Origin of the sequence: Enterobacter mori (assembly GCF_025244905.1) — a bacterium.
GTDB classification, from domain to species: domain Bacteria; phylum Pseudomonadota; class Gammaproteobacteria; order Enterobacterales; family Enterobacteriaceae; genus Enterobacter; species Enterobacter mori_A.
In genome coordinates, this window is the sequence record NZ_CP104285.1 from 804,647 (window position 1) to 1,266,019 (window position 461,373).

Here is a 461,373-nt window from a genome sequence, read left to right on the forward strand (position 1 = left end):
GCAGAATCGTTTCTGCTGCACCGGGAACTTCACGCGGAGGATCAATATCTTCAATGCGGACGAGCCATTTTCCCTGGCGGGCACGAGCCTGCAGGTAGCTGCCGAGCGCGGCAATTAATGAGCCGAAGTGTAATTCGCCGGAAGGAGATGGCGCGAAGCGCCCAATATAGTGTGATTCAGACATATCAACAGTAACAAGGCGGGAGAGACTCCCGCCTTTGCAGTAGTTAGAGGGTTGGCATTAGCCAGCCATCTGTTTTTCGCGGATTTCGGCCAGCGTTTTACAGTCGATACACAGATCGGCGGTTGGACGCGCTTCCAGGCGACGAATACCGATTTCAACACCGCAGGATTCACAGTAGCCAAAATCTTCGTCTTCGACTTTTTTCAGCGTTTTCTCGATCTTTTTGATCAGTTTGCGTTCGCGGTCACGGTTACGCAGTTCGAGGCTGAACTCTTCTTCCTGAGCGGCACGGTCTACCGGATCCGGGAAGTTTGCAGCTTCATCCTGCATATGTGTAACGGTGCGATCGACTTCATCCCTGAGTTGATTACGCCATGCTTCAAGAATACGCTTGAAGTGCGACAGCTGGGCTTCGTTCATATACTCTTCGCCCGGTTTCTCTTGATACGGCTCCACCCCAGCGATGGCGAGAATACTCAGGGACGATGTTTTACGGTTTTGCCCTTCTTGCATGTTGCTTCTCCTTAACACGCACTATCGATCCCCGTGTTGGGGGAAAAATCAGGTCGCTATAAATAGCAGATGCTTTTCCGTATGGCAATTATCTAAACGTAACACTTGACAAGCCTGTGAGGAAAAGCGTATTTGCGCACGCGGCCAGAACACATAATAGTCAATCGTCTATTCCCTTATAAGACAATGGGAAGAGAGGATCTCAGAGTCATATTATCGGCAGAAAGTTCCGCTTTATAAGCGAAAACCTCCACCCCCTGCTTTTGTGCCTCATTCAACAATTGCGCGTATTTAGGATCGATATGGCGGGCGGGGGAGAATCGTTCAATGGCTGAATGCAAAACCGCAAACAGCAACACGGCGCGTTTGCCCGCCGCCGCTACACTCATTAGCTCTCGCAGATGCTTCTGGCCACGCAGCGTTACCGCATCCGGAAAGTAGCCATTTTCCTGTTCCGCTAACGTCACTGATTTTACTTCAATATAGCACTCAGGCCGTTCTTGCGCCTGTAGCATAAAGTCAATTCTGCTGCCTTCATCGCCATACTTCACTTCGCTTTTTTGCACGCTGTAGCCTATCAGTTCAGGGAGAGCATTATTTGTTAGCGCTTCCTTCACCAATTGGTTTGCACGCAATGTGTTGACGCATATAAACGCTCCGTTTTGCGTCTCGGTCATTTCCCAGGTGTGGGGATATTTGCGTTTAGTATTTTCTGAAGTGGAATACCAGACCCTGTCACCCGGCGTCGCACAACCGGTCATCGCACCGGTGTTGGGGCAGTGCAGGGTGAGCTGTTCCCCCTCGGGTGTGATCACGTCGGCAAGAAAGCGTTTGTAGCGCTGGATCAGCGTGGCGTGCTGTAGAGCAGGACTAAACTTCATCGGATTTCCTTAGTGCGTCACCCAACGACCAGCGCTGTAGCGGCATGTAGCGGGTGCGTCCTTGTGCAAAGACAGATTCATAAAGCGTAAATTCGGTCACCGGAAAGGCCCAGTGAAAGCCCGGTGGCGGAATGGCAACGGCCTGACCGGCATCGCGCAGCAACGTAATATGTGGATGAAACGGCTGCGGGCTTTGGTAGCAGCCGCTGCGTGCCGCCTGGGCGCGCAGCATATTTGCCAGCTGTAACAACCCGCGCGGCGGATTGCGCGTGCCCAGCCAGACTACGCGCGAGCGTAGCCACTGACCGGCATCGTCAAGGTGCAGCGTAAACCCCGGCTGGGAAATGCGCCCGGCCATCATGGCTAACGCGCGCTGTTTATCCGCGCTTACCTCGCCCAGGAAGGCCAGCGTAAGGTGCATATTCGCCGCCGCAACAGGACGGCCAGCCTCCGAAGGGAAGTGTTCGGCGCGCCAGCGGACGATTTGCCGCTGAAGCGTGGCGGGAAGTTCAATGGCGAAAAACAGTCGTTTCGACTCAGACATACGGAGGACTCGGTAATGATATGCGCCGATGCTACAATGTACGCCGACTAATGTTAACCCTCTGGAGCTGTTAGTGTCCTCATTGCCGGTCGTCGCCGTCCTTCCTGAGCTTCTCGCTGCCCTCAACGATGCCCCGCAGGTTTTACTGAATGCCCCAACGGGGGCGGGTAAATCCACCTGGCTGCCGCTGCAAATCCTCAGAGAGGGGAATATTAACGGGAAAATTATCCTGCTTGAGCCGCGCAGACTGGCTGCCCGTAACGTGGCGCAGCGCCTGGCGGAACTGCTCAATGAAAAAACGGGCGAGACGGTAGGTTACCGGATGCGTGCAGAAACCTGCGTCGGCCCCGCAACGCGCCTTGAAGTGGTGACCGAGGGCATCCTCACCCGTATGCTGCAAAACGATCCGGAGATGACGGGTATCGGGCTGGTGATCCTGGATGAATTCCACGAGCGCAGTCTGCAGGCGGATTTAGCGCTGGCGCTGCTGCTGGACGTGCAGCAGGGGCTGCGAGACGATCTCCGGCTGCTGATTATGTCCGCAACGCTGGATAACGAGCGGCTGCAGCAGGCATTGCCCGATGCCCCTGTCATCACCTCTGAAGGACGCGCATTTCCGGTTGAACGTCGCTATCAGGCGCTTCCCGCCCATCAGCGTTTTGATGAGGCCGTTGCTATTGCGACGGCAGAGCTGCTGCGCCAGGAACCCGGTTCGCTGCTGCTGTTTTTGCCTGGTGTAGGTGAAATCCAGCGCGTGCAGGAGCAGCTTTCCTCTCGCGTAGGCGGTGATGTGCTGCTTTGCCCGCTCTACGGCGCATTGTCGCTACAGGATCAGCGTAAAGCCATTCTTCCGGCCCCGGCGGGGCAACGCAAGGTGGTGCTCGCAACCAACATTGCTGAAACCAGTTTGACCATCGAAGGCATTCGTCTGGTGGTAGATAGCGCGCAAGAGAGGGTGGCAAGTTTTGACCCGCGCACCGGGCTAACCAAACTGCTTACGCAGCGCATCAGCCAGGCATCGATGGTGCAGCGTGCGGGCCGTGCGGGGCGTCTTGAACCGGGCATTTGCCTTCATTTGACGAGCGCAGAGCAGGCTGAACGCGCTGCACAGCAAAGTACGCCGGAAATTTTACAAAGTGATTTGTCTGGCCTGGTGATGGATCTGCTGCTGTGGGGCTGCCCAAACCCTGAACAGCTCACATGGCTTAATCCTCCGCCTGCCGTGAACCTCGCCGCCGCGCGCAACCTGCTGACCCAGCTTGGCGCGCTCGAAGGCGAGCGCCTGACGGCGCGAGGCCAGAAAATGGCGGCGCTGGGCAACGATCCGCGGCTGGCCGCGATGCTGGTGGCAGCGCAGGGCGAAGATGAAATTGCCACGGCGGCAAAACTGGCGGCTATTCTTGAGGAGCCGCCTCGCGGTGGCAGCAGCGATTTGGGGCAGGCGTTTTCGCGCAATCAGGGGAACTGGCAGCAGCGGGCGCAGCAGCTGTGCAAACGCCTGAACAGCCGCGGTGGTTCGCCTGACAGTGCTGGTATTGGCTTCCTGCTGGCGCAGGCCTTCCCGGACCGAATCGCCCGCCGTCGCGGGCTGGACGGACGTTATCAGCTGGCAAACGGCATGGGGGCGATGCTGGACAGCGATGACGCCCTGACGCGCCATGAATGGCTGGTTGCACCGCTATTACTGCAGGGTAGCCATTCCCCGGACGCGCGTATTTTACAGGCAATTGCCATTGATATTGACGTCCTGACGCGCAGCTGCCCGCAATTGCTCCAGCAATCCGATATCGTTGAGTGGGATGATAACCAGGGCACGCTTAAGGCGTTTCGTCGTAGCCAGATCGGTAAGTTGATCTTAGGTACAAAGCCGCTGGCGAAGCCGTCGGAAGAAGAACTCCATCAGGCCATGCTAAACGGCATTCGCGAAAAAGGGCTGAGCGTATTGAACTGGACGCCAGAGGCCGAGCAGTACCGTATTCGGCTGCACTGTGCCGCACGCTGGCTGCCGGAGTATGGCTGGCCGATGGTCGATGATGAGACGCTGCTGGCTTCCCTGGAGAATTGGCTACTGCCGCAAATGAGCGGCGTACATTCGCTCAGGGCGCTGAAAGCGCTCGATGTTAAGGCCGCGTTACAGAATTTACTGGACTGGTCATTACGTCAACGTCTGGATAGTGAACTGCCTGGGCATTACACTGTGCCGACCGGAAGCCGGATTGCCATTCGTTATCACGAGGATAATCTTCCGGCGCTGGCGGTAAGGATGCAGGAGATGTTTGGTGAAGCCACCACGCCGTCCATTGCTGAAGGGCGCGTTTCTCTGGTGCTCGAACTGCTGTCCCCTGCGCATCGCCCGTTGCAGATCACGCGTGACCTGGGGGCGTTTTGGGCGGGGAGCTACCGTGAAGTGCAAAAAGAGATGAAGGGGCGGTATCCCAAACACGTCTGGCCGGACGACCCGGCAAATACGGCGCCGACACGGCGGACGAAGAAGTATTCATGAAAGGGGAGTGCGGGCTGGATTGTGCGGCCTGTTGCGTGCGGCCTGTTGCCCTCACCCCGGCCCTCTCCCACAGGGAGAGGGAGAAAACCAATTTTGAGAGATTTCTTCTTTCATAGACCTGTGAAAGATAAGAAAATCTGGCCTTTGCGCCTGAATGTTGCGGAGAAAAAGCATGGCGGGGAATGACCGCGAGCCAATAGGACGTAAGGGAAAGCCAACGCGTCCGGCGAAAGAAAAGGTGAGTCGTCGTCGCCTCAGAGATGAGGAGTATGACGATGACTACGAAGACGATTATGAGGATGATGAGCCAATGCCGCGTAAAGGGAAAGGCAAAGGGCGGAAGCCTCGTGGTAAGCGCGGCTGGTTCTGGCTGCTGCTGAAGCTGTTTATTGTTTTTGTGGTACTGATCGCGATCTACGGCGTGTATCTGGATCAGAAGATCCGCAGCCGTATTGACGGGAAAGTCTGGCAGTTACCTGCAGCAGTCTATGGCCGTATGGTGAACCTTGAGCCAGATATGTCCATCAGCAGGAACGAGATGGTCAAACTGCTCCAGGCCACACAGTATCGTCAGGTCACAAAGATGACGCGCCCGGGCGAGTTTACGGTGCAGGCGAAGAGCATTGAGATGATCCGTCGTCCGTTCGACTTCCCGGACAGCAAAGAGGGGCAGGTGCGCGCGCGTCTGACCTTCGACGGCGATCGCCTGGAAACCATTGAGAATATGGATAATGACCGCCAGTTCGGTTTCTTCCGTCTCGATCCGCGTTTGATCACCATGCTTTCGTCGGCCAATGGCGAGCAGCGTCTGTTCGTAGCGCGTAACGGCTTCCCGGACCTGCTGGTGGATACCCTGCTGGCAACCGAAGACCGTCACTTCTACGAGCACGACGGCATCAGCCTCTACTCCATCGGCCGTGCGGTGCTGGCGAACCTGACCGCGGGCCGTACCGTGCAGGGGGCGAGTACGCTGACCCAGCAGCTGGTGAAGAACCTGTTCCTCTCCAGCGAGCGCTCCTACTGGCGTAAAGCCAACGAAGCGTACATGGCTGTGCTGATGGATGCGCGCTACAGCAAGGATCGTATCCTGGAGCTGTACATGAACGAGGTGTACCTCGGTCAGAGCGGCGATAACGAAATCCGCGGCTTCCCGCTGGCGAGCCTGTACTACTTTGGCCGTCCGGTGGAAGAGCTGAGCCTGGACCAGCAGGCGCTGCTGGTAGGCATGGTGAAAGGGGCGTCTATTTATAACCCGTGGCGTAACCCGAAACTGGCGCTGGAGCGTCGTAACCTGGTGCTGCGTCTGCTGCAACAACAGCAGGTGATTGACCAGGAACTGTACGACATGCTGAGCGCGCGTCCACTCGGCGTTCAGCCTCGCGGCGGCGTGATCTCTCCGCAGCCTGCGTTTATGCAGATGGTGCGTCAGGAGCTGCAGTCTAAGCTTGGTGATAAGGTGAAAGATCTCTCCGGCGTGAAGATCTTTACCACCTTCGACTCCGTGGCGCAGGACGCGGCTGAAAAAGCGGCCGTTGAGGGCATTCCAGCACTGAAGAAACAGCGCAAACTGAGCGATCTGGAAACCGCGATGGTGGTGGTTGACCGTAACACCGGTGAAGTGCGTGCCATGGTGGGTGGCGCTGAGCCGCAGTTTGCGGGTTATAACCGTGCGATGCAGGCGCGTCGTTCTATTGGTTCTCTGGCAAAACCGGCGACCTATCTGACCGCGCTGAGCCAGCCGAATCTGTATCGTCTGAATACCTGGATTGCCGATGCGCCTATTTCCCTGCGCCAGCCTAACGGCCAGGTCTGGTCACCGCAGAACGATGATAAACAGTTCAGCGGTCAGGTCATGCTGGTGGATGCATTAACGCGTTCCATGAACGTACCAACCGTTAACCTGGGTATGGCGCTGGGCCTGCCTGCTATCACCGATACCTGGCAGAAGCTGGGCGTGCCGAAAGATCAGCTGCATCCGGTCCCGGCGATGATTCTGGGTGCGCTTAACCTGACGCCAATCGAAGTGGCGCAGGCGTTCCAGACCATCGCCAGCGGCGGTAACCGTGCACAGCTTTCTGCGCTGCGCTCGGTCATTGCTGAAGACGGTTCCGTGCTCTATCAAAGCTTCCCGCAGGCGGAGCGTGCTGTTCCGGCGCAGGCGGCGTATATGACGCTGTGGACCATGCAGCAGGTTGTACAGCGTGGTACCGGGCGTCAGCTGGGGGCGAAATACCCAGGTCTGCATCTGGCGGGTAAAACCGGGACCACCAACAACAACGTCGATACCTGGTTTGCCGGTATTGATGGCCGTGAAGTGGTGATCACCTGGGTGGGCCGCGATAACAACCAGCCGACCAAACTGTACGGTGCGAGCGGGGCGATGTCGATTTACCAGCGTTATCTGGCGAATCAGTCCCCGGTGCCGCTGAACCTTGTTGCACCGGAAGATATCGTTGATATGGGCGTGGATGGTTCGGGTAATTTTGTTTGTGGCGGAGGGATGCGTACTTTGCCAGTCTGGACGACAAACCCGGACTCATTGTGCCAGCAAAGCCAGCCTGAACAGCCGACGGGCAACCCGTTCGACCAGTCTTCTCAGCCGCAGCAACAGCAACAGCAACAGCCGCAGCAGCAGCAAAATGAGAAGAAAGACAGCGATGGCGTAGCGGGTTGGATTAAGGATATGTTTGGCGGAAACTAATTAGTTTCCTGAATAAAAAGGCCGCTTATCATAAAGCGGCCTTTTTTTGTTTTAACATTTATTCATGTTTAAATTTTAGTGAATTTCTAATTAAGAATTATTAAAGCCTTATGTTTATAAGGATTATCAGGGTATTAACTTTTATTTGAATTATTTTACTCGCTCACTCTCTGGACAGGATAAAGAATAATCTGATGTAATCGGTCTCGCGAATTTCACTTTCCTTATGGAGTGTTCTTATTAATGTAAGCTCCGGGCCTGAGTGATATCTCATTTACAGCGCATTCTGGCGGGAAGCATTTTTGCCAGAAATGGATACCGACATAAGCAAATATAAGGATATTGTTATGAATAAGACAGTTATTTCTACTTTACTGGCCGGAAGCATCCTGGCGGCGGTGTCTTTGCCCGTCTTTGCCGTAGGTGATTCAGGCACGGTAAATTTCGCCGGGAAAATTGTGGCGGATACCTGCGAAATCAATGTTGATGGTACGGGGACCAATACCTCCACCGTCACCTTCGCCGATACCTATCCTTCAGATTTCGGCGCGGATGGACAGGTCGGAACATCTAAGCCCTTTAAGATTGAAGTGAAAAAATGCGACCCGCTCATTGCCAAACTGAACCTCAAGTTCAGCGGCACGACCACAGACGCCGCATATAAGCGCCTTCAGAACGATCTCTCAGGCGCAGGCAATGCCACCAATGTAGGTATTATCGTCAGCAATGAGAACGGTTCTAAAGGCGACGTGCTTTTCGACGGTTCAGTACCGGATGCGGGTACAGATGTGAATAACGACGCGACAGGGGCGACGGCTTCCGTCTTTAACTATACCGCGAAAGTGATCCAGGTGGGTGATACCGCGCCAACTGCGGGCCATTATTCCTCCTCAGCAACATTCGAGGTTGTATACCGCTAAACAATGTATATCGCTAAACAATGACAGGCAGCCTGAACGGCTGCCTTCTGGAACATTGTATGAAGACTTTATTGAATTTATTATGTTGTTGTTTAATTATTTCCTGCGGTTCAGTGCAGGCAAGTATTGTTCTCGGCGGCACGAGAATTATTTATCCATCGAATAAATCTGAAGTGCAAATAGCGCTCAAAAATAAAGATCTTCATACGCGCTACCTGGTGCAGAGCTGGGTGAGTTATCCCAATGATGCCAAAGCGCCTTTCATCATTACGCCACCTGTTTATAAATTACAGGAAAATCGTCAGACCCTTTTACATATTATTTTCACCGGCGATAAGAATAGCCTGCCCGCAGATCGTGAGTCCCTGTTTCTGGCGAATGTGAAATCGGTTTCTGCCTTATCGCCCGAACTGAAGGACAAGAATACGCTGCAGTTTGCGATGAAAACGCGTCTGAAACTTTTCTGGCGTCCCGCACAGTTAAAAGAAAATGACGCCCTGCAGGCCTACGAAAAAATCACGTTCCGACGTCAGGGGGACAGGCTCATTGCTAAAAACCCAACGCCATTTTACGTCTCATTTGGCGAGCTGGCCGTTGGCGGGAAAAGCGTCCCGGTGGTGGAGACCAAAGCCACGCCAGGCGCGATTTCAATGATGGTTGCGCCTTTCGGTGAGCAGACGTTCACGCTGCCTAAAGCTGCCAATGGCCCGGTGACCTGGACGGCAATCAGTGACTTTGGCGCTCAAACATCTCAGCGCAAGCAGACTCTTTAAACACATCATGCGGGTACGTTATGCCGTCATCTCCACTCTACAAACAGGTTCTGAATGGGATCGCGTTAGCGTTGCTAACCCTCATCCAGCCTGCAAGTGCTGATGACGAGTTCAATCTGCGCATCCTCGAGATGGACACCCCGCTGGAAAACACCTCCACGCTGAAAACCTTCATTAACGATAATGGTTTACTGCCGGGGCAATACCTGACGACCATTATGTGGGATCGCGACGTTGTCGATAAGCGCACGATAAGCTGGGTGATCTCGGAGGATAAACAGCGCCTGTTACCGCAGCTGACCAAAGCCGATCTGCGTGAGTTGGGCGTGAAAGTCGACACGATCCCGGATATGAGCGATCTGGACGATGCGGCGACAATCGACGACATCTCCCATTTCATTGCGGGCGCCCGATACGATTACGACCAGGATAATCAAACTCTGAAGCTGGTTATTCCCCAGATCTACCGCGATCGGGCCGTTGCCGGTGCAATCAATCCAAAATTCTGGGATGACGGAGCCCCCGCAGCCTGGACGAGCTATCAATTTAGCGGCTCTCAGCAGCACTACGACGCTGGCAAAACATCCTCCACGTGGCTTGGCCTGGACTCAGGGATTAACCTTGGCGCGTGGCGGCTGCGAAATAACAGTACATGGAATAACAGCGCGGGTTGGCAGAGCATCGCCAGCACTGTGCAACGTGACATTAAAACGCTGCAAAGCCAGCTTGAAATTGGCCAGACGTACACCAGCGGCGAGCTTTTCGACAGCGTCCAGATGACCGGCGTAAAGCTGGAAACGGACACCACTATGTTACCCACAAGCCAGCAGGGGTTTGCTCCCGTTGTGCGCGGCATTGCGAACAGCGATGCGAAGGTCACCGTCAAGCAAAACGGTTATACGATTTACCAGAGTAACGTCTCGCCGGGCCCTTTTGAGATCCGCGATTTGAGCCAGGTGACCTCCGGTGCGGATCTGGAAGTGACGGTGGAAGAGGCCGACGGTAGCGAACACAGCTTCATTCAGGCCAGCGCATCGGTGCCGGTGCTGCAGCGAGAAGGTGCGTTTAAGTATTCGCTGGCGGCAGGACGCTATCGCGGTAATGAGGGTGAGGAAGAGCCAACCTTTATGCAAGGTACGGCCATTTATGGCCTGCCTTATGGTGTGACGGCCTATACCGGCGCGCTCGGGGCCTCGCTGTATCACGCGTTGCTGGCGGGGCTGGGGGCCGATCTTGGACGCTTCGGTTCGGCATCAATGGATGTTACCGCTGCCAGGACCACGTTTGATGACGGACGCGACGACGCTGGCGGGTTGTCATGGCGAGCGCAGTATTCAAAAGATATTCCGGATACCGACACCACCGTCACGCTTGCCAGCTACCGCTATTCCACCTCGGGGTTTTATACGTTCCAGGAAGCTATCGATCAGCGAGACAACGAGATCGACGACGGTATTTATACCTATCGGCGCACCAACAATCGTCGAAGCCGTATGCAGGTCAATCTTTCTCAGCGTATTTCCGACTGGGGGTCGGCTTATCTCAACGGTTATCAGCAGGATTACTGGAATATGGATGGCCAGGAGCGAAGCGTCAGCGCGGGACTCAGCTCCAGCTGGCGCGGTATTACCTGGTCGATGAGTTACGGCCTGACCCGCACGCCGGATGCCGATACCGACAGGCAAATGGCGTTGATGGTCAACATTCCTTTCTCTCACTGGATAGCGGATTCCTGGGCAACCTACAGCGTCAACACTGCCAGCGGTGGCTATGTATCGCACCAGGTGGGGCTTGGCGGTACGGCGCTTGAGAACAATAACCTGAGCTATAACCTGCAGCAGACCTATGCCAGTCACGATACCGGCTATGGCGGCAGCCTCTCCGGGCGTTACCGTGGATCGGCCGGTGAAGTCGGGATGGGGTACAGCTATGGGGGGGATAACCGACAGGTGAACTACAGCGCCCAGGGCTCGATCGTTGCCCACGGGCATGGCGTAACGCTGGGGCAACCTGTCCGCGATGCATTCGCCATTGTGCACATTAAGGGTGGCGATAACGTCAAAGTGCAAAATGGGCGAGGCATTTCTACTGACCGTTTTGGTAACGCGATTGTTCCCTCCCTGAGCGCCTATCGGCACAACATCATCACGGTCAATACCCAGGATCGGGAAGATATTGATATCGACGCGGCAGCGCTGGATCTCGTACCGACAAAAGGCGCTGCGCTGAGCGCAACCTTCGATGCTCGCGTTGGACGACGCGCGCTGGTGACCTTGCGCTATGCGGGTAAGCCCGTTCCGTTTGGTGCTGTGGTGGCGCTGGAGAGTACCTCCGCCATCGTCGGGGATGACGGTGAGGTTTACCTCACGGGGCTGTCCGACAAAACAACGTTTAGCGTGCAGTGGGGAGATGAGCGCGATCGGCAGTGTCAGGGGACGCTGGACATTTCCACGCAGAGCCCGTCAGGGATCGTGAAAGCTACGGTCAACTGCCATTAACAGAGGTATTTCATGCATCTACGTCGTTCAGTCAACACATTTCTTTTACCCGTTCTGCTCGTGCTGACGGGGGCTTTTATCCATCCAGCCCGGGCAGACTGCACCTTTAACGGCAGTTCTGACGTAGACGCCGTTGTGACGTTTCAACTTCCTCCGGTCATCGTTGTTGCGCCCGACACGCCCGTCGGCACCATCATTTATGACGCCAGCGTTGAGAGTAAAGCGGTGACGGTGGATTGTAGCGGTGATGCGCAAGTTCGGCGAGGGTATCTGTACCTCACGGATATCGATGCACGCGAAGATGTGATGCCCGGGGTTTATCAGACCAACGTGCCGGGTATTGGCATCCGCGCGGCTGCGTCGAGCGAACGTTTTCCCGGTTACAATGAAGAGGATATTGTCCGGCCCATGCACTATCTGGGATCGATACACGGCTCTTCGCAGAGCACATCGACGTTTCGCGCCGCTGCACAGCTGGTCGTGACGGGCGATATCCAGGAGGGGGATTTGGATACGTCGCGATTAACGTCAATGGACATCCTGGGCAATGCGGCGATCGGTGAAATGCGCTTTTCTCCTTCCAGCGTCCACATTACGACCAATACCTGTAATCTGGTCGACCGGAACATCTATGTGCCGCTAAGAACGGTCAATACGCAGGATTTTACCGGCCAATACTCCGACGTACTCACTGACGGTAGCTTTAAGATTGAAATCACCGACTGCGCGGCGGGGACGAAGGTTGATTATCAGTTCACCAGCGCGGGCTCGACGGGCGTAACGAACGGCAATATTTTGGGCATCGCCAGCGGAGACTCTGCCGCCGAGGGCGTTGGCATTCAGATCCTCGACCAGAATAATACCGTGCTGCAGTTTGATCGGAACTACACGGCGATAACCAGCACGCAGGACAAGGTTCCTGTCGACATTCCCCTCAAAGCCCGCTACATCAAAACGGGGGAGGTAAAAGCCGGAAAAGTCGATTCTGTCGCCACGTTTGAGGTCTTTTACCGCTGAACCATCCTGCCCGCCCTGGCGGGCTTTAACGATCATTTCTCTAACCTCATTAACCCCCTCTTTTCATCTGGTTAATTCTTAAACCCTTAAATCTTGTAGGGGCGCTTACTGCTTGCTATGCAGCCAGCGTTTCGCATATTATTCTGCGGTCATAATAATAATTCTCGTTTACGTTATCATTCACTCTTTCATCAGAGAACCATCATGGCGCTTTCCAATACTGCTCAGCCAATTAACACGTCGCTGCGTAAAATCGCGGTTGTCGTAGCCACAGCGGTTGCCGGCATGTCCACTTACGCACAGGCCGCCGAAACCCCGAAAAAAGAAGAAACCATTACCGTTACTGCCGCACCGGCTGCACAGGAAAGTGCCTGGGGACCTGCTGCAACCATCGCAGCGAGGCAATCAGCGACCGGGACCAAAACAGATACCCCAATTCAGAAGGTTCCACAGTCTATTTCTGTGGTCACCGCTGAGGAAATGGCGCTGCATCAGCCTAAGTCCGTGAAAGAAGCCCTGAGCTACACGCCGGGCGTTGCGGTAGGTACGCGCGGTGCGTCAAACACCTATGACTATTTGGTGATTCGCGGCTTTGCGGCCGATGGCCAGAGCCAGAACAACTACCTCGACGGCATGAAGATGCAGGGCAACTTCTATAACGACGCGGTAATTGACCCTTACATGCTGGAACGCGCCGAGATCATGCGTGGTCCGGTTTCCGTTCTGTACGGAAAAAGCAGCCCTGGCGGCCTGCTAAATATGGTAAGTAAGCGCCCTACAACCGAGCCGCTGAAAGAGATCCAGTTCAAAGTGGGTACCGATAGCCTGTTCCAGACCGGCTTTGACTTTAGCGATGCAATCGATGATGACGGCGTTTACTCGTACCGCCTGACGGGTGTTGCACGTTCGAACAATTCGCAGCAGGAGGGTAAAGGCGAGCAGCGTTATGCTATCGCGCCATCGTTCTCCTGGCGTCCGGATGACAAAACTACCTTCACGTTCCTCTCTTACTTCCAGAACGAGCCTGAAACGGGCTACTACGGCTGGCTGCCAAAAGAGGGGACGGTTGATCCGCTGCCAAACGGCGATCGTCTGCCGACAGACTTCAACGAAGGCGCGAAGAACAACACCTATTCCCGTAACCAGAAAATGGTGGGATACAGCGTCGACCACGAATTCAACGATACCTTTACCGTGCGCCAGAACCTGCGTTATGCGCAGAATAAAACCTCGCAAAACAGCGTTTACGGCTACGGCATGTGCTCCGATCCGCTCTATTCGAGTAATCCTGCATCCAGTCCTTGCGCGAGCGTTCCTCAGTCGCAGTGGGGACATACGCTGACTCGCCAGTATGTAATTGATAACGAGAAGCTGGAAAACTTCACTGTTGACACGCAGTTGCAGAGCAAGTTCGCGACGGGTTCTGTCGATCATACTCTGCTGACTGGCGTAGATTTTATGCGCATGCGTAATGACATCGACTCGTGGTTTGGCTATGCCGGCTCCGTTCCTCCATCTGATATCTATAACCTCGATCGTAGCGACTTCGATTTCGGTTCTCATCCTGGACCGTCAGGCGCTTATCAGGTGCTGAACAAGCAAAAGCAGACCGGTATTTATGCTCAGGATCAGATCGAGTGGGATAAAGTGCTGGTGACGCTGGGCGGTCGTTATGACTGGGCCGATCAGGAGTCTTACAACCGTGTGTTGAATACCACCTCCGAGCGTGATGACACTCAGTTCACCTGGCGTGGCGGTGTTAACTACCTGTTTGATAATGGGGTCACCCCGTACTTTAGCTACAGCGAGTCGTTTGAACCGGCTTCTCAGACCGGTGCGAACGGCAACGTCTTTGCACCGTCTAAAGGTAAGCAGTACGAAGCGGGCGTGAAATATGTGCCGAACGATCGTCCGATCGTCATTACTGGTGCGGTATATCAGCTGACCAAAACCAACAACCTGATGGCTGACCCTGCGGGCTCATTCTTCTCGGTTGAAGGCGGCGAAATCCGTGCGCGTGGTGTTGAACTGGAAGCGAAAGCGGCCCTGTCTGCGAGCGTGAACGTTGTCGGTTCTTATACCTATACCGATGCAGAATACACCACGGATACCAACTACAAAGGCAACACCCCAGCGCAGGTACCTAAGCACATGGCTTCAGTCTGGGGTGATTACACGATGTTTGATGGCCCGCTGTCTGGCCTGACGCTGGGTACCGGCGTGCGTTACACTGGCTCCAGCAAAGGCGATCCGGCGAACACCTTCACGGTGGGCAGCTACACCCTGGTTGATGCCCTGGTCCGATACGATCTGGCGCGCGTGGGGATGGCAGGCTCTAACGTCGCGCTTCACGTGAACAACCTGTTCGATCGCGAGTACGTTGCCAGCTGCTTTAACACCTACGGTTGCTTCTGGGGTGCTGAACGTCAGGTTGTTGCCACCGCGACCTTCCGCTTCTAATCTCTCTTCGGGCACGGTTCGCCGTGCCCTTTTTATTTAAGTTGGCTGATATGCAGGATAATCAAACGCAATCCGACACCACCTTTTCGCTCAGTAATCTCTCCTTTCGCGTACCCGGACGTACCCTGCTGCATCCGCTCTCACTGACCTTTCCTGCCGGGAAAGTCACTGGCCTGATTGGTCACAATGGCTCTGGTAAGTCCACGTTGCTTAAGATGCTTGGACGCCACCAGCCGCCGTCGGAAGGCGATATTCTGCTGGACGGCCAGCCGCTGGAGAGCTGGAACAGCAAGGCCTTTGCCCGCAAAGTGGCGTATCTGCCGCAGCAGTTACCGCAGGCAGAAGGGATGACGGTGCGTGAGCTGGTGGCGATTGGTCGTTATCCGTGGCATGGGGCGCTTGGTCGCTTCGGCGTGGCCGACAGAGAGAAAGTGGAAGAGGCGATTGCGCTGGTAGGATTAAAGCCGCTCGCGCACCGTCTGGTGGATAGCCTGTCCGGCGGTGAGCGTCAGCGTGCATGGATTGCGATGCTGGTGGCGCAGGACAGCCGTTGCCTGCTGCTCGACGAACCGACCTCTGCGCTGGATATTGCCCACCAGGTCGACGTTCTGGCGCTGGTGCATCGTTTAAGCCAGCAGCGTGGGCTGACGGTGATTGCAGTGCTGCATGATATCAACATGGCAGCGCGCTACTGCGATTACCTTGTGGCCTTACGCGGCGGAGAGATGATCGCTCAGGGAACGCCGTCTGAGCTGATGCGTAGCGAAACGCTGGAAACCATTTACGGTATTCCGATGGGGATTTTGCCTCACCCAGCCGGGGCTGCACCGGTGAGCTTCGTCTTCTGATGCTGGATTCAATCTCAATGAGCCGTCGTCGCCTGCTGATGGCGATGGCGCTGTCACCGCTGCTGTTAAAAATGAATACTGCCCGTGCCGCCTCGATAGATCCCCATCGGATTGTGGCGCTGGAATGGCTGCCGGTCGAGCTGATGATGGCGCTCGGCGTCACGCCGTATGGTGTGGCGGACATTCCTAACTATAACCTCTGGGTGAACGAGCCGAAGCTGCCGGATTCCGTCATTGACATCGGCCTGCGAACGGAGCCAAACCTCGAACTGCTTACCCAGATGAAACCGTCGTTCCTGTTCTGGTCAGCGGGCTATGGTCCGTCAGAAGAGACCATGGCGCGCATTGCGCCGGGACGCGGATTCTCTTTCAGCGACGGTAAAAAACCGCTGGCTATGGCAAAAAACTCCATTAACGAGATGGCGCATTTCCTCAACCGCGAGGCGGAAGCTAAAAAACACCTCGATGAATTTGATGCCCTGATTGACTCACTGAAGCCGCGCTTTGCTCACCGGGGCAACCGTCCTTTACTGATGGTGACGCTGCTGGATGCCCGGCATATGCTGGTCTTTGGTAATAACTGCCTGTTCCAGGAAGTGCTTGACAGCTTCGGTATTCGCAACGCCTGGGAAGGGGAGATGACCTTCTGGGGCAGTACCGCCGTCGGCATTGATCGCCTGGCGGCATTTCGCGATGTGGACGTGCTGTGTTTCGATCACGGCAACGAGCGCGAAATGCAAACCCTGATGGCGACCCCGCTCTGGCAGGCGATGCCGTTCGTACGCGAGAAACGTTTCCTGCGCGCGCCAGCGGTGTGGTTCTACGGCGCGACGCTGTCGGCGATGCATTTTGCTCGCGTGCTGGACAACGCGATGGGAGGCAAGGCATGAGTACGCGTATTGCCCGTTTCCCGGCGCTTCTGCTGGCGCTGCTTTGCCTTGTCGCGCTGGCGTTAACCTGGTTCAACCTCTCGACCGCGTTACCGCGCGAACAGTGGGGCGCTGCCTTTGCCGCGCCGGATATCGACAGTATTCAGCAAATGCTGTTCCACTACAGCCTGCTGCCGCGTCTGGCAGTCTCCCTTTTAGTCGGCGCTGGTTTAGGGCTGGTGGGCGTGCTGTTCCAGCAGGTTTTACGTAATCCGCTGGCCGAACCGACCACGCTGGGGGTTGCCACCGGTGCGCAGCTTGGGATCACCATTACCACGCTGTGGGCGCTACCGGGAGCATTAACCTCGCAATTTGCAGCACTTGCGGGGGCATGCGTGGTGGGCGCGCTGGTCTTTGGCGTGGCCTGGGGGAAACGTCTTTCGCCGGTCACGCTGATCCTCGCGGGTCTGGTGGTCAGCCTCTACTGCGGGGCAATCAACCAGCTGCTGGTACTGTTCCATCACGACCAACTGCAAAGCATGTTCATGTGGAGTACCGGGACGCTCACCCAGACCGACTGGAGCATCGTGCAGCGCCTGTGGCCACAGTTGATTGGCGGCGTGGTGCTGACGTTGCTGCTGCTACGTCCGCTGACCCTGATGGGGCTGGACGACGGCGTGGCGCGCAACCTGGGGCTTGCCCTGTCGCTGGCCCGCCTGGGTGCGCTGGCGCTGGCTATTGTGCTAAGTGCTTTGCTGGTGAACGCGGTCGGCATCATCGGGTTTATCGGCCTGTTTGCGCCGCTGCTGGCGAAAATGCTCGGGGCGCGTCGTTTGCTGACGCGTCTGATGCTGGCGCCGCTGATTGGTGCGCTGATCCTCTGGCTTTCCGATCAAATCATTCTTTGGCTGGCGCGAGTCTGGATGGAAGTCTCTACCGGGTCGGTGACCGCACTCGTCGGTGCGCCGCTGCTGCTGTGGCTGCTGCCGCGCCTGCGCAGCATGAGCGCGCCTGCCATGGATGCGGGTGATAAGGTTCATGCTGAGCGGCAATCGGTCCTGTGGTTTAGCCTTGCGGGACTGGCGGTGCTGGTTATCGCCTCGTTCGCGGCACTCTCCTTCGGACGCGATGCCTCGGGCTGGCACTGGGCAACGGGCGACTTACTACACGAACTGCTGCAGTGGCGCTGGCCACGTATCTTCGCTGCGCTGATCGCAGGCGTGATGCTGGCGGTAGCGGGGTGCATTATTCAACGTCTCACCGGCAACCCGATGGCTAGCCCGGAAGTATTGGGTATCAGTTCTGGCGCGGCGTTTGGCGTGGTGCTGATGCTGTTCTTCGTGCCGGGCAATGCGTTTGGCTGGTTACTGCCTGCCGGAAGTATCGGTGCGGCGGTCACGCTGATGATTATCCTGATTGCTGCCGGTCGCGGCGGGTTTTCACCTCACCGCATGCTGTTGGCCGGGATGGCGCTGAGCACCGCCTTTACGATGCTGTTGATGATGCTGCAGGCAAGCGGCGATCCGCGTATGGCGAAGATCCTGACCTGGATTTCTGGTTCAACCTACAATGCCACCGGCAGTCAGGTTGTCTGGTCCGGGATGGTCATGATCGCGCTGCTGTCGCTTGTTCCGCTGTGTCGTCGCTGGATGACCATTCTGCCGCTCGGCGGTGAAACCGCGCGTGCGGTGGGGATGGCGCTGACGCCAGCGCGCGTAGCTCTGCTGCTGCTGGCGGCATGCCTGACGGCGACGGCAACCATGACGATTGGACCGCTGAGTTTTGTGGGGTTAATGGCGCCGCATATTGCCAGAATGATGGGCTTCCGCCGGACGATGCCGCATATCGTAATGTCGGCCCTGACGGGCGGGGTGATGCTGGTGTTCGCGGACTGGTGCGGAAGAATGGTGCTGTTCCCGTATCAGATCCCCGCGGGTCTGCTGTCGACCTTTATCGGTGCGCCGTACTTTATTTATCTGTTGAGAAAGCAGAGCCGGTAGTCAGGTGCGGCCTGATGCCCTCACCCCGACCCTCTCCTTCGGGGCTGAGGGAGAACCGCCAACCCGTAGGCCCGGTAAGCGCAGCGCCACCGGGCGATTTGCAGGCGACTTACAGCTTCGCAAACACCTTACGCGCCGCGTCGATGGTGTTATTGATATCTTCCTCGCTGTGCGCCACGGACATAAAGCCCGCTTCAAACGCTGACGGTGCCAGGTATACACCTTCGTCCAGCATCAGGTGGAAGAAGCGCTTGAAGCGTTCAACGTCGCACTTCACCACGTCCTGATAGCAGGTCACGGTTTTTGCCTCGGTGAAGAAAATCCCGAACATCCCGCCCACGTGGTTGACGACAAGAGGGATACCGGCCTCTTCTGCCGCTTCCAGCAGACCGTTTGCCAGCTGCGTGGTCAGGTCGGTCAGGGTTTCGTGAATACCTGGCTGAGCCACCTCGGTCAGGCAGGCGAAACCGGCTGACATCGCGATGGGGTTGCCAGAGAGCGTTCCCGCCTGGTAAACCGGACCGGTTGGTGCCAGCGCTTCCATCACGTCTTTACGACCACCGAATGCCCCGACCGGCATGCCGCCGCCGATGATTTTGCCGAGGCAGGTCAGGTCTGGCTCAACGCCGTAGTAAGACTGGGCACCCGCCAGCGCCACGCGGAAGCCGGTCATCACTTCATCGATGATCAGCAGCGCGCCAAACTCGTCGCACAGGGCACGCAGGCCCGGCAGGAAGTCAGGCTGCGGTGGGATGCAGTTCATGTTGCCCGCAACCGGCTCAACGATGATGCAGGCGATCTCCTGCGGATACTGCTCGAACGCCGCGCGAACGGTAGCCAGATCGTTGTAGGTGCAGGTCAGGGTGTGCTTCGCGAAATCGGCCGGTACGCCCGGCGAGTTTGGCTGGCCGAGCGTCAGCGCGCCAGAGCCCGCTTTCACCAGCAGACAGTCGGCGTGGCCGTGGTAGCAACCTTCGAATTTGATGATTTTATCGCGACCGGTAAAACCACGCGCCAGGCGAATGGCGCTCATGGTGGCTTCGGTACCGGAGTTCACCATACGTACCATGTCCATGGTCGGCACCAGTTCGGTCACCAGCTCCGCCATTTTGACTTCCATTTCGGTTGGCGCACCAAAGCTCAGGCCGCGCTGAGCCGCTTCAATCACAGCGTTACGAATGGTTGGATGGTTGTGCCCCAGCACCATCGGGCCCCAGGAGCCGACATAATCGATATAGGCTTTGCCATCGACATCATACAGATACGCGCCGTCGGCACGTTCGATAAACAGCGGCGTGCCGCCCACGCCGGTAAAGGCGCGCACAGGTGAGTTCACGCCACCCGGAATAAGCTCGCGGGCTGCACTGTAGAGGTTTTCAGACTTGCTCATGGCGTCGTTCCTGGTTCGTATAAAATGATTAAGCACACTATTCTAAGTGATTCGGGGATGGTTATGAAATTTTTACCCGGGCAATGCTTTAAGATTTGTTAAGTAATTTTCAGGAGACGGTGGGGCGGTCTCTGGTAAAATCCTGACGGCGATTTGTATGACGAAAAGAACAGGCAATGAAATCAGATTCACCCTCATTTGAAGAGCAACAGTTTGCGCGCGCGCGACACCGTATCAGCATCCGACGACTGCTCAACCGCGACAAGACGCCGCTGGCGATTCTGCTGGGCGCTGCCGTGGTGGGAACGTTGGCGGGGCTGGTGGGCGTCGCGTTCGAAAAGGCCGTCAATGGCGTGCTTAACTGGCGTATTGGCACCGTTGCGGGTTACGCCGATCGCGAATGGCTGGTCTGGATCCTGGCGTTTGGTTTATCTGCACTGCTCGCAACGGTGGGCTATTTTCTGGTGCGAAAATTTGCCCCGGAAGCGGGCGGTTCTGGGATCCCGGAAATAGAAGGGGCGCTCGAAGAGCTGCGTCCGGTCCGCTGGTGGCGCGTGCTTCCCGTGAAGTTTATCGGCGGGTTGGGGACGCTTGGTGCGGGAATGGTGCTCGGGCGCGAAGGGCCGACCGTACAACTGGGCGGTAATGTTGGCCGTATGGTCAGCGATCTGTTCAGGATGCGCAGTGCTGAAGCCCGCCATACGTTGCTGGCAACCGGTGCCGCCGCGGGGCTTTCCGCCGCGTTTAATGCCCCGCTGGCGGGGATCTTGTTTATTATCGAAGAGATGCGCGCTCAGTTTCGCTATAACCTGATCTCGATAAAAGCGGTGTTTACCGGGGTGATCATGTCGAGCATTGTCTTTCGCCTTTTCAATGGCGAAGGGGCGGTCATCGAGGTTGGGAAGCTAACCAATGCGCCGGTCAATACGTTGTGGCTGTATCTGATCCTCGGCATGATTTTTGGCATTGTTGGCCCGCTGTTTAACAGCCTTATTTTACGTGCTCAGGACATGTTCCAGCGGATCCACGGTGGCAACACGACCAAGTGGGTGCTGGTGGGGGGGCTGCTCGGCGGCATGTGCGGTGTGCTGGGCTTTATCGAACCCAACGCGGCAGGTGGCGGCTTTGGACTTATCCCTATTGCGGCGGCGGGAAATTTTAGCATTGGTCTTTTGCTGTTTATGTTCATCTCGCGGGTGATCACTACCGTACTCTGCTTCTCCTCCGGCGCGCCTGGAGGCATTTTTGCCCCGATGCTGGCGCTGGGCACGCTGCTGGGAACCGCTTTTGGCATGGCGGCGGCTGCGGGGTTCCCGGCCTATCATCTTGAAGCCGGGACGTTTGCCATCGCTGGAATGGGGGCGCTGCTCGCCGCGTCCCTGCGTGCACCCTTGACCGGGATCGTGCTGGTGCTTGAGATGACGGACAATTACCAGCTCATTTTGCCAATGATCATTACCTGTCTCGGCGCGACACTATTAGCCCAATTCCTGGGTGGAAAACCGCTATACTCCACCATTCTTGCACGGACCCTGGCGAAACAGGAGGCTGAACGGGCCTCAACGCAGAATACTTGAATGAATTACCAGGGTATTAGATAATGAAAAAAAGAATTGGGTGATTTTTACCCAATAGCAGTATGCAGTATTCATGGGAGCATAAGATGAGTGATGACGTAGTAGCTGTACCGCTCGAATTTACCGAAGCAGCAGCCAAAAAAGTGAAAGTCCTGATTGCCGATGAAGACAATCCGGAACTGAAACTCCGTGTTTATATTACCGGTGGTGGCTGCAGCGGCTTCCAGTATGGTTTCACCTTTGACGACCAGGTGAACGAAGGCGATATGACCATCGAGAAGCAGGGCGTCGCGCTGGTGGTTGACCCGATGAGCCTGCAGTATCTGGTTGGTGGTTCGGTGGATTACACTGAAGGTCTGGAAGGATCGCGCTTTGTGGTGACCAACCCGAACGCGACAAGCACCTGCGGGTGTGGGTCTTCGTTCAGTATTTGATGTTTCTGGCGGTGCGGTCTGATGCCCGCACCCCGGCCCTCTCCACTGGGAGAGGGAGAAAAAACTAAAAACGGTAACCTGGCGGTTACCGTTTTGCATTTACCTGTCATCCAGCGCAAACGTCGGCAGTTTCAGGTGCCAGCGTATCGCCGCTAAACGTATAACCAGCGTCACGACCATCCCCAGCATTGCGGCATTTTCCAGCGGGACCGCAAAAGTGTAATACGCGGTGGCGTGAACAATTCCACCTACAATACAGGCCGTCGCGTAAATTTCAGTACGCAGGATCATCGGCACTTCACGCGCCAGAATGTCGCGAATGATCCCGCCGCCCACGCCGGTTAATACACCCATGCAGATCGCCACCATTGGACCGGTGCCCGCATTAAACGCCTTATTAACGCCAATACCGACAAACACGGCGAGGCCGACGGCATCCAGCACCGGCAATATCCATTTGGGTAATCTGCGTGGCTGACGTACCAGTACAATGGTCAACATGCAGGTGACCATCGCTACCACCAGATCGGTGGGATCTTTTACCCAAAATACGGGGCCATTCGCCAGCGCCATATCGCGGATTGTTCCGCCGCCCACGGCGGTCACAACGCCCAGCACCAGCACGCCAAACGGATCCATGCGCAGTTTTCCGGCGAGTAAAACGCCGGAGATAGCAAAAACGGCTGTGCCAAGAATATCCAGCCAATACACGAGCATCGTTAAATCCTCGAAACGTATTTATCTATGTTAGTGACTCTCTGCCAGCGCGGCACAGAGTTGTTTTGCGGCGAGGATAATACGCGGGCTGGCGCGTTCAAACCAGTCACCGTTGAGCGGGATCACCGGAATTTTAAGCTGGCTATGCCAGAATTGTTCAACTTTAGGAATATCGCTCGCATTTCCGACCACGACGATGGCCTGCGGTTGGCGTGCAAGCACCTGTTCACGGCTGACCTGAGGCCAGGGTACCCGGCTGGCTGCAAAGATATTTTCGCCGCCGCAGATTTCCAGCACCTGATTCTGAATCGAACCTTTTCCGGTGGTGAACAACGGCTGGCTACCAAATTGCAGAAAGATGCGTTTTTTGGCGGGGGTATTGTACCGGGATTTCAGCGCCGCATAGTCGCTGAGCATCTGTTTCGCCGCGTCCTCGGCTTTTTTGGGCGTGGGGCTAAAAGGGGCCAGATCGCGCAGCGTCTGGGCGATTTGCTCAATACTGACTGCATCCACCCACATGACCTTAATACCCAGTGAGGTCAGTTGGTTGACCTGCCGCTCGGCATTGCCGCCGCGCCAGGCCAGCACGAGGTCAGGCTTAAGCGCCACAATGCGCTCGAGATTCATTCCTTGCCAGGTCGCGACCTGTTCAATGCTGGCGGCCTGGGGGGGATAATCTGAAAAGCTACTCACGCCCACAGGGGTGATCCCGGCAGCAAAGGCCAGTTCGGTATTCGCGGGGGAGAGGGTAATCACACGCGGCATGGCGAAAAGCCATGCCGGTGCGAGGAGAAGCAGGACGGCCAGCGCCCTGACGGTATGTTTAGCCACGAGCCAGTTTCTGCACCAGACGTTCCACCATCACGGTGGACTGTTTTGCCGCCACAACAAGGAACTCGTCAAAGCTAATGTGGGACTGCTGGTCTGCCACGTCAGAGATCGCGCGAACGACCACGAACGGTACGCTAAAGTTATGGCAAACATGAGCAATCGCGGTCGCTTCCATCTCAACGGCAACCGCCTGCGGGAAGTTATGACGGATTTTCGCCAGGCCCACGGAGCCGTTGATGAACGCATCACCGCTGACAATCAGGCCACGCACCGCGTTGAGGTTAAGCTCCGCAATGCAGGTCTCTGCCGCCGCGATCAGCTTGTCGTCAGCTTTAAAACCCGCAGGGCAGCCCGGAAGCTGGCCGTATTCGTAACCGAACGCGGTGACGTCAGCATCGTGGTAACGCGCTTCGTCGGAGACAACGATATCACCCACCTTCAGCGTCGGCGCCAGGCCGCCCGCAGAGCCGGTATTTACGATTACATCCGGCTTGCAGCGCTCAAGCAGCAGGGTGGCACCCAGCGCCGCAGCGACTTTACCGATGCCTGATTTCAGCAGAGCCACGTCAACACCGTTCAGCTGACCGGTGTAGATCTCACAACCACCCAGAGAGAGGGTCTGACGGTTCTCAATTTTGTCACGCAGCAGCGTAACTTCTTCTTCCATTGCACCAATAATGCCGATTTTCATAGATTTACTCGCGATGTGCCTTGTTAAGATGCATAGTCTATCATGCGGTTAAGGGGAAACGCATTCTCACGCGGGGGAGCACATGGCACCAATCGATTTTCGCACCAAAATTAACTGGCACCGACGTTTCCGCTCGCCGCAGGGCGAAAAGAGCGAACATGAGATCCTGCGCATCTTCGAGAGCGATCGCGGGAGGATCATCAACTCGCCCGCTATCCGGCGCTTGCAGCAAAAGACCCAGGTGTTCCCGCTGGAGCGTAACGCCGCGGTGCGTACGCGCTTAACCCACTCCATGGAAGTGCAGCAGGTTGGGCGCTACATTGCCAAAGAGATTTTGAGCCGCCTGAAAGAGCAACGGCTACTGGAAACTTATGGTCTGGATGAACTGACCGGGCCGTTTGAAAGCATCGTTGAGATGGCCTGCCTGATGCATGACATCGGCAACCCGCCCTTTGGGCATTTCGGCGAGGCGGCGATCAACGACTGGTTTAAGCAGCGTCTATTCCCTTTGGACGCGAAAAGCCAGCCGCTGAGCGACGATCGCTGCGTGGTAAGGGATTTACGCCTGCGTGAGGGTGAAGAGGGCCTTAACGATCTGCGTCGCAAAGTCCGTCAGGATCTCTGCCATTTTGAAGGTAACGCGCAAGGGATCCGCCTGGTGCACTCCCTGATGCGCATGAACCTGACGTGGGCGCAGGTGGGCTGCATACTCAAATACACGCGCCCGGCCTGGTGGATGGGAGAAACGCCTGCCACGCATAGCTACCTGATGAAAAAGCCGGGCTACTATCTTTCCGAAGAGGCCTATATTGAACGGCTGCGTAAAGAACTTTCATTAACGCCAAAGGGGCGTTTCCCATTGACGTGGATTATGGAAGCCGCCGATGACATTTCCTATTGCGTGGCCGACCTTGAAGACGCCGTTGAGAAAAGAATATTCAGCGTCGAGGAGCTTTATCAGCATCTTTATAATGCCTGGGGTAAACATGAAAAAGGGTCGCTGTTTTCTCAGGTCGTCGAAAATGCCTGGGAAAAATCGCGCTCGAATTCCCTCAGCCGCAGTACGGAAGATCAGTTCTTTATGTATTTGCGGGTCAATACATTAAATAAGCTGGTGCCTTACGCGGCGTCGCGCTTTATTGATAATTTGCCGCTGATTTTCAGCGGGGAATTCAATCACGCACTGCTGGAAGATGACAGCAGTTTCAGTCAACTCCTTGAGCTTTATAAACATGTGGCGATGCGCCATGTGTTCAGCCATCCGGACGTGGAGCAGTTAGAGCTGCAGGGATACCGGGTGATCAGTGGGTTACTGGAAATTTATTCTCCTTTGCTTCACTTATCGGTCGATGAATTCAGCGAGCTGGTGGAACACGAGCGCGTGCGGCGAATACCTATCGAATCCCGGCTTTACCAGAAACTTTCTACGCGTCATCGTCTGGCGTATGTCGAAGCGATGGGTAAGCTGGAGCGCCACTCTCCTGAATGGCCGGTAATGGAATATTATTATCGCTGTCGCCTTATCCAGGACTATATCAGCGGCATGACAGATCTGTATGCCTGGGATGAATACCGCAAGCTCATGGCCGTGGAATAAGCGCTGAGTTTTGTAAAGACGACCAATAAATTTTTACTTTTTCCATAAACTTAATCCCGGAACTAAGCGGTATAAAACGAATCTGAGTTACACAGCAATTTTGCGTTATCAGGTAAATCGAGATTGAGAAACATGAAAAAAACCACATTAGCAATGAGTGCACTGGCTCTGAGTTTAGGTTTAGCGCTGTCTCCTCTGACTGCTACCGCAGCCGAGACCGCGTCGTCAGCAGCAACCGCGCAGCAGATGCCAAGCCTGGCACCGATGCTCGAAAAAGTGATGCCATCGGTGGTGAGTATTAACGTTGAGGGCAGCACGACCGTCAATACGCCGCGTATGCCGCGTAACTTCCAGCAGTTCTTCGGCGACAACTCGCCGTTCTGCCAGGACGGTTCGCCATTCCAGAGTTCCCCGTTCTGTCAGGGCGGTGGTGCAGGAGATGACAGTCAGGGCGGCGGCCAGCAGCAGAAATTCATGGCGCTTGGCTCGGGTGTCATCATTGACGCCGCAAAAGGCTACGTGGTGACGAACAACCACGTTGTGGATAACGCCAGCACCATTAAAGTTCAACTGAGCGACGGCCGTAAATTCGATGCCAAAGTGGTGGGTAAAGATCCGCGCTCCGACATCGCGCTGATCCAGATCCAGGATCCGAAAAACCTGACGGCGATTAAGCTTGCCGATTCCGACGCGCTGCGCGTGGGTGACTACACCGTGGCAATCGGTAACCCGTTTGGTCTGGGCGAAACCGTGACTTCGGGGATCGTCTCTGCGCTGGGTCGTAGCGGCCTGAACGCGGAAAACTACGAAAACTTCATCCAGACGGATGCGGCGATCAACCGCGGTAACTCCGGCGGTGCGCTGGTGAATCTGAACGGTGAACTGATCGGTATCAACACCGCCATTCTGGCACCGGACGGCGGCAACATTGGTATCGGCTTTGCTATCCCAAGCAACATGGTGAAAAACCTGACCGCGCAGATGGTGCAGTATGGTCAGGTGAAACGCGGCGAACTGGGCATTCTCGGGACTGAGCTGAACTCCGAGCTGGCGAAAGCGATGAAGGTTGACGCCCAGCGCGGGGCATTCGTCAGCCAGGTGATGCCGAATTCCTCCGCGGCGAAAGCGGGCATTAAAGCGGGGGATGTGATCACCTCCCTGAACGGTAAACCGATCAGCAGCTTTGCCGCCCTGCGCGCCGAAGTGGGTTCCATGCCGATTGGCAGCAAAGTGACCCTCGGTCTGCTGCGTGACGGTAAGCCGGTTAACGTGAGCCTGGAGCTGCAGCAGAGCAGCCAGAATCAGGTAGATTCCAGCACCATCTTCAGCGGGATTGAAGGTGCCGAGATGAGCAATAAAGGCGCAGACAAAGGCGTGGTGGTGAACAACGTGAAAGCGAATTCACCGGCAGCCCGTATCGGCCTGAAAAAAGGTGATGTGATCATGGGCGCTAACCAGCAGCCGGTGAAAAACATCGCTGAACTGCGCAAAATTCTCGACAGCAAGCCTTCCGTGCTGGCGCTGAATATCCAGCGTGGTGATACCTCTCTTTATCTGCTGATGCAGTAATCCACTTAAGCCCCTGTTCGCAGGGGCTTTCTCGTTTCTGTGACGCTTACCACAACTCCATACTTCTCCCTCTCTCTTTGTGCATTCGCACAATGCGGCCGTCGCTGAACTTCCCTATGCTTGAGCTCTGCTCAAAGGAGGGTTACATGGCTGGCTGGCATCTTGATACCAAAATGGCGCAGGATATCGTGGCGCGCACTATGCGCATCATTGATACCAATATCAACGTAATGGATGCCCGTGGGCGCATTATCGGTAGCGGCGATCGCGAGCGTATTGGGGAATTGCACGAAGGTGCACTGCTGGTGCTCTCCCAGGGCCGCGTGGTAGATATCGACGATGCGGTAGCAAAACATCTGCACGGCGTACGTCAGGGCATCAATTTACCGCTGCGCCTTGAAGGGGAAATTGTCGGCGTTATCGGTCTGACCGGCGAGCCGGAGTCGCTGCGTAAATACGGCGAGCTGGTCTGTATGACGGCGGAGATGATGCTGGAGCAGTCGCGCCTGATGCACCTTCTCGCCCAGGACAGCCGCCTGCGCGAAGAGCTGGTCATGAACCTTATACAGGCGGATGAGCATACGCCTGCACTCAGCGAATGGGCGCAGCGGTTGGGGATCGATCTGAACCAGCCGCGCGTGGTGGCGGTGATTGAGGTTGATAGCGGCCAGCTTGGCGTGGACAGTGCCATGGCAGAGCTGCAGCAGCTGCAAAACGCGCTGGCGACGCCGGAACGCAATAACCTGGTGGCGATTGTGTCTCTGACTGAAATGGTGGTGCTTAAACCCGCACTCAATCAGTTTGGCCGCTGGGATGCAGAAGACCATCGACGCCGTGTGGAGCTGCTGATTGCACGCATGCAGGAGAACGGCCAGCTGCGCTTTCGCGTTGCGCTGGGCAATTACTTTACCGGGCCGGGCAGTATCGCCCGTTCCTGGCGGACCGCACGCACCACCATGATGGTGGGTAAACAGCGTATGCCGGAAAGCCGCAGTTATTTCTATCAGGATTTGATGCTTCCGGTGCTGCTCGACAGCCTGCGCGGTGGGTGGCAGGCCAATGAGCTGGCGCGACCATTAGCGCGCCTGAAAGCCATGGACAACAACGGCTTGCTGCGCCGCACATTGCAGGCCTGGTTCCGTCACAACGTGCAGCCGCTGGCGACCTCGAAGGCGCTGTTTATTCACCGCAATACCCTGGAGTATCGGCTCAACCGCATTTCGGAGCTGACGGGGCTGGATCTGGGAAATTTTGACGACAGGCTACTGCTGTATGTGGCGCTGCAGCTGGACGAACAGAGATGATGTGGTTTTGCCGGGTGGCGGCTTCGCCTTACCCGGCCTACATGCTGGTTTTCTCCCTCTCCCTGTGGGAGAGGGCGGGGTGAGGGCATCAGGCCGCACCGTTAATTACTTATTACGAGTAAGCTTCTCAAGATCTGCTTCAATCTCGCTGATCTTATTCGTTACAACGCTTTCAAGGTGACGCAGATCGTCAAGGATCTTACGCTTGAGATCGACTTCGGTGCGGTCGCGCTGGCAGATCTGATCGAGTTCATCGATCACATAGCGCAGGTTCGGGCTGATTTCCTGTACTTCTTTGTAACCCTGACCGATGCCGTCAGCCACCACGGTTTTGCGCTGGCGTGGATATTTAAACTTCACGCTTTTGGCGAAAAACTCACCTTTGTCCTTGTGAAAATAGATTTTAAGAATATCGTTATTGGCTTCCTGACGGAGGCTGTAACGATCAATTTCATCAGGATTGGTAATGCCCAGACTTTTCAGATTATCGTACATAGCGGTACCCTTGATCTCAACATAACCTTTGAATAATTAACGAAAAAATCTATTTTCGCCACCCTCAGATACAAAAAAAGCGGGGTTGCCCCCGCTTTTTGTTATACCCGATTAATCGATGGTGCGCAGCAACTCGTTGATGCCCACTTTACCGCGGGTTTTCGCATCCACTTTCTTCACGATAACCGCGCAGTACAGGCTGTATTTACCGTCTTTAGACGGCAGGTTGCCGGAAACCACCACAGAACCCGCTGGAACGCGACCGTAGTGAACTTCACCGGTCTCGCGGTCATAAATACGGGTGCTCTGGCCGATGTAAACGCCCATGGAGATCACGGAGCCTTCTTCCACGATCACGCCTTCAACCACTTCGGAACGTGCACCGATGAAGCAGTTATCTTCGATGATGGTTGGGTTAGCCTGCAGTGGCTCCAGTACGCCACCGATGCCGACGCCACCGGACAGGTGAACGTTTTTACCGATCTGCGCGCAGGAACCGACTGTCGCCCAGGTATCCACCATAGAGCCTTCGTCAACGTAAGCACCGATGTTTACGTAAGATGGCATCAGCACGGTATTGCGCGCGATGAACGCGCCCTGACGCACTGCCGCAGGTGGTACCACGCGGAAGCCTTCTTTCTGGAAGCGCGCTTCGTCGTAGTCAGCGAATTTCATTGGCACTTTATCGAAGTAGCGGCTTTCTGCTCCGTCGATAACCTGGTTATCGTTGATACGGAAAGAGAGCAGCACGGCTTTCTTCAGCCATTGATGAGTGACCCACTGACCGTCGATTTTTTCTGCCACGCGTAATGCGCCGGAATCCAGCAGGGAAATAACCTGGTTTACCGCTTCACGGGTCACGGTATCCACATTTGCCGGAGTGATCTCGGCGCGACGCTCAAAAGCGGACTCAATAACGTTCTGTAACTGCTGCATTGTTTACTCTTTCCATTTCACTAAAAAACACGTCACCCTTTATCGTTTGGATTGAGGGCTGCTGTCAACCGTTGTTGCACTTCAAGCTGCAGGTCATTATTAAGGGCACGCCGGTCCGCTGTCGCGATTATAAATAAATCTTCTACTCGCTCGCCAATCGTTGTAATTCGGGCTCCGTGAAGCGAAATTCCCAGATCGGCAAAAACCTGGCCTACGCGGGCAAGCAGCCCTGGCTGGTCGAGCGCGATCAGCTCAAGAAACGATTTACGGTCGGTGTGGGTCGGCAGGAAATTGACCTCGGTATCGACGGTAAAATGACGCAATTTTGCAGGCTGGCGACGCGGCTGCGGCGGCTGCCAGCTGCGCTGGGTAATGGCCTGCTCCAGACCAAAACGAATCCCTTCATGCCTGTCCGACGACAGCGGGCTGCCGTCCGGCTCCAGTACAATAAAGGTGTCCATTGCCATGCCGTCGCGGGTGGTGAAAATTTGCGCGTCGTGAACGCTCAGATTACGCCTGTCCAGTTCGGCGCAGACGGCGGCAAACAGATAGGGTCGGTCCGGGCTCCAGATGAAGATCTCCGTGCCCCCGCGCGTGGCCTGTGGGCTGAGCAGGATCATCGGCTTCGACAAATCGTGCTTCAGCAGATGCCGCGCGTGCCAGGCGAGCTGGTTTGGGCTGTGGCGTACAAAGTAGTTAGCGCGACAGCGCGCCCAGATCTGATGCAGCGCCTCTTCATCAATATTATCCATCCGCAGCAGCGCCAGCGCCTGCAGCTGATGGTGGCGCACGCGCTCGCGCATGTCCGGGGTGTTTTGCATACCACGACGCAGCTGTTTTTCGGTAGCGAAGTACAGCTCGCGCAGCAGGCTCTGCTTCCAGCTGTTCCACAGGGTTTCGTTGGTGGCGCAGATATCCGCCACCGTCAGGCAGACCAGATAGCGCAGGCGGTTTTCCGTTTGCACCTCTTCGGCGAATTGCTTAATGACTTCAGGATCCTGAATGTCACGACGCTGTGCGGTGACCGACATCAGCAGGTGATGACGGACCAGCCAGGCCACCAGCTGCGTTTCGCGTGAGTTCAGCCCGTGCAGCTCTGCAAATTTCAGCACGTCCTGCGCCCCCAGCACCGAGTGGTCGCCGCCGCGACCTTTGGCGATATCGTGAAACAGGGCGGCGATCAGGATCAGTTCAGGATGGGAGAGGCGTGGCCACAGTTCAACGCACAGCGGATGCCGGGATCGCGTCTCTTCTTTCGCAAAGCTTTCCAGCTTGAGCATGACGCGGATCGTGTGTTCATCCACCGTGTAAGCGTGGAAAAGATCGAACTGCATCTGACCGACAATGTGCGACCACTGGGGCATATACGCCCACAGTACGCTGTGGCGGTGCATTGGCAGCAGGCCGCGGCTGACGGCGCCCGGGTGGCGGAGCATGCTCAGGAACAGGGCGCGCGCTTCCGGGATATAGCACAAAGGCTGCGTCAGGTGGCGGCGCGCATGGCGCAGATGACGCAGGGTGGTGGAGTAGATCCCGGTGATCGTGCTGTTGCGCACCATGGTATAGAACATCCGCAGGATCGCTTCCGGCTCGCGGATGAACAGCGTTTCGTCGCGCAGATCGATAAGCGTCCCGCGCAGCTGGAACTCATCATCAATCGGGCGCGGTTTCTCGTCTGCCGTCAGGGCCAGAATGGCCTCGTCGAACAGCTGTAACAGCATCTGGTTCAGCTCGGTCACCCGGCGGGTGACGCGGAAGAAATCCTTCATCATGTGCTCAACCGGCTCGTTGCCTTCGCCCTGATAATTCAGGCGCTGAGCCACGCTGAGCTGGCGGTCAAACAGCAGGCGGTTATCGTAGCGGGTGACTTCCAGATGCAGGGCAAACCGGATGCGCCACAGCAGGTGCAGGCACTCGTTGAGCTCGTTACGCTCGGCCTCGGTTAAGAAGCCGAAGCCGACCATCTCATCCATTGACGTCGCGCCAAAGTGGCGACGGGCGACCCACTGCAGGGTGTGGATGTCGCGCAGGCCGCCGGGGCTGCTTTTAATATCGGGTTCAAGATTATAGCTGGTGCCGTGGTAGCGCTGGTGGCGCTGGTTTTGCTCTTCGACCTTCGCGGCGAAGAACTTTTCTGATGGCCAGAAGCCGTCGCTGAAGATGTGTTTTTGCAGCTCCAGAAACAGCGCGACGTCACCAATCAGCAGGCGGGTTTCAATCAGGTTGGTGGCGACGGTCAGGTCAGATAACCCTTCCAGCAGACACTCTTCCAGGGTGCGCACGCTGTGGCCCACTTCCAGCTTCACGTCCCAGAGCAGGGTCAACAATTCGCCAATTTTTTGCGCCTGTTCGTCCGGCAGCTTTTTGCGGCTTAAGATCAGCAGGTCGATATCGGAAAGCGGATGCAGTTCACCGCGACCATAGCCCCCTACGGCAACCAGCGCCACGTCGCTAATCTGCCCGAAGCCGTAATCGATCCACAGGCGTTGCAGCAGTTGGTCGATAAATTCGGTGCGCGCTTCAATGAGCTGTTCGGCTGAAATACCTGCGTCAAAGGCGCTTCCCAGCCAGCGCTGAAAGACGTCCATATGTGCTTTGATATCGGCACACTTCAGCTCGTGCGGAGGCCAGACGCCAGGGTTGTCGGGCTGGTCGGGGAGGGTGGGAAGAGCTGTGTTAGCATACTGTTCGGGTAAAAGATTACTCATCGTGCGCCACCCATAAGAAAAAGCTATCGCCATTAAAAAAGCCGGCATTTGCCGGCTTCTTCTTACTCAATGTTCGTTAATATCGCCGGGATGGTGTCATCCTTGCGCAACGTCATAATTTCGCAGCCGTTGTCTGTTACCACAATAGTATGCTCGTACTGTGCAGACAAGCTTCTGTCTTTGGTTTTCACCGTCCAGCCATCTTTCATGGTGCGGATGCGGTAATCGCCAGAGTTGACCATAGGCTCAATAGTGAAGGTCATGCCTTTCTGCAGCACCACGCCGCCGTCATCCGCATCGTAGTGTAGAACCTGCGGCTCTTCGTGGAAGACGCGACCAATGCCGTGCCCGCAGTATTCGCGCACCACGGAGAAACCTTCCGCTTCCACGAACTTCTGGATAGCCGCACCGATAGTGCGCAGACGGATGCCTGGTTTCACCATCTTCAGTGCCAGGTAGAGGCTCTCTTGCGTCACTTTACACAGGCGCTCGCCGAGAATGGTCGGTTTGCCTACGATGAACATCTTAGAGGTATCGCCGTGGTATTCGTCTTTAATGACGGTCACGTCGATGTTAACGATGTCGCCATCTTTCAGCAGTTTTGCGTCGTCCGGAATACCGTGACAAACCACTTCATTTATAGAGATGCACACGGACTTCGGAAAGCCGTGGTAGCCGAGGCAGGCGGAGACCGCGTGCTGCTCGTTGACGATGTAGTCATTACAAATGCGGTCCAGCTCGCCGGTACTGACGCCCGGCTTCACGAACGGCGCGATCATTTCCAGCACTTCAGCGGCCAGACGACCGGCGACGCGCATCTTTTCAATTTCTTCAGGAGTCTTAATAGAGATAGCCATGTAATCTGTCCATCGGTGTCGATTTTTTCGACAATACTAGTTCAAGTACCGTCAATGGTAACAGTCTGGCGCACCCACTGCCAAATTGAGAATCATTAACAGCACACACCGCCAACAATTATTGGTTTCTGGCCGTGTTTTATGGTATAAAGCGCGCCGGACTTCCGATCCATTTCAGATACACAGGCTGGACGGAAGCGACAAATCTCACTTTGTGTAACAACACACACGTATCGGCACATATTCCGGGGTGCCCTTAGGGGTCGGTAATATGGGATACGTGGAGGCATAACCCCAACTTTTACTATAGAGGTTTTAAACATGGCAACTGTTTCCATGCGCGACATGCTCAAGGCTGGTGTTCACTTTGGTCACCAGACCCGTTACTGGAACCCGAAAATGAAGCCTTTCATCTTCGGCGCACGTAACAAAGTTCACATCATCAACCTTGAGAAAACTGTACCAATGTTCAACGAAGCCCTGGCTGAGCTGAACAAGATCTCTTCCCGTAAAGGTAAGATTCTGTTCGTTGGTACTAAACGCGCTGCAAGCGAAGCTGTGAAAGATGCTGCTAACAGCTGCGACCAGTTCTTCGTGAACCATCGCTGGTTGGGCGGCATGCTGACCAACTGGAAAACTGTTCGTCAGTCCATCAAACGCCTGAAAGATCTGGAAACCCAGTCTCAGGACGGTACTTTCGATAAGCTGACTAAGAAAGAAGCGCTGATGCGTACTCGTGAACTGGACAAGCTGGAAAACAGCCTGGGCGGTATCAAAGATATGGGCGGCCTGCCAGACGCGCTGTTCGTAATCGATGCAGACCACGAGCACATCGCAATCAAAGAAGCTAACAACCTGGGTATCCCGGTATTCGCTATCGTTGATACCAACTCCGATCCGGACGGTGTTGACTTCGTTATCCCGGGTAACGACGACGCAATCCGTGCTGTTAGCCTGTACCTGAGCGCTGTAGCTGCTACCGTTCGTGAAGGCCGTTCCCAGGATCTGGCTTCTCAGGCGGAAGAAAGCTTCGTAGAAGCTGAATAATAAGGTTTTACCCCTTATTAGTACCGTGTATGAATAGGGGCCAATTATCGGCCCCTTTTTTCAATTTATACTGTTTGGCTTATGGCCGGGCAGTTCACATCTCCCGAGGATTTAAGAATGGCTGAAATTACCGCATCCCTGGTAAAAGAGCTGCGCGAGCGTACTGGCGCAGGCATGATGGATTGCAAAAAAGCGCTGACTGAAGCGAACGGCGACATTGAGCTGGCAATCGAAAACATGCGTAAATCCGGTGCGATCAAAGCAGCTAAGAAAGCAGGCAACGTTGCTGCTGACGGCGTGATCATCACTAAAATCGACGGCACCTACGGCATCATTCTGGAAGTTAACTGCCAGACTGACTTCGTTGCTAAAGATGGCGGTTTCCAGGCATTTGCGAACAAAGTACTGGACGCAGCTGTAGCGGGCAAAATCACTGACGTTGAAGTTCTGAAAGCACAGTTCGAAGAAGAACGTGTTGCGCTGGTTGCTAAAATCGGTGAGAACATCAACATCCGTCGCGTATCTTCCCTGGAAGGCGAAGTACTGGGCTCTTACCAGCACGGCGCACGTATCGGTGTTCTGGTTGCGGCTAAAGGCGCTGACGAAGAGCTGGTTAAACAGCTGGCAATGCACATCGCTGCTAGCAAGCCAGAATTCGTTAAGCCAGAAGACGTGTCTGCTGAAGTGGTAGAGAAAGAGTACCAGGTTCAGCTGGACATCGCGATGCAGTCTGGTAAGCCTAAAGAAATCGCAGAGAAAATGGTTGAAGGCCGCATGAAGAAATTCACCGGCGAAGTTTCTCTGACTGGCCAGCCTTTCGTTATGGATCCAAGCAAGTCTGTTGCTCAGCTGCTGAAAGAGCACAACGCTGACGTAACTGGCTTCATCCGCTTCGAAGTGGGCGAAGGCATCGAGAAAGTTGAGACTGACTTCGCAGCAGAAGTTGCTGCAATGTCCAAGCAGTCTTAATGATTGAAAAGGAGCCGCCTGAGGGCGGCTTCTTTTTGTCACCCGTCATACAAAATCAGACAGGTTACTGTATCCCTGCGCTGGTTTGCGGCATAACATGTCGCCAGAATTAACCCCCATCTTAATCGTTGACAGTCTCAGGAAAGAAACATGGCTACCAATGCAAAACCCGTGTACAAACGCATTCTGCTTAAGCTGAGTGGCGAAGCGCTGCAGGGAACGGAAGGCTTCGGTATTGACGCAAGCATCCTTGACCGCATGGCACAGGAAATCAAAGAACTGGTCGAACTGGGTATTCAGGTTGGCGTGGTTATTGGCGGTGGCAACCTTTTCCGTGGTGCTGGTCTGGCGAAAGCGGGGATGAACCGCGTTGTTGGCGACCACATGGGTATGCTGGCAACGGTGATGAATGGCCTGGCAATGCGTGATGCGCTCCATCGCGCCTATGTGAACGCCCGCCTGATGTCCGCTATTCCCCTGAACGGCGTGTGCGATAACTACAGCTGGGCAGAAGCCATCAGCCTGCTGCGTAACAACCGCGTGGTGATCCTCTCCGCCGGTACGGGTAACCCGTTCTTTACCACCGATTCCGCTGCCTGCCTGCGCGGTATCGAAATCGAAGCCGATGTGGTGCTGAAAGCGACCAAAGTGGATGGCGTGTTTACTGCCGATCCGGCAAAAGATCCGTCTGCGACTATGTACGATCAGCTGAGCTACAGCGAAGTGCTGGATAAAGAGCTGAAAGTCATGGATCTTGCCGCCTTCACGCTGGCTCGTGACCACAAACTGCCGATCCGTGTCTTCAACATGAACAAGCCGGGCGCACTGCGCCGTGTTGTAATGGGCGAAAAAGAAGGCACTTTGATCACGGAATAATTTCCGTCGGCGATAAATACAGGTAAGATTCCGCTTTACTTTGTAGTGGTATCTTACCCGGACGCGCCTTTGGCGTTGTCATGAATTAAACGCGACTATACTTAGCACACCTGTAGCGCTGTGCTGGCGGTTAGTCTGCCTGAGACAAGTTTTCAAGGATCCGTAACGTGATTAACGACATCAGAAAAGATGCTGAAGTACGCATGGATAAATGCGTAGAAGCGTTCAAAAACCAAATCAGCAAAATCCGTACTGGCCGTGCTTCTCCAAGCCTGCTGGATGGCATCATCGTAGAATACTACGGTACGCCCACTCCACTGCGTCAGCTGGCAAGCGTTACCGTAGAAGATACCCGTACGCTGAAAATCAACGTATTCGATCGTTCAATGAGCCCGGCTATTGAGAAAGCGATCATGGCGTCTGACCTCGGTTTGAACCCAAGCTCTGCGGGTGCTGACATTCGCGTTCCGCTGCCTGCGCTGACCGAAGAACGTCGTAAAGACCTGATCAAAGTGGTGCGCGGTGAAGCTGAGCAAGGTCGTGTTTCCGTACGTAACGTACGTCGCGACGCGAACGATAAAGTAAAAGCGCTGCTGAAAGAAAAAGAGATCAGTGAAGATGATGACCGTCGTTCCCAGGATGACGTGCAGAAGATGACTGACGCGGCTATCAAGAAAATTGATGCGGCGCTGGCAGATAAAGAAGCGGAACTGATGCAGTTCTGATTTCTGTCGTACACTGATAAACGCCGTTCAGGGGACGTTGTGTCTTACTGGCGGCGTTTTGCTTTTATCTGGTCTAACTTTTTTCCGGGCATCTCATGAAGCATTTAACACTCCTTGGCTCAACCGGCTCTATCGGTTGCAGCACTCTTGACGTGGTTCGCCATAATCCTGAAAGCTACACCGTGACCGCCCTTGTGGCTGGTAAAAATGTGCAGCGCATGGTGGAGCAGTGTCTGGAGTTTACGCCCCGCTTTGCGGTGATGGATGACGAGGAGAGTGCTCGCCAGGTGAAAGCGCTGCTGCAGGAAAAGGGCAGTCGTACTGAGGTGCTCAGTGGTCAGCGGGCGGCATGCGAGATGGCTGCGCTGGATGAGGTCGATCAGGTGATGGCCGCGATCGTTGGGGCGGCTGGGCTTCTGCCGACGCTTGCCGCTATTGATGCCGGTAAAGATGTCCTGCTGGCGAATAAAGAGTCGCTGGTGACCTGCGGACGCCTGTTTATGGAGGCGGTCAAACAGAGCGGGGCGCGTCTTTTACCGGTTGATAGCGAACACAACGCCATTTTTCAGAGTTTGCCGCAACCTTTTCAACAGAACCTGGGGTACGCTGACCTGGAGCAGAATGGCGTTGTGTCGATTCTGCTCACCGGGTCTGGTGGCCCGTTCCGTGAAACGCCACTGTCTGAACTGAGCGCAATGACGCCGGATCAGGCGTGCCGTCATCCGAACTGGTCGATGGGTCGTAAGATCTCCGTCGATTCAGCCACCATGATGAATAAAGGTCTGGAATACATTGAAGCGCGCTGGCTGTTTAATGCGTCAGCGAAACAGATGGAAGTGCTGATCCACCCGCAATCGGTGATTCACTCTATGGTGCGCTATCAGGATGGCAGCGTGCTTGCTCAGTTGGGCGAACCGGATATGCGCACGCCTATCGCTCACGCGATGGCGTGGCCAAACCGCGTGACATCCGGGGCAAAACCGCTCGATTTCTGCAAGCTGAGTTCACTGACCTTTAGCGAGCCTGATTACGACCGTTACCCGTGCCTGAAGCTCGCGATGACGGCCTTTGACCAGGGGCAGGCGGCGACGACGGCACTGAATGCAGCGAATGAAGTGACCGTTGAGGCATTTCTGAATCAGCAGATCCGCTTTACCGATATCGCAGCAATGAATCTTTCAGTGCTTGAATTGATGGATTTGTGCGAACCACAAAGCGTGGAAGAGGTGCTGGCGGTCGATGCAGAGGCTCGCATTGTTGCACGTAAACAGGTGACACGTCCCGCAAGCTGGTGATAAAGCAGCCACTAGTCGTCGTGCTATTTGTTAGCGTTGTGCTTCAGTGATATAGTCTGCGCCACCTGATCGCAGGTATTTGACTTTATGTGGTCAGGTAAGCCGTGGTTTGACACGGCTTTTTTATGTATAGGCTTCAGTATTCCTGTGTACCGCTAAATCCTTTTCAGGGACTAAAAACGCGTTATGTTGTCTGCGAATCAACCAATGAGCGAAAACTTGCCAGCGCATGGCTGTCGTCATGTAGCAATCATCATGGATGGCAACGGCCGCTGGGCGAAAAGACAAGGGAAGATACGAGCCTTTGGGCATAAAGCGGGGGCGAAGTCCGTTCGCCGCGCCGTTTCTTTTGCCGCCAATAACGGCATTGATGCGTTAACGCTCTATGCTTTTAGCAGTGAGAACTGGAATCGACCACCGCAGGAAGTGACTGCGTTGATGGAACTGTTTGTGTGGGCGCTCGATAGCGAAGTAAAAAGCCTGCACCGCCACAACGTCCGCCTGCGTATTATTGGCGAAACCAGTCGTTTTAACTCACGTTTGCAGGAACGGATTCGCAAAGCAGAAGCGCTGACGGAAAACAATACCGGCCTGACGCTCAATATCGCGGCGAATTACGGCGGACGCTGGGATATTATTCAGGGCGTTCGGCATCTTGCCGAGCAGGTTCAGGAAGGGCTATTGAGACCCGACCAAATTGATGAAGAGGCGCTCAGTCGGCAAATCTGCATGAATGAACTGGCGCCTGTGGATTTGGTAATAAGGACAGGGGGGGAACACCGTATAAGTAACTTTTTGCTTTGGCAAATCGCCTACGCCGAACTTTACTTTACTGATGTTCTTTGGCCCGATTTTGATGAACAAGACTTTGAAGGTGCGCTGCATGCCTTTGCCAATCGAGAGCGTCGTTTCGGCGGCACCGAGCCTGGCGGCGACAAAGCCTGATGGGGGTAGCTTTTGCTGAAGTATCGCCTGATTTCCGCTTTTGTATTAATACCCATTGTCATTGCGGCGCTGTTTTTACTGCCCCCAGTGGGATTCGCGATCGTTACGCTGGTGGTGTGCATGCTTGCCGCCTGGGAATGGGGACAGTTTAGCGGCTTTACCTCGCGCGCACAGCGGGTATGGCTGGCGGTGCTTTGTGGCTTTATTCTGGCCCTGATGATGTTCACGTTGCCTGAATATCATCACGATATTCACCAACCGCTGGTTGTCGGCTCCTTATGGATATCGCTGGCATGGTGGCTTGCTGCGCTTGTGTTGGTGTTTTTTTATCCAGGCTCTGCGGCGCTGTGGCGAAATTCTAAAGTGTTGCGCCTTATTTTTGGTCTGCTCACAATTGTTCCATTTTTCTGGGGTATGGTCGCGCTGCGCGCCTGGCACTATGACGAAAACCACTACAGCGGTGCCATCTGGCTGCTTTATGTGATGATTCTCGTCTGGGGGGCTGACTCTGGAGCCTATATGTTTGGTAAACTGTTCGGCAAACATAAACTGGCGCCGAAGGTTTCCCCGGGTAAAACCTGGCAAGGATTCATTGGTGGCCTGTTTACGGCGGCGATCATCTCATGGGGTTATGGCCTCTGGGCGAATCTGGAGGTTGCACCGTCAACATTGCTGGTGTGCTCAATTTTCGCTGCGCTGGCCTCGGTGCTGGGTGATCTCACCGAAAGTATGTTCAAGCGTGAAGCAGGGATTAAAGATAGCGGTCACTTGATTCCAGGCCATGGCGGGATACTGGATCGTATTGACAGCCTGACGGCGGCTGTTCCAGTGTTTGCTTGCTTGCTTTTACTGGTATTCGGGACGATTTAACGGAAGGTTTTATGCTGAGCATTCTCTGGAATCTGGCGGCGTTCATTGTTGCACTAGGTGTGCTGATTACCGTGCATGAATTTGGCCATTTCTGGGTTGCTCGACGCTGTGGCGTGCGGGTGGAGAGATTCTCCATCGGGTTTGGTAAATCGCTCTGGAAGCGTACCGATCGCCATGGCACCGAGTTTGTCATCGCCCTTATTCCGCTGGGTGGCTATGTCAAAATGCTCGACGAGCGCGTCGAGCCTGTCGCGCCAGAACTGAGGCACAGCGCGTTTAACAACAAAACCGTTGGGCAACGTGCTGCCATCATTGCTGCCGGTCCGGTAGCCAATTTCATCTTTGCTATCTTCGCTTACTGGCTGGTGTTTATCATCGGTGTCCCTGGCGTGCGTCCGGTTGTCGGTGAAATTGCCCCAGGCTCTATTGCGGCGAGTGGGCAAATTGCACCTGGGATGGAACTTAAAGCGATTGATGGCATCGAAACCCCTGATTGGGATGCCGTGCGATTGCAGCTGGTTGCGAAAATTGGTGATGAGAAGACGACTGTTAGCGTGTCGCCTTTTGGATCAGACCAGCGGCAGGAAAAAGTGCTGGATTTACGCCACTGGAGTTTCGAACCCGACAAAGAAGATCCCGTTTCCGCTTTGGGGATTCGGCCGCGCAGCGCGCAAATCGAACCGGTATTAGCCGAAGTACAGGCTAACTCCGCAGCGAGTAAAGCGGGTTTGCAAGCGGGCGACAGGATCGTTAAAGTCGATGGTCAACCATTAACACAATGGATGACCTTTGTTACTCTGGTACGCGATAATCCGGGTACATCGCTCGCGCTGGAAGTGGAAAGACAGGGGAGTCCGCTCTCACTGACGCTGATTCCGGATACCAAATCGAGCAGCGGAAAGGCAGAAGGGTTTGCAGGCGTTGTGCCGAAAGTGATCCCACTGCCAGATGAGTACAAGACAATACGCCAGTATGGGCCGTTCAGCGCCATCCTTGAAGCCACGGATAAAACATGGCAACTGATGAAGCTAACGGTAAACATGTTGGGGAAATTGATAACCGGTGATGTGAAACTGAACAACCTCAGTGGGCCTATTTCGATTGCTCAGGGGGCTGGGATGTCAGCGGAGTTCGGGGTGATTTACTATCTCATGTTTCTCGCGCTCATTAGCGTGAACCTCGGGATAATCAACCTGTTCCCGCTTCCCGTATTAGACGGGGGCCATCTGCTGTTTTTAGCCATTGAAAAGCTAAAAGGCGGACCGGTATCCGAGCGAGTTCAAGACTTTAGTTATCGCATTGGCTCGATTTTGCTGGTGCTGTTAATGGGGCTTGCACTTTTCAATGATTTCTCTCGGTTGTAAGAGAGTTAGTTAGGAAGAACGCATAATAACGATGGCGATGAAAAAGTTGCTCATAGCGTCGCTGCTGTTTAGCAGCGCCACCGTATACGGTGCTGACGGGTTCGTAGTGAAAGATATTCATTTCGAAGGCCTTCAGCGTGTCGCCGTTGGTGCGGCCCTCCTCAGTATGCCTGTGCGCCCCGGCGATACGGTTAATGATGATGATATCAGTAACACCATCCGCGCTCTGTTTGCCACTGGCAACTTTGAGGACGTCCGCGTCCTGCGCGATGGTGATACGTTGCTGGTTCAGGTAAAAGAACGTCCAACGATCGCCAGTATCACCTTCTCCGGCAACAAGTCGGTGAAGGATGACATGCTCAAGCAAAACCTTGAAGCATCCGGTGTTCGTGTGGGAGAATCCCTGGACCGTACAACCCTTGCAGACATTGAAAAAGGTCTGGAAGACTTCTATTACAGCGTCGGTAAATACAGTGCCAGCGTGAAAGCTGTGGTGACGCCGCTGCCGCGTAACCGTGTTGACCTGAAACTGGTCTTCCAGGAAGGTGTTTCTGCGAAGATCCAGCAGATCAACATCGTCGGCAACCACGCGTTCAGCACCGACGAGCTGATCTCAACGTTCCAGCTGCGTGACGAAGTGCCATGGTGGAACGTGGTGGGCGATCGTAAATACCAGAAACAGAAACTGGCTGGCGACCTTGAAACCCTGCGCAGCTATTATCTGGATCGCGGTTATGCCCGTTTCAACATTGATTCCACTCAGGTCAGTCTGACTCCGGACAAGAAAGGGATCTACATTACGGTTAACATCACAGAAGGCGATCAGTACAAGCTTTCTGGCGTTGAAGTAAGTGGAAACCTGGCGGGGCATTCTGCTGAAATTGAGTCGCTGACCAAAATTCAGCCGGGCGATCTGTACAGCGGGTCTAAAGTGACCAAAATGGAAGACAGCATTAAAAAGCTGCTCGGCCGCTATGGTTACGCTTATCCGCGCGTACAAACTCAGCCTGAAATCAACGACGCAGAGAAAACCGTTAAGCTGCACGTGAACGTTGATGCGGGTAACCGTTTCTACGTGCGTAAGATCCGCTTCGAAGGTAACGATACATCTAAAGATTCTGTTCTGCGCCGTGAAATGCGCCAGATGGAAGGGGCGTGGTTGGGTAGTGACCTGGTTGACCAGGGTAAAGAGCGTCTGAATCGTCTGGGTTACTTCGAGACGGTTGATACTGATACCCAGCGTGTACCAGGCAGTCCGGATCAGGTTGATGTCGTCTATAAAGTAAAAGAGCGCAATACCGGTAGCTTCAACTTCGGTGTGGGCTACGGTACTGAAAGCGGTGTGAGCTTCCAGGTCGGTGTTCAGCAGGATAACTGGCTGGGCACCGGGTACTCTGTTGGTATCAACGGTACCAAAAACGACTACCAGACCTACTCTGAGTTTTCCGTCACAAACCCATACTTCACCGTTGACGGTGTGAGCCTGGGTGGTCGTATCTTCTATAACGACTTTAAAGCAGACGACGCAGATCTGTCCTCCTACACCAACAAGAGTTACGGTGTAGACGGTACGCTCGGCTTCCCGGTGAACGAATACAACACCCTGCGTGCAGGCTTAGGTTATGTGCATAACGACCTGTCCAACATGCAGCCGCAGGTGGCGATGTGGCGTTATCTGGATTCCATTGGCCAGTCGGCAAGTACGTCCAGCGATGACAACGGTTTCGCTGCGGATGACTTCACCTTCAACTATGGCTGGACGTATAACCGCCTTGACCGTGGCTACTTCCCTACGGAAGGTTCTCGCGTCAACCTGAACGGTAAAGTGACCATTCCTGGCTCTGATAACGAGTTCTACAAGTTGACGCTGGATACGGCGTCTTACTTCCCAATTGATGATGACCATAAATGGGTTGTCCTGGGTCGTACTCGTTGGGGTTACGGTGACGGGATTGGCAGTAAAGAGCTGCCGTTCTATGAGAACTTCTACGCTGGTGGCTCAAGCACCGTGCGTGGCTTCCAGTCCAATAACATTGGTCCGAAAGCGGTTTATTACGGCGGTAATGACGAAGATAACTGCGCAAGCCGTGATCCTAAGCAAGTATGTAGCTCTGATGATGCAGTAGGCGGTAACGCTATGGCCGTGGCGAGCCTTGAGTTCATTACGCCTACGCCGTTTATCAGCGACAAGTACGCGAACTCTGTCCGTACCTCCTTCTTTATGGATGCGGGTACGGTGTGGGATACCAACTGGGAGAATACCGCCCAGATGCGTGCGGCAGGTGTTCCAGACTACAGCGATCCGGGCAACATTCGCATGTCCGCGGGTATCGCATTACAATGGATGTCACCGCTGGGGCCGTTGGTCTTCTCTTACGCCCAGCCGTTTAAGAAATACGATGGAGACAAAGCGGAGCAATTCCAGTTTAACATTGGTAAAACCTGGTAATAATTCGCTGCAAAGGAATGCGTTGGCAGTGTAGCGCTGACAACTGGCGATCGGTAACACGATCGCCTTGCCACGCAAAGAACGGTACCTTCAGGTGCCAATGGGATGGTAAGGAGTTAATTGTGAAAAAGTGGTTATTAGCTGCAGGTCTCGGTTTAGCGATGGCAACTTCTGCTCAGGCAGCGGACAAAATCGCAATCGTCAACATGGGTAATTTGTTCCAGCAAGTTGCACAGAAAACGGGCGTGTCTGCAACGCTGGAGAACGAATTCAAAGGCCGTGCTGGCGAACTGCAACGTATGGAAGGCGACCTCCAGACTAAAATGCAGCGTCTGCAGCGCGATGGTTCTACCATGAAAGCAAGCGATCGCAGCAAGCTGGAAAAAGACGTAATGGCTCAGCGCCAGACCTTCTCCCAGAAAGCGCAGGCTTTCGAGCAGGATCGTCAGCGTCGTTCTAACGAAGAGCGCGGTAAACTGGTTACTCGCATTCAGTCTGCAGTTAAAGCTGTTGCTGCCGATCAGAGCATCGATCTGGTTGTTGATGCGAATGCCGTTGCTTTCAACAGCAGCGATGTTAAAGACATCACCGCTGATGTGCTGAAACAGGTTAAATAAGTAATGCCTTCAATTCGACTGGCTGATTTAGCTCAGCAGTTGGATGCAGAATTACACGGTGATGGCGATATCGTCATCACCGCTGTTGCGTCCATGCAATCTGCTAAAGCTGGCAACATCACTTTCATGGTAAGTCCTAAGTACCGTGAACACCTGGCTCAATGCCAGGCGTCTGCCGTTGTTCTGACGCAGGACGACCTTCCGTTTGCCACAGGCGCTGCTCTGGTAGTGAAAAATCCCTACCTGACGTATGCACGCATGGCCCAAATTCTTGATACCACGCCGCAGCCGGCGCAGAACATTGCGGCTAGCGCCTCAATTGATCCGACGGCTCAGCTGGGTAACAACGTTGCAGTTGGCGCAAACGCTGTCATTGAATCCGGCGTTGTGCTGGGTGACAACGTGGTGATTGGCCCGGGCTGCTTTGTTGGTAAAAATACGAAGATTGGTGCAGGGTCCCGCTTGTGGGCCAATGTATCTGTCTACCACGAGGTTGAGATTGGCGAAAATTGCCTCATTCAATCCAGCACAGTGATTGGTTCTGACGGTTTCGGTTACGCCAACGATCGGGGTAACTGGGTTAAGATCCCACAGTTGGGTCGCGTGATTATCGGCGATCGTGTTGAGATCGGTGCCTGTACCACTATTGACCGCGGTGCGCTTGACGATACCATTATTGGCAATGGTGTTATCATTGATAACCAGTGCCAGATTGCACATAACGTTGTGATTGGCGACAATACCGCAGTTGCGGGCGGCGTGATCATGGCAGGCAGCCTGAAAATTGGCCGTTATTGCATGATTGGCGGTGCCAGCGTGATCAACGGCCATATGGAAATATGCGACAAAGTGACGGTGACAGGTATGGGCATGGTTATGCGTCCTATCACTGAACCTGGCGTCTATTCCTCAGGCATTCCGCTGCAACCGAACAAGGTCTGGCGTAAAACAGCTGCTCTGGTGATGAATATTGATGATATGAGCAAGCGTCTCAAAGCGATTGAGCGCAAAATCGATCAACAAGACTAAGCGTTCATCCGTTTAACGCTAATTTTCCCGGCCTGTCGGCTTTTTTATAAACCGGCAGGCCGTGTTATTATTGCTACTTAGTACATTTGACAGGAAGAGTATTTTGACTACTGACACTCATACTCTGCATATTGAAGAGATTTTAGAACTTCTGCCGCACCGCTACCCGTTTTTGCTGGTAGACCGTGTGCTGGATTTTGAAGAAGGTCGTTTTCTGCGCGCAGTGAAAAATGTCTCCGTTAACGAGCCATTCTTCCAGGGACACTTCCCTGGTAAGCCGATCTTCCCGGGTGTGTTGATCCTGGAAGCGATGGCACAGGCAACCGGTATTCTGGCGTTTAAAAGCGTAGGTAAACTGGAGCCGGGTGAACTCTATTACTTCGCAGGCATCGATGAAGCGCGCTTTAAGCGTCCAGTCGTGCCTGGTGATCAGATGATCATGGAAGTCACTTTTGAAAAAACGCGTCGCGGCCTGACTCGCTTCAAAGGCGTAGCTCTGGTTGACGGCAAAGTTGTTTGCGAAGCGACGATGATGTGTGCTCGTAGCCGGGAGTCCTGATACGTGATTGATAAATCTGCCTTTATTCATCCTACTGCCATTGTGGAAACCGGTGCCATCGTTGGTGCTAACGTCCACATTGGCCCGTTCTGTATTGTTGGACCCCATGTCGAAATTGGTGAGGGTACAGTACTGAAGTCTCACGTTGTGGTAAATGGTCACACGACCATTGGCTGCAATAACGAGATTTATCAGTTCGCTTCCATCGGTGAAGTTAACCAGGATCTGAAATATGCTGGTGAATCGACCCGTCTGGAAATTGGCGATCGTAACCGTATTCGCGAAAGCGTCACCATTCATCGTGGAACAGTACAGGGTGGTGGGTTGACGAAGGTAGGTAGCGACAACCTGTTTATGGTTAATGCGCATATCGCGCACGACTGTACCGTGGGTGACCGCTGTATTCTCGCCAACAACGCAACGCTGGCAGGACACGTATCGGTTGATGATTTCGCAATTATCGGTGGCATGACCGCAGTTCATCAGTTCTGCATCATTGGTGCACACGTGATGGTCGGCGGCTGCTCTGGTGTGGCGCAAGACGTCCCACCTTACGTTATTGCGCAGGGTAACCATGCCACGCCATTTGGCGTGAACATCGAAGGCCTTAAGCGTCGTGGTTTTAGCCGCGAAGCGATTACAGCCATCCGCAACGCGTACAAACTGCTGTACCGTAGCGGTAAAACGCTGGAAGAGGCGAAGCCGGAAATTGCCGAGCTGGCGAATAAGCATCCGGAAGTGAACGCGTTCATGGAGTTCTTTGACCGTTCAACAAGGGGTCTGATTCGTTAATGGTCGACAGTCGTCCGCTTACGATAGCCCTGGTCGCCGGAGAAACCTCCGGCGATATTCTTGGTGAAGGTCTTATCCGTGCGCTTAAGGCGCGTGTACCCAATGCTCGCTTTGTCGGCGTTGCTGGCCCGCTGATGCAGGCCGAAGGCTGTGAAGCCTGGTACGAAATGGAAGAGCTGGCCGTGATGGGTATCGTTGAGGTGCTGGGACGGCTGCGCCGTTTGCTGCACATTCGTGCCGATCTCACCCGCCGCTTTACCGAACTCAAACCCGATGTGTTTGTCGGTATCGATGCGCCTGATTTCAATATTACCCTCGAAGGGAATCTGAAAAAGCAGGGTATTAAAACCATTCACTACGTTAGTCCGTCCGTCTGGGCGTGGCGACAGAAACGCGTTTTCAAAATCGGACGGTCCACCCACCTGGTGCTGGCTTTCCTGCCTTTCGAAAAAGCGTTTTACGACAGATTTAATGTTCCGTGCCGTTTTATTGGTCATACCATGGCGGATGCAATGCCGTTGGATCCGGATAAAAACGCGGCGCGCGACGTGCTGGGCATTCCCCATGATGTGCACTGTCTGGCCTTGCTGCCGGGCAGCCGTGGCGCAGAAGTGGAGATGCTGAGCGCTGATTTCCTCAAAACAGCGCAAATTCTTCGCCAGACCTGGCCCGACCTTGAAGTGGTTGTTCCGCTGGTGAATGCCAAACGCCGCGAGCAGTTTGAGCGCATCAAAGCGGAAGTCGCCCCGGATCTTCACGTCCGTCTTCTGGACGGAAAAGGACGGGAAGCGATGTATGCGAGCGATGCCGCGCTGCTGGCCTCCGGCACAGCGGCGCTGGAGTGTATGCTGGCGAAATGCCCGATGGTGGTCGGTTATCGCATGAAGCCGTTTACCTTCTGGCTGGCAAAACGTCTGGTGAAAACGGATTATGTCTCCCTGCCAAACCTGCTTGCCGGTCGCGAGCTGGTGAAAGAGCTGTTGCAGGATGAGTGTCAGCCGCGGCTGCTTGCCGATGCACTGCTGCCGCTGCTGGCAAACGGCAAGACCAGCCACCAGATGCACGATACCTTCCGTGAACTGCATCAGCTGATCCGCTGTAATGCTGATGAGCAAGCGGCTGATGCGGTGCTGGAGCTAGCAAAATGATGGAGTTTGTTTATCCTCACACCCACCTTGTGGCGGGCGTGGACGAAGTAGGACGCGGCCCGTTGGTAGGCGCAGTGGTCACTGCTGCGGTGATCCTCGATCCTGCTCGTCCGATTATCGGGCTGAACGACTCAAAAAAATTGTCTGAAAAACGCAGGCTGGCGTTGTTTAGTGAGATTCAGGAGAAGGCGCTGGCCTGGAGCCTGGGGCGCGCTGAACCGCATGAAATAGACGAGCTGAATATTTTGCATGCCACGATGCTGGCGATGCAGCGTGCGGTCGCGGGTTTGAAAATTTCTCCTGAATATGTCCTGATTGACGGCAACCGCTGTCCGGCATTGCCCATGCCTTCAATGGCAGTTGTCAAAGGCGATAGCCGGGTCGCAGAAATTAGCGCAGCATCTATTATTGCCAAAGTGACGCGCGACGCTGAAATGGCCGCGCTGGACCTCACTTACCCGCAGTATGGTTTCGCCCAGCATAAGGGGTATCCCACACCTTTCCATCTGGAGAGGCTGGCTGAACATGGCGCAACTGAACACCATCGTCGCAGCTTTGGCCCGGTGAAACGCGCGCTGGGGCGGGTGTCCTGAATCAATACGCAAGCAATTAAGTAACGCGGAATCTGAAGATGGCTGAACCACGTTTCGTACACCTGCGGGTGCATAGCGACTACTCCATGATCGATGGGCTGGCAAAGACCGGACCGCTGGTAAAAAAGGCGGCCGCGCTTGGCATGCCTGCGCTGGCGATCACCGATTTTACCAACCTGTGTGGCCTGGTGAAGTTCTACGGAACCGCGCATGGCGCCGGGTTAAAGCCAATTGTCGGCGCGGATTTTCATGTCCAGAGCGAGCTGCTCGGCGATGAAATGACGCAGATCTCCGTGTTGGCGATGAACAACACCGGTTATCAGAACCTTACCCTGCTTATCTCTAAAGCCTACCAGCGTGGATATGGTGCGCTGGGTCCGTGGATCGATCGTGACTGGCTGGCAGAGCTGAACGAAGGCCTGCTGCTGATTTCCGGTGGTCGCATGGGCGATGTCGGCAAGTGTCTGCTGCGTGGCAACAGTGCGCTGGTGGATCAGTGCGTCTCGTTCTACGAAGAATATTTCCCGGATCGCTACTATCTTGAGCTGATTCGCACCGGGCGTGCGGACGAAGAGAGCTATCTGCATGCCGCCGTGGCGCTCGCAGAAGAGCGCGGTTTGCCAGTGGTGGCCACCAACGATGTCCGTTTCCTCGAAGCGGGCGATTTTGACGCACATGAAATTCGCGTGGCGATCCACGACGGCTTCACCCTTGACGATCCTAAACGCCCGCGTAACTACTCCTCTCAGCAGTATATGCGCAATGAAGAGGAGATGTGTGAGCTCTTCTCGGACATCCCGGAAGCGCTGGAAAACAGTGTTGAAATAGCAAAACGCTGTAACGTCACAGTGCGTCTCGGCGAATACTTCCTGCCGCAGTTCCCGACGGGGGATATGACCACGGAAGATTTCCTGGTCGTAAAATCGAAGGAAGGGCTGGAAGAGCGTCTGGAATTCCTGTTCCCGGATGAAGCCGTTCGCAAAGAGAAACGTCCTCCGTACGATGAGCGTCTGGATATTGAACTCCAGGTGATCAACCAGATGGGTTTCCCTGGCTACTTCCTGATCGTTATGGAGTTTATCCAGTGGTCGAAGGATAACGGCGTGCCGGTAGGTCCGGGCCGTGGTTCCGGTGCTGGCTCACTGGTGGCGTACGCGCTCAAAATCACCGACCTCGATCCACTCGAGTTTGACCTGCTGTTCGAACGTTTCCTTAACCCTGAGCGTGTCTCCATGCCCGACTTCGACGTCGACTTCTGCATGGAGAAACGTGACCAGGTGATTGAGCACGTTGCAGACATGTATGGCCGCGATGCGGTATCACAGATTATTACCTTCGGTACGATGGCGGCGAAAGCGGTTATCCGCGACGTTGGCCGCGTGCTGGGGCATCCGTACGGTTTCGTCGATCGCATCTCCAAGCTGGTGCCGCCCGATCCGGGCATGACGCTGGCAAAAGCGTTTGAAGCTGAACCTCAGCTGCCTGAAATCTACGAAGCCGACGAAGAAGTCAAAGCGTTGATCGATATGGCGCGTAAGCTGGAAGGCGTCACGCGTAACGCCGGTAAGCATGCGGGGGGCGTGGTTATCGCGCCGACCAAAATTACCGACTTCGCACCGCTCTACTGCGATGAAGCGGGTGAGCATCCGGTTACTCAGTTTGATAAGAACGACGTGGAATACGCCGGGCTGGTGAAGTTTGACTTCCTCGGCCTGCGTACGCTGACGATCATCGACTGGGCGCTGAAGATGATCAACCCGCGCCGGGAGAAGCAGGGCCTTGAGCCGATAGACATTGCCGCCATCCCGCTGGATGACAAGAAAAGTTTCGACATGCTGCAGCGTTCGGAGACCACCGCAGTCTTCCAGCTTGAATCGCGCGGCATGAAAGATCTGATTAAACGTCTGCAGCCCGACTGCTTCGAAGATATGATCGCACTGGTGGCCCTGTTCCGTCCGGGCCCGCTGCAGTCAGGGATGGTAGATAACTTTATCGACCGTAAGCACGGGCGCGAAGAAATTTCCTACCCGGACGTTCAGTGGCAGCACGAAAGCCTGAAACCGGTACTGGAGCCAACCTACGGCATCATCCTGTATCAGGAACAGGTGATGCAGATTGCCCAGGTGCTTTCCGGCTATACGCTCGGCGGCGCTGACATGCTGCGTCGTGCGATGGGTAAGAAAAAGCCGGAAGAGATGGCCAAGCAGCGAGGCACTTTCGAAGAAGGCGCGAGAAAAAACGGCGTTGATGGTGAACTGGCGATTAAGATCTTTGACCTGGTGGAGAAATTCGCCGGGTACGGATTTAACAAATCCCACTCCGCCGCCTATGCTTTGGTGTCGTATCAAACGCTGTGGCTGAAAGCGCACTATCCTGCTGAGTTTATGGCGGCGGTAATGACGGCCGATATGGACAACACCGAGAAGGTGGTGGGCCTGGTGGATGAGTGCTGGCGCATGGGGCTCAAGATCCTGCCGCCGGACATTAACTCGGGGCTCTACCACTTCCACGTCAACGACGACGGGGAGATCGTTTACGGGATCGGCGCGATCAAAGGCGTGGGTGAAGGCCCGATCGAGGCGATCATCGAAGCGCGTAACAACGGCGGGTATTTCCGCGAGCTATTCGATCTTTGCGCCCGTACTGATACCAAAAAACTGAACCGCCGCGTGCTGGAAAAACTGATCATGTCCGGCGCGTTTGACAGGCTGGGGCCGCACCGCGCCGCGCTGATGAATTCCCTCGGCGACGCGCTGAAAGCGGCGGATCAGCATGCTAAAGCGGAAGCGATTGGTCAGGCGGATATGTTTGGCGTGCTGGCGGAAGAGCCAGAGCAGATTGAACAGTCATACTCCAACTGCCAGCCGTGGCCAGAACAGGTAGTACTGGATGGGGAGCGTGAAACGTTAGGCTTGTACCTGACGGGGCACCCGATCAACCAGTACATCAAAGAAATTGAGCGCTATGTCGGCGGCCACAGGCTAAAAGACATGCATCCGACAGATCGTGGTAAAATCACCACGGCTGCGGGGCTCGTGATTGCTGCAAGGGTAATGGTCACCAAGCGCGGCAATCGTATCGGCATCTGTACGCTGGATGACCGTTCCGGGCGTCTGGAGGTGATGTTATTCACCGACGCGCTGGATAAATACCAGCAATTGCTGGAAAAAGACCGCATACTTATCGTCAGCGGACAGGTCAGCTTTGATGACTTCAGCGGGGGGCTTAAAATGACCGCCCGCGAAGTGATGGACATTGACGAAGCCCGGGAAAAATATGCTCGCGGGCTTGCTATCTCGCTGACGGACAGGCAAATTGATGACCAGCTTTTAAACCGACTCCGTCAGTCTCTGGAACCCCACCGCTCGGGGACCATTCCAGTACATCTCTACTATCAGAGGGCGGATGCACGTGCGCGATTGCGCTTTGGTGCAACGTGGCGTGTCTCTCCGAGCGATCGTTTACTGAACGATCTCCGTGGCCTCATTGGTTCGGAGCAGGTGGAACTGGAGTTTGACTAATACAGGAATACTATGAGTCTGAATTTCCTTGATTTCGAACAGCCGATTGCTGAGCTGGAAGCGAAAATCGATTCTCTGACAGCGGTAAGCCGTCAGGATGAAAAACTGGATATTAACATCGACGAAGAAGTGCATCGTCTGCGCGAGAAAAGCGTAGAGCTGACGCGCAAAATCTTTGCCGATCTCGGCGCATGGCAGGTGGCCCAGCTGGCACGCCATCCACAGCGTCCGTACACCCTGGATTATGTCCGCCTGGCGTTTGACGAATTTGACGAACTGGCAGGCGATCGCGCATACGCTGACGATAAAGCTATCGTTGGTGGTATCGCGCGTCTGGACGGACGCCCGGTGATGATCATTGGTCATCAGAAAGGTCGTGAAACCAAAGAGAAAATCCGTCGTAACTTTGGTATGCCAGCACCAGAAGGCTACCGTAAAGCCCTGCGTCTGATGGAGATGGCTGAGCGTTTCAACATGCCAATCATCACCTTCATCGACACCCCGGGTGCATACCCTGGCGTGGGCGCAGAAGAGCGCGGTCAGTCTGAAGCCATCGCGCGCAACCTGCGTGAAATGTCTCGTCTGAAGGTGCCGGTCATCTGTACCGTTATCGGTGAAGGCGGTTCCGGTGGTGCGCTGGCGATAGGCGTGGGCGATAAAGTGAATATGCTGCAGTACAGCACCTATTCCGTTATCTCCCCGGAAGGCTGTGCGTCCATTCTGTGGAAAAGTGCCGACAAAGCGCCGCTGGCTGCAGAAGCGATGGGCATCATTGCGCCGCGCCTGAAAGAGCTTAAGCTGATCGACTCCATCATCCCTGAACCTCTGGGTGGTGCGCATCGTAAGCCGGAAGCGATGGCCGCTTCCCTGAAAGCACAGCTGCTGGCGGATCTGGCGGATCTGGACGTGCTGAGCAAAGACGATCTGCTCAACCGTCGCTACCAGCGTCTGATGACCTACGGTTACGCGTAAGCTTCATCATTATCTGAAAAGCCGCACACTGTTGCGGCTTTTTTTATACCTGCCGTTTACCTTAACTATGCTTATCTGATGTTTTTCAAGGAGGTAAACCATGAACATCATTGCCATCATGGGGCCACACGGCGTCTTCTATAAAGACGAACCCATCAAGGAGCTGGAGCAAGCCCTACAGTCGCGCGGGTATCAGCTGATCTGGCCGCACAACAGCGCTGACCTGCTGAAATTTATCGAACACAATCCGCGTATCTGCGGCGTGATCTTCGACTGGGATGAATATGACCTCGAACTCTGCAGCGATATCAACAAGCTGAATGAATATCTCCCGCTGTACGCGTTCATCAATACCCACTCGACGATGGACGTCAGCGCCAATGATATGCGTATGGCGCTGTGGTTCTTTGAATATTCACTCGGCGTGGCGGACGATATTGCGACTCGCATTCAGCAATACACGAATGAATATCTCGATAACATCACGCCACCGTTTACCCGCGCGCTCTTCACCTACGTGAAGGAAGGCAAATATACCTTCTGTACGCCAGGACATATGGCGGGAACGGCCTATCAAAAAAGCCCGGTGGGCTGCCTGTTCTATGATTTCTTTGGTGGCAACACGCTGAAAGCGGACGTGTCCATTTCAGTCACCGAATTAGGCTCGCTGCTGGATCATACTGGCCCGCATCTGGAAGCAGAAGAGTATATCGCCCGCACCTTTGGGGCCGAGCAGAGCTATATGGTGACCAACGGCACCTCGACCTCGAACAAAATCGTCGGGATGTACGCTGCCCCTGCAGGCAGTACTTTGCTGATTGATCGTAACTGTCATAAATCGCTGGCGCATCTGCTGATGATGAGCGACGTCGTGCCGCTCTGGCTGTCACCCCCCCGCAACGCGCTCGGTATTCTTGGCGGCATCCCGCGCCGGGAGTTTACGCATGACGCGATAGAACGTAAGGTCGCGACAATACCTGGCGCGAGCTGGCCTGTTCACGCGGTGATCACTAACTCCACCTACGACGGGCTGTTGTACAACACCAACTGGATCAAGCAGACGCTGGATGTGCCGTCGATCCACTTTGATTCAGCGTGGGTGCCGTACACTAATTTCCACCCGATTTACGCGGGTAAAAGCGGTATGAGCGGCGAGCGCGTGCCGGGCAAAGTGTTCTTCGAAACGCAGTCGACGCATAAAATGCTGGCTGCGTTTTCGCAGGCTTCCTTAATTCACATCAAAGGCGAGTACGACGAAGAGACCTTTAACGAAGCTTTTATGATGCACACCACCACCTCGCCGAGCTATCCGCTGGTGGCGTCTATCGAAACGGCCGCGGCGATGCTGCGCGGTAATCCGGGCAAACGTCTCATCAACCGTTCGGTGGAGCGCGCGCTGCATTTCCGCAAAGAAGTTCAGCGGCTGAAAGATGAAGCCGACGGCTGGTTTTTTGATATCTGGCAGCCGGAAGAGATTGATGAAGCAGAATGCTGGCCCGTCTCGCCCGGCGAAGACTGGCATGGCTTCCGGGATGCCGATGCCGACCATATGTTCCTCGATCCGGTCAAAGTGACGATCCTGACGCCGGGCATGGACGAGCAGGGCATTATGGGTGATGAAGGGATCCCCGCCGCGCTGGTGGCGAAGTTCCTGGACGAGCGCGGCGTGGTGGTGGAGAAAACCGGGCCGTATAACCTGCTGTTCCTGTTCAGTATCGGGATCGACAAAACCCGCGCGATGGGGTTGTTGCGCGGCCTGATGGAGTTTAAGCGCGCCTACGATCTCAACCTGCGGGTGAAGAACATGCTGCCGGATCTCTACGCAGAGGATCCTGACTTCTATCGTAATATGCGCATTCAGGATCTGGCTCAGGGGATCCACAAACTGATCCGCCAGCACGACCTGCCGCGTCTGATGCTGCAGGCGTTTGATGTCCTACCGGAGATGAAACTCACGCCACACAAAGCGTGGCAGCGCCAGGTGAAAGGCGAGGTGGAAACCATTGAACTGGAAAATTTGGTCGGGCGGGTGTCGGCCAACATGATCCTGCCTTATCCGCCAGGTGTTCCGCTTTTAATGCCTGGGGAGATGATCACCGAAGAGAGCCGGGCGGTGCTCGATTTCCTGTTGATGCTCTGCTCTGTCGGACGCCATTACCCGGGCTTTGAGACCGATATCCACGGTGCGAAGCGCGATGAACAGGGCGTGTACTGGGTGCGAGTCCTAAAATAAAGGTGACCGCTTGCAAGGTGCGGGTTTTCGGTTATAACGTTCAGGCATCATAAAAAGGAGAAGATATGCTGGGTTTAAAAGCTGTTCACCATATTGCGATTATTACGACCGATTACGCGAAAAGTAAGTCCTTCTACTGCGATATCCTTGGCTTTACGCTGCTAAGTGAGGCTTACCGCGAGGAGCGCGACTCCTGGAAGGGCGATCTGGCGTTAAACGGGCAATATGTGATTGAGCTGTTCTCATTTCCTTTTCCGCCTGCACGTCCTTCCCGCCCGGAAGCCTGTGGCCTGCGCCATCTGGCCTTTAGCGTTGATGATCTTAATAGCGCGGTCAAGCATCTGGAATCTCACGGCGTGATGTGCGAAGCGATACGCGTCGATCCGTTCACCGATAAGCGTTTTACCTTTTTCAGTGACCCCGATGGCCTGCCGCTGGAGCTTTACCAGCAGTAATCGCCGTCATGTGTGATAATGCCCGCTTAGTCCGGGCATTTTTTATGTGTAATTTCCTATGACCTCACCCGCTATCGCACAAGCCGTTTCACCGTACCGCCAACTGCTGGTGGGGTTTAGCGGTGGGCTGGATTCCACCGTTTTGCTCCATCGCCTTAAACTCTGGCGTGACCAGGTACCTGACGTCCAGATCCGGGCGATGCATATCCATCACGGGTTAAGTCCTCATGCTGATGCATGGGTGGCGCACTGTGAAGCCCTCTGTGAAGCGTGGAGCATTCCGTTGATGGTGGAACGCGTGATCCTCCACGAGGAAGGGCTTGGCATTGAGTCGCAGGCGCGCAAGGCCCGTTATGCCGCTTTTGCTCGTGCCTTACGGCCCGGTGAAGCACTCGTTACGGCGCAGCATCTTGACGATCAGTGCGAAACTTTTTTACTTGCGCTTAAGCGGGGCAGTGGTCCGGCAGGGTTATCCGCCATGCCTGAGCGCGCGCGTTTTGCCGGAACCGAATTAATCCGCCCGCTGCTGGGTGAAAAACGTGCTTCTCTTGAATCCTGGGCGCATGAACATCAGCTGAGCTGGATTGAGGACGAAAGCAATCAGGACGACAGCTACGATCGTAACTTCCTGCGCCTGCGCGTCTTACCGCTACTGACCGAACGCTGGGAGCACTTTGCTGAAGCGACGGCCAGGAGCGCCACGCTCTGTGCCGAGCAGGAGAGCCTGCTGGATGAGTTGCTGAGTGAAGAGCTGGCCGAGCTGATTTCCTCTGAGGGTACGCTGGCAATTGCGCCGCTGGAAGCGATGAGTGCGGTACGCCGTGCTGCTGTTTTACGCCGCTGGTTGGCCTCTCATCATGCCGTCATGCCGTCGCGAGCGATGCTCGGCAGAATATGGGATGAAGTGGCGCAGGCGCGAGAAGATGCCACACCGAGCGTCTACCTGGGCGGCTTCGAGGTCAGGCGCTATCAGGGCAAACTGTGGTGGGTAAAATCCCATTCTTCTCTTTCTGATGTTGTTCTCGACTGGCTCTGCGTGAGGGAAGCACTGACATTACCCACTGGCGCGGGTAGCGTATCCCTGACGAATGCAGGTCACGTGCGACTGCCAGAAGCGGATGAGCCCGTTACGGTCCGTTTTAAAGCCGGTGGTTTGCTGCATATCGTCGGGCGTAATGGCGGACGAAAGCTGAAGAAAATCTGGCAGGAGAACAATGTGCCGCCCTGGCTGCGCGATACCACGCCGCTGCTGTTTTATGGTGAGACGCTTATTGCCGCTGCGGGCGTGTTTATCACTGAAGAAGGTTGGGTAGAAAAGGGCGTTTCGTTTGAGTGGAATGCGTAACGGGCAGCCGGGCTGCCCGTGAGTGTCATCAGGATTCGCTTACCACAACGGTACCGATTTCCGGGTGGCTGAAGCTGGCAATTTTGTCCAGGCGAAGCTCGCGCGTCGCGCCGGCATCTTCCACTATCAGATATTCCACATTCTTACGTGAAACCAAATCGCTGGCCTTCGCCTTCAACACTTCGCCATCTTTTAGCTCCAGCGTCAGTATTAAATGATGCTGGCAGGCGAGTTCGAGGTTGTCATAGTCATCACAATTGATGGGTTGATAAGTTTCATTCATCGACATAATCGCTCACCAGTAAATTCGCCGCAGCATACGCTGCTTTTTCCCTGACCGATTCTGAAAGGCTCTCATCAGAGGCCACTTCATTAAGCACTTTCAATACACAGCCCAACGCGTCCGGGACATACCCCAGATCGCCGCTGGCGATTTCCGCATACCGTTTGCGAATTAACTCACAATAATTATTCACATCCCCTCCCGCCAGCGCACTGACTTACTGTGAGATACCCTTAAGCCTACGAAGATAAACTCGGTTTAGCAAGGTGACTATACCATACTCATTTAAGCAATATCAGCGCCTTGATAGCGCACTATTCATCACCTCGTAACAGCGTTTTGCTCCGGTTTTCGCTACAATGTCCGCCTGAATCGAAAGGAGTTCTCTGATGGCGCTGAAAGCGACAATTTATAAAGCTGTGGTCAATGTGGCGGACCTTGACCGCAATCAGTTCCTTGATGCGTCATTGACGCTGGCGCGTCACCCCTCTGAAACCCAGGAACGCATGATGCTGCGCCTGCTGGCGTGGATTAAATACGCCGACGAGCGTTTGCAATTTACGCGTGGTTTGAGCGCGGAAGATGAACCAGAAGCCTGGCTGCGCAACGATCATCTCGGTATCGATTTGTGGATTGAGCTTGGCCTGCCGGATGAGCGCAGGATTAAAAAAGCATGCACCCAGTCCGCTGAGGTGGCGTTATTCGCGTATAATCAACGCGCTGCGGAGATCTGGTGGCAGCAAAACAAGAGCAAGTGTGGACAGTTTAAAAATCTCACCGTCTGGTATCTGGATGATGAGCAACTGGCGCAACTGAGCGAGTTTGCTGGCCGAACGATGGTCCTGCAGGCGACGATTCAGGACGGTGCGATCTGGCTTTCTGATTCTCAGAATAATCTGGAAATCCATTTAACGGCGTGGCAACTGGCGTCATGATTGTTTTGTCCCGAAACGTCAGCATTCCGGATAACGAGCTGGAGATCACTGCCATCCGGGCGCAGGGCGCGGGCGGCCAGCACGTTAACAAGGCCTCAACGGCTATCCATTTGCGCTTTGACATTCGGGCCTCCAGCCTGCCAGAGTATTATAAAGAAAGTCTGCTTGCCGCCAGCCATCATCTGATCACCAGCGATGGCGTCATTGTGATTAAAGCGCAGGAGTACCGCAGCCAGGAGTTAAACCGGGAAGCGGCGATTGCGAGGCTGGTGGCGATGATTAAAGAATTAACGACAGTGCAGAAAAGCCGTCGGGCAACGCGGCCCACGCGTGCATCGAAAGAGCGTCGGCTGTCGTCAAAGGCGCAGAAATCCACAGTGAAAGCACTACGCGGTAAAGTTCGTCGCCCTACAGAGTGACGAAAGGGAACACACTTTTCATAAGGAATTCATTGTGAAAAAAGTATTATGGTCAGCGCTGGCAGTGAGTACGCTGTTTGCGCTTTTTGGGTGTAACAACCGTTCGGAAACGCAGGTATTACAGCCTACGCAAACGGAAGAATTGAAGCCGATGCAGCAGAGCTGGCGTGGCGTATTGCCATGTGCGGACTGCGAGGGCATCGAAACATCCCTGTTCCTGCAAAAAGACGGCACCTGGGTAATGAACCAGCGCTATCAGGGCGCGAAAGAGCCTTCTTCGTTTGCGGCTTACGGAACTTGGGCACGTACGGCTGAGAAGCTGGTCCTGACGGATACGACCGGGGAGAAAACCTATTTCCGCGCCAAAGGCGAGGGGATGGAGATGCTTGACCGTGAAGGCAATCCTATTGAGTCTCAGTTCAACTACACGCTCGCTCCGGTAAAAGCGGCACTGCCTGCCACGCCAATGGCGATGCGAGGAATGTATTTCTACATGGCCGATGCGGCAATCTTCACCGATTGCGTCACCGGTAAAAAAGTCAGCGTGGCAAACAATGCTCAGCTGGAGCGTGATTACGCCGTGGCGCGCGGCAATGACAGCAAGCCGGTTCTGCTGACGGTGGATGGTCACTTTACCCTGGAGCCGAACCCGGACAGCGGTGAGATGGTGAAAACACTGGTGGCCGATAAAGACGCGAAGTTTATTGCAGGTAAAAACTGCGACAGTAAATAAGCTGACGTCACGCCATTAAAAAACCCCGCCGGAGCGGGGTTTTTTTGTTTCTTAACCTTTAATGGTTTTCACCAGGTAATCAAGAACGTCGCCAGTCTTGATCATCTGTTTCTCGCCGCTGCGACGGTATTTGTATTCAATCTCGTCGCTGTCGAGGTTGCGGTCGCCGATAACAACGGTGTGCGGAATACCGATCAGTTCCATATCAGCAAACATCACGCCAGGACGCTCTTTACGGTCATCCATCAGCACGTCGATGCCCTTGGCGCGCAGTTCAGCGTAAAGCTTTTCCGCCAGTTCCTGCACGCGGTAAGACTTGTGCATGTTCATTGGCAGAATCGCAACCTGGAATGGTGCGATGTTGTCCGGCCAAACGATGCCGCGCTCGTCGTAGTTTTGCTCAATAGCAGCAGCAACAACGCGCGTTACCCCGATACCGTAGCAGCCCATTGTCAGAACCTGGTTACGGCCATCTTCGCCCTGAACGGCAGCATTCATCGCGCGGGAGTATTTATCCCCCAGTTGGAAGATATGACCCACTTCGATACCGCGCTTGATCATCAGCGTACCCTGGCCATCCGGGCTTGGATCGCCTGCAACCACGTTACGGATGTCAGCCACTTCTGGCGTCGCCACGTCGCGATCCCAGTTGATGCCGAAGTAGTGCTTACCGTCGATGTTTGCACCAGCAGAGAAGTCGCTCATCGCGGCAACCGTGCGGTCAATAACAACCGGAACGGGCAGATTGACTGGACCCAGTGAACCTGGCCCCGCATTCACAACGGCGCGGATTTCCGCTTCCGTGGCGAAGGTCAGCGGGCTGGCAACCTGCGGCAGTTTCTCGGCTTTCACTTCGTTCAGTTCGTGATCGCCACGGACCAGCAAGGCAACCAGCGGGTATGCGCTACCTTCGGTGGATTTCACCAGCAAGGTTTTTACCGTTTTCTCAATCGGCAGGTTGAACTGTTCAACCAGCTCAGCGATGGTTTTCGCGTTTGGCGTATCAACCAGCTTCATCTCTTCGGTGGCAGCAGCGCGTGGCGTTTTTGGTGCCAGTGCTTCAGCAAACTCGATGTTCGCCGCGTAATCCGAGGAGTCAGAGAAGATCACATCGTCTTCACCACTCTGTGCCAGTACCTGGAACTCATGGGATGCGCTACCGCCAATAGAACCGGTATCAGCCTGCACCGCACGGAAATCGAGACCCATGCGGGAGAAGATTTTGCTGTACGCCGCGTACATGGCGTCGTAAGTCTCTTGCAGCGATTCCTGAGAAGTATGGAAAGAGTAGGCGTCTTTCATCAGGAATTCGCGAGAGCGCATGACGCCAAAGCGTGGACGTACTTCGTCACGGAATTTGGTCTGGATCTGGAAGAAGTTCAGCGGCAGCTGTTTGTATGAGCTCAGCTCATTACGGATCAGATCGGTAATGACTTCTTCATGCGTTGGGCCGAGGACAAACGGACGATCGCCGCGATCGGCAATACGCAGCAGTTCCGGACCGTACTGCTCCCAGCGACCGCTCTCCTGCCACAGTTCAGAGGGCTGAACGACCGGCATTAACACCTCGATAGCACCGGCGTTGTTCATCTCTTCACGCACGATGTTTTCGACTTTTTTCAGGACGCGCACGCCGGTCGGCAGCCAGGTGTATAACCCGGAGGCCAGCTTGCGGATCATCCCGGCGCGCAGCATCAGCTGGTGGCTGATCACTTCGGCGTCGGCAGGTGTCTCCTTTAAAGTGGAGAGCAGATATTGGCTAGTACGCATGTTGTTACGGTTCCGTTTCGACGAGTAGGGCTGGCTGAAAGGCCAACCTGACACAAAAAAAGTGGTTTAGTTTACCAGTGTGGCAAAGATGCCAAAAGAGAGGAGGTTAAAATTACCTGGGTTCCAGGGCAAACACTTCAAAACCTGCCCCGGTAACGCGCCAGCGCACGTTAAAATCCAGCAGCCAGACGGCATAGGTTTTACCGGCTTCCTCTTCTTTACGGTAGGCGGGACGAGGGTCCTGCGCCAGTACTTCAACGATAAAGTCCCGAAGATGGGGATAACGCTTTTCGAGCTGATGTATCTGGACGGTGAGCTCAGGCGTGAAGTGTATCGGCATATCGGCCTGAGGTGCGTCCTGAGCATAACTTGCCCGGGCGTCCGGTAGCGCTTCAGCGAAAGGCAAATACGGCTTGATGTCGATAATCGGCGTGCCATCCACCAGGTCAAGGCTGCCTAACTCGAGGATCACCTGATCCTTCTGACAGCGTACACCTTTCAGTTCGACCAGCGACATGCCGATGGGGTTGGGGCGAAAGGTCGAACGGGTGGCGAAAACGCCCATTCTGGCATTTCCTCCCAGACGGGGAGGGCGCACCGTTGGGCGCCAGCCACCTTCCATGGTCTGGTGAAACACAAAGACAACCCACAGGTGGCTGAAGGCGTCGAGCCCGCGTACCGCATCGGCCTGATTGTAGGGCGCAATCAGATGAAGCTCGCCGCCGCCCCGAGTGACCAGACCGGGCTGGCGCGGTACGGCGAATTTCTCTTTATAAGGAGAGTGGATAACGCCTATTTGCTCAAACTGAAATGCACTCATTTCGCCGTAATGTTTAGTGCAGAACCGATACAAACAGCCTGACGATAGCATCCTGGCGTACCGCTGGTCACTTCACAGCTGTGCAGCAGCACCGCGTTGGCTTTCATTTTGGACGCGTTAATCTGCATACGTTTGCGGGCCGTTGGAATGTTTGGAGGAGAGTCCTGATTCGTCGCCTGGCAGGATTCGCCGCTCACTTCACCCAGTTCACGGAATGGCTTGCCCACGAGATCGTCGGCTTTAGTGATAATGCGTACCGGTGCAGGGCGAGGCGCTTTCGGTTTTGCTGGCTCCGCTTTAGGCGGGGTTGCTGTGCTTTGAACAGGTTCAACAGGAGATCTGCTTAGCATAGAACAGCCGCTCAGCATGAGTGCTAAGAGACAGATCGGTAAAGCACGCATAATAGTTCCTCAATGGATAATCAAAACAACGGATATTGAATCAGTTGCCTGCATAAATGACAAGACGGGCATAAGCCCGTCCTGATGATATTACACTGAGAGGAGATTACCAGCCTTTAACAGCACCGCCGTTAAACACCTTGTTGGCTTCCTGGTAAACTTCGTCAGACTGATAAGCCTGAACAAATTTCTTCACGTTTTCCGCGTCTTTGTTGTCTTCACGAGTCACGATCAGGTTGACGTATGGGGAGTCTTTATCTTCAACGAAGATGCCGTCTTTCGCAGGAGTCAGGCCGATCTGGCTGGCGTAAGTGGTGTTGATCACGGCCAGTGCGATTTGTGCATCGTCAAGTGAACGTGGCAACTGTGGTGCTTCCAGCTCAACCAGTTTCAGATTTTTCGGATTCTCGATAACGTCCAGTGCAGTCGGCAGCAAACCCACGCCGTCTTTCAGTTTAATCAGGCCCACTTTCTGCAGCAGCAGCAGGGAGCGACCGAGGTTTGTTGGATCGTTAGGGATCGCAACCTGGGAACCTGGCTGCAGTTCATCAAGTGATTTGATTTTTTTCGAGTAACCGGCAATCGGGTAAACGAAGGTGTTACCGGCTGCAACCAGCTTGTAGCCGCGATCTTTGATCTGCTGATCCAGGTATGGTTTATGCTGGAAGGCGTTGGCGTCGATATCGCCTTTGCTTAGCGCTTCGTTCGGCAGCACGTAATCGTTGAAGGTCACCAGCTCAACGTCCAGACCATATTTCTCTTTCGCCACTTTCTGCGCAACTTCAGCAACCTGCTGCTCAGCACCCACGATAACGCCCACTTTAATGTGGTTTGGATCTTTTTCGTCCTGACCGCAACCCACCAGTGCCAGAGAGCCGATCAGCGCGCCTACCGCTGCAAGGGTCTTTAATTTAAACGCCATGTTTTATCCTTAACTCGTCGAGTTTGTGTTGTGTGTAACGTTATTTGTGAGTAACAGCCCGGACGATGCGATCGCCAGAGAATTGGATTAAGTAAACCAGCACAACCAGCAATACCAGAACGGTATTCATTACGGTAGCGTTATAACCAATATAACCATATTGATAGCCGATCTGGCCTAAACCGCCAGCGCCCACTGCACCACCCATCGCGGAATAACCGACCAGCGTAATAAGCGTGATGGTCGCTGCGTTCACCAGGCCAGGCAACGCTTCAGGCAGCAGCACTTTGCGTACGATCTGCATCGGCGTTGCGCCCATCGCGCGGGAGGCTTCGATCAAACCGGTGGGGATCTCCAGCAGGGCATTTTCCACCATACGGGCGATAAACGGCGCTGCACCCACGGTCAGCGGAACGATGGCTGCCTGCAGACCGATAGACGTACCGACGATCACGCGGGTAAACGGAATCATCCACACCAGCAGAATAATGAACGGGATGGAACGGAAGATATTCACCAGCGCAGAGAGGGTGCGATACAGTTTCGCGTTCTCAATGATTTGACCCGGACGCGTCACGTACAGCAGGACGCCGACCGGCAGGCCAATCACAAAACCAAAGAAGCCCGATACAAAGGTCATTGCCAGCGTTTCCCAAACGCCGCGAACCAGCAGCCACATCATCGGCTCAGACATAACCCAGTACCTCTACTTTTACATGGTGTTCTTGCAGCCAGGCAATTGCCGCCTGGGTTTCTTCTTGTGTGCCGTGCATTTCCGTCAGCATGATGCCGAACTTCACGCCACCGGCGTAATCCATCTGCGCGCTAATGATGTTGTTGTTCACGTTAAAGCGACGGGCAGTTTCGGAAAGCAGCGGGGCGTCAACGGACTGACCGGTGAATTCCATACGCAGCATTGGGACGCTGTCGGCCGTTGCTTCTGTTTTCAGACGATCCAGATAATCTTCCGGAATATCCAGATGCAGCGTGGACTGAATAAACTGCTGCGCCAGCGGGGTTTTCGGATGCGAGAACACTTCACTTACCGTGTCCTGCTCGATCAGTTCACCGTTACTGATGACCGCCACGCAGTCACAGATGCGTTTCACCACATCCATTTCGTGCGTAATAAGGAGGATCGTCAGGCCCAGGCGACGATTAATATCTTTCAGCAGTTCCAGAATCGAACGCGTGGTCGCCGGGTCCAGTGCGCTGGTCGCTTCATCGCACAGCAGCACCTTAGGATTACTTGCCAGCGCACGGGCAATCGCCACACGCTGTTTCTGCCCACCGGACAGGTTCGCAGGGTAGCTATCATGTTTATCGCCCAGACCCACGAGGTCGAGTAGTTCGGTGACGCGACGCTTCACTTCTTCTTTAGGCGTGTTGTCCAGCTCCAGTGGTAATGCGACGTTACCGAAAACGGTACGGGAAGCCAGCAGGTTGAAGTGCTGGAAGATCATGCCAATCTGACGGCGGGCTTTGGTGAGTTCTTTCTCTGAGAGGGCGGTAAGCTCTTGCCCGCCAACTTCAACGCTGCCCTGGGTTGGACGCTCAAGCAGGTTAACACAACGGATCAGCGTACTTTTACCTGCACCCGATGCGCCAATGACGCCATAAATTTGACCAGCAGGAACATGCAGGCTGACATTGTTCAACGCCTGAATGGTTCGGTTCCCCTGCTGGAACACTTTGGTGATATTGGAAAGTTTAATCATTAGATTATTTTTATCATATGTAAGTTAGCCGTGGCATTTTGTTCTGCCAGATACGGGTGATGACCGTAAACAAAACGGATGTTAAGGCATCCAGACGTCTAAATCAATCCAACTCTGTGCGATGAGCACTTTATTGCGCTGCGATTCATGAGATACTAGCGGAACATGCCTTATTCAGGAGCAAACCGGTGGCAAAATCAGTACCCGCAATTTTTCTCGATCGTGATGGCACTATTAATGTGGATCATGGTTACGTCCATGAGATTGATGAGTTCGAGTTTATCGAGGGCGCAATAGATGCCATGCGCCAGCTGAAAGAGAGGGGTTATGCGCTGGTGGTCGTGACGAACCAGTCCGGTATTGCACGCGGTAAATTCACCGAAGCGCAGTTCGAGACGCTGACGGAATGGATGGACTGGTCGCTGGCCGATCGCGGTGTGGATCTCGACGGCATCTATTATTGTCCGCATCACCCGCAGGGAACGGTAGAAGAGTATCGCCAGACCTGTGATTGCCGTAAACCGCATCCGGGGATGTTCATCTCTGCGCAGGAATTCCTGCACATTGATATGGCTGCCTCTTATATGGTGGGCGATAAACTGGAAGATATGCAGGCTGCTGCTGCTGCGGGTGTTGGGACCAAAATATTAGTTCGCACCGGTAAGCCAGTGACGCCAGAAGCAGAAAATGCAGCAGATTGGGTAATTAATAGTCTGGCAGACCTGCCTGAAGAGATTAAAAAGCACCAAAAATAGTCGTTTTGGTGAAAAGGTGAGCGGTCGAAATAAAAATGCATTTTTCCGCTTGTCATTCCTCGGCGGCTCCCTATAATGCGCCTCCATCGACACGGCGGATGTGAATCACTTCACAGACAACCCGGTCGGTTGAAGAGAAAAAATCCTGAAATAACGGGTTGACTCTGAAAGAGGAAAGCGTAATATACGCCACCTCGCGACAGAGCGCTAAAGCGCGTCGCAACTGCTCTTTAACAATTTATCAGACAATCTGTGTGGGCACTCAAAGTGACATGGATTCTTAACGTCGCAAGACGAAAAATGAATACCAAGTCTCTGAGTGAACATACGTAATTCATTACGAAGTTTAATTCACGAGCATCAAACTTAAATTGAAGAGTTTGATCATGGCTCAGATTGAACGCTGGCGGCAGGCCTAACACATGCAAGTCGAGCGGTAACACAGGGAGCTTGCTCCCGGGTGACGAGCGGCGGACGGGTGAGTAATGTCTGGGAAACTGCCTGATGGAGGGGGATAACTACTGGAAACGGTAGCTAATACCGCATAACGTCGCAAGACCAAAGAGGGGGACCTTCGGGCCTCTTGCCATCAGATGTGCCCAGATGGGATTAGCTAGTAGGTGGGGTAACGGCTCACCTAGGCGACGATCCCTAGCTGGTCTGAGAGGATGACCAGCCACACTGGAACTGAGACACGGTCCAGACTCCTACGGGAGGCAGCAGTGGGGAATATTGCACAATGGGCGCAAGCCTGATGCAGCCATGCCGCGTGTATGAAGAAGGCCTTCGGGTTGTAAAGTACTTTCAGCGGGGAGGAAGGTGTTGAGGTTAATAACCTCAGCAATTGACGTTACCCGCAGAAGAAGCACCGGCTAACTCCGTGCCAGCAGCCGCGGTAATACGGAGGGTGCAAGCGTTAATCGGAATTACTGGGCGTAAAGCGCACGCAGGCGGTCTGTCAAGTCGGATGTGAAATCCCCGGGCTCAACCTGGGAACTGCATTCGAAACTGGCAGGCTAGAGTCTTGTAGAGGGGGGTAGAATTCCAGGTGTAGCGGTGAAATGCGTAGAGATCTGGAGGAATACCGGTGGCGAAGGCGGCCCCCTGGACAAAGACTGACGCTCAGGTGCGAAAGCGTGGGGAGCAAACAGGATTAGATACCCTGGTAGTCCACGCCGTAAACGATGTCGACTTGGAGGTTGTGCCCTTGAGGCGTGGCTTCCGGAGCTAACGCGTTAAGTCGACCGCCTGGGGAGTACGGCCGCAAGGTTAAAACTCAAATGAATTGACGGGGGCCCGCACAAGCGGTGGAGCATGTGGTTTAATTCGATGCAACGCGAAGAACCTTACCTACTCTTGACATCCAGAGAACTTTCCAGAGATGGATTGGTGCCTTCGGGAACTCTGAGACAGGTGCTGCATGGCTGTCGTCAGCTCGTGTTGTGAAATGTTGGGTTAAGTCCCGCAACGAGCGCAACCCTTATCCTTTGTTGCCAGCGGTCCGGCCGGGAACTCAAAGGAGACTGCCAGTGATAAACTGGAGGAAGGTGGGGATGACGTCAAGTCATCATGGCCCTTACGAGTAGGGCTACACACGTGCTACAATGGCGCATACAAAGAGAAGCGACCTCGCGAGAGCAAGCGGACCTCATAAAGTGCGTCGTAGTCCGGATTGGAGTCTGCAACTCGACTCCATGAAGTCGGAATCGCTAGTAATCGTAGATCAGAATGCTACGGTGAATACGTTCCCGGGCCTTGTACACACCGCCCGTCACACCATGGGAGTGGGTTGCAAAAGAAGTAGGTAGCTTAACCTTCGGGAGGGCGCTTACCACTTTGTGATTCATGACTGGGGTGAAGTCGTAACAAGGTAACCGTAGGGGAACCTGCGGTTGGATCACCTCCTTACCTTAAAGAACCTGCCTTTGTAGTGTCCACACAGATTGTCTGATGAAAATAGCAGTAAAAATCTCTGCAGGCTTGTAGCTCAGGTGGTTAGAGCGCACCCCTGATAAGGGTGAGGTCGGTGGTTCAAGTCCACTCAGGCCTACCAAATTTTCCCTGAATACTGCGTTGCGGCAACGCTCACATACTGATGTATGCTTCGCGTTACCACGCCTTGTCTCAGGAAAAATTACCGGTACAGAGATTAGTGTATACGATGGGGTTATAGCTCAGCTGGGAGAGCGCCTGCCTTGCACGCAGGAGGTCTGCGGTTCGATCCCGCATAGCTCCACCATCCTTTTACTGCGAAATACAAGAAAACTTCAGAGTGAACCTGAAAAGGTGCACTGCGAAGTTTTGCTCTTTAAAAATCTGGATCAAGCTGAAAATTGAAACGACACACAGTTAATGTGTGTTCGAGTCTCTCAAATTTTCGCAATCAGAAGTGAAACATCTTCGGGTTGTGAGGTTAAGCGACTAAGCGTACACGGTGGATGCCCTGGCAGTCAGAGGCGATGAAGGACGTGCTAATCTGCGAAAAGCGCCGGCGAGGTGATATGAACCTTTGACCCGGCGATGTCCGAATGGGGAAACCCAGTGTGATTCGACACACTATCGTTAACTGAATACATAGGTTAACGAGGCGAACCGGGGGAACTGAAACATCTAAGTACCCCGAGGAAAAGAAATCAACCGAGATTCCCCCAGTAGCGGCGAGCGAACGGGGAGCAGCCCAGAGTCTGAATCAGCTTGTGTGTTAGTGGAACGGTCTGGAAAGTCCGACGGTACAGGGTGATAGTCCCGTACACGAAAGCACACTTGCTGTGAACTCGAAGAGTAGGGCGGGACACGTGGTATCCTGTCTGAATATGGGGGGACCATCCTCCAAGGCTAAATACTCCTGACTGACCGATAGTGAACCAGTACCGTGAGGGAAAGGCGAAAAGAACCCCGGCGAGGGGAGTGAAAAAGAACCTGAAACCGTGTACGTACAAGCAGTGGGAGCACCTTCGTGGTGTGACTGCGTACCTTTTGTATAATGGGTCAGCGACTTATATTCTGTAGCAAGGTTAACCGTATAGGGGAGCCGAAGGGAAACCGAGTCTTAACTGGGCGTTAAGTTGCAGGGTATAGACCCGAAACCCGGTGATCTAGCCATGGGCAGGTTGAAGGTTGGGTAACACTAACTGGAGGACCGAACCGACTAATGTTGAAAAATTAGCGGATGACTTGTGGCTGGGGGTGAAAGGCCAATCAAACCGGGAGATAGCTGGTTCTCCCCGAAAGCTATTTAGGTAGCGCCTCGTGAACTCATCTTCGGGGGTAGAGCACTGTTTCGGCTAGGGGGCCATCCCGGCTTACCAACCCGATGCAAACTACGAATACCGAAGAATGTTATCACGGGAGACACACGGCGGGTGCTAACGTCCGTCGTGAAGAGGGAAACAACCCAGACCGCCAGCTAAGGTCCCAAAGTCATGGTTAAGTGGGAAACGATGTGGGAAGGCACAGACAGCCAGGATGTTGGCTTAGAAGCAGCCATCATTTAAAGAAAGCGTAATAGCTCACTGGTCGAGTCGGCCTGCGCGGAAGATGTAACGGGGCTAAACCATGCACCGAAGCTGCGGCAGCGACGCTTATGCGTTGTTGGGTAGGGGAGCGTTCTGTAAGCCGTTGAAGGTGGCCTGTGAGGGTTGCTGGAGGTATCAGAAGTGCGAATGCTGACATAAGTAACGATAATGCGGGTGAAAAGCCCGCACGCCGGAAGACCAAGGGTTCCTGTCCAACGTTAATCGGGGCAGGGTGAGTCGACCCCTAAGGCGAGGCCGAAAGGCGTAGTCGATGGGAAACAGGTTAATATTCCTGTACTTGGTGTTACTGCGAAGGGGGGACGGAGAAGGCTATGTTAGCCGGGCGACGGTTGTCCCGGTTTAAGCATGTAGGCGGAGGTTCCAGGTAAATCCGGTACCTTATTAACGCTGAGGTGTGATGACGAGGCACTACGGTGCTGAAGTAACAAATGCCCTGCTTCCAGGAAAAGCCTCTAAGCATCAGGTAACATCAAATCGTACCCCAAACCGACACAGGTGGTCAGGTAGAGAATACCAAGGCGCTTGAGAGAACTCGGGTGAAGGAACTAGGCAAAATGGTGCCGTAACTTCGGGAGAAGGCACGCTGATATGTAGGTGAAGCCCCTGCGGGTGGAGCTGAAATCAGTCGAAGATACCAGCTGGCTGCAACTGTTTATTAAAAACACAGCACTGTGCAAACACGAAAGTGGACGTATACGGTGTGACGCCTGCCCGGTGCCGGAAGGTTAATTGATGGGGTTAGCGGCAACGCGAAGCTCTTGATCGAAGCCCCGGTAAACGGCGGCCGTAACTATAACGGTCCTAAGGTAGCGAAATTCCTTGTCGGGTAAGTTCCGACCTGCACGAATGGCGTAATGATGGCCAGGCTGTCTCCACCCGAGACTCAGTGAAATTGAACTCGCTGTGAAGATGCAGTGTACCCGCGGCAAGACGGAAAGACCCCGTGAACCTTTACTATAGCTTGACACTGAACACTGGTCCTTGATGTGTAGGATAGGTGGGAGGCTTTGAAGCGTGGACGCCAGTCTGCGTGGAGCCATCCTTGAAATACCACCCTTTAATGGCTGGTGTTCTAACGTAGACCCGTGATCCGGGTTGCGGACAGTGTCTGGTGGGTAGTTTGACTGGGGCGGTCTCCTCCCAAAGAGTAACGGAGGAGCACGAAGGTTAGCTAATCCTGGTCGGACATCAGGAGGTTAGTGCAATGGCATAAGCTAGCTTGACTGCGAGAGTGACGGCTCGAGCAGGTGCGAAAGCAGGTCATAGTGATCCGGTGGTTCTGAATGGAAGGGCCATCGCTCAACGGATAAAAGGTACTCCGGGGATAACAGGCTGATACCGCCCAAGAGTTCATATCGACGGCGGTGTTTGGCACCTCGATGTCGGCTCATCACATCCTGGGGCTGAAGTAGGTCCCAAGGGTATGGCTGTTCGCCATTTAAAGTGGTACGCGAGCTGGGTTTAGAACGTCGTGAGACAGTTCGGTCCCTATCTGCCGTGGGCGCTGGAGAATTGAGGGGGGCTGCTCCTAGTACGAGAGGACCGGAGTGGACGCATCACTGGTGTTCGGGTTGTCATGCCAATGGCATTGCCCGGTAGCTAAATGCGGAAAAGATAAGTGCTGAAAGCATCTAAGCACGAAACTTGCCCCGAGATGAGTTCTCCCTGAGACTTTAAGTCTCCTGAAGGAACGTTGAAGACTACGACGTTGATAGGTCGGGTGTGTAAGCGCAGCGATGCGTTGAGCTAACCGATACTAATGAACCGTGAGGCTTAACCTTACAACGCCGAAGATGTTTTGGCGAAGATACAGACACGATTTTCAGCCTGATACAGATTTAACAGAATTTGCCTGGCGGCTTTAGCGCGGTGGTCCCACCTGACCCCATGCCGAACTCAGAAGTGAAACGCCGTAGCGCCGATGGTAGTGTGGGGTCTCCCCATGTGAGAGTAGGGAACTGCCAGGCATCAAATTAAGTAGTAAGCCGGTGCATTAATCCGGTGGTTACAAGCAGTCTTCGGTGGAGCGGTAGTTCAGTCGGTTAGAATACCTGCCTGTCACGCAGGGGGTCGCGGGTTCGAGTCCCGTCCGTTCCGCCACTTATTAAAAGCCCTGAGCTAACGCTCAGGGCTTTTTTCTTATCTGCCGTTTAATTATTGCGGAATTAGCAAAAATTCTCTGCTTCCTGCGTTCTTTTTCTTCATAACACTACCCGCCATAATCTTCCTCAGTTTACGAACATAATGATTAACGAGGAATAACATGACTATCCCTGCATTTGGTCTGGGCACTTTCCGCCTGAAAGACGACGTTGTAATTGCATCTGTAAAAACTGCACTTGAACTTGGCTATCGCACCGTTGATACGGCGCAAATTTATGAAAACGAAGCGGCTGTAGGCCAGGCGCTCGAAGAGAGCGGCGTACCGCGCAGCGACCTTTTCATCACTACCAAGATCTGGATTGAGAATCTCAGTAAAGATAAGCTGATCCCAAGCCTGAAAGAGAGCCTGAAAAAACTGCGTACTGACTATGTGGACCTGACGCTGGTTCACTGGCCATCACCGAAAGATGCCGTCTCGGTGGAAGAATTCATGCAGGCGCTGCTGGAAGCGAAAAAGCAGGGCTTAACGCGTGAAATTGGTATCTCCAACTTTACTATCCCGCTGATGGAAAAAGCGATTGCTGCTATTGGCGCGGAAAATATTGCGACCAACCAAATTGAACTGTCCCCATATCTGCAAAACCGCAAAGTGGTGGACTGGGCAAAACAGCACGGTATCCATATCACCTCTTACATGACGCTGGCCTACGGTAAAGCGCTGAAAGATGCGGTGATTACCCGTATTGCGGAGAAACACAACGCGACAGCGGCCCAGGTGATCCTGGCATGGGCAATGGGTGAAGGTTATGCCGTGATCCCGTCCTCGACCAAGCGTGAAAACCTGGCAAGCAACCTGTTAGCACTGGATCTCCAGCTGGATGAAGAGGATAAAAAAGCGATCGCGGCACTGGATTGCAACGATCGTCTGGTGAGCCCGGAAGGGTTAGCGCCGAACTGGGATTAATATTGACCCAACCCTCTGTATTCTAAAACCCTCGCACAGCTCCTTCGGGAGCTGTTTTTATATGTTCGCTCAGGAAGTCGATAAAGGCACGAATACGTGTACTGACGGCTCTGTCGCTGTAATAAACCGCGCTAAAAGGCATCTCCACCGGCAGACGTTTATCTGCCATCAGCTCCACGAGTTCTCCGCGTGCGATCTCTTTATCAATCATGTAATCAGACAAGCAGGCGATACCATTTCCGGTAAGGCACAGCTGTTTTAGCGTTTCCCCACTGTTTGATGATAATCCGCAGGTAATTTCATGAAGCTGACCATCATGACAGGCGACGGGCCAGGTATTTAGCGACACCGGTTCCGTAAAGCCCAGACACAGATGTTGCGCCAGCTCTTCTACCGTCTCGGGCTTTCCATGCTCAGCAATATACTGCGGCGACGCGATGATTTTACGGTAGCTGGCAAACAGGGGGCGGGCACGTAAGCTTGAATCAGTCAGCGTTCCCGCCCGGATCGCGACATCAACTTTGCGTTCAATAAGATTGATAAAGGTTTCGGAGGAGACCAGTGATAACGTCATCTCTGGATAACGTTCGCGGAAGGGCTTAATCAGCGGCATCAGAAAATGCAGAACCACAGGCGTTGCCGCATCGATACGCAGCAATCCACGCGGTGTGCTGCGCGATTCCATAATCTCTGTCTCCGCTGCGGCCATCTCCTGCAGGACGGACTGCACGCGGCGGAAATAACGCTCACCTTCTTCCGTCAGGCTCAGCTGTCGTGTTGTTCGGTTGAGCAAACTCACCCCAAGCTTCATCTCCAGCTTTTTCACCGAGCGACTGATCGCGGAATTTGCTTGCCCCAGCTGTTCCGCTGCGCGGCTAAAGCTGCCGCTCTCGACGACGGCGACAAAGATTGTCAGCTCTTCCGAGGTTGCTTTCATTGTTGCACCACCTGCAAAATTCAATTGATATTCTGACCATTTTTGTTATTTAAGCACTGGCGCATACTGCCTGTCATCTTAATCCTGTAAAGACGGAGTATTTTATGCCATTGGCGCTACTTGCCCTCACGATCAGTGCCTTTGCGATAGGCACAACCGAGTTCGTTATTGTCGGACTGGTTCCTACCATCGCTAATCAACTTGCCATCTCGCTCCCTTCAGCGGGCTTGCTGGTGTCAATCTATGCGTTGGGTGTTGCTGTTGGTGCACCTGTACTGACCGCGCTGACAGGGCGTTTCCCGCGTAAACGGCTGTTAGTTGCCCTGATGGTACTCTTCACCGCTGGCAACCTGCTGGCCTGGCAGGCGCCGGACTACACCACGCTGGTGATCGCCCGCCTTCTGACTGGCCTCGCACATGGCGTGTTCTTCTCCATCGGTTCAACCATTGCAACCAGCCTGGTGGCTAAAGAGAAAGCCGCATCCGCCATCGCCATCATGTTTGGTGGGTTAACCGTTGCGTTGGTCACTGGGGTGCCGTTAGGGACCTTTATTGGCCAACATTTTGGCTGGCGTGAAACTTTCCTGGCCGTATCACTGCTGGGCGTGATTGCCCTGGTCGCCAGTATGCTGTTGGTGCCATCCAATATCCCTGGACGGGCGAGCGCAAGCCTGAGCGATCAACTGAAGGTGCTCACTCATCCGCGTTTGCTGATCATTTACGCCGTTACGGCTCTTGGCTATGGTGGCGTGTTTACTGCTTTCACCTTCCTGGCACCCATGATGCAGGATCTGGCTGGCTTTTCCCCAGCGGCAGTAAGCTGGATTTTGCTGGGCTACGGTATTTCTGTCGCGATTGGTAACATCTGGGGCGGCAAACTTGCAGATAAGCATGGTGCGGTACCGGCTCTTAAGTTCATTTTCGCTGCACTGGTTGTTCTGCTGATGATTTTCCAGTTCACCGCATCGATCCAGTACGCCGCGCTGATCACCGTGCTGGTTATGGGGATCTTCGCCTTTGGTAACGTGCCGGGTTTGCAGGTGTACGTGGTGCAAAAGGCCGAACTGTATACGCCAAATGCGGTAGATGTTGCATCGGGCCTGAACATTGCCGCATTCAATATCGGTATCGCGATCGGTTCCATCGTAGGCGGACAAACCGTAGAACACTTCGGGTTAACCCAAACGCCGTGGATCGGTGCGGTCATTGTGCTTGTCGCTTTCCTGCTGATTGGACTCAGTGGACGGCTTGATAAACCGGCTCGCGTGGCGCTTGGGTAAGTAGCAGTAAGTGCTTGCTTACAAAACTGGAAAGCGGTTTCTCAGTAATTGCGTTGAAAGTGTGACCTAAAATCCCTATAACATTAGAACCAGTCCGTTTTTCCGGGCTGGTTCACGTTATAGAGGCCGTTTCCAAAAGTGCGAAAAAATACCTATGCCATGCGTTATGTTGCCGGAATGCCCGCGGAGAGGATCTTGCCTCCGGGGTCGTTTGCGAGCCTTAGCCAGGCATTGCCAGCCGGTACCCCCTTAAGCAGTGATGAAAAAATCCGGGTACTGGTCTGGAACATCTTCAAGCAGCAGCGTGCGGAGTGGTTGTCCGTACTGAAGAATTTCGGTAAAGATGCGCATCTGGTTCTCTTGCAAGAGGCGCAAACCACGCCGGAGTTGGTCAGGTTTGCAACGACAAACTATCTTGCCGCCGATCAGGTTCCTGCGTTCGTCTTACCGCAGCATCCCTCGGGGGTGATGACTCTGTCAGCCGCCCATCCGGTCTATTGCTGCCCGCTGCGTGAACGTGAGCCGATTCTGCGCCTGGCCAAGTCGGCGCTGGTGACGGTCTATCCGTTACCGGATACGCGCCTGTTGATGGTGGTAAACATCCATGCGGTGAACTTTAGCCTGGGGGTGGATGTATATAGTAAGCAGTTACTACCCATTGGCGATCAGATAGCCCATCACAGCGGGCCGATCATTATGGCTGGGGACTTTAATGCCTGGAGCCGCCCGCGCATGAATGCGTTGTACCGCTTTGCGCGCGAAATGTCGCTGCGTGAGGTCCGTTTTAGCGACGATCAGCGCAAGAAAGCGTTTGGTCGTCCTCTCGATTTTGTCTTCTATCGTGGTTTGAATGTGCATGATGCCTCCGTTCTGGTGACGCGCGCTTCCGATCACAATCCTCTACTCGTTGAATTCAGTCCCGGCAAACCTGATAAATAATGGTGCGTCAGGTCTGCCGTGGGGCAGGCCTCTGCGGGTGCTGCCCTTTATTTTTTAACCAACAAAAGGACAGTACGATGACAACAACAACACACACCCATCATGACAACGTAGAAAAACAGTTTGGTTCTCAGGCAAGTGCGTATCTGAGCAGCGCCGTGCATGCGTCTGGGCGCGATCTGGTGCGTCTCGGGGAGCGTCTGGCAGCATTCCCACGGGCACACGTGCTGGATTTAGGGTGTGGTGCAGGTCATGCCAGCTTTACGGCCGCACAGCAGGTGGCACAGGTGATCGCGTATGATTTATCCAGCCAGATGCTCGAGGTGGTTGCAGAAGCTGCAAAAGCCAAAGGACTGAGCAACGTGGCTACGCGCCAGGGCTACGCCGAATCTTTGCCTTTCGACGATGCGTCGTTTGATGTGGTCATTAGCCGCTACTCCGCCCACCACTGGCATGATGTCGGCCAGGCCTTACGGGAAGTGACGCGCGTATTGAAGCCGGGAGGCGTCTGCATCATTATGGACGTTATGTCTCCGGGTCATCCGGTGCGGGATATCTGGTTGCAAACGGTTGAAGCGCTGCGCGACACTTCCCACGTGCAGAACTACTCCAGCGGTCAATGGTTATCGCTGATAACGGAGGCTGGGTTGATTTCCCGCTCACTGATAACAGACCGCTTGCCGCTGGAATATAACACCTGGATCGCACGTATGCGCACGCCTGAAGCGCTGAGCCGGGCGATTCGTATATATCAGGAAAGCGCATCTGCGGAAGTGAAAGCTTACTTTGAACTGCAGGAAGATGGCTCGTTCACCAGCGACACCATCATGGCTGAAGCGCAAAAGGCGGGTTAAAACAAAAAAGGCATCGAGGGGAATCGGTGCCTTTTTATCTCAGGAATGTCTCATCAGGAATCTGGCGTCGCGCTGTTTTTCACAAATAGCGTTAGCTGGTCACCCGGTTGCAGATTGTCAGTATCATTATTCCAGCGCATCACATCTTTGATGTTCACGCCGTGACGTTTTGCGATACTGGACAGCGAATCACCCTTACGAACGCGATAGGTAATACTGTCGCTGTTCCTGGCAAGACGCTGTGCGCTGCTACCTGCACCCACCGTCAGAGTTTGACCCACTTTCAGACCGGAACTGCGCAGGTTATTCCACTGCTGCAGATCTTTCGCATTCACGCCAAGACGTGATGCAATCCCCGAAAGCGTATCACCTGAACGCACCTTATAGCTTCGGCTGGAAACGGGAGATGTATCGGCGATCAGCGTAGACTGAACGGCGGCAATCTCACCAGAAGCCAAAGACTCACGTAATTGTTCAGCATGCTTCTGCGGAACCATCACATACCGTGGGCCATTGGCTCCCAGGGTTGAGCCTTTAACGCCTGCGTTAAAGGTTTTCAGTTTACTTACCGACATACCCGTCATATCAGCAACCTGTTGAATATCAACCGGGTTGCTGAGGCGAACGCGCGCCAGTGCACGACTTTCGTCTGGTGTTGGCAGTTGCACACCGTAACGCTTGCTGTTCTTGAGAATATCGCTCAGGGCCAGCATCTTCGGTACGTAAATCTTGGTTTCCTGTGGCAGTGAGAGCGACCAGAAATCGGTAGATTTACCACGCGCTCTGTTCGCTTTCATTGCCTTCAGTACACGACCTTCGCCGCTGTTATACGCTGCGACCGTTAACAACCAGTCACCGTCGAACATCTTGTTCAGACGTTCCATCATGTCGAGAGCGGCTGTCGTTGAAGCGACAACATCACGACGCGCATCATAGCTGCGGGTCTGTTTCAAACCATAATTGCGCCCAGTGCTCGGAATGATCTGCCAAATGCCTGCGGCATTGGCGCCAGACGTTGCGTGTGGGTCAAAAGCGCTCTCCACTATGGGTAGGAGTACCAGCTCCATAGGCATGTTACGTTTCTTAACTTGCCCGGCTATCCAGTACATATACGGCTCTGCCCGTAACGTTACATCGTGGAGATAGCTCTTATTTCTTAAATACTTCTGCTTCTGTTCGCGAATCCGGCTGTTTTCCGGAATTCCCATCTTTAGCTCGTCGCCAATAGAGGCCCACAAGTCTTGTTCCTGCGCGAAAGATGTCCCATCGTCCAACCAGCGCGCCTGACTTGTAAACTTCCCTGCTTCCCCTTGACCAGCTGCAGAAAGGCTCTGTGCGTGCTGTTGTACGTTGCTGCCATTTTGCGACTGGCAACCTACAAGCAGGACAGAGGCGAGTAATATCGCTTTTGCCTTCATGTGTGTGTCAATAGTTGCTTAAAAGACGAGCGATGATAACGGCGAAATTTTGAAAAGGCAACCCGCAATTATCTGAAGTTATCTTTCTTTGACCTTAACCATGCAAAACGCTGCTCTGGTTGTTGCAACTTTGTTTCTTGGTTAATTTTATTAATTAAATCAATATCATCAGTTCGTAAAAATAAATTTATTTCTCGCTCGTTTTTCAGAGTAACGGGTAGTGTTTTTTGGTTTTTTGCACGTAACTCCTTCACTTTCTGGTAATAATCTAAAATCGCCAGATCGTCCGGCAAAACGCTCGCGGAAAACTTCATATTTCCTAATGTATATTCATGCGCACAACAAATGAGGGTATCGTCAGGTAATGCGTTAATCTTCTGTAATGAATGATACATCTGGGTTGGCGTCCCTTCGAACAACCTTCCACAGCCGCCTGAAAAAAGTGTGTCGCCGCAAAATAGATAAGGTTTACTGTAGAAACACAGATGTCCAGAAGTGTGACCTGGCGTAGCAAATACGGAAAATTCGTATCCCAGTATGAGGATATTTTCGCCTTCTTCGACTACTTGCGTCGTACCCTTATCTTGTGTTTCAGCTGGCCCATACACCACAAGATGCGGGAAGGCCGCCACAAGATCGGGAACGCCGCCCACGTGATCGTTATGGTGATGAGTAAGAAGGATGGCCTGGGGATACCAGCCATTTTCATCGATTGCCTGCAAAACCGGCGCGGATTCACCCGGATCGACAATGATACATCTGCGATCGTCATCGACTAATACCCAGATGTAATTGTCCTGAAAGGCAGGAATACTGATAAGATTCATACATTACCTCTAACTGCGTGGCGGATGTGTTGATGAAACCGGCAAGGATACCTCAGACTGTCGCATCACCGGAACGTTGGGCTGACCTGCCCTGGGGTGAATACTATCGCGAGGCGTTAGAACAGCAGCTTAAGCCGTGGCTCGCAAAAATGTATGGCTTTCACCTGCTTAAGATTGGCAATCTCAGCGCGGAAATCAATACCGAAAGCTGCGCTATCTCGCATCAGGTCAACGTTTCGCTCGCGGGCTTACCCGTTCAGGTGAAAGCAGACCCGCTGCATTTACCTTTTGCCGAAAAATCCGTTGATGCTTGTCTGCTTGCGCATACGTTGCCCTGGTGCAGCGATCCCCATCGCCTGCTGCGCGAAGCTGACCGTGTGCTGATTGATGATGGCTGGCTAATACTCAGCGGTTTCAATCCACTGAGCCTGATGGGGCTGCGCAAGCTCGTCCCGGTTTTACGCCGCACCCCACCGTATAACAGCCGCATGTTCACGATGATGCGCCAGCTGGACTGGCTTTCACTGCTTAACTTTGAGGTGCTCGGCTACGGGGGATTTCAGGTACTGCCCTGGTCACGGCGGGGGGGCGTTGTGCTGAGTACCCATTTGCCCGCCCTGGGTTGTATGCAATTTATCGTGGCGCGTAAGCGAACAATCCCTTTGACGCTGAATCCGATGAAGCAAAGCAAATCGAAAACGCAAATTCGTCAGACCGTCGGCGCCACGCGGCAGTATCGAAAGCCCTGATCAGGATTCAGGCTGGTAGCCTGCATCCTCATGCGCGGGATTGGACGCAGCCGCACGAGCCAGTTCGTCGCAGCGTTCGTTCTCAGGGTGACCTGCGTGGCCTTTTACCCATTCCCACTTGATTTGGTGCTGACCTAAGGCCGCATCCAGACGCTTCCAGAGGTCGACATTCTTGACAGGCTTTTTATCTGCCGTTTTCCAGCCGCGCTTTTTCCAGTTATGGATCCACTGGGTGATGCCCTGGCGCACGTATTGGCTGTCGGTGCTCAGCACCACGTCGCAATGTTCCTTTAAGGCTTCCAGCGCCACAATGGCCGCCATCAACTCCATGCGGTTGTTGGTGGTGAGAAAATAGCCTTCACTAAAAGTTTTTTCATGCTGGCGATAACGCATAATCGCGCCATAACCGCCCGGGCCCGGATTGCCGAGACAAGATCCATCGGTGAAAATTTCTACCTGTTTACGCATCTCTGGTAGACTTCCTGTATTCGAAACGTTCAGTTAAACGATAAGTCTGACATAAATGACCGCTATGAGCACTGCAATTACTCGCCAGATTGTTCTTGATACCGAAACCACCGGTATGAACCAGATTGGCGCACACTATGAAGGGCACAAGATCATCGAGATCGGTGCTGTTGAAGTGGTGAACCGTCGTCTAACGGGCAACAACTTTCATGTTTACCTCAAACCCGACCGGCTGGTGGACCCGGAAGCGTTCGGCGTTCACGGTATTGCGGATGAGTTCTTGCTGGATAAACCGACCTTTGCAGATGTCGCGGATGAATTCCTTGAGTACATCAAAGGTGCAGAGCTCGTCATCCATAACGCATCGTTCGATATCGGCTTTATGGATTATGAATTCAGCAAGCTCAAACGCGATATTCCGAAGACGAATACGTTCTGTAAAGTGACGGACAGTCTGGCGCTGGCAAGGAAGATGTTTCCCGGCAAGCGTAACAGCCTCGATGCACTCTGCTCGCGCTATGAAATAGACAACACTAAACGAACGCTGCACGGCGCATTGCTTGATGCCCAGATCCTGGCGGATGTTTATCTGACGATGACTGGCGGTCAGACGTCGATGAAATTCAGTATGGAAAATGAGTCCCAGCAGACGCGGGACGCAGGGGGCATTCAGCGCGTTGTGCGTCAGGCGAGTCGTTTGCGGGTTGTGTTAGCCAGTGATGAAGAGCTGCTTAACCATGAATCCCGTCTCGATCTGGTGCAGAAGAAGGGCGGAAGCTGCATGTGGCGCGCCTGAAAAGGGGCCGGAACGTTTGTTAAATCACCGCTTGGGTGATTTTTGCAGCAAACGATTCAAAACGTGAGAAAAAGCGTTGACGAGTTCAGAGGCAAACCGTAATATGCGCCTCGTTCCCCAAGCGGGAACAGTGGAGCGGTAGTTCAGTCGGTTAGAATACCTGCCTGTCACGCAGGGGGTCGCGGGTTCGAGTCCCGTCCGTTCCGCCACTATTCAGAAGGCCTGAATCAGAAATGATTCAGGCCTTCGTCGTTTTACCACTGCAATACATTATCCCACTCAGTATTTTTTTGTAGTTAACAAATGGTTAATAATCGCAGTGCATTTAATTAACAAATGCACGTTTTTAGTGCGTTATTTGCACTAATTGTGTGCGTTGCATCCACACCTCCCTTCCTTCATGACCTCGACTTGTAATAATTATGTAAAAATAATTCATAGAAAATCATCCAGTTACCGTTCATTTTCCAAAAAGCTCCCGAACCAATGCGCTATTGGTTCGTTTATTGCTTAATCATTAGCACGATAAGTTACACGTCATATCAATAACTTATCGTTAATAAAAATAAAATTATGATGAAAGCGAGCGAACCAATATGGAAAAGCCGTCACGGTTTCTGGCCAATTCCAGTACCGCGCTTGAGCAGCTGCGTGGGCTCATTAACCAGCACGAGTCAACACCAGGCATTCCGCTGCCCACGGAACGTGAGCTGTCGGAAACTCTCGGCGTAGGGCGACGTGAAGTCCGTCGTGCGCTGGATGTGCTGGAAGAAGAGGGGCGTATTTGGCGAAAGCAGGGGAAAGGGACCTTTATTGGACCGGCAGCCCCTGCTGAACCGCTGGCCCTTCAGGGATTGGTTCAGCAGACTAACCTGCTGGAAGTGATGGAAGCTCGTCTACAGCTTGAACCCGGCCTGGCCCGGCTTGCGGCACTGCGTGCCACCAGGGAAAACCTCGCGCTCATGCAGCGCATGCTGGAACGCATTGATAAGGTCAGCCCGGATGACCGCGATCTCAACGAACTGTGGGATAGCGCCTTTCACCGCGCCATTGCCGAAGCCGCAGGCAACCGCCTGATGCTCGGGCTTTTTGATGCCATTGATGCCGTGCGGCGGGAACCGGGCTGGCAGCATCTGCGTGAATTAGCCCGCACGCCCGAACGTGTCGACAGCTATAACGACCACCATCACAAGATCATGTCCGCGATTATCCATCGTCAGCCTAATGAAGCCGCCGCCGCGATGCGTGAGCACCTGCTCAGCCTGCAAGCCGCCCTGATTCAGGCGATCCACCTTGAGGACGATTTCACGCTATGACAACCATACCTTTTAAGGACGCCACGCCCGTATTGCGGCTGAATAATCTCAACGTCAGGTTTTCCGGCTCGCCGGTGAGCGTACTTGACGGCATCTCCCTGACGGTCAAAACGGGCGAAACGCTGGCACTGGTGGGGGAGTCCGGCTGCGGGAAAAGTATCACCTCGTTAGCGCTGATGGGCTTACTGCCCACCAGCGCGCAGATTGTCAGCGGTGAGATGCAGTTTCGCCGTCATGACCTGCGCAAGCTCTCGCCGCGGGAGTATGCCGATCTGCGCGGCAGCGAGCTGGCGATGATTTTCCAGGAGCCCATGACCTCGCTCAATCCGGCGTTTACGCTGGGGGATCAGCTCAGCGAAGCGGTCATACGCCACCAGAACGTTTCGCGCGCCGAGGCGATGAAGGCCGCGCTGCAGATCCTTGAGAAGGTGCAGATCCCGGCGGCAGAGATGCGCCTTAAGGCTTATCCGCATCAGCTTTCCGGCGGCATGCGCCAGCGGGTGATGATTGCGATGGCGCTGATCAATCATCCTAAACTGCTGATTGCTGATGAACCCACCACCGCGCTGGACGTCACTATTCAGGCGCAAATCCTCGCCTTGCTCAACACCCTGAAAGAGGAGACCGGCACGGCGGTGCTGATGATCACCCACGATTTAGGCGTGGTGGCGGAAGTCGCCCAGCAGGTGGCAGTGATGTATGCCGGGCAGGTCGTAGAGCAGGGGAGCGTTGAAGCCATCTTTGCCGATCCACAGCATCCGTACACCATCGGTCTGATGGGCTCAATTCCTTCTCTTGGGGCGCGTAAAGGGCAACTCTCCACCATTCCCGGCGCGGTACCGCTGCCGGAATCCATGCCTGAAGGCTGCCGTTTCGCGACGCGCTGCCCGTTTGCGCAGACGCGCTGCCACGCTGAAAAACCGCAGCTTACTACCATCGGTTCGGGCCATCAGGTTGCCTGCTTCCGCGTGCCGCTCGAACAGCACATTGCCCTGGGAGAAATCGCATGACCGCCCCCATTCTTGAAGCCCGCGACCTGAGTAAACGCTTCCCCGGTCCGAAAAAGCTCTTTACCCCGGCACGCTTTGTCACGGCGGTCGATCGCGTCTCACTTTCGGTGATGCCGGGCGAAACGCTGGCGATTGTCGGCGAATCCGGCTCAGGGAAATCCACCCTCGGACGTCTGCTGCTGCGCCTGCTGGCCGCCAGCGAAGGGCGCGTGTTTTATCAGGGGGAAGAGATCACCGACGCCTCCGGTGCCCGTCTTAACCAGCTCCGACGCGAACTGCAGATTATCTTTCAGGATCCCTTCGCCTCCCTGAACCCGCGCATGACGGTGGAGCAGATCGTCGGTGAGCCGCTGTGGTTGCATCAGAACATGAAAAAAGCGGACCGCCAGTACCGCGTCGCCGAGCTGCTTAAAACCGTTGGCCTGCCTGCCGCCTGGGCCGGGCGCTATCCGCACGAGTTTTCCGGCGGGCAGCGCCAGCGTATCGGCATCGCCCGCGCGCTGGCCTCGGGACCGAAGCTGCTGCTGGGGGATGAACCGGTATCCGCGCTGGACGTCTCCGTTCAGGCGCAGGTGGTCAACCTGCTGGAAAGCCTGAAGCACCAGCTGGGGCTGACGATGGTGATTGTCGCCCACGGCCTTGCGGTGATCCGCCATATGAGCGACCGCGTGGCGGTGATGTATCTCGGGCAAATCGTTGAACTGGCCACCGTCGACGAAATCTTCGACGCACCGCTGCACCCCTATACCCAGGCATTGATCGCCTCGGCGCCGCAGATGCAGCCGGGCGTTGAGCGTGACGCGCCGCTGCTGCAGGGGGACTTACCCAACCCGGCCAGCCCGCCGTCCGGCTGCCGTTTCCACACCCGCTGCCCGTACGTTACCGATGAATGCCGCCAGGTCGAGCCGATTAATCAGGTGCTCGACGGCGGACGCCAGGTTGCCTGCCATCGCTGGCAGGAGATCAACCGCGATCGCAGCGTTATCCAGATTGCACCGCCATCCGCCGCTTTTCTGCGCCGCCGCGCGCTGTTTGAACATGCGGCCACTCACTCGTCCCTTCCTTCAAGGAACTCATGATAATGACAATGCGTAATTCTCTTTTGACCGTACTGGGAAGTGTTATGTTGCTTGGCGCGGCGCTGCCCGCCCATTCTGAAAGCGTGCTGCGAATCGGTCTGGGCGCTGACCCGGACATGCTCGACCCACATCTGGCGCGCACCTACTATGGGCGCTTCGTGTTTGCCTCCCTGTGCGACAGGCTGGTGGAGGTGGATGAAAACCTGAAGGTCGTCCCCGGGCTGGCTAAAGACTGGGCGTGGAGTGAGGACGGTAAAACCCTGACGCTCAATCTGCGCGAAGGCGTCACCTTCCACGACGGTGAGAAATTCGATGCCGCCGCCGCAAAATACAACCTCGACCGCGCCCTGACGCTAAAAGGCTCCCTGCGTAAAAGCGAAATCTCCTCCGTTGAATCGGTCGAGGTCACCGGCCCGATGCAGATTGCGTTGCACCTGAAAACGCCGGATGCCGCGCTGCTGATGCAGCTCACCGACCGCGCGGGCGCAATGATGGCACCTGACGCCGCGAAAAAGCCGGACTTTGCCGCGCATCCCGTCTGCTCCGGTCCGTACAAGTTTGACAGCCGCGTGTCCCAGGACCGTATCGTTCTGACCCGCTTCGACAACTACTGGAACAAAGACGCCTACCACTTCGACAAAATTATCTATCTGCCGATCCCGGATGCCTCCGTGCGTCTTGCGAATTTGCGCGCGGGCGATCTTGACCTGACCGAAGGCATCGCCGCCAGCGACGTCAAAACCGTCGAAGCCGACAGCAAGCTGGCGCTGGCGAAGGTGACCGGCCTGGGCTATCAGGGCATCACTTTCAACATCAATAACGGCAAGGTACCGGCGAACGATCCGTTCAAGGATGCCCGCGTGCGTGAAGCCTTCTCCCAGGCGATTGACCGCGACGCGTTAAACCAGGTGGTCTTCGAAGGGCTCTACACCCCGGCCAACCAGGCGTTTTCACCGGTCAGTCCGTATCACGTTAACCTGCCGGTCCCGCCGCGTGACGTCGACAAAGCCAAAGCGCTGCTGAAAGCGGCAGGCGTTACCGCGCCGCTGACCGTCAACCTGCTGGTGCCGAACAACCCAACCTCGCAGCAGGTTGGGCAAGTATTGCAGGCGATGGTGGCCGAAGCCGGTTTCACCCTGAACCTGCAGATGACCGAGTTCGCCACGCTGCTCGATCGCCAGCAGAGCGGTGACTATCAGTTGAGCTTCTCCGGCTGGTCGGGACGCCCGGATCCGGACGGCAGCATCTACGGCTTTATCAACAGCAAAGGCACGCTTAACGACGGCCGCTACAGCAACGCGCAGGTTGACGAATGGCTGACCCAGGCGCGCCAGAGCACCGACCAGGCCGCTCGCCAGCCGCTGTACAACAAGGTGGTGAAGCAGCTGCAAACCGACATGCCGATTGCCTACCTTTACTTCGAGCCGCGCATTTTCGGCCTGAACAAAAGCGTGCAGGGCTTTAAGCCTTACCCGGACGGCATCGTGCGTCTGGCCGGTTTGACGCTGGCGAAATAAACGTCCTGAGGAGAACCCATGCTGGAACTGATTTGCAAACGTCTGCTGCTGGCCGTCCCGACGCTGTTGCTGGTGAGCATGATGGTGTTCGGGCTGCAAAAGCTGCTGCCCGGCGATCCGCTGATCGCCATGGCCGGGGAAGAGCGCGACCCGGCGGTGATCGCCCAGTTGCGTGCAGAGCTGAACCTCGATGCGCCGATCCCCGTGCAGTATTTCCACTGGCTAGCGCGGGCGCTGCAGGGCGATCTGGGCGTCTCCTTACGCACGCATGAACCGGTGACGCAGCTGATCGCCAGCAAGCTGCCGGTCACGCTGGAGCTGTCGCTGCTGGCGATGATTATCGCGCTGGTGTTTGGCATCAGCATGGGGATCCTCGCGGCGGTAAACAAAAACAGCTGGGTCGATCACGGGGCGAACTTCGTGGCGATCTCGGGGATCTCGATCCCGCACTTCTGGCTGGGGATCCTGCTGATTCTGGTCTTCTCGGTAAACCTGCAGTGGCTACCCGCGTCCGGCTACGTGCCGTTCAGTGAAGATCCGATCCAGAACCTGCGTACGCTGCTGCTGCCCGCGTCCGTGCTCGGAACGGGCCTTGCGGCAACGCTGATGCGCCACACCCGCGCCTCGATGATTGCGGTACTGAAGGCGGATTACATCCGCACCGCGCGGGCGAAAGGGCTGCTGCCGAAAGCGGTGATCTTAAAACACGCGTTTCGCAACGCGCTGGTGCCGGTGATCACCCTCACCACGCTGCTGTTCGGCGAGCTGCTGGGCGGCGCGGTGCTGACTGAACAGGTCTTCACCATTCCGGGCTTCGGCAAGATGATCGTTGACTCGGTATTCAACCGTGACTACGCGGTGGTGCAGGGCGTGGTGCTGATCGTGGCGATCGGCTTCCTGATGCTCAACCTGCTGGCCGACGTGCTCTACGTCCTTATCAACCCGAAAATGCGAGGTTAACCATGGCGGAACTGACGACGCAAACCGTTGCCCCCGCGCTGCCGCGCGCGCAGAACCGGGTGCTGAAGAAATTCCTCGCCAATAAAAGCGCGGTCATTGGCGCGGTCGTGGTGGGCTTCTTCGTGCTGGTGGCGCTGCTGGCACCGTGGATCGCCCCGTTCGACCCGGTGAAAGCCAACTTCCTGGCTGTGCGCAAAGCGCCATCGGCGATGTACTGGTTCGGCACCGACGAGCTGGGGCGCGACATTTTATCGCGCATTATCTGGGGAGCGCGTACCTCGCTGATGGCGGGTTGTATGTCGGTGGTCATCGCTGTGGTTATCGGCGTGCCGCTGGGGCTGGTGGCGGGTTACTTCCAGAAGATGTGGGACGGCGTCATCTCACGCTTTATTGAAGCGCTGCTGGCCTGTCCGTTCCTGATCATGGCGATCGCGCTCGGGGCGTTTTTAGGCCCGAGCCTGACCAACGCGATGATCGCCATTGGCCTCTCCGCGATGCCGATCTTCGCGCGCCTGACGCGCGGCCAGGTGATCGCCATTCGTAACGAAGAGTACATCGACGGCGCGCGGGCGATTGGCCTGCCCGATCGATGGATCATCATCAAATACGTCTTGCCAAACGTGATGTCGCCGATCCTGGTGCAGGCCACGCTGGCGATTGCCTCGGCGATTATCGCCGAAGCCAGCCTGTCGTTTTTGGGGCTGGGACAGCAGCCGCCCAATCCCTCCTGGGGCTCCATGCTCAATACCGCGAAAGGGTTTCTTGAGCAGGCCCCGTGGATGTCCGTGTTCCCCGGTGTGGCGATTTTCCTTGCCGTGCAGGGCTTTAATTTACTCGGCGACGGGCTGCGCGATGCGCTCGATCCGCGCCACGACTAAGGAGTCATGATGACCAAAGCGCTTGATTTTACGTCCGGTTACGCTTCACGCCGCCCGCCGATGCTGGGCCACAACGCTGTTGCCACCTCACAGCCGCTGGCGGCACAGGCGGGGATGAAGATGCTGCAGCTGGGCGGGAATGCCGTTGATGCGGCCATTGCCACCGCGATGGCGCTGACGGTGGTTGAACCCACCGGCAACGGGATCGGCAGCGACGCCTTTGCCATCGTCTGGGACGGTGGAAAGCTTCATGGCCTGAATGCGTCCGGTCGTTCACCTGCGAGCTGGCATGCAGATCTGTTTGCCGGTAAAACGGCGGTGCCGGAAATTGGCTGGGACGCGGTGACCGTGCCGGGCGCGGTATCCGGCTGGGTCGCCCTGGCGGAACGCTTCGGCACGCTGCCGCTGACCACCCTGGCGCAGCCAGCCATTGACTATGCGCGCAACGGTTTCCCGGTCTCCCCGCTGATTGGCCATCTCTGGCAGCGTGGCTATAACAAGCTGAAAGATCAGCCTGGCTTTAGCGCCTGCTTTGCGCCGGAAGGCCGCGCCCCGCGCGTGGGGGAGATTTTCCGCAACCCGGCGCAGGCGAGCTCGCTGGAGCTGATTGCTAAAACCAATGGTGAAGCCTTTTACCGCGGCGAGCTGGCGCAGAAAATTGCCGCCTTCGCCAAAGCGCACGGTGCGCACCTGACGGCTGAGGATCTGGCAAACCACCGCGTGGACTGGGTCGAGCTGCTGTCGCGCGACTTTGCGGGTGGTTCGGTGCAGGAGCTGCCGCCTAACGGTCAGGGGATCGCCACGCTGATTGCGCTTGGTATTCTGGAGCAGTGTGGTATTGAGAAACATCACCCGGATTCCGTGCAGTCCCTGCATTTGTCCATTGAAGCGATGAAGCTGGCGCTGGCGGATCTCGACCGCTACGTGGCGGACGAAGAACACATGGCGTTCGCGGCGAAAGAGCTGCTGAGCGACCATTACCTGAAGTCGCGCGCGGCACTGATCAACCACGACAGCGCGTCTGATTTTGTTTACGGATCGCCTACGCAGAGCGGTACGGTCTACGTCAGCACCGCGGATGCCAGCGGGATGATGGTCTCGTTTATTCAGTCCAACTATATGGGTTTCGGTTCAGGCATCGTGGTGCCGGACACAGGCATCAGCCTGCAAAACCGGGGCTGCGGCTTTGTGCTGGATCCCAAACACCCGAACGCGCTGGCGGGCAGCAAGCGCCCATTCCACACCATCATCCCGGGCTTTGCGATGGATGGCAACGGCCAGCCGCTGATGTCCTTCGGCGTGATGGGCGGCCCGATGCAGGCGCAGGGGCACATGCAGATGGCGCTGCGCATTATGCTGCACGGGCAAAATCCGCAGGCGGCAATTGACGCGCCGCGCTGGCGCGTGGTGCAGGGCAGGGAGGTGATCGTTGAATCGACGTTCGATCGCAATACGATTGCCGCCCTGCGCGAGCGCGGGCATCAGATCGTGGTGGAAGATCCGCTTCAGGACTACAACTTCGGCGGTGCGCAGGTGATCTATCGTATGCCGGAAGGACACTACGTTGCCGCGACGGAAAGCCGCAAAGACGGGCAGGCGTTGGTGAGTTAAACGGCGCGGGCAACATTTGTAGGCCGGGTAAGGCGTAGCCGCCACCCGGCTTTTATTTACTCAATACTAAACGGATCCGCATCCTGCCACGCCGGAAACTTCTCCCGATACTCCTTCAGCGCCGTCAACGACAGCTCCGCATCAATACGTGTCGCCTGATGCGGCTCGGCGGTGGCAATGATCTCGCCCTGCGGATTCACCACCCGGCTGTCGCCGCGATAGTGATGCCCGTTGCCGTCCGTCCCCACGCGGTTGCAACCCACCACGTACGCCTGGTTCTCAATCGCACGCGCCACCAGCAGCGATTGCCAGTGCAGGGAGCGCGGTGCAGGCCAGTTGGCAACATACAGCGCCAGGTCATAATCGTTGCGGTTACGCGACCACACCGGGAAGCGCAGGTCGTAGCACACCAGCGGCAGAATACGCCAGCCGCGCCACTCGAACACCACGCGCGCGTTACCCGCTTCATAGTGATGGTGCTCATCCGCCATGCGGAACAGGTGGCGTTTGTCATAAAAATGCACTTTCCCTTCTGGCTCAACCAGCAGGAAGCGGTTCACCGGTCCGCGTTCGGTTTGTAGCGCGGCGCTCCCGGCAATCAGCGCGTTGGTCTCCTGCGCTTTGGCATGCATCCACGCCACTACCTCGTCCTGCGGCATTGACTGTTTCGCCGCTTCCATGGCGAAGCCGGTAGTGAACATCTCCGGCAGGACAATGACATCACGCCCGGTAATCTCTTCCAGTTGACGATCAAAGTGGCGCAGGTTGGCGGGGCCATCCATCCACACTAAAGGTTGCTGCAAAATCGAAATCTTCAAACCAGGCACGATACAGACTCCTCAAAAGACCGCTTTTTGACACTGTAGCACGTCATTACGAGAAAATGTGGCAATAAAAAACCCCGCACGGGGCGGGGTTTGCATAAGCGAAACGCGTTACGCCGCTTCAGGTTTGCGGTGCTTCTCCGGGAGCTTTACCGGCTGCGTCGCCAGCTCGTCCGGTTCGAAATCATCCACGTTAATGCTGCGCAGACGGCTCTCTTCGGCTTTCACCAGCAGCGCGGCTTCATCTTTATTGATAATCCCACCTGCGAGCGCCTGTTTTGCCAGTTCGTCCAGACGGGTAAACGGCAGGTTTTTGCCCAGCTGTTTACAGATCTTCTGGTGAATCGGGTCGGCGGCCATCACGTCCAGCAGCGCCTCTTCCAGCAGACCCACCGGGTTATGCGGCGTCGGCTCAAGATACTGACCACGACCGATACGGGAGCGGGTTGCGCTCGGTACCTGCAGGATCTTCGCCACCTTGTGGTCCAGCTTGTCGGACGGTGCCAGATGGTGACGACCGGTCGGGAAGATCACCGCGCGCAGGGCACCTGCCACGAAGCGGTTCGGGAAGTTCGCCAGCAGGTCGTCAATCGCCTGTTCAGCCTGATACATCGCATCCTGTACGCCCCAGTGTACCAGCGGCAGATCCGCTTCCTGACGGCCTTCGTCGTCGTAGCGCTTCAGGACCGCCGAGGCCAGGAAGATCTGGCTCAGCACATCCCCCAGACGGGCAGAGATACGTTCGCGACGCTTCAGGCTACCGCCCAGCACCGCCATGGAGACGTCAGACAGCAGAGCCAGGTTGGCGCTCAGTCGGTTCAGATGCTGGTAATAACGTTTGGTCGCATCGCCGGTCGGCGTCGCGCTGGTAAGACCGCGCGTCAGGCCCAGCCAGAAGCTGCGGACCTTGTTGCTCCCCACGTGACCAATATGTTTGAACAGCAGCTTATCGAAGGCATCCACGTCGTTATTCTGCGCGGCAGCCATCTCTTCCAGCACGTACGGATGGCAGCGAATTGCGCCCTGACCGAAGATCATCATGCTGCGGGTCAGGATGTTTGCCCCTTCCACGGTGATGGCGATCGGTGCGCCCTGATAGCCGCGCGCCAGGAAGTTGCCTTCGCCGAGCATAATGCCTTTACCGCCTGCAATATCCATCGCGTCAATGATTGACTGCTGGGCGCGGTGGGTACAGTGATACTTCACAATTGCGGACAGTACGGCCGGTTTTTCGCCGAGCATAATGCCGTAGGTAATTAACGATGCAGCGGCATCCATCACGTAGGCGTTGCCCGCGATACGCGCCAGCGGCTCTTCGATACCTTCCATCTTGCCAATGGAGATTTTGAACTGACGGCGGATATGGGCGTAAGCGCCAATCCCCATCGCTACCGACTTCAGACCGCCGGTTGAGTTCGACGGCAGGGTAATACCGCGGCCCACCGACAGACATTCCACCAGCATACGCCAGCCCTGGCCGGCCATTTTCGGACCGCCGATGATGTAGTCAATCGGCACAAAGATATCCTGACCGCGGGTCGGACCGTTCTGGAACGGCACGTTCAGCGGAAAATGACGACGACCAATCTCGACACCCGGAGTAGAGGTTGGGATCAGCGCACAGGTAATGCCCAGATCTTCTTCGCCGCCCAGCAGTTTTTCCGGGTCAGAGAGCTTAAAGGCCAGACCCAGCACGGTGGCGATAGGCGCCAGCGTGATATAACGCTTGTTCCAGGTCAGGCGCATGCCCAGTACCTGCTCGCCCTGCCACTCGCCCATGCAGACCACGCCGGTATCCGGGATCGCGCCTGCATCGGAACCCGCTTCCGGGCTGGTCAGCGCGAAGCACGGGATTTCCTGACCGCGAGCCAGACGCGGCAGGTAGTGATCTTTTTGCTCTTCCGTACCGTAATGCTGCAGCAGTTCGCCCGGCCCTAAGGAGTTAGGCACGCCAACGGTAATCGCCAGGATCCCGGAAACGCCCGCCAGCTTTTGCAGGACGCGAGCCTGAGCGTAAGCAGAGAACTCCAGACCGCCGTACTCTTTCTTGATGATCATCGCGAAGAAGCGATGTTCTTTCAGATACGCCCACAGCTCTGGCGGCAGATCGGCCATTTCATGGGTGATAGCAAAGTCGTTCGCCATGCGGCACGCTTCTTCTACCGGGCCGTCAATAAAGGCCTGTTCTTCAGCGGTCAGACGCGGCTGCGGATAGTTGTGCAGCTTTTTCCAGTCCGGGTTGCCCTGGAACAGATCGCCTTCCCACCAGGTGGTGCCCGCATCAATCGCTTCTTTCTCAGTGCGCGACATTGGCGGCATCACTTTGCGGAAGCCTTTAAACACCGGCGCAGAGATCATTGATTTACGCATCGGGGCCAGGTTAAACGGCAGAAGAATGATGGCAAGAGGGACTAAAAGCCAGATATTCCAGAGGCCTGCGACGCCAAGCGCAGCCGTCCAGGCCAGAAGAATCAGGCTGCTCAGGAATAAACTTACGCGGTGATAGAACAACACACCGAGCAGAACAACGGTTGCGAGAATGCTCAAAATCATCATAAAGAAAAGCTCCCTTGCTTGTAGGAGGTCTGACCACTTGTGATGATATGGTTGTAGTTGATGTCATTTCCTTTAGCAATGTGTTTACAAAATAATTACAACCTGGTTCACATTGTTCGCGTTTTAGTCGGCACGAAAAAACAAAACGCCGGACGATTCGCATGGCTTTAGCTTCTCGCTTTTGACGCTATCCGGTACACTCCACTGTGTTATCTCATCAATACTGAAGGATTATCCTCATGTACCAGGATCTTATTCGTAACGAACTGAACGAAGCGGCGGAAACGCTGGCGAACTTTCTGAAAGATGATGCCAATATTCACGCTATTCAGCGCGCAGCGGTCCTGCTGGCCGACAGTTTCAAAGCCGGTGGCAAAGTGCTTTCCTGCGGTAACGGTGGCTCCCACTGTGACGCCATGCACTTCGCCGAAGAGCTGACCGGACGCTATCGCGAAAACCGTCCGGGCTACCCGGCGATTGCGATTTCCGACGTGAGCCACATCTCCTGCGTAGGCAACGACTTCGGTTACGACCACATCTTTTCCCGCTACGTTGAAGCTGTAGGCCGTGAAGGCGACGTGCTGCTGGGTATCTCCACGTCCGGGAACTCCGCTAACGTGATCAAGGCGATCGCCGCCGCGCGTGAAAAAGGGATGAAAGTCATCACCCTGACCGGTAAAGATGGCGGTAAGATGGACGGTACGGCGGACATCGAAATTCGCGTTCCGCACTTCGGCTATGCAGATCGCGTTCAGGAAATTCACATCAAAGTGATCCACATCCTGATCCAGCTGATCGAAAAAGAGATGGTTAAGTAAGGCTTCGCTGGGGGCACCGGTGCCCCCGCTGTTGTGGAGGTGTTGTATGTGCGAACTGCTCGGGATGAGCGCTAATGTGCCAACCGATATCTGCTTTAGTTTCACCGGGCTGGTTCAGCGCGGTGGAGGAACCGGGCCGCATAAAGACGGCTGGGGCATCACCTTCTACGAAGGCAAAGGGTGTCGCACGTTCAAAGATCCACAGCCCAGCTTTAACTCACCGATTGCCAAACTGGTGCAGGACTACCCCATCAAGTCCCGCTCGGTGATCGCCCACATCCGTCAGGCAAACCGCGGCGAAGTGGCGCTGGAAAATACCCATCCGTTTACCCGTGAACTGTGGGGCCGTAACTGGACCTACGCGCACAACGGGCAGCTTATGGGCTATAAGTCGCTGGAGACGGGCAACTTCCGCCCGGTCGGCGAAACGGACAGCGAAAAAGCCTTCTGCTGGCTGCTGCACAAGCTGACGCAGCGCTATCCCCGCACGCCTGGCAACATGGCTGCCGTGTTCAAATATATCGCGACGCTGGCGTCTGAACTGCGTGAAAAAGGCGTGTTCAACATGCTGCTCTCTGATGGGCGCTATGTGATGGCGTTCTGCTCAACGAATCTGTTCTGGATCACCCGCCGTGCGCCGTTTGGCGTTGCGACGCTGCTCGATCAGGATGTGGAGATAGACTTTCAGAAGGAGACCACACCGAACGATGTGGTCACAGTCATTGCTACGCAGCCGCTGACGGGCAACGAAACCTGGCAAAAGATTATGCCAGGTGAGTGGGTACTATTTTGTCTCGGGGACCGTGTAATTTGACGCCAGCTGTGGATGGACAACTTCGTGGCTCAGCGGCTTGCTGACCACGTAACGGCCATCGACGATAGAGACCACCGGTGGCTTGCGGGTCTGCTCAAAGTAGTCGTAACCTGGCTTCAGCTGTTTCCAGAAATCCGCGTAGTAGGAGTACTTGTGACGCGCCATGTTGGCGTCCGTCATGCGGAACGGATAGATACTGACCTGAACGTTAGGCTGCCCAAAGACCAGCGCGCCCGTCACGAACTGGAAAATCTCATCAATGCCGGAGTCGGTCATCGCATAACAGCCGACGGACACGCAGGCACCGTGGATCATCAGGTATTTACCTTCATAACCGTGTGCACGGTCATAGGCATTCGGGAAGCCGATGTTAATGGCTTTATAGAAGCGGCTGTCAGGTTTTAGCTGACTACGCTGAACGTTGTAAAACCCTTCCGGACTTTTGAAATCGCCCTGACGCTGTTTTGGCCCCAGACCGCCGGAGTAGTTACAAATTTTGTAACTATCAAGCAGCTGATATGTCTCGCCCATTTTCACAAACAGATCGAGAGTGCGTTCTTCCTTGAAGATTTGAATATAAACCGGGGATCCCATCAGCTGTTGTTTATATTCTTTGCTAACCGGTGTCGTTGAGCTATTACTGCTGAGCAGTCCGGCAAACGACATGCACGGCATCAGAAGCATCGCAATGAACAATGCGATTTTACGCATACTACTAGTTCCTTGATAAAACTATGACCAAATTGCCAGGACGGCAAAAGAGACCCGAAATCAGATTAATCTGGACAGGAGCGCTCACATTAGCACCGATAAAGATTTTCGCAAGAGCCAACCTTTGTGTTTACAAATTAGTTTTACTTTATAACCCATTCAAATCGCCCTGACTCCAGGAACTTTGCGTAATAGCTCGCATTTTGGCGCGTGAAGAGGCGGATCCTCTGCCCCCTTAGGGACGAAAATGGTACACTTCATCCCCTCTGGATTGTTGTTCATGGATACCCGCTAACTACATGTTTAGAATAAGAAAAGGACTTGATCTGCCTATCTCCGGCGTGCCTGAACAGCACGTCGCGCAAGGGGCCAGCATTCGTCATGTCGCTATTTTGGGCGACGATTATGTGGGGATGCGCCCGGCGATGCTGGTGAAAGAGGGCGATCGCGTCATAAAAGGCCAGGCGCTCTTCGAGGATAAAAAAAATCCGGGCGTCCTGTTTACGGCCCCGGCCAGCGGCACCGTTGTGGCGATTCATCGCGGTGAACGCCGCGTGCTGCAATCCGTTGTGATTCGCCTTGAAGGCGATGAGCAGAGCGAATTTGCGCGTTTTGATGTAGCCGACCTCGCGACACTCAGCCGAGAAGTCGTGCAGGCGCAGCTGCTGGCGTCGGGGTTGTGGACGTCACTTCGCACCCGCCCCTTTAGCAAGTCACCGGTTCCGGGAACCGTACCGGCGGCTATTTTCGTTACCGCCATCGACACCAATCCGCTCAGTGCGGATCCGCAGCCTATTATCCTGGCGCAGCGTAAGGCGTTTGATGCCGGGTTGACCCTTTTAACGCGGCTGACGCCCGGGAAGGTTCATGTTTGCCAGGCGAGCGGCGGCAAGCTTGGCGGCCACCCGCAGGGGCAGGTCACGTTTAATGAATTTGCTGGCCCGCATCCTGCGGGGCTGGTTGGCACACATATCCACTTCCTTGAACCGGTGAGTCTGGCAAAACAGGTCTGGCATTTGAATTATCAGGACGTGATTGCCATGGGGACGCTCTTTACCACGGGTGAGCTGTGTACAGAACGCACGATCGCGATTGGTGGACCGCAGGCGACAAACCCACGTCTGGTGAAGACGCTACCAGGTGCAGATATCAATGAGCTGCTGGCCGATGAAACAAAAGCGGGTGAAAACCGCCTGATTTCCGGTTCGGTACTCAGTGGCCGTCATGCCGTTGGCGCGCAGGCTTATCTGGGACGCTTCCATCTGCAGGTGAGCATCGTTCAGGAAGGGCGCGAGAAAGAGCTGTTCGGCTGGGTTCTTCCTGGTGCAGAAAAGTACTCCGTAACCCGCACTACGCTGGGTCACTTCCTGCGCCATAAGCTGTTCAACTTCTCCACCAGCACCCACGGCGGTGAGCGTGCGATGGTACCCATTGGTAACTACGAGCGCGTAATGCCGCTGGATATTCTGCCTACCGTTCTGCTGCGCGATCTCCTTGCCGGCGATACCGACGGTGCGCAGGCGCTGGGCTGCCTGGAGCTGGACGAAGAAGATCTGGCGCTCTGTACCTATGTATGTCCAGGCAAATACGAATACGGACCCGTATTGCGCGAGGTGTTAACCCGCATTGAGCAGGAAGGATAACTGATGGGCTTAAAACACCTCTTTGAAAAAATTGAGCCGCACTTTACCGAAGGGAAGCTCAAAAAGTACTACCCGCTGTATGAAGCGACAACAACCATTTTCTATACGCCGGGGTTGGTGACGAAAGGCGCGGCGCACGTGCGCGACGCCATCGATCTCAAACGAATGATGATCCTGGTGTGGTTTGCCGTATTCCCGGCCATGTTCTGGGGCATGTACAACGTCGGCTTGCAGACTATTCCGGCACTGCACCACATGTATGATGCGCAACAGCTGGCGCAGGTGATCCAGTCCGACTGGCACTACCGTCTGGCGCAGTCGCTGGGGGTAAGCTTTGCGGCCGACGCGGGCTGGCTGAGTATGATGACGCTGGGCGCGGTCTTCTTCCTGCCGATCTATATCACGGTCTTTATCGTGGGCGGCTTCTGGGAAGTGCTGTTTGCCATTATTCGCAAACATGAGATCAACGAAGGCTTCTTTGTAACCTCCATTCTGTTTGCCCTGATTGTTCCGCCAACGCTGCCGCTCTGGCAGGCGGCGCTGGGGATCAGCTTTGGCGTGGTGATTGCCAAAGAGATCTTCGGCGGGACCGGACGGAACTTCCTCAACCCGGCGCTGGCGGGGCGTGCGTTCCTGTTCTTTGCTTACCCGGCGCAGATCTCCGGCGACCTGGTGTGGACGGCAGCCGACGGTTTTTCCGGCGCGACGCCACTTTCACAGTGGGCGGCAGGCGGCGGCGAAACGCTGGTTAACAATGCTACTGGCCAGCCGGTCACCTGGTTCGATGCCTTTATAGGCAACATTCCGGGTTCCATCGGGGAAGTCTCTACCCTGATGATTTTGCTTGGTGGCGCGATCATTCTGTTTGGTCGCGTAGCCTCCTGGCGTATCGTCGCAGGCGTCATGCTCGGCATGGTGCTTACCGCAACACTGTTCAATCTCATTGGTTCTACTACCAACCCGATGTTCTCCATGCCCTGGTACTGGCATCTGGTATTGGGCGGTTTTGCTTTCGGCATGATGTTCATGGCAACAGACCCCGTCTCAGCCTCATTCACCGACAAAGGTAAATGGAGCTACGGCGTGCTCATTGGTGTGATGTGTGTATTGATTCGCGTGGTCAACCCGGCTTATCCGGAAGGGATGATGTTGGCCATTCTGTTTGCCAACCTGTTTGCACCGCTGTTCGACTATCTGGTCGTGCGTGCCAACATTAAGCGGAGGAAGGCGCGTGGCTGAGGTTAAAAATAACGACAGCATCAGCAAAACGCTGCTGGTAGTGCTGGTACTGTGTCTGGTCTGTTCCATCGTGGTTGCGGGGTCTGCCGTGGGGTTAAAACCGCTGCAGCAGGAGCAACGCGCGCTGGATAAGCAGCGCAATATCCTGGCCGTCGCTGGGTTAATGCAGCAGGGGATGAGCGCTGACGACGTCTCAAAAATCTTTGCGGAACGCATTTCAGCGCGGCTGGTAGATTTAAAAACGGGTGAGTTGCTCGATAAAGACCCGACGAAGTTTAACCAGGCACAGGCGATCAAAGATCCGCAGATGAGCCTGACGCTAGAGGCCTCGCAAGATCCCGCTGGGATTAGGCGGCGAAGCAACCTGGCTGAAATCTATCTGGTGCGTGATGAGCAAAAGCGCATACAGGAGATGGTGCTGCCTATCTATGGTAACGGGCTGTGGTCAGTGATGTACGCCTTTGTTGCTTTGAGTACGGACGGCCGCACGATTAAAGGGATAACCTATTACGACCATGGTGAAACGCCGGGGCTGGGGGGGGAAATAGAGAACCCTAACTGGCGTGCGCAGTTTGTCGGCAAAAAAGTGCTCGACGATAACGGTCAGCCTGCGCTGAGGGTAGTGAAAGGGGGCGCTCGTCCCGGTGATATGTTCGCCGTTGACGGCCTTTCCGGGGCTACGCTTACTTCAAACGGCGTGCAGCACAGTTTTGATTTCTGGATGGGCGAGCTGGGCTTTGGCCCGTTCCTGAAAAACGTACGTGAAGGAGCGCTGAATAATGGCTGATACCGGTGAACTGAAAGAAGTCAAAAAGGTGCTCATTGGCCCGCTGCTCGCCAATAACCCGATAACGTTGCAGGTGCTGGGTGTCTGCTCGGCCCTGGCGGTCACCACCAAGCTGGAAACGGCGGTGGTGATGACGATGGCGGTCACGCTGGTCACGGCGTTCTCCAGCATGTTTATCTCGATGATCCGCCACCACATCCCCAACAGCGTGAGGATCATCGTGCAGATGACGATCATCGCCTCGCTGGTGATTGTGGTCGATCAACTGCTACGCGCTTTTGCCTACGAAACATCAAAACAGCTTTCGGTGTTTGTCGGGTTGATTATCACTAACTGTATCGTGATGGGCCGCGCGGAAGCCTACGCCATGAAGATGCCGCCGCTGGCGAGCTTTATGGACGGTATCGGTAACGGGCTCGGCTACGGCGTGATCCTGCTGACTGTAGGGTTCCTGCGTGAGCTGATTGGCAGCGGCAAGCTGTTTGGTATCACGGTACTGGACACGGTACAGAACGGCGGCTGGTATCTGCCGAACGGCCTGTTCCTGCTCGCGCCAAGCGCATTTTTCATTATCGGTTTGCTGATCTGGCTGATTCGTACGTTGAAGCCTGAACAGCAGGAAAAGGAGTAACCGACAATGGCTCATTACCTGAGTTTATTTGTGCGCGCGGTGTTTGTTGAAAACATGGCGCTCGCGTTTTTCCTCGGCATGTGTACGTTTCTTGCCGTGTCTAAAAAGGTCTCCACGGCATTTGGCCTGGGCGTGGCGGTCACCGTTGTGCTGGGGCTTTCGGTTCCGATTAACAACCTGGTGTTCAACTTCGTGCTGAGGGACGGCGCGCTGGTGGAAGGGGTCGATCTCAGCTTCCTCAACTTCATCACCTTTATCGGGGTGATCGCGGCGCTGGTGCAAATCCTTGAGATGATCCTCGATAAGTATTTCCCGTCGCTGTACAACGCGCTGGGGATCTTTCTGCCGCTGATAGCGGTGAACTGCGCTATCTTCGGCGGCGTCTCGTTTATGGTTCAGCGTGATTACAACTTCAGTGAATCCGTGGTGTACGGCTTCGGTTCCGGCATCGGCTGGATGCTGGCGATTGTCACCATGGCGGGGATCCGCGAAAAGATGAAATATGCCAACGTGCCTGCGGGTCTGCGCGGCTTAGGGATCACCTTTATCACCACCGGCCTGATGGCGTTGGGCTTTATGTCCTTCTCCGGTGTGCAGCTATAAGGGCTAACAGATGGAAATTATTCTTGGCGTGGTGATGTTCACGCTGATTGTTCTGGTGCTGTCAGGGCTGATTCTGGCGGCGCGTGCGAAGCTGGTGAACGCCGGTGATGTCATTATTGATATCAACGATGACCCGCAAAATCAGATCCGTACCCCGGCAGGGGACAAACTGCTCAATACGCTCTCAGGCAATGGGATCTTTGTCTCGTCAGCCTGCGGCGGCGGCGGCTCATGCGGGCAGTGCCGTGTGACGGTGAAAGAGGGGGGTGGTGATATTCTGCCTACTGAACTGTCGCATATCACAAAGCGTGAAGCGAAAGAGGGCTGTCGTCTGGCCTGCCAGGTCGCGGTGCGCCAGAACATGAAGATTGAGCTGCCGGAAGAGATCTTCGGCGTCAAAAAATGGGAGTGCGAAGTTATCTCTAACGATAACAAAGCCACGTTCATTAAAGAGCTTAAGCTGCGTGTCCCTGAAGGGGAGAGCGTTCCGTTCCGCGCGGGCGGGTATATCCAGATCGATTGTCCGGCGCACACCGTGGCGTATGCCGACTTCGACGTGCCTGAGGAGTATCGTGCCGACTGGGATAAATTCAATCTCTTCCGCTTTGTGTCCGAAGTAAAAGAGCCGACGTTGCGCGCCTATTCCATGGCTAACTATCCGGAAGAGAAGGGCATTATCATGCTCAACGTGCGTATCGCCACGCCGCCGCCGAATGTGCCGAATGCACCGCCGGGCGTGATGTCGTCGTATATATGGTCCCTTAAGCCAGGCGATAAAGTGACGATCTCCGGTCCATTCGGTGAGTTCTTTGCCAAAGATACCGACGCAGAAATGGTCTTTATCGGCGGCGGTGCCGGTATGGCCCCGATGCGCTCGCACATCTTTGACCAGCTCAAACGTCTTAGCAGCAAGCGTAAAATCAGCTTCTGGTACGGGGCACGCTCCCTGCGCGAGATGTTCTATGATGATGAGTTTGAACAGTTGGCGCGTGAGAATCCTAACTTTACCTTCCACGTGGCGCTTTCCGATCCGCAGCCGGAAGATAACTGGACGGGCTATACGGGATTCATCCACAACGTGCTGTACGAAAACTACCTCAAACAGCACCCGGCACCGGAAGACTGCGAGTTCTATATGTGTGGTCCACCGATGATGAACGCCGCCGTGATTAAGATGCTTAAAGATCTTGGCGTCGAAGATGAGAACATCATGCTTGATGATTTTGGAGGCTGATGATGCTGACGTTTCTGGCTACCTTTGCCGTCTTTGTGCTGGTGGTGCTCGGCATGTCATTAGGCTGGATCATCAAGCGTAAAAGCATTCAGGGCAGCTGTGGCGGTATTTCATCCCTTGGGATGGAAAAGGTGTGCGACTGCCCGGAACCGTGCGATGCACGGAAAAAAAGAATGGCCCGCGAGCAGCAGCGCATTATTTAAGTTTTTGTAGTCGTGTAGGTCGGGTAAGGCGAAGCCGCCACCCGACAATTCCCACGCACACTTCTCAATCCTCGTTTCTTTACTGTATACTTATCCAGTGATGAGTGAGGGCTTACTATGCGCAAAATAATCCATGTCGATATGGACTGCTTTTTTGCCGCAGTGGAGATGCGTGACAACCCGGCGCTGCGGGATATTCCCATCGCCATTGGCGGCAGCCGCGTTCAGCGAGGTGTGATCAGCACCGCCAACTATCCGGCGCGCAAATTTGGCGTGCGCAGCGCCATGCCGACTGCAATGGCCTTAAAGCTTTGCCCTCATCTCACGCTCCTGCCCGGTCGGTTTGATGCTTATAAAGAGGCCTCACTTCATATCCGTGAAATCTTCTCCCGCTACACCTCACTGATAGAACCGCTGTCGCTGGACGAAGCCTATCTGGATGTGACCGACAGCGTGCATTGCCACGGCTCCGCCACGCTGATGGCCCAGGAAATCCGCCAGACGATATTCAACGAACTGAATCTGACCGCATCGGCGGGCGTGGCACCCGTGAAATTCCTCGCCAAAATCGCCTCTGATTTAAATAAGCCCAACGGTCAGTACGTCATCACGCCTGAAGAAGTGCCTGCGTTTTTGAAAACCCTACCGCTTGGCAAGATACCCGGCGTGGGGAAAGTCTCCGCCGCAAAGCTTGAAAGCATGGGGCTACGGACCTGCGAAGATGTACAGCTAAGCGATCTCGCCATGCTGCTCAAGCGCTTTGGGAAGTTTGGCCGCGTGCTGTGGGAGCGCAGTCAGGGCATTGACGATCGCGATGTGAACAGCGAACGATTACGGAAATCCGTCGGCGTTGAGCGAACCCTTATTGAAGATATTCATGACTGGTCCGAGTGCGAGGCCATTATCACGGAACAGCTTTACCCTGAGCTGGAACGACGCTTAATCAAGGTCAAACCGGACCTGCTGATCGCCCGGCAGGGCATCAAGCTAAAATTTAACGATTTTCAGCAGACGACGCAGGAACATGTTTGGCCACGCCTCAACAAAGAAGATCTCATTGCGACCGCAAAAAAGGCATGGGAAGAACGACGAGGTGGACGAGGGGTGAGGCTGGTGGGTTTGCACGTCACGCTGCTGGATCCGCAGTTAGAGCGTCAGTTGGTGTTGGGACTGTAGATTACGCTAATCGTAGGCCCGGTAAGCGTAGCGCCACCGGGCAACAGACGACGAATTATTTCGCAGGGATCGCTTTCAGCAGTTCCGTCAGCAGCGTCCAGTAATGACCGACGCTTTCAATGTGAACCTGCTCATCCGGCGAGTGTGGACCGGTAATGGTTGGCCCGATAGACACCATGTCCATGTCCGGATACGGTTTCTTGAACAGACCACATTCCAGACCGGCGTGGATAACCTGAATGTTCGGGGTGCTGTTGAACAGGCGCTGGTATGTTTCACGCACCAGTGCCATGACCGGAGAACTTGCGTCCGGCTGCCAGCCCGGGTAGCTGCCTTTAGCGGAGGTTTTTGCGCCCGCCAGCGAGCCCAGAGACTCCAGCATGCTCACCACGTACTCTTTACCGCTGTCGATCAGGGAACGGATCAGGCAGATGATCTCTGCGCTGTCGTCGCCCATGGTCACCACGCCCACGTTCAGGGAGGTTTCCACCACGCCTTTCGCGACGTCAGAATTGCGGATCACGCCGTTTGGCGTCGCGTTCAGCAACTGAACGAAGCTGTTGCGAGACTGCGCGGTCAGGGCGGCTTTATCCGTGGTCACAGATTCCAGCACTACGGTCAGGTTCTTCTCTTTCTCAGAAAGTTCGTTTTTCAGGATATCGAGATAAACGCTGGAGAGCTTTTTCAGCTCATCTGCTTTTTCCGCCGGAACGGCTACGGTGGCGAAGGCTTCGCGTGGGATCGCGTTACGCAGCGTACCGCCGTTGAAATCGACCAGACGAAGATCCAGCTCAGCCGCGTGACCCGCCAGGAAGCGTGCCAGCAGTTTGTTGGCGTTGCCGAGGCCCAGATGAATATCACCGCCGGAGTGGCCGCCTTTCAGCCCTTTCAGCGTCAGCTTGAAGGTCTGGTAGCCTGCAGGAATCGCTTCACGAGACAGCGGCAGGGTAGAGATGAAATCAATCCCACCCGCGCAGCCCATGTAGATCTCGCCTTCTTCTTCGGAGTCGGTGTTGATCAGGATATCCGCCTGCAGCCAGTTGGCCTGCAGACCGAAGGCGCCGTCCATGCCCGCTTCTTCGGTCATGGTCAGCAGTACTTCCAGCGGACCGTGCTCAACGCTGTCGTTGGCCAGCACCGCCAGCGCAGAGGCCATACCGATGCCGTTATCCGCGCCCAGCGTGGTGCCGCGCGCTTTCACCCAGTCGCCGTCGATGTACGGTTGAATCGGGTCTTTGGTGAAGTCGTGAACGGTATCGTTGTTTTTCTGCGGAACCATGTCCAGGTGCGCCTGCAGCACAACCGGTTTACGGTTTTCCATGCCTGCGGTGGCGGGCTTGCGGATCAAAATGTTGCCAACCTGGTCGCGCTCAGCGTGCAGACCTTTTTCCTTCGCCCAACCCATAATGTGTTCGGCAAGCTGTTCTTCATGGTAGGAAGGGTGTGGAATGGAACAGATTTTGGCAAAAATATCCCACAGCGGTTGTGGAGATAATTGAGACAGTTCAGACACGATAAGTCTCCTTGTCGATGCGCTGCAACAGGGTTGCAGGTCACAGAGTTAGCAGGTTAATAGTTACCACAAGACAGGCTTGCGAGATGCATCTGAGAATACCACTTTCTCCGACGGCGGGTAGCATAAAGCATGTAAAAACTCAGGCTCGGGGCGCTAAACACTGGTTTTTAGTGCGTCAGATCTCTATAATCTCGCGCAACCTATTTCCCCCTCGAACACTTTTTAAGCCGTATATAAACAGGCTGGGACACTTCACATGAGCGAAAAATACGTCGTCACCTGGGACATGTTGCAGATTCACGCACGCAAACTGGCTGCGCGCCTGATGCCTTCCGAACAGTGGAAAGGCATTATTGCCGTTAGCCGCGGCGGTCTGGTACCGGGGGCGCTGTTGGCACGTGAGCTGGGTATTCGTCATGTCGATACCGTATGTATCTCCAGCTATGACCACGACAACCAGCGCGAGCTGACCGTGCTAAAACGCGCGGAAGGCGACGGTGAAGGCTTCATCGTTATTGACGATCTGGTCGATACCGGTGGTACCGCGGTGGCTATCCGTGAAATGTATCCAAAAGCGCACTTCGTCACGATCTTTGCAAAACCGGCGGGTCGCCCACTGGTTGACGATTACGTGATTGATATCCCGCAGGATACCTGGATTGAACAGCCATGGGATATGGGCGTGGTCTTCGTACCGCCTATTTCAGGCCGTTAATCCCAGTACGTAACTTTACACGCCCGGCCATGCCGGGCGTTGTTCTTTTTATCCTGCCACGCGTTACAATGGACGTTATATGACGTATCCATGGAGGCAACGCAATGACGCAGGCGAATCTCACCGAAACTCTTTTTAAACCCCGTTTCAAACACCCTGAAACGTCGACGCTGGTGCGTCGGTTTAATCCGGGGACCATGCCTGCCGTCCAGTCTGCGTTAGACGGTAAAAACGTGCCCCACTGGTATCGCATGATTAACCGCCTGATGTGGATCTGGCGTGGTATCGATCCGCGTGAAATCCTTGACGTGCAGGCGCGTATCGTCATGAGCGAATCTGAACGGACCGACAGCGAGCTTTACGATACGGTGGTGGGCTATCGCGGCGGCAACTGGATCTATGAATGGTCGAAGCAGGCGATGCTCTGGCAGCAAAAAGCCAGCCAGGAAGAGGATGCCACGCGTAGCGGCAAGCACTGGCTGCATGCGGCCAATCTCTATGCCATTGCCGCGTATCCACATCTGAAAGGTGATGAACTGGCAGAGCAGGCCCAGGCGCTGGCGAACCGTGCATATGAAGAGGCGGCGCAGCGTTTGCCGGGCCAGATGCGCGAGCTTGAATTCAACATTCCAGGTGGCGCACCCGTCACCGGGTTCCTGCATATGCCTGAAGGCGACGGCCCGTTCCCGACCGTACTGATGTGCGGTGGGCTGGATTCCCTGCAAATCGATTATTACAGCCTTTTTGAGCGCTACTTTGCACCAAAAGGGATTGCGATGCTGACGCTTGACATGCCTTCTATTGGCTTCTCGTCGAAGTGGAAATTGACTCAGGATTCGAGCCTGCTGCACCAGCATGCGCTTAAAGCACTGGAGAATATTCCCTGGGTTGACCATACCCGCGTGGCGGCTTTTGGCTTCCGATTTGGGGCGAACGTTGCGGTGCGTCTGGCCTATCTTGAATCCTCACGCCTGAAGGCTGTGGCCTGTCTGGGTCCGGTGGTTCACGCACTGCTCAGCGATCCTGCCCGTCAGGGCAGCGTACCGGAGATGTACCTTGATGTGCTGGCTAGTCGTCTTGGCATGCATGATGCATCAGACGAAGCGCTGCGCGTTGAGCTCAATCGTTACTCGTTAAAAACGCAGGGGTTGCTGGGACGCCGCTGCCCAACGCCGATGCTGTCAGGTTTCTGGAAAAACGATCCCTTCAGCCCGGAGGAGGAGTCGCGATTAATCACGTCGTCATCTTCGGATGGCAAATTGCTTGAAGTGCCATTCAGTCCGGTGTATCAGAATTTTGACAAGGCGTTAAAAGAGATTACACGCTGGATCGCGCAGAGATTGTGTTAATAGATTGCTAAATTTTGATGGTTTGGTAAAACAGTGGCTTCACAAAAGGAGATCGCAATGACGTTACCGAGTGGACATCCGAAAAGTAGACTGATCAAGAAGTTCATGGCTCTTGGCCCGTATATTCGAGAAGATCAGTGTGAAGAGAATCGCTTTTTTTTCGACTGCCTGGCTGTTTGCGTCAACGTGAAGCCTGCACCCGAAAAACGTGAATTCTGGGGCTGGTGGATGGAAATGGAAGCAGAGGAAAAACGCTTTACCTATAGCTACCAGTTTGGCCTGTTTAACAAAGACGGTTACTGGCAAGCGGCGCCTATTAAAGATCAGGAAGTGATCGACCGCCTGGAACATACGCTGAAAGAGTACCTCGGCAAGGCTAGCGCGCTGCTGGCAACGCTGGATCTGAAGCTGGAGCCTGCGGATGATTTTTCCAGCGAGGCGGTTAAGCTGACCGCCTGATAGTCTTCTCCCTCTCCCTGTGGGAGAGGGTCCGGTTGAGGGCACCAGACCGCATTAATCCCCGACAATAAAAAAACCGGCATCAAGCCGGTTTTTTTATTTCCACACGATTAGAACTGGTAAGTCAGACCCAGGGCGACGATATCATCGCTGCTTACACCCAGTTTATTGTCGTCATCAATCTGGTTGATTTTATAATCAACAAACGCGGACATATTTTTGTTGAAATAATAGGTTGCGCCCACGTCGATATATTTCACGATATCTTCGTCGCCAATGCCTTCGATGTCTTTGCCTTTAGACTGCACATAACCCACGGATGGACGCAGGCCAAAGTCAAACTGATATTGCGCAACCACTTCGAAGTTTTGCGCTTTATTCGCGAAACCGCCGGAGATTGGGGCCATATTGCGGGTTTCGGAATAGATAGTAGCCAGATAAATATCATTGGCATCATATTTCAGACCCGTTGCCCAGCCTTCGGCTTTTTTACCTTCACCGCGTGTCAGCAGGTTCTGCTCGTTGGTGCGATCGGAGCTGGCATACGCGCCAATTACAGAGAAATCGCTGCCGCCGAAGTCATAGCTCAGAGACGTACCGAAGCCATCCCCGTTCTGCTTTTTCACGTCACGGTTTTCATTTTTTCCCTGGTATTGCAGGGTCATATCCAGACCGTCCACCACGCCAAAGAAGTCGGTGTTACGATAGGTAGCAAGACCGGAGGCACGCTTGGTCATGAAGTTGTCGGTTTGCGCCAGACCATCGCCGCCGAACTCAGGGAACATGTCGGTGTAGGATGCGACGTCATACAGCGCCCCGAGGTTACGACCGTAATCCAGAGAACCAACGTCTTTTAATTTAAGACCGGCAAACGCCAGACGCGTTTTCTGAGAAGAGTCGCTCTCTGCTTTGTTTCCGGCAAATTCTGCTTCCCAACGGCCATAGCCCGTCAGCTGATCGTTAATCTGCGTTTCACCTTTAAAGCCGAAACGCACGTACGTCTGGTCACCGTCTTTAGCGTCATCATCACTAAGGTAGTGCATTGCTTTTACTTTGCCGTACACGTCCAGTTTATTACCGTTCTTATTATAAACCTCTGCTGCGTGAACAGATGCGGAAGCCACAACGCCCATTACCACTAATGCCAGAGTGCTCTTTTTCATTTTCAATCCTGAGTTTTATATACGCGCTAATATTCGCTGAACGCTAAGCCGACGCTTATGTTCCGTGAAAAAACAGGAAGGGTTTTATCGTCCGCGGGTGAACGTTTTATGACAATTTAAGAATATGTTTAAAAAAGTATGTTTTAATTTTTCAGTAATAAATTTGTCAAAATCAGCCGCTACGCTTCCTGATCCCGCGCAACAAAGTGTTTTGCTATGTGCTATGGCAGTTGGCAACGGGGCTGAGTCCTGTTAAAACGTTCGTTCGACATCATTTTCCCTTATCGTTGAACGGCAGAGAATCATGAGTGACAGCCAGACGCTGGTGGTAAAACTCGGTACCAGTGTATTAACAGGCGGATCGCGCCGCCTTAATCGCGCCCACATTGTTGAGCTTGTACGTCAGTGCGCTCAGCTGCATGCCGCAGGGCATCGTATTGTTATCGTGACCTCCGGGGCGATTGCCGCCGGGCGTGAACATCTGGGTTACCCCGAACTCCCCGCGACGATAGCCTCAAAACAGCTGCTGGCCGCCGTGGGACAAAGCCGACTCATTCAACTCTGGGAACAGTTGTTCTCTATCTATGGTATTCACGTCGGGCAGATGCTGCTGACGCGTGCGGATATGGAAGACAGAGAGCGTTTTCTGAACGCGCGCGATACGCTGCGTGCGCTGCTGGACAACAATATTGTTCCGGTCATTAATGAAAACGACGCCGTGGCCACCGCTGAAATTAAAGTAGGTGATAACGATAACCTCTCTGCGTTGGCGGCGATTCTGGCCGGTGCCGATAAACTTCTGCTTCTGACCGATCAGCAGGGGCTGTTCACCGCCGACCCGCGTTCTAACCCGGAAGCTGAACTGATTACCGATGTTCACGGCATTGATGATGCCCTGCGCGCCATCGCCGGTGACAGCGTTTCAGGCCTCGGAACCGGCGGTATGGGCACCAAGCTGCAGGCCGCCGATGTCGCGTGCCGTGCCGGTATCGACACCATCATTGCTGCGGGCAGTCGCCCGGGCGTGATTGGCGACGTGATGGAAGGCATCTCTGTCGGCACCCGCTTCCACGCCCAGGAATCCCCGCTGGAAAACCGCAAACGCTGGATATTTGGCGCGCCTCCTGCTGGCGAACTCGTCGTCGATGAAGGGGCCACTGCCGCGATTCTGGAACGAGGGAGTTCATTACTTCCTAAAGGAATTAAAAGCGTGACAGGCAACTTCTCCCGTGGTGAAGTGATCCGCATCCGTAGCCTCGAAGGCCGCGACATCGCCCACGGCGTAAGCCGCTATAACAGCGACGCGCTGCGCCGTATCGCGGGCCACCATTCGCAGCAAATCGATGCCATTCTGGGCTACGAGTATGGCCCGGTTGCCGTGCATCGCGATGACATGATTATTCGTTAAGGAGCCAGAACATGCTGGAACAAATGGGCGCAGCCGCGAAGGCCGCCTCTTACAAACTGGCGCTCCTTTCCAGCCGTGAGAAAAATCGCGTGCTGGAAAAAATCGCTGATTATCTGGAATCACAGTCCCAGGAAATTTTGCTCGCCAACGAGCAGGATCTGCTTGAAGCCCGTCGCAACGGTTTGAGCGAAGCGATGCTTGACCGTCTGGCGCTGACGCCGGCACGCCTGAAAGGCATCGCCGACGATGTCCGTCAGGTCTGTAATCTGGCCGATCCGGTAGGGCAGGTAATCGACGGCGGGCTGCTCGACAGCGGTTTACGTCTTGAGCGCCGCCGCGTGCCGCTCGGCGTTATCGGCGTCATTTACGAAGCCCGCCCAAACGTCACCGTTGACGTCGCTTCTTTGTGCCTGAAAACCGGTAACGCCGCTATTCTGCGCGGTGGAAAAGAGACCTGGCGCACCAACGCTGCGACGGTAAAGGTCATCCAGCAGGCGCTGGAAGAGTGTGGCTTACCGGCGGGGGCCGTACAGGCGATCGAGAGCCCAGACCGCGCGCTGGTCAACGAAATGCTGCGCATGGACAAATACATCGACATGCTGATCCCACGCGGTGGCGCGGGTCTGCACAAACTCTGTCGCGAGCAGTCGACCATTCCGGTGATCACCGGCGGTATCGGCGTGTGTCATATCGTGGTGGATGACAGTGCAGAGATTGAACCGGCGCTGAAGATTATCGTGAACGCCAAAACCCAGCGTCCAAGCACCTGTAATACGGTGGAAACGCTGCTGGTGCACCAGGACATCGCAAACACCTTTCTGCCAGCCCTGAGCAAGCAGATGGCGGAGAGCGGCGTTACGCTGCACGCCGATGCCAACGCGCTCGCCCTGCTTAAGGATGGCCCGGCTAACGTCGTTCCCGTCAAAGCGGAGCAGTACGACGACGAATTCCTGTCGCTGGATCTGAACGTGAAAGTAGTTGCTGATCTCGACGACGCCATTGCGCACATTCGTGAACACGGCACCCAGCATTCGGACGCGATCCTGACGCGCACGCTGCGCAATGCCGATCGCTTCGTGAACGAAGTGGATTCATCCGCGGTGTATGTGAATGCCTCCACCCGCTTCACCGATGGTGGACAGTTTGGTTTGGGTGCAGAAGTGGCTGTCAGCACGCAAAAGCTGCACGCGCGCGGTCCGATGGGACTGGAAGCGCTGACCACGTACAAGTGGATCGGCTTCGGTGACGATACGATTCGTGCGTAAATAAACGCGGGTGATGCAAAAGTAGCCGTTTGATTCAAAAGGGCATTGACGCATCACCCGGTTAGATCTAACCTTTTGCCCCGTGGTTACACTCGTAACCGGCCTCTCAGGGCCGATATAGCTCAGTTGGTAGAGCAGCGCATTCGTAATGCGAAGGTCGTAGGTTCGACTCCTATTATCGGCACTCACACAACAAAATCCATTAAAAATAATCAGTTATAGAGACTTTCGCTCTCAAGTTACGATCTTTTTTTAAGGGATTCTATGACCAACAGTTGCCGCTATGGTTAACAGTGGCGATTTAGGGATGTTTGCACGTAGCGGCCTGTAGTTGTAAAGCTCGAACACGTACAAAGCGTGAACAGTCCCCACGAACCGCTATCAACTCGAAGTTGATGACGCTGCCAACGTCTCTAAATCCTCCCGAAACAGATTAATCATACGCATTTAAGCCCGAGGTGCGGCCTTGTGGCTGCGTAAACTGGCTAATAGTGGTAAATCCTGCACAGGACATGCAGGCTCTGCCAGCGCTTCGCTCACTTCCGAAAGGTACATGAGCATCCTGATAAGGTGTGATCCTTCTGACAACCTGATTTGGTCACTGGTGACTTTCGCAAAGCGAAACCAACCAGGTTGGCCTGATGTAGTCGCCTAACAGCTCCGCTTGTCTCCTTACCACTAACGGGGCTTTATGGCTGCTATTGTCTGGAATCTGTTAAAAAGCATAAACGTCACATCATGTGATCGTTAACCTTAAATCGTCGTAATGTCTTGGCACCACCCAGAAGATAAGAAAAAGGAGATGGAGTCTGCCGAAAAGTTTCGGCTGGATTGCTGTAAAGTTCATCAGTATGATTACTTGCACAATCAGCGATTGGGAAAACACTTTTGGAAGATAAGGGATAAGACGATATGAAAGTGACTGATGAAGCGTTATTACGTTCAGGGTTTACACCATCGGATTTGAAGAAGATAAAGAACAACGTTGAAAGCTATGGTGGAACGTTGGGGAATGTCATCAGGGACCTGGCCAGGCGTTTTATTCTTGCTGTGTGGGTTGTATCCGGTTGCCTTGCTGTATTCATTTTTCTGGTGATATTCGCATCTGAGCAGAGTGTTTTCTCTGGTGCTATTGGCCTTTCTTGTGGAGCAGCGGTTGCAATTTTTATACAACCGCCTGTGCTTGCGTATAAATCCTGGCGATTCTGTAGGGCGAATAAATCCTAATCAGTACTGTTATCAGTAGCCAGAAGATCAAAAATGACTTTCGCTTTGACACCATATCCAGCGATTTTCATCGTTAACTTTGGCTTGCTCATTATGTCAACTTTTCGGTAGTAATCACGCGGCAGCCAACGGAATAATCGCCAGGCTCCTGGTTTCCTTGCTAAGCCGAAGATACTATAGACACTCGCCCCCAGAGTCACCGTATTATAAAGAGCTAACCCATTTCTTGGGCTAAACCCCATAAACTGTGCGGTCTTCATTGCGCCATCAGCAAAAATTCCTTCCGATTTGGATTGTTCACCATAGCGAAGTTGGCTTGCTTCTTTTGTTATACCGTTAATACCATCAACGAATAAAACTGCACCTGCAAGAACTCCGACAGGGTTCATAGTGGACATCATAACCATTCCACCAAATAATGCTGCCCCAGATACCACTATATGGATTGCCGAAATCATGTAACCGACAATTTTATTATTTTCCTTAACAAACTCAACCTTCGCGTAAAGCTGTGCGGCTCTGGTTCTTAACAGGCGTTCTTGTTCGTGAAGATTATCCGTTTCGGCACGCAGATTTTTGATGCATACAATGCATTCTTCATCGGTTTTCGCCCGTCGTGAGGTTTCAAATTCTTTCTCTACGACCTGTTTTATCTCTTCGACAAACTTGATTCGTGTTAGACCATCATGTAAATAGAATGCTGACAGCCGGTTTGCTGTTTCGACGAGTTTCCGGGCTTCAAGATTCACCATGGTATCTGACCATGTTCTGTTCCAACCCCTGTTGAGCAGCGCGATATCCATTAAAGACTCCTTCCCAAAATGTGTCTGGTCATTTTACGTGCAATAAGGTCGAAGACAACAGGAAATACTTTCACAACCCGCCCCCGTAGGGGGCCCGTCTCTTTATCCTCACGGTTTACATCCTCCGGCTTAAAATATCCTCAGCTCTATAGCTGAGCTGCCAGACCGTCTGCGCCAGGCTCATCCTTTTAGCAAGGATCTGCCCAAAATATCTTAGGCCGACCCACACAGTGACGTACTTCACAACAACAAGCAGTGCAGTGACGCAAGGCCGCTACTGTCATTGCTCAAATGTAGAGTGTGGGCATACGTTTGTGATGAACGTTTCCTTCTCGCACACGATTAGTCCCAGCGCCTTGAGTGGCCAGGGACGGATTAAAGAGCTAATGGATGCCCTGCCACCGGACGAGCGACAAAAAGCATTAGAACTCCTGTTGGCAGCCAAAGAGAGTCAGTGAACGGCTCGCCGGGAGTAACTAAAATTTTCCCGGCTTCAGTTCATTAAATTTCAGTTGCTTAAGCAAAAATGTATCTAAGAATCAGTTTGATAACTTTTAAGTGTGCCGTTAGTTATCATGTAAAATCTCACCTAATATTTTATATCTCTTTACTATCAATGGCTTAATTAAAGCGATGACGATGTTGGAGTAAAGCTGAACTGAAAAAAGATGAAATTCTTTTCACTCTTTTCAGTTCCCTACTCACTATATATCCCCAGTTGTGGCGCGGCCTGGCGCTATCATTTTTAAAAAATCCCAACTGAAAATTTTTTGCGATCTGAAAACCGCAGGCGGGTGCGGTGTAGTGCAATTTTTGTCAGGTTAGAAAATTTTTACTTCTGCAAAAGTTGAGTTAAGTCATAGGTATATAAAATTACAGGTATTCAAAGATAAAACACTATGTGCTAGCTTTTTATTGCTCACACAGCTCCTCTGAGGAAAAAATAATGAGATTAGAAAAAGTTTGCATTAAAGGATTTCGTGGGATTAAAGAAGAAATAACAGTTCCTATTAAAGAACTTAACGTCATAGTAGGTAAAAATGATGCGGGTAAATCAACGATTCTCAAGGCATTGGATCTATTCATCAATAACAGAACCTTTTACCCGCAATTTTTGAATAACGAAACTGAGAAATATTGTGAAATCACTTTATGCTTTTTACCAAATGATGATGGTATTGTAATAGACGACACAGTTATAACTACTTTTCAAAAAGAAGGGTTCGTTAATCAAGATGGTTTGATTTTGTATAGAAAAACTTGGGATGGGACTAAAGTTGGGAAAATTTCCCCTGAAATATCTATACAAAGACGTAGTTATGGAGATAAAGATTTTTTTGGAATGACTGAAACCCAACTGATAAAGGCATGTACTGAAGCTGGTATTAAAACAGATAAAGGCATTGCAACTAAAAAAGATGTTGAAGCTTTTAGCAATACAGAAAAACGTGAAAAGTTATTGTCATATTATATTGAGATGAGTTATGAATATCATTACATATTCGATAAAGTTCCTACTCAAGGACAAAATAGGATTAAAAAAGTCGAGGCAGAATTAAAAAAATTAATGCCTAGGTTTGAATATTTTGTAGCAGACTCATCGCTGGACGAAAGTGATACAAAAATACAAAATTATTTTAGAGATTTAGCACTTTCTACAATAAAAAATGAAATTGACACTTCTGAATCGGAAACAATTATACGCTTACGTTTACAAAAAGTATTAGACAAAATAACAGCTAAAATAAATGCAGTAGTACCAGCAACTGAGCAGGTAAGAGCTAGAGTTGACTTCGATTGGTCAAAAATAATAAGCACATCATTTGAGTCAATCTCTGATAAAGGGGCAATTCCTCTTAGCAATCGAGGTGATGGTTTTAGACGTATCACTATGATGGCTTATTTTGAAAGCCTTGCTGAAGAAGTTGAACATCAAAATATAATATTCGGATTTGAGGAACCAGAAACTTTCCTTCATCCATCAGCACAAGAAAATCTTTTTGATAAACTCTTTGATATTACCAAAAGTGGATATCAGGTTATCATAACAACACATTCGCCAGTCATAGTAGCTAAATCATGTAAAAGACATTTACATCACGTGATAAAAGAAAATGGTGACTATCGTTATCATGCTGAAGTAGATAACGTTTTGGAGATAGCTAATGATCTAGGTATAAAACCCGATAGCACTTTCTTCCCAGCTATAGAGAAATCTAAATTATTACTTTTACTCGAAGGTATAGATGATTGTACAGCATTTAAATACCTTAGTAAAAAGTACCATGAAGAAACGATTATCCCAAATCATTTCGAAGAGCTTGGTATTTTAACTATTCCTATTGGTGGGTGTAGCAGTATCAAGCACTGGGTGACGCTTGATCTTATTAAAGAATTCAACAAGCCATTTTTTATTGTGTTGGATTCAGATAAAGAAAGTAAAGAGCATGAATCTCCAAATAAAAAAGAACTTGAGCAGATGGGCTTTGTAGAAAATGTGGATTTTAATGTGTTACGAAGGAGAGAAATAGAAAACTATTTCACAGGAAAATCTTTAGAGAGGTTGGTTCCTGGTTCATCCCTAATTTTAGATGAGTGGTGTGATGTAAAAGCAATATGCAAAAATCACGCCTTGACAATAAGATTAGGAGGAAAAAGGGTTACTCATAAACATTTTTGTTCGCTAACATTTGATGAATTAAGGGAAAGCTTCTTTACCCAAGATGGCGATGAGTTTTTGGCCATATATGATAGGCTGTGCGCCAAATTAGCAAGTTAACTTGTAAGCGCCCCCAACATTTACAATCAATGGTGATGGGGGCATCTTATTGTCTTGTTTTATTTTTTCTCTTATTAAATAATTGGTTGTGTTCATGTTTTGCTCCTGTTATCGCACCATTCAAGCATCTCTCAAATTCTACTCAAGTCCTATGGAGCACTTTATATTCTAGCTTTACGCCCTTGCTCATTATTTTGAGGTCTAGCGAAGTACCCCTTAATCTACATCATTTTGGGGGTATATCTGTTCGGTCTAAAGGAGATACCCCCCATGAAGCTAAACGCTCGACAGGTAGAGACCGGTACGTGAGTTCGGTACCGGAAACAAGGAATACCAGCAGGTCATTAAACAGTGAGAAGCCTTTCTCAACGCGTACGGTATGAGCCGCTTTGCGCCGCTGGATTATGAACCGTGTGATTTGCCAATTCACTGAATATGTATTGTGCAGGTGATGCATCAGATCAAAGCAAAGGCGAAGCTCCCGGTATCTCCAGTCAGAAATACCGGGAACCTGATGTTACCTGGCGATGAGCGCGAACACGCCCCAGCCAAAATATTCCCGCGCGTAGGTCACGTGGCGTTTCGGCGAGACGTTTAGCTCGGCCCTGACTTCGGCGGCGAAGTCGTCGTCAGGATTGGCCTCCAGCCAGCGGCGCATGGTCAGCCATTTCGCGGCTTCATACCGGTCCCAGCCTTCCTGATCTGCCAGTACCATTTCCACCACGTCGTAGCCGAGGTTGTCGAACGCACTGACAAGCCCTGGCAGCGTCAGGAAATCGCTTGTCGAACTGACGCCGCAGGCCTGGGCAATCTCTTCCGTCGCGGGTAGCTGACGCCAGTAGGGTTCGCCAATAAGCATGATCCCGCCCGGTTTCAGGCTTTGCGCCAGCAGTTCGACGGTCCCGGCAAACCCATCGGCAATCCATGTTGCGCCGACGCAGGCGGCCACATCGCATTTCTCTTCTGCCACATATCCGGCGGCGTCGTTATGAATGAACTGAACCCGGCTGCTGACGCCGAGTTCTTCCGCGCGGCGTCTGGCCTGCTCGCTGAACAACTGGCTCATGTCGATACCGACACCGGTGATGGCGTGATCCCGGGCCCAGGTGCAGAGCATCTCGCCCGAGCCGCTGCCGAGATCAAGAATGCGGGTGCCCGGCTTCATGCGCAGCACACGACCCAGCGTGGCGTACTTCTCTTCGGTGAACGGGTTATGAATACGGTGCTCACTTTCACTAATTGTAAAAATACGTGGGATATCCAATGTGGAATTCCTTTTATTGCGTTGAGTATTAAGAGGAAGTTCCTCTGATGTTTTTGCTTTTACGGCCAGCAAAACAAACAGCTTCCCTTCAAATGTCTTGCTGACTGGCCAGTCGTGGCTTTCAGGAGGAGGAAGCAGGGTAAAACCGACATTACCGAGCAGGCTGACGTACTCGTCATCGCGCCAGGCCGTCATCTGGCTGCCGAAACGGGTAGTGTGACCGTTTGCCTCTATGGCCCAGAACTGCGTTGAGCTGGTCTGCGCTTCTTCATCCCAGCCATGTTCTGTCAGCAGCAAATGAGGGACGCCCAGAAACAGCCCGTCCTGACAGCGTTGCCAGCTCGGTTCAGCCATTCCCTGACGTTTAACTTCGTCGAAAGTATGAACTTCAGCGAGCAGCCTGCCACCCGGCTCCAGCCACAGCGCGCAGCGGCTGACGAGTGAGCGCGCATCCGCCGCGCTAAACACATTCAGTTCCCCGAACGTCATCATGATGAAATCGAACGATTTATCCGGCCAGTATGCGCGGATATCCTGCTGAACATAGTCGATATTCAATCCGGCATTCTGCGCCTGCTGACGGGCCCAGCTCACGGATGCCGGTGAGAAATCCACGCCGGTGCAGTGAAATCCGCGTTCCGCTAAGCGGTGGGTATAAAAGCCGGGGCCGCAGCCGAGATCGAGGATATGTGCGCCAGGGGGTAACTGGCTGGCGATCCATTCGACCTGTTGCTCAATGACCTCCTGCCTGCGGCTGGCCCAGTCGTGCTCCTGCGACAAATGATTTGCCAGCATCCGCTGGCTGAAGGCCGGTTCGTCCCAGGGGATTTTGCTCTCCTCCGCCGACAGTTGAATGTGTCGGGATGCGGAAATAAGGGTGCTGATATCCATCATGCTCTCCTTAGCGGTTATCAAGCTGTGCGCGAACGTTATTCAGCCCGGTGGTGTTGATGCGATAGGGCTGGCCGTTAACGGACTTGATCAGTTTTTTGGTTTTGAGTTTTTTGAAGATGGCAAGGGTGCAGTCGGTCAGCAACAGCCCTTCGCGGGTGTAGCATTCAACGGCGGTGACGCGGCCAGACGCATCGCGAACGTGCGCAATACGGCCACCTTTGGCGAGAACGTGTAAGGTACGTTGTTCCTGACGGGATAAATTCATACTGGAAAACCTGTTTAATCATCATGTGCAAAACGTGCAAACACATAGCGGTGTCCGCATTCGATTTCGGCGCATTGATAATCAGTCCGGCCTGAAAAGGTCGGGAAGCTGATTATCGGATGATTACATTCTCCAGCATCAAAGCCTCGGGTAGAGTTGAAAGGTATTTACGGGGTGAATGATAACACGCAGTTTTATCAGGGGCATCCGTAAAGCGGAAAAGTGTGATCCGGTTCGGAAAACGTTATCCAACTTGCTTGCAGTGCGAAACCAGAAATAAAACAGGGGCCACAGAGGGGTGAAAATAGCCCTCTGCTTTCGTTTGTCTCAATGTCACCTCTATTCAGGTGGCCAATTTTAGTGAGCCGCTACAGACTGACCTGGCAAACCATCACACAGCTCCTGCAACTCATTGAACATCCTTGCCACATGGAAACCATCGCACACGGAGTGATGTACCTGAATGGCCAGCGGCAACAACACTTTTCCATCCTGCTCGTAGTATTTTCCAAACGTGAACATAGGTGAAAAGAAGTTCTTCATGTGCGCAATATTCATATTAAAGTTCGTAAAGGTTACCCAGGGAATCGACGATACGAAAAAGACATTTTCCCGGGACTCTTCCTTCGGCCAGTAAGAAAGGTTATGTCCATAGCGTGCAACGTCTTCTGCATAGGTTTTCTGGAAGTGATGCATATTGCCGTCGTAGTGGCTCCACAATGACGAAAAGGTCTCCGTTTCGGGATGGAAAATGGTATAGCTTGGATGGATTTCATTCCATATAACCAGCTCATTGTCCTTCATGGCCATACGGAATTCCGGATGTCGGTTCATGATTTTAGAAAGGAGAAAAATAATCGTCGGGTAAAACTTCCAGCCGACCTCTTTGATATGTTTTCGCAGCACGGTAATGTCGATCAGAACCGTTTGGTTAATTGTACACTCAGCAAATGACTGGAATACCTCAAAATGTTCTTTCCTTGCCCAACGAGATAAATCAACAGGCGTAAATTCCGGCATTGTTTTTTTCATTTTTAACCCTTTGATTATTATAATGGATTTAGGTAATAAACAGCCCTAACACCCATTCAACTACACCTGATTACCTCGTTAACCTCAGGCTGAGGTTTTCCGAACAGGTATCCCTGCACGAGATCGCAGCCAAGCACCTGAAGACGTTCAAGCTGCTCTTCGGTTTCAACGCCTTCAGCAATGACCCGCATATTGAGGCTCTTGGCCATGCCGGTAATCAATTTAACGATGTTCAGTGCTTCATTTTGCGTGGATATAGAATTCACAAAGGATTTGTCTATTTTGATTTTGTCAAAATTCAGTTCACTCAGTCTTGAGAGTGAAGAATATCCCGTCCCGAAATCATCGATAGAAATTTTTACGCCCAACGATCTCAGCTTTTTAAGAATACTGATCGGCATGTTGCTGTCACTGAAGAGCGAAGACTCGGTAACCTCTAGCTCAAGGCGGTTAGCCGGTAGTCCTGTCTCTTTCAGAATGGACTGCACCATCGTCGTAAACGATTTGCTGCCCAGCTGAATCGGTGAGACATTCACAGAAATTCTTGCCGGAACGGCCCAGGAAACCGCTTCACGGCAGGCAATCTCAAGCACAATTTTGCCAATTTCATTGATCTTGCCTGTTTTTTCGGCAACGGAGATGAAGCTATCCGGCGACAGAATTCCCCTCACAGGGTGTTTCCAGCGAATAAGCGCTTCATAGCCGTAAATTTCATTGCTGAAAGAATCGACAATAGGCTGGTAATAAACAACGAATTCATTGTTATCGAGCGCCAGCGCCATATCATGTTCAAGGGTTCTGCTTTCCTGCAATTTTTGCAGCATCCACTGACGGAAGACTTTTATCTGCTGCGAACCCTCTTTTTTGGCCTCGTAGAGCGCCAGATCGGCAAATTTATAAAGATAATCAGAGCGTCGTTCATTATCAGATAAAACGATACCCACACAGGTGGCAATTTTTATCAGTTGGTTATTAATCGTATAGGGCTGGCTGATATGATTACTGATTTCTTTTGCGCGCGAAACGGCTGCCGTTTCGGTGAGGCCACTCGACAGAAGGGCAAACTCGTCTCCGCCCAAACGGTAAAACGTATCAGTGGCGCTGCTCATTGAGGTGAGCCGTCTGGATACCTGATTCAACAGTAAATCACCGGCATCATGGCCATAGGTATCGTTGACCTCTTTGAACCGATCTAAATCAAATAACATCACCGTGACAGGGATGTGGTTTTTGTCTGCCTGAAGATTAATTTTGCTGAGATCGTCCCAGAAGAAAAGGCGGTTTTTCATGCCGGTCAGGGAGTCATGATAAACATCATACTCCAGCTTCGCGTTCTGAATTTGCAGCTTTTCTTTTGATATCTGAAGTTCGTCAGCAAGGCTTTTAACCTGCATGTGTGCTTTGAGAATGTTTTTATTCTGGTAGATCATTAAGAACCCCAGAATAAAGCTTAATATCACCAGAAGTAACGAAAGTGCGGAATAGATATAATAGAGTATTTGTATTTTTCTATTGGATTCATTAATCGTATTAATATCTTTTGTTAACGCACTTGAAGAGAGTTGGCTGAGTGGCGCATCGAGCAGATGCATATTAGCCAAATATTTTTTTAACTCTGCATGGCTCATTTTTTCCAGATGACTATCCAGATAAGACAGTATTTCTTCCAGGCGTGCAGCGAGCGCCTGATGCGTTTTATCGCTTTCAATATAGCGACCTAAATCTCCCCCCTTCATTAACTCACCCTGGCTGAGCATAATTTCGAGGCGCATGCGGGCCTGGTCTATGGTAACCTCATCGGTATCGGTTGCGTACAGACCAAGCCATGATTCAAATCGGTAATACTCTGATACCAGTTGAGCCACGGACCAGGACTCAGTGTAGTGAGTCAGTTTTTGCAACTCTTGCTGACGATCGTAAACAAGAAATGCAATATATCCTGTCGTGATAAAAAGAGAAAAAATGATACCAACCAGTATCCTGTTCATTATGTTCTCCTGAACTGCTATTCAATCTTCATTTTGCTAACCTGCCATGCCGAGCGCGAGTAATAAATCTGATTATTCAATTCAGGAAGACTGTCATAAGGGTAAACAATGAATGATGGGCCTTTATCGCGAATGCGCATATATTCGCCATTGATCTTTAAGGCAAGTATGGCGTTGTATTTTTTAAAGTCGCTGAGAGGGATCTCGGTAGCGTAATCATTGAGCGCAATAACATTAACGACAGAACCCTTCGCGCCAACATAATCCATGAGTTTGCCCATTGGGACGCCCTCAAATTTTGTACGGCCAGTGTACCAGGGAGATGTCGTCTCAAAACTCACCATACCCAGTTTTTCAAGGCTGGCGAGATCAAACACTGCTTTTCCCTCTTCATTGGTATTTTCTATATTACCGTAAATCGTCAAAATGGGTTTTCCAACGGGTTTTGGCAGTTCGCCAGCCCAGGCTAAACTCTGTACCAGACAGCATACCAGCATTAGGGTTAATCGCATTATGGCCTCCACTTTTGAACAGAAGTATATGAATTATAATTTAGTTATCACAGTAGTTTATGTATTTTATTGAGTCGCTATTACTTCTGTACTTATGTGAAGATTAAGCGTAGTAAAATCAATGGCTTGCGTTGTTTTGGGCGGGGGTGTTTGAATCACATACAACGCCTCTTTTTTTTGAGGCACGCTAAACTGACTTGAATAAACTCTCTTGCGTTTAAAAAACGATCGCTTTAATTGGGTGTTATTTTCTCACCGCAAAGATTGTATCTGTCATGGACAGGTAAAAAAAACGCCACCCAATGGGCGGCGTCGTCATATTCAGCGATTGTCCAGCGTAGTGCACCGTTACTTTTTCGTGCCCGGTGAAGCATCGAGTGGCAAACGCCATAGCTCGTAGCGTTCATGACCGGGTTTGACCGCTCCAGCAAAGTGGTCATTAAGGCTACTTGAGGTAAAGATCAGGTCACCGTCCGGACGAATAGCCGGCGTGTCTGGCCAGCGTACGGATTCATTTTCAGCAATAAGCGACATTGTACGGGTCTTCGGCTCATACCTGACAATGCCGTTGCGGGTGACATCCGTAATATAGAGGTTGCCCTTTGCATCGGTCACCAGACCGTCCGTGTTGCCTCCCACTGTGCCCAGATTCTGGATTTGTCCGGTAATCTGCGCATCGGTTGAGCCAGGCTGCTTCAGAACGGCAGTTGGTACCGCGTACGCATGTTTTCCCGTCGTCACCGTCCAGTACAATGTCTCAGCATCGGGAGAAAGCGCAATGCCATTGATGCCAATCAGCAGCGGTTTACCCGGCCACACTTCCACACCGTGGGAAACGACTTTTACGCCGGGTTCAATCTGTAGGGCAGGGTGGCGATCCAGCATGCGTCGGGCTGCGCCGGCGGTAAAATCCACAACGATCAGACCGACACGGTTTTCAGGCGCACTTCGCGATCCGCTGTCGGAAATGTATGCGATACGACGATCTTCATCGACAACGACATCATTGAGGAAGCTCGCCTTACGGTCAGCCACGCCGTCCAGTGGGATCCGTTTAACCGTGCGACCCGAGTCGAGATCCAGCACGACCAGTTTCTGCGAGCCTGCGGGGGATTCCGCTTCTCCCGCGACGAACCCCATATCCAGCGCCCATAACCAGCCGTTCTTACGATCAACATAAAAGCCGAGCACGTTGCGCAGGTTCCGATCGGGAGCAGAATCTACCGCATTACCCTGGCGTGACGGAAATGCCGTCAGGCGCGCCGGGCCCGACTGAGTGCGGGTATCCAGAATACTTAACGTGGCGGGGGCACTGGCCGAAACCAGTCGCGGCGTGCTGACAAAGGCTTGGCCCTTTGCATCAAAGTGAATCCCGGCGATTGGGGCATTAACCGACCCGGAAAAAAGCGCCGGCTGCCCGTTCTCTGGTGTATTCCAGCTTACGCCTGAATAGCTGCGCCAGCGTTCAAGAGGTACCTGATTCGCCGCGCTGGCGCAGCTTGCGAACGAAAACAATACCGCCATCGCAATGGCGGAGAAAGTATGGGTATAGTGGGACATAAATGCTCCGGTGAAGAGAGTAAGAAGCGGCTTCTTAATCCGGTATCAAAGAATGGAGCGGAACGTGCCGCCCTCGACGCGTACCGCAGCTCCGTTAGACGCTGCGCAGAGTGGGCTTGCCAGCAGCGCGACCAAAGCGGCTATTTCGTCAGCCTCGATCATTCGCGCGCCAGCGTGCTGGCGATAGCCAGCCCAATTCCTGCGGTAGCTCCAGTGATAAGTGCGGTCACTTTACTCATCGCTCAATCGGAGATAAATTAGCGAAATTGAAAAACATTTGTTCGTGAAAGAGCAAAATGAGCAGAAAATTCGATTATCTCGGCGATGTTGAAGTCTTCATTACTGTCGTTGAACATGGCTCATTTACCGCGGCTGCGGTTGCCCTTTCAACCACCCCCTCAGTCTTGAGCCGCGCGGTGTCCCGCCTTGAAGTACGTCTTGGACGACAGCTATTACAGCGCACCACTCGTCGCGTGGGGCTCACGGAAGCCGGACGAATTTATCTTGAGCAGGCGCGAGCGGCGTTTTCCCTGCTTGATGACGCCGAACGGGATGGTCGTGGTCAGGGGGGCGATCTGACGGGCCGTGTGAGGATCAGCGTTCCGACCACCTACGGGCACTATTGTCTGCCGCCCCTGCTGGCTCGCTTTTCTCAACAGTATCCGCACGTTCAGGTAGAACTGAATATCACCAATCGCAACGTCGATCTGATCGCGGAGGGATTCGATCTCGCTGTTCGTCTGGGTCAGATGCCCGATAGTGGCTTAGTGGCGCGCAAGCTGGAAGATGCGGCATTGCTTCTGGTGGCATCCCCTGCTTACCTTCATCGAACGGGCGTCCCGCAGACGCTGGATGAGCTGCAACAGCACCGCTGTCTGCCTTTTATCATGCCGCGAACGGGGCGCATTGCACCCTGGGTGTTCCGGGATGATGGACGCGACGTTGACTGGCTGCCCCGTTCAACCTTCGAAATATCGGATGACGTGCTGGGCGTGGTTTCACTGGCGGAACAGGGGATGGGGATCTGCCAGAGCTATGAATTTATCGTCCGCGACAGGATAGCGCGCGGCCAGCTCGTCGAAGTGCTGCCCCATTTACGCGGGCGCTCGCGGCCTTTCTCCGTGATCTTCGCGCCGCACCGTCGTCAGTCGGCAGCCACTCGCGCGATGATCGCCCTTCTGACCGCTGACGCATGACAAGGAACTGTTCACCATGAAAAAAGATAGCTATGCCTTTCTGATCCCACTCATCGTTGGCGGGTTGGCGTTGATATTCGGTTTTGTTGTCTGGTCAATCCAGATTTATCGCGTGACCTTTCTCACCGTCCTGGGAGAACAGGTTCTTGCGGTTGGCGCATTGCTGCTGCCGCTGGTGGTGATGGCGATGTTCATCGCGAAGAGAGCGTTCAAAGGCAAAACCGTTGTTGACGTTGTCAAAATTTACCTCGGCCTCATCATTTTCAGCCTACCGGTGGTCATTTTCGTCATCGTTACCGCGGCCTGGCTACTGGGCGGAGAATACTCTGCCTGGAGTCAACCTTATCGGTATGAATCCGGCAGCCGAAAAAGCTGTTCGGGGGCGAAAGTCTATGAGCCGGAACTCAAGAGAGAGATCCGCATCTGTTACCCGCAGGGGAATTATTTTATCGATAGCACCCTATACGTGGAAAAGCGGAGTAATTCGCTGGGCATGGTGGTGCTTTGGGCAATCACACGGCCCTGAACCCGGGGCCGACTCATCCCCCTTAGCTCGCTTCCAGCATCCCAAAGCTCACTATCCGCGAGCGGCCCAGCTCTTTCGCCCGATACAAGGCCACATCCGCGGCGCGCAGCAGGCTGTCACTCTGGGCATGTTGCGGGTAGCTGGCGATACCAATGGATACATCCACCGGACCGATCTCGGTCAGCCCATAGCGAAGCGACAGCTCATGCACGCCGTTGTAAATTTTCTGCGCACAGGCATGCGCTTCTTCTTCATCGGCACCGGAAAGCAGAACCAGGAACTCTTCGCCACCGTAGCGGAAGGCCATACCCGTATTATGCGCGGCGCGCTGAACAATCGACGCCACGCTTTTAATGACCTGGTCACCCGCTTCATGACCAAAGCGGTCGTTAATGCTCTTGAAGTGATCGATGTCGATCATCAGGCAGCTTACCGGTTGCTCGCTTCGCATGGCCTGCGCCATTTGCGTCCGCAGCGTATCTTCCAGGTGATGACGGTTACGCAGACCCGTGAGCGGGTCGAAGAGCGCTTTTTCCAGTAAAGCATCGCGTAGCTTCTGGTTGGCCAGCGCCAGCCCCAGCGCTTCGGCCATAAGTTCAAGATAAGCGCGGGAGGGCGCAGTTTCAGGCGTGATGTTCTGGAAAGAGAGCAGGCCGATGGCTTCGCCCTGCGCAATGAGCGGAACACACAGGGACGAGTGTGCTTGCGATTCTGGCAGGTGATAACAACCAATGTCCGGCTCACCGTTCACCGGGGGATGGCTTTGCCCGCGCCGGACGGCCCAGCATTCGTCCGGATGGAATGCGGGTATGTCACCCTCCGGGGACAACCATTCTGCTGCGCAGCGCATCTGCCAGGGTTCGCGATCAATAATATATAACCGCCCGGAAACGCCTGGCGCAATATTGGGCGCAAACAGCTCTGCCACATTAATAACATCGGCGAGGTTTTCACAGCCCTGCAACCGCTGGGTCATACGAGCCAGCAGCTCGCGGATCGCCCAGTCGGCATCGCGCTCTTTTTCCAGTTGCTGTCGCACCAGCCCGTTCTCGCGGAAGATGCGGATTGCCTGGGCCATATCGCCTATTTCATCAATCTGGGTAAAGTTCGGCGTTTCAACGGCATAGTCCTGCGAAGCCAGCCGGTGTACTACGTCGCTCAGCCGAACCACCGGATGAAGCACTCGACGCTTGAGAATAAAGCCCATCACGAACAGAAAGAGCAGGGCCGTGAGGCCGACCATCATTTCCGACACCGTACGCAGTGCTTTCGATGTTTTGGTGGCCGCCTGTACGTCGGCAATGATGCGCTTATCCAGTATCTGGCGGAAATGATCAATCTGGCTCTGCGCGCGCTCCATCTCTTGTTCGTAGACAGGGCCGTAAAGCAGGGCAATAGCCTGCTGTTGCTCGCCACGGGCTATGCTGTCGAGTGCGGTTTGCTGCTCATCCTGCAGTTCCTCAATGATTTTTAATCCTTCCTGAAGCAGCATGAGTTCTTCGCCGGAGGCGCCGTTATCTTTTAATTGCACCAGATGATGCTCTATGCTTTTTAATTCGCTCTCTTTTTGCCGATATTCTTCCAGAATAGAAGGTTCTTTTTTGATGACGAACAGGCGCGCTAAATCTGAGAGCATCCAGGTATGTGTCTCGATTTCTTCCGTAAGCTGATCAAACACTTGTCGTTGCTTAACGGCCTGTCGTTCAACGTTATCGGCGTTGGATGCCATGAGCATAACGATGCCAGAGGCGAGGGTCAGGCACACCGTGGCACCGTAGGCCCAGTTTGTTATCGCGGCGATTCGCACCTGTGGGATCCTTCTACGACAAGAGTGGGGGAGCGTTTTTCAAATTATAGAAAATGTTTGATTTAGCGTGAAAAGAAAGGCGGCAAAGAGCCGCCTGGAATGAAGAGAACATCATAAATCTGGCCGGTTTCTTCCTTCTTCGATGAAGTCTGCGTCCAGCTCTTCGGCGTTACCTTCGTGATCGCGCCCTGAGAACAGGTTCCAGCAGGCGATAAACAGCGCGGCAATCAGCGGCCCAATGACAAAGCCGTTAATGCCGTACAACTCCATGCCGCCGAGGGTGGAGATCAGAATCAGGTAGTCCGGCATTTTGGTGTCTTTGCCTACCAGCAGCGGGCGCAGAATATTGTCCACCAGCCCGACGATAATCACGAAGAATCCGACAATAAACAGCCCTTGCCACAGCTGGTGGGTGGCGAAAAGGAAGATGGCCGCAGGCACCCAGACTATCGCCGAGCCGACGGCCGGCACCAGCGAGAGGAAGGCCATCAGCGCGCCCCAAAGTACGCTGCCATCAATGCCAGCAATGGCAAACGCAATACCGCCGAGCGTGCCCTGCACCACCGCGACAACCGCCGTGCCTTTTACCGTCGCCCGAGAGACGCCGACAAATTTGGCGAACAGGTGCTGTTTAGCGAAATCAGACAGCGGCAGGGAATCAAGGATCTGGCGCACCAGATAAGGGCCGTCTTTGAGCAGGAAGAACAGCAGGTAGAGCATGATGCCGAAGCTGATGGCAAAACCGAACGTCCCCTTACCGATCAGGAACGCGCTGCCTGCCAGATACTGACCACCCTGCAGCGCCACGTCAGAGAGTTTTTTCTGGATTTGCGCAGCGTTAGTCAGATTGTGGTCCGCCAGAAAACCGCTGGCCCAGTCCGGCAGGCGGTTAAAGATGCTCGCGATCACTTCCGGGAATTGTGTGTTGTTTGCTTGCAGCTTGGTGTACACCACGTTCAGTTCAATGGCGAGCGAGGAGAGGATCACCATCAGCGGGATAAAGACGATCAGGCAGATGAGGCACAGCGTCAGGAACGAGGCCAGCCCGTTGCGATCGCCAAGCGCAGCGCGCAGTTTGTTTTTCACCGGATTAAAGATGATGGTCAGGATGGCGGCCCACAAAATCGCGGAGAAGTAGGGCGACAGCACGTCGAAAAAGGCCCAGGTGACGAGGGCGAGAATAAAAATGAAGAAACCTTTGGTCAGTCCGTTAAAGCGCATCAGTCAGTCCTGTTACTAAGAAACTGTGTCGACTATAGAACCTATTGCGAGAATTACCAACCTTCCGCCGGGCGGCGGCTGCGCCTTACCCGGCCTGCAGACGGTATTGCGGTATGAATCCGCGCTTCACGGATACCACTTTCGACTGACCGAAGATCGCCTTTTCCCGCACCATGCTGTAAGTATCTGCTTGCGGAGGTGCTTATGGCCTGGCGTCCGATTCTTTATGTGATCCTCACAACCCATCCCCGACTCAGCGCGCGGCGTGCCAGGCTGCGTCTGGTTGGCTAGCTTTTTATTAACAATCGCGGTATAACAAACCTTCTTTGGATGTTTAGATGTCCATACGTTTAGAAGGTAATATGCAAACACAACAAGAAAATGGGCAGCTTAAGCGCACTATGAAAACACGCCACCTGATTATGCTTTCGCTGGGTGGCGTGATTGGCACAGGGTTATTTTTCAATACGGGTTATATCATTTCGACGACCGGGGCGGCGGGCACGCTGCTGGCGTACCTGATTGGCGCGCTGGTGGTCTGGCTGGTGATGCAGTGTCTGGGTGAGCTTTCCGTGGCGATGCCTGAAACCGGTGCGTTCCACGTCTACGCCGCCCGCTATCTGGGTCCGGCGACGGGCTACACCGTGGCGTGGCTCTACTGGCTCACCTGGACGGTGGCGCTCGGCTCGAGCTTTACTGCCGCCGGGTTCTGTATGCAGTACTGGTTCCCGCAGGTGCCCGTATGGGCCTGGTGCGTGGTCTTCTGCGCGGTGATTTTTGGCCTCAACGTCATCTCGACGCGCTTCTTTGCTGAAGGTGAATTCTGGTTCTCGCTGGTGAAAGTCGTCACCATCATTGCCTTTATTATTCTCGGCGGGGCGGCGATCTTTGGTTTTATCCCGATGCAGGACGGTGCACCCGCGCCGGGCTTAAGCAACATCACCGCCGAAGGCTGGTTCCCGCACGGTGGACTGCCGATCCTGATGACCATGGTGGCGGTGAACTTTGCCTTCTCCGGGACTGAACTTATCGGTATTGCGGCGGGGGAAACGGAAAATCCACACAAGGTGATTCCGGTGGCGATCCGCACCACCATTGCGCGCCTGATTATCTTCTTTATCGGTACCGTGTTTGTACTGGCGGCGCTGATCCCGATGCAGCAGGCCGGGGTAGAAAAAAGCCCGTTCGTGCTGGTGTTCGAAAAGGTCGGTATTCCTTACGCGGCTGATATCTTTAACTTTGTGATCCTGACGGCGATCCTCTCGGCGGCGAACTCCGGCCTGTACGCGTCTGGACGCATGCTGTGGTCGCTCTCGAATGAGAAAACGCTGCCGCGCTGCTTTGCCCGCGTCAACAAAAACGGCGTGCCGCTGACGGCGCTGTCGGTTTCCATGCTCGGCGGCGTGCTGGCGCTGTTCTCAAGCGTGATTGCGCCGGACACGGTGTTTGTGGCGCTGTCTGCAATTTCCGGGTTTGCGGTGGTGGCGGTATGGATCAGCATCTGCGCGTCACACTTCGTTTTCCGTCGTCGTCATTTGCAGTCCGGACAGCCGCTCTCTGCGCTGCAGTACCGTGCACCGTGGTATCCACTGGTGCCGGTGCTTGGCTTTATCCTCTGCGTGGTGGCCTGTGTCGGCCTGTGGTTTGATCCGAGCCAGCGCATTGCGCTTTACTGCGGGCTGCCGTTTGTCGCCCTGTGTTATGGTGCGTACTACCTGACCCGAAATCTGACATCGCAGGAGCCTGAACATGTCGCAGAATAATCCGCTTACCGCCCTCCTTGAAAAGCAGCCTTTCGTGGTGCTGGATGGCGCGATGGCAACGGAGCTGGAAGCGCGCGGCTGTAACCTGGCAGACAGCCTCTGGTCTGCCAAAGTGCTGGTTGAAAACCCGGATCTTATCCGCGAAGTGCATCTTGATTACTACCGTGCAGGTGCCCAGGTGGCGATCACCGCCAGCTATCAGGCCACCCCTGCGGGCTTTGCCGCGCGCGGTCTCGACGAGGCGCAATCCCGTGCGCTGATAGGCAAAAGCGTGGAGCTGGCGCGTAAGGCACGGGAAGCGTACCTGGCTGAAAACGCGCGTGCGGGGACTTTGCTGGTGGCGGGCTCCGTTGGGCCGTATGGCGCGTATCTGGCGAATGGCTCCGAATATCGCGGCGATTACGTGCGCAGTGCAGAAGAATTTAGGGCGTTTCACCGCCCGCGCGTGGAAGCGTTGCTCGATGCGGGGGCCGATCTTCTGGCGTGTGAAACCTTACCGTCTTTTGCTGAAATTCAGGCGCTGGCGGCGTTGCTGGCAGAGTATCCCCGCGCCCGGGCATGGTTCGCATTCACGCTACGTGACAGCGAACACCTGAGCGACGGCACGCCGCTGCGTGAGGTGATTACGGTGCTGGATAATAACCCGCAAATTGTCGCGCTGGGCATTAACTGTATCGCCCTGGAAAATACCACCGTGGCGCTGAAGTATTTGCATAGCCTGACGTCTCTGCCGCTGGTGGTTTATCCCAACTCGGGCGAGCATTACGATGCCGTGACCAAAACCTGGCATCATCACGGTGAAGCCTGTGAAACCCTGGCCGGCTATTTACCGCAGTGGCTGGCGGCGGGTGCGAAATTAATCGGCGGGTGCTGTCGCACCACGCCGAAAGATATTTTTGAGCTGAACGCGAAGCGCTAATGATGACTCCCGGTCAACGCTTGCGTTGGCCGGGAGTTATCCCCTTGTTACACCTATCTGCAACAAATCCCCCCCTCGCAGCCCTGCATTTATGACTGTCATCATGGGTTAAAAAGTTAAGTTTTAGCTTGATAATCTATCTGTTTTATTTTTTAAAGTATAAAAATCTAACTCGCTGGAAATGCATTTTTATTATTCTAATTAAATCTCTTATTTAAGAATGTCTTTTGTTTTTGTCCTGGAAGGCTATTTCGTCTTTTGTTTTTTTATCCGCAGGTTACTATTTATTGCATCAGCGAAGCGCAGGGAGATATGCGTAAGTTCATCTGAATTTGCTGATGATGATGTTTAAAAGATTATTTGATTGCTGAAAAATTTAATTAAGCCCAACTTTTCGGGTGGGGCACATATTGCCTAAATTCAGCCATCAAAAATCTTATGTGTGTGTCATTCACTTAATTTACAGGACGATTTTTATGAAAATGAACAAACTCTTTACTGCACTGGTTCTGGCTTCTGGTATGGCTGCTTTTGGTGCTCAGGCTGACCAGGGTAGCGGCGTGGTCACCTTCACCGGTTCCGTTATCGATGCGCCATGCTCTGTTGCGGCAGGTGATGAAGATCAGACCATCAGCCTCGGTCAGGTTTCCAGCTCTGCAGTGGCCAACGGCGGCACCTCTACGCCGGTTCCCTTCTACATTCACCTGGAAAACTGCTCTGTTGAAACCGCAACAACCGTGACCACCACCTTCTCCGGCGCGGATTCCAGCGTTGACGGTGCTGTACTGGGTGTGACCGGTAATGCAACGGATGTCGGCATCGTGATGACCGACGGCGACAGCAACACCATCACTCTGGGTGAAGCAACGGCGGGTCAGAACGTGGTTAACGGCGACAACACCCTGACGTACTCCGCTTATATCATCGGTGGCGCTGCGCCAACCGAAGGTGATTTCACCGCGGTAACCAACTGGACTCTGGCTTACGAATAAGTCCTGACCTTATTTCGTTAATCCGTCAGGCGGCCTTCTCTGGCCGTCTGATATTCGATACCGACTGAATAAGTGAAAAGGGTTTGCTATGGGTTTTATCTTTTCGAAAACAACAACAATAGTCAAAACACTCCCTTTTCTCCTGTCTGGTTGTTGCCTGCCCGTATTTGCAGAAAACCAGGGGGAGGGTGCCGTTTTTATTCAGGGCGCGGTGCTCTATACCCCCTGTGCAATTGACCTTGATAGCCGGGACCAAACTATTGATATGGGCGATACGCCTGTATCTGAAATTGCCACGAAAGGTTACGGCCCCACCCGCGTATTTACCGTTCGATTAATTAATTGCCTGATGCTGCCCACACCAGGGAACAGCAAATATGACTCTGAGTATTACCAAATAACGTTTGAGCCCATGACGGGCGCTGAACGCTTTTCCGTGCGGGGAGAGGCGCAGGGCATTGAACTGGCGATCCGCGATACCCACGGCAATATCGCTGCGCCCGGCGTGGCCTTTCCTGCGCGAGAGGTGACGGCGGGGAGTATGAACCTCAACTATTCACTTCAGCTGGTCAGCAACGGGCAGCCGCTCAAGGCCGGGGATTACCAGTCTCTGATTCGCTTCAGAATGGATTACTACTGAGATGAAAAAGACTATACGGATATTTCGACGTTCAACGCTCAGCGTGCTGATTTTTGCGTTACTTGTCCCGACGGCGAAAAGCTGGGCCGACGATGAAATCCAATTCAATACCGACGTGCTGGATACGCAGGACAAAAGCAATATCGATCTCAGCCACTTTTCGCGTCGCGGCTACGTCATGCCCGGCGACTACACGTTCAGCATCATGGTGAACAAAGACGTTCTGCGCGAAGAGCAGATCGTGGTGTATCCCGATGGCGAAAACGGACAGGACAGCCTGATTTGCCTGACGCCGGACCAACTCTCTCGCTTTAATCTAAAGGCCAGCGTAATGAACGACCTACGTTGGCTGCGCGACGGCGAGTGTCTGGACAAAACCAGCATGGAAGGGTTGGACATGCGCGTTGACCTGGCAAAGGACACGCTTTATCTGGCGATCCCGCAGGCCTGGCTGGAGTACACCGCGCCAAACTGGGATCCTCCCTCGCGCTGGGATGAAGGGATCCCCGGCGTGATTGCCGATTACAACCTCAATATGCAGGCGCAGCAGAATCAGACCGGTTCTGACAGCCAGAGTCTCAGCGGTAATGGGGTGCTGGGGGCCAATCTGGGGCCGTGGCGCGTCCGCGCCGACTGGCAAACCAACTGGAACAAACGTGACGGTAATACGGATAAGGATTTTTCTTTTAGCCGCTACTACCTCTATCGCGCCATCCCTTCGCTGAAGGCGAAGCTGACGGTAGGGGAGGATTACCTCAGCTCCGATATCTTCGACACCTTCCGCTTCAGCGGCGTCAGCCTGAACTCCGATCTCAGCATGTTGCCGCCGAGCCTGCGCGGCTATGCGCCTGAGGTGACGGGCATTTCCCGCTCGGGGGGGAAAGTTACCATCAGCCAGCAGGGGCGCGTGATCCACGAAACGCAGGTTGCCGCCGGACCGTTTCGCATTCAGGAACTGAATGATGCCGTCTCCGGCACGCTCGACGTGCGGGTGGAAGAGCTGGACGGCAGCGTACAGGTCTTCCAGGTGACCACCGCATCCGTTCCCTATCTGACGCGTCCGGGGGCGGTTCGCTACAAGCTGGCGGCAGGCAAACCGTCCGAGTGGGGCCACAGCATGACCGGGCCGATATTCACGTCAGGAGAGGTGTCCTGGGGCGTGGCGAACGGCTGGACGCTGTACGGCGGCTCGGTGATTGGCGGCGACTATAACGCCCTGTCGGCAGGTATCGGACGCGATCTCTTCCTCCTGGGCGCGCTGGCCTTCGACGTGACGCAATCACGCGCGGTTTTACCCTCAGAAGGCACGCTATCAGGGACCTCTTACCGGGTGAGTTACTCAAAGACGTTCGATGAATACGACAGCCAGGTGACCTTTGCCGGGTATCGCTTCTCAGAGCGCGACTTTATGAGCATGTCGGAATACCTCGACACCCGCTACGGCAGCGGCACATCGCACAGCCCGAAAGAGAAATACACGGTGTCGTTTAACAAACGCTTCCGTGATTTAGGGCTGAGCGCCTACCTCAACTATAGCCATCAGACGTACTGGAACAGTGCGGACAACGATCGTTTAAGCCTGTCTTTGTCTCGCTACATCGATATCGGCTCTCTGAAAAATATGAGCGTGTCGCTCACGGCATACCGCAGCGAGTACTACTCGCTGAAAGATGACGGGGCGTACATCTCGCTGTCGTTACCCATCGGGAATGGTACCTCGCTTAGCTATGGCGCCACGATGAACCGTAACGATAACACCCACCGCGTGAGCTATTACGGGCGCGTGGATGAGCACAACAGCTTCCAGGTGAGCAGCGGTCTTTCCCGCAGTGGACCGACAGCCTACGGCTATTACACCTGGCAGGGCGACAGCGCTCAGGTGCAGACCAACGCCAGTTATCAGTCTGGCAGCTACAGCGCGCTGGGCATGAATGTCACGGGTGGTTTGACCATGACAACCGAAGGGGGCGCGGCCCACCGCTCCAACGCGCGGGGCGGTAGCCGGGTACTGGTGGATACCGCTGGCGTCAGCGGCGTGCCCGTTAAAGGATTCGGCGCCTCGGTGAAAACGAACCGCTTCGGTAAGGCGGTGATTGGCGATGTGAACAGCTACTACCGCAACCCGATCCGCATTGATGTCGACAAGCTTGATGAAAATGCTGACGTTACCCGCTCCGTTTCGCAGGCCACGCTCACCGAAGGGGCTATTGGCTATCGCCAGTTTGACGTGATTGCGGGAGGGAAAGCGATGGCCTTTATTCGAAAGGCTGACGGAAGCTTCCCGCCGTTTGGCGCCTCGGTGATGAATGAGAAGAATCAGGAGACGGGAGTGGTCAATGACGAAGGAAGCGTCTGGCTCAGCGGCATTCAGCCAAACGGCAAAATGGCCGTGAAATGGGATGGGAAAACCCGCTGTGTGGTACATCTGCCAGTCACGCTGCCCGTCGTGCTGGAAAACCTGCTTTTAACCTGCGCGCCGGAATAGCCGGCCTGAAAACGAGATGAGTTGATCAACATGACAATTGTGCAAAATTCTGCCCTGGTGGGCCTTGCTCTGATGATTTCCGGTGTAGCAAATGCCGCCGTATCGCTTGACAGAACCCGGGTGATTTTTGACGGCGCGGCGAAATCCGTCAGCCTGCGCCTGACCAATGAGAACAAAACTCTGCCGTATCTGGCGCAGGGATGGGTGGAAGATCCTCAGGGTAAAAAAATTACCGACCCGCTGGTGTTGCTGCCGCCGGTTCAGCGTATCGAGCCGGGCGAGCAGAGCCAGATCAAGGTGCAGTCCACCGCGGGGATCCAGCGTCTGCCGCAGGACAGGGAGTCGCTGTTCTATTTCAACCTGCGCGAGATCCCCCCCAAAAGCAGCAAGCCAAACACGCTACAGCTGGCGCTCCAGACCCGGATCAAGCTCTTTTATCGTCCGGCGGCCATTGAGGTGAAACGCGCTGATTACGCCACGCCGTTTCAGGAGCAGCTGACCCTGACGCGAGAGGGGGACAAGTATCGCGTGAATAATCCCACGCCGTATTACATCTCGCTGGTGAATGCCTCTTCAACGCTGACCGGCAAAGCGGCTTCCGGGTTCAAGCCAACGATGGTGGAGCCGAAAGGCCAGCTACTTCTGGCTCCGTCCGCGTCGGCTCTGGGCGGTGCGCCGGTGCTGACCTACGTGAACGACTTCGGTGGCCGCGCGAAGCTGGTCTTCAGCTGTGGCGGTAGTGCGTGCAAAGCCGTGCCGCAGGAAAAGAAAAAGTAATCATCGGGGGTGTGACATGACAATCGCGTGCTGGAAAAAGGGGAGCGGGTTCGCCCTGCTGCTGATGGCCGGGTCGCTTAACGCCGCTGACGAGCCGGTGGATGGCAATGATGGACTGCTGCACGTGCGTGGCGCACTGACGGAAAGCGCCTGTCGCCTGGCAATGGACTCCGCATGGCAGGATGTCGATATGGGGACGACGGCAACGGGGGCGCTTAAAAAGCCTGGCGACCAGGGAACCCCGGTACGGGTTGCGATCCGCCTGGAGGATTGCCTGCCGTCACCGACCTCGGTACGCGATGCGTGGAGCGGCGATTTGCTCTGGAGCCAGGATCAGCCTTCGGTCACGGTCAGCTTTGTTGCGCCGGGCGAGTTGTTCAACCCGGGCCTGGTTCGCGTGACGGGGGCCAGCGGGCTGGCGCTGCGCCTGACGGACAAGCTGCAGCGCCCGGTACGCCTCAACGGTGAAGGACACCCGCTGCTGCTGGAACCCGGCGGCAACACGCTCTTTTATTACATCGCGCCGGAACGCACGCCCGCACCGCTGGTGGCGGGGGCATGGCAGGCGCTGATCCACTTCAGGCTCAATTATGACTAGTTCACGTTTTTCTCTGCTCGCTGTGCTGATGCTGCTTACACCGGCCTCCTGGTCTGCCCTGACGGTGAATGTTACCGGCGTGGTGGTGGAAGGGGTGTGTGAAATCAACAACGGCGAAACCGTTCATGTGGATTTTGGCAGCAACCTGCAGGCGCGTCTGTTGGACGGTGAGAACTTTATGAAAGCTATCGACTATTCGCTGGTCTGTGAGGAGCTGACCTCTAACGATCTTGAGATGCAGTTTGAAGGCACGGCAAGCGCGTTCAGCGATGACTATCTGGCGACGGACCGCGAGGGGCTGGGGATAAAGCTGTATATGAACGGAGAATCGATGCCGCTGAATACCTGGATGCCTTTTACCTGGCCGGAGGTGCCAGTGCTGCAGGCCGCACCGATAAAAGGGGATGCAACGGAAGTGGAAACCGGCGTATTTAGCGCTTCTGCAACACTTAAGATCCAGTATCAGTAAGGGAACAAGGCAATGAAAAAAGGGTTATGGGCGTTACTGCTGTTGGGCGGGGGGATGTTCAGCCATTCGTCTACGGCATCTATCTGGAGTTGGATAGACAATCTGGAGACGTGCACCGCCGCAGCAACCTATTGTTATGATTATAATTTCACCATTGCAGACTGGGATGAAGAAGACTCGACACCCAACCCGTGCTATGGACTAACCGCATGCACAATATTTATTGGGCACAGACACGATGCAGCAGGCACATCAGGGCCCAGAACGAACCGATCCTGGGCGACAGGCAGCTATCCATTTCTGACAACAACAGAAACAATGGGCGAGCTGGCGAAAGCCTTTAAGGCGGTTTTCTCGTTTCCTTACTCCTCTTCCACGCGTCACAGTGGGAGCACCGTCGCGACTGAAGAGTGTGTGGGGATTTTCTATGCGGCAGGGAAAAACCTCGGGTCAAACAGTTCTGAAGTGAATAACAGCAGCTTTACCGGCTACCCTCTTTTGCCTGGCAGCATTTGTGGTGCTGCCCCTGCGCCAAGCGGGAGCTGTGATTTTACTCAGGATGTTTTGAACCTGGATCACGGCACGCTGTCCCGTCAGGAACTGGAAGGTCATGAAGCCAGTGAGAACGTGAGCATCAGCTGCACTACGTCACAAACGTTGAAGCTGTTTATCTACTCTGCGGATAACGTGCTGTTGCGCGACGACGGGAGCCTCTATTCAGAGCTGTATATGAATGACAACGTGCTCGGCACCACGGGCTTCACGCTGGATGTTGTCGAACAAGAAAATGTGGTGGTGAAATCGGTACTGCGCACGAACGGCAGCGTGGCAGCCGGCGAGTTTTCCGGTTCAACCGTGATGTTGATTACGGTGGAGTGATGGCAATGACAACGACACCCCTGAACAGTATCGATCTCTATTGCGCGTTAATGATGGGCGAGATCGTGCCCTGGTATCAGCCGCTGATTGATACGAAAACGCAGACATTGTATGGGCTTGAAGTGCTGATGCGCTGGTCGCTCGACGCTGAAAATGTCTCTCCCGTGGCGCTTATCGGCGCATTTGAAGAGAATGGACTGTTGCCCGAAATGACGCAGCATTTATTGCGCCAGGTGGCGGCGGATATGAATGACCTGGACACGCTATTACCAGCCGGTCTTCATCTCTCTTTCAACGTGAGCCCGTCCCAGGTGGCTAAACCCGGCTTTGTATTTGATACCCTCTCTTTTTTGGCCGCCCTGCCGCTGGAGAAATACCGGCTGGTGGTGGAGATTACCGAGGAGCAACCCCTGCGTAATACGCCCGAAGTGGTGGGCGCGTTTTTGAAATTGCAGCTGGCAGGTGTGGAGGTTTATCTGGATGATTTTGGCACCGGCTGTTCCAATCTCGAATACCTTGAGCAATTTAGCGTGGATGGGGTGAAGGTGGATCAACGCTTTGTTAAGCATATTTCCACTAACAAAACATCGACCTCCATCGTGGCGATGATTGCGGGCCTGGCGAAAGCGCAGCATCTGGGCATTATCGCTGAGGGCGTTGAAACCGTTCGGCAGTCACAATTATTGAGTGATTTGGGCATTGTCATTCAGCAAGGGCATCTTTTTTCTTGTGCAATGAGCCAATCGCAGTTGCGGAATTATCTTTCACCTGAATAGTTTATTGCCTTATTAAGGGTGTGGTTTTTTCTCAAAATTGATTATTATTTGTCATAACGTAAATAAAAATATCCATAACGTTTGTTGCTTATTTGACACGGTGTTTTGTCACTTTATCCCAATACGCTAAAATAGTTATTGGCATTAATGCCACGGAAAGTGTGGATTAATATTGGAACTGGTGACGGAGCTATGCATTTCGTAATAAACAACACTGTCTCTTTCAATGTTGCGGAGAGGACGATTTCAGATGGAAAAACGCAACATGTACTTTCGAATCCTGCATGCAGACTCCTTCTGGTATTACTGGAGAACAACAACAGGTTAATGACCAGAGAAGAGCTTTTGCAAAAGGTATGGGGTGATTTTGGTTTGACGCCATCAAGTAATAGTTTAAACAATAATGTCAGTATATTACGCAAGATTTTTGCCGAGTTCGGTATTCATGATGTACTAAAAACAGTACCGAAACAGGGCTTTGAACTCGGGCTTAACGATCTGGAGTTTAATGAAAAGTCCAGGGACTATATGGTGATGCAAGCGATATCTCAACCAGATAATGAGCCGCGTGTAAATAAGATTACGTTGATAAAATGGTCCGGATTGTTATTCATGTTTATTGGTTTAGCAATCGCTTTATATCTCAGTTTTTTTGATGAACAGGAGGATGTCACATTATATAAAAAGGTGAACCAATGCAGCATTTATTATCATAGCAACATCAGTATTAGCCGTGTTGAGCGATTTTTCACTGAAGGGCAAGGGGCAAATCTGCTCGAAAAATGTTCACGCCCTGCTTATATTTTTTACGATGACAGTAAAGTGCATGAAAAAACCGATCTGCTGGAAATCTTTGTCGCAAAATGTTCTGTTAACAATAAGGGCGATTTTAATGAATGTAAAAATTTCGTCTCGACTAAAGCAGGCTAGTCTTGTTGTGGCACTTATTGCGTTGTTCATTGCTGCTCTGATGTATGTCCCGAACAACAAAAATGCGCTGGATTGTACTGCGGATATCATTCTTGAGCTGGGTAAAGGTGATGACACGATCGACGCTGACATCCATCTTGTTGTGCACTTCGAGCCTGAGGTACAAAGCTACATTACCGAATACGGTGTGGTGAACTACGACAATAAACGATATATCATCGATCGTTATGCACGACTGCGTTATTCACGTGATGACCATCACTCCTTTGTCGAGTTCAAGCGTGAAGGTTTAGATAAGAACAGTGCCGAAACGCTACCCGATGCCTTATCAGAAAAACTGACCTCCGCACAGAAAGTCTTTCTTTTTAAAGTCAGAAAGCTTCACGATGATATCTGGAGTATTAGCGATCTCCGCCGAACGGTATTGGTTTGCGCTAAATCCGGATGATTTTTCCTGTTACTGCCGCTCCTGTTAATCATTAACGGGGGGCGGCGCGTTATTCTTTTTATGATGTAAGTGAATTATGCCTTTATTTGTACTTATAACCCAGGATAATTATCTTTTCCAGGGGGTAGGGTCGCTTTTTCCTGTAAAGCGTGTTGAGGAATTAGACATGGAAAAAACCTGCCTTCAGGAGGGGGTTATTCTTATCGACAGTCGGCTTTCTCTTTGCTTTCTTGAAAGCCAGTGGACGAGGCTTTCCTCTTTATTCATGCGAACGAAATCCATCGTGCTCGCCATTGGAAGGTCGCCGCCAGAGGTTGATGCAGCTGATGCAATACCTTTGATTCATGATATGGGCAGGGGCATCTCGTTATTTATTTTGGATATTATGGAACAGGTTAAGAACAAAAACCTTGATGGTGGCGGGATATCCGTAAAAATTGACATAAATGAAAGGGATAAAATTCTTGTCAATGCTTTCATGTCTGGTCAGTCCGTGGAGAATATCGCGGAAAAGATGAACTGCTCAGAGAAGCAAGTGTATAAATTACGTGATCGTATATGTCAGCAATTAAACGTTAAAAATTTTAATATTGCCTGTGCCTATATTTTTCATCATAACCTGATGCACAACAGCTACACGCTTCCTGAAGCGTGGTTACAGCCCTGGTGACTTCTACCAAATATGGATTTGCTTAGTCATTTTTTATCTAAAAACGAATCGCTATTAACGATGCCTTTTTGTTCCTTTATCAAAATGGGCCTGCCAGAAATACTGCCTCCATAACAACAAGGGGAGCAGGCATTATGGCAATTTCATCGCGAATCACACTTCTCGGCGCACTCGCGCTGTGGGCATTTCAGGCGCAGGCGGTGGACGTTACCGTCGCGTATCAAACCTCTGCGGAACCGGCGAAAGTCGCGCAGGCGGACAACACCTTTGCCAAAGAGAGTGGCGCAAAGGTTGACTGGCGCAAGTTCGACAGCGGGGCCGCCATCGTGCGTGCGTTAGCGTCGGGCGATGTGCAGATTGGCAACCTCGGCTCCAGCCCGTTGGCCGTTGCAGCCAGCCAGCAGGTGCCGATTGAAGTTTTCCTGCTGGCCTCTCAACTGGGCAATTCTGAAGCGCTGGTGGTGAAGAAAAATATCACTAAACCAGAAGATTTGATCGGCAAGCGCATCGCCGTGCCGTTCATTTCGACTACCCATTACAGCCTGCTGGCGGCGCTCAAACACTGGGGCATTAAGCCAGGCCAGGTGCAAATCCTCAATTTACAGCCACCGGCGATTATCGCGGCCTGGCAGCGCGGCGATATTGACGGGGCCTATGTATGGGCTCCGGCAGTGAACGAACTGGAAAAAGACGGCACCGTGCTGACCGACTCCGAAAAAGTGGGCCAGTGGGGGGCGCCAACCCTCGACGTGTGGGTAGTGCGTAAAGACTTTGCCGAGAAACATCCTGAGGTGGTGAAAGCCTTCGCGAAAAGCGCGATTGACGCCCAGCAGCCGTACATCAGTAACCCGGATGAATGGCTGAAGCAGCCCGCCAACCTGGAAAAACTCTCCCGCCTGAGCGGCGTGCCGGAAGCGGACGTGCCGGGGCTGGTAAAAGGCAATACCTATCTCACGCCCGCGCAGCAGGTGCAGCAACTGACCGGCCCGGTGAACAAAGCGATTGTTGATACCGCCACCTTCCTGAAAGAGCAGGGTAAAGTGCCTGCGGTGGCGGCGGATTACAGCCAGTACGTAACCGATCGTTTTGTGAAATAAGGAGTCCGCCATGCTGAATATTACGAACCTGTACGCCGATTACGGTGGTAAACCCGCGCTGGAGGACATCAACCTGACGCTCGACAGCGGTGAACTGCTGGTTGTGCTGGGCCCGTCCGGGTGCGGAAAAACCACGCTGCTGAATCTGATCGCCGGGTTTGTCCCTTATCAGCATGGCACCATTCAACTGGAAGGCAAAAAGGTGGAAGGCCCTGGCGCCGAGCGCGGCGTGGTCTTCCAGAACGAAGGGTTGCTTCCCTGGCGCAACGTGCAGGAAAACGTGGCGTTTGGGCTGCAGCTGGCGGGTGTCAATCGTGAACAGCGGCTGGAAACGGCGCGGGCGATGCTGAAAAAAGTCGGGCTGGAAGGGGCGGAAAAACGCTTTATCTGGCAGCTTTCCGGCGGCCAGCGGCAGCGCGTAGGTATTGCCCGCGCGCTGGCAGCGAATCCGCAGCTGTTGCTGCTTGACGAGCCGTTCGGGGCGCTGGATGCCTTCACCCGCGAGCAGATGCAAACCCTGCTGCTGCGCCTGTGGCATGAGACAGGCAAGCAGGTGCTGTTGATTACCCACGATATCGAAGAGGCGGTGTTTATGGCGACGGAGCTGGTGCTGCTCTCGCCGGGGCCGGGCCGCGTGCTGGAGCGTTTGCCGCTGGATTTCGCCCGCCGCTACGTCGCGGGAGAACCCGTGCGCAGCATCAAATCCGATCCGCTGTTTATTGAACAGCGTGAATACGTCTTAAGCCGCGTGTTTGACCAACGGGAGGCTTTCTCATGAGCATCGTCTTCAGTGAAAAAACGCGACGCACGCGTCTGGCGCTGCGCTGGCCTTTCTCGCGCCAAATCACGTTGAGCGTCGGTACGCTGCTGGTATTACTGGCGGTGTGGTGGGCGGTTGCTGCCCAGCAGTGGGTCAGCCCGCTGTTTCTACCGCCGCCGGGACAGGTGCTTAGCAAACTTATTACCATCGCCGGGCCGCAGGGCTTTATGGATGCCACGCTCTGGCAGCACTTGGGTGCAAGTCTGGCGCGCATTCTGGTGGCGCTGCTGGCGGCGGTGATTATCGGTATTCCGGTCGGGATCGCGATGGGCTTAAGCCCGACGGTGCGTGGCATCCTCGACCCGGTGATTGAGCTTTACCGCCCGGTGCCGCCGCTGGCCTATCTGCCGCTGATGGTCATCTGGTTCGGCATCGGTGAAACGTCAAAAATCCTGCTGATTTATCTGGCGATTTTCGCCCCGGTTGCCATGTCGGCGCTGGCGGGCGTAAAGAGCGCCCAGCAGGTGCGGATCCGCGCGGCGCAGTCGCTGGGTGCCAGCCGCACGCAGGTGCTGCTGTTCGTGATTTTACCGGGCGCACTGCCGGAGATTTTAACCGGGCTGCGCATCGGCCTCGGCGTAGGCTGGTCCACGCTGGTGGCGGCAGAGCTGATTGCAGCCACGCGCGGCCTTGGGTTTATGGTGCAGTCGGCGGGAGAGTTCCTGGCGACTGACGTGGTGCTGGCAGGGATCGCGGTGATCGCCGCGATCGCCTTTGGATTAGAACTGGGGCTGCGCGCGTTACAGCGCCGCCTGACGCCCTGGCATGGAGAAATACAATGAGTGAACGTCTGACCATTACCCCGCTGGGGCCGTACATTGGCGCGCAGGTGTCGGGCCTGGATGTGACCCGTCCGCTGAGCGATAACCAGTTTGAGCAGCTGTATCACGCGGTGCTGCGTCATCAGGTCGTATTCCTGCGCGAACAGGCGATCACCCCGCAGCAGCAGCGCGCACTGGCCCTGCGCTTTGGCGATCTGCATATCCACCCGGTCTATCCGCATGCGGAAGGGGTGGAGGAAATTATCGTTCTGGACACCCACAACGATAACCCGCCGGATAACGACAACTGGCACACCGACGTGACCTTTATCGAGACGCCTCCCGCCGGTGCCATTCTGGCGGCAAAATTGCTGCCGGATACCGGCGGGGATACGCTGTGGGCGAGCGGGATTGCGGCGTATGAAGCGCTCTCCGCGCCGTTCCGGACGCTGCTCAGCGGGCTGCGGGCGGAGCACGACTTCAAAAAATCGTTCCAGGAATACAAGTACCGTAAAACGGAAGAGGAGCATCAGCGATGGCAGGAGGCGGTCGCGAAACATCCTCCGCTGTTGCACCCGGTGGTGCGGACCCATCCGGTCACGGGCAAGCAGGCGCTGTTTGTGAACGAAGGGTTCACGACGCGCATTGTGGATGTGTCCGAGAAAGAGAGTGAGGCGCTGCTGGGATTCCTGTTCGCGCACATCACTAAGCCGGAGTTTCAGGTGCGCTGGCGCTGGCAGGAAAACGATCTGGCGATCTGGGATAACCGCGTCACGCAGCACTATGCCAATGCGGACTATCTGCCGCAGCGCCGGATTATGCAGCGGGCGACGATTCTGGGGGATAAGCCGTTTTACCGTGCGCCTTGATCCCCTCACCCTAACCCTCTCCCCAAAGGGGCGAGGGGACTGCCCGGTGCGGTCTTCACCCTCTCCCTTTTAGGGAGAGGGCTGGGGTGAGGGTTGTAAATGCGCCTCAATATACCGCTGATAGCGGTTCGCCTTCAGGTAACATAAATCCACCAGAACCAGTCCGTCGACGCAGTTGTTGAACGCCGGATCGCTGCCAAAATCAATAAACTGCACGCCGCCGGGTTCGCACAGCTCGGAATACTGTTTGTAGAGCGGCGGAATACCGCAGCCCAGATTGCCGAGCAGGGATTTCAGCTTCGTCAGATCGTCCACGTAATCCACGCCGCCAAACTGCGCCAGCACGTCCGGCAGCGATGCGGGATAGGGCTGACGCGAGGCGGCGAGCGGATGCGTCGCCGGGAACCACAGGCGGTAAAATGCGACCAGCAGATCCCGCGCGGCAGGCGGTAAGCCGCCGGAGATAGAGACTGGGCCAAACAGGTAGCGGTAGTGCGGATAACGCGCCAGATAAGCCCCAATTCCGGACCATAAATAATCCAGGCCGCGGCGTCCCCAGTAGCGCGGCTGAATGAAGCTGCGCCCCAGTTCGATACCGTGTTCCAGCACGTCCTGCATTTTGTCGTCATAGTGAAACAGGCTATAGCTGTACAACCCCTCCAGACCGCGACGTTCAACCTGTTTTGCGGTCGGCATAAAGCGATACGCGCCGACGATCTCCAGATCCTCTTCATCCCAGAGGATCAGGTGCAGATAATCGTCATCATAGCTGTCCGTATCCCGGCGTTTGCCGCTCCCTTCTTCCACGGCGCGAAAGGCAATCTCGCGCAGGCGGCCCAGTTCGCGCAGCAGAGGAGCCTCTTCTTGCCCGTTGCGCTGCCACAGATAGATGGTTTTGCCGTCGCTGGTTTTCCCCAGACACTCGGCCTGCGCCAGTTCACGCCTCAGCGTAGCCCGGTCTTCCGGACGGGCAATGGCGCACTGGGTTTTAAAGACGCCAGGCACTCCCTTGCCAAGACGCATCACATGCTGACGACACTGCTCGGCCATCTCACGCGACGAAAGGGTGGCGCTATGCCAGTGATGCCACGCAATCTGCTGGCCGATTTTAATCGGCAGCTGGCTATGGCGTCGGCGGAACATTTGTTGCATCAGCAGCAGCATGGACAGCGTCGGCGACACCAGCGTGCTGGCATAAAAGAGCAGGCTGTTATGCGCCTGAATATGTACCGGCAACAGCGGGGCGCGCAGCTTGCTGGCGAGTTTTATAAAGCCTGAGTGCCACTTTTTATCGCGGACGCCTTTTCGCGTGGGGCGCGAAACTTCTCCGGCCGGGAAGAAGATCAGCACGCCTGCGTTTTGCAGATGCTGTTCCATCTGGACCAGCGACGATTTCGCCGTCCTGCCGCCCATATTGTCCACCGGAATAAACAGCGAACTGAGGGGCTCAAGGTGAGTCAACATCCGGTTGGTCACGACTTTAACATCACGTCGCACGCGGGAGACGGCGTACATCAGCGCCAGCCCGTCCAGCGTACCCGTCGGGTGGTTGGCAATAATGACCAGCGGGCCATGTTCGGGGATTTGTTCGAGATCGCGGGCGGAAACGGTGCAGAGAATATCAAGGTGTTCCAGAACTTGCTCCACCATATCCAGTCCTTTCAGGTGGCGGTGGGCTGCGGCAAATTGCTGAAATTCGTCTTCGTAAAACAGTCTTTTTAACAGACTTTTTTGCCAGGGTGCAGGCCTCGCCTGAGGCCAAAGATCGTCGAGAACGCTATCGAGGCTAAACATGGTTACTCCTCCTGCCGTCTTGCGAAGACAGTAGAAGGAGCAGATGTCGGTTGTATTGCAGTTTGGTGAAGATTAGCGGAGGATTTTTTTCTCGGCGAGATCCAGCGCGAAGTAGCTGAAGATCAGATCCGCGCCGGCGCGTTTGATCGCCCCCAGGCTTTCGAGGATCACTTTCTCTTCGTCGATGGCACCTGCCTGCGCGGCGAATTTGATCATCGCGTACTCGCCGCTGACCTGGTAAGCGCCAAGCGGCAGCTCGCTGCGTTCGCGGATGTCGCGCAGGATGTCGAGATACGCGCCCGCTGGTTTCACCATCAGGCAATCTGCGCCCTGGGCTTCATCAAGCAGGGATTCACGAATCGCTTCCCGACGGTTTAGCGGGTTCATCTGATAGGTTTTACGATCGCCTTTCAGCGCTGTACCGGCCGCTTCACGGAACGGACCGTAGAAGGAGGAGGCAAATTTGGTGGAGTAGGACATGATGGCGGTATCGGTAAAGCCCGCCGCATCCAGCGCCTGACGGATCGCCTGAACCTGTCCGTCCATCGCCGCTGATGGGGCAATGAAATCCGCACCCGCAGCGGCAGCCACGACCGCCTGTTTGCCAAGGTTCACCAGGGTGGCATCGTTGTCCACGCCGTGATCGCACAGCACGCCGCAGTGGCCGTGTGAGGTGTATTCGCAGAAACAGGTATCGGACATGACGATCATTTCCGGCACGGTCTCTTTGCAGATGCGGGACATCCGGGCGACGAGGCCATCTTCTTTCCACGCATCGCTGCCGGTGGCGTCGGTGTGGTGAGAGATGCCGAAGGTCATCACCGAACGGATCCCCGCGTTGGCGATGCGTTCAATCTCACGCGCCAGATGCTTTTCCGGAATGCGCATCACGCCCGGCATCGCTTCGATGGCTTTGTAGTCATCGATCTCTTCTTCGACAAAAATCGGCAACACCAGATCGTTTAAGGTCAGGGTTGTCTCTTCAAACATAGCGCGCAGTGCAGGTGACTTGCGCAGGCGGCGGGGACGTGCAATTAAATCGGTCATGGTATGCCTGATGTTTGTGGAACAAAGAAGACTAGTGTACATGAAAGTGAAGAGGGGTGTTTTACGAAATTGGGCATTTTGTTTTTGCGAAATGCGGCAGGTTAGATTCTCTGTCATTAATATAGAATGCAGGTCAGTATAACGCTGAGAGGGGAATGAGATATTCATTTTATTTCTATATTGAAATGAATGCATAATTTAAAGTGATTCATTATTTTTTATTATGTGATGTCATCATTGATGTGGTTGTGTATTAACTTTCTGTTTTTATAATATTTATTTTATAGCGCCTCATGCTTTTTGGGGCTGGATGTGTTATTTGTCTGTATACGGACTTAATGGAAACATTCATTGAACCTTTTCGAAATGAAACTGCATAATTCCCTCCGCAATTAAACATTGCAAATTCATTGATGGACAAACTTGCTTACGTCCCTGAGGAGGGATGACCCAATGCAAACATGGAAAAAGAAACTGGTTGTATCTCAACTTGCATTAGCCTGCACTCTGGCTATCGCTTCTCAGGCCAATGCGAAGGATATTTCCGGCACAACGTATAATACCTACGGATACGATAATACCGCGTCCACTCCGTGGTATTATGGCTATGCCGACTGGGATTACTCAGATGCCATCCACGATGGTGATATTTATCCGGTGATTAATAAAGCCACCGTGAATGGTGTTATTTCAACATACTCTCTTGATGATGGTATAAATGGTCGGGCGAATGCGTTGAGCATTTCCAACAGTACCATTAATGGCATGATCACTTCTGAATGTATGACCACCTCCTGTGCCGATGGTATAGATACCGATGGTACAACACATTCTCAGTACGATCGTTTTAGCCTGACCGTGGATAACTCTACGATCAATGATACCTATGAGCATTACGCTTACGATGTCGTAAATGGCCAGAACACAGAGACGCATTATCTGGACACTTATGCTCTGGGGAATGCGATTACCCTGGATGTTGAATCGGATATCGTAATCCAGAATAATTCTCACGTTGCGGGTATTACTCTGACGCAGGGGTACCAGGAACTGGATAATACTCCGTATGACGGTGTTGAAGGCGTAGCCAACAGCAGCAACGTCTTTACCGACACGCTACTGGTAAAAGACTCCGTCCTCACCTCGGGTGCATACAGCGATCTGGGCACCAACGGTTTCTATGGCCAAGCGGCCAAGCCGAGCGACTACGGTGAAACCAACGCGACGGCGGCGGATGACGCAGCGCTGATCGTGGCTGCCAGCGCGTCTGACAACGCGATGCAGACGACAGCTACGTTCGACCACTCCACCATTACAGGTGACATCCTGTTCGCCAGCACCTTTGATAACAACTTCTACGAGAATGGTGACCCGGCAACCGATACCACCGATGACGGTGTGTACAACCCTACCACCAACGGCTGGGACGGTACTGATACGCTCGATGTTACGCTGACCAACGGCAGTAAATGGGTGGGTGCAGCTCAGTCAAGCGTCGAAGCTATCGGCACGGCGCAGATGTACGGTCAGGGCTACAGCAACGTCGACTGGCGCACGCTCTCTCCAAACAGTATCTGGCCTGATTCCACTTACGACAGCAACGGTCACGTTGCGGGCGAAGAGGTATATCAAAGCGGTCTGTTTAACATTGCGCTGGACAACGGTTCTGAGTGGGATACCCGCAAGCTGTCTAACATTGATACGCTGACGGTAAACAATCAGTCTCAGGTCAATGTTGAAAACTCTGGCCTGCTGGCGGATACCATCACCCTGACCAATGCCTCTTCATTGAATATCGGTGACAGCGGTGGTGTGGCAACCGACCATCTGTATCTGGACAGCTATAGCCGTGCGGCACTGACGGAAGAAACGGCCGATCTGTATGCCAATACCATCACCGTGGATAACGGTGCTGAGCTGGCGCTGGGGCTGGGTCAGGTTGATACGCACAATATGGTACTGACCGACGGCGGCGTGCTGAATGTGGCCAGCCGCGATTATGTGCTGAACAGCGATCTCAACAACGCACGCTATATCACCAACGATAAGTACCATGCCGATTACGACTACGGCGTTGTGGCGATTAATTCTGATGGCCACCTGTCAGTGAACGGTGACGTCGCAGGTAACTACAAGGTGCGCATCGATGATGCGACCGGTGCCGGTTCCGTTGCCGATTACAAGAATAAAGAGATCGTCCGCATTTATGACAATAACGCGGATACCACAGCCAGCTTTACTGCCGCGAACAAAGCCGATTTAGGTGCTTACACCTATCAGGCGCAGCAGAAAGGTGACACCGTTGTTCTGCAGCAGAAAGAGCTGACTGACTATGCCAACATGGCGCTGAGCATCCCGTCTGCTAACAGCAACATCTGGAACCTGCAGCAGGATACCGTCGGCACGCGTCTGACCAACAGCCGCCACGGCCTGGCGGATAACGGCGGAGCGTGGGTGAGCTACTTTGGTGGCAACTTCGACGCTGATAACGGCAACGTTAGCTACGATCAGGACGTGAGCGGCATTATGGTTGGTCTGGATACGCAGATTGACGGTAATAATGCGAAGTGGATCGTCGGTGGTGCGGCAGGTTTCGCGAAGGGTGATATCAGCGATCGTACCGGTCAGGTCGATCAGGACAGCCAGACGGCGATGATCTACGCGTCGGCGAAGTTCATGAACGATCTGTTCCTCGACAGCTCCCTGAGCTACACCCGCTTCAACAGCGATCTCTCTGCTAACATGAGCAACGGTCAGTATGTTGACGGCAACACCACCAATGATGCAGTTGGTTTTGGGCTGAAACTGGGCTACGACTGGAAACCAAACCTGTCCGGCTATGTCACACCATACGCAGCCGTGTCTGGCCTGTTCCAGTCTGGCGATGATTATCGTCTCAGTAATGACATGCGCATGGATGGGCAGTCTTACGATAGCCTGCGTTATGAACTCGGTGTTGATGCGGGTTACACCTTCAACTACGGCGGCGATCAGGCTCTGACGCCTTACTTCAAACTTGCCTACGTTTATGACGATGCCGATAACAATGCCGACATTAACGGTGACAGCATTGATAACGGCGTGAAAGGCTCCGCTGTGCGGGTAGGGCTGGGCACCCAGTTCAGCTTCACGAAGAACTTCAGTGCGTATACTGATGCCACTTATCTGGGCGGCGGCGACGTTGATCAGAACTGGGGCGCAAACCTGGGTGTGAAATATACCTGGTAATGAATAAAAGCGGGGGAGTGGTTATCTCCCCCGCTTTTTACAGAAGTAATAAAAATAATATTGAACCGACAAATACGGATGTCTTGAGGTCTGCATGAACGTTAATGCGAAACCGCTTTCTGAATTACGCCGGCTCGAACAGTGTTTGATAGCAGCCAGTACTCCTTTTAAATCTGCTCCACAACAATTAATTACATCTGGTGAATGTAATGAATCCTGCACACTTGTATTGCAAACGGGTGTTATCGAAATCTATCGACATTCAGATGAGTTGCTTGTGGGTATCGCTACAGCGCCTTTTATTTTGGGGATGTCCACAGTGATGATTAATCACTGCCAGAAATATAGAGTGATAGCCAAAACACCCTGCACGGGATTTTATTTGCCCACAGAAACCACCCGTCAACTCATCCAACAGAATTCCCTCTGGAAAGAGGCCTTCTGCTGGCTATCCTGGATAAATTGCATTCTTGGAAAACGTGATATGCAGCTGGTTGGCAATAACTCTTATCACCAAATCCGCGCGATGTTGCTGAATATGGCCGAGTGGGACGAAACGCTGCGTTCAAAAATCGGTGTGATGAATCATATTCAGCAAAGTACGCGTATTTCACGTTCTGTTGTTGCAGAAGTTCTGGCAGCCCTGCGACAGGGAAACTACATCAATATGAGCCGGGGCAAGCTGGTCAGCATCAACCGCTTGCCCACGGAATATTAAGATCAGTTAGACGCGGTGAGAACCTGGGCTTTATTGGCGCTCAGTTCAGCCACTAAGTTATTAATTCCGTCACTCATATTAACGAAACGCGTGTTCGGCGAGCGGGTAACGACCACAAACGCCCCTACGTTGGACTGCGGGATCATCGCCATATAGGTGATGAATCCGCCGCCGCCGCCCGTTTTCTGAATAATGCCCGGGCGGCCGTCTTTCGGCGCCATGTACACCCAGCCCAAACCGAGGGCGTCGGCTTTACCCGGTACATCCATGCCGATAACGCGGGTCAGTTGGGTACGCTGATAAATCAGCGTTTGCATGCGATCGGCCTGGTGGGTGCGAGAGTAGAAATCCGAAGAGAGGAACTGCTGCATCCAGCGCATCATGTCGCCAGGCGTGGAATACACACCACCGCTGCCGATCGCCGCCAGGGTGTTATTACACGGGCTGGCACCTTTTTCAGCGACCATCAGGCGACGGCACTGGTCCGGGGAGGGGGTAAAGGTGGTGTCCTTCATCCCCAACGGACGGGTAATCTGCTCTTCAAACAGCTGAGGATAGGGTTTACCCGAAGCAGTCGATAACGCATCGGCCAGCAGATCAAACGCGAGGTTTGAATAGGCGGCCTGCGAACCCGGTGTGGTTTTCAGCGTCGCGGTGCTCAGGTAATTCCAGCGCTGTTCGCGCGTCGGCCAGACAAAGACGGGACGATGTGCCGCGCCGCCAGGTTGTTCTCGCGGCAGGGCACTGGTGTGGGTCGCCAGGTTGACCAGTCTGATTGGTGCACCCTGGTAAGTCGGGACGCGAGCGCCTGGAGGTGCGTATTTGCTGAGCGGGTCGTCGAGTTTAACCACGCCCTGGTCGAGAAGCTTCACCAGCATTTCGCTGGTCATCAGCTTGGTGATGGAGGCAATACGGATCACCGAATCCAACTGCGGGTGAATGTTATTCCCCGGACGCGTTTCACCAAAGCTGCGAAACACGCGCTGGTTACCGTCAATGACCACCAGCGCCATTCCCGTCCCGCCGCTGCCGTAATAGATCAGGTTCGCGTAGCGATCGGCGATATCAGAGGCTAAAACCGGGGCCGTCAGCGGCTGCGCTGCCTGGGCGGTGGAGAAGCTCACCGCGCATAGCGCGGCGAAAGTGAGCAGACAACGTTTCAACGAAAAGCATCCATCAAGTAAATAAGGAAAGTTAGGGTATTTATACTACTAATCGGTAAGCTGCAAAGGCCCGAATTGCATAACGATAGCGAGAAAAACGTAACCATGGGTAAATATGAACAATTTACTTGCGGCCTGGATCCCATTTTGTGACATCGGGCTTATGATAGGCAGCAGTGCAACTCAATCTTGCGGGGAACGGTATGTCTGATAAGCGTGTGGTTATGGTGGTTGATATGCAGAATGGGGTATTCGAGACGCCGCGTCATCAGCGCGAGAAATGTGTCTCACTGATCAACCAGCTTACGCAGGCTGCCGACAGGGTGGTTTTTATACAGCATACCGAAGCCGGGGGCCTGGAAGAGGGAAGTGAAGGGTTTGCGTTGCTTCCGGAGCTAAACCAGCCAGCAGGTGCGTTGTACGTCACCAAAACCGCCTGCGATGCCTTCTATAACACCGCGCTTGAGACGCTGCTGCGTGAGCAGGGCATTCGCGAGTTTGTCATTTGCGGCTGTGCCACCGATTACTGTGTCGATGCCACCCTCAAAAACGGCGTCAGCCGGGGCTACCATATCACGGTTGCTGAGGATGCCCACACCACGGCCAATCGCCCGGCGGCAGAAGCCCAGGTTCTGATTGCCCACTACAACGATGTCTGGCGTGACTTTATCGCCCCTGCCAATCCACCGTCGGTGAAACGCACCGAAACAATTCTCGAAAACTGGAAAGCGAACTAATAATAAACCCACGGGTCTGACCTTTTTGCCTGCGCCACTGGCGGGTTCAGGTCAGATTTTCGTGTGGCGATGTGTTGAGCACAGCAACAGCCAGAACAACAAGAAGGAAGCACAATGTTTAAGTCTTTTTTCCCAAAGCCGGGGCCTTTTTTCCTGTCGGCATTTATTTGGGCACTGATTGCTGTCATTTTCTGGCAGGCGGGCGGCGGTGCATGGCTGACGCGCATCACGGGAGCTACGGGTGAGGTGCCAATTAGCGCCGCGCGCTTCTGGTCGCTCAGCTACCTGCTGTTTTACGCCTACTACACGGTCTGCGTGGGGCTGTTTGCGCTGTTCTGGTTTATGTATTCTCCGCACCGCTGGCAGTACTGGTCGATTTTGGGCACCTCGCTGATCATCTTTGTGACCTGGTTCCTGGTCGAAGTTGGCGTGGCGGTGAACGCCTGGTATGCCCCCTTTTACGATCTGATCCAGACGGCGCTGAGTTCCCCGCATAAGGTGACGATTAACCAGTTTTACCATGAGGTGGGTATCTTCCTCGGCATCGCCCTGATTGCGGTCATCATTGGGGTGATGAACAATTTCTTCGTTAGCCACTACGTCTTCCGCTGGCGTACCGCCATGAACGAGCACTATATGGCGCACTGGCAGCACCTGCGTCATATCGAAGGTGCCGCGCAGCGTGTGCAGGAAGACACCATGCGTTTTGCCTCTACGCTTGAAGACATGGGTGTCAGTTTTATCAACGCCATTATGACGCTGATCGCCTTCCTGCCGGTGCTGGTGACGCTCTCCGCGCACGTGCCGGAACTGCCGATTATTGGTCACCTGCCGTATGGTCTGGTTATCGCCGCGATTGTCTGGTCGTTGATGGGCACGGGGCTGCTGGCGGTGGTCGGCATCAAGCTGCCGGGGCTGGAGTTTAAAAATCAGCGTGTCGAAGCGGCTTATCGTAAAGAGTTGGTCTACGGTGAAGATGATGCTAACCGCGCCTCGCCACCGACCGTACGCGAGCTGTTTGGCGCGGTGCGTCGCAACTACTTCCGCCTCTATTTCCACTACATGTATTTCAACATTGCGCGCATTCTGTATCTTCAGGTCGACAACGTTTTCGGCTTGTTCCTGCTGTTCCCGTCGATTGTTGCGGGTACGATTACGCTGGGCCTGATGACGCAAATCACCAACGTCTTTGGCCAGGTGCGCGGCTCGTTCCAGTATTTGATCAGCTCCTGGACCACGCTGGTGGAATTAATGTCCATCTACAAACGTTTACGCAGTTTCGAGCGTGAGCTGGACGATGCAGATCTGCAGGAAGTCACCAACACATTTAGCTAATACAGGGAATTGCTATGTCTTTTGCCGTACCGCGTTCGTTATCGCTGTCCTTACTTGCTGTCCTGGTACTGGCGGGGTGTGCCGAGAAAGGGGCCACGCCACTTAAAAAAGGGGAAACGCCCGTAGACGTGGCGAGCGTTGTCCGGCAAAAAATGCCCTCCAGCGTGCAGGATCGCAATGCGTGGGCGGACGCGCTGGCAAAGACCTTTGAAAGTCAGAAAATTGCCCCCACCGAGGAGAATATCTGTTCGGTGCTGGCGGTGGCGCAGCAGGAATCAATGTACCAGTCAGACCCGGTCGTGCCGGGTCTGAACAAAATTGCCTGGAAGGAGATCGACCGCCGCGCGGAATCGATGCATATTCCGGTGTTCCTGGTCCATACCGCGCTTAAATTCACCTCACCAAACGGCAAAAGCTACAGCGAACGGCTGGATACGGTGAAAACCGAGAAACAGCTAAGCGCCATTTTCGATGACTTCATCAACATGGTGCCGATGGGGCAAAAACTGTTTGGCTCGCTTAATCCGGTGCACACCGGCGGTCCGATGCAGGTCAGCATCGCGTTTGCAGAAAAACATACCGACGGTTATCCGTGGAAAATAGACGGTACGGTGCGTCAGGAGGTCTTCTCCCTGCGCGGCGGGCTCTGGTTTGGCACTTATCACCTTCTTAACTACCCGGCGAATTACAGCGAGCCGCTGTACCGCTTTGCAGACTTTAACGCGGGCTGGTATGCCAGCCGGAACGCAGCGTTCCAGAATGCCGTGAGCCGGGCATCCGGGGTGAAACTGGCGCTGGATGGCGATCTGATTGCCTACGGCAGCAGCGAAGCGGGTACGACCGAACGTGCAGTGCGCAAACTGGCGACAAAGCTGGATATGAGCAATAGCGATATTCGCCGTCAGCTGGAAAAGGGCGACAGTCTGGCATTTGAGAAAACGGATTTGTATCAGCAGGTCTTTGCGCTGGCAGAGAAGAAAAGTGGAAAAGCGTTACCGAGGGCTATCCTGCCCGGCATTCAGCTCGAGAGCCCGAAGATCACGCGTAACCTGACTACTGCATGGTTCGCGAAACGCGTCGATGACCGCCGGGCTCGCTGTATGGGGCTTTAGAAACGACGACGGAGGCGAAGCACTAAGGCAATGACGCCAAGAATCATACACCCGACGAGGAAGGGGACCAGGCCAAACAGGGTGCTTACCCCGAAACCGATCTCAACGCGTGGGCGTCCGCTATCCTGAACCTGCATCAGGTGTTCATAAACGCCAGGCGCATGAACCAGCATATTGAGTAGCTGTGAGCCTGCCCAGAAGCAGAACAGCACAAACAGGGCATAGACGATATTACCCGCCGTGGAGGTTTTTGGTTGTTTGCCGCCAAAAATCGGTTTCGACAATGTAAAATCAGCCATAAAGACCTCCCGAAATGTCACTCTGTTTTATACGTTTCGTATAGGGTGAGTTTGACAGGTCATCGCATTTGTCAATATCAGAATCGTGGTAATTTACCCTCAGGAATGCTCCTGGATTGTTGATTTCTGCATCACATCACAATTTGATCACTTAAGTGAAATTGCGTCGCGTTTCAGAATTTCCGCATTCGCCACAGACCCGGCCATAAAACTGTGAGAGGATGTCTTTTTTTTCTGCCGGAGTTGTTATGAAGCTCACGTCCAAACTACGCCGTGACTGGCATTACTACGCCTTTGCTATTGGGTTGATCTTTATTCTGAACGGTGTTGTGGGGCTATTGGGGTTTGAGGCAAAAGGCTGGCAAACCTATGCCGTGGGGCTGGTGACCTGGGTGATTAGTTTCTGGCTGGCAGGGTTGATTATCCGCCGCCGTCCTGAAGAGACGACAGCGGAAGAGACGGAAACGGTGAAGAAAACCGATTAACCGTTTACGGAGCTTTTAAGGGCGCTGTCAGCGGCGTGACGCTCCAGCGCCAGTTCGATCAGGCGGGTGATGAGTTCCGGATAACTCATTCCGCTGGCCTGCCACAGTTTCGGATACATGCTGATGTTGGTGAAGCCTGGCAGCGTGTTGATCTCGTTAATGACCACGTCGTTTTCCGGCGTCAGGAACACATCAACGCGAGCCATACCGCAGCAGCCCAGCGCCTGATAGGCTTCTACGGCGATCGCGCGGATCTTATCGATGATGACCGGATCGATAGCCGCAGGTACCACAACCTGCGCGCCTTTATCATCAATGTATTTGGTATCGTAAGAGTAAAAATCGCTGTTCAACACCACTTCACCGCAGGTGCTCGCCTGTGGGTAATCATTTCCCAGCACGGCGCACTCAATTTCGCGGCCTTTGATACCCTGTTCAACCACCACTTTGTGGTCAAAATCGAACGCCAGACGCACGGCGTCGGTAAATTGCGCTTCGGTGGTAACTTTACTGACGCCAACGGAGGAGCCCTGATTCGCCGGTTTGACGAACAGTGGCAGGCCGAGCTGGCTGGAAAGCTGCGCGAAATCGAATTTCTCGCGGTTGGCGCGGGTGAGCGTGACAAACGGCGCAATATTCAGCCCGGCATCGCGCAGCAGACGCTTGGTGACGTCTTTATCCATACAGGCGGCGGAGCCCAGCACGTCGGAGCCGACAAACGGCAGGTTCGCCATGCGCAACATTCCCTGCAAAGAACCGTCTTCGCCCAGCGTGCCGTGCACGATAGGGAAAATAACGTCAATCTGAGCCAGCGCCTGCGCATTACCGGCGTCGATAAATTGCCCCTGAAGCAGGCCTGGTACGGTCGCGACGCTGGTTTCTGAAGGGTTAAGGGCGATGTGCGCCGGATCGTTGGCATTGATCAGGTACTGGCTGGCATCGTTGACATGCCACTGACCCTGTTTATCAATACCCAGCAGCACCACGTCGAAACGGCTTTTGTCGATCGCATCGACAATATTTTTGGCCGATTGTAATGACACCTCGTGCTCTGCTGATTTTCCCCCAAAGACAATACCTACGCGCTGCTTTGCCATCTCACTCTCTTCCAGTCTGTCGAAAAGCCAATAACATACCACGATGCCCTGCGGGTTTCGCGGCCTTCTGCCATAATGTTTTGGGGTGTCGTGGGGGGGCGTGTGAAAGGAAAAAATCTGCTAGCCGTTTTCATTATTGTGGCTGTCGCAACGGCGGGTTACCGCTGGTTGCCGTCTCATTACAACCCTTTTACGCCGCTTACCCTTGACGATCCTCCCGGAAAAATCACCCAGTTCAAGCTTCGGCGCTTAACGCCGGAGGCCTGCAAAAGCCTGTTAACCGAGGCAAATCAAAGAGCACTTATCCGCACGCAGCCGGTGGCTGACAGCGCGGGAGCATGCCCGCTCAGTAACGTGGTGCGCGTGAGTAACTTCGGTCCGGTCAGCCTGAACAGCAGTTTTCTGGCCAGTTGTCCTCTGGCATTAAGCTCTGCGCTGTTTGTCAGTCAGCAGGCCCGACCACTGACGAAAAGCTGGATGGGCAGCGAGCTTACGCGCATCGACCATCTGGGAAGCTACGCCTGTCGTAATATTTACGGCCGCCCGGATGCACGACGCAGTGAACATGCCACGGCAGAGGCGCTGGACATCAGCGCATTTCGGCTGGCAAACGGTGAGCGGATCACCATTCTGGCGGGCTGGTCGTCGGCTAAAACCCAGCCGTGGCTTCAGGCTCTGCTGGCGGCGAGCTGTGGGTATTACGGTAACGGTCTGGGGCCAGAATATAACGCGGCCCACGCTAATCATTTCCATCTTGGGATGCGCGGCTTTGGCCTGTGTCACTGAAGCATAATCTTTCGTCAGAAAGTGGATAATTTGTGACTTATTTCACAAATATGATGACTGGGAAGATAAAACACTAAAGTCCGCAAGGCCGCATCTCTGGTGCGACGTCAACGCGCGTAACTTGCTAATCTGTCGGCGAATTCGCCTAAAAATGAAGACTATTTCTGTTATGGAATCCTGGAAAGTTAACCTCATCTCGGTCTGGTTCGGCTGTTTCTTTACCGGACTGGCCATTAGCCAGATTTTACCCTTTCTGCCGCTGTACGTGTCTCAGCTGGGGGTGACCTCCCATGAAGCCCTCTCTATGTGGTCAGGGTTGACGTTCAGCGTCACGTTTCTGGTTTCGGCCATCGTCTCACCGATGTGGGGAAGTCTGGCGGACAGAAAAGGCCGCAAGCTGATGCTGCTGCGTGCCTCCCTCGGCATGGCGATCGCCATCTTGCTTCAGGCTTTTGCCACCAACGTCTGGCAGCTGTTTATCCTGCGGGCAATCATGGGGCTGACTTCCGGGTATATTCCCAACGCGATGGCGCTGGTGGCCTCGCAGGTACCGCGTGAACGTAGCGGCTGGGCGCTGAGTACGCTCTCTACCGCGCAGATCAGCGGGGTCATCGGCGGTCCTCTGCTGGGGGGCTTCCTCGCGGATCACGTGGGGCTGCGAGCGGTATTTTTCATCACCGCGATACTGCTGGTGATCAGTTTTCTGGTGACGCTTTTTCTGATCAAAGAAGGGGGGCGTCCCGTTGTCAGCAAATCAGAACGCCTGAGCGGCCGGGCGGTCTTTGCCTCGCTGCCTTATCCCGGCCTGATGATCAGCCTTTTTGTCACCACCATGGTGATCCAACTGTGTAATGGTTCCGTCGGGCCTATTCTGGCGCTGTTTATCAAGTCGATGGAGCCAGACAGCAACAATATCGCTTTTCTCGCGGGGTTGATTGCGGCGGTGCCTGGCGTGTCGGCGCTGATCTCTGCGCCGCGGCTTGGCAAACTGGGCGACAGAATTGGCACGGCGCGCATCCTGATGGCCACGCTGATATTTGCGGTCATACTCTTTTTTGCTATGTCATTCGTAACGACCCCGCTTCAGCTTGGCGTGCTGCGCTTCTTGCTTGGCTTTGCCGATGGGGCCATGTTGCCCGCCGTGCAAACACTGCTGGTGAAATATTCCAGTGACCAGGTCACCGGGCGTATTTTTGGGTATAACCAGTCGTTCATGTATTTGGGCAACGTTGCCGGTCCGCTTATTGGTGCATCCGTTTCCGCGATGGCCGGTTTCCGTTGGGTATTTGCCGCGACGGCAGTGGTGGTGTTGATAAATATTATCCAGCTGGCTATGGCTCTGCGTCGTCGCAGACAATTAGCGCAGGCAAAAGGAGTTCGTTAACGCTGGGGATGTATTATATATTTTTATGGCTGCCGCTTTTTTATATAACAAAAAGCGGCCTGTTGTTATAGAAAAACGTTTCGCTGCGGTGCGCGCCTCGCTATTTTTGACGTAACGTCACTTTTGCATAAGATAATACTTTTCTCCTCTTTGCATAAATCATTGAGAGTGCTAATTTCAGGGAAAACCCATAAGGAAATAGCACCATGAAGAATCTCATTACTGAGTTGTTGGTTAAGCTTGCACAAAAGGAAGAAGAGTCGAAAGAATTGGTCGCTCAGGTTGAGGCGCTGGAAATAGTCGTTACCGCGCTACTCAGACATATGGCTGCCCAGGATCAACAGGCGTTAATTGACAGCATCGAAAGCGCGCTGGACAACGCCAAACCGGATTCACAGGTTCCGCCTGAGGACGCCGAGATGCTCCATCAATACATAAAAAAGCTGTTAAGGCATCCGCGCAGCTAAACTGTCACAATGTGTGACGGGCTGTCATAGAAATGTCATGCCGGTTGCCTATAGTCGCTCTGTTTTTATTTTTATGTATTTGTACATGGAGAAAATAAATTGAAACAGAGCGCGCTTTTTATCGTATTAACCCCACTGTTATTTGCCCCCACTCTTCACGCTGAAACCGCGAATATGAACGTCCTCGAACATCGTGCTGCGCAGGGGGATATCACCCAGCCCGGTGGTGCGCGCCGTCTGTCAGAGGATCAGACTGCCGCCATTCGAGCTTCGCTGAATGAAAACCCCGCTAAAAATATTATTCTGCTGATTGGCGACGGAATGGGTGATTCCGAAATTACGGCGGCGAGAAATTATGCCGAAGGGGCAGGCGGCTATTTTAAAGGCATCGATGCGCTGCCTCTGACGGGACAATATACCCATTACTCGCTGGATAAAAAAACCGGTAAACCGGATTACGTCACGGATTCAGCCGCGTCAGCAACGGCGTGGGCAACCGGTGTGAAAACCTATAATGGCGCGCTGGGTGTCGATATTCACGAGAAAGATCATCAAACCATTCTGGAGATGGCGAAAGCGGCGGGACTGGCAACCGGCAACGTCTCCACCGCTGAGCTTCAGGATGCCACCCCGGCCGCGTTGATGTCGCACGTGACCTCGCGTAAATGCTATGGCCCGTCGGTGACCAGCGAAAAATGTCCGACCAATGCGCTGGAAAAGGGCGGTAAAGGCTCGATCGCTGAACAGATGCTGAACGCGCGCCCTGACGTAACGCTGGGCGGTGGAGCGAAAACCTTTGCCGAAACGGCGACAGCCGGTGAATGGCAGGGTAAAACGCTGCGTGAGCAGGCGCAGGCGCGCGGCTATCAACTGGTGAACGACGCGGGTTCTCTGGCGGCAATTACCGAAGCAAACCAGGACAAGCCGCTGCTTGGACTGTTCTCTGACGGCAATATGCCGGTGCGCTGGGAAGGGCCAAAAGCCTCGTACCACGGCAATATCGATAAGCCAGCGGTGACCTGTACGCCAAACCCGAAACGGAATGACAGCGTTCCTACGCTGGCGGCGATGACGGACAAAGCCATCTCTCTGCTGAGCAAGAGCGAAAAAGGCTTCTTCCTGCAGGTTGAAGGGGCGTCAATCGATAAGCAAGACCACGCGGCGAATCCGTGCGGGCAGATTGGCGAAACGGTGGATCTCGACGAAGCGGTGCAAAAAGCGCTCGCGTTTGCGAAGAAAGACGGTAACACGCTGGTGGTTGTCACCGCTGACCACGCGCACGCCAGCCAGATTATCCCTCCCGATACCAAAGCACCCGGTCTGACGCAGGCGCTGACGACCAAAGATGGTGCCGTGATGGTGATGAGCTATGGCAATTCTGAAGAAGAGTCTATGGAACATACCGGCACACAGCTACGCATCGCTGCGTACGGCCCACATGCTGCGAACGTGGTGGGTCTGACTGACCAGACCGATCTGTTCTACACCATGAAGGCCGCGCTTGGGCTGAAATAAGTCCGTCACCCGGCGGAAATCGTGGCTGCCGGGTGGTATTTTCCCCGTCACGAACCAGACTTAGAGTGGAAATTCACATAAAGGATAGTGCAATGAAAACGACAATACTGGTTACCTTACTCTCAGGCGTGTTCTTGATGGCTTCTGCGAATGCGGAAGAAAAGACCTTAACGCCCCAGCAGCAGCGTATGACAACCTGTAATCAACAGGCGACCTCGCAATCTCTGAAGGGCGATGCCCGTAAGACTTACATGAGCGACTGCCTTAAAAACGGTGCCTCGAAACCGGATGAAAAAAGCCTGACGCCGCAGCAGCAAAAAATGCGCGAGTGTAATGCGAAGGCAACCGAGCATTCTCTGAAAGGGGATGACCGCAGTAAGTTCATGAGCGCCTGCCTGAAGAAAAAAGTGTAGTGCTAACGGGTGAGTTGCTGTCGAGGCTCACCCGAAATTTCATACTTTCCCCTACATCCCCCTCTCTATAATTTGGGAAAATGTTTCAGAATATTCCCAAAAATGATGAATGATGAAATCTATTACAACAAAGAGAGCATTCAGGAAGAGTGGAATAAACATCTTTCTCAGGATGACTCACACCGCTCCGGAATACGTTTTTGCCGGCGGGTAAGGCTGGCGCGTGCGGTGGGGCTGGCCGCGATGTTTTTTCCCGTCGCAGGCGTGCTGGTCACCCATTTTCTTCCTGGCGGCTGGTGGTTATTACTGGTGGGGTGGGCCTTTGTCTGGCCCCATCTCGCCTGGCAACTTGCCTGCCGTTCATCCAAACCGTTTTGCAGTGAAATCGTTAACCTGAAGGTAGATGCAATCATCGCCGGTGTCTGGATTGGCCTGATGGGCCTGAATGCGCTGCCTACGGCGGCGCTGATCATGATGATCGGCATGAATATGATGGGGTCAGGCGGTTTTCGGCTGTTTATTGCCGGTATTATCATTATCCTGTTTTCCGCTTTGGTCACGCTGCAGCTGAACGGCAGCGTGATTATGCTTTATTCTGAGCCGCTGGAGTGGTGGCTGACGCTACCGGTTCTGATGCTGTACCCGATGCTATTTGCCTGGCTCAGTCACCGGACGGCGGTTCGGCTGGCTGAGCATAAACGGCGGCTTGAGCTAATGAGCACGCGCGACGGGATGACGGGGGTGTTCAATCGCCGCCACTGGGAAACGCTTTTGCGCAATGAATATGAGCAATGCCGTCGCAGCCATCAAACGGCGACAATATTGCTCATCGACATTGATCACTTTAAGAGCATTAACGATACATGGGGCCATGACGTCGGCGATGAGGCGATAGTGGCTATCACCCGCCAGCTGCAGTTGACGTTACGCTCGTGTGATTTTATTGGCCGTTTCGGTGGGGATGAATTTGCCGTGATTATGTCCGGTACGCCTGCAGAAAGTGCCATTGCCGCGATGTCCCGCGTACACGAACGTCTGGTCAACATGCCGCTCCCCGGAGCACCTTCAGAGAGGGTCCGTATTAGCGTCGGGATTGCCCCCTGGGGACCGCAATTCGGACACTACCGCGAATGGTTAAAAGCAGCAGATGTTGCACTCTATAAAGCTAAAAATGCCGGACGAGGCCGCACCGAAGTGGCAGCCTGACGCCCGGCTCTGTTTATCAGGATTTACTCAGCTTCTCTGATTTTTCCATGCATTTTGCCATCGCCTCGATGACGGCAGCACGGAATCCGCGCTCTTCCAGCACACGCACGGCTTCAATCGTTGTGCCGCCCGGAGAGCAGACCATATCCTTCAGTTCACCCGGATGTTTACCCGTCTCCAGTACCATTTTGGCAGAGCCCATGACGGCCTGCGCGGCGAATTTATACGCCTGCGCGCGCGGCATACCGCCCAGCACCGCGGCATCCGCCATCGCTTCAATAAACATAAAGACATACGCGGGGGCTGAACCGCTTACGCCGACAACCGGATGGATCATCGATTCAGAAATGACTTCTGCCTCACCGAAGCAGCGGAAAATGTTCAGGACATCCGCCACGTCTTCGGAGGTGACCAGCGCGTTAGGGGTGATAGATGTCATCCCGGCGTTGACCAGAGAAGGGGTATTTGGCATTGCGCGGACGATTTTACGGTCGTGACCGAGTGCGCGAGCCAGCTGGTCGAGCGTCACACCGGCGGCAATGGACACCACCAGCGTCTCTTTATTCAGACTGGAGGTGATATCGCTCAGCACTTTGATCATGATGTTCGGCTTCACGGCACCAAAGACGATATCCGCGACCTGGGCGACCTCCTGTGCGCTTTCGGCGGCGTTGATACCGTACTCATCATGCAACGCTGCGACTTTATCCGGTGATGGGGTATAGACCCAAATCTGTCCCGGTAGTACCTGCCCGCTGGCGATCAGGCCACCCAGGATGGCTTTGCCCATGTTACCGCAGCCGATAAACCCGATTTTCTTGTCCATCACGTCTCTCCGTTATTATGCGTTGTTATCTCTGATTGATAGGCTTATAGCTTAACAACGAAAAGCAGGCGACAATAGCCGTCAATGCGATAGAAGGGTGACAACATGGCGATTTGGGTTGATGCGGATGCCTGTCCGAATGTGATTAAAGAGATTTTGTTCCGCGCCGCCGAGCGCGTGCAGATGCCATTAACGCTGGTGGCGAACCAGAATATCCGCGTGCCGCCTTCCCGGTTCATCCGCTCTTTGCGCGTACCGGCCGGGTTCGATGTGGCGGATAATGAGATTGTGCGGCTGTGCAGCGCCGAGGATTTAGTGATCACGGCGGATATTCCCCTGGCCGCGGAAGTGCTGGAGAAAGGGGCGGCAGCGCTGAACCCGCGCGGTGAACGTTATTCGCCGTCGACGATTAGGGAAAAGCTCACCATGCGCGATTTTATGGACACCATGCGCGCCAGCGGCATACAGACTGGCGGGCCGGATAGTCTGTCCCAGCGTGACCGCCAGCAGTTTGCTGCCGAGCTGGATAAATGGCTGCTGGAAGTAAAGCGCCGCACGGCGTAATGATAACCATTGTCAAAATGTGGTACAGTGTGGCCTCCACAGGGTTGTCATCCCGTACCGCTTTGCAGTAAAGTAAACGCAACATCTTCTGCAATCATTTCTTTACAGTCTTCAGCCTTCCGGCATCAAGGGGAAACACCTGGTTATGAACCCACCCATCTTTTTAGTTGGCCCTCGCGGCTGTGGGAAAACCACCGTTGGCCTGGAACTGGCGCGCGTGTGCCAGAGTCAATTTGTTGATACCGATCACTGGCTTCAGGAACATGCGGCTCAAACCATCGCAGAGATTGTCGAAAAAGAGGGCTGGGAGAGCTTTCGCGCGCGTGAAACCGCCGCGCTGGAAGCGGTAACGTCACCTGCGACTGTCATTGCAACGGGAGGCGGCATTATTCTGGCGGAGTACAACCGGCAGTTTATGCGCGAAAAAGGGATTGTGATTTATCTCTGCGCGGCGGTCTCTACCCTGGTTGGACGTCTTGAAGCGTTTCCGGAAGAGGGGCAGCGTCCTGCGCTGACCGCGAAGCCGCTCAGCGAAGAAGTGAGTGAGGTGCTTGCGGAACGCGATGCGTTATACCGCGAGGTGGCACACCACGTTGTGGATGCCTCTGCTTCACCTGAAGAGGTTGTTATTCAGATTATTACCGCCCTTCGTTTGGCCTGCGCCAGCTAACTGCCGTCTATACTCATAGCTCAGACATAAAAAAAGGATGAGCTATGCCAACCAGACCTCCCTATCCGCGTGAAGCACGCATTGTCACCGTCGAAAAAGGTCATGCCGACCACACCGTGACCTGGTATCAGCTGCGTGCCGATCACCCCAAACCCGATTCGCTGATCAGCGAACATGAAACCGAACAAGAAGCGCTGGATGCGAAACGGCGCTACGAAGATCCCGATAAGTCCTGATTAAATTCCTAAACCACGCAAAATAGTGCCTGAATCACACTTTTAACGCATCGTGAATGTTAAGCACGAGTTAATATTCAGTTATTACAGGGTGATTCGGTATGGCCCTGGGATCTTTACATTTCGGTGCAGAGATCCCCTGCTACGCTTGGTGCTGTTTTGTTGAAAAAACGAACGGTGCAGCGTAGTGAGCCTGTACCTGTGTAACAGTTGTGGTAGTAATGGAAGGCGATCAAAATGAAGGCGACATTGGCGATCCTCACTATTGGTGTGGTCCCTGTAAGCGAAGTATTACCGCTCTTAACCGAGCATGTCTCTGAACAACAGATCACCCATCTTAGCCTGTTGGGTAAGATGAGTCGTGAAGAGGTAATGGAAGACTACGCGGTGGATGAAGGGGAGGATCTCCTGGCGACGTTATTAAGTGACGGTAAACTGGCGCATGTGTCACGCCAGAAAATCGAGCGCGCGCTTCAGGGTGTTATTGAAGTGCTCGATAATCAGGGTTATGACGTCATTTTATTAATGAGCACCGCACCGATCACAGGACTGGTTGCGCGTAATGCGATTTTGCTGGAACCGATGAGAATTATTCCGCCGCTAGTGGCCTCGATTGTCGACGGTCATCAGGTGGGGGTCATCGTTCCCATCGAGGAACTGATGGATAACCAGGAGGCAAAATGGCACGTGCTGGAAAAAGTCCCGTTCTATGCGCTGGCTAATCCGTTCTGGGACAGTGAAGAAGCGCTCATTGCCGCAGGACGGGAGCTGATGGAGAGAGGCGCGGATGTGTTGATTCTGGACTGCCTCGGCTTCCATCAGCACCATCGCGATTTACTGCAAAAAGCACTCGATATACCGGTGCTGTTGTCCAATGTTCTGATGGCGCGTCTGGCGTCCGAATTACTGGTGTAATGATTTTGCGTGACAGGCCATGAGCATGGCCCCTATAGTGGATTTTTATCTATAAATATAAGGGCCAGTTCATGCTTCAAAGTAACGAATACTTTTCCGGTAAAGTGAAATCCATCGGTTTTACCAGCAGCAGCACTGGCCGCGCCAGTGTCGGCGTTATGGCGGAAGGGGAATATACCTTTGGCACTGCGGAAGCAGAAGAGATGACGGTTGTTAGCGGCGCGCTGAACGTCTTACTGCCGGGTGAAACGGAATGGAAAGTTTACGCTGCCGGACAAGTGTTCAACGTCCCTGCCCACAGTGAATTCCATCTGCAGGTTGCTGAACCTACCTCTTATCTGTGCCGCTACCTGAAATAATCTTATTCCCTCTCCCCTTTGGGGAGAGGGACAGGGTGAGGGGAGATTATCTCTGCGCTTCGCCGCCGAGACCTTCCACCAGATTCTGAATCAACGCGGCCAGTTCGCCGGTCATCAGGATGAAGTCCGCGTCAAAACGCTGGGCGTAATCTTCCCTGTCGATATCTTCGTTCTGATCGCGCAGCTCATCGCAGAATTTCAGGCGCTTCACGGAGCCGTCATCGCACATCACAAACTGAATGCGCTGCTGCCAGTCGAGTGCCAGTTTGGTCACGACTTTGCCCGCTTCAATGTGTACGGCGATCTCGTCGCTCACCAGATCCTGCTTCTTCGCGCGGATCACGCCGCCATCTTCCAGCAGGGCTTTCAGCTCGGCTTCATCAAGGATCTGGAAACCCTGTGCCGCAGCACCGCTGCGTACCCATTCGGTCAGCGTCAGCTCGATCGGCGTTTCCAGCGCCAGCGGAACGACCGGTAAAGAGCCAAGGCTTTTGCGCAGCAGGGCCAGCGTGTCTTCCGCTTTCTTGGCGCTGGCGCAGTCCACCATGATCAACCCGTTTACGGTGTCGATCCACATCATGGTCTGGCTGAAGCGGCTAAAGGCGCGCGGCAGCAGGGAGTGCAGCACTTCGTCTTTCAGCGAATCTTTTTCCGTCTTTTTCAGCTTACGGCCCTGTTCGGCTTCCAGCTTAAAGATTTTCGCTTCCAGCGCCTGCTTGACCACCGGCGTCGGCAGGATTTTTTCCTCTTTACGGGCGCAGACGATGATTTGACCGGTGCTGCTCACGTGGGTCAGGGCATCGCTTTGTGAACCCATCGGCGGAACCCAGCCGGTTTTGGCCATGTCCTGGCTACCGCAAGGGGAAAAGGAGTAAGCGGCTAACTGTTTTTCCATCTCTTCTGCACGCAGCGAAACGTCGCGGCTGAGACGGTAAACCATCAAATTTTTGAACCACAGCATGATAATTTCCACGGCCTTGTCGTTAAATCAGCGGGCATGATAACGAATTGTCGCATCGCTTGCATTGCTAATCGGGTAGGCGGCTTCTACTCTGTTGATAATCAAAATAATGAGGAGTCTCTTGTGCGTATTGGGATCGATTTAGGCGGCACCAAAACTGAAGTGATTGCGTTGAGCGAGCAGGGGGAACAGCTGTTTCGCCACCGCTTGCCTACGCCGCGTGATGATTATCACCAGACTATCGAGACGATTGCCCGGCTGGTCGAGATGGCCGAGCAGGCAACAGGGCAGACGGGCAGCGTTGGAATGGGGATCCCCGGGTCGATCTCGCCCTACACCGGCGTGGTGAAAAACGCCAACTCGACCTGGCTCAACGGCCAGCCGTTTGATAAAGATTTGAGCGCGCGTCTTAAACGCGATGTGCGTCTGGCTAACGATGCCAACTGTCTGGCGGTATCGGAAGCTATCGACGGTGCAGCTGCAGGCGCCCAGACCGTTTTTGCGGTCATTATCGGTACGGGCTGCGGCGCGGGTGTCGCCTTCGGCGGTCGCGCCCACATTGGTGGCAACGGCACGGCGGGCGAGTGGGGGCATAATCCATTACCGTGGATGGACGAAGACGAACTTAAATATCGCGCTGAAGTGCCGTGCTACTGCGGAAAGCAAGGCTGTATAGAGACCTTTATTTCCGGTACGGGGTTTGCTACGGACTACCATCGCCTGAGCGGGCAGCCGCTGAAGGGGAATGAGATTATGCGTCTGGTTGAAGAACAGGATCCGGTCGCGGAACTGGCGCTTAGCCGGTATGAAATGCGGCTGGCGAAATCGCTGGCGCACGTGGTTAACATTCTCGACCCGGATGTGATCGTGCTTGGCGGTGGGATGAGCAACGTTGACCGGCTGTACGCCACGGTGCCGAATTTGGTGAAACAGTGGGTTTTCGGCGGTGAGTGTGAAACCCCGATCCGCAAAGCGGTGCACGGGGATTCCAGCGGCGTGCGTGGCGCGGCTTGGCTGTGGCCACAGTGATAGATCTACTGGTGCGGTCTGTTCCCCCTCACCCCTGCCCTCTCCCTCAAGGGAGAGGGGGATCAATTCCCTCTCCCCGTGGGAGAGGGCCAGGGTGAGGGCACCAGATCGCCCCCCCCCATCTATTCCACCGCAAACACCTTATCCAGCCTGCTATAGCCCAGCCCGTTAATCTTCTTCACCTTGATCTGCACCGGAATGCGCTCCTTCATCGCCTCAACGTGGCTGATCACGCCGATAGTTTTGCCAGTGGCGTTCAGCGCATCGAGCGCATCCAGCGCAGTATCCAGCGTTTCGCTGTCCAGCGTGCCGAATCCTTCGTCGAGGAACAGGGAATCGATCCGCGTCTTGTGACTCACTAAATCCGACAGCGCCAGGGCCAGCGCCAGGCTCACCAGGAAGCTTTCGCCGCCAGACAGGGTTCGAGTATCGCGCACCGCGTCCGCCTGCCAGGTATCGACCACTTCCAGCTCCAGCGCATCGCTGACTTTGCGCTGAAGCAGATAGCGTCCATGCAGGCGATTAAGCTGCTGATTAGCGAGCCAGACCAGATTATCCAGCGTCAGCCCCTGAGCGAATTTACGGAATCGGTCCCCGGTGCTGGAGCCAATCAGGGAATTCAGGTAGCCCCAGTCGTCAGCCAGGCGTGCTGCCTCTTCTATTTGCTGCATAAGCGCCTGCTGGTGCAGACGGTTATCGCTGTCCTGCTTGAGCTGCTGGCGGATTTCACCCTGATGCGTGGTGTTCTCACGAAGTTGATGTGCCAGTTGCTGCAATTGCGTTTGCAATGTTTGAACATCGGCGTCCAGCCCTTCCGGGCGCAGCGCCTGATGGTCCTGTCGCTGCCGGGTCGCTTGTGCGGAGAGTGCTGTCGCCTGCTGCACCTGGTTTTCCAGCGTCTGCTTTAGCTGCTCAAGGCGTCGAACGGTGTCGGCATCCAGCAGCGCAGAAAGGAACGCGTCCTGATCCTCAAAACAACTTGCAGCCAGTGCCGCGGCGAATTGCGCCTGTGACTGCTGCAAACGTTCGTTCTCAAGCGCCTCCTGCTGCTGTTGCGCCGTAAGCTGACTTTGCAGCGACACGCATTCGTCGTGAATTTCGCGCCAGTTCGCGGGTATCGCCGTTTCGGCTTCAGTGGCCTCCGCTGCCGGAAGGGTGTCGAGCACCGGCGTCAGGGCGTTAATACGCTCCAGCGTCGCGCCGTGCTGGGTCTGTTTCTCCTGCCACTGTGCGTATTCACTTTCACGTGAGGCGAGCCAGACGGATTCAGTGCCTGCATCTGGAATACCCAGCGACAGCGTATGCAGGGACGTTTCCACTGCCTGACGCGTCGCCGCAAGCTGTTGCTGGTACTGACGCTCCTGTTCTTCCTGCTGGCTAAGCTGGGTTTGTAGGGTCAAACGCTGGCTGAGCTGGTAAAGCTGCTGCTCGTAGTGCTCCTGCTCGCTCATCCACGGGGCAATATCCTCCTGAATATTCAGCGTAATATTCAGAGAGGCACACACCTCCAGCCACTCTTTAGTGAGCGCTTGCTCTTCCTGAGAGAGCGCCTGCGCTTCGTCTGTCTCGCGTTGGATCTGCTGTGACAGGGCATTAACCTGGCCGAGAACTAACAAACCTTCATCTTTGAGTGCGGCGACCTCTTTTGCTAACCGATCGCGGCGGCGTTGATTTTCACTGAGCTCCAGCGCCTGGTATGCCGTCACGGCGGGATGGGTAGTGGAGCCGCACAGCGGGCAAGGTAGCCCGGCCTGGAGTTGAGCACGCTCCGCCTCAAGGCCTTTGATTTTCTCTTCCTGCCTGCATAGCGTTTCAACGTCCAGATAATGCTGGTTTTTTTCTTTATACTGCTGGCGGCGTTGTGCCAGCGTTTCGTTAAGCGCGACCAGCCCGGCCTGTGCTTTTTGCACGCTTTCGGCATTCTGGCGCTGACGTTTTTGCAGCGGTTGATAGCGGGCATGGAGAGCTGTCAGGCGCTGGCGCGTAGACCGGGTTTGCGCCTGTTTCTCCATCGCCATTGCGGCTTCGTCAGCCGTCAGCGTGAGGGAACTTTCTGGCAGTCCTGACAGCTTATGGCGTAATTCAGTGATACGCGCAGCAAGCGTAGTGAGCTGATTTTTATCGCGATTAAGCTGGGAGAAGTGAGCCCGCCAGCCTGCAATCTCCTGGCCCCACAGGCGGTACCGCTCATGGTCTGCCAGCCACTGTGCCAGTGCCGCCAGTTCTGTCTGCAGCTGCGTATGAGTATGTAAAGCGCCGTTGCGGATCCGCGAACGCAAGGCGGTTTTTTCCAGTAAGCGAGTATTTACTTCAACAATACGCTGCTTCGTTTGCGCCAGGCGTGATGCCTGTTCTTGTTGATGTTCCCACAGTGGGCGGAGTTGGGATGCGGGTTGCGCGAGCTGGAGCTTTGCCAGATCGGGCGCCGCATCGGCCAGCGCCTGTTGCGTCTGCTGCTGTAAGATCGTGGCGCGCTGCTGTTCGCGGATAAGCTCCTCGCTGCGCGTAAGCCACTGAAATTCTTTCTGATGGTTCTGCTGCTGCGCCAGCAGGGTTTTCTCTTCGTCAGTAAGTGCCTGCAAACTTTGCTGCAACTGCTGCTGCTGTTCTTCGCTCAACAGGACAACGCCTGCCGCTTGCGCTTCGCACATCTCAAGCGCATTGCGCGCGGCTTTGTGTTTTTCAAACACCATGGCGGAAATCTGGCCGTAGATCTCGGTGCCGGTTAGCTCTTCCAGCAGCTCCGCACGATCGCTCGGTTTGGCGTTAAGGAAGGCTGCAAACTGTCCCTGAGAGAGCAGCATTGAGCGGGTAAAACGGCCGTAGTCCAGCCCGGTAAGTGCTGCCGTTTGTTCCAGTTTATCCGTCACTTTGTCGGCGAGGATTTTTCCGTCTTCACAGCGTGCCAGCTCCACGCGCGGGGCCTGCAGGTTCCCGTCAGGCTGATTGCGCGCACGGTTCTGGCTCCAGAACGCACGATAGGCGATGCCTTTTACCTCGAACTCCACTTCCGCCAGGCACTCGGCGGTGTCGCGCGTCATCAGGTCGTTTTGCGCCTGAGAGACCTTTTGCAGTCGTGGCGTTTCGTGGTAAAGCGCCAGGCAGATGGCGTCGAGCAGGGTGGTTTTCCCGGCACCGGTAGCACCGGTAATGGCAAACAGCCCGTTGCTGGCAAATGGCTCAGCGGTAAAGTCGATTTTCCACTCGCCCTTGAGGGAGTTCAGGTTTTTCAGGCGCAGGCTGAGAATTTTCATGCGTTTTCTCCCTCATCGTTAAGCACATGCAGGGTATGCGTGAACAGCTCGTTGAGCCTTACTCGCTTCGCGTCGTCAATCTCTTCCTGAGACAACCGGCGCGCAAACACCTCTTCGACCCGCAGTTCACTCAGCGTTTCACGCTGTGCACCTAACAGAATTTTCTCGCGCTGCTCCCGGCTGCGGCGAACCAGTAAGACCTCGACGGGCAGATCTTCCGTCAGTGCCTGAATTTTTCTTTGCATATCATGCAGGTAGTCATCGGTGGTGATTTCGATATCCAGCCAGACGGGCGGAGCCTGCTCGACACCACGCCACTGCTCAAGTTGTTCAGCAATGGCCGCCAGATCGCCTTTTAGCACGGCCAGTGGTTGGGTAACGGGCACGTCCAGCGTCTCGACAGCGCTGAGTTTACCGTCGGTAAAACTGACCAGATGCACGGATTTGGCTTTGCCTGTTTCATCGAAGCTGAGTGAAATGGGTGAGCCGCAATAGCGGATATGCTCGCAGCCGCCGACGATCTGCGCGCGGTGAATGTGTCCGAGCGCAATGTAGTCGGCTGGCGGGAAGTTCTGCGCCGGGAAGGCATCCAGCGTGCCGATATAGATGTCACGTACGGCGTCACTTTTACTGGCCCCAACGGTAGTGAGATGCCCGGTCGCAATCACCGGGATTGCCGCTTCGCCGCGCAGGGCGCAGGCATCGGTATGCTGCTGGTGATAATAATCAGTGATAGCCTGTAATAAATGCTGTTGCTTTTCGCCGCCGGAAAGTCCCGCCTGGCTTTGTACGATATCGCGCGGACGCAAAAACGGAATGGGACACAGCACCGCTCCCGGCGTGCCGTCACGTTTTTTCAGGATCTGCGGGGCATGTCCGGCGCTGGCCACCACGGTGGTATTGAGAAACGCCAGAATATCGCGGGATTCATTCAGCGTGGCCACAGAATCGTGATTTCCGGCGACAATCACCAGATGACAGCCGGTCTGCTGCAGATTCACCACGAAACGGTTATAGAGCTCACGCGCATAGCTGGGAGGTGAACCGGTATCGAAGATATCACCCGCCACAATAATCGCGTCCACCTCGTGCGTCTGGGCCGTCTCCAGCAGCCAGTTCAGGAAGGCTTCATGTTCAGCCGCACGGCTTTTGCTGTAAAAATTTTGACCCAGATGCCAGTCCGAGGTGTGAAGTATGCGCATAGCTGTTCCGTGGCAAAATTGAGAAAGCAGGATTATAAACTGTCAGGGAGTGGAAAATAACCGCTGTAATAAAACAACAGTTTGCCATTTATAGTGGTAAGGTTTTTCATAAATCTGTCATAAATCTGACGCATAATGACGCCGCATTACAAACTTGTAACTTAAATAAGATAAGACAGGGCAAAGTATGGCGAGACGTATTCTGGTCGTAGAAGATGAAGCTCCAATTCGTGAAATGGTGTGCTTCGTGCTCGAACAAAATGGCTTCCAGCCGGTTGAAGCGGAAGATTATGACAGCGCGGTGAACCAGCTGAATGAACCCTGGCCCGATCTGATTCTGCTTGACTGGATGTTGCCTGGCGGCTCTGGACTGCAGTTTATCAAACATCTAAAACGTGAAGCGATGACCCGCGATATTCCGGTGGTCATGCTCACAGCGCGCGGTGAAGAAGAGGATCGCGTGCGCGGTCTGGAAACCGGCGCGGACGATTACATCACCAAGCCGTTCTCCCCCAAAGAACTGGTTGCTCGCATCAAAGCCGTTATGCGCCGCATTTCGCCGATGGCGGTAGAAGAGGTGATTGAGATGCAGGGCCTGAGCCTTGACCCCACCTCACACCGCGTGATGACGGGCGAAAATCCCCTCGACATGGGGCCTACCGAATTTAAACTCCTGCACTTCTTCATGACCCACCCGGAACGCGTATACAGCCGCGAGCAGTTGCTGAATAACGTCTGGGGAACTAACGTGTATGTGGAAGACCGGACGGTTGATGTGCATATTCGCCGCCTGCGTAAAGCACTGGAGCTGAGCGGTCACGATCGCATGGTGCAGACGGTCCGCGGTACGGGTTATCGTTTTTCGACCCGTTTCTGAACAGTGACAGGAGTGTGACGCGTGCTGGAACGTCTGTCATGGAAAAGGCTCGTCTTTGAACTGATCTTATGCTGTATTCCGGCCTTTATTCTGGGGGCCATCTTTGGGCATCTGCCTTGGTTTTTGCTGGCGGCAGTGACCGGGTTATTAGTCTGGCATTTCTGGAACTTACTGCGCCTCTCCTGGTGGCTGTGGGTGGACAGAAGCATGACCCCTCCGCCGGGAAGCGGGAGCTGGGAACCGCTGCTGTATGGCCTGCACCAGATGCAGATGCGTAATAAAAAACGTCGTCGCGAGCTGGGAAGCTTAATCAAACGCTTTCGCAGCGGCGCGGAGTCGCTGCCGGATGCCGTCATTCTGACCACTGAAGAAGGCACGATTTTCTGGTGTAACGGCCTGGCGCAACAGCTGCTGGGCCTGCGCTGGCCGGACGATAATGGGCAAAATATTCTTAACCTGCTGCGTTATCCGGAGTTCACGCTGTATCTGAAAAAACGTGATTTTACGGGGCCGCACAATCTGAGGCTCAACAACGGGCGCCATCTGGAAATCCGCGTGATGCCTTACAGCGATCGACAGTGGCTGATGGTGGCGCGGGATGTCACCCAGATGCACCAGCTGGAAGGGGCGAGACGCAACTTCTTCGCAAACGTGAGCCACGAATTACGCACCCCGTTGACCGTGCTTCAGGGCTACCTGGAGATGATGCAGGAGCAAACGCTCGAAGGTGCGCCGCGTGAAAAAGCGCTGCACACCATGCGCGAGCAAACGCACCGTATGGAAGGTCTGGTCAAGCAGCTGCTGACGCTCTCGAAGATTGAAGCCGCACCTTCACTGGCACTGAATGACACCATCGACGTGCCGATGATGCTGCGGGTGGTGGAGCGGGAAGCGCAAACGTTAAGCCATAAAAAACATCAAATTAGCTTTGAGGTCGACAGCGCCCTGAAGGTGCTCGGCAGTGAAGATGAGCTGCGCAGCGCCATCTCCAACCTGGTGTATAACGCGGTGAATCATACGCCGGAGGGGACCCATATCGTGGTGCGCTGGCAGCGTGTGACCGCGGGCGCTGAGTTTAGCGTTGAGGACAACGGGCCGGGGATTGCCCCTGAGCACATACCGCGTCTGACCGAGCGATTCTACCGTGTGGATAAAGCGCGCTCGCGGCAGACCGGGGGAAGCGGTCTGGGGCTGGCGATTGTGAAACACGCGGTGAATCATCATGAAAGCCGTCTTGATATTCAGAGTACGCTGGGTAAAGGAACCCGCTTCAGCTTTGTTATTCCGGAACGATTAATTGCCAAAAAGATCGCCTGACGGCAGGCGTGTCATTTTACCTTTCCACGGGTCAGCATTTGCTGGCCCGTTTGCTTTGCAGTCAAGCGAAACGCGTGTGAATATTATACGGTTGATGCTTTTTTGTTCGCATGATTAGCCATGGGTTTTTCTTATAATTAGCGTATTGTTCTGGTCTGGTTTTTCATGCTGGTATATTGTTCTGGTTTTGCGATCCCTCCTTGCCTTTAAACGTTATAAGCGTTTAAATTGCCCCCCAGATACTGTCAGACCGACTGTATTTGCGTGGTAAATCGAAAAACTATTCTTCTCCACGCCAGGACGGGAGCATTTCCCGCTGAAATTGAGCAAATTTTCCGCTGTATCGTCCCATCAGGGATAGCGAAAATCTCAACGTTTTCAACACCACATCCACAGGCAGTAAGGTTTTATGACCCATCACTTAAAATCGCGTGACATCATCGCGCTGGGCTTTATGACATTTGCGCTGTTCGTTGGCGCAGGTAATATCATTTTCCCTCCAATGGTTGGCTTACAGGCGGGTGAACACGTCTGGACGGCTGCGTTTGGTTTCCTGATTACTGCCGTGGGTCTTCCGGTCCTCACCGTTATCGCGCTGGCGAAAGTCGGTGGCGGCGTGGACAGCCTCAGCACCCCGATTGGCAAAGTGGCTGGCGTTCTGCTGGCGACCGTCTGCTATCTGGCCGTTGGTCCGCTGTTTGCCACCCCGCGTACCGCGACCGTTTCCTTTGAAGTGGGGATCGCTCCGCTGACGGGTGACGGCGCGATGCCGCTGTTTATCTACAGCCTGATCTACTTCGCAATCGTAATACTGGTTTCCCTTTATCCGGGCAAATTGCTGGATACCGTGGGTAACTTCCTGGCGCCGCTGAAAATTGTGGCACTGATCGTGCTGGCGGTGGCGGCCATCGTCTGGCCTGCAGGCCCGATTAGCGACGCAATGGACGCCTATAAAAACGCTGCGTTCTCTAACGGCTTTGTGAACGGCTATCTGACGATGGATACGCTGGGCGCGATGGTGTTTGGTATCGTTATCGTCAATGCCGCGCGTTCCCGCGGTGTGACGGAAGCGCGCCTGCTGACCCGCTATACCATCTGGGCTGGCCTGATGGCCGGTGTGGGTCTGACGCTTCTGTATCTGGCACTGTTCCGCCTGGGTTCCGACAGCGCGATGCTGGTCGATCAAAACGCCAACGGTGCAGCTATCCTGCACGCTTACGTTCAGCACACCTTCGGTGGTGCGGGCAGCATGCTGCTGGCGGCGCTGATTTTCCTGGCGTGTCTGGTGACGGCGGTTGGCCTGACCTGTGCCTGCGCAGAGTTCTTTGCACAGTATCTGCCGCTCTCTTACCGCACCCTGGTGTTTATCCTTGGTATTTTCTCCATGGCGGTGTCCAACCTCGGTCTGAGCCACCTGATTCAGGTCTCTATTCCGGTACTGACGGCGATTTACCCGCCGTGCATCGTGCTGGTGGTGCTGAGCTTTACTCGCCCGTGGTGGAACAACTCGTCGCGAATTATTGCACCAGCCATGTTTATCAGCCTGATTTTTGGTATCCTTGACGGGATTAAAGCATCAGCTTTCGCAGACATTCTGCCTGCGTGGACACAGCGTCTGCCGCTGTCTGAGCAAGGCCTGGCCTGGCTGATGCCTACCGTTGTCGCACTGGTTCTGGCGATTATCTGGGACCGTGCTGCAGGGCGTCAGGTCGCATCGAACGCCCATTAATCAACGGCAACAAACTGTTTAACCACGGGGCTTAAAGCCCCGTGGTTTTTTGTTTTTTTTGTGTTGAATGGCAAGATTTAAATGGAAAGCACTAACAAACTTAAACGTGGATTGAGCACCCGCCACATCCGCTTTATGGCGCTGGGCTCGGCTATCGGCACCGGTCTTTTTTATGGCTCGGCAGATGCCATCAAAATGGCCGGTCCAAGCGTTCTGCTGGCGTACATCATCGGCGGTGTTGCGGCCTATATCATCATGCGCGCGCTGGGTGAGATGTCGGTTCACAACCCGTCTGCCAGCTCCTTCTCCCGCTACGCGCAGGAAAACTTAGGCCCGCTGGCCGGGTTTATCACCGGCTGGACCTACTGCTTTGAAATCCTGATTGTGGCGATTGCCGACGTGACCGCGTTTGGCATCTATATGGGCGTCTGGTTCCCGGCGGTGCCGCACTGGATATGGGTGCTGAGCGTGGTGCTGATCATCTGCGCCGTCAACCTGATGAGCGTGAAGGTGTTTGGTGAGCTGGAGTTCTGGTTCTCCTTCTTTAAGGTCGCGACCATTATCATCATGATCCTCGCCGGTTTCGGCATCATCATCTGGGGTATCGGTAATGGCGGTCAGCCGACCGGCATCCATAACCTGTGGACGAACGGCGGCTTCTTCAGCAACGGCTGGCTCGGCATGGTGATGTCGCTTCAGATGGTCATGTTCGCCTACGGCGGTATCGAGATTATTGGGATCACCGCCGGGGAAGCGAAAGACCCGGAGAAATCCATTCCGCGCGCCATCAACTCCGTGCCGATGCGTATACTGGTGTTTTATGTGGGTACGCTGTTCGTGATTATGTCCATCTACCCGTGGAACCAGGTCGGCACCAACGGCAGCCCATTTGTTCTGACCTTCCAGCACATGGGTATCGCCTTTGCCGCCAGCATTCTCAACTTTGTGGTGCTGACCGCGTCGCTGTCGGCCATCAACAGTGACGTCTTTGGCGTAGGCCGTATGCTGCACGGCATGGCGGAGCAGGGCAGCGCGCCGAAGGTGTTCGCCAAAACCTCACGCCGCGGCACGCCGTGGGTGACCGTCGTGGTCATGACCGTGGCGCTGCTGTTCTCGGTTTACCTGAATTACATCATGCCGGAAAACGTCTTCCTGGTAATTGCCTCACTGGCGACCTTCGCGACGGTGTGGGTGTGGATCATGATCCTGCTGTCGCAGATTGCCTTTCGCCGTCGTCTGTCGCCGGATGAGGCGAAAGCGCTGAAGTTCAAAGTACCGGGCGGGGTGGCAACCACCGTCGTTGGGCTGATCTTCCTGGTGTTTATCATTGGGCTGATTGGCTACCACCCGGACACCCGTATTTCCCTGTATGTGGGCTGCGCGTGGATCGTCCTGCTGCTGGTGGGCTGGATGTTCAAATGCCGCCGTGACCGTCAGTTGGCAGAAGCACAGTAACATCCTTTTCCCCTCTCCACGTGGGAGAGGGTTAGGGTGAGGGCATCAGGTCGCACTGATGCCTACTCCCCCGTCCTCCTCCCCCAATAAATCACGTCATGGTGAGCTATCCTTAACCACCCTGTGGCAAGGTGACGTCAATTTCATCAAAGGGGATTCGTGATGTTAAATGCCTGGCACCTTCCGGTTGCCCCATTTGTTAAGCAAAACAAAGACAACCTTGTGATTACGCTCTGGCTGGCGGGGGAAAATCAGCCTGAACGCGTGACGCTCCGCGCCGAAATAGATAACGAAGAGACCGGGCTGAAAATGCACAAGCTGCGCAGTCAGCCGCAGCCAGGGATCACCGCATGGCGGGCGAATATCGACCTGCGCAGCGGCCAGCCGCGTCGCCGTTACAGCTTCAAACTGTTGTGGAATAACCGTCAGCTGTGGTTTACCCCGCAGGGGTTTAGCCGTTTTCCGCCCGCACGGCTGGAGCAGTTTGCGGTCGATTACCCGGATAACGGCCCGCAGTGGGTTAACGATCAGATCTTTTACCAGATTTTCCCGGACCGCTTTGCGCGCAGCGAAAAGCGCACCGCGCAGCAGGATAAGGTTTATTACCACCACGCGGCGGGTCACGACGTCATTATGAAAGCGTGGGATGATCCGGTGACGGCGCAGGCTGGCGGCTCGACCTTTTACGGCGGCGATCTCGACGGCATCAGCGAAAAACTGCCGTACCTGAAAAAACTGGGCGTGACGGCGCTCTACCTGAACCCGGTGTTTAAAGCCCCAAGCGTGCACAAATACGATACGCAGGATTATCGCCACGTTGACGAACAGTTTGGCGGTGACGAGGCGCTGATGCGCCTGCGTAAGAACACCCAAAATGAAGGCATGCGCCTGATTCTGGACGGCGTGTTCAACCACAGCGGAGATTCACACGCCTGGTTTGACCGCCATAATCAGTCGATGGGCGGGGCATGTCATAACCCGGACTCGCCGCAGCGTGACTGGTACAGCTTTAACGAGGAGGGACGCGCGCTGGACTGGCTGGGTTACGCCAGCCTGCCGAAGCTGGATTTCCAGTCGCCAACGCTCGTGAATGAAATCTACGGCGGCGAAGACAGCATCGTGCGCCACTGGTTGAAAGCGCCATGGAATATGGACGGCTGGCGTCTGGACGTGGTGCATATGCTCGGTGAAGCAGGCGGGGCGCAGAATAACCTTCAGCACGTCGCGGGGATCACGCGCTCGGCGAAAGCGGCCCAGCCTGAAGCGTTTGTCTTCGGCGAGCACTTTGGCGACGCGCGCCAGTGGCTGCAGAACGATGCGGAAGATGCGGCGATGAACTATCGCGGCTTCACCTTCCCGCTGTGGGGATTCCTCGCTAACACCGATATCTCCTACGATCCGAACCATATCGACGCTGAAACCTGCATGGCGTGGATGGAGAACTATCGCGCCGGTCTGTCTCATCAGCAGCAGCTGCGGATGTTCAACCAGCTCGATAGCCACGATACCGCCCGCTTTAAATCCCTGCTCGGCAAGGATGTAGCCCGTCTGCCGCTGGCGGTCACCTGGCTCTTCACCTGGCCGGGCGTGCCGTGCATTTATTACGGCGACGAGGTGGGGCTGGACGGCAACAACGATCCGTTCTGTCGTAAAACCTTCCCGTGGGAGCCCGCGAAACAGGACAAGGTGCTGTTCAGCCTGTATCAGCGGCTGGCGAAGCTGCGTAAGCAGAGTCTCGCCCTGCGCTACGGTGGCTGTCAGGTGGCCTATGCGCACGATAACGTGGTGGTGTTTGCCCGCGTCTATAACCAGCAGCGCGTGCTGGTGGCGATCAACCGGGGCGAGGCCTGTGAAGTTGTCCTGGACCATTCCCCGCTGCTTAACGTGAAGGTATGGCAACTTAAAGAAGGTAAGGGCGTTATTCAGGAAGGGATCTTCTCTCTGCCTGCAATATCCGCTTCTATCTGGTTCGGCCATTAACCCTGCCTCTGCAACCGGTATACGAGTCGGTTGCAGAATATTCCCCTAGGTTGTTCTGATAAATTCAACAGAGGGGACAAATATCTTTACTATCCGCTTAATCAATTCTCGCTATACTCAATTTGCTTTATCAGTCAGGGCCCTTTCTCATATAGCACACTAAATTTTTCTCTTTTAACTTATTGATTAAAAGGTTTTTTATGTCTATTCGTGAACTGATTGATCCGTCCAATTCCGCATTGATTTTTATCGATCACCAGCCACAGATGTCCTTTGGCGTCGCTAATATTGATCGCCAACTGCTGAAAAATAATACGGTTGCCCTGGCAAAAGCCGGCAAAATTTTTGATGTTCCTGTTATCTACACCTCAGTCGAAACCAAAAGCTTCAGCGGCTATATCTGGCCCGAGCTGCTGGCGGTGCATCCGGATGTTAAGCCGATTGAGCGCACCTCTATGAACTCCTGGGAAGATGATGCGTTTGTTGCGGCAGTCAAAGCCACGGGCCGTAAGAAACTTATTATCTCTGCCCTGTGGACTGAAGTGTGTCTGACCTTCCCGGCACTGATGGCGCTGGATGAAGGCTTCGAAGTCTATGTGGTGACTGACACCTCCGGTGGCACCTCCGTAGATGCCCATGAGCGCGCTATTGACCGCATGGTGCAGGCGGGTGCCGTGCCTGTGACCTGGCAGCAGGTACTGCTGGAGTACCAGCGCGACTGGTCACGCAAAGGGACTTACGACGCGGTCATGGACCTGGTACGAGAGCACAGCGGAGCTTACGGTATGGGGGTTGATTATGCCTACACCCTCGTTCACGGTGCGCCAGAGCGTAAAGCGTAAACCTTTCAGGGCGGGGTCCTCCCGCCCGCTCATGACCAGGAGCTTTTATGGCGCAAACATCCCATGTCACGCTGGTGATCGCTCACACCCTTCTTCCGGGACAGTCTGAGCGGTACGAGCAGTGGCTCGGCAAAATCATGCCCATCGCGGCGGAATTTCCCGGCCATCTGGGCGCAAATGTCATTCGTCCTGCCGAAGGGCAGACGCTGTGGACGGTGGTTATCCGCTTCGACACTATCGAACACCTTTACGCGTGGACGCAGTCTGATACACGCAATGGGCTGGTGAAAGAGATTGAGTCCCTACTGGCGGAAGGCGATAAAACTGAAGTGCGCACCGAGCCGGCATTCTGGTTCACGCCGCCGGAACCGCACGTGCGTAAACCGAAGCAGTGGAAGCAATTTCTCATCACGTTGCTGGTGATTTTTCCAAGCACCAACGTAGTGCCGCTGGTGACAGGCTTATTGCTGCCTGGTCTGAAAGGCTCATTATTGCTGCATTTGATTAACGATGCCTGTGTGGTCGCGCTGGTGGTCTGGCTGTGGATGCCCATCGTGACCCGTCTGTTTGCCGGATGGCTGAAAAAAGCCTGATTCGGTTCAAAGGAGTACGTTATGTCCCAAACTGCCACACTGATCTTAACCAAAGGTCAGATCCATACCCTCGATCGTGAAAATCCGCTCACGGAAGCGGTGGCGATTGCCAATGGCAAGATCCTCGCTACAGGCAATCACGATCGCATCATGAGCTATGCGACGCAGGGAACACAGATCGTCGACCTGAAAGGGAGTACGGTGATCCCCGGCCTGAACGACTCGCACCTGCACCTGATCCGCGGCGGGCTGAACTACAACCTTGAACTGCGCTGGGAAGGTGTGCCCTCGCTGGTGGATGCGTTGCGCATGCTGAAAGATCAGGCCGATCGTACACCGTCACCACAGTGGGTGCGCGTCGTCGGTGGCTGGAGCGAATTCCAGTTTGCCGAGCGTCGGATGCCGACCATCGAAGAGCTTAACGAGGCGGCACCTGACACTCCTGTGTTTGTGCTTCATCTTTACGATCGCGCGTTGCTTAACCGCGCCGCGCTGAAAGCGGTTGGCTATACCAAAGAGACACCGAACCCGCCGGGTGGTGAAATCGTGCGTGATAACAACGGCAACCCAACCGGGATGCTTATCGCCAAACCGAATGCGATGATCCTTTACGCCACGCTGGCGAAAGGGCCGAAGCTGCCTATTGAGCAGCAGGTGAACTCCACGCGCCAGTTTATGCGTGAGCTGAACCGTCTGGGGCTGACCAGCGCCATCGACGCGGGCGGCGGTTTCCAGAACTACCCGGAAGATTACGAGGTGATCGCTGAGCTGCATGCCAAGGAGCAGATGACGGTGCGTATCGCCTACAACCTCTTTACCCAGCGTCCGAAGCAGGAGCTGGAAGATTTTGAGCGCTGGACCGATATGCTGAAGCCTGGACAGGGAACTGACTTCTATCGCGCTAACGGTGCAGGCGAAATGCTGGTCTTCTCGGCGGCAGATTTTGAAGACTTCCTCCAGCCGCGCCCGGATCTCCCGGAGGGGATGGAGGATGAGCTGGAGCGAGTGGTGCGCCACCTGGTGGAAAACCGCTGGCCGTTCCGTCTGCATGCCACCTATGACGAATCCATCAGCCGCATGCTGGACGTCTTTGAAAAGGTGAACCGGGATATTCCCTTTAATGGCCTGCACTGGTTCTTCGACCACGCAGAAACAATCACCGAGCATAATATCGAGCGCGTAAAGGCGCTCGGCGGCGGGATTGCGGTGCAGCACCGTATGGCATTCCAGGGCGAGTATTTTGTCGATCGCTACGGTAAAGAGGCGGTGAAACATACGCCGCCGGTGGCGAAAATGCTTGAGCTGGAGGTGCCGGTTGGGTTAGGGACGGACGCTACGCGTGTGGCGAGCTACAATCCGTGGACGGCACTTTATTGGTTGGTGTCTGGCCGTACGGTGGGTGGGCTGGCAATGTATGATGACAACAACCGTCTGCCGCGTGAGGTGGCGCTGGAGCTGTGGACTGCAGGGAGCGCGTGGTTCTCCAGCGAGCAGGGCAAAAAAGGGCGGCTTGTTGAAGGACAGCTGGCGGATCTGGTGGTGCTGTCGAAAGACTACTTCAGCGTGGCGGAAGAGGAAATTAAAGGCATTGAATCGGTGCTGACGGTCGTGGATGGCAAAGTAGTATACGCCGCCGGGCATTTCAGCCCTCTATCCCCTCCGTCGATCCCGGTTTTGCCCGAGTGGTCACCCGTAGTGAAAGTGCCAGGGCATTATCGCTCTGCACCGCCTGCGACCAGTAAAGTGGGCGCGGTAGTACAGATGCACCAGTGCATCGGCAGCTGTGGGGTGCATGGTCATGCGCACGGCATTGCACGTCAGTCGGATATTCCGGTCTCGGATGAGCAGGCGTTCTGGGGCGTGTTAGGCTGTTCTTGCTTCGCGTTCTAAATAAAAAGGCCCGCATCAGCGGGCCTTCGTCGTAAACCGTGCCGATTACAGGCTGGATACGTTCTCAGACAGGTATTTAGCCACGCCGTCTGGGGAAGCAGCCATACCTTCTTTACCTTTTTCCCACTGAGCCGGGCACACTTCACCGTGCTCTTCGTGGAACTGCAGCGCGTCAACCATGCGCAGCATTTCGTCGATGTTACGACCCAGCGGCAGATCGTTTACAACCTGGTGACGAACGATGCCGTTTGCGTCGATCAGGAAAGAACCGCGCAGCGCAACGCCAGCGTCCGGATGTTCGATACCGTAAGCCTGCTGGATTTCGCGTTTGATGTCCGCAACCATTGCGTATTTCACCGCACCGATGCCGCCATTTTCGACAGGGGTGTTACGCCATGCGTTGTGTACAAATTCAGAGTCGAAGGAGACGCCAACCACTTCCACGCCACGCTTCTGGAATTCTTCATAACGTTTGTCGAACGCGATCAGCTCAGACGGGCAAACGAAAGTGAAGTCCATTGGCCAGAAGAACAGAACGGTCGCTTTACCGTTGGTGTGCTGTTTGAAGTTGAAGTTTTCAACGATTTCACCATTGCCCAGAACTGCTGCAGCTGTAAAATCCGGAGCCGGACGAGTTACCAGAACCATATGATTCTCCTGTAGATACTAAGGTTATTTGGAACGCAACGCGGGCCAGTATAGAGAGTGTTCGGGAATAAGACAAAGAGGTGGTGACAATCGTTCCGCCAGCTTTTACCTATCAATGTAAATCTGTCACAGTTGTTTGTTTTGCGCTTGCATCATCATGAGCGGGTAAAATTGCCAGAAACGCGTTTCCAGCGCATCGTAATGCTCATCCAGGTCATACCAGGAGTCGCGCAGGGCATCCAGTCGCGGGCGACGGCTCGCCATCCCATTCAGTACATTCTGGATGAAATCCATCTCGCCGTAGCGCTCCAGCCAGCGTTCCGACCACAGGTAATTATTCAGATTCACAAATCGCGGCGGTGAGTCCGGTAAAATAATCGACACCTGCTGATGGGCATAGCGCACAAATTCGGGTAGCGGCATCTCCGGCGAAAGCTGTTCCCAGTGGCGCGACAGGAAGTGATCCCACATCACATCGAGCGTGATCGGCGCAACGCGGCGCGTCTCAGGGCGAAACCACGCTTTGGCTTCCGTTACTTCCGGCAGGTTATCGGTCAGCACGTCGATGCGGCGGTGCATAAAAATTCCGTCGACAACCTCAGGGGAATACTCTTCTGCAGGGTTGCCGCGTACAAAATCGGCCAGCAAATTGCCGGAAAGGGAGCTGTCAGCGAGGTGTGCGAGATGCAGGTGAGCGAGAAAATTCATGCGTTTTATTTGTCCGGGGGCGGCTAGTTGTTGCAGCAAAAGAGTGTGAGCACTAGACTATGCCGCCTGTTTTTAAGTCACGAGTATACGTCATGCGCGTCGCCGATTTCTCCTTTGAACTACCTGAATCCCTGATTGCTCACTATCCCATGCCCGAGCGCAGCAGCTGTCGCTTGCTATCACTGGATGGGCCGACGGGCGAACTGACGCACGGTACTTTCACCGATTTGCTCGACAAGCTCAACCCTGGCGATCTGCTGGTCTTTAACAATACCCGCGTGATCCCGGCGCGCCTGTTTGGCCGTAAAGCCAGCGGCGGCAAGATTGAAGTGCTGGTCGAACGTATGCTCGATGATAAACGTATTCTGGCACATATTCGCGCATCCAAAGCGCCTAAGCCGGGCGCGGAACTGCTGTTGGGCGATGACGAGAGCATCAAAGCAACCATGACCGCGCGTCAGGACGCGCTGTTTGAGGTGGCGTTCGACGACGAGCGCACGGTGCTCGATATTCTGAACGCCATCGGCCACATGCCGCTGCCGCCGTACATTGAGCGTCCGGACGAAGAAGCTGACCGCGAACTGTACCAGACCGTCTACAGCCAGAAGCCGGGTGCCGTCGCTGCGCCGACCGCGGGCCTGCATTTTGATGAGCCACTGCTGGAAAAACTGCGTGCGAAGGGCGTGGAGATGGCGTTCGTGACGCTGCACGTCGGCGCGGGGACCTTCCAGCCGGTGCGTGTGGACAGCATTGAAGACCACATCATGCACTCTGAATACGCCGAAGTACCGCAAGAGGTTGTGGATGCGGTTCTGGCGGCAAAAGGCCGCGGTAGCCGCGTGATTGCTGTGGGCACAACTTCCGTGCGTTCGCTTGAGAGCGCCGCGCAGGCAGCGAAAAGCGATCTCATTGAGCCGTTCTTTGGCGATACGCAGATCTTTATCTACCCGGGCTATCAGTACAAAGTGATTGATGCGCTGGTGACCAACTTCCATTTGCCTGAATCGACGCTGATTATGCTGGTTTCCGCGTTTGCCGGTTATCAGCATACGATGAACGCCTACAAGTCTGCGGTAGAACAAAAATATCGCTTTTTTAGCTACGGGGACGCGATGTTTATCACGTACAATCCGCTGGCTTTGAATGAGCGTGTCGGGGAATAAGTCCGCGGCACCGTTTTACAACGTTGGACTGTTTTTCTGACGTCGGAGAAAAAATGAAATTTGAACTCGATACCACCGACGGCCGCGCGCGTCGCGGTCGCCTGGTGTTTGATCGCGGCGTGGTGGAAACCCCCGCGTTTATGCCTGTGGGCACGTACGGCACCGTCAAAGGGATGACGCCGGAAGAAGTAGAAGCCACTGGCGCACAGATTATCCTCGGTAACACCTTCCACCTGTGGCTGCGTCCGGGTCAGGAGATCATGAAGCTCCACGGCGACCTGCACGATTTCATGCAGTGGAAAGGCCCTATCCTGACCGACTCCGGCGGCTTCCAGGTCTTCAGCTTGGGCGATATCCGCAAGATCACCGAAAAGGGCGTTCACTTCCGTAACCCGATCAACGGCGATCCGATTTTCCTCGATCCGGAAAAATCCATGGAGATTCAGTACGATCTCGGCTCCGATATCGTGATGATCTTCGACGAATGTACGCCGTACCCGGCGGACTGGGACTACGCCAAGCGCTCCATGGAAATGTCCCTGCGCTGGGCGCAGCGCAGCCGCGACCGTTTTGACTCCTTACAGAACAAAAATGCGCTGTTCGGCATCATCCAGGGCAGCGTTTACGAAGATTTACGCGATATCTCCGTTAAAGGTCTGGTAGAGATAGGTTTTGATGGCTACGCTGTCGGCGGTTTGGCTGTGGGTGAACCGAAGGAAGACATGCACCGCATTCTGGAACATGTCTGCCCGCAAATCCCGGCGGATAAACCACGATACCTGATGGGTGTGGGTAAACCAGAAGATCTGGTTGAAGGCGTTCGTCGCGGCATTGATATGTTCGACTGCGTCATGCCAACCCGCAACGCGCGTAACGGTCATCTGTTCGTTACCGATGGCGTGGTAAAAATCCGTAACGCGAAGCATAAGAGTGACACCAGCCCGCTCGATTCCGAGTGCGATTGCTATACCTGTCGCAATTATTCTCGCGCGTATCTCCATCATCTCGATCGTTGTAACGAGATTTTGGGCGCGCGTCTCAATACCATTCATAATCTTCGTTATTATCAGCGCTTAATGGCTGGTTTACGTAAGGCTATCGAAGAGGGTAAATTAGAGAGCTTCGTGACCGATTTCTACCAACGTCAGGGCCGGGATGTCCCACCTTTGAACGTTGATTAATTTTAATAATGAGGGAATTTGAATGAGCTTTTTTATTTCTGATGCGGTAGCAGCAACAGGTGCGCCAGCGCAGGGCAGCCCGATGTCTCTGATTCTGATGCTGGTTGTGTTTGGTCTGATCTTCTACTTCATGATCCTGCGTCCACAGCAGAAGCGCACCAAAGAGCACAAAAATCTGATGAACTCCATTGCGAAGGGCGATGAAGTGCTGACCAACGGTGGCCTGGTCGGTCGCGTGACCAAAGTAGCGGAAAGCGGCTACATTGCAATCGCTCTGAACGACACCACTGAAGTGGTTATCAAACGTGACTTCGTAGCTGCCGTTCTGCCGAAAGGCACCATGAAGGCGCTGTAATCCCAACTTTTCCCAAAGGGAACTGCCGTGTTAAACCGTTATCCTTTGTGGAAGTACGTCATGCTGGTGGTCGTCATTGTTGTCGGCCTGCTGTATGCGCTTCCCAACCTGTATGGTGAGGATCCGGCCGTTCAAATCACTGGCGCGCGCGGTGTCGCCGCCAGTGAGCAAACGCTGATCCAGGTCCAGAAAACGTTACAAGAAGAAAAAATTACCGCTAAGTCTGTGGCACTGGAAGAGGGCGCAATTCTTGCTCGCTTCGACACCACCGACACGCAGCTCCGCGCCCGTGAAGCGCTGATGGGCGTGCTGGGTGATAAGTATGTCGTGGCGCTTAACCTTGCTCCTGCAACCCCGCGTTGGCTGGCTGCGCTGAACGCAGAGCCAATGAAACTCGGTCTTGACCTGCGTGGCGGCGTTCACTTCCTGATGGAAGTGGATATGGATACCGCGCTTGGCAAGCTGCAGGAACAGAACATCGACAGCCTGCGCAGCGATCTGCGTGAGAAAGGCATTGCGTACACAACCGTGCGTAAAGAAGATAACTACGGCATGAGCATCACGTTCCGCGACAGCGCGGCACGCGACCAGGCTGTAACTTACCTGTCTCAACGTCACCGCGATCTGGTCATCACCTCTCAGGGCAGCAGCCAGCTGCGCGCGGTGATGACGGATGCACGTCTGAGCGAAGCGCGTGAATACGCCGTTCAGCAGAACATCAACATTCTGCGTAACCGTGTAAACCAACTGGGCGTGGCCGAGCCGCTGGTACAGCGTCAGGGTGCTGACCGTATCGTGGTTGAACTGCCGGGTATCCAGGACACCGCGCGTGCGAAAGAGATTCTCGGTGCGACCGCGACGCTGGAATTCCGTCTGGTGAATACCAACGTCGATCAGTCCGCTGCCGCGTCTGGCCGCATTCCGGGCGACTCCGAAGTGAAAGAGACCCGCGAAGGTCAGCCGGTTGTGCTGTACAAACGCGTGATCCTGACCGGTGACCACATCACCGACTCCACTTCAAGCCAGGATGAGTACAACCAGCCGCAGGTTAACATCTCGCTGGACAGCGCGGGTGGCAACATCATGTCGAACTTCACCAAGGACAATATCGGTAAGCCGATGGCGACCCTGTTCGTGGAGTACAAAGACAGCGGTAAGAAAGATGCCAAAGGCCGTTCCGTTCTGGTGAAAGAGGAAGAGGTGATTAACATCGCCAATATCCAGTCTCGTCTGGGTAACAGCTTCCGTATCACCGGTATCAACAACCCGAATGAAGCCCGCCAGCTTTCACTGCTGCTGCGTGCCGGTGCGCTGATTGCGCCAATTCAAATTGTTGAAGAACGTACCATTGGTCCTACCCTGGGTATGCAGAACATCAAACAGGGCCTGGAAGCGTGTCTGGCCGGTCTGGTGGTCTCCATTATCTTTATGATCTTCTTCTATAAGAAGTTTGGTCTGATTGCGACCTCCGCGCTGCTGGCGAACCTGGTGCTGATCATCGGTATCATGTCCCTGCTGCCGGGCGCAACGCTGACCATGCCAGGTATAGCGGGTATCGTTCTAACCCTTGCGGTGGCGGTCGACGCTAACGTACTGATAAACGAACGTATCAAAGAAGAGTTGAGCAACGGTCGCTCTGTGCAACAGGCGATTGAAGAAGGTTACAAAGGTGCGTTCAGCTCTATCTTCGATGCGAACGTAACAACACTGATTAAGGTTCTTATCCTGTATGCAGTGGGTACTGGCGCGATCAAAGGCTTTGCGATTACTACCGGTATCGGTGTTGCAACGTCAATGTTTACCGCTATTGTCGGCACCCGTGCCATCGTGAACCTGCTGTACGGCGGCAAGCGCGTCAAAAAGCTGTCTATCTGAGGAGTGCGTTGTGGCACAGGAATATACTGTTGAACAATTGAACCACGGCCGTAAAGTCTGGGACTTTATGCGCTGGGACTACTGGGCCTTCGGCATTTCAGGTTTTCTGCTGATTCTGTCCATCGTCATTATGGGCGTGAAAGGCTTTAACTGGGGTCTGGATTTTACCGGTGGTACGGTAATTGAAATCTCCCTGGAAAAACCGGTCGATATGGACGAAATGCGCCTGTCGCTGCAGAAAGCGGGCTTTGAAGAGCCGCTGCTGCAAAACTTCGGCAGCAGTCGTGACATCATGGTGCGTATGCCACCGGTGCACGATGCTAACGGCAGCCAGGAGCTGGGCAGCAAGGTCGTTCACGTTATTAACGAATCGACCAGCCAGAACGCAACGGTTAAGCGTATTGAGTTCGTTGGCCCGAGCGTGGGTGCGGACCTGGCGCAAACCGGCGCGATGGCGTTGATGGTGGCGCTGATTTCCATCCTGATCTACGTTGGTTTCCGCTTCGAGTGGCGACTGGCGGCAGGTGTGGTTATCGCTCTGGCGCACGACGTGGTCATCACCATGGGCGTACTGTCTCTGTTCCACATTGAGATTGACCTGACGATTGTGGCATCCCTGATGTCCGTTATCGGTTACTCACTGAACGACAGTATCGTGGTATCTGACCGTATTCGTGAAAACTTCCGTAAGATCCGTCGCGGTACGCCGTACGAAATCTTCAACGTGTCGTTGACCCAGACGCTGCACCGTACCTTGATCACATCCGGAACGACCTTAATGGTTATCCTGATGCTGTATCTCTTCGGTGGTCCGGTGCTGGAAGGCTTCTCGCTGACCATGCTGATTGGTGTGTCTATCGGTACGGCGTCGTCTATTTACGTCGCGTCCGCACTGGCACTGAAACTCGGCATGAAGCGCGAGCACCTGCTCCAGCAGAAAGTCGAAAAAGAAGGGGCGGATCAGCCGTCAATTCTGCCGTAAGACAGTGTCTTACGCGTTATCGAAATCCCGGTCGGCTGGCCGGGATTTTTTTTGCCTGTTCCTGACATACACTCCTGACAGTATGCTGTCAGGAGCCCTGTCGTAGACTCCTTCTGAACCCAAACAACAGGCAGGAGGATGTATGAAAAGTGTGATTAACTGGTTTGAAATCCCGGTCGCCGATATGGATCGCGCCATCAAATTTTATGAACCGGTAATGCAGGTTACGCTGAAGCGGGAGAAAATGGACGTTGCAGAGCTGGCGATTTTCCCGCACGAAGACCCGGCAACCGGCGGCGCGCTGGCGAAATTTGACGGCGTTACGCCGTCGCAGCAGGGCGCTATTATTTATCTGCATACTGACAATCTGGCGGCCACGCTTGATCGTATTGCCTCTGCAGGCGGTGCGTGCGTCTTTGGTCCGCTGGAATTGCCGCGAGGCATTGGCACCATTGCTTTGTTCACCGACAGCGAAGGTAATCGCGTCGGCCTTCATCAACCGGCCTGAGAGCAAAAGAGACGATGACCCGACGCGCTGACCGTTTGTTTCAGATTGTGCAGATCCTGCGGGGCAGGCGTCTGACAACGGCAGCGCATCTGGCGGAGCGGCTCGGCGTCTCCGAGCGCACGATCTATCGTGATATCCGCGACCTGTCGCTTTCCGGCGTGCCGGTGGAAGGTGAGGCGGGGAGCGGATATCGGCTGATGTCGGGTTTTGACCTGCCGCCGCTGATGCTGACAAATAAAGAGTCCGAGGCGCTGATCGTCGCGATCCGCCTGCTTAAAACCTGGGGAGGGGAATCGCTGTCGCGCGAGCTGGAGTCGGCCCAGGAGAAGGTGCTGGCGATCCTGCCCGAGGAGAGCCGACGCAAGGCAGAGCAGACGCGAATTTATGCGCCGGATATTGCGCTTCAGCCCCATTCTCGCAGCGGATTTGATGTGATTCATCAGGCGATATCTGCGCAGCGCGTGCTGGCGCTGCACTACCGTGATGAGGCCGGGCAGTTAACCTGGCGTAAGGTGCAGCCGCTTGGGCTGTTCTTCTGGGGGGAGCATTGGCTTTTGGCTGCGTGGTGCGAGCGGCGCGATGACTACCGCTGTTTCCGGCTCGACAGGTGTTTGAATATTGCACTGACGGAAAGACGCTTTAGCGAGAGCGCGGATCGCTCGCTCGCGGATTTTTTGCGGAAGGTTAAGCAGTGAAAAGCCAGCTCTTGAGCTGGCTTTTGCGCCGGGTGGCGCTTCGCTTACCCGGCCTACGATTTGTGCCGTTATCGGGTTTTGTAGGCCGGGTAAGGCGTAGCCGCCACCCGGCACCAACCACAAGGTTAGAAGTTATAACCTACAACCAGGTAACCACCCCAACCGGTAGAACGGACGCTGAAATCGCCGTTACCGAAGTTCAGGCTCGCGTCGTCGTTCCACTGACCACCGTTATGCCAGTAACGCGCAACAACAGAGTAGTGCCAGTGATCGTAGTTCAGCGCCAGGATGTGGCTGGAAGCGATGGAGTCGTTGGTGCGCGCTTTTCTGCCGTTCAGGTCGCGGAAATCGTTGTCGCCCAGGTCTGAGCCCCAGTCAAAGTTGGTGAAACCGATGTAGCTCAGGTTGCCGCCCCACAGCTGGGTGATTGGCACAAAGTATTTCACTTTGAAACGGTAGCCGTCCCACTCGTTTTCGTTCGCGGCACCGTAGTTCTGCCACTGGTACTTCGCGTACACGTTCATGGACAGGCTCATTGGCAGACCGGTATCGATGTCCGTACCCAGACCCATGTACCAGGTGCTCTGACGACCGGACTTGTTACGGCCCATGTCGTAGATATAGTTGTTTGCGAAGTACCACTCTTTGAACGGACCAAACGCCAGGCTGGTGCCCGTCAGCTTATCAATAGAGAAGCGTGGTTCGATCTCCATGAACAGCGGAGAACCGTGGTTCCAGATACCTTTCGCGTCGGTGTTACCACCGAAGAAGACCGGTGCATCCATATATCCATAGAAATCAAACCAGTCTTTCTTGGCGAACGCTTCGTATTCCAGATAGGTATCGTTGCGGATCTGAGGTCCGAAACGGGTGTGGTAGCTGCCAACCACGTTAACGCTCTGGTGCCACCAGTCGGAGAGGTATTGTGGTTTATCGTTTTCCGCTGCGTTAACAGTGAAAGAGGAGGAGAGTGCCAGTACAGCACCCGCTGCGAGTAATGTTTTTTTCATAATCATGCCACTGATTGAAATTCCCTTCCGGGAGTGAAAAATGCGCGATTTGCGTATCAAAATATTTCGTGTTTCTGCGGAGCCTATTATAGGAATCCTTGCTCACAAAAATATGTGTTGTTTCACATATCTCTCACATGCGTAATCGATTGCGTTCACGTTTGCGTACTTTAAACGGCCGGGATTGTAACGGCAAACATTTATGTTGCCAATCCATACGAAATGTAAATGTTAGCGGAGTGACATTTCACTCCGCTAAAAGGGCAGGTTATTGCGCGGCGGGTTGAATGTCGTGAATGCGGATAAAGCCCAGCTGTTCTGGAGTGAGTCCGCTAAGCTGTAGCGGGATATCAACATCGCTCGGGGCCAGCGTGCTGGCGGGGGCGGTGAAGAGCTGATTCTTCACGTTCACTTCCTGGTAGCTTTCTGTGGTGCCCTGAATCTGGCCCCACTCTACGGTGCCGCTGAATGCGGGAAGCGGATCGTTGGATTCACCCTGAATGCGTAATGTTGCGCGAGTACCATCGGCATTCGCTGCAACATTCACCATAGACATCTTTAACGTGCCAATCTGGCTGTTCAGACGCGCGGGCGTTTTGGCACCCGGCAGCAAATAGACGCCGCTGCTGGATTTCGCATTCAGCGCATTTTGCTGGGTGATTTTCACGGTCTCTTTGTTCAGCTTGTCCATGGCCGCATTGAGCGTGTTCACGCTTTGTTTCATTTCGCGGACTTCAGTTTGCTGTGCACAGGCGCTTAGGGTAAAGAGGCTCCCCACCAGCAGAATTCTCAGGTAACGTCTTGTCATTGCGTTTATTTCCTTGAAATAACGGATCTCCTTTATGGTAGCCAGCTTCAGTGTGTCTGACATAGATCCTTTGTCTCAAAAAGCTCTTCCTTTGTTGTCAGGCCAGATCAGGGTAAAATGAAAATCAGTTAACCGGATTACAGGGATACCGTATGCATTGCCCATTCTGCTCCGCTGTGGATACCAAAGTCATCGACTCTCGCCTGGTGGGCGAAGGGTCTTCCGTACGCCGTCGCCGACAGTGTCTGGTGTGCAACGAGCGTTTCACGACCTTTGAAGTTGCAGAGCTGGTAATGCCGCGCGTGGTGAAAAGTAACGATGTGCGCGAGCCGTTCAATGAAGAAAAGCTGCGCAGCGGAATGCTGAAAGCTCTCGAAAAACGGCCTGTCAGTGCAGACGATGTCGAAATGGCGTTAAATCACATTAAGTCTCATCTTCGTGGCTTAGGAGAGCGCGAGGTGCCGAGCAAAATGATCGGCAACCTGGTGATGGAACAGCTGAAAAAGCTCGATAAAGTCGCCTATATCCGCTTCGCCTCTGTCTACCGCAGTTTCGAAGATATCAAAGAGTTCGGCGAAGAGATCGCCCGCTTACAGGATTAAGCCCATGCAGGACGAGATGTACATGGCACGAGCCATGAAGCTGGCGCAGCGTGGTCGTTTTACTACCCACCCGAACCCGAATGTAGGGTGCGTTATTGTCAAAGATGGCGAGATCGTGGGCGAAGGTTACCACCTTCGTGCGGGCGAGCCCCATGCCGAGGTGCATGCCTTGCGCATGGCGGGCGAGAAGGCGCGCGGTGCAACGGCCTACGTTACGCTCGAGCCCTGCAGCCATCACGGGCGTACGCCGCCGTGCTGTGAGGCGCTGATTGCGGCGGGTGTGTCGCGCGTGGTTGCATCAATGCAGGACCCGAATCCGCAGGTGGCCGGACGCGGGCTGTATCGACTCCAGCAGGAAGGCATTGACGTCAGCCACGGGTTGATGATGCAAGATGCGGAAGCGATTAACAAAGGCTTCCTGAAGCGTATGCGTACCGGGTTCCCGTACATTCAGCTCAAGCTGGGTGCCTCGCTGGACGGTCGTACGGCGATGGCAAACGGCGAAAGCCAGTGGATCACCTCGCCGCAGGCAAGGCGCGATGTGCAACGTCTGCGTGCGCAAAGCCATGCTATTCTCACCAGCAGTGAAACCGTTTTGGCTGACGATCCTGCCATGACCGTGCGCTGGGACGAACTGAATGCCGATACCCAGGCGCTTTACCCGCAGGAGAACCTGCGTCAGCCGCTGCGCATTATTATTGATAGCCAGAACCGCGTGACGCCGGATCACCGCATCGTGCAGCAGCCGGGTGAAACCTGGATTGCCCGCACGAAGGAAGATACGCGTAAATGGCCGGAAGGCGTGCGCAGCATCATGGTGCCGGAGCATAACGGGCACCTGGATTTAGTGGTGCTGATGATGTTGCTCGGCAAGCAGCAGGTCAACAGCATCTGGGTCGAAGCCGGGCCTACGCTCGCCGGTGCGCTCTCACAGGCTGGGCTGGTGGATGAACTGATTGTCTACGTTGCGCCTAAACTGTTGGGCTGTGACGCGCGCGGCCTGTTTGTGCTGCCTGGCCTTGAAAAACTGGCCGACGCACCACAACTCAGATTCAGCGAGATTCGTCCGGTGGGTCCGGATGTCTGCCTCCATTTAACGACAGCGTAATTGCTCCCGAAATAGGGAAGCAGGGCGCAAAGTATTATGATAAAATCCGCCCCCCTGCGGGGCCAAATGAACCCGTAAAGGAAGAGTATGAACATTATTGAAGCTGCTGTAGCTACCCCGGACGCTCGCGTCGCCATCACCATTGCGCGTTTCAACAACTTCATCAACGACAGCCTGCTGGAAGGTGCGATTGACGCCCTGAAACGTATCGGCCAGGTTAAAGATGACAACATTACCGTTGTTTGGGTTCCAGGCGCTTACGAACTGCCACTGGCGGCGGGCGCGCTGGCGAAAACCGGTAAATACGACGCGGTGATTGCGCTGGGTACTGTTATTCGTGGCGGCACTGCGCACTTCGAATACGTTGCGGGCGGTGCAAGCAATGGTCTGGCTCACGTTGCACAGGATGCTGAAATTCCTGTCGCATTCGGCGTGCTGACTACCGAAAGTATTGAACAAGCCATCGAACGTGCTGGCACTAAAGCCGGTAACAAAGGTGCAGAAGCTGCACTGACCGCGCTTGAAATGATCAATGTATTGAAAGCCATCAAGGCCTGATTTTTTTGTAAGGGGAATTCCGTGAAACCTGCTGCTCGTCGCCGCGCCCGTGAATGTGCCGTTCAGGCGCTTTACTCCTGGCAGTTGTCCCAGAACGACATCGCTGATGTTGAATACCAGTTCCTGTCAGAACAGGACGTGAAAGACGTCGATGTTCTGTACTTCCGTGAACTGCTGTCGGGAGTGGCGACTAATAGCGCGTATCTCGATGGTCTGATGAAGCCATACCTGTCTCGTTTGCTCGAAGAGCTGGGCCAGGTGGAAAAAGCAGTGTTGCGTATCGCGCTGTTTGAGCTGTCTAAACGTGATGATGTGCCGTACAAAGTGGCCATCAACGAAGCGATCGAACTGGCGAAAACCTTCGGCGCTGAAGACAGCCACAAATTTGTAAACGGCGTACTTGATAAAGCAGCACCTGCGATCCGTCCCCACAAAAAGTGATCCGCAAACCGGAGTTCTGCATTGCCTGACGGGCAGTGCGGCTCCGGTTTTTTCTTTTATTTGCTGAGGCATAACGTATGGCATGCGGCGAATTCTCCCTGATTGCCCGTTATTTCGACCGTGTCAGAACCTCTCGTCTTGATGTTGAAACCGGCATTGGCGATGACTGTGCACTTCTCAATATTCCCGAAAAACAGACGCTGGCAATCAGCACCGACACCCTGGTGTGCGGACGTCATTTCCTGCCCGATATCGATCCTGCCGATCTTGCGTATAAAGCGCTGGCGGTGAACGTTAGCGATTTGGCGGCAATGGGTGCCGATCCTGCCTGGCTGACGCTGGCTCTGACGCTGCCAGAGGTAGATGAAGCCTGGCTGGAAGCGTTTAGCGACGCGTTGTTTGAACAGCTGAATTATTACGATATGCAGCTGATTGGCGGTGATACCACTTCCGGGCCACTGTCGATGACGCTGGCGATCCACGGCTATGTGCCGCTCGGCCGCGCGCTGAAGCGTTCAGGGGCAAAACCGGGCGACTGGATCTATGTGACCGGTACGCCGGGTGACAGCGCAGCAGGGCTGGCGATCCTCCAGGATCGCTTAACCGTGAAGGACGCCGACGATGCGGCGTATCTGGTGAAACGCCATCTGCGGCCGACGCCGCGTATTCTGCACGGTCAGGCGCTGCGCGAGCGGGCAAGCTCGGCTATCGATCTCTCTGACGGGCTTATCTCAGATCTCGGCCATATCCTGAAGGCCAGCGGTGTCGGCGCGCGCGTTGACCTGGATCTGTTCCCGCTGTCAGAGGAACTGCTTCGTCATGTGGAACCTGAGCAGGCGCTGCGCTGGGCGCTCTCCGGTGGTGAAGACTACGAACTGTGCTTCACGGTACCTGAGCTCAACCGTGGCACGCTGGATGTGGCCTTAGCGCATCTTGGCGCGAAATTTACCTGTATTGGTCAGATCATGCCGGAGAGTGAAGGGCTGAAGTTTGTGAAAGACGGTGCGCCCGTTACGCTTGACTGGAAAGGGTACGATCACTTCGCGTGAGTTTGTGCGCTCTGTATTGCCGGGTGGCGGTTCTGCCTTACCCGGCCTACAAAAGATGGGGCTTATTTAAACCCCACCACCGGATGCTGCTGATACGGCGTCTCCAGCTCGGCAACCTGCTCCGGCGTTAGCGTGATATCCACCGCATTCAGCAGTTCGTCAAGCTGCTCTTCCCGGGATGTGCCAATAATCGGCGCCGCGACGCCGCGCTTACCCAGCAGCCACGCCAGCGCCACCTGAGCGCGGGTGGCACCCGTATCGTCGGCGATCCCGGCTAAGCGTTCGGCAATCAATGCATCGCTAGCCTCTGTTCCTTCGTAGAGATTTTTTCCCACTTCATCCGAGACCAGACGGGCCGTGGTTTCACCCCACGGACGGGTTAAGCGGCCGCGTGCCAGCGGGCTCCACGGGATCACCGCCACACCCTCCTGATGGCACAGCGGCAACATTTCGCGCTCTTCTTCACGATAGATCAGGTTGTAGTGATCCTGCATGGTGACAAAGCGCGCCCAGCCGTGCTGCACCTGGAGATCCAGCGCCTGGGCAAACTGCGACGCGTGCATCGACGACGCGCCGATGTAGCGCGCTTTACCGGCTTTCACCACGTCATTGAGCGCCTCAAGCGTCTCCTCGATCGGCGTGTTGTAATCCCAGCGGTGAATTTGCAGCAGGTCGACGTAATCCATGTTCAGACGCCTGAGGCTGTCATCAATGGAGCGCAGGATCTGCGCGCGAGAAAGGCCCTGAGGCAGGTCGCCCACCGGATAGTAGACCTTGGTGGCAACCACGATCTCATCCCGCCGGGAAAAGTCGCGCAGAGCACGGCCAACAATCTCCTCGCTGCTGCCATCGGAGTAGCTGTTGGCGGTGTCAAAGAAATTAATACCGCCTTCAATGGCGCGTTTGATAATTGGACGACTGCTCTCTTCCGGCAGCGTCCAGGCGTGGTTTCCCCGATCCGGTTCGCCAAAGGTCATGCAGCCCAGGCAAAGTCGGGAAACCTTAAGGTCCGTTTTTCCTAACGTAGTGTATTGCACGGTTCCGCTCCTGCTGTTTTAAACATGAGGTTTAAGCATAGCAGGAGCGGAAAAGGGGGAGGGGTTATGCCAGCCAGCTGCGGATTTTGGCTTCGATACCTGCGGCATCCAGACCAATCGCCGCGCGGGCTTCGTCCTGCGTGCCTTGTGGAATGAAGTAATCAGGCAATCCAAGATTCAGCACCGGAACGGCTTTACGGTTTGCCATCAGCACTTCGTTTACGCCGCTGCCCGCGCCGCCCATGATGGCGTTTTCTTCCAGCGTGACCAGCACGTCGTGGCTTTCCGCCATGCTCAGGATCAGGGACTCATCGAGTGGCTTAACGAAGCGCATATCCACCAGCGTGGCATTCAGCGTTTCGGCCACTTTTGCCGCTTCCGGCATCAGCGTGCCGAAGTTCAGGATTGCCACTTTCTCACCGCGACGCTTCACCAGGCCTTTACCGATCGCCAGTTTTTCCAGCGGCTGAAGTTCAACGCCCAGGGCATTACCGCGCGGATAACGAACCGCGCTCGGACCGTCCTGATAGTGGTAGCCGGTAAACAGCATCTGGCGACATTCGTTCTCGTCGCTCGGCGTCATGATCACCATGTCCGGGATGCAGCGCAGGAAAGAGAGATCAAATGCCCCCTGGTGCGTCTGACCGTCGGCACCCACAATGCCCGCGCGGTCGATAGCAAACAGCACCGGCAGCTTCTGGATGGCAACGTCGTGAATAACCTGATCGTAGGCGCGCTGCAGGAAGGTGGAGTAAATTGCCACCACCGGCTTGTAACCACCAATCGCCAGACCCGCCGCAAACGTCACCGCGTGCTGCTCGGCGATGGCGACGTCAAAATACTGGTCAGGGTATTTTTTGGAAAACTCGACCATGCCGGATCCTTCACGCATGGCGGGCGTCACAGCCATCAGCTTGTTGTCTTTGGCTGCGGTTTCACACAGCCAGTCGCCGAAGATTTTCGAATAGCTCGGCATGCCGCCGCTGCTTTTTGGCAGACAGCCGCTGGTATGGTCAAATTTCGGAACCGCGTGGAAGGTGATCGGATCTTTTTCCGCCGGTTCGTAGCCACGCCCTTTTTTGGTCATGATGTGCAGGAACTGCGGGCCTTTCAGGTCGCGCATGTTCTTGAGCGTGGTCACCAGTCCCAGTACGTCATGGCCGTCGACCGGGCCGATGTAGTTAAAGCCCAGCTCCTCAAACAGCGTGCCCGGCACCACCATACCTTTAATGTGTTCTTCGGTACGCTTGAGCAGCTCCTTAATCGGCGGTACGCCGGAAAAGACTTTTTTGCCGCCTTCGCGCAGCGAGGAGTAAAGCTTGCCGGAAAGCAGCTGTGCCAGATGGTTGTTCAGCGCACCCACGTTCTCGGAGATCGACATTTCGTTATCGTTAAGGATAACCAGCATGTCCGGCTTGATATCACCCGCGTGGTTCATGGCTTCGAAGGCCATACCTGCGGTGATGGCACCGTCGCCAATCACGCAGACGGTACGGCGCTGTTTGTTCTCTTTTTCTGCGGCAACGGCAATACCGATGCCCGCAGAAATGGAGGTGGAGGAGTGACCGACGCTCAGCACGTCATACTCGCTCTCGCCGCGCCACGGGAACGGGTGCAGGCCGTCTTTCTGGCGAATAGTGCCAATTTTATCGCGACGACCGGTCAGAATTTTGTGCGGATAGGCCTGATGGCCTACATCCCAGATGAGCTGATCGAACGGCGTGTTATAGACGTAATGCAGCGCCACGGTCAGCTCAACCGTGCCAAGCCCGGAGGCGAAATGGCCGCTTGAGCGGCTAACGCTGTCGAGCAGGTAGCGACGCAGTTCGTCGCACAGCTTCGGCAGGCTCTCTTTCGGCAACAGGCGTAGCTCCTGGGTGGAGTCAACTAACGCCAGTGTCGGGTATTTGGCAATATCAAAACTCATCAAAGGCTCATCGAGATAGGTTGTTTATTTATCACGCTGGATTATGTAGTCCGCTAGCGCTTCCAGTGCCGAGGTATCCAGCGATTGCGCGGCCAGCTGATTAAGCGACTGGCGGGCATCCTCTATCAGGTCCCGGGCTTTACGTTGGGCTTGCTCAAGACCCAGCAGGGCGGGGTAGGTACTTTTGCCAAGCTGCTGGTCCGCACCCTGACGTTTACCCAATGTTGCAGTATCGCCCACCACATCCAGAATGTCATCCTGAACCTGGAATGCCAGACCGATACTTTCTGCGTATCTGTCCAGAATCGGCAGGGCTTTGCGCCCGCGTTCGCCCGCGCTCAGCGCGCCCAGGCGAACGGCTGCACGAATGAGCGCACCCGTCTTATGACGGTGAATGCGCTCCAGCTGTTCCAGATTAACCTGACGACCTTCCGCCTCTAAATCCAGCGCCTGACCGCCGCACATCCCGGCGACGCCGCTGGCCATTGCCAGTTCGGAGACCATCGCCAGACGGTCGCTATCGGCCACTTCCGCCATCGGTGCATCGCTTAAAATCGAGAATGCCAGCGTTTGCAGGGCATCACCCGCCAGAATCGCATTCGCCTCGCCAAACTTAATGTGGCAGGTTGGCTGACCGCGACGCAGATCGTCGTCGTCCATGGCCGGGAGATCGTCGTGGATCAGCGAATAGGCGTGGATGCACTCCACGGCGGCTGCCGGGGCGTCCAGGGTGTTATCGCTGATACCAAACATATTCCCCGTGGCGTACACCAGGAACGGGCGCAGGCGCTTTCCACCCAAGAGTGCGCCATAGTGCATGGCTTCAACCAGTGGAGTGTTCTGAAAAGGCTGCGGTTCAATGAAACGGCGCAGGGCATCATTGGCGCGAACAACGCGCGCCTGAAGCGCGTTAGCAAAATCCATTTACTCGGCGTCCGGTGTGAAAGGCGTGGTTTTCGCGTCTTCGCTGTCGGAAAGCAGGATCTGCACGCGCTGCTCGGCCTGCTGCAGTTTAACCTGCCCCTGGCGCGCCAGCTGCACGCCACGTTCGAATTCGTTGAGCGCTTCTTCCAGCGGGAGATCGCCGCTCTCAAGACGGGTAACTATCTGCTCCAGCTCACTCAGCGCAGTTTCAAAACTGGCCGGTGCGTCGTTTTTCTTCGGCATAGTGAATTGACTCTTATATTCTTCGCCCCATCATGGTAACGGACTCGGGGCAATTATCAAATAACGCGAGCGGCGCGATGGTGGTATACTTGCGCGCCTGGATGCAGCCACGGGTGTGGGCTGCTGTATTATTTTCCATTACAAGCCTTAATACGCTTGCCTAAGAAACATTGCCGCCATGAAGTTTATCATTAAATTGTTCCCTGAAATCACCATCAAAAGCCAATCTGTGCGTTTGCGCTTTATTAAAATTCTCACCGGGAACATCCGTAACGTATTAAAGCACTACGACGAAACCCTCGCCGTGGTGCGTCACTGGGACCACGTGGAAGTACGCGCCAAAGACGAAAACAAACGTCTTGATATCCGCGACGCGCTGACCCGTATTCCGGGTATTCACCATATTCTGGAAGTGGAAGACGTCCCTTTCACCTCTATGCACGACATCTTCGAAAAAGCGCTGGTCCAGTACCGCGACCAGATCGAAGGTAAAACCTTCTGCGTGCGCGTGAAGCGCCGCGGCAAGCACGAATTCAGCTCCATTGAAGTGGAACGTTACGTGGGCGGCGGTCTGAACCAGCACGTCGAGTCTGCGCGCGTGCGTCTGACCAACCCGGACGTGACCGTGAACCTGGAGATCGAAAACGATCGCCTGCTGCTGGTAAAAGGCCGCTACGAAGGCATCGGCGGCTTCCCGATCGGCACTCAGGAAGACGTATTGTCGCTGATCTCCGGCGGCTTCGACTCCGGTGTCTCCAGCTATATGCTGATGCGTCGCGGTTGCCGTGTGCACTACTGCTTCTTCAACCTGGGCGGCGCGGCGCATGAAATCGGCGTTCGTCAGGTCGCACATTACCTGTGGAACCGTTTCGGCAGCTCGCATCGCGTGCGTTTTGTGGCAATCAACTTCGAACCTGTGGTCGGCGAAATCCTTGAGAAAGTAGATGACGGCCAGATGGGCGTGGTGCTGAAGCGCATGATGGTGCGTGCGGCGTCTAAAGTGGCTGAACGCTACGGCGTGCAGGCGCTGGTCACCGGTGAAGCATTAGGCCAGGTTTCCAGCCAGACGCTGACCAACCTGCGTCTGATCGACAACGTGTCTGATACGCTGATCCTGCGTCCGCTGATCTCCCACGACAAAGAGCACATTATCGACCTGGCGCGCGAAATCGGCACCGAAGATTTTGCCCGTACTATGCCGGAATACTGCGGCGTGATCTCAAAAAGCCCAACGGTGAAAGCGGTGAAGGCGAAGATCGAAGCGGAAGAAGAGCACTTCGATTTCAGCATTCTGGAAAAAGTGGTGGCGGAAGCGTCCAACATTGATATCCGCGAGATTGCCCAGCAGACCGAGCAGGAAGTCGTTGAAGTTGAAACCGTGAGCGGTTTCGGCGCTAACGATGCGATCCTGGATATCCGCTCTATTGACGAGCAGGATGACAAGCCGCTGAAGGTTGAAGGTGTCGACGTGGTCTCTCTGCCGTTCTACAAGCTGAGCACCAAGTTTGGCGATCTCGACCAGAGCAAAACGTATCTGCTGTGGTGTGAGCGCGGGGTGATGAGCCGCCTGCAGGCGCTGTATCTGCGTGAGCAGGGCTTCGCGAATGTGAAGGTGTATCGCCCGTAGTTTCTCGCCCGGTGGCGCTTCGCTTACCGGGCCTACGGTACCGTGCATTTGTAGGCCGGGTAAGGCGTAGCCGCCACCCGGCTTTTTTCATGCACTACTCTTCATAGTAGTTATAAATCCCCGCCGGCATCACCAGCGATGACGCCACTTCGTACGCCTTCTCGCGCCCGACCAGCAGATCAATAATCTTCAGCGCAAAATCAATCGCGGTGCCCGGCCCCTGGCTGGTGAGCAGGTTGACGCGCGGATCCCAGACGACGCGTTTATCCACCCAATGCTCTTCCGGGATCGTATTCTTAAGCCCCGGGAAGCCGGTCATGTTGCCGATGGGAAAGATATCGTGCGGCACCAGAACCGTTCCTGCTGCGGCACAGATAGCGGCGACGATGCGGCCGGATAAATGAAATTGACGCACGGTCTCGACCAGCAGCTGGCTGTCGCGAAAACACTCCGCGCCTTTCAGGCCACCAGGCAGCACGATGATGTCGTAATCTCCGTCAGCCACCTGTACCAGCGGTGCATCCGCCAGGATTTTCACCCCGCGTGAACAGGTGATTGCCAGATTACCGTCGCTGGCGACGCTGGCGGTGGTGACCTTAATGCCGCCACGCACCATCAAATCGATAGTGGTGACGGCTTCCATCTCTTCGCTACCAGGGGCGAGACAGATCAGTGCCGACGCGCTCATATTCACTCTCCTTACGTTTAACCAGATCATACAGACGGGCGTTTTCCGGCACGGCGATGCCGTGCGCGCGGGCGCGTTTTAGCAGATAGCCAGTGATGTAGTCGATCTCCGTGTGGCGTAATGCCCGAACATCCTGCAACATCGAGGAGATGTTTTCTGCCGTACTATCAATAACCTGCTCGACATAATAGCGCAAATCATCCGCCGAGGTATGCAGGCCTTCACGTTCAATCACCGAGGCGACTTCTTCACACAGCGTGGCAATCTCATGAGGATGGTTTTTCAGCTCACCGTTCGGGCAGTCCCACAGCGCTGTCAGCGGATTGATCACGCAGTTCACCGCCAGTTTGCGCCACAGCTGAGGGCGGATGTTATTGTGCCAGGCGACGTCTGGCAGCACTTTCTGTAACACGTCCGCCAGATAACTGTAGTCGCCGTCCTGCTCGCGGGCCGGACCGATATGGGTTACGCCGCTGGCAACGTGGACGATGATGTTGCCATCCCGACGCGCGGCATGGGTGGTAATGCCCATCAGCAGAGGCTGCGCGGTGCTTTTCAGTTCATCAAGGGTTCCCATGCCGTTGTGCAGCAGCAAAATGGGCGATGTCGGGGGGAGCTGGGCCGCCAGGGCTTTTACCGCATCTGAAACCTGCCACGCTTTCAGCGTGACCAGCAGCAGATCGCTTTGCGCCAGAAAATCCGGATCGTTGGCGGTAAGGGATTCGTTAAAGATACTTCCGTCTTCATCAATCAGGTTTACACTGCAATAGGGCTGAGGCACGCGCAGCCAGCCCTGCACTTCGTGTCCGTGCTTACATAGCGCGGTCAGCCATAGCTGACCCAGAGCGCCGCATCCGAGCACTGTAATTTTCATTGTTCCTCCTCACCTGCAACTGCGCCAGGTGTTACGGCCTAAGTATAGCGCCGTCGACTATGCTTTTGAGTTATGCCTTGTTGCGGGTATTATGCAACGCAACAAAAGTGAAGGGAGAAGAAAAGATGCCATCTTTCGATATTGTTTCCGAAGTTGATATCCAGGAAGTTCGCAACGGCGTGGATAACGCAAGCCGTGAAGTTGAGTCTCGTTTTGATTTTCGTGGCGTTGAGGCGACGTTTGAGCTGAACGACGCAAATAAGACCATTAAGGTACTGAGCGAGTCAGATTTCCAGGTTAACCAGCTGCTCGACATTCTGCGCGCCAAGCTGCTGAAGCGCGGCATTGAAGGTACCTCGCTGGACGTGCCGGAAGAGTTTGTCCACAGCGGCAAAACCTGGTTCGTGGAAGCGAAGCTGAAGCAGGGCATTGAGAGCGCGGTGCAGAAGAAGATCGTGAAGCTCATCAAAGACAGCAAGCTGAAGGTGCAGGCGCAAATCCAGGGCGAAGAGATTCGCGTGACCGGGAAATCTCGCGACGATCTGCAGGGCGTGATGGCGCTGATCCGCGGCGGCGATCTGGGACAGCCGTTCCAGTTCAAAAACTTCCGCGATTAAGACAAAAAAATGCCCGGTTCAACCGGGCATTTTTCTAAGCTTTCAGGGCCTGCTCCACCTCGAAGCGGTTGGTCACCTTGCTGTCTATTTTAACGTAAGCGCTACGTTCCTCCGGAACTATCAGCACTTCTGTCACGCCTTCTTTTGCTTCCAGACGCTGTTTGAGCACATCACTGACGTCTATCTCTTCCGGAATTTCCACGCGCAGGCTGCTCACGTAGCGCGGCTCTTTCATGGTGCTGGCAACCAGCAGCCAGACCATCGCCAGCAGCGCACCGGCCAGGAACACGGTTTGCGAATCAAACAGGCCGTCCACCCAGCCGCCGAGCGAGCCGCCAATGGCCACCCCGAGGAACTGGCTGGTGGAGTAAATGCCCATTGCCGTACCCTTATAGCCTGCCGGAGACTCTTTACTGATAAGCGACGGCAGCAGCGCTTCCATCAGGTTAAACGCCAGGAAGAACAGCTGTACGCCAGCAACCAGTTCCCAGAAGTGCGGGCCGGAGCCCCAGAGCACGATCTCGGCAATCAACAGCAGCGCCACGCAGCCCACGAAAACGCGCTTCATCTTGCGCTTCACTTCGGCGTAGATGATAAACGGCACCACGGAGATAAAGGAGATCAGCATCGTCACCAGATAGATTTTCCAGTGCTCGGCGGCGGGGAAGCCCGCAGCGGCAAGCTGGCCGGGCAGGGCGACGAATGTGGACATAAGCAGAATGTGCAGGCACATAATACCGAAATTCAGCTTGAGCAGGCGCGGCTCGACAATCACTTTGCTAAAGCAACCTTTCACCATTCCTGATTCACGGTTCAGAACGTGGTTTTTGCTGTCCGGCACCACCCACAGCGTAAGCGCGATCCCGATGGTCGCCAGCACGGCAATCATCCAGAACAGGGCGTGCAGCCCCAGTGTGTGGGTGATGATAGGGCCAAGCACCATTGCAATCGCAAACGTCACGCCAAAGCTGACGCCGATAAAGGCCATTGCCTTGGTGCGGTTCTGCTCGCGGGTGAGATCTGACAGCAGCGCCATCACCGCGGCGGCAATCGCGCCGGAACCCTGAAGGGCGCGACCGAGAATAATTCCCCAGATGGAGTGGGAGAGGGCGGCAATTATGCTACCGAGTATAAAGACCAGCAGACCACCGACAATCAGTGGCTTACGACCAACGCGGTCCGAAAGCAGACCAAAAGGAATTTGAAATATCGCCTGGGCCAGACCGTAGATACCAATCGCCAGGCCAATCAACGCTTCACTGGCCCCCTGCAGCGCCATGCCGTACGTGGTCAGAACAGGCAGGACCATAAACATGCCAAGCATCCGTAGCGAGAAAACAGTCCCTAAACCCCAGGTCGCGCGCAGTTCGCCTGGCGTCATTTTGTAATCGTTCATTACCACCTCAGTTCAAAAGCAGGCACTAGTTTAGGCGGGGTGTTAATTGCGGTAAATAGGTGTTTGTTTAATAGATATTACCGTCGTGCAAAACCGCGTCGGGTGGCGGCGATGCCTTACCCGACCTACCGATCCCGTAGGCCCGTGCAAGCGTAGCGCCGCCGGGCAAAAAAAAAGCCAGGTGATTAACCCGGCTTTTTCAATTCAGCACACTTACCAGACGTAAGTGAGCAGGCTGTGTGAATCTGGCACCATAAAATCTACGGACATCATCACGGAAAGCGAGGTGATGGCGACAATCGAGAACACAAACAGTTTGCGTGCCCACACTTTGTCATCTTCCACCTTGTAACCGCGCAGCGCCATACCGAGCCACCAGACGCTCACTGCCGCCGCCACGGCCAGGTATTTATACCCGGCGTAGCCGCCCAGTGAGAGCATCAGCGTTGCCACGGCAAAGGCGATGATGTACAGCGTGATGTGGTTCTTGGCTACCGAAATGCCTTTCACGACCGGCAGGACCGGGATGTTCGCTGCCTGATAATCCTTAAAGCGGAAAATCGCGATGGCATAGGAGTGCGGCATCTGCCACAGGCTAAAGATAGCCAGCAGGATCAGCGCACCGCTGTCGAACTCGTTCGTGACGGCGCAGTAGCCAATCACCGGCGGCGCAGCGCCGGAGAGAGAACCAATCAGCGTGCCGTAGACGGAGTGACGTTTCATATACAGGCTGTAGACGCCCACATACACCACGAACCCCATCACCCCCAGCCAGCAGGCCAGCGGGTTAGCTCCAAACCACAGCAGCATAAAGCCAGCAATACCCAGCAAGGTGGCGTACACCAGCGAGACGGAAGGGGCGATCAGGCCTTTCACCAGCACCCGATTTTTGGTCCTTTCCATCTTCTTGTCGATATCCATGTCGATGTAGTTGTTAAATACACAACCGGACGCAACAACCAGTGACACACCGACCAGCGTGGAGATAAAGAGGGTGTAATCAATGCTGCCCTTAGAGGCCAGCAGGAACCCTCCGATCACGGAGATCAGGTTGCCAAAGATGATGCCTGGTTTCGTTACTTGCAGGTATTGCTTAAACATACTCGCCGCTCTTAGTGAACCATCATGTTGTAGTTGAGGTTCCACATAATCCAGATGGAACCGACTACCAGGATAGCGATGATAATCACGGTAAAGATAAAGGCAGTCATATTCCAGCCTTCATCGGACTTGGTGTTCATGTGCAGGAAGCAAACCAGATGCACCAGAATCTGAATCACCGCAGTCACCAGGATTGCACCCAGGATAACCGGCTTAGACGCAGAACCGTTCATCACCATCCAGAACGGGATCACCGTCAGGATGATCGACAGGATAAAACCTGTCATGTAGGTTTTTACGCTACCGTGGGAAGCGCCATGATCGTTTGAATGACTCATTACATCGCCCCCATCAGATAAACAACAGAGAACACACAGATCCATACCACGTCCAGGAAGTGCCAGAACAGGCTCAGGCACATGATACGGGTACGGTTAGTGCTGGTCAGGCCGCGACGGGATACCTGGAACATCAGTACCGCCATCCAGATCAGACCCGAGGTTACGTGCAGACCGTGAGTACCAACCAGCGCGAAGAACGCGGACAGGAAGCCACTGCGATCCGGACCAAAACCTTCCATGATCAGGTGATGGAATTCATAGATTTCCATCCCGATAAATCCAGCACCAAACAACCAGGTCAACGCCAGCCAGGAGACAACCTGGCTCTTGTTGTTTTTGTACATGGCGATAGCTGCCATGCCGTAGGTGATGGAGCTGAATAACAGCAGTGCGGTTTCAACCAGAACGAACGGCAGTTCAAAGATGTCCTTACCGGTCGGGCCACCCGCTGTGCCGTTCACCAGAACGGCATAGGTTGCGAACAGACAGCAGAACAGAATGCAGTCGCTCATCAGGTAGATCCAGAAACCGAAGACTTTCATCGGTCCTGTATCGTGGTGCGCATGCTCATGCGCGTGGGCAGTTGAGTGCGCCAGAGTATCAGTTGCCATTTTTCAGCCCCGCTTTAGAAATCTCGTCGAAATGCTGATTTTCCAGCTTTTCAACTTCACGGACTGGTACGTAGTAGTCCACGTCCTCGTCAAAGCTCTTCACAATCCAGCTGATGACGATGCCAGCGAAGCCAACAATCGCCATCCACCAGATGTGCCAGATCATTGCGAAACCAAATACCGTTGCGAAAGCGGCAATCACGATGCCCGCGCCGCTGTTTTTCGGCATGTGGATCTCTTCGTAATGAGCTGGTTGCTTGTACGCTTCACCTTTTTCTTTCATTTCCCAGAATGCGTCGCGTTCATGGATCTGCGGCACAACGGCGAAGTTATAGAACGGAGGTGGAGAAGAGGTTGCCCACTCCAGCGTACGGCCACCCCATGGGTCACCGGTCAGGTCACGGTTCTGATCGCGGTCGCGAATAGACACGTAGAACTGAATCAGCTGAGACGCGATACCACAGGCAATCAGCACTGCGCCGCCCGCTGCAATCATCAGCATTGGGTGGAACTGTGGATCAATCTGTTGGCTCAGACGACGGGTCATACCCATGAAGCCCAGCACGTACAGCGGCATGAATGCGACGAAGAAACCGATGATCCAGAACCAGAACGCGCGTTTACCCCATTTTTCGTTCAGCGTGAAGCCGAACGCTTTTGGCCACCAGTAGGTTACGCCAGCGAAGCAGCCGAAGACCACGCCACCGATGATAACGTTATGGAAGTGCGCAATCAGGAACAGACTGTTGTGCAGAACAAAGTCAGCACCCGGTACCGCCAGCAGTACGCCGGTCATCCCACCTACGGAGAAGGTCACGATGAAGCCGATGGTCCACAGCATGGCTGAGTGGAACACGATACGGCCCTGGTACATGGTGAACAGCCAGTTGAAGATCTTCACCCCGGTAGGGATGGCGATAATCATGGTCGTAATACCGAAGAAGGCGTTTACGTTCGCGCCCGCACCCATGGTGAAGAAGTGGTGCAGCCAAACGATGAACGACAGAACGGTAATACAGACGGTTGCCCACACCAGAGAGGTGTAACCAAACAGACGTTTACGCGAGAAGGTTGCAGCGATTTCGGAGAACACACCGAAGACCGGCAGAACCAGGATGTACACTTCCGGGTGACCCCAGGCCCAAATCAGGTTGATGTACATCATCATGTTGCCACCCATATCATTCGTGAAGAAATGGGTGCCCAGGTAGCGGTCCAGGGTCAGCAGCGCGATGGTGACGGTCAGAATTGGGAAGGACGCAATGATCAGGATGTTGGCGCACAGAGATGCCCAGGTAAATACCGGCATCTTGAACATGGTCATGCCAGGGGCACGCATCTTGATAATGGTCACGAAGAAGTTGATACCGGTCAGGGTCGTACCAACACCGGAGAGCTGAAGCGCCCAAATCCAGTAGTCGACACCAACGCCCGGACTGTATTCAATTCCCGACAGCGGCGGGTACGCCAGCCAGCCGGTCTGAGCAAATTCGCCCACACCCAGTGACAGGTTAACCAGGATTACGCCGACAACCGTGAACCAGAAGCTCAGGTTGTTCAGGAACGGGAACGCCACGTCGCGCGCGCCGATTTGCAGCGGAACGACAACGTTCATCAGACCGATAACCAGCGGCATCGCCACGAAGAAGATCATGATAACGCCGTGGGCGGTAAAGATCTGATCGTAGTGGTGCGGCGGCAGGAAGCCGGCTTCACCCGCCGAGGCGAGCGCCTGCTGGCTACGCATCATGATCGCATCCGCAAAGCCACGAATTAACATGACGATACCGACGATGCAGTACATGATACCGAGTTTTTTGTGGTCAACCGAAGTCAGCCACTCATTCCACAGGTAGCTCCACTTACCGAAGTAAGTGATCAAGCCCAGTAAGGCTGCGCCACCGATGATAATTGCAGCCACCGTAACCACGATAATGGGTTCATGGTAGGGCACTGCATCCAGTGTCAATTTTCCGAACATTTTCTTCCTCGGCCCCTTAGTGAGCGGTTTCCGCGTGGCTCATGTCCATGCCTTCCATACCTTCATGCGCGCTGTGCTCGCCTTCAGGCTGGGTCATGTCCATGCTCTTGCCGTGATCCATAAATTTGCCAATGACGTCTTTAAACAAATCAGGTTTCACGTTAGAGAAGTACTCCACCTTGTTGTATTCGCTAGGCGTAGCCACTTTTTCGAACGCCGCCATGTCAGACATGGTGTTAGTAGACTGCTTCGCTTTTTCAACCCACTGGTCGAAAGCGGCACGGTCTGGCGTTGCGATAGCTTTGAACTTCATACCTGAGAAGCCCGGGCCGCTATAGCTGGCGGAGATACCATCATAGGTGCCTGCTTCATTCGCGATCAGGTGCAGGTTAGTCTGCATACCGGCCATCGCGTAAATCTGGCTACCCAGACGCGGGATGAAGAAGGAGTTCATTACGGAGTTGGAGGTCACTTTGAACTGAACCGGAGTGTTCGCCGGGAAGGCGATTTCATTCACGGTAGCAATGCCCTGCTCTGGATAGATGAAGAACCATTTCCAGTCCATGGAGACCACTTCAATGGTAATAGGTTTCTCATCGTGAACCAGCGGTTTGCTTGGCTCAAGTGCGTGAGTGGTTTTCCAGGTCAGAACGGCAAGGAACAGAATGATCAGAATAGGTACCGTCCAGACCACAGCTTCCACTTTATTGGAGTGTGACCAGTTAGGGCTATACTTCGCATCTTTATTGCTCGCACGATACTTCCAGGCGAAACCAACTGCCATCAAAATGGCTGGAATAACCACAATCATCATCAGGCCAAATGCCGTCAGAATCAATGAACGTTGTTCCAGTCCAATCTGTCCTTTGGGGTCTAGTAGTGCAGAATCGCAGCCACTGAGTAATACAGTGCCCGCGAATAATGACAACCATCCCAAACTTTTATTGTATTTCCCGAGTCTCATTTAACGACCTCAATTCCACGGAGTCTGGTGGCGTTTAAAGTGTGGGGGCATTTTACGGGAAGGTTACATTACTGTAAACATCATTAGGCCTGTGTCAGGAAGGTGTTACTGGGTTCTGCCGCACATGTCACAAGTGTTGCAAATTATGTCGCTTTTTAAGACATAAGCCGCATGGCGCGGGCTTTATAACGAAAGGACCCCCAAGCATACCCTAAAAGGGGCAATTGGTATAACCATTGTTAAAAACAAACAAAAAATTAACAATTAATTATCAATAAAAAGACAACTAAAAAACGAAAATTCAATGTTTCAAAAGCTGAATCGTTTAATGAGAAAATAGAGTTTGGAATTGACTCCAATAATTTCCAGAAGCTATCCCGCACAAAACAACAAATATTTTTTTTCGCGACTGACGGTTATTCCACCGTTATAATTTCACATCGTGATTACAACGGGAAATAACCTTTCGTTTTTTTCTTCAGCTCATCTGCGTTTTGCGCAATGCCAGAAAATCGAGAAGTCCCCCGATCAGGATCCCGGCGATGGCGAGCAGGGCACCCACGTCCAGCAGGAGCGTTTCGAGCGGGACTGTCAGAGAGGTGGTTGCATTAATGATGAGTACGACAAGCCACAATCCCAGCGCAAGGCACCCCACCGTTAACAACCGCAAGGCAAAACGGTAGGCGCGGTGATACTCGGTACGCGGCATAAAGTCTTCAGTACGCTGGGTATATTCAAGCGTCTGACGACACACCAGCAGCAATAAAATCCCCGGCACGGCGGCAACCACCGAGAAGAGATAAAATGTCGGCCATCCGTGGGCTTCAACGAACCAGCCTGCAATGGGACCGACGTACACGCGGCCAACGGCCGAGAGCGCCGAGAGCAATGCGAACTGCGTCGCGGAAAACGATTTATTGCACAGGGTCATCAGCAGGGCGACAAAGGCAGCCGTTCCCATACCGCCGCAGAGGTTTTCGAAGAAGACCGCTGACGCCATGCTGATCATGTGTTTGTCGGTGATCGACAGCAGCCAGTAGCCTGCGTTTGATGCCCCCTGCAGGATGCCGAAAATCAGCAGCGCACGGAACAGGGTCAGGCGCTGCATCAGCACGCCGCCGTAAAGCGCACCAAGGATAGTCGCGAACAGCCCCAGCGTTTTATTCACCACGCCCACTTCACCGGCATCAAAACCTACGCCGCGGATCAGGAAGGTGGTGGTCAGACTCATGGCAAAGGCATCGCCGAGCTTATACAGGACAATCAGCAGCAAAATCAGCCAGGCATTGTTGCGGCCAAAAAAATCACGCAATGGTTCAGCGACAGCCTGCTCCAGCGAGCGTGGAACCGGGATCACATCGCTCGGTTCAGGTGCGAACAGGGTGGCAATAATGCAGGGGATCAGCAGCGCGGCCATCAGCCAGTACATGCCCTGCCAGCCGAGATAGCGGTCGGCAAGCCAGAGCGCCAGCCCGCCAGAAACCAGCATCCCGAGACGATAGCCGAGCACGCTGATAGCCGCCCCGGCACCGCGTTCGTCAGCGGGAAGAACGTCCGTCTTCCAGGCGTCGAAAACGATATCCTGCGAAGCGGAACAGAAGGCGATGACTACCGCGAGGGCGGCCATCCAGCGCAGCTGGGTTGACGGCTCAAGAAAGCCCATCGCGGCAATGGCCACGAGCAGCAGAAGCTGCGTTATCACTAACCAACCGCGACGTCGCCCGAGGAACGGCGGCGTGTAGCGGTCCATCACCGGCGACCAGAGGAACTTAAAGACGTAAGCCTGGCCGACTAGCGAAAAGAAGCCGATAGTTTTGAGATCGATATTCTCGACGGTCATCCACGCCTGCAGCGTGCCGGAGGTGAGCGCGAGCGGTAAACCGGAGGCGAAGCCGAGGATCAGCAGAATGGCTGATTTCGGTTGCTGGAAAATGCGTAAGTAGTGACTGGACATGTTTTTATTGAAACTGACCCGGCTAAGCGCCGGGTCAGTGCGCAGAATTAACGAGCGTTCTGCTTGATGAAGTCATGAATGCTGGTGTCCTGCGCCATATCGGCGATGGTATCAGTCAGCACGCTGTTTACCGCGTTAGCAATGTTCTGGTTGGATGCCTGGAATGCACCTTCAACAGAGTAGCTGGCGCGGTAATTTTTGGTCATCTTGTTGCCGTTTTTCGCGGTAGCAATGATGGCGATATCCGCTTTGGTCGCGATGTTGTAGCGCACGTTACCCTGGGAGACGTCAGCGTACAGGTTGTTCACGATGATCTGCAGATCAACCGCGCCGCTTGGCCCAATCATATAACCGCGAGAGGTCATCTGCTTCTCGAGCACTTCCTGCAGCAGGAAGCGCAGGTCGCGGGAGGCGGTCAGGGTAACCTGCTGGTTATCGCGGGTCACTTTTGCCAGCGCCTGGTCCTGACGCTGATCGGCACCGTTAATGCTCACGGTCACGCCCATCAGGCTTGGATCCTGCTGAGGCAGGGTAATTTTTGGTGACACATCAATAGTCGTTGGCGGGGTTGCGCAGCCTGCCAGCATAAAAAGTGCTACCAACGGAAAGAAGAGTTTTTTTAACATTTTCAGGTTCTCAACGAATCGTAAGCGTATAAAGAGAAAAATTGTCGCCATCATAACATCGCTAACGGCGAGGGGAAGTGGTCAACGCATGTAAATTCATCGCCTTGTCCGAAAACTGACCAGTTCACCGTTTTTCTCAATCCGTGTATGACAAAACGTATGAGCCTCACAGTGAACTTCATTCGTTTGAATGAGAAAATCAGACGAAAGCTAAATATTTGTTGTCAAGGTGTAATGGAAACGGTAAAAGCGGCTAACATTTAAAGGGATGGGTGACATCCTGGCGTTGTCGGAGGAGTAATTTCATGATGATACGTGAGCAGATAGAAGATAAATTAAGGGCAGCTTTTAACCCTGTGTTTCTCGAAGTTGTCGACGAAAGCTATCGTCATAACGTACCGGCGGGTTCTGAAAGCCACTTTAAAGTGGTTCTGGTCAGCGATCGTTTCCTGGGAGAGCGTTTCCTGAACCGACATCGCTTGATCTACAGTACCCTGACGGAAGAACTCTCCACAACCGTACATGCGCTGGCGCTGCATACCTACACCATTAAGGAATGGGAAGGCCTGCAGGATACGGTATTCGCATCACCGCCTTGTCGCGGAGCAGGCACCATAGCCTGAAAAATCGGATTTGCAACGATTGGAGCTTTTCCAGTATGTTGCTTGCAGATTTCCTCAAAACGGCCTTAGGGCCGTTTTGTTTTGTCTGAGTTTTGAGCGGATGGTGCGATTTTAAGGCTAAAAATAGCCTTAAAGTGTGAAAAAAGCCGCAGCAACATGCCCCAACCGTTCTCGACTCACCTAAGTGATGCCGCTATAATGCCGCGTCTTATTGAATGTCTTCGGGATGATTCTGGCGACAGGGAATGTGAATCTGCACTAAGAGAGCATCCCGGTAAAACAGACAGATTCAGAGTTGACCGAGCACTGTGATTTTTTTGAGGTAACAAGATGCAAGTTTCAGTTGAAACCACTCAAGGCCTTGGCCGCCGTGTAACGATTACTATCGCTGCTGACAGCATCGAAACTGCTGTGAAAAGCGAGCTGGTCAACGTAGCAAAAAAAGTACGTATTGACGGCTTCCGCAAGGGCAAAGTACCAATGAATGTTGTTGCTCAGCGTTATGGCGCTTCCGTGCGTCAGGATGTGCTGGGTGAACTGATGAGCCGTAACTTTATTGATGCGATCATCAAAGAAAAAATCAATCCGGCCGGCGCGCCGAACTACGTTCCAGGCGAATACAAACTGGGCGAAGACTTCACCTACTCCGTAGAGTTCGAAGTGTACCCAGAAGTTGAGCTGAAAGGTCTGGAGTCTATCGAAGTTGAGAAACCAGTTGTTTCCGTGACTGACGAAGACGTTGACGGCATGCTGGACACCCTGCGCAAGCAGCAGGCGAACTGGAAAGAGAAAGAAGGCGCTGTTGACGCTGAAGACCGCGTTACCATCGACTTCACCGGTTCTGTAGATGGCGAAGAGTTTGAAGGCGGCAAAGCGTCTGACTTCGTACTGGCAATGGGTCAGGGTCGTATGATCCCAGGTTTCGAAGACGGTATCAAAGGCCACAAGGCTGGCGAAGAGTTCACCATCGACGTGACCTTCCCGGAAGAGTACCACGCTGAAAACCTGAAAGGTAAAGCAGCGAAGTTCGTCATCAACCTGAAGAAAGTGGAAGAGCGCGAACTGCCAGAACTGACTGAAGAATTCATCAAGCGTTTCGGCGTGGAAGATGGTTCTGTTGCTGGCCTGCGTACCGAAGTGCGTAAGAACATGGAGCGCGAGCTGAACGGCGCTGTGCGTAACCGTGTGAAATCTCAGGCGATTGACGGTCTGGTGAAAGCGAACGACATCGACGTTCCTGCAGCCCTGATCGACAGCGAAATCGACGTACTGCGCCGTCAGGCTGCACAGCGTTTCGGTGGCAACCAGCAGCAAGCGATGGAACTGCCACGCGAGCTGTTCGAAGAGCAAGCGAAACGCCGCGTTGTTGTAGGCCTGCTGCTGGGCGAAGTGATTCGCACCCACGAGCTGAAAGCTGACGAAGAGCGTGTGAAAGGCCTGATCGAAGAGATGGCTTCTGCATACGAAGATCCATCAGAAGTGATCGAGTTCTACGGTAAGAACAAAGAGCTGATGGACAACATGCGCAACGTCGCACTGGAAGAGCAGGCTGTTGAAGCGGTACTGGCGAAAGCTAAAGTGTCCGAAAAAGCGACCTCTTTCAACGAACTGATGAACCAGCAGGCGTAATTTCGCCCCAACGGTTTAAAGTTTGAACAAAAACCCGTTGCCTTTTGGCGACGGGTTTTTTTTATCACACCAATAGCCCAGGAAGAGTGCTAAAACGCCCTTTCAGTGTTAGCGTAACAACAAAAGGTTGTTATGCTTGAAATAGGGCAATGTGAACCCCATAAGTATGGAATCACGATGAATGAGACTGGCTGATAATCCGTCCATAAGGTTACAATCAGTACAGCAGGTGTTTTCAATTTAGATCCAGGAGACGGAAATGTCATACAGTGGCGAACGAGATAACTTTGCACCCCATATGGCTCTGGTGCCAATGGTTATTGAACAGACCTCACGTGGTGAGCGTTCTTTTGATATCTATTCCCGTCTGCTCAAGGAACGCGTTATCTTTCTGACCGGCCAGGTAGAAGACCACATGGCTAACCTGATCGTGGCGCAGATGCTGTTTCTGGAAGCGGAAAACCCAGAAAAAGACATTTACCTGTACATTAACTCCCCTGGTGGCGTGATTACCGCAGGTATGTCCATTTATGACACCATGCAATTCATCAAGCCTGATGTAAGCACTATCTGTATGGGTCAGGCTGCATCTATGGGCGCGTTCCTGTTAACAGCAGGGGCGAAGGGTAAGCGTTTCTGCCTGCCTAATTCCCGCGTGATGATTCACCAGCCGCTGGGTGGTTACCAGGGCCAGGCGACGGATATCGAAATCCACGCCCGAGAAATTCTGAAAGTTAAAGCGCGCATGAATGAACTTATGGCGCAGCATACGGGTCAACCCCTCGAGCAGATCGAGCGCGATACCGAGCGCGATCGCTTCCTCTCTGCTCCAGAGGCAGTTGAGTACGGCTTAGTTGACTCCGTGTTAACCCATCGTAATTGATGCCCGCGACGCGAGTGTGCCGCTATACTAAAGTAGGGCGGCACGCTGCTTTAAGCAGCTTGCGTCTGAGATTGGCATTTGCGTCGTCATGTGCGGCACAAAGAACTTAAAAAGAGGTTTGGACTCATGACAGATAAACGCAAAGATGGTTCGGGCAAACTGCTGTACTGCTCTTTTTGCGGCAAAAGCCAGCATGAAGTGCGTAAACTGATTGCCGGGCCGTCCGTGTATATCTGCGACGAATGTGTCGATTTATGTAACGACATCATTCGCGAAGAGATTAAAGAAGTTGCGCCACACCGTGAGCGTAGCGCGTTGCCAACGCCGCATGAGATTCGTCATCACCTTGACGACTACGTCATTGGCCAGGAGCAGGCCAAGAAGGTGCTGGCAGTGGCGGTATACAACCACTACAAACGTCTTCGTAACGGCGACACCAGTAATGGCGTGGAACTGGGCAAAAGTAACATTCTGCTGATTGGCCCAACCGGCTCCGGTAAAACGTTGCTGGCCGAAACGCTGGCGCGTCTGCTGGATGTTCCGTTCACCATGGCTGATGCCACTACCCTGACCGAAGCTGGTTATGTGGGTGAAGACGTTGAAAACATCATCCAGAAACTGCTGCAGAAGTGCGACTACGACGTACAGAAAGCGCAGCGCGGGATCGTCTATATCGATGAGATTGACAAGATCTCCCGTAAGTCTGACAACCCGTCCATCACCCGTGACGTGTCGGGCGAAGGCGTGCAGCAGGCGCTGTTGAAATTGATCGAAGGTACGGTTGCCGCCGTTCCACCGCAGGGCGGTCGTAAACATCCGCAGCAGGAGTTCCTGCAGGTTGATACCTCCAAGATCCTGTTTATCTGCGGCGGTGCGTTTGCAGGCCTCGATAAAGTGATCTCTCATCGTGTTGAAACCGGCTCCGGCATTGGTTTTGGCGCGACGGTGAAATCCACCTCCGAAAAACCGAACGAAGGTGAGCTGCTGTCACAGGTTGAGCCGGAAGATCTGATCAAATTCGGTCTGATCCCTGAGTTCATCGGTCGTCTGCCGGTAGTGGCAACGCTGAATGAACTGAGTGAAGAGGCGCTGATTCAGATCCTGAAAGAGCCAAAAAATGCGCTGACCAAGCAGTATCAGGCGCTGTTCAATCTGGAAGGCGTTGATCTGGAATTTCGCGACGAAGCGCTCGATGCGATCGCCAAAAAAGCGATGGCCCGTAAAACCGGTGCCCGTGGCCTGCGTTCTATCGTTGAAGCGGCACTGCTCGACACCATGTACGATTTGCCGTCCATGGAAGATGTCGAAAAAGTGGTTATCGACGAGTCCGTCATCGGTGGACAGACCAAGCCGCTGCTGATTTACGGTAAACCGGAAGCTCAGCAGGCATCTGGCGAATAATTCACCAAATCATACAAGCAGTTATTCAAAAAGGGGGGATTTTATCTCCCCTTTACTTTTTCCGTATTCATGGCGTTGAATGTGTGGGAAACATCCCCATATACTGGTTACATGTTAATGGTTGTGTGAAGCACAGTGACATAACCAGTTTACCTGGCGGACACTAAACTAAGAGAGAGCTCTATGAATCCTGAGCGTTCTGAACGCATTGAAATCCCCGTATTGCCGTTGCGCGATGTGGTGGTTTATCCGCACATGGTCATACCCTTATTTGTAGGGCGGGAAAAATCTATCCGTTGCCTCGAAGCCGCCATGGATCATGATAAAAAAATCATGCTGGTGGCGCAGAAAGAAGCATCAACGGATGAGCCGGGTGTAAACGATCTTTTCACCGTCGGGACCGTGGCCTCTATTTTGCAGATGCTGAAGCTGCCTGACGGCACCGTGAAGGTGCTCGTAGAAGGCCTGCAGCGTGCGCGTATTACCACTTTGTCAGACGATGGCGAACACTTCTCTGCCAAGGCAGAGTACCTTGATTCGCCTGAGCTTGATGAGCGCGAGCAGGAAGTGCTGGTGCGCACCGCGATTAGCCAGTTTGAAGGCTATATCAAGCTGAACAAGAAAATCCCACCAGAAGTGCTGACGTCGCTGAACAGCATCGACGATCCTGCGCGTCTGGCGGACACCATCGCTGCACACATGCCGCTGAAGCTGGCTGACAAACAGTCCGTGCTGGAAATGTCCGACGTTAACGAACGTCTGGAATACCTCATGGCGATGATGGAATCTGAAATCGATCTGCTGCAGGTTGAGAAGCGTATTCGCAACCGCGTGAAAAAGCAGATGGAGAAATCTCAGCGCGAGTACTATCTGAATGAGCAAATGAAGGCCATTCAGAAAGAGCTGGGCGAGATGGACGATGCGCCGGACGAAAACGAAGCGCTGAAGCGTAAGATCGACGCGGCGAAGATGCCGAAAGAGGCGAAAGAGAAGGCTGAAGCTGAGCTGCAGAAGCTGAAAATGATGTCTCCGATGTCGGCTGAAGCGACCGTCGTGCGCGGCTACATTGAGTGGATGGTGCAGGTCCCGTGGAACGCCCGCAGCAAGGTCAAAAAAGATCTGCGTCAGGCACAGGAGATCCTCGATACCGACCACTACGGCCTGGAGCGCGTGAAAGACCGCATTCTTGAGTACCTCGCGGTACAGAGCCGTGTGAACAAAATTAAAGGCCCCATTCTGTGCCTGGTAGGGCCGCCAGGGGTAGGTAAAACCTCTCTGGGTCAGTCCATCGCCAAAGCGACCGGACGTAAGTATATCCGCATGGCGCTGGGTGGCGTACGCGATGAAGCGGAAATCCGCGGTCATCGCCGTACCTACATCGGTTCTATGCCGGGTAAACTGATTCAGAAGATGGCGAAAGTGGGGGTTAAAAACCCGCTGTTCCTGCTCGATGAGATCGACAAAATGTCGTCAGACATGCGTGGCGATCCGGCGTCTGCACTGCTGGAAGTGCTTGATCCAGAACAGAACGTAGCGTTCAGCGATCACTACCTGGAAGTGGACTACGATCTGAGCGATGTTATGTTCGTGGCGACGTCCAACTCCATGAACATTCCGGCCCCACTGCTGGACCGTATGGAAGTGATCCGTCTCTCCGGCTACACCGAAGACGAGAAGCTGAACATTGCGAAACAGCACCTGTTGCCGAAGCAGATTGAGCGTAACGCGCTGAAAGCGAACGAGCTGACCGTTGAGGACAGCGCGATTGTTGGCATCATCCGTTACTACACCCGTGAAGCGGGCGTGCGTAGCCTTGAGCGTGAAATCTCTAAACTGTGCCGTAAGGCGGTGAAACAGCTGCTGCTGGATAAGAGCCTGAAGCACATCGTGATTAACGGCGACAATCTGCATGCCTACCTGGGCGTACAGCGCTTTGATTACGGTCGTGCAGACAACGAAAACCGCGTGGGTCAGGTGACCGGTCTGGCATGGACGGAAGTGGGCGGCGATCTGCTGACCATTGAAACGGCCTGCGTGCCGGGTAAAGGCAAGCTGACCTACACCGGCTCGCTGGGTGAGGTAATGCAGGAGTCCATTCAGGCGGCATTGACCGTGGTACGTGCGCGCGCGGAAAAACTGGGTATTAACCCGGATTTCTACGAAAAACGCGATATCCACGTTCACGTACCGGAAGGGGCGACGCCGAAAGATGGCCCAAGCGCGGGTATTGCTATGTGTACCGCACTGGTCTCCTGTCTGACGGGCAACCCGGTGCGTGCCGACGTGGCGATGACCGGTGAAATTACCCTGCGTGGTCAGGTACTGCCAATCGGTGGATTGAAAGAAAAACTGCTGGCGGCACATCGTGGGGGGATCAAAACCGTATTGATTCCTTACGAAAATAAACGCGATCTGGAAGAGATTCCGGACAACGTGATTGCCGATCTGCAGATCCATCCGGTGAAACGCATTGAGGAAGTTCTTAGTCTCGCACTGCAGAATGAACCCTCAGGAATGCAGGTTGTAACCGCAAAATAGTGACCTCGCGCAAAGAGCGTCAATAAAAACAAGGCTGGTAAGTCATTTCGCACTTGCCAGCCTTTTTTTGTATAGCTAATTTAGATTGCTGATTGGGTTAGCCATCAACAACGGGTGTTGTAAGGTCATGGCAGGCCTGATATAACTGCTGCGCGGTCGCGCTGTGAAGGATTCAGGTGCGATATAAATTATAAAGAGAGGAAGAGAACAGTGAATAAATCTCAACTGATTGACAAAATTGCTGCTGGTGCTGATATTTCTAAAGCTGCAGCTGGACGTGCGTTAGATGCATTAATTGCTTCTGTTACTGAATCTCTGCAGTCTGGGGACGACGTTGCGCTGGTAGGCTTCGGTACTTTTGCTGTTAAAGAGCGTGCTGCCCGTACTGGCCGTAACCCTCAAACCGGTAAAGAGATCACCATTGCTGCCGCTAAAGTGCCGGGTTTCCGTGCAGGTAAAGCGCTGAAAGACGCAGTAAACTGATTGCTTTCCCGCTTCAGGGAAGCCGAAAAGTACAAGGGCGCATCATTTGATGTGCCTTTTTTGTTTGTCCAGACCTGATTTGTGCGAGTTTATGCGAGTTGTGGGCTGACAATCGCCCCGTTTTCTTGTCACAATACGCCTTTACGCGCGACGGTAAGGATTTCCCGTCAGCGTCAGGTAACCAGTCACCTACAGCGGAGTGTTGTTACACCATGATGGACAGCTTACGCACGGCTGCTAACAGTCTCGTGCTCAAGATTATTTTCGGTATCATTATCGTGTCGTTCATTTTGACCGGCGTGAGCAGTTACCTTATCGGCGGTGGTGCGAACTATGCCGCAAAAGTGAACGGCCAGGAAATTAGCCGTGGGCAGTTCGAGAACGCTTTCGCCGGTGAACGTAACCGTATGCAGCAACAGCTGGGCGATCAATTCTCTGAACTGGCAGCGAACGAAGGCTATATGAAAACCTTGCGTCAGCAGACGCTTAATCGCCTTATCGATGAAGCGTTGCTGGACCAGTATGCGAAGGGACTGGGTCTGGGCATTAGCGATGAGCAGGTTAAAAAAGCCATCTTCTCAACCCCGGCATTCCAGTCTAACGGCAAATTCGACAACGCCCGTTACAACAGCATCGTAAACCAGATGGGCATGACCGCCGATCAGTACGCGCAGGCGCTGCGTAACCAGCTGACGACTCAGCAGCTCATCAATGCCGTTGTGGGCACCGATTTTATGCTCAAAGGTGAAACTGACGAACTGGCTGCGCTGGTGGCTCAGCAGCGTGTCGTGCGTGAAGCGACAATCGATGTGAATGCGCTGGCGGCAAAACAGCAGGTGAGCGACGCAGACATTAACGCTTACTACGAGCAGAACAAGAACACCTTCGTTGCGCCTGAGCAGTTCCGTGTGAGCTACATCAAACTGGATGCGGCTGCGCTGCAGGAAAGCGCGTCTGACGCGGAAATCCAGTCTTACTACGATCAGCATCAGGATCAGTTCACTCAGCCGCAGCGTAACCGCTACAGCGTGATTCAGACTAAGACCGAGGCAGATGCCAAAGCCGTGCTGGACGAGTTGAACAAAGGCGCTGATTTCGCGACCGTCGCGAAAGCAAAATCCACCGACATTATCTCTGCGAAAAACGGCGGTGATATGGGCTGGCTTGAAGACGCGACCACGCCGGACGAGCTGAAAAATGCGGGTCTGAAAGAGAAAGGCCAACTTTCAGGCGTCATTAAGTCTTCCGTTGGTTTCCTGGTCGTGCGTCTGGACGACATCACCGCGGCGAAAACCAAGCCGCTGGCTGACGTTCGCGAGGATATCGCGGCGAAAGTGAAACAGGAAAAAGCGCTGGATGCTTATTACGCACTGCAGCAGAAAGTGAGCGATGCGGCGAGCAACGACAATGAATCTCTGGCGGGTGCAGAGCAGGCGGCGGGTGTCAAAGCGGTTGAAACTGGCTGGTTTGGACGCGACAACCTGCCGGAAGAGCTGAACTTCAAGCCGGTTTCTGACGCTATCTTCAACGGTGGTCTGGTAGGCGAGAACGGCACGCCGGGCAGCAACTCTGACATCATTACCGTTGACGGTGACCGTGCATTCGTTCTGCGTGTCAGCGAGCACAAAGCGGAAGCCGTTAAGCCGCTGGCGGAAGTGAAAGATCAGGTTGTTGCGCAGGTTAAGCACAACAAAGCTGAGCAGCAGGCAAAACTGGATGCTGAGAAGATCCTGGTTGATCTGAAAGCAGGTAAAGAGGACGCGCTGAAAGCTGCTGGCCTGAGCTTCGGTGAGGCGAAAACGCTGAGCCGTACCGGTCAGGACCCAATCAGCCAGGCCGCGTTTGGTCTGACGCTGCCAGCGAAGGATAAACCAAGCTTCGGCACCACAACCGATATGCAGGGTAACGTCGTTCTGCTGGCGCTGGATGAAGTGAAAGCGGGCACGCTGCCAGAAGCACAGAAGAAAGCGATGGTCCAGGGGATTACCCAGAACAACGCCCAGATTGCTTTCGAAGCCATGATGAGCAACCTGCGTAAAGAAGCTAAAATCAAGCTGGGTGATGTGATGACTCAGCAGCAGTAATTACGAGTCTGCTCGCAGATTTTCGTAACGCTCTGCAAAAACTAAAGGCCGCTTTCGCGGCCTTTTCCATTTCTGCAATCTGCTGTTTGTGCCCGTTTTGCCCGGCGGCTATCGTGACGTGGCTGTCAACAAACAAGGAGATAACAGCATGAAACGTGGAATCAAAGCACTGTTAATTACGCTGGCTATTGCCACCACCGGGATGAGCGCGGGCGCGCAGGCGGTGACGCCCGCCGCCAAATCACAGGCTACGCAGAGCAAGCCTGACGCGACAGCGCCGGTGCAAGGGCAAACCAAAGCGACTGACGCCGGTAAAAATACCGATGATGACGGTACGCGGGCCAGCATCAATTCGGCCTCTGCGGAAGATCTCGCCCGCGTCATGAATGGCGTCGGCCTGAAAAAAGCACAGGCTATCGTCAGCTACCGCGAAGAGTATGGCCCTTTCAAAACGCTCGACGATCTCAAACAGGTGCCCGGCATGGGCAGCGCGCTGGTTGAGCGCAACCTCTCACACCTGACGCTGTAATTACGCAATTTCTTGCACTGCGGCAAAATTTTGCCAGGATAAAGAGGTCATACCAGTTATGACCTCTCATCCTACAATAACAGTAAAGGCTATTGCGCTATGCAGACAAAAATCAAAGTACGCGGTTTCCATCTCGACGTTTACCAGCACGTGAACAACGCCCGCTATCTCGAGTTTCTTGAAGAAGCGCGCTGGGACGGGCTGGAGAACAGCGAAAGCTTTCAGTGGCTGACTGCGCACAACATCGCGTTCGTGGTCGTCAATATCAACATCAACTACCGCCGTCCGGCCGTACTGGGGGATGTGCTGACCGTCACCAGTCAGGTTCAGCAGCTAAACGGTAAAAGCGGGGTGTTGAGCCAGGTGGTGACGCTGGATCCTGAAGGGCAGGTGGTGGCCGATGCGCTGATCACCTTTGTCTGTATTGATCTAAAAACGCAAAAGGCGCTGCCGCTTGAAGGGGAATTGCGGGAAAAGCTGGAGTTGATGGTCGCTTAGAAAGTTTGTCTTTTATAAAAGACAAAAGGATTTTTCAGGGATAGAATAATGGACAGGGACTACTTTGTTGAACGTTACCGGACCCATGACGGAAAAGTGCCGTTTGAGGAATGGGTAACAGAATGCATCGAAAGGATCCGGATCTGGTTTTCCGGATCCTTATGCGGATTAACCGTGCGATAAAACGTAATTTTGGCGATTACAGGTATCTCAGGGAAGGTGTTTGGGAGATGCGAGTCGACAGTGGCCCCGGCTACAGAATCTATTTTTCAGTAGAGAATCGGCAGGTTTTATTGTTACTGATCGGTGGTGACAAAAAGAGCCAAAAAGCAGATATCAAACTGGCAATAGATTACTGGAAAGATCATCAAACAAAAGGACATTCCAATGAGCGTCGCTAAACGAAAATATTCGAGCTCTGTTAGCCACCATGATGCTGTTGTGAAAATGCTGCGAGAGAATCCTTCCTACGCTCAGCGTTATCTGCAAACAGCCCTGGAAGAGATCTATGAAGACCAGGGGATCCCTGCCTATCTCATTGCACTCCGTCAGGTCATCGAAGCGCGAGGCGGTATCGGAGAAATCTCTACCAAAGCAGGTCTGTCCCGTCAGCAGCTATACCGAACCTTATCAGACAACGGCAACCCAACGCTGACAACGCTGATGAAAGTCACCCGTGCTGCTGGTGTGAAACTGTTCGACAGCACGGTCAAGTAGCCCTATTTAAGCCCAGTCTTTTTCTGCATCGCGGCCATCACGCCGACTTTATCGGCAAGATAGTGGTTCAGCCCGTTAGCGCGCAGATTACAGGCGGCGCACTGACCGCAACCGTCGCCTTTGATGCCGTTGTAGCAGGTAAGGGTTTCGCTGCGAACCAGGTCCAGCTTGCCCCAGTAGTCCGCCAGCGCCCAGGTTTCGGCTTTATCCAGCCACATCAGCGGGGTTTCAAAGCGCGTCTCTTTTGCCATGCCCAGATTGACGGCGTGATTTAACGCCTTCACGAACTCATCACGACAGTCCGGGTAGCCGGAGAAGTCTGTTTCACACACGCCCGTGATCACCGCTTCGGCTTTTACCTGGTAGGCATAAATTGCCGTCAGGGTGAGGAACAGAATATTGCGGCCCGGCACGAAGGTATTCGGAATGCCGCTGGCATCGGGTTCGTAATCCGGGACGGGAATGCTGTCCCGGGTGAGGCTACTCACGGCCAGTTCATTTAACAGCGTAACGTCCAGCACCTTGTGCGCGCGTGCGCCCAGTTTCAAAGCCAGTTCACGGGCCACGTCGATTTCAGCGCGGTGGCGCTGGCCATAATCGAAAGTGACACAGTGAACTTCATCGTACTGATGAAGAGCCTGAACCAGGCAGGTAGTAGAATCTTGTCCTCCGCTGAACACGACGACGGCACGTTTCATAAATCATCTCGACAGTTACGGTAAAAACATTATGTTACCGCCTGACTTCAGCGCCGACCAGCTTCTTCACGATTTGGGGGCTGGAAGCCAGGCTTCGGTAAAATCAAACCAGCCGCGGGTATTAAGCCGAATACCGTTTACGCCCGGTGGGGCGCTGATTTGATACTGGTAGTTAAATAGCGGTGTAATCACCGCATTTTCCATAAGTTGACTAAAAATGGCCTTCAGGCCAGCATGCCGCGCCTGTTCGTCGGCCTGGGTCTGAACCGCATCCAGCGTGGCTTGTAGATGAGCAAACTGTGGCGCACTTAACAGATGCGGCCAAAGAGCATCACAGCGTAGCCACTGCTCAAGCGTGTACTCTGGCGCTTCCCCAATCAGCCTGTCACCCATCATGATATCCGCCTCTGCCAGTTGCTGGCATCCGTCCCATGTTTTGGCATCGTGAAAAATGACCCTAAGCTCACAGCCTTGTTGTGCAAGGTACTGTTTCAGCTGGTCTGCCATGGTATGGAGTTCTACCGGCAGATGATAAATCAGCGTCAATGTTTCAGGCAGACGAACGTTCGTTAAATCAGGCCACTGCGGTATACCCCAGCCGGGCAGGAGTTCTTCCGTTGGCGTGATTAAGCCCTCATTCAACGGCAGCGTGTGCAACAGCGTCGAGAGATGGATGATATTGATCAACCGTCGTGCCTGCATTTTGTTCAGTCGTGGGCTGTGCTTCAGCGTGAGATAACAAAACCCCAGGCTGGTACTGCTGCTCACCAGCCGCAGGTTTTCCAGTTCATCAAGCTCGCCAATGGCGATTTGTACCGGATGACGACAGCTGGTGCCAAGCCCGTAGTCAAACAGCGTCGGCGTGATCCAGTATTCAATCGCTTTCAGCAGCGGGTGGCTAAGATGGTACTGCTCGTGGCTTTCCAGACGAACCAATTCAGGATCGAACACGCTCAGTTTGAAAGGGCCGCAGCCCGTCATGGGCTGATTGGGATGGGCGAGGCGACTGCAGTATGTCGCCAGGCGGTGCGCAAGCCAGTGATCCGGCTGATGCAGGGTAAATGTCAGACACTGGGGGTGGGTGACGTCAATGCGTAATACGCTCTGGAACAATTTACGCAGGGCAGGCATCGCCAGCAGTGCTGTCAGGCTTTGCTGAAGCTGTGCCGTCTCGATTTTATCGCCGTTATGCCAGTGCAGGGTGGAACGGATGTAAAAGTGCCACCGTAGGCCGTCCGCCGAGACTTCCCAGTGGTGCGCCAGATCCCCCGTTGGTTCGCTGCTGCTGCCGTGAAAGCGCGTCAACCCGGAGAAAACGTGCCCGGCCAGATGCTGCTCCGCCCGGCCGGGTAGAAAACCGGGATGAAGGGGATCCAGCGAGCGGTAGTAAGGGATACGCAGCGTCGGCGTATCGTTTTGCCAGTGGCCACCCAGAAATGGATGCAGCAGCGCACGTAAATCCTCAGGCGCAAGCTGTGCCAGTTCGAGAGCGTTATGCTGCTGCCCGCTTTTCAGCGCCTCTTCCATCATCGCATTGCGCAGCGATTCCGGGGTGACGTGAAACGTCAGCTCACCGCGCTTTCCGCGGCCAGACTGCGCGCGCCAGCTGAGCCACCCCGCCTCCTGAGCCTGACGCAGCAAAGTACGCACGTGACGTTCACTGCAGAAGCAGCGGCTGGCAAGTTCGGTGACGGTCACCTGCTGTGGAGCCCCCTCGGAAGGTTGCCACAGCCGCTGATACTGATTAAGACGATTGAGCTGGCGCATAATAAACCCGGAACAATAATTATCATCTATTCACTATTACTTCCGTATATCTCACACGATACTGATGCACAAGTTAATCGCATCACATTTCAGGAGTAATCATGGCTCGGCTCGCTGCATTTGATATGGACGGCACGCTGTTAATGCCGGATCACCGTCTGGGGGAGAAAACCCTGAGTACCCTGAAGCGCCTGCGCGAGCATGATGTCACCCTGACGTTTGCCACCGGTCGTCATGTGCTGGAAATGCGCCATTTGCTGGGCGCGTTTTCCCTCGACGCCTTTCTGATCACCGGCAACGGGACGCGAATTCACTCCGTAGAAGGTGATGTACTGCACCGACGGGATCTCAACCCGGAAGTGGCGGATATCGTGCTACACAGTACCTGGGACACGCAGGCCAGCATCCACGTCTTTAACGATGGGGGCTGGTTTACCGGCAGCGAAATCCCGGAATTACTGCACGCGCATGTTTACAGCGGCTTTAAATATCAGCTTATCGATCTGCGACGGATCCCCGCTCATACAGTCACCAAGATCTGCTTCTGCGGCGATCATGACGATCTCTGTCGCTTACGGATCCAGCTGAATGAGGCGCTGGGCGACCGGGCGCACCTGACCTTCTCGGCAGTGGATTGTCTGGAAGTGCTGCCTGTGGGCTGTAACAAAGGTTCAGCCCTGGCAGTGCTGAGCGATCACCTGGGCTTAACGTTGCAGGATTGTATGGCGTTTGGCGATGCCATGAACGACCGCGAGATGCTGGGCAGCGTCGGTCGCGGTCTGATCATGGGGAATGCGATGCCGCAGCTTATGGCAGAACTCCCTCATTTACCGGTTATTGGTCACTGCCGCAACGAAGCGGTGTCCCATTTTTTGACGCATTGGCTGGACAAAAGCAACCTCCCATATTCCCCCGAATAGTGAGACCCTTCCAGCAAGCCAGACTTTGGTCTGGCTTTTTTTATTTCAGCAGCTGCGTAATCTGCGCTTTCCACGGGGCGATATCGCCGATGTTGGCCTGCACCCACTCCGCGTTGTAATAGGTCTCAAGGTAACGCTCGCCGCTGTCGCAGAGCAACGTGACGATGGAGCCGGTGCGGTTCTCTTCGCGCATACGGGCAGCAAGCTGCAGTGCGCCCCACATGTTAGTGCCCGTCGATGCGCCCACTTTGCGCCCCAGCTGCGTCTCCAGCCAGTGCGCCGTTGCCACGCTTGCGGCATCCGGCACGCGCATCATCTCGTCCACGACGTCGGGGATGAAAGAGGGCTCCACGCGCGGGCGACCAATCCCTTCAATTTTACTGCCCACCGGGCTGCGTAGACCGGCATCGCGGTTTTGCCAGTAGTCAAGGAACACGGAGTTCTGCGGGTCAACCACCATTAGCTGGGTATCGTAGCCCTGACAGCGGATGTAGCGCCCGATAGTGGCAGACGTGCCGCCCGTACCGGCGCTCATCACAATGTACGACGGAACAGGATGCGGCTCGTGGGTCATCTGGCGGAAAATACTGTCGGCGATGTTGTTATTGCCGCGCCAGTCGGTGGCTCGCTCGGCGAAGGTGAACTGGTCCATATAGTGGCCGTTCAGCTCGCGCGCGCGCATTTCAGAGGCGGCGTAGATTTCGCAGGCGCTTTCCACAAAGTGGCAGCGTCCGCCGTAAAATTCGATCTGTTCGATTTTGCGTTTTGCGGTGCAGGACGGCATCACCGCGATAAACGGCAGGCCCAGCAGGCGGGCGAAATAGGCTTCGGACACCGCTGTGGAACCGGACGAGGATTCAATAATCGTCGTGCCTTCTTTAATCCAGCCGTTACATAAACCGTATAAGAACAGGGAACGTGCCAGGCGATGCTTCAGGCTACCGGTAGGATGAGTGCTTTCGTCTTTCAGATAGAGCTGAATGCCGTCAAATCCCGGCAGGGAAAGGCGAATCAGGTGCGTATCCGCCGAGCGCTGATAGTCGGCATTGATTTCGCTGATCGCATGTTTAACCCAGGTGCTATTCATCGTAGTTATCCGTTTGTCATTTTGTGCCTAGCATAGCGAAAAGCACAGAAAAAATTGTTGCTATCTGGCCTTTAAAATAGAATGTAAGGAGAAAAATTTTCTCTGCGAGGTGGGTATGCTAGATAAAATTGACCGCAAGCTGCTTTCATTGTTGCAAACAGACTGCACCCTCTCTTTGCAGGCGTTAGCAGATGCCGTTAATCTGACCACCACACCGTGCTGGAAACGCCTCAAGAAGCTGGAAGATGACGGCGTGCTGCTGGGCCGTGTGGCGTTATTAGATCCCGAAAAACTGGGGCTTGGCCTGACGGCCTTTGTCCTGATAAAAACGCAGCACCACAGCAGCGAGTGGTATTGCCGCTTCGTCACACAGGTGTCTGAGATGCCCGAGGTGCTCGGTTTCTGGCGTATGGCCGGAGAGTACGATTACCTGATGCGCGTCCAGGTGGCCGACATGAAGCGTTATGATGATTTCTACAAGCGGCTGGTCAACAGCGTACCGGGCTTGTCGGACGTCACCTCAAGCTTCGCGATGGAACAGATAAAATACACCACAGCATTACCCATTGAATAACTTCGAAAAATACCTTCAGGAACAAACCGCGTGCGATTATTTGCCCAATTAAGCTGGTACTTTCGTCGGGAGTGGCAACGCTACCTCGGTGCGGTATGCCTGCTTATTATCATTGCCATACTGCAGCTGATCCCGCCGAAAGTGGTGGGATACGTCGTGGATGGCGTCACTGAACAGCATTACACCACCGCACGGGTGTTGATGTGGGTTGGCACGCTGGTGCTGACCGCGGTGATTGTTTACCTGCTGCGCTATGTCTGGCGCGTGCTCTTATTCGGTGCGTCCTATCAGTTGGCCGTTGAACTGCGTGAAGATTTTTACCGCCAGCTGAGCCGCCAGCATCCTGAATTTTATCTGCGCCACCGGACCGGTGACCTCATTGCCCGCGCCACTAACGACGTGGACCGCGTGGTCTTTGCCGCCGGGGAAGGGGTGCTGACGCTGGTGGATTCACTGGTAATGGGCTGCGCGGTGTTGATTGTGATGTCGACCCAGATTAGCTGGCAACTGACCCTGCTGGCGCTGCTGCCAATGCCGCTGATGGCGCTGGCGATCAACCGCTACGGTGAAAAACTCCACGAGCGTTTCAAGCTGGCGCAGGCGGCGTTTTCATCGCTCAACGATCGCACCCAGGAGAGTATGACCAGCATCCGCATGATCAAAGCCTTTGGTCTGGAGGATCGGCAGTCCGCGCTGTTTGCGGCTGATGCGGCGGATACCGGGGCAAAAAACATGCGCGTGGCGCGTATTGACGCCCGGTTTGACCCGACGATCTATATCGCCATCGGCATGGCGAATATGCTGGCGATTGGCGGCGGAAGCTGGATGGTGGTGCAGGGTTCCATGACCCTCGGTCAGTTGACCAGCTTTGCCATGTACCTTGGTCTGATGATCTGGCCGATGCTGGCGCTGGCATGGATGTTTAACATCGTTGAGCGCGGCAGCGCCGCGTACAGCCGTATTCGCGCGATGCTGGCGGAAGCGCCGGTGGTGAATGACGGTAGCGAGTCCGTACCCGAAGGCCGTGGGACGGTGAAAGCCGATATTCAGTCGTTTAGCTATCCGCAGACGACGCATCCAGTGCTCGAAAACGTGAACTTCACGCTGCAGCCCGGACAGATGCTGGGAATTTGCGGCCCAACGGGAGCCGGAAAAAGTACCGTTCTCTCTCTGCTGCAGCGCCACTTCGATGTGACGCAGGGCGACATTCGTTTTCATGATATTCCCTTGTCGAACCTGCTGCTGGACGGCTGGCGTAGCCGCCTGGCGGTGGTGAGCCAGACGCCGTTTTTATTCTCCGATACCATCGCGAACAATATCGCCCTCGGTCATCCTTCGGCAACACAGGACGAGATTGAACATGTGGCGCGCTTAGCCAGCGTCCATGACGATATTGTGCGTCTGCCGCAGGGCTATGAAACCGAGGTCGGTGAGCGCGGCGTGATGCTCTCCGGCGGGCAAAAGCAGCGTATTTCGATCGCGCGTGCGCTGCTGCTGAATGCTGAAATCCTGATCCTGGACGATGCGCTTTCCGCCGTTGATGGGCGCACTGAACATCAGATCCTGCACAATCTTCGTCAGTGGGGAGAAGGACGCACGGTGATCATCAGTGCCCACCGCCTGTCGGCGCTGACGGAAGCCAGTGAAATTCTGGTGTTGCAGCACGGGCATATTGCCCAGCGCGGACAGCACGAGCAGCTGGCGGAACAGCCGGGTTGGTATCGCGATATGTATCGTTATCAGCAGCTGGAAGCGGCGCTGGATGAGGAGGCGACTCATGCGTAAGCTCGGAACAATGTGGCCGACGCTCAAACGCCTTCTGGCCTACGGTTCGCCATGGCGTAAACCGCTTTTGGTTGCCGTGCTTCTGCTGTGGATTGCGGCGATTGCCGAAGTCAGCGGCCCGCTGCTTATCAGCTATTTCATCGACAATATGGTGGCGAAAAGTTATCTGCCGTGGGGGCTAGTCGCAGGTTTAGGCGTGGCCTACGTTGGGCTACAGTTAACGGCGGCAGGGCTGCACTATGCCCAGTCTCTGCTCTTTAATCGTGCAGCCGTGGGCGTGGTACAGCAACTGCGTACGGATGTCATGGATGCCGCGCTGCGCCAGCCGCTGAGCGAGTTTGACACCCAGCCGGTCGGGCAAGTGATTTCACGGGTGACCAACGATACTGAAGTGATCCGCGATCTCTACGTCACAGTAGTGGCAACCGTGTTGCGCAGCGCCGCGCTGATCGGTGCGATGCTGGTCGCCATGTTCAGCCTCGACTGGCGTATGGCGCTGGTGGCGATCACTATCTTCCCGGCGGTGCTGATCGTGATGGTGATCTACCAGCGCTACAGCACGCCGATTGTTCGTCGGGTGCGCGCTTATCTGGCCGATATCAACGATGGCTTCAACGAAGTGATCAACGGCATGAGCGTCATCCAGCAGTTCCGCCAGCAGGCGCGTTTTGGCGAGAGAATGGGCGAAGCCAGCCGTTCGCACTATATGGCGCGTATGCAAACATTACGTCTGGACGGCTTCCTGCTGCGTCCATTGCTTAGCCTGTTCTCGGCGCTGGTCCTCTGTGGCCTGCTGATGCTGTTTGGGCTGACAACGCGTGGAACCATTGAGGTTGGGGTGCTATACGCCTTCATCAGCTATCTGGGACGCCTTAACGAACCCCTGATTGAGCTCACTACCCAGCAATCGATGCTGCAACAGGCGGTGGTCGCCGGTGAACGCGTGTTCGAGCTGATGGACAGACCGCGTCAGACCTATGGCGATGATGAGCGTCCTCTGCAAAGCGGTTCGATTGCCTTTGATAAGGTCTCGTTTGCCTACCGCGATGACCAGCTTGTCTTACAGGACATCAACCTTGAGGTACCGTCGCGCGGCTTCGTGGCGCTGGTGGGGCATACCGGCAGCGGCAAGAGTACGCTCGCCAGTCTGTTAATGGGCTACTATCCGTTAACGCAAGGTGAGATCCGCCTCGATGGACGCCCGCTTGCCTCACTTAGCCACAATGTGCTGCGTAAGGGCGTCGCCATGGTGCAACAGGACCCGGTCGTACTGGCCGATACCTTCTACGCTAACGTCACGCTGGGTCGGCCTTTTACCGAGGAACAGGTCTGGAAGGTGCTGGAGAAAGTGCAGCTGGCCGATCTGGCGCGTGGGTTCAGTGAGGGTATCAATACTAAACTAGGCGAGCAGGGGAATAACCTCTCCGTAGGGCAGAAACAGCTGCTGGCGCTGGCGCGCGTGCTGATTGAAACGCCGCAGGTGCTGATTCTCGATGAGGCAACGGCCAGCATTGACTCCGGTACCGAGCAGGCCATCCAGCAGGCGCTGGCCGCTGTTCGGGATCACACCACGCTGGTGGTCATCGCGCATCGCCTTTCAACCATTGTCGATGCCGATACCATCCTGGTGCTGCATCGTGGACAGGCCGTTGAACGAGGTACGCACAGACAACTGCTGGAAGAGAAAGGACGCTACTGGCAGATGTACCAGCTGCAGCTGGCGGGGGAAGAGCTGGCTGCCAGCGCGCGCGAAGAAGAGTCGCTGAGCGCCTGATGCACCAAAAACAGGCAAGCTGCTAACAGTCATTCCTGTTGGTGCAAAACTGAAACGCACTGTGCACTGCCATGGTGCGTTTTTTTTCTCCCGTTCGGTATTGAACCCCATTCCTGGCTCATCGCCACCCGTTTTCTCGCTGTTTTCAATTCTGGCACACCCCTTGCAATGTCCCTTACGTGTTAGCTGCGGCCATTACCGAATTCTGACTGGAGGGGATTTATGAAGCTGGTTACGGTTGTAATCAAACCATTCAAACTCGAAGACGTACGTGAAGCGTTGTCTTCAATGGGTATTCAGGGACTGACTGTCACCGAAGTGAAAGGCTTTGGTCGTCAGAAGGGTCATGCCGAGCTTTATCGCGGTGCGGAATACAGCGTGAATTTCCTGCCAAAAGTAAAAATCGATGTCGCGATTGCGGACGACCAGCTTGATGAGGTCATTGATGTCATCAGCAAAGCGGCCTACACCGGCAAAATTGGCGACGGCAAAATTTTCGTTGCCGAACTGCAGCGCGTCATTCGCATTCGTACCGGCGAATCTGACGAAGCGGCTCTGTAAGTAACTCCTGGCACACAGTGATAGGGATCGAGAAAATGAAGATAGCAACACTCAAAATGGGTCTGGGGTCGCTGGCACTGCTGCCGGGCCTGGCACTGGCTGCGCCTGCTGTGGCAGACAAAGCCGATAACGCATTTATGATGATTAGCACCGCGCTGGTGTTGTTCATGACTATTCCGGGCATTGCACTGTTCTATGGCGGCCTGATCCGCGGCAAGAACGTGCTCTCCATGCTGACGCAGGTTGCGGTAACGTTCGCCCTGGTCTGCGTGCTGTGGGTAGTTTACGGCTACTCGCTGGCGTTCGGCACGGGCAATGCGTTCTTTGGTAACTTCGACTGGGTGATGCTGAAAAATATCGAGCTGACTGCGCTGATGGGCAGCTTCTATCAGTACATCCACGTTGCTTTCCAGGGATCGTTTGCCTGCATCACCGTCGGGCTGATTGTGGGTGCGCTCGCTGAGCGTATTCGTTTCTCTGCTGTCCTGATCTTCGTGGTGGTCTGGCTGACGCTCTCCTATGTGCCTATCGCGCATATGGTATGGGGCGGTGGTCTGCTGGCGAGCCATGGTGCGCTGGACTTTGCGGGCGGTACCGTTGTACACATCAACGCCGCCGTCGCGGGCCTGGTGGGTGCCTACCTGATTGGCAAACGTGTGGGCTTCGGGAAAGAAGCGTTCAAGCCGCATAACCTGCCGATGGTGTTTACCGGTACGGCTATCCTCTACTTTGGCTGGTTTGGCTTCAACGCAGGCTCTGCAAGTGCCGCTAACGAAATCGCCGCGCTGGCCTTCGTGAACACCGTTGTCGCAACGGCGGGTGCAATCCTCTCCTGGGTGTTTGGCGAGTGGGCCGTTCGCGGTAAACCGTCTCTGCTGGGTGCCTGTTCGGGTGCTATTGCCGGTCTGGTCGGTATCACGCCAGCCTGTGGTTACGTGGGTGTAGGTGGTGCGCTGCTGGTGGGTTTGGTTGCAGGCCTTGCGGGTCTGTGGGGCGTTACCGCTCTGAAACGTGTTCTGCGCGTTGACGACCCTTGCGATGTGTTTGGTGTCCACGGCGTCTGCGGCATCGTCGGCTGTATCATGACCGGGATCTTTGCCGCAAAATCACTGGGCGGCGTGGGTTATGCAGAAGGCGTCACCATGGTTCACCAGGTGCTGGTACAGTTGGAAAGTATTGCTATCACCGTGGTGTGGTCTGCTGTCATGGCCTTTATTGGCTATAAGCTGGCGGACATGACTGTCGGCCTGCGCGTACCGGAAGAGCAGGAACGCGAAGGTCTGGACGTCAACAGCCACGGCGAGAATGCGTATAATGCTTGAGTAGCGTACATTGCCCGGTGGCGCTGCGCTTACCGGGCCTACGACTGCGCTTGTGTAGGCCGGGTCAGGCGGAGCCGCCACCCGGCTTTTTTACCTCAACCGCGATTACGCATAACCCCTTCCTGCACCGTTGACGCCACCAGCACCCCATCCTGGGTATAAAACTCCCCGCGAACAAACCCGCGAGCGCTGGATGCTGAGGTGCTTTCCACGCTATAGAGCAGCCACTCATTCATGTTGAATGGACGGTGGAACCACATCGAGTGGTCGATGGTGGCGACCTGCATCCCTTTTTCCAGGAACCCTACGCCGTGCGGCTGCAGCGCAACCGGCAGGAAGTTAAAGTCAGACGCATAGCCCAGCAGGTACTGATGAACGCGGAGATCTTCCGGCATTGTGCCGTTGGCACGCATCCAAACCTGACGTTTTGGTTCTGCAGTGTGGCCTTTCATCGGGTTATGGAATTCGACCGGGCGGATCTCAAGCGGTTTATCGCAGAGGAACTTCTCCTTTACCTGCGGCGGAAGCAGATGCGCCAGCGCACGGGCGATATCGGTTTCTGATTTGAGATCGTCAGGCGAGGGGGCTGGCGGCATCACTTTTTGATGCTCATAGCCCGGTTCAGGTGCCTGGAAAGAGGCGGTCATGTAAAAGATCGGTTTGCCATGTTGAATGGCCGCCACGCGGCGGGCACTAAAACTGTTGCCATCTCTCAGCACTTCAACGTCATAGACAATGGGTTTTGCGCTATCGCCAGGGCGCAGGAAGTAACTGTGAAAGGAGTGCACCAGACGGTCTGTCGGGACGGTTTCCTTGGCTGCGTACAGCGCTTGTCCCACGACTTGCCCACCGAAGACCTGGCGTAAACCCAAATCTTCGCTCTGTCCGCGAAAGAGTCCTTCCTCAATTTTTTCCAGATTCAGTAATGTCAGCAGATTGTTCAGTGCCTGACTCATAGTCGTCCTCAATAAACGCCGTGGCAAAAGATACGCAGAGTATAACGCAGAAATGAAAGTGGTCCGATGGGTAGATTAGTCTGAATATAGGGGAAAATTCAGGCGTTAATCATTGATTTGTGCCACACTTGAATACGTTATGTGAATGAAACGACATCGGATGGGATCGATCCCGCTGGTGCATTGATGATAAGGAGACTTCAATGAAACTCGTGCCAATGCTAAGTGGTATAGCTATTGCGGTGGCATTGTCCGCCTGTGCAGGTAAGAGCGCTCAGGTGCCGGTGCCAGCAGCTGATCCGAACGGGATTAATACACTTTCACAGCAGTCAATTCAGCAGCCAAATGTGTCCGGTACAATCTGGATCAAGCAAAGAGTGGCTCTGCCGCCGGATGCGGTATTAACGGTAACGCTGTCTGATGCTTCACTGGCTGATGCACCGTCGAAAGTGCTGGCGCAGCGTGCGGTTCGAACCGAGGGTAAACAGGCGCCATTTAGCTTCGTACTGCCTTACAATCCAGCAGATGTGCAGCCAAATGCGCGTATCCTGCTGAGTGCGGCGGTAACGATCAACGATAAACTGGTGTTTATTACCGACACGGTGCACGAAGCGATCAACAACGGTGGAACAAAAGTTGACCTGAATCTGGTCCCGGTGCAGCAAACGGAAGTTCCGCTTGCGCCTCAGACTAACCAGCCGGCTGTTGCAACGCCGCCTACGCAGCTGTAATTCCTGCCTTTACCCTCTCCTGCGGGAGAGGGTTCAGTACACCCAACGGTATTTCTGCAAATCGATCTGTCCCGAGCCTGACACCTGCACACCTTCTGACAATAACGCCTGGCGCTGGCGCTGCAAATCCGGTCCGGTTAACGAGATGGCACCGTGACGATTCACCACACGATGCCACGGCAAAGAGCTTCCTTCCGGGAGCCGCTTCAGAACGCCACCCACCTGACGTGCCGCTCGCGGAGAGCCTGCAAGGCGCGCTACCTCACCGTAGGTGGTGACAACCCCTTCCGGGATGGAGGCCACGATTTGCCATACGCGCTGCGGAAAAGAGTCATGTTCGTCCATTGATCACTCCAGTGGGTCTTATTGAAGTGTGATGGTAAACGAAGATGAAGGCGATTGCCGCTTAAGTTTGCGCAATAAACCAGCATCCAGATGCCCATGGCTTGCAATTGACGGGCGGCCTAGGGATAATGCGCCAGCGCGTTGGTTAACAACGCTCTCAATGGGGGCTCTGTTGGTTCTCCCGCAACGCTACTCTGTTCACCAGGTCAGGTCCGGAAGGAAGCAGCCAGGGCAGACGACGTGTGTGCCGGGATGTAGCTGGCAGGGCCCCCACCCATTTTCCCCTCCGAAAATCTTTTGCTTTAGATACCCTTGCTCTCAGACTATTAATCCTTATAGATAAAGTGGTTTTTATTAGCCCGGAAATATATCTTTCATTTAACTGAAATAATATTGTCATAAACCTGTAATAATAGACTGTCATTTTATTATCGGGTGTCTTTTTCCCGTCATAAGCAAAAAATATATATCTGGATTAGAGAGTTAACTTCGTGTATTAAATTAAACACGGTTTCCGAAGGGAAGTGACAATTATGGCTACTGCGGTTTTAAATGTTAAAATTGATGAAGCGCTAAAAGAAAGACTTCGCCACTACGCCGAAGTTAATAATGAGAATTTAAGCGTGACCACAGAGAAACTGCTGCTGCTGGCGTTTGAAGCAGTAGAAGAGGCGGGAGTATCGGAAGAGGATATTGATAATCAGCATACGGAAGAAGAGAGCGTTTCTCCATTTACTCCTAAAGAAATCAAGGCACTACGTAAACTTCTGAAGAAGAGAAAATGAAACAACAACTGTCGACCGCCCATGACTACAAAGAGGCCTGCGATCTGTTGCGTTCAGGCTACGTCAAACATGTACGTCTTGGCTGGAATGTAGGAAGTGATGAGTTCTTTCGTATTGCGTCTGACTGGTGTGATACCGGCGCAAAAATAAAGAAAGAGGGTGAAGATTTTGTTATTTCACTGAAAGGCTTCCCGATTCCTCCTCAGCATTAATTCCTGACCGATGAAAACAGCTGACTGCCTGCATGACAGTCAGCTGTTTTTATTATTTACGAAAAATCTTTACACCAGACTCCGTTTAATCGAGGGCGTGGTTTTGTTCAGGGCGAGCCACAACGGCTTGATTCTCAATAACGCTTGCTCGAGTTCTTCCGGGTCAAGCGAGAAAGGCATACGCAAATAGCGATCAAATGCCCCTGAAAGACCGAACCGCGTGCCGGTTCCCATGTTGATCCCAATCGTCTCAGCCCGTGCGGCAAGCTGCGTTGCCAACATTCCCGGCAGTTCAATCCAGTATGAAAGCCCGCCTTCGGCTTCATGGAAGGTCCAGTCCGGGAAATGCTCGCTCAGGAGTTCCCCGCATTTGTTCCGTCGTTCCACCAGCATTTTCCGACGAGCGGGCAAAAATGTGTCGCTGTTTTCGATAAGCCACAGCGTTGCCAGCTGTTCCAGCAGAGGGGAACCGAGATCCAGCGTATCGCGCGCCTGAGCGAGCGACGCGATGGTGCGTGAAGAGGCGCGGATCCAGCCTAGGCGCAGTCCACCCCAGAAGCTTTTCCCGGCAGAGCCCAGCGTAATCACCGCAGCGCCAGGATTAAACGATGCCAGAGGGCGCGGCGGCGGCGCATCAAACCAAAGATCGAGCATGGTTTCGTCCACGACCAGCGTGGTACGAGTCTGCGCGGCGATGTCGGTGATCGTCTGACGCGTTGCGGCGTCCATACAGCGACCCGTCGGATTATGAAAATCCGGCATCAGGTAGGCCAGGCGCGGAGCCGTTTGGGCAAGCGTTGCCGCGAAACCGTCGGTATCCCAGCCGCTTTCAGGCAGTGATACGCCTACTGGTCGGCAGAGTGCCCCCTGAATAGCAGCGATCGCCAGTGGGTAGGTTGGATGATCGACGACGACGCGATCGCCTGGCCCGGTCATCATGCGCAATACCAGCGCAAAGCCGCTGACGGCGCCATTCACCACCATCACTTCGTCTGCCCGCGTTGGCAGCCCGCGCGCGGTATAGCGTGCGGCAATCGCTTCACGCAGCGCGGGCAACCCGAGCTGGTCATAGCCCGTCAGCGCAAGGTGCTGGGTAATCGCCGTCAGCGCATGGGTATACGCCTGATGGATTTCTGGCCCGGCGTTGAGTGCGGCGGTGGACAGGTCCAGCGCCGCGCTGGCCGCGGAAAGCGTGGGTACCGCGCGGGTATCCGGCAGGATCACGCGTGAGCCGCTGCCGTGGCGGCTTTCCAGATAGCCCTCTTCCCGCAGATGGGCGAGCGCGCTGCCAACGGTGGTGCGGCTGACGTTTAGCGTACTGGCTAATTCCCTCTCACCCGGTAGCCGCGTATTCAGCGCCAGTCTGCCATCCAGAATGAGCAGACGTAACGCATCGGCCAGTTGACGCCAGAGCGGCATACGCGACGAGGATTGCTGCCAGTGGCCTAAAAGGCGTGCCAGAGACTGGCTTCCGAAACGACGAGATGACATATGCAGTCCACTATTTAGAAACTGGACATTAATCATAGAGCCATTTTGACCCAATATAAAACTCTGGTTCACTGGAGAAGATAAAAATGGTACGTCGTCTGCTACAGCTTTATGTCGGTTTAGGGCTTTATGGCCTTTCCACCGCGATGTTTATTCGTGCGGATCTGGGCGTCGATCCGTGGGACGTATTTCACCTTGGGGTGGCCTTACAAACGGGGATGACCATTGGTACGGTCATCATTCTGATCGGTGCGGTGGTGCTTCTGCTGTGGATCCCGCTGCGTCAGATGCCCGGGCTGGGCACCCTCAGTAACGTTATCTGTATTGGCCTGGCGGCAGATGCTTCAATGGCCTTGATCCCTGAGTTGAGTTCGCTGCCTGTCCGTATCGCGCTGCTGGCGTCCGGGATCGTCGCGAACGCCATAGCAACCGGGATGTATATTGGTGCAGGTTTTGGGTCAGGTCCGCGCGACGGCCTGATGACCGGGATCCACGCCCGGTTAGGCTGGTCAATCCGCAGCGTGCGCACCTCCATTGAAGTCTCCGTCCTGATCATCGGTTGCCTGCTTGGTGGTTCATTTGGTGTGGGGACCGTGATTTACGCCCTGACCATCGGCCCGCTTATCCAGCTCTGTTTGCCGTGGTTCCGTCAAAAGCCGCGTATCGAGACGGTTCCTCAGCCAGAGCGGGTTGTTTAATTTTGCGAAGCGCTCACATGTTTTAATGGCGTCGCTGTGCCAGAATAGCGGCTTGTTATCAAGCGATGCCGGACTGCATGAAAGCGATCACACTCTATGACGTTGCCCTCCTCGCGGGGGTGTCTTACCAGACCGTGTCCCGCGTGATTAATGACGCGGAGCACGTCTCCACCCGCACGCGGGAAAAGGTGCAGCAGGCGATGGCCGAACTGCACTACGTGCCTAATCGGGGAGCACAGCAGCTGGCGGGGAAACGGACCCGCACGCTGGGGCTGATCACCACCGATCTCGCCCTGCATGCGCCCTCGCAAATTGTTTCGGCGGTAAAATCCCGGGCGGCAGAGCAGGGGGCAAGCGTCTTAATTTCAATGGTGGAACAAGCTCAGCAATGCCAGGCTGCAGTGCAGGAACTGCTGGCTCAGCGTGTAGAAGCCTTGCTGGTCAATGTCCCGCTGGACGATCCTGACGCAGAGCAGCTTCAGAAAATGGCTTCGCCTGTGCCCGTCCTGTTCCTCGATGTTTCCCCTTCAGCGCAGGTCAACAGTCTGGTATTTAACGCCCGGCAGGGGGCCGCGCTGGGCGCGGAACATCTGATAACGCTTGGGCATCAGCGCATCGCTCTGCTCAGTGGACCAGACAGTTCCGTTTCAGCGCGTGCGCGCCTGGCGGGATGGAAAACGAGCCTGGCGCAAGCCGGCCTTGAAGCCGCTGACGAAGTTCATGGTGACTGGAGCGCCGCCTCCGGATATGAAAAAGGCCATCAGCTTTTATCCGGGTCGCAATTACCTGACGCCATTCTGGTGGCGAACGATCAAATGGCACTGGGCGTGATGCGCGCCTGCGCCGAGAAGGGCATTGCTATACCGGGCCAGATATCGATTGTCGGGTTTGATGATACGGCTGACAGCGCCTGGTTTTCTCCGCCGCTGACCACCGTTCGGCAGGCCTTTCGTGAGGCGGGCGAGCGCAGCGTGGAATGGCTGCTGACGCCGACCAGGGGAGAAAAATGCTGGCAAGAGCAGCTTCCCGTCACGCTGATCGCGCGTCATTCGAGCGCCCCTCGTGCAGCCGATCGGGTTGATCGGGAAGAGCTTGCCCGCCAACTGAGAAATCTGGCATTGCTGGCTGAAAAAATCGCGCGGGGATAAATCTTTTGTGATCCGGCTCGCTACGTGAGGATCGCATACTTTACCCTTCTATGTTGCCAGGGCATGTTGACTGAAATTGTGAGCGCTTCGCAAAGAGGTTATTATGTCTGATACATCATCGCTGACCCTCAGCGCACTTCTGGCTCGTCGGGACTGGGAAAACCCCGGGGTGACGCAGTGGAATCGCCTGGCGGCCCACGCGCCGTTTCATAGCTGGCGTGACGAAGCCTCTGCCAGAGAAGAGGCGAAAACCCCGAACAAACGTTCTCTCAACGGGGTGTGGCAGTTTAGCTTTTTTGCTGCGCCAGAACAGGTTACGCAGGCATGGGTAGAAGAGGATTATACCGATGCCGTCGCGATGCCCGTTCCTTCGAACTGGCAGATGCAGGGCTTTGATACGCCGATCTACACCAATGTGACCTATCCGATCCCCGTCAATCCGCCCTATGTTCCGGCTGAGAATCCTACCGGTTGTTACTCGCTCACATTTGAGGTGGATGACGCCTGGCTGCACGGCGGGCAAACCCGCATTATCTTCGACGGGGTAAACTCAGCATTCCATCTCTGGTGCAACGGCCAGTGGATTGGCTATTCCCAGGACAGCCGCCTGCCCGCCGAGTTTGATCTCACTGCAGCGCTGCGTTCAGGCCAGAACCGTCTGGCGGTTATGGTGCTGCGCTGGTGCGACGGTAGCTATCTTGAAGATCAGGATATGTGGCGCATGAGCGGTATTTTCCGTGACGTATCGCTGCTGCATAAGCCTGAGACGCAGATTGCGGATTACCACGTTGTGACCGACCTCAACGCGGAGTGTGACCGCGCAATGCTTAACGTCGACGTCGCGCTGGCCGGGTCCTGCTATTCAGCCTGCGAAGTGGCCATCACCCTGTGGCGAAACGGCGAAAAATGCGCCAGCGTCACGCAACGCCCCGGCTCTGCGGTGGTAGACGAGCGAGGGCCTTGGGCCGAGCGGTTAGCGGTGGCGATCCCCGTCAAAGAGCCCGCACTGTGGAGTGCGGAAACGCCTGAACTTTACCGCCTGACAATGACGCTGATGGACGCACAGGGTAATACGCTGGACGTCGAGGCATGCGACGTCGGCTTTCGCCAGGTGGAAATCATCAATGGTCTGTTGAAGCTCAACGGAAAACCGCTGCTGATTCGGGGTGTGAACCGCCATGAGCATCATCCGGAAAACGGGCAGGTGATGGATGAAGCGACGATGCGCCGTGATATCGAGTTGATGAAGCAGCACAACTTTAACGCCGTCCGTTGCTCGCATTATCCGAATCATCCGCTGTGGTACAGGCTTTGCGATCGCTACGGTCTGTATGTTGTGGATGAGGCCAATATTGAAACCCACGGCATGGTGCCAATGAGTCGTCTTGCTGACGATCCCCGCTGGCTGCCAGCCATGAGTGAACGCGTGACCCGCATGGTGCAGCGCGATCGTAACCATCCGTCCATTATCATCTGGTCGCTGGGGAATGAATCTGGACACGGTGCTAACCATGATGCGCTTTACCGCTGGCTGAAAACCACCGATCCAACACGCCCTGTGCAGTATGAAGGCGGTGGGGCGAATACGGCGGCAACCGATATTGTCTGTCCGATGTATGCCCGCGTCGATTGGGACCAGCCGTTCCCGGCGGTGCCGAAATGGGCGATCAAAAAATGGATTGGCATGCCGGATGAAACACGCCCGCTGATCCTCTGTGAATATGCCCACGCGATGGGCAACAGCTTTGGCGGGTTCGCCAAATACTGGCAGGCATTTCGCTGTCACCCGCGCCTGCAGGGTGGGTTCGTCTGGGACTGGGTCGACCAGGCGCTGACGAAGAAAGACGAAAACGGCAAACCCTTCTGGGCTTACGGGGGTGACTTTGGCGATAAACCGAATGACCGACAGTTCTGCCTGAATGGTCTGGTATTCCCGGATCGCACGCCGCACCCGGCGCTGTATGAAGCGCAGCGCGCGCAGCAGTTTTTCACCTTTACGCGGGTGAGTACCTCTCCGCTGGTGGTTGAGGTGAAAAGTGATTACCTGTTCCGCCATACCGACAACGAGGTGGCGAGATGGTCAGTTACCCGCGACGGGGAGATGCTGGCTCAGGGTGAGGTTGCGCTTTCCATTGCCCCTCAGGGGCAGCAGCGTCTGGAAATCACATTGCCGACGCTGACGGCCGAGCCGGGGCAGGTCTGGCTTAATGTGGAGATTATCCAGCCGCAGGCAACAGCCTGGTCACCGGCGAATCATCGCTGCGCGTGGGATCAGTGGCTGCTTCCGACGCCGCTGTACGTTTCGCCACGGCGGGCAGTCGGGATCGCGCCGGTATTAACAGAGCAGGACGGTATGCTGGACATTACCCATGGAGAGCAACGCTGGCGGTTCGATCGCGCCTCGGGAAATTTGACGCAGTGGTGGAACAAGGATGTTGAAACACTGCGCTCGCCGCTGACGGATAACTTCACCCGTGCGCCGTTGGATAATGACATTGGCGTGAGCGAAGCCACGCAGATCGATCCGAATGCCTGGGTTGAACGCTGGAAAGCGGCTGGTATGAATGAGATGTCTGCACGCCTGCTGCAGTGTGAAGCGGAACCGCATGCCAATGACGTGGTCGTGACCACGCGACACGTCTGGGAATATCGTGGTAAGGCGCTGTTTTTAAGCCACAAGGTCTGGCGGATTGACGATTGCGGCGTACTGCATGGCGATGTGCAGGTGCAGGTGGCGTCCGATATTCCCGAGCCCGCGCGTATCGGCCTGAGCGTTCAGTTTGCTCAGGTACCGGATACGGTGTGCTGGCAGGGGCTGGGCCCGTTCGAGAACTATCCGGACAGGGCGCTGGCGGCGCAGCAGGGGCGTTGGACTTTGCCGCTCGGTGCGATGCAGACACCCTACATTTTCCCGACAGAAAATGGTCTGCGCTGTGACACCCGAGAGCTCGTCTGCGGGGCGCACGTGCTTCAGGGAAATTTCCATTTCTCTGTCAGTCGCCACAGCCAACAGCAGCTTCGTGAGACAACACATCAGCACTTACTGCGCGATGAGCCGGGCTGCTGGCTCAATCTGGATGCATTCCATATGGGCGTTGGCGGTGATGATTCCTGGAGTCCAAGCGTTTCACCGGAATTCATTCTGCAACATCGCCAGCTCCGCTACACCTTTAGCTGGCATCAGAACGCACTGTAGCGCGCCAGTCGCGGCCACCGCGGGTGGCCGCGTCGCTATGATGCAGGTGATCGACTCTTCCCTTAAGCAGAATGTATCCCGAGGTTATCTTCTGCCCAAAGTATAAATTCCGCCTTGGGCAGCGCCTTACTGTAGTACCACCCCTGACCATACTGCACCCCGTGAAGGTGCAGCCAGCGGAGCTGCCCGTCGGTCTCTATACCCTCTGCCACCATGGCCAGATTCAGCGATTTCGCCATTTCAATAATGTGCGGGGTGACGTTTTTATACTCCAGCGCGCCCACAAACGACTTATCAATTTTTAACGTGTCGACGTCCAGATCCTGAAGGTAGCTGAGGCTGGAATAACCGGTACCAAAATCATCAATATAGATGGCATGACCTGAACGGCGGAATGCCGCGATGGCCGGTGCGCTGATTTTCGGATCGGCAAAGCCACGCTCGGTTAACTCAAGGGCGATCTGTCCGGGATGGACTTTCCACTTATTGAGCAACTGGCTCAGCAGAGGCGGCAATTTGCCGGAGAGTAAATCGGCAGGCGCAAGGTTAATGGAAATATGCTGATCGCCATGCAGATGTAGCCAGTGACCCATATCCTCAAACACTTTTTCGATGACGAGCTGCGTCAGTTGCGTAATAAGGCCCGTCTGTTCCGCGAGCGGAACGAAAATATCCGGTGAGAGATGGCTCCCGTCAGGCTGAGGCCAGCGGGCAAGCGCCTCAGCACCGACAATTTTCCCACTGCAGAGCGCCACAATGGGCTGGTAGTTAACCACAAATTCGCGGTTATTAATCGCATCAAGCAGCCTGTAGCGTGGGGACTGTATACGTCGCAGGATGCGCAGAACGAAAAGTGCGGCAAGCAGGCTTATCAACATGCCAAACGGCAGCCAAAAAAGAAGTTGCCGATGCCAGGTTTCAGCCAGCGGTTTTAACGCCGCCCAGGCGACGATATTAAACCCCAGCTCAGGAACAGGCTTAATAATATACATTGAGCCGTTGTACTGAACGCGGGTCATTTCCCGATCGACAGTCATGTTGCGAATATGAGGAGCAAGCGTGTTGCTGCTGGCAAAAACGAGGTGTGTTGAGCTGCCTACCAGCGCGGCATCAATTGCGATCTCACCGAAAGGGATCACATCCACCAACGAGGCAGGATCGACCAGCACAAGGTAATGGCCTTTGCCCAGTACGGCCATATAGCGGTTAAAACCAAGATCGTTTTGCGTGGTCAGCCAGGCACTGTAACCATCTGCAGTAATACGCATCGGGGGCGGGAAAGCGGCTGCGTCGCTGTCCTGCTCCAGGGAGGAGCAGAGGGGCTTCAGGTTGTCGATGTAGATCACTTCCTGAACATAACGCCATGAGAAAGCAACCCGACGCATTTCCCGTAAATGCAGATAACTACAGGGAGGCCCCTCAAAGGCCTGAAGCCGGGTCAGCGCTTCTTTTGCCTGATTAACTACCCTGTCTGTACGAAGCAGCACGCGGGATGCGTAACTATTAAGCACATCTTCAAATTTATCCTCCGCCTGGCGATGCGCCAGCCAGATACTAAGGCAAATCGGTACCAGCACAGAAAAGATCAGTATGCCTGTGACCAGGCTGACCAGATGTCGGGTTTTCATGCTGCTGTTTCCTTTCTCATATGCCCATTTCCGGGCACTGAGTCGCTTGTCGGAGGCGAAAAATTTTACCGTGAAATGATATAGTTATAGCACGCAGGTGTCATGATTTTCATTTTGTCGCAAACCTTTAAGGACGTTTTGCGAGGAAGGGGGGGAATTTTCAGGGGTTGTTTTTTCAACTGAGCCTGGATATCATTTTGTTATGTTATAACAAAACATGAAGAGCCTATAATGAAACCTGATATCCATCCAGCCTATCGCACCGTGGTGTTTCACGACACCAGTGCCAACGAATACTTTAAAGTCGGATCGACCATCAAGACCGACCGTGAAATTGAGCTCGACGGTGAGACGTATCCGTACATCACCATCGAGGTCTCTTCAAAATCACACCCGTTTTATACCGGTAAGCAGAAAACGTTCTCGACGGATGGCAGCGCTGCGCGCTTCCGCAAACGTTTTGGCGGCTTTCTTAATGCGAAGCGGGGTTAACCATGCAGGTACTTAACTCGCTGCGCAGTGCGAAACAGCGTCACCCGGATTGCCAGATCGTAAAACGTAAGGGACGCTTGTACGTCATTTGCAAATCTAACCCGCGCTTTAAAGCCGTTCAGGGACGTAAAAAAAGACGCTAAACGCGCGTTTCACGCCAACTTTCCAGGGATCTGATCTGTTTGCCATCGGCGGTAAAATTGTCGGTGGCAAGCCAGTTTTCAAACGCTTTCGCAAGAATCGGCCACTCGCTGTCGATGATTGAGAACCAGTCCGTATCCCGGTTATGTCCTTTCGTCACCAGAGCCTGACGAAAGCGCCCTTCAAACTGAAATCCCAGACGGAGCGCCGCCTTGCGGGAAGGTTCGTTCAGGCTGTTACATTTCCATTCATAGCGGCGGTATCCCAGCACGTCGAACGCATACTGCATCAGGAGGTATTGCGCTTCTGTGGACATCGGCGTGCGGCTAAGAAGGGGGGAGAAATGGACGTGTCCCACCTCCATAACACCGTTTGTCGGATCGATACGCATCAGCGCCAGCGTACCGACAGGTGCCTGAGTCTGATTATCAATGACGGTGAAATGTATCGGATCCGGTAATTCGCACACGCTTGCCACCCACGCGGCAAATTCGCCTGCGGTGGCATCAGGTTCACGCAGCAGCCACGTCCAGCTGCGGGTATCTTCTGCCAGAAGATAGGCCGAAAAGAGGGCATCGGCATGTTCCACACGCAGCGGCTCCAGCCGACAGTAGCAGCCATGAAGATGCACGCGGGAAGGTGCCTGGCGGGGTTGCCAGTCGATAAGTTCATCGCCAATGGGTTGTCCAAACTGATTGAATGTGCTCATGTTATTTTCCGCTCTGCTGTAAGTGATCTCAGAGTAAATAAATGCTGGTTCCTTAAAAAGTACCAGTGAGGTATGTTCTGGTGGTACCACGGAGAGAGAAAATGAATATACCTGGCGATGAATTTTATACCCTGATCGCTGCTGCGCTGGAAAAGCGCGGTGAAGAGACCTTGCAGCGCACGCTGTATCTTGCCATGCGTGAAGCCGTCCTGCAGGGAAGGCTGCAGGCTGAAAGCCGCTTACCGGGCTCCCGGGTGATTGCGCAGCAGCTTTCCGTGTCCCGTAACACCGTCAATGCGGCGCTTGAGCAACTCTCGCTAGAAGGGTATCTGCTGCGCAGTCGTCAGGGTACACGCGTGGCGCAGCTGGCGCAGCGCGGAAATCGACAGGATTTTCCCGAGCCGACCATCACGCTGGCTAAGCGGGTGACGCAGTTGCCAGAACCGACGCCGAGGGAGACGCCGGTACTCGCTTTTACGCCCGGCACGCCAGCCATCAATTATTTTCCTCTTCCGCTCTGGCGGCGCTTGTACGATCGCGTTTTACGCGAGGAAGGGAGTGCATTACTTGGCTATGGCGATCCGGCCGGGGAATCCTCACTACGTGAGGCCATTGCCCGCCATCTTGCCCTGTCGCGGGGGATTGATTGCGATGCCAGCCAGATTATTATTACCGAGGGGGCTCTGGAAGGGGTGAATCTCTGCACGCAGTTGTTGAGCGAGCCGGGGGATCTCGCGTGGATTGAAGATCCCGGCTATGCGGGGGCAAAAAGCGCGTTTGCGAAATCGGGCTTGACGATGATAGGCCTGCCCGTGGACGACGAGGGAATGGACTGGGAAGGGCAACCTGCAGCGCGTCCTACACTCATCTTTACTTCGCCTTCACATCAGTTTCCCTACGGGAGCGTGCTGAGCGCGCGTCGGCGTTTGTCATTGCTGGCGCTGGCGCTCCAGCATAAGGCCTGGATTATCGAGGACGACTACGACAGCGAGTTTCGGTATTCCGGAGAGCCGGTGCCAGCAATGCTGGGAATGGTCAACAACGCGCCCGTGGTTTATCTGGGAACATTCAGTAAAACGCTGTTTCCGTCGCTCCGAATCGGTTTTATGGTCATCCCACCGTCGCTGGCAAACGCGGCGCGTCCGGCCATTGGTGCGTTATTGCGTGGGGGGCATCGTGCGGAACAGCGTACGCTGGCGCTGTTTATTGAAGAGGGCCATTACGCGCGCCATCTTGCCGCCATGCGTCGGCTCTATCGGAAACGCTACCGGCAACTGCGCGAGGTGCTCAACGCTGAGCTACATGTCGCGCATCGTGTGCTGGCGGCTGAGGGGGGCATGCACCTGACGGTGGCAATTGACGGGATTAATGACAAGGTGATTGTTCAGCAGGCGAAGGCATTCCAGCTGGCCCCCGCGGCGTTAAGCGGGTATTACCTGACGCCGAAGCAGGGGCAAACCGGTCTGGTGCTGGGGTACGGTAATACCTCTGCTTCTCAGTTTGCGTCAGGTATCCGACGCTTGCAGACGCTGATTACGCAGCAGCAGGACGAGAAAGCGTAAAGACATCATAAAAAGAGAGCTGCCCTTTGGTTGAAACCATTTTCTGCAGCTTCTCTTTCTGCCCGGTCTCCACCGCGGGTGAGTGTAAAATGCTGTCGATTAATTCTGTCGGCACAAAGCGCGTGTTGTACCACTCGCCGTTATAGCAGACCCGGAAATCAAGCACGTCGATATCTTCGTAGCGGTAGCGGGGATTAACGTCGAAAAAGAAAAACGCGTTAAATACCACAAACAGCACAACGAGCAGCCAGACGGAGTCCACCAGGGTTTCGGATGTCAGCATCACCACAAGCGTTGCCAGCCAGGCTGCGTACATGGCGACAAACAGTCCCGGATGCTTGCGGATGAAGCTAATGCTAAAACGCGGGCGATTGTCGCGCTTTTCGCGGTGGTTAAGATCGTCGATGGTGGCGGTGAGCAGGCGCTGTATCTCGGTCATTTTCTGCCTTCATGATTGTTGAAAATACAGGGGATCTGCCTATTTTAGGGGAGCAACCAGGCTGAAAAAAGTAACAGTCAGGCGCTAAAAGACCATAACAGTTGGCTCCCCCGATACCTTAGAGCATCTTGATGATTTTTGCCGGATTGCCGCCAACGACAGCATTGGCCGGTACATCTTTTGTCACAACCGCGCCGGAAGCCACCACCACATTATCACCCAGCGTGACGCCAGGATTAATGACGGCGCGTCCGCCAATCCAGACGTTATTACCAATGGTCACGGGCTTACCAAACTCGACGCCGCTGTTGCGTTCATCGGGATCCAGCGGATGAGTTGCCGTGTAGATATGCACACCCGGTGCCAGCATGCAGTTGTCGCCAATATGAATAGGGCAGACATCCAGCATCACGCAATCGAAGTTAGCGTAAAATTCTTTACCCAGGTAAATGTTGTAGCCGTAGTCACATCGGAAACTCGGCTCGATATACGCGCCTGCGCTTTGTCCTAAAAGCTCCGCCAGAATAGTCTGGCGTTCAGTTTTCGCGTCGGGGGCGGTGTGGTTATAGCGGTGAATCAGATGGCGGGCTCGCAGTCGATCGGCCCGTAACGTCTCATCACCAGGGCAGTAATGTTCACCTGCAATCATCTTCTGTTTTTCTGTGCTCATACAAGAACCTCTCTGGATATCATTACTGCAGAGTAATAGGGATAGGCCAGAAAGGGAACGTTCCCGGAAAACCTGTGTGATAACAGTCACAACAATGTTGCGGATGAGCACGTTTTACACGGAGACCTGCTTTCGCACAGGGAGCGTAAGTCGAAAGGTGTATACAAATCAGAACGTGACGTAGAACCTCTACAGACACGCGTTAAAGATTAACGAACAAATTTCCATACTGACGTTGGGATTTTGTCATACAGCTTATTCATGGTCAGCTCAGCAAGCCGATGGTCAGCGGCTGAATAAAATACAGCCAGTTCATTATCAGACAGCTCGTATTTATTTTTTTCGATGACACGTTCGAGTGTGTCTATTGACTGACAACGTCGCAAGCGCATCAAATAATCGACTTTTGTTAATGGTTTATCAGACATAAATTCACCTTAGTAATTGTAATAATTTTAACAGGAAAGACTAACCGGGTTTGCTCTGCTCACGTTGACGAAGCAGCGGAATAGCCGATTTCCCGATTTACGCCATTTTTGCAAATCCTGGGCGTTAATGCCGTAGCTACTGAACAACATAAAGGTGTCGTCCAGGTATTCGTCAATTTGCTCAATGAGCTTATTATCTTCATTGTACTTAATTTTATAATTAAGTGCGAAGGTTGCAATATGCTCTATCAGCTCGTTCAACTGTAAATTGATCGCAGACGTTGGGTCATTCACCCAGCCATGGTTACTTTCATCAAGATTGGCAAGGCAGTCATGGTACAAGGATTCGCAGAGAAATTTCAACTGCGCGATATCATGCCTTTTTGGCGAGTACTCGTCCATAGCGCATCCCCTTCTGAGTGATTTCTTACTCACCGAACATCATGTCGGGATGGATACAACATACTTAGCCGCACGGGTGCTGTGTTCCTGATAACTCTAACTATAAGCCACTCTGATCGAGATTTCACCGCGCTATTACGAAAAATTACAATTAAAACCTGATACTGCGAGCGTTTACGCAATTGCACGGCCTGACCAGAACGTTTTTATCCGAATTAACACTGGCTTTTTATCGCTTCCTTACGTTTCATTGATTTAGCTTAAACAGTCAGACGAAACCAGATTCGGACTTTTCTTTGTCCACAGTGATGCTAGGAATATTCCTAATAATTTAGGCGGCGAAATGAAATTAAAAAAATCATGAATTCGCCGATTAAGTTTTCAGTTATTTATGATATGTCTTATTAAGATGACAGAAAATAAATAGCACTACAATAAGCGTAATTTATGATTTTTTTGAAATGAAAAAGGCCGCAAATGCGGCCTTTTTATCATATGAAACCGGTATCAGTGAGGTTATACCGAATGATGGTGTTCAACGTCTTCATTCTTACGGCTGAAGCGGCGGCGAACCACCACGAAAAACACCGGTACGAAGAAGATCGCAAGAACCGTCGCGGTTACCATCCCACCCATTACGCCGGTACCTACTGCGTTCTGCGCGCCGGAGCCCGCACCGGAGCTGATAACCAGCGGCATTACGCCGAGGATAAACGCCAGGGACGTCATCAGGATTGGACGCAGACGCATACGAACGGCTTCGAGCGTCGCCTCAATCAGACCTTTGCCTTCTTTCTCCATCAGATCTTTGGCGAATTCCACGATAAGTATCGCGTTCTTCGCCGACAAGCCAATGGTTGTCAGCAGGCCCACCTGGAAATAAACGTCGTTGGTTAAACCACGGAACGTTGCCGCAAGTAGCGCACCGATAACCCCCAGCGGAACAACCAGCATAACGGAGAACGGAATCGACCAGCTCTCATACAGTGCCGCCAGACACAGGAAGACCACGATCAGTGAAATGGCGTACAGGGCAGGGGCCTGGTTCCCGGACAGACGTTCCTGGTAGGACATACCGGTCCAGTCGTAGCCGATACCCGCAGGGAGTTTAGCGGCCAGCTCTTCCATCAGACTCATGGCTTCACCGGTGCTTCGACCTGGTGCGGCCTGACCCAGAATTTCCATTGATGGCAAGCCGTTATAGCGTTCCAGACGTGGTGAACCGTATTCCCAACGTGACGTTGAGAAGGCAGAGAACGGCACCATCTGGCCATCGCTGCCGCGAACGTACCAGTTGTTGATGTCGTTCGGCAACATACGGTATTGCGCTTCGGACATCACGTACACCTTCTTCACACGACCACGGTCGATGAAGTCGTTGACGTAGCTACCGCCCCAGGCTGCGCCCAGTGTGGTATTGATGTCGCTGATGGACACGCCAAGCGCCTGTGCTTTTTCCTGGTCGATGTCGATTTTATACTGCGGCGTATCTTCCAGTCCGTTTGGACGCACGCCGACCAGCAGGTCAGGGTGTTTAGCCACTTCGCCAAACAGTTGGTTACGCGCCTGCGTCAGTTTCTCGTGACCCAGACCACCCTGGTCAATCAGCTGGAAGTCGAAGCCGGTCGCAGTACCCAGTTCAACAATCGCTGGCAGGTTAAAGGCGAAGACCATCGCATCTTTAATCTGCGAGAAGGTTGCCATTGCACGGCCAGTGATCGCTTCAACTTTGTTCTCTTCGCCCGGACGTTCAGACCAGTCTTTCAGAGAGACGAAGGCGATACCGGTATTCTGACCACGACCTGCGAAGCCAAAGCCGTTAACCGCAAACACGGATTCGACGTTGTCTTTCTCTTTCGTCAGATAGTAGTCAGTCATTTCATCCAGCACTTTCTGCGTGCGCTCTTGCGTCGCACCAGCAGGAAGCTGAGCCATACTCAGGAATACCCCCTGGTCTTCGTCTGGCAGGAACGAACTTGGCAGACGAACAAACAGGAAAGCCATGCCCACCACGATGATGATATAGAGCAGCAGATAACGACCGGTGCTGCGCAGGATGTTACCTACGCTGTCGGTGTAGTGGTGCGTGCTCTTATCAAACATGCGGTTAAACCAGCCGAAGAACCCTTTGTGCTCGCCATGACCGCCTTTCTTAATCGGCTTCAGCATGGTGGCACACAGGGCTGGCGTCAGGATCAGTGCTACCAGCACCGACAGCGCCATCGCCGAAACGATGGTGATGGAGAACTGACGGTAAATCGCACCGGTAGAGCCACCAAAGAAGGCCATCGGGATAAATACCGCGGACAGCACCATTGCAATACCGACCAGGGCGCCCTGGATTTGCCCCATCGATTTACGGGTCGCTTCCTTCGGCGGCAGGCCTTCTTCCGCCATGACGCGCTCGACGTTCTCTACCACCACGATGGCGTCATCCACCAGCAAGCCGATGGCGAGCACCATCCCGAACATCGTCAGGGTGTTTATCGAGTAACCAAATATTGCCAGAACCGCGAAGGTCCCGAGCAGTACGACCGGCACGGCGATGGTTGGGATCAGCGTTGCACGGAAGTTTTGCAGGAACAGGTACATAACCAGGAAGACGAGGATAATCGCCTCAACCAGGGTTTTTACCACCTCGTGAATCGAGATTTTAACAAACGGCGTGGTGTCATACGGATAAACGATTTTCAGACCTGACGGGAAGAACGGTTCCATCTTCTTCAGTTCTGCACGGATAGCCGTAGCGGTGTCCAGGGCGTTAGCGCCTGTCGCCAGTTTGATACCCAGACCGGAAGCCGGCTTGCCGTTGAACTTCGCGATGATGTCGTAGTTTTCACCGCCCAGTTCCACTTTCGCCACGTCACGCAGTCGAACCTGAGAACCGTCCGGATTCACTTTCAGCAGAATTTTGCTGAACTCATCGGCGGAGGTCAGACGCGTCTGTGCGATGATCGAGGCGTTAAGCTGCTGGCCTTTCACCGGCGGCGTACCGCCAAGCTGACCGGCTGCCACCTGGGCGTTCTGCGCTTTGATCGCGCTGATCACGTCAACCGGCGTCAACTGGAAGTTGTTCAGTTTGTTCGGATCCATCCAGATACGCATCGCGTACTGAGAACCAAACAGCTGAACGTCACCCACACCTGAGGTACGGCTGATGGCATCTTTCATGTTGGCGCCCACGTAGTCGGAAATATCCTCCTGCGTCATGGTGCCATTGGTGTTGATAACGCCGACAACCATCAGGAAGCTACTGGACGATTTCTCGACGCTTACACCCTGCTGTTGTACTTCCTGCGGCAGCAGCGGCATCGCCAGCTGCAGTTTGTTCTGCACCTGAACCTGCGCGATGTCAGCATCGGTACCTGACTGGAAGGTCAGGGTGATCTGAACTGTACCGGTTGAGTCACTGTTAGAGGACATGTACATCAGGTTATCGATACCGTTCATGTTCTGTTCGATAACCTGAGTCACGGTGTCCTGCACCGTTTTTGCATCAGCCCCTGGGTAGGTTGCGGAGATCGTCACCGCCGGTGGCGCAATCGTTGGATATTGCGCGACGGGCAGCTTCAGGATCGCAAGTCCCCCAGCTAGCATGATGATTATGGCGATCACCCACGCAAATATGGGGCGATCGATAAAGAAATTAGGCATGTCTTAACGGCTCCTGTTTAAGTTAAGACTTGGTTTGTTCTGACTGGCCAGCGGCCGAAGCTTGTTGTTTATCGTCAGATTTCACTTCCTGTGCTTTTACCTCTGCGCCAGGACGTACTTTTTGCAAACCAGTAACAATCACGCGATCGCCATCTTTCAGACCTTCCGTCACCAGCCATTTATCGCCAATCGCCTGAGTGGCGGTGATATTGCGCGTTTCGACTTTGTTATCTGCGCCGACAACCAGTGCGCTCGCATCGCCGCGCGGCGTGCGGGTGACACCCTGCTGTGGAACAAGAAGTGCGGTTGGATTCGTGCCTTCCTCCAGACGCGCGCGGACGAACATACCTGGCAGCAGATTTTTGTCAGGGTTCGGGAAAATCGCACGTAAGGTGATGGAACCGGTGGTCTGGTCGACCGTCACATCAGAGAATTCCAGGGTACCTTCCTGCGGGAACTTGATACCGTCGTTAGTGATCAGCTCCACTTTGGCTTTGCCGTTTTCCTGTTTCAGGGTGCCGTTAGCCAGCTCCTGTTTCAGGCGCAGGAAATCGTTGCTGGACTGGGTCACGTCAACGTAGATCGGATCAAGCTGCTGCACGGTAGCCAGCGCATTGGTCTGCCCGTTTTGCACCAGCGCCCCTTCCGTCACGGAAGATTTACCAATACGACCGCTGATAGGGGAGGTCACTTTGGTGTAGGCCAGGTTAATACGCGCGGTTTCGACAGCTGCTTTCGCTGCCACCACGGCCGCGTTAGCCTGCTGGGCATCTGCCAGGGCGGTATCGTAATCCTGTTGGCTGATGTACTTAGTGCCGAGCAGTTTTTGGTAGCGGCTCAGCGTGAGCTGGGAGATTTTGGCAGCAGCTTCAGCTTTCGCCAGATCGCCTTTCGCGCTTTCATAAGACGCCTGATAGGTTGCTGGATCAATCTGATACAGAGACTCACCGGCTTTCACATCACCGCCTTCCGTGAAGTTACGTTTCAGGATAATACCGCTCACCTGAGGACGCACTTCCGCAATGCGGTAAGCACTTGTACGACCTGGTAATTCTGTGGTGATTTGTAGAGGTTCAGATTTGAGCGTAACAACGCCTACTTCTGGCGCCTGCTGAGCTCCTTGTTGAGCCGGTTTGTCGTCACATCCTGTTAGCGCTAAGCTGCCTGAGAGCATCAGAACGACCGCCAGAGGCGTTAACCCTCTGTTTTTGTTCATATGTAAACCTCGAGTGTCCGATTTCAAATTGATCAAGGGTCCTGAGTCTAAAAACCCATTGCTGCGTTTATATTATCGTCATGCTATGGTACATACATTCATAAATGTATGTAAATCTGACTCCTGTAAATTCACTGACATATGGCACGAAAAACCAAACAACAAGCGCTGGAAACCCGACAACACATTCTGGATGTGGCGATTCGTTTGTTCTCTCAGCAGGGTGTGTCATCAACCTCGCTGGCGCAGATTGCTCAGGCCGCGGGCGTCACGCGGGGAGCGATTTACTGGCATTTTAAAGACAAGTCAGATCTGTTTGGTGAAATCTGGGAGCTTTCAGAATCCAACATTAGCGATCTAGAGACTGAGTATCGGGCAAAATTCCCCGACGATCCACTCTCTGTATTAAGAGAAATTCTAGTATATATCCTTGAAGCAACGGTAGTTGAAGAACGTCGCAGGCTAATGATGGAAATTATTTTTCATAAATGCGAGTTCGTGGGCGAAATGGCGGTCGTCCAGCAGGCGCAGCGTAGCCTGTGTCTGGAGAGCTATGACCGTATCGAACAGACGTTAACGCAATGTATTCAGGCAAAAACGTTACCGGCCAACCTGCTGACGCGACGCGCTGCCATCCTGTTACGTAGCTATGTCTCCGGGCTGATGGAGAACTGGCTTTTTGCGCCACAATCTTTTGATCTTAAAAACGAAGCGCGTAGCTACGTCGCCATCTTGCTGGAGATGTTGCAATTTTGCCCGACGCTGCGTGACGAAACCCCCTCCGTTCCAGCCTGACCGTCACCAGGATTTATCCTGGAGGTTCATGTTCTTGCTATTCTGCTTTCAGCGGGCGTGATATTCTTCACGCCGGACTATTTTCGGTCATTTCTCACATCATACTCACGACTATGCTGCTCACCAAACGCTCGCAACATCCTGTTCTTGCACTATTTTTCGCTATGGTTTTTTTCCTGGCTTCCGCGCCGCTTTCGTTTGCTCGCGCAGATAATGCCAGTGATATCCCTTCGCGTGCCGATGTTCAGGCGCAGCTGGATACGCTGAATAAACAAAAAGAGCTGTCGCCTCAGGAGAAACTCGTTCAACAGGATCTGACGGAAACGCTGGAAACGCTGGATAAAATTGAACGCGTAAAAGCAGAAACGGCTCAGCTTCGCCAGAAGGTCGCGCAGGCCCCGGACAACATGCGCAAGGCGACAGAGGCGCTGAGTGCGCTGAGCGACGTCGATAACGATGACGAAACCCGCAAAACGCTCGCCACGCTGTCGCTGCGTCAGCTGGAGTCGCGTGTGGCGCAGTTGCTGGACGATCTCCAGACCGCGCAGTCCGATCTCGCCACCTATAACAGCCAGCTTGTCTCGCTGCAAACGCAGCCTGAGCGCGTGCAAAACGCAATGTACACCGCGTCTCAGCAGCTTCAGCAGATCCGCAACCGCCTGAATGGGACGGATGTGGGAGATGGCGCGTTACGTGCTACGCAGCAAACGCTATTGTTGATTCAGCAGTCGTTGCTTAATGCGGAAATTGAACAGCAGCGTAAGAGCCTTGAAGGCAATACGGTACTGCAGGATACGCTGCAAAAACAGCGTGATTACGTCACCGCCAACATTAATCGTCTTGAGCACCAGCTCCAGCTGTTGCAGGAGGCGGTAAACAGCAAACGCCTGACGCTGACGGAAAAAACCGCTCAGGAAGCCGTATCGCCAGACGAGACCGCCCGCATTCAGGCCAACCCGCTGGTGAAGCAGGAGCTTGAGCTCAACCATCAGTTAAGTGAGCGTCTGATTCAGGCCACCGAAAGCGGTAACTCGCTGGTACAGCAGAATATTAAAGTCAAAAACTGGCTGGATCGCGCGCTGCAGGCGGAACGTAACATTAAAGAGCAGATTGCGGTTCTGAAAGGGAGCCTTCTGCTGTCGCGAATTTTGTACCAGCAACAGCAGACGCTGCCGTCCGCCGACGAGCTGGAGGACATGACCAACCGCATCGCGGATTTACGTCTGGAACAGTTTGACGTCAACCAGCAGCGCGATGCGCTTTTCCAGAGCGATACGTTTGTCGCCAAAGTGGAAGAGGGCCATTCCAGCGAGGTGAACCCGGAGGTTCACGACGCGCTGTTGCAGGTCGTCGATATGCGCCGCGAGCTCCTCGACCAGCTCAACAAGCAGTTGGGCAACCAGCTGATGATGGCCATTAATCTGCAGATCAACCAGCAGCAGCTGGTGAGCGTATCGAAAAACCTGAAGGAGATTTTGACCCAGCAGATTTTCTGGGTGAACAGCAACAAGCCGATGGACTGGGACTGGGTTAAATCCTTCCCGGAGACGCTGAAATCGCAAATCAAGAGCATGAAAATCACCGTTAACTGGGAAAAAGCCTGGCCTGCGGTGATGATTGCCTTCCTTGCGGGCTTGCCGCTGTTGCTGATTGCGGGCCTGATCCGTTGGCGCTTGAAATGGCTGAAACAGTATCAGGCCAGGCTGGCGTCGGAAGTGGGGCAACTGCGTAACGACAGCCAGCTACACACGCCGAAAGCGATCCTGATTGACTTGATCCGCGCGCTGCCGGTCTGTCTGCTGATTCTTGCCGCCGGGCTGATTCTGCTCACGATGCAGCTCAACATCAGCGATCTGCTCTGGGCGTTCAGCAAAAAACTGGCGCTGTTCTGGCTGGTGTTTGGTCTCTGCTGGAAAGTGCTGGAAAAAGACGGGGTGGCGGTACGCCACTTCAACATGCCTGAAAAACTTACCAGCCACTGGCGCCGCCAGATTGTGCGGATCAGCCTCGCGCTGCTGCCGCTGCACTTCTGGTCTGTCGTGTCTGAACTCTCACCGCTGCATTTGATGGACGACGTGCTGGGGCAGTTGGTTATTCTGCTGAACCTGCTGCTGATTGCCGTTCTGATGTGGCCGATGTGCCGCGACAGCTGGCGCGATAAAGAGTCCCACAACCTTCGTCTGGCGACCGTAACGGTGCTGGCGCTCATTCCGCTGGCGCTGATGGTGCTGACGGCAACGGGCTACTTCTATACCACGCTGCGCCTGTCAGGCCGCTGGATCGAAACGGTTTATCTGGTGATTGTCTGGAATCTGCTGTTCCAGACCGTGCTGCGCGGGTTGAGCGTGGCGGCGCGGCGTATCGCCTATCGCCGTGCGATTGCGCGCCGTCAGCATCAGGTGAAAGAGGGTGCAGAAGGCGCGGAGCCGCAGGAAGAGCCGACCATTGCGCTGGAGCAGGTCAACCAGCAAACCATGCGTATCACGATGCTGGTGATGGTGGCGCTGTTTGGGGTGATGTTCTGGGCCATCTGGTCTGATTTGATCACCGTTTTTGCGTACCTCGACAGCGTTAAGCTCTGGCAGTACAGCGGCACCGAGGCAGGTGTGACGGTGATGAAAAGTGTGACCATGGGCAGCCTGCTCTTTGCCCTGGTGTCGCTGGTGGTCGCCTGGGCGCTGATCCGCAACCTGCCGGGCCTGCTGGAAGTGCTGGTTCTGTCCCGCCTGAATCTTCGTCAGGGGGCGTCGTATGCCATCACCACTATCCTGAACTACGTGATCATTATCGCGGGTGCGATGACGGTCTTTGGTTCGCTTGGGGTTTCATGGGACAAACTGCAGTGGCTGGCGGCAGCGCTCTCGGTCGGTCTTGGTTTTGGCCTGCAGGAGATCTTCGGGAACTTCGTCTCCGGCCTGATCATTCTGTTCGAACGTCCGGTGCGTATCGGCGATACCGTCACCATCGGCACCTTCTCCGGCACCGTCAGCAAGATCCGTATTCGTGCGACCACCATTACCGACTTTGACCGTAAAGAGGTGATCATCCCGAACAAAGCGTTCGTGACCGAGCGCCTGATCAACTGGTCGCTCTCTGATACCACCACGCGCGTGGTGATCCGCCTCGGTGTGGCCTACGGTTCCGACCTGGATAAAGTGAAAGAGGTATTGTTAAAAGCCGCTAAATCACATCCAAAGGTGATGCACGAGCCCGCGCCGGACGTTTTCTTCACCACCTTCGGGCCGAGCACGCTGGATCACGAGCTGCGCCTGTATGTGCGTGAACTGCGCGATCGCAGCTACACCGTCGACGAACTGAACCGCGCGATCGACCGCCTGTGCCGTGAAAATAACATTAACATCGCCTTCAACCAGCTTGAGGTTCACCTGCGTAACGAAAAAGGTGAAGAGCATACGGAAGTGAAGCGCGAGATTAAGGGTGATGACCCCACCCCTCACCCTAACCCTCTCCCCTGAAGGGAGAGGGGACAGTCTGGTGCGGTCTGTTTTTACCCTCTCCCCTCTGGGGAGAGGGCAGGGTGAGGGGGTAATTTTCCCTCAAAATCCCGCCGCACAATCTCCAGCGCCTTCAGCACCGTCTCGGTGGGGATCTCATGAGTCTCCAGCAGCATAATCAAATCGACGGCCAGCTTGACCTCGTCGGGTGCTTTTTCCAGTGACATCTTTGTGGCTCCTGTTAACGGGTCAAACGTTCAATGACGCGCTCGATCTCATCCAGCGCCTGTCGGCAGCGGGCAATACGGCCTTCGAGGGCGTTAATTTCGCGCATCAATAACTGCTGCTCTTCCAGCGTTTCGCTGTTGTTCAGTCGGGATTCGCGCTCGCGTTTCATCTCAAACAGTCGGCGTTCAAACTCCTGGTTCTCCAGCCGTTTGCGCTGCCATTTGCCGAGTCCCGGTGACGCGCTGTCCCAAGCGCGCAGCGGCCAGGCGGCGATTTCGCGATGTAAAGCCGTAATCTGCTCGGTGAGATGTTCCGCCAGCCAGGCCACCTGTTCCTGCTGTTCGTTCTCTACCGCATGGCGCAACTCATCAAGATTTGTTTGCGCCTCAGCAAGATAGTCCTGAATTAACGTGCTACGGGTACGAAAAAGTTGCCGATCAAAACGCGGCTTCAGCGTGGCGTGTCCCATCAGCGGCGTGGCCTGCGCGCGCAAGGCGATCAGTTGATTTTGTAGCGTCTCAAGAAGCAAGGCTGTTTTCAAAACGCTCTCCAGTGGTAAAGTAGCCGTTCAGTTTGATAACGATTCGCATTATGCAGCGTACTATTTTAATCATCATTGGCTGGCTCGCGGTAGTGCTGGGCACGCTGGGCGTTGTTTTACCCCTGCTGCCGACCACGCCGTTTATTCTGCTGGCGGCCTGGTGCTTCGCCCGCTCGTCGCCGCGCTTTCACCACTGGCTGCTCTACCGCTCATGGTTTGGCGGCTATCTGCGTTACTGGCAAAAACACCGGGCCATGCCGCCCGGCGCGAAGCCGCGCGCGATCGCGGTGATCCTCATCACCTTCGCCATTTCATTATGGCTGGTGAAAATGATGTGGGTACGCATTCTGCTGCTGGCGATCCTGACCTGTCTGCTTATCTTTATGTGGCGGATCCCCGTGGTTGATGAAAAGCAACAAAAGCACTGAAGCCTCATCATGGCTGTTGCAATTATTGCGTACAGCCAGTAAATTCGACCGTTTTCGAGCACAGGCGCGCCTGGTTAAAGGTTAAACAATTGTTACCTTTGCCGACTCGTTGCGCGCCGTGAGTAACACTGTTTCACTTAGGCACAAACCGATGACCGCAACTGCACAGCAGCTTGAATATCTGAAAAACAGCATCAAAAGCATCCAGGACTATCCCAAGCCTGGCATTCTTTTCCGTGATGTCACCAGCTTGCTGGAAGACCCGAAAGCGTACGCGCTCAGCATTGAACTGCTGGTGGAGCGTTATAAAAACGCCGGGATCACCAAAGTAGTAGGTACCGAAGCTCGCGGCTTCCTGTTTGGCGCACCGGTTGCGCTGGCGATGGGCGTGGGTTTTGTGCCGGTGCGTAAGCCGCGCAAGCTGCCGCGTGAAACCATCGCAGAAAGCTATGAGCTGGAGTACGGCACCGATCAGCTGGAGATCCACGTTGACGCGATCAAGCCTGGCGATAAAGTGCTGGTAGTCGACGATCTGCTGGCAACCGGCGGCACTATCGAAGCGACCGTGAAGCTGATCCGCCGTCTGGGTGGGGAAGTGACCGACGCGGCATTCATCATCAACCTGTTTGATCTGGGCGGCGAACAGCGCCTGGAAAAACAGGGCATCACCAGCTACAGCCTGGTACCTTTCCCGGGTCATTAATCCCGGTCTTCACAACCTCGCTCAATGGGTGAGGTTGTGATAGCATTCCCCTCCATAAATTCACCTTCCAGCGTTGCAGAGCCTGCCCATGAGTTATCAGGTGTTAGCCCGTAAATGGCGACCACAAACCTTTGCTGACGTTGTCGGTCAGGAACATGTGCTGACGGCCCTGGCGAACGGCTTGTCGCTAGGTCGTATTCATCACGCCTATCTTTTCTCCGGCACCCGCGGCGTCGGTAAGACCTCTATTGCCCGTTTGCTGGCAAAAGGTCTCAACTGCGAAACCGGGATCACCGCTACGCCATGTGGCGTGTGCGATAACTGCCGGGAGATCGAGCAGGGGCGTTTTGTCGATCTGATCGAGATCGACGCCGCCTCGCGCACCAAAGTGGAAGACACTCGCGATCTGCTCGATAACGTGCAGTACGCCCCGGCGCGCGGCCGTTTTAAGGTTTACCTGATCGATGAAGTGCACATGCTGTCGCGCCACAGCTTTAACGCCCTGCTGAAAACGCTGGAAGAGCCGCCCGCGCACGTCAAGTTCCTGCTGGCGACCACCGATCCGCAAAAGCTGCCGGTCACCATTCTGTCGCGCTGCCTGCAGTTCCACCTGAAGGCGCTGGACGTTGAGCAGATCCGCGCGCAGCTTGAGCACATCCTTGATGAAGAGAAGATCGTTCACGAACCGCGCGCTCTGCAATTGCTGGCCCGCGCGGCGGACGGCAGCCTGCGTGATGCGTTAAGCCTTACCGACCAGGCGATTGCCAGCGGTGACGGCAAGCTCTCCACCGAGGCGGTTAGCACCATGCTCGGCACGCTGGATGACGATCAGGCGCTGTCGCTTATCGAAGCGATGATTGCCGCCAACGGCGAACGCGTGATGTCGCTGGTAAACGCGGCTGCCGCCCGAGGCGTGGAGTGGGAAGGTCTGCTTGTTGAAATGCTTAGCCTGCTGCACCGCGTGGCGATGCTGCAGCTTTCTCCGTCCGCCATCGGTGCGGATATGGCCGCCATTGAACAGCGGATGCGTGAGCTTGCCCGCACCGTGCCGCCTGCCGACGTGCAGCTGTATTACCAGACGCTGCTGATTGGCCGCAAAGAGTTACCGTTCGCGCCGGATCCGCGCATGGGCGTTGAAATGACGCTGCTGCGCGCGCTGGCGTTCCACCCGCGCATGCCATTGCCGGAGCCTGAAGTGCCGCGCCAGTCTTTCGCGCCGGTCGTCCCTACGGCGGTGATGTCCCCGCAGCAGGTGCCACCGCAGCCGACACCGCCGCCACAGCAAAACGTGCCGCTGTCGGATGCCACCAGTTCGGTGCTTGCCGCGCGCAGCCAGCTGCAGCGTGCGCAGGGAGTAACCAAACCAAAAAAGAGTGAACCGGCAGCGCCAGGAAGAGCGCGGCCGGTGAACAACGCCGCGCTTGAACGTCTGGCCTCGGTAACGGAGCGCGTACAGTCGCGCCCGGCACCGTCCGCGCTCGAGCAAAAAGCCCCGGTGAAAGAAGAGGCTTACCGCTGGAAGGCGACCACCGTTGTTGAAACGGTGAAGGAAGAGGTTGCCACGCCGAAAGCGCTGAAAAAGGCGCTGGAGCATGAGAAAACGCCGGAGCTTTCCGCGAAGCTTGCCGAAGAGTCCATTGCGCGCGACGCCTGGGCCGCCGAGGTCAGCAAACTCCAGCTGCCGAAGCTGGTCGAGCAGGTCGCGCTGAATGCCTGGAAAGAGCAGGACGGCAATCAGGTGCGTCTGCATCTGCGCCCTGGGCAACGGCACCTCAATTCCCCCGGCGCGCAAAAGGCGCTGGCCGAGGCGCTTGCCGCTTTACAGGGCTCACCTGTTGAATTGACTATCATTGAAGATGATAATCCGGCAGTGAAAACGCCGCTCGAGTGGCGCCAGGCCATTTATGAAGAGAAGCTCGCGCAGGCGCGCGAGGCGATAATTGCGGATAACAACATCCAGACCCTGCGACGGTTCTTCGACGCCGATCTGGATGAAGAGAGTATTCGCCCCATTTGATCGTGAGTCTGACTTACGGTTGTAATCCTTAAACGTGAAAAAGAGAGAAGCCTATGTTTGGTGGAAAAGGCGGTCTGGGTGGCCTGATGAAGCAGGCTCAGCAGATGCAGGAAAAAATGCAGAAGATGCAGGAAGAGATCGCTCAGCTGGAAGTCACGGGTGAATCCGGTGCCGGTCTGGTCAAGGTGACCATCAACGGTGCGCACAACTGCCGCCGCGTGGAAATCGACCCGAGCCTGCTCGAAGACGACAAAGAGATGCTGGAAGATCTGGTTGCCGCCGCGTTTAACGATGCCGCGCGCCGTATCGACGAAACCCAGAAAGAGAAAATGGCCTCTGTTTCCAGCGGTATGCAACTGCCGCCGGGCTTCAAGATGCCATTCTGATGCAAACCAGTCCGCTGCTCACGCAGTTAATGGAAGCACTGCGCTGCCTGCCGGGCGTTGGCCCGAAGTCGGCGCAGCGCATGGCGTTTACGCTATTGCAGCGCGACCGCAGCGGCGGGATGCGCCTGGCGCAGGCTCTGACCCGCGCCATGTCAGAAATTGGTCACTGTGCGGATTGCCGCACCTTTACCGAGCAGGACGTGTGTAACATCTGTACGAACCCGCGTCGTCAGGAAAACGGTCAGATTTGCGTGGTGGAGAGTCCGGCGGACATCTACGCTATCGAACAAACCGGGCAGTTTTCCGGCCGCTACTTCGTGCTGATGGGGCATCTCTCCCCGCTGGACGGTATTGGCCCGGATGATATCGGTCTCGACCGCCTTGAACAGCGTCTTGAGTCCGAAACCATCAAAGAGGTGATCCTCGCCACCAACCCCACGGTGGAAGGGGAGGCAACCGCTAACTACATCGCCGAACTGTGCTCGCAGTACGGCGTTGACGCCAGCCGCATCGCCCACGGCGTGCCGGTGGGCGGCGAGCTGGAAATGGTGGACGGCACTACGCTGTCGCACTCGCTGGCCGGGCGTCACAAGATTATTTTCTGACCAAACGGAGGCTGCACGCGTGGCCTCCGCTTGAAATTTTCCTCCCTTATCCCCATCTCTCACTCAACGTTTTACAACCCCATTAAATGGCATTGTTGAGGTCGACTTAGATGAAAGGACAAGAAACCCGTGGTTTCCAGTCAGAAGTAAAACAGCTTCTGCACCTGATGATCCATTCCCTGTATTCCAACAAAGAAATCTTCCTGCGTGAGCTGATTTCCAACGCATCCGATGCGGCGGACAAGCTGCGCTTCCGCGCGCTGTCCAACCCGGACCTGTACGAAGGCGACGGCGAGCTGCGCGTGCGCGTCTCTTTCAATAAAGAGAACCGCACCCTGACCATTGCCGATAACGGCATCGGGATGAACCGCGACGAGGTGATCGACCACCTCGGCACCATCGCCAAATCCGGCACCAAAGCTTTCCTCGAGTCTATGGGCTCTGACCAGGCGAAAGACAGCCAGCTGATCGGCCAGTTCGGCGTGGGCTTCTACTCGGCGTTTATCGTTGCCGACAAAGTCACCGTGCGCACCCGCGCGGCAGGCGAAAGCGCAGAGAATGGCGTGTTCTGGGAATCCAAAGGGGAAGGTGAGTACACCGTTGATGACATCACCAAAGCGGATCGCGGCACCGAAATCACCCTGCACCTGCGTGAAGGTGAAGACGATTTCCTGAACGACTGGCGCGTACGCTCCATCATCAGCAAATATTCCGACCATATCGCGCTGCCGGTTGAGATTGAGAAACAGGAAGAGCAGGACGGCGAAACCGTGGTCTCCTGGGAGAAGATCAACAAGGCGCAGGCGCTGTGGACGCGCAACAAGTCTGAAATTAAAGACGACGAGTACAACGAGTTCTACAAGCACATCGCCCACGACTTTACCGACCCGCTGACCTGGAGCCACAACCGCGTGGAAGGTAAGCAGGAGTACACCAGCCTGCTGTACATCCCGGCGCAGGCGCCGTGGGACATGTGGAACCGCGATCATAAGCACGGCCTGAAGCTGTACGTGCAGCGCGTGTTCATCATGGACGACGCCGAGCAGTTCATGCCGAACTACCTGCGCTTTACGCGCGGCCTGATCGACTCGAACGATCTGCCGCTGAACGTCTCCCGTGAAATCCTTCAGGACAGCACCGTCACCCGCAACCTGCGTAACGCGCTGACCAAACGTACGCTGCAGATGCTGGAAAAACTGGCGAAAGACGATGCGGAAAAATACCAAACCTTCTGGAAACAGTTCGGTCTGGTGCTGAAGGAAGGCCCGGCGGAAGACACCGCGAACGTCGAAACCATTGCCAAACTGCTGCGCTTCGCCTCTACGCATACCGACTCCTCCGCGCAGACCGTGTCTCTGGAAGAGTACGTCTCCCGCATGAAAGACGGGCAGGAGAAGATCTACTACATCACCGCCGACAGCTACGCGGCGGCGAAGAGCAGCCCGCACCTGGAGCTGCTGCGCAAGAAAGGCATCGAAGTGCTGCTGCTTTCTGACCGCATCGACGAATGGATGATGAACTACCTGACCGAGTTTGACGGTAAATCCTTCCAGTCCGTTGCCAAAGCCGACGAGTCCATCGACAAGCTGGCGGATGAAGTGGACGAAAGCGCGAAAGAAGCCGAGAAGGCGCTGGAGCCGTTCGTTGAGCGCGTGAAAACCCTGCTGGGCGATCGGGTGAAAGAGGTGCGCTTTACTCACCGTCTGACCGATACGCCGGCGATTGTCACCACCGATGCCGACGAAATGGGCACCCAGATGGCGAAGCTGTTCGCGGCGGCGGGCCAGGCGATGCCGGAAGTGAAATATATCTTTGAGCTTAATCCGGATCACCCGCTGGTGAAACGTGCGGCAGACACCCAGGACGACGCCCGCTTTGCCGAGTGGGTTGAACTGCTGCTGGATCAGTCTCTGCTGGCCGAGCGCGGCACGCTGGAAGATCCTAACCTGTTCATTAAGCGTGTGAATGCGCTGCTGCTGGCGTAATTAAACACCTGCCCCTCACCCAGCCCTCTCCCCAAAGGGGAGAGGGTATAATCGTCCCCTCTCCCCTTTGGGGAGAGGGTTAGGGTGAGGGGGAACCCTCGCACTATCCCAAATAATCTCCCCCCATTAACCGTTTCAGCCTTCCCGCCTTCCTTGAGCCACGCCCGTTCTGGTGGTATTGTTTAGCGCTTTTGAAAAATTGAAACGACATTTGAGGGGATTTTCGCAATGCGTATTATTCTGCTTGGCGCTCCGGGCGCGGGTAAAGGAACTCAGGCTCAGTTCATCATGGAGAAATACGGTATTCCGCAAATCTCCACCGGCGACATGCTGCGCGCCGCTGTTAAATCTGGCTCCGAGCTGGGTAAACAAGCGAAAGACATCATGGACGCAGGCAAGCTGGTGACCGACGAGCTGGTTATTGCTCTGGTCAAAGAGCGCATTGCGCAGGAAGACTGCCGTAACGGTTTCCTGCTGGACGGCTTCCCGCGCACCATTCCTCAGGCTGACGCCATGAAAGAAGCGGGCATCAACGTGGACTACGTGCTGGAGTTCGACGTACCGGACGAGCTGATCGTTGACCGTATCGTTGGCCGTCGCGTACACGCTGCTTCTGGCCGCGTTTACCACATCAAATTCAACCCGCCTAAGGTTGAAGGCAAAGATGACGTGACCGGCGAAGAGCTGACCACCCGTAAAGACGATCAGGAAGAGACCGTGCGTAAACGCCTGGTGGAATACCATCAGATGACCGCACCGCTGATTGGCTACTACAGCAAAGAAGCGCAGGCGGGTAACACCAAATACGCGAAAGTTGACGGCACCCAGGCCGTGGCTGACGTACGTGCAGAGCTGGAAAAAATCCTCGGCTAATTGCATCTCTCTCACCCGGATCCCCGGGTGAGAAAAATTCTCATCTTACCTATTACAGCAATGGGTTTCGTTTAAACGCATTTCCGCTACAATTGACAACCTATCAAATGGTTAAGAGGCGTGAATGAGTCAGGCGAAAACCGGCATCCTGCTTGCCAATCTGGGCACCCCAGAAGCACCCACTCCAGCAGCGGTAAAACGCTATCTGCGACAGTTTTTAAGCGACACGCGCGTCGTGGATACCCCGAGACTGCTCTGGTGGCCCCTGCTGCGTGGCGTCATTCTGCCGATTCGTTCTCCGCGCGTGGCAAAGCTTTATCAGTCCGTGTGGATGGAAGAGGGCTCGCCGCTGATGGTATACAGCCGCAGACAGGAGAAAGCGCTGGCCGCCCGTCTGCCGGATATGCCCGTCGCGCTCGGCATGAGCTATGGAACACCTTCGCTGGAAAGCGCAGTGGAAAATCTGCTCGCGCAGGGCGTTGACCATATCGTCGTGCTGGCGCTCTATCCACAGTATTCGTGTTCCACGGTGGCTGCCGTCTGGGATGAGCTGGCGCGCATCCTGGCAACTCGTCGTCGCATTCCGGGCGTGACCTTTATTCGCGACTACGCGGATAACGATCTGTACATCCAGGCGCTTGCCAGCAGCGCGCGCGCGTCGTTTGAAAAACACGGCGAGCCGGATCTGCTGCTGCTCTCCTATCACGGCATTCCGCAGCGTTTCGCCAATGAAGGGGATGATTACCCGCAGCGCTGCCGCGATACCACCCGCGAGCTGGTCTCCGCCCTTGGCCTGCCGCCGGAGAAGGTGATGATGACCTTCCAGTCGCGCTTCGGCCGCGAGCCGTGGCTGACGCCGTACACCGATGAAACCCTTAAAATGCTGGGTGAGAAGGGCGTGAAGCACATTCAGGTGATGTCGCCGGGCTTCTCGGCCGACTGTCTGGAAACGCTGGAGGAGATTGCGGTTCAAAACCGGGAATTTTTCCTTGAAGCTGGCGGGGTGAAGTACGAGTACATTCCGGCACTTAACGACTCCCCTGAGCATATCGACATGATGGTCTCGCTGGTGACAAACAGTCGCTGATCGCGCTTGAGGCCGGGTTTGTGCTACCATTCCCGGCTTCTATTCCTTGCACAGTTCAGACCATGAAATTTCCCGGTAAACGTAAATCTAAACACTACTTCCCCGTTAACGCTCGCGATCCGCTCCTGCAGCAAATCCAGCCTGAAAATGAAACCAGTGCCGCTTGGGTGGTGGGTATCGATCAGACGCTGGTGGATATTGAAGCCAAAGTGGATGATGCGTTTGTTGCGCGTTACGGTCTGAGCGCCGGGCATTCGCTGGTGATTGAAGACGACGTTGCCGAAGCGTTGTATCAGGAGCTGGTGCGTGAAAATCTGATCACCCATCAGTTTGCCGGTGGCACCATCGGCAATACCATGCACAACTACTCCGTGCTGGCAGACGATCGTTCGGTGCTGCTCGGCGTGATGTGCAGCAATATCGAAATCGGTGGCTACGCCTATCGCTACCTGTGCAACACCTCCAGCCGTACCGATCTGAACTACCTGCAGGGCGTTGACGGCCCGATTGGCCGCTGCTTTACCCTCATTGGTGAGTCCGGCGAGCGTACCTTTGCCATCAGCCCTGGCCACATGAACAAGCTGCGCGCAGAGAGTATTCCTGAGGAGGTCATTGCGGGCGCCTCGGCGCTGGTGCTGACCTCCTATCTGGTGCGCTGTAAGCCGGGCGAGCCGATGCCTGAAGCGACCATGAAAGCGATAGAGTACGCCAAAAAGTACGATGTGCCGGTGGTGCTCACGCTGGGCACCAAATTCGTGATCGCCGACAACCCGGAGTGGTGGCAGGCCTTCCTGAAGGAACACGTTTCGATTCTGGCGATGAACGAAGAAGAGGCCGAAGCGCTGACCGGTGAAAGCGATCCGCTGCTGGCGTCTGATAAAGCGCTGAACTGGGTGGATCTGGTGCTCTGCACCGCCGGGCCTGTCGGGCTGTATATGGCGGGCTTCACGGAAGAAGAGAGCAAACGCAAAACCCAGCATCCGCTGCTGCCTGGTGCCATTGCCGAATTCAACCAGTTCGAATTCAGCCGCGGTATGCGCCATAAAGATTGCACCAACCCACTGCGTATCTACTCCCACATCGCGCCGTACATGGGCGGACCAGAGAAGATCATGAACACCAACGGCGCAGGTGATGGCGCGTTGGCTGCGCTGCTGCATGACATTACCGCCAATGCCTACCACAAAACCAACGTGCCGAACTCCAGCAAGCATAAGTTCAGCTGGCTGACCTATTCGTCGCTGGCGCAGGTGTGTAAATACGCGAACCGCGTGAGCTATCAGGTACTGAATCAGCACTCACCGCGCTTAACGCGTGGCCTGCCGGAACGGGAAGACAGCCTCGAAGAGGCATACTGGGATCGGTAACAGCAAACCCCTCACCCTAACCCTCTCCCCATAGGGGAGAGGGAACTTGAACACCCTCTCCCCTATGGGGAGAGGGCTGGGGTGAGGGGGCATACCGCACAAATCTTAACCCGTCACCGCCTCTTCAACCGGCGCTTTCTCCAGCAGCGTCAGCATCGTGTTCGCAATCTCACGCTCGCCCATTACCACCTTATTCGCGCCGCGCGCGGTGATGTATTCCACCTCATCGTCATAATGCGCGCGGGCAATAATTTCGATGGTCGGACACTTCGCGCGCGCGGAAGCCACAATCTCACCCGCTTCATAGCCGTTCGGAATGGTCAGCAGCAGCCAGCGGGCGCAGTCCAGATGCGCCAGATTCATGATCTCTTCGTTTGCCGCATTACCCAGCACCGCGCGAATGCCGCGCTCGCGCAGTTCGTCAACGCGGGTACGTGAGGTTTCAATCACCACCAGCGGAATGCCCTGCGCCATCAGCTTCTCACCGAGCAGGCTGCCCACGCGGCCAAAGCCAACCAGCAGCGCGTGGTTGCAGATATCCACCGGGATCTGCTTCTCTTCTTCAATGGCCTCTTCCAGCGTCTGCTCTTCCAGAGTTTCCGTTTTATCGAGGTATTTTTCCAGCAGGGCAAACAACACCGGGTTCAGCATAATGGAGAGGATGGCCCCCGCCAGCACCAGATTCTGACCGGCCTGCGGGAGTAGATTAAGCGCCATGCCGAGACCGGCCAGAATAAACGCGAACTCACCAATCTGCGCCAGGCTGGCGGCAATGGTCAGCGCCGTACGCGGCGAGTGGCCAAACATCCGCACCAGGAAGAAGGCGGCAACGGACTTACCAAAGATAATGATTGCCAGCGTGCCCAGCACCGCCAGCGGCTGCTGGATCAGAACCAGCGGGTCAAACAGCATCCCGACGGAGACGAAGAACAGCACGGCGAAGGCATCGCGCAGCGGCAGCGTGTCGTGCGCCGCGCGGTGGCTTAATTCGGATTCGTTTAGTACCATTCCGGCGAAGAACGCGCCCAGCGCAAACGAGACGTCGAACAGCTCTACGGCACCAAAGGCGATACCCAGCGCCAGAGCGAGTACCGAAAGGGTGAACAGCTCGCGGGAACCTGTCGCCGCAGTGCGGGACATGATCCACGGCACCAGACGGCGGCCCACCAGCATCATGATGGCGATAAAGGCCACAACCTTACCGATGGTGATGCTCATATCCAACGCCAGCGAGGCGAAGCCGACGTTGTCTTTTTCCATCATCCCGGCGACGGCGGGCAGCAGCACCAGCGTTAACACCATCACCAGATCTTCAACAATCAGCCAGCCTATCGCGATTTGCCCGCGCTGACTGTCTATCAGCTGCCTCTCTTCAAGCGCGCGCAGCAGCACCACGGTACTGGCGGTTGAAAGACACAGCCCAAACACGATGCCGGTCATCAGCGACCAGCCCAGTACCGCGGAAAGCGCCATTCCCAGCAGCGTCGCCACCCCTATCTGGGCGATCGCTCCCGGTATGGCGATAGACTTTACCGCCATCAGATCCTTCAGTGAAAAATGCAGACCGACGCCAAACATCAGCAGAATCACGCCTAATTCCGCCAGTTCTGGAGCCAGTTTGGTATCCGCCACGAAACCCGGCGTAAAAGGACCCGCCAGTACACCCGCTAACAGATAGCCGACAAGAGGAGAAATACGCAATTTATTGGCAATCATGCCAAGGATAAAAGCGAGCACAAGTCCACCAACAATGGTGGTGATAAGCGGTGTGGCGTGGTGCATTCCGTCTCCTTTCGTGGTGAGTGTTCCATTTTTGGCATAAATACCAAAAGACCAGGTAATAGTTTATGACAATTTTTACCCTTATGTTTATGAATAATTGTTGAAGTTTGAATAAAAGAGCAATAAGCGTGAAAAAAAGCCCTTTTGGACAAGTTTGATGATAAAGGTGAGAAGAAACCCTTATGGCATAAGGGGGAAAGGTCGCCAGGGTTTAACTTTGGCGACCTCTAAATTACGCTTTGTGGCGGTTATCAGGCAGGAATATGGTCAATATCCCCAGAAGTGGAAGGAAAGCACAGATTTTATAAACCAGGAAGATGCTGGTGTGATCAGCAACCATGCCCAACACCGCCGCACCAAGGCCGCCCATGCCGAAGGCAAATCCGAAAAAGAGACCGGAAACCATGCCGATACGCCCTGGCAGCAGCTCCTGTGCGTAGACCAGAATGGCCGAGAAGGCTGAGGCCAGAATAAAACCGATAATGACGGTTAAAATCCCCGTCCATTCCAGGCTTGCGTAGGGCAAAATAAGCGTGAAGGGTGCAACACCGAGGATTGAGCCCCAAATCACATATTTACGCCCAATTTTGTCGCCTACAGGCCCGCCAATCACCGTCCCTGCGGCCACCGCAAACAGGAAGGCAAACAGGTGGAACTGCGCATTTTGTACCGATAATCCGAATTTTTGCATCAGATAAAAGGTGTAATAGCTGCTGATGCTCGCCATATAGAAATATTTCGAGAAAATCAGCACCAGAAGCACGCTTACCGCCAGAATAACCTTGTTACGGGGAAGGGGATTGATAACCTTTGCTACAGGTTTGCCCTTGTTCACGCGATGCTGCGCGGCATACCAGCGGCTGATTTGCGCCAGTACTACAATCGCCAGCAGCGCGGCCAGCACAAACCACGCCACGTTGCCTTTACCGTACGGAGCGATGATCACCGCGGCCAGCAGCGGGCCGAGGGAACTGCCAAAGTTACCGCCTACCTGGAACAGGGACTGCGCCAGCCCGTGGCGCCCACCGGAGGCCATACGCGCCACGCGGGAGGATTCCGGATGGAAAACGGACGAGCCTGTCCCCACCAGCGCGGCGGCGATAAGCACCGCTTCAAAACTGCCCGCGATTGCCAGCAGCACCAGCCCGCTTAAGGTAAAACACATGCCAATGGGGAGCGACCACGGCATTGGGTATTTATCCGTCCAGTAACCGACCACCGGCTGCAGCAGCGACGAGGCCATCTGGAAGGTGAGGGTGATCATCCCGATCTGTACGAAGGTTAACGAGAACTCGGACTGCAGCAGCGGGTAGATTGCCAGGATTAGCGACTGGATCATGTCGTTGAGCAGGTGCGAGAGACTGATTGCGCCTAAAACTTTAAAGGAAGTGCGCGATTTTGGCGGCGACGCCGGAGCGCCCGGGACGGGCTGGGTTGATTCACTGATTGCCATAAATACCACGTCGATTTGTTATAAGAAATGCAGGGTGTAATTATTATCCGACTAACATACCCGTCCGTGACATTTGAAGAAAGTCGCAATTCTGAAAACTTATTTGTCTATTCTTGTGAGTCACTGTAATTTTTGCGTTTGTCTATTGGTCAGGGAGAGAGATGATGAAGTTAATGAAGCGCGGCGTCGCGCTGGCGTTGATAGCGGCCTGGGGGCTGACAAGCCTGCCCGCACAGGCGTATGAAAAAGACAAAACCTATAAAATTACCATTCTGCATACCAACGATCACCACGGTCATTTCTGGCGCAGTGAATACGGCGAATATGGTCTGTCGGCGCAAAAAACGCTGGTAGATGGCATTCGCAAAGAGGTCGCTGCAGAAGGCGGTAGCGTGCTGCTGCTCTCGGGCGGGGATATCAATACCGGCGTGCCGGAATCTGATTTACAGGATGCCGAGCCTGATTTTCGCGGCATGAATCTGATTGGCTACGACGCGATGGCCGTGGGTAACCATGAATTCGATAACCCGCTGAGCGTGCTGCGCCAGCAGGAGAAGTGGTCTAAATTCCCGTTCCTCTCTGCCAATATTTATCAAAAGAGCACCGGCGAACGCCTGTTTAAACCCTGGGCGCTGTTCAAGCGTCAGGACTTAAAAATTGCGGTCATTGGCCTAACCACCGACGACACGGCCAAAATTGGCAACCCTGAGTTCTTCACCGATATCGAATTCCGTAAACCGGCAGACGAAGCGAAGCTGGTGATTCAGGAGTTACAGCAGAACGAAAAACCGGACGTGATTATCGCCACCACCCACATGGGCCACTACGATAACGGCGAGCACGGCTCCAATGCGCCCGGCGACGTCGAGATGGCGCGCAGCCTGCCTGCTGGCTCGCTGGCAATGATTGTGGGTGGTCACTCACAAGATCCGGTGTGTATGGCGTCCGAGAACAAAAAGCAGGTGGACTACGTGCCGGGCACGCCGTGCGCGCCGGACCGTCAGAACGGTATCTGGATTGTGCAGGCCCACGAATGGGGTAAATACGTGGGTCGTGCAGATTTCGAGTTCCGTAACGGCGAAATGAAGCTGGTTCACTATCAGCTCATCCCGGTCAACCTGAAGAAGAAAGTGACCTACCCGGACGGTAAAAGTGAGCGCGTACTTTACACGCCTGAGATTGCAGAGAACCAGCAGATGCTCTCCCTGCTGACGCCGTTCCAGAACAAAGGCAAGGCGCAGCTGGATGTGAAGATTGGTACGCTCAATGGTCGCCTGGAAGGGGACCGCAGCAAAGTCCGCTTCGTACAGACCAACATGGGCCATCTGGTGCTGGCGGCGCAAATAGCGCGCACTGGCGCTGACTTTGGCGTAATGAGCGGCGGCGGTATTCGTGATTCCATCGAAGGTGGAAACATCACCTATAAAGACGTGCTGAAGGTACAGCCGTTCGGCAACGTGGTGGTGTATACGGATATGAGCGGGAAAGAGGTGGTTGACTATCTGACCGCGTTAGCCCAGATGAAGCCGGACTCGGGCGCCTATCCGCAGTTTGCTAACGTCAGCTTTGTGGCGAAGGACGGCAAGCTTAACGATCTGAAGATCAAGGGCGAACCGGTTGACCCGGCCAAAACGTACCGTCTGGCAACGTTAAGCTTTAACGCCACGGGCGGCGACGGCTATCCGCATATTGATAATAAACCGGGATACGTGAACACCGGCTTTATCGATGCGGAAGTGCTGAAGCAGTTCATCGAGCAGAATTCACCGATTGATGTGAATACTTATGAGCCGAAAGGCGAGGTGAGCTGGCAGTAGTGCCGTTGTGTTGCCCGGTGGCGCTGCGCTTACCGGGCCTACGGGTGCAAAATGTAGGCCGGGTAAGGCGTAGCCGCCACCCGGCTTTTTCTTTTACTCCCGTCGCGCAATATCCGCAAACTTCGCGTCCAGCATTTTCGCCAGATCGCCCGCGGCCAGTTCGATATCCAGCCCGCGTTTGCCACCAGAAATATAGATCGTCTCAAATTCTTGCGAAGGTGCATCGATAAGCGTCGGCAGCCGTTTTTTCTGCCCGAGCGGGCTGATCCCGCCCACCAGATATCCGGTAGTGCGTTGCGCAACCATCGGGTCCGCCATATCCACCTTTTTTGCCCCCAGCGCTTTGGCGACCTTTTTCAGATCCAGTTGCCCGGCGACGGGCGTGACCGCCACGGCGAGATGTTTCATATCACCGTTTACCGCCACCAGCAGCGTTTTATACACCTGGTCCGCGTTCAGTCCCAGCTTGCGCACGACTTCATCACCAAAATTGGTTTCATTCGGATCGTGATCGTAAGTATGGATCCGGAAAGAGATTTTGTTTTTTTCGAGTAATTTAACGGCGGGAGTCATAGCTATCCTTCTTACGACAGACATTTTATGTCAACAGCATACGCCTGACGTTTGTCTAAAAAATAGCACCATCTTGCGCAATAGTATTGGCAGTGATGGTCACTTTGAGCGACAATCGGCTCAGCCGAAGGTCTCCTTCGGTATAATAAAAACGATGAAATTCCTCTTTGACGGGCCAATAGAAATATTGGCCATTTTTTTATTTCAGCAGCGACGGCAGATTCCCTTCTCCATACAAATGCAGCGCGCCGACCGCGACGACATACCGCCCGGCAGGCAGGGCATGCAGCGTTTCTCGCCACGCCTGATTGCGCGCGTTCATCAGCACATCATACAGCGATTCACTGAACGTAGACGGCAACACAAGCTTACTGTCCGTCGGCGGAGCATCAAGCCACCAGCCAATCATGGTTTGCAGCAGACGAGCATTGGTGTGCCAGTGGGTCAGAGTGTCATCCAGCAGGATAAGACCGTCATCGGGAAGCTGCCGCAGTAGACCAATCTGGCTGTCCGTGCCTTCCAGTTCAATGATCGGGAGATTGCGCGCTCGTGCCGTATTCAGCAGCTGATAATCAATGCCGTAATCACCGCGCAGCCCCAGACGCTGCGCCTGCGTTGCCTGCAGCACCATGGCAATTTGCCAGAGCGGAAGGGTGTCCAGCATGGCGAGCGATACACCGGTTTCATCCGCGAGCCGCGTCAGTTCGGTAAGCTGTGCTTCGCTGAGACGTTCCGCAAGAGGACGATCGCTCTCCAGACCTGCAAAGGGGGATTCATGGCCCGAAATGTCCGCCTCGACGACCAGCGCGTCGGCATTCTTCAGCAGTTTTATCAGGCCAGCGGGCAGCGGGGACATATCCTGCGTGCCCATATGGATGCTTCCTACCAGGTGCAGGTGTTGCCCGCCCGGAAGTGAGATATCCATACCGGGCCAGGCATAACGTCGGGGAAAGAGGGCGCGAAACGATGCTTTTATACGATTAAACAGACTCATACGCGCTCCATGACCGAAAGGATCATGCTAGCGCGTACGAGAACAAGGTTCAATCTTTCGGTTTAAACCGCAGCAGACGGTTGGCGTTGCTCACCACGGTAATGGAGGAGAGCGCCATTGCCGCACCCGCAACCACCGGATTCAGCAGCGCGCCCGTCAGCGGCCATAAAATCCCGGCTGCAATCGGAATGCCGAGCGAGTTGTAGATAAACGCCCCCAGCAGGTTCTGCTTCATGTTGCGCAACGTGGCTTTCGAAATGGCCAGCGCGTCCGCAACGCCCATCAGGCTGTGGCGCATCAGGGTAATGGCCGCCGTTTCAATCGCGACATCGCTCCCGCCGCCCATGGCAATACCCACTTCTGCCTGCGCCAGCGCCGGTGCGTCGTTGATACCGTCACCGATCATGGCCACCTGACGGCCCTGGCTCTGCAGGTTCTTGATGGCATCCGCTTTGCCGTCCGGCAGCACGCCCGCAATGACTTCATCAATACCCGCCTCTTTGGCGATGGCGTTGGCCGTTGTTGGATTATCCCCGGTCAGCATCACCAGACGATAGCCCGCACGGTGCAGACGTTTTAATGCATCCACGCTGTCCTGGCGCAGAGGATCGCGCACCGACAGCATGGCGACGGCTTTATCGTCTACAGCGAGCAGGACGGGCGTTGCGCCCTGTGATGCCTGAGCAATCAGTTCGCCTTCCAGCGATGAAGTATCAATACCGTTCTCATTCAGCAGTGCCTGATTCCCCAGCAGCAGCGTGTGGCCGTCGGCTTCACCGCTCACGCCGAGCCCGCGCAGGGTGCGGAAGTTACTGACCTGCGGCAGGGTAGCGTCACTGGCTTTATCGAGAATGGCGCGGGCCAGCGGGTGGCTGGACCCTTGCTCCAGCGCGGCGGCGAGACGCAGCGCGTCAGCCTCTGAGAAGCCAAGGGTATGCACCGCCACGACCTGCGGTTTCCCTTCGGTCAGCGTACCGGTTTTGTCAAAGACCAGCGTGTCCAGGGTACTCGCACGCTGCAGGGCATCGGCATCACGCACCAGCACGCCAAACTCGGCGGCGCGTCCGACGCCGGAGATGATCGACATCGGCGTCGCAAGACCAAGGGCGCACGGACAGGCGATGATGAGCACCGTGGTGGCAATCACCAGGGTATAGACGATTTGCGGTGCTGGTCCAAAGAAATACCAGATTGCCGCGCTCAGCAGGGCAATACAGACCACTACCGGGACAAAAACGGCGGAGATTTTATCGGCAAGTTTGCCGATTTCGGGTTTACTGCTCTGTGCCTGGCGCACCATGCGGATAATGCGTGACAGCGTGGTGTGGCTGCCGACCGCGCTGGCGCGGAACAGCACGCTGCCGTCCTGGACGACCGTGCCTGCGTGCACGTTATCGTCCTGGGATTTTTGTTGCGGGATCGGTTCCCCGGTCAGCATGGCCTCATCGAACCAGGCTTCGCCCTGGAGAATTGCGCCGTCAACCGGAACGCGATCGCCCGTCGTCAGGCGCAGCGTCATGCCGGGCTGCACGTCAGCCAGCGGGACGCTTTTTTCACCCTCGTCGGTGACCACGCGGGCCGTCGGCGGGGTCAAATCAAGCAATCTTTCCAGCGCCTTCGAGGAGCGCTGACGGGCGCGGGCTTCCAGCATATGGCCCAGGTTGATCAGACCGATAATCATCGCGCTCGCTTCGTAATAGAGATGCCGCGCCTCCATCGGGAACCACTGCGGCCAGACGTTCACGCTCATGGAATAGAGCCACGCCGCGCCGGTCCCGAGCGCAACCAGCGTATCCATCGTCGCGGTACGGTTTTTCAGGCTCTTCCAGGCGCTGGTATAGAAATGCCCGCCTGCAAAGACCATCACGGCGAGCGTGATCGCACCAATCCCCAGCCACAGCGTGCGGTTGTCGTCAGTGACCATCATGTTGTCACCGATCATGCCCCACACCATCACCGGGATACCCACCAGCAGCGCGACAATCGCCTGCCAGCGGAAGCGTTTCATGGTGGCGACAGCCGTTTCCTGCTGGCGTTCGCGGCGTTTGATGTCATCTTCAATTGCTTCCGCGCCGTAGCCCGCTTTCTCTACGGCCTGGACTAAATTTGCGGCGGAGGCGCTGCCCATCACCAGCGCAGTGCGCTCCGCGAGGTTTACCCGTGCCTGTACGACGCCCGGTACGGCCTGCAATGCATTTTGTACCCGGGAGACGCAGCTGGCGCAGCTCATGCCGTTGATCAGCAGCTGTTGGCTGTCATCAATATCATCCGCTACCGGAAGCTCAGGAGTGGCCGCTGTCAGTGCTTCCGACGGGGATGATGACTCTGCCAGCGGTTTAGCCTTTGGGTGGCTTAACTCCGCCCCGTAACCGGCCTGCTTGATGGTATCGATCAGCGCATCCGCGCTGGCGCTGCCGGTCACGGCGGCATGATCGATCGTCACGTCAGCGCTTTCAACATCAGGACGCTGTTCCAGGCTTTCTTTAACGCGTTTGACACAGTGGCCGCAGGAGAGGCCGTCCAGCGTCAGGTCGATAGTGTGAGACATAACAAAACTCCCGTATAATGTTCTGGTCAATTGTTGACCTTCACTCTGCTTTTCGCTAACTGTTATGAAGGTTAAACCTTCCATCAAGGGGAAGGTCAAGGGGGAAATGTGAATATCAGTGACGTTGCGAAAAAAACCGGCTTAACTAGCAAAGCGATCCGCTTTTATGAAGAGAAAGGGCTGGTCACGCCGCCGCTGCGCAGTGAAAACGGCTACCGCAGCTACACGCAGCTGCATCTTGATGAACTGACGCTGCTGCGCCAGGCAAGACAGGTGGGGTTTAATCTGGAAGAGTGCGGCGAGCTGGTTAACTTGTTTAACGATCCAAAGCGCCACAGCGCCGATGTGAAAAAGCGTACGCTGGAAAAAGTGGCGGAGATTGAACGCCACATTGTAGAACTGCAGGCGATGCGCGAACAACTTCTGGGGCTGGCGGACTCATGCCCGGGCGATGACAGCGCCGATTGCCCGATTATCGACAACCTTGCTGGCTGCTGTCACCGTAAGGCGCATGCTTAACAGGCTTTCACCCGCAGGGTAATGCCTTCCACCGCAATGACCTCGACCTGCGTGCCGGCGCTGAGGTCATCGTCGGCCACCACCGGCCACGAGCTGTCGCCCACCCGCATGTGCCCGCGCCCGTTCACCAGTGCGGTGTCGAGCGTAAACCGTTTGCCGACAATCTGCTGCCCGCGCTGATTAAGATGGGCGTCTGCCGGTTTCTGCTCTTTCACCTGCCGATTCAGCCAGCGCCACCACAGCCACGCGGCCACCAGCGTGAGTACCGCAAACAGTGCGCCCTGCCACTCCCAGCCGACAGGCAACAGCCAGACGACCAGCCCGGTAATGACAGCGGCAACGCCGCTCCAGAGCAGGTAGCCGTTACCGCCCAGCATCTCCGCCGCCAGCAGTAAGCCACCGAGGCTTAGCCAGAAGGCATGAGGATGTGCAACGATCAGCTCAATCATTTTTTACGCTCGTTTCCGCTGTCTTTGATCAGCTCGGCAATACCGGCAATCGACCCCATCAGGCTGCTGGCATCCAGCGGCATCATCACCACTTTGCTGTTGTTCGCGGAGCCGATCTCTTTCAGCGCATCGGTATATTTTTGCGCGACGAAGTAGTTCACGGCCTGGATATCACCGGCGGCAATCGCCTCGGACACCATTTGCGTCGCACGGGCTTCCGCTTCTGCCGAACGTTCGCGCGCTTCCGCCTGTAAAAATGCGGACTGACGATCGCCCTCGGCTTTCAGGATTTGCGACTGTTTTTCTCCTTCCGCTTTCAGGATCTCGGCCTGACGCACCCCTTCGGCTTCAAGAATATAGGCGCGCTTGGTACGCTCGGCCTTCATCTGCGCGTTCATGGAAGCGATCAGTTCAGCCGGTGGGCGCACGTCGCGGATCTCAATACGGGTGACTTTGATCCCCCACGGATTCGTCGCTTCATCGACAATGTGCAGCAGGCGGGTATTGATGCTGTCGCGCTGGGAGAGCATTTCGTCCAGCTCCATGGAGCCGAGCACGGTACGGATGTTGGTCATCGTCAGGTTGACGATAGCCAGCTCCAGGTTGCTCACTTCATAGGCCGCTTTAGGCGCATCAATCACCTGAATAAAGCAGACGGCATCAATGGTGACGTTGGCGTTGTCTTTAGAGATGATCTCCTGGGAAGGAATATCCAGCACCTGCTCCATCATGTTGATCTTACGACCAATGCGGTCCATGAAGGGGACAATCAGGCTGAGGCCCGGCTGCAGCGTGTTGGTATAGCGGCCGAAGCGCTCTACGGTCCACTGATAACCCTGAGGAACAATTTTGACGCCTGCGCCCACAATGACCAGCGCAACAAAAATAAGGACGGGAACAACGATGAGCATAAAACCTCCTGTTTTGAATGCTGTGATGAGAAAACTGCGTGTTTATTGTTCGTAAGTATAGGTAAAGTCAGAAATGAAGCCATCACCCGCAGCGGCAATCGCTTTGGATAATCCCTGATAGTAATTCGCCAGGCCAACCGTCTCTATCTGCTGAATGTGTTCGCGGATCGGGGCGCAGAACAAAACCGCATTTCCCGCTTCAACACGTTTGTTGTTTGGCGGGAGATCCCCGGTAATGGCTTTAAACCAGGTTCGGATACCTTGTTTTAAGTTATGTGGCGCTTTTGCCATGTTATCCATTCCGGTCAGAACCTGCAGCGTTGGGAACTCATCGGCCAGTACGGCGGTTTTCATACGCGCAAAGAACTGGCTAAACAATTCAAACGATCCCAGGTCGGTCACGCGCGGTTTGGTGGTTTTGCCGTTTTTATTACCGATTTTACCCGCCTTTGACGCAGCTGCCGAAACCGCATTCGCTTTTTCCAGTTCCAGCCCGAATAACAAATTACAGTGCGCACGGCGCGCTTTCAGCGGGTAGGACATCAGCACGTCAATGAACTGGGTTGCTTTTACATCAGCAAGATCGTGGTTAATAAGCCATTGGGTACGAGAAAATTCAGCCGGAGAGACGAACCAGCTGGGCACGTCGTTGAAGCGTTTCGACTTTCCCTTGCCATCAAATTCAAGGAAGTGGGTGCCATTGTCGAAGGCGAAATAGCAATTTTTGAAACTGCCTATCGTGGTATTCACGATGAGAGCCTTTTTAACAAAATCGACAACTTCTGCACCGATGACAAAACTTGTGAGTTCCGAAGATTTGATGACTTCCATTAATGTTTCGACATCGGGAACACCAGGCTTCAGGGAAGGGAACTCATAAAAGATATGTGTCATGCTGCTTACTTCCTGTAGTGATAGGGTGACAATTAGCGTGCGAAAAGTTTAACACTCGCCATAGATTAAGGCTATTCGCACAGTGCAGTTGAAAGGATTATGCTACAGGCAGTAATGACAAAAATCTGTTAACGGAAGCGAAATGAACGATCTAAAAAAACTTTTGCATATCAGGGATGTTGGATTCAGGGTGGGGGGAAACACGATCCTTCGACATGTCGATTTTTGTCTTTCACCGGGCGAATTCAAACTGATCGCCGGTCCGTCAGGCTGTGGCAAAAGTACGTTGCTGAAAATAGTGGCTTCGCTGTTGAGCCCAACGGAGGGAGCAATACTTTTTGAAGGGAAGGATATTGCCACACTTTCACCAGAACGCTATCGGCAGCAAGTCTCTTATTGCGTGCAAACGCCAACGCTTTTTGGCGATACGGTTTATGACAACCTGATTTTCCCGTGGAAAATCCGCAGCAAAACCCCAGAGCCGGAAAAGTTTATCACCGATTTGGCGCAATTTGGCCTGCCGCCGGAGACCCTGACGAAATCCATTAACACCTTGTCCGGAGGGGAAAAACAGCGCGTGTCGCTGATCCGCAACCTGCAGTTCTTGCCGAAGGTGTTGCTTCTCGACGAGATCACCAGCGCGCTGGATGACGCGAACAAACGCAACGTCAACGACATTATTCATCGCTACACCCGCGAGCAGAATATTGCCGTGCTGTGGGTAACGCATGATTCAAACGAAATAAGCCATGCGGATGATGTCATTACCCTTCAACCACAGGGCGGAAAAATGCAGGAGGCAGACCGTGGGTGAACATAATATTACCAATGAATCCCTGGCGTTTTCGATGGTGCTGGTATTGATTGCGATTGTGGTCAGCTACCGGGAAAAGCTAGGGCTGGAAAAAGACATTCTGTGGAGTATTTGCCGCGCGGTGATTCAGCTCATCATCGTTGGCTATGTGCTGAAGTACATTTTCAACGTCAACCATGCGGTACTGACCCTGCTGATGGTGCTGTTTATCTGCTTCAATGCCGCGTGGAATGCGCAAAAGCGCAGCAAGTATATCGATAAAGCATTCATCTCTTCGTATATCGCCATCACGACCGGTACGGCGCTCACGCTGGCGGTTCTGGTGCTGTCGGGTTCCATTGAATTCACACCCATGCAGGTGATCCCGATTTCCGGCATGATTGCGGGGAACGCCATGGTTGCCGTGGGGCTGTGTTACAACAACCTCGGACAGCGTTTCAGCAGTGAACAGCAGCAGTTACAGGAGAAATTAAGCCTGGGGGCGACGCCTAAAGTAGCCTCGGCGCGGCTGATTCGTGAGAGCATTCGCTCGTCGCTGATCCCAACGGTAGATTCAGCCAAAACCGTGGGGCTGGTGAGTCTGCCGGGGATGATGTCGGGGCTGATATTTGCGGGGATCGATCCGGTAAAAGCGATTAAGTATCAGATTATGGTGACCTTTATGCTGCTCTCTACGGCAAGCCTGTCGACCATTATTGCCTGCTATTTAACCTACCGGAAGTTTTACAACTCGCGTCACCAACTGGTGGTGACGCAGTTGAAAAGGTCGGAATAAACCCTCTTTAGTAGGCCCGGTAAGCGTGAGCGCCACCGGGCATTTTTTATTAGTAGAGCAACGCGTACAGCTGACGACGATACTTCGACGCCAGTGCGTCACCGGTGCCAAGCGCGGCCAGGATCTCCTGGAACATCTTGCGCGCCTGGCCGTCTGCGGCGGCCAGATCTTTTTGCAGATGGCTGAACAGCAGTTCCAGCGCCTCTTCATTACGCCCCACCTGGTGCAACTGCAGCGCCAGCTGGCTTGCCAGCGCGGCATCGGCCGGATTGTCGGCAACCTGTTGCTGCAGCTGCTGAATTTCCGGGGTGTCCGCCGCCTGTTTCAGCAGTTCGATCTGCGCAACCAGTCCCTGATAGCGGGTGTCCTGATCCTGCATCGGGATAGTCTTCAGCACGGCTTCCGCGTCTTCTGAACGGTGCAGGGCGATCTGCGTTTCCGCCAGCAGCAGGCCAATCTGGCTGTTCTGATTCGACAGCTGCCACGCGTCTTTAAGCAGCGGCAGCGCCTCGTCGTATTTGCCTTCCTGCATCAGCGCCATGCCCTCCTGCGCTTTCAGCTCTTCTTCGCGCGGCAGCACTTTATCCAGCAGGGCGCGGATCGCCTCTTCCGGCTGCGGCCCCTGGAAGCCATCAACAGGCTGTCCGTTCTGGAACAGATAGACGGTTGGAATGGCGCGCAGGCCAAACTGAGACGCCACCATCGGCTCCGCGTCACAGTCCAGCTTAGCGAGAATGAACTGACCATTGTATTGCGCGGCAAGGCTCTCCAGTACCGGCGTCAGCTGCAGACAGTGTTGGCTGCGTTCAGACCAGAAGTAGAACAGCACCGGCGTGGTCATCGACTGTTCCAGCGTCTGTTGCAGGTTTGCTTCAGTAATATTGACGATATTCTGTACGGACATGCGGCTTTCTCTTTTGTCGGTTTGTTCTTTACATGGGGATGAGCGGCGACGCTTCAACTCAGCCGTGTAAAATTTTGTCCATCACCCGGCCCGGCAGAAGGCGTTTTAGCCAGCCAACGGCATGGGTCACCAGCGTGACCGGATAACGCACTTTGGGGTTATCGCTCTCAAAAGCATGGCGCACTTTGGCGACAACCGCTTCAGGACCTAACGTAAAGCGTGCGGCAATGCCGGGGTTTTCGACCGGTTTGTCCGACTGGGTCTGGTTGACGTTTTCGGTGAAGCGGGTGCGGATTGGGCCGGGTTCAATCAGGCTGACCTTGATGCCGCTGTGGCGTAGCTCCATGCGCAGGGCATCGGACCACGCCTCCAGCGCATATTTGCTTGCAGCGTAGGCACCGCGGCCCGGGGTGGAAATCAGCCCCATTACCGAGGAGGTCATGACGATGCGTCCTTCTCCGTGCGGCAGCATGGCGGGAAGCAGGCGCATGGTGAGCTGATGTACGCCGAAAAAGTTCGCGGAAAACTGTTGTTCAAGCTGTTCGCGCGTGATGCTCTCCAGCGGGCCGTACACGCCGAAGCCAGCATTATTGAACAGGCCGAACAGACGGTTATCGGTCAGGGCGATGACCTCATCCGCCGCGCGTTCAACGCTTTCCGGTGAGTCCAGATCCAGCAACACGCCGGTGAAGCCCATGCCGTTCATGCGTTCAACATCTTCAGGTTTGCGGCAGGCCGCCAGCACCCGAAATCCCTGACGCTTCAACTCGAGGGCGCTTTCAAGGCCAATTCCGCTGGAACATCCTGTTATTAAGACCGATTTTTGCATAACTTTACCTGTCAGGAACTCCGCTGAATTACGAGTCATGTTTAACTAAAGGAGCCAGCCGGGTTGCCATCCAGTCGGCAATAAACGACTGTGCATCGCGATTGGGATGAATACCGTCGTCTTGCATCCATTGGGGTTTCAGATAGACCTCTTCCATGAAAAATGGCAGTAGGGGAATATCAAACTCTTTGGCAAGCTTAGGGTAGATCGCGCTAAAGGCTTCATTATACCGACGGCCGTAGTTAGCCGGCAGGCGAATTTGCATCAGCAACGGCTGGGCGTTCGCCGCTTTGATCTCCTGCAAAATGGTACGCAGGGTTTGCTCGGTTTGCTGAGGCTGGAAGCCGCGCAGGCCATCATTACCCCCCAGTTCGACCAGCACCCAGCGCGGCTGATGCTGTTTGAGTAGCGCGGGAAGGCGCGAAAGCCCCTGCTGTGAGGTATCGCCGCTGATGCTGCCGTTGACGACGGACGTTTGGGTCTGCCATTTGTCATTGAGTAATGCGGGCCAGGCCGCGCTGGCCGCCATGCGATAGCCTGCGCTCAGGCTGTCGCCCAGAATCAGTAACGTGTCCGCAGCCGCCGCGCGGAAGGTCATCAGAATCAAAAAAAGGAAGGGCAAATGCCAGCGGAAAACAGTGTTGAAGTTCATCGTCTTAAGAAGTCCGTCGGTCAGGGAGAACACGAGCTGTCCATCCTCACCGGAGTTGAACTCGTTGTCAAACGCGCCGAAACCATCGCGCTGATCGGTGAATCCGGCTCAGGGAAGTCCACGCTGCTGGCAATTCTGGCCGGGCTGGATGACGGCAGCAGTGGGGAGGTCCACCTGGTCGGGCAGCCGTTGCACCAGCTGGATGAAGAAGCGCGCGCCGCGTTGCGCGCTCGCCATATCGGCTTTGTCTTCCAGTCCTTCATGCTGATCCCGACGCTGAACGCGCTGGAAAACGTTGAGCTGCCGGGGCTGCTGCGCGGTGAAAATACCCGTGAAAGTCGCGAACACGCCAAAGCCCTGCTGGAACAGCTGGGGCTGGGCAAACGCCTTGACCACCTCCCGGCACAGCTTTCGGGCGGTGAGCAGCAGCGCGTGGCGCTGGCGCGCGCGTTTAACGGTCGCCCGGAAGTGCTGTTTGCCGATGAACCCACCGGTAACCTTGATCGTAAAACCGGGGACAAGATTGCCGATCTGCTGTTTTCGCTCAACCGTGAACACGGCACCACGCTGATTCTGGTGACGCACGATCCGCAGCTGGCCGCCCGCTGCGACCGCCGCCTGCGCCTGGTAAACGGTATTCTTCAGGAGGAAGCATGATTGCCCGCTGGTTCTGGCGCGAGTGGCGCTCGCCCTCGCTGCTGATTGTCTGGCTGGCGTTAAGCCTGGCGGTGGCCTGCGTGCTGGCGCTCGGCAGCGTCAGTGACCGTATGGAAAAAGGGCTCAGCCAGCAAAGCCGGGAATTTATGGCGGGGGACAGGGCGCTGCAAAGTTCGCGCGCGGTTCCGCCTGGCTGGATTGAAGAAGCGCGCAAAATTGGGCTGAAGGTGGGCGAGCAGATAAGCTTCCAGACCATGACCTTCGCAGGCGACACGCCGCAGCTGGCCAGCGTCAAAGCCGTCGATGATATCTACCCGATGTACGGTGAACTGGAGACCCGTCCGGCGGGATTAACACCCGCGCCAGGCACGGTACTGCTGGCACCGCGTCTGATGGCGCTGCTGAACCTGAAAACGGGTGACAGCATCGACGTCGGCGACGCGACGCTCAGGATTGCGGGAGAAGTGGTACAGGAGCCGGATTCCGGCTTTAACCCGTTCCAGCTTGCGCCGCGTTTGATGATGAATACCGCTGACGTGGCGAAAACCAACGCCGTGCAGCCGGGCAGCCGCGTCACCTGGCGCTACAAGTTTGGCGGCACGCCTGCGCAGCTTGATACGTATGAAAAATGGCTCCTGCCGCAGCTTAAGCCGGAGCACCGCTGGTACGGGCTGGAGCAGGACGAAGGGGCGCTCGGCAAATCCCTTGAACGTTCTCAGCAGTTCCTGTTGCTCTCGGCGCTGTTAACCCTGCTGCTGGCCATTGCGGCGGTTGCCGTGGCGATGGGGCACTACTGCCGCAGCCGCTACGACCTGGTGGCGATCCTCAAAACCCTCGGCGCGGGCCGGGCGCAGCTGCGCAAGCTGATCGTCGGCCAGTGGCTGATGGTGCTGGCGCTGTCTGCCATCACCGGTGGGGCCATCGGGCTGCTGTTTGAGAAGCTGCTGATGGTGCTGCTAAAGCCGGTGCTGCCTGCCGCACTGCCGCCCGCCAGCCTCTGGCCGTGGCTATGGGCAATCGGCGCGATGACGGTGATTTCGCTGCTGGTAGGGCTACGCCCGTACCGGCTGCTGCTCGCGACGCAGCCGCTGCGCGTGCTGCGTCAGGACGTGGTCGCCAGCGTCTGTCCGCTGAAGTTTTATCTGCCGGTCATTTTTGCCGTGGCGGTTGGGCTGCTGGCCTGGCTGATGGGGGGCAGCACGCTGCTGTGGGCCGTGCTGGCGGGGGCTGTGGTGCTGGCGCTGCTGTGCGGCGTGTTGGGCTGGCTGTTGCTCAACGTGCTGAGAAGGCTGACGGTCAAGTCGTTGCCCGTGAGGCTGGCGGTCAACCGTCTGCTGCATCAGCCGTGGTCCACGCTCAGCCAGCTGTCGGCGTTTTCGCTGTCGTTTATGCTGCTGGCGCTGCTTTTAGTGCTGCGTGGCGATCTGCTGGATCGCTGGCAGCAGCAGCTTCCGCCGGAAAGCCCGAACTATTTCCTGATCAACATTGCCCCCGAACAGGTGACGTCGCTGAAGGGCTTCCTGTCGGAGCATCACATTATTCCTGAGTCGTTTTATCCCATCGTTCGCGCGCGCCTGACGCAGATCAACGGCCAGCCGACGGAGGGAAATAAAGATGAGTCGCTTAACCGCGAGCTGAACCTGACCTGGCAGGATAAACGTCCTGACCATAACCCGATTACTGCCGGAACCTGGCCGCCGAAAGCGGGGGAGGTATCGATGGAAGAGGGGCTGGCGACGCGCCTGAACGTGAAGCTCGGGGACAGCGTGACGTTTACCGGTGATACGCAGGACTTCAGCGCCAAAGTGACCAGCCTGCGCAAGGTGGACTGGGAGAGCCTGCGACCGAACTTCTTCTTCATCTTCCCGGCAGGTGCGCTGGACGGTCAGCCGCAGAGCTGGCTCACCAGCTTCCGCTGGGAGAACGGTAACGGCATGCTGACCCAGCTTAACCGGGAATTCCCGACGGTCAGCCTGCTGGATATCGGCGCGATCCTGAAGCAGGTTGGGCAGGTGCTGGAGCAGGTGAGCCGCGCGCTGGAGGTGATGGTGGTGCTGGTGACAATCTGCGGCGTCCTGCTGTTGCTGGCGCAGGTGCAGGTTGGCATGCGCCAGCGCCATCAGGAACTGGTGGTCTATCGCACGCTGGGTGCCAGCAAGCGCCTGTTACGCGCCACGCTCTGGAGTGAGTTTGCCCTGCTGGGGCTGGTGGCCGGTCTGGTGGCGGCGATAGGCGCGGAGACCGCGCTGGCGGTGCTGCAGACAAAGGTGTTCGACTTCCCGTGGGAGCCTGACTGGCGGCTGTGGTTGACGCTGCCCCTCTGCGGCGCAGTGCTGCTTTCACTCTGTGGCGGCTGGCTCGGTACGCGGTTATTAAAAGGCAAAGCGCTGTTCCGCCAGTTTGCGAGTTAGTTCACTTACGTGATGATTGTGCACCGGTTTATATGCTGGTGCGCAATCACTTAATAGCACAAAACGATAATAACCACTTGTTTAGTGGCACAAAACATTAAAAACCCACCGACACAGCCCGCTTATTTCCAGTTAATATTCACCTGCTAAATATTTAGCGGCGTGTCTATCAAGGAAAAATAATGACAATAAAAAAATCAGCGCTGGCGGTAACGATCGGCGCAGCAGTGGCATTGACGTCCTTCGCTTCTCAGGCGGAAATCACGGTTCTTAAGCAAGACCCACAGGCAGGCAACCCGCTGAGCCGCCTGAACTTCACCGTTGGCGGCAGTATTCGTCCGCAGTTCCAGAACATGACCGGCGACGACGGTAAAAACAGCTATAAGCGTAACGGCTTTGACGGCGGCACCCGCTTCCGTTTCGCGGCAGATTACTACCTGTTCGATGACATCAGCTGGATCAGCTACTACGAGCTGGGTGTGAACATTCCGGCGCAGTTCAACTGGGATAACCACTACGCCGATGGTGCGCACGACACGTCTCGTCGTATGCTCTATACCGGTCTGAAGAGCGACACCTGGGGTACGCTGACCTTCGGTCAACAGAACAGCGTTTACTATGATGTGGTGGGCGCGAAAACCGATATCTGGGACTACGACATGATCGGCCAGGCACCGGGCAACGGCATCAACGGCGACTACGACGGTTCTTATCGCTCACGCCAGATGCTGAAATATAAGAAAACCGTGGGCGATGCAGACATCTACGCCTCTTACCTGTTTGAAGACAGCGAATACCTGCCGGGTAACGGCCTGCGCTACAAGCGTAAAGGCGGCGGCTCGCTCGGTCTGGATTATCACCTGACTACCGATCTGACCTGGGGCGCAGCGTGGAACTACACCCGCGCGGACATGCGTAACCCGGACAACGGCGACAGCAAATCCTACGACCAGAATATTGTCGGTACCGCGCTGAGCTGGACGCCGGACAACTGGACTTTCTCCGCTGGCGGCGGCTGGTACCAAAACTTCCTGACCACCAAAAAAGTGTCGGTTAACGACTACTTCGCCGGTGATGCATGGGGTATTGAATACTTTGCGGGCTACACGTTCCCAATCGGTCAGTATGCGGTGAAATCCATCCAGCCTTACTTCATGGGCGACCGCATTGAGTACGTGAACGGCCGTAACTACCAGCGCATCGACAACGGCGTGGGTATCAGCTTCCAGCTGGATTACGGTTTCCGCGTGGATTACGAACACGTGTTCACTTCCAGCACCGACAACCTGGGCGACATGAACCTGGTGCGTCTGCGTTACGACTTCTAAGCGGTCTGTTCCCCGGTGGCGCTGCGCTTACCGGGGCTACAAAAGCGCATGTAGATACTGTTATGCCACGCAAGCATTTTCCTGATGCAACGTGACATCGAACGGGCGTCCTGACTTCAGGACGCCATACGCCACCTGCGCCAGCTTACGCATCATCGCTCCGATTATCAGCTTCGCTCCCTTACCGTTCTTTTCCAGACGCGCCCTGAATCCTTTTCCCCACTCCGTTTTGTACAGCGCCACCATCGCGGGCATATACAGCGCCCGGCGAAGCGAGACATGGCCAGCCTTACTCATCCTGCTTGCCCTGTTTACGCTGCTTCCGGATTCATGTTGCCGCGGTGTCAGCCCTGCGAACGCCGCGAACTGCCGCGCCTGCCCGAACCTGTCCTTCAGTCCCACATACGCCAGCAGCACGGCGGACGTCTTTTCACCGATACCCGGTATGCTGTCCAGCAGTTTTCGCCGGTGCTTCAGGTCCGGGTCGTCATCCGTCAGGTCCTTTATCTGTTTCTCCAGCCGCTTCAGCTCCGCTTCCAGCCACAGAAGGTGCGCATCAATGCTCGGCATCTGCACCTCCCGCGCCGTCTCACGGCGGTTCAGCTCCTGCGTGTGCATGTCCGTCAGGGACTGATGCCGCAGTACCAGCGCCCGCAACGCGCGCTCCACCGGATGCGGTGCCTCCCAGGCTGCCGGACGCTTCTGCCGGCAGAACTCTGCCAGCATACGGGCATCCACGGCATCGGTTTTACTGCGCAGGCCTTCGCTCTGCGCAAAGGCTTTACCCAGAGCCGGGTTGATGATGGATACGGTGAAACCGGCATCGCTGAGGGAAGCCGCGACGTCTTCCATATAGGTGCTGGTCGCCTCCATGCAGATGTGGGCCGGAGCCACATTATGGCTGCGGAGCCACCTGAGCAGCTCCTCGTGACCTTTAGGGGTGTTAGTAAACTTTTTGCTGCGGTGACGGCCATCAGGTCGCAACACATCGACATCCAGCTTAGCTTTGGAGACATCGATACCAATAAAGTGAAGTTCCTGTTCCATAGTGAAACCAACCTTGTGAATGCGGATTACCGGGAAAACCGGTCCATGATACTGTCCGGTTTGTCACTTGTGGAGAAGGGGCAGTCCACTGCAGGGATCTACAACACAGGCTCGAGGCCTAAGGCCGGGTACGGCATGTGGACTGCCTGACAGAAAGAACTGGCCGGTTCTTTCTGTACGGGAGGATAATACAAGGCCGGGTAAGGCGTAGCCGCCACCCGGCTTTTTTCAGCGATTAAGCCACTCGGCAACGTCTTCAAACGTCCCGCGATACACAATCTTCTCCGCTTTTTTCTCCAGCTGATAGCCGTACATCGGGTCGTAATAGTCGTTCAGGAGCGGCACAAGCCAGCGGAAGTGCGCGTCCGTGCTGCCAGAGCGTTGCTGTTCCAACAGCGCGGAATCTAACAGAGCGGTGAATTCTGCATACCGCTGTAGCCCAAGACGGCGGCGAATGGCGAACAGGCCGTGGTGCAGATACGCGCTGTACTCCTTCCAGCCCGCTTCTTCACCGTAGGTAGCTGAAAAATCCGCCCACATATGGTCGAAATACTCTTCGCGCAGGCGCTCAAGACGAATTTCAAACGGATCTTCTACCACGACGATAGGCGCTTCAACCATGCGGTCGCGCAGGCACTCCGGCAGGTGGTTGGACCCAATCATCCGGCCTTCATCTTCCAGCACCCAGCGTGCGGCATCTTTCTTTAGCAGCTCGACGGCAAGGTGATTTTCAAAGCTGGCCTGGGACAGCTGCGGCGTGAGCGTACGGCCAAATGACGAACCGCGGTGGTGCGCCAGCCCTTCCAGATCAATGCCCTGTGCGTGCTGCTTCACCAGCAGGGTTTTACCGTTTCCGGTACAACCGCCGATAAGCACCATCGGCTTTTGTGACTGCTCGATGGTCACCTGAATCGCCGTCTGACGCAGGGCCTTATAGCCACCGCGGATCAGCGGGTAGTCGATGCCCGACTCTTTTAGCCAGGCCTGCGAGATATGTGAGCGCTGGCCGCCGCGCGCGCAGCAAAGATAGCCCTCAGGATGGGCAAGGCTGGCCTCGCGCCAGGCGTTGATGCGCGCCTCACGCGTGACGCCGTTCACCAGACGATGGCCGAGCGCCAGCGCTGCCTCGGGGCCCTGGCGTTTGTAGCAGGTGCCGACGGCGGCGCGCTCGTCGTCGTTCATTAAGGGCAGGTTAACTGCCGCAGGCATCGCGCCCTGGGCAAATTCGATCGGCGCGCGAACGTCGATTAAAGGGGTATCGGACGCGAGGATCGCGCGATAGTCCGTTCCATCGTTCATGGTGATTCCAGAAGAAAACTGAGCTGCAATGGGCGGGGATTGTACGCCGGGGAAGGGGAAGGTCAACTCCCCGGCGGGGATACTTACTTCAGTTTTGACTGCGCCCAGACAATGCCGCTCGCATATTCCGGCGGCAGGAGAGGGATCATGGCTTCCAGGGTGGCGCTCAGGCGGTCCGTGTCGCTGTCGTTCAGGTTCAGGTGACCGACCTTACGACCCGCGCGAACCTCTTTGTCATACCAGTGCAGATGCACCAGCGGCAGCTTCAGCCAGTCGTAGTTCAGATCGGTGCCGATCAGGTTGATCATCACCGACGGGCTGTTCACCACCGGCTGCGGCAGCGGCAGGTCGGTAATCGCGCGCAGATGCAGTTCGAACTGGCTGATGGACGCGCCGTTTTGCGTCCAGTGGCCGCTGTTGTGTACGCGCGGCGCAAGTTCGTTGATCAGCAGGCCGGACGGGGTGATAAAGCACTCCATCGCCATCACGCCGACATAGCCCAGTTCGTGCATGATGGCAGAGAGCATCTCTTCTGCCTGCGCCTGCTGGTCAGCATTGGCGTGCGGGAAGGCCACGCTGGTGCGCAGAATGCCGTCCTGATGAAGGTTATGCGTTAGTGGATAAAAAACGGTGTGCCCGTCATGCCCGCGCGCGCCCACCAGCGACACTTCGCCGCTGAAATTGATGCCCTGCTCAACGATGCACTCGCCGTAGCAGTCGTCCGGCAGCTCGGCGGTGTCGTCTGCGCGCAGGCGCCACTGGCCGCGGCCGTCGTAGCCGCCCACGCGACGCTTCACGATCGCCAGATCGCCCAGCATGGCGAAGACGTCATTCCACTCGCTTTTATCGGACAACAGCTGCCACGGCGCGGTCGGCAGACCGAGCTTGTCGAACAGCTGCTTTTGCGTCAGACGGTCGGCAATGATCGGGAACACGTCGCGGTTAACGAAAGCGTTGTGACGCGCCAGCTCGCGGGTCAGAGCGGTCTCCGGCCAGCGTTCAATCTCGGCGGTGATCACGCTCTGGTGAAACGGCACGGCTTCCGGTTCATCGTCCAGCCCGACGGGCCAGACGGCAATACCCAGCGGCTCACCGGCCTGACGCAGCATGCGGCCTAACTGGCCGTTACCGAGGACGCAGACCTGCTTCATGCCGCACCCCGCGGGTCCGGATTGTCCAGCACTTCGTCAGTCTGGGCTTTACGCCAGTCCGCCAGACGCTGATGCAATGCTTTATCGTGTGTCGCAAGAATTTGCGCTGCCAGCAGGGCTGCATTCGCCGCACCCGCTTTGCCAATCGCCAGCGTGCCGACAGGAATACCGCGCGGCATCTGGACGATGGAGTAGAGGCTATCCACGCCGCTTAACGCGGCGCTTTGTACCGGGACGCCCAGAACCGGCACCAGGGTTTTGGCGGCAATCATGCCCGGCAGATGTGCTGCGCCGCCCGCACCGGCGATGATCACCTCGTAACCATTCTCTTCGGCACTTTCGGCGAAGCTGAACAGTTTGTCCGGTGTACGGTGCGCGGAGACCACTTCAACGTGGTGCGGAACATTCAGGATTTCAAAGATTTCGGCGGCGAACTGCATGGTAGCCCAGTCGCTTTTGGACCCCATCACGATGGCGACACGCGCCGGATTATTGCGGGAAGACATGCGTCTTAAAACTCCTGTGGTGCGAAACACACTGCTTTCGAGGGCACAGAGAATAGCATGTTATACGGGCAAGGAAAACGGTTGCGCGGTTAAATCTTGAGCCGTTGTTGCCATCAATTCATAACAAAACAGACCGCGTTCTGGCGGTCTGTTTTCGTCAATCGGCAATGATTATTTAGTCAGTTGTGCGGTCATGTAAACGCGGTTGTCGACCTTCGCGCTCGTGATTTTATAAGAGGCACCCTGTTCGGCGGCCTGGGCAGCAATTTTCGCTTCTGCGCGATCAAGGGTAGAGGCGGTTGCGCTCACGCTCTGCGCGAAAGAACCGAAAGAAATCAGGGAGAGGGCAGCAACTGCAACGAAAGTTTTGATGGATTTCATGGTCGTATTCCTTAAGTGTTTTGTCTGGAGTGGGGCGTGTTGCCCTGATGTGATAAATAATAGACTGACCACGGGCTGATTAAAATCGAAACAATTTGCCGATATCATTCAAAAAAATAGAATGAATTGTGAGGAGAGATTAAAACGGAAACGCGATCAGCTCCACGCCTTCGGGCGTGACTTTGACCATGGAGCCTTCGGCGTGCCACGCGCCCAATACCACGCGATGGGCCGGTTCGCCGTTGGCGATAAGGGAATGCACGTCAGGACGATGGGTATGACCGTGGATGAGCCACTGAACGCGATGCTTTTCCATCACGTTCACGACCGCCTGCGGGTTGACGTCCATGATGGTCATGGATTTGCTGCTGTTGGCGGCTTTACTGCCTGCGCGCATTTTGGCGGCGATGCGGTTGCGGATAAACAGCGGCAGGGCGAGGAACAGTGTCTGGATCCACGGAATATGGACTTTGGCGCGAAACGCCAGGTAGCCGGTATCGTCAGTGCAGAGCGTGTCGCCGTGCATGATCAGGACGTTGCGGCCATAGAGGTCGAGCACCTGCTCTTCCGGCAGCAGCGTCATGCCGCTTTCGCGGGCGTAGCGCTGGCCTATCAGGAAATCACGGTTGCCGTGAATGAAGTAGCAGGGAACGCCGGAATCTACCAGCGCGTGAATGGCGGCAGCCATTTCACGGTGCAGCGGGTTAGGATCGTCGTCGCCAATCCAGGCTTCAAACAGGTCGCCCAGGATGTACAGCGCATCGGCGCTTTTGGCTTCACCGCGTAAAAAACGCAGAAAACCGGCGGTGATCGCCGGTTCTTCCGTTTGCAGATGCAGATCCGCAATAAAGAGTGTCGCCACGAATTACTCGCTGACGGTCACGCTTGTAATCACTACGTCTTCTTTAGGAACGTCCTGGTGCATACCGCTTCGGCCAGTAGAGACGGCTTTGATCTTGTCAACCACGTCCATACCTTCAACCACTTCTGCGAATACGCAGTAGCCCCAACCCTGCAGGCTTTCGCCGGAGAAGTTCAGGAAGTCGTTGTCAGCCACGTTGATGAAGAACTGCGCGGTTGCAGAGTGTGGTGCCTGAGTACGGGCCATCGCCAGCGTACCACGGGTGTTTTTCAGACCGTTGTTCGCTTCGTTTTTGATCGCTTCTTTGGTCTCTTTCTGGTTCATGCCAGGTTCAAAACCGCCGCCCTGGATCATAAAGCCGTTGATCACGCGGTGGAAAATGGTGTTGTTGTAGAAACCTTCGCGGCAGTAGTCCAGGAAGTTTTTAACTGTTTCAGGCGCTTTGTCATCAAAGGTCTTGATTACGATATCGCCATGATTAGTGTGGAAAGTAACCATTTTTGCATCCTGTTCCGTTATTGTGGTACGTCGACCCGCGTTCGGGTCATCTATAGGGGCTTGTTATAGCATAACCACAGGATGCGATCACCTTGCATTGTGTGCTGCTTCGGGTTTGAATTACGGGTAGAATACCCGGTTTTCGTCCACACACGTGTTTACATGGAATCTTCGATGTTAAAAATCTTTAATACAATGACGCGCCAAAAAGAGGAATTTAAACCTATCCATGCCGGGGAAGTCGGCATGTACGTGTGTGGTATTACGGTTTACGATCTCTGTCATATCGGCCATGGCCGTACCTTTGTCGCCTTCGACGTGGTTTCTCGTTACCTGCGTTTTTTGGGCTATAACCTCAAGTACGTGCGCAATATCACCGACATTGACGACAAAATCATCAAGCGCGCTAATGAAAACGGCGAAAGCTTTGTGGCGCTGGTGGACCGTATGATCGTTGAAATGCACAAAGATTTCGACGCTTTAAATATTCTGCGCCCGGACAGCGAGCCGCGCGCGACGCACCATATTCATGAAATTATCGACATCACCGAGAAGCTGATCGCACGCGGTCACGCCTATGTAGCGGACAACGGCGACGTGATGTTCTCCGTCCCGACGGACCCAACCTACGGCGCGCTCTCTCGCCAGGATCTGGACCAGCTGCAGGCCGGTGCGCGCGTTGACGTGGTTGACGTGAAGCGTAACCCGATGGACTTCGTGCTGTGGAAGATGTCCAAAGAGGGCGAACCAAGCTGGCCATCGCCATGGGGCGAAGGCCGACCAGGCTGGCACATTGAATGTTCAGCAATGAACTGCAAACAGCTGGGCAAACACTTCGACATTCATGGCGGCGGTTCGGATCTGATGTTCCCGCACCACGAAAACGAAATCGCGCAGTCCACCTGCGCCCACGGTGGCGAGTACGTGAACTACTGGATGCACTCCGGGATGGTAATGGTTGACCGCGAGAAGATGTCTAAATCGCTGGGCAACTTCTTCACCGTGCGCGACGTGCTGAAGTATTACGACGCGGAAACCGTGCGCTACTTCCTGATGTCCGGCCACTATCGCAGCCAGCTGAACTACAGTGAAGAGAACCTGAAACAGGCGCGCTCGGCGCTGGAGCGTCTGTACACCGCGCTGCGCGGTACCGATAAGTCTGTTTCTGCCGCAGGCGGTGAAGCGTTCGAAGCGCGCTTCGTTGAGGTGATGAACGACGACTTTAACACCCCAGAAGCCTACTCCGTGCTGTTCGACATGGCGCGCGAAGTGAACCGCCTGAAGTCAGAAGATATGGCCGCGGCGAATGCGCTGGCGTCCCATCTGCGTAAGCTCTCTTCCGTGCTCGGTCTGCTGGAGCAGGAGCCGGACGTGTTCCTGCAGAGCGGTGCGCAGGCGGACGACGGTGAAGTGGCGGAAATTGAAGCGTTGATCAAAGCGCGTCTGGAAGCGCGTCAGGCAAAAGACTGGGCGGCGGCGGATGCGGCGCGCAACCGTCTGACCGAGATGGGCATCATTCTGGAAGACGGCCCGCAGGGAACGACCTGGCGTCGTAAGTAAGTCCGTAATGCCCGGTGGTGCTTACGCTTACCGGGCCTACCACATCACGACCGTAGGCCGGGTAAGGCGTAGCCGCCACCCGGCTTTTCTTTTACCTCCGCCTCCACCACAGCAACCCCATCAGCACTATCCCCGGCAGCCACACCCACAGCAGTTCCGAGATAATGACCTGATGCCCGTACGGCGTGGTGTAGCGAGACAGCGCAAACGGCGCGACCTTAATGACCTGCCACGGCGCAAAGAAACGTTCATCCGACCACGGCCACAGCCAGCCGACGCCTTTCCCGCCCGTGGTGATCGAATCCAGCAGGCTATGCGACAACAGCGAGACGGTTAAAAACAGCCAGCACCGCGTCAGGCTGGCCCGGAACCATCGTCGTCCAATCAGCACGCACAGTATCGGCACCGCAAAGGCAAACAGAAGCGAATGGGTAAAGCCGCGATGGCCAAAAATATTCCCGTAGGCGACGCCGAATTTAAACGCCAGCACGTCAGCGTCGGGCAGCATGGCGAGGAGAATTCCGGCAAACAGCAGGCGCGGAGGGATGACTTTAGTTCCCAGACCTAAGCCCAGGCAAAGCGGAACAGCGGCGTGCGTAATAACGGTAGGCATTGCGATTATCCATGGCAAATCATGGAAATATAGCAGTAATCTTGCGCTAACAGACCTGGCCTCTATTCTGATTTTACGCCGATTCGCGCGCGATAAGCTGCCCGGAGAGGGTAATGCGCTGGGTTTGCAAATCCGGCTCTTTCAGCTTACGGATTATCAGCCCCGCCGCCTGCCGCCCGGTTTCGTCACTGGCCGAGGAGACGTAAGTGAATGACGGTGATGTGAGGTTAACGTGCAGCATATCTTCAAAACCGATCAGCGCCACCTGCTGAGTTAAGAACACATCTTTCCCCACGGTGCGACCCACCTGATGAATGCCGGAAATTGAACCAATCATCGCATCCGGCGAGTGACAGAGCAGGGCGGTGATGGCGTTATTTTTTTCCAGCAGCTGGCGAGTCGCCATCGCGGCGGCCTGCGTGTCGTCGCTGCAGGCAGGTGAATAGTCATCGCGCCAGACCAGCCCGTTCTGCGTCATCGCGCTGCGAAAACCGAGCAGGCGCTGCTCGCGGATAAGGCAGCCCTCGCGCCCGCCAATATAGGCGATTGTGCGATGTCCGCGCTCGATAAGATAACGCGCGGCAAGGTTCGCCGCCTGGCGGTTGTCGCGCATCACCAGATTGCATTTTTCATCGAGCAGGGACTGCGAGACCACTACCAGCGGCAGCGGACACTGGCGGATCTGCTCCGGCAGGGCAGAAGTACGGGTGTCAGACGCGAGATAAATGACGCCTGCGACACCCTGCTGCTTAAACGACAGCAGGGTACGTTCCAGATGTTCCCGGTCGTTCAGCGGCTGACCGAGAAAAACCATGTATCCCTGCCTCTCCAGCTCCTGAACAATGCTTGCCATCACCTTGATGGAAAAGCTGTCGCTGAAGTCACGCAGGATCAGGCCTATCAGATTGGACGTATTGGCGCGGAGGTTGGCAGCGGCAACGTTATGAACATAGCCCAGCGTCGTGATGGCGGCATTGACCTTCTCGATCGTCGCCTCTGAGATTTTCCCTTTCTGGCGTAGCACCAGCGAGACGGTTGAGACCGACACGCCCGCGTGCTTTGCGACATCAATGATGCTGACTTTCTTCAAAACCGCTCCCTGAAATTTACCGATAATCAGCCAGATAAAACACGTCTCCCAGCGTACAGGAGACGTGTCGTTCAGGCATCTTATTATTTGCCGATCATGGTGGACATGGTCTGCGCGATAAACTGTGCTCTGGCACCGAAAATCACCTGTATACCGTTGTCGCCGACGAAGACCACGCCGCGCGCGCCAAGTCCGTTAAGACCGTCTTTATCTACCGCGTCGCTTTTTGCCACTTCCAGACGCAGGCGGGTGATACAGGAGCCAACCGAATCGATATTCTGCGCGCCCCCCAGCAGGCTGATGATTTCGGTGGCAAGTTCGGAATCGGACTTGTCATTCGCACTGGCGGTCACTTCGGTACGGCCCGGCGTTTTCACGTCGAAACGACGGATCACAAAGCGGAAGGTAAAGTAGTAAATCAGCCCCATCGGGATACCGATGATAACGGCGCTCAGGAAGTTGGTCTGGTAGCCGTTAAACGACGGCAGGATCCCGAACGACAGGTAGTCGATAAAGCCCGCCGAGAACGACTTGGCGATATGCGCATGCAGCAGGTACATGGTCATGTACGCCAGGCCCGCCATGATGGCGTTGAAGACGTACAGGATCGGCGCCACGAAGATAAAGGTAAACTCAACCGGTTCCGTAATACCCGTCAGGAAGCAGGTGAGTGCGGCGGAGAACAGAATACCGGCCGCGATTTTTTTATTCTTCGTGTGCGCTTCGTGATACATCGCCAGGCACGCCGCGGGCAGCGCAAACAGCATCAGCGGGAATTCACCCTGCATGAACTTGCCAGCGTTCTGGTAGGTGTCGCTGCTGAAGGATTTCACCCCTTCTTCCAGCATCTTGAACCAGATGGTCTGGTCGCCGTGGATCACCTGGCCCGCCTGGGTGGTGTAATCCCCGAACGAATACCAGAACGACGGATACCAGATGTGGTGCAGGCCAAGCGGGATCAGCGCGCGCTCTACCAGACCGAAGATAAAGGTCGAGGCCGCCTGGTTATCGCCGTTCACCACCACGGAAAGGGCGTCGATGCCGGACTGAATATGCTGCCAGACGTACGGAAGCAGCAGGCCGAGCAGGAACGAGAGAAACGCCGTTGCAATGGCCACGAAGCGCTTACCGGAGAAGAAACCGAGGAACTCCGGCAACTGCATAGTGTGGAAGCGGTTATAGCACCAGGCCGCGAGGATCCCGCAGATCAGGCCGCCGAAGACGCCCATCTGCAGCGTCGGGATGCCGACCACCATGGCGTATTTCCCGCCCTGAGAGGCCATCTCCGGCGTGATGCTTAATACGGTGCTGATGGTGATGTTAGTGACAAACACCGAGACCGCCGCAGAGAGCGCCGCGATGCCGGACTCCGACGCCAGGCCCACGGCGGAGCCGATGGCAAACAGCATCGGCAGGTTATCAAAAATAACCCCGCCCGCGTTCATCATCAGCGGCAGATGGAACTTATCGCCGAAGGCCAACAGCAGGCCCGCAGCGGGAAGGAGTGAAATTGGCAGCATTAAGGCGCGACCAATCATCGATAACTTAGACAGCGATTTAACAAACCCTGATATCAGACTCATGCTGATTTCCCCCGAGTAGCGCTTTTTTAGGCGCTGTTATTGTAAGTAGAACGTTTTAGTAGAACGTTCTACTTATCGTGAGGAAAGAGTGAAAAACGCGCAACTGAAATCTCACCTTTCAACAGATGAAATAGTGATTATTTGAAGTTGATCGATAATTAACCGTGATGGTTGTGGGGGGATTTTTATCCCCTCTCCCTGTGGGAGAGGGTTAGGGTGAGGGCATCAAACAGCTCAGGCCGTAACGGTTACGCTCTGTCCTTCAAAGCTCACGGTCTGGCCCGCGACAATCTTGCAGCGCTTGCGGGTTTCCACCGCGCCGTCGACTTTCACTCGCCCGTCGGCGATAACGATTTTGGCCTGCGCACCGCTTTCGCTCCAGCCTTCCAGCTTGAGCAGATCGCACAGCTCTACGTGCGGGTGTTTGCCTAATGAAAATGTGGCCATCTTATGCTTCCTCTACGTCGTGGTACTCTTCGCATGCCTGCAAAGTATTCTGAATCAGTGTTGCAACGGTCATCGGGCCCACGCCGCCAGGGACCGGCGTGATGTAAGAAGCACGCGCCGCGGCATCTTCGTACACCACGTCGCCGACCACTTTGCCGCTTTCCAGACGGTTGATGCCCACGTCCACGACAATCGCACCCTCTTTAATCCACTCGCCCGGAATAAAACCCGGCTTGCCGACCGCGACGATCAGCAGATCCGCATTTTCGACGTGGTGGCGCAGGTTTTTGGTGAAGCGGTGGGTCACGGTGGTGGTGCAGCCCGCCAGCAGCAGCTCCATGCTCATCGGACGGCCCACGATGTTAGAGGCACCAATCACCACGGCGTTCAGGCCGTAAGTATCGATGTTATAACGCTCAAGCAGCGTCACAATGCCGCGTGGCGTGCACGGGCGCAGACGCGGCGCGCGCTGGCACAGGCGGCCCACGTTGTACGGATGGAAACCGTCCACGTCTTTGTCCGGTGAGATACGTTCCAGCACCTTCACGTTGTCGATGCCCGCAGGCAGCGGCAGCTGTACCAGAATGCCGTCGATCTCGTTATCGGCATTCAGGGTGTCAATCAGTTCCAGCAGTTCCGCTTCGCTGGTGGTTTCCGGCAAATCGTAAGAGCGGGAGACGAACCCCACCTCTTCGCACGCTTTGCGTTTGCTGCCGACATAAATCTGCGATGCCGGGTTACTACCAACCAGCACAACGGCCAGCCCTGGCGCGCGTTTTCCGGCAGCTTTACGCGCCTTCACTTTTTCCGCGACTTCAGAGCGCACCTGCTGCGCAATCGTTTTACCGTCAATAATCTTTGCTGCCATCAGAGAGAAGATTCCGTCTGTAACGTTTGAAAGGGGGGATTGCCTATATTTTGTCAGAAGCGAGCGCCGCTGTCAGTCACCCTTTGCGAGATTTCATCATGAGGCCACAAAACCTTGTGGAAGGTATGGTCAATTTCCTAGGTGGGAATAGGATGTAACCTGGTAAAATGGCAGTGTTTTGACATATTTTAAAATAGTTTCCTGAGCTACTTTGTCTCCTCCGAAATAAGCTTTCAATTAACCAATTGAACGTATTTCTTATTCCCGATTATCCGCGGGAAGGGTTATTTACATTTTAAAGGAATAGACATGAAACTCAGCAACATTGCTTCTACCGTTATTGCAACTCTGGCCCTGGTCGCGGGTGCCGCTCACGCTGAAGATCCAACGCCGGTTTCCGTTAATGGCGGTACCGTGCATTTTAAAGGTGAATTAGTGAATGCTGCATGTTCAGTAAATACTGATTCTTCCGAGCAGACGGTTAATCTCGGTCAGTACCGTACCGCGAAATTCACCAAAGTGGGTGACACCACCTCCAATATTCCGTTCACCATTGAACTGAACGATTGCGATCCGCTGGTTGCGAAAACCGCTGCGGTGGCATTCACCGGTCAGATCGACGCGACGGATAAAACTCTGCTGGCGGTTACCTCTGGTAACAACGACAACAGCGCGAAAGGCGTGGGTATCGAGATCCTCGACAGCAAATCCAGCGTCCTGACCCCAGACGGTGCCACCTTCTCTGCCGCGCAGAACCTGATTGAAGGCACGAACACCCTGAACTTCACCGCGCGCTATAAAGCCACTGCTGCGACCACCGAGCCAGGCCAGGCGAACGCTGATGCAACCTTCGTTATGAAATACGAGTAATGCCTGATTACAGGGATGTGGTCGACCTCAGGGAGGAGGTCTTTTAATCGCTAATGCCGGGAACGAAGGATGACAAGGACTGGGATACTGTTTTTTGCCCTTGCGATTGCCTCAGCGGTAAACGCACATACCGTGGTAATCGACGGCGGCAAAGTTCACCTGAGAGGGGAACTGGTCAACGGCGGCTGCGCCGTGGCGCCTGATAGCCAGAATATGCGCGTGGATATGGGGCAGTACCGCACCAATTCATTTTCCGGCGTCGGCAGTTTTTCCACGGTAAACGTGCCTTTCACCGTACGGCTGCTCGACTGCAGCGTGGACGTTTCTCGTACCGTGGGGATCCAGTTTCAGGGCGCTACCCCTGCAGAAGATCCGCAGGTTTTCCTGGCGACATCGCGACCAGGTGAAACCCCTGTCAGCAGCGGCGTTGGGCTGGCGCTTTTCGACGAACAACAACGTCAGATTATCCCGAACGCCACGGCGGTCAGCTGGTTGCCCATTGATACCCGCGAGCTGGCGTTTCATTTCAGCGCTCGCTACCGGGCGATTTCCGAACACCTCGTGCCAGGCAATATTCAGTCGGATGTCTGGTTTACGTTGATTTATCCCTGACGCCTGCGAACACATTATTAAAGGTACGGTTGTGATGAACACACTGATTAAACCCGGACTGTTTTTATCTTTTATTTTGATGATGGTTTCTGCCTGTGCGAATGCCTCCGGCGGAATCGCGCTGGGCGCGACGCGCGTGATTTATCCGGCAGATGCAAAACAGACATCGCTGGCGATCACCAACAGTAACAAGCAAGAGCGTTATTTAATTAACGCGTGGATTGAAAATGCCAACGGGCAAAAAGAAAAAACGTTTGCCGTCACACCGCCGCTGTTTGTAAGCGAGCCGGACAGCGAAAACACGCTGCGCATTATTTATGCCGGACCGACCCTGCCCGCCGATCGCGAATCGCTTTTTTACATGAACGTGAAGGCAATTCCGTCAGTGAGTAAGGCGAAAACAGAGAACAATAACGTGCTGCAGTTGGCCATACTGTCACGCATTAAGCTGTTTGTGCGCCCGGCTAACCTGCCGATGCCGCCGGAAGAGGCGCTCTCCCAGCTGCGCTTTGAACGCGTCGGGAACCACCTGAAGGTGAGCAATGCTTCGCCCTACTACGTCACGCTGGTTAACCTGAAGCTTGGCGGTCAGACGCTGGAAAACCTGATGGTCGCGCCGAAAAACTCGGCCCAGCAGGTGCTGCCAACCGCAGCCAGCGGCACGCTCTTCTGGCAGAGCGTCAATGATTACGGCGCTATTACTCCGGCGCGTAGCGTTAATCTGTGAGCAGAGTCAGGGCGATGAACACTCAATGGCGTTACTGCCCGGTTGCACTGGCATTGATGACAACGTTCTGGCCGCACACCGGCTGGAGCGAAAGCTACTTCAACCCGGCCTTTTTGTCCGACGATGCCGCCAGCGTGGCGGATTTGTCGCGTTTTGAACAAGGACACCAGCAGGCGCCGGGCGTCTATCGCGTGGACATCTGGCGCAACGATGAGTTTATCGGCACGCAGGACGTGCGCTTTGAACACGCTGAAAACACCCCACCCGTCGCGGGCGGGCTAGCGCCGTGCATTACGCGCGCCATGCTCGACCGTTTCGGCGTCAACATTGCGGCGTTCCCGGATCTGGCAAACGTGCAGGGGGAGACCTGCGTTCCGCTAACAACGGCTATTCCCGGCAGCGAAACGGCCTTCAACTTTGCGTCACTGCGTCTGAACGTGAGCCTGCCGCAGGTGGCCATGCAAAACAGCGCCCGGGGGTACATTCCGCCTGAACAGTGGGATGAGGGTATCCCCGCCGCACTGGTTAACTACAGTTTTACCGGCAACCGGGGCAGCGATGACGACAGCTATTACCTGAACCTGCAGAGCGGGCTGAACTATGGTGCCTGGCGATTACGCAATAACGGCGCGTGGCGTTACACCCAAAGTAACGGGCAACGTCACAACAGTTGGCAGAATATTGGAACCTGGGCGCAGCGCACCGTCATTCCGCTGAAAAGCGAGCTGGTGCTGGGCGACAGCAATACCGGTAACGATGTTTTCGACAGCGTTGGTTTTCGGGGCGGGCGGCTCTATTCCTCCGACAGCATGTACCCGGACAGCATGCAGGGCTACGCGCCAACCGTGCGCGGTATTGCCCGCACGCCGGCCAAAGTGGTGATCCGTCAGAACGGTTATGTCATTTACCAGAGCTATGTCCAGCCAGGGGCATTTGCCATTACCGACCTCAACCCAACCTCATCAAGCGGCGATCTTGAGGTAACGGTAGAAGAGAAGGACGGTAGCCAGCAGCGTTACACCGTGCCTTACTCCACCGTGCCGCTGCTGCAGCGTGAAGGACGCTGGAAGTATGACCTGGTGGCGGGGGATTACCGCAGCGGCAACAGCGAGCAGGACACACCGTTCTTCGCTCAGGGGACGCTCATTACCGGCCTGGCCGACGGCTATACGCTGTACGGCGGCACGCAGCTGGCGTCACGCTATACCGCGATTGCTCTCGGGGCCGGGAAAAACCTCGGGGACTGGGGGGCCGTCTCGCTCGATCTCACCCATGCCCGCAGCCAGCTCGCGGATGACAGTCGCCATGAAGGGCAATCCCTGCGCTTCCTCTACGCAAAATCCCTTAACGGCTTTGGTACTAACTTCCAGTTACTCGGCTATCGCTACTCTACCAAAGGGTTCTACACCCTGGACGATGTGGCGTGGCGCTCAATGGAAGGCTACCAGTATGGCGAAGGTCAGGACGATGACGGCGTGCCGGACGTGCAGAGCTATCACAACCTGACGTGGAACAAAAAAGGGCGCTTCCAGCTCAACATTTCTCAGTCTCTGGGGGATTACGGCTCGGTTTACGTTTCGGGCAGTCAGCAAAGCTACTGGGGCACCAGTGAATCGAACGTCTGGTATCAGTTGGGCTACGCGGGCGGCGTGAAGGGGATCAACTACTCCGTGTCCTGGTCGTGGAACAAGGCCGTTGGGATCGACGGTACGGACCGGATTGCGTCGTTTAACGTCTCCGTGCCGTTCAGCCTGTTTACCCGCCATGGCTATCGCCGCGACAGTGCCATCGACAGAGCCTACGCCACCGCTTCTGCCAGTCGTAACAGCGACGGCGATACCAGCTGGCAGACCGGCGTGAGCGGAACCCTGCTCGAAGACCGCAACCTCAACTATAGCGTCACCCAGGGACATACCAGCAATAACGGCGCAAGCGGCAGCGCCAGCGCCAACTGGCAGGCGACCTACGGCACGCTGGGCGTGGGCTACAACTACGCCCGCGACCAGCACGACCTCAACTGGCAGCTTTCCGGCGGCGTGGTGGGGCATTCAGACGGGGTGACCTTCAGCCAGCCGCTGGGTGACACCAACGTCCTGATCAAAGCGCCGGGGGCGTCAGGGGTAAGCGTGGAAAACCAGACCGGGGTGAAAACCGACTGGCGAGGCTATGCGGTGATGCCGTATGCCACCGTCTACCGCTACAACCGCGTGGCGCTGGACACCAATACCATGAGCAACAACACCGACATCGAAAACAACGTAAGCAGCGTGGTGCCGACCAAAGGGGCGCTGGTGCGCGCCAGCTTCGATACCCGTATTGGCGTACGCGCACTGCTCACCGTCAAGCGCGGCGACCAGCCTGTGCCGTTTGGTGCGGTGGTGCGTGAAACGCAAAGCGGCGTCACCAGCATGGTGGGGGATGACGGGCAGATTTACCTCAGCGGGCTGCCGCTGGAAGGTGAGCTGCTTATCCAGTGGGGCGATGGAAAGCAGTCCCAATGCCGTGCGAGCTATAGCTTGCCAGAACAGAGCCTTCAACAGGCGATCACACTTAAGGGGATTCGCTGTGATTAAAATCCAAAGCCTCGCTTTATCGCTTCTGGCTTTTCTGCCGGTGGCTAACGCATTCGCGACGGTGTGCGTCAATGAAAAAGGTGTGCCCACTGAGGTGCATTACGACCTGACGGATAAATTCAACAGTTCGAATAACCAGGTTGGGCAGGTGGTGACGCTCAGCGAGAAATCTCAGTGGGTGGGCGTGAATGCCGTCTGCCCGAAGGGGACAACCGGGAACACGACCAAGCGTAGCTATGTGACTGATTACCCGGTTACAGGGACCAGTGATGGTTACCAGTATCTAAAGCTTAACGACTATCTGGATGGGGCAATGAAAATCACCGACAGCTATGCTGGCGTGTTTTATCCTCCTAAAAGTTACATTCAGATGGGGAGCCACCCGAATGTGTCCAAAAACCAACCCTTTGGTGTTCAGGATTCAAGTCTGGTCTTTCGTCTTAAAGTGACCCGACGTTTTATTAATATGGTGGTGATCCCCCAATCCACTATGTTCCGTGTTTACGTCACCACGACCTCCTCCGATCCGTTAACCACGCCGGTCTATACGATCAGCTACAGCGGGATAATTCAGGTGCCGCAAAGCTGTGAAATTAATGCCGGGAGTATTGTGGAGTTTGATTTCGGTGATATCGGTGCATCCTTATTCAGTAAAGCGGGCGCGGGAAACAAACCGGAAGGCGTGTCCGAGCAAAGCAAAACAATCGCCATAAAATGCACAAACGTTGAGGCGAACGCCATGCTAACGATGCGCGTTGAAGCTGAAAAAGTCTCAGGCAGTACGCTGGTGTCGGACAACGCTGATGTGGGTTTTGTCATTGCCAATGAAAATGGCGTGCCGCTGACACCCAACAACCTGACCAGCAAAATCCCGTTCCGTCTGGACGACAGCGCCCAGGCAAAGGTGGGGATCCGCGCCTGGCCTGTCAGCGTAACAGGTCATAAACCTGCGGAAGGGCGTTTCACCTCTCGCGGCTACTTGCGTGTGGATTACGACTAAGGAGCAGATATGCAAAACGGGATCCGGTTTGTCGCCGTGGCGCTTCTGGCGCTTTGCTCACAGGCTCAGGCAGAGACCGCGTTGGGCGAAATTAACATTCAGCTCTATGGCAATATCGTCGATTTCACCTGCGTGGCCGAAGGCAATGACAGCGATAAGGTCGTCACGCTGGGCACCTGGCCGACGAAACAGCTAAGAACCACGGGGAGCCGCACGCAGCCTATGCCGTTTACGCTGAAGTTGACCGGCTGTCCTCCTGGCGCAGCCTCCATTACGTTTTCGGGAAAAACGGACGGCAGCGACAGCGGTTTGCTGGCGCTCAATGATGGCAGTACAGCAGACAAGGTTGCCGTGGAGATCCGCGATGCGGATAAAACACGGCTGGATCTTCAGCAGGCCAGCCAGCCGGTGACGGTTGATGCAGAAGGTAATGCGGTACTGTCGTTTTTTGCCAATTATATTGCCACAGCAGATAACCCTCAGCCGGGACGGGCCGATGCGGATGCCACGTTTATGATCAATTATAATTAGCGCTGACCGCACTCCCTGCAACTCACTTAAGTTGCGGGGAGTGAATTCAGTTTATAGCAGTTCGTGTGCTTTCGCGTAATCTATTAATTCCACAATGCTCTGTACGCCGAGCTTGGAATAAATATTTGATTTGTGCGCGCTAATGGTCTTGTTGCTTAATAGCAACTGCTCCGCAATCTCCTTATTGGATAACCCATTCGCTAGGTAGCGTAACACCGTGACTTCACGATTCGATAATGGCATATCCGGCGTGATACCTTTCCCGGAGCCCAGATGATTTATAAAGTTCAGCGTTTCTGAAGGGAAAAAAGAATAGCCCATCAGTATCATTTCCACCGCGTTGTAGATCTCACCCAAATCTTTCCGCTTGCTGACAAAGCCATTGGCCCCTGCGCGAATGGCGCGTCCAGCGTAAAACGACTCTGATTTTGACGAGAGGAACAAAACCTTGATGTCTTTGTTTAGGTTTCTGATTCTCTTGAGTAATGAAAACCCATCGGTTCCCGTCAGTTCGATGTCCAGGATAACCAGATCGATGGGGTGGTTGCGAATACAATCAAGCACTTCATGGCTATCGCCAGACTTGAGTTTGACTATGATATTTTTATTTTTCTGTAGCAGGACTTCTATCGACATTCTGACAATAGGGTGTTCGTCCATAATGATAACGGATGCCGGTTTCATTTTTAATGCCTCAGATTGTTAAAAGCGTTATGCGGAGTTTTGTTCAAACTCTCTAAATGCCGGAAGGATATAAATGGTGATCCTTTTACGGTAGTAATTCCCTGGAAAGAGCGAAAGCATCCTTGTTAACGTAGCGAGTAAATTAATGCCTCAGCGCGGTTATCTCATTTGGCTGGTGTGGCAAAAAGGTTTTTCTTATTCATATTTGCAACTCGTCTTATTATACCGTGTAAGTTTTCTCCGAAAACCCTGTAAATTAATTCTGGTCCATTGCTTTGTATTATCTTCTGGATCTGAATCGCTATTATTTTAAATTTAGCGCAAATATCCTGCTATTCCATTTACCACATTTTTTCATCTTTATGTAATAACAAAAAATGACATATATCACTTTGTGTTAAATGGTTGTTAACAAAACGAGGGGGAAGAAAGGGGTGTGGTGCATCTACAACAAGTGCAAAAAATCGGCGGGATCGGGCGTGGAATCTTCATCTGAAAGCCAGGGAGGATCTGAAGGCTAAACCTAAAATTAAACAGCAGGATATGCTGAAACCTGCACTTACCGCTCCTGGCCTGTACAGATCAGTCGATTGTTTTTACATCATTATCATCTTTTTAACGGACTCCCTCATCGCTTAACGGATGGTGGAAAGTGCTGAGATAGGCATTTTCAGTGATATTTCACGTGGTTCAAGAGGATAAATTAGGAATAGTTGTAAATTCGATGAAATTGTTAAATTAAAACAAAATATTAACATCTGCGGTAAGTTATTTCTTAAAGGTCTTTAGGAATGAATGGGTTAATGGTTAAGTTAAAACGTGCAGTCTGAGAGGTTATTGAGAAGATGCAGTAATTCCTGGCGATGGTTCAATCCCAGTTTGGCCAGAATACAGCCGAGCCGATAAATAATGCGGCTGTAGGGCCGGTTTTGTATCAGGGCAATTTGACGTAACGTTTTGCCACGAGACAGCTCCTGTAAAATGGGCCATTCGCTGCGCGTGAACCACTCTTTCACCGAACCTTGCGGAGGCCTTGTCTCCAGCAGGTACTGCTGCAGCGCCGCAGCGGGCAACTGTCGTTCAAGCACATGAAAGGGCCCCGCCGCTTTGCAGAACAGGCGGGTATCGTAATCATCTGCCCTGACAAGCAGATGAGGGGTAAGAAAAGGAGGGTAGAGGCTATATCGTCTTAGCTGATCCAGTTTGTCGATCAGCGCCGTGGCGCGGCTGTCGATATCAACCACCAGACGCGCGGATGGCCACTGATTCAACGCGCTTAAGGCATCTTCCAGCACCGGATAGTCAGAGCAACAGCCTAGTGGGAAATTTCCGTTCAGAATTCCGGTGCGCAGGTAATGATCTTCCGTGACCAGAAGAATAAACGGGGCGTCAGTTTTATGGGTCAGGTTGGTGGACTGGCTCAAAAATTCGAGTCGGTCAAAGAAGGGGGGAGCAAAAGGCGAGCGTGTAAATCCCAGTGCGTCACTTCCTGTTCGACGCCGACGGTAACGGCGCACTGTCATTCCCATGGCCTCCCTCCTGGAGATGGCTGTTTAATCCTCCGGCCATGTCCAGGATGGCCAGTAATACCCCTGGCCGAGTTGTGCCCCTGCCTGGCGTGCGCAGGAACGATCCCGTTCAGTCTCAATACCTTCGATAAGCACATTTCCGGCAAGCCGAAAACAGCGGGAAACCAGTTCCCCCAGCGCAGGGGTGGCGCGCATACGCCAGAAGGTTTCCTTATCGATTTTTATGCCGCTGAGTGGCAGCGGCCAGGATAAGAAGGGCTGGACAATACTGTCGTCTACGTCATCCAGCCAGATGCGGTGACCCTTCATGGTGAGCTGCTTCAGGCGCTGGGCGACGCCTTGCCGCTGTGTATCGGAGAGTGTGAAAAAGTCGACAGGGTCGACAATCTCTATATTCAGCGGCGGGCTTCGCAGTTGCAGCAGGCGCTGAAAAAGTTCTGGCACCATGAGTACGGTTATCGGCAGATTGATGAAAATATTGTTACAGGCGAGCGCATTTTTTAGCACACCGAGCTGCACTTCCAGCAGCATAAGCGACTGCTCTGCCGATTGTTCGCGGAAAAAATCTTCACTTTGCAGCGCGGGTGACAGAATGCTGAGCACCTCTACGCCGATCCTGTGCGAAGAGGCGAGGGCAACGATGGGCTCAAGTTTGATGCCGGTGATATCATGAGAAATATGCTTTAGCCGGGGAGGCGTATAGGTCAGGTTTTGCGCTGTCACTCCATTGTCCTGTTGTCTGTCAGCCTCCAGGCGGCCGGGATACCTTGCACCAGTGTGACGAGGTGGCCTACAGGAAAACAGCAGGCGTTACTTAAAAGCAGCTAAGCCTTTTCGCAGCGGTAAATTCTACGTGGGATGCATTGAAAATGTTGAAAAAATAGCCGTATTTACAATCAGCTAGCCGTTATCGATTCAGATCGGGGAAAAGGCATTGACTCACCTGCCATTGACCGTATAATTCCACGCGTTTCACCACCGCGAAGTTCACGTTTCTCCGTGCGCCCTTAGCTCAGTTGGATAGAGCAACGGCCTTCTAAGCCGTAGGTCGTAGGTTCGAATCCTACAGGGCGTGCCATGCTTTCCCTGCCTCCATCTTTCCTTCAGCACCGTATCCGATTTGCGAACATTGATATCGCGGGCGTCGCGTGTGATTTGAATATTCTTAATATTCGTTAGTTATTTATTGCAATGGGTTGTTATAAAAGAATTTTTCCGAACGTATGGCATTTCCTGAGATTCTCTACCATGCTCAATACACCTCAACATTGTGTGTGAGGACTTTGTAGTTGCCGACTCATCTCAAGGAAAAAGGTTATGAAAAAGACGACTGCTATTTTGTTGGGAACCGCGTTTCTGTTTACCACCAATGCCTTTGCTGCTGAACTGCTGACGAAAAACGAATTCGAGAAAGTGGAATCGCAGTATGAAAAAATCGGTACTGTTAATACTTCAAATGAAGTATCGGTTGATGATGCGAAGAAAGAGCTGATTGAGAAAGCAGACAAACAAGGCGCTGATGTGTTGGTGCTGACTTCCGGTAACACCAACAACAAAATTCACGGCACAGCCGATATTTACAAGAAGAAATAATGTCATTGCAGCCACCCCACCTGTGGGGTGGCTGTTCCTCAGCAGGTGTTAATTACCCCGACAATTTGCTGAATGTTCAAGGGTTTGCAGAAGTAGTCACCTTGCAAAAAATCGCAATTCCTTAAGCGCAGGTAGTCTGCCTGAGCCTCTGTTTCAACGCCCTCCGCGCGGCGGTTATCAGAATTTGACCCAGTCGTCCTGGTCTCGGAGGGAAGGCCGTTCATGAGGGGAGACGCTGGCGGTGTGCAGGTTTTCTGTTCTTCGGGGTTCAGGATGCGCAGTATGATCGTTTGAGACGCGGAATATCGACACCACTTTTTCAAGCTGTACGGCCTGATCCTCAAGCGAGCTGGCCGCAGCGGAAGACTCCTCCACCAGGGCGGCATTCTGCTGAGTGGTCGTGTCCATTTCTGCCATGGCCTGGGCAATCTGCGAAATTCCGCGGCTTTGCTCATCGGTGGCGGCGGCAATCTCGTTCATGATGTCACGCACCTGTGCCACGGATATCTCAATTTTCGCCATCGCTTCACCTGCGCTTTCAACCAGATTAAAGCCGGTATCCACATGCACGACCGATTCGTTAATCAGGTTCTCAATCTCTTTTGCTGACTGCGCGCTGCGCTGGGCAAGGGTTCGGACCTCGGCTGCTACCACGGCGAAGCCTTTACCCTGGTCTCCCGCGCGGGCGGCTTCAACGGCGGCGTTCAGCGCCAGAATATTGGTCTGGAAGGCGATACTGTTAATCACGGTGGTGATCTCTGAAATCCGGTGCGAACTGCTGCGCACGTTTTTCATCGTATCAATCACCTTCAATGAGATCTGACTTCCTTCGGTCGCATTTTGTGAGGCTTCATCTGCCAGGCGTCGCGCATGGTTGGCATTTTCAGCGTTGAGCGCGACGGTAGAGGTTAACTCTTCCATGCTGGCGGCGGTTTCGACTACGGCGGCTGACTGCTGTTCGGTGCGCGAGGAGAGATCCATAGTGCCCGCAGCAATTTCTGAAGACGAACGCGCGACGCTGTCCACCCCATTGCGCACATCATTAATAATGCTTTTCAGGTTTGCATTCATGGTCGCGACGGCCTGCATCAACAGACCCGGCTCATCACGACGTGTGCTGGTCAGCGTGCTGGTAAGATCGCCCCGGGCGATTTGCTCCGCGACACCCAGGGTTTCATTAAGTGGACGGGTGATGGACAGCGTGATGCCCATTGCCATAAGGATACCAAGCGCAATACCAATGGCAGCAACAATGCCCATCTGTATTTGAACGCTACTAACGGTATCGGTCACTTTTTTCTGCTGCAGGTCAAACACCGTCTGGATGGCATGCGTCAGCGTTAGGGCTTTATCGGTTAAGGTATCGGAAAGCGTCACCTGACGATTCCACACCTTTTGGTAATTCAATAATTCAGCCGCGACATCTTGCATCTCTTCCAGGCCAGACTGTAGCCAGACCTTTTGTTCCTCGGCCACAACCGGTAACAGTTGTTCGGCGTCTGATTTCGCTGTCTCCAGACGTGCGCGGATGTCTTTTAATAACGCATCCGTAGGACGCTGTTTATACAGCGTCATCTGGGAGTCGATATCGCTAAGGGTATAAGCAAACTGTGCGGCCACAAGGGTGTGCTGAGTGTCCAGCATGTCAGTGCGGCTAAGTGCGAATGCCAACACGGCGTTATCGCACAATTCCTGAGTACTGAGTTTTTGTTCGCTGATTCTCTTTTCTGACAGGGATTGGGTGAAAGGCACCAGCGTCGCGACGTAGCTGTTGACCGAGTTTGCCGTATCTTCCACCGCTTTTTTGCCATCCGGAGACCATGACAATGTTGCCATACTGGCGACAATGCTCTGCATGCGCTGGGTAGCTGCGTTGGTCTGCTCCAGGTACGTCTGGTCGAGCGTGTACTGAAAATTCGTTCGCCCTAAGCGGACCTGAGACAGGGCGTTAAACAGATCGGTGGTATGGCCGTTCTTTTCGACTTTATCCTTAATGTTGCTGATGCCCAGCAAAGCAGAAAACAGAATAACAATCGTCACGAGCAGCACGAGGGAAAAACCAAAGAATAACTTCTTTCGGACTTTTAAATTGGCAAAATGGTTGATTATGCTCATATATAATTCCAGTGTTGGTATAAACCAAACAAAAGTGTTAATAAATCATTAACGGAAGAATTAATGCAGAAGAGAGATGATAAAAAAAAGCCCCTCACACATGCATGCTCAGGGCAAAAACCTGAATTGACATCACTCACTCAGGCTATCTGTCTTCTCCTCTTTTTTAAGGGAGTAAGCCGGGAGTTCGCTCACTCTGTAATAAACGGGGGTGATGTCTGGGTAATTAATAATGTAACCACGCCCTTTAATGTTGTGAATAAAATCTTCGGGTAAGCCTAAAATGTTCAGTTTATTCTTTAGATTGTGCAGAACCTGCCATAATCGTTGTGTGGAAGGGCTTAGATTATGTGCCTCCCATATTTTTTCAAACAGCTCTTCTTTTGAAATCGGTCTGGTTCTGCCATTCATCAACAAAAAAAGAAAAAGCCTGAGCATCGTTTCATTGAAGTAAATAGATGCGAATGCAATATTTTTGTCGGTATGGCTGCAAGTGAGTCGGTAGAGCCTGCGATTAGAAATATCAAAATGAATTTCTTCACCGATCATAAATCCATATAGACGATAGCCCATATCATTTGCCCAAAATTAAGTAAACTAACATACACTCCTGGATATAAGCCTGAGATAATCCATACTCTTTATAGGGTGGATTATATGGCTGCTATGAATGCTTTCCAATACACATCCCTGTGCACTATGAGAAACCGGGTATGCCTTACCCGAGCATAGAGTTTTTGTCGATTTAAGTTGTATTTCCAGAGTAAAAGACCATGTAGTTAATGTTGACATTGCAGACGTTCTGAAAATGGATATTCACCCGATGGCTCAAGATAAAAATTCAAAATAATGAAGAATCACAGCATTTATCTCTGCTTGCAGTGCGCGATCACGGCGCATGCGGCAGCTTTGCTACGCTACGGTTTGACAACGAGAAAGTAGAGTGAAGTTAAATGATTTATACTGATTAAGGCGAACCTCAGGAATGGCCTAAAGGTACAAAGTATCGCATTTGGAAATAAGTAATTGATTGATATAGAAGCGTAATTTTCTGAATCAGAAAGCGTATACGGACGCGTAAACATAACAATGATGAATGGATTTTTCCCCCCTTACCCTAATGGTTGATGCGTCATGAAACCCGTCTTTTTGATAAACGGTTCCGTGCTTTTTGAACCCGAACAGCGTCGTTTATGTCCGCTTGCGGGCTACCCCGAGCGTGCTGTGCTCCTTCATGCTCCGGTTAGCGAGTGCCTGCTCCAACTGCTTGAACACAACGGCGAGGTGCTGACACAGCGTTATCTTTTTTCGGCGGTATGGGAAAAACAGGGGGCGATAGTCTCGACCAATGCGTTATACCAGACCATCGCTTCCATCCGTAAAGCCCTTAAGATGGCGGGCCTGGCAGATAATGTTGTGCAAACCATACCTAAGGCGGGGTTTAAGTCGGTTGCACACATACAGATGGGAACGGTCGATAGTTTTATCCCGCTGACCGTCGTAGTGCCAGGCAGCCTGCCTCCAGAACCTGATAACCCGCTACCACACGTAACAGATAACCGGTTCCGGTTATTATCGGGGAAAATAGCGTACGGCGTCGCAGCGGTGTTATTTTTCCTTTCTTGTACGGTGCTTTATCAACAGTTACCTGAACAGCGCACCGGGTTTGAGGGATATCAACCAGTAGGCACTATTGCAGGGTGCGAGGTTTACTCATCCTGGCATGATAAAATAAATAGCCAGCGTATTTACACCGCCCTGACGAAACAGTATCCCATTCAGTGCAAAACAGGTGGAGTAGCCTATATGACGCTGAATCGTTTTCAAAATGGTACGTCGGTAATTGTATGCGATAAATTATCTGATATTGCGGGGGCGCAATGTGATTCCATTATGTACAGGAACCAGTATCATGAAAATGACTAGCCGACATGCATACGGATTGATCATCATTCTGATGATTGCTGCACCGCTCCTTTATGCCTGGTACATTCATTATCAGCGGAATCACTTTACCTGCGAGAGTCATTTAATCATTGTTGAAGAGGATTCACGGCTGGATTCCCTCATGACATTTACCTTTAATAACGGTACGGGTAGTTACGATTCCACCGGAGAATATCACCAGGCGGGTCAGCAGCCGATCGTCGTCAGCAATAAAATTGCCTTCAATTACTGGCGCGAAGCGGGGCGGGTGATTTTAGTCTCCAGGGATACCAACGAGCTGCCGAAAAAAGATGAACCCTTCCGTCGACATATTCCCGACTTTTTCCATTATCGCGATCGCGGCATTAGCGTAGAGATCGTTCCCATGAATGCCACAAGCTACCTTTTTAGCTTTGATAATTCCCCCTTATTTTATTGCACCAAAAACTGAAGGGATCCCCCCGCAATCTATCGTCAGTAAATTTATGGCGTTACGTCTATTTACACTTGATCATATAAAGATAATGAGTATAGTTCTCATTCTCTTTAGTGTTTGCGGGCGCTGACGGACATTTCCCGCATCAACAGTGAGCAGATCTCACATGGAACGCTGAGTACAACGGTGGATCCTGCTCTGGCCTTATCGCCTGCCTGTACAACCATAATCGCAGTTAAATGCGACGCAGATCCCCGCCAGACTATCTTTGAACGGTAAAGGATGTTCCTGATGACCAAAAAAATGTCCGCGCTGGCACTGCTCGTTGCAGCGTCTCTTTCAGGCTGTGCTGCACAACAGGCCGCCACTTCGGCCCCTGCCGCGCAGAAGACCGTAACGGCGCCAGCTGAAACGGGCGTAATCAAGCGTGAACTCGCCGATGGCTTGTACGAAATGGTGCTTAATCCGAAGGGTGATGCGCTGTTTGTGGCCAGTGCAGAAGGTTTTAAGGATGTGCAGGGTGGGGTGATTTATAAGCTCGACCCGGCCACGCTGAAAACCATCGGCCGCAGCCATACCGATCTGAAAAACTTTGCGATGGCGATTTCACCGGACGGACAGACCGTTTACGTCACCAATTCGCTGGACGGGGGGATCAGTGCCGTTAGCACCGCGGACGGCAAAATCAAAAAGCGCCTGATGTTTACCGAGCGCAATAAAGAAGGCTTCCCGTTCGGCGCCCGTGAAATTTTGCTGCACGAAGGTTCGCTGTATGTGGGTGGCGTGGGCGATCCGGGTGTGATTTGGGTCGTCGACGCTGAAACGCTGAAATTAAAGAAAACCATCAAGAACGCTGGTCAATGGGTGACCGGATTACTGTGGTCTGCGCAAACGGACCGTCTGTATGCGGCCAACGGCGGCGGCGAGATCCTCGTCATTAACCCGCACAGCAATAAAATCGAAAAACGCTGGAAGCCGCTGGGCGACAAACCAGCCCTGCTGCTGAACCTCGCGGAAGACAAGGCCACCGGACGTCTATTCGTCACTGATAACTCCAAAGCCAAAACCACCCTGGTGCTGGACATTCACACGGGTGACGTGATTAAACAGCTTGATGTGGGCGATTCGCTGGCGGTGAAATTCAACGCCAAACGCAACGAGCTGTACATCACTCAGCGTGAAAGCGGAAAACTGCTGAGCCTGGATGCCACCACCTATGCTGTGAAGAAGGCCTGGGATCTGCCACCGAACCCGAACAGCCTGCTGCTGTCGGCGGATGGCCAGACGCTCTACGTCACCGTGAAACAGGCTTTCAATAAAGACCACTCCACTAACGGGCCGGACAGCGTGGTTCGCATTGTACTTAACTAAATTCTAAGGCCCGGTGACGGGCCATTTTTGCGCGCACTTTTAATGAGTTACTTATGAACAACACCACAATGAATAAAACGCTGCTGGCATTGGCCATTGGCGCGGTTACCCACTCCGCTTTTGCAGCGGACACGAAAAAAGAGGACACCATTGTTGTCCAGTCTGCGCCTTCGAGCGATTTTAAACCCGGCGGTGACCAGCTGGTACCGGCCTTCCTCGACGGGCAGGTGGCAAATGGCGGACGCATGGGGATGCTCGGTCAGCAGAACGCCATGGACGTGCCGTTCAATATCATCAGCTATACCTCGAAGCTGGTGGAAGATCAGCAGGCCAAGACCATTGCCGATGTCGTCGCCAACGACGCAGGCGTGCAGTATGTTCAGGGTTACGGCAACAGCGCTGAAACGTTCCGTATCCGTGGCCTGAAGTTCGACGGCGATGACATGACCTTTGGCGGCTTGTCCGGCGTGCTGCCGCGTCAGGTGGTGGATGCCCAGATGGTCGACCGCATTGAGATCTTCAAAGGGGCCAACTCGCTGATGAACGGTGCGGCAAGCTCCGGCGTGGGCGGGATGATCAACCTTGAGCCGAAACATGCGGGCGAGACGCCGCAGGCAAAAGTGGGCGTCGACTACACCTCGGATTCCCAGATTGGCACCACGCTGGACGCGGGCCGTCGCTTTGGTGATAACGACCAGTTTGGCGCACGCGTGAACCTCGTCCATCGCGAAGGGGAAACCGGCGTACCGAACGACCGCCGCCGCACCACTCTGCTTTCCACTGGCCTGGACTACAAAGGCGACCGCTTCCGCACCTCGCTGGACCTGGGATATCAGAAAAAAACCTTCCACGGCAGCCCTACCAGCGTCAATATTTCAGCGGTGGATTTCGTCCCTGAGCCGCCTAAAAATGACCGCAACTTCTCGCAGAAGTGGGCCTACAGCAATATCGAAAACGAATTCGGGATGTGGCGCAGCGAGTACGACATTACCGACGGCTGGACCGCCTATACCGGTTTGGGCGCGCAGCACGCGCACGAGGAAGGGATCTACAGCGCGCCGAAGCTGGTGGACAAGAGCGGCAAGGCCACGGTCAGCCGCCTCGATACCAATCGCATCAGCGATTCCGTCAGCGGGATGGCGGGCATTCGCGGTAACTTCGACACCGGTTTTGTCTCGCACAAGGTCAACGTCGGGTATTCCGCGATGACCAAAAACGAAAAAATCGCGTGGAAAATGTCGGCGGCGGCGGATAACCCGACCACCAACATTTATCACAACACCGGCGTCGATATGCCGGACAGCACCAACTTCAACGGCATTGGCGGGAAATACAGCGATCCGCTCACCAGCGGGCGCACCCGTACCCAGGGTTGGCTGCTGAGCGATACCCTGGGCGTGCTGGACGACAAGCTGCTGTTCACCGCCGGGGCGCGCCATCAGAAGGTGGTCATTCGCGGCTACAACAAAATTACCGGTGCGGAAAACGCCGCGGACGGTTTCGACGGCAGCCGCTGGATGCCCACCTACGGCGTGGTCTACAAGCCGTGGGAGGAAATTTCTCTCTACGCCAACCACACCGAAGCGCTACAGCCGGGCAACACCGCACCTAACACCGCCACCAACTACGGCCAGAGCACCGGTATCGTGCACTCTAAGCAGAACGAAGTGGGCGTGAAGGCGGACTTTGGCCGCGTGGGCGGATCGCTTGCGCTGTTCGAAATCAAAATGCCGTCGGCAATCCTCGACGACAGCGGCCACTACGGCCTGGACGCCGAGCAGCGTAACCGAGGCGTTGAGCTGAACGTCTTCGGCGAGCCAATGCTGGGGATGCGTCTGAACGCCAGCGCCACCTGGCTGCAGGCCGAGATGACCAAAACCAAAAACGGCGTCAATCAGGGTAACGATGCAATCGGTATTCCGAATTTCTACGCCGTGCTGGGCGCGGAGTACGACATCAAGCCCGTTGACGGTTTGACGGCGACCGCCCGCGTGAACCACTCCGGCACGCAGTACGCTGACCTGGCAAACACCAAAAAGCTGGACAGCTACACCACGCTGGATCTGGGCATGCGCTATCGCTTCGCGGTGAACCACAATGCAAACCAGATGACCGTGCGCGCAGGCATCGACAACGTGACCAACGAGAACTACTGGGCCAGCGTAGACGATTCCGGTACCTACATCACTCAGGGCGAACCGCGGACCTTCAAGGTTTCGGTTGGCTACGAGTTCTAAGCGTTCCACCTCGTTATCCGGGGCATGGATGCCCCATCCTTCCGTTATCGTGTTATAAAATTGTAACAAAAACTTCTTACACTGGTCGCCACATTCTTACCTCTTGGCCAATGACAGGAAGCCGCTATGGGCAGACCCCTCAAATCCGTTTTTAAAAAAGAACATCGCGACGATATTACTAACCGCAGCGCCAACCCGGTTTTCTCCGAGGTTGCCGAGGTGTTCCTTTCCCGCCGCCGTTTTCTGCAGATGGGCGCCGTTGCGGGGGCTGCCGTTTCATTCCCCTTTCTGATCAAACCTGAGAGTGCTATTGCCGCGGTATCGAAGCCTTCCGCGCTGGCGAAAGCGGTGTCGCTTGGGTTTAGCAGTATTCCCGTTTCCACGGAAGATACGGTAAGGGTGCCTGAAGGCTATATTGCCCGCCCGTTTTATCGCTGGGGTGACCCGACGGGAATTAAAAACAACATGCCAGCCTTTAGGCCTGACGCCAGCAACACCACGGACGAGCAGGCGGTGCAGGCGGGCATGCACCACGACGGGATGGCGTGGTTTAGCCTGCCGCAGGGAGCGCAAAACCCGGAGCATGGCCTGCTGGCGCTGAACCATGAATACATCGACAACGGAATGCTGTTTACGGACGGCACCGCGAACTGGAGCCTCGACAAAGCCCGCAAGGGGCAGAACGCGATGGGCGTGTCGGTGGTGGAAGTGAAAAAAACGGGCAGTGAGTGGCAGGTGGTTCGCCCGTCTTCCCTGGCCCGCCGCATTACCGTCAATACGCCGATGCACCTTACCGGCCCGGCGCGGCATCAGCCCTTAATGAAAACCGCCGCCGACCCGCAGGGGGAACGCGTGCTGGGTACCATGCAAAACTGCGCTAACGGCCATACGCCGTGGGGCACCTATCTCACCTGCGAGGAGAACTGGTCGGATATTTTTGTCAAAAAAGCCGATCTTAACCCGCTGGAAAAACGCTACGGCATCAGCGACAGCGACGAGTCTTACCGCTGGAACGAAGTAGATGACCGGTTCAGCGTCGATAAAACCCCTAACGAACCCAACCGTTTTGGCTGGGTCGTGGAGATTGATCCCTACGACCCGACCTCCACGCCGTGCAAACACACCGCTCTTGGCCGCTTCAAGCATGAGGGGGCGGCCGTCACGCTCGCCGCCGATAAGCGCGTGGTGGTTTATATGGGTGACGATCAGAAGTTTGAGTACATCTACAAATTTGTCTCGGACAACAAATACGATCCTGCGAACCGTGAAGCCAATATGCAGCTGCTGACGTCCGGCACGCTGTACGTCGCCAGGTTCAACGAGGAGGGGAGCGGCGACTGGCTGCCGCTGATCTTCGGGCAAAATGGCCTGGATAAAAGCAACGGCTTTGAAAGCCAGGGCGATCTGCTGATTAAAACCCGCCTGGCGGCCGATGTGGTGGGGGCGACGAAAATGGATCGCCCCGAGTGGATAGCCGTCGATCCGCACGCCAGCGGCAGCGTCTACTGTACGCTCACCAACAACAGCGATCGCGGCAAGGAGGGCAAGGCGCCGGTCGATGCCGCCAACCCGCGCGCCAACAACGTGTTTGGTCATATTATGCACTGGCATGAAGACGGGGCCGATCCTGCCGCCGCACGCTTTAAGTGGGATATTCTGGTCATGGCCGGGCGCACCGACGGCGACGATCCTAAGGCCAAAGGCTCCATGCTGGGCGCGGAATTCGGCAGCCCGGATGGCCTGTCGTTCGATCACCAGGGCGTCCTGTGGATCCAAACCGACGTCTCTTCCAGCACCATTAATAAGAAAGCGTACGAGGGGATGGGCAATAACCAGATGGTGGCTACCATTCCGGGCACCAATGAATACCGCCGTTTCCTGACCGGACCGCGCGGCTGCGAAATCACCGGCATTGCGTTTACGCCGGACAACCGAACGCTGTTCATTAACATCCAGCATCCGGGGGAGGGCGGGGATGATATTACCGATCCGGCCAATCCGCGCGCTGTCTCCAACTGGCCAGACGCCAGCCCGAACGGGCGTCCACGATCGTCAACGGTGGTGATCGTCAAAGCGGACGGTGGGATCATCGGGTCGTGACCTTTCTCTGCCGGGTGCATGCAGTGGCCCGGCGTTAAACTTGCTACCTCCAGCATGAAGTGTTAAAACGTGCCCCTTCTAAAAAAGAGACAGGGGTAGGGCGTGAAAGACGCGTCATCCGCTTCAGGCCATGGTCGCGCTGAAGCTTCGTCGGATCAGAATCCGACGCTGCAACGTGGTTTGCAAAATCGACATATTCAGTTAATTGCCCTTGGCGGCGCAATCGGTACCGGACTTTTTCTCGGCATCGGCCCCGCCATTCAGATGGCTGGCCCGGCGGTTCTGCTGGGTTACGCTATCGCCGGGATTATCGCCTTCCTGATCATGCGCCAGCTTGGCGAGATGGTCGTTGAAGAGCCGGTTTCAGGCTCCTTCGCGCACTTTGCTTATAAATACTGGGGCCCGTTTGCAGGCTTCCTGTCCGGCTGGAACTACTGGGTGATGTTTGTGCTGGTCGGGATGGCGGAGCTGACTGCCGCGGGCATCTACATGCAGTACTGGCTGCCCGACGTGCCGACGTGGATCTGGGCAGCGGCCTTCTTCATCATTATCAACGCCGTTAACCTCGTCAACGTGCGCCTGTATGGCGAAACCGAGTTCTGGTTTGCGCTGATCAAGGTGTTGGCGATTATCGGCATGATCGGTTTTGGCCTGTGGCTGCTGTTCTCAGGTCACGGCGGCGAGCGGGCATCGATCGACAACCTGTGGCAGCACGGCGGCTTTCTGGCGACCGGCTGGAAAGGGCTGATCCTCTCGCTGGCGGTGATCATGTTCTCCTTCGGCGGGCTGGAGCTGATTGGTATCACCGCTGCTGAAGCGCGCGACCCGCAAAAAAGCATCCCGAAAGCGGTCAACCAGGTGGTGTACCGTATTCTCCTGTTCTATATCGGTTCGCTGGTGGTGCTGCTGGCGCTCTATCCGTGGGTGGAGGTGAAATCCGATAGCAGTCCGTTCGTGATGATTTTCCACGATCTGAACAGCAACGTGGTGGCCTCGGCGCTGAACTTCGTCATCCTCGTAGCGTCGCTGTCGGTCTATAACAGCGGGGTTTACTCCAACAGCCGTATGCTGTTTGGCCTCTCGGTGCAGGGCAACGCGCCGAAATTCCTCACCCGCGTCAGCCGTCGCGGCGTGCCGGTCAACTCGCTGTTCCTTTCCGGCGCGATCACCTCTCTGGTGGTGCTGATCAACTATCTGCTGCCGAAACAGGCTTTTGGCCTGCTGATGGCGCTGGTGGTTGCGACGCTGCTGCTGAACTGGATCATGATCTGCCTGGCGCACCTGCGCTTTCGCGCGGCGATGCGCCGCAAGGGGCGCGAGACGCAGTTTAAAGCGCTGCTCTACCCGGCGGGGAACTACATCTGTATCGCGTTCCTGGGGCTGATTCTGGTGCTGATGTGCACCATGGATGAGATGCGTCTTTCCGCGATGCTGCTGCCGGTGTGGGTGGTGTTCCTGTTTGTTGCTTTTAAGCTTTCACGCAAAAAGTAGCGCGGTTTTCTCTCTCTCCCTGTGGGAGAGGGCCGGGGTGAGGGCACCAGACCGCACGCGCCTTTACGCCCGGTGGCGCTGCGCTTACCGGGCCTGCATGTTCGGGGCTGTTATTATTTAGTAGGCCGGGTAAGGCGCAGCCGTCACCCGGCACCTCCCCTTCACCTTTATCGTGACCCCCCTCCCAAATCTGTTTCGATCCACAGGATCTTTAATTTGTAATCGATTACTTTTCACTTGAACTATTTTGTAATCGATTACTTTTACCGGGTGAGGCTTATCATGGTGTCAACTGAAAGTAGTGAAAAGGGGATAGCGCAGCACCGGCTGCTGGTGCCGCGTCTGTCGTTGATGATGTTTCTGCAGTTTTTTATCTGGGGTAGCTGGTCGGTCACGCTCGGCCTGGTGATGACCCAGCACAACATGTCACTGCTGATTGGCGATGCGTTCTCCGCCGGGCCAATCGCCTCTATTCTCTCGCCATTCGTGCTCGGGATGCTGGTGGATCGCTTCTTCGCCTCGCAGAAGGTGATGGCGGTGATGCATCTTGCGGGCGCAGCGATCCTCTGGTTCGTGCCGGGTGCGCTGATTGCCGAGAACGGCGCACTGCTGATCGGCCTGCTGTTTGGCTACACGCTCTGCTACATGCCGACGCTGGCGCTGACTAACAACATCGCGTTTCACAGCCTGGCGAACGTGGATAAAACGTTCCCGGTGGTGCGCGTGTTCGGCACCATCGGCTGGATCGTGGCGGGTATTTTCATCGGCGTGACCGGCGTGGCGTCCAGCGTCACTATCTTCCAGGTGGCGGCGGCCAGCTCCGTGCTGCTGGCGCTTTACAGCCTGACGCTGCCGCACACGCCAGCCCCAGCCAAAGGCCTGCCGGTTAAGGTGCGCGATCTCTTCTGCGCTGATGCCTTTGCGCTGCTCAAAACCCGCCACTTCTTCGTCTTCTCCGTCTGCGCGATGCTGATCTCCGTCCCGCTCGGTACCTACTATGCCTATACCGCCTCATATCTGGCGGATGCCGGCATTGCCGACGTCAGCACCGCCATGTCGTTCGGGCAGATGTCCGAGATCTTCTTCATGCTGGTCATTCCGCTGCTGTTCCGCCGTCTGGGCGTGAAATATATGCTGCTGATCGGCATGCTGGCGTGGTTCGTGCGTTACGCCATGTTCGCGCTGGGCGTGAGCGAGGAGGGGCGCTTCCTGCTCTATATCGGCATCCTGCTGCACGGCGTGTGCTATGACTTCTTCTTTGTGGTCGGCTTTATCTATACCGACCGCGTGGCCGGAGAAAAGGTGAAGGGCCAGGCCCAGAGCATGATTGTGATGTTCACCTACGGCATCGGTATGCTGCTCGGCTCGCAGATTTCCGGCGCGCTCTACAACCGCCTGGTGGCAGGGCAGGCCGTGCCGCAGGCGTGGGTAACATTCTGGTGGATCCCGGCGGTGGCTGCCGCGGCGATCGCGCTGATTTTCCTTCTCACGTTCAAGTATGACGATGACAAGGCGTAACGTTCAGGAGGTGGTATGAGGACGATGAAAGGACCCGGCATTTTTCTGTCGCAGTTTATTGGCGGGGAAGCGCCGTTTAACTCGCTCGACGGGCTGGCAGGGTGGGCAGCCGGGAAGGGTTATAAAGCGGTGCAGATCCCCTGCAATCATCCGCACATTTTTGATGTCGAAAAAGCGGCAGAGAGCCAGGCCTACTGCGATGACATTACCGGCAAGCTGGCCGCGCACGGGCTGGTCATCAGCGAGCTGTCGACCCATCTGGAGGGGCAGCTTGTTGCGGTAAACGAGGTCTACAGCGACGCGTTTGACCACTTCGCCCCCGCCGCCGTGCGCGGTAACGATGTGGCGCGTCAGGCGTGGGCAACGGAGAAGCTGAAGCAGGCGGCGGTCGCCTCGGCCAGATTAGGCCTGAAAGCGCACGCCACCTTCTCCGGCTCGCTGGCATGGCCGTTTTTCTATCCGTGGCCGCCGCACAACGAGCAGCGTTTTCAGGATGCGTTCGAGGCGTTGGCGAACCGCTGGCGGCCAATTCTGGATGCCTTTGACGAGCAGGGCGTGGACGTCTGCTTTGAGCTGCATCCGGGGGAAGATCTGCACGACGGCGTGACCTTCGAGCGTTTTCTGGCGCTGGTGGATAATCACCCGCGCTGCAACATTCTCTACGATCCTAGCCATATGCTGCTGCAGCAGATGGACTACCTGACTTTTATCGACATCTACCACGCGCGCATCAAGGCGTTTCACGTGAAGGATGCCGAGTTCCGCCCCAGCGGGCGCAGCGGCGTCTACGGCGGCTACCAGCCGTGGATAAACCGCGCCGGACGCTTTCGCTCACCGGGCGACGGGCAGATCGACTTCAACGGCATTTTCAGCAAGCTGACCCAGTATGACTATGACGGCTGGGCGGTGCTGGAGTGGGAGTGCTGCCTGAAGGACGGCGAAACCGGCGCGAGGGAAGGCGGCGAGTTTATCCGCCGCCATATCATCCCGGTCTCCGGGCGCGCGTTTGATGATTTCGCCGCAGGAGGAAAGCATGATTAACGTCGGGATTATTGGCAGCGGCTTTATCGGCCCGGCGCATATCGAGGCGCTCAGGCGCCTCGGGTTTGTGCAGGTGGTTGCTCTGTGCGACGGAACCCTTACGCAAGCGCAGGAAAAGGCGCGTGCCTTGAATGTGCCGCATGCCTACGGCAGCGTTGAGGAACTGCTCGCGCACCCCGAGCTGCACGTGGTGCACAACTGCACGCCGAACCATCTGCATGCGGAGATTAACCGCAAGATCCTGCGCGCGGGCAAGCACGTGTTTTCTGAAAAACCGTTGTGCATGACCCCGGACGAGGCGCGCGAGCTGGTGGCGCTGGCGGAGCAGGCGGGCGTGGTGCACGGCGTAAGTTTTGTCTATCGCCAGTTTGCGATGGTACGTCAGGCGGCGAGCATGATGCGCGCGGGCGCTCTCGGACGGCTGTTCGCCTCTCACGGCAGCTACCTGCAGGACTGGATGCTGCTGGAAACCGACTACAACTGGCGGGTGGACGCCGCGCTCGGCGGCGCATCGCGCGCGGTGGCGGACATTGGCTCCCACTGGTGCGACACGGTGCAGTTCGTCACCGGGCGACGCATTACCGAGGTGATGGCCGATCTCGCCATCGTCTGGCCGACGCGCAGGGCGAACGTGGCGGGCAGTCAGACCTTCACCCACGACGAACATGCGCAGTATGAAGACAAGCCGGTCACCACCGAAGACTTCGGCTCGGTGCTGTTCCGCTTCGACGACGGCAGCAAGGGCAGCTTTAGCGTTTCTCAGGTGAGCGCGGGGCGTAAAAATCGCCTGACGTTTGAGATCAACGGCAGCGAGCGGTCGGTGGCATGGGATCAAGAGGTGCCGCAGCAGCTGTGGGTCGGTCATCGCGCGCAGGCTAACCAGACGCTCACCGACGATCCGGGTCTGATGAGCCCTGACGTGGCCGACAGCGCCCACTTCCCCGGCGGACATATCGAAGGCTGGCCGGACGCCTTCAAAAATATGATGATGCAGTTTTACCGCGCCGTGGAGGCGGGCGCGATGCCGGAAACGCCACAGTTTGCGACCTTCCATGACGGCGCAAACGTGATGCATATCATTGATGCGATAGTGAAAAGCCATCAGCAGCAGCGCTGGGTACGCGTGGCGCAATGACGCGTTGCCCGGTTCGCCGGGCAACCGTTTTATGGTAGCCTGCACAAAACGCTAACCGCAGGATGTATCGTCGCTATGTCAATTCAGAAAATCGCTCAGCTGGCCGGAGTCTCCGTGGCGACGGTCTCCCGCGTGCTCAACAACAGCGACACCGTGAAGGCGAAAAACCGCGAGCGCGTCCTGCAGGCGATCCAGGAGAGCAACTACCAGCCGAACCTGCTTGCGCGCCAGCTGCGCACCGCCCGCAGCTATATGATCCTGGTGATGGTTTCAAACATTGCCAACCCGTTCTGCGCCGAGGTGGTGAAGGGCATTGAAGAAGAGGCCGAGAAAAACGGCTACCGCATTCTGCTGTGCAATTCCGGCTCGGATATCGAACGTTCCCGCTCGGGCTTAAGCCTGCTCTCCGGCAAAATTGTCGACGGTATTATCACCATGGACGCCTTCTCGAAGCTGCCGGAACTTGCCGCGCTGATTGGTGCCGCACCGTGGGTGCAGTGCGCCGAATATGCCGATGCGGGCGCGGTTTCCTGCGTGGGAATTAACGATGTTGATGCCTCCCAGCATGCCGTCAGCCAGCTTGCCGGGAGCGGGCGCACGCGTATCGCGATGATCAATCACGACCTCAGCTATAAATATGCCCGCCTGCGCGAGCGTGGCTATAAAAGCGTGATCCACCTGAAGGATCTGGACTATCAGGCGGTGGAATACGCCAGCGATCTCAGCTCTCACGCCGGGATGGCCGCGATGCAAAATCTGCTGAAGGAAAATCCGCCGGACGCGGTGTTTGCGGTATCGGATACCCTGGCCGCAGGCGCGCTGCGCGCGATTCAGCAGGTGGGGCTGCGGGTGCCGGAGGATATCGCGGTAGTGGGCTTTGACGGTACCGAGCTGGCGGACATGATTTCACTCACTACCATCGAACAGCCGTCGCGGGATATCGGGCGCAAGGCGGTCGAGCTGTTACTGAACAAAATCGACAACCCGGATGCGCCCACGGAAAGGGTGATGATGGACTGGCGCTTTATTTCCCGCGCCAGTACCTGATTATTTTGCGATAACGCCCGCCAGGGAGCGAATATCGTTCCCGGTTGGCGACTGGTGAATACGCAGGCCAAATTCATCCACCACTGCAAAAATATGGTCGAAGATGTCGGCCTGAATTTCCTCATATTCTGCCCAGATCACCGTGTTGGTGAAGGCGTATATTTCAATCGGCAGGCCGTTGGCATCCGGCGCTAACTGGCGCACCATTAGCGTCATATCTTTGCGAATGCGCGGATGGTTGCGCAGATATTCATTCAGGTAGGCGCGGAAGGTGCCGATATTGGTCATTTTGCGCAGGTTTAATACCGATTCCCCTTCACCGTTCTGCTGATTCCACAGGTTAATCTCCTCATGACGCGCGGCCAGATAAGGCTTCAGCAGCTTCGCCTGAATCAGCTTTTGCTGCTCCTGCTCGTCAAGAAAATGAATGCTGGTGGTATCGATATTCAGGCTGCGCTTTATGCGTCGACCGCCGGAAGCCGACATGCCGCTCCAGTTGATAAAGGCGTCGGAGACCAGCGCCCACGTCGGAATGGTGGTGATGGTGTTATCAAAATTGCGCACTTTTACGGTGGTCAGGCCGATGTCCGTCACCGTGCCGTTGGCACCGTACTTCGGCATTTCCAGCCAGTCGCCGAGTTTCAGCATGTCGTTGGCGGAAAGCTGAATGCCCGCCACCAGTCCGAGTATCGGGTCTTTAAACACCAGCATCAGAACGGCGGCCATGGCACCCAGACCGCTGATCAGAATCGCCGGGGACTGGCCAATCAGCAGGGAGATAATCAAAATCCCCACCAGAATGGCGCTCACCAGCTTGATGCCCTGGAAAATCCCCTTCAGCGGCAGCTGCGACGCGGTAGCCATTTTCTGCGACAGATTGAAAATCACGTCCAGCAGCGAGAAGAAGGAGAGCAGGGCATACACCATCACCCACAGCTTCGCGCAGGTGGTGAGCATTTCCGCCGCTTCGCTGCCTTTTTGCAGCCACAGTACCGCCTGAACGTTGACGATTATCCCCTGGAGGGTAAAGGCCAGACGGTGAAATAATTTATTCTGGGTAATGATCTGCAGCCACAAATGGCTGCTGGCCTGCGCGCGTTTCTCGAAAGCGCGAAGCACCAGCTTGTGCAGAATAAAATGAACCACGATGGCGGTAAGAAAAATAATACCAAAGATAATCACTAAAGAGGTGGTGTGATTAATTTCAATCCCTAACTCTTCAACCTGAGCAATTAATTCCTGCATAACGTCTCCTGTATTGATGCAGCCCCATAATGGCGGCTGCGGATCTATTATGCAAATTCACAGGCTTATTTGGCGGCCTGACAGCGCTTCACCACGGCTAAACAGAGGCGATGACGCATGCGCAGCGTCGCCAGCGCCAGTACCACCATCATGGCGGTTTCTACCGTCAGGAAAACGTTAACCGCCTGAGTGTAATCCCCGTGATGGTTTTGCAGCGCGTGCAGCAAAATCGCCCCGAAAATGGCCGGGCCCAGCCCCAGCGCAGCCTGTTGAAGGGTACTTAAAATGGCGCTCGCGGCCCCTGCGTCGTCGGGCTGAATATCGCGCATCCCGATACGATAGAAGCTGTTCACGATCAGCGCCTGCCCGTAGCCGACCAGCCCTGTGGCGGGTGCCAGCGTCAGGGCGGTGTTATCCATTCCCCACACCCGGAACGTAACAATCAGCGCCAGCAGACCGGTAATCTGGATCGCAAGACCTGTCAGCAGAATGGTGCTGGTGCTGTAGCGGGCAATCAGGCGCGGCGCGAACCACGCGGAAATAAAGTAGGTCACGCCCAGTGCGATAAAACTGTTCCCGGACTGCCAGGGTGCCATCCCCAGACCGGTCTGCATGGTCAGCGCCATGCAGAACATAAACCCGGACCAGACGCTGAAAAAGAGCAGCGCAATCAATACGCCAAAACGAACGCTGCGAAGCTGCAGCAGACGCGGCGGGATAAGCGGGTGCGCATCTTCACGCTCTTTTTTACGTGCATTCAGCGCCATCAGCCAGCCCAGCGGTACTATCGCCACCAGTGCGGCCTTCAGCGGCCACGACCAGTGCCACTGCGGGCCGAGCGCCATCGGGAACAGGAGGCAGCAGAGAATCATCGCCAGCAGCACGGTGCCGGTCCAGTCAATGCGTGACGGGGTATCGCGGCGGGTTTCCGGCACGTAATGACGGCTCATCGCCAGCACCACCAGACAAATCGGCACGTTGATAAAGAAGGCATTACGCCAGCCCAGCCCGGCGATATCCGCCGACACCAGCCAGCCGCCGCCCATCTGGCCGACGATAAACGCAATCCCGCCGATGCCGCCGAACAGGCTAATCGCTTTCGCATGGGCGGTGCCTTTTAGCGTGACGTGCAGCGTCGCAAGAATTTGCGGCATGATCAGTGCCGCACCCGCGCCCTGAACGATACGCGCGGCCAGCAGCTGTTCAATGTTCCCTGCCATCCCGCACAGCAGCGAGGCCAGGCCAAAGCTCGCTACGCCCCACATAAACAGGCGACGGCGGCCAAGGTTATCCCCCAGCTTGCTGCCGAGCGCCAGGCAGACGGCGAAGGCCACGCCGTAGAGTGCTACGATCAGCTCCAGTTCGGTCGCCGTGGCGTGTAATGAGTGGGTGATGGAGTCCAGCGCGACGTTGGTGATTGAGGTATCAATCAGCGGCAGCATCTGGCCGGTTAACAGCAATATCAGGCCAGCGCGGCCCGGTGAAACAACTGACGTATTCATGGGATCTCCATTGCGTCATTCAACAGATGGTCGTAGCATCAACCATCTGATAAACGGGTACCAGTTCTTGCTTATACTGGTACTGGTACTACCATGCAGGGGGATTTATGGCCTTGATGTCTGAACCCGTCGTCTCACTTCAGGATGACACGCGAAAACAGCTGGGGGCATTTTTACGCGCGCGGCGCGAAAGCCTCGATCCGCAGCGTCTCGGCCTGCCGCGCAGCGGTCGCCGCCGCACGCCGGGTCTGCGCCGTGAAGAGGTGGCGATGCTGGCTGACGTAGGCGTGACCTGGTACACCTGGCTTGAGCAGGGCAGGGACGTCAACCCGTCGAGCGCCGTGATGGCAGCCGTGGCTAAAGCGCTGCAGTGCACCCCGACCGAAGCCCGACACGTTTTCGTGCTCGCCGGTTTGCCGCCGGGCGAAGCACCGCAGGCCGTCTGCTGCGAGGGCATCAGCGAAGGCACGCGCCGCCTGCTCGATACCCTGCTGCCAAAACCTGCCAGCATCCAGAAGCCCAACTTCGACATCGTGGCGTGGAACGACAGCTTCGGTCATCTGATGGGGGTGGATTTCAATGCAATCCCGCCGGAAGACCGCAACTGTATTTATCTGTTCCTCACCCATCCGGCTTGGCGCGCGCGGCTCGGCAAACGTGACGACGTGCTGCCGATTTTCGTCTCCTACTTCCGCGCGGCAATGGCGGAGCACCGGGGAGATCCGCTCTGGGAAGCGAAGCTGGCGCGCTTCTTTGCGGTGTCCGAAGAGTTCAAAACCCTGTGGCACCAGCGCAACGACGTGCGCGGCGTGGAGAACCAGCTCAAGCTGTTTACCCATCCCGAACTGGGGGATTTTACGCTGCAGCAAATGTACTGGTACTCCGCGCCGCGAAACGGCTCGCGACTGTTGGTCTATTTACCGGTAGATGGGGCCGGGGAGCGGGCGATGGAATGGCTGGCGGAACAGGGTAAATAGTTTTTTGCGAGGGGCTTTCAGGGAATTAGAGCCGAATCTGCTAAGGGGAGGAGGCAGGTGTAAGGTGGCGTTTAACGTAAACCAGCCGACTGAATCGACATCATTTCGATGAGGTGTTAAGTCGTCTATACTCACGCCATGAGAAACCACCATGTCGCCACTGATGATTGATTCCGCAGATTTTAGCCAAAAATTAGGCCTTATCTCCCGAAACGTCGAACATACTGAAGCGTTTCTTGCTCGAGGCACGGTGGATTTTCATCTGCCCGGATTTATGCTGCCTGTGGGATATCGCCTGTTAAAATCGCGCTACGGCGATGAATACCGCCTCGTAACCACCGACGACGGAAAACCTTATACGGCGTATGCGGTAAAGTTGAAATTCCATAAGGAAATCACATTTCCCCATGGGGCTGCGACACAGATTATGGTCTGGCGTACACCGCGCGCTGTCCATCAGCGAGTGATCGGTGGATTACCACAGTCCTTTTTTCAATGGGTGTTAAGCGAGTACGATATTGTTGTGTCTGACAGCGAACAAACCGGAGACGGACAGCGGTTTTGGTTACGTATGATCGACTGGGCGTTCAGCATGAATTATCGGATAAGCGTGGCGGACGGTACGGTAGGTGAAGAGTGGCACTTAACACCGGTGAGTTCATACGCCGAGTTGGAAGAGCGCTGGATTGCGTTTGCCTGGGGATACGATCGTGATGTGCATCCGCATCGCAGGTTAGTCATCAGTAAAGCGTAACGGGCCGCACAGAGCGGCCCGTTTTGATCAGCACTCAGTCACAATCGTGCTCAGCGGCAGGCGAGATTTTGGCAGCGTGGCGTTGAAATCTTCCACGCTGTGATGCCCAACCGGCACCACCACCAGGCTGGTGAAGCCTTTTTCTTTCAGACCAAACTCTTCGTCAAGGATCGCAGCGTCAAAGCCTTCAATCGGCACCGCGTCAAGACCCAACGCGCCCACGCCCAGCAGGAAGTTACCGACGTTCAGGTAAACCTGTTTCGCCATCCACTGGTCATCGTCTTTCAGATCCACGCGGTGCATGTCGGCAAAATAGCAGCGGCCTTTGTGGTTCGCGGCTTTGGCTTCTGGCGTGGCGAAACGGCCGTCAGCCTCTTCCTGATCGACAACGCGCTCCAGCCACGCATCGTCCATCGCGGTTTTCGCGCAGAACACCACCACGTGAGAAGCATCCAGCATTTTACGTTCGTTGAACACGTAGGTACCCGCGGCAGATTTCGCCACGCGCGCTTTGCCTTCCTCAGTGCTGGCAACAATAAAGTGCCACGGCTGGGAGTTGGTGCTGGATGGGCTGTACTGCAGCAGGGTTTTGATTTTTTCCGCTTCTTCAGCGGTCAGTTTTTTAGCTGGGTCGAACGCCTTGGTCGAGTGGCGTTTCAGGGCGACAGAAATGATATCCATAACAACTCCTGGTAATAAAATTCGCCCATGCGCGGGCGCGAAAGGAAAGCAGATTACCGCGCGAAGCGGGAAAAGATAAGGGCGATTCGAGCGCTTAATCTGTTCGGCTGAGCCGAACAATCAGGCCGGACGTATCCATTTTTGATCTTTTTTCGGCAGCTTATCGACCACCAGATTCCAGGAATCATTAATGAGGTCGGTAACCAGTTCCGGCGTCACGTCGTCAGTGCCGTAAAGGGAAATCCAGTGCTTTTTACTCAGATGGTAGCCTGGTTCTATCCCGCGATAGATCTGTTGATTTAACAGGGATTTCTCCGGGTCTGATTTAAGGCTGACGTGCGGCCGCCAGTGTGCGACGGCCATAATCATGAAAATCTTTCCGCCCACTTTAAACACGTCATACTCCGGCCCAAACGGCCAGCAGTGTTCGGTGAAAGGCATCTCCAGCGCCACGCGTTTTGCGTGCTCCTGCAAGAATTTACTGTCCATCGCTATCCTCCTGAGCCAGCCCGCGCCACATGGCCTCAAAACCCAGCGCTTTAAAATCGACGGCGCGTGACGGATCGCGGGTGGCAAACTCCATGGTGGTTTCGGCCAGCGATAAGAAAAGTGCATCGCCAAACGTTTTAAATTCATCCGACATAAACACCGGGCGTACCGAGCGGCGACAAAGCTCATGGAGTTCCGGGAACATCTCTTTCACCGCCTGTTCCGTTTCGGCGCTCAGCTTTTCACTGACGCCAATCTGGCGGATAGCCGCATGAGCAACCGGGTTACGAATACCCCAGTCCACGTAGCTGTTCCAGATATTGCGGGTATGTTCTTTTGGCAGGGTGATCCTGCGATCCAGATTCGCCAGCATGGTCTGGCAGAGATCCTGCTTCAGATGCAGGTAGAGGGCATTCAGCAGATCGTCTTTGGTAGCAAAGTAGCGAAACAGGGTGCCTTCGGCGACGCCCGCATTACGGGCAATGAGCGCGGTTGAGGCAGCAATCCCCGACTGCGCAAACGCAGCGGTTGCTGCTTCCAGTAAGGCCTGTTTTTTATCTTCACTCTTCGGACGTGCCACTCAATTCTCCCCCTTGTCAATTGTAAAAAAACGTATTGAAGCATGCGGTTCATACCGCTGCAACGCGGAATGTCAAAGATCGAAAACGTCTTGACGATATATCCATCATATCTAATAATGAGTGCTTACTCACTCATAATCAAGTTTAACCCGCGTAAACCATCGGATGGGGCGCGTTTTCGGGTCAGGATATGAAAAAGCCTCTATTCATCTGCGTGGTGTTTGTCATGATTATTGCTTCAGCTGCCAGTTTGCCTTTTGTTCTGAATGCCGGATTCGGCCAGCCTCCGCAAGGGGCACAGCTCTCCGAAGTGGAAGCCTCCCCGCAGTATCGCGACGGGAAGTTCCACAATACGCTGCCGACGCCGGGTTATAACGGCGACAAAAACATGCTGGTCGCGACGTGGGATTTTCTGACCAAAAAAACCGAAAACGCACGACCGGCGCAGCCGCTGCCGCTGGTGAAAACCGACCTTACCAGCCTGCCGCTTGAGCAGGACACCCTGGTGTGGCTCGGCCACTCCTCCTGGTATATGCAGCTGGCGGGAAAACGCATCCTGATCGATCCGGTCCTCGGTAACTACGCCGCGCCGTTCTCGTTCCTTAACAAAGCGTTTGCGGGGGAGTACCCCTGGCGTGCGGAGAGCATGCCGGAGATTGACCTGCTGATTATCTCCCACGATCACTACGATCATCTGGATTACGCCACCATCAAGGCGGTAATGCCGAAAGTGAAGCGCGTGGTCACGCCGCTCGGCGTGGGCTCACACCTGCGCTACTGGGGGATGGATCCGCAAATCATCGACGAGCGCGACTGGAACCAGTCGGTGCGCATCAGCGATGAATTGACGGTGCATGTTCTTCCGGCGCGTCACTTCTCCGGGCGCGGCATCAAGCGCGACCAGACCTTGTGGGGCAGCTTTATGTTCGTCACGCCAGAGCAGAAGGTTTATTACAGCGGGGATTCCGGCTACGGCCCGCACTTTAAGGCCATCGGCGAGCAGTTTGGCGAGGTGGATTTAGCCATCATGGAAAACGGCCAGTACGATCAGGACTGGAAGTACATCCACATGCTGCCGGATGAAACAGCGCAGGCCTCGGCGGATCTCAACGCCAAAGCGGTGGTGCCGGGGCACAACGGGCGCTTTGTCCTGGCGAAACACACGTGGAACGACCCGTTGATCCAGCTGGCGCGAGCCAGCAAGGACAAAAATTATCGGCTGCTGACGCCGGAACTGGGTGAGCCCGTGCGGGTGAGTGATACCACTCAGACATTTCGCGAGTGGTGGGAATAATGTTTAAGCGAGAAGCAGAGGGGGAGAGCAGCATGACGATTTCCGCTCAGGTCATTGATACGATTGTTGAATGGATCGATGACAACCTACACCAGCCGTTACGTATCGAAGAGATCGCCCGCCACGCGGGATATTCGAAGTGGCACCTGCAGCGGCTGTTTATGCAATACAAAGGGGAGAGCCTCGGGCGCTACATTCGCGAGCGTAAGCTGCTGCTGGCGGCGCGCGACCTGCGTGAATCGGACGCTCGCGTGTACGATATCTGCCTGCGCTACGGGTTTGACTCGCAGCAGACGTTTACCCGCATCTTCACACGTACGTTCAACCAGCCGCCGGGTGCGTATCGTAAAGAGAATCACAGTAGGGCGCACTGAATGACATCCCCCCTCACCCCGGCCCTCTCCCCAAAGGGGCGAGGGTGTAATCGTCCCCTCTCCCCTTTGGGGAGAGGGTTAGGGTGAGGGGATCAGACCGCACCATGCTTACCAGCGGTAATTCACCGTTGCCGTCACCGTCCGGCCAATCCCGTAGAAGCACGCCGTATCGCTTGCGCACGACGCCACATACTTCGTGTCCGCCACGTTATTGACGTTGAACTGCACGCTCGCCCCTTTCAGGCTGCGGTTCATCTCGCCCAGATCGTAGCTCACCATTGCGTCATACAGATCCACCGACGGCACCTTGAAGGTGTTCTTCGCATCGCCGTAGCTGGTGCCAATGTAGCGCATCCCCACGCCGGCGGTCAGGCTCTTCAGCGCGCCGCCCGGCACGGTATAGCTGGCGAAGGCCGATGCCATATGCGCGGGAATACGCGCAGGCGTTTTGCCTTCTGTTCCCGCCACCGTCGTGCTTTTGGTTTTCGCATCGGTGTAGGTATATGAGCCAATCAGGTTGATGTTATCCATCAGCGTAGAGTGGATTTCCGCCTCAACGCCTTTCGAACGCACCTTGCCCGCGTTCTCGAACCAGCCTTCGGCGCTGTTGTAGGTCGCCACGTTGTCCTGGGTTAAATCGTACAGCGCGAGGGTCATCAGCGTGTTGTCGACCGGCTGATACTTCAGGCCAATCTCGGTCTGCTCCCCGGTGGTTGGCTTGAAGGGCGCGACGCCCGGCGCGCGATTGGTTTGCAGGTTCGGTTCAAACGAGGTGCTGTAGCTGACGTACGGCGACAGGCCAGAATCGAACGCGTACAGCAGGCCGGTTCGCCAGGTGAATTTGCTGTCGTTCTGCTGGGTAACGCTGCCGTCAGTGAAGTCGTTAGTTCGTACTTCGCTCCAGTCGTAGCGCCCGGAAACCAGCCATTCCCAGCTGTTCCAGCTCATTTGATCCTGCAAATACAGCCCCATCTGGTCGAGATTTTGCTGCTCGTCGCTGGCGGTTTTGAAGGTGCTTTCATCCACGTTCACACCGTACACCGGGTTCGTCCAGTCGAGGTCATACTGTGAACCGCTCCCGCGTTCCAGCAGCTGTTTATCTTTGCTGGTCTTGTAGTCGAATCCGCCGAGCAGGGTGTGGCTGACGCTGCCGCTCTCCAGCAGATACTCAAGCTGGTTATCCAGGCCAAATTCATTGGTGGTGCGCTCTTCATGCTGCGCGCGTCGCGTTAATACCGTGCTGTTAGCCGCGCTGGTGGTGTAAACGAGGTAACGGTATTTTTGTTTGATGGCGGCGTAACGCGCGTTCTGGCGGAAGGTGAGGTCGTCGGCGAACTGATGTTCCAGCTCGTAGCCGATCGTCGTCTGCTCGCGCCAGGACTGATTGTAATTCGGATCGCTGACGTTAAAGTCGCGCGGGATGTATTTCCCGTCAACGCTTTTGACCGTGCCGTAGGCGGGCAGGAAGTTGCGGTAGCCCGCATCCGGATCCTTCTGGTAGCTGGTCAGCAGCGTAAAGCGGGTCTGGTCGTTCGGGTACCAGGTGATGGCAGGCGCAATCGCCATCCGCGTCTCTTTATAATCATCCACCTGATTGTGCTGGGTACGGGCGATACCGTTGACGCGATACAGCACGCGGCCGTCATCGCTCAGCTTGCCGCCGAAATCAAATGCGCCTTCTGCCAGATCGTTATTGCCGGTGCGCAACTGCACGTTATGGATGGATTCCGTGGTCGGGCGTTTGCTGGTCATGCTGATTAATCCGCCCGGATTGACCTGACCAAACAGGACCGACGCCGGGCCACGCACCAGCTCCACGCGCTCCAGTAGCCACGGGTCAATCGTACCCGTCTGGGACGAGGCTGTCGCGCCGAAGCTCAGACCGTCGAGGAATTTCGGCACATAGCTAAAGCCGCGCACGAACACCTCATCGTTACGGTTCGACGAGCCGCGGTACTCGGTAAACACCCCCGCCGAGTACCGCAGCGCCTGCGATACGGACGTCACGTCCTGCATGTTCATCTGATCGCGGGTGATCACCGATACCGACTGCGGCGTTTTTACGATCTCCGCGCGGGTCTTGGTCGCGGAGAGCGTTTGGGTTGCCACAATCCCTTTTACCGGGGCGGTGGGTTCTTCACTCACGCCCTGCGTCACCGTTATGGTTTCTTCTCTATTTTCAGCCTGAGCCGCCACGCTGGCCGTCGCCAGACTCAGCAGCCACAGTTGCATTATCTTATTATTCTTAAACATTTTTTCTACTCATCCTTGGTTGCTATCGCCATTAAAACACCGTTAAAACGCGTTAGATGATATTGCAAATTATTACCATTTGCATTAGCGTTGATAACAAATTTCGTCGGGGAACAAGCGGTAATGAAGAGGGTATGGAGCGGATTATTACTCGGGATAGGTGTGCTACCTGCGGTGGCGGCAACCTGCGAACACTCTTCCCGGCAGGGAGACGTCCAGGGGAAGTTTGATGCCAGCGGTGAAGTCTGTTTTATGCTGCCTGAGCTTGCTGAAAATTATGTCTCCGCCACGCTGCATGGCGTAACGGATGCCCGCCTGCTGGACGGGCAGAACCGCCGCATTCGTACGTTGATTGAAAACGGGCCCGCCGATGGCGAACACACGCTGCTTTTTGCCCTGCCGGTAAAGCAGAGCACCTCGCTGGTCCTGCACGGCGAAGCGGGTAAACCCTGGCGTTTTCAGTGGCGGATGAAAGAGACATCTGCATTACCGCGCGTACAGATGCTGGCACCTGAAAGCCCGACGCTTCAGGCGCTGGCAAAAGAGATTGCTGCCGGAGGGAGTACCGACGCGTTCTGGCAGACGCAGATTCGGCAGGGAACGCCGATGGTGGAGCCGGTAGACGCAGAACATAAGCGCGTTACCTTTCTGTGGCGCGGCGCGCGGGATAACGTCTTTATTCTCGGCTCACCGGCGGGGGATCACGACCCGCTGTTCCGCCTGGGCAACAGCGACGTCTGGTTCCGCAGCTATGTGGTGCCCGCCGACACGGTGATGCAGTACAAGCTTGCCCCGGATGTGCCGAGCGTTGACGGCTCTCCTCGCGACCAGCGCCGCGCGATCCTGGTGAGTGCCCAGGCCGATCCGCTCAACCCGAATACCTTTGGTGAACAGAAGGCGGATCGCTGGAACCGCTATTCGCTGCTCGATCTCAGCCCGGCACGCTATTGCTCCGTGCAGGCCACGGCCCAGCCGCTGGTCCACGGGTCATTAAGCCGCCAGAGCATCACCAGCAAAATCCTCGGTAATTCCCGCGAGGTGATGATCTATAAACCGCGGGGTGCGCAGCCAGCCCGCTGGACGTTAATCCTCTTCGACGGGCAGATTTATCAGGACGAGTACCATTTCGCTAACGTGCTGGACGGTCTTATTGCCCGCCACCATCTTCCGCCGATTAACGTGGTGTTTATCGACAGCCTCGATCACGCCCGACGCGGCAACGAGCTGCCACCGAACCCGGACTTCGCCGACTTTATGGCGCATGAGCTGCTGCCCTGGCTGCGAGGGCAGGGCATCGCGACGCAGCGGCAGAAAACGGTGCTGGCGGGGTCGAGCTACGGCGGCATTGCCTCGTCTTGGGTGGCGCTGCGCTATCCACGCCTGTTTGGTAACGTGCTGAGCCTTTCAGGCTCGTACTGGTGGGCGCCGAAAGGGGAGGCTCCCGGCTGGCTGACGCGGCAATATCAGCAGTCGCCGCCGTATCCGGTGCGCTTCTGGCTGCAGGCCGGAAAGTTTGAAACCACGGGGCCGGGCGGGGGAATTTATCGCACAACGCAGGATTTCGAACAGGCGTTGAGGGAGAAAGGGTATCGCGTCAGCTTCCATCCCTCATCCAGCGGTCACGACTTCGCGGCCTGGTGTGAAGCGCTGCTCCACGGCATGCGCGATTTCACCGGCTTACGACGCCAGTGAAAACCAGCGGCGCCAGACGAAACGCAGGATGAAGAATTCGATGGCGCCGAGCGCTAAAAACCACAGGCAGAACAGAATGGTGTAGAGCTGGTTCAGATCGACCATGTGGAAGGTCGTCATCAGCCTCTGCGCCAGCACCAGACCCAGCGACGGCGCAGGTAACAGCAGGCAGGAGATCAGGGCCAGCAATAAAATGCCCCCCGCTGTAAGCAGCGATTCTAACGGGTGTTTCATCGTAATGTTAATCGTCAGTTAAAAATGGCATTGTCCGGCATTCTGTATCGTAAAGCAATATCAGCCCCTCGGGCATTTTTGAATAAAAAGAAGACATTATTACTGCGAATAAATAACAACATACGGCCCGGTGTTCATATTAATATCGCGTTATGTAAATAAACGTCTGTATCAGGAAAATAATTTTACAAACATATAAGTGCTGTATCCAATTAACGTCGCAATAACAATGGCTGCGACAATGTATAACGCCAGGCGTCGTCCGCGATAAATACCAAACATGGTTCCCCCTCGTTTAGCGTTGGTTTAGAAATATTTTGTAAAAATCAGGTCATCGAAATAGTTTTAATCAGTTTTGAATAACCGAGAAGTGATTATATTGCGGTAGATCAATTTTACCCGCAAGACTTAAAAATGAATTTATTTAAGCCAGAAAGGAATTCAGGCTTCAGTTCACCGGATATTGAAGGAAAAATACGATGACCGAAAAAAAATTGTCCCCAAACATGCCGCCTTCCGGCGGGCTGGCATACCAGCAGACCGCAGAGCAGGTGCTTACGCACATGCAGAGCCAGGCCAGCGGCCTGGATCGTGCAGAGGCGCAGGCGCGTCTGCAAAAATCAGGTCCGAACGCGCTGCCGGAGAAAAAAGGTAAACCCGCCTGGCTGCGTTTTTTGGCCCATTTTAATGATGTGCTGATTTACGTCCTGCTGGCCGCAGCCGTATTAACGGCAGTAATGGGCCACTGGGTGGATACGCTGGTTATTTTGGGCGTCGCGGTAATCAATGCTTTAATTGGGCATATTCAGGAAAGCAACGCGGAAAAATCCCTGAAGAGTATTCGCAATATGCTCTCCAGCGAGGCGCGCGTTATTCGTAACGGCAATCATGAAACTATACCCACAACTGAAATAGTCCCGGGCGATATTATTGTATTACGCGCGGGAGATCGTATTCCGGCGGATATGCGTTTAATCGAAGCGCATAATTTACGCGTGGAAGAGGCGATTCTGACCGGTGAATCCACCGTGGTGGATAAACACATTAATCCGCTGAGCGGCGAACTGCCGCTGGGCGACCGTACCAATATGGTCTTCTCCGGGACGACCGTAAGCGCGGGCGGTGGCGTCGGCCTGGTCACCGCGACCGGTAAGGATACGGAGCTCGGCCACATCAACCAGATGATGGCGGGTATTGAAAAGCACCGCACGCCGCTGCTGGTGCAGATGGACAAGCTGGGTAAAGCGATCTTCGCCATTATCCTGGCAATGATGGCGGCGCTGTTCGTCTTCAGCCTGGTGTTCCGCGAGATCCCAATGGGCGAGCTGCTGCTCTCCCTGATTAGCCTGGCGGTTGCGTCCGTACCGGAAGGTCTGCCGGCGATTATCTCCATCATCCTCTCTCTGGGTGTGCAGGCGATGGCGCGCAAGCGGGCGATTATCCGCAAGCTGCCGACGGTTGAAACCCTGGGCGCGATGACCGTGGTTTGCTCGGATAAAACCGGCACCCTGACCATGAACGAGATGACGGTGAAAGCCATCATCACCGCCGACGCCTGCTACCGCGTGGACGGCAACAGCTACGAGCCGGTGGGCAACCTCTACCTGGAAGGCAGCGATGAGCCGGTGCAGATCCAGCCGGGCACCGTGCTGGAGCAGTACCTGCGCACCGTTGATCTGTGCAACGACAGCCAGATGATTCAGGACGAGCGCGGCCTGTGGGGCATTACCGGTGGGCCGACCGAAGGGGCGCTGAAGGTGCTGGCGGCCAAGGCTAACCTCGAGCCTGTCGTGACCACGCTGGTCAACAAGATCCCGTTCGATTCGCAGTACAAGTACATGAGCACCCACTACCAGATTGGCGGTGAGGAGCAGATCTTGATCACCGGCGCGCCGGACGTGATTTTCGCCCTGTGCGCCGAGCAGCAGACCCGCAACGGTGCGGAAGCCTTCAACCGCGCGTACTGGGAAAGCGAGATGGAGCGCTATGCGCGTCAGGGGCTGCGCATGGTCGCCGCGGCGTTCAAGCCGGCGAACGGCGAGCAGGAGCTGACGCACGACGACCTGAGCCACGGCCTGATCTTCCTCGGCATCGCCGGGATGATGGATCCGCCGCGTCCGGAAGCGATTGAGGCGATTAACGCCTGCCAGCAGGCGGGGATCCGCGTGAAGATGATCACCGGGGATCACCCGCAGACGGCGATGAGCATCGGCCAGATGCTGGGGATCGCTAACAGCGAGCAGGCGGTGACCGGCTACCAACTGGAGAAGATGGACGACGCCGAACTGGCGGAAGCGGCGGTGAAGTATGACATCTTCGCCCGTACCAGCCCGGAGCATAAGCTGCGCCTGGTGAAAGCGCTGCAGGATAAAGGTGAAATCGTCGGCATGACCGGTGACGGCGTGAACGACGCCCCGGCGCTGCGTCAGGCGGACGTGGGCATCGCGATGGGCATCAAAGGGACTGAAGTGACCAAAGAGGCGGCGGACATGGTCCTGACGGACGATAACTTCGCGACCATCGCCAGCGCGGTAAAAGAGGGGCGTCGCGTTTACGACAACCTGAAGAAGACCATTCTGTTCATCATGCCGACCAACCTGGCGCAGGGTCTGCTGATTGTGATTGCGCTGCTGGCGGGGAACATCATTCCGCTGACGCCGGTGCTGATCCTGTGGATGAACATGGCCACCTCCGCCACGCTCTCTTTCGGCCTGGCCTTTGAGGCCGCCGAGCGCAACATCATGCGCCGTCCGCCGCGTCAGACCGGGCAGCACGTAATGGACGCCTACGCCGTCTGGCGCGTGGCCTTCGTCGGCACCATGATTGCCATCGCCGCCTTTGCGCTGGAAGCCTGGCTGGCCCCGCGCGGCCACAGCGCGGAGTTCATCCGCACCGTGCTGCTGCAGATGCTGGTCTGCGCCCAGTGGGTGTACATGATTAACTGCCGCAACACCGAAGGGTTCTCCCTCAACCGCGGCCTGCTGGCGAACAAAGGGATCTGGCTGGTAACGGGCGTACTGTTCCTGCTCCAGGCGGCGATTATCTACCTGCCGTTTATGCAGATGCTGTTCGGCACCGAAGCGCTGCCGCTGCGCTACTGGTTCGTGACGCTGGCCGTTGCAGGCGTGATGTTCTTCATCGTCGAAATCGAGAAGCGACTGACCCGCAGGTTCCGTAAGGCTGCATAACGAAACCTAAAACCTTCCCCCTCACCCTAACCCTCTCCCCACAGGGGAGAGGGAACTAAAACACCCTCGCCCCTTTGGGGAGAGGGCCGGGGTGAGGGGAGAAACAACGCTGAGGTACTCCCATGAAATTCCCGGTCCTGTTAGCACTTCTTGTCAGTACCCTGCAACCCGTCTTCGCCGCTGCCATCCCCGTTCGCGTTGCCACCGTGGAGCACACCGCCCACGCCGCCGAGCGCCAGATCCCGGGCCGCATCGAAGCCATTCACACCGTTGAGCTGCGCGCCCGCACGGAAGGCGTGATTACCAAAATTCACTTCCGCGACGGGCAGTACGTGAAAAAAGGCGAGGTGCTGTTTGAGCTGGACGACGCCGAGCCGCGCGCCGCCCTGCGCCTGGCGCAGGCCGAGGTGAAAAGCGCCGAAGCCACGCTGCGTCAGGCGCAGCAGCAGCTTTCCCGCTTTGAAAGCCTGGGCAGCAGCAACGCCATCAGCCGTCACGACGTCGATAATGCACGCATGCAGCGGGACGTCGCCAGCGCCGCGCTGGAGCAGGCCAAAGCCCGTCTCGACACCCGCAGCGTCACCCTGAATTACACCCGCATCGCCTCGCCGATTGACGGGCGCGTGGGGCACAGCCAGTTCCACGTCGGCAGCCTGGTCAACCCTGCCAGCGGCGTGCTGGTGGAGGTAGTGCAGCTTGACCCGATCCGCATCGCCTTTGCGCTGGAAGAGGGGGCGTTTGCCACTAAAGCCGGACAGCATGCGGATATCAGCGCCATGAAGCAGGCCTGGCAGGCGCTGATTGACAGCAACGGCCAGCGCGTCAGCGGGGAACTCACCTCCGTGGACAACCGCATCGACCCGCGCACCGCCAGCGTGATGCTGCGCGCCGAGTTCGCCAACCCGCGCCATCAGCTGCTGCCCGGCGGCAATGTGAACGTCTACCTGCGTCCGGCAAGCGAGCAGCCGGTGCTGACGCTGCCTGCCGCCGCGGTCCAGCAGAACGGCGACGGGTTCTTCGCCTGGGTCGTTAATGCCGACGGCAACGCCGAAAGGCGCCCGCTAAACGTGGCCGGCCAGATCGGCCAGCAGTTTCAGATTGCCTCCGGCGTGAAGCCCGGTGAGCGAGCGATTACCGACGGCGCGCAGCGCGTGCAGCCCGGCGCTGCCGTCCAGATACTGAATTAAGGAGCCATCATGCTGACGTTTTTCATCAAACGCCCGCGCTTCGCGATGGTGATTGCGCTGGTCATCACCCTGCTGGGGGCCATCGCGCTGAGGATCATTCCGGTGGAGCAGTACCCGCAGATCACCCCGCCGGTGGTGAATGTTTCTGCCAGCTGGCCGGGCGCCAGCTCGGCTGATGTGGCGGAGGCCATCGCCACGCCGCTGGAGACGCAGCTTAACGGGGTGGATCACATGCTCTATATGGAGTCCACCAGTTCGGATGAAGGCACCTACAGCCTGAACATCACTTTTGCGGCGGGGACCGATCCGGACCTCGCCGCCATCGACGTGCAAAACCGCGTGGCGCAGGCCGTGGCGCAGCTGCCGACCGAGGCACAGCAAAACGGCGTGCAGGTGCGCAAGCGCGCCACCAACCTGATGATGGGAGTAAGCCTTTACTCACCGAACAACACCCACACGCCGCTGTTCGTTAGTAACTACGCCAGCACGCAGGTGCGCGAGGCGCTGTCGCGTCTGCCGGGCGTGGGACAGGTGCAGATGTTTGGCGCGCGGGACTACAGCATGCGCATCTGGCTGCGGCCGGACCGCATGAACGCCCTGAACGTGACCACCGATGACGTGGCGCAGGCGCTGCGCGAGCAGAACGTGCAGGGAGCGGCGGGCCAGATCGGTACGCCACCGGTATTCAACGGCCAGCAGCAGACGCTGACCATCAACGGGCTGGGGCGCTTAAGCCAGGCCGAAGACTTTGCCGACATCATTATTCGCGCCGGGGAGATGGGCCAGCTGGTGCGCCTGAAGGACGTCGCCACCATCGAGCTCGGCTCGCGCAGCTACAGCTCGGGCGCTCAGCTGAACGGGCATGACTCTGCTTACCTTGGCATCTACCCAACGCCGTCCGCCAACGCCCTGCGCGTGGCCGACGCGGTGCGCGCGGAGCTGGAGCGTCTCTCGACGCGCTTCCCGGACGACCTGGTCTACGAGGTAAAATTCGACACCACCACCTTCGTTGCCGCCACCATTAAAGAGATTGGCGTCTCGCTGGCGCTGACCATGCTGGCGGTTGTGGTGGTCGTTTCCCTGTTCCTGCAAAGCTGGCGCGCGACGCTGATTGTCGCGCTCGCCATTCCGGTGTCGCTGGTGGGCACCTTTGCGGTGCTCTACACGCTCGGCTACTCCGCCAACACGCTGAGCCTGTTCGCCATTATTCTGGCGCTGACCATGGTGGTGGATGATGCCATCGTGGTGGTGGAAAGCGTCGAAACCCTGATGGCGGAAGGGCAGAGCCGCACGGCAGCGACCGCGCTGGCGCTGCGCCAGATTGCCGGGCCGGTGATTGCTACCACGCTGGTGCTGCTGGCGGTGTTTGTGCCGGTAGCGCTCCTGCCGGGAATTGTGGGCGAGCTGTACCGCCAGTTCGCGGTGACGCTCTCCACCGCCGTCACGCTCTCAAGCCTGGTGGCGCTGACCCTGACGCCCGCGCTCTGCGCGATGCTACTGCGCCCGCGTCCGGCACAGCCCGCCGCCGTTTTCCGTGGGTTCAACCGTGGGCTGGACGCCACGCGCAGTTTCTACACCCGCATTGTACGTGTCTTAAACCTGCGCCCGTGGCTGGCGCTGCTGGCCACCGCAGGCGCGGCGGCGGTTGTGGTATTCAGCTTTACGTCGATGCCAAAAGGCTTCCTGCCCCAGGAGGATCAGGGCTACTTCTTCGCCAGCGTCCAGCTGCCAGAGGCAGCCTCGCTGGAACGCACCGAAGCGGTGATGACTGCCGCGCGCGAGCTTATCGCTAAAGACCCGGCGGTGGAGGACGTGATTCAGGTGTCAGGATTTAACATCCTCAACGGCACCAGCGCCTCCAACGGCGGGTTTATCTCCATCATGCTCAAAGACTGGAGCGAGCGTCCGCCGCTGGACGAGGTGATGGGCAATCTTCAGCGCCAGCTGCTGGCCCTGCCGGAAGCCACCATCATGACCTTTGCGCCGCCGACGCTGCCGGGGCTGGGCAACGCCTCCGGCTTCGACCTGCGCATTCAGGCGCAGGCGGGGCAGAGCCCGGCGGAGCTGGAGCGCGTCACGCGTGAGGTGCTGGCAAAAGCCAACCAGCATCCGCAGCTGAGCCGCGTGTTCACCACCTGGAGCAGCAACGTGCCGCAGCTAACGCTGACCGTTGACCGCGAGCGTGCGGCCCGGCTCGACGTGCCGGTGTCGCGCATCTTCAGCAGCCTGCAAACCGCCTTCGGCGGCACCCGCGCCGGGGATTTCAGCGTCAACAACCGCGTTTACCACGTGGTGATGCAGAACGAGATGCAGTGGCGCGAGCGCGCGGAGCAAATCAGCGAGCTGTTCGTGCGCAGCAACAGCGGCGAACGGGTGCGTCTGAGCAACCTCGTCACCATCACGCCGACCGTCGGCGCGCCATTTATTCAGCAGTACAACCAGTTCCCGTCGGTATCGGTAAGCGGTTCGGCAGCGGAAGGGGTAAGCAGCAGCACCGCGATGGCGGCGATGGGCGAAATTCTGGCGCAGAGCCTGCCTGCCGGGTACGACTACGCCTGGAGCGGCATGTCGTATCAGGAGCAGCAGACCGGCAACCAGGCGGTATGGATTGTGCTGGCGGCGGTGGTGATGGCGTGGCTGTTCCTCGTCGCCCAGTACGAGAGCTGGACGCTCCCGGCGAGCGTGATGCTCTCGGTGCTGTTCGCCATCGGCGGGGCGCTGGTGTGGCTATGGCTGGCGGGCTACGCCAACGACGTGTACGTGCAGATCGGTCTGGTCTTGCTGATCGCGTTAGCGGCGAAAAACGCGATTCTTATCGTGGAGTTCGCCCGCGCGCGGCGGATGGACGGGATGGCGATTGTCGATGCCGCGCGGGAAGGGGCATCGCGCCGCTTCCGCGCAGTGATGATGACCGCCGTGTCGTTCATCATCGGCGTCCTGCCGATGATGCTGGCGACCGGGGCGGGTGCCCAGAGCCGCCGCATCATTGGCACCACGGTGTTCAGCGGCATGCTGGTGGCAACCGTGGTAGGGATTGTGTTTATCCCCGCGCTGTTCGTGCTGTTCCAGCGCCTGCGCGAGTGGGGCCACGGCCTTACGGACTCGTCGCCCACAGCTCGCAGTGCTTCTGAACCAGAGAAATCAGCGAGCCGCCGTCAGCGATGAAGTCCCGCATGCGCTGCGCCTCGCTCTTGCCCTGCTTTAACAGCAGGGCAATTTCATTGATGGCGCTCGTCGCGCCGAGCTTCTCGGCCGACGGCGCAACCTGCTCCAGCAGCCAGGCGATATCTTCCGCCACGGTTTTGTGTTCGCCGCTATGCACGTCCGTCAGGATCCCCTCCAGCCCGTAGCGACAGGCCTGAAAACGGTTAAAGCGGTACAGGAGAAAATCTTTTTCCTGATGCTTATAGGGCCGCGCGGTCAACAGCCAGTGCGACGTCGCCTGAATCAGTCCGGCAATGTTGATCGCGTGGCCGAGCGTCAGCGGCGTATCCATCACCCGCACCTCCACGGTGCCAAAATGCGGGCTGGGGCGGATGTCCCAGTGCAGATCTTTAATGCTGTCGATCATGCTGGTGGAGCTCAGGCGGCGGAACAGCCCCTCGAACTCCTGCCAGCTGTTGACCCACGGCATCTGACCGTTATCCGGGAAGCCGGAGAAGATGTTGAGCCGCGACGAGGCGAACTTCGTGTCCGTGCCCTGCATATAAGGCGAGGCGGCGGCCAGGGCGATAAAGTGCGGCACGAAGCGCGACAGGCCGTGCAGCAGGTAAATCGCGTCGTCCCCGTTTCGGCACCCCACGTGTACATGCTGGCCGAATACCGTTGCCTGCAAAATAAGATAGCCAAAGCGCTCCAGCGTGACGTTATAGCGCTCGTCGTCGCACACCTCCTGACGCTGCCACTTCTGGAACGGGTGCGTCCCGCCGCCGCAGATCTGAATGTGCTGATCCGCTGCCGCGCGCAGAATGCTCTGCTGCATCACCGAGAACTGTGCCGCCGCCTGGTCGATGTTCTGGCACACGCCGGTGGCAATTTCGAGCATGCTTTCGGTGATGTCGTGTTTGACTTCGCCGCCTTTGATGTCGTCTTTGACGGCGGCAATGAGCGCGGAGGAGTCCTGGCTCAGATCGTAGCCCGGCGGGTTAACCACCTGCAGTTCAAGCTCGATGCCGAGGGTAAAAGGTTCAGAGGATTTGAAATCAGGTAAAGGCATGGCGCACTCCGTTGTCTGTTGTGTGTTGAGTATAGACAACGACGTGGCGCTCACTTTTCAGGGTGGTATAACTGTTAGCAGGCTTAGCGAAAAGGGGAGTTAACCATGTCTGACAATCCAGTGATTGCGCTGATTGGGCCTGGCGCAATTGGTACCACCATCGCCGCTGTGCTGCACGACGCGGGCCGCACGCCGCAGCTGTGCGGACGCACCGCGCATCCTGAACTGCGTTTGCGCTACGACGACGGTGAAACGGTCGTGCCGGGTCCGGTATTAACCGATCCGAACGTCATCACGCGCCCCGTCGATCTCGTTTTTGTGGCAGTAAAAACGACGCAAAATGCCGACAGCGCCGGATGGCTGCGCGCGCTGTGCGATGAAAATACCGTGGTCTGCGCGCTGCAAAACGGCGTGGAGCAAAAAGCCCAGCTTGAGCCGTGGGTTAACGGCGCAACGGTGCTGCCGTCGGTGGTCTGGTTTCCGGCACAGCGCGAGCCGGATGCCTCCGTCTGGCTGCGGGCCAAACCTCGCCTGACGCTGCCGGACGTGCCGCACGCGCAGCGGGTGGTAGAGGCGCTTCGCGGAACGCGCTGTGACGTTGAGCTTTCAATAGATTTCGCCACCGTCGCCTGGCGCAAGCTGCTGCAAAACGCGGTCGCCGGGCTGATGGTGTTGTCCAACCGCCGCGCCGGAATGTTCAGGCGCGAGGATATCAGCGAACTTGCGCTGGCCTACCTGCGTGAGGGGCTTGCCGTCGCCCGCGCCGAAGGGGCGAAGCTGGACGATGCGGTGGCCCAGGAGATCCTGGCGAACTTCCAGCGTGCGCCTGAGGACCTGGGCACGTCGATCCTCGCCGACCGTCAGGCGGATCGCCCGATGGAATGGGATATCCGCAACGGCGTTATCCAGCGCTACGGCCGCAAGCACGGCATTGCGGTGCCGATTAGCGACGTGGTGGTGCCGCTGCTGGCGGCGGGGAGCGAGGGGCCGGGCTAACGGCCGCTGTTTTTCCGTTCGGCAAAGTAGTGGGCGGGCGTGCTGCCCATCGCTTTCCTGAACATGGTGATAAACGCATTCACGGATTCGTACCCGAGCGTTGCCGCCACGTTCTGGACGGGTACGCCGCTTGCCAGCTCCCTCAGGGCAATAATCAAATGCAGCTGCTGGCGCCATCGCCCGAAGCTCAGCCCGGTCTCGCGCTGCATCAGGCGTGCAAACGAGCGCTCGCTGAGAGCGAGCCGTTTTGCCCAATCCTTCAGGGTGCTTCTGTCCTCAGGGCGGGTAACCAGCGCGTCGGCCATGGCGCGAATTTTCGGATCGGTCGAGACCGGCAGGCTCAGCTTCTGCTGCGGCATGCTGGCGAGCTCATCAAGGGTTACTCTGGTCAGCCTGGCGACGTGGCTGTCGGGGGGATAATCCACGCCTTCGCGCGTCAGACGATCGACCAGTTCCTTAATCAACGGCGAGATCGCCAGCGTGCAGCATCTCTCCGGCAGCGCCGCCGCGCCGGGCTCAATAAACAAATAGTTAAGATGCGCGTTCCAGGTCGCTTTGGCGCTGTGCGGGATCCCGCCGGGGATCCAGACGGCGCAGTCCGGCGGCACGATCCAGATATCATTCTCCGCGTAACAGCTGACCGCACCGTATCGGGCAATAATCAGCTGCCCCTTGCGGTGGGTATGTACCGGCACTTCCGCGGCGTAATCCACGAAGTCCAGATGACGCGCCACCGCCGGGCAGGCAGTAGAGTCAGGGTCATACAGCATATTAGCGAGTTGAAGCTTCATGATTTTGGCAACATTCAGGTATTTTTTGACAGAATAGAGTATTTGAGCACGTCTGTAAGCCGGTAATAATCCCGGCATGAATACATTCCTCTCTCATTCCGTGCGCCTGCCCGCCGCATTGCGAAACGATGCGGGCGCGCTGATCTACGCCGCGAAGAGTTTTGCCGCGGCGATGATGGCTTATTACATCGCGCTGTCGATCGGCCTCGAGCGTCCCTCATGGGCGATTATTACGGTTTACATCGTGTCGCAGACGTCGGTAGGGGCATCGCTGAGCAGAAGCCTCTACCGGCTGGCCGGTACCGTGGCGGGTGCCTGCGCGACCGTTCTGATTGTGCCCACCTTCGTGAATACGCCGATCCTGTGCAGCGTGGTGCTGACGGGCTGGATCACGTTCTGCCTGTGGCTATCCCTGCTGGAGCGCACGCCCCGGGCCTATGCCTTCGTGCTGGCGGGCTACACCGCGAGCCTGATTGGCTTTCCGGCGGTGTCCGATCCCGGCGGCATCTTTAACGTCGCCATCGTCCGCGTGCAGGAGATCGCGATAGGGATTTTCTGCGCGGCGCTGATTCACCGCTACGTGCTGCCCGCGCGCGTATCGGGCCAGTTCAACGCTAAGCTATCCCAGACGCTTCAGGCGGCGCGCGAACGGGTGGCGGATACCTTAGCGGGTAAACCCGATGCGGCTTCCGGCCCGCTGCAACTGGCTCTGGCGCTGCAGTTTCTGCAGGGCATAAGCCACCACATTCCGTATGATTTTGCCCTCTCAGCCCCGGTGCGGCAGGCCAGAAAGGCGATCCACGACCGGCTGGCGCGGCTGGTTATCGTCAACTGTGAACTGCACGATCGCCTGCCAGCAATCGGAACCCTGCCCGCCGACGCGCAGGCATTGCTGGAGGACGTTCAGGCCTGGCTTGCCGGTGAAGGCGCCAGCAGCACGGCAGAAGCGTTACGGCTCCGCTGTGCGCTTCTCATCGATCGGTATGCCGCGCAGACGCAGACGTTTGACGACGCGCTGCAGGTCAGTTTTATTCGCTACCTCGCGGAGGCAATCGCTCTTCTGCAGCAGTGCGAACGTCTTTCCGGGGCCATCCACCACGCCAAACCCCTCTTTGGGGAGATGCAAACCCGCACGGGGAAAGGCTACGTTTTCCACCGCGATCCTCTTACCGCAGCCCGCACGGCGCTGGGGGCTTTCGCCATTATTCTGAGCGGCTGTCTGGTCTGGATCTTCTCGGCGTGGCCGGACGGCGGTACGGCGGTGTCTATCCTGGGGGTCTGCTGCACGCTGTTTGGCAGCTTCGACACCCCGGCACCGCACATCGTGAAATACATCATTGGTTCGTTCTGGGGCGTGGTCATTAGCCTGTTCTACAGCTTTGCGCTGCTGCCGCAGGTGAGCGATTTCCCGGTGCTGGTGGCGGTGCTTGCCCCGGCGTATCTGCTGGCCGGGTCGCTACAGGCTCGCCCGCCGACCACGTTTATGGCGATGGGTATTACCCTGACGCTACCCATTCTGTGCGAGCTGGGAGCGCACTACAGCGGAGACTTCGCCGTTGCGGCCAACACCGCCATTGCGCTATTTGCCGCGACGGGTTTTGCCGTCATCGGCATGAGCCTGCTGCAAACCGTGCAGGCGGACGGCGCCATCACGCGTCTGCTGAACCTGTGCCAGCGTGATATTCGCCGCAGCGTGAAGGGCACGCTGCGGGTCGACGAAACGCAGTGGATTAACCTGATGATGGACCGAACCGCCCTGGTGCTGCCGCGTTTGCAGCGCAGCGAGCGCGCGCCAGAGCAGGCGCTCGATCGGCTGTTGCACGCGCTGCGCCTGGGACTTTCGGTCATGCATTTACGCCGCAGTGACACACCGCCCGGCAGGGAGGTTGACGCGCTTTTGCATCGGATAAACGCCGCAGACCGCCACGCCTTACGCGAACGCATCGCCATCCTTATCGCGCGCTATCTGCCTGCGGCAGATGAACATACGCGCCAGTTTGTCTTCAGGCTGGTGGAGCTGCACTGTGCATTACAGGGGCCAGACCATGATTAACGATCTCAATATCGGCGGCGTTTTTATTCCGGGGTTACTGATGGCCGCCCTCGCGGCGCTGGTCTGCACGCTGAGCCTCGTCGCGCTTTTCTCTCTCAGCAGGCTCTACCGGCGCTTACCGTTTCGCCCGCTGATGGATGTTTCCACCTGGATTGTCACCTTTTTCCTGCTGATGCAGGGTCTGACCGCGTTGGGGTTATTGTCATGAAATCACTGCTCTCTTTACTGGCTCGCTATGCGCTGACGTTGGGCACCGTCGCGGCGGCCACGCTTCTGGCGTTTATGATGTGGAAACACTACGCACAAACGCCATGGACCCGCGACGGCCGCGTGCGGGCCGATGTGGTGCAGATTGCGCCGGATGTCTCCGGGCCGGTCATCAGCGTGGCCGTCCGGGATAACCAGTGGGTGAACCGGGGCGATGTGCTTTACGCTATCGATCCGCGCTGGCTTAAGCTGGCGGTGGTCAGCGCGCAGGCGGACGTTGAGTCGAAACGCCATGAGATGCTGATGCGCCAGGATGCGGCCCATCGCCGCACGCTGATTAAAAACGCCATCTCCAGCGAGGATTTGCAGCAAACCGGCAGCGCGGCGAACGTCGCGGCGGCCAATTATCACGGCGCGCTGGCCGCGCTGGATCTGGCAGAGCTTAATCTGGCGCACGCCACCGTGCGTGCGCCGGTCTCGGGGTACGTCACGCACCTGCGGCTTCGCCCCGGAGACTACGCGACGGCGGGGGAAACAAAGGTTGCCATCGTCGATGCCCACAGCTTCTGGGTGGTGGGGTACTTTGAGGAGACCAAGCTGCGCCATATTCGCGTCGGGGATGCCGCGCAGGTTGTTCTGATGGGATACGAGCCGGTCATCACGGGCCACGTGGAGAGCATCGGGCACGGGATCGGGGACAGTAACGACGAAACGGGCGGGCTGGGTCTGCCCGACGTCGAGCCCACCTTTAGCTGGGTGCGGCTGGCGCAGCGCGTGCCGGTACGCATTCATATCGACAAATTGCCGGAGGGAGTTGAGCTGGTGTCGGGGCTGTCGGCGAGCGTGGCGGTGGGGCGAAAATCTGGGGATAGTCAGCCTTAAACACATATGCGAAACTTACCGCTTCTGAAAAAATGTGGTGGGACCCGCTCAATGTCAGAACCAACTTCGCAGTGCCTTTTCAGTGAAGGACTGATCGCTTTTCCTGAAGGTTATCAGGATCGTACCGTCAACGTATTCGCGCCGCCCGCTGCGGATGCGCCAGCGTTCAACATCTCCCGCGATGCCCTCAACCCCGGCGAAGCGCTTGCCGCGTATATCGATCGCCAGCTCGCCCTGATGGAAAAACACATCAAGGGCTGGAAGCAGGGGGAGCGCAGCGCCGCTACCCTGGGCGACGGCCTTTTGCAGGGTGAAACCGTCCATGCGAGCTACCTGCGCGACGGAAAACGCATCTGGCAACAGCAGGCCGTATTTAACGTCGAGAACGATAAAATTCTGGTGTTCACCATGACCTGCACCCGCACGCCGGGCGATGCCGACCGCGCGCTGTTTCGCGATCTTCTCAGGAGCTTCCGTTTCCACCATTAACATCAGGGACCGTTGTTATGTTTGAAGCTGCACGCGTAGGTGATGATATCGGCCACTCCGGTGCGCTGGCCGGGATGATTGCCGGAACGATTGTCGGTGGCCTGATTGCCGCCGCCGGGGGCATTCTGGCAGGGGCGATGTTTATTGCGGGACTCGGCGCATCCTGCCTTGGCGTGGGCGTCCTGCTCGTCGGCGCCAGCCTGGCCGTGGGGTACTACACCGGGGAACTGGCGACCGCCGCCCGGGACAGCATCGCGGACGCCGGGGCATCCAGCATGACGAAGAAAGGCGTCATTACCTCCGGCTCGCCCAATGTGTTTATCAACGGTAAACCCGCCGCCATGGCCACGGATAGCGCGGTGAAGTGCTCTGACGACGGCTCGCAGCAAATGGCCGAAGGCTCCTCACGTGTTTCCATTAACGGCCTGCCTGCGGCCCGCATCGGGGATCGCACCACCTGCGACGCGAAGGTGATGACCGGTTCGGACAACGTCATTATCGGCGGCGATCCGCAGCAAACCCTGCCCATTCAGTCTGAAGTCCCCGAGTGGCTGTATAAAGTCTCCGATCTTACCCTGCTGTTCGCCGGGTTGATTGGCGGGTGGGGCGGTGCCGCCGGCAAAGTCGGGGCGCTCTCTAAGCTGCTGGGGAAAATTCCCGGGATCAATAAGCTGGCCCGTATCGCCTGCCGCGCCGGCACGCTGATGACCGGCGTGGCCGCCGCGGGGATCATCGCCCGCCCGGTGGATATTGTCAGCGGACAGAAGTTTCTCAGCGGGGATGATGAGCTGGACTTCATCCTCCCTTCCCGTCTTCCTGTGCGCTGGCAGCGCTACTGGCGCAGCGGCAACCCCGGCGACAGCGTGCTGGGCCGCGGCTGGAGCCTGTTCTGGGAAAGCCGCCTGGAGCCTTATCAGGACGGCCTGGTGTGGCGCGCGCCGTCCGGCGATTACGTCGCCTTCCCGAAGGTCCCGAAAGGGATGCGCACCTACTGTGAAAGCGAAAAGAACTGGCTTGAACACCATCAGGACGACAGCTGGTCGGTGTATGACGTCAGCGGCGAGCGCTGGCACTATGCGCCGCTGCGGGAGGATGCTCCGTCGCTGCTCCAGCGCATCTCTGAACCCTGCGGCAACGATATCCTCTTCGAGTGGAATGCGGATAATACCCTGCATGCTCTGACCGACAGCGCGGGCCAGCGCGTGGTCTGCCGCTACGACCGCGACAGGCTCGTCGGCGCCTGGCTGGATGACGAGATCTGCCTGGTCAGTTACGCTTATGATGAACAGCGCCAGCTGGTCTGTGTGACTGGCCGGGGCGGTAGCGTGCGCCGACGCTTCCGCTGGCAGGACGGGCTGATGAGCGCCCATGAGGACGCCAACGGCCTGCTAAGCGAATACCGCTGGCGGGAGATTGACGGCCTGCCGCGCGTGGTCGGCTTCCGCCACAGCGGCGGCGAACAGCTGACGTTCGAATACGATTTTGATAACGGCACCCGCCGTGCGACCCGCGAAGACGGCGCGCAGGCGCACTGGCTGGTGGATGACGACGACAACGTCGAGCGCTTCACGGATTACGACGGTCGCCAGACGAGCTTTGTCTACCGCGACGGCGAGCTCTGCGACGTCATCCTGCCCGGCGGGGCGATGCGCCGCAGCACGTGGGACAAATATGGCCGCATGACCAGCGAGACGGACCCGGCGGGCCGCCGTACGGAGTATCACTGGTATCGTCTGACCGACCGCATCACCCGCACGGTGTACCCGGACGGCACCTCATCGCAGGCCAGGTACGATCTTCGCGGTCGCCTGCTGTCGGAGACGGATCCGGCCGGTAGCGCCACCGCGTATCGCTATCCCGATGATGAAGAAAACCTGCCGGAGAGCATCACCGACGCCACGGGCGGCGTGGTGCGCCTGGTCTGGAACCACCAGGGGCTGCTGACGCAGCGCACCGACTGCTCCGGCAGCGTGACCCGCTTCACCTACGACCGCTTCGGGCAGCTGATTGCCAGCGAGGATGCGGAAGGGAACATCACGCGCCGGGAGTGGAGCCGTGCCGGGCTGCTGAGCGCCGTGATCCACCCGGACGGCAGCCGCGAGTCGCTGGTGTGGAACGAACGCGGCCAGCTCACGGGCTGGCGCGACCCGCTGGAAAGCGAGGTGAGCTGGGCCTATAACGCGCTCGGCCTCCCGGTCAGCCTCACCGACCGTATTGGCCGCGTGCGCCAGTGGCGCTACGATCCGCGCGGTAACCTGCTGCGACTCGATAACGGCAACGGGGCGGAATACCGCTTCACTTACGACGCCATGGGCCGACCGCTCAGCGAAACGCGCCCGGACGAGACCGTGCGCCATATGGAATGGGACGCGCGAGGGTTCCTTTGCGCGCTCGAAGAAAACGGCAGGCCTGCCGCCGACGGCGGTATCGCCCGTCGCGTCCAGCAGTTTAGCTATGACGACAGCGGCCTGCTGATCGGGCGCACTCAGCGCCACGCGGAGTACCGCTACTTCCGCGACCTGAGCGGCCAGATCGCCCGCATCCGCCGCACGCCAACCGCTGAAGGCGTTGCCCTGGGTATCGAAAGCGATGAGATCGCTTACCGCCACGACGCCGCCGGGCGCGTGCTGAGCGAGTCCGGCATTAACGGCGCGGTGGGCTATGAATGGGATGCCTTGAGCAACCTGACCGGCCTGACGCTGCCCGGCGAGCAAAAGCTGGCCTGGCTGCACTACGGCTCCGGCCACGTCAGCGCCATCCGCTTCGGGCAGCAGCTGGTGACAGAGTTCACCCGCGACCGCCTGCATCGTGAAGTTCGCCGCACCCAGGGCGCGCGCGAGCAGCTCCGTCAGTATGACAGCCTCGGCAGACGCACCCTGCAGCGCAGCGAATTGAGCACGGACGTGACCCTGCCGGAGCAGGCGATACTGGAACGCCTGTATCGCTATACCGCGCGCGGTGAGCTTTCCGGCGTCAGCGACACCCTGCGCGGTGAGGTGGACTACGGCTACGACGCCGAAGGGCGCCTGCTGAAGCACTACGAGGCCCGACAGGGGCACAGCCGCGCGCAGTTCAGCTATGACGCCGCGGATAACCTCGCCGCCAGTGACGATCCGGTACCGGTCACGGATAACCGCCTGCAGCACTGGCAGGCGCTGTTTATGAAATACGACCACTGGGGCAACCTGGTCAGCCGCCGCAACGGGCTGTATGAACAGCATTATGCGTATGACGCCGAGAACCGTCTGGTGTCCGCCCGGGGAACCGGGCCGGAAGGGCGGTTTGAGGCGCGCTATCACTACGACGCGCTGGGCCGCCGCACGCGCAAAATCGTCACCACGACGCACGGCACCACCGAAACGCGCTTCCTGTGGCAGGGCTACCGCCTGTTGCAGGAGCAGCAGGAAAGCGGGCTGTGCAGCACCTATGTATACGACCCGAATGAAGCCTGGAGCCCGCTGGCGCGGGTGGATCATCTTCGTGACCAGAGCAGCGGTGAGATTTACTGGTTCAACACCGACCTGAACGGCGCGCCGCTTGAAGTGACCGACGAGCGCGGCGCGGTGCGCTGGAGCGGCCAGTACGGCAGCTTTGGCGAGGTGCGCCATCAGAGCGAAGGGTTCTCACGGCTTGTGAATCGCACGGCGATGGCACACCAGCCGCTTCGCTATGCCGGGCAGTACGCTGACGGTGAAACGGGGCTGCACTATAACCTGTTCCGCTACTACGACCCGCAGGTCGGGCGGTTTATTGTGCAGGATCCGATTGGGCTGAATGGCGGGTGGAACCTTTATCAGTATGCGCCGAATCCGCTGGGGTGGATTGATCCGCTGGGTCTTACCGTTGACCCAATCGCCAAGCTTAGTGAGCGTGGATACAGTGGTGTTGTTCAAACTCCTACTGGCGGGCTGGATTATTCTGGAAGTAATGCCTTGTATAATAAAGCTGGCATTAATCCTGTTGTTTCTATTGAATATACCGGGGATTATTTGCAAGATTTCCATGCTGCAAATATAGAGGCTGGATTAAATCAAAAAACGACGCCAAGTGGTTATGTCTGGCACCATCTTGATGATTATAATCCTGAAACTAACAAAGGGACTATGCAATTGGTTAAACAAAGTGCTCATCAGGGAATTTCGCATACTGGTGGCGTTAGTCAGTACAAGGCTGCCACTGGAAATGCCTATACTCATCCAGCTAGAAACCGTGCCCGCAGAACCGTTGGAGGAAAATGTTAATGTATCTTACTGATTCAGCAAATAAACTGACTGTAGACGAAATCAACGCATTCAATGCGTACTTTGATCATCATCTTCCCGCATCATTTCTTGATTTTTATCTTAAAAATAATGGTGGATATCCTCATGATAATGAAGATGGTAATCCTTTTATGCTTGGCGGTTTTAACCCTATAAAATATGGTGATCTGCCGATTGAGCAACTTTATCGTGACCTTATTGAGTCGTTTGGCGAGTTAAGGAATATGGTTCCTTTTGCTTATGATGACGGGGGGAACACTTTTCTACTATCTCTCAAATCTGATGATTCATTAGGGAAGGTATTTATTTTTCTGATGGATGATAAAGAGGTTGAGTTGGTTGCCGATTCGTTCTCGGAATTTTTAGAAGAATTGTTTGCTTGAAAGTAAAGAGGCAGTTTCTAAAATTCTCGATAGTTAGGTTGTTGTTGACGAAATCTAAAGTCAGAGTCTGTCTAAATATTTAAATTAAGTCATTGATTTAAGAATTTATAGCCCGGCTTATGTCGGGTTTATTAATGTTGGACGGTAACTATTGAAGTTTTTCAGATCTGATACGCGCTTTTCCTCCGAGAACTGATGCACAACCTTATATTATTTATGAGATATATACCAAGCGTATAGGGAAGTAAAACTGTCCCTTTGTTTGGTTAATTGGATACGGTCACTCAATATAAGTTCCAATAATGTATGAATAGTCATATTGATTCCGGATATTTGAAACTAATTTAGCAAGCACAAGGCTTAACCGGTGGATAGAGTAGAGTTACAAAATGAGTTGTATAAATTAAACATACCAAGAGATAGCTATTCTATTGATGGTATTGAGGATGAGGCATTATGTCTGATCCTCGATGGAGGGCTATGGCGTGTTTTTTATAGTGAACATGGAAAACGCATAGAGGTTGAATGTTTTGCTACTGAAAGTGATGCTTGTCAATCCTTCCTTACTAGAATCACAAAATGGTTCTAGTTATAAAAAGTATGTAAAATTAGGTCCCAGCCTTTGAACTTTATTGAGTTGGTACTAATATTCATGCTTTGGCCATAATAGCCAAAGAGTGTGGGTGTAATGTTGCCGCTTTAACAAATTTTTTAATCTTGAATGTACTATTCTATAATATTATAGTTGATTATTAGTGGGTTGATAATGTGGAAACTTGGATGAAATTGCAGTTTCTTGGATTGATCCCATCTAGGTAGACGATCCTGCCCTATTTTTCTCGCCACAACTTTTTTACCATTGTTTTGAATGTCCGATCTTCGCTCACAGCAGGCCATCAACTCGGTTAGTTTGCCCGCTTCGTGCCAAAAGCGGAAGTTCCTGATTACTGTAAGTGTTAAATTATGGTGAGCAGCACAATGGTTTAAAAACTAAAGAAATAATAGATTCTAAAATATTGGAAGGAAAACTATGAGTAGTTAATGTGAGGTGCTTCAATTCAATAATTCAGGGTTACATTTTAATGCAACCCTTTTCTTTTCATGAATACTAAACTAATAAGGAAAGAACCTCTTCAAGTGTAGTATCGATATTTTAGTTTTAAGCATCAACACTTTCTTCTTGTAATTCCTTAACTAGGTCCTCTCTAGATTTCTTTTCAATTATATCTCTTTCCATTTGTAATTTCTCAAGCATGAAACTATTCGTCAATTCAAAAGTATCAAATATTGTGTACCAATTCTTAACGTAACGCTTCATATTTGCATCATCAGATACTAAACCAACATCACCACGCCCAGCATAGTTTGACAAGCGAGTAGGAATCTCTATATCTTGACTAGAAATTTTCCTACCTATAAGGATTAATTCAAAATGCAAATTTTGGCTAGAAAACTCAGGATGCCGTTTAATAATCCCAGCATAATCTTCAAGTTGACGTAAATGCTTAACATTGAGGGCTATGCTTGGTCTTTTAATTTCAATAATTATGCATCTAAAAATCTTATTCCCATTAGAGTCAAACGTTGGCATCCTTCTGGCTAAGAATAAATCCGTTTGTCTCTTGGCACCTATAATATCCTCTCCATTTTCCACATCTTGTTCATCTATGTTATTGATGGAGTAAACACTATCCCTCAATGATTTTGCAATCTTAGTAAAAGTATCTTCCTCCGCACCTATAGTTTCGTATCTTTCACCAAATAACCATGTGTTATTTTTTTCAATGATTTTTTGTAAGTCAGGCGTTTCTAGAACTTCTTTATAATGCTCGTTCATTATTAGCTTTAATTTCTCAACCGCAAAACGCCTTCTTTGCAATTCCTCAATTGAACTTATAATATTTTCTAATTTTGTTTTTTTCAATTGTGATGCAAACCTAGAAAGATCACTATCACTTAAATCTAAAACACTTTCAAGGATATCAAATAAATCTTCATTTTGATTTGACACGAGCATCTTATCAAGAAGCCTGATGATTATCTTTTTCTGCTTTATAGTGAGAGATACCAGAAACTGAGGATCGGCAATGTAAATACTTCTTACAACCTGCTTAATATTATTTCTTTTCCAGTTAGCATATGTTATATCATATTCATTGTATGTAGGAAATGCACCATCCTCCTCAAGTTTTTGTATGGCTTTTTCAACCTGCACTCGCAGAAAATCATCATATATAGATCTTGAGAATTTTAAGACGTTTTTAACTAACTGCCGCCATGCTTTAGAATCAGGATTACTTTTAGCTGTTGAAAAAATGTCATCACCATTAGAGCTAAAAGTATCAGCCCAAACAGATGAAACAAATATACTCAAATGAAAATCTCTTTTTTTATTGAATGTTGTGGATTCTTTGTGAACAATTTTTCCGGAACTGTCAGTCAAATAGATAAATGATTTTTCAGTCGCCGGTTTTTTATCCCAGCGAATCCCTTTTACCATGAAGTTATTGTTTTCAATCTCGAAGGAGATCTCTTTTATTTCGTGTTCTGGGATGTCAATTTCAGTACCATTTACAAAAATTCTCCTTTCATCATCCAATGCCAATTTACAACAAAACTCATTGGACAAAATAGAAATCAGTTCACTTCTATCTGGAAGACTTGAGTGTAATAATGTTAATTCAACACACGTCCCTTTATCCATTGCATTCAATAAATTGTTTTGCTCTTCAGCGTCGATATCAATTTGAGCTTCATATGCCTTAATATCCTCATCATTAATCTTGATATAAGCATTTCTACCTAAGTATTTGGTATACCAGATAGCCTGATGGCAAAGTCTATGAAATGATAAACGTCCTCGACCTTTAGAACCGTGTTGATCAATGCTTGTCTTTTTTAATGAATCATTAAATCGATTAAAGTTGCTTCCTAAATCAGTAAAGTTTATCCCGTCACCATCATCAAGAATGGTCAGGTTTTTTACTGTATCAAAATTGTCATAAACAATGTTTATGTTAATATTCTTAGCTCCAGCATCAAATCCATTCCATACGAGTTCCAATATCGCCTGTACAGGTTCAACTGATTCAAAATGATTCTTGATACCCAAACTGTTAATTTCAGTTGTTCCTTGAATAATCTGCTTTGCCATTTGCGTTCACATCCAATGATGAAATTGACTTTTTTACATTTTATAGGGTAATTTAGTAACATCAAGATAGGTTTTTAAAGAACCTTACCAAGATCAAACTAACACTCATAAACACGTTAAGAGTGCCGTAGAAATTTCAGTAAAAAAATCGCGCCTAATGCCCTTAAGCCCGCACTCTACCTATGGCCGGAACTCTCAGCATCAAGATTAACGCGATGCTTAAACACCTCATATGTTGTAGTGAAAAATTTATCGTTCCAGAAACTGCAGACGGGTGGATGTAGCGCGGCAGCGCTGTGATATTCTGGCCCGACAGTCATTGGTAGAAGGACAAAGGGATATGAAAACCATATGGGCCGTAATGAACCGTGCGGCGGGTAACTATCAGCGCTGATCGAGCTGTAACCGAAGGTCTGCTCTTCGCTCCTGGCAGACATTCCACTAACAACATTGAATTTTGCTTAAGGCCGAAATCCTGCTTCTTACCCAGCAGAACCCCGGCCTCCATTCACCCGCCTCAGTGCGCCGTTATATACGGCTCCTTCACAAACTCCGCCAACAGCCAGACCATATCATGCAGCAGTCCGGTGAGTTCTTTCGCCACGCTCGCAGGCAGTGTCCCGTCCATCACCGCCAGCGTTAACGCCACGGCATAGTCCACTTGCAGCGTCGTCTCCTGCCAGCAGTCCGGCACGCAGGAGGTAATCTTTTCCCCTGCGATCAATTGTTCAACCAGATACGAAGGCAGTTCGGCATCGCAGCACTCACGCAGCCGCTTCAGCACAGCCAGCAATCGCTTGCAGAGCGTGGCAAACGTCACCGCGTCGTCAGTTTCCACCAGCACGCTAACATACGCGGTGCAGGCATCGGCCAGCTCGAAGAGATCCGCAGAATCGGAAAGGGGAAGTCTGATGAGATGATGAACAGCGCTTTCTTCAGAAAGCGCATAAGAAAACTCAGGAATAGTAGCCATTTAGCATCCTCTTTTTGCAATTTAACGTCACGTTATGCTAACGGGTTCCTACGCCCGGTTACGGATGTGCCGCAACGCAGGCACTTTACGACCGTGAAGAAAGGATGAAAAGGGATGCTCCTGAATTACATCAGGTTGCTTGCAGGTTTGCGAGGCGGCTTCCAGAAGGGCATTGCCGGGTGGCGGCTACGCCTTACCCGGCCTACAACAACCCCCAACCAAACCGGCCGCTACCCCTCGCTCATCATCGCCAGAAACCGCTTCACCGTCCGCGAACGTTCAAAGCGCCGCCAGCAGAGCGCGATATCGGTATAGAGCGCCGGCGAGCTCAGCGCGTGATAGGTGACATTCGGCGGAGAAATGGCCGCCATGGATTTCGGTACCAGCGCGAACCCGCCGCCTGCGGAAACCATGCTCAGGGAGGATGAAAGCTGCGACGACTGTAGCGCGCGCTGCACGTCAATCCCGGCCCGCTCGCAGCAGCTGTAAACCCGGTCATACAGGCCCGGCGCGACCTCCTGCGGGAACAGCACCACCGGCGTATCCCGCAGTTGTTCTAACGCCAGCGAATCGTACGCCGCCAGCGGATGATCGCGGTGCAGCGCCACCACCATCGGCTCCCGGTCGAGGATTTTTAACTCAAACACCTTGCTGCTTTCGCACGGCAGGCGCACGAAGGCAATATCCAGTTCACCCTCCGCCAGCATCGTCGTCAGCGACGACATATTGGCTTCCACCTGGTGAACCTGTACCGCCATGTTCTGCACCTGAAACTGGCGGATCAGCGCGAAAATTTTGGGATGAAAAGCGTCGGAGCTGGTGATGCCAATCGACAGGCTGCCGTTCAGCCCGCGCGCAATGCCGCGGGCCTTTTCCAGCGCGGCGTCGCTCAGCGCCAGGATCTTGCAGGCATCCTCATAGAAGGCTTCTCCCGCCTCGGTCAGCTCCACGCCCCGCGTCAGGCGCCTGAACAGCGGCGTGCCCACTTCCTCTTCGAGCCGTTTGATCTGCTGACTCAGAGGAGGCTGTGAAATACCCAGCGCTTCGGCCGCCCTGGTGAAGTGTCGCTCGCGTGCAACCGCGACAAAATAGCGCAGATAACGAAGTTCCATATCTAAAACGTCTCAAACCAGCATGGTTTCTATATTGGAACTCTCTGCTGAATCGGGTCAACATTTATTTAACCTTTCTAAATAAAGTTGAAGAGGACGAGCATGATGGAGCATTCATCTGCCTGCGACTGTGAAGCCAGCCTGTGCGAGACCCTGCGCGGGTTCTCTGCTCAGCATCCTGACAGCGTGATCTATCAGACATCGCTAATGAGCGCCCTGCTAAGCGGCGTGTATGAAGGAGAGACCACCATCGCCGATCTGCTGGCACACGGTGATTTTGGTCTGGGCACCTTCAACGAGCTGGACGGCGAAATGATTGCCTTCAGCAGCCAGGTGTACCAGCTGCGCGCCGACGGCAGCGCCCGCGCCGCGAAGCCGGAGCAGAAAACGCCGTTCGCGGTGATGACCTGGTTCCAGCCGCAGTACCGCAAAACCTTCGACGGGCCGGTCAGCCGTCAGCAGATCCACGACGTCATCGACCAGCAGATCCCCTCCGATAACCTGTTCTGCGCGCTGCGCATCGACGGTAACTTCCGCCACGCCCACACCCGCACCGTACCGCGCCAGACGCCGCCGTACCGCGCGATGACCGACGTGCTGGACGACCAGCCGGTGTTCCGCTTTAACCAGCGCGAGGGCGTACTGGTCGGGTTCCGCACGCCGCAGCACATGCAGGGCATCAACGTGGCGGGCTATCACGAGCATTTCATCACCGACGACCGTCAGGGCGGGGGCCATCTGCTCGACTACCAGCTGGAGAGCGGCGTGCTCACCTTCGGTGAAATTCACAAGCTGATGATTGATCTTCCCGCCGACAGCGCCTTTTTACAGGCCAACCTGCACCCCAGCAACCTTGATGCGGCTATCCGCGCCGTCGAAAACTAACAGGAGAACTACCGTGAACAGTGAGAAACAGTCACGTCAGTGGGCGCACGGCGCCGATTTGGTTGTCGGCCAGCTGGAAGCGCAGGGCGTGAAGCAGGTCTTCGGCATCCCCGGCGCGAAAATCGACAAGGTCTTTGACTCCCTGCTGGACTCCTCCATCGAGATTATCCCGGTGCGTCACGAGGCCAACGCGGCGTTTATGGCGGCAGCGGTAGGGCGGTTGACCGGCAAGGCCGGGGTGGCGATGGTCACCTCCGGGCCGGGCTGTTCAAACCTGATCACCGGCATCGCCACCGCCAACAGCGAAGGCGATCCGGTGGTGGCGCTGGGCGGGGCGGTGAAGCGGGCGGATAAAGCCAAGCTGGTGCACCAGAGCATGGACACCGTCGCCATGTTCAGCCCGGTCACCAAATACGCCGTGGAGGTGAGTGCGCCGGACGCGATTGCCGAGGTGGTGTCGAACGCGTTTCGCGCCGCCGAGCACGGCAGGCCGGGGGGCGCCTTCGTCAGCCTGCCGCAGGATATTGTCGACCAGCCCGCGACGGGCGCGATTTTACCCGCCAGCGGTCCCGCGCTGATGGGCCCGGCACCGGAGTCAGCCATCAACGACGTGGCGAAGCTGATCGAAAACGCCAAAAACCCGGTCATCCTGCTGGGGCTGATGGCGAGCCAGCCGGCCAACAGCGACGCGCTGCGCAAGCTGTTGGAGAAAAGCCGCATCCCGGTTACCAGCACCTATCAGGCCGCCGGGGCGGTGAACCAGGAGCACTTCACTCGCTTCGCCGGACGCGTCGGTCTGTTCAATAACCAGGCGGGCGACCGGCTGCTCCATCTGGCAGATCTGATTATCTGCATCGGCTACAGCCCGGTGGAGTACGAGCCGTCCATGTGGAACAGCGGTGACGCGACGCTGGTGCACATCGACGTGCTGCCCGCCTATGAAGAACGTAACTACGTCCCGGATCTGGAGCTGGTGGGGGACATCGCTGAAACCCTGAACCTGCTGGCGAATCGCATCGATCACAAGCTTGAGCTGAGCCAGCGGGCCTCCGAAATTCTGGTCGATCGCCAGCATCAGCGGGATCTGCTCGATCGCCGCGGCGCCTCGCTCAACCAGTTTGCCCTGCATCCGCTGCGCATCGTGCGCGCCATGCAGGACATCGTGAATAACGACGTAACGCTCACCGTCGACATGGGCAGCTTCCACATCTGGATCGCCCGCTACCTCTACAGCTTCCGGGCGCGCCAGGTGATGATCTCCAACGGTCAGCAGACCATGGGCGTTGCCCTGCCGTGGGCGATTGGCGCGTGGCTGGTGAACCCGGGTCGCAAGGTGGTGTCGGTCTCCGGTGACGGCGGCTTCCTGCAATCCAGCATGGAGCTGGAAACCGCGGTACGCCTCAACGCCAACGTGCTGCACATCATCTGGGTGGATAACGCCTACAACATGGTGGCCATCCAGGAAGAGAAAAAATACCAGCGTCTTTCCGGCGTCGAGTTCGGCCCGGTCGATTTCAAAGTCTATGCCGACGCCTTCGGCGCGAAGGGCTTTGCCGTCGAAAGTGCGGATGCGCTGGAGCCGACGCTGCGTGCGGCAATGGATGTCGACGGCCCGGCCGTGGTGGCCATTCCCGTCGACTACAGCGATAACCCGCTGCTGATGGGTCAGCTCCATCTCAGCCAGATTTTGTGAATCAACATAAGGACAGAGAAATGCAAAAAGTGGCTCTCGTAACAGGCTCAGGCCAGGGGATTGGTAAAGCGATTGCGCTTCGCCTGGTGAAAGATGGCTTTGCCGTCGCCATCGCGGATTACAACGAGGAGACGGCGAAAGCGGTAGCCGATGAAATCACCCGCAACGGCGGTAAAGCCGTCGCCGTGAAGGTGGACGTATCTAGCCGTGACCAGGTGTTCGCGGCGGTGGAGAAAGCCCGCACCGCGCTGGGCGGCTTCGACGTGATCGTTAACAACGCCGGGGTTGCGCCGTCTACCCCTATCGAATCCATCACGCCGGAGATTGTCGACAAGGTCTACAACATTAACGTGAAAGGGGTGATCTGGGGGATCCAGGCCGCGATTGACGCCTTCCGCAAAGAGGGACACGGCGGCAAGATCATCAACGCCTGCTCTCAGGCGGGCCACACCGGTAACCCGGAGCTGGCCGTCTACAGTTCCAGCAAGTTCGCGGTTCGCGGCTTAACCCAGACCGCCGCGCGGGATCTCGCGCCGCTGGGGATCACCGTTAACGCCTACTGCCCGGGCATCGTCAAAACGCCGATGTGGGCGGAGATCGACCGTCAGGTCTCCGAGGCGGCGGGTAAACCGCTCGGCTACGGAACTGAAACCTTTGCCAAACGCATCACGCTTGGCCGTTTGTCTGAACCGGAAGATGTGGCAGCCTGCGTCTCATACCTGGCAGGACCGGATTCCGACTACATGACCGGCCAGTCTCTGCTCATCGATGGTGGGATGGTATTCAACTAAATTCTAATAAGCTCTGACATGAACTTTCCCCTGCCCCCGTGCAGGGGCTTTTTTTTGTCTCCTTAGCCATTGTGCATTACACTGCGCGCTGCAAAACTTTAGTCTCAGAGATCTGACAGGCGGTAACAGCGATGAACGGTACAATCACAACGTGGTTTAAAGATAAAGGCTTTGGATTTATCAAAGATGAAAACGGCGACAACCGCTATTTTCATGTGATTAAGGTCGCCAACCCTGATCTGATTAAGAAAGATGCGGCGGTGACCTTCGAGCCAACCACCAACAACAAAGGCCTTTCCGCCTATGCGGTGAAGGTGATCCCGGAAAGCAAGCATCTCTTTATTGCGGGCGAGCGCGTGAAGCTCACCTCGATCAAATCCTTCGTGGTGTTTAACGAAGAAGAACCGGTTGATACCAAAATCGACAAAGAGAATGCGGTGCTGTCGGTGGGGCTGCTGATGAACAGCATCAAGCCGAAATCCGAGAAAAAGCCGGGCGAAATGCGCACGGTGAAGAAGCTGGCGATCACCACCTTCCAGAACACGACGATGATCTTTACCGAAGACGAGATCGACATCGATGCCACGGTGAAGCTGCTGAAGTAATTGTTTGCCGGGTGGCGGCGATGCCTTACCCGGCCTACGAAAAACACTCAACGCGATACGAAACGTAGGCCCGGTAAGCGCAGCGCCACCGGGCACCGCCGCGCGCACTTAACCCATCCTGTGCTCGCCCCGTAACATCGCCTCCCGGTCAAATACCTGCTGGATCTCCCCGTGCGCCATAAACGCCGCCCGGTCGGACATATGGGCAATCACGTCCGCATCATGGCTCACCAGCAGATAGGTCATGCCGTGCTCGGCTTTCAGGCGGTTCAAAAGATTGAGTATTTCCGCCTGCACGGACATATCCAGCGCCGAAGTCGGCTCGTCCAGCAGCAGAAGCTGAGGGCGCAGCAGCAGCGCGCGGGCAATGGCCACGCGCTGGCGCTGCCCGCCGGAAAGCTGGTGCGGATAACGTTTACCCGCGTCGGCTGAAAGCCCTACCTGCTGTAGCGCATCCGCCACCTTTTCGGCAACCTGGGTTTCGCCGCGAATGTTTAACGGCTCCGACAGGGTGCGCGCAATGGTGTGGTTTGGGTGCAGCGACGCCCACGGATCCTGAAATACCATCTGCACGTTGCGGCGAAGCTCGCCTTCAAAACGTCGTCCTGGCCGTAAATTTTCCCCGAGGACTGAAATGTGGCCGTTCCACTCGCGCTGCAGCCCCGCCAGCACGCGCAGAAGAGTCGATTTCCCGCAGCCTGATTCGCCGATCAGGCTGAAGGTTTCACCTTTCTCGATGGCAAAGCTGGCGGCGGACACCGCCATTTTATCCCCGAAGCTCACCTGGAGATCCTTAACTTCAACGAGCGTCATTATCGGTCTCCTTCCACGGCTGCGAGCGGTCCAGCGTCGGCAGCATCTGTCCATAGGTACTGGCGTTCGGACGGCAGGTCCATAGGGTGCGCGTATACGGGTGCATCGCCTGCGGGAGACGGCTCGCCGCCATCTCATCGACCTTTTCGCCCTGATACATCACCAGCACGCGGTCGCAGTGTTCCGCGACGAGCGGCAAATCGTGGCTGATTAACAGCATCGCCATCTGGCGTTCTTCGCTCTGCTGCACCAGCAGTTCGAGGATCTGGTTGCGCAGGCGGGCGTCCAGCGCGGAGGTCGGTTCGTCGGCAATCAGCACCTGCGGGTTGTTGATCAGCGCAATGGCGATCATTACCCGCTGGCCCATGCCCCCGGAGAGTTCGCCGGGATAGCGTGACAGCACGTTCTCGCTCAGCCCGACGGCGCGGATGATGTCGTGAATGCGCGCCAGGCGTTCAGCGCGGGGCAGGCGCTGATGCAGGGTCAGCGCCTCATCAAGCTGAGCGGCGACGTTCTTCGCCGGATTCAGCGCGTAGCGCGGGTCCTGCAGGACCATCGCAATTCCGTTGCCGCGCAGCGCCTGCCAGCGTCGGCTGTTCAGGGTCAGCAGGTCGTTGCCGAGCACGTTAAGCCGGTTCGCGCTTACGATGCCGGGCTTGCGCACCAGCCCCATAAGCGCGCGGGCGGACATCGACTTGCCCGAGCCGGATTCCCCCACCAGCGCCAGCCGCTCGTTGCCAAGCGTGAAGCTCAGGTTGTTGACCACGCGTGCGGCGGGGTAGTCGATATTCAGCGCATCGACGATAACGCGTTGTTCAGTCATGCTGTGGCTCCAGTACGTCGCGCAGGCCGTCGCCCAGCAGGTTAAAGGCCAGGCTGGCAAACAGAATCGCTCCGCCCGGAATGGCGGCAATCCACCACTGGTCGAAAATGACCTGCATGCCGTCGGCGATCATTGCGCCCCATTCGGCCATCGGCGGACGCGCGCCAAGACCGAGGAAGCCCAGCCCGGCGGCCGCCAGAATAATCCCCGCCAGATCCAGCGCCAGCCGCACAATCGCGGACGGCAGGCACAGGGGCAGAATATGGCCGATCAGCAGGCGCGGGCCGCGAATGCCCATCATCTCGGCGGCGGCGAGATAGTCGCTGTGGCGCAGACGCTGAATTTCACTCCGCGCCTGACGCGCGTAGGCAGGCCAGGTGGTTAAGGCCAGCGCCAGCGCGCCGTTGACCAGCCCGGGGCCGAGCATCGCCACAAACGCGAAGGCGAGGATCAGGCGCGGCATCGACATCACCACGTCGGTAAAACGCATCAGGATGCGCTCCATCCAGCCGCCGTAGTAGCCGGACAAAATCCCCACCAGCAGCCCGGCGGGCAGGGTGATAACGGTGACTAACGCCACCAGCCCGAGCGCCGGACGCGTGCCGTAAATCAGGCGCGAAAGCAGGTCGCGCCCGTAGCTGTCGGTACCCAGCCAGTGCTGGATATTGGGTGCCTGTAAGCGCGCGGCGGCGTCCTGCCAGTTCGGGTCAAGCGGCGCAAGCCATGGCGCGAACAGGGCGATAACGACCAGCAGCGCGATGGCAACCAGCCCGCAAAATGCGGCAGGAGAGCGGCGCAGTCGGCGTAAGAAAAGATAAAACGGCATCAGCGCACCCTGGGATCGGTCGCCCGCACAAGCAGGTCGGTAAGGTTATTGATCAGTACAAAGCTCACGCCAATCAGCAGCGTGCCGCCCATGATGGCGGTAGTGTCTCCGGCGAACAGGGCGGTGGTGAGGTAGCGCCCGATCCCCGGCCAGGAGAAGACGGTTTCGGTCAGTACCGCGCCTTCCAGCATGCTGGTGTAGGCGAGGGCAATCACCGTCAGCAGGGTGCCGCGAATGTTTGGCAGCACGTGGCGCAGCAGAATAGTCATCTCCCCGGCACCCTTGGCGCGGGCAAGCAGGATGTACTCTTTGTTCATCTCGCTCAGGCAGGCGGAGCGCGTCAGGCGGGTAATGCTTGCCAGCGAATAATAGGCCAGCAGCAGCACCGGCAGCACCAGGTGGCTGATGGCGTTGCGGAACGCCTCGCGGTCGCCGGAAAGCCAGGTATCAATCAGCGCAAAGCCGGTGCGCGTCTCCACGGTGAACTGCCAGATGTCGTCCAGCCTGCCGGGGCCAGCGCTCCACTGCAGCTTCGCATAGAACAGGGCCAGCATCAGCAGGCCGAGCCAGAAAATCGGCACCGAATTGCCGAGCAGGGTGAGGGTTCTGATGGCGAGATCGAGCGGCGAACCGGCGTAGCGGGCGCACAGTACCCCGGCAATCACGCCGAGCACGGACCCGATGATTAACGCCAACGTCGCCAGCTCCAGCGTGGCGGGGAACGCGTGCAGCAGGTCCTGCAACACCGGCTGCCCGGTGGCGCTGGCGGTGCCTAAATCCCCGTGGGCAAGGTTTTGCAGGTAGTGCCAGAACTGCACGGGCAGGGGCCGATCCAGCCCAAGCTGGTGGCGAACCTGATCGTAGGTTGACTGGCTGGCGTGATCGCCGACGATCTGCAGCACGCGATCGACCGGTGAAAACGCCGAGAGCGCAAACGTGACGAGCAGCAGCCCGAAGAGCGTGAGCAGCAGGGTCAGCAGACCCTGAAGCACGCGGGTGGAAAGATGTGGCATGGGAAATCTCTTCACGCCGGGTGGCGGCTTCGCCTTACCCGGCCTACAAAAACCGAGAACGTAGGCCGGGTAAGCGCAGCGCCACCCGGCAACAAGGGCTACTTCGTGACGCGATCGTACCAGACCATATCCGCGTTCAGCCCCTGCTGATACCCCTTCACGTTATCACGCACCACGATCTGGGTTTTGCCCTGGTCAACGAACACGTACGGCGAGTTATGCTGTAACTGTTCCTGCATCTTCTTATACAGATCCAGTCGCTTCGCCGGATCCGGCTCGGCAACCGCCGCCAGCGTGGCCTTGTTCAGCTCCGGGATTTTCCAGCCGTTAAGCCCGGCCACGGTGCTGGATTTGCCGTCGTTCCACGCGAAGGCGCTGGCGTTAGAGTGGGCGTCGAAGTAGTCCGGGATCCACAGACGAATCGCCGCCTGATGCTGCTTCGCGCGCACGCGGGCATACACCTGGCTCCCGGCGGCAGGCAGCAAATCGACCTTCACGCCGCCCTGGGCAAAGCTCGCCTGCATGGATTGCGCGATAGTGATAAACGGCGGCTTGTTCTCCACGTCCAGCGTGAAGTGCGCGTCTTTAATGCCCGCTTTGGCGAGGATCGCTTTCGCTTTTGCCGGGTCAAACTTAAACGGATTATCTTCCAGCGCGCCCGGCAGCCCGACCGGCAGGAAGCTCTGGTGGACAAAGTACTGGCCTTTCAGCAGGTCTTTGGTGATGCCGTCATAATCGACCAGCCAGCGGGAGGCTTCCCAGAACGCCGGGTTGTTCAGCAGCGGGTTAGTGCTGTTGCCGGTGTTAAACACCAGGTAATTCTGCTCGGCGGAAGGAATGCTCAGCACCTTCACGCCCGGCTTGCCGTCCAGGGCGCTAATCTGGTCTGCACCCAGGTCGCGCGCCACGTCCGCGTCACCCTGCTGGATAAGCAGGCGGCGGGAGGCCGGGTCGGGAACGTTTTTAATGATGATGCTCTTCAGCTTCGGCGCGCCGCCGGGGGCGGAGTCGTTGGCTTCCAGCACGATGGCCTGATGCGGCTGGTAGACGCGCATTTTGAACGCGCCGCTGCCCGCCGAGTGCATTTTCAGCCACGCGTTGCCGAAGTCGTTATCCTTCACGTTCGCAGCAACCTGCTTTTCATCGACGATGGAGGCTATCGGCGTGGAGAGGATATTCAGCGCCACAGACGGGCTGACGTCCGCCGTCCAGTGAAGCGTAAGGGTGTGATCGTCCACCTTTTTCAGCTGGCTGGCGATGTTGCTGGAATCCCAGCCCAGCACGTTGAGGATAAAGGCCGGGGATTTGTTCAGCGTCACGGCGCGGGTATAAGAGAAGATCACGTCTTCCGGGCGCAGCGGGTTGCCGGAGGCGAATTTCGCATCGGGCTTAAGTTTAATCGTCAGGGTTTTTGCTGCCGCGTCGGCCTCCCAGCTTTCCGCCAGAATCGGGGTGATTTTTTCCGGGTTATCGCGGTCCGGCTGTACCAGACGCTGATACAGGCTCGGCACGGTCTGGATGCTGGAAAGCTCGTTGGCCTCGGCCGGGTCAAGGCTCACGATATCATCAAGACCCTGGGCGACAACCAGCGTGTTGGGCGGAGTAGCAGCGTGGGCAACGCCTGAGAGCGCAGCCAGCACCAGTAACGGCAGCAGTTTTTTAGTCATAGCGATCCCTGAAAAAATATATTGTGATTGTTATATGCTTCGTTACGTTAGGCTGACTGAGGATTTCCTCAAAGTCGAAATTCTGCTTTGCTTATACCATCCGGGTATAACGCATACAGGCTGGTTATTAGGCGCTTATCTTCCTGGGAGTCACCGTCGTGCCCGAAATCAATCAACATGGTCAAACCGTTAACGATATCGTCCCGGACTGGAAATGCGCCCGGGTCTTAACCCGCACGCCGCTGTTCGGCCAGTACTGCCGTCTGGAGCCGCTGGATGCTGACCGCCATTCGGCTGATTTGTTTGAAGCCTATGCGCTGGGTGACGACAGCGACTGGACGTGGCTTGCCAGTACTCAGCCCATGAGCGTTGAGGCCACGGCGCACTGGGTGCTCGGAAAGGTGCTGGATGACGACCTGGTGCCCTTTGCCGTCATCGATCTGCGTACCGAAAAGGCGGTCGGGCTGGTGAGTTATATGGCGATTGAACGTTTTCAGGGCTCGGTGGAAATTGGTCACGTCACCTGGTCGCGTAAAATGAAAGGCACTCGTTTGGGTACCGAAGCGGTGTGGCTGCTGCTGAAAAATGCCTTTGAGCATAAGTACCGTCGACTGGAATGGAAATGCGATTCGATGAACACCGCCTCACGAAATGCGGCGGAGCGGCTGGGGTTTATCTGGGAAGGTCGCCTGCGCCAGAAGCTGGTGCGCAAAGGGCGTAACCGCGACAGCGATATGCTTTCTATTATTGACGGCGAGTGGCCGCAAAGAGACGCCGAACTGCGCGCCTGGCTGGTGGGGGAGAATTTTGACGGGGAAGGGCGGCAGGTTAAGCGGCTTGAGGAGTTCCGGAAGTAAAAGGCTTACCCCTCACCCCAAAGGGTAGAGGGTGTAATCGTCCCCTCTCCCCTTTGGGGAGAGGGTTAGGGTGAGGGGAGCAGTTCGCACTCAGCGGCGAACAGGCGCCCCGTTCGCCACATAATACGCCGCCGTGCTCTTCGCCAGCGGCTCGCGTCCGCGAATGGCGTCGGCAATCTTCTCGCCAATCATGATGGTGGTGGCGTTCAGGTTGCCGGTGATGATCTGCGGCATAATCGACGCATCCACCACTCGCAGTCCTTCCAGCCCGTGAACGCGGCCTTCTCCGTCGACCACCGCCATTTCGTCATAGCCCATCCTGCAGGTGCCGCACGGGTGGAAGGCGGTTTCCGCGTGGTTACGCACGAACTCGTCCAGCTGCTCGTCGGTCTGGCATTCGACGCCCGGGCTGATTTCACGACCGCGATACTTGTCCAGCGCGGGCTGGTGCATGATCTCGCGGGTGATGCGGATCGCGTCGCGGAACTCCTGCCAGTCCTGCTCGTGGGACATATAGTTGAACAGGATCGCCGGGTGCTGGTGCGGATCGCGGGACTTGATGCGCACGTGCCCGCGGCTCGGGGAGCGCATGGAGCCGACGTGGCACTGGAAGCCGTGCTCTTTTACCGCGTTCGAGCCGTTGTAGTTAATCGCCACCGGCAGGAAGTGGTACTGGATGTTCGGCCACTCGAACTCTTCGCGGCTGCGGATAAACCCGCCCGCTTCGAAGTGGTTGCTCGCACCCACGCCGGTGCCGCCAAACAGCCACTCGGCGCCAATTTTCGGCTGGTTCCACCACTGCAGGGCAGGGTAGAGGGAGACCGGCTCTTTGCACTCGTACTGGAGGTACATCTCCAGGTGATCCTGCAGGTTTTCGCCTACGCCGGGCAGGTCGTGCACTAGCGGAATATCAAACTGCTTCAGCAGCTCTGCGCTGCCTACGCCGGAGCGCTGGAGGATCTGCGGGGAGGCAATAGCCCCTGCGCACAGTAGCACCTCTTTGTTCGCCGTCGCTTTGGATGGAATGGTGCTTTCACCCTCCAGCCACTCGACGCCCACCGCGCGCTTGCCGTCAAAAATAATGTGATCGGTCATGGCGTGGGTGCGGATGGTCAGGTTAGGACGCGGTTTCGCCTGGTCCAGATAGCCGCGCGCGGTGCTGGCGCGTCGGCCCTGCGGCGTGACGGTGCGGTCCATCGGGCCGAAGCCCTCCTGCTGATAGCCGTTGAGATCCTCGGTGCGCGGGTAGCCCGCCTGCACGCCCGCTTCCACCATCGCTTCAAACAGCGGGTTCACGCCCGGTTTCGAGGTAGTGACGCTCACCGGACCGTCGCCGCCGTGGTAGTCGTTCGGCCCTACGTCGCGCGTTTCTGCCTTGCGGTAGTAGGGCAGGCAGTTGAGATAGCTCCAGTGCTCAAGGCCAGATTCTTTCGCCCAGTTGTCGAGATCCATCGCGTTACCGCGGATGTAGCACATGCCGTTGATCAGCGACGAGCCGCCCAGCCCTTTACCGCGCCCGCACTCCATGCGGCGGTTGTTCATATATGGCTCTGGCTCGGTTTCATACGCCCAGTTGTAGCGCTTGCCCTGCAGCGGAAACGCCAGCGCGGCGGGCATCTGGGTGCGGAAGTCAAAGCGATAATCCGGGCCGCCCGCCTCAAGCAGCAGGACGGTGGTGTTCGGATCTTCAGTCAGTCGCGTTGCCAGCACGTTGCCGGCAGAGCCGGCCCCGATAATGATGTAGTCAAATTGCAAATAAACCTCCCGGTTAAAATATGGACTGGAATTTACCCATCTCAACCTGGATGGACTTCACCTGGGTGTAGCTCTGCAGCGTCATCACGCCGTTCTCGCGGCCAATGCCGGAGTGCTTGTAGCCGCCCACCGGCATCTCCGCGGCGGATTCACCCCAGGTGTTGATCCAGCAGATGCCCGCTTCGAGCTGATGAATAGCGCCGTGGGCGCGGTTCAGATCGGCGGTGACGATGCCCGCCGCCAGGCCGTAGTCGGTGTCGTTGGCGCGGCGAATGGCTTCCTCGTCGGTGTTATAGGTGAGAATGGACATCACCGGCCCGAAGATCTCCTCGCGCACGATGGTCATTTCGTCGGTGCAGTCGGTGAACACGGTCGGGGCCACCCACGCGCCGTTGTCAAAGCCTTCGCCCTTCAGCGCGTCGCCGCCGCACAGGACGCGCGCGCCTTCCTCTTTGCCTTTGGCGATGTAGCGCAGCACGCTGTCGCGGTGCGGGAAGCTGACCATCGGGCCAAAGTTGGTGCGTTCATCGAACAGATCGCCCGCGCGGATGCGGCCCACGCGCTCAACGATTTTCTGCTCAAACGCGGCCTTAAACTTCGCGGGTACGAACACGCGGGTGCCGTTGGTGCACACCTGGCCGGAGCTGAAGAAGTTCGCCATCATCGCGATGTCAGCCGCGAGATCGAGATCCGCATCGTCGAAAATAATTAGCGGAGATTTGCCGCCCAGCTCCATCGTCACCTCTTTCAGGGACGAGGCCGCCGAGTTGGCCATCACCTTCTTGCCGCTGGCGACGCCGCCGGTGAAGGAGACTTTGGCGATGCCCGGATGCTCGGTCAGGTACTGGCCGGTCTCCGCGCCCACGCCCGGCAGGACGTTAAACACGCCGTCCGGCACGCCCGCTTCGGTGTAGATCTCCGCAAGCTTCAGGGCGGTGAGCGGCGTCACTTCGCTCGGCTTGAAGATCATCGCGTTGCCCGCCGCCAGCGCCGGGGCCGATTTCCACAGGGCGATCTGGATCGGGTAGTTCCACGCGCCGATGCCCGCTACCACGCCCAGCGGCTCGCGGCGGGTGTAGACGAATGAGGTGTCGCGCAGCGGGATCTGGCTGCCTTCCAGCGCCGGGATCAGCCCCGCGTAGTACTCCAGCACGTCCGCGCCGGTGACGATGTCGACGGTTGAGGTTTCGGAATACGCTTTACCGGTGTCGAGGGTTTCCAGCTTTGCGAGCTCGTCGTTGCGCTCGCGCAGGATATCGACGGCGCGACGCAGGATGCGCGAGCGCTCCATGGCGGTCATCGCCGCCCAGATTTTTTGCCCGCGCGTTGCGCTTTCTACGGCGCGGTCGACGTCTTCGCGCCCGGCGGCCTGCACGCTCGCCAGGACTTCACCGTTGGCCGGGTTGATGGTCTCGAAGGTGCGACCGCTGGTGGCGGATGTATAACCACCATTGATATAAAGCTGCTGTTCTGCCATTCGGGACATAAATTCTCCTCGGTTAGTCGGTCGGTAAATGCTGGCTGATAAAGTGGCTGGTGAGCGACTGCGCCAGGGTTTTATCCAGCGGCTTGCCGCTCAGCGCGGCGCGCAGCCACAGCCCGTCAATCAGCGCGGCGAGCCCGTAGCCCGCCTCTTCGGCCTGTTTGCGGGGCAGCTCGCGGCGGAACTCGTACACCAGGTTCGACAGCAGGCGGCGGCTGCTCACCTGCTGTAAACGGTAGAGCATCGGCTGGTGCATGCTGCTCGCCCAGAAGGCCAGCCAGGCCTTCATCGCCGCGCTGCTGATTTGCGTTTCATCAAAGTTGCCGCCGACAATCGCCTGCAAACGCTGCTCTGCGCTGCCGTCCGGCAGGGCGTGCAGGCGGCTTAATACCGCATCGCGCAGCTGGCCGGTGATGTCGCGCATGGTCGCTTCCAGCAGACCGTTTTTGTCTTTGAAATAGTGGCTGATGATACCCGTGGACACGCCCGCCCGACGGGCGATCTGCGCGATGGTCGCGTCATGCATTCCCACTTCATTTATTGCTTCCAGCGTGGCGTCGATTAGCTGCCTGCGCCGGATCGGCTGCATCCCCACTTTGGGCATTGTTGCCACTCCATTCATCAGCGTTGGTTATACATTAAAGCGGTTTTTGATTGGACGTTCAATATAAAATGTGTCTTAATTGTTGCGGATTTGGATTTTAATAGTTACAAAAACAGTGGGGATACTGGATGACAGACCTTTCACAGGACAGAGAAAAAGACAAAATCAACCCGGTCGTTTTTTATACGTCCGCCGGGCTGATTTTGTTGTTTTCCCTGACAACCATCTTCTTTCGTGATTTTTCTGCCGAGTGGATTGGCCGCACCCTGAACTGGGTGTCGAAGACCTTCGGCTGGTACTACCTGCTGGCGGCGACGCTCTATATCGTCTTCGTCGTCTGCATTGCCTGCTCGCGCTTCGGCTCCGTGAAGCTCGGGCCCGAGCAGTCCAAGCCCGAGTTCAGCCTGCTGAGCTGGGCCGCGATGCTGTTTGCCGCGGGCATCGGCATCGACCTAATGTTCTTCTCCGTGGCGGAACCGGTCACGCAATATATGCAGCCGCCGGAAGGGGCAGGGCAGACGATGGAGGCCGCGCGCCAGGCGATGGTCTGGACGCTGTTCCACTACGGTCTGACCGGCTGGTCGATGTATGCCCTGATGGGCATGGCGCTCGGATACTTTAGCTATCGTTATAATTTGCCCCTCACCATTCGCTCGGCGCTGTATCCGATTTTCGGTAAAAAAATTAACGGCCCGATTGGCCACAGCGTAGACATTGCAGCGGTAATCGGCACCATCTTCGGTATCGCGACGACGCTCGGGATTGGCGTGGTGCAGCTCAATTACGGGCTGAGTGTGCTGTTTGATATCCCGGATTCCATGGCGGCGAAAGCGGCGCTGATTGCGCTCTCCGTCATTATCGCCACCATCTCGGTGACCTCCGGCGTGGATAAAGGCATCCGCGTGCTGTCTGAGCTGAACGTGGCGCTGGCGCTGGGGCTGATCCTGTTCGTACTGTTTATGGGCGATACCTCGTTCCTGCTCAATGCCTTAGTGCTGAACGTAGGCGACTACGTAAACCGCTTTATGGGCATGACGCTGAACAGCTTCGCTTTTGACCGCCCGGTAGAGTGGATGAACAACTGGACGCTGTTCTTCTGGGCGTGGTGGGTGGCGTGGTCGCCGTTTGTCGGCCTGTTCCTGGCGCGTATTTCGCGCGGGCGCACCATCCGCCAGTTCGTGATGGGCACGCTGATCATCCCGTTCACCTTTACCCTGCTGTGGCTGTCGATTTTCGGCAACAGCGCGCTGCACGAGATCATCCACGGCAATGCGACCTTCGCGCAGGAAGCGATGGCGCACCCGGAGCGCGGCTTCTACAGCCTGCTGGCGCAGTATCCGGCGTTCACCTTCAGCGCCTCGGTGGCGACCATCACCGGCCTGCTGTTTTACGTCACCTCGGCGGATTCCGGCGCGCTGGTGCTGGGGAACTTCACCTCGAAGCTCAAAGACATCAACAGCGACGCGCCGAACTGGCTGCGCATCTTCTGGTCCGTCGCCATTGGCCTGCTGACGCTCGGCATGCTGATGACCAACGGCATCTCGGCGTTGCAGAACACCACGGTGATCATGGGTCTGCCGTTCAGCTTCGTGATCTTCTTCGTGATGGCCGGGCTGTATAAATCGCTTAAGGTGGAAGACTACCGCCGCGTCAGCGCCAGCCGCGACACCGCCCCGCGTCCGCTGGGCGCGCAGGACAGGCTGAGCTGGAAGAAACGCCTCTCGCGCCTGATGAACTACCCGGGCACGCGCTACACCAAACAGATGATGGAGACGGTCTGCTTCCCGGCGATGGAAGAGGTGGCGCAGGAGCTGAAGCTCCGCGGCGCCTACGTGGAGCTGAAAAAACTGCCGCCAGAGGAGGGCGAAACCCTGGGACACCTGGATCTGCTGGTGCACATGGGCGACGAGCAGAACTTTATCTATCAGATCTGGCCGCAGCAGTATTCGGTGCCCGGGTTTACCTACCGGGCGCGCAGCGGGAAGTCGACCTACTACCGGCTTGAGACCTTCCTGCTGGAAGGGAGCCAGGGGAATGATTTGATGGATTACAGCAAGGAGCAGGTGATCACGGACATTCTGGACCAGTATGAACGGCACCTGAACTTTATCCATCTGCACAGGGAAGCGCCGGGGAATAGCGTGATGTTCCCGGATGTCTAATTGATGGCAAACCCCTGTCGTTAACAATCCAGCCATCTTTCTTGCCGGGTGGCGCTGCGCTTACCCGGCCTTGTATTATCCTCCCGTACAGAAAGAACCGGCCAGTTCTTTCTGTCAGGCAGTCCACATGCCGTACCCGGCCTTAGGCCTCGAGCCTGTGTTGTAGATCCCTGCAGTGGACTGCCCCTTCTCCACAAGTGACAAACCGGACAGTATCATGGACCGGTTTTCCCGGTAATCCGCATTCACAAGGTTGGTTTCACTATGGAACAGGAACTTCACTTTATTGGTATCGATGTCTCCAAAGCTAAGCTGGATGTCGATGTGTTGCGACCTGATGGCCGTCACCGCAGCAAAAAGTTTACTAACACCCCTAAAGGTCACGAGGAGCTGCTCAGGTGGCTCCGCAGCCATAATGTGGCTCCGGCCCACATCTGCATGGAGGCGACCAGCACCTATATGGAAGACGTCGCGGCTTCCCTCAGCGATGCCGGTTTCACCGTATCCATCATCAACCCGGCTCTGGGTAAAGCCTTTGCGCAGAGCGAAGGCCTGCGCAGTAAAACCGATGCCGTGGATGCCCGTATGCTGGCAGAGTTCTGCCGGCAGAAGCGTCCGGCAGCCTGGGAGGCACCGCATCCGGTGGAGCGCGCGTTGCGGGCGCTGGTACTGCGGCATCAGTCCCTGACGGACATGCACACGCAGGAGCTGAACCGCCGTGAGACGGCGCGGGAGGTGCAGATGCCGAGCATTGATGCGCACCTTCTGTGGCTGGAAGCGGAGCTGAAGCGGCTGGAGAAACAGATAAAGGACCTGACGGATGACGACCCGGACCTGAAGCACCGGCGAAAACTGCTGGACAGCATACCGGGTATCGGTGAAAAGACGTCCGCCGTGCTGCTGGCGTATGTGGGACTGAAGGACAGGTTCGGGCAGGCGCGGCAGTTCGCGGCGTTCGCAGGGCTGACACCGCGGCAACATGAATCCGGAAGCAGCGTAAACAGGGCAAGCAGGATGAGTAAGGCTGGCCATGTCTCGCTTCGCCGGGCGCTGTATATGCCCGCGATGGTGGCGCTGTACAAAACGGAGTGGGGAAAAGGATTCAGGGCGCGTCTGGAAAAGAACGGTAAGGGAGCGAAGCTGATAATCGGAGCGATGATGCGTAAGCTGGCGCAGGTGGCGTATGGCGTCCTGAAGTCAGGACGCCCGTTCGATGTCACGTTGCATCAGGAAAATGCTTGCGTGGCATAACAGTATCTACAAAACTGCCTTACCGTAGGCCTGATAAGCGAAGCGCCATCAGGCACGCCCTTCATTGACATAACTTTAATGATAACCATTTTCATTTAAATATAGCCTGTGCTATACCTTATAGCACAGGCTAATTTTGCTTTGAATTTAATCACCTCGGGAGACTTCTGCGATGCACCCACTGCAAGGATTGAAGCGTCTGTTGCTCGGCGCGCTGCTCATGACTGCGACCACGACCGGCGCGCTGGCAGTTGAAAAGTTTCAGGTTATCACTACCTTTACCGTTATCGCTGATATGGCGAAAAACGTGGCGGGGGATGCCGCAGAGGTCACCTCCATCACTAAACCGGGCGCGGAAATCCACGAGTACCAGCCCACCCCGGGCGATATCAAACGCGCGCAGAAGGCGCAGCTAATTCTGGCGAACGGCATGAATCTGGAACTCTGGTTCCAGCGCTTTTATCAGCACCTGAACGGCGTGCCGGAGGTCATTGTCACCAAAGGCATCACCCCGATGGGTATCAGCGAAGGACCGTATAACGGCAAGCCCAACCCGCACGCGTGGATGTCGCCGGACAACGCCCTGATTTACGTCGATAACATCCGCGACGCGCTGGTGAAATACGATCCGGCCAACGCGCAGACGTACCAACGCAATGCGGAAGCCTACAAGCAGAAGATCACCGCCACCCTCGAACCGCTGCGTAAGCAGGTTGCGGAGATCCCGGAAGACAAACGCTGGATGGTGACCAGCGAAGGTGCCTTCTCCTATCTGGCGCGGGATCTGGGAATGAAAGAGCTTTACCTGTGGCCGATCAACGCCGATCAGCAGGGCACGCCCCAGCAGGTGCGCAAGGTGATCGACCTGGTGAAAAAACATCACATCCCGGCGGTGTTCAGCGAAAGTACGGTCTCCGATAAGCCCGCGCGTCAGGTAGCGCGGGAAACCGACACCCACTATGGCGGCGTGCTGTACGTCGACTCCCTGAGCGCGGAAAACGGCCCGGTGCCGACCTATATCGATCTGCTGAACGTCACCACCCGCACGCTGGTGCAGGGCATCCGCGACGGGATGAAGGAGTAAGCATGCAGAAAGGGATTGTTGTAACCGACGTGACCGTGACTTATCGCAACGGCCACACGGCGCTGCGCGACGCGTCGTTCAGCGTGCCGTGCGGATCGATTGCCGCCCTGGTGGGCGTGAACGGTTCCGGCAAGTCCACGCTGTTTAAGGCGGTGATGGGCTTTGTGCGGGCGGCGAGCGGCACCATCACCATTCAGGGGCTGCCGCCACACCGGGCGCTGCGTCAGAACCTGGTCGCCTACGTGCCGCAGTCGGAAGAGGTTGACTGGTCGTTTCCGGTGCTGGTTGAAGATGTGGTGATGATGGGCCGCTACGGGCACATGGGGTTTTTGCGTCGGCCCAAAGATCGCGACAGGCAAATCGTGACGGACGCCCTGAAGCGCGTGGATATGCTTGAGCTGCGTCATCGGCAGATTGGTGAACTGTCCGGCGGGCAGAAGAAACGCGTGTTTCTGGCGCGGGCGATTGCCCAGCAGGGCGAGGTGATCCTGCTCGACGAGCCGTTTACCGGCGTGGATGTCAAAACCGAAGCCAGGATCATCAGCCTGCTGCGCGAGCTTCGCGACGAGGGCAAAACGATGCTGGTCTCGACCCATAACCTGGGCTCGGTCTCGGAGTTTTGTGATTACACGGTGATGGTCAAGGGCACCGTGCTGGCGAGCGGCCCGACGGAAACCACCTTTACCGCCGAGAATCTCGAGCGCGCCTTCAGCGGCGTGCTGCGCCACGTGGTGCTCAGCGGCTCGGAAGATCGCATTATTACCGACGACGAACGCCCCTTCGTGACGCACCGACAGGAGGCCAAATGAACGCGCTTCTCGAACCCTTCGGCTACGAGTACATGCTCAATGCAATGTGGGTCTCGGCGATGGTGGGCGGGCTGTGCGCGTTTCTCTCCTGCTATCTGATGCTTAAGGGCTGGTCGCTGATCGGCGATGCTCTGTCGCACTCCATCGTGCCCGGCGTGGCGGGAGCCTACATGCTCGGGCTGCCGTTCTCGCTGGGGGCGTTCCTGTCGGGCGGACTGGCGGCGGGCAGCATGCTATTTCTCAACCAGCGCAGCCGCCTGAAGGAAGATGCCATTATCGGGCTGATCTTCTCCTCCTTTTTCGGGCTGGGGCTGTTTATGGTTTCGCTCAACCCGACCTCGGTGAACATTCAGACCATCGTGCTCGGCAATATTCTGGCTATCGCCCCGGAGGATATCGTCCAGCTGGCGATTATCGGCGTGGTGTCGATGGTTATCCTGTTGTTCAAATGGAAAGATCTGATGGTGACCTTTTTTGATGAGAACCATGCCCGCGCCATCGGCCTGCGCCCTGAACGCCTGAAAATTCTCTTCTTCACGCTGCTGGCGGTCTCTACCGTGGCGGCGCTGCAAACCGTCGGCGCGTTTCTGGTGATCTGTCTGGTGGTCACCCCCGGCGCGACCGCGTGGCTGCTTACCGATCGCTTTCCGCGCCTGCTGATGATTGCGGTCGCCATTGGCAGCATCACCAGCTTCCTTGGCGCGTGGGCCAGCTACTATCTGGACGGCGCGACCGGCGGCATTATCGTGGTCGCCCAGACGCTGCTGTTCCTGCTGGCGTTCGTCTTTGCGCCGAAGCACGGGCTGCTCGCCAGCCGCCGTCGGGCGCGTCACGCGCAGGAGGCTCAGCCATGATGGCGCTGCTTCTCGAACCCTTCCAGTTTGCGTTTATGAACAACGCGCTGCTGATTTCACTCCTGGTGGCCGTGCCCTGCGCGCTGCTGTCGGTTTTTCTGGTGCTGAAAGGCTGGGCGCTGATGGGCGACGCCATGAGCCACGCGGTATTTCCCGGCGTGGTGCTGGCGTGGATGATGAGCCTGCCGCTGGCGCTGGGCGCGTTTGTGGCCGGGTTGTTCTGCGCGGTCGCCACCGGATACCTGAAAGATAACAGCCGAATCAAGCAGGATACGGTCATGGGGATCGTCTTTTCCGGTATGTTCGGCGCAGGATTGATCCTCTATATCGCCGTCAAACCCGAGGTGCATCTCGACCACATTCTGTTCGGCGATATGCTGGGCATAAACGGCATGGACATTCTGCAAAGCGGGATCGTGGCGGGGCTGATCGCGCTGGTGATTGGCCTGAAGTGGCGCGATTTTCTGCTGTTCTGCTTTGATTACCAGCAGGCGCAGGCGAGCGGGCTGCGCACCCGCTGGCTGCACTACGGCTTACTGTGTATGGTCTCGCTGACCATCGTGGCGACGCTGAAGGCGGTGGGGATTATTTTGTCGATTTCGCTGCTGATTGCCCCCGGCGCGGTGGCAGTGCTGATCACCCGACGCTTCCACTCGGCGCTGCTGGTGGCGGTAGCCGTTTCAGCCCTCGTATCGGTAAGCGGCGTGTATGCGTCGTTTTATCTCGACAGCGCGCCTGCGCCGACCATCGTAGTGCTGTTCGCGATGGTGTTTATCGTGACGTTCGGGGTCACCAGCGTGAAGGCCCGTCGGCAGGAGCGTGTGACAGCAGGGTGATCGCCTGTTCACCCTGCTGTTGCCAGTGAAGGGTGAAGGCGGCGCCTTCGTTAAAACCTGCCAGTTGACGAGTCAACGCCAGCGTAAGCGTCTTATCGTCAAGCATTTTCACCCGGGCGCTGTCAAACCCCATATAAGCCTGCACCCGAGGAAAGAGGGCTTTGAACAGGCTCTCTTTGGCGCTGAACACCAGCGTCAGTGCAAGGGCGAACGGGTAACCGGAGTGGGAAAGCACGCGTTCTTCATTGGCATCAATGATGCCGTCCTTAATCTCTCTGGCTTCGCATTCAGGCAGGATCGTTTCGCAATCGATGCCGATAAGCGCATGGCGATCGCGAACGACAATCGCCATCGCCTGCGTACCGCTGTGGGTGATGCTGCCGGAGATACCGTCCGGCCAGAGCGGTTCGCCGCTGGGGCCGATGTCGGGTATAACACGCGCGTTAAGCGCATGCGCGGCGGCGATGCGTCCGGCAAGATGGTCGGCTTTACGTTTACGTCCGGCGTGTGAAAGCTCAGCGTGGTGGGGGAGCCAGAGGAGATCGGCCTCGGTGAAGGTGGCGGGGTCGAAGGAGACGTGATGAACGGTCAGGCCAGCCAGAAGAAATGTAGAGTGGTTCACCTGCATGCGCGCTCTCGCCTGTTTCAGAAAACGTTAACTTTAACGCAGATTAGGGGGCCGGGTAAGCAAATGCCACCCGGCGAGCGGGATTACCAGCCGTAGGCGATGCCGCCACCTGCCACAAAGTTGTGTTGTGTATCGTTAGATACGGAGGCTTTAACCACGACATTTTCCGTTGCGCGTGCAGAGAAACCGACCGCCAACGCATTTTCACCATCGGTGTTGCCCACGCCAGCGCCTACGGAGAAGTTTTGCGTGTTAGTAACCTGCGGGATGTTGGCCATTGCGGCAACGCCTGCAATACCCGCAGAGGCACGCTTACGGTTATCTTCCACTTCATTTTTCAGCTTGCCAAAATTGCTGCTATTGCTTTGCTCAAGCGTCTCAATACGCTGCTCATGATCGGCAAGCTCGACGGTGTTCTCGGCAATCTTCTTGTTGGATGCGACCAGTGCCGCACGGTTTTTCTCGGCGTTTTGCATGGCGGTCTGAGCGCGAGACTGCGCGTATTCCCCCGTGGTTTGGGCAACCTTTGTATCCTGAGTCAGGGTGACAATATCGCCTTTATTTGCCATAAGGACCGTGCGATTTTCGCCAACCTGTTTTTCTGTAGAGCGAATTAGCTGGGCGTTGTTGTTGATTTGTTGGGTATTGTCGCCGATAGCGTTCTTATTCTGCGCAATAGCATCGGCGTTGGCTTTGATGCCGACTTTATTGGCAGCGACGCCGTCGCGGTTATCACCGACCTGTTTTGCGGTAGCGCGGAGCTGCTGGGCGTTAGTGTCGATCTCGTGCGTGTTGTCGTCGATAGCTATTTTATTCTGGGCGATATTCTTTGCGTTGGTATCAATCGTAATTCTGTTTACCGTGATTTGGCTTTGATGGTCTTGAATGAGGTTCAGGTTGTTCTGAATCTGATCAAGGTTTGCCACCGTATTTTCTGTACCGAACAAGGTAACCTTTCCCGCGGTTGGCTTGACGTCAAATATTCCCTGAGCAGGATTTTGCACGCCCTGAACGATATTACCGTTTTGGTCTAATTCCACGGAAAATGAATCAGCAAAGGCCGCAGGAGTAATAACAGCAGAAAGTAGAACAGCAATAATAGATTTCTTCATTGTAAACTCGCATTAAATTAAATATAGAGCGGACCAGGGATTCACAATGGAAATCCTTAGGTTATTCCTTTTGATTATGTTCTGCCCAGGGTTTTAATTACTGACCAGCGTTACAACTCTGATGCTTGTAATTAAAAACTATTCTCATAAACGTGCGAATGCTTTTACAGCGTGCGTACGTACGCCTCGGCTTTTTACGCCGCGGTCCTTTCCTGATTGCAGTGTTTATAGGTGCTTACCGCCGTGACTGACGGGCGTGGCAGAGATTACAGTCGTTTCTTATGGCGAGACAACAAGTTTTTTATTGTATTAATTTATGTTTTATTATTTTAAATAATTAAATTGAATATCAGGAGAAATAAATTGGGTGTTTGTTAAAAGCTTGTGGTGAATAACGGTTGATGGCAATGTAAACACAACGAATTATATCAGATTTATAAATGTAGACTTTTATTTGAAGGGGCGAAAGTAAACTTTCAGATGAAGGGGGATATGCGATCTGATGCCCTCACCCCGGTCTTCTCCCACGGGGCTGATGGATCCCCACAAAATAATACCAGCACGGACGACCCCCTCTCCCTTGAGGGAGAGGGCTGGGGTGAGGGGGAACATACGGCTCTGGTGGTCATTCCGTTCACTTTATGCTCCTTGCTACTCTGTAAGAACATGACCTGTGAACGTGCCAGGGCGGCTCAATCTGCAATCGCCGCCGCCCTGGCGACCCGGGCTCCCGGCGGTAAATCGCCGCTTCGCGGTGCCTTCGGCTTATTCCTTCCGGCTTGTCGGGGACGGGCGGAGGTAACGTATATGGACGCTCCCGGAATGCAATGTTTTCTTCAGTTCGGTAATAAAACGGGTAGGTGCAGCCATATATCCGGTTTCTGATGGGATTTTTTATCCCGAACCATGATGAAATCCGCCAGGCAGGTACCAATCATCCTCTACGGGCTAACTTGCCCTTGTTACCTCTCGGTGTATCCTGCCTGCGGTCTTACCTGTTTTGCCATCTTCTGAAGTCACCTGCACATACCAGGACGTTAACTCATTTTTCAGCACCTCGTCAGATTGACTGACCTTGTGTCAGGCGGGCTGGCGAGGTTGATATTCAGTATTGTGTGCCAACATTGACCACATGATCCTCGCTGTTTTTGCCGCCATCGCGACAACTGCAACATTGTAGTGCTTCCGCTCAAGCAATCCCTGAAGCCAGGCATTCTCCTCAACTGAGCCTTTCCGGTTGACCCAGGCAGTAAGTGCCCGTGCGCCGTGAACCAGAAGGTATCGGAAATATCCATCTCCACGTTTGCTTATCCCGCCCAGTTGCTGTTTACCGCCACTGGAATGTTCTTTTGGTGTCAGCCCCAGCCATGAGGCGAACTGTTTTGCAGTACTGAACTGTCGGGCATTACCCACTGCTGCTACCACATACGTGGCCGTTAGCATGCCCACCCCAGGGATTTTTGCCAGTCTCTGGCAGGCCGCCTGTGTTTTATACCAGGAGGCCAGGGCCTCTTCTACCTCTTTTATCTGCTCCTCAAGTGCCCTGATATGTTTAGCCTGCCTGAGGATACTGGCTCTGACAAAGGGAGATAACCCATTGTCGGCGTCCTCCAGAATGGCCGGCAGCTCACAGATCAGATGACTTTGCCCGGTCGCCATCGTAATACCAAACTCAGCAAGTGTAGCTCTTAAGCTGTTAGAGCAGGCGATGCGCTCACGGATAAGTATTCCCCGTTCAGTGTGTAACGCTAAAACGGCCTGCTGCTCTTCGGTTTTTATCTGCACAAAACGCATATTCGGGCGGGTTACCGCTTCGCAGATAGCTTCAGCATCTGCTGCATCCGTCTTATTCGTTTTCACATAAGGCTTCACATATTGCGGAGGGATGAGTTTTACCTCATGGCCGTGACGACTGAATAATCGTGCAAAATGATGGCTGGACGAGCAGGCCTCCATGCCAATCAGGCAAGGTTCCAGTTGAATGACAAACTGAACGAATTTAGCCCGGGTCAGCTTCTTACGTAAAACCGTATGGCCTTCGTGATCGACACCATGAAGCTGAAAAACGTTCTTTGCCAGGTCGATACCAAGAGTTGATACTTTCATGTGGACGCTCCTCATTTTTCAGGACGTATTGCAACGATCCAGTCTGGTACTTTGATACCGCAAAATCTGGAGCGTCCATCTCATTATCCCTGTAAAGCCCGCCCTCTCGGCGCATCCATGCGCCTCGCCCCGGCCTACAGGAAACGCCTCAGCGATTTACAGCCGGACCAGGGCGTCGCTGTAAGTCATTAATTTTTCTGATGCAACATTAATCGCTTCAGGTAAAAAAAATTAATGGGGATTCCTCAGCCCACGGGGAGAGGGAGCAAACATTAAAAACGGCAACGAGGTTGCCGTTTTGCTTTTACCTAGAATCGCGTATTCACGCTCATATACCAGGTTCGACCCGGTTCATTATACGTGTAGGCACCGGCACCGTACATATACGCGCCCGTCGTGGTATTACCCGTGGTCTGGGCATTACCCGCGCGCCATTGGCGCTTGTCGAAGACGTTATCTACGCCGCCGGTCAGGCTGACGTTTTTGGTCATGTCCCAGGTCGCGCTCAGGCCCACGATGCTGTACGGGCTGACTTCGTCTTTCTCAGACCCGGTCACCGGCTGACCTTTGTAGTTGTACTTCTTCGGCTGCTGCTTGCCGTACCAGGTAAAGGTCGACTGGAGCGACACGTCCTGATGCACCTGCCAGCTCAGGGTTGAGTTCAGCGTGTACTCAGGAATGATCGACAGACGATCGCCGGTCTCCTTGTTCTTGCTCTGCAGCATGTAGGTGATGTTATTGGTCCAGTTAATGGTGTCGCTGACCGGTACGTTCAGGGAGCCTTCCAGACCCTCAACCACCGCTTTCGGCACGTTTTCCCACTGGTAGATATCGGTCGTGACTTTACCGGTGGAGGTCTGACCAATTGGCGCATAGCCCGCTTCAATCTTGTTGCGGTAGTCGTTACGGAACCAGGTCACGCCCGCCTGCCAGCCGTCGTGTTTCCACTCCAGACCAATCTCTTTGTTGATGCTGGTTTCGGCCTTCAGATCGTCGTTACCCATCATGTAACAGCCCACGCCGTCGGAGCTGGCGTAGCAGCCCTGGCCTTTACTGTAGAGCAGGTAGTTCGGGTTGGTCTGGTACAGGCTTGGCGCTTTGTACGCGCGCGCGATCCCCATCTTCAGCGTGAAGTCATCTCCCAGCCCCTGCGAGAGGTTGAGCGACGGGCTCCAGTTGTTGCCGACGATGGTGTGGTGGTCGAAGCGCAGGGCTGGAGTCAGCATGGTGCTGTCGGTCAGCTCCATGTTGTTTTCGGCGAACAGGGAGAAGATCTCCGCTGAAGTGTACGGGCTACGGTCTTCGCTCATGCCCGGGATGGTGCCGCCCTGCTGGGTTTGCGTGAAGGAGGTCGAGTCCTTCATGCGCTGCTGGTTCCACTCGGTGCCCAGCGTCAGGTTCTGGTTCACAATGAAATCAATCGGCAGGTTGATTTCGCTGTGCAGCATCACGTCGGCCAGGTCGGTGTCGGTGAATTTATTGCTGTTGAACAGGCCTTCCGTACCGCCCGCCAGCCCTTCGCCCAGGCGGGAGTTGCGGGTATGTTCGTACTGCGCCCAGTTGCTGGTGGTAATGCCGTTATCCCAGCCGCCGTTCCAGGTCACCGCAAAGTTCTGGCGGTAGATACGGTTAGTCTCTTTACCGTAGTTTTTCTTCACCAGCGCGTTGTCGTTGTTGGTGTTCTGCGTGTCGCCTGCGTACAGGTTGTTCTGACGGCTGTAGCCCGCTTCAAACTCAAGCGACTGCATTGGCGCGAAGTCCCAGCGCACCACGCCGTTGATGTCTTTGTTTTCCACACCTTCACGGCCTGCGGGCAGGGTGTTGGCGTAAGCGCCGGTACGGTCAGACTGGTGGCCCTGGTTGATGTCCCACGCGTCGGCCTGGGTCTTGTCCAGGTTGCCGAACATACGGAAGCTGAAGTCACCGCCCAGCGGGCCGCTCAGGCTGAAGTTGGTGCGCTTGGTGGAACCTTCGTCTTTATGCTCTGGCGCGTTCAGGTAGGTGTTCCAGGAGCCGTGCCACTGGTCGTCGAATTTTTTGGTGATGATGTTCACCACGCCGCCGGCCGCGCCGTTGCCGTAGCGCGCGGCGGCCGGGCCGCGGATCACTTCGATGCGTTCGATCATCTCCGGCGGCACCCAGCCGGTATCGCCGCGGGTGTCACGCTCGCCGCGCCAGCCCAGGCGGATGGAGTTACGGCTGGTCACCGGCTTACCGTCGATCAGGATCAGGGTGTTTTCCGGGCCCATGCCGCGAATGTCAATCTGACGGTTGTTCCCGCGCTGACCGCTGGTGGAGTTCCCGGTCAGGTTAACGCCCGGCATGGTTCGAATGATTTCAGCCACGTCCCGCGCGGGCGGGTTTTTGCGGATTTCATCGGCGGTGATGGTCGATACGCCCGGCGCCTGCAGGTTTTGCTCGGCGGCGGTGATCACCATCGTATCTTCGTGCTGCGCTGTGGTGGCGGCGGTATTGTCATCTGCCAGGGCTGGCAGCGTAATGCCGTAAATCCCCAAATTGACCAGCAAGGCCAGGGAGTGAATCTTCTTATTCATTGTACGTCCTGCTTTTCGCGCCGCATCCCCGGGCTCCATTCCCGATCGGGAGAGGAGGCGACATGGTTATTTTATGAGCGCGCTTCCCACAGCGCGGGCACTACGCTATTGCAAATGCAAATAGTTATCAATAATATTATCAATAAAATTTGTTCTGAAACAAAAAAATACTGTTAAACATGGGGTTATAAGGGTGACGGCGTTAACAACCGGAAGTGAAGCCTGGTGGCAGTCGAAAAACGGGCCAGAATGGGAACGTCTGAAGGCGAGCTATCGCGTCACCTTCTGGTGGCGTGACCCGGCAGGAACCCAGAAAACGTCAACGGTAAAACGCGTCTGGCTCTACATCACCGGCGTGACCGATCATCATCAAAATGCCCGTCCGCAATCTCTTGAGCGCATTCCGGATACCGATGTCTGGCAGTGGCAGGGCGAGTTCAGCCCCGAATGGCGCGGCAGCTACTGTTTTATCCCCTCCAGCAACGAAAACGATTTTGCCAGCGCAGTGTTTGAAGGCGAGCAGCCGGACCGCATGGCGCTGCGCGAAGGCTGGCGCAGGCTGCTGCCGCAGGCGGTGGCCGACCCGCTGAACCCGCAGAGCTGGCGCGGCGGGCGCGGTCACGCCGTCTCGGCGCTGGAGATGCCGGACGCGCCCGAGCAGCCGGGCTGGGATCGTCCCGATACGCCGTATCAGCCGCCTGTCTGCATTGAGTGGAACAGTGCACGTCTGAACAACCGGCGCCGCGTGTGGATTTTTACCACCGGAGATGACAGCCCCGAGCGCCCGCTGGCGGTGCTGCTCGACGGACAGTTCTGGGCCGAAAGCATGCCCGTCTGGCCTGCGCTGGCGTCGCTGACCCATGACGGCAAACTGCCGCCTGCGGTCTACGTCTTAATTGATGTGATCGACACAGAACATCGCAGCCGGGAACTGCCCTGTAATCCCGATTTCTGGCTGGCGGTGCAGGAAGAACTCCTTCCCCTTGTGAAAAAAACCGCCTCGTTCAGCGACCGCGCCGACCATACCCTGGTGGCGGGCCAGAGCTTCGGCGGGCTCTCTTCCCTCTATGCGGGCCTCAACTGGCCGCAGCGTTTTGGCTGCATCCTCAGCCAGTCCGGATCCTACTGGTGGCCGCACCGCGGCGCGCAGCAGGGCGGGCTGCTCATCGAACAACTCAAAGCGGGTGAAAAAAACGCTCGCGGGCTGCGCATCGTCCTTGAGGCCGGGCGCAACGAGCCGCTTATCTTGCGCGCAAACCAGGCGCTCCTCGCCGAACTACACACTCAGCAGCCGGTTATCTGGCGTCAGGTTGACGGCGGACACGATGCGCTTTGCTGGCGCGGTGGGCTGACGCAGGGGCTAATGACCCTCTGGCAGCCGCTTATTCACTAACGGAGTCTGTATGGAATTCAGCAATCCTTTCGATAATCCGCAGGGACAGTTCGCCATTTTGCAAAACGACCAGGGGCAGTACAGCCTGTGGCCGCAGCAGTGCGAACTGCCCGCAGGCTGGCGCGTTGTCTGCGAGCCGCAGTCCCAGGAGGCGTGCCAGCAGTGGCTTGCCGGGCATTGGCAAACGCTTGTTCCGTCCCATTTTGCGGAGGGAAGCGCATGAACCGTCTTCCTCTCGTCGCCGCCCAGCCGGGTATCTGGATGGCGGAACAGCTTTCCTCCCTGCCAAACGCCTGGAGCGTGGCGCACTATACCGAACTGAAAGGGGTTATCGACGCGCCATTGCTGGCAAAAGCGATAGCGGAAGGCATGATGCAGGCCGATACCCTGAGGATGCGTTTTGCCGAGGAGAACGGCGAGGTGTGGCAGTGGGTGGATGACACCTTCATTCTGCCGGAGCCACCCATCGTTCGCGTTACCTCTCACGATGACGCCGTGGCGCTGATGGAGGCCGATCTTAACCAAAACCTGCGCGTCGACAGCGGGCAGCCGCTGGCGTTTCATCAGCTGATTCAGGTGGGGGAAAGCCACTGGTACTGGTATCAGCGCTATCACCATCTGGTGGTGGATGGCTTCAGTTTCCCGGCCATTACCCGCCACATTGCCGCGATTTACGCCGCGTGGAAGAAGGGTGAAACGACGCCCGCCTCTCCGTTTACGCCGTTTGCCGAGGTGGTGGACGAGTATCAGCGCTATCGTGACAGCGAGGCATACGCGCGCGACGGTGCCTTCTGGGCTGAGCAGCGCAAGCAGCTTCCTTCTCCGGTCTCGCTCTCTTCCGCGCCGCTGCCGGGACGCGCCGCCACCACCGACATTCTGCGCCTGAAAATTGCAATGGACGGTCGCGCCTTTAGCCAGCTTGCTCAGGCGGCTGGGCAGGCGCAGCGCACCGATCTGGCCCTTGCGCTGGTGGCGCTGTGGCTGGGGCGCCTCACCGGACGGCTGGACTACGCCGCCGGGTTTATCTTTATGCGCCGCATGGGCTCTGCGGCGCTCACCGCGACCGGGCCGGTGCTCAACGTCCTGCCGCTGGCGGTGAATATCAACGCGCAGGAGAGCCTGCCGGCGCTGGCGCTGCGCCTGGCGAACCAGTTGAAAAAAATGCGCCGCCACCAGCGCTACGACGCCGAGCAGATCGTGCGCGACAGCGGGCGTGCCGCAGGCGACGAAGCGCTGTTTGGCCCGGTGCTGAACGTTAAGGTCTTCGATTATCAGCTGGATATCGACGGCGTGGTGGCCATTACCCACACGCTGGCGACCGGCCCGGTGAACGATCTGGAGCTGGCGCTGTTCCCGGACGAACAGGGTGGACTAAGTATTGAAATCCTCGCCAACAAGCAGCGTTACGCTGAGGCGACGCTGAAGCGTCACGTGGCGCGCCTGAACGCGATGCTGGTGCAGTTTGCCGCCAACCCGGACCTGCGCTGCGGCGAAGTGGAAACCGTTTCAGAGCAGGAATATCAGCAGCTGGCCCGTATCAACGATACCGGGCTGGCGCTGCCGTCCACCACGCTGGCGGATCTGGTGGCAGTGCAGGCAAGCAAAACGCCGGACGCCCCCGCGCTGGCGGACGCGCATATTGAACTCAGCTATCGCCAGATGCGCGAGCAGGTCGTCGCGCTGGCACATCAGTTGCGCGCGCGTGGCGTGAAGCCGGGCGACAGCGTGGCGGTGGCACTCCCGCGCTCGGTGTTCCTGACGCTGGCGCTGCACGGCATCGTCGAGGCCGGTGCCGCGTGGCTGCCGCTGGATACCGGCTACCCGGACGATCGCCTGCGGATGATGCTGGAGGACGCGAAGCCGTCCCTGCTCATTACCACCGACGAGCAGCTCCCGCGCTTTAACGATCTGCCAATTACTGCGTTTAGTTACAACACACTATTACCGGCCACCGATGCTGAACCTCTGCGGCTGGCGAAGCCGGAGCAGACCGCGTACATCATCTTTACCTCCGGTTCGACGGGCCGTCCGAAAGGGGTCATGGTCGGCCATACCGCCATCGTTAACCGCCTGAAGTGGATGCAGGATCATTATCCACTGGCGGCGCATGACGTGGTGGCGCAGAAAACGCCGTGCAGCTTTGACGTGTCGGTGTGGGAGTTCTGGTGGCCGTTTATCGCCGGGGCGAAGCTGGTGATGGCCGAGCCGGACGCGCACCGCGATCCGCAGGCGATGCAGAGCTTCTTCGCGCGGTACGGCGTGACCACCACCCACTTCGTGCCGTCGATGCTGGCGGCTTTTGTCGCCTCGCTGAAGCCGGAAAACGTTGCGTGCTGCAAAACGCTTAAGCAGGTGTTCTGCAGCGGTGAAGCGCTGCCGACCGAACTGTGCCGCGAGTGGGAACAGCTCACCCGTGCGCCGCTGCATAACCTCTATGGCCCAACGGAAGCGGCGGTGGACGTGAGCTGGTATCCAGCGTTTGGCCCCGAGCTGGCAGCGGTTGCAGGCAACAGCGTGCCAATTGGCTTCCCGGTGTGGAACACGGGGCTGCGCATTCTGGACGCGATGATGCGCCCGGTGCCGTTCGGCGTGGCGGGGGACCTTTATCTCACCGGCATTCAGCTGGCGCAGGGGTATCTGGGACGACCGGATCTCACCGCCAGCCGCTTTATTGCCGACCCGTTCGCCCCAGGTGAGCGGATGTATCGCACCGGGGATGTGGCCCGCTGGCTTGACAACGGCGCGGTGGAATATCTGGGCCGCAGCGACGATCAGCTGAAAATTCGCGGCCAGCGCATCGAGCTGGGCGAGATCGACCGGGCGATGCTGTCGCTGCCGGACGTAGCCCAGGCCGTGGCGCATGCCTGCGTGTTCAACCAGGCGGCGGCAACCGGCGGTGATGCTCGCCAGCTGGTGGGCTACGTGGTTTCCGAATCCGGCTTACCGCTGGATCGCGACGCGCTGCTTGCTTCACTCAAAGCCCAGCTGCCGCCGCATATGGTGCCGGTAGTGCTGCTGCAAATCAGCGCGCTGCCGTTAAGCGCGAACGGCAAGCTGGATCGCAAGGCGCTGCCGCTGCCGGAGCTGACGAGTAACACCTCCGGGCGCGCGCCGGAGAGCGAAACCGAAGTCGCCGTCGCGCAGGCGTTTTCCGCCCTGCTGGGCTGCGAGGTCAATGATATCGAAGCCGATTTCTTTGCCCTCGGTGGACACTCGCTGCTGGCAATGCGTCTGGCGGCGCAGCTTAGCCGCGCGTTCAACCGCAAGGTCACGCCGGGGCAGATTATGGTCGCCTCGACGGTGAGCAAGCTTAGCGCACTGCTGGATTCGCAGATGAGCGACGAGCAGGCGCAGCGTCTGGGGTATGAAACCCTTTTGCCGCTGCGCGAAAGCAACGGCCCGACGCTGTTCTGCTTCCATCCGGCGTCCGGCTTTGCCTGGCAGTTTAGCGTGCTGGCGCGCTACCTCAGCCCGCGCTGGGCAATAACCGGTATTCAGTCTCCCCGACCTGAGGGGCCGATGCAGCAGTGTGCGGATCTGGATGGAGTCATTGAGCACCATCTGAATACGTTGCGCGTACAACAGCCGAAGGGCCCGTATTATCTGTTCGGCTATTCCCTCGGCGGCACGCTGGCGCAGGGAATTGCCGCCCGTCTGTGCGAGCTGGGTGAAGAGGTGGCCTTCCTCGGCCTGCTGGATACCTGGCCGCCGGAAACCCAGAACTGGGCGGAGAAAGAGGCTAACGGCCTCGACCCGGAGGTGCTGGCAGAAATCGAGCGCGAGCGTCAGGCCTTTATCGCGGCGCAGCAGGGGCAGGGCTCCAGCGAGCTGTTTAACGCTATTGAAGGCAACTACGCCGACGCGGTGCGTCTGCTGACCACGGCGCACAGCGCGCGGTTTGACGGCAAAGCGACGCTGTTTGTCGCCGAGCGCACGCGAACGATGGATCCGCAGGTCGCGTGGGCACCTTGGGTTGGGGAACTGGAGGTGTACAGCCAGGACTGCGCCCACGTGGATATCATTTCACCGCAGGCGTTTGAGAAGATAGGGCCGGTATTGAAGGAGATATTGGGATAACGTCAACAGCCCCTCACCCTAGCCCTCTCCCCATAGGGGAGAGGGTGTAATCGTCCCCTCTCCCCTATGGGGAGAGGGTCAGGGTGAGGGGTCATCAGACCGCACGTTTCCCCAGTGGCACCACCAGCGGCGTACCCGCCACCGGATCGTCAATAATCATGCAGCGCATGCCGTAGATCCGCGCGATCAGCTCCGGCGTCACAATCTCTTTCGGCGCGCCCTGCGCCACAATCTCACCGTTCCGCAAGGCAATCAGGTGCGTGGCGTAGCGGCAGGCCTGGTTTAAATCATGCAGCACCGCCGCCAGGGTGTACCCCTGCGTGCGGTTCAGCTCGCTCAGCAGCTCCAGCAGGTCAATCTGATGGCTGATATCCAGCCAGGTCGTCGGCTCGTCCAGCAGCATGATGGAGGTCTCCTGTGCCAGCACCATCGCGATCCACGCGCGCTGACGCTGCCCGCCGGAAAGGGTATCCACGCTTTGTTGGGCGAGATCGGTAATCCCCGTCGCCTGCATCGCGCGACTGACCGCCTCGTCATCTTCCTTGCGCCAGCGGGTGAACAGCGGCTGGTGCGGGTAGCGCCCACGCGAGACCAGTTCCTGCACCGTGATGTCCCCCGGCGTGGTGGCGTTCTGCGCCAGCAGACCGATGCGCCGCGCTACCTCTTTGCTGGCGAAACGCTGGATCTGCTCGCCGTCGAGAAACACGCTGCCCTCTGTCGGCGTCATCAGGCGGCTCAGGGTGCGCAGCAATGTCGATTTGCCGCAGCCGTTCGGGCCGATAATCGCTGTGAAGTGGCCGTCCGGAATGGCGACGGTTAAATCATGGGCAATGATTTTTTTCCCGTAACCGAGGGTTAAGTTTTCGCCGCGCAAGCGGGTGGTTGAATCTGTCATTTCTTGCGTGACTCCTGAACGAGCAAGACGATGAGGTAAATCCCGCCGAGGCTGACGGTCACCACGCCCACCGGAAGTTGATAAGGCATAAACAGCTGTTGGGCGCAGAGGTCGGCAGCCAGCAGTAGCAACGAGCCGCACAGCGCCGCCTGGGTTAAGCCCCAGCGTGCCGTACCACTCATACGCCGTGCGATATGCGGCGCGACAAGAGCGATAAATGAGATTGGCCCGGCAATCGCGGTGGCAGCAGCCGTCAGTAATACGGCAACCAGCATCAGCATCAGGCGCGAGCGCTCAACGCCCACGCCCAGCGCGCAGGCACTGTCGTCGCCCATCTCCAGCAGGCGCATGCGGCGAACCAGCAGCAGCGCACCGATGAACATCAGCAAAATCAGCGGCGCGGCGGGCCAGGTTTTGCCCCACGTCAGGCCGTTGAGGGAACCGGCGTACCACAGCCCGGCGGAGAGCGCAGTTTCCAGCGAGGCCTGCAGTAAAAGCCAGGTGTTAAAGGCCATCAGCATGGCGCGGATGCCAATCCCGATGATGATCAGGCGGAAGGTGTCGATGCCGTTGCGCCAGGCCAGCGCCCAGATCAGTAAGGACGTTAAAATGCCGCCCGCCATCGCCGTAAAGGTAATCGCCGTCAGGTGCTGACCGAACAGCACCATCGCCACCAGTACGCCGCTCCAGGCCCCGGTATTGAGGCCCATCACGTCCGGGCTGCCGAGCGGGTTGCGCATCAGTGACTGGAAAATTGCGCCGCTTACGCCGAGCGCCGCGCCCACCAGGATCGCCATCGCCACGCGCGGCAGTCGCCACTCCGTCACCACCAGGGTGATGTTGCGCGGCGCGCTGCCGAGCAGGGCGTTAAACACCTGCGCAAAATCAAGCGTCACCGCGCCGCTGCGCAGGCTCCAGACCGCCAGCAGCACAATGGCGATAAGCAGCAGCGAGACGCTGGTGACTAAACGACGGGACGGGGCCATCATGCGCCACCTCCGCGTTTACGGCGTACCAGGAAGATCAGCACCGGCGCGCCGATAAAGGCGCTGACCACCGAGACGCGCAGTTCACCCGGTACCAGAAGACGACCGAGAACATCGGCAAACAGCAGCAGGGCAGGCGTCGCCAGCAGCGTAACGGGCAGCGACCAGCGGTGATCCGCTCCCACCAGCCAGCGCGCCATGTGCGGCATCATCAGGCCGATAAAGGCAATCGGACCGACCACCGCCGTCGCGCTGCCGCACAGCACGGTGATGGCAAGCAGACCCGTCAGCTGGGTGCGCGCCACGCGATTGCCGAGCGCGGTCGCGGTGTCGCTGCCGAGGCTCAGGCTGTTCAGCGCCCGACTTAAAAACAGCGCCACGGCAGCAGCGATAATGACCGGGATCGTCACCACTTTTAGGGTTTCAAGGGTACGGATATCCAGCGAGCCTGCCTGCCAGAAGCGTAGCTGGTCGTAAACGTCCGGGTTAAGCAGGGCGATGCCGTTGGACAAGCCTTCCAGCACCGCCGCCAGCGCCACGCCTGCCAGCGTTAAGCGTACCGGGCTCAGCTGGCCGCCGCCCTGGCTGCCGGTAAAGGCCACTACCAGCGAGGCGGCCAGCGCGCCGCAGAAGGCCATCACCAGCTGTTCAGAGGGCGACGTCAATCCAAACAGCGCCGCGCCGAGCACAATGGCAAAACTCGCACCGGAGTTGACGCCGAGAATGCCGGGGTCCGCCAGCGGGTTGCGGGTAAGGGTTTGCATCAGCGCACCGGCAAGGCCGAGCGCGCCTCCGGCCAGCAGTCCGGCAAGGGTGCGGGGCAGGCGGGCGTCAAGCACGATGACGCAGTCAGCGCTCTGGCAGGTGCCGGAGAGCGCATCGACGATAACGGATGCGGGCAGCGGTTTCGCGCCGACCAGCAGGCTGAGTGCAATCGCAATGCTCAGGAGCAGCAGTAAAACGGGCACGGCAACGGCGCGCACCGCAGAAGAGGAAAACGACATAGCAACGTCCATGATTTGATAATGATAGTGATTATCGTTATCTATCTTATTTGGCTATGTTAGCATGTGCGCCCATGGAATGGGTAGAATTACACTCAAGGCTTTGTCATGAATCAAAAATCCTGGCTGCTCAACCTCAGCCTGCTCAAAACGCACCCGGCGTATCGCGCCGTTTTTATCGCTCGCTTTATCTCCATTTTGTCCCTCGGCCTGCTCGGCGTGGCCGTGCCGGTACAAATCCAGAGCATGACGCACTCCAGCTGGCTGGTGGGGTTATCCGTCACCTTAACCGGCGGGGCGATGTTTATTGGCCTGATGGTCGGCGGCGTGCTGGCTGACCGCTACGAGCGTAAGAAGCTGATCCTGCTGGCGCGCGGCACCTGCGGCGTGGGCTTTATTGGGCTGTGTCTGAACGCCATGCTGCCGGAACCATCGCTCATCGCCATTTATGCGCTGGGGCTGTGGGACGGCTTTTTTGCTTCGTTAGGCGTGACGGCGCTGCTGGCGGCAACGCCCGCGCTGGTGGGGCGTGAAAACCTGATGCAGGCGGGGGCGATCACCATGCTCACCGTGCGCCTGGGCTCGGTGATTTCGCCGATGGTGGGCGGCCTGCTGCTGGCGACAGGCAACGTGGCGTGGAACTACGGGCTGGCGGCGGCGGGAACCTTCATCACCACGCTGACCCTGTTGCGCCTGCCGCTGCTGCCACCTCCGCCGCAGCCGCGCGAGCATCCGCTGAAATCGCTGATGGCCGCGATTCGTTTTCTGTTCAGCAACCCGCTAATTGGCGGCATTGCGCTGCTCGGCGGCCTGTTGACCATGGCGAGCGCCGTGCGCGTGCTTTACCCGGCGCTGGCAGGGGAATGGCAGATGAGCGCCTCGGAAATTGGCGTGCTGTACGCCGCTATTCCGCTCGGCGCGGCGTGTGGGGCGCTGACAAGCGGCAACCTGGCGCAGAGCGCGAGACCGGGGCTGATCATGCTGGTGGCGACGCTGGCCTCGTTTATCGCCATTGGTTTCTTCAGCCTGATGCCGGTGTGGGCGCTCGGAGTGATGTGTCTGGTGCTCTTCGGCTGGCTGAGCGCCATCAGTTCGCTGTTGCAGTACACCCTGATCCAGACCCAGACGCCGGAAGGGATGCTCGGGCGCATTAACGGCCTGTGGACGGCGCAGAACGTCACGGGGGATGCGATTGGCGCGGCGATCCTCGGCGGGCTGGGGGTGATAATGACTCCGGTGGCGTCGGCGAGCAGCAGCGGGTTTGCGTTAGCGATGATTGGCGTGATTTTGTTAGTGGCGTTGGTGGAATTGCGGCGGTTCAGGCAGGAGAGTGCTCCGGTGTGATTTGCCGGGTGGCGGCTTCGCCTTACCCGGCCTACATTTTGCACCCGTAGGCCCGGTAAGCGAAGCGCCACCGGGCGCAGGCATTACCCAAAAATTGCCTCTAAACGCTGCAATACCAGCATCGCGCTGTAATAGTCCAGGCGGAACGTCTCGGTTCCCAATGCCCAGACGCGCTTGTTCTGTACCGCAGGCAGGTGTGCCAGAAGCGGGTTGGCGTAGATGGCATCCACGTCTTTCTGGTCGCCCGCAAACACAAACAGCCCTTCGCCGTTCAGTCCCGTCGCCAGGTTTTCACCCCCTAACTGGATAATGTCGTGGCGTTTGCCCTGACTTTTTGAGGTGTGCAACCCGGCAGGCACATCCGCCAGCGTAAAGCCCAACTGATGCAGCAGCTTGCCCTGTGCCGATTCCGCAGTCCACAGGTTGGCGCTGTGCGCGGCGGCGGTGTAGACGATGGCGTTCACCGGCTGCGGCGGCAGCGTCATCTGCTGTTTCACCTGGGCGAGCTGTTTATCAAATGCGGCAATACGTTCTGAGGCCTGTTTCTCCTGCCCGGTGATCGTACCCAGCTGCGTCAGCAGCGTCTGCCAGCTCTTGTCGTCGTAGTTGATGATAAGCGTCGGGGCGATGGCGGAGAGCTGATCGTACAGCGCCAGCGCGGAATCCCCGCCGGTGGCGCTGATCAAAATCAGATCCGGCATCTGGGCGGCAACCGCTTCGGCGCTCGGCTCGCCAATGTACAGCCGCGCAACCTTGCGCTGTTTCGCGATATCACCCCACTGGCGCAGGAAACCCTGCCCATCCGCCACGCGGTTGTTCGGCGTGGTGGCGCCGCTGGCGACGACCGGTGCGTCAATCGCCAGCAGGGAGCCGGTTAAGGTCACGCTGGTGGAGACAATACGCATCGGCTTGCTATTAAGCGTGTGAACGCCGCGGCTGTCAGTTACCTGACGCGGCCAGTCGGCGGCGATGACTGAGGTTAGTCCTAAAACAAAAAGTCCTGTTAAAAGAAGGGTGTTACGTAAAAAGGCAGGGATTTTCACAGAGCGTCATCCTGTTTTTGTTGAAGTTAATGCTTCTCATTTTCATGATTGCCGGGAAGGGATGCAAGCGTTAGTCGCACAAGTTGTTTGCTCTGCGGTTGACAGCGGGGCGATGTGGGATTAGGTTAGCCGACGAAAATATAAATGATAATCATTATTGCTTCTTTTATCATTTTAAGGAGGATGATATGGATACGTCCCTGGCTGAGGAAGTTCAGCACACCGCGACTACGCTGCAATCAGACAGCTTTTTCTTTATGTCGCCTTACCGCAGCTTTACCACGTCCGGCTGCTTTGCCCGTTTTTCTGAACCCGCCGTTGGCGGCGACGATCCGGCAGGCCGCTTCCAGCAGAAATTAGCCCAGGCTTTTCAAAACGCGAAGGCCAGCGGCATCGCCCATCCGGTCATGGTAGGGGCAATCCCGTTCGATACCCGCAAGCCGTCGTCGCTGTTTATTCCTGAACGCTGGCAGACGTTTTCTCGCCCGGCGCGCCAGCAGTCTTCACGCTATTTCTCCGCTGCGCAGTCACTGAATATCGAAAAACGTACCGAGATCCCCCCGCAGCCTGTGTTTGAAGAGATGGTCGCCCGCGCCGCGGCGCTGACCGCCACGCCGCAGGTGAACAAGGTCGTGCTCTCGCGCCTGATTGATATCGCGACCGATAACAACATTGATAGCGGTGCGCTGATGGAGCGTCTTATCGCCCAGAACCCGGCGAGCTTTAACTTCCACGTGCCGCTGGAAGACGGCGGCGTGCTGCTGGGGGCAAGCCCCGAACTGCTGCTGCGTAAAGAGGGCGCACACTTTAGCTCGCTGCCGCTGGCAGGCTCGGCGCGTCGTCAGCCAGACGACGTATTAGATCGCGAAGCGGGCAATAAGCTGCTGGCCTCCGAAAAAGACCGCCACGAGCACGATCTGGTGACCCAGGCGATGAAGGCCATTCTGGCACCGCGCAGCCATCATCTCAGCATGCCGGATTCTCCTCAGCTGATTACCACGCCGACGCTGTGGCATCTGGCAACGCCGGTAGAAGGCGAGGCGCGTGAAAATGAAAATGCCCTGACGCTGGCCTGTCTGCTGCACCCGACGCCTGCACTGAGCGGTTTCCCGCACCAGGCGGCGAAAGAACTGATCGCCGAGCTGGAGCCGTTCGACCGCGAGCTGTTCGGCGGCATCGTCGGCTGGTGCGACAGCGAAGGCAACGGCGAGTGGGTAGTAACCATCCGCTGCGCGCGTCTTCGCGAAAATAGCGTTCGCCTGTTTGCCGGTGCGGGCATTGTTCCCGCCTCCTCGCCGGTGGGCGAGTGGCGCGAAACCGGCGTGAAGCTCTCCACCATGCTCAACGTGTTTGGTTTGCACTAAGGAATATACATGACCATCCCTTTTACCCGCTGGCCTGAGGAATTTGCCCGCCGCTACCGCGAAAAAGGCTACTGGCAGGATCTGCCGCTGACCCACATCCTGACGGACCATGCGGACAGCGATGCCGTGGCGATTATTGACGGCGATCGTCGCATCACCTACCGCGCGTTTAATCAGGCGGTGAACAACCTGGCGTCCGCCCTTCAGGCACAGGGGCTGCATCGCGGCGAGACGGCGCTGGTGCAGCTTGGCAACGTGGCCGAGTTCTACATCACCTTCTTCGCGCTGCTGCAAATCGGCGTCGCGCCGGTCAACGCGCTCTTTAGCCATCAGCGAAGCGAGCTGAACGCCTACGCGGAGCAGATCAAACCCACCGTACTGATTGCCGATCGCGACCACGCGCTGTTTGCTGGCGATGATTTTCTGAATGCCTTTGTGGATGCACACCGCTCGGTTCGCGTCGTGCTGCTGCGCGGCGATCGGGGTGAACACGCGCTGGAAGCGGCGATGGCCCGCCCGGCGGACAATTTCATCCCGAACCCGACGCCCGCCGACGAAGTGGCGTTCTTCCAGCTCTCCGGCGGCAGCACCGGCACGCCGAAGCTGATCCCGCGCACGCACAACGACTACGACTACAGCATCCGCCGCAGCAACGAGATTTGCGGCATTACCGCCGAAACGCGTTACCTGAATGCCTTGCCTGCAGCGCATAACTACGCCATGAGCTCCCCGGGATCGCTTGGTATCTTCACCGCGGGCGGCTGCGTGGTGCTGGCGAACGACCCGAGCGCCACGCTCTGCTTCCCGCTGATTGAGCAGCATCAGATTAACGTCACCTCACTGGTGCCGCCCGCGGTCAGCCTGTGGTTGCAGGCGATTGCCGACGGCGCGGGGAACGCCCAGCTGAAATCCCTCGAACTGCTCCAGGTGGGGGGCGCGCGCCTGTCCGCCACGCTTGCGGCGCGGATTCCGGCAGAAATTGGCTGCCAGCTTCAGCAGGTGTTCGGCATGGCGGAAGGGCTGGTGAACTACACCGCCCTCGACGACGCGCCGGAGCGCATCATCAATACCCAGGGCCGCCCGATGTGCCCGGATGATGAAGTGTGGGTGGCGGACGAGGACGGCAACCCGCTGCCGCGCGGGGAAGTCGGGCGTCTGATGACGCGCGGGCCGTACACCTTCCGCGGCTACTTCAACAGCCCGGAACACAACGCCAGCGCCTTTGATACCGACGGCTTTTACTGCTCGGGCGATCTGATCGCCATCGACGAGCAGGGCTACATCACCGTGCAGGGGCGCGAGAAGGATCAGATCAACCGCGGTGGGGAGAAGATCGCCGCCGAAGAGATCGAAAACCTGCTGCTGCGCCACGAAGCGGTGATCCACGCCGCGCTGGTGAGCATGGAGGACAGCCTGCTGGGCGAAAAAAGCTGCGCGTACCTGGTGGTGAAACAGCCCCTGCGCGCGGTGGAGATGCGCCGCTTCCTGCGCGAGCAGGGCGTTGCCGAATTCAAGCTGCCGGACCGCGTGGAGAGCGTGGATGCGCTCCCGCTCACGCCGGTCGGCAAAGTCGATAAGAAACAGTTGCGCCTGTGGCTTGCTGAACGCGCCCGGGGCTGAGGAACAGAGTATGGCCATTCCAAAATTAACCGCATACGCGCTGCCAACCGCAGCAGAGCTGCCGACCAGTAAAGTGAACTGGGCGTTTGAACCTGAGCGCGCGGCGCTGCTGATCCACGATATGCAGGAGTACTTCCTGAATTTCTGGGGCGAAAATAGCGCGATGATGCAGCAGGTAGTGGCGAACATCGCTAAACTGCGCGCGTACTGCAAAGAGCACAATATTCCGGTGTACTACACCGCCCAGCCGAAAGAGCAGAGCGACGAAGACCGCGCCCTGCTGAACGACATGTGGGGGCCGGGCCTGACCCGCTCGCCGGAGCAGCAGCGCATTGTCCGTGAACTGACCCCGGACGAAGCGGACACGGTGCTGGTGAAGTGGCGCTACAGCGCGTTTCACCGCTCGCCGCTGGAGCAGATGCTGAAAGAGACGGGCCGAAACCAGCTGCTGATTACCGGCGTGTACGCCCACATCGGCTGCATGACCACCGCCACCGACGCCTTCATGCGCGACATCAAGCCGTTCTTTATTGCCGACGCGCTGGCGGATTTCACCCGCGACGAGCACCTGATGTCGCTGAACTACGTGGCCGGACGCTCGGGCCGCGTGGTGATGACCGACGAGCTGCTGCCGTCCGTTCCGGCAACGAAAGCCGCGCTGCGTGAGCTTGTTCTGCCGCTGCTGGACGAGTCCGACGAGCCGATGGATGACGAAAACCTGATCGACTACGGTCTGGACTCGGTGCGCATGATGGCGCTGGCCGCCCGCTGGCGCAAAGTGCACGGCGATATCGACTTCGTGATGCTGGCAAAAAATCCAACAATCGACGCCTGGTGGGCGCTGCTCTCCCGCGAGGTGAAGTAATGGGTTTTGATTTTACCGGCAAAACCGTCTGGGTGACGGGCGCGGGGAAGGGGATTGGCTACGCGACGGCGCTGGCGTTTGTTGAGGCGGGCGCACAGGTGACCGGCTTCGATCTGGCGTTTCCGCAGGATGATTACCCGTTCGCCACCGAAACCCTGGACGTGGCGAACGCCGCACAGGTGCAGGAGGTGTGCGGGCACGTGCTGACAACGCTTGAGCGGCTGGACGTGCTGGTCAACGCGGCGGGCATTTTGCGCATGGGGGCGACGGACCAGCTCTCGCTGGAGGACTGGCAGCAGACCTTCGCGGTCAACGTCGGCGGCGCGTTCAACCTGTTCCAGCAGACGATGGGCCAGTTCCGCCGTCAGCAGGGCGGGGCGATAGTCACCGTGGCGTCCGACGCGGCGCACACGCCGCGCATCGGGATGAGCGCCTATGGTGCGTCGAAAGCGGCGCTGAAAAGCCTGGCCCTGACCGTCGGGCTGGAGCTGGCGGGCAGCGGCGTGCGCTGTAACCTGGTGTCGCCGGGCTCAACGGACACCGACATGCAGCGCACCCTGTGGAAAAGCGACGACGCGGAGCAGCAGCGCATTCGCGGCTTTGGCGAGCAGTTTAAGCTTGGCATTCCGCTGGGCAAAATTGCCCGTCCGCAGGAGATAGCTGCGACCGTGCTGTTCCTTGCCTCCGATGCCGCCAGCCATATTACCCTGCAGGATATCGTGGTGGACGGCGGCTCCACCCTGGGGGCGTAATGATCTGGAAACGTCATTTATCCCTCGATGAGCTGAATGCCACCAGTCTGAACACGATGGTGGCGCATCTTGGCATTATCTATACCCGCCTCGGGGACGATACGCTGGAAGCCGAAATGCCGGTGGATGCGCGCACCCATCAGCCGTTTGGCCTGCTGCACGGCGGCGCGTCGGCGGCACTTGCGGAAACGCTCGGCTCAATGGCCGGTTTTCTGATGACCCGCGACGGACAGAACGTGGTGGGAACAGAGCTGAACGCCACGCACCATCGCGCGGTCTCTCACGGCAAGGTGCGCGGCGTGTGTCAGCCGCTGCATCTGGGGCGTTCCAGCCAGAGCTGGGAGATTGTGGTCTTTGACGAGCAGGGGCGGCGGTGCTGCACCTGCCGGTTGAGTACGATGGTATTGGGTTGAACGGTGCAGAATTGCCGGGTGGTGGCTTCGCCTTACCCGGCCTACACCTCACACGTAGGCCCGGTAAGCGAAGCGCCACCGGGCAATGTTTACAACATCGAAACCACCCGCTTCAACAGCCGAATCCTCGGTTCAATGGATGCTTTATCCAGCCATTCCGCGGGGCTGTGGAACCCGGCGCCAATCGGCCCCAGGCCGTCGAGCGTCGGGATACCCAGCGCGGCGGTGTGGTTGGCATCGCTGCCTCCGCCGACCGCCTGCCAGGTAATGTCGATACCCTCCGCTTTTCCTGCGGCTTCAACCTGCTGCATCAGGGCCTGCGTCGCAACGCTGGCTGCCATCGCCGGTTTGTGATTCACCCGCGTCAGGGTCGTGGTCACGCCGTCTGAAAAGCCTTTTTCGCATAATGCCTCGAGCGCCTGATTCACCCGGTCGTACTCGTCGTTTTCCCAAAAGCGCACGTCGAGTTCGGCTACGGCGTTATCCGCCACCACGTTGGCCGCGCTGCCGCCGTGAATCACCCCGACGTTGAGCGTGGTGCCGCGATCCCAGTCGGTTAGCGCATTAATGGCGATGACGCTGTTCGCCAGGGCGGTAATTGCCGAGCGGCCTTTCTCCGGATCGTTGCCCGCGTGTGCCGCTACGCCGCTGAAGGTCAGGTGATAGCCCGCCATCCCTTTACGCGCTTTCACCAGCGAACCGTCCGCGCGGGCGGCTTCGCACACCAGCACGCAACGGGAACGCTTAGCCAGCTCGCCAATCCATTCGTGGGAATACACCGAGCCGGTCTCTTCGTCCGGGTTCATCGCCACAGCAATCGCGAGACGATCTTTGTCCGCGGCGTCGAGCCCGCGCATCGCCCACAAAATATTCAGAAGTCCGCTCTTCATATCCGAGACGCCGGGGCCGTACAGACGGGTACCGTCCTCGCTCATCGGGCGCTCGGCGACGGTGCCCGGGGCAAACACGGTATCCAGGTGCCCGACCAGCAGCACGTCAAACTGCTCCGCCTGCGGCTTGTTGCTGACGAACACACCGGGGCCTACTTTATCACCCAGATTAACCTGCTCGGTGTGCCAGCCTTCGCGCTGCCAGAGCTGCTGCATGATGCCTGCCACGGCGGCAACGCCCGCAATGGTCTGGGTGCCGCAGTCCACGTTCACCAGGGTTTTCAGCTCTTCAATATAGTGGTCAAGATTCATGTTCACGTCCTGTTCAGAGAATAATGCGCATCAGCAGCATGGCTAAAAACGCGTTGACTACCGAGATGGCGATCATCAGCGGGATACGTTTGGCGCGGGTGCCGATCACGCCCAGAATGCGGCCCAGATACTGCACCTGCGAGCCCATCAGGTAGATAGCGGGCGCCAGGATCGCCAGGTGCTCGCCGGTGATAATGCCTTTATCAAACAGGCCGATGGCGACGCCGATCCCGCCGCCCATCGACATCCAGCCGCCAATCAGCACCGCGGCGGCTTCACCCGGCAGGCCGAACAGGCCCATCAATGGGGCGAAAATCATACCCAGCCCTTTCAGGGCGCCGGTAATTTCCAGCGCCTTGATGATGATAAATGCCATTACCACGTTGGGCAGGGTGCTGCTGGTAGCGATGCTCCAGCCTTTGCGCGCGCCCTCGACGAAGACATCGGTAATCACGGGGTTAGACTGTGGGGCACTCATGCGGCGTCTCCTTTACGGGTGAAGGACAGAATCAATCGCAGCAGATTTGCGCCCACGATTTTCATGATGAACATGACGGCGATACAGGCTCCGATGGACGTAGGTACCGCCGCCGTGCCGTCAACGGCGACCAGCGTGAAGAGGATCGCCCCGGAAGAGAAAAAGTTGGTGATCATCGCCCCAGCGGAGAACTGGAACATGGCAAAAACGTCTTTCTCTTTTTCGCTGATTTGCCCTTCATCAGACAGGTTGCGGGTCAGCGACGCGCCCACGTCGGTGCTTTGCAGGCTGCCAATCAGCGCCAGCCCGGTGGTGCCGGGAATGCCCAGCAGCGGGCGAAGCAGAGGGGTTAAGAGTTTGCGGGCGGCACGCAGCGCGCCATAGTGCTCCAGCACGTTGATCATCCCCAGCGCGAACATCACCGCGGGAATTAAACCGAGCGCGAAGAGAAACCCGTCCATCGCGCCGCTGCCGCCGGTGCCGCGAAAGGCGCTGCTGGCCGTGGTTAACGTACCGTCATCCAGACTGGCTTTGCTGACGACTTTGCCAAATGCGCCGTTTAGGGTGGTGAAATCAAAGACGCCGTACCACTCTTTTCCGCCTAACAGGCCGGAGAAGAAAACGGCTGCAAACGCCAGGGCGAAGTACGCGCCCGGCCCGACCTTATAATCCTGAGGTACAGAACTGTTCATATCCTTTTCCTTGTATGTACGCGATTGCGCAGGAACATTCTGGCGAGGTTATGACCAAAAAAAATGATACAAATCATTCCGTAAGGCGGTGCATGGATGAAAAAGGCAAAAGTGTGACCGAGGACGTCACGAAAGTGATCGGCTTAACAATGTGGTGTAAATGTCTGGTTTGACCACGCATTATTGCGTTTCAAAGTTGTTAAATTTTTCCGGTTGTTCTAGAAACAAAATGTAACATCTCACTGTTTCACAACAACGGATAACCACTATGAACAACTCAGGGAAATACCTTACATGGGCAGGGCTCTCCGTTGTGGGAGCCTTTGCCCTGGGCTATATCGCCCTCAACCGGGGGGAGCAGATCAATGCGCTCTGGATCGTTGTCGCCTCCGTCTGCATTTATCTGATCGCGTACCGTTTTTATGGCCGCTATATCGCGAAGAACGTTTTAGGCGTTGATGCAACGCGCATGACGCCTGCCGTGCGCCACAACGACGGGCTGGACTACGTGCCGACCGATAAAAAAGTGCTGTTCGGTCACCACTTTGCGGCGATTGCCGGAGCGGGCCCGCTGGTGGGGCCGGTGCTGGCGGCGCAGATGGGCTACCTGCCAGGGATGATCTGGATCCTCGCGGGCGTAGTGCTGGCGGGCGCGGTGCAGGACTTTATGGTGCTGTTCGTCTCCACCCGTCGCGACGGTCGTTCGCTGGGTGAGCTGGTGAAAGAGGAGATGGGGGCAACCGCCGGGGTGATCGCACTGGTGGCGACCTTTATGATCATGGTGATCATCCTCGCGGTGCTGGCGATGATCGTGGTGAAAGCGCTGACCCACAGCCCGTGGGGAACCTATACCGTTGCCTTCACCATTCCGCTGGCGCTGTTTATGGGGATCTACATTCGCTATCTGCGCCCGGGGCGCATTGGTGAAGTGTCGGTGATTGGTCTGGTGTTCCTGGTGTTCGCCATTATCTCCGGCGGCTGGGTGGCGGAAAGCCCAACCTGGGCACCGTTCTTCGACTTCACCGGCGTACAGCTGACCTGGATGCTGGTGGGATACGGCTTTGTAGCGGCGGTGCTGCCGGTATGGCTGCTGCTCGCTCCGCGTGATTACCTTTCCACCTTCCTGAAAATCGGCACCATCGTCGGGCTGGCAATCGGCATTCTGATTATGCGCCCGACCCTGACCATGCCCGCGCTGACCAAATTCATCGACGGCACCGGCCCGGTCTGGACCGGTAACCTGTTCCCGTTCCTGTTTATCACCATCGCCTGCGGTGCGGTGTCCGGCTTCCACGCGCTGATAGCCTCCGGGACGACGCCGAAGATGCTGGCGAATGAAAATCAGGCCTGCCTGATTGGCTACGGCGGCATGCTGATGGAGTCCTTCGTCGCTATCATGGCGCTGGTCTCGGCCTGCATTATCGACCCGGGCGTGTATTTCGCGATGAACAGCCCGATGGCGGTCCTGGCACCTGCCGGCACCGTTGACGTGGTCGCCTCTGCCGCGCAGGTGGTCAGCGGCTGGGGCTTTGCCATTACCCCTGAAACGCTAACGCACATTGCTAATGAGGTAGGCGAGCAGTCGATTATTTCCCGTGCGGGCGGCGCGCCGACGCTGGCGGTCGGCATGGCGTATATTCTCCACGGTGCGCTGGGCGGGCTGATGGATGTCTCGTTCTGGTATCACTTCGCCATCCTGTTTGAAGCGCTGTTTATCCTGACGGCGGTAGATGCCGGTACGCGTGCGGCGCGCTTTATGCTCCAGGACCTGCTGGGCGTGATCTCCCCGAACCTGAAGCGTACCGACTCACTCCCGGCTAACCTGCTGGCGACGGCGCTGTGCGTGCTGGCGTGGGGCTACTTCCTGCACCAGGGCGTGGTCGACCCGCTGGGTGGGATTAACACCCTGTGGCCGCTGTTTGGGATCGCCAACCAGATGCTGGCGGGCATGGCGCTGATGCTCTGCGCGGTGGTGCTGTTCAAGATGAAGCGCCAGCGTTACGCGTGGGTGGCGTTAGTGCCAACCGCATGGCTGCTGATTTGTACCCTGACGGCAGGCTGGCAGAAAGCCTTCAGCCCGGACAACAAGGTGGGCTTCCTGGCAATCGCCAACAAGTTCCAGGCGATGATCGACAGCGGTAAGATCCCGGCGCAGTACACCGAGTCGCAGCTGTCGCAACTGGTGTTTAACAACCGTCTGGACGCTGGGCTGACTATCTTCTTTATGGTGGTGGTCGTGGTGCTGGCGTTGTATTCTCTCAAGACCGCGCTGGCGGCGTTGAAAGTCGATAAGCCAACGGCGAAAGAGACACCTTACGAGCCGATGCCTGAAAACCTGGACGAGATTGTCACCCAGGCCAAAGGGGCGCATTAACCAAAAACCCCTCACCCCAGCCCTCTCCCCGAAGGGGAGAGGGTGTTGTAAGTTCCCTCTCCCCTTTGGGGAGAGGGGTAGGGTGAGGGGGAAACAAACGAGAAATGACCTATGTTCGACACCCTCTCCAAAGCAGGTAAGTACCTGGGCCAGGCCGCCAAAATGATGATTGGCGTGCCGGACTACGACAACTACGTCGAGCATATGCGCGTCAACCATCCGGACCAGACGCCCATGACCTACGAAGAATTTTTCCGCGACCGCCAGGACGCCCGCTACGGTGGCAAGGGTGGGGCGAAGTGCTGTTAACCCTCTTTCGGTAAATAGAGGCTGATCTGCTCCTGTTTACAGCCGTAAATTGCCGCCAGCTCCTGACGCGAACCGTCGAGAGCGCTCGGGAAGGCCTCTGTCGGACGACAGAGGCTTGCAGTAAATTTGCGATCAGGCGTTCAAACCGCCGTCTACGTCCAGACCGGTACCGGAGATCTGCCCGGCTGCCGGGCTGGCAAGAAACGTGACCGCCGCCGCGACGTCTTCCGGCTGACCATAGTGACCGACCGCAATCATCTGGCGCTGGGCTTCGGCCTGTTCCCCGTCTTCCGGGTTCATATCGCTGTTGGTGGGCCCGGGATGTACCAGGTTAACGGTAATGCCGCGTGGCCCCAGATCGCGCGCCAGCCCGCGGGTCAGGGAGTTAAGGGCAGACTTGGTCATCGAGTAGACGGCTATGCCCGGCTGCGCCACGCGGTTCGCCAGACAGCTGCCGATGTTGATGATGCGCCCGCCGTCGGACATGTGCACCAGCGCTTCCTGGATGGCGATCACCACGCCGCGGATGTTGACGTTGATCAGGGCGTCAATATCCGCCAGCGTCATGGACTCCAGCGGGCCGCCGCGCGCGATCCCGGCGTTGTTGACCAGTATGTCCAGCCCGCCGAGGGAACGCGCCGCATGGGTGACGGCATCCTGAATCGCCTGCGCGCTGGCGCTGTCCGCCTGCACGGCTTCGCTGTGTCGTCCCAGCGCCTTAATCTCATCGGCGACCGCCTGGGCTTTATCGGCAGATTTTTCATACGTAATAATCACATCCGCACCGGCGCGCGCCAGCGAGAGTGCAATTGCCCGACCCAACCCACGGCTGGCACCGGTTACCAGCGCCTTCTTACCTGTTAAATCGATCTGCATGATGACCTCGTAGCAAGAGTATAAAGAATCATCATTAGGTATAGACGGTCGAGGCGATTAACGGCTGAAGGATTCCACTTTCTCAAACGCGGCGCGCAGAACGTCAGGCGTTAACGCAACCGGTAAATAGTGAATCGACTCCACCGGGCGCAGGGTGTGGGCAATGACCTTATCCAGCTCTTCTCGGTTATTGATGTCGACGTCCAGCTCGCGAAGCCGGGTCGGCAGGTTAAAGCGCTGGTACGCCGTCACCAGCTGCGCCAGCACGTCATCCTGGCCGAGCAGGGCGCTTTGCACCAGAATGCCGTAGGCCACCTTGGTGCCGTGCAGGTATTTTTCCGTCTGTGGCAGCACGGTTAAGCCGTTGTGCACCGCATGTGCCGCCGCCACGCGCGTATAGCGTTCGCCCAGGCCACCGACCATCCCGCCACCGGCGATAATCGCATCCACCACGTCCCGGAACGCCTGGGTCTGTTCGCCGCGCTGCTGGTCGGCCAGCGCTTCCTCACTGTGTTCCAGCAGCACGTCGCGGATCGCCAGCGCGCCGTTAATGCCCAGCCGCACGGTCAGCGGCAGGGTTTCCGGCTCAGGTGCCAGCACCACCGCTTCGTACCACTTCGCCAGCGTATCGCCGATGCCCGCGAGCAGGTACTCCGCCGGGGCGTTAAGAATGATTTGTGGCTCTACCAGCACCAGGAAGTTGGCGTCGTCGAAGATCTCAAAATGCAGCGCCTGACCGGCATCGTTGTACCAGACGGAGAGCGGGGTCCAGGCCGCGCAGGTGGCGGCAATGGTGGGGATGCCCACGAACGGCACCCCTAAGCGGCGCGCCACGGCCTTGACGGTATCCATCACCGCGCCGCCGCCGACGCCAATCACCACGCTGGCGTCGCTGCCGGATTCGTTCACCAGATGGGTGACGTCGCGCTCGCTGCAGTGGCCTTTAAACAGCAGGTGTATCGCCCCAGGCGCGTTAAAACTGTCCGGCAGGAAAGGGCGCGCGCCGTCGATAGCGCGCTCGCCGTAGATCCACACCGCGCGGGAAAGCTGCTCCGGGGTAAAGAAATCATTCAGATGCGCAAGGCTTCCGGGATGAGAGAAGTAGTTCGCCGGGCCAGGCACGACGCGGATATCGGTGTTGCTCATGGTGTTGTCCTTTTTTAGCAAGCGCTAACCCGATGTTATGTCTGGACATCCGGATGGCTAATAATATTTCGCTTTATCTTATGCCTTTTCCGTCGTTGTCAGTCAACCGGAGCTGTGAAAAATTCGATAAATCAGAAGAGTAATGAAGGATTTACGCGGATGGTTTCCAGTCGCCTTGAGATGCGCGGTATCAGTCTGGCCTTTTCGGGCTTTCAGGCGCTGTCGCGCGTGGATTTCACCTTAACCGGCGGCTCCGTGCATGCGCTGACCGGTGCCAACGGCGCGGGGAAATCAACGCTGATGGCGGTGCTCTGCGGCACGCACGACCACTATGAGGGCGAAATCTCCATCAATAACCAGCCGGTAAGCATCCGCGAGCCGCTTGATGCCAAACGGCTTGGGATCCACCTCGTACAGCAGGAGGTGGACGTGGCGCTGATCCCGGGGTTAAGCATTGCCGAAAACATCATGCTCGACCAGCTGGCGCAGCCGGGGCATCGCTTCAACTGGCTCGCCGTCCGCCAGCAGGCGAGACAGGCGCTGGCGCAGCTGGATGTCTCTCTGGACGTACGCCGTTCCATCGACGGCTGCACGCTTGCCGAAAAGCAGCAGATTTTGCTGGCGCGCGCCCTGTCCCACCACTGCCGTTTTTTGATTCTTGATGAACCCACCGCGCCGCTGGACGCGCACGAGAGTGAGCGTCTTTTTGCGGTGGTGAGACGTTTAAAGCAGCAGGGCATCGGCGTGGTGTTTATCTCCCACCGCATTCACGAGCTGAAGGCCATCTGCGACACCCTGACGGTGCTTCGCGACGGCAAGCTGATCGAGTCCGGCCCGATGGCCGATCTTAGCGGCGAAGCGATCGTCGAGAAGATGCTCGGCCACGTGCTGAGCGATATCTATCCGCCCGCGCGACCGCCGCACGGCGAAGAGACGCTGCTGCGGGTGGAAGGGCTGCACGACGACGCGCTGCTGAAAGATATCTCCCTGCACCTGCGCAAGGGCGAAATCCTCGGGATTGCCGGACTGGCGGGCGCGGGGAAAACCGAACTCTGCAAGGCGCTGTTTGGCGCCACCAAAAGCCGCGTGGCAAACGGCGAGTTGAATCATCAATCCTGGCAGCCGCGTGACCCGGCCGACTCCGTGCTGCGCGGGCTGGCCCTGGTGCCGGAGGAGCGGCGTAAAGAGGGGATTTTTATCGACGAGCCGGTGAGCATGAATCTTGCCGTGTGCGCGGATAACAGCTTTTCGCGCTGGAGCCTGTTTGGCCATCGTCAGGCGTGGCGCTGGGCGGAAGAGGTGATTGCTCGCGTCGGCGTGCGCGCCCGAGGACCGGGGCAGGTGCTGCGCCGCTTATCTGGCGGCAACCAGCAGAAGATCGCCATCGGTAAATGGCTGTGCAATGACGCCAGCGTGCTGATATTCGACGAACCAACCAAAGGCGTGGACGTGAAGGCGAAAACCGATCTGTTCCAGCTGATCGACGGCCTGGCGCGCGAGGGCAAAGGGGTCATTTACGCCTCGGGCGAGTTTGCCGAGCTGGTCGGGCTGTGCGACCGCATCTGCGTGCTGTGGGACGGGCGCATCGTGGCGGAAATCGCCGGGGCCGAGGCCCGTGAAGAAACACTACTTTATTATTCAACCGGAGGAACGGCGTCGTGAGTAAGGCCCTTTCAGTGACCGCGACGGCGTCTGGCCGTCAGCAAATTTTCGATTTTCTCTACAAGTGGGGCATGCTGTTAACCGTCGTCGCGCTGGTGGCCGTCTTTGGCCTGGCGTCGGACAGCTTCCTCGATCCGAACAACATCATCAATATTCTGCGCTCGATTGCCATCGTGACGGTGATTGCCATCGGCGTGTCGATCTCGCTGACCATCGGCGGGTTCGATCTCTCTGTCGGATCCACCGCCTCGCTGGCGAACGCGCTGGTGATTTCCCTTTTCGTCTGGCACGGCTTCGGTACCACCGAGTCGATTCTGATCACCCTTGCGCTCTGCACGCTGGTGGGGCTGTTTAACGCCTTTCTGATCGTCATCCTGCGTATTCCGGACATGCTCGCAACGCTTGCCAGCCTGTTTGTGATTCAGGGCGTGGCGATGACCTACAGCTACGGCGGGTCGATTACCGAGAACATGGTGCTGCCGAGCGGCGACATGGCGGAAGGGACCATTCCGGCGGCGTTTAGCCTGCTGGGGCAGGTGCCGACCATCGTGATCGTCATGCTGGTGGTGACTGTGCTGGCGCAGTTGGGTCTCTCGTTGACCACTCATGGACGCCGGATGTACGCCATTGGCGGCAACCCGGAGGCTGCGCGTCTCTCCGGCATTCGTACCACGCGCTACAAGGTGGCGGCCTACGTGATCGCCTCGCTGCTGGCGGGCCTGGGCGGGATTTTGCTGGCTTCGCGCATCGGTTCGTCGCAGGTGAATGCGGGCGGCGGATACCTGATGGATGCGGTGGCGGCGGCATGGATTGGCTTCTCGCTGGCCGGATCCGGCAAGCCGAACGCGCTGGGAACCCTGGTCGGGGCGGTCATTCTCGGCGTGCTGTCGAACGGGCTGGTGATGCTCTCCGTGCCGTATTACGCCATGGACATTATAAAAGGGCTGGTGCTCGCGGTGGCACTGGCGATTACCTACATACAAAAACGCTGACAACACAACGGGATAAAAAATGAAAAAGATTGCACTCTCTTTGGTGGCACTAGGGTTGCTCACTGCTCTGCCAGGCTTCGCGGCTACCCCCGCGCCGCTTCCGGCTGCCATTGCGAACCATGACGGCCCGATCCGCATCGCGGTGATCCGTAACCTTGGCTCAGACGACAACACCACGCAGTTTATTGCTGGCGCAATTCAGGAAGGGAAGAAGCTCGGCTTTAAGGTCAGCACCTTTTTAAGCAACGGGGACGATGCCAAATTCCAGGACTTCGTGAACCAGGCCATCAGCCAGAAGTACGACGGAATTATTCTCTCTCAGGGGCGCGATCCGTACTCCACCGCGCTGGTGAAGAAAGCGGTAGATGCCGGAATCAAGGTCGCCGTGTTTGATACCGCCGTCAACGGCGAGATCCCGGGCGTGACTGTTACCCAGCAGGACGATGCCTCTCTGACCAATCTCTCCTTCGGCCAGCTGGCGAAAGATTTCAACGGCAAGGCCAATATCGTCAAGCTGTGGGTGGCGGGCTTCCCGCCGATGGAACGTCGTCAGGCAGCCTATAAAGAGCTGCAAAAGCAGTATCCGGACATCAAAGAGCTGGAGTCCATCGGCGCCGTCTCCTCTGACGTGCAGGGCGATACCGCCAACAAGGTGGGTGCGATCCTCGCGAAATACCCGAAAGGTAAAATCGACGCCATCTGGGGCACCTGGGACGCCTTCAGCCAGGGCGCGTATAAGGCGCTGAAAGAGAACGGCCGCACCGAGATCAAGCTCTACAGCATCGACATCTCCAACCAGGATCTGCAGCTGATGCGTGAACCGGGGAGCTCGTGGAAGGTGAGCGTGGCGGTGGATCCGAAGCTGATTGGCGCGACTAACGTACGCCTGATTGCCAATAAGATTGCCGGAGAAGCGACGCCTGCGACCTACGATTTCAAAGCGGCCGCCATTCCGCAGGCGCTGCTCACTGCCCAGCCGGGCGCGGTGAACGTGGCGTCTCTGGGAAAAATCATTCCGGGCTGGGGCCAGACGGAAGATTTTATCGCGCCGTGGTTTGCGACCCTGGAAGCCAGGTCAAAATAATGCCCGGTGGCGCTTCGCTTACCGGGCCTACGGTGTTGTAGGCCGGATAAGGCGCAGCCGCCATCCGGGCGAAAGGACGCCACTATGTATGCATTACCTCAACCCGAATACAGCCGCAATATGCGGCTGATTGGCCATAGCGACCAGGGCGGTCGCCCGGACGGCGTGCAGCTGATGGTGCATCGCGGTTTCGCCTATATCGGCCACATGGTGTCGCAGGGCTTTTCGATTGTCGACGTGCGCGACCCGAAGAACCCGAAAGCGGCGGGCTACGTGCCCGCGCCGCCCGGCACCTGGAACGTGCACCTGCAGGCGCATGACGATCTCCTGCTGGTGATTAACGCCCGGGATCTGTTCGCCGATGCGCGCTTTGCCGACGAGAAGGTCTACTACACCCGTCAGGTGGGGGAGACCGTCAGCGACGTGCAGGACAAAGGCTGGAGCGCCGGGCTTCGCGTTTTTGATATCTCCACGCCGGACAGGCCGCGTGAAATCGGCTTTCTGTCGCTGAGCGGCATTGGCATTCACCGCATCTGGTACGTCGGTGGCCGCTGGGCGTACGTGTCGGCGCTTATTGACGGCTTTACCGACTACATCTTCCTGACCATCGATCTGGCTGACCCGCGCAAGCCTGAGGTGGCGGGGCGCTGGTGGCTGCCGGGGATGAACCAGGCAGAAGGGGAGAAGCCGAACTGGCCGGAAGGGAAACGCTACGCGCTTCACCACGCGATTATCGCGGGCGATACCGCCTACGGCAGCTGGCGCGACGGCGGCCTGACGCTGCTGGACGTGAAGGATCGCACTCAGCCGAAATTGATTAGCCACCGCAACTGGAGCCCGCCGTTTGGCGGCGGGACGCACACCGCGCTGCCGCTGCCGGACCGCTCGCTGCTGGTGGTGCTGGACGAAGCGGTGCTCGACAATCAGGAAGACGGCGAAAAGCTGATCTGGCTGTTTGATATCCGCGAGCCGTCGAACCCGGTGAGCATCTCGACCTTCCCGCAGCCGGATGAAACCGACTACGTGGCGAAAGGGGCGCATTTCGGCCCGCACAACCTGCACGAGAACCGGCCGGGGAGCTTCGTCAGCTCGACGCTGATTTTTGCCACGTATCAGAACGCGGGCGTGCGCGCGTATGACATTTCCAATCCTTATCGGCCGGTTGAAACCGGGGCGCTGGTGCCCGCCGCGCCAGAGAGAATGATGGACACGCGGCCGAATCGTCCGCAGGTGATCCAGTCGTGCGACGTGTTTGTGGATGCGCAGGGGATTATTTACAGCACGGATTATAACGGTGGGTTGTCGGTGATTGAGTATTTGGGGTGAGATTTTGCCCGGTGGCGCTGCGCTTACCGGGCCTACACTCGGATCGTAGGCCGGGTAAGGCGAAGCCGCCACCCGGCAAAAGCACTCAACTGTACTGCCGCACCCGTGCCACCAGATCTTCCGCGCTGTCGATGCGCTCGGCAATCACAATCAGTGCCTTGCCGAGCGTTATCGCGTGGCGCAGGCATTCGTGGCGCATGGCTTCATCCTGGATGGTGTCGATATCCGCCACGTGGGAAAGCCCGACGCTGCGGCGAATGAGCTCGGTGCCGCAGAAGCCGATGGCGTCATGCCAGACCTTTTTCAGGAACGCGGAGGCATAGCCCGGTGCGCCGAGCGCGGCGTCGCGCGTTTTTTCGTTCGCCAGCGCCTGGAAGCGCTCCGCGAAGGTATTCCACAGTTCCTGAATATCGGTCAGGCGCTGCTCGCGCGCGGCAGCGGCATCGCGAATGCCCAGATGTCCCGGCAGGCCGCAGAAGTTCAGCAGCAGGTTGCCGATGGCGGTGCCGACGTCAAAACCAATCGGCCCGAAATAACCGAACTCGGCGTCGATGGCCTTCAGGCTGCCGTCGGCCACAAAAATCGAGCCGCTGTGAATGTCCCCGTGCAGCAGAGCTTCAGCCTGAGAAAAGAAACGGTGCTTCAGGGAGGCTACGGCAATTTTGAGCTGGGCGTCGTCGCGCAGGGCCGCTACGTCATTTTCCAGCTCGGCCGGGTAGCTGTTGCGCTCGTGGATCTGGTAGGGATCGTTGAAGAACAGATCTTCGGTGATCTCGCACATTTCAGGGTTGATGAATTTCGCCACCTGCGCTTTTTTCTCGTGCGGGTGCAGGTAGAAATCGCTGGTGTGGAACAGCGCGTGCGCGAGGTATTCGCCCAGCTGCTGCGCCGCCTGCGGGTAGTAAACGTTGTTGATCAGCTCGCCGCGCCAGATGCGATGGCTGGAGAGATCTTCCATCACCATCACCGCCAGTTCCGGGTCATAGTGGTGGATTTTCACCGTGTGCTGCGGGCTGTGCTGGTAGTGTTCGACCAGGGTTTGCGCTTCGAGACGGGCGCGGTCCAGCGTCAGCGGCCAGGACTCGCCGACGCAGCGCACGTAGGGCAGCGCCTGCTTAACGATGATGCGGCTCACGCCCGCGCTGTCGAAAATTTTGAACACCAGATTGAGGTTGCCGTCGCCTACCTCCTGCGCCTCCACCAGCGATGATGGGTCATCAAGACCGCCAAACTGCCTGGCATACTCCACGGCGTCCTGAGCGGTAAAGGTACGGTATTGCGACATGGCCTGTTCCTCACGGTTTGCTAATAAAGACATGTAGACGTCTATACATCTGGATTTCATCCTGACACAATGTGCTACAACAACGCAACAGGGAATTAACGACATGCAGACATTACAGACGACCAGCCTGCGGGTGGCGGATAATCAGCTCTTTATTCTCGACCAGCAGGCGCTTCCGCAGGAAAAACGCTGGCTGGATGCCTCGACGGTAGAGGCGCTGGTTGGGCACATTCACGCCCTGCGGGTGCGCGGCGCGCCGCTGATTGGTCTCTCTGCAAGCCTGCTTCTGGCGCTGCTGGCGGAAAATGGTAAAAGCCGCGACGAGCTGGCGGCGGCGCTGGACACCCTGCGCGCCTCTCGCCCGACGGCGGTAAACCTGATGAACAATCTCGACCGCATGAAGCTCGCCCTGTGGCAGGAAGAGTATGTTCCGGCGCTGGTAGCCGAAGCGCTGCGCCTGATTGACGAAGACAAACGGCTTTGCGACGCCATTGCGAAAGCGGGCAGCGCGCTGGTGAAACCCGGCAGTCGCCTGTTGACCCACTGCAACACCGGCGGGCTGGCAACGGCGGGCGTCGGCACCGCGCTGGGCGTGATTGCCCGCGCGCACCAGGAAGGCAAGGTCAGCAACGTCTGGGTGGATGAGACTCGTCCGCTGCTGCAGGGCGGTAGATTGACCGCGTGGGAGCTTGGCGAGCTGGGCGTGCCGTATCAGCTGATTACCGATTCCATGGCCGCCAGCCTGATGGCGAAAGGGCAGGTAGACGCCGTGTGGGTGGGGGCAGATCGTATTGCCGCCAACGGCGACGTGGCGAACAAAATCGGGACCTATTCTCTGGCGGTGCTGGCGAAATTCCACGGTATTCCGTTCTATGTAGCTGCCCCGCAAACGACCCTCGACCCGGACTGCCCGAACGGTGACGCGATCCCGATTGAACAGCGCGCTGCCAGCGAGGTGACGGGCGTAGCCGGAAGCTTTGGCGCGGTGCAGTGGGCACCGGAAAACGCGCAGGTCTATAACCCGGCGTTTGACGTGACCCCAACCTCGCTGATTAGCGGCTGGGTGCTGGATACGGGTGTGGTCACCCCTGAAGAGGTAGCGAAAGGGAAATTTGCCTGAGTGGGACTATCCTTGTAAGGGGTTCCCTTTAGAGGACGTTATCGTGAGGCTCGATCCTGAAACAGACTTAAAACTGGAGCGCGTGGTGGACGCACCGCGCGACCTGCTGTGGCTCTGCTGGACTACGCCCGAGCATATCAAAAACTTCTTCATTCCTGCTCCCCATAAGGTGACCGAATGCGACCTCGACCTCCGCGTGGGCGGACGGTTCAACACCGTGTTTGAGGTGGACGGACAGCGGATGGATAACCGGGGCGTATTTCTTGAAATCGATCCCGGGAAAAAGCTGGTCTTTACTGACGGCTATAGCGAAGGCTGGAAGCCTGCCGAGAAACCGTTTATGACGGCGATCCTGCTGCTGGAAGACGTAGGCGAGGGCAAAACCCGCTACACGGCGATAGCACGTCATCCGACGAAGGAAATCCGCGAGCAGCACGAGCAGATGGGCTTCCACGAAGGGTGGGGGATTGTGCTGGATCAGTTGGTGAGGTATGCAAAAGGGCTTAACGCGTAGTGCGCGCTGGTGCCCTCACCCCGACCCTCTCCCACTGGGAGAGGGGGAAAGTTTATGCCAGCCTTGGATACGCATCCGCGATCGCATCACCCGTAAACTGGGCCACCCATCCCTCAGGGTTATCGAAAATACGAATCGCCGTAAAGTTTGGCTCTGAGCCCATATCAAACCAGTGCGGCGTGCCCGCGGGCACGGAGATCAGGTCGTTTTTCTCGCAGAGCACCTGATACACCTCATCGCCGATGTGCAGGCAGAACAAGCCCGCGCCTTCCACGAAAAAGCGTACTTCATCCTCGCCGTGGGTGTGTTCGTTCAGGAACTTCGCGCGCAGCGTCTCTTTCTGCGGGTTGTCGGCGCGCAGGCTGATCACGTCCCAGCTCTGATAGCCTTTCTCCGCCACCAGTTTGTCGATGGCATGCTGATACGCCGCGATCACGGCTTCGGGCGCGGGATCCTGTCCTAAATCGCGATCCGCCGCCCAGCGTTCAAACCGCACGCCTTTGGCGTTGAGCTGTTGGGCGATCTCGGCGGCGTCGGTGCTGTGCCATTGATGCTTACTGGCGTCTTTATCGGAATAAATGGTCAATGCGCTCATGAAGGGATCTGCTCCGGATTTATCTCGTCAAACTGGTGGACCTGATGGTGGTGGCTTGCACCGTCATCATCACCGCGAATCAGCTGCAGGGTGCGAAAACCTGCCTGTTCAGCCGCGTCCAGCTCCTGATGGATATCGGAGAGGAACAGGATCTGCGACGGGGCGATGCCCGTTTGCGCCGCGATGTTCTGATAAGACTGAACCTCGCGCTTGGCGCCGATGTGGGTATCAAAATAGCCGCTGAACAGATGAGTAATATCACCTTCATCGCTGTAGCCAAATAACAGTTTCTGCGCGGCGACAGAGCCCGAGGAATAAACATAGAGATCAATCCCTTGCGCTTTCCATTTTTCCAGCGCAGGCAGTACGTCCGGGTAGAGGTGACCGGTAAAGTCGCCGTTAACGTAGCCGTCGTGCCAGATGATCCCCTGCAGCGCTTTGAGCGCCGTGGACTTGCGGTCTTCATCCATAAAGGCAAACAGGGCGTCGATAAGCTCGCTGACGCTGGCGTGCGGGTTACCGATTTCATCACGCAGGTTGTCCAGAATGGTTGTGACCGGCTCGGCGTACTGCTGCGCGGTCACGAAGGCCGCCAGCCGCTCGCGCGCGTAGGGGAACAAAACATCATGGACAAAACGAATATCGCTGGTGGTCCCTTCAATATCCGTCACAATCGCGCGAATCATACTCTCTCCAGTTGTCGTAAACGCATTTCACATTCAAACAGGAATTCCAGTCCTTCCAGATGACGGCGGGCTTCGGCCACGTCGCGTCCCCAGCAGGTTAAGCCATGACCGCGCAGAAGAAAACCATAATTAAGCGGGCATTCCTGCGCGTAATGGGCGATGCGCGAGGCGAGGGCGTCGATGTCCTGGTCGTTATCAAAGACCGGGATGGAAACCGTATCCAGATGCGTGGTCTGTCCGGCGAGGGATTTTTGCATCTCAAAGCCGCTGATGTTGAGCTCGGCCTCTTTCACCAGGCGCGACAGCACCGTGGCGTTAACGGTGTGAACGTGCAGCACGGCGTTAGCTTCCGGGAACAGACGATAGATAAGGGTGTGCAGCCCGGTCTCTGCTGACGGTTTGCGCCCGGACGGCGCGCGGTTGGTGGCGATTTCGACCTGCAGAAAATCCTCCGTCGTCAGGCTGCCTTTGTCTTTACCGGATTCGCTGAGCCAGCACAGATGTTCATCCTGACGCACCGACATGTTACCGCCGGTGGCGGGAGCCCAGCCTTTGGCACCAATCCAGCGGCAGGCGTCGACCAGATGTGTAAGTTGCAGGTTGTCTGTCATTTCCTTTTACCCTCGCGGCCAGGAATATTCATATGGTTTAGACGTCTAAGCGTCTTGATTGCCAAAGACTAACATCGTGTTATAGTGTCAGCAACATAAGTATTACACGCAGGCACAGTACAATGAGCAATAACGCATTGATTCCGCAGAGTAAACTTCCGAATCTCGGCACTACTATCTTTACGCAGATGAGCGCCCTGGCGCAGCAGCACAATGCCATTAACCTCTCGCAGGGGTTCCCGGATTTTGACGGCCCGCGCTATTTGCAGGAACGTCTGGCTTACCACGTGGCGCAGGGGGCAAACCAGTATGCGCCGATGACGGGCGTGCAGGCGCTGCGGGAAGCCATTGCGGACAAAACGGCGGAGTTGTACGGCCACAGGCCCGATGCGAACAGCGACATTACGGTGACGGCGGGGGCGACCGAAGCGCTATATGCGGCCATTACCGCGCTGGTGCGCACCGGTGATGAGGTGATCTGCTTTGACCCAAGCTACGATAGCTACGCGCCTGCCATCGAGCTTTCCGGCGGCGTAGTGAAACGCGTGGCGCTGCAGCCGCCGCATTTCCGTCCTGACTGGCAGGCATTCGCGGCACTGTTGAGTGATAAAACCCGCCTGGTGATCCTGAATACGCCGCACAATCCATCCGCAACGGTGTGGCAGAAAGCCGATTTCGCGGCGCTGTGGCAGGCGATTGCAGAACGTGAGATCTACGTGCTGAGCGATGAAGTGTACGAACACATCTGTTTTGCAGAAGAAGGACACGCCAGCGTGCTGGCCCATCCGCAGCTGCGCGAGCGCGCCGTCGCCGTCTCGTCGTTCGGCAAGACCTATCATATGACCGGCTGGAAAGTGGGTTACTGCGTGGCACCGGCCGCCATCAGCGCCGAGCTGCGTAAAGTGCACCAGTATCTGACCTTTGCGGTGAACACGCCCGCCCAGCTGGCGCTGGCGGATATGCTGCGCGCCGAGCCGGAGCACTACCGCGAGCTGCCGGACTTTTACCGCGCGCGCCGGGATCTGTTTGTGAATGCGCTCAGCGAAAGCCGTCTGGAGATTTTACCGTGCGAAGGAACGTATTTTCTGCTGGCCGACTACAGCGCAATCTCCGATCTGGATGACGTCAGTTTCTGCCAGTGGTTGACCAAAGAGGCAGGCGTGGCCGCCATACCGCTGTCGGTCTTCTGTGCCGATCCCTTCCCGCATAAACTGATCCGTCTCTGTTTTGCGAAGCAAGAATCGACACTGCTGTTGGCGGCCGAACGCCTGAATGCGCTCTGATTATTTCACCGTCCAGGCTTCTGAATAACGACGGTCTGCGAACAGTTCCAGCAGGCCGTTGATTTGCTTGAGGCGCAACACCTCATCGCTGTCCATACCGAGCTCTTTGCCAATTTTTTGCTCGTTCCAGCCAAGCTGCGCCAGTTCACGGACGATTTCTGCCATCGCGTTGATCTGGTGTCGTCCACGCGCCCGGTTGTGGCGAATGGTTGCGGCCATTCGATCGTGTTTATCCTGGCGCTCGCGGCGCAGGCAGGTGACGGGAAGATACCCTTTTAGCTCTCGCTTTAGCGCTGCCCGCGTGCTGCCGATTTCATGGCGATGAAAACCGTCCACGATTTCGTAATGCTGCGGGTCACTTTCAGTTACTACGATAGGTTGAGTGAATCCATCCAGCTCCAGCGACTTCGTGAGTAGCCGCTTTTCCGGTGGGGCAACGTTATTGGGATTGTAATCATTGGCCGTAAGACGATCCTGTTTAACCCAGAGCACGCAGTCGACAGGCTGCTCGCGAAAAGGGCTGTGCTGATGTATGACCTGGCGAAACGCATTGATGGCGTTAATGCGATCCTCTTCAGGAAGGGACTGAAGGTACGTTTCGATCTCTGAGATTATTCTTTGTCGCATAAAATTCCCCACTCCTTGCGTTTTGCCTTCACTCTTTCACTGTAGCGTTGATAGTGTTTGGGTTTGTTAGGGCTGAAAGAGAGCGCCCGGCACCAGTAGTCGTTATTGAGTAAAACCTTACAAATTCGGCGCCAGGAGGGGATATCTTTTGAGCCAATGTCCCCTTCCTGCGTATCGGGAATATCGTCCATGCCCCGCTTTTGATACCAGTGCAAATACACCGCGATTTTGTTGCGGTAATGCTCTGCCGTCGTTTGCGGCATGCTGTCGAGCAGCAGCATGGCATACGCGTACCAGCTCAGGTGGTCGGGTTTCAGGATCTTCCTGTGGCCGTAGAAATGGTTATCGTGCCCGGCGTAAATTCCGCCGCTGCTCGCACCGCTGACGCGTTCACACATAACGGCCCAGCGTTCAGGCTCGACCACGTGATACAACCACAAACCCTGACGTTGTTCTGGGCCAAAGGGTTCGCAGATGCGCATATAGCGTGGCGGGACCCCAGCCTGAAACATGAGATTGTACAGAGGGTTATAGCATTCTCCCGTTTTGGCGAACCACGTCCAGATATCCGCGGTTTTCCAGTCGTAAAGCGGGTAGATGTACCACGCGTGCCCGCCCGGGGCGATGGTTGTCCAGGGTTTATCATCGGCGAAACGCTGCTTGCGGGCGTTGGCGATGGTTAAAAAGCGGTTGTAGGATTCATCGGCGCGTATGCCCACCAGCATTGCGGCAGGGCGATGCTGTGCAAACCAGTCAGAAAACGCACGGACAAAGGCTTCAAACGTCATGCCCGGCTGGTAGAAATCGAAGTAATCAGGGGCGGTTATCGCCTCTTCGGGCGGCTGGCGAACCCACGGTTTGCCCGGCTCCCAGCATTGCCATTCGGGCTGGTATTGCGACAGGGCGTTTTGCGTCGTGAGTGGCAGAGCGACCCACCAGTATTTTGCAATCACATCGCCATACTGCTGGAGCATTCTATTTACATGCTCAATGGTGTAAGTGAACTGCGCTTCCCAGTCTATAAAGAGCAGATGAATTTTCTTGCCCATTTTTCGGGCTTGTTGAGCCGTCAAATGCAGCATGATGGTCGAATCTTTCCCGCCTGAAAATGAAACACAAACCATCGGGAGATTCTCAAGCGTCCATGCGATGCGGTCTACCGCGGCCTCAAGGACATTTTGGTTTAGTGGATACTTATACATTGACAAGGTAAATGCCTCCCTGCAAATAAATACCGGATGGGTGTCAATAATCAAGAGAGAGTAATATTAGGTAAAAATAGGATGAGGTAAATGAAAAAGAGAAATGTTTTTCTTAATTATAAATGTGGGTTATGTATTGCAGGAAAGTAAATGGCTGCGGTAAACGCAGCCATCGCCATTTAATTTTCTGCAACCTGGCCGATAAATGATGAGAAAATTGAACTGTTCAAGGCTGAACGGTTATAGATCATAAAAACGTCCAGCGGAGGAAGCATAAACGGTGCATCTAATTTCTTGAGTCTCAGAACATGTTTGTATTTTTCATAAAATATCTCCGGCACGTATCCGACCAAATGCGAGGCACTGATCATGGCCATAATAGTGAATACGGAGTCACAACGAAAACCGATTGTCTTGTCAGCATGCACTTTTTCAACCATAGATTGATAGCTCTTTACGCCGGGTTCGTCGCTCATGAAAACAGTAAACTTCTCTTCGTTAAGTTCCTCCATCGTGACAACATCCTTCATACGCGGATGATCCTGGCTGCATACCATAACCATTGAATAGGAAGCGTAAGGCACACAGATCATTGAACGGTTGCTCACCGGCGCCATGGAGAAGATGAGATCTGCTTTACGGTAGGCCAATAGGTCTTCTGCAGAATCCGCAGTAAGCAGCATATCATGAAGCTCGATCTGATAATTATGCTCTCTCATCAATAGCTTAAGCGGATCCAGTAGATTTTCAGTGGTCAGGATCTGCGGGCAATAGAGGATAAAGTTCTTCTTCAGCACGGAGCCATGCATGATGTTTATCGTCTGCTCCAGCTGATTAAGATTTTGCTCAAGATGATGGTGGAGATTGATGCCCACCGTGGTTGGCGTGATCCCCTTACCGGAACGAATAAACAGCGGGTCGTTGAGCTGGCTACGCAGGCGCTGAAGTGACTGACTGACCGCAGAGGGGGTAATGTAGAGTGTTTCTGCTGCCTTGCTGATGCTCAAGTGTTGAAAGATACATTCAAAAATGACCAGCAGGTTAAGGTCGAATTTTTTCAGATCGTAGAGGTTTGCCATGTTTCATCCTGAGTACGCTGTGTTGCGTTATCACATAACTGATAACTATAGGAGTAAGTTAACCTTTTATCATCCATGAGAATAACTTACTTAATTAACGATTTATTTTCGCTTAATATATCACGAAGGTAGATTAATGAAATAGATCTTCAATGAGTATTAAGATACTTTTATCTTTAAAAGTGCGATTCCTTTCATTGAAATAGTTTTCATTTATATATAGATAATAATCATCATTCTTATCTATTTCTCCCTGCCTGGGCACCAAAGGAAATAAACGACAGCACATGTTCGTTAAAACCTATCACAGCCATAGATAGGATTGCCGCTCAGGTGCATTGCTCTTACGCTGGACGGGTGTTGTAATCATTCGGCTGTTATTGCCTTGATATAAGGTTATAGAGCGCAACGCAACGCCAGCTTCGGCTGGCACTGAATGTACCTGCGGGGAGTTCAGGTATCAGGGCCGCCCGTTGAGGCGGCCTTTTTACTTTCGGGCGCCCTTTAATAAGGTTCACCTTGCTGTCTTGTTGATGTTGTAAGGTTTGGCTGATTGATTTGATAAAGCATACGCATTAGCCCCGATGAAGAAAGTTGGTTACCTTACATCTCAACGAAAACACGGAGGAAGTACAGATGTCTTTGATTAACACTAAAATTAAACCTTTCAAAAACCAGGCGTTCAAAAACGGTGAATTCATCGAAGTTACCGAGAAAGATACCGAAGGCCGCTGGAGCGTGTTCTTCTTCTATCCGGCTGACTTTACCTTCGTTTGCCCGACTGAACTGGGCGACGTAGCAGACCATTACGAGGAACTGCAGAAGCTGGGCGTAGACGTTTACTCTGTTTCTACCGATACCCACTTCACCCACAAAGCATGGCACGGCAGCTCTGAAACCATCGCGAAAATCAAATACGCGATGATCGGTGACCCGACTGGCGCCCTGACCCGTAACTTCGACAATATGCGTGAAGATGAAGGCCTGGCCGACCGTGCGACCTTCGTTGTTGACCCGCAGGGCATTATCCAGGCTATCGAAGTTACCGCTGAAGGTATCGGCCGTGACGCATCTGACCTGCTGCGTAAAGTGAAAGCCGCTCAGTACGTGGCTTCTCACCCAGGCGAAGTGTGCCCGGCGAAATGGAAAGAAGGCGAAGCGACGCTGGCTCCATCTTTAGACCTGGTCGGTAAGATCTAAGTCTGTAAAGCCTGGCGGCCCGCGCTTGCACAGGCCTACAGTATCGTAGGCCGGGTAAACGAAGTGCCACCCGGCAATCAACGGGCGCCCCCCGCGCCCGTTTCATCTAACTCCATGATGCAAGTTGCATTCAGGCCGCCCGATTAAGGCAGCTTGCATGATGACGTTTTAAGAGAGGGAAGAATAATGCTCGACACTACGATGAAAACCCAGCTCAAGGCCTACCTTGAGAAGCTGACCAAACCCGTTGAGCTGATTGCCACGCTGGACGACAGCGCGAAATCGGCAGAGATCAAGGAACTGCTGGCGGAGATCGCCGAACTGTCACCGAAAGTGACCTTCAAAGAAGATAATGCGCTTGCAGTCCGTAAGCCCTCTTTCCTGATTACCAACCCAGGCTCCGACCAGGGGCCACGCTTTGCCGGTTCTCCGCTGGGCCATGAATTTACCTCACTGGTGCTGGCGCTGCTGTGGACCGGTGGTCATCCGTCAAAAGAAGCGCAGGCGCTGCTGGAGCAGATCCGCGATATCGACGGTGACTTTGAGTTTGAAACTTACTACTCACTCTCCTGCCACAACTGCCCGGACGTGGTGCAGGCGCTGAACCTGATGTCAGTCCTGAACCCGCGCATTAAGCACACGGCGATTGACGGCGGTACCTTCCAGAATGAAATCACCGATCGCAACGTGATGGGCGTTCCGGCGGTCTATATGAACGGCAAAGAGTTCGGCCAGGGCCGTATGACGCTGACTGAAATCGTTGCCAAAGTGGATACCGGTGCTGAAAAGCGTGCGGCGGAAGCGCTGAACAAACGCGATGCCTACGACGTGCTGATCGTCGGTTCCGGCCCTGCGGGTGCGGCTGCTGCGGTGTACTCCGCGCGTAAAGGTATCCGTACCGGCCTGATGGGCGAACGCTTTGGTGGCCAGGTGCTGGATACCGTAGACATCGAAAACTACATTTCCGTGCCGAAAACGGAAGGTCAGAAACTGGCAGGTGCACTGAAAGCGCACGTCAGCGACTACGACGTGGACGTGATCGACAGCCAGAGCGCCAGCAAGCTGGTTCCTGCAGCGGTCGAGGGTGGTTTACACCAGATTGAAACCGCGTCCGGCGCGGTGCTGAAAGCACGCAGCATTATCATTGCCACCGGCGCGAAATGGCGCAACATGAACGTCCCGGGCGAAGATCAGTATCGCACCAAAGGCGTGACCTACTGCCCGCACTGCGACGGCCCGCTGTTTAAAGGGAAACGCGTGGCGGTGATCGGCGGCGGTAACTCCGGCGTGGAAGCGGCAATCGACCTGGCGGGTATTGTTGAACACGTGACGCTGCTGGAATTTGCACCAGAGATGAAGGCGGACCAGGTTCTGCAGGATAAAGTCCGCAGCCTGAAAAACGTCGATATCGTGCTGAACGCGCAGACCACGGAAGTGAAGGGCGACGGCAGCAAAGTGACCGGGCTGGAATACCGTGACCGCGTGAGTGGTGATGTTCACAGCGTGGCACTGTCAGGCATCTTCGTACAGATTGGTCTGCTGCCTAACACGACCTGGCTGGAAGGCGCGATTGAGCGCAACCGCATGGGCGAAATCATCATTGATGCGAAGTGTGAAACCAGCGTGAAGGGTGTATTTGCCGCAGGCGACTGCACCACCGTGCCGTATAAGCAGATTATCATCGCCACCGGCGAAGGTGCGAAAGCGTCACTGAGTTCGTTTGACTACCTGATTCGCACCAAAACAGCATAATAAAAGAAAGTAAGACGACACCTGCAATAGCTAGAGGCCACCGAAATGAAGTGAACCCCGAAAGTTGGACATCCAACGATTAGGGGTTTTGCGTTTCAATGGGCAGAAAAAAATATTCATCTGAATTCAAGCAACAAGTTGTTCTCCACTATCTGAACAGTGGTGACGGTGCAAAGAAAACGGCCAGGCTGTTCGGCGTCGATCACGGAGCGGTCAGACGCTGGACTGAACACTGGAAAGTGAACGGGGTGAACGGTTTTTCCATTCCTACCAGAGCTTACTCTGCTGAGTTCAAAGAGTCTGTTGTGCTCTGGATGCAGCAACATAACAAGTCATCCCGGAAAGCTGCGGCGGAGTTTTGCATCGCAACCGCTTATACTGTCAGCAAGTGGGAGCGCCTTTACCGTGAAGGCGGTGTTATTGCCTTACAAGATAAACCCAGAGGGCGTCCGGTGAAGTCTGGTAAGAACGAACGTCAATAAAATAAAAAAAAAATTCCCCTCCAGCGTTTCAGAGCGTTGAAGAAGAGCTTGAATACTTGAGGGCGGAAAATGCCTACCTAAAAAAGCTTCAGGCCTTGATTCGGGAAAAGCAGAAGACAAAGCAAAAATAATTACCGAATTGAGGCAAAACCATAACCTGAGGATGCTGCTTCATATAGCAGGATTGCCTCGCAGCACTTACTACTGGCACGTTAGGGCGGAGGACAGTGGAGAGCGCTATGAGGGCGAACAGCAAAGAATAGCCGCACTGTTTCATTATCATAAAGGACGATATGGTTACCGCCGCATTACCCTGGCGTTGCGCAATGAAGGCTACGGCATAAATCATAAAACAGTACGAAAACTGATGCGTAAGATGGGGCTGGCCTCATGCCTGAGAAGCAAGAAGTATCAGTCATACAAAGGTACCTACGGTAAAATCGCACCAAACATCCTGTCTCGTAATTTTAAGGCCAGCAGTCCAAACCAGAAATGGGTTACAGACGTGACCGAGTTCAACGTAAAAGGGACAAAGCTATATTTGTCACCAGTGCTGGATCTGTATAACAGCGAGATAATAGCCTGGCATATGACGACGCATCCGGGAATGAACCTGGTCGACAACATGCTCAGCAAGGCCATACAGCGGCTAAAGCCAGATGAAAGACCGATACTGCACTCTGATCAGGGCTGGCAATATCAGATGGCACGGTATCAGGAAAAGCTTAAGGTTAAAGGTATAGAGCAAAGCATGTCGCGCAAAGGAAACTGTCTGGACAATGCAGTGATAGAAAACTTTTTTGGTCTGTTGAAGACAGAATGTTGGTACCACGAAGAGTATGAAAATACGGACCATCTACGAAAAGTAGTGGAAGAGTACATCCATTATTACAACAACGAACGAATCAAGCTAAAACTAAACGGCCTGAGTCCAGTACAATACCGAACTCAGGCTATGTCAGCCGCCAGTTAAGAAAGTGTCCAATATATGGGGTTCACTTCAGAAAGGTGGCCTCTGTTTTTTTATCTGACCACCATTACCGGAATATGGGTGTGGCGGATCACGCTGGAGGCGTTAGAGCCCAGCAGGTGAGTGGTGATCGACGGATTACGCGAACCAATAACCACCACGTCGGCGTTTAACTCTCCCGCCAGTTCATTTACGGCGTCACGCACGCTGCCAAAACGGACGTGGGTTTTAATGCGTGAAGGGTCGATGGTGAAATGCTCTACCATGGTTTGCAGGCGCGTTTCCGCTTCGTGCTGCAGATGCTCTTCGAAGCGGCGCACGTCGGCGGCAAAGCGGTGCAGGCTAAGGCTGGCCGAGCCCGGCAACACGTGCAACAGATGAATGATTCCGTCCTGCTGCGCGAGGAACTCCGCGTGGCGAACAGCCTTGTCGCTCAACTCCATCTCAAAAACATCAACCGGCATAATGATTGTCTGGTACATACCCGTTACTCCTTGTTTATAAACGCTGAAATCATTCAAACATAAAATATTATCGGTTTCTGTAACCGCGACAGCACTTTTGTATTCCGCCAGGATAAATCTCAAAACGCCCGGATTTCAGGGCTGATCCTCAGAGGACGCTACCCTTTTAGAAGCTCACTCACATCCTCCCGGAGGTCGCATGAAAGCACTCACGTACCACGGTCCACACCATGTTCGCGTTGATAATGTTCCCGATCCCGTCATTGAACAACCTGACGATATCATCCTGCGCGTCACGGCGACGGCGATTTGTGGATCCGATCTGCATCTTTACCGCGGTAAGATCCCGAAGGTCGAGCACGGCGACATTTTTGGCCATGAATTTATGGGCGAAGTGGTCGAAACCGGCAGGGATGTGAAGAACTTGCAGAAGGGCGAGCGGGTGGTCATCCCCTTCGTGATTGCCTGTGGCGACTGCTTTTTTTGCCGTCTGCAACAGTATGCGGCCTGCGAGAAAACCAACGCCGGGCAGGGCGCGGCGCTGAATAAAAAGCAAATTCCCGCGCCTGCCGCGCTGTTTGGTTACAGCCACCTTTACGGCGGCGTGCCGGGAGGACAGGCGGAATACGTTCGCGTGCCGAAAGGCAATGTCGGACCGTTCAAGGTGCCGCAACTGTTGTCAGATGACAAAGCGCTGTTCCTCTCAGATATTTTGCCCACAGCCTGGCAGGCAGCAAAAAACGCGCAGATTGCAAAAGGCTCGAGCGTAGCAGTTTTCGGCGCGGGACCCGTCGGTTTGCTGACCATCGCCTGCGCACGGCTGTTAGGGGCTGAACAGATCTTTGTCATTGACCATCATCCGTACCGGCTTCAGTTTGCTCAGGAACGTTACGGTGCCATTCCCATTAACTTTGATGATGATAACGACGCGGCGGAAAAAATCATTGAGCAGACGGCAGGGCAGCGCGGCGTGGATGCGGTGATTGACGCGGTCGGGTTTGAAGCCAAGGGCAGCACCACTGAAACCATTCTCAGTAATCTCAAGATTGAAGGAAGCAGTGGTAAAGCGCTACGCCAGTGTATCGCGGCCGTAAGACGCGGTGGGGTGGTGAGCGTGCCGGGCGTCTATGCCGGGTTTATTCATGGGTTCTTATTTGGCGACGCCTTTGATAAAGGGATCAGCTTTAAGATGGGGCAGACGCACGTTCATGCCTGGCTGGGCGAGTTGCTGCCACTGATTGAAAAAGGGTTGCTGACGCCGGAGGAGATCGTCACGCACTATCTGCCTCTGGCCGATGCTGAACGTGCGTACAAAATTTTTGAGAAACGGGAAGAGGCATGTCGCAAAGTCATTCTGGTCCCCGGCGCGGAAAGCCCCGAGGCGGCAGAGCAGCAGGTTAAAGGGCTGGTTAACGCTTTCCCCGGCGGGGTAGTGTGAGCGGTGTCATTTACCAGTGGCGTTCAAGATACAGCACGGCCATGACGATAATCGCCAAAAAAATGAGAAAAATAAGTGTGATAGCCAGTATCTCACTCATGACCGTCCCCGCGGCACCAAAACAGATTAAGCGTGGATTAAGGTGATTTTGAGCGATATAGGACAATCGGGTGAAATGACGAAAAGAGGATGCCAGTGCATCCTCTTTGCAGGGCAGGAAGCGCGGGATTAACGCAGGTAATCGCCTGCAGCTTCTGGCTGGTAGAGCAGCTCAAGCACTTCCAGATGCGTCGACGCGCCACCCGGTAGTTCCCAGTGAATGGTATCACCTGCGCGCAGTCCCAGCAGGGCCGCGCCCACGGGCGCCAGGACGGAAAGCTGCGCGCTACTGTCGGTCATCTGCGCGGGATAAACCAGCGTGCGGGTCAACTCTTCACCCGTCGTCAGGTTACGGAATTTGACCTGGCTGTTCATGGTCACCACGTCATGCGGCATGGTCTCAGGCGTACACATCTGCGCGCGGTCAAGCTCCTCGTTCAGCGCATCGGCTACCGGGAGAGAAGCGAATTCGGGTTTCTCCAGAAGTCGGTCAATACGTTCTGCGTCGAGTTCATTAATGATAATTGTGGGTCTGGACATTTATTACTCCATGTCGTGAATACTGCGTGTAACGCAGAAACCAATCCAAAAGAAAACCCTCGCCGTCTGGCAGCGAGGGTTTAACTCTCCCGATGATACTGGCTGAGCGTGCAAGTTTGAAGTGATGAAGGTCACATTCATGGCCCATATGAATTTTCGCTGAAATTTATTCAGTCTTCATTCCGGGCGGAATACGTTACGCTGAGTGTCCTGAACCTGGGCGTTGCGCCCCACCAACGAGAGAGAACTATGTACTTCTACCAACCGTCTCAGGGTCACGGCCTGCCGCACGATCCGCTGAACGCCATTATTGGTCCACGCCCGATTGGCTGGATCTCCTCCTGCGACACGAACGGCCTGCTTAACCTCGCGCCGTATAGCTTCTTTAACTGTTTCAACTATCGGCCACCGATCATTGGTTTTTCCAGCAACGGCTGGAAAGACAGCGTGCGCAATATTCACGAGACTGGCGAGTTTGTCTGGAATCTGGCCACGCGCGATCTGGCTGAAGCGATGAACATCACCTCGGCGACGCTTCCTCACGGTGAAGACGAGTTTACCGCTGCGGGATTAACGCCCGTTGCCAGCCAACGGGTGAAGGCACCCCGCGTGGCAGAGAGTCCGGTAAACTTTGAGTGCCGCCTGTCGCAGTGTATACAGTTGACCGGCGCAGACGGCACGCCAGTGGACACCTGGCTGGTATTGGGGGAAGTGGTCGGCATTCATATTGCTGATGCGCTGCTGGAAGAGGGCATTTACCAGACCGCGAAAGCGCAACCCATCCTGCGTGCGGGTGGGCCAACGGCGTATTACGGAATCAGCGACGAACACCGGTTCGACATGGTGCGTCCGGATGCGCGCAGGGGGTAATATGCCTGACAACCGACTTCCCGCCGATCAGCAGTTTTTTGCTGAATTGCTGAGCGGGCTGGTGCTTAATCCGCATCAACTGGGGCGCGTCTGGTTTGCTCGCCCATCCGCCTCAGCGCCTGCCGGGAGTTTCCGCCTGGAATGGCCCAGGCTTGAGGTCGTGCTGCGCGGTGTTTATGGCAACAAACTTATCCCGGAGCAAAAGGGAATCTCCCAGGGGGAGATGTTGTTTCTGCCTGCTCATGCGGTCAATGTGCCGATGATTGAAAAGCCAGTCATGTTACTGAGTCTTGTCTTTGCTCCTTCCTGGCTGGGCCTGGCATTTCAGGCCACAGGTCATGGGCAGCCGCAGCGGAAGATGGAACTTCCCCATTCGGAAAGAGGCGAGTGCACAGCAATGCTGATGGCGCTCACTCATCTGAGTGCATCACCACAGGATCAGGCTATTATTCAACCGTTGACGCTCAGCCTGCTTCACTGGTGTCGTAAGGTCGTCTCTTCACGCCCGGAACCGGGGCTTTCACGTCGGGATTTTCTTTATCAGAGTATCTGTAACTGGCTGGAGATTAACTATGCCGAACCCCTCTCGCGGGAGAGCGTTGCGGCACTGTTCACTATTTCCCCTAACCATCTGTCGCGCCTCTTTTCACAGCAGGGCACCATGAGCTTTGTCGATTACGTTCGTTGGGTTCGAATGGGAAAAGCGCGCACTATTCTGCAAAAATACCACCTGCCGGTGGGCGAGGTGGCGAAGCGCTGCGGGTATCCCGACAGCGACTATTTTTCCAGGCTGTTCCGACGCCAGTTTGGACTGACGCCGGGGGAATACCGCGCCCGATTTCAGTAGTTGTCAGAAATTGATTTCGGCATTCAGCAGATCAAGGAGGCTTTGCGGCGAGTCTGCTGCAAAAAGCGCCTCCCGAAATGCCTTGTTCACCAGTTTTCGCGCAAGTTGGGAGAACACTTTGACGTGGTTGTTTCCTTCCTGCGCGCCGAGCGTCAGCATGATTACCAGCTCGACCTCGCCCATATCCGATTCCCAATCAATGGGCTTTTCCAGACGGGCAATGCTAATACTGGAATGGCGTATCCACTGAGATTTAGTGTGCGGGATCGCCACGCCAAATCCGACCGCGGTAGTAACAATCTCTTCGCGCTGCCAGATGTCTTCTTCCAGCTCGAGCGGGTTCCCGGTGCGTCCCTGAATCGCGAGGTTGCCACACAGGAACTGGAGTACCTGCTCTTTTGATGCGAGTGGTTCGTTAAAGGCGATGGTTTCCAGCGCCAGTAGCGGGCGAGGTGGCTCTTCTGGTGTGAAATCAGCCAGCAGCGTTTCTATCTCCTCTGCGCTGCGACAGTCGCAGGCCTTATCCGCCAGTGCCCGACAGGCCTCGCTTTCCAGTTGGCGAAGCTGTGCTTTCACCGCCGGAATGCGTGGTCCGCTCATGCTGAATTCAGCAATTCCGAGACCTAATAGCAGAGGGAGGTAACGACGTTCGCCGCCCAGCTCACCGCAAATACCGACCCATTTCCCGTGGCGTTGGGCGGTTGTGACTATCTGGCGCACCATGCGCAAAAATGACGGCGTGATCGGGTTATACAGCGGTGAAACCCGCGGGTTGTTGCGATCGACCGCGTAGAGGTATTGGGTCATATCGTTCGAGCCGATGCTGAAGAAATCGACCTCTTCACAGAAGTGATCGATGATAAAGCAGACTGAGGGCACCTCAACCATAATCCCCAGCGGCAGGCATGGCGTATGGCGTAACCCCTGTGCCGTCAGCTCTTCCCGGACTTTTTGCAACTCTTGTTTAACCCATAAAATCTGATCGAGATTGTGCACCATCGGGATCATCAGCAGTGCATTGCCGCTGGCGCCCGCGCGTAGAATGGCGCGCAGTTGGGTACGAAACAGGTGAGCAAATTCCGGGTAAATGCGTACCGCACGGTAGCCGAGGAAGGGGTTCTCCTCCTGCGGAATACTGAGATAGGGGATCTGCTTATCGCCGCCAATGTCCATTGTGCGGAAAATGACGGGCTTGCCTTCTGCGGAGAGTAACACCTGCTGGTAGGCTTCAAATTGCTCTTGTTCATCCGGCGCACTCTCGCGGTCCATATAGAGCATTTCAGTGCGAAACAGGCCCACGCCCTGCGCGCCACAGGCGAAGGCACCGGGAGCCTCCAGTGCGCTGCCGATATTGGCAGCGATATCCACCGCCACGTTATCCCGGGTAAGCGCCGGTAGCCCGGCGTCTTTGATCTGCTGCTGATGGCGTTTGTCCGCCAGGCGTTGCGCCACGCTGTAGTAGTGATTCACGGCCTCATCAGGCTCCGTGACCAGTACGCTACAAACACCGTCCAGAATCACCTCTTTGCCCGTATACGGCTCCAGAGAGGTAACCGCCAGGCCGCTCAGCACCGGAATTGACGCGGCGCGTGCCAGAATTAAGGTGTGCGAGGTGCGCCCGGTTTTCTCCAGCACCATGCCTTTCAGGTAGTGGGTATCAAGACTTAAAAACTGGCTGGGCGTTAAATCTTCGGCCAGCAGAATGGTTGGCGCATCGAGTGTGAACGCGGCTGTTTGCTGGAGTTCAGGCCAGGTAATATTGAGCAGTTGCTCACTGATGTCGCGAATATCGCTGACGCGCTCGCGGAGATAGTCGCTGGCGGAGAGTGACAGCTTATCGCAAATCTGCTCCATGTTGCGAATGATAGCCCCGGCAAGGCTCAGTCGCTCTTCATTGATAAGGCGGCGGATATTGCCACCGAATTCGTCATCCTGAATCAGCGAAAGATGGGCGCTGATAATGGTTTTGCTTTCCCCTTCCAGACCGCGCAGGCGCTGGTTAAGCTGCTCTGCCAGCGTTGCCAGGCTGTGTTCCAGCCGGGTGGTATCTTCCGGCGTGGCCGGGTTCTGGCGGTAACGCTGCAGGTTATCGCTCTGCCAGCCACGCAATGTGCCCGCGCCAATACCGCTGGCAAGCGTAATGGCGTGCTGCAGTTGCGGGGTGAGCCGCAGAAGCGAGCGGGGAAGGGGATGTGCGATGTGCGGTGCGTCGCCAGAGGGAATGCTGTCGCTGTCGATGAATAGCGTATTGATATACTGCTCAAGTGTGCGTCTGGCCTGCTCTTCATCGCTGCCGCTGATCTCCAGCACGCAACTGTCGTTAAACAGCGTGCCGGTGCTTATCAGCGCCAGCGAGCTTTTGGCATCCGCGTGGGTATTCAGCCGCTTATTAATAAAGCAAATGTCGCTGCGCCACATGCTGCACTGCTCCTTTAACGCCCAGGCTGGCCGTGCGTGCAGGCCGTTGGGCAGCGGGCAGAAAAACTCAATTGAAAGCATACTTTCTCCTTACCGCGTGAGATCAGCACCTGAAATCCGTCAGGTGAGCCACGGTCTCACGGTTCATGCATGCCGCCAGGGCGACAAGCAATTGATGGGTGTGATGAATGTCTTTTTCATCGGCAATGGATGCCGCGCAATGGCCATGCCGGGTTGGCGGCCCGAGTACCACGGTGGGAACACCCGTGCCGGAAAGATGCACTGCGCCACCGTCGGTACCGCCGTTGCTGAACATGTCTTTTTGCAGCGGTATGCCTAATGGGCATGCCACTTTTTCAATGAAGGCGGTTAATTTCGGTGGGGCGATAAGCGTTTTGTCATACAGCACCAGCATCGGACCCGCGCCGATTTGTCGATGATTTGCGCTGCCGTAATCAAAGTTTTTTGACCAGCAGGCGGTATCAAGCACCAGGGCAATGTCGGGTTGAATCACGCGTGTGGCGGTCTGTCCGCCACGCAGGCCGACCTCTTCACTGGAGCTGGCCACCAGCCACAGCTCGCAGTCGAGCGGAGCCTGATGCAGTTCGCGCAGCAGAGCGATCAGCAGGTAGCAGCCCAGCCGGTCGTCAAAGGCTTTGCCCATCACCCGACTGTTTGGCAGGGTTTGGAAGGGGGTGTCAAAGGTGACGCGGTCGCCTGCGTCAATGCCGCTGTCAAACACCTCTTGCGCAGACGTTGCGCCGATGTCGACACGCAGATTGTCTACGGTATCGCCTTTAACGTCACCGTCGAGCAGACCAGGGATTTTAACGCCGGTGCGTGTAGTGATGCGAACCGGCTGAAGCGTGCGCGCCATCATGCGTACGTTGCCAATCGGCAGCACGTCAATGGCGCCTTCACGGGATACGCTGCGCACCATAAAACCGACTTCATCCATATGGGCGCAAATCATCACCTTCGGCCCGGTGCTTTGGTTCACGCGGATGAGCACGGAGCCGAGGCCGTCAAACTGTACCTCTTTATGGAGCTTGTGCGCCTCCGCGATCAGGATGTCGCGCACTTCCTGCTCTGAGGCCGCGATGGCATCGGCTTCGCTCAGTGCGCGCAGTAATTCGTGGTCCATCAGTGTTCTCCCGTCAGCAGCAGCGTTTTATCCATGGTGTATAGCACCTCGGCTCCCGTCTCCGTTACCAGAACGACGTCTTCAATCCGCACGCCACCTGCGCCCTCCAGGTAGATCCCCGGTTCGACGGTCAAGAGCATTCCGGGCTGCAGCAGCGTGGTATCAGTTGGGGAAAATCGTGGATTTTCATGGACATCAATGCCGATGGCATGCCCGGTATTGTGGCCGAACTGCGGACCGTAGCCCGCAGATTCAATGACCGAACGTGCAGCGTTATCCACCTGCCGGCACGGAATACCCGGACGAATGGCCTGAATTGCTGCCAGTTGCGCCTTCAGCACGGTCTGGTAGATCGCATAGAGCGGATGTTCCTCAGGTGCCTGGTGCTGCCCGGCGACAAGGAAAGTCCTCGTCATGTCCGAGCAGTATCCCTGGTGTTGGGCGCCAAAATCGAGGGTGATCAGCTCGCCTGCATGAATCACCTTGTCAGAGGCTTTTCCGTGCGGCAGTGCGCCGCGTGGCCCGCTGGCAACGATGGTGTCGAAAGAGGGTTTTTCCGCCCCCTGCAGTTTCATAAACCACTCCAGCTCGGCTGCGACCTCGCGCTCGCGCATGCCGGGCTGGATAAAGCGGCGGATATGCTGTGCGGCGCTGTCGGCAATGCGACAGGCCGCACGAATGCGGGCAATTTCGTCCGCCGTTTTTATTTGCCGCAGGGTGTCGAGGGAGATACCGCAAAGCGTTGTATTCAGCGTGTCGCGCCACTGACAGCCGGTTTGCCAGCTGACGTGCTCACCTTCGAACCCCAGCGTGGCGAGGTTTTCCTCGGCAATGAGGCGGTTCATTACCGTGGCAAAGGGGTTTGCTGCCTCGAGCAGATGCATCTGGTAGCCTGCCGCATGCGGGGCGATATCGTGGTAATAGCGAAAATCCACCAGAATATGCGCGCGCGTTTGAGTCACCAGCACGTAGCCCGATCCGGTTGAAATACCCAGGTGCGGCTGTTTGTTCTGACGCGAGGCGATCAGCACGCCATCCAGTTTTTCTGCTGCCAGCCAGTGGCGAAGCGTTGTCAGTAAATCCATTATTCACCCCATTACAGCGTATCGATGGCGAGTTTTCCGCGTTTATGCATGCTGTTGCGGATCGTGACCACCAGCAGCGCTGTAATGACCGCACCGACAAGGATGCTTAGCATATAGGCACCGAGATTGGTCACCAGCGGCCACGCCCAGATGGCAGATTCCGGGAACCACTGAACGGCACCAAGCGCGGTTGCGGTCATCGCCCCGGCGATAGCCCCGATCATATACGCAGGCAGCGTTGCGAGCGGGTTTTCCAGCAGGAACGGGATGGCCCCTTCGCTGATCCCCATAAAGGCCAGGAACATCGCCGTTTTACCCTGCGGATAAAGTTGCGGGCTGAACAGGCGTTTACCGGTCAGGCGATGGTCGATAAGCGTTGCCAGGCCCAGACCAATAGGCGGGATGACAATCGCCACGGCGCGAGAGGTGATCGGCAGCACGTGATCGGTGGTGAGCCCCAGCCCGACGAAACCCGCCGCTTTGTTGATGGGGCCGCCGAGGTCAATGGCGGTTGCGGCAGCCATACCAATGGCGTACATCATTGAACCTGCCTGACCTGCAGCGAGCAGCAGGGTGCGCATGCCTGCGTTTAACCAGCCGCCAATAGGGGTGATGACGTAGTACATCGCCAGCATCACGAACAGGGCAGAGATAATCGGGATCAGGAACGTGCTTTTGAAGGCCAGCAGATACTGTGGCACGCTGATTTTGGTGTTCAGCCACTTCACCAGGTAGCCTGCGGCAATGGCGATAATCAGTGCACCAATAAAGGTGGACGGTACCGGTTTGGTGGCAAGCCAGGTCAGTTTTTCCGGGTCAAAATTTAGCACCAGCGTAGGCTGTGTGGCGACAAGACCGCCGATAAAGCCTGCCGGAAAGGCCAGTTTGCCGCCGATGGAGTTGGCAACAAACGCGGAGAACATCGGAATGGCGAAGCTGAACAACAGTCCACCGAACGATTCTGTCAGGTAGCCGAACTTCAGCACCGAGAGGTTAAACCCGGTAAATTTTCCCGAGTTTAGCGCATCCATAATGCCGGTATCAGGTGGGATCTCCAGCCAGACGTAAGCGATAAGTTGTGAAATAGCGAGGATCACCCCGCCCATGATGAGCGTTGGCACCATGCGGGAAATACCCGACATAATGTGCTGAGGCAGCTCTTTCCAGAAGGTATTGCCCGCCGTGACCGGCGCGGGTTTGATTGCGAGCGTATCGCCCTCGTGACTTTCCGGGCGAACCGCACTGCGTTTTTTAATTGCCATGACGAAAACCCCTGAGGTTGAAGATTATTATTGTTGTTCTGCCGCGATCATCTCTTCGATCTCTTTCAGGGTGCCCGCCGCGTTTTTAATGGCGTCCTGAAGCGTAATCTCGTAGACGTCGCGCGTTTCAAAGCGCTCGTTGTCTTCCGGGGTGATGGCGATGGCATGGATGATAATGTCGGCTTCGGCGATATCCTGCGCCGTTAAGCGATTCTGGATCCCATCTGCACCCTGCGTTTCAATTTTGACCTCGTAACCGGCTTCTGTGGCGGCATCCTCCAGCGCCTGAGCGGCCATAAAGGTATGTGCCAGGCCCATCGGGCAGGCGCACAGTGCGATCAATTTTTTAGCCATGTGAAATTCCTCCTGTAGATGACGCCACGATTATGGCGGGGAGGTTTCGTTTGTGTTTACCGGATAAATGATGCAATAGCTGGATGAATAATGCAGGTGTGCAAAAGTGTGACGCCTGGCGTCATATAACGGAAAAGAATGAAAGACCGGGCATGAGGATGCCCGGAATGCGATCAGTAACCGATTTTGTCGATCACAAACTGTTTGCCGCAGTTACCCGGATGTGGCTGCGGTGCGAAAGAAGCGGCAGAAAGCGGGTTATTGATGGTGTCGGCTTTTAAGGAGATCTGCATTTCCGTGAGGTAAGCCGGACTGCCATTACAGGTAAGTTTGAATGCTTTGACGTTCTCTTTACCCCAACTTTTGGCAACGGCATGATCAAACTCGCGACGGCTTACGGTTTTACCGTAGTTATCCGCCAGGAATTGACCTACCGCGCTGGTTTTAACCTCCTGATTTAAACGCACCATCGTGCCAAAGTAAGCGTCCGGATCAAACCCGAAGCAGACGCCGTGTTTGGCATATTCGTAACGTTCCAGGCAGGAGTTGCCGCCCGCGCCGGGCATGACGCTGTTAAGTTTTGCGGCACCAGACAGAGACAGACCGGTTTCAGCGGCAGAACATTTGCGGCTTGCTTTTGCTTCTGGCATGTTCGGAATGGGGCGGGTGGCGCAGCCAAAACGCATCCAGCGGCGCTCATCTACGCCTCTGGACGCTATTGATTTAGGCAGGCCAGGCCACAAACCGTGCACGGTCAGGAAATCAGTTTTGCTGGCGCTCTCTTTTTGCAGGCGACATTCATCGGGTTCATTGCGATTGCGTTCGACCATGCTCTGACAGAATCCGGTTTGCCAGGAGAGCGCCAGAACGTAGCGATCGAAATCGCCATATTGCGTTGCCTTGAGGGGTTCTGCTTGTGCGGAGAGGACACAAAGGGCAAGCGCCATAGCGCCAGATGGGATAGCGATATCCTTACTGAACATTTGATTTCCTGATCGATTGAGTGCGATTAATTTCTGGAAATTATTAAAGCACAAAAAGCGCCCGCAGGCGCTTTTTGGTTATCAGGAATTTGGCTTAGGCGGCGCCGGGAACCAGCACTTCCGTGGCGATGATTACGATGATCAGGCCGACCAGAACGGGTACCGATGTCCGCTTCACCACCTCAAACGGCGAGATTTTTGCCATACCGGCGACCGCAACCACCACACCGGATACCGGAGAAATGGTACGGCCCAGGTTTGAGGCCTGAAGCATTGGGATGGAAAGGTAAGCCGGGTTAATGCCAGAGGAGTGAGCCAGTTTCGGGATCATCTCAACGAAGGCGTAAAACGGCGCGTTACCGGAACCCGTAGTCATTGCCGCCAGCATGGTGAGGATCACCAGGACCAGCATCAGGATAATGCTGGCAGAGCCGAACGAGGTGGCGATGGAGATCAGGCTCTGAATAAAGCCGATGGTGCTGAGACCCTGAGCAAACACGCCTGCGGCAACCAGCAGCATCACGACGCCAGCAAACGCATCCGCCATCCCGCGATAGGCCACTTCCAGTCCTGAAAACACCTTCTGAGTGTTGAAGCCGCGCACAAATTCCAGCAAGGCAGCCAGCAGCATACAGATCACCAGAATGGTGATGATGTGCAGCTGTGGACCCCATTTGCCGTCAAAAACCAGTACCCCGATGATCGGGGTGAACGGCAGAATGGCGTAAAACGCGGGCGCAGTGGTGGTGATTTCACTCACGTCCAGCATTTCATGGCTGATGTTCTCTTTCTTATCGAGATAGCGCTGCCAGAAGAAGTGGGCGATGCCCATCCCCACGATGGCAACAATGGAGATGGGCAGCGTGGTTTTAAAGGCGAAATCGATGAGTGACATCTCCGCCGCTTTTGCCGCCAGCACAACGTCGCCGGAGGTTGGGGAGAGAATAATGGCTGCCGGAGACGCACAAATTGCCGCGGCCGCGCCACGGCTGATACCGACGTTGACCATAACCGGGAACAGCGTTGCCATGAGCAGTACGCCAAGGCCGGTTGCTGACGACACCGCAAGGGACATCAGGCAGGCGAGGAAATAGGCCGCGACCATGAGCAGATAGGGGGAGTTGATGTACTGCAGTGGTTTCGATGCCAGTTTAACCACCATATCGTTTGCGCCGATATGAGTCATATAGGCGGCAAAACCGCACAGCATCATAATCATCATGCCCAGGTCGCCGCCGCGGCTCATGAGCAGAATTTTTATATATTCAACAATGTCGGTGGCCGTATAGCCGGTGCTGGCTGCGCTGGCAGGTTACACCTGATGACCCATTAGCGCGCTAACAATCAGCAGCGTTAAGCCGCCGACAAATAATACGCCTGTGGCTGAGTACCCTTTAATGATGTAGCGAGCTACACCGACAATGACGACGACCCCGATAAGGAGTTCGATAAACGTAAGCATGATTTCCCCTGTCTACTTGCTACCCGAGAGCACAAATAATCAATAAAAAAAGAAGGATGAGAATGTGCCGAATTATTGCTCAGTCCTTGCTGATTAAAATCAATAAAAAGACTACTAAAGTAGGCATTGACGCTATTTTTGCCATGACTCCGGCATTTATGTCATATGGGTATTGACCGCCGGATACACCATTATATGTCATTTAGCGCACGGCAGGCCGGGAACGTGCGGGGCGCTGAGGCCAGTCTCTTCTGTGCACCTGGCAGTCTTTTGCTATAAGCAACATGCCGCGTATGGCTCAAAATCCTTTTTTCTTCACCGGGCATATTATTTTGGCGCAACGTATAAATATCTCTTACATGCTATATAAATTTAAAAAGACTTTGTGTGTTGTATTGAAGGCTGTGTTTTATTGTGCGAATTAACCCTCTTTAATATAGCGTCTCTAGCCTTCAAATGTCGTGAGTTAATAAAGTAGGAGTGCTGCGAATATATACCAAAGTGAGAACGGATAGCGGGCTTACTGACGAGTGCTGAGGGCGGCGGCAGAGCCCGGCAGGGCTGGAGTGCAACTTCTCACCCTCTTTCTAAGAATATTCTCGGATTTAGGGTCATTAATTAGGAATAACGCTGATGTTGTTAAGGATTCATTCAACTATTCTATGGTAAACTTTGCCTTGAATACTAAGAATGGTAATTGCATTGTGATGGTACGTAATAAATTTCCCCTGATTTTATTGTTTATTTTTGGGCAGTTAACTTTCTCTTCTGTCGCCAGGGCAGAGGATAACGCGGCGGATAAAGGTTGGTTCTCAACGTTTACGGATAACGTCGCGCAAACCTGGAAGGAGCCAGAACATTACGATCTCTATATTCCGGCGATAACGTGGCATGCACGTTTTGCCTATGACAAAGAAAAAACGGACCGCTACAACGAACGTCCCTGGGGGGCGGGTTTTGGTCAGTCCCGTTGGGACGACAAAGGAAACTGGCACGGACTGTACCTGATGGCGTTTAAGGACTCCTACAACAAGTGGGAGCCGATTGGCGGTTACGGCTGGGAGAAAACGTGGCGTCCTTTAGCGGATGAGAACTTCCGTCTTGGCCTGGGCTACACGGCAGGCTTTACGGCGCGTGATAACTGGAAGTACATCCCGATCCCGGTCCTGCTGCCGTTGGCATCCATTGGCTATGGTCCCGCGACGTTCCAGATGACCTACATCCCGGGAACCTATAACAACGGAAACGTTTACTTTGCCTGGATGCGTTTTCAATTTTAACTGATAAAACATTACAAACTGGCGAAAAAGTGCACTCCCGTTGAATCATAAAGGATAAAAATACGTCAGCGAAAATTAACGCGACTTTTATCACTTTTTAGCAAAGATCCGCTGGACAAAAGGTTCCACAATTGATGTACTGATACCCGACACAGCATTTGTGTCGTTTTTTAATGTAAAGGTAATTTTGATGTCTAAGATTAAAGGTAACGTTAAGTGGTTTAATGAGTCCAAAGGATTCGGTTTCATTACTCCTGAAGATGGCAGCAAAGATGTGTTCGTACACTTCTCTGCAATCCAGTCTAATGGTTTCAAAACCCTGGCTGAAGGTCAGCGTGTTGAGTTTGAAATCACTAACGGTGCCAAAGGCCCTTCTGCTGCTAACGTAATCGCTCTGTAATTCAGACGCGTCAGCAAGAATTTCAAAACCCGCTCCTTGAGCGGGTTTTTTTCGTTCTGAATCAACCAATCAGATACATTTTCAGGAAGCTGGCGACGATTGCCACGCTCAGCAAAACCATTCCTGCGCCCATCAACTGTTCTTTCATACTGTCACCCTCGCTCCGTATTACGTCCAGAGTGGCAGAGAAAAATTAAGCCAACATTAACGTCGGGCGATTAATGCGCGCTGGCGGAAGAAAAGAGCCAAAATGCGATCCCGGTCATCGCAAATGAACCGAGCATATTGATGGCGATGTTCGTTAATGCCCAGCCAATGCGTCCTTCCTGAAACAGGAACACCACTTCAGCAGAGAAGGTGGAGAACGTCGTTAAACCGCCACAGAAGCCGGTGGTAATCAATACTTTCCACACCGGATCGATATGTGTCATGCGGTTAAACCAGGCTAGCCCCATACCGATAATAAAGGCACCAATCAGGTTTGCTGCCAGGGTTCCCATGGGAATGGCCTGATGAAGAGGGTTAAACCGCATACTCAAAAACCACCGCGCAACGCTACCCGTGCCTCCGCCAATAAAAACGGCTATAAGTAGTTGTAACACTGTCAATACCTGCTATTGGATGTGTAAGTACGTCGAGTGTAACGCTGTTTTTGACCGGGGGACAAATATGTATGTTGCAGTAGGGCAGTTTGCGGTAACGCCGGACTGGAATGAGAATGCGGGAATCTGCGTCTCCCTGATGGCCCAGGCACGACTGAAGGGGGCATCTTTGCTGGTGCTTCCTGAAGCGCTGCTGGCAAGGGATGATAACGATCCCGATCTGTCGGTTAAGTCGGCGCAGTCGCTGGACGGGGCGTTTTTACAGCAGCTGCTGGCAGAGAGTGCTGGCAATCGCATGACGACCATTTTAACGGTGCATGTACCTTCTGCGCCGGGTCGGGCTGTGAACACGCTTGTGGCTATCCGTGGCGGCGAGATTATTGCACGCTACGCTAAGCTTCATCTCTATGATGCGTTCAACATTCAGGAGTCGCGACTGGTCGATCCCGGCGACAGCGTTCCACCCCTGCTGGACATCGATGGATTTAACGTGGGATTAATGACCTGCTATGATCTGCGCTTTCCAGAAATGGCACTGAATCTGGCTTTACAGGGCGCCGACGTCCTGGTATTGCCAGCGGCCTGGGTCAAAGGGCCCTTGAAAGAGCATCACTGGGCGACGCTGTTGGCCGCAAGGGCGCTTGATACCACTTGCTATGTGGTTGCCTCCGGAGAGTGTGGGAATAAGAATATTGGACAGAGCAGGGTTATCGATCCGTTGGGAGTGACCATCGCCTCGGCAGCCGAAGCGCCAGCGCTTTTGCTGACGGAGATACTATCAGAGCGAATTGCGCTTGCACGTCGGCAGTTACCCGTTCTTCGCAATCGACGGTTTGCGCCACCGCAATTATTGTGATGTTTTTTTCAACAATGCTTGATTCACCTTGTTACAGATTGCTATTGTGTGCGCGCGTCAAATGTCCGTTAATACGATCGGGTTTTTGGCGCTTAATGCAGCCTGTTTTATGTAAAGAAGGTATCTATGGGTGAGATTAGTATTACCAAACTGCTGGTGGTTGCCGCACTGGTCGTCCTGCTGTTTGGTACCAAGAAGTTACGCACGTTGGGTGGAGACCTGGGTGCTGCCATTAAAGGCTTTAAGAAAGCGATGAATGACGATGACGCGGCGGCGAAGAAAAGCGCCGAAGAAAGTGTTCCAGCAGAGAAGCTTTCGCACAAAGAGTAATGGCAATCCTGCAAGGCTTGCATAAAAAAACCGGCTCACGAGGCCGGTTTTTTTGTGTTTCTGTAAAAAGATATTACAGGTTTATTTTACTTCTTCGCCTTTCGCCTGCATATCGGCGTGGTAGGAAGAGCGAACAAACGGGCCACACGCGGCATGGGTAAAGCCCATCGCCATGGCTTCGGCTTTCATCTCGTCGAACTCATCAGGGCTAACATAGCGCTGTACCGGCAGATGGTGACGGCTTGGCTGCAGATACTGCCCCAGCGTCAGCATAGTGACACCGTGGCGGCGCAGATCGCGCATCACTTCGATGATTTCTGCATTGGTTTCACCGAGACCCACCATCAGACCGGATTTGGTCGGGATATGCGGATGCGCTTCTTTAAAACGCTCCAGCAATTTCAGAGACCAGTTGTAGTCTGCGCCTGGACGCACCTGACGGTAAATACGCGGCACGTTTTCCAGGTTGTGGTTGAATACGTCTGGTGGAGTGGCGGTCAGGATATCCAGCGCGCGGTCCATACGTCCACGGAAATCGGGAACCAGCGTCTCAATTTTGATGCTTGGGCTTTTTTCGCGGATGGCAGTAATGCAGTCTGCAAAGTGCTGAGCACCCCCATCACGCAGGTCATCACGGTCAACCGAAGTGATAACGACATAACGCAACGCCATGTCGGCGATGGTCTGCGCCAGTTTCTGCGGCTCGTTTACATCTGGCGCAACAGGGCGGCCATGAGCAACGTCGCAGAACGGGCAGCGGCGGGTACAGATAGCACCCAAAATCATAAATGTCGCGGTACCGTGATTGAAACATTCAGCAAGGTTAGGGCAGGAGGCTTCTTCACACACGGAGTGAAGGCCATTTTTGCGCATCGCCGCTTTGATCCCCTGGATACGCGAAGAGTCCGCCGGCAGTTTGATTTTCATCCACTCCGGTTTTCTTAACAGCGCTTCGCGCTCTGTAGCCACGTTTTTAACCGGGATAAGGGCCATTTTATCGGCATCGCGGTATTTAACACCGCGTTCCATCACAATGGGTTTACTCATAGCGTGCGTGTTCCAGTTGCGAATATCGAAGGAAAGCGTTTCAATTCAAGGGAATGTTGTATTTATCAACTATTTTTGAACGAACGACAGGCAGTATATCATTGAAACGGTCGGTAAAGCAGCCTGCCAGGTCGCCAATTTGTAAAATAGTTGTTGTTTTGTGCGTTTTGCCCAGCCTGCAGCAGGGGCTTGTGCTGTCAGGCTGGTTCAGAAGGCCTGGCGGATAACGTTGATGACGTTTTCCAGTACCGGATCGCGCAGGCTTAGCTTGTTGTAATGCAGCGAAATTTCAAGCGTTTCGTCATTCAACTGATTGAGCGGAATGCTCTCCAGCGGCCAGCATTTTCGCAGCAGGGTAAAGAGGCGCAGAGGCATTACGCACAGCATGTCGCTACTGCCAATCAAGGATGCAACGGTAAACATATTGTAACTGCTGAAGCTCACCTGGCGCTCCGGGAAGAGTTCATCAATACGCTGCCGTAGCGGGTTGGCTCCCTGGCCTTCTGTCATAAAAGAGGAGTGCTCGTAGGCACGCAGGTTTTCTAGTGTCAAAGGCGCATTGAACGCGGGATGATGCTGGCGGCATACGAGGATCAGGCTGTCGGCGTACAGGACATGCTGGCCTAAAGCCCTTGCACTGAAATGATTGCTGTCAATGATCAGGTCGGTCTGGAACTGCGCCAGCTGGGTTTCAGGGTCATTCACGGTGACGTTGCGGATCAACAGCTGCGGCGCATGTTGCTTTATTGTCTTGTAGATAGCAGGCATCACCAGCACGCCCAATGATGGGGAGGTGCCAATAGTGATGGTTCTGTGTTTATCGTAGCTGCCCGTGAGGTCCAGCGCACCGAGAATCGATTCCAGTCCCTGACTGATGTATTCATGCAGATGTGTGGCATAAGCCGTAGGGGTTACGCCCTGGCCCTTACGTATAAATAACGGATCCGGGAAAATAGCGCGCAGCTTTTGAATTGACTGGCTAATTGCTGAGGGGGTCAGATTAAGAATTTTCGCAGCGTTAACGATACCCTTGTGGACATAAACTGCCTCAAAAATAGTCAACAAGTTGAGATCAATATTACGTAAAGTCCGAAAAATTTGTGGCTTATCTTCACCGCCGGGTTCATTCAGGCGTTTGGCTGGTAAATTAGTAGACTCCACGCTTTCACTCCGTATCCATTCACAATATGAATGATAGTTGAATTTATTTATTATGCTTGCAGAGATTCGTAAAGTGTTTCACTTGTTTAACGAAAACAGACAGTTGGGTGATTGTCACGCAAGTAATATGAGATCCGCAGGCGGCACTATCAAATTGCTGAATAATATGTATCGCTAATATGCGGGCGCTTCGAAAATATAGAATCTGCTGATTGTTGTAAAGCGTAAATGCGGGAAATAGGCGTGGCCCGTCAAATAATCGAGCCACTAGCAAGCATATATTAAGCAGTGATATATTCGTGAGGAGGATTGTTAAGCAGTGCTAAAAAGTTATTCAAAAGTACAGGGCGAATAATATCCGGGGTGGCGGTGGCTACCCACTGGCACATTTGCGTCATCTCCATACCCGCATAGCCGCACGGATTGATGCGCAGGAAAGGGGCGAGATCCATATTGATATTGAGCGCCAGCCCGTGGAATGAACAGCCTTTGCGAATGCGCAGACCCAATGAACAGATCTTCATCTCTCCCACATATACGCCCGGCGCATCCGCACGCGGATGGGCATCAATGCCGTATTCTGCGAGGGTGTTTACGACGGTTTGCTCCAACAGGGTGACAAGTTCACGGACACCCAACTTTCTGCGCTTCAGGTTGAGCAACACGTACATCACCTGCTGACCCGGACCATGATAGGTTACCTGCCCACCACGATCGCTCTGGATCACCGGGATATCGCCTGTCATCAACAAATGTTCGGCTTTTCCTGCCTGCCCCTGGGTAAACACAGGAAGGTGTTCAACCAGCCAGATTTCATCGGGTGTGGTTTCATCGCGTGAATCGGTGAAGTCATGCATAGCCTGAGAGACAGGCTCGTAAGGTTGAAGCCCGAGATGGCGGACAAGAATGTTATCCTGGTACAAAACGACGTCTCCGAAGACGGGGAGAAAAGGGTGCGGAAAGTATATCACAGCAGGGAGAGGGGTTACCCGGCAAACCGGGTAACCGCAGAGGGACTACAGCACCATACGAACGATTTCGATATTGCCGAGTTCTTCGTACAGCGTCTCAACCTGCTCAATGTGTGTCGCAGTGATGGTAATAGAAACCGAGTGGTAGTTGCCCTTGCTGCTTGGTTTTACTGACGGAGAGTAGTCACCCGGCGCATGGCGCTGTACCACTTCAACCACCTGATCAACCAGCTCAGGCTTCGCCAGACCCATTACTTTGTAAGTAAATGAGGTAGGGAATTCAAGCAGTTCGTTAAGTTTGGTTTTCATGTCAGCTCCGGCGTAACGTCAAAAAAGAATAACTCCCACGTCGGGTGGGAGTTATCAGGATACTTAGTATATGGGGATCAAAATCACACTTTCAAGTGTTCAGTTTTTAGCCAAACCAGTGGTGGAACATCAATTTAATGTAATCAATGATTTTGCCGAAGAAATTGCCTTCAGGAATTTCATCCAGCACCACGAGCGGACGCTGATCGATGGTTTTGCCGTCAAGCTGGAAGTTGATGGTACCCACAACCTGGTTCTTCTGCAGCGGGGCGTGCAGTTCGGTGGTGTTGAGCACGTAGCTCGCTTTCAGATCTTTCATGCGGCCACGAGGAATGGTCAGATACAGATCTTTATCCACACCCAGGGAAGCACGGTCATTATCACCGAACCAGACTGGCTCTGAGGCGAACTCTTTACCCGCTTTCAGCGGATTGACGGTTTCAAAGAAACGGAAGCCCCAGGTCAGCAGTTTTTTGCTTTCGGTTTCACGGCCTTTGAAGGTGCGACCGCCCATCACGGCGGAAATCAGGCGCATCTGGCCTTCAGTCGCAGAGGCCACCAGGTTGTAACCCGCTTTATCGGTATGGCCAGTCTTGATGCCGTCAACGTTCAGGCTGTTATCCCACAGCAGGCCGTTACGGTTGGTCTGACGGATACCGTTGAAGGTGAACTCTTTTTCTTTATAGATGGTGTATTCGTTCGGGACATCACGGATCAGTGCCTGGCCAATCAGGGCCATGTCACGTGCGGAGCTGTACTGACCGTCAGCATCAAGACCATGTACGGTCTGGAAGTGACTGTTTTTCAGACCCAGTGCGGAAACATAGCTGTTCATCAGGCCAACAAACGCGTCCTGGCTGCCTGCTGCGAAATCGGCCATGGCGACGCAGGCGTCGTTACCGGACTGCAGGTTGATACCGCGGATCAGCTGAGAGACGGGAACCTGCATGCCAGGTTTCAGGAACATCAACGATGATCCTTTGAACACCGGGTTACCGGTCGCCCAGGCATCGTTACCGATGGTGACCAGATCGGTTTCTTTGAATTTACCTGCCTTCATGGCCTGACCGATAACGTAGCTTGTCATCATTTTTGTCAGGCTGGCCGGATCGCGACGGGCATCGGCATTCTGTTCTGCCAGAACTTTGCCAGAGTTGTAATCGATCAGGATGTAGGATTCCGCGTCGATTTGCGGAACGCCAGGGATCATGGTCTTGATGTTCAGGTCATCCGCGTGAGCTGCAGAGAGAGCAGCTGCGCAAAGGGCCGCGGTCAGCGCCATGCGCTGCACAAAACGAGCAGAAAAAGTGGTCTTCATGGTCAGAACTACGACATCCGTGATGGAATTAAAAAAAGTGCCTTACTATAGCAAATGCTATACAGGCAGGCATCCGACTTTCATCATGAGATTGTGAATGTGTTTTACACAAATTGACATTTCGGATACCGCCGATTCATTACTTCGCAACAGTGATAAACGACTGGAGCTGCGCTTCGCTTTGCAAACGCTGTTGCAGGGAAGCTGCCTGTGATTTGCTGGCAAACGGCCCCATCTGAATACGCCAGACTGCACCGTTTTGCTCAACCCGGCCCGGTACACTGAACTGCTGGCTTAAGCGTTGCTGATACTGTTGTGCACGTGCCTGATCGCTGACGGCGCCGACCTGAACCACGTAGCTGCCGCTTGCGGCCGCAGGGGCGGGAGCACTTTGCGTGGTCGCTGGTGCGGTCACGGGGGCAGGTTGCGTGACTGGGGCTGCAACAACCGGGGCTGGCGTGGGTTCACTGCCTTCAAGAACGCCAGAGGATAAGGTTGTCGGAGCTCCAAGAAAACCGCTGCTTTTCACCGGGGCGCCGGTACTGTCATCGCTGTGTAACGTATCGTTACTGATGGCGCGGACTTCGCCTTGTGGTTGAGCAGGCTCTGCAGGGGTAGACGCACCTCCCATTCCACCACTTAGGTCAGGACGAGCCGGCAGGGCATAGGTTTGTTTCGCGACAGTCGTACAGGCGGTGCCTGGACCTGAAAGGGTGCCATCCTGCGCGACGATGATCGGATCGATACGCACTTTGGTGTTGTTCGAAGTATTCAGACGGTCAGCCGCTGCCCGGGACAGCGAGATAACGCGGTCATTCCCGTATGGGCCACGATCGTTGATACGCACGACGATCATACGACCGTTAGCCAGGTTGGTGACGCGAGCATAGCTTGGGATCGGCAACGTCGGATGTGCCGCCGTGATTTGCATCGGATCGAAGGTTTCGCCTGATGCGGTCAGGTTACTACCCGGCTCGGCATCATAAATGGCGGCAAAGCCAGCCTGGCTGAAACGGGAAGGATCCTGAACAATTTTGAAGCTTTTGCCGTCGCGCTGATAATCCTGATTCGCCGTTGCGTTCAGAGGTTCATAGATCGGATCGGCACCGCTAATTTCAACAATCGGGCCGTTACAGACCGCAGGCTGCGGCGGCGCGACGGTTGCCTGTTGCTGACCATCATCACTTGTGCAGGCTGCAAGTAAACTTGCTGCGATGCAGATCCCCAGCCACTGCTTACGCATTGCGCTCCCCTTATTTTTATACGCTTTTGGACAACATTTTTCTGTGGGTATGGATCGACATGACGATACCAAACCCGGCCATCAACACGATCAGTGCCGAGCCCCCGTAACTCACCAGCGGCAGCGGTACGCCTACAACCGGCAGAATACCACTCACCATACCAATATTTACGAAGACATAAACGAATAAAATCAGCATCAATCCGCCTGCCATCACGCGACCAAAGGTGGTTTGCGCTCGTGCGGCAATCCACAGCCCCCGCATAATCAGCAGCACGTAGAGCGCCAGCAGAATTAAGATGCCCACCAGCCCTAACTCTTCTGCCAGCACGGCAAAGATAAAGTCGGTGTGGCGTTCGGGCAAGAACTCCAGCTGCGACTGCGTACCGTGCAGCCAGCCTTTCCCGCGCAGGCCACCGGAGCCAATCGCAATCTTCGACTGAATAATATGATAGCCCGCACCCAGTGGATCGGTTTCTGGATCGAGGAGCATCATCACGCGCTGGCGCTGGTAATCATGCATCAGGAAGAACCAGAGGATGGGGATAAAGGCGGCAACCAGCACCACCGCGATACCGATCAGACGCCAGCTCAGGCCTGACAGGAACAGGACAAACAGGCCGGACAACGCGATAAGAATCGAGGTGCCGAGGTCAGGCTGTGCTGCAACCAGCAAGGTTGGCAGGAAAATCAGCACCAGCGCGATCGCGGTATTTTTTAGCGAAGGCGGGCAGACGTCGCGGTTAATAAAGCGCGCGACCATCAGCGGTACGGCAATTTTAGCGATTTCCGACGGCTGGAAGCGGACTATCCCCAGATCCAGCCAGCGCTGTGCGCCCTTGGATATCGCACCAAAGGCATCCACCGCAACAAGCAGGATGATACAGAAAATATAGAGGTAGGGCGCCCAGCCTTCATACACGCGGGGTGGGATCTGCGCCATCACCACCATGATGACCAGGCCCATCGCGATTTGGCCGATTTTGCGCTCCATCATGCCGATGTCCTGACCGCTGGCGCTCCAGATAACCAGGGCGCTGTATACCAGCAAAGCCAGCAGAATCAATAGCATGGCAGGGTCAATGTGGATTTTGTCCCACAGCGATTTTTTATTCGGATTATCCGTCATGATTATTGGTCCTCCGCCGCAGCGGCTGCCGGGTTTTCTGTCGGCAGTTCGGTGTTGTTATCACCCAGCATTATGTGGTCGAGGATTTGACGCATGATGGTACCTACCGCCGGACCCGCGCCGCCGTTTTCGAGAATCATCGCCACTGCAACCTGCGGGTTATCATAAGGGGCAAACGCCGTCATGAGCTTGTGGTCACGCAGACGTTCAGCAATTTTGTGCGCGTTATAGGTTTCGTTTGCCTTCAGGCCGAAGACCTGAGCAGTCCCCGACTTGGCCGCTACTTTATAAGGCGCACCCGCAAAATATTTGTGCGCAGTACCGTTCGGACGGTTTGCCACGCCGTACATACCGTCTTTGGCAATTTCCCAGAAACCGGAATGGATGTCGCCCACCGGTGCTTCATGCGGCTGCACCCACGGCACTTTTTTACCGTCTTCAACCGTACTTTGCAGCAGATGCGGAACCTTTACCACGCCGTCGTTGATGAGGATCATCATCGCTTTGTTCATCTGTAGCGGGGTAGCTGTCCAGTAACCCTGGCCGATCCCAACCGGAATGGTATCACCCTGGTACCACGGCTTCTTAAAGCGCTTCAGCTTCCATTCGCGGGTTGGCATATTGCCTGAACGTTCTTCCGCAAGATCGATGCCAGTGTAGTGTCCGTAGCCGAATTTACTCATCCACGTCGACAGACGATCAATACCCATGTCATAGGCGACCTGATAGAAGAAGGTATCCGCAGACTCTTCCAGTGATTTGGTGACGTTCAGATGACCGTGACCCCATTTCTTCCAGTCGCGGTAACGTTTTTCAGAGCCTGGCAGTTGCCACCAGCCGGGGTCAAACAGGCTGGTATTGCGATTGATCACGCCCGCACTCAGTGCAGAAACCGCAACGTAAGGTTTTACCGTTGACGCAGGCGGGTAAACACCCTGTGTCGCACGGTTCACCAGCGGGGTGTTCGGATCGTTAAGCAGACCGGAATAGTCTTTGCTGGAGATACCGTCCACGAAGAGGTTAGGGTCGTAGCTCGGCATAGAGACCATGGCCAGAATTCCACCGGTGCGCGGGTCGGTGACGATAACGGCGGCACGGCTGCCTGCCAGCAGGGTTTCGATATACTGCTGCAGCTTAAGGTCGAGTGTCAGATACACATCATGACCCGCCTGTGGCGGCACCTCTTTCAGCTGGCGGATTACGCGGCCACGGTTGTTAACTTCAACCTCTTCATAACCGGTTTCGCCGTGCAGCACATCTTCATAATAACGCTCAATCCCCAGCTTACCGATATCATGCGTTGCGGCGTAGTTGGCCAGCTTGCCGTCTTTATCAAGGCGGTCAACGTCTTTATCGTTAATCTTGGAAACGTAGCCAATTACGTGCGTCAGCGCAGAGCCGTAAGGATAGAAGCGGCGCTTATAGCCTTTTACTTCCACGCCGGGGAATCGATACTGGTTCACGGCAAAACGGGCCACCTGCACTTCTGTCAGGTTGGTTTTGACCGGAATAGACGTGAAGCGGTGAGAGCGGGAGCGCTCTTTTTTAAAGGCGGCGATATCGTCATCGTTGAGATCGACAACGCTTCTCAGCGCGTTCAGCGTATCCTGCACGTTGTCGACCTTTTCCGGCATCATCTCGATTTGATAGATGGTGCGGTTTAAGGCCAGCGGCGTGCCGTTACGGTCGTAGATAATGCCGCGGCTTGGCGCGATCGGCACCAGCTTGATGCGGTTCTCGTTTGAACGCGTCTGGTAGTCGGTAAAGCGGACAATTTGCAGATTATAGAGGTTGGCGATCAGCACGCCGGTCAGCAGCAAAATCCCCGTAAAGGCGACCAGCGCCCGGCGCACAAACAGCGCGGACTCAGCCGTATAGTCGCGAAAAGAATTCTGTAGTTTCATCCGCTGCTTAATCTACCCTGGTCAGTCATTACTCGCGGTGGTAGGGGTGGTTGGTAGTAATGCTCCACGCGCGGTACAGGCTTTCTGCCACCAGCACCCTAACAAGCGGGTGGGGGAGCGTCAGCGCGGAGAGAGACCAACTTTGTTCTGCTGCCGCTTTGCAGGCGGGGGATAACCCTTCAGGTCCGCCAATCAACAGACTGACATCACGACCATCCTGCTTCCAGCGCTCAAGCTCGTGCGCCAGTTGCGGCGTATCCCAGGGTTTACCTGGAATATCGAGGGTAACGATGCGGTTTTTGCCTGCGGCAGCCAGCATCAGCTCGCCCTCTTTATCGAGAATACGTTTGATATCCGCGTTCTTGCCGCGCTTACCGGCAGGAATTTCCACCAGTTCGAACGGCATATCCTTTGGAAAACGACGCAGATACTCAGTAAAACCGGTTTGTACCCAGTCCGGCATTTTGGTGCCGACAGCGACCAGCTGCAACTTCACGCATTAACCCCAGAGTTTTTCCAGCTCATACAGGCGACGGCTCTCTTCCTGCATGACATGGACAATCACATCGCCGAGGTCAACAACCACCCAGTCAGCGGTTGCTTCACCTTCAACGCCAAGCGGTAACAGCCCTGCTGCACGTGATTCCTGAACGACGTGATCGGCAATCGAAACCACATGGCGAGTAGAGGTACCGGTGCAGATAATCATGCAGTCGGTGATGCTGGATTTACCTTTAACGTCGATAGCGATGATGTCCTGACCTTTCAGGTCATCAATTTTGTCGATAACAAAATCCTGGAGTGCTTTACCCTGCAAGTTTTCCCCCTGGGTGAATGAGATTGTGTAACTATAAATTCGTGGCCAGACAGTATACCTGAACTGACGCCAGTGTCGGGACAAATGTCACCGGCCGGGCTTTTGAAGGCGGGTATCATCCCACCCTCCGCCGGAGATTGCATCGCCATTTTTGTAAAACAATTTCTGTAAAGCAATGATCGGCGGGAAAGTCTGGCAGCGGAGGATAACAGTATGGCTTACCCTGTCAAGGCAGGATAATCAATCAGCCGCTTTTTCTTGCCCCAGACTATGCGTCTGCGCTTTTCTGATACAACCCGTGCTGATTGATATACGCCAGAACTGACGAGGGCAGCATATCGTCACAGGCTAAACCCTGCTGCAGGCGCTCGCGAATGAGCGTCGCAGAAATATCAAACCACGGCGTCTCTGCCAGATAAATCTTCCCGGCAGGCTGATTATGCAGATCTTCCACGTTGTCGGTGAGATGAGCTTCAAGCCATTGCTGGTACTGTTGTTCGCGCATGGTCAGGGGATATCCGGGGCGACGACAAACGAGAAGGTGGCTGTTCTCCAGTATGGTTTCATACTGATGCCAGGTGGGGAAGTTGAGCAGGGAATCCTGACCGATAATAAAGGCCAGCGGTTTATCCGGCCCTTGTTCAGCTCGCCACTCCTGCAGCGTCTGGGACGTCCAGGACGGAGTGTTTCGACGCAACTCCCGTTCGTCAAGACGGAAAAGGGGTTTATCCGCAATCGCCAGTGCGAGCATCTCTTTTCGCTGCTCGCTGGT

413 protein-coding genes, 6 tRNA genes, 3 rRNA genes, 1 other RNA gene, 5 pseudogenes and 1 other annotated feature (2 of these 429 only partly in view) are annotated in these 461,373 nt (G+C 55.5%); of the genes and pseudogenes, 255 read left to right on the forward strand and 173 right to left on the reverse strand.

Going from position 1 to position 461,373, the window contains the following annotated elements; all coding sequences use genetic code 11:
* The 4 genes from gluQRS to thpR all read right to left on the reverse strand — a co-directional run.
* Positions 1 to 184, reverse strand: the 5' end (the start) of a protein-coding gene (gene gluQRS, locus N2K86_RS03795; RefSeq protein WP_260660518.1) for a tRNA glutamyl-Q(34) synthetase GluQRS. 707 nt of this gene lie to the left of the window's left edge; only the first 184 of its 891 coding nucleotides appear in the window; its start codon is at positions 182 to 184; its stop codon lies off the left edge, out of view.
* A gap of 57 nt (positions 185 to 241) precedes the next feature.
* A complete protein-coding gene (dksA, locus tag N2K86_RS03800; RefSeq protein ID WP_001155232.1) occupies positions 242 to 697 on the reverse strand; it encodes an RNA polymerase-binding protein DksA in 456 nt (151 codons plus the stop codon).
* A gap of 176 nt (positions 698 to 873) precedes the next feature.
* Positions 874 to 1,578 (reverse strand): DNA/RNA nuclease SfsA, encoded by a 705-nt coding sequence (sfsA, locus tag N2K86_RS03805; protein WP_260660529.1) that lies wholly within the window; start codon positions 1,576 to 1,578, stop codon positions 874 to 876.
* Complete coding sequence (gene thpR, locus N2K86_RS03810; protein ID WP_260660530.1) at positions 1,568 to 2,122, reverse strand: RNA 2',3'-cyclic phosphodiesterase; 555 nt, start codon at positions 2,120 to 2,122, stop codon at positions 1,568 to 1,570. Before thpR ends, sfsA begins: the two co-directional genes overlap by 11 nt.
* A 73-nt stretch (positions 2,123 to 2,195) precedes the next feature.
* Here thpR and hrpB point away from each other — a divergent pair, with 73 nt between their 5' ends.
* The 10 genes from hrpB to fhuB all read left to right on the forward strand — a co-directional run bounded on the left by hrpB (position 2,196) and on the right by fhuB (position 18,711).
* Positions 2,196 to 4,625 carry an ATP-dependent helicase HrpB gene (hrpB, locus tag N2K86_RS03815; protein ID WP_260660531.1) on the forward strand — a complete coding sequence of 810 codons (2,430 nt, stop codon included), beginning with the start codon at positions 2,196 to 2,198 and terminating at the stop codon, positions 4,623 to 4,625.
* A gap of 172 nt (positions 4,626 to 4,797) precedes the next feature.
* On the forward strand, positions 4,798 to 7,326 hold the full coding sequence (mrcB, locus tag N2K86_RS03820) for a bifunctional glycosyl transferase/transpeptidase (RefSeq protein WP_260660532.1): 2,529 nt from the start codon (positions 4,798 to 4,800) through the stop codon (positions 7,324 to 7,326).
* Positions 7,327 to 7,673: 347 nt separating this feature from the next.
* A complete protein-coding gene (locus tag N2K86_RS03825) occupies positions 7,674 to 8,246 on the forward strand; it encodes a fimbrial protein (protein WP_260660533.1) in 573 nt (190 codons plus the stop codon).
* 59 nt (positions 8,247 to 8,305) lie between these two features.
* Positions 8,306 to 9,019: a fimbrial biogenesis chaperone gene (locus N2K86_RS03830; RefSeq protein WP_260660534.1), complete on the forward strand. Its 714-nt coding sequence runs from the start codon at positions 8,306 to 8,308 to the stop codon at positions 9,017 to 9,019.
* Between the two features lie 20 nt (positions 9,020 to 9,039).
* Positions 9,040 to 11,517 (forward strand): fimbria/pilus outer membrane usher protein, encoded by a 2,478-nt coding sequence (locus N2K86_RS03835; protein WP_260660535.1) that lies wholly within the window; start codon positions 9,040 to 9,042, stop codon positions 11,515 to 11,517.
* 12 nt (positions 11,518 to 11,529) lie between these two features.
* Positions 11,530 to 12,534 carry a fimbrial protein gene (locus tag N2K86_RS03840; RefSeq protein ID WP_260660536.1) on the forward strand — a complete coding sequence of 335 codons (1,005 nt, stop codon included), beginning with the start codon at positions 11,530 to 11,532 and terminating at the stop codon, positions 12,532 to 12,534.
* A gap of 204 nt (positions 12,535 to 12,738) precedes the next feature.
* On the forward strand, positions 12,739 to 14,994 hold the full coding sequence (gene fhuA / locus N2K86_RS03845) for a ferrichrome porin FhuA (RefSeq protein WP_260660537.1): 2,256 nt from the start codon (positions 12,739 to 12,741) through the stop codon (positions 14,992 to 14,994).
* Between the two features lie 50 nt (positions 14,995 to 15,044).
* The gene (gene fhuC / locus N2K86_RS03850) at positions 15,045 to 15,842 is read left to right on the forward strand and encodes a Fe3+-hydroxamate ABC transporter ATP-binding protein FhuC (RefSeq protein ID WP_260660538.1); all 798 of its coding nucleotides are present in this window, start codon (positions 15,045 to 15,047) and stop codon (positions 15,840 to 15,842) included.
* Positions 15,842 to 16,732 carry a Fe(3+)-hydroxamate ABC transporter substrate-binding protein FhuD gene (gene fhuD / locus N2K86_RS03855; RefSeq protein ID WP_260660539.1) on the forward strand — a complete coding sequence of 297 codons (891 nt, stop codon included), beginning with the start codon at positions 15,842 to 15,844 and terminating at the stop codon, positions 16,730 to 16,732. The genes fhuC and fhuD overlap by 1 nt, the downstream gene beginning before the upstream one ends.
* On the forward strand, positions 16,729 to 18,711 hold the full coding sequence (gene fhuB, locus N2K86_RS03860; RefSeq protein WP_260660540.1) for a Fe(3+)-hydroxamate ABC transporter permease FhuB: 1,983 nt from the start codon (positions 16,729 to 16,731) through the stop codon (positions 18,709 to 18,711). Before fhuD ends, fhuB begins: the two co-directional genes overlap by 4 nt.
* 109 nt (positions 18,712 to 18,820) lie before the next feature.
* On the opposite strand, the gene hemL is transcribed toward fhuB, so the two are convergent.
* Positions 18,821 to 20,101, reverse strand: coding sequence for a glutamate-1-semialdehyde 2,1-aminomutase (gene hemL / locus N2K86_RS03865; RefSeq protein WP_260660541.1), 1,281 nt, complete (start codon positions 20,099 to 20,101; stop codon positions 18,821 to 18,823).
* A gap of 176 nt (positions 20,102 to 20,277) precedes the next feature.
* Between hemL and clcA the strand changes: the two genes are divergently transcribed.
* Both clcA and erpA read left to right on the forward strand, forming a co-directional pair.
* Positions 20,278 to 21,678, forward strand: a complete 1,401-nt coding sequence (gene clcA / locus N2K86_RS03870) for a H(+)/Cl(-) exchange transporter ClcA (RefSeq protein ID WP_260660542.1) — start codon at positions 20,278 to 20,280, stop codon at positions 21,676 to 21,678.
* A gap of 86 nt (positions 21,679 to 21,764) precedes the next feature.
* A complete protein-coding gene (gene erpA, locus N2K86_RS03875; RefSeq protein ID WP_010426752.1) occupies positions 21,765 to 22,112 on the forward strand; it encodes an iron-sulfur cluster insertion protein ErpA in 348 nt (115 codons plus the stop codon).
* A 99-nt stretch (positions 22,113 to 22,211) separates the two neighbouring features.
* Here the strand turns inward: erpA and N2K86_RS03880 are convergent, their stop codons facing one another.
* Genes N2K86_RS03880 through mtnN form a run of 3 tightly spaced genes read right to left on the reverse strand, consistent with a single transcriptional unit; the run spans position 22,212 to position 24,351 of the window.
* Positions 22,212 to 22,829, reverse strand: coding sequence for a TRIC cation channel family protein (locus N2K86_RS03880; RefSeq protein ID WP_089599142.1), 618 nt, complete (start codon positions 22,827 to 22,829; stop codon positions 22,212 to 22,214).
* 30 nt (positions 22,830 to 22,859) lie between these two features.
* Positions 22,860 to 23,660 carry a vitamin B12 ABC transporter substrate-binding protein BtuF gene (btuF, locus tag N2K86_RS03885; RefSeq protein ID WP_260660543.1) on the reverse strand — a complete coding sequence of 267 codons (801 nt, stop codon included), beginning with the start codon at positions 23,658 to 23,660 and terminating at the stop codon, positions 22,860 to 22,862.
* Entirely contained in the window at positions 23,653 to 24,351 is a 699-nt protein-coding gene (gene mtnN / locus N2K86_RS03890; protein ID WP_260660544.1) for a 5'-methylthioadenosine/S-adenosylhomocysteine nucleosidase, read from the reverse strand. Before mtnN ends, btuF begins: the two co-directional genes overlap by 8 nt.
* 82 nt (positions 24,352 to 24,433) lie before the next feature.
* Between mtnN and dgt the strand changes: the two genes are divergently transcribed.
* The 3 genes from dgt to cdaR all read left to right on the forward strand — a co-directional run bounded on the left by dgt (position 24,434) and on the right by cdaR (position 28,821).
* Positions 24,434 to 25,948, forward strand: coding sequence for a dGTPase (dgt, locus tag N2K86_RS03895; protein WP_260660545.1), 1,515 nt, complete (start codon positions 24,434 to 24,436; stop codon positions 25,946 to 25,948).
* Positions 25,949 to 26,080: 132 nt separating this feature from the next.
* Positions 26,081 to 27,517: a serine endoprotease DegP gene (gene degP, locus N2K86_RS03900; protein WP_010426743.1), complete on the forward strand. Its 1,437-nt coding sequence runs from the start codon at positions 26,081 to 26,083 to the stop codon at positions 27,515 to 27,517.
* A 146-nt stretch (positions 27,518 to 27,663) separates the two neighbouring features.
* Positions 27,664 to 28,821, forward strand: coding sequence for a DNA-binding transcriptional regulator CdaR (cdaR, locus tag N2K86_RS03905; RefSeq protein WP_260660546.1), 1,158 nt, complete (start codon positions 27,664 to 27,666; stop codon positions 28,819 to 28,821).
* A gap of 105 nt (positions 28,822 to 28,926) precedes the next feature.
* On the opposite strand, the gene N2K86_RS03910 is transcribed toward cdaR, so the two are convergent.
* From N2K86_RS03910 to map, 4 genes are all read right to left on the reverse strand, one after another.
* The gene (locus N2K86_RS03910; protein WP_010426739.1) at positions 28,927 to 29,316 is read right to left on the reverse strand and encodes a DUF3461 family protein; all 390 of its coding nucleotides are present in this window, start codon (positions 29,314 to 29,316) and stop codon (positions 28,927 to 28,929) included.
* A 111-nt stretch (positions 29,317 to 29,427) separates the two neighbouring features.
* Complete coding sequence (dapD, locus tag N2K86_RS03915) at positions 29,428 to 30,252, reverse strand: 2,3,4,5-tetrahydropyridine-2,6-dicarboxylate N-succinyltransferase (protein ID WP_010426737.1); 825 nt, start codon at positions 30,250 to 30,252, stop codon at positions 29,428 to 29,430.
* A gap of 32 nt (positions 30,253 to 30,284) precedes the next feature.
* Positions 30,285 to 32,960 carry a bifunctional uridylyltransferase/uridylyl-removing protein GlnD gene (gene glnD, locus N2K86_RS03920; protein ID WP_260660547.1) on the reverse strand — a complete coding sequence of 892 codons (2,676 nt, stop codon included), beginning with the start codon at positions 32,958 to 32,960 and terminating at the stop codon, positions 30,285 to 30,287.
* Between the two features lie 62 nt (positions 32,961 to 33,022).
* The gene (map, locus tag N2K86_RS03925; protein ID WP_260660548.1) at positions 33,023 to 33,817 is read right to left on the reverse strand and encodes a type I methionyl aminopeptidase; all 795 of its coding nucleotides are present in this window, start codon (positions 33,815 to 33,817) and stop codon (positions 33,023 to 33,025) included.
* Positions 33,818 to 34,138: 321 nt separating this feature from the next.
* Between map and rpsB the strand changes: the two genes are divergently transcribed.
* The 20 genes from rpsB to tilS all read left to right on the forward strand — a co-directional run bounded on the left by rpsB (position 34,139) and on the right by tilS (position 57,621).
* Entirely contained in the window at positions 34,139 to 34,864 is a 726-nt protein-coding gene (rpsB, locus tag N2K86_RS03930) for a 30S ribosomal protein S2 (protein ID WP_003856207.1), read from the forward strand.
* Between the two features lie 117 nt (positions 34,865 to 34,981).
* Positions 34,982 to 35,833: a translation elongation factor Ts gene (gene tsf / locus N2K86_RS03935; protein WP_028015579.1), complete on the forward strand. Its 852-nt coding sequence runs from the start codon at positions 34,982 to 34,984 to the stop codon at positions 35,831 to 35,833.
* Positions 35,834 to 35,983: 150 nt separating this feature from the next.
* Positions 35,984 to 36,709, forward strand: a complete 726-nt coding sequence (gene pyrH / locus N2K86_RS03940) for a UMP kinase (RefSeq protein WP_006173609.1) — start codon at positions 35,984 to 35,986, stop codon at positions 36,707 to 36,709.
* Positions 36,710 to 36,876: 167 nt separating this feature from the next.
* Complete coding sequence (gene frr / locus N2K86_RS03945) at positions 36,877 to 37,434, forward strand: ribosome recycling factor (RefSeq protein WP_006173607.1); 558 nt, start codon at positions 36,877 to 36,879, stop codon at positions 37,432 to 37,434.
* 95 nt (positions 37,435 to 37,529) lie between these two features.
* Positions 37,530 to 38,729 carry a 1-deoxy-D-xylulose-5-phosphate reductoisomerase gene (ispC, locus tag N2K86_RS03950; RefSeq protein ID WP_260660549.1) on the forward strand — a complete coding sequence of 400 codons (1,200 nt, stop codon included), beginning with the start codon at positions 37,530 to 37,532 and terminating at the stop codon, positions 38,727 to 38,729.
* Between the two features lie 186 nt (positions 38,730 to 38,915).
* Positions 38,916 to 39,674, forward strand: a complete 759-nt coding sequence (ispU, locus tag N2K86_RS03955; RefSeq protein ID WP_089599138.1) for a (2E,6E)-farnesyl-diphosphate-specific ditrans,polycis-undecaprenyl-diphosphate synthase — start codon at positions 38,916 to 38,918, stop codon at positions 39,672 to 39,674.
* Positions 39,675 to 39,686: 12 nt separating this feature from the next.
* On the forward strand, positions 39,687 to 40,544 hold the full coding sequence (cdsA, locus tag N2K86_RS03960; protein ID WP_260660550.1) for a phosphatidate cytidylyltransferase: 858 nt from the start codon (positions 39,687 to 39,689) through the stop codon (positions 40,542 to 40,544).
* Between the two features lie 11 nt (positions 40,545 to 40,555).
* On the forward strand, positions 40,556 to 41,908 hold the full coding sequence (rseP, locus tag N2K86_RS03965) for a sigma E protease regulator RseP (RefSeq protein ID WP_042719072.1): 1,353 nt from the start codon (positions 40,556 to 40,558) through the stop codon (positions 41,906 to 41,908).
* Between the two features lie 31 nt (positions 41,909 to 41,939).
* Positions 41,940 to 44,357 (forward strand): outer membrane protein assembly factor BamA, encoded by a 2,418-nt coding sequence (gene bamA / locus N2K86_RS03970; protein ID WP_260660551.1) that lies wholly within the window; start codon positions 41,940 to 41,942, stop codon positions 44,355 to 44,357.
* A gap of 122 nt (positions 44,358 to 44,479) precedes the next feature.
* Positions 44,480 to 44,974: a molecular chaperone Skp gene (gene skp / locus N2K86_RS03975; RefSeq protein ID WP_119938444.1), complete on the forward strand. Its 495-nt coding sequence runs from the start codon at positions 44,480 to 44,482 to the stop codon at positions 44,972 to 44,974.
* A 3-nt stretch (positions 44,975 to 44,977) separates the two neighbouring features.
* Positions 44,978 to 46,003, forward strand: coding sequence for a UDP-3-O-(3-hydroxymyristoyl)glucosamine N-acyltransferase (gene lpxD, locus N2K86_RS03980; protein WP_126545048.1), 1,026 nt, complete (start codon positions 44,978 to 44,980; stop codon positions 46,001 to 46,003).
* 103 nt (positions 46,004 to 46,106) lie between these two features.
* Positions 46,107 to 46,562 (forward strand): 3-hydroxyacyl-ACP dehydratase FabZ, encoded by a 456-nt coding sequence (gene fabZ / locus N2K86_RS03985; RefSeq protein ID WP_010426706.1) that lies wholly within the window; start codon positions 46,107 to 46,109, stop codon positions 46,560 to 46,562.
* Positions 46,563 to 46,565: 3 nt separating this feature from the next.
* Positions 46,566 to 47,354: an acyl-ACP--UDP-N-acetylglucosamine O-acyltransferase gene (gene lpxA, locus N2K86_RS03990; protein ID WP_260660552.1), complete on the forward strand. Its 789-nt coding sequence runs from the start codon at positions 46,566 to 46,568 to the stop codon at positions 47,352 to 47,354.
* Positions 47,354 to 48,502: a lipid-A-disaccharide synthase gene (lpxB, locus tag N2K86_RS03995; protein WP_260660553.1), complete on the forward strand. Its 1,149-nt coding sequence runs from the start codon at positions 47,354 to 47,356 to the stop codon at positions 48,500 to 48,502. Before lpxA ends, lpxB begins: the two co-directional genes overlap by 1 nt.
* A complete protein-coding gene (gene rnhB, locus N2K86_RS04000; RefSeq protein WP_010426699.1) occupies positions 48,499 to 49,095 on the forward strand; it encodes a ribonuclease HII in 597 nt (198 codons plus the stop codon). The genes lpxB and rnhB overlap by 4 nt, the downstream gene beginning before the upstream one ends.
* A 38-nt stretch (positions 49,096 to 49,133) precedes the next feature.
* Positions 49,134 to 52,616 carry a DNA polymerase III subunit alpha gene (dnaE, locus tag N2K86_RS04005; RefSeq protein WP_260660554.1) on the forward strand — a complete coding sequence of 1,161 codons (3,483 nt, stop codon included), beginning with the start codon at positions 49,134 to 49,136 and terminating at the stop codon, positions 52,614 to 52,616.
* 12 nt (positions 52,617 to 52,628) lie between these two features.
* Entirely contained in the window at positions 52,629 to 53,588 is a 960-nt protein-coding gene (gene accA / locus N2K86_RS04010) for an acetyl-CoA carboxylase carboxyl transferase subunit alpha (RefSeq protein ID WP_260660555.1), read from the forward strand.
* 100 nt (positions 53,589 to 53,688) lie between these two features.
* Positions 53,689 to 55,821, forward strand: coding sequence for a lysine decarboxylase LdcC (locus N2K86_RS04015; RefSeq protein WP_260660556.1), 2,133 nt, complete (start codon positions 53,689 to 53,691; stop codon positions 55,819 to 55,821).
* Positions 55,822 to 55,886: 65 nt separating this feature from the next.
* Positions 55,887 to 56,276, forward strand: a complete 390-nt coding sequence (locus N2K86_RS04020; protein WP_260660557.1) for a VOC family protein — start codon at positions 55,887 to 55,889, stop codon at positions 56,274 to 56,276.
* Positions 56,277 to 56,334: 58 nt separating this feature from the next.
* Positions 56,335 to 57,621: a tRNA lysidine(34) synthetase TilS gene (tilS, locus tag N2K86_RS04025; protein ID WP_260660558.1), complete on the forward strand. Its 1,287-nt coding sequence runs from the start codon at positions 56,335 to 56,337 to the stop codon at positions 57,619 to 57,621.
* 28 nt (positions 57,622 to 57,649) lie between these two features.
* Here the strand turns inward: tilS and rof are convergent, their stop codons facing one another.
* Positions 57,650 to 57,910, reverse strand: coding sequence for a Rho-binding antiterminator (rof, locus tag N2K86_RS04030; RefSeq protein ID WP_260660559.1), 261 nt, complete (start codon positions 57,908 to 57,910; stop codon positions 57,650 to 57,652).
* Positions 57,897 to 58,097 (reverse strand): YaeP family protein, encoded by a 201-nt coding sequence (locus tag N2K86_RS04035; protein WP_008501889.1) that lies wholly within the window; start codon positions 58,095 to 58,097, stop codon positions 57,897 to 57,899. Before N2K86_RS04035 ends, rof begins: the two co-directional genes overlap by 14 nt.
* A 196-nt stretch (positions 58,098 to 58,293) precedes the next feature.
* On the opposite strand from N2K86_RS04035, the gene N2K86_RS04040 reads away from it, so the two are divergent.
* Genes N2K86_RS04040 through nlpE form a run of 3 tightly spaced genes read left to right on the forward strand, consistent with a single transcriptional unit; the run spans position 58,294 to position 59,991 of the window.
* On the forward strand, positions 58,294 to 58,839 hold the full coding sequence (locus tag N2K86_RS04040) for a YaeQ family protein (RefSeq protein WP_260660560.1): 546 nt from the start codon (positions 58,294 to 58,296) through the stop codon (positions 58,837 to 58,839).
* Complete coding sequence (gene arfB, locus N2K86_RS04045; protein WP_089599130.1) at positions 58,836 to 59,258, forward strand: alternative ribosome rescue aminoacyl-tRNA hydrolase ArfB; 423 nt, start codon at positions 58,836 to 58,838, stop codon at positions 59,256 to 59,258. Before N2K86_RS04040 ends, arfB begins: the two co-directional genes overlap by 4 nt.
* Before the next feature lie 34 nt (positions 59,259 to 59,292).
* Positions 59,293 to 59,991, forward strand: a complete 699-nt coding sequence (gene nlpE / locus N2K86_RS04050) for an envelope stress response activation lipoprotein NlpE (protein ID WP_260660561.1) — start codon at positions 59,293 to 59,295, stop codon at positions 59,989 to 59,991.
* A gap of 51 nt (positions 59,992 to 60,042) precedes the next feature.
* Here nlpE and proS read toward each other — a convergent pair whose 3' ends face one another.
* The 6 genes from proS to metN all read right to left on the reverse strand — a co-directional run bounded on the left by proS (position 60,043) and on the right by metN (position 65,622).
* Positions 60,043 to 61,761 (reverse strand): proline--tRNA ligase, encoded by a 1,719-nt coding sequence (proS, locus tag N2K86_RS04055; protein WP_260660562.1) that lies wholly within the window; start codon positions 61,759 to 61,761, stop codon positions 60,043 to 60,045.
* A gap of 112 nt (positions 61,762 to 61,873) precedes the next feature.
* Positions 61,874 to 62,581, reverse strand: a complete 708-nt coding sequence (tsaA, locus tag N2K86_RS04060; RefSeq protein ID WP_260660563.1) for a tRNA (N6-threonylcarbamoyladenosine(37)-N6)-methyltransferase TrmO — start codon at positions 62,579 to 62,581, stop codon at positions 61,874 to 61,876.
* Complete coding sequence (gene rcsF, locus N2K86_RS04065) at positions 62,578 to 62,982, reverse strand: Rcs stress response system protein RcsF (RefSeq protein ID WP_010426664.1); 405 nt, start codon at positions 62,980 to 62,982, stop codon at positions 62,578 to 62,580. The genes tsaA and rcsF overlap by 4 nt, the downstream gene beginning before the upstream one ends.
* Positions 62,983 to 63,088: 106 nt before the next feature.
* Complete coding sequence (gene metQ, locus N2K86_RS04070) at positions 63,089 to 63,904, reverse strand: methionine ABC transporter substrate-binding lipoprotein MetQ (RefSeq protein ID WP_010426661.1); 816 nt, start codon at positions 63,902 to 63,904, stop codon at positions 63,089 to 63,091.
* A 40-nt stretch (positions 63,905 to 63,944) separates the two neighbouring features.
* The gene (locus N2K86_RS04075) at positions 63,945 to 64,598 is read right to left on the reverse strand and encodes a methionine ABC transporter permease MetI (protein WP_003856130.1); all 654 of its coding nucleotides are present in this window, start codon (positions 64,596 to 64,598) and stop codon (positions 63,945 to 63,947) included.
* Positions 64,591 to 65,622 carry a methionine ABC transporter ATP-binding protein MetN gene (gene metN, locus N2K86_RS04080; protein WP_260660564.1) on the reverse strand — a complete coding sequence of 344 codons (1,032 nt, stop codon included), beginning with the start codon at positions 65,620 to 65,622 and terminating at the stop codon, positions 64,591 to 64,593. The genes N2K86_RS04075 and metN overlap by 8 nt, the downstream gene beginning before the upstream one ends.
* 188 nt (positions 65,623 to 65,810) lie before the next feature.
* Between metN and gmhB the strand changes: the two genes are divergently transcribed.
* From gmhB to dkgB, 8 genes are all read left to right on the forward strand, one after another.
* The gene (gene gmhB / locus N2K86_RS04085) at positions 65,811 to 66,377 is read left to right on the forward strand and encodes a D-glycero-beta-D-manno-heptose 1,7-bisphosphate 7-phosphatase (RefSeq protein ID WP_042713778.1); all 567 of its coding nucleotides are present in this window, start codon (positions 65,811 to 65,813) and stop codon (positions 66,375 to 66,377) included.
* Positions 66,378 to 66,745: 368 nt separating this feature from the next.
* Positions 66,746 to 68,285 (forward strand): 16S ribosomal RNA (locus N2K86_RS04090).
* A 68-nt stretch (positions 68,286 to 68,353) separates the two neighbouring features.
* Positions 68,354 to 68,430 (forward strand) — tRNA-Ile (locus N2K86_RS04095).
* A 110-nt stretch (positions 68,431 to 68,540) separates the two neighbouring features.
* A tRNA-Ala gene (locus tag N2K86_RS04100) sits at positions 68,541 to 68,616 on the forward strand.
* A gap of 172 nt (positions 68,617 to 68,788) precedes the next feature.
* Positions 68,789 to 71,694, forward strand: a 23S ribosomal RNA gene (locus N2K86_RS04105).
* 70 nt (positions 71,695 to 71,764) lie between these two features.
* Positions 71,765 to 71,880 (forward strand): 5S ribosomal RNA (gene rrf, locus N2K86_RS04110).
* Together the 16S, 23S and 5S rRNA genes with 3 tRNA genes alongside form the textbook arrangement of a ribosomal RNA operon.
* A gap of 56 nt (positions 71,881 to 71,936) precedes the next feature.
* A tRNA-Asp gene (locus N2K86_RS04115) sits at positions 71,937 to 72,013 on the forward strand.
* A 163-nt stretch (positions 72,014 to 72,176) separates the two neighbouring features.
* On the forward strand, positions 72,177 to 72,980 hold the full coding sequence (gene dkgB / locus N2K86_RS04120; RefSeq protein ID WP_260660565.1) for a 2,5-didehydrogluconate reductase DkgB: 804 nt from the start codon (positions 72,177 to 72,179) through the stop codon (positions 72,978 to 72,980).
* 22 nt (positions 72,981 to 73,002) lie between these two features.
* Here dkgB and yafC read toward each other — a convergent pair whose 3' ends face one another.
* The gene (gene yafC / locus N2K86_RS04125) at positions 73,003 to 73,917 is read right to left on the reverse strand and encodes a DNA-binding transcriptional regulator YafC (RefSeq protein WP_089600674.1); all 915 of its coding nucleotides are present in this window, start codon (positions 73,915 to 73,917) and stop codon (positions 73,003 to 73,005) included.
* A gap of 104 nt (positions 73,918 to 74,021) precedes the next feature.
* On the opposite strand from yafC, the gene N2K86_RS04130 reads away from it, so the two are divergent.
* The 3 genes from N2K86_RS04130 to N2K86_RS04140 all read left to right on the forward strand — a co-directional run bounded on the left by N2K86_RS04130 (position 74,022) and on the right by N2K86_RS04140 (position 76,990).
* Positions 74,022 to 75,197, forward strand: a complete 1,176-nt coding sequence (locus tag N2K86_RS04130) for an MFS transporter (RefSeq protein ID WP_260660566.1) — start codon at positions 74,022 to 74,024, stop codon at positions 75,195 to 75,197.
* A 138-nt stretch (positions 75,198 to 75,335) separates the two neighbouring features.
* Positions 75,336 to 76,136: an endonuclease/exonuclease/phosphatase family protein gene (locus N2K86_RS04135; protein WP_042717509.1), complete on the forward strand. Its 801-nt coding sequence runs from the start codon at positions 75,336 to 75,338 to the stop codon at positions 76,134 to 76,136.
* 77 nt (positions 76,137 to 76,213) lie between these two features.
* Positions 76,214 to 76,990, forward strand: a complete 777-nt coding sequence (locus N2K86_RS04140; RefSeq protein WP_260660567.1) for a class I SAM-dependent methyltransferase — start codon at positions 76,214 to 76,216, stop codon at positions 76,988 to 76,990.
* Between the two features lie 53 nt (positions 76,991 to 77,043).
* Here N2K86_RS04140 and mltD read toward each other — a convergent pair whose 3' ends face one another.
* On the reverse strand, positions 77,044 to 78,408 hold the full coding sequence (gene mltD / locus N2K86_RS04145; RefSeq protein WP_260660568.1) for a murein transglycosylase D: 1,365 nt from the start codon (positions 78,406 to 78,408) through the stop codon (positions 77,044 to 77,046).
* Positions 78,409 to 78,476: 68 nt separating this feature from the next.
* The gene (gloB, locus tag N2K86_RS04150; RefSeq protein ID WP_260660569.1) at positions 78,477 to 79,235 is read right to left on the reverse strand and encodes a hydroxyacylglutathione hydrolase; all 759 of its coding nucleotides are present in this window, start codon (positions 79,233 to 79,235) and stop codon (positions 78,477 to 78,479) included.
* 32 nt (positions 79,236 to 79,267) lie between these two features.
* Between gloB and N2K86_RS04155 the strand changes: the two genes are divergently transcribed.
* Positions 79,268 to 79,984, forward strand: a complete 717-nt coding sequence (locus N2K86_RS04155) for a class I SAM-dependent methyltransferase (RefSeq protein WP_260660570.1) — start codon at positions 79,268 to 79,270, stop codon at positions 79,982 to 79,984.
* Here the strand turns inward: N2K86_RS04155 and rnhA are convergent, their stop codons facing one another.
* Complete coding sequence (rnhA, locus tag N2K86_RS04160) at positions 79,985 to 80,452, reverse strand: ribonuclease HI (RefSeq protein WP_010426635.1); 468 nt, start codon at positions 80,450 to 80,452, stop codon at positions 79,985 to 79,987. It abuts the gene before it with no gap.
* Between the two features lie 64 nt (positions 80,453 to 80,516).
* Between rnhA and dnaQ the strand changes: the two genes are divergently transcribed.
* From dnaQ to N2K86_RS04205, 9 genes are all read left to right on the forward strand, one after another.
* On the forward strand, positions 80,517 to 81,248 hold the full coding sequence (gene dnaQ, locus N2K86_RS04165; RefSeq protein WP_238460976.1) for a DNA polymerase III subunit epsilon: 732 nt from the start codon (positions 80,517 to 80,519) through the stop codon (positions 81,246 to 81,248).
* A gap of 132 nt (positions 81,249 to 81,380) precedes the next feature.
* Positions 81,381 to 81,457, forward strand: a tRNA-Asp gene (locus N2K86_RS04170).
* A gap of 387 nt (positions 81,458 to 81,844) precedes the next feature.
* Positions 81,845 to 82,564, forward strand: a complete 720-nt coding sequence (locus N2K86_RS04175) for a FadR/GntR family transcriptional regulator (protein WP_260660571.1) — start codon at positions 81,845 to 81,847, stop codon at positions 82,562 to 82,564.
* Positions 82,561 to 83,574 (forward strand): ABC transporter ATP-binding protein, encoded by a 1,014-nt coding sequence (locus N2K86_RS04180; RefSeq protein ID WP_260660572.1) that lies wholly within the window; start codon positions 82,561 to 82,563, stop codon positions 83,572 to 83,574. The genes N2K86_RS04175 and N2K86_RS04180 overlap by 4 nt, the downstream gene beginning before the upstream one ends.
* Positions 83,571 to 84,653 carry an ABC transporter ATP-binding protein gene (locus N2K86_RS04185; protein ID WP_260660573.1) on the forward strand — a complete coding sequence of 361 codons (1,083 nt, stop codon included), beginning with the start codon at positions 83,571 to 83,573 and terminating at the stop codon, positions 84,651 to 84,653. The genes N2K86_RS04180 and N2K86_RS04185 overlap by 4 nt, the downstream gene beginning before the upstream one ends.
* A 2-nt stretch (positions 84,654 to 84,655) precedes the next feature.
* Positions 84,656 to 86,170: an ABC transporter substrate-binding protein gene (locus N2K86_RS04190; protein WP_260660574.1), complete on the forward strand. Its 1,515-nt coding sequence runs from the start codon at positions 84,656 to 84,658 to the stop codon at positions 86,168 to 86,170.
* A gap of 18 nt (positions 86,171 to 86,188) precedes the next feature.
* Positions 86,189 to 87,130 carry an ABC transporter permease gene (locus tag N2K86_RS04195; RefSeq protein ID WP_260660575.1) on the forward strand — a complete coding sequence of 314 codons (942 nt, stop codon included), beginning with the start codon at positions 86,189 to 86,191 and terminating at the stop codon, positions 87,128 to 87,130.
* Between the two features lie 2 nt (positions 87,131 to 87,132).
* A complete protein-coding gene (locus N2K86_RS04200; protein ID WP_048957588.1) occupies positions 87,133 to 88,008 on the forward strand; it encodes an ABC transporter permease in 876 nt (291 codons plus the stop codon).
* 9 nt (positions 88,009 to 88,017) lie between these two features.
* Positions 88,018 to 89,619 (forward strand): gamma-glutamyltransferase family protein, encoded by a 1,602-nt coding sequence (locus tag N2K86_RS04205; protein WP_260661630.1) that lies wholly within the window; start codon positions 88,018 to 88,020, stop codon positions 89,617 to 89,619.
* A gap of 56 nt (positions 89,620 to 89,675) precedes the next feature.
* Here the strand turns inward: N2K86_RS04205 and N2K86_RS04210 are convergent, their stop codons facing one another.
* Both N2K86_RS04210 and fadE read right to left on the reverse strand, forming a co-directional pair.
* On the reverse strand, positions 89,676 to 90,446 hold the full coding sequence (locus tag N2K86_RS04210; RefSeq protein ID WP_260660576.1) for an amidohydrolase: 771 nt from the start codon (positions 90,444 to 90,446) through the stop codon (positions 89,676 to 89,678).
* A 108-nt stretch (positions 90,447 to 90,554) separates the two neighbouring features.
* On the reverse strand, positions 90,555 to 92,999 hold the full coding sequence (gene fadE, locus N2K86_RS04215) for an acyl-CoA dehydrogenase FadE (RefSeq protein WP_126816697.1): 2,445 nt from the start codon (positions 92,997 to 92,999) through the stop codon (positions 90,555 to 90,557).
* 239 nt (positions 93,000 to 93,238) lie between these two features.
* On the opposite strand from fadE, the gene lpcA reads away from it, so the two are divergent.
* On the forward strand, positions 93,239 to 93,817 hold the full coding sequence (gene lpcA / locus N2K86_RS04220) for a D-sedoheptulose 7-phosphate isomerase (protein WP_003863232.1): 579 nt from the start codon (positions 93,239 to 93,241) through the stop codon (positions 93,815 to 93,817).
* 46 nt (positions 93,818 to 93,863) lie between these two features.
* Entirely contained in the window at positions 93,864 to 94,631 is a 768-nt protein-coding gene (locus tag N2K86_RS04225; RefSeq protein WP_260660577.1) for a class II glutamine amidotransferase, read from the forward strand.
* Here the strand turns inward: N2K86_RS04225 and dpaA are convergent.
* Complete coding sequence (gene dpaA / locus N2K86_RS04230; protein WP_174340776.1) at positions 94,602 to 95,342, reverse strand: peptidoglycan meso-diaminopimelic acid protein amidase; 741 nt, start codon at positions 95,340 to 95,342, stop codon at positions 94,602 to 94,604. The two genes, N2K86_RS04225 and dpaA, sit on opposite strands and share 30 nt — an antisense overlap.
* Before the next feature lie 299 nt (positions 95,343 to 95,641).
* Here dpaA and N2K86_RS04235 point away from each other — a divergent pair, with 299 nt between their 5' ends.
* The 8 genes from N2K86_RS04235 to dinB all read left to right on the forward strand — a co-directional run bounded on the left by N2K86_RS04235 (position 95,642) and on the right by dinB (position 102,858).
* Positions 95,642 to 96,985, forward strand: a complete 1,344-nt coding sequence (locus N2K86_RS04235; RefSeq protein WP_260660578.1) for a Na(+)-translocating NADH-quinone reductase subunit A — start codon at positions 95,642 to 95,644, stop codon at positions 96,983 to 96,985.
* A 3-nt stretch (positions 96,986 to 96,988) separates the two neighbouring features.
* Positions 96,989 to 98,224 carry an NADH:ubiquinone reductase (Na(+)-transporting) subunit B gene (locus N2K86_RS04240; RefSeq protein ID WP_260660579.1) on the forward strand — a complete coding sequence of 412 codons (1,236 nt, stop codon included), beginning with the start codon at positions 96,989 to 96,991 and terminating at the stop codon, positions 98,222 to 98,224.
* On the forward strand, positions 98,217 to 99,011 hold the full coding sequence (locus N2K86_RS04245; protein ID WP_260660580.1) for a Na(+)-translocating NADH-quinone reductase subunit C: 795 nt from the start codon (positions 98,217 to 98,219) through the stop codon (positions 99,009 to 99,011). The genes N2K86_RS04240 and N2K86_RS04245 overlap by 8 nt, the downstream gene beginning before the upstream one ends.
* Positions 99,004 to 99,642: an NADH:ubiquinone reductase (Na(+)-transporting) subunit D gene (locus N2K86_RS04250; RefSeq protein ID WP_260660581.1), complete on the forward strand. Its 639-nt coding sequence runs from the start codon at positions 99,004 to 99,006 to the stop codon at positions 99,640 to 99,642. The genes N2K86_RS04245 and N2K86_RS04250 overlap by 8 nt, the downstream gene beginning before the upstream one ends.
* 6 nt (positions 99,643 to 99,648) lie before the next feature.
* Positions 99,649 to 100,245, forward strand: coding sequence for an NADH:ubiquinone reductase (Na(+)-transporting) subunit E (gene nqrE / locus N2K86_RS04255; protein ID WP_003863217.1), 597 nt, complete (start codon positions 99,649 to 99,651; stop codon positions 100,243 to 100,245).
* Positions 100,246 to 100,255: 10 nt separating this feature from the next.
* Positions 100,256 to 101,479 carry an NADH:ubiquinone reductase (Na(+)-transporting) subunit F gene (nqrF, locus tag N2K86_RS04260; RefSeq protein ID WP_089598130.1) on the forward strand — a complete coding sequence of 408 codons (1,224 nt, stop codon included), beginning with the start codon at positions 100,256 to 100,258 and terminating at the stop codon, positions 101,477 to 101,479.
* Positions 101,480 to 101,481: 2 nt separating this feature from the next.
* Positions 101,482 to 101,682, forward strand: coding sequence for a (Na+)-NQR maturation NqrM (gene nqrM / locus N2K86_RS04265; RefSeq protein WP_029484987.1), 201 nt, complete (start codon positions 101,482 to 101,484; stop codon positions 101,680 to 101,682).
* A 117-nt stretch (positions 101,683 to 101,799) separates the two neighbouring features.
* Positions 101,800 to 102,858, forward strand: coding sequence for a DNA polymerase IV (gene dinB / locus N2K86_RS04270; protein ID WP_260660582.1), 1,059 nt, complete (start codon positions 101,800 to 101,802; stop codon positions 102,856 to 102,858).
* A gap of 55 nt (positions 102,859 to 102,913) precedes the next feature.
* On the opposite strand, the gene pepD is transcribed toward dinB, so the two are convergent.
* Complete coding sequence (gene pepD / locus N2K86_RS04275) at positions 102,914 to 104,371, reverse strand: cytosol nonspecific dipeptidase (RefSeq protein ID WP_260660583.1); 1,458 nt, start codon at positions 104,369 to 104,371, stop codon at positions 102,914 to 102,916.
* A gap of 259 nt (positions 104,372 to 104,630) precedes the next feature.
* Here pepD and gpt point away from each other — a divergent pair, with 259 nt between their 5' ends.
* The 3 genes from gpt (at position 104,631) to crl (ending at position 106,897) form a co-directional block, all read left to right on the forward strand.
* Positions 104,631 to 105,089, forward strand: a complete 459-nt coding sequence (gene gpt, locus N2K86_RS04280; protein WP_010427903.1) for a xanthine phosphoribosyltransferase — start codon at positions 104,631 to 104,633, stop codon at positions 105,087 to 105,089.
* A 104-nt stretch (positions 105,090 to 105,193) separates the two neighbouring features.
* Positions 105,194 to 106,438, forward strand: a complete 1,245-nt coding sequence (gene frsA, locus N2K86_RS04285; RefSeq protein WP_260660584.1) for an esterase FrsA — start codon at positions 105,194 to 105,196, stop codon at positions 106,436 to 106,438.
* A 57-nt stretch (positions 106,439 to 106,495) separates the two neighbouring features.
* Positions 106,496 to 106,897, forward strand: a complete 402-nt coding sequence (crl, locus tag N2K86_RS04290; RefSeq protein ID WP_260660585.1) for a sigma factor-binding protein Crl — start codon at positions 106,496 to 106,498, stop codon at positions 106,895 to 106,897.
* A gap of 110 nt (positions 106,898 to 107,007) precedes the next feature.
* Here the strand turns inward: crl and phoE are convergent, their stop codons facing one another.
* Entirely contained in the window at positions 107,008 to 108,060 is a 1,053-nt protein-coding gene (gene phoE / locus N2K86_RS04295) for a phosphoporin PhoE (protein WP_260660586.1), read from the reverse strand.
* Between the two features lie 304 nt (positions 108,061 to 108,364).
* On the opposite strand from phoE, the gene proB reads away from it, so the two are divergent.
* The 4 genes from proB (at position 108,365) to N2K86_RS04315 (ending at position 111,960) form a co-directional block, all read left to right on the forward strand.
* The gene (gene proB, locus N2K86_RS04300; protein ID WP_089598125.1) at positions 108,365 to 109,468 is read left to right on the forward strand and encodes a glutamate 5-kinase; all 1,104 of its coding nucleotides are present in this window, start codon (positions 108,365 to 108,367) and stop codon (positions 109,466 to 109,468) included.
* Positions 109,469 to 109,479: 11 nt separating this feature from the next.
* Positions 109,480 to 110,733 (forward strand): glutamate-5-semialdehyde dehydrogenase, encoded by a 1,254-nt coding sequence (proA, locus tag N2K86_RS04305; RefSeq protein WP_260660587.1) that lies wholly within the window; start codon positions 109,480 to 109,482, stop codon positions 110,731 to 110,733.
* 111 nt (positions 110,734 to 110,844) lie between these two features.
* Positions 110,845 to 110,917: transfer RNA gene (locus N2K86_RS04310), tRNA-Thr, on the forward strand.
* Between the two features lie 728 nt (positions 110,918 to 111,645).
* The gene (locus N2K86_RS04315) at positions 111,646 to 111,960 is read left to right on the forward strand and encodes a hypothetical protein (protein ID WP_260660588.1); all 315 of its coding nucleotides are present in this window, start codon (positions 111,646 to 111,648) and stop codon (positions 111,958 to 111,960) included.
* Here N2K86_RS04315 and N2K86_RS04320 read toward each other — a convergent pair.
* Positions 111,957 to 112,763, reverse strand: coding sequence for a DUF4225 domain-containing protein (locus N2K86_RS04320; RefSeq protein ID WP_260660589.1), 807 nt, complete (start codon positions 112,761 to 112,763; stop codon positions 111,957 to 111,959). The genes N2K86_RS04315 and N2K86_RS04320 overlap by 4 nt on opposite strands.
* Before the next feature lie 275 nt (positions 112,764 to 113,038).
* On the opposite strand from N2K86_RS04320, the pseudogene N2K86_RS04325 reads away from it, so the two are divergent.
* Together N2K86_RS04325 and N2K86_RS04330 are read left to right on the forward strand one after the other, a co-directional pair.
* Positions 113,039 to 113,221, forward strand: a pseudogene (locus tag N2K86_RS04325) (ogr/Delta-like zinc finger family protein); the annotation flags it as partial.
* A 488-nt stretch (positions 113,222 to 113,709) separates the two neighbouring features.
* Positions 113,710 to 115,542, forward strand: a complete 1,833-nt coding sequence (locus N2K86_RS04330; protein ID WP_260660591.1) for an ATP-dependent nuclease — start codon at positions 113,710 to 113,712, stop codon at positions 115,540 to 115,542.
* Positions 115,543 to 116,059: 517 nt separating this feature from the next.
* On the opposite strand, the gene N2K86_RS04335 is transcribed toward N2K86_RS04330, so the two are convergent.
* The 7 genes and pseudogenes from N2K86_RS04335 to N2K86_RS22625 all read right to left on the reverse strand — a co-directional run.
* A complete protein-coding gene (locus N2K86_RS04335; protein ID WP_260660592.1) occupies positions 116,060 to 117,700 on the reverse strand; it encodes a class I SAM-dependent methyltransferase in 1,641 nt (546 codons plus the stop codon).
* A gap of 7 nt (positions 117,701 to 117,707) precedes the next feature.
* Positions 117,708 to 117,965: a YjhX family toxin gene (locus tag N2K86_RS04340; RefSeq protein ID WP_260660593.1), complete on the reverse strand. Its 258-nt coding sequence runs from the start codon at positions 117,963 to 117,965 to the stop codon at positions 117,708 to 117,710.
* A gap of 357 nt (positions 117,966 to 118,322) precedes the next feature.
* Positions 118,323 to 118,997, reverse strand: a complete 675-nt coding sequence (catA, locus tag N2K86_RS04345) for a type A chloramphenicol O-acetyltransferase (protein ID WP_260660594.1) — start codon at positions 118,995 to 118,997, stop codon at positions 118,323 to 118,325.
* A 56-nt stretch (positions 118,998 to 119,053) separates the two neighbouring features.
* The gene (locus N2K86_RS04350; RefSeq protein WP_109492526.1) at positions 119,054 to 120,985 is read right to left on the reverse strand and encodes a bifunctional diguanylate cyclase/phosphodiesterase; all 1,932 of its coding nucleotides are present in this window, start codon (positions 120,983 to 120,985) and stop codon (positions 119,054 to 119,056) included.
* Between the two features lie 17 nt (positions 120,986 to 121,002).
* A complete protein-coding gene (locus N2K86_RS04355) occupies positions 121,003 to 121,497 on the reverse strand; it encodes a molybdopterin-dependent oxidoreductase (RefSeq protein ID WP_010427922.1) in 495 nt (164 codons plus the stop codon).
* 348 nt (positions 121,498 to 121,845) lie between these two features.
* Complete coding sequence (locus N2K86_RS04360; RefSeq protein ID WP_260660595.1) at positions 121,846 to 123,057, reverse strand: major royal jelly family protein; 1,212 nt, start codon at positions 123,055 to 123,057, stop codon at positions 121,846 to 121,848.
* Positions 123,058 to 123,102: 45 nt separating this feature from the next.
* A pseudogene (locus N2K86_RS22625) lies at positions 123,103 to 123,225 on the reverse strand (short-chain dehydrogenase); the annotation flags it as partial.
* 128 nt (positions 123,226 to 123,353) lie between these two features.
* Between N2K86_RS22625 and N2K86_RS04365 the strand changes: the two are divergent.
* Positions 123,354 to 124,253, forward strand: coding sequence for a LysR family transcriptional regulator (locus tag N2K86_RS04365; RefSeq protein ID WP_126817347.1), 900 nt, complete (start codon positions 123,354 to 123,356; stop codon positions 124,251 to 124,253).
* Positions 124,254 to 124,269: 16 nt separating this feature from the next.
* Positions 124,270 to 124,779, forward strand: a complete 510-nt coding sequence (locus N2K86_RS04370) for a hypothetical protein (protein ID WP_256460048.1) — start codon at positions 124,270 to 124,272, stop codon at positions 124,777 to 124,779.
* 22 nt (positions 124,780 to 124,801) lie between these two features.
* Here the strand turns inward: N2K86_RS04370 and N2K86_RS04375 are convergent, their stop codons facing one another.
* The gene (locus N2K86_RS04375) at positions 124,802 to 126,586 is read right to left on the reverse strand and encodes a diguanylate cyclase (protein WP_260660596.1); all 1,785 of its coding nucleotides are present in this window, start codon (positions 126,584 to 126,586) and stop codon (positions 124,802 to 124,804) included.
* A 111-nt stretch (positions 126,587 to 126,697) separates the two neighbouring features.
* Positions 126,698 to 127,807: an AI-2E family transporter gene (locus N2K86_RS04380; RefSeq protein WP_260660597.1), complete on the reverse strand. Its 1,110-nt coding sequence runs from the start codon at positions 127,805 to 127,807 to the stop codon at positions 126,698 to 126,700.
* A gap of 362 nt (positions 127,808 to 128,169) precedes the next feature.
* Here N2K86_RS04380 and mmuP point away from each other — a divergent pair, with 362 nt between their 5' ends.
* The 17 genes from mmuP to tauD all read left to right on the forward strand — a co-directional run bounded on the left by mmuP (position 128,170) and on the right by tauD (position 143,700).
* Positions 128,170 to 129,570, forward strand: coding sequence for an S-methylmethionine permease (mmuP, locus tag N2K86_RS04385; protein ID WP_182946367.1), 1,401 nt, complete (start codon positions 128,170 to 128,172; stop codon positions 129,568 to 129,570).
* Positions 129,557 to 130,489 (forward strand): homocysteine S-methyltransferase, encoded by a 933-nt coding sequence (mmuM, locus tag N2K86_RS04390; protein WP_260660598.1) that lies wholly within the window; start codon positions 129,557 to 129,559, stop codon positions 130,487 to 130,489. The genes mmuP and mmuM overlap by 14 nt, the downstream gene beginning before the upstream one ends.
* A 476-nt stretch (positions 130,490 to 130,965) precedes the next feature.
* Positions 130,966 to 131,481, forward strand: coding sequence for a fimbrial protein (locus tag N2K86_RS04395; protein WP_148387879.1), 516 nt, complete (start codon positions 130,966 to 130,968; stop codon positions 131,479 to 131,481).
* 88 nt (positions 131,482 to 131,569) lie between these two features.
* Complete coding sequence (locus N2K86_RS04400) at positions 131,570 to 132,121, forward strand: fimbrial protein (RefSeq protein ID WP_260660599.1); 552 nt, start codon at positions 131,570 to 131,572, stop codon at positions 132,119 to 132,121.
* A 1-nt stretch (position 132,122) separates the two neighbouring features.
* The gene (locus tag N2K86_RS04405; RefSeq protein ID WP_260660600.1) at positions 132,123 to 134,606 is read left to right on the forward strand and encodes an outer membrane usher protein; all 2,484 of its coding nucleotides are present in this window, start codon (positions 132,123 to 132,125) and stop codon (positions 134,604 to 134,606) included.
* Between the two features lie 30 nt (positions 134,607 to 134,636).
* Entirely contained in the window at positions 134,637 to 135,383 is a 747-nt protein-coding gene (locus N2K86_RS04410) for a fimbria/pilus periplasmic chaperone (protein ID WP_260660601.1), read from the forward strand.
* Positions 135,384 to 135,399: 16 nt separating this feature from the next.
* Positions 135,400 to 135,981, forward strand: a complete 582-nt coding sequence (locus tag N2K86_RS04415; protein WP_260660602.1) for a fimbrial protein — start codon at positions 135,400 to 135,402, stop codon at positions 135,979 to 135,981.
* Entirely contained in the window at positions 135,974 to 136,450 is a 477-nt protein-coding gene (locus N2K86_RS04420) for a fimbrial protein (RefSeq protein WP_260660603.1), read from the forward strand. The genes N2K86_RS04415 and N2K86_RS04420 overlap by 8 nt, the downstream gene beginning before the upstream one ends.
* A gap of 12 nt (positions 136,451 to 136,462) precedes the next feature.
* Positions 136,463 to 137,329 carry an MrpH family fimbial adhesin gene (locus tag N2K86_RS04425; RefSeq protein ID WP_260660604.1) on the forward strand — a complete coding sequence of 289 codons (867 nt, stop codon included), beginning with the start codon at positions 136,463 to 136,465 and terminating at the stop codon, positions 137,327 to 137,329.
* A 5-nt stretch (positions 137,330 to 137,334) separates the two neighbouring features.
* The gene (locus N2K86_RS04430; protein WP_260660605.1) at positions 137,335 to 138,105 is read left to right on the forward strand and encodes an EAL domain-containing protein; all 771 of its coding nucleotides are present in this window, start codon (positions 137,335 to 137,337) and stop codon (positions 138,103 to 138,105) included.
* 159 nt (positions 138,106 to 138,264) lie between these two features.
* The gene (locus tag N2K86_RS04435; RefSeq protein ID WP_260660606.1) at positions 138,265 to 139,035 is read left to right on the forward strand and encodes a winged helix-turn-helix domain-containing protein; all 771 of its coding nucleotides are present in this window, start codon (positions 138,265 to 138,267) and stop codon (positions 139,033 to 139,035) included.
* Entirely contained in the window at positions 138,998 to 139,483 is a 486-nt protein-coding gene (locus tag N2K86_RS04440) for a hypothetical protein (protein WP_260660607.1), read from the forward strand. Before N2K86_RS04435 ends, N2K86_RS04440 begins: the two co-directional genes overlap by 38 nt.
* Before the next feature lie 166 nt (positions 139,484 to 139,649).
* On the forward strand, positions 139,650 to 140,153 hold the full coding sequence (locus N2K86_RS04445) for a LuxR C-terminal-related transcriptional regulator (protein WP_260660608.1): 504 nt from the start codon (positions 139,650 to 139,652) through the stop codon (positions 140,151 to 140,153).
* A 134-nt stretch (positions 140,154 to 140,287) separates the two neighbouring features.
* Positions 140,288 to 141,250 carry a taurine ABC transporter substrate-binding protein gene (gene tauA, locus N2K86_RS04450; RefSeq protein WP_234675097.1) on the forward strand — a complete coding sequence of 321 codons (963 nt, stop codon included), beginning with the start codon at positions 140,288 to 140,290 and terminating at the stop codon, positions 141,248 to 141,250.
* A gap of 10 nt (positions 141,251 to 141,260) precedes the next feature.
* Positions 141,261 to 142,028 (forward strand): taurine ABC transporter ATP-binding subunit, encoded by a 768-nt coding sequence (gene tauB / locus N2K86_RS04455; RefSeq protein WP_260660609.1) that lies wholly within the window; start codon positions 141,261 to 141,263, stop codon positions 142,026 to 142,028.
* Complete coding sequence (tauC, locus tag N2K86_RS04460; protein WP_260660610.1) at positions 142,025 to 142,852, forward strand: taurine ABC transporter permease TauC; 828 nt, start codon at positions 142,025 to 142,027, stop codon at positions 142,850 to 142,852. Before tauB ends, tauC begins: the two co-directional genes overlap by 4 nt.
* Entirely contained in the window at positions 142,849 to 143,700 is an 852-nt protein-coding gene (gene tauD, locus N2K86_RS04465; RefSeq protein ID WP_260660611.1) for a taurine dioxygenase, read from the forward strand. Before tauC ends, tauD begins: the two co-directional genes overlap by 4 nt.
* A gap of 69 nt (positions 143,701 to 143,769) precedes the next feature.
* Here tauD and N2K86_RS04470 read toward each other — a convergent pair whose 3' ends face one another.
* Both N2K86_RS04470 and hemB read right to left on the reverse strand, forming a co-directional pair.
* Entirely contained in the window at positions 143,770 to 145,494 is a 1,725-nt protein-coding gene (locus N2K86_RS04470; RefSeq protein ID WP_260660612.1) for a lysophospholipid acyltransferase family protein, read from the reverse strand.
* Positions 145,495 to 145,566: 72 nt separating this feature from the next.
* Complete coding sequence (gene hemB, locus N2K86_RS04475; protein WP_260660613.1) at positions 145,567 to 146,541, reverse strand: porphobilinogen synthase; 975 nt, start codon at positions 146,539 to 146,541, stop codon at positions 145,567 to 145,569.
* 453 nt (positions 146,542 to 146,994) lie between these two features.
* Here hemB and N2K86_RS04480 point away from each other — a divergent pair, with 453 nt between their 5' ends.
* On the forward strand, positions 146,995 to 149,769 hold the full coding sequence (locus N2K86_RS04480) for an autotransporter outer membrane beta-barrel domain-containing protein (RefSeq protein WP_260660614.1): 2,775 nt from the start codon (positions 146,995 to 146,997) through the stop codon (positions 149,767 to 149,769).
* Between the two features lie 94 nt (positions 149,770 to 149,863).
* Complete coding sequence (locus N2K86_RS04485) at positions 149,864 to 150,487, forward strand: helix-turn-helix domain-containing protein (protein WP_260660615.1); 624 nt, start codon at positions 149,864 to 149,866, stop codon at positions 150,485 to 150,487.
* A 2-nt stretch (positions 150,488 to 150,489) separates the two neighbouring features.
* On the opposite strand, the gene ampH is transcribed toward N2K86_RS04485, so the two are convergent.
* Positions 150,490 to 151,650, reverse strand: a complete 1,161-nt coding sequence (gene ampH, locus N2K86_RS04490) for a D-alanyl-D-alanine-carboxypeptidase/endopeptidase AmpH (protein WP_260660616.1) — start codon at positions 151,648 to 151,650, stop codon at positions 150,490 to 150,492.
* Between the two features lie 203 nt (positions 151,651 to 151,853).
* Here ampH and N2K86_RS04495 point away from each other — a divergent pair, with 203 nt between their 5' ends.
* The 3 genes from N2K86_RS04495 (at position 151,854) to N2K86_RS04505 (ending at position 154,834) form a co-directional block, all read left to right on the forward strand.
* Positions 151,854 to 152,387: an isochorismatase family protein gene (locus tag N2K86_RS04495; protein WP_260660617.1), complete on the forward strand. Its 534-nt coding sequence runs from the start codon at positions 151,854 to 151,856 to the stop codon at positions 152,385 to 152,387.
* A 114-nt stretch (positions 152,388 to 152,501) separates the two neighbouring features.
* A complete protein-coding gene (gene sbmA / locus N2K86_RS04500) occupies positions 152,502 to 153,722 on the forward strand; it encodes a peptide antibiotic transporter SbmA (RefSeq protein ID WP_260660618.1) in 1,221 nt (406 codons plus the stop codon).
* A 14-nt stretch (positions 153,723 to 153,736) separates the two neighbouring features.
* A complete protein-coding gene (locus N2K86_RS04505) occupies positions 153,737 to 154,834 on the forward strand; it encodes a DUF1615 domain-containing protein (protein ID WP_260660619.1) in 1,098 nt (365 codons plus the stop codon).
* Here the strand turns inward: N2K86_RS04505 and N2K86_RS04510 are convergent.
* The gene (locus tag N2K86_RS04510) at positions 154,831 to 155,133 is read right to left on the reverse strand and encodes a YaiY family protein (protein ID WP_260660620.1); all 303 of its coding nucleotides are present in this window, start codon (positions 155,131 to 155,133) and stop codon (positions 154,831 to 154,833) included. The two genes, N2K86_RS04505 and N2K86_RS04510, sit on opposite strands and share 4 nt — an antisense overlap.
* A gap of 248 nt (positions 155,134 to 155,381) precedes the next feature.
* On the opposite strand from N2K86_RS04510, the gene N2K86_RS04515 reads away from it, so the two are divergent.
* Positions 155,382 to 155,618, forward strand: coding sequence for a DUF2754 family protein (locus tag N2K86_RS04515; RefSeq protein WP_010427988.1), 237 nt, complete (start codon positions 155,382 to 155,384; stop codon positions 155,616 to 155,618).
* Here N2K86_RS04515 and ddlA read toward each other — a convergent pair.
* Positions 155,615 to 156,715 (reverse strand): D-alanine--D-alanine ligase, encoded by a 1,101-nt coding sequence (gene ddlA, locus N2K86_RS04520; protein ID WP_260660621.1) that lies wholly within the window; start codon positions 156,713 to 156,715, stop codon positions 155,615 to 155,617. The two genes, N2K86_RS04515 and ddlA, sit on opposite strands and share 4 nt — an antisense overlap.
* 102 nt (positions 156,716 to 156,817) lie before the next feature.
* Here ddlA and N2K86_RS04525 point away from each other — a divergent pair, with 102 nt between their 5' ends.
* The 6 genes from N2K86_RS04525 (at position 156,818) to adrA (ending at position 162,486) form a co-directional block, all read left to right on the forward strand.
* Complete coding sequence (locus tag N2K86_RS04525; protein ID WP_260660622.1) at positions 156,818 to 157,501, forward strand: extensin-like domain-containing protein; 684 nt, start codon at positions 156,818 to 156,820, stop codon at positions 157,499 to 157,501.
* A 169-nt stretch (positions 157,502 to 157,670) separates the two neighbouring features.
* Positions 157,671 to 158,885: a multidrug efflux MFS transporter gene (locus tag N2K86_RS04530; protein WP_260660623.1), complete on the forward strand. Its 1,215-nt coding sequence runs from the start codon at positions 157,671 to 157,673 to the stop codon at positions 158,883 to 158,885.
* A 206-nt stretch (positions 158,886 to 159,091) separates the two neighbouring features.
* On the forward strand, positions 159,092 to 159,352 hold the full coding sequence (iraP, locus tag N2K86_RS04535; RefSeq protein ID WP_042716702.1) for an anti-adapter protein IraP: 261 nt from the start codon (positions 159,092 to 159,094) through the stop codon (positions 159,350 to 159,352).
* A 99-nt stretch (positions 159,353 to 159,451) separates the two neighbouring features.
* The gene (phoA, locus tag N2K86_RS04540; protein ID WP_260660624.1) at positions 159,452 to 160,867 is read left to right on the forward strand and encodes an alkaline phosphatase; all 1,416 of its coding nucleotides are present in this window, start codon (positions 159,452 to 159,454) and stop codon (positions 160,865 to 160,867) included.
* A gap of 92 nt (positions 160,868 to 160,959) precedes the next feature.
* The gene (gene psiF, locus N2K86_RS04545; protein ID WP_260660625.1) at positions 160,960 to 161,280 is read left to right on the forward strand and encodes a phosphate starvation-inducible protein PsiF; all 321 of its coding nucleotides are present in this window, start codon (positions 160,960 to 160,962) and stop codon (positions 161,278 to 161,280) included.
* Between the two features lie 102 nt (positions 161,281 to 161,382).
* Entirely contained in the window at positions 161,383 to 162,486 is a 1,104-nt protein-coding gene (adrA, locus tag N2K86_RS04550) for a diguanylate cyclase AdrA (RefSeq protein WP_260660626.1), read from the forward strand.
* A 16-nt stretch (positions 162,487 to 162,502) separates the two neighbouring features.
* Here the strand turns inward: adrA and proC are convergent, their stop codons facing one another.
* On the reverse strand, positions 162,503 to 163,312 hold the full coding sequence (gene proC / locus N2K86_RS04555; RefSeq protein ID WP_260660627.1) for a pyrroline-5-carboxylate reductase: 810 nt from the start codon (positions 163,310 to 163,312) through the stop codon (positions 162,503 to 162,505).
* Positions 163,313 to 163,417: 105 nt separating this feature from the next.
* Here proC and N2K86_RS04560 point away from each other — a divergent pair, with 105 nt between their 5' ends.
* The 5 genes from N2K86_RS04560 (at position 163,418) to ppnP (ending at position 166,056) form a co-directional block, all read left to right on the forward strand.
* Positions 163,418 to 163,876 (forward strand): YaiI/YqxD family protein, encoded by a 459-nt coding sequence (locus N2K86_RS04560; protein WP_260660628.1) that lies wholly within the window; start codon positions 163,418 to 163,420, stop codon positions 163,874 to 163,876.
* 145 nt (positions 163,877 to 164,021) lie between these two features.
* Positions 164,022 to 164,546 (forward strand): shikimate kinase AroL, encoded by a 525-nt coding sequence (gene aroL / locus N2K86_RS04565; RefSeq protein ID WP_260660629.1) that lies wholly within the window; start codon positions 164,022 to 164,024, stop codon positions 164,544 to 164,546.
* 44 nt (positions 164,547 to 164,590) lie between these two features.
* Positions 164,591 to 164,782, forward strand: a complete 192-nt coding sequence (gene yaiA, locus N2K86_RS04570; RefSeq protein ID WP_010428011.1) for a protein YaiA — start codon at positions 164,591 to 164,593, stop codon at positions 164,780 to 164,782.
* Positions 164,783 to 165,019: 237 nt separating this feature from the next.
* The gene (locus N2K86_RS04575; protein WP_260660630.1) at positions 165,020 to 165,697 is read left to right on the forward strand and encodes an AroM family protein; all 678 of its coding nucleotides are present in this window, start codon (positions 165,020 to 165,022) and stop codon (positions 165,695 to 165,697) included.
* A 71-nt stretch (positions 165,698 to 165,768) separates the two neighbouring features.
* Complete coding sequence (gene ppnP / locus N2K86_RS04580; RefSeq protein ID WP_042716688.1) at positions 165,769 to 166,056, forward strand: pyrimidine/purine nucleoside phosphorylase; 288 nt, start codon at positions 165,769 to 165,771, stop codon at positions 166,054 to 166,056.
* Positions 166,057 to 166,102: 46 nt separating this feature from the next.
* Here ppnP and rdgC read toward each other — a convergent pair whose 3' ends face one another.
* A complete protein-coding gene (rdgC, locus tag N2K86_RS04585) occupies positions 166,103 to 167,017 on the reverse strand; it encodes a recombination-associated protein RdgC (RefSeq protein WP_260660631.1) in 915 nt (304 codons plus the stop codon).
* A gap of 123 nt (positions 167,018 to 167,140) precedes the next feature.
* Here rdgC and mak point away from each other — a divergent pair, with 123 nt between their 5' ends.
* A complete protein-coding gene (gene mak / locus N2K86_RS04590; RefSeq protein WP_260660632.1) occupies positions 167,141 to 168,046 on the forward strand; it encodes a fructokinase in 906 nt (301 codons plus the stop codon).
* Between the two features lie 122 nt (positions 168,047 to 168,168).
* On the opposite strand, the gene sbcC is transcribed toward mak, so the two are convergent.
* The gene (sbcC, locus tag N2K86_RS04595) at positions 168,169 to 171,300 is read right to left on the reverse strand and encodes an exonuclease subunit SbcC (protein ID WP_260660633.1); all 3,132 of its coding nucleotides are present in this window, start codon (positions 171,298 to 171,300) and stop codon (positions 168,169 to 168,171) included.
* Entirely contained in the window at positions 171,297 to 172,502 is a 1,206-nt protein-coding gene (gene sbcD, locus N2K86_RS04600; RefSeq protein WP_260660634.1) for an exonuclease subunit SbcD, read from the reverse strand. Before sbcD ends, sbcC begins: the two co-directional genes overlap by 4 nt.
* Before the next feature lie 187 nt (positions 172,503 to 172,689).
* Here sbcD and phoB point away from each other — a divergent pair, with 187 nt between their 5' ends.
* The 8 genes from phoB to N2K86_RS04640 all read left to right on the forward strand — a co-directional run bounded on the left by phoB (position 172,690) and on the right by N2K86_RS04640 (position 183,185).
* Positions 172,690 to 173,379 (forward strand): phosphate response regulator transcription factor PhoB, encoded by a 690-nt coding sequence (gene phoB, locus N2K86_RS04605; RefSeq protein ID WP_010428026.1) that lies wholly within the window; start codon positions 172,690 to 172,692, stop codon positions 173,377 to 173,379.
* 21 nt (positions 173,380 to 173,400) lie between these two features.
* Positions 173,401 to 174,696, forward strand: coding sequence for a phosphate regulon sensor histidine kinase PhoR (gene phoR / locus N2K86_RS04610; RefSeq protein ID WP_260660635.1), 1,296 nt, complete (start codon positions 173,401 to 173,403; stop codon positions 174,694 to 174,696).
* 409 nt (positions 174,697 to 175,105) lie between these two features.
* Positions 175,106 to 176,425 (forward strand): branched-chain amino acid transporter carrier protein BrnQ, encoded by a 1,320-nt coding sequence (gene brnQ, locus N2K86_RS04615; RefSeq protein WP_047716261.1) that lies wholly within the window; start codon positions 175,106 to 175,108, stop codon positions 176,423 to 176,425.
* 81 nt (positions 176,426 to 176,506) lie between these two features.
* Positions 176,507 to 177,880, forward strand: coding sequence for a proline-specific permease ProY (gene proY, locus N2K86_RS04620; RefSeq protein WP_260660636.1), 1,374 nt, complete (start codon positions 176,507 to 176,509; stop codon positions 177,878 to 177,880).
* A 162-nt stretch (positions 177,881 to 178,042) separates the two neighbouring features.
* Positions 178,043 to 179,860 carry a maltodextrin glucosidase gene (gene malZ, locus N2K86_RS04625; protein ID WP_260660637.1) on the forward strand — a complete coding sequence of 606 codons (1,818 nt, stop codon included), beginning with the start codon at positions 178,043 to 178,045 and terminating at the stop codon, positions 179,858 to 179,860.
* Positions 179,861 to 180,060: 200 nt separating this feature from the next.
* Positions 180,061 to 180,702: a hydrolase gene (locus N2K86_RS04630; RefSeq protein WP_014069092.1), complete on the forward strand. Its 642-nt coding sequence runs from the start codon at positions 180,061 to 180,063 to the stop codon at positions 180,700 to 180,702.
* Between the two features lie 47 nt (positions 180,703 to 180,749).
* Positions 180,750 to 181,295 (forward strand): antibiotic biosynthesis monooxygenase, encoded by a 546-nt coding sequence (locus tag N2K86_RS04635; RefSeq protein WP_260660638.1) that lies wholly within the window; start codon positions 180,750 to 180,752, stop codon positions 181,293 to 181,295.
* Between the two features lie 21 nt (positions 181,296 to 181,316).
* Positions 181,317 to 183,185, forward strand: coding sequence for an amidohydrolase (locus N2K86_RS04640; RefSeq protein WP_260660639.1), 1,869 nt, complete (start codon positions 181,317 to 181,319; stop codon positions 183,183 to 183,185).
* 45 nt (positions 183,186 to 183,230) lie between these two features.
* Here the strand turns inward: N2K86_RS04640 and N2K86_RS04645 are convergent, their stop codons facing one another.
* Positions 183,231 to 183,833, reverse strand: a complete 603-nt coding sequence (locus tag N2K86_RS04645; protein WP_003859113.1) for a peroxiredoxin C — start codon at positions 183,831 to 183,833, stop codon at positions 183,231 to 183,233.
* Positions 183,834 to 183,959: 126 nt separating this feature from the next.
* A complete protein-coding gene (gene acpH, locus N2K86_RS04650) occupies positions 183,960 to 184,541 on the reverse strand; it encodes an ACP phosphodiesterase (RefSeq protein ID WP_260660640.1) in 582 nt (193 codons plus the stop codon).
* A 92-nt stretch (positions 184,542 to 184,633) separates the two neighbouring features.
* Between acpH and queA the strand changes: the two genes are divergently transcribed.
* The 7 genes from queA (at position 184,634) to N2K86_RS04685 (ending at position 191,300) form a co-directional block, all read left to right on the forward strand.
* Positions 184,634 to 185,704, forward strand: a complete 1,071-nt coding sequence (queA, locus tag N2K86_RS04655) for a tRNA preQ1(34) S-adenosylmethionine ribosyltransferase-isomerase QueA (RefSeq protein ID WP_260660641.1) — start codon at positions 184,634 to 184,636, stop codon at positions 185,702 to 185,704.
* Between the two features lie 53 nt (positions 185,705 to 185,757).
* Positions 185,758 to 186,885 (forward strand): tRNA guanosine(34) transglycosylase Tgt, encoded by a 1,128-nt coding sequence (gene tgt, locus N2K86_RS04660; protein ID WP_089599266.1) that lies wholly within the window; start codon positions 185,758 to 185,760, stop codon positions 186,883 to 186,885.
* A gap of 22 nt (positions 186,886 to 186,907) precedes the next feature.
* A complete protein-coding gene (gene yajC / locus N2K86_RS04665) occupies positions 186,908 to 187,240 on the forward strand; it encodes a preprotein translocase subunit YajC (protein ID WP_003021544.1) in 333 nt (110 codons plus the stop codon).
* A gap of 27 nt (positions 187,241 to 187,267) precedes the next feature.
* Positions 187,268 to 189,115: a protein translocase subunit SecD gene (gene secD / locus N2K86_RS04670; protein WP_260660642.1), complete on the forward strand. Its 1,848-nt coding sequence runs from the start codon at positions 187,268 to 187,270 to the stop codon at positions 189,113 to 189,115.
* 10 nt (positions 189,116 to 189,125) lie between these two features.
* A complete protein-coding gene (gene secF / locus N2K86_RS04675) occupies positions 189,126 to 190,097 on the forward strand; it encodes a protein translocase subunit SecF (RefSeq protein ID WP_260660643.1) in 972 nt (323 codons plus the stop codon).
* A 142-nt stretch (positions 190,098 to 190,239) separates the two neighbouring features.
* A complete protein-coding gene (locus N2K86_RS04680; RefSeq protein WP_089599269.1) occupies positions 190,240 to 190,605 on the forward strand; it encodes a VOC family protein in 366 nt (121 codons plus the stop codon).
* Between the two features lie 14 nt (positions 190,606 to 190,619).
* Complete coding sequence (locus tag N2K86_RS04685) at positions 190,620 to 191,300, forward strand: helix-turn-helix transcriptional regulator (RefSeq protein ID WP_260660644.1); 681 nt, start codon at positions 190,620 to 190,622, stop codon at positions 191,298 to 191,300.
* A 125-nt stretch (positions 191,301 to 191,425) separates the two neighbouring features.
* On the opposite strand, the gene N2K86_RS04690 is transcribed toward N2K86_RS04685, so the two are convergent.
* Positions 191,426 to 192,310, reverse strand: a complete 885-nt coding sequence (locus N2K86_RS04690; protein WP_032642482.1) for a nucleoside-specific channel-forming protein Tsx — start codon at positions 192,308 to 192,310, stop codon at positions 191,426 to 191,428.
* A 268-nt stretch (positions 192,311 to 192,578) separates the two neighbouring features.
* Positions 192,579 to 193,118, reverse strand: coding sequence for a DUF3251 domain-containing protein (locus tag N2K86_RS04695; RefSeq protein WP_260660645.1), 540 nt, complete (start codon positions 193,116 to 193,118; stop codon positions 192,579 to 192,581).
* 152 nt (positions 193,119 to 193,270) lie between these two features.
* On the opposite strand from N2K86_RS04695, the gene nrdR reads away from it, so the two are divergent.
* From nrdR to thiL, 5 genes are all read left to right on the forward strand, one after another.
* Complete coding sequence (nrdR, locus tag N2K86_RS04700; protein ID WP_006176872.1) at positions 193,271 to 193,720, forward strand: transcriptional regulator NrdR; 450 nt, start codon at positions 193,271 to 193,273, stop codon at positions 193,718 to 193,720.
* Between the two features lie 4 nt (positions 193,721 to 193,724).
* On the forward strand, positions 193,725 to 194,828 hold the full coding sequence (gene ribD / locus N2K86_RS04705; RefSeq protein WP_260660646.1) for a bifunctional diaminohydroxyphosphoribosylaminopyrimidine deaminase/5-amino-6-(5-phosphoribosylamino)uracil reductase RibD: 1,104 nt from the start codon (positions 193,725 to 193,727) through the stop codon (positions 194,826 to 194,828).
* 87 nt (positions 194,829 to 194,915) lie between these two features.
* Positions 194,916 to 195,386, forward strand: a complete 471-nt coding sequence (ribH, locus tag N2K86_RS04710) for a 6,7-dimethyl-8-ribityllumazine synthase (protein ID WP_006176874.1) — start codon at positions 194,916 to 194,918, stop codon at positions 195,384 to 195,386.
* A 21-nt stretch (positions 195,387 to 195,407) separates the two neighbouring features.
* Complete coding sequence (gene nusB / locus N2K86_RS04715; RefSeq protein ID WP_006809908.1) at positions 195,408 to 195,827, forward strand: transcription antitermination factor NusB; 420 nt, start codon at positions 195,408 to 195,410, stop codon at positions 195,825 to 195,827.
* 77 nt (positions 195,828 to 195,904) lie between these two features.
* On the forward strand, positions 195,905 to 196,876 hold the full coding sequence (gene thiL, locus N2K86_RS04720; protein WP_260660647.1) for a thiamine-phosphate kinase: 972 nt from the start codon (positions 195,905 to 195,907) through the stop codon (positions 196,874 to 196,876).
* Positions 196,877 to 196,938: 62 nt separating this feature from the next.
* Here the strand turns inward: thiL and N2K86_RS04725 are convergent, their stop codons facing one another.
* From N2K86_RS04725 to xseB, 4 genes are all read right to left on the reverse strand, one after another.
* Positions 196,939 to 197,913 carry an aldo/keto reductase gene (locus N2K86_RS04725; RefSeq protein WP_260660648.1) on the reverse strand — a complete coding sequence of 325 codons (975 nt, stop codon included), beginning with the start codon at positions 197,911 to 197,913 and terminating at the stop codon, positions 196,939 to 196,941.
* A 64-nt stretch (positions 197,914 to 197,977) separates the two neighbouring features.
* Positions 197,978 to 199,840, reverse strand: a complete 1,863-nt coding sequence (gene dxs / locus N2K86_RS04730) for a 1-deoxy-D-xylulose-5-phosphate synthase (RefSeq protein ID WP_260660649.1) — start codon at positions 199,838 to 199,840, stop codon at positions 197,978 to 197,980.
* 24 nt (positions 199,841 to 199,864) lie between these two features.
* Entirely contained in the window at positions 199,865 to 200,764 is a 900-nt protein-coding gene (gene ispA / locus N2K86_RS04735; protein ID WP_260660650.1) for a (2E,6E)-farnesyl diphosphate synthase, read from the reverse strand.
* Positions 200,765 to 201,007 carry an exodeoxyribonuclease VII small subunit gene (xseB, locus tag N2K86_RS04740; protein WP_008503331.1) on the reverse strand — a complete coding sequence of 81 codons (243 nt, stop codon included), beginning with the start codon at positions 201,005 to 201,007 and terminating at the stop codon, positions 200,765 to 200,767.
* A 178-nt stretch (positions 201,008 to 201,185) separates the two neighbouring features.
* Here xseB and thiI point away from each other — a divergent pair, with 178 nt between their 5' ends.
* Positions 201,186 to 202,634, forward strand: coding sequence for a tRNA uracil 4-sulfurtransferase ThiI (thiI, locus tag N2K86_RS04745; RefSeq protein WP_260660651.1), 1,449 nt, complete (start codon positions 201,186 to 201,188; stop codon positions 202,632 to 202,634).
* Positions 202,635 to 202,728: 94 nt separating this feature from the next.
* Here thiI and yajL read toward each other — a convergent pair whose 3' ends face one another.
* Positions 202,729 to 203,322 carry a protein deglycase YajL gene (gene yajL, locus N2K86_RS04750; protein ID WP_260660652.1) on the reverse strand — a complete coding sequence of 198 codons (594 nt, stop codon included), beginning with the start codon at positions 203,320 to 203,322 and terminating at the stop codon, positions 202,729 to 202,731.
* On the reverse strand, positions 203,285 to 204,196 hold the full coding sequence (gene panE, locus N2K86_RS04755) for a 2-dehydropantoate 2-reductase (RefSeq protein ID WP_260660653.1): 912 nt from the start codon (positions 204,194 to 204,196) through the stop codon (positions 203,285 to 203,287). Before panE ends, yajL begins: the two co-directional genes overlap by 38 nt.
* A gap of 125 nt (positions 204,197 to 204,321) precedes the next feature.
* Here panE and N2K86_RS04760 point away from each other — a divergent pair, with 125 nt between their 5' ends.
* Positions 204,322 to 204,813: a YajQ family cyclic di-GMP-binding protein gene (locus tag N2K86_RS04760; protein ID WP_042320808.1), complete on the forward strand. Its 492-nt coding sequence runs from the start codon at positions 204,322 to 204,324 to the stop codon at positions 204,811 to 204,813.
* A 34-nt stretch (positions 204,814 to 204,847) separates the two neighbouring features.
* On the opposite strand, the gene N2K86_RS04765 is transcribed toward N2K86_RS04760, so the two are convergent.
* From N2K86_RS04765 to N2K86_RS04800, 8 genes are all read right to left on the reverse strand, one after another.
* A complete protein-coding gene (locus N2K86_RS04765; protein WP_260660654.1) occupies positions 204,848 to 206,209 on the reverse strand; it encodes an MFS transporter in 1,362 nt (453 codons plus the stop codon).
* Positions 206,210 to 206,422: 213 nt separating this feature from the next.
* Complete coding sequence (gene cyoE / locus N2K86_RS04770) at positions 206,423 to 207,310, reverse strand: heme o synthase (RefSeq protein ID WP_260660655.1); 888 nt, start codon at positions 207,308 to 207,310, stop codon at positions 206,423 to 206,425.
* Positions 207,311 to 207,321: 11 nt separating this feature from the next.
* Positions 207,322 to 207,648 carry a cytochrome o ubiquinol oxidase subunit IV gene (locus N2K86_RS04775; protein WP_006809888.1) on the reverse strand — a complete coding sequence of 109 codons (327 nt, stop codon included), beginning with the start codon at positions 207,646 to 207,648 and terminating at the stop codon, positions 207,322 to 207,324.
* Complete coding sequence (locus tag N2K86_RS04780) at positions 207,648 to 208,262, reverse strand: cytochrome o ubiquinol oxidase subunit III (protein ID WP_006176900.1); 615 nt, start codon at positions 208,260 to 208,262, stop codon at positions 207,648 to 207,650. Before N2K86_RS04780 ends, N2K86_RS04775 begins: the two co-directional genes overlap by 1 nt.
* Positions 208,252 to 210,243, reverse strand: a complete 1,992-nt coding sequence (cyoB, locus tag N2K86_RS04785) for a cytochrome o ubiquinol oxidase subunit I (RefSeq protein ID WP_109082406.1) — start codon at positions 210,241 to 210,243, stop codon at positions 208,252 to 208,254. The genes N2K86_RS04780 and cyoB overlap by 11 nt, the downstream gene beginning before the upstream one ends.
* A 16-nt stretch (positions 210,244 to 210,259) precedes the next feature.
* The gene (gene cyoA, locus N2K86_RS04790; protein ID WP_089600911.1) at positions 210,260 to 211,207 is read right to left on the reverse strand and encodes a cytochrome o ubiquinol oxidase subunit II; all 948 of its coding nucleotides are present in this window, start codon (positions 211,205 to 211,207) and stop codon (positions 210,260 to 210,262) included.
* Positions 211,208 to 211,685: 478 nt separating this feature from the next.
* On the reverse strand, positions 211,686 to 213,161 hold the full coding sequence (ampG, locus tag N2K86_RS04795; RefSeq protein WP_260660656.1) for a muropeptide MFS transporter AmpG: 1,476 nt from the start codon (positions 213,159 to 213,161) through the stop codon (positions 211,686 to 211,688).
* Positions 213,162 to 213,208: 47 nt separating this feature from the next.
* Positions 213,209 to 213,787 (reverse strand): lipoprotein, encoded by a 579-nt coding sequence (locus N2K86_RS04800; protein WP_010428101.1) that lies wholly within the window; start codon positions 213,785 to 213,787, stop codon positions 213,209 to 213,211.
* A 305-nt stretch (positions 213,788 to 214,092) separates the two neighbouring features.
* Here N2K86_RS04800 and bolA point away from each other — a divergent pair, with 305 nt between their 5' ends.
* The 11 genes from bolA (at position 214,093) to N2K86_RS04855 (ending at position 225,172) form a co-directional block, all read left to right on the forward strand.
* Positions 214,093 to 214,410: a transcriptional regulator BolA gene (bolA, locus tag N2K86_RS04805; RefSeq protein ID WP_010428102.1), complete on the forward strand. Its 318-nt coding sequence runs from the start codon at positions 214,093 to 214,095 to the stop codon at positions 214,408 to 214,410.
* Between the two features lie 330 nt (positions 214,411 to 214,740).
* Complete coding sequence (gene tig / locus N2K86_RS04810; protein WP_089599339.1) at positions 214,741 to 216,039, forward strand: trigger factor; 1,299 nt, start codon at positions 214,741 to 214,743, stop codon at positions 216,037 to 216,039.
* 259 nt (positions 216,040 to 216,298) lie between these two features.
* The gene (gene clpP, locus N2K86_RS04815; RefSeq protein ID WP_010428105.1) at positions 216,299 to 216,922 is read left to right on the forward strand and encodes an ATP-dependent Clp endopeptidase proteolytic subunit ClpP; all 624 of its coding nucleotides are present in this window, start codon (positions 216,299 to 216,301) and stop codon (positions 216,920 to 216,922) included.
* 126 nt (positions 216,923 to 217,048) lie between these two features.
* The gene (gene clpX / locus N2K86_RS04820) at positions 217,049 to 218,323 is read left to right on the forward strand and encodes an ATP-dependent protease ATP-binding subunit ClpX (RefSeq protein ID WP_260660657.1); all 1,275 of its coding nucleotides are present in this window, start codon (positions 217,049 to 217,051) and stop codon (positions 218,321 to 218,323) included.
* Between the two features lie 183 nt (positions 218,324 to 218,506).
* Complete coding sequence (lon, locus tag N2K86_RS04825; RefSeq protein ID WP_126543958.1) at positions 218,507 to 220,861, forward strand: endopeptidase La; 2,355 nt, start codon at positions 218,507 to 218,509, stop codon at positions 220,859 to 220,861.
* Between the two features lie 210 nt (positions 220,862 to 221,071).
* Complete coding sequence (hupB, locus tag N2K86_RS04830) at positions 221,072 to 221,344, forward strand: nucleoid-associated protein HU-beta (protein WP_010428111.1); 273 nt, start codon at positions 221,072 to 221,074, stop codon at positions 221,342 to 221,344.
* Positions 221,345 to 221,556: 212 nt separating this feature from the next.
* Complete coding sequence (gene ppiD, locus N2K86_RS04835; protein WP_260660658.1) at positions 221,557 to 223,428, forward strand: peptidylprolyl isomerase; 1,872 nt, start codon at positions 221,557 to 221,559, stop codon at positions 223,426 to 223,428.
* A gap of 148 nt (positions 223,429 to 223,576) precedes the next feature.
* A complete protein-coding gene (locus N2K86_RS04840) occupies positions 223,577 to 223,957 on the forward strand; it encodes a helix-hairpin-helix domain-containing protein (RefSeq protein ID WP_260660659.1) in 381 nt (126 codons plus the stop codon).
* Between the two features lie 99 nt (positions 223,958 to 224,056).
* Entirely contained in the window at positions 224,057 to 224,455 is a 399-nt protein-coding gene (locus tag N2K86_RS04845) for a YbgC/FadM family acyl-CoA thioesterase (RefSeq protein ID WP_260660660.1), read from the forward strand.
* Positions 224,456 to 224,577: 122 nt separating this feature from the next.
* Positions 224,578 to 224,856: a type II toxin-antitoxin system RelE/ParE family toxin gene (locus N2K86_RS04850; RefSeq protein ID WP_260660661.1), complete on the forward strand. Its 279-nt coding sequence runs from the start codon at positions 224,578 to 224,580 to the stop codon at positions 224,854 to 224,856.
* Positions 224,843 to 225,172 (forward strand): addiction module antidote protein, encoded by a 330-nt coding sequence (locus N2K86_RS04855; protein ID WP_407065267.1) that lies wholly within the window; start codon positions 224,843 to 224,845, stop codon positions 225,170 to 225,172. The genes N2K86_RS04850 and N2K86_RS04855 overlap by 14 nt, the downstream gene beginning before the upstream one ends.
* A gap of 2 nt (positions 225,173 to 225,174) precedes the next feature.
* Here the strand turns inward: N2K86_RS04855 and queC are convergent, their stop codons facing one another.
* Both queC and N2K86_RS04865 read right to left on the reverse strand, forming a co-directional pair.
* Positions 225,175 to 225,870 carry a 7-cyano-7-deazaguanine synthase QueC gene (gene queC, locus N2K86_RS04860; protein WP_032646166.1) on the reverse strand — a complete coding sequence of 232 codons (696 nt, stop codon included), beginning with the start codon at positions 225,868 to 225,870 and terminating at the stop codon, positions 225,175 to 225,177.
* Between the two features lie 66 nt (positions 225,871 to 225,936).
* The gene (locus N2K86_RS04865; RefSeq protein ID WP_260660662.1) at positions 225,937 to 227,637 is read right to left on the reverse strand and encodes an SgrR family transcriptional regulator; all 1,701 of its coding nucleotides are present in this window, start codon (positions 227,635 to 227,637) and stop codon (positions 225,937 to 225,939) included.
* Between the two features lie 101 nt (positions 227,638 to 227,738).
* On the opposite strand from N2K86_RS04865, the gene cof reads away from it, so the two are divergent.
* A complete protein-coding gene (gene cof / locus N2K86_RS04870; protein ID WP_260660663.1) occupies positions 227,739 to 228,557 on the forward strand; it encodes an HMP-PP phosphatase in 819 nt (272 codons plus the stop codon).
* A 40-nt stretch (positions 228,558 to 228,597) separates the two neighbouring features.
* Here cof and N2K86_RS04875 read toward each other — a convergent pair whose 3' ends face one another.
* The gene (locus N2K86_RS04875; protein ID WP_260660664.1) at positions 228,598 to 229,644 is read right to left on the reverse strand and encodes a PLP-dependent cysteine synthase family protein; all 1,047 of its coding nucleotides are present in this window, start codon (positions 229,642 to 229,644) and stop codon (positions 228,598 to 228,600) included.
* Positions 229,645 to 229,759: 115 nt separating this feature from the next.
* On the opposite strand from N2K86_RS04875, the gene N2K86_RS04880 reads away from it, so the two are divergent.
* The 5 genes from N2K86_RS04880 to amtB all read left to right on the forward strand — a co-directional run bounded on the left by N2K86_RS04880 (position 229,760) and on the right by amtB (position 235,660).
* Positions 229,760 to 230,218: an Lrp/AsnC family transcriptional regulator gene (locus tag N2K86_RS04880; protein WP_010428130.1), complete on the forward strand. Its 459-nt coding sequence runs from the start codon at positions 229,760 to 229,762 to the stop codon at positions 230,216 to 230,218.
* A 30-nt stretch (positions 230,219 to 230,248) separates the two neighbouring features.
* Positions 230,249 to 232,003: a SmdA family multidrug ABC transporter permease/ATP-binding protein gene (locus N2K86_RS04885; RefSeq protein WP_260660665.1), complete on the forward strand. Its 1,755-nt coding sequence runs from the start codon at positions 230,249 to 230,251 to the stop codon at positions 232,001 to 232,003.
* Complete coding sequence (locus N2K86_RS04890) at positions 231,996 to 233,777, forward strand: SmdB family multidrug efflux ABC transporter permease/ATP-binding protein (RefSeq protein ID WP_260660666.1); 1,782 nt, start codon at positions 231,996 to 231,998, stop codon at positions 233,775 to 233,777. The genes N2K86_RS04885 and N2K86_RS04890 overlap by 8 nt, the downstream gene beginning before the upstream one ends.
* Positions 233,778 to 233,999: 222 nt before the next feature.
* Positions 234,000 to 234,338 carry a P-II family nitrogen regulator gene (gene glnK / locus N2K86_RS04895; RefSeq protein ID WP_008503304.1) on the forward strand — a complete coding sequence of 113 codons (339 nt, stop codon included), beginning with the start codon at positions 234,000 to 234,002 and terminating at the stop codon, positions 234,336 to 234,338.
* A gap of 35 nt (positions 234,339 to 234,373) precedes the next feature.
* Complete coding sequence (amtB, locus tag N2K86_RS04900; RefSeq protein ID WP_260660667.1) at positions 234,374 to 235,660, forward strand: ammonium transporter AmtB; 1,287 nt, start codon at positions 234,374 to 234,376, stop codon at positions 235,658 to 235,660.
* Between the two features lie 95 nt (positions 235,661 to 235,755).
* On the opposite strand, the gene tesB is transcribed toward amtB, so the two are convergent.
* Positions 235,756 to 236,616: an acyl-CoA thioesterase II gene (gene tesB / locus N2K86_RS04905; protein WP_108415724.1), complete on the reverse strand. Its 861-nt coding sequence runs from the start codon at positions 236,614 to 236,616 to the stop codon at positions 235,756 to 235,758.
* A 203-nt stretch (positions 236,617 to 236,819) separates the two neighbouring features.
* On the opposite strand from tesB, the gene N2K86_RS04910 reads away from it, so the two are divergent.
* The gene (locus tag N2K86_RS04910; protein ID WP_010428141.1) at positions 236,820 to 237,347 is read left to right on the forward strand and encodes a YbaY family lipoprotein; all 528 of its coding nucleotides are present in this window, start codon (positions 236,820 to 236,822) and stop codon (positions 237,345 to 237,347) included.
* Between the two features lie 33 nt (positions 237,348 to 237,380).
* Here N2K86_RS04910 and N2K86_RS04915 read toward each other — a convergent pair whose 3' ends face one another.
* The gene (locus N2K86_RS04915; RefSeq protein WP_211446183.1) at positions 237,381 to 237,692 is read right to left on the reverse strand and encodes an MGMT family protein; all 312 of its coding nucleotides are present in this window, start codon (positions 237,690 to 237,692) and stop codon (positions 237,381 to 237,383) included.
* Positions 237,693 to 237,862: 170 nt separating this feature from the next.
* On the opposite strand from N2K86_RS04915, the gene ffs reads away from it, so the two are divergent.
* The 3 genes from ffs (at position 237,863) to N2K86_RS04930 (ending at position 238,689) form a co-directional block, all read left to right on the forward strand.
* Positions 237,863 to 237,959: signal recognition particle sRNA small type (gene ffs / locus N2K86_RS04920), an RNA gene on the forward strand.
* Positions 237,960 to 238,225: 266 nt separating this feature from the next.
* Entirely contained in the window at positions 238,226 to 238,477 is a 252-nt protein-coding gene (locus tag N2K86_RS04925; RefSeq protein WP_006176926.1) for a hypothetical protein, read from the forward strand.
* The gene (locus tag N2K86_RS04930; protein ID WP_010428144.1) at positions 238,474 to 238,689 is read left to right on the forward strand and encodes a hypothetical protein; all 216 of its coding nucleotides are present in this window, start codon (positions 238,474 to 238,476) and stop codon (positions 238,687 to 238,689) included. Before N2K86_RS04925 ends, N2K86_RS04930 begins: the two co-directional genes overlap by 4 nt.
* A gap of 69 nt (positions 238,690 to 238,758) precedes the next feature.
* On the opposite strand, the gene yczR is transcribed toward N2K86_RS04930, so the two are convergent.
* Positions 238,759 to 240,180: a MocR-like transcription factor YczR gene (gene yczR, locus N2K86_RS04935; RefSeq protein ID WP_260660668.1), complete on the reverse strand. Its 1,422-nt coding sequence runs from the start codon at positions 240,178 to 240,180 to the stop codon at positions 238,759 to 238,761.
* Positions 240,181 to 240,266: 86 nt separating this feature from the next.
* On the opposite strand from yczR, the gene yczE reads away from it, so the two are divergent.
* The 3 genes from yczE (at position 240,267) to N2K86_RS04950 (ending at position 245,222) form a co-directional block, all read left to right on the forward strand.
* Positions 240,267 to 240,878: a membrane protein YczE gene (yczE, locus tag N2K86_RS04940; protein WP_260660669.1), complete on the forward strand. Its 612-nt coding sequence runs from the start codon at positions 240,267 to 240,269 to the stop codon at positions 240,876 to 240,878.
* Between the two features lie 77 nt (positions 240,879 to 240,955).
* Positions 240,956 to 242,026 (forward strand): LacI family DNA-binding transcriptional regulator, encoded by a 1,071-nt coding sequence (locus N2K86_RS04945; protein WP_260660670.1) that lies wholly within the window; start codon positions 240,956 to 240,958, stop codon positions 242,024 to 242,026.
* A 103-nt stretch (positions 242,027 to 242,129) separates the two neighbouring features.
* Positions 242,130 to 245,222 (forward strand): beta-galactosidase, encoded by a 3,093-nt coding sequence (locus tag N2K86_RS04950; RefSeq protein WP_260660671.1) that lies wholly within the window; start codon positions 242,130 to 242,132, stop codon positions 245,220 to 245,222.
* Between the two features lie 62 nt (positions 245,223 to 245,284).
* Here the strand turns inward: N2K86_RS04950 and N2K86_RS04955 are convergent, their stop codons facing one another.
* Positions 245,285 to 246,850, reverse strand: coding sequence for an EAL domain-containing protein (locus N2K86_RS04955; protein ID WP_260660672.1), 1,566 nt, complete (start codon positions 246,848 to 246,850; stop codon positions 245,285 to 245,287).
* 231 nt (positions 246,851 to 247,081) lie between these two features.
* Here N2K86_RS04955 and N2K86_RS04960 point away from each other — a divergent pair, with 231 nt between their 5' ends.
* The gene (locus N2K86_RS04960; RefSeq protein ID WP_010428154.1) at positions 247,082 to 247,342 is read left to right on the forward strand and encodes a type B 50S ribosomal protein L31; all 261 of its coding nucleotides are present in this window, start codon (positions 247,082 to 247,084) and stop codon (positions 247,340 to 247,342) included.
* 2 nt (positions 247,343 to 247,344) lie between these two features.
* Positions 247,345 to 247,485, forward strand: coding sequence for a type B 50S ribosomal protein L36 (gene ykgO, locus N2K86_RS04965; RefSeq protein ID WP_003859006.1), 141 nt, complete (start codon positions 247,345 to 247,347; stop codon positions 247,483 to 247,485).
* On the opposite strand, the gene N2K86_RS04970 is transcribed toward ykgO, so the two are convergent.
* Positions 247,482 to 248,192: a GNAT family N-acetyltransferase gene (locus tag N2K86_RS04970; RefSeq protein WP_260660673.1), complete on the reverse strand. Its 711-nt coding sequence runs from the start codon at positions 248,190 to 248,192 to the stop codon at positions 247,482 to 247,484. The genes ykgO and N2K86_RS04970 overlap by 4 nt on opposite strands.
* 101 nt (positions 248,193 to 248,293) lie before the next feature.
* Between N2K86_RS04970 and pdxR the strand changes: the two genes are divergently transcribed.
* Positions 248,294 to 249,754: a MocR-like pyridoxine biosynthesis transcription factor PdxR gene (gene pdxR, locus N2K86_RS04975; protein ID WP_260660674.1), complete on the forward strand. Its 1,461-nt coding sequence runs from the start codon at positions 248,294 to 248,296 to the stop codon at positions 249,752 to 249,754.
* Here pdxR and N2K86_RS04980 read toward each other — a convergent pair.
* The 6 genes from N2K86_RS04980 to acrA all read right to left on the reverse strand — a co-directional run bounded on the left by N2K86_RS04980 (position 249,726) and on the right by acrA (position 256,563).
* A complete protein-coding gene (locus N2K86_RS04980; protein ID WP_042714806.1) occupies positions 249,726 to 250,193 on the reverse strand; it encodes a YlaC family protein in 468 nt (155 codons plus the stop codon). The two genes, pdxR and N2K86_RS04980, sit on opposite strands and share 29 nt — an antisense overlap.
* A 118-nt stretch (positions 250,194 to 250,311) precedes the next feature.
* Positions 250,312 to 250,863: a maltose O-acetyltransferase gene (gene maa / locus N2K86_RS04985; protein WP_260660675.1), complete on the reverse strand. Its 552-nt coding sequence runs from the start codon at positions 250,861 to 250,863 to the stop codon at positions 250,312 to 250,314.
* 209 nt (positions 250,864 to 251,072) lie between these two features.
* On the reverse strand, positions 251,073 to 251,291 hold the full coding sequence (locus N2K86_RS04990; RefSeq protein ID WP_010428174.1) for an HHA domain-containing protein: 219 nt from the start codon (positions 251,289 to 251,291) through the stop codon (positions 251,073 to 251,075).
* A gap of 27 nt (positions 251,292 to 251,318) precedes the next feature.
* Entirely contained in the window at positions 251,319 to 251,693 is a 375-nt protein-coding gene (gene tomB, locus N2K86_RS04995; protein WP_008499288.1) for an Hha toxicity modulator TomB, read from the reverse strand.
* A 516-nt stretch (positions 251,694 to 252,209) separates the two neighbouring features.
* Complete coding sequence (gene acrB / locus N2K86_RS05000; protein ID WP_260660676.1) at positions 252,210 to 255,347, reverse strand: multidrug efflux RND transporter permease subunit AcrB; 3,138 nt, start codon at positions 255,345 to 255,347, stop codon at positions 252,210 to 252,212.
* A 22-nt stretch (positions 255,348 to 255,369) separates the two neighbouring features.
* A complete protein-coding gene (acrA, locus tag N2K86_RS05005) occupies positions 255,370 to 256,563 on the reverse strand; it encodes a multidrug efflux RND transporter periplasmic adaptor subunit AcrA (RefSeq protein WP_260660677.1) in 1,194 nt (397 codons plus the stop codon).
* Positions 256,564 to 256,704: 141 nt separating this feature from the next.
* Between acrA and acrR the strand changes: the two genes are divergently transcribed.
* Positions 256,705 to 257,358 (forward strand): multidrug efflux transporter transcriptional repressor AcrR, encoded by a 654-nt coding sequence (acrR, locus tag N2K86_RS05010; protein ID WP_260660678.1) that lies wholly within the window; start codon positions 256,705 to 256,707, stop codon positions 257,356 to 257,358.
* A gap of 113 nt (positions 257,359 to 257,471) precedes the next feature.
* Positions 257,472 to 260,834, forward strand: coding sequence for a mechanosensitive channel MscK (gene mscK / locus N2K86_RS05015; RefSeq protein WP_260660679.1), 3,363 nt, complete (start codon positions 257,472 to 257,474; stop codon positions 260,832 to 260,834).
* 32 nt (positions 260,835 to 260,866) lie between these two features.
* Here the strand turns inward: mscK and rsmS are convergent, their stop codons facing one another.
* Together rsmS and priC are read right to left on the reverse strand one after the other, a co-directional pair.
* Positions 260,867 to 261,040: a pleiotropic regulatory protein RsmS gene (gene rsmS / locus N2K86_RS05020; protein ID WP_260660680.1), complete on the reverse strand. Its 174-nt coding sequence runs from the start codon at positions 261,038 to 261,040 to the stop codon at positions 260,867 to 260,869.
* A gap of 14 nt (positions 261,041 to 261,054) precedes the next feature.
* Positions 261,055 to 261,582, reverse strand: a complete 528-nt coding sequence (gene priC, locus N2K86_RS05025; protein ID WP_260660681.1) for a primosomal replication protein N'' — start codon at positions 261,580 to 261,582, stop codon at positions 261,055 to 261,057.
* Positions 261,583 to 261,632: 50 nt separating this feature from the next.
* Between priC and N2K86_RS05030 the strand changes: the two genes are divergently transcribed.
* From N2K86_RS05030 to N2K86_RS05070, 9 genes are all read left to right on the forward strand, one after another.
* Positions 261,633 to 262,010: a DUF454 family protein gene (locus N2K86_RS05030; protein ID WP_010428184.1), complete on the forward strand. Its 378-nt coding sequence runs from the start codon at positions 261,633 to 261,635 to the stop codon at positions 262,008 to 262,010.
* Positions 262,011 to 262,161: 151 nt separating this feature from the next.
* Positions 262,162 to 262,713, forward strand: coding sequence for an adenine phosphoribosyltransferase (apt, locus tag N2K86_RS05035; RefSeq protein WP_000127359.1), 552 nt, complete (start codon positions 262,162 to 262,164; stop codon positions 262,711 to 262,713).
* An 88-nt stretch (positions 262,714 to 262,801) separates the two neighbouring features.
* Complete coding sequence (gene dnaX, locus N2K86_RS05040) at positions 262,802 to 264,730, forward strand: DNA polymerase III subunit gamma/tau (protein ID WP_260660682.1); 1,929 nt, start codon at positions 262,802 to 262,804, stop codon at positions 264,728 to 264,730.
* Positions 264,060 to 264,124, forward strand: a sequence feature (DnaX frameshifting element). Its footprint overlaps the gene before it by 65 nt.
* Positions 264,731 to 264,783: 53 nt before the next feature.
* A complete protein-coding gene (locus N2K86_RS05045; protein ID WP_003858972.1) occupies positions 264,784 to 265,116 on the forward strand; it encodes a YbaB/EbfC family nucleoid-associated protein in 333 nt (110 codons plus the stop codon).
* Positions 265,116 to 265,721, forward strand: coding sequence for a recombination mediator RecR (gene recR, locus N2K86_RS05050; RefSeq protein WP_008499298.1), 606 nt, complete (start codon positions 265,116 to 265,118; stop codon positions 265,719 to 265,721). The genes N2K86_RS05045 and recR overlap by 1 nt, the downstream gene beginning before the upstream one ends.
* 110 nt (positions 265,722 to 265,831) lie before the next feature.
* Positions 265,832 to 267,706 (forward strand): molecular chaperone HtpG, encoded by a 1,875-nt coding sequence (htpG, locus tag N2K86_RS05055; RefSeq protein ID WP_260660683.1) that lies wholly within the window; start codon positions 265,832 to 265,834, stop codon positions 267,704 to 267,706.
* A 228-nt stretch (positions 267,707 to 267,934) separates the two neighbouring features.
* Entirely contained in the window at positions 267,935 to 268,579 is a 645-nt protein-coding gene (adk, locus tag N2K86_RS05060; protein ID WP_014069168.1) for an adenylate kinase, read from the forward strand.
* 124 nt (positions 268,580 to 268,703) lie between these two features.
* Entirely contained in the window at positions 268,704 to 269,666 is a 963-nt protein-coding gene (gene hemH / locus N2K86_RS05065) for a ferrochelatase (RefSeq protein WP_260660684.1), read from the forward strand.
* A 62-nt stretch (positions 269,667 to 269,728) separates the two neighbouring features.
* A complete protein-coding gene (locus tag N2K86_RS05070; protein WP_260660685.1) occupies positions 269,729 to 271,033 on the forward strand; it encodes an inosine/guanosine kinase in 1,305 nt (434 codons plus the stop codon).
* Between the two features lie 105 nt (positions 271,034 to 271,138).
* Here N2K86_RS05070 and ybaL read toward each other — a convergent pair whose 3' ends face one another.
* Positions 271,139 to 272,815, reverse strand: coding sequence for a YbaL family putative K(+) efflux transporter (gene ybaL, locus N2K86_RS05075; RefSeq protein ID WP_260660686.1), 1,677 nt, complete (start codon positions 272,813 to 272,815; stop codon positions 271,139 to 271,141).
* Positions 272,816 to 273,047: 232 nt separating this feature from the next.
* Positions 273,048 to 274,268, reverse strand: a complete 1,221-nt coding sequence (locus N2K86_RS05080) for an MFS transporter (protein ID WP_260660687.1) — start codon at positions 274,266 to 274,268, stop codon at positions 273,048 to 273,050.
* Between the two features lie 164 nt (positions 274,269 to 274,432).
* On the opposite strand from N2K86_RS05080, the gene ushA reads away from it, so the two are divergent.
* Positions 274,433 to 276,085: a bifunctional UDP-sugar hydrolase/5'-nucleotidase UshA gene (gene ushA, locus N2K86_RS05085; RefSeq protein WP_260661632.1), complete on the forward strand. Its 1,653-nt coding sequence runs from the start codon at positions 274,433 to 274,435 to the stop codon at positions 276,083 to 276,085.
* Between the two features lie 93 nt (positions 276,086 to 276,178).
* Here the strand turns inward: ushA and ybaK are convergent, their stop codons facing one another.
* The 3 genes from ybaK to copA form a co-directional block, all read right to left on the reverse strand.
* Positions 276,179 to 276,658, reverse strand: a complete 480-nt coding sequence (gene ybaK / locus N2K86_RS05090; protein ID WP_006809837.1) for a Cys-tRNA(Pro)/Cys-tRNA(Cys) deacylase YbaK — start codon at positions 276,656 to 276,658, stop codon at positions 276,179 to 276,181.
* Positions 276,659 to 276,857: 199 nt separating this feature from the next.
* Positions 276,858 to 277,652, reverse strand: coding sequence for a TraB/GumN family protein (locus N2K86_RS05095; RefSeq protein WP_010428208.1), 795 nt, complete (start codon positions 277,650 to 277,652; stop codon positions 276,858 to 276,860).
* 49 nt (positions 277,653 to 277,701) lie between these two features.
* Positions 277,702 to 280,200, reverse strand: coding sequence for a copper-exporting P-type ATPase CopA (gene copA, locus N2K86_RS05100; protein ID WP_260660688.1), 2,499 nt, complete (start codon positions 280,198 to 280,200; stop codon positions 277,702 to 277,704).
* Positions 280,201 to 280,308: 108 nt separating this feature from the next.
* On the opposite strand from copA, the gene cueR reads away from it, so the two are divergent.
* A complete protein-coding gene (cueR, locus tag N2K86_RS05105) occupies positions 280,309 to 280,719 on the forward strand; it encodes a Cu(I)-responsive transcriptional regulator (protein ID WP_010428217.1) in 411 nt (136 codons plus the stop codon).
* Here cueR and N2K86_RS05110 read toward each other — a convergent pair.
* Genes N2K86_RS05110 through N2K86_RS05120 form a run of 3 tightly spaced genes read right to left on the reverse strand, consistent with a single transcriptional unit; the run spans position 280,716 to position 282,973 of the window.
* Positions 280,716 to 281,168 carry an NfeD family protein gene (locus tag N2K86_RS05110; protein ID WP_260660689.1) on the reverse strand — a complete coding sequence of 151 codons (453 nt, stop codon included), beginning with the start codon at positions 281,166 to 281,168 and terminating at the stop codon, positions 280,716 to 280,718. The two genes, cueR and N2K86_RS05110, sit on opposite strands and share 4 nt — an antisense overlap.
* The gene (locus N2K86_RS05115) at positions 281,165 to 282,079 is read right to left on the reverse strand and encodes an SPFH domain-containing protein (RefSeq protein WP_042715719.1); all 915 of its coding nucleotides are present in this window, start codon (positions 282,077 to 282,079) and stop codon (positions 281,165 to 281,167) included. Before N2K86_RS05115 ends, N2K86_RS05110 begins: the two co-directional genes overlap by 4 nt.
* A gap of 42 nt (positions 282,080 to 282,121) precedes the next feature.
* On the reverse strand, positions 282,122 to 282,973 hold the full coding sequence (locus N2K86_RS05120; RefSeq protein WP_260660690.1) for a hypothetical protein: 852 nt from the start codon (positions 282,971 to 282,973) through the stop codon (positions 282,122 to 282,124).
* A gap of 142 nt (positions 282,974 to 283,115) precedes the next feature.
* On the opposite strand from N2K86_RS05120, the gene fetA reads away from it, so the two are divergent.
* Together fetA and fetB are read left to right on the forward strand one after the other, a co-directional pair.
* Positions 283,116 to 283,787, forward strand: a complete 672-nt coding sequence (gene fetA, locus N2K86_RS05125; RefSeq protein WP_260660691.1) for an iron efflux ABC transporter ATP-binding subunit FetA — start codon at positions 283,116 to 283,118, stop codon at positions 283,785 to 283,787.
* Positions 283,780 to 284,562 carry an iron efflux ABC transporter permease subunit FetB gene (gene fetB / locus N2K86_RS05130; RefSeq protein WP_260660692.1) on the forward strand — a complete coding sequence of 261 codons (783 nt, stop codon included), beginning with the start codon at positions 283,780 to 283,782 and terminating at the stop codon, positions 284,560 to 284,562. Before fetA ends, fetB begins: the two co-directional genes overlap by 8 nt.
* 49 nt (positions 284,563 to 284,611) lie before the next feature.
* Here fetB and N2K86_RS05135 read toward each other — a convergent pair whose 3' ends face one another.
* The 3 genes from N2K86_RS05135 to tesA are packed head-to-tail and all read right to left on the reverse strand — an operon-like array spanning position 284,612 to position 286,947.
* Positions 284,612 to 285,466 (reverse strand): co-chaperone YbbN, encoded by an 855-nt coding sequence (locus N2K86_RS05135; RefSeq protein WP_260660693.1) that lies wholly within the window; start codon positions 285,464 to 285,466, stop codon positions 284,612 to 284,614.
* A gap of 58 nt (positions 285,467 to 285,524) precedes the next feature.
* The gene (locus N2K86_RS05140) at positions 285,525 to 286,334 is read right to left on the reverse strand and encodes an SDR family oxidoreductase (protein ID WP_260660694.1); all 810 of its coding nucleotides are present in this window, start codon (positions 286,332 to 286,334) and stop codon (positions 285,525 to 285,527) included.
* A complete protein-coding gene (gene tesA / locus N2K86_RS05145) occupies positions 286,324 to 286,947 on the reverse strand; it encodes a multifunctional acyl-CoA thioesterase I/protease I/lysophospholipase L1 (RefSeq protein ID WP_260660695.1) in 624 nt (207 codons plus the stop codon). The genes N2K86_RS05140 and tesA overlap by 11 nt, the downstream gene beginning before the upstream one ends.
* Here tesA and ybbA point away from each other — a divergent pair.
* From ybbA to N2K86_RS05160, 3 genes are all read left to right on the forward strand, one after another.
* Positions 286,918 to 287,604 carry a putative ABC transporter ATP-binding protein YbbA gene (ybbA, locus tag N2K86_RS05150; RefSeq protein ID WP_010428235.1) on the forward strand — a complete coding sequence of 229 codons (687 nt, stop codon included), beginning with the start codon at positions 286,918 to 286,920 and terminating at the stop codon, positions 287,602 to 287,604. The genes tesA and ybbA overlap by 30 nt on opposite strands.
* Complete coding sequence (gene ybbP, locus N2K86_RS05155; protein WP_260660696.1) at positions 287,601 to 290,015, forward strand: putative ABC transporter permease subunit YbbP; 2,415 nt, start codon at positions 287,601 to 287,603, stop codon at positions 290,013 to 290,015. The genes ybbA and ybbP overlap by 4 nt, the downstream gene beginning before the upstream one ends.
* Positions 290,016 to 290,197: 182 nt before the next feature.
* On the forward strand, positions 290,198 to 291,343 hold the full coding sequence (locus tag N2K86_RS05160; RefSeq protein ID WP_260660697.1) for a porin: 1,146 nt from the start codon (positions 290,198 to 290,200) through the stop codon (positions 291,341 to 291,343).
* Positions 291,344 to 291,403: 60 nt separating this feature from the next.
* Here N2K86_RS05160 and N2K86_RS05165 read toward each other — a convergent pair whose 3' ends face one another.
* The 7 genes from N2K86_RS05165 to ppiB form a co-directional block, all read right to left on the reverse strand.
* Positions 291,404 to 292,390 (reverse strand): IS110 family transposase, encoded by a 987-nt coding sequence (locus N2K86_RS05165; RefSeq protein ID WP_260658920.1) that lies wholly within the window; start codon positions 292,388 to 292,390, stop codon positions 291,404 to 291,406.
* A 228-nt stretch (positions 292,391 to 292,618) separates the two neighbouring features.
* Positions 292,619 to 293,689: a tRNA 2-selenouridine(34) synthase MnmH gene (mnmH, locus tag N2K86_RS05170; protein WP_260660698.1), complete on the reverse strand. Its 1,071-nt coding sequence runs from the start codon at positions 293,687 to 293,689 to the stop codon at positions 292,619 to 292,621.
* Positions 293,690 to 293,772: 83 nt separating this feature from the next.
* Positions 293,773 to 294,840, reverse strand: a complete 1,068-nt coding sequence (gene purK, locus N2K86_RS05175; protein WP_260660699.1) for a 5-(carboxyamino)imidazole ribonucleotide synthase — start codon at positions 294,838 to 294,840, stop codon at positions 293,773 to 293,775.
* Complete coding sequence (purE, locus tag N2K86_RS05180) at positions 294,837 to 295,346, reverse strand: 5-(carboxyamino)imidazole ribonucleotide mutase (RefSeq protein WP_182274008.1); 510 nt, start codon at positions 295,344 to 295,346, stop codon at positions 294,837 to 294,839. Before purE ends, purK begins: the two co-directional genes overlap by 4 nt.
* A 171-nt stretch (positions 295,347 to 295,517) precedes the next feature.
* Positions 295,518 to 295,727 (reverse strand): YdgH/BhsA/McbA-like domain containing protein, encoded by a 210-nt coding sequence (locus N2K86_RS05185; protein ID WP_260660700.1) that lies wholly within the window; start codon positions 295,725 to 295,727, stop codon positions 295,518 to 295,520.
* A gap of 139 nt (positions 295,728 to 295,866) precedes the next feature.
* Positions 295,867 to 296,589 carry a UDP-2,3-diacylglucosamine diphosphatase gene (gene lpxH / locus N2K86_RS05190; RefSeq protein ID WP_260660701.1) on the reverse strand — a complete coding sequence of 241 codons (723 nt, stop codon included), beginning with the start codon at positions 296,587 to 296,589 and terminating at the stop codon, positions 295,867 to 295,869.
* A gap of 3 nt (positions 296,590 to 296,592) precedes the next feature.
* Positions 296,593 to 297,087 carry a peptidylprolyl isomerase B gene (ppiB, locus tag N2K86_RS05195; RefSeq protein WP_010428247.1) on the reverse strand — a complete coding sequence of 165 codons (495 nt, stop codon included), beginning with the start codon at positions 297,085 to 297,087 and terminating at the stop codon, positions 296,593 to 296,595.
* Between the two features lie 174 nt (positions 297,088 to 297,261).
* On the opposite strand from ppiB, the gene cysS reads away from it, so the two are divergent.
* Positions 297,262 to 298,647 carry a cysteine--tRNA ligase gene (cysS, locus tag N2K86_RS05200; RefSeq protein ID WP_260660702.1) on the forward strand — a complete coding sequence of 462 codons (1,386 nt, stop codon included), beginning with the start codon at positions 297,262 to 297,264 and terminating at the stop codon, positions 298,645 to 298,647.
* Between the two features lie 91 nt (positions 298,648 to 298,738).
* On the opposite strand, the gene N2K86_RS05205 is transcribed toward cysS, so the two are convergent.
* The 5 genes from N2K86_RS05205 to folD all read right to left on the reverse strand — a co-directional run bounded on the left by N2K86_RS05205 (position 298,739) and on the right by folD (position 303,248).
* Positions 298,739 to 299,260, reverse strand: coding sequence for a metal-dependent hydrolase (locus N2K86_RS05205; RefSeq protein WP_260660703.1), 522 nt, complete (start codon positions 299,258 to 299,260; stop codon positions 298,739 to 298,741).
* Positions 299,261 to 299,333: 73 nt separating this feature from the next.
* Complete coding sequence (gene malI / locus N2K86_RS05210) at positions 299,334 to 300,350, reverse strand: Mal regulon transcriptional regulator MalI (RefSeq protein ID WP_260660704.1); 1,017 nt, start codon at positions 300,348 to 300,350, stop codon at positions 299,334 to 299,336.
* Between the two features lie 83 nt (positions 300,351 to 300,433).
* The gene (locus N2K86_RS05215; protein ID WP_260660705.1) at positions 300,434 to 301,933 is read right to left on the reverse strand and encodes a PTS transporter subunit EIIC; all 1,500 of its coding nucleotides are present in this window, start codon (positions 301,931 to 301,933) and stop codon (positions 300,434 to 300,436) included.
* A 234-nt stretch (positions 301,934 to 302,167) separates the two neighbouring features.
* Positions 302,168 to 302,380, reverse strand: a complete 213-nt coding sequence (gene ybcJ / locus N2K86_RS05220) for a ribosome-associated protein YbcJ (RefSeq protein ID WP_010428256.1) — start codon at positions 302,378 to 302,380, stop codon at positions 302,168 to 302,170.
* Between the two features lies 1 nt (position 302,381).
* Positions 302,382 to 303,248, reverse strand: coding sequence for a bifunctional methylenetetrahydrofolate dehydrogenase/methenyltetrahydrofolate cyclohydrolase FolD (folD, locus tag N2K86_RS05225; RefSeq protein ID WP_260660706.1), 867 nt, complete (start codon positions 303,246 to 303,248; stop codon positions 302,382 to 302,384).
* Between the two features lie 309 nt (positions 303,249 to 303,557).
* Between folD and fimA the strand changes: the two genes are divergently transcribed.
* The 6 genes from fimA (at position 303,558) to sfmF (ending at position 309,561) form a co-directional block, all read left to right on the forward strand.
* Positions 303,558 to 304,118: a type 1 fimbrial major subunit FimA gene (fimA, locus tag N2K86_RS05230; RefSeq protein ID WP_260660707.1), complete on the forward strand. Its 561-nt coding sequence runs from the start codon at positions 303,558 to 303,560 to the stop codon at positions 304,116 to 304,118.
* A gap of 69 nt (positions 304,119 to 304,187) precedes the next feature.
* Positions 304,188 to 304,730, forward strand: coding sequence for a type 1 fimbrial protein subunit FimI (gene fimI / locus N2K86_RS05235; RefSeq protein ID WP_260660708.1), 543 nt, complete (start codon positions 304,188 to 304,190; stop codon positions 304,728 to 304,730).
* 34 nt (positions 304,731 to 304,764) lie between these two features.
* Positions 304,765 to 305,457, forward strand: a complete 693-nt coding sequence (gene fimC / locus N2K86_RS05240) for a type 1 fimbria chaperone FimC (protein WP_260660709.1) — start codon at positions 304,765 to 304,767, stop codon at positions 305,455 to 305,457.
* Positions 305,458 to 305,471: 14 nt separating this feature from the next.
* The gene (locus N2K86_RS05245) at positions 305,472 to 308,030 is read left to right on the forward strand and encodes a fimbrial biogenesis usher protein (RefSeq protein ID WP_260660710.1); all 2,559 of its coding nucleotides are present in this window, start codon (positions 305,472 to 305,474) and stop codon (positions 308,028 to 308,030) included.
* Positions 308,023 to 309,030, forward strand: coding sequence for a type 1 fimbria D-mannose specific adhesin FimH (gene fimH, locus N2K86_RS05250; RefSeq protein ID WP_260660711.1), 1,008 nt, complete (start codon positions 308,023 to 308,025; stop codon positions 309,028 to 309,030). The genes N2K86_RS05245 and fimH overlap by 8 nt, the downstream gene beginning before the upstream one ends.
* A gap of 9 nt (positions 309,031 to 309,039) precedes the next feature.
* Positions 309,040 to 309,561: a fimbria assembly protein gene (gene sfmF / locus N2K86_RS05255; RefSeq protein WP_260660712.1), complete on the forward strand. Its 522-nt coding sequence runs from the start codon at positions 309,040 to 309,042 to the stop codon at positions 309,559 to 309,561.
* Positions 309,562 to 309,612: 51 nt separating this feature from the next.
* Here sfmF and fimZ read toward each other — a convergent pair whose 3' ends face one another.
* The 3 genes from fimZ to N2K86_RS05270 form a co-directional block, all read right to left on the reverse strand.
* Positions 309,613 to 310,245, reverse strand: coding sequence for a fimbria biosynthesis transcriptional regulator FimZ (gene fimZ / locus N2K86_RS05260; RefSeq protein ID WP_010428271.1), 633 nt, complete (start codon positions 310,243 to 310,245; stop codon positions 309,613 to 309,615).
* An 812-nt stretch (positions 310,246 to 311,057) separates the two neighbouring features.
* Positions 311,058 to 311,774, reverse strand: coding sequence for a helix-turn-helix transcriptional regulator (locus tag N2K86_RS05265; RefSeq protein WP_260660713.1), 717 nt, complete (start codon positions 311,772 to 311,774; stop codon positions 311,058 to 311,060).
* 24 nt (positions 311,775 to 311,798) lie between these two features.
* The gene (locus tag N2K86_RS05270; protein ID WP_260660714.1) at positions 311,799 to 312,497 is read right to left on the reverse strand and encodes an EAL domain-containing protein; all 699 of its coding nucleotides are present in this window, start codon (positions 312,495 to 312,497) and stop codon (positions 311,799 to 311,801) included.
* A gap of 278 nt (positions 312,498 to 312,775) precedes the next feature.
* On the opposite strand from N2K86_RS05270, the gene N2K86_RS05275 reads away from it, so the two are divergent.
* Positions 312,776 to 312,852, forward strand: a tRNA-Arg gene (locus N2K86_RS05275).
* A 239-nt stretch (positions 312,853 to 313,091) separates the two neighbouring features.
* A complete protein-coding gene (gene yahO / locus N2K86_RS05280; RefSeq protein ID WP_042718717.1) occupies positions 313,092 to 313,367 on the forward strand; it encodes a DUF1471 family periplasmic protein YahO in 276 nt (91 codons plus the stop codon).
* Positions 313,368 to 313,544: 177 nt separating this feature from the next.
* On the opposite strand, the gene N2K86_RS22595 is transcribed toward yahO, so the two are convergent.
* Both N2K86_RS22595 and N2K86_RS05295 read right to left on the reverse strand, forming a co-directional pair.
* Positions 313,545 to 315,482: a methyl-accepting chemotaxis protein gene (locus N2K86_RS22595; protein WP_313771637.1), complete on the reverse strand. Its 1,938-nt coding sequence runs from the start codon at positions 315,480 to 315,482 to the stop codon at positions 313,545 to 313,547.
* A gap of 132 nt (positions 315,483 to 315,614) precedes the next feature.
* Positions 315,615 to 316,055, reverse strand: coding sequence for a winged helix-turn-helix domain-containing protein (locus tag N2K86_RS05295; RefSeq protein ID WP_260660715.1), 441 nt, complete (start codon positions 316,053 to 316,055; stop codon positions 315,615 to 315,617).
* 561 nt (positions 316,056 to 316,616) lie between these two features.
* On the opposite strand from N2K86_RS05295, the gene N2K86_RS05300 reads away from it, so the two are divergent.
* From N2K86_RS05300 to N2K86_RS05345, 10 genes are all read left to right on the forward strand, one after another.
* Complete coding sequence (locus tag N2K86_RS05300) at positions 316,617 to 317,408, forward strand: winged helix-turn-helix domain-containing protein (RefSeq protein WP_260660716.1); 792 nt, start codon at positions 316,617 to 316,619, stop codon at positions 317,406 to 317,408.
* On the forward strand, positions 317,395 to 317,859 hold the full coding sequence (locus tag N2K86_RS05305) for a hypothetical protein (protein WP_260660717.1): 465 nt from the start codon (positions 317,395 to 317,397) through the stop codon (positions 317,857 to 317,859). Before N2K86_RS05300 ends, N2K86_RS05305 begins: the two co-directional genes overlap by 14 nt.
* A gap of 276 nt (positions 317,860 to 318,135) precedes the next feature.
* Positions 318,136 to 319,215 carry a YncE family protein gene (locus tag N2K86_RS05310; protein ID WP_260660718.1) on the forward strand — a complete coding sequence of 360 codons (1,080 nt, stop codon included), beginning with the start codon at positions 318,136 to 318,138 and terminating at the stop codon, positions 319,213 to 319,215.
* Between the two features lie 53 nt (positions 319,216 to 319,268).
* Entirely contained in the window at positions 319,269 to 321,452 is a 2,184-nt protein-coding gene (locus N2K86_RS05315; RefSeq protein WP_260660719.1) for a TonB-dependent receptor, read from the forward strand.
* A 126-nt stretch (positions 321,453 to 321,578) separates the two neighbouring features.
* Entirely contained in the window at positions 321,579 to 323,552 is a 1,974-nt protein-coding gene (locus N2K86_RS05320; protein ID WP_260660720.1) for a PhoX family protein, read from the forward strand.
* A 102-nt stretch (positions 323,553 to 323,654) separates the two neighbouring features.
* Positions 323,655 to 325,043 carry a phenylalanine transporter gene (gene pheP, locus N2K86_RS05325; protein ID WP_260660721.1) on the forward strand — a complete coding sequence of 463 codons (1,389 nt, stop codon included), beginning with the start codon at positions 323,655 to 323,657 and terminating at the stop codon, positions 325,041 to 325,043.
* A gap of 282 nt (positions 325,044 to 325,325) precedes the next feature.
* The gene (locus N2K86_RS05330; RefSeq protein ID WP_260660722.1) at positions 325,326 to 326,561 is read left to right on the forward strand and encodes an MFS transporter; all 1,236 of its coding nucleotides are present in this window, start codon (positions 325,326 to 325,328) and stop codon (positions 326,559 to 326,561) included.
* A gap of 15 nt (positions 326,562 to 326,576) precedes the next feature.
* Positions 326,577 to 327,602, forward strand: a complete 1,026-nt coding sequence (locus tag N2K86_RS05335) for a sugar phosphate isomerase/epimerase family protein (protein ID WP_260660723.1) — start codon at positions 326,577 to 326,579, stop codon at positions 327,600 to 327,602.
* Positions 327,595 to 328,737: a Gfo/Idh/MocA family protein gene (locus N2K86_RS05340; RefSeq protein WP_260660724.1), complete on the forward strand. Its 1,143-nt coding sequence runs from the start codon at positions 327,595 to 327,597 to the stop codon at positions 328,735 to 328,737. The genes N2K86_RS05335 and N2K86_RS05340 overlap by 8 nt, the downstream gene beginning before the upstream one ends.
* Before the next feature lie 75 nt (positions 328,738 to 328,812).
* Positions 328,813 to 329,784, forward strand: a complete 972-nt coding sequence (locus tag N2K86_RS05345; protein WP_260660725.1) for a LacI family DNA-binding transcriptional regulator — start codon at positions 328,813 to 328,815, stop codon at positions 329,782 to 329,784.
* Here the strand turns inward: N2K86_RS05345 and N2K86_RS05350 are convergent, their stop codons facing one another.
* Both N2K86_RS05350 and N2K86_RS05355 read right to left on the reverse strand, forming a co-directional pair.
* Complete coding sequence (locus N2K86_RS05350) at positions 329,785 to 331,029, reverse strand: mechanosensitive ion channel family protein (protein WP_260660726.1); 1,245 nt, start codon at positions 331,027 to 331,029, stop codon at positions 329,785 to 329,787.
* 65 nt (positions 331,030 to 331,094) lie between these two features.
* The gene (locus N2K86_RS05355) at positions 331,095 to 332,531 is read right to left on the reverse strand and encodes an MFS transporter (protein WP_260660727.1); all 1,437 of its coding nucleotides are present in this window, start codon (positions 332,529 to 332,531) and stop codon (positions 331,095 to 331,097) included.
* A 107-nt stretch (positions 332,532 to 332,638) separates the two neighbouring features.
* On the opposite strand from N2K86_RS05355, the gene N2K86_RS05360 reads away from it, so the two are divergent.
* Together N2K86_RS05360 and N2K86_RS05365 are read left to right on the forward strand one after the other, a co-directional pair.
* A complete protein-coding gene (locus N2K86_RS05360) occupies positions 332,639 to 333,508 on the forward strand; it encodes a helix-turn-helix transcriptional regulator (RefSeq protein ID WP_260660728.1) in 870 nt (289 codons plus the stop codon).
* Positions 333,509 to 333,659: 151 nt separating this feature from the next.
* Positions 333,660 to 334,262, forward strand: coding sequence for a hypothetical protein (locus N2K86_RS05365; RefSeq protein WP_260660729.1), 603 nt, complete (start codon positions 333,660 to 333,662; stop codon positions 334,260 to 334,262).
* A 27-nt stretch (positions 334,263 to 334,289) separates the two neighbouring features.
* On the opposite strand, the gene nfsB is transcribed toward N2K86_RS05365, so the two are convergent.
* The 3 genes from nfsB to N2K86_RS05380 form a co-directional block, all read right to left on the reverse strand.
* On the reverse strand, positions 334,290 to 334,943 hold the full coding sequence (gene nfsB, locus N2K86_RS05370; RefSeq protein ID WP_260660730.1) for an oxygen-insensitive NAD(P)H nitroreductase: 654 nt from the start codon (positions 334,941 to 334,943) through the stop codon (positions 334,290 to 334,292).
* Between the two features lie 120 nt (positions 334,944 to 335,063).
* The gene (locus tag N2K86_RS05375) at positions 335,064 to 335,432 is read right to left on the reverse strand and encodes an MmcQ/YjbR family DNA-binding protein (protein ID WP_260660731.1); all 369 of its coding nucleotides are present in this window, start codon (positions 335,430 to 335,432) and stop codon (positions 335,064 to 335,066) included.
* Positions 335,422 to 336,012 (reverse strand): TetR/AcrR family transcriptional regulator, encoded by a 591-nt coding sequence (locus N2K86_RS05380; RefSeq protein WP_260660732.1) that lies wholly within the window; start codon positions 336,010 to 336,012, stop codon positions 335,422 to 335,424. The genes N2K86_RS05375 and N2K86_RS05380 overlap by 11 nt, the downstream gene beginning before the upstream one ends.
* A 191-nt stretch (positions 336,013 to 336,203) precedes the next feature.
* On the opposite strand from N2K86_RS05380, the gene N2K86_RS05385 reads away from it, so the two are divergent.
* Together N2K86_RS05385 and N2K86_RS05390 are read left to right on the forward strand one after the other, a co-directional pair.
* A complete protein-coding gene (locus tag N2K86_RS05385; RefSeq protein WP_260660733.1) occupies positions 336,204 to 337,307 on the forward strand; it encodes a RomA family MBL fold metallo-hydrolase in 1,104 nt (367 codons plus the stop codon).
* 32 nt (positions 337,308 to 337,339) lie between these two features.
* The gene (locus N2K86_RS05390; protein WP_014830972.1) at positions 337,340 to 337,681 is read left to right on the forward strand and encodes a RamA family antibiotic efflux transcriptional regulator; all 342 of its coding nucleotides are present in this window, start codon (positions 337,340 to 337,342) and stop codon (positions 337,679 to 337,681) included.
* 108 nt (positions 337,682 to 337,789) lie between these two features.
* On the opposite strand, the gene N2K86_RS05395 is transcribed toward N2K86_RS05390, so the two are convergent.
* Positions 337,790 to 339,934: a TonB-dependent siderophore receptor gene (locus N2K86_RS05395; RefSeq protein ID WP_260660734.1), complete on the reverse strand. Its 2,145-nt coding sequence runs from the start codon at positions 339,932 to 339,934 to the stop codon at positions 337,790 to 337,792.
* Positions 339,935 to 340,057: 123 nt separating this feature from the next.
* Here N2K86_RS05395 and N2K86_RS05400 point away from each other — a divergent pair, with 123 nt between their 5' ends.
* Entirely contained in the window at positions 340,058 to 341,626 is a 1,569-nt protein-coding gene (locus N2K86_RS05400; RefSeq protein ID WP_260660735.1) for an alpha/beta hydrolase-fold protein, read from the forward strand.
* Here the strand turns inward: N2K86_RS05400 and N2K86_RS05405 are convergent.
* Positions 341,612 to 341,860 (reverse strand): DUF1158 domain-containing protein, encoded by a 249-nt coding sequence (locus N2K86_RS05405; protein WP_260660736.1) that lies wholly within the window; start codon positions 341,858 to 341,860, stop codon positions 341,612 to 341,614. The genes N2K86_RS05400 and N2K86_RS05405 overlap by 15 nt on opposite strands.
* Positions 341,861 to 342,339: 479 nt before the next feature.
* Between N2K86_RS05405 and N2K86_RS05410 the strand changes: the two genes are divergently transcribed.
* The 3 genes from N2K86_RS05410 (at position 342,340) to N2K86_RS05420 (ending at position 349,400) form a co-directional block, all read left to right on the forward strand.
* Positions 342,340 to 345,048: a cation-transporting P-type ATPase gene (locus tag N2K86_RS05410; protein ID WP_260660737.1), complete on the forward strand. Its 2,709-nt coding sequence runs from the start codon at positions 342,340 to 342,342 to the stop codon at positions 345,046 to 345,048.
* Positions 345,049 to 345,170: 122 nt separating this feature from the next.
* Positions 345,171 to 346,235, forward strand: coding sequence for an efflux RND transporter periplasmic adaptor subunit (locus tag N2K86_RS05415; RefSeq protein ID WP_260660738.1), 1,065 nt, complete (start codon positions 345,171 to 345,173; stop codon positions 346,233 to 346,235).
* A 9-nt stretch (positions 346,236 to 346,244) separates the two neighbouring features.
* Complete coding sequence (locus N2K86_RS05420; RefSeq protein ID WP_260660739.1) at positions 346,245 to 349,400, forward strand: efflux RND transporter permease subunit; 3,156 nt, start codon at positions 346,245 to 346,247, stop codon at positions 349,398 to 349,400.
* On the opposite strand, the gene N2K86_RS05425 is transcribed toward N2K86_RS05420, so the two are convergent.
* Positions 349,330 to 350,451: a YbdK family carboxylate-amine ligase gene (locus N2K86_RS05425; RefSeq protein ID WP_260660740.1), complete on the reverse strand. Its 1,122-nt coding sequence runs from the start codon at positions 350,449 to 350,451 to the stop codon at positions 349,330 to 349,332. The two genes, N2K86_RS05420 and N2K86_RS05425, sit on opposite strands and share 71 nt — an antisense overlap.
* Positions 350,452 to 350,556: 105 nt before the next feature.
* Between N2K86_RS05425 and N2K86_RS05430 the strand changes: the two genes are divergently transcribed.
* On the forward strand, positions 350,557 to 351,447 hold the full coding sequence (locus N2K86_RS05430) for an oxidoreductase (protein WP_260660741.1): 891 nt from the start codon (positions 350,557 to 350,559) through the stop codon (positions 351,445 to 351,447).
* Here N2K86_RS05430 and N2K86_RS05435 read toward each other — a convergent pair.
* Positions 351,444 to 352,238, reverse strand: coding sequence for an AraC family transcriptional regulator (locus N2K86_RS05435; protein ID WP_153656280.1), 795 nt, complete (start codon positions 352,236 to 352,238; stop codon positions 351,444 to 351,446). The two genes, N2K86_RS05430 and N2K86_RS05435, sit on opposite strands and share 4 nt — an antisense overlap.
* Before the next feature lie 76 nt (positions 352,239 to 352,314).
* Here N2K86_RS05435 and N2K86_RS05440 point away from each other — a divergent pair, with 76 nt between their 5' ends.
* Genes N2K86_RS05440 through N2K86_RS05465 form a run of 6 tightly spaced genes read left to right on the forward strand, consistent with a single transcriptional unit; the run spans position 352,315 to position 360,514 of the window.
* A complete protein-coding gene (locus N2K86_RS05440) occupies positions 352,315 to 354,291 on the forward strand; it encodes an FUSC family protein (protein ID WP_260660742.1) in 1,977 nt (658 codons plus the stop codon).
* Complete coding sequence (locus N2K86_RS05445) at positions 354,284 to 354,499, forward strand: DUF1656 domain-containing protein (protein WP_153656278.1); 216 nt, start codon at positions 354,284 to 354,286, stop codon at positions 354,497 to 354,499. Before N2K86_RS05440 ends, N2K86_RS05445 begins: the two co-directional genes overlap by 8 nt.
* Complete coding sequence (locus N2K86_RS05450; protein ID WP_260660743.1) at positions 354,496 to 355,380, forward strand: efflux RND transporter periplasmic adaptor subunit; 885 nt, start codon at positions 354,496 to 354,498, stop codon at positions 355,378 to 355,380. Before N2K86_RS05445 ends, N2K86_RS05450 begins: the two co-directional genes overlap by 4 nt.
* A gap of 51 nt (positions 355,381 to 355,431) precedes the next feature.
* Positions 355,432 to 355,869, forward strand: coding sequence for a DUF1795 domain-containing protein (locus tag N2K86_RS05455; protein ID WP_260660744.1), 438 nt, complete (start codon positions 355,432 to 355,434; stop codon positions 355,867 to 355,869).
* Positions 355,870 to 355,886: 17 nt separating this feature from the next.
* Positions 355,887 to 360,110, forward strand: coding sequence for an RHS repeat-associated core domain-containing protein (locus tag N2K86_RS05460; protein ID WP_260660745.1), 4,224 nt, complete (start codon positions 355,887 to 355,889; stop codon positions 360,108 to 360,110).
* Entirely contained in the window at positions 360,110 to 360,514 is a 405-nt protein-coding gene (locus N2K86_RS05465) for an SMI1/KNR4 family protein (RefSeq protein WP_260660746.1), read from the forward strand. The genes N2K86_RS05460 and N2K86_RS05465 overlap by 1 nt, the downstream gene beginning before the upstream one ends.
* Positions 360,515 to 361,673: 1,159 nt before the next feature.
* On the opposite strand, the gene N2K86_RS05470 is transcribed toward N2K86_RS05465, so the two are convergent.
* The 3 genes from N2K86_RS05470 to N2K86_RS05480 all read right to left on the reverse strand — a co-directional run bounded on the left by N2K86_RS05470 (position 361,674) and on the right by N2K86_RS05480 (position 365,753).
* Complete coding sequence (locus N2K86_RS05470; RefSeq protein ID WP_260660747.1) at positions 361,674 to 363,668, reverse strand: ATP-binding protein; 1,995 nt, start codon at positions 363,666 to 363,668, stop codon at positions 361,674 to 361,676.
* 517 nt (positions 363,669 to 364,185) lie between these two features.
* Positions 364,186 to 364,641, reverse strand: a complete 456-nt coding sequence (locus tag N2K86_RS05475; protein ID WP_260660748.1) for a hypothetical protein — start codon at positions 364,639 to 364,641, stop codon at positions 364,186 to 364,188.
* A 230-nt stretch (positions 364,642 to 364,871) separates the two neighbouring features.
* The gene (locus N2K86_RS05480) at positions 364,872 to 365,753 is read right to left on the reverse strand and encodes a LysR family transcriptional regulator (RefSeq protein WP_260660749.1); all 882 of its coding nucleotides are present in this window, start codon (positions 365,751 to 365,753) and stop codon (positions 364,872 to 364,874) included.
* Between the two features lie 105 nt (positions 365,754 to 365,858).
* Between N2K86_RS05480 and budA the strand changes: the two genes are divergently transcribed.
* The 4 genes from budA to N2K86_RS05500 all read left to right on the forward strand — a co-directional run bounded on the left by budA (position 365,859) and on the right by N2K86_RS05500 (position 369,727).
* Entirely contained in the window at positions 365,859 to 366,638 is a 780-nt protein-coding gene (gene budA, locus N2K86_RS05485) for an acetolactate decarboxylase (RefSeq protein ID WP_120279388.1), read from the forward strand.
* Positions 366,610 to 368,331 carry an acetolactate synthase AlsS gene (gene alsS / locus N2K86_RS05490; RefSeq protein ID WP_407065270.1) on the forward strand — a complete coding sequence of 574 codons (1,722 nt, stop codon included), beginning with the start codon at positions 366,610 to 366,612 and terminating at the stop codon, positions 368,329 to 368,331. Before budA ends, alsS begins: the two co-directional genes overlap by 29 nt.
* Before the next feature lie 20 nt (positions 368,332 to 368,351).
* Positions 368,352 to 369,122: a (S)-acetoin forming diacetyl reductase gene (locus N2K86_RS05495; protein ID WP_260660750.1), complete on the forward strand. Its 771-nt coding sequence runs from the start codon at positions 368,352 to 368,354 to the stop codon at positions 369,120 to 369,122.
* 131 nt (positions 369,123 to 369,253) lie between these two features.
* Complete coding sequence (locus N2K86_RS05500; RefSeq protein ID WP_193357202.1) at positions 369,254 to 369,727, forward strand: cold-shock protein; 474 nt, start codon at positions 369,254 to 369,256, stop codon at positions 369,725 to 369,727.
* 108 nt (positions 369,728 to 369,835) lie between these two features.
* Here N2K86_RS05500 and N2K86_RS05505 read toward each other — a convergent pair whose 3' ends face one another.
* The 5 genes from N2K86_RS05505 to N2K86_RS05525 all read right to left on the reverse strand — a co-directional run bounded on the left by N2K86_RS05505 (position 369,836) and on the right by N2K86_RS05525 (position 374,869).
* The gene (locus N2K86_RS05505) at positions 369,836 to 370,540 is read right to left on the reverse strand and encodes an ABC transporter ATP-binding protein (protein ID WP_260660751.1); all 705 of its coding nucleotides are present in this window, start codon (positions 370,538 to 370,540) and stop codon (positions 369,836 to 369,838) included.
* Entirely contained in the window at positions 370,527 to 371,363 is an 837-nt protein-coding gene (locus N2K86_RS05510; protein ID WP_260660752.1) for an ABC transporter ATP-binding protein, read from the reverse strand. Before N2K86_RS05510 ends, N2K86_RS05505 begins: the two co-directional genes overlap by 14 nt.
* Positions 371,356 to 372,189, reverse strand: coding sequence for an ABC transporter permease (locus N2K86_RS05515; protein WP_260660753.1), 834 nt, complete (start codon positions 372,187 to 372,189; stop codon positions 371,356 to 371,358). The genes N2K86_RS05510 and N2K86_RS05515 overlap by 8 nt, the downstream gene beginning before the upstream one ends.
* A complete protein-coding gene (locus tag N2K86_RS05520; protein ID WP_260660754.1) occupies positions 372,189 to 373,202 on the reverse strand; it encodes an ABC transporter permease in 1,014 nt (337 codons plus the stop codon). Before N2K86_RS05520 ends, N2K86_RS05515 begins: the two co-directional genes overlap by 1 nt.
* Before the next feature lie 98 nt (positions 373,203 to 373,300).
* On the reverse strand, positions 373,301 to 374,869 hold the full coding sequence (locus tag N2K86_RS05525; protein WP_260660755.1) for an ABC transporter substrate-binding protein: 1,569 nt from the start codon (positions 374,867 to 374,869) through the stop codon (positions 373,301 to 373,303).
* A gap of 158 nt (positions 374,870 to 375,027) precedes the next feature.
* Between N2K86_RS05525 and N2K86_RS05530 the strand changes: the two genes are divergently transcribed.
* A complete protein-coding gene (locus tag N2K86_RS05530; protein ID WP_260660756.1) occupies positions 375,028 to 375,726 on the forward strand; it encodes a GNAT family N-acetyltransferase in 699 nt (232 codons plus the stop codon).
* Positions 375,727 to 375,816: 90 nt separating this feature from the next.
* On the opposite strand, the gene betA is transcribed toward N2K86_RS05530, so the two are convergent.
* The 3 genes from betA to betI are packed head-to-tail and all read right to left on the reverse strand — an operon-like array spanning position 375,817 to position 379,568.
* Positions 375,817 to 377,481, reverse strand: a complete 1,665-nt coding sequence (gene betA, locus N2K86_RS05535; protein WP_260660757.1) for a choline dehydrogenase — start codon at positions 377,479 to 377,481, stop codon at positions 375,817 to 375,819.
* Positions 377,482 to 377,494: 13 nt separating this feature from the next.
* Positions 377,495 to 378,967 carry a betaine-aldehyde dehydrogenase gene (gene betB / locus N2K86_RS05540; protein ID WP_260660758.1) on the reverse strand — a complete coding sequence of 491 codons (1,473 nt, stop codon included), beginning with the start codon at positions 378,965 to 378,967 and terminating at the stop codon, positions 377,495 to 377,497.
* A 13-nt stretch (positions 378,968 to 378,980) separates the two neighbouring features.
* A complete protein-coding gene (gene betI, locus N2K86_RS05545; RefSeq protein ID WP_260661633.1) occupies positions 378,981 to 379,568 on the reverse strand; it encodes a transcriptional regulator BetI in 588 nt (195 codons plus the stop codon).
* A 128-nt stretch (positions 379,569 to 379,696) separates the two neighbouring features.
* On the opposite strand from betI, the gene betT reads away from it, so the two are divergent.
* The 6 genes from betT (at position 379,697) to N2K86_RS05575 (ending at position 386,564) form a co-directional block, all read left to right on the forward strand.
* Positions 379,697 to 381,730, forward strand: coding sequence for a choline BCCT transporter BetT (gene betT / locus N2K86_RS05550; protein WP_260660759.1), 2,034 nt, complete (start codon positions 379,697 to 379,699; stop codon positions 381,728 to 381,730).
* 264 nt (positions 381,731 to 381,994) lie between these two features.
* Positions 381,995 to 382,981 (forward strand): IS110 family transposase, encoded by a 987-nt coding sequence (locus N2K86_RS05555; RefSeq protein WP_260658920.1) that lies wholly within the window; start codon positions 381,995 to 381,997, stop codon positions 382,979 to 382,981.
* A 172-nt stretch (positions 382,982 to 383,153) separates the two neighbouring features.
* Positions 383,154 to 384,065: a metal ABC transporter substrate-binding protein gene (locus N2K86_RS05560; protein WP_313771638.1), complete on the forward strand. Its 912-nt coding sequence runs from the start codon at positions 383,154 to 383,156 to the stop codon at positions 384,063 to 384,065.
* A gap of 2 nt (positions 384,066 to 384,067) precedes the next feature.
* Positions 384,068 to 384,874, forward strand: a complete 807-nt coding sequence (locus tag N2K86_RS05565; RefSeq protein ID WP_260660760.1) for a manganese/iron ABC transporter ATP-binding protein — start codon at positions 384,068 to 384,070, stop codon at positions 384,872 to 384,874.
* Positions 384,871 to 385,728, forward strand: coding sequence for an iron/manganese ABC transporter permease subunit SitC (sitC, locus tag N2K86_RS05570; RefSeq protein WP_260660761.1), 858 nt, complete (start codon positions 384,871 to 384,873; stop codon positions 385,726 to 385,728). The genes N2K86_RS05565 and sitC overlap by 4 nt, the downstream gene beginning before the upstream one ends.
* Positions 385,725 to 386,564, forward strand: coding sequence for a metal ABC transporter permease (locus N2K86_RS05575; RefSeq protein WP_260660762.1), 840 nt, complete (start codon positions 385,725 to 385,727; stop codon positions 386,562 to 386,564). Before sitC ends, N2K86_RS05575 begins: the two co-directional genes overlap by 4 nt.
* On the opposite strand, the gene entD is transcribed toward N2K86_RS05575, so the two are convergent.
* The 4 genes from entD to N2K86_RS05595 form a co-directional block, all read right to left on the reverse strand.
* Positions 386,518 to 387,192: an enterobactin synthase subunit EntD gene (entD, locus tag N2K86_RS05580; RefSeq protein ID WP_260660763.1), complete on the reverse strand. Its 675-nt coding sequence runs from the start codon at positions 387,190 to 387,192 to the stop codon at positions 386,518 to 386,520. The genes N2K86_RS05575 and entD overlap by 47 nt on opposite strands.
* A gap of 83 nt (positions 387,193 to 387,275) precedes the next feature.
* The gene (locus tag N2K86_RS05585; RefSeq protein ID WP_260660764.1) at positions 387,276 to 388,304 is read right to left on the reverse strand and encodes a YadA-like family protein; all 1,029 of its coding nucleotides are present in this window, start codon (positions 388,302 to 388,304) and stop codon (positions 387,276 to 387,278) included.
* A gap of 1,080 nt (positions 388,305 to 389,384) precedes the next feature.
* Positions 389,385 to 390,410, reverse strand: coding sequence for an IS110 family transposase (locus tag N2K86_RS05590; RefSeq protein WP_260658834.1), 1,026 nt, complete (start codon positions 390,408 to 390,410; stop codon positions 389,385 to 389,387).
* Positions 390,411 to 390,718: 308 nt separating this feature from the next.
* Positions 390,719 to 392,965: a TonB-dependent siderophore receptor gene (locus N2K86_RS05595; RefSeq protein WP_260660765.1), complete on the reverse strand. Its 2,247-nt coding sequence runs from the start codon at positions 392,963 to 392,965 to the stop codon at positions 390,719 to 390,721.
* Positions 392,966 to 393,158: 193 nt separating this feature from the next.
* Between N2K86_RS05595 and fes the strand changes: the two genes are divergently transcribed.
* The 3 genes from fes to entF are packed head-to-tail and all read left to right on the forward strand — an operon-like array spanning position 393,159 to position 398,435.
* Positions 393,159 to 394,358 carry an enterochelin esterase gene (fes, locus tag N2K86_RS05600; RefSeq protein WP_260660766.1) on the forward strand — a complete coding sequence of 400 codons (1,200 nt, stop codon included), beginning with the start codon at positions 393,159 to 393,161 and terminating at the stop codon, positions 394,356 to 394,358.
* A gap of 10 nt (positions 394,359 to 394,368) precedes the next feature.
* Complete coding sequence (locus tag N2K86_RS05605) at positions 394,369 to 394,581, forward strand: MbtH family protein (protein WP_221550594.1); 213 nt, start codon at positions 394,369 to 394,371, stop codon at positions 394,579 to 394,581.
* Complete coding sequence (gene entF / locus N2K86_RS05610; protein WP_260660767.1) at positions 394,578 to 398,435, forward strand: enterobactin non-ribosomal peptide synthetase EntF; 3,858 nt, start codon at positions 394,578 to 394,580, stop codon at positions 398,433 to 398,435. Before N2K86_RS05605 ends, entF begins: the two co-directional genes overlap by 4 nt.
* Positions 398,436 to 398,529: 94 nt before the next feature.
* On the opposite strand, the gene fepC is transcribed toward entF, so the two are convergent.
* Genes fepC through fepD form a run of 3 tightly spaced genes read right to left on the reverse strand, consistent with a single transcriptional unit; the run spans position 398,530 to position 401,320 of the window.
* A complete protein-coding gene (fepC, locus tag N2K86_RS05615) occupies positions 398,530 to 399,330 on the reverse strand; it encodes an iron-enterobactin ABC transporter ATP-binding protein (RefSeq protein WP_260660768.1) in 801 nt (266 codons plus the stop codon).
* Positions 399,327 to 400,316: an iron-enterobactin ABC transporter permease gene (fepG, locus tag N2K86_RS05620; protein WP_260661635.1), complete on the reverse strand. Its 990-nt coding sequence runs from the start codon at positions 400,314 to 400,316 to the stop codon at positions 399,327 to 399,329. The genes fepC and fepG overlap by 4 nt, the downstream gene beginning before the upstream one ends.
* Positions 400,316 to 401,320, reverse strand: a complete 1,005-nt coding sequence (gene fepD / locus N2K86_RS05625; protein WP_260660769.1) for a Fe(3+)-siderophore ABC transporter permease — start codon at positions 401,318 to 401,320, stop codon at positions 400,316 to 400,318. Before fepD ends, fepG begins: the two co-directional genes overlap by 1 nt.
* Before the next feature lie 108 nt (positions 401,321 to 401,428).
* Between fepD and entS the strand changes: the two genes are divergently transcribed.
* The gene (entS, locus tag N2K86_RS05630) at positions 401,429 to 402,664 is read left to right on the forward strand and encodes an enterobactin transporter EntS (RefSeq protein ID WP_260660770.1); all 1,236 of its coding nucleotides are present in this window, start codon (positions 401,429 to 401,431) and stop codon (positions 402,662 to 402,664) included.
* Between the two features lie 83 nt (positions 402,665 to 402,747).
* Here entS and fepB read toward each other — a convergent pair whose 3' ends face one another.
* A complete protein-coding gene (gene fepB / locus N2K86_RS05635; protein ID WP_260660771.1) occupies positions 402,748 to 403,707 on the reverse strand; it encodes a Fe2+-enterobactin ABC transporter substrate-binding protein in 960 nt (319 codons plus the stop codon).
* 188 nt (positions 403,708 to 403,895) lie between these two features.
* Here fepB and entC point away from each other — a divergent pair, with 188 nt between their 5' ends.
* The 5 genes from entC to entH are packed head-to-tail and all read left to right on the forward strand — an operon-like array spanning position 403,896 to position 408,721.
* Complete coding sequence (gene entC / locus N2K86_RS05640; protein ID WP_260660772.1) at positions 403,896 to 405,071, forward strand: isochorismate synthase EntC; 1,176 nt, start codon at positions 403,896 to 403,898, stop codon at positions 405,069 to 405,071.
* 9 nt (positions 405,072 to 405,080) lie between these two features.
* Positions 405,081 to 406,691, forward strand: a complete 1,611-nt coding sequence (gene entE, locus N2K86_RS05645) for a (2,3-dihydroxybenzoyl)adenylate synthase EntE (protein WP_260660773.1) — start codon at positions 405,081 to 405,083, stop codon at positions 406,689 to 406,691.
* Between the two features lie 10 nt (positions 406,692 to 406,701).
* Positions 406,702 to 407,556, forward strand: a complete 855-nt coding sequence (locus N2K86_RS05650; RefSeq protein WP_260660774.1) for an isochorismatase — start codon at positions 406,702 to 406,704, stop codon at positions 407,554 to 407,556.
* A complete protein-coding gene (gene entA / locus N2K86_RS05655) occupies positions 407,556 to 408,308 on the forward strand; it encodes a 2,3-dihydro-2,3-dihydroxybenzoate dehydrogenase EntA (RefSeq protein ID WP_260660775.1) in 753 nt (250 codons plus the stop codon). Before N2K86_RS05650 ends, entA begins: the two co-directional genes overlap by 1 nt.
* Positions 408,308 to 408,721: a proofreading thioesterase EntH gene (gene entH / locus N2K86_RS05660; protein WP_260660776.1), complete on the forward strand. Its 414-nt coding sequence runs from the start codon at positions 408,308 to 408,310 to the stop codon at positions 408,719 to 408,721. The genes entA and entH overlap by 1 nt, the downstream gene beginning before the upstream one ends.
* A gap of 89 nt (positions 408,722 to 408,810) precedes the next feature.
* Here the strand turns inward: entH and N2K86_RS05665 are convergent, their stop codons facing one another.
* Genes N2K86_RS05665 through N2K86_RS05675 form a run of 3 tightly spaced genes read right to left on the reverse strand, consistent with a single transcriptional unit; the run spans position 408,811 to position 411,093 of the window.
* Entirely contained in the window at positions 408,811 to 409,923 is a 1,113-nt protein-coding gene (locus N2K86_RS05665) for a M20 family metallopeptidase (RefSeq protein WP_260660777.1), read from the reverse strand.
* Between the two features lie 13 nt (positions 409,924 to 409,936).
* The gene (locus N2K86_RS05670) at positions 409,937 to 410,401 is read right to left on the reverse strand and encodes a YjiG family protein (RefSeq protein ID WP_010428441.1); all 465 of its coding nucleotides are present in this window, start codon (positions 410,399 to 410,401) and stop codon (positions 409,937 to 409,939) included.
* Positions 410,398 to 411,093: a nucleoside recognition domain-containing protein gene (locus tag N2K86_RS05675; protein WP_260660778.1), complete on the reverse strand. Its 696-nt coding sequence runs from the start codon at positions 411,091 to 411,093 to the stop codon at positions 410,398 to 410,400. The genes N2K86_RS05670 and N2K86_RS05675 overlap by 4 nt, the downstream gene beginning before the upstream one ends.
* A gap of 268 nt (positions 411,094 to 411,361) precedes the next feature.
* On the opposite strand from N2K86_RS05675, the gene cstA reads away from it, so the two are divergent.
* Together cstA and N2K86_RS05685 are read left to right on the forward strand one after the other, a co-directional pair.
* Entirely contained in the window at positions 411,362 to 413,467 is a 2,106-nt protein-coding gene (gene cstA, locus N2K86_RS05680; protein ID WP_260660779.1) for a pyruvate/proton symporter CstA, read from the forward strand.
* Positions 413,468 to 413,578: 111 nt separating this feature from the next.
* The gene (locus tag N2K86_RS05685; RefSeq protein ID WP_006809671.1) at positions 413,579 to 413,776 is read left to right on the forward strand and encodes a YbdD/YjiX family protein; all 198 of its coding nucleotides are present in this window, start codon (positions 413,579 to 413,581) and stop codon (positions 413,774 to 413,776) included.
* On the opposite strand, the pseudogene N2K86_RS05690 reads toward N2K86_RS05685, so the two are convergent.
* The 3 genes and pseudogenes from N2K86_RS05690 to N2K86_RS05700 all read right to left on the reverse strand — a co-directional run.
* A pseudogene (locus N2K86_RS05690) lies at positions 413,773 to 413,847 on the reverse strand (helix-turn-helix domain-containing protein); the annotation flags it as partial. The gene N2K86_RS05685 and the pseudogene N2K86_RS05690 overlap by 4 nt on opposite strands.
* A gap of 61 nt (positions 413,848 to 413,908) precedes the next feature.
* Positions 413,909 to 414,652: an SDR family NAD(P)-dependent oxidoreductase gene (locus N2K86_RS05695; protein ID WP_260660780.1), complete on the reverse strand. Its 744-nt coding sequence runs from the start codon at positions 414,650 to 414,652 to the stop codon at positions 413,909 to 413,911.
* 57 nt (positions 414,653 to 414,709) lie between these two features.
* Positions 414,710 to 415,798, reverse strand: a complete 1,089-nt coding sequence (locus tag N2K86_RS05700) for an oxidoreductase (RefSeq protein WP_260660781.1) — start codon at positions 415,796 to 415,798, stop codon at positions 414,710 to 414,712.
* Between the two features lie 159 nt (positions 415,799 to 415,957).
* On the opposite strand from N2K86_RS05700, the gene N2K86_RS05705 reads away from it, so the two are divergent.
* The 4 genes from N2K86_RS05705 (at position 415,958) to N2K86_RS05720 (ending at position 420,862) form a co-directional block, all read left to right on the forward strand.
* Positions 415,958 to 417,460 carry a sugar ABC transporter ATP-binding protein gene (locus N2K86_RS05705; protein ID WP_260660782.1) on the forward strand — a complete coding sequence of 501 codons (1,503 nt, stop codon included), beginning with the start codon at positions 415,958 to 415,960 and terminating at the stop codon, positions 417,458 to 417,460.
* Positions 417,457 to 418,452, forward strand: coding sequence for an ABC transporter permease (locus N2K86_RS05710; protein WP_260660783.1), 996 nt, complete (start codon positions 417,457 to 417,459; stop codon positions 418,450 to 418,452). Before N2K86_RS05705 ends, N2K86_RS05710 begins: the two co-directional genes overlap by 4 nt.
* A 19-nt stretch (positions 418,453 to 418,471) precedes the next feature.
* Complete coding sequence (locus N2K86_RS05715) at positions 418,472 to 419,536, forward strand: sugar ABC transporter substrate-binding protein (protein ID WP_260660784.1); 1,065 nt, start codon at positions 418,472 to 418,474, stop codon at positions 419,534 to 419,536.
* 84 nt (positions 419,537 to 419,620) lie between these two features.
* Complete coding sequence (locus N2K86_RS05720; RefSeq protein ID WP_260660785.1) at positions 419,621 to 420,862, forward strand: LVIVD repeat-containing protein; 1,242 nt, start codon at positions 419,621 to 419,623, stop codon at positions 420,860 to 420,862.
* An 85-nt stretch (positions 420,863 to 420,947) separates the two neighbouring features.
* Here the strand turns inward: N2K86_RS05720 and mtnK are convergent, their stop codons facing one another.
* Complete coding sequence (gene mtnK / locus N2K86_RS05725; RefSeq protein WP_260660786.1) at positions 420,948 to 422,147, reverse strand: S-methyl-5-thioribose kinase; 1,200 nt, start codon at positions 422,145 to 422,147, stop codon at positions 420,948 to 420,950.
* Between the two features lie 103 nt (positions 422,148 to 422,250).
* On the opposite strand from mtnK, the gene mtnA reads away from it, so the two are divergent.
* Positions 422,251 to 423,267: an S-methyl-5-thioribose-1-phosphate isomerase gene (mtnA, locus tag N2K86_RS05730; RefSeq protein WP_260660787.1), complete on the forward strand. Its 1,017-nt coding sequence runs from the start codon at positions 422,251 to 422,253 to the stop codon at positions 423,265 to 423,267.
* 43 nt (positions 423,268 to 423,310) lie between these two features.
* Positions 423,311 to 423,781: an SRPBCC family protein gene (locus tag N2K86_RS05735; RefSeq protein ID WP_260660788.1), complete on the forward strand. Its 471-nt coding sequence runs from the start codon at positions 423,311 to 423,313 to the stop codon at positions 423,779 to 423,781.
* Positions 423,782 to 423,833: 52 nt separating this feature from the next.
* Here N2K86_RS05735 and N2K86_RS05740 read toward each other — a convergent pair whose 3' ends face one another.
* Genes N2K86_RS05740 through N2K86_RS05750 form a run of 3 tightly spaced genes read right to left on the reverse strand, consistent with a single transcriptional unit; the run spans position 423,834 to position 425,673 of the window.
* Positions 423,834 to 424,376, reverse strand: coding sequence for a 1,2-dihydroxy-3-keto-5-methylthiopentene dioxygenase (locus tag N2K86_RS05740; protein ID WP_260660789.1), 543 nt, complete (start codon positions 424,374 to 424,376; stop codon positions 423,834 to 423,836).
* Entirely contained in the window at positions 424,373 to 425,062 is a 690-nt protein-coding gene (gene mtnC, locus N2K86_RS05745) for an acireductone synthase (RefSeq protein WP_260660790.1), read from the reverse strand. The genes N2K86_RS05740 and mtnC overlap by 4 nt, the downstream gene beginning before the upstream one ends.
* Entirely contained in the window at positions 425,059 to 425,673 is a 615-nt protein-coding gene (locus N2K86_RS05750) for a methylthioribulose 1-phosphate dehydratase (RefSeq protein WP_260660791.1), read from the reverse strand. Before N2K86_RS05750 ends, mtnC begins: the two co-directional genes overlap by 4 nt.
* A 122-nt stretch (positions 425,674 to 425,795) precedes the next feature.
* Here N2K86_RS05750 and N2K86_RS05755 point away from each other — a divergent pair, with 122 nt between their 5' ends.
* Positions 425,796 to 426,956, forward strand: coding sequence for a pyridoxal phosphate-dependent aminotransferase (locus tag N2K86_RS05755; protein WP_260660792.1), 1,161 nt, complete (start codon positions 425,796 to 425,798; stop codon positions 426,954 to 426,956).
* Here N2K86_RS05755 and N2K86_RS05760 read toward each other — a convergent pair whose 3' ends face one another.
* From N2K86_RS05760 to citR, 3 genes are all read right to left on the reverse strand, one after another.
* Positions 426,957 to 427,583, reverse strand: coding sequence for an IbrB-like domain-containing protein (locus tag N2K86_RS05760; RefSeq protein ID WP_260660793.1), 627 nt, complete (start codon positions 427,581 to 427,583; stop codon positions 426,957 to 426,959).
* Complete coding sequence (locus N2K86_RS05765; RefSeq protein ID WP_048956873.1) at positions 427,568 to 428,791, reverse strand: phosphoadenosine phosphosulfate reductase; 1,224 nt, start codon at positions 428,789 to 428,791, stop codon at positions 427,568 to 427,570. The genes N2K86_RS05760 and N2K86_RS05765 overlap by 16 nt, the downstream gene beginning before the upstream one ends.
* Positions 428,792 to 428,964: 173 nt before the next feature.
* Positions 428,965 to 429,864 (reverse strand): DNA-binding transcriptional repressor CitR, encoded by a 900-nt coding sequence (gene citR / locus N2K86_RS05770; RefSeq protein WP_260660794.1) that lies wholly within the window; start codon positions 429,862 to 429,864, stop codon positions 428,965 to 428,967.
* Between the two features lie 636 nt (positions 429,865 to 430,500).
* On the opposite strand from citR, the gene ahpC reads away from it, so the two are divergent.
* The 3 genes and pseudogenes from ahpC to N2K86_RS05785 all read left to right on the forward strand — a co-directional run bounded on the left by ahpC (position 430,501) and on the right by N2K86_RS05785 (position 434,271).
* A complete protein-coding gene (ahpC, locus tag N2K86_RS05775; RefSeq protein ID WP_006818993.1) occupies positions 430,501 to 431,064 on the forward strand; it encodes an alkyl hydroperoxide reductase subunit C in 564 nt (187 codons plus the stop codon).
* 186 nt (positions 431,065 to 431,250) lie between these two features.
* Positions 431,251 to 432,816: an alkyl hydroperoxide reductase subunit F gene (gene ahpF, locus N2K86_RS05780; RefSeq protein WP_260660795.1), complete on the forward strand. Its 1,566-nt coding sequence runs from the start codon at positions 431,251 to 431,253 to the stop codon at positions 432,814 to 432,816.
* Between the two features lie 98 nt (positions 432,817 to 432,914).
* Positions 432,915 to 434,271: pseudogene (locus tag N2K86_RS05785) on the forward strand (IS3 family transposase).
* A 50-nt stretch (positions 434,272 to 434,321) separates the two neighbouring features.
* Here the strand turns inward: N2K86_RS05785 and uspG are convergent.
* Positions 434,322 to 434,750, reverse strand: coding sequence for a universal stress protein UspG (uspG, locus tag N2K86_RS05790; protein ID WP_260660796.1), 429 nt, complete (start codon positions 434,748 to 434,750; stop codon positions 434,322 to 434,324).
* A 181-nt stretch (positions 434,751 to 434,931) separates the two neighbouring features.
* Here uspG and N2K86_RS05795 point away from each other — a divergent pair, with 181 nt between their 5' ends.
* On the forward strand, positions 434,932 to 436,170 hold the full coding sequence (locus tag N2K86_RS05795) for a zinc-dependent alcohol dehydrogenase (protein WP_260660797.1): 1,239 nt from the start codon (positions 434,932 to 434,934) through the stop codon (positions 436,168 to 436,170).
* A gap of 10 nt (positions 436,171 to 436,180) precedes the next feature.
* Here N2K86_RS05795 and yldA read toward each other — a convergent pair whose 3' ends face one another.
* Both yldA and rnk read right to left on the reverse strand, forming a co-directional pair.
* Positions 436,181 to 436,270: a small membrane protein YldA gene (gene yldA / locus N2K86_RS22630; protein WP_283095801.1), complete on the reverse strand. Its 90-nt coding sequence runs from the start codon at positions 436,268 to 436,270 to the stop codon at positions 436,181 to 436,183.
* A gap of 128 nt (positions 436,271 to 436,398) precedes the next feature.
* Positions 436,399 to 436,809: a nucleoside diphosphate kinase regulator gene (gene rnk, locus N2K86_RS05800; protein WP_260660798.1), complete on the reverse strand. Its 411-nt coding sequence runs from the start codon at positions 436,807 to 436,809 to the stop codon at positions 436,399 to 436,401.
* A gap of 249 nt (positions 436,810 to 437,058) precedes the next feature.
* Between rnk and N2K86_RS05805 the strand changes: the two genes are divergently transcribed.
* Positions 437,059 to 437,679 (forward strand): flavin reductase family protein, encoded by a 621-nt coding sequence (locus N2K86_RS05805; RefSeq protein ID WP_260660799.1) that lies wholly within the window; start codon positions 437,059 to 437,061, stop codon positions 437,677 to 437,679.
* 1 nt (position 437,680) lies between these two features.
* Positions 437,681 to 438,526, forward strand: coding sequence for a helix-turn-helix transcriptional regulator (locus N2K86_RS05810; protein WP_260660800.1), 846 nt, complete (start codon positions 437,681 to 437,683; stop codon positions 438,524 to 438,526).
* Between the two features lie 3 nt (positions 438,527 to 438,529).
* Here the strand turns inward: N2K86_RS05810 and ptsP are convergent, their stop codons facing one another.
* The 7 genes and pseudogenes from ptsP to dcuC all read right to left on the reverse strand — a co-directional run bounded on the left by ptsP (position 438,530) and on the right by dcuC (position 447,234).
* Entirely contained in the window at positions 438,530 to 441,025 is a 2,496-nt protein-coding gene (ptsP, locus tag N2K86_RS05815; protein WP_260660801.1) for a phosphoenolpyruvate--protein phosphotransferase, read from the reverse strand.
* A gap of 22 nt (positions 441,026 to 441,047) precedes the next feature.
* Positions 441,048 to 442,088 carry an aminopeptidase gene (ypdE, locus tag N2K86_RS05820; protein ID WP_260660802.1) on the reverse strand — a complete coding sequence of 347 codons (1,041 nt, stop codon included), beginning with the start codon at positions 442,086 to 442,088 and terminating at the stop codon, positions 441,048 to 441,050.
* Positions 442,088 to 443,173 (reverse strand): aminopeptidase, encoded by a 1,086-nt coding sequence (gene ypdF / locus N2K86_RS05825; protein WP_260660803.1) that lies wholly within the window; start codon positions 443,171 to 443,173, stop codon positions 442,088 to 442,090. Before ypdF ends, ypdE begins: the two co-directional genes overlap by 1 nt.
* Before the next feature lie 11 nt (positions 443,174 to 443,184).
* A complete protein-coding gene (locus tag N2K86_RS05830; protein ID WP_260660804.1) occupies positions 443,185 to 444,435 on the reverse strand; it encodes a PTS fructose transporter subunit IIC in 1,251 nt (416 codons plus the stop codon).
* 27 nt (positions 444,436 to 444,462) lie between these two features.
* A complete protein-coding gene (locus N2K86_RS05835; RefSeq protein ID WP_260660805.1) occupies positions 444,463 to 444,789 on the reverse strand; it encodes a PTS fructose transporter subunit IIB in 327 nt (108 codons plus the stop codon).
* Positions 444,790 to 444,962: 173 nt separating this feature from the next.
* Entirely contained in the window at positions 444,963 to 445,772 is an 810-nt protein-coding gene (gene rna / locus N2K86_RS05840; protein ID WP_260660806.1) for a ribonuclease I, read from the reverse strand.
* A 94-nt stretch (positions 445,773 to 445,866) separates the two neighbouring features.
* Positions 445,867 to 447,234, reverse strand: a pseudogene (gene dcuC, locus N2K86_RS05845) (anaerobic C4-dicarboxylate transporter DcuC).
* 707 nt (positions 447,235 to 447,941) lie between these two features.
* On the opposite strand from dcuC, the gene pagP reads away from it, so the two are divergent.
* Both pagP and cspE read left to right on the forward strand, forming a co-directional pair.
* The gene (pagP, locus tag N2K86_RS05850; RefSeq protein ID WP_260661636.1) at positions 447,942 to 448,514 is read left to right on the forward strand and encodes a lipid IV(A) palmitoyltransferase PagP; all 573 of its coding nucleotides are present in this window, start codon (positions 447,942 to 447,944) and stop codon (positions 448,512 to 448,514) included.
* A 190-nt stretch (positions 448,515 to 448,704) separates the two neighbouring features.
* Positions 448,705 to 448,914: a transcription antiterminator/RNA stability regulator CspE gene (gene cspE, locus N2K86_RS05855; RefSeq protein WP_002439184.1), complete on the forward strand. Its 210-nt coding sequence runs from the start codon at positions 448,705 to 448,707 to the stop codon at positions 448,912 to 448,914.
* Between the two features lie 218 nt (positions 448,915 to 449,132).
* On the opposite strand, the gene crcB is transcribed toward cspE, so the two are convergent.
* Positions 449,133 to 449,516 carry a fluoride efflux transporter CrcB gene (gene crcB, locus N2K86_RS05860; protein WP_100165302.1) on the reverse strand — a complete coding sequence of 128 codons (384 nt, stop codon included), beginning with the start codon at positions 449,514 to 449,516 and terminating at the stop codon, positions 449,133 to 449,135.
* Between the two features lie 67 nt (positions 449,517 to 449,583).
* Here crcB and N2K86_RS05865 point away from each other — a divergent pair, with 67 nt between their 5' ends.
* Together N2K86_RS05865 and tatE are read left to right on the forward strand one after the other, a co-directional pair.
* On the forward strand, positions 449,584 to 450,372 hold the full coding sequence (locus tag N2K86_RS05865; RefSeq protein ID WP_260660808.1) for a deaminated glutathione amidase: 789 nt from the start codon (positions 449,584 to 449,586) through the stop codon (positions 450,370 to 450,372).
* A gap of 126 nt (positions 450,373 to 450,498) precedes the next feature.
* Positions 450,499 to 450,702: a twin-arginine translocase subunit TatE gene (gene tatE / locus N2K86_RS05870; protein WP_260660809.1), complete on the forward strand. Its 204-nt coding sequence runs from the start codon at positions 450,499 to 450,501 to the stop codon at positions 450,700 to 450,702.
* An 81-nt stretch (positions 450,703 to 450,783) separates the two neighbouring features.
* Here tatE and lipA read toward each other — a convergent pair whose 3' ends face one another.
* From lipA to nadD, 11 genes are all read right to left on the reverse strand, one after another.
* Positions 450,784 to 451,749 carry a lipoyl synthase gene (lipA, locus tag N2K86_RS05875; RefSeq protein ID WP_010428570.1) on the reverse strand — a complete coding sequence of 322 codons (966 nt, stop codon included), beginning with the start codon at positions 451,747 to 451,749 and terminating at the stop codon, positions 450,784 to 450,786.
* 207 nt (positions 451,750 to 451,956) lie between these two features.
* Positions 451,957 to 452,910, reverse strand: coding sequence for a YbeF family transcriptional regulator (locus N2K86_RS05880; protein ID WP_260660810.1), 954 nt, complete (start codon positions 452,908 to 452,910; stop codon positions 451,957 to 451,959).
* 281 nt (positions 452,911 to 453,191) lie between these two features.
* Positions 453,192 to 453,833, reverse strand: a complete 642-nt coding sequence (lipB, locus tag N2K86_RS05885) for a lipoyl(octanoyl) transferase LipB (protein WP_260660811.1) — start codon at positions 453,831 to 453,833, stop codon at positions 453,192 to 453,194.
* A 93-nt stretch (positions 453,834 to 453,926) separates the two neighbouring features.
* The gene (gene ybeD, locus N2K86_RS05890) at positions 453,927 to 454,190 is read right to left on the reverse strand and encodes a DUF493 family protein YbeD (RefSeq protein ID WP_006177135.1); all 264 of its coding nucleotides are present in this window, start codon (positions 454,188 to 454,190) and stop codon (positions 453,927 to 453,929) included.
* Positions 454,191 to 454,296: 106 nt separating this feature from the next.
* A complete protein-coding gene (gene dacA, locus N2K86_RS05895) occupies positions 454,297 to 455,508 on the reverse strand; it encodes a D-alanyl-D-alanine carboxypeptidase DacA (protein WP_260660812.1) in 1,212 nt (403 codons plus the stop codon).
* A 139-nt stretch (positions 455,509 to 455,647) separates the two neighbouring features.
* Complete coding sequence (gene rlpA, locus N2K86_RS05900; RefSeq protein ID WP_260660813.1) at positions 455,648 to 456,751, reverse strand: endolytic peptidoglycan transglycosylase RlpA; 1,104 nt, start codon at positions 456,749 to 456,751, stop codon at positions 455,648 to 455,650.
* 16 nt (positions 456,752 to 456,767) lie between these two features.
* Positions 456,768 to 457,880 (reverse strand): peptidoglycan glycosyltransferase MrdB, encoded by a 1,113-nt coding sequence (gene mrdB, locus N2K86_RS05905; protein WP_042715186.1) that lies wholly within the window; start codon positions 457,878 to 457,880, stop codon positions 456,768 to 456,770.
* A 2-nt stretch (positions 457,881 to 457,882) separates the two neighbouring features.
* Complete coding sequence (gene mrdA / locus N2K86_RS05910) at positions 457,883 to 459,784, reverse strand: peptidoglycan DD-transpeptidase MrdA (RefSeq protein ID WP_260660814.1); 1,902 nt, start codon at positions 459,782 to 459,784, stop codon at positions 457,883 to 457,885.
* Between the two features lie 28 nt (positions 459,785 to 459,812).
* On the reverse strand, positions 459,813 to 460,280 hold the full coding sequence (gene rlmH / locus N2K86_RS05915; protein ID WP_003858701.1) for a 23S rRNA (pseudouridine(1915)-N(3))-methyltransferase RlmH: 468 nt from the start codon (positions 460,278 to 460,280) through the stop codon (positions 459,813 to 459,815).
* Between the two features lie 3 nt (positions 460,281 to 460,283).
* Complete coding sequence (gene rsfS, locus N2K86_RS05920) at positions 460,284 to 460,601, reverse strand: ribosome silencing factor (RefSeq protein ID WP_003858696.1); 318 nt, start codon at positions 460,599 to 460,601, stop codon at positions 460,284 to 460,286.
* Positions 460,602 to 460,869: 268 nt separating this feature from the next.
* On the reverse strand, positions 460,870 to 461,373 hold the 3' portion of the coding sequence (gene nadD / locus N2K86_RS05925) for a nicotinate-nucleotide adenylyltransferase (protein WP_260660815.1). 162 nt of this gene lie beyond the right edge of the window; only the last 504 of its 666 coding nucleotides appear in the window; the start codon falls outside the window, past its right edge; it ends in the stop codon at positions 460,870 to 460,872.

Coding starts and splice junctions, on each gene's coding strand:
- dksA (WP_001155232.1), bottom strand. CDS start 697: ATGCAAGAAGGGCAAAACCGTAAAACATCGTCCCTGAGTATTCTCGCC.
- sfsA (WP_260660529.1), bottom strand. CDS start 1,578: ATGAAGTTTAGTCCTGCTCTACAGCACGCCACGCTGATCCAGCGCTAC.
- thpR (WP_260660530.1), bottom strand. CDS start 2,122: ATGTCTGAGTCGAAACGACTGTTTTTCGCCATTGAACTTCCCGCCACG.
- mrcB (WP_260660532.1), top strand. CDS start 4,798: ATGGCGGGGAATGACCGCGAGCCAATAGGACGTAAGGGAAAGCCAACG.
- N2K86_RS03825 (WP_260660533.1), top strand. CDS start 7,674: ATGAATAAGACAGTTATTTCTACTTTACTGGCCGGAAGCATCCTGGCG.
- N2K86_RS03830 (WP_260660534.1), top strand. CDS start 8,306: ATGAAGACTTTATTGAATTTATTATGTTGTTGTTTAATTATTTCCTGC.
- N2K86_RS03835 (WP_260660535.1), top strand. CDS start 9,040: ATGCCGTCATCTCCACTCTACAAACAGGTTCTGAATGGGATCGCGTTA.
- N2K86_RS03840 (WP_260660536.1), top strand. CDS start 11,530: ATGCATCTACGTCGTTCAGTCAACACATTTCTTTTACCCGTTCTGCTC.
- fhuA (WP_260660537.1), top strand. CDS start 12,739: ATGGCGCTTTCCAATACTGCTCAGCCAATTAACACGTCGCTGCGTAAA.
- fhuC (WP_260660538.1), top strand. CDS start 15,045: ATGCAGGATAATCAAACGCAATCCGACACCACCTTTTCGCTCAGTAAT.
- fhuD (WP_260660539.1), top strand. CDS start 15,842: ATGCTGGATTCAATCTCAATGAGCCGTCGTCGCCTGCTGATGGCGATG.
- fhuB (WP_260660540.1), top strand. CDS start 16,729: ATGAGTACGCGTATTGCCCGTTTCCCGGCGCTTCTGCTGGCGCTGCTT.
- hemL (WP_260660541.1), bottom strand. CDS start 20,101: ATGAGCAAGTCTGAAAACCTCTACAGTGCAGCCCGCGAGCTTATTCCG.
- clcA (WP_260660542.1), top strand. CDS start 20,278: ATGAAATCAGATTCACCCTCATTTGAAGAGCAACAGTTTGCGCGCGCG.
- erpA (WP_010426752.1), top strand. CDS start 21,765: ATGAGTGATGACGTAGTAGCTGTACCGCTCGAATTTACCGAAGCAGCA.
- N2K86_RS03880 (WP_089599142.1), bottom strand. CDS start 22,829: ATGCTCGTGTATTGGCTGGATATTCTTGGCACAGCCGTTTTTGCTATC.
- mtnN (WP_260660544.1), bottom strand. CDS start 24,351: ATGAAAATCGGCATTATTGGTGCAATGGAAGAAGAAGTTACGCTGCTG.
- dgt (WP_260660545.1), top strand. CDS start 24,434: ATGGCACCAATCGATTTTCGCACCAAAATTAACTGGCACCGACGTTTC.
- degP (WP_010426743.1), top strand. CDS start 26,081: ATGAAAAAAACCACATTAGCAATGAGTGCACTGGCTCTGAGTTTAGGT.
- cdaR (WP_260660546.1), top strand. CDS start 27,664: ATGGCTGGCTGGCATCTTGATACCAAAATGGCGCAGGATATCGTGGCG.
- N2K86_RS03910 (WP_010426739.1), bottom strand. CDS start 29,316: ATGTACGATAATCTGAAAAGTCTGGGCATTACCAATCCTGATGAAATT.
- dapD (WP_010426737.1), bottom strand. CDS start 30,252: ATGCAGCAGTTACAGAACGTTATTGAGTCCGCTTTTGAGCGTCGCGCC.
- glnD (WP_260660547.1), bottom strand. CDS start 32,960: ATGAGTAATCTTTTACCCGAACAGTATGCTAACACAGCTCTTCCCACC.
- map (WP_260660548.1), bottom strand. CDS start 33,817: ATGGCTATCTCTATTAAGACTCCTGAAGAAATTGAAAAGATGCGCGTC.
- rpsB (WP_003856207.1), top strand. CDS start 34,139: ATGGCAACTGTTTCCATGCGCGACATGCTCAAGGCTGGTGTTCACTTT.
- tsf (WP_028015579.1), top strand. CDS start 34,982: ATGGCTGAAATTACCGCATCCCTGGTAAAAGAGCTGCGCGAGCGTACT.
- pyrH (WP_006173609.1), top strand. CDS start 35,984: ATGGCTACCAATGCAAAACCCGTGTACAAACGCATTCTGCTTAAGCTG.
- ispC (WP_260660549.1), top strand. CDS start 37,530: ATGAAGCATTTAACACTCCTTGGCTCAACCGGCTCTATCGGTTGCAGC.
- ispU (WP_089599138.1), top strand. CDS start 38,916: ATGTTGTCTGCGAATCAACCAATGAGCGAAAACTTGCCAGCGCATGGC.
- rseP (WP_042719072.1), top strand. CDS start 40,556: ATGCTGAGCATTCTCTGGAATCTGGCGGCGTTCATTGTTGCACTAGGT.
- bamA (WP_260660551.1), top strand. CDS start 41,940: ATGGCGATGAAAAAGTTGCTCATAGCGTCGCTGCTGTTTAGCAGCGCC.
- lpxD (WP_126545048.1), top strand. CDS start 44,978: ATGCCTTCAATTCGACTGGCTGATTTAGCTCAGCAGTTGGATGCAGAA.
- lpxB (WP_260660553.1), top strand. CDS start 47,354: ATGGTCGACAGTCGTCCGCTTACGATAGCCCTGGTCGCCGGAGAAACC.
- rnhB (WP_010426699.1), top strand. CDS start 48,499: ATGATGGAGTTTGTTTATCCTCACACCCACCTTGTGGCGGGCGTGGAC.
- dnaE (WP_260660554.1), top strand. CDS start 49,134: ATGGCTGAACCACGTTTCGTACACCTGCGGGTGCATAGCGACTACTCC.
- accA (WP_260660555.1), top strand. CDS start 52,629: ATGAGTCTGAATTTCCTTGATTTCGAACAGCCGATTGCTGAGCTGGAA.
- N2K86_RS04015 (WP_260660556.1), top strand. CDS start 53,689: ATGAACATCATTGCCATCATGGGGCCACACGGCGTCTTCTATAAAGAC.
- N2K86_RS04020 (WP_260660557.1), top strand. CDS start 55,887: ATGCTGGGTTTAAAAGCTGTTCACCATATTGCGATTATTACGACCGAT.
- tilS (WP_260660558.1), top strand. CDS start 56,335: ATGACCTCACCCGCTATCGCACAAGCCGTTTCACCGTACCGCCAACTG.
- rof (WP_260660559.1), bottom strand. CDS start 57,910: ATGTCGATGAATGAAACTTATCAACCCATCAATTGTGATGACTATGAC.
- N2K86_RS04040 (WP_260660560.1), top strand. CDS start 58,294: ATGGCGCTGAAAGCGACAATTTATAAAGCTGTGGTCAATGTGGCGGAC.
- arfB (WP_089599130.1), top strand. CDS start 58,836: ATGATTGTTTTGTCCCGAAACGTCAGCATTCCGGATAACGAGCTGGAG.
- proS (WP_260660562.1), bottom strand. CDS start 61,761: ATGCGTACTAGCCAATATCTGCTCTCCACTTTAAAGGAGACACCTGCC.
- tsaA (WP_260660563.1), bottom strand. CDS start 62,581: ATGAGTGCATTTCAGTTTGAGCAAATAGGCGTTATCCACTCTCCTTAT.
- rcsF (WP_010426664.1), bottom strand. CDS start 62,982: ATGCGTGCTTTACCGATCTGTCTCTTAGCACTCATGCTGAGCGGCTGT.
- metQ (WP_010426661.1), bottom strand. CDS start 63,904: ATGGCGTTTAAATTAAAGACCCTTGCAGCGGTAGGCGCGCTGATCGGC.
- N2K86_RS04075 (WP_003856130.1), bottom strand. CDS start 64,598: ATGTCTGAGCCGATGATGTGGCTGCTGGTTCGCGGCGTTTGGGAAACG.
- metN (WP_260660564.1), bottom strand. CDS start 65,622: ATGATTAAACTTTCCAATATCACCAAAGTGTTCCAGCAGGGGAACCGA.
- dkgB (WP_260660565.1), top strand. CDS start 72,177: ATGACTATCCCTGCATTTGGTCTGGGCACTTTCCGCCTGAAAGACGAC.
- yafC (WP_089600674.1), bottom strand. CDS start 73,917: ATGAAAGCAACCTCGGAAGAGCTGACAATCTTTGTCGCCGTCGTCGAG.
- N2K86_RS04130 (WP_260660566.1), top strand. CDS start 74,022: ATGCCATTGGCGCTACTTGCCCTCACGATCAGTGCCTTTGCGATAGGC.
- N2K86_RS04140 (WP_260660567.1), top strand. CDS start 76,214: ATGACAACAACAACACACACCCATCATGACAACGTAGAAAAACAGTTT.
- mltD (WP_260660568.1), bottom strand. CDS start 78,408: ATGAAGGCAAAAGCGATATTACTCGCCTCTGTCCTGCTTGTAGGTTGC.
- gloB (WP_260660569.1), bottom strand. CDS start 79,235: ATGAATCTTATCAGTATTCCTGCCTTTCAGGACAATTACATCTGGGTA.
- N2K86_RS04155 (WP_260660570.1), top strand. CDS start 79,268: ATGAAACCGGCAAGGATACCTCAGACTGTCGCATCACCGGAACGTTGG.
- rnhA (WP_010426635.1), bottom strand. CDS start 80,452: ATGCGTAAACAGGTAGAAATTTTCACCGATGGATCTTGTCTCGGCAAT.
- dnaQ (WP_238460976.1), top strand. CDS start 80,517: ATGAGCACTGCAATTACTCGCCAGATTGTTCTTGATACCGAAACCACC.
- N2K86_RS04175 (WP_260660571.1), top strand. CDS start 81,845: ATGGAAAAGCCGTCACGGTTTCTGGCCAATTCCAGTACCGCGCTTGAG.
- N2K86_RS04180 (WP_260660572.1), top strand. CDS start 82,561: ATGACAACCATACCTTTTAAGGACGCCACGCCCGTATTGCGGCTGAAT.
- N2K86_RS04185 (WP_260660573.1), top strand. CDS start 83,571: ATGACCGCCCCCATTCTTGAAGCCCGCGACCTGAGTAAACGCTTCCCC.
- N2K86_RS04190 (WP_260660574.1), top strand. CDS start 84,656: ATGACAATGCGTAATTCTCTTTTGACCGTACTGGGAAGTGTTATGTTG.
- N2K86_RS04195 (WP_260660575.1), top strand. CDS start 86,189: ATGCTGGAACTGATTTGCAAACGTCTGCTGCTGGCCGTCCCGACGCTG.
- N2K86_RS04200 (WP_048957588.1), top strand. CDS start 87,133: ATGGCGGAACTGACGACGCAAACCGTTGCCCCCGCGCTGCCGCGCGCG.
- N2K86_RS04205 (WP_260661630.1), top strand. CDS start 88,018: ATGACCAAAGCGCTTGATTTTACGTCCGGTTACGCTTCACGCCGCCCG.
- fadE (WP_126816697.1), bottom strand. CDS start 92,999: ATGATGATTTTGAGCATTCTCGCAACCGTTGTTCTGCTCGGTGTGTTG.
- lpcA (WP_003863232.1), top strand. CDS start 93,239: ATGTACCAGGATCTTATTCGTAACGAACTGAACGAAGCGGCGGAAACG.
- N2K86_RS04225 (WP_260660577.1), top strand. CDS start 93,864: ATGTGCGAACTGCTCGGGATGAGCGCTAATGTGCCAACCGATATCTGC.
- dpaA (WP_174340776.1), bottom strand. CDS start 95,342: ATGCGTAAAATCGCATTGTTCATTGCGATGCTTCTGATGCCGTGCATG.
- N2K86_RS04235 (WP_260660578.1), top strand. CDS start 95,642: ATGTTTAGAATAAGAAAAGGACTTGATCTGCCTATCTCCGGCGTGCCT.
- N2K86_RS04240 (WP_260660579.1), top strand. CDS start 96,989: ATGGGCTTAAAACACCTCTTTGAAAAAATTGAGCCGCACTTTACCGAA.
- N2K86_RS04250 (WP_260660581.1), top strand. CDS start 99,004: ATGGCTGATACCGGTGAACTGAAAGAAGTCAAAAAGGTGCTCATTGGC.
- nqrE (WP_003863217.1), top strand. CDS start 99,649: ATGGCTCATTACCTGAGTTTATTTGTGCGCGCGGTGTTTGTTGAAAAC.
- nqrF (WP_089598130.1), top strand. CDS start 100,256: ATGGAAATTATTCTTGGCGTGGTGATGTTCACGCTGATTGTTCTGGTG.
- nqrM (WP_029484987.1), top strand. CDS start 101,482: ATGCTGACGTTTCTGGCTACCTTTGCCGTCTTTGTGCTGGTGGTGCTC.
- dinB (WP_260660582.1), top strand. CDS start 101,800: ATGCGCAAAATAATCCATGTCGATATGGACTGCTTTTTTGCCGCAGTG.
- gpt (WP_010427903.1), top strand. CDS start 104,631: ATGAGCGAAAAATACGTCGTCACCTGGGACATGTTGCAGATTCACGCA.
- frsA (WP_260660584.1), top strand. CDS start 105,194: ATGACGCAGGCGAATCTCACCGAAACTCTTTTTAAACCCCGTTTCAAA.
- crl (WP_260660585.1), top strand. CDS start 106,496: ATGACGTTACCGAGTGGACATCCGAAAAGTAGACTGATCAAGAAGTTC.
- phoE (WP_260660586.1), bottom strand. CDS start 108,060: ATGAAAAAGAGCACTCTGGCATTAGTGGTAATGGGCGTTGTGGCTTCC.
- proB (WP_089598125.1), top strand. CDS start 108,365: ATGAGTGACAGCCAGACGCTGGTGGTAAAACTCGGTACCAGTGTATTA.
- proA (WP_260660587.1), top strand. CDS start 109,480: ATGCTGGAACAAATGGGCGCAGCCGCGAAGGCCGCCTCTTACAAACTG.
- N2K86_RS04315 (WP_260660588.1), top strand. CDS start 111,646: ATGAAAGTGACTGATGAAGCGTTATTACGTTCAGGGTTTACACCATCG.
- N2K86_RS04320 (WP_260660589.1), bottom strand. CDS start 112,763: ATGGATATCGCGCTGCTCAACAGGGGTTGGAACAGAACATGGTCAGAT.
- N2K86_RS04330 (WP_260660591.1), top strand. CDS start 113,710: ATGAGATTAGAAAAAGTTTGCATTAAAGGATTTCGTGGGATTAAAGAA.
- N2K86_RS04335 (WP_260660592.1), bottom strand. CDS start 117,700: ATGATGGATATCAGCACCCTTATTTCCGCATCCCGACACATTCAACTG.
- N2K86_RS04340 (WP_260660593.1), bottom strand. CDS start 117,965: ATGAATTTATCCCGTCAGGAACAACGTACCTTACACGTTCTCGCCAAA.
- catA (WP_260660594.1), bottom strand. CDS start 118,997: ATGAAAAAAACAATGCCGGAATTTACGCCTGTTGATTTATCTCGTTGG.
- N2K86_RS04350 (WP_109492526.1), bottom strand. CDS start 120,985: ATGAACAGGATACTGGTTGGTATCATTTTTTCTCTTTTTATCACGACA.
- N2K86_RS04355 (WP_010427922.1), bottom strand. CDS start 121,497: ATGCGATTAACCCTAATGCTGGTATGCTGTCTGGTACAGAGTTTAGCC.
- N2K86_RS04360 (WP_260660595.1), bottom strand. CDS start 123,057: ATGTCCCACTATACCCATACTTTCTCCGCCATTGCGATGGCGGTATTG.
- N2K86_RS04365 (WP_126817347.1), top strand. CDS start 123,354: ATGAGCAGAAAATTCGATTATCTCGGCGATGTTGAAGTCTTCATTACT.
- N2K86_RS04370 (WP_256460048.1), top strand. CDS start 124,270: ATGAAAAAAGATAGCTATGCCTTTCTGATCCCACTCATCGTTGGCGGG.
- N2K86_RS04380 (WP_260660597.1), bottom strand. CDS start 127,807: ATGCGCTTTAACGGACTGACCAAAGGTTTCTTCATTTTTATTCTCGCC.
- mmuP (WP_182946367.1), top strand. CDS start 128,170: ATGCAAACACAACAAGAAAATGGGCAGCTTAAGCGCACTATGAAAACA.
- mmuM (WP_260660598.1), top strand. CDS start 129,557: ATGTCGCAGAATAATCCGCTTACCGCCCTCCTTGAAAAGCAGCCTTTC.
- N2K86_RS04395 (WP_148387879.1), top strand. CDS start 130,966: ATGAAAATGAACAAACTCTTTACTGCACTGGTTCTGGCTTCTGGTATG.
- N2K86_RS04400 (WP_260660599.1), top strand. CDS start 131,570: ATGGGTTTTATCTTTTCGAAAACAACAACAATAGTCAAAACACTCCCT.
- N2K86_RS04405 (WP_260660600.1), top strand. CDS start 132,123: ATGAAAAAGACTATACGGATATTTCGACGTTCAACGCTCAGCGTGCTG.
- N2K86_RS04410 (WP_260660601.1), top strand. CDS start 134,637: ATGACAATTGTGCAAAATTCTGCCCTGGTGGGCCTTGCTCTGATGATT.
- N2K86_RS04415 (WP_260660602.1), top strand. CDS start 135,400: ATGACAATCGCGTGCTGGAAAAAGGGGAGCGGGTTCGCCCTGCTGCTG.
- N2K86_RS04420 (WP_260660603.1), top strand. CDS start 135,974: ATGACTAGTTCACGTTTTTCTCTGCTCGCTGTGCTGATGCTGCTTACA.
- N2K86_RS04425 (WP_260660604.1), top strand. CDS start 136,463: ATGAAAAAAGGGTTATGGGCGTTACTGCTGTTGGGCGGGGGGATGTTC.
- N2K86_RS04430 (WP_260660605.1), top strand. CDS start 137,335: ATGACAACGACACCCCTGAACAGTATCGATCTCTATTGCGCGTTAATG.
- N2K86_RS04440 (WP_260660607.1), top strand. CDS start 138,998: ATGAATGTAAAAATTTCGTCTCGACTAAAGCAGGCTAGTCTTGTTGTG.
- N2K86_RS04445 (WP_260660608.1), top strand. CDS start 139,650: ATGGAAAAAACCTGCCTTCAGGAGGGGGTTATTCTTATCGACAGTCGG.
- tauA (WP_234675097.1), top strand. CDS start 140,288: ATGGCAATTTCATCGCGAATCACACTTCTCGGCGCACTCGCGCTGTGG.
- tauB (WP_260660609.1), top strand. CDS start 141,261: ATGCTGAATATTACGAACCTGTACGCCGATTACGGTGGTAAACCCGCG.
- tauC (WP_260660610.1), top strand. CDS start 142,025: ATGAGCATCGTCTTCAGTGAAAAAACGCGACGCACGCGTCTGGCGCTG.
- tauD (WP_260660611.1), top strand. CDS start 142,849: ATGAGTGAACGTCTGACCATTACCCCGCTGGGGCCGTACATTGGCGCG.
- N2K86_RS04470 (WP_260660612.1), bottom strand. CDS start 145,494: ATGTTTAGCCTCGATAGCGTTCTCGACGATCTTTGGCCTCAGGCGAGG.
- hemB (WP_260660613.1), bottom strand. CDS start 146,541: ATGACCGATTTAATTGCACGTCCCCGCCGCCTGCGCAAGTCACCTGCA.
- N2K86_RS04480 (WP_260660614.1), top strand. CDS start 146,995: ATGCAAACATGGAAAAAGAAACTGGTTGTATCTCAACTTGCATTAGCC.
- N2K86_RS04485 (WP_260660615.1), top strand. CDS start 149,864: ATGAACGTTAATGCGAAACCGCTTTCTGAATTACGCCGGCTCGAACAG.
- N2K86_RS04495 (WP_260660617.1), top strand. CDS start 151,854: ATGTCTGATAAGCGTGTGGTTATGGTGGTTGATATGCAGAATGGGGTA.
- sbmA (WP_260660618.1), top strand. CDS start 152,502: ATGTTTAAGTCTTTTTTCCCAAAGCCGGGGCCTTTTTTCCTGTCGGCA.
- N2K86_RS04505 (WP_260660619.1), top strand. CDS start 153,737: ATGTCTTTTGCCGTACCGCGTTCGTTATCGCTGTCCTTACTTGCTGTC.
- N2K86_RS04510 (WP_260660620.1), bottom strand. CDS start 155,133: ATGGCTGATTTTACATTGTCGAAACCGATTTTTGGCGGCAAACAACCA.
- N2K86_RS04515 (WP_010427988.1), top strand. CDS start 155,382: ATGAAGCTCACGTCCAAACTACGCCGTGACTGGCATTACTACGCCTTT.
- ddlA (WP_260660621.1), bottom strand. CDS start 156,715: ATGGCAAAGCAGCGCGTAGGTATTGTCTTTGGGGGAAAATCAGCAGAG.
- N2K86_RS04530 (WP_260660623.1), top strand. CDS start 157,671: ATGGAATCCTGGAAAGTTAACCTCATCTCGGTCTGGTTCGGCTGTTTC.
- iraP (WP_042716702.1), top strand. CDS start 159,092: ATGAAGAATCTCATTACTGAGTTGTTGGTTAAGCTTGCACAAAAGGAA.
- psiF (WP_260660625.1), top strand. CDS start 160,960: ATGAAAACGACAATACTGGTTACCTTACTCTCAGGCGTGTTCTTGATG.
- adrA (WP_260660626.1), top strand. CDS start 161,383: ATGATGAATGATGAAATCTATTACAACAAAGAGAGCATTCAGGAAGAG.
- proC (WP_260660627.1), bottom strand. CDS start 163,312: ATGGACAAGAAAATCGGGTTTATCGGCTGCGGTAACATGGGCAAAGCC.
- N2K86_RS04560 (WP_260660628.1), top strand. CDS start 163,418: ATGGCGATTTGGGTTGATGCGGATGCCTGTCCGAATGTGATTAAAGAG.
- aroL (WP_260660629.1), top strand. CDS start 164,022: ATGAACCCACCCATCTTTTTAGTTGGCCCTCGCGGCTGTGGGAAAACC.
- yaiA (WP_010428011.1), top strand. CDS start 164,591: ATGCCAACCAGACCTCCCTATCCGCGTGAAGCACGCATTGTCACCGTC.
- N2K86_RS04575 (WP_260660630.1), top strand. CDS start 165,020: ATGAAGGCGACATTGGCGATCCTCACTATTGGTGTGGTCCCTGTAAGC.
- ppnP (WP_042716688.1), top strand. CDS start 165,769: ATGCTTCAAAGTAACGAATACTTTTCCGGTAAAGTGAAATCCATCGGT.
- rdgC (WP_260660631.1), bottom strand. CDS start 167,017: ATGCTGTGGTTCAAAAATTTGATGGTTTACCGTCTCAGCCGCGACGTT.
- sbcC (WP_260660633.1), bottom strand. CDS start 171,300: ATGAAAATTCTCAGCCTGCGCCTGAAAAACCTGAACTCCCTCAAGGGC.
- sbcD (WP_260660634.1), bottom strand. CDS start 172,502: ATGCGCATACTTCACACCTCGGACTGGCATCTGGGTCAAAATTTTTAC.
- phoB (WP_010428026.1), top strand. CDS start 172,690: ATGGCGAGACGTATTCTGGTCGTAGAAGATGAAGCTCCAATTCGTGAA.
- brnQ (WP_047716261.1), top strand. CDS start 175,106: ATGACCCATCACTTAAAATCGCGTGACATCATCGCGCTGGGCTTTATG.
- proY (WP_260660636.1), top strand. CDS start 176,507: ATGGAAAGCACTAACAAACTTAAACGTGGATTGAGCACCCGCCACATC.
- malZ (WP_260660637.1), top strand. CDS start 178,043: ATGTTAAATGCCTGGCACCTTCCGGTTGCCCCATTTGTTAAGCAAAAC.
- N2K86_RS04630 (WP_014069092.1), top strand. CDS start 180,061: ATGTCTATTCGTGAACTGATTGATCCGTCCAATTCCGCATTGATTTTT.
- N2K86_RS04635 (WP_260660638.1), top strand. CDS start 180,750: ATGGCGCAAACATCCCATGTCACGCTGGTGATCGCTCACACCCTTCTT.
- N2K86_RS04640 (WP_260660639.1), top strand. CDS start 181,317: ATGTCCCAAACTGCCACACTGATCTTAACCAAAGGTCAGATCCATACC.
- N2K86_RS04645 (WP_003859113.1), bottom strand. CDS start 183,833: ATGGTTCTGGTAACTCGTCCGGCTCCGGATTTTACAGCTGCAGCAGTT.
- acpH (WP_260660640.1), bottom strand. CDS start 184,541: ATGAATTTTCTCGCTCACCTGCATCTCGCACACCTCGCTGACAGCTCC.
- queA (WP_260660641.1), top strand. CDS start 184,634: ATGCGCGTCGCCGATTTCTCCTTTGAACTACCTGAATCCCTGATTGCT.
- tgt (WP_089599266.1), top strand. CDS start 185,758: ATGAAATTTGAACTCGATACCACCGACGGCCGCGCGCGTCGCGGTCGC.
- yajC (WP_003021544.1), top strand. CDS start 186,908: ATGAGCTTTTTTATTTCTGATGCGGTAGCAGCAACAGGTGCGCCAGCG.
- N2K86_RS04680 (WP_089599269.1), top strand. CDS start 190,240: ATGAAAAGTGTGATTAACTGGTTTGAAATCCCGGTCGCCGATATGGAT.
- N2K86_RS04685 (WP_260660644.1), top strand. CDS start 190,620: ATGACCCGACGCGCTGACCGTTTGTTTCAGATTGTGCAGATCCTGCGG.
- N2K86_RS04690 (WP_032642482.1), bottom strand. CDS start 192,310: ATGAAAAAAACATTACTCGCAGCGGGTGCTGTACTGGCACTCTCCTCC.
- N2K86_RS04695 (WP_260660645.1), bottom strand. CDS start 193,118: ATGACAAGACGTTACCTGAGAATTCTGCTGGTGGGGAGCCTCTTTACC.
- nrdR (WP_006176872.1), top strand. CDS start 193,271: ATGCATTGCCCATTCTGCTCCGCTGTGGATACCAAAGTCATCGACTCT.
- ribD (WP_260660646.1), top strand. CDS start 193,725: ATGCAGGACGAGATGTACATGGCACGAGCCATGAAGCTGGCGCAGCGT.
- ribH (WP_006176874.1), top strand. CDS start 194,916: ATGAACATTATTGAAGCTGCTGTAGCTACCCCGGACGCTCGCGTCGCC.
- thiL (WP_260660647.1), top strand. CDS start 195,905: ATGGCATGCGGCGAATTCTCCCTGATTGCCCGTTATTTCGACCGTGTC.
- dxs (WP_260660649.1), bottom strand. CDS start 199,840: ATGAGTTTTGATATTGCCAAATACCCGACACTGGCGTTAGTTGACTCC.
- ispA (WP_260660650.1), bottom strand. CDS start 200,764: ATGGATTTTGCTAACGCGCTTCAGGCGCGCGTTGTTCGCGCCAATGAT.
- xseB (WP_008503331.1), bottom strand. CDS start 201,007: ATGCCGAAGAAAAACGACGCACCGGCCAGTTTTGAAACTGCGCTGAGT.
- thiI (WP_260660651.1), top strand. CDS start 201,186: ATGAAGTTTATCATTAAATTGTTCCCTGAAATCACCATCAAAAGCCAA.
- yajL (WP_260660652.1), bottom strand. CDS start 203,322: ATGAGCGCGTCGGCACTGATCTGTCTCGCCCCTGGTAGCGAAGAGATG.
- panE (WP_260660653.1), bottom strand. CDS start 204,196: ATGAAAATTACAGTGCTCGGATGCGGCGCTCTGGGTCAGCTATGGCTG.
- N2K86_RS04760 (WP_042320808.1), top strand. CDS start 204,322: ATGCCATCTTTCGATATTGTTTCCGAAGTTGATATCCAGGAAGTTCGC.
- N2K86_RS04765 (WP_260660654.1), bottom strand. CDS start 206,209: ATGAACGATTACAAAATGACGCCAGGCGAACTGCGCGCGACCTGGGGT.
- cyoE (WP_260660655.1), bottom strand. CDS start 207,310: ATGTTTAAGCAATACCTGCAAGTAACGAAACCAGGCATCATCTTTGGC.
- N2K86_RS04775 (WP_006809888.1), bottom strand. CDS start 207,648: ATGAGTCATTCAAACGATCATGGCGCTTCCCACGGTAGCGTAAAAACC.
- N2K86_RS04780 (WP_006176900.1), bottom strand. CDS start 208,262: ATGGCAACTGATACTCTGGCGCACTCAACTGCCCACGCGCATGAGCAT.
- cyoB (WP_109082406.1), bottom strand. CDS start 210,243: ATGTTCGGAAAATTGACACTGGATGCAGTGCCCTACCATGAACCCATT.
- cyoA (WP_089600911.1), bottom strand. CDS start 211,207: ATGAGACTCGGGAAATACAATAAAAGTTTGGGATGGTTGTCATTATTC.
- ampG (WP_260660656.1), bottom strand. CDS start 213,161: ATGTCCAGTCACTACTTACGCATTTTCCAGCAACCGAAATCAGCCATT.
- N2K86_RS04800 (WP_010428101.1), bottom strand. CDS start 213,787: ATGTTAAAAAAACTCTTCTTTCCGTTGGTAGCACTTTTTATGCTGGCA.
- bolA (WP_010428102.1), top strand. CDS start 214,093: ATGATGATACGTGAGCAGATAGAAGATAAATTAAGGGCAGCTTTTAAC.
- tig (WP_089599339.1), top strand. CDS start 214,741: ATGCAAGTTTCAGTTGAAACCACTCAAGGCCTTGGCCGCCGTGTAACG.
- clpP (WP_010428105.1), top strand. CDS start 216,299: ATGTCATACAGTGGCGAACGAGATAACTTTGCACCCCATATGGCTCTG.
- clpX (WP_260660657.1), top strand. CDS start 217,049: ATGACAGATAAACGCAAAGATGGTTCGGGCAAACTGCTGTACTGCTCT.
- lon (WP_126543958.1), top strand. CDS start 218,507: ATGAATCCTGAGCGTTCTGAACGCATTGAAATCCCCGTATTGCCGTTG.
- ppiD (WP_260660658.1), top strand. CDS start 221,557: ATGATGGACAGCTTACGCACGGCTGCTAACAGTCTCGTGCTCAAGATT.
- N2K86_RS04840 (WP_260660659.1), top strand. CDS start 223,577: ATGAAACGTGGAATCAAAGCACTGTTAATTACGCTGGCTATTGCCACC.
- N2K86_RS04845 (WP_260660660.1), top strand. CDS start 224,057: ATGCAGACAAAAATCAAAGTACGCGGTTTCCATCTCGACGTTTACCAG.
- N2K86_RS04850 (WP_260660661.1), top strand. CDS start 224,578: ATGCATCGAAAGGATCCGGATCTGGTTTTCCGGATCCTTATGCGGATT.
- N2K86_RS04855 (WP_407065267.1), top strand. CDS start 224,843: ATGAGCGTCGCTAAACGAAAATATTCGAGCTCTGTTAGCCACCATGAT.
- queC (WP_032646166.1), bottom strand. CDS start 225,870: ATGAAACGTGCCGTCGTCGTGTTCAGCGGAGGACAAGATTCTACTACC.
- N2K86_RS04865 (WP_260660662.1), bottom strand. CDS start 227,637: ATGCGCCAGCTCAATCGTCTTAATCAGTATCAGCGGCTGTGGCAACCT.
- cof (WP_260660663.1), top strand. CDS start 227,739: ATGGCTCGGCTCGCTGCATTTGATATGGACGGCACGCTGTTAATGCCG.
- N2K86_RS04875 (WP_260660664.1), bottom strand. CDS start 229,644: ATGAATAGCACCTGGGTTAAACATGCGATCAGCGAAATCAATGCCGAC.
- N2K86_RS04880 (WP_010428130.1), top strand. CDS start 229,760: ATGCTAGATAAAATTGACCGCAAGCTGCTTTCATTGTTGCAAACAGAC.
- N2K86_RS04890 (WP_260660666.1), top strand. CDS start 231,996: ATGCGTAAGCTCGGAACAATGTGGCCGACGCTCAAACGCCTTCTGGCC.
- glnK (WP_008503304.1), top strand. CDS start 234,000: ATGAAGCTGGTTACGGTTGTAATCAAACCATTCAAACTCGAAGACGTA.
- amtB (WP_260660667.1), top strand. CDS start 234,374: ATGAAGATAGCAACACTCAAAATGGGTCTGGGGTCGCTGGCACTGCTG.
- tesB (WP_108415724.1), bottom strand. CDS start 236,616: ATGAGTCAGGCACTGAACAATCTGCTGACATTACTGAATCTGGAAAAA.
- N2K86_RS04910 (WP_010428141.1), top strand. CDS start 236,820: ATGAAACTCGTGCCAATGCTAAGTGGTATAGCTATTGCGGTGGCATTG.
- N2K86_RS04915 (WP_211446183.1), bottom strand. CDS start 237,692: ATGGACGAACATGACTCTTTTCCGCAGCGCGTATGGCAAATCGTGGCC.
- N2K86_RS04925 (WP_006176926.1), top strand. CDS start 238,226: ATGGCTACTGCGGTTTTAAATGTTAAAATTGATGAAGCGCTAAAAGAA.
- N2K86_RS04930 (WP_010428144.1), top strand. CDS start 238,474: ATGAAACAACAACTGTCGACCGCCCATGACTACAAAGAGGCCTGCGAT.
- yczR (WP_260660668.1), bottom strand. CDS start 240,180: ATGTCATCTCGTCGTTTCGGAAGCCAGTCTCTGGCACGCCTTTTAGGC.
- yczE (WP_260660669.1), top strand. CDS start 240,267: ATGGTACGTCGTCTGCTACAGCTTTATGTCGGTTTAGGGCTTTATGGC.
- N2K86_RS04945 (WP_260660670.1), top strand. CDS start 240,956: ATGAAAGCGATCACACTCTATGACGTTGCCCTCCTCGCGGGGGTGTCT.
- N2K86_RS04950 (WP_260660671.1), top strand. CDS start 242,130: ATGTCTGATACATCATCGCTGACCCTCAGCGCACTTCTGGCTCGTCGG.
- N2K86_RS04955 (WP_260660672.1), bottom strand. CDS start 246,850: ATGAAAACCCGACATCTGGTCAGCCTGGTCACAGGCATACTGATCTTT.
- N2K86_RS04960 (WP_010428154.1), top strand. CDS start 247,082: ATGAAACCTGATATCCATCCAGCCTATCGCACCGTGGTGTTTCACGAC.
- ykgO (WP_003859006.1), top strand. CDS start 247,345: ATGCAGGTACTTAACTCGCTGCGCAGTGCGAAACAGCGTCACCCGGAT.
- N2K86_RS04970 (WP_260660673.1), bottom strand. CDS start 248,192: ATGAGCACATTCAATCAGTTTGGACAACCCATTGGCGATGAACTTATC.
- pdxR (WP_260660674.1), top strand. CDS start 248,294: ATGAATATACCTGGCGATGAATTTTATACCCTGATCGCTGCTGCGCTG.
- N2K86_RS04980 (WP_042714806.1), bottom strand. CDS start 250,193: ATGACCGAGATACAGCGCCTGCTCACCGCCACCATCGACGATCTTAAC.
- maa (WP_260660675.1), bottom strand. CDS start 250,863: ATGAGCACAGAAAAACAGAAGATGATTGCAGGTGAACATTACTGCCCT.
- N2K86_RS04990 (WP_010428174.1), bottom strand. CDS start 251,291: ATGTCTGATAAACCATTAACAAAAGTCGATTATTTGATGCGCTTGCGA.
- tomB (WP_008499288.1), bottom strand. CDS start 251,693: ATGGACGAGTACTCGCCAAAAAGGCATGATATCGCGCAGTTGAAATTT.
- acrB (WP_260660676.1), bottom strand. CDS start 255,347: ATGCCTAATTTCTTTATCGATCGCCCCATATTTGCGTGGGTGATCGCC.
- acrA (WP_260660677.1), bottom strand. CDS start 256,563: ATGAACAAAAACAGAGGGTTAACGCCTCTGGCGGTCGTTCTGATGCTC.
- acrR (WP_260660678.1), top strand. CDS start 256,705: ATGGCACGAAAAACCAAACAACAAGCGCTGGAAACCCGACAACACATT.
- mscK (WP_260660679.1), top strand. CDS start 257,472: ATGCTGCTCACCAAACGCTCGCAACATCCTGTTCTTGCACTATTTTTC.
- rsmS (WP_260660680.1), bottom strand. CDS start 261,040: ATGTCACTGGAAAAAGCACCCGACGAGGTCAAGCTGGCCGTCGATTTG.
- N2K86_RS05030 (WP_010428184.1), top strand. CDS start 261,633: ATGCAGCGTACTATTTTAATCATCATTGGCTGGCTCGCGGTAGTGCTG.
- apt (WP_000127359.1), top strand. CDS start 262,162: ATGACCGCAACTGCACAGCAGCTTGAATATCTGAAAAACAGCATCAAA.
- dnaX (WP_260660682.1), top strand. CDS start 262,802: ATGAGTTATCAGGTGTTAGCCCGTAAATGGCGACCACAAACCTTTGCT.
- N2K86_RS05045 (WP_003858972.1), top strand. CDS start 264,784: ATGTTTGGTGGAAAAGGCGGTCTGGGTGGCCTGATGAAGCAGGCTCAG.
- recR (WP_008499298.1), top strand. CDS start 265,116: ATGCAAACCAGTCCGCTGCTCACGCAGTTAATGGAAGCACTGCGCTGC.
- htpG (WP_260660683.1), top strand. CDS start 265,832: ATGAAAGGACAAGAAACCCGTGGTTTCCAGTCAGAAGTAAAACAGCTT.
- adk (WP_014069168.1), top strand. CDS start 267,935: ATGCGTATTATTCTGCTTGGCGCTCCGGGCGCGGGTAAAGGAACTCAG.
- hemH (WP_260660684.1), top strand. CDS start 268,704: ATGAGTCAGGCGAAAACCGGCATCCTGCTTGCCAATCTGGGCACCCCA.
- N2K86_RS05070 (WP_260660685.1), top strand. CDS start 269,729: ATGAAATTTCCCGGTAAACGTAAATCTAAACACTACTTCCCCGTTAAC.
- ybaL (WP_260660686.1), bottom strand. CDS start 272,815: ATGCACCACGCCACACCGCTTATCACCACCATTGTTGGTGGACTTGTG.
- N2K86_RS05080 (WP_260660687.1), bottom strand. CDS start 274,268: ATGGCAATCAGTGAATCAACCCAGCCCGTCCCGGGCGCTCCGGCGTCG.
- ushA (WP_260661632.1), top strand. CDS start 274,433: ATGAAGTTAATGAAGCGCGGCGTCGCGCTGGCGTTGATAGCGGCCTGG.
- ybaK (WP_006809837.1), bottom strand. CDS start 276,658: ATGACTCCCGCCGTTAAATTACTCGAAAAAAACAAAATCTCTTTCCGG.
- N2K86_RS05095 (WP_010428208.1), bottom strand. CDS start 277,652: ATGAGTCTGTTTAATCGTATAAAAGCATCGTTTCGCGCCCTCTTTCCC.
- copA (WP_260660688.1), bottom strand. CDS start 280,200: ATGTCTCACACTATCGACCTGACGCTGGACGGCCTCTCCTGCGGCCAC.
- N2K86_RS05110 (WP_260660689.1), bottom strand. CDS start 281,168: ATGATTGAGCTGATCGTTGCACATCCTCATGCCTTCTGGCTAAGCCTC.
- N2K86_RS05115 (WP_042715719.1), bottom strand. CDS start 282,079: ATGCTCATCGTTGTTCCCGTCCTTATTTTTGTTGCGCTGGTCATTGTG.
- N2K86_RS05120 (WP_260660690.1), bottom strand. CDS start 282,973: ATGACACATATCTTTTATGAGTTCCCTTCCCTGAAGCCTGGTGTTCCC.
- fetA (WP_260660691.1), top strand. CDS start 283,116: ATGAACGATCTAAAAAAACTTTTGCATATCAGGGATGTTGGATTCAGG.
- N2K86_RS05135 (WP_260660693.1), bottom strand. CDS start 285,466: ATGTCCGTACAGAATATCGTCAATATTACTGAAGCAAACCTGCAACAG.
- N2K86_RS05140 (WP_260660694.1), bottom strand. CDS start 286,334: ATGACTCGTAATTCAGCGGAGTTCCTGACAGGTAAAGTTATGCAAAAA.
- ybbA (WP_010428235.1), top strand. CDS start 286,918: ATGCCAGCGGAAAACAGTGTTGAAGTTCATCGTCTTAAGAAGTCCGTC.
- tesA (WP_260660695.1), bottom strand. CDS start 286,947: ATGAACTTCAACACTGTTTTCCGCTGGCATTTGCCCTTCCTTTTTTTG.
- ybbP (WP_260660696.1), top strand. CDS start 287,601: ATGATTGCCCGCTGGTTCTGGCGCGAGTGGCGCTCGCCCTCGCTGCTG.
- N2K86_RS05160 (WP_260660697.1), top strand. CDS start 290,198: ATGACAATAAAAAAATCAGCGCTGGCGGTAACGATCGGCGCAGCAGTG.
- N2K86_RS05165 (WP_260658920.1), bottom strand. CDS start 292,390: ATGGAACAGGAACTTCACTTTATTGGTATCGATGTCTCCAAAGCTAAG.
- mnmH (WP_260660698.1), bottom strand. CDS start 293,689: ATGAACGATGGAACGGACTATCGCGCGATCCTCGCGTCCGATACCCCT.
- purK (WP_260660699.1), bottom strand. CDS start 294,840: ATGAAGCAGGTCTGCGTCCTCGGTAACGGCCAGTTAGGCCGCATGCTG.
- purE (WP_182274008.1), bottom strand. CDS start 295,346: ATGTCTTCCCGCAATAATCCGGCGCGTGTCGCCATCGTGATGGGGTCC.
- N2K86_RS05185 (WP_260660700.1), bottom strand. CDS start 295,727: ATGAAATCCATCAAAACTTTCGTTGCAGTTGCTGCCCTCTCCCTGATT.
- ppiB (WP_010428247.1), bottom strand. CDS start 297,087: ATGGTTACTTTCCACACTAATCATGGCGATATCGTAATCAAGACCTTT.
- cysS (WP_260660702.1), top strand. CDS start 297,262: ATGTTAAAAATCTTTAATACAATGACGCGCCAAAAAGAGGAATTTAAA.
- N2K86_RS05205 (WP_260660703.1), bottom strand. CDS start 299,260: ATGCCTACCGTTATTACGCACGCCGCTGTTCCGCTTTGCCTGGGCTTA.
- N2K86_RS05215 (WP_260660705.1), bottom strand. CDS start 301,933: ATGAGTCTGATATCAGGGTTTGTTAAATCGCTGTCTAAGTTATCGATG.
- ybcJ (WP_010428256.1), bottom strand. CDS start 302,380: ATGGCCACATTTTCATTAGGCAAACACCCGCACGTAGAGCTGTGCGAT.
- folD (WP_260660706.1), bottom strand. CDS start 303,248: ATGGCAGCAAAGATTATTGACGGTAAAACGATTGCGCAGCAGGTGCGC.
- fimA (WP_260660707.1), top strand. CDS start 303,558: ATGAAACTCAGCAACATTGCTTCTACCGTTATTGCAACTCTGGCCCTG.
- fimI (WP_260660708.1), top strand. CDS start 304,188: ATGACAAGGACTGGGATACTGTTTTTTGCCCTTGCGATTGCCTCAGCG.
- fimC (WP_260660709.1), top strand. CDS start 304,765: ATGAACACACTGATTAAACCCGGACTGTTTTTATCTTTTATTTTGATG.
- N2K86_RS05245 (WP_260660710.1), top strand. CDS start 305,472: ATGAACACTCAATGGCGTTACTGCCCGGTTGCACTGGCATTGATGACA.
- sfmF (WP_260660712.1), top strand. CDS start 309,040: ATGCAAAACGGGATCCGGTTTGTCGCCGTGGCGCTTCTGGCGCTTTGC.
- fimZ (WP_010428271.1), bottom strand. CDS start 310,245: ATGAAACCGGCATCCGTTATCATTATGGACGAACACCCTATTGTCAGA.
- N2K86_RS05265 (WP_260660713.1), bottom strand. CDS start 311,774: ATGGGAATGACAGTGCGCCGTTACCGTCGGCGTCGAACAGGAAGTGAC.
- yahO (WP_042718717.1), top strand. CDS start 313,092: ATGAAAAAGACGACTGCTATTTTGTTGGGAACCGCGTTTCTGTTTACC.
- N2K86_RS22595 (WP_313771637.1), bottom strand. CDS start 315,482: ATGAGCATAATCAACCATTTTGCCAATTTAAAAGTCCGAAAGAAGTTA.
- N2K86_RS05295 (WP_260660715.1), bottom strand. CDS start 316,055: ATGGGCTATCGTCTATATGGATTTATGATCGGTGAAGAAATTCATTTT.
- N2K86_RS05300 (WP_260660716.1), top strand. CDS start 316,617: ATGAAACCCGTCTTTTTGATAAACGGTTCCGTGCTTTTTGAACCCGAA.
- N2K86_RS05305 (WP_260660717.1), top strand. CDS start 317,395: ATGAAAATGACTAGCCGACATGCATACGGATTGATCATCATTCTGATG.
- N2K86_RS05310 (WP_260660718.1), top strand. CDS start 318,136: ATGACCAAAAAAATGTCCGCGCTGGCACTGCTCGTTGCAGCGTCTCTT.
- N2K86_RS05315 (WP_260660719.1), top strand. CDS start 319,269: ATGAACAACACCACAATGAATAAAACGCTGCTGGCATTGGCCATTGGC.
- N2K86_RS05320 (WP_260660720.1), top strand. CDS start 321,579: ATGGGCAGACCCCTCAAATCCGTTTTTAAAAAAGAACATCGCGACGAT.
- N2K86_RS05330 (WP_260660722.1), top strand. CDS start 325,326: ATGGTGTCAACTGAAAGTAGTGAAAAGGGGATAGCGCAGCACCGGCTG.
- N2K86_RS05335 (WP_260660723.1), top strand. CDS start 326,577: ATGAGGACGATGAAAGGACCCGGCATTTTTCTGTCGCAGTTTATTGGC.
- N2K86_RS05340 (WP_260660724.1), top strand. CDS start 327,595: ATGATTAACGTCGGGATTATTGGCAGCGGCTTTATCGGCCCGGCGCAT.
- N2K86_RS05345 (WP_260660725.1), top strand. CDS start 328,813: ATGTCAATTCAGAAAATCGCTCAGCTGGCCGGAGTCTCCGTGGCGACG.
- N2K86_RS05350 (WP_260660726.1), bottom strand. CDS start 331,029: ATGCAGGAATTAATTGCTCAGGTTGAAGAGTTAGGGATTGAAATTAAT.
- N2K86_RS05355 (WP_260660727.1), bottom strand. CDS start 332,531: ATGAATACGTCAGTTGTTTCACCGGGCCGCGCTGGCCTGATATTGCTG.
- N2K86_RS05360 (WP_260660728.1), top strand. CDS start 332,639: ATGGCCTTGATGTCTGAACCCGTCGTCTCACTTCAGGATGACACGCGA.
- N2K86_RS05365 (WP_260660729.1), top strand. CDS start 333,660: ATGTCGCCACTGATGATTGATTCCGCAGATTTTAGCCAAAAATTAGGC.
- nfsB (WP_260660730.1), bottom strand. CDS start 334,943: ATGGATATCATTTCTGTCGCCCTGAAACGCCACTCGACCAAGGCGTTC.
- N2K86_RS05375 (WP_260660731.1), bottom strand. CDS start 335,432: ATGGACAGTAAATTCTTGCAGGAGCACGCAAAACGCGTGGCGCTGGAG.
- N2K86_RS05385 (WP_260660733.1), top strand. CDS start 336,204: ATGAAAAAGCCTCTATTCATCTGCGTGGTGTTTGTCATGATTATTGCT.
- N2K86_RS05390 (WP_014830972.1), top strand. CDS start 337,340: ATGACGATTTCCGCTCAGGTCATTGATACGATTGTTGAATGGATCGAT.
- N2K86_RS05395 (WP_260660734.1), bottom strand. CDS start 339,934: ATGTTTAAGAATAATAAGATAATGCAACTGTGGCTGCTGAGTCTGGCG.
- N2K86_RS05400 (WP_260660735.1), top strand. CDS start 340,058: ATGAAGAGGGTATGGAGCGGATTATTACTCGGGATAGGTGTGCTACCT.
- N2K86_RS05405 (WP_260660736.1), bottom strand. CDS start 341,860: ATGAAACACCCGTTAGAATCGCTGCTTACAGCGGGGGGCATTTTATTG.
- N2K86_RS05410 (WP_260660737.1), top strand. CDS start 342,340: ATGACCGAAAAAAAATTGTCCCCAAACATGCCGCCTTCCGGCGGGCTG.
- N2K86_RS05415 (WP_260660738.1), top strand. CDS start 345,171: ATGAAATTCCCGGTCCTGTTAGCACTTCTTGTCAGTACCCTGCAACCC.
- N2K86_RS05420 (WP_260660739.1), top strand. CDS start 346,245: ATGCTGACGTTTTTCATCAAACGCCCGCGCTTCGCGATGGTGATTGCG.
- N2K86_RS05425 (WP_260660740.1), bottom strand. CDS start 350,451: ATGCCTTTACCTGATTTCAAATCCTCTGAACCTTTTACCCTCGGCATC.
- N2K86_RS05430 (WP_260660741.1), top strand. CDS start 350,557: ATGTCTGACAATCCAGTGATTGCGCTGATTGGGCCTGGCGCAATTGGT.
- N2K86_RS05435 (WP_153656280.1), bottom strand. CDS start 352,238: ATGAAGCTTCAACTCGCTAATATGCTGTATGACCCTGACTCTACTGCC.
- N2K86_RS05440 (WP_260660742.1), top strand. CDS start 352,315: ATGAATACATTCCTCTCTCATTCCGTGCGCCTGCCCGCCGCATTGCGA.
- N2K86_RS05445 (WP_153656278.1), top strand. CDS start 354,284: ATGATTAACGATCTCAATATCGGCGGCGTTTTTATTCCGGGGTTACTG.
- N2K86_RS05450 (WP_260660743.1), top strand. CDS start 354,496: ATGAAATCACTGCTCTCTTTACTGGCTCGCTATGCGCTGACGTTGGGC.
- N2K86_RS05455 (WP_260660744.1), top strand. CDS start 355,432: ATGTCAGAACCAACTTCGCAGTGCCTTTTCAGTGAAGGACTGATCGCT.
- N2K86_RS05460 (WP_260660745.1), top strand. CDS start 355,887: ATGTTTGAAGCTGCACGCGTAGGTGATGATATCGGCCACTCCGGTGCG.
- N2K86_RS05465 (WP_260660746.1), top strand. CDS start 360,110: ATGTATCTTACTGATTCAGCAAATAAACTGACTGTAGACGAAATCAAC.
- N2K86_RS05470 (WP_260660747.1), bottom strand. CDS start 363,668: ATGGCAAAGCAGATTATTCAAGGAACAACTGAAATTAACAGTTTGGGT.
- N2K86_RS05475 (WP_260660748.1), bottom strand. CDS start 364,641: ATGGCTACTATTCCTGAGTTTTCTTATGCGCTTTCTGAAGAAAGCGCT.
- N2K86_RS05480 (WP_260660749.1), bottom strand. CDS start 365,753: ATGGAACTTCGTTATCTGCGCTATTTTGTCGCGGTTGCACGCGAGCGA.
- budA (WP_120279388.1), top strand. CDS start 365,859: ATGGAGCATTCATCTGCCTGCGACTGTGAAGCCAGCCTGTGCGAGACC.
- alsS (WP_407065270.1), top strand. CDS start 366,610: ATGCGGCTATCCGCGCCGTCGAAAACTAACAGGAGAACTACCGTGAAC.
- N2K86_RS05495 (WP_260660750.1), top strand. CDS start 368,352: ATGCAAAAAGTGGCTCTCGTAACAGGCTCAGGCCAGGGGATTGGTAAA.
- N2K86_RS05500 (WP_193357202.1), top strand. CDS start 369,254: ATGAACGGTACAATCACAACGTGGTTTAAAGATAAAGGCTTTGGATTT.
- N2K86_RS05505 (WP_260660751.1), bottom strand. CDS start 370,540: ATGACGCTCGTTGAAGTTAAGGATCTCCAGGTGAGCTTCGGGGATAAA.
- N2K86_RS05510 (WP_260660752.1), bottom strand. CDS start 371,363: ATGACTGAACAACGCGTTATCGTCGATGCGCTGAATATCGACTACCCC.
- N2K86_RS05515 (WP_260660753.1), bottom strand. CDS start 372,189: ATGCCGTTTTATCTTTTCTTACGCCGACTGCGCCGCTCTCCTGCCGCA.
- N2K86_RS05520 (WP_260660754.1), bottom strand. CDS start 373,202: ATGCCACATCTTTCCACCCGCGTGCTTCAGGGTCTGCTGACCCTGCTG.
- N2K86_RS05525 (WP_260660755.1), bottom strand. CDS start 374,869: ATGACTAAAAAACTGCTGCCGTTACTGGTGCTGGCTGCGCTCTCAGGC.
- betB (WP_260660758.1), bottom strand. CDS start 378,967: ATGTCCCGAATGGCAGAACAGCAGCTTTATATCAATGGTGGTTATACA.
- betI (WP_260661633.1), bottom strand. CDS start 379,568: ATGCCCAAAGTGGGGATGCAGCCGATCCGGCGCAGGCAGCTAATCGAC.
- betT (WP_260660759.1), top strand. CDS start 379,697: ATGACAGACCTTTCACAGGACAGAGAAAAAGACAAAATCAACCCGGTC.
- N2K86_RS05555 (WP_260658920.1), top strand. CDS start 381,995: ATGGAACAGGAACTTCACTTTATTGGTATCGATGTCTCCAAAGCTAAG.
- N2K86_RS05560 (WP_313771638.1), top strand. CDS start 383,154: ATGCACCCACTGCAAGGATTGAAGCGTCTGTTGCTCGGCGCGCTGCTC.
- N2K86_RS05565 (WP_260660760.1), top strand. CDS start 384,068: ATGCAGAAAGGGATTGTTGTAACCGACGTGACCGTGACTTATCGCAAC.
- sitC (WP_260660761.1), top strand. CDS start 384,871: ATGAACGCGCTTCTCGAACCCTTCGGCTACGAGTACATGCTCAATGCA.
- N2K86_RS05575 (WP_260660762.1), top strand. CDS start 385,725: ATGATGGCGCTGCTTCTCGAACCCTTCCAGTTTGCGTTTATGAACAAC.
- entD (WP_260660763.1), bottom strand. CDS start 387,192: ATGCAGGTGAACCACTCTACATTTCTTCTGGCTGGCCTGACCGTTCAT.
- N2K86_RS05585 (WP_260660764.1), bottom strand. CDS start 388,304: ATGAAGAAATCTATTATTGCTGTTCTACTTTCTGCTGTTATTACTCCT.
- N2K86_RS05590 (WP_260658834.1), bottom strand. CDS start 390,410: ATGAAAGTATCAACTCTTGGTATCGACCTGGCAAAGAACGTTTTTCAG.
- N2K86_RS05595 (WP_260660765.1), bottom strand. CDS start 392,965: ATGAATAAGAAGATTCACTCCCTGGCCTTGCTGGTCAATTTGGGGATT.
- N2K86_RS05605 (WP_221550594.1), top strand. CDS start 394,369: ATGGAATTCAGCAATCCTTTCGATAATCCGCAGGGACAGTTCGCCATT.
- entF (WP_260660767.1), top strand. CDS start 394,578: ATGAACCGTCTTCCTCTCGTCGCCGCCCAGCCGGGTATCTGGATGGCG.
- fepC (WP_260660768.1), bottom strand. CDS start 399,330: ATGACAGATTCAACCACCCGCTTGCGCGGCGAAAACTTAACCCTCGGT.
- fepG (WP_260661635.1), bottom strand. CDS start 400,316: ATGGCCCCGTCCCGTCGTTTAGTCACCAGCGTCTCGCTGCTGCTTATC.
- fepD (WP_260660769.1), bottom strand. CDS start 401,320: ATGTCGTTTTCCTCTTCTGCGGTGCGCGCCGTTGCCGTGCCCGTTTTA.
- entS (WP_260660770.1), top strand. CDS start 401,429: ATGAATCAAAAATCCTGGCTGCTCAACCTCAGCCTGCTCAAAACGCAC.
- entC (WP_260660772.1), top strand. CDS start 403,896: ATGGATACGTCCCTGGCTGAGGAAGTTCAGCACACCGCGACTACGCTG.
- entE (WP_260660773.1), top strand. CDS start 405,081: ATGACCATCCCTTTTACCCGCTGGCCTGAGGAATTTGCCCGCCGCTAC.
- N2K86_RS05650 (WP_260660774.1), top strand. CDS start 406,702: ATGGCCATTCCAAAATTAACCGCATACGCGCTGCCAACCGCAGCAGAG.
- entA (WP_260660775.1), top strand. CDS start 407,556: ATGGGTTTTGATTTTACCGGCAAAACCGTCTGGGTGACGGGCGCGGGG.
- entH (WP_260660776.1), top strand. CDS start 408,308: ATGATCTGGAAACGTCATTTATCCCTCGATGAGCTGAATGCCACCAGT.
- N2K86_RS05665 (WP_260660777.1), bottom strand. CDS start 409,923: ATGAATCTTGACCACTATATTGAAGAGCTGAAAACCCTGGTGAACGTG.
- N2K86_RS05670 (WP_010428441.1), bottom strand. CDS start 410,401: ATGAGTGCCCCACAGTCTAACCCCGTGATTACCGATGTCTTCGTCGAG.
- N2K86_RS05675 (WP_260660778.1), bottom strand. CDS start 411,093: ATGAACAGTTCTGTACCTCAGGATTATAAGGTCGGGCCGGGCGCGTAC.
- cstA (WP_260660779.1), top strand. CDS start 411,362: ATGAACAACTCAGGGAAATACCTTACATGGGCAGGGCTCTCCGTTGTG.
- N2K86_RS05685 (WP_006809671.1), top strand. CDS start 413,579: ATGTTCGACACCCTCTCCAAAGCAGGTAAGTACCTGGGCCAGGCCGCC.
- N2K86_RS05695 (WP_260660780.1), bottom strand. CDS start 414,652: ATGCAGATCGATTTAACAGGTAAGAAGGCGCTGGTAACCGGTGCCAGC.
- N2K86_RS05700 (WP_260660781.1), bottom strand. CDS start 415,798: ATGAGCAACACCGATATCCGCGTCGTGCCTGGCCCGGCGAACTACTTC.
- N2K86_RS05705 (WP_260660782.1), top strand. CDS start 415,958: ATGGTTTCCAGTCGCCTTGAGATGCGCGGTATCAGTCTGGCCTTTTCG.
- N2K86_RS05715 (WP_260660784.1), top strand. CDS start 418,472: ATGAAAAAGATTGCACTCTCTTTGGTGGCACTAGGGTTGCTCACTGCT.
- N2K86_RS05720 (WP_260660785.1), top strand. CDS start 419,621: ATGTATGCATTACCTCAACCCGAATACAGCCGCAATATGCGGCTGATT.
- mtnK (WP_260660786.1), bottom strand. CDS start 422,147: ATGTCGCAATACCGTACCTTTACCGCTCAGGACGCCGTGGAGTATGCC.
- mtnA (WP_260660787.1), top strand. CDS start 422,251: ATGCAGACATTACAGACGACCAGCCTGCGGGTGGCGGATAATCAGCTC.
- N2K86_RS05740 (WP_260660789.1), bottom strand. CDS start 424,376: ATGAGCGCATTGACCATTTATTCCGATAAAGACGCCAGTAAGCATCAA.
- mtnC (WP_260660790.1), bottom strand. CDS start 425,062: ATGATTCGCGCGATTGTGACGGATATTGAAGGGACCACCAGCGATATT.
- N2K86_RS05750 (WP_260660791.1), bottom strand. CDS start 425,673: ATGACAGACAACCTGCAACTTACACATCTGGTCGACGCCTGCCGCTGG.
- N2K86_RS05755 (WP_260660792.1), top strand. CDS start 425,796: ATGAGCAATAACGCATTGATTCCGCAGAGTAAACTTCCGAATCTCGGC.
- N2K86_RS05760 (WP_260660793.1), bottom strand. CDS start 427,583: ATGCGACAAAGAATAATCTCAGAGATCGAAACGTACCTTCAGTCCCTT.
- citR (WP_260660794.1), bottom strand. CDS start 429,864: ATGGCAAACCTCTACGATCTGAAAAAATTCGACCTTAACCTGCTGGTC.
- ahpC (WP_006818993.1), top strand. CDS start 430,501: ATGTCTTTGATTAACACTAAAATTAAACCTTTCAAAAACCAGGCGTTC.
- ahpF (WP_260660795.1), top strand. CDS start 431,251: ATGCTCGACACTACGATGAAAACCCAGCTCAAGGCCTACCTTGAGAAG.
- uspG (WP_260660796.1), bottom strand. CDS start 434,750: ATGTACCAGACAATCATTATGCCGGTTGATGTTTTTGAGATGGAGTTG.
- N2K86_RS05795 (WP_260660797.1), top strand. CDS start 434,932: ATGAAAGCACTCACGTACCACGGTCCACACCATGTTCGCGTTGATAAT.
- yldA (WP_283095801.1), bottom strand. CDS start 436,270: ATGAGTGAGATACTGGCTATCACACTTATTTTTCTCATTTTTTTGGCG.
- rnk (WP_260660798.1), bottom strand. CDS start 436,809: ATGTCCAGACCCACAATTATCATTAATGAACTCGACGCAGAACGTATT.
- N2K86_RS05805 (WP_260660799.1), top strand. CDS start 437,059: ATGTACTTCTACCAACCGTCTCAGGGTCACGGCCTGCCGCACGATCCG.
- N2K86_RS05810 (WP_260660800.1), top strand. CDS start 437,681: ATGCCTGACAACCGACTTCCCGCCGATCAGCAGTTTTTTGCTGAATTG.
- ptsP (WP_260660801.1), bottom strand. CDS start 441,025: ATGCTTTCAATTGAGTTTTTCTGCCCGCTGCCCAACGGCCTGCACGCA.
- ypdE (WP_260660802.1), bottom strand. CDS start 442,088: ATGGACCACGAATTACTGCGCGCACTGAGCGAAGCCGATGCCATCGCG.
- ypdF (WP_260660803.1), bottom strand. CDS start 443,173: ATGGATTTACTGACAACGCTTCGCCACTGGCTGGCAGCAGAAAAACTG.
- N2K86_RS05830 (WP_260660804.1), bottom strand. CDS start 444,435: ATGGCAATTAAAAAACGCAGTGCGGTTCGCCCGGAAAGTCACGAGGGC.
- N2K86_RS05835 (WP_260660805.1), bottom strand. CDS start 444,789: ATGGCTAAAAAATTGATCGCACTGTGCGCCTGCCCGATGGGCCTGGCA.
- rna (WP_260660806.1), bottom strand. CDS start 445,772: ATGTTCAGTAAGGATATCGCTATCCCATCTGGCGCTATGGCGCTTGCC.
- pagP (WP_260661636.1), top strand. CDS start 447,942: ATGGTACGTAATAAATTTCCCCTGATTTTATTGTTTATTTTTGGGCAG.
- cspE (WP_002439184.1), top strand. CDS start 448,705: ATGTCTAAGATTAAAGGTAACGTTAAGTGGTTTAATGAGTCCAAAGGA.
- N2K86_RS05865 (WP_260660808.1), top strand. CDS start 449,584: ATGTATGTTGCAGTAGGGCAGTTTGCGGTAACGCCGGACTGGAATGAG.
- tatE (WP_260660809.1), top strand. CDS start 450,499: ATGGGTGAGATTAGTATTACCAAACTGCTGGTGGTTGCCGCACTGGTC.
- lipA (WP_010428570.1), bottom strand. CDS start 451,749: ATGAGTAAACCCATTGTGATGGAACGCGGTGTTAAATACCGCGATGCC.
- ybeD (WP_006177135.1), bottom strand. CDS start 454,190: ATGAAAACCAAACTTAACGAACTGCTTGAATTCCCTACCTCATTTACT.
- dacA (WP_260660812.1), bottom strand. CDS start 455,508: ATGAAGACCACTTTTTCTGCTCGTTTTGTGCAGCGCATGGCGCTGACC.
- rlpA (WP_260660813.1), bottom strand. CDS start 456,751: ATGCGTAAGCAGTGGCTGGGGATCTGCATCGCAGCAAGTTTACTTGCA.
- mrdB (WP_042715186.1), bottom strand. CDS start 457,880: ATGACGGATAATCCGAATAAAAAATCGCTGTGGGACAAAATCCACATT.
- mrdA (WP_260660814.1), bottom strand. CDS start 459,784: ATGAAACTACAGAATTCTTTTCGCGACTATACGGCTGAGTCCGCGCTG.